Source organism: Desulfosoma profundi (genome assembly GCF_055387865.1).
This window is the reverse complement of record NZ_AP042420.1, coordinates 171,688-633,060: the sequence shown is the minus strand read 5'-3', so window position 1 is coordinate 633,060 and position 461,373 is coordinate 171,688. Positions and strand designations below refer to the sequence as shown.

General features: G+C 57.1%; 400 protein-coding genes, 12 tRNA genes, 5 pseudogenes and 3 riboswitches (2 of these 420 cut by a window edge). Of the genes and pseudogenes, 219 read left to right on the top strand and 198 right to left on the bottom strand.

Features of this window, described 5'->3' with window-relative positions; all coding sequences use genetic code 11:
* From fliF to ACZ5K9_RS02720, 8 genes are all read right to left on the bottom strand, one after another.
* Positions 1-1,070 carry the 5' portion of a flagellar basal-body MS-ring/collar protein FliF gene (gene fliF / locus ACZ5K9_RS02755; RefSeq protein WP_464272893.1) on the bottom strand. Its footprint begins 511 nt before the window's first position, so the window shows 1,070 of its 1,581 coding nt (coding positions 1-1,070); the start codon lies at positions 1,068-1,070; its stop codon lies off the left edge, out of view.
* 26 nt (positions 1,071-1,096) lie between these two features.
* Positions 1,097-1,393, bottom strand: a complete 297-nt coding sequence (fliE, locus tag ACZ5K9_RS02750; protein WP_464272892.1) for a flagellar hook-basal body complex protein FliE — start codon at positions 1,391-1,393, stop codon at positions 1,097-1,099.
* Between the two features lie 23 nt (positions 1,394-1,416).
* Positions 1,417-1,854, bottom strand: a complete 438-nt coding sequence (flgC, locus tag ACZ5K9_RS02745) for a flagellar basal body rod protein FlgC (RefSeq protein ID WP_464272891.1) — start codon at positions 1,852-1,854, stop codon at positions 1,417-1,419.
* The gene (gene flgB, locus ACZ5K9_RS02740) at positions 1,854-2,240 is read right to left on the bottom strand and encodes a flagellar basal body rod protein FlgB (RefSeq protein WP_464272890.1); all 387 of its coding nucleotides are present in this window, start codon (positions 2,238-2,240) and stop codon (positions 1,854-1,856) included. The genes flgC and flgB overlap by 1 nt, the downstream gene beginning before the upstream one ends.
* Before the next feature lie 185 nt (positions 2,241-2,425).
* Positions 2,426-3,760: a sigma 54-interacting transcriptional regulator gene (locus tag ACZ5K9_RS02735; RefSeq protein WP_464272889.1), complete on the bottom strand. Its 1,335-nt coding sequence runs from the start codon at positions 3,758-3,760 to the stop codon at positions 2,426-2,428.
* 50 nt (positions 3,761-3,810) lie between these two features.
* Entirely contained in the window at positions 3,811-4,068 is a 258-nt protein-coding gene (locus ACZ5K9_RS02730; protein ID WP_464272888.1) for a hypothetical protein, read from the bottom strand.
* On the bottom strand, positions 3,986-6,232 hold the full coding sequence (locus tag ACZ5K9_RS02725) for a tetratricopeptide repeat protein (protein ID WP_464272887.1): 2,247 nt from the start codon (positions 6,230-6,232) through the stop codon (positions 3,986-3,988). The genes ACZ5K9_RS02730 and ACZ5K9_RS02725 overlap by 83 nt, the downstream gene beginning before the upstream one ends.
* A gap of 727 nt (positions 6,233-6,959) precedes the next feature.
* A complete protein-coding gene (locus ACZ5K9_RS02720) occupies positions 6,960-7,991 on the bottom strand; it encodes a peptidase U32 family protein (protein ID WP_464272886.1) in 1,032 nt (343 codons plus the stop codon).
* 407 nt (positions 7,992-8,398) lie between these two features.
* Between ACZ5K9_RS02720 and ACZ5K9_RS02715 the strand changes: the two genes are divergently transcribed.
* The gene (locus ACZ5K9_RS02715) at positions 8,399-9,100 is read left to right on the top strand and encodes a lipid-binding SYLF domain-containing protein (RefSeq protein WP_464272885.1); all 702 of its coding nucleotides are present in this window, start codon (positions 8,399-8,401) and stop codon (positions 9,098-9,100) included.
* Positions 9,101-9,127: 27 nt separating this feature from the next.
* On the opposite strand, the gene ACZ5K9_RS02710 is transcribed toward ACZ5K9_RS02715, so the two are convergent.
* From ACZ5K9_RS02710 to ACZ5K9_RS02695, 4 genes are read right to left on the bottom strand one after another with little or no spacing between them, the layout of a single operon-like run.
* Positions 9,128-10,585, bottom strand: coding sequence for a glycosyltransferase (locus ACZ5K9_RS02710; protein WP_464272884.1), 1,458 nt, complete (start codon positions 10,583-10,585; stop codon positions 9,128-9,130).
* Positions 10,582-11,346 (bottom strand): energy-coupling factor transporter transmembrane component T family protein, encoded by a 765-nt coding sequence (locus ACZ5K9_RS02705; RefSeq protein WP_464272883.1) that lies wholly within the window; start codon positions 11,344-11,346, stop codon positions 10,582-10,584. Before ACZ5K9_RS02705 ends, ACZ5K9_RS02710 begins: the two co-directional genes overlap by 4 nt.
* The gene (locus tag ACZ5K9_RS02700) at positions 11,331-12,077 is read right to left on the bottom strand and encodes an energy-coupling factor ABC transporter ATP-binding protein (protein WP_464272882.1); all 747 of its coding nucleotides are present in this window, start codon (positions 12,075-12,077) and stop codon (positions 11,331-11,333) included. Before ACZ5K9_RS02700 ends, ACZ5K9_RS02705 begins: the two co-directional genes overlap by 16 nt.
* 18 nt (positions 12,078-12,095) lie before the next feature.
* Complete coding sequence (locus tag ACZ5K9_RS02695; protein WP_464272881.1) at positions 12,096-12,641, bottom strand: biotin transporter BioY; 546 nt, start codon at positions 12,639-12,641, stop codon at positions 12,096-12,098.
* Positions 12,642-13,053: 412 nt separating this feature from the next.
* On the opposite strand from ACZ5K9_RS02695, the gene ACZ5K9_RS02690 reads away from it, so the two are divergent.
* The gene (locus ACZ5K9_RS02690) at positions 13,054-13,464 is read left to right on the top strand and encodes a hypothetical protein (RefSeq protein ID WP_464272880.1); all 411 of its coding nucleotides are present in this window, start codon (positions 13,054-13,056) and stop codon (positions 13,462-13,464) included.
* A 247-nt stretch (positions 13,465-13,711) separates the two neighbouring features.
* Here the strand turns inward: ACZ5K9_RS02690 and ACZ5K9_RS02685 are convergent, their stop codons facing one another.
* A complete protein-coding gene (locus ACZ5K9_RS02685; protein ID WP_464272879.1) occupies positions 13,712-14,683 on the bottom strand; it encodes a lysophospholipid acyltransferase family protein in 972 nt (323 codons plus the stop codon).
* A 21-nt stretch (positions 14,684-14,704) separates the two neighbouring features.
* Positions 14,705-16,459 (bottom strand): FG-GAP-like repeat-containing protein, encoded by a 1,755-nt coding sequence (locus ACZ5K9_RS02680; RefSeq protein WP_464272878.1) that lies wholly within the window; start codon positions 16,457-16,459, stop codon positions 14,705-14,707.
* A gap of 291 nt (positions 16,460-16,750) precedes the next feature.
* On the opposite strand from ACZ5K9_RS02680, the gene ACZ5K9_RS02675 reads away from it, so the two are divergent.
* Together ACZ5K9_RS02675 and ACZ5K9_RS02670 are read left to right on the top strand one after the other, a co-directional pair.
* The gene (locus ACZ5K9_RS02675; RefSeq protein WP_464272877.1) at positions 16,751-18,103 is read left to right on the top strand and encodes a hypothetical protein; all 1,353 of its coding nucleotides are present in this window, start codon (positions 16,751-16,753) and stop codon (positions 18,101-18,103) included.
* Between the two features lie 147 nt (positions 18,104-18,250).
* Complete coding sequence (locus ACZ5K9_RS02670; protein ID WP_464272876.1) at positions 18,251-19,588, top strand: alginate export family protein; 1,338 nt, start codon at positions 18,251-18,253, stop codon at positions 19,586-19,588.
* Positions 19,589-19,837: 249 nt separating this feature from the next.
* Here the strand turns inward: ACZ5K9_RS02670 and ACZ5K9_RS02665 are convergent, their stop codons facing one another.
* Positions 19,838-21,001: a baeRF10 domain-containing protein gene (locus tag ACZ5K9_RS02665; protein WP_464272875.1), complete on the bottom strand. Its 1,164-nt coding sequence runs from the start codon at positions 20,999-21,001 to the stop codon at positions 19,838-19,840.
* A gap of 237 nt (positions 21,002-21,238) precedes the next feature.
* On the bottom strand, positions 21,239-21,436 hold the full coding sequence (locus ACZ5K9_RS02660) for a hypothetical protein (protein ID WP_464272874.1): 198 nt from the start codon (positions 21,434-21,436) through the stop codon (positions 21,239-21,241).
* Between the two features lie 376 nt (positions 21,437-21,812).
* Between ACZ5K9_RS02660 and ACZ5K9_RS02655 the strand changes: the two genes are divergently transcribed.
* The 3 genes from ACZ5K9_RS02655 to ACZ5K9_RS02645 are packed head-to-tail and all read left to right on the top strand — an operon-like array spanning position 21,813 to position 26,573.
* Positions 21,813-23,075, top strand: coding sequence for an FAD-dependent oxidoreductase (locus ACZ5K9_RS02655; protein WP_464272873.1), 1,263 nt, complete (start codon positions 21,813-21,815; stop codon positions 23,073-23,075).
* A 4-nt stretch (positions 23,076-23,079) separates the two neighbouring features.
* Positions 23,080-25,320 (top strand): hydrogenase iron-sulfur subunit, encoded by a 2,241-nt coding sequence (locus tag ACZ5K9_RS02650; RefSeq protein WP_464272872.1) that lies wholly within the window; start codon positions 23,080-23,082, stop codon positions 25,318-25,320.
* Positions 25,321-25,361: 41 nt separating this feature from the next.
* Complete coding sequence (locus tag ACZ5K9_RS02645) at positions 25,362-26,573, top strand: 4Fe-4S dicluster domain-containing protein (protein ID WP_464272871.1); 1,212 nt, start codon at positions 25,362-25,364, stop codon at positions 26,571-26,573.
* Between the two features lie 311 nt (positions 26,574-26,884).
* Here the strand turns inward: ACZ5K9_RS02645 and ACZ5K9_RS02640 are convergent, their stop codons facing one another.
* Entirely contained in the window at positions 26,885-28,324 is a 1,440-nt protein-coding gene (locus ACZ5K9_RS02640; protein ID WP_464272870.1) for an FAD-binding oxidoreductase, read from the bottom strand.
* Between the two features lie 247 nt (positions 28,325-28,571).
* Here ACZ5K9_RS02640 and ACZ5K9_RS02635 point away from each other — a divergent pair, with 247 nt between their 5' ends.
* The 7 genes from ACZ5K9_RS02635 to ACZ5K9_RS02605 all read left to right on the top strand — a co-directional run bounded on the left by ACZ5K9_RS02635 (position 28,572) and on the right by ACZ5K9_RS02605 (position 44,707).
* Entirely contained in the window at positions 28,572-29,732 is a 1,161-nt protein-coding gene (locus ACZ5K9_RS02635; protein WP_464272869.1) for a lipocalin-like domain-containing protein, read from the top strand.
* A gap of 457 nt (positions 29,733-30,189) precedes the next feature.
* A complete protein-coding gene (locus tag ACZ5K9_RS02630) occupies positions 30,190-31,362 on the top strand; it encodes a DNA polymerase Y family protein (RefSeq protein WP_464272868.1) in 1,173 nt (390 codons plus the stop codon).
* 28 nt (positions 31,363-31,390) lie between these two features.
* The gene (locus tag ACZ5K9_RS02625) at positions 31,391-34,396 is read left to right on the top strand and encodes a DNA polymerase III subunit alpha (protein WP_464272867.1); all 3,006 of its coding nucleotides are present in this window, start codon (positions 31,391-31,393) and stop codon (positions 34,394-34,396) included.
* Between the two features lie 270 nt (positions 34,397-34,666).
* Complete coding sequence (locus ACZ5K9_RS02620; RefSeq protein WP_464272866.1) at positions 34,667-37,129, top strand: glycosyltransferase; 2,463 nt, start codon at positions 34,667-34,669, stop codon at positions 37,127-37,129.
* A gap of 107 nt (positions 37,130-37,236) precedes the next feature.
* On the top strand, positions 37,237-39,069 hold the full coding sequence (locus ACZ5K9_RS02615; protein ID WP_464272865.1) for a lysophospholipid acyltransferase family protein: 1,833 nt from the start codon (positions 37,237-37,239) through the stop codon (positions 39,067-39,069).
* A gap of 2,073 nt (positions 39,070-41,142) precedes the next feature.
* The gene (locus tag ACZ5K9_RS02610; RefSeq protein WP_464272864.1) at positions 41,143-42,975 is read left to right on the top strand and encodes a hybrid sensor histidine kinase/response regulator; all 1,833 of its coding nucleotides are present in this window, start codon (positions 41,143-41,145) and stop codon (positions 42,973-42,975) included.
* Positions 42,899-44,707 (top strand): EAL domain-containing protein, encoded by a 1,809-nt coding sequence (locus ACZ5K9_RS02605; RefSeq protein ID WP_464272863.1) that lies wholly within the window; start codon positions 42,899-42,901, stop codon positions 44,705-44,707. The genes ACZ5K9_RS02610 and ACZ5K9_RS02605 overlap by 77 nt, the downstream gene beginning before the upstream one ends.
* 819 nt (positions 44,708-45,526) lie before the next feature.
* On the opposite strand, the gene ACZ5K9_RS02600 is transcribed toward ACZ5K9_RS02605, so the two are convergent.
* From ACZ5K9_RS02600 to ACZ5K9_RS02590, 3 genes are all read right to left on the bottom strand, one after another.
* Positions 45,527-45,703, bottom strand: coding sequence for a hypothetical protein (locus ACZ5K9_RS02600; RefSeq protein WP_464272862.1), 177 nt, complete (start codon positions 45,701-45,703; stop codon positions 45,527-45,529).
* Between the two features lie 568 nt (positions 45,704-46,271).
* Complete coding sequence (locus tag ACZ5K9_RS02595; protein WP_464272861.1) at positions 46,272-47,579, bottom strand: PhoH family protein; 1,308 nt, start codon at positions 47,577-47,579, stop codon at positions 46,272-46,274.
* Between the two features lie 103 nt (positions 47,580-47,682).
* Complete coding sequence (locus ACZ5K9_RS02590; protein ID WP_464272860.1) at positions 47,683-47,820, bottom strand: hypothetical protein; 138 nt, start codon at positions 47,818-47,820, stop codon at positions 47,683-47,685.
* 559 nt (positions 47,821-48,379) lie between these two features.
* On the opposite strand from ACZ5K9_RS02590, the gene ACZ5K9_RS02585 reads away from it, so the two are divergent.
* Positions 48,380-48,658: an IS1/IS1595 family N-terminal zinc-binding domain-containing protein gene (locus ACZ5K9_RS02585; protein ID WP_464272859.1), complete on the top strand. Its 279-nt coding sequence runs from the start codon at positions 48,380-48,382 to the stop codon at positions 48,656-48,658.
* Positions 48,659-48,681: 23 nt separating this feature from the next.
* The gene (locus ACZ5K9_RS02580; RefSeq protein ID WP_464272858.1) at positions 48,682-49,068 is read left to right on the top strand and encodes an HMA2 domain-containing protein; all 387 of its coding nucleotides are present in this window, start codon (positions 48,682-48,684) and stop codon (positions 49,066-49,068) included.
* Here ACZ5K9_RS02580 and ACZ5K9_RS02575 read toward each other — a convergent pair.
* Genes ACZ5K9_RS02575 through ACZ5K9_RS02565 form a run of 3 tightly spaced genes read right to left on the bottom strand, consistent with a single transcriptional unit; the run spans position 49,061 to position 53,169 of the window.
* Entirely contained in the window at positions 49,061-52,261 is a 3,201-nt protein-coding gene (locus ACZ5K9_RS02575) for a cation-translocating P-type ATPase (protein WP_464272857.1), read from the bottom strand. The two genes, ACZ5K9_RS02580 and ACZ5K9_RS02575, sit on opposite strands and share 8 nt — an antisense overlap.
* A gap of 33 nt (positions 52,262-52,294) precedes the next feature.
* Positions 52,295-52,888 carry a hypothetical protein gene (locus tag ACZ5K9_RS02570; RefSeq protein WP_464272856.1) on the bottom strand — a complete coding sequence of 198 codons (594 nt, stop codon included), beginning with the start codon at positions 52,886-52,888 and terminating at the stop codon, positions 52,295-52,297.
* Positions 52,889-52,917: 29 nt separating this feature from the next.
* Entirely contained in the window at positions 52,918-53,169 is a 252-nt protein-coding gene (locus ACZ5K9_RS02565; protein WP_464272855.1) for a DUF5132 domain-containing protein, read from the bottom strand.
* Between the two features lie 191 nt (positions 53,170-53,360).
* Here ACZ5K9_RS02565 and ACZ5K9_RS02560 point away from each other — a divergent pair, with 191 nt between their 5' ends.
* The 3 genes from ACZ5K9_RS02560 (at position 53,361) to ACZ5K9_RS02550 (ending at position 57,776) form a co-directional block, all read left to right on the top strand.
* Positions 53,361-55,589, top strand: coding sequence for a heavy metal translocating P-type ATPase (locus tag ACZ5K9_RS02560; RefSeq protein ID WP_464272854.1), 2,229 nt, complete (start codon positions 53,361-53,363; stop codon positions 55,587-55,589).
* 373 nt (positions 55,590-55,962) lie between these two features.
* Positions 55,963-56,724, top strand: coding sequence for a DUF2334 domain-containing protein (locus ACZ5K9_RS02555; protein WP_464272853.1), 762 nt, complete (start codon positions 55,963-55,965; stop codon positions 56,722-56,724).
* 56 nt (positions 56,725-56,780) lie between these two features.
* Positions 56,781-57,776 (top strand): lysylphosphatidylglycerol synthase transmembrane domain-containing protein, encoded by a 996-nt coding sequence (locus ACZ5K9_RS02550; RefSeq protein WP_464273926.1) that lies wholly within the window; start codon positions 56,781-56,783, stop codon positions 57,774-57,776.
* 555 nt (positions 57,777-58,331) lie between these two features.
* Here the strand turns inward: ACZ5K9_RS02550 and ACZ5K9_RS02545 are convergent.
* The 14 genes from ACZ5K9_RS02545 to ACZ5K9_RS02480 all read right to left on the bottom strand — a co-directional run bounded on the left by ACZ5K9_RS02545 (position 58,332) and on the right by ACZ5K9_RS02480 (position 72,382).
* On the bottom strand, positions 58,332-59,528 hold the full coding sequence (locus ACZ5K9_RS02545; protein WP_464272852.1) for a glycosyltransferase: 1,197 nt from the start codon (positions 59,526-59,528) through the stop codon (positions 58,332-58,334).
* Positions 59,529-60,386: 858 nt separating this feature from the next.
* On the bottom strand, positions 60,387-60,842 hold the full coding sequence (locus ACZ5K9_RS02540; RefSeq protein ID WP_464272851.1) for a TraR/DksA family transcriptional regulator: 456 nt from the start codon (positions 60,840-60,842) through the stop codon (positions 60,387-60,389).
* A complete protein-coding gene (phnL, locus tag ACZ5K9_RS02535; protein ID WP_464272850.1) occupies positions 60,814-61,569 on the bottom strand; it encodes a phosphonate C-P lyase system protein PhnL in 756 nt (251 codons plus the stop codon). The genes ACZ5K9_RS02540 and phnL overlap by 29 nt, the downstream gene beginning before the upstream one ends.
* Positions 61,570-61,622: 53 nt before the next feature.
* Positions 61,623-62,492, bottom strand: coding sequence for a phosphonate C-P lyase system protein PhnK (gene phnK, locus ACZ5K9_RS02530; RefSeq protein ID WP_464272849.1), 870 nt, complete (start codon positions 62,490-62,492; stop codon positions 61,623-61,625).
* A 233-nt stretch (positions 62,493-62,725) separates the two neighbouring features.
* The gene (locus ACZ5K9_RS02525) at positions 62,726-63,652 is read right to left on the bottom strand and encodes an alpha-D-ribose 1-methylphosphonate 5-phosphate C-P-lyase PhnJ (RefSeq protein ID WP_464272848.1); all 927 of its coding nucleotides are present in this window, start codon (positions 63,650-63,652) and stop codon (positions 62,726-62,728) included.
* A gap of 19 nt (positions 63,653-63,671) precedes the next feature.
* Entirely contained in the window at positions 63,672-64,886 is a 1,215-nt protein-coding gene (locus tag ACZ5K9_RS02520) for a carbon-phosphorus lyase complex subunit (protein ID WP_464272847.1), read from the bottom strand.
* Positions 64,871-65,521, bottom strand: coding sequence for a phosphonate C-P lyase system protein PhnH (gene phnH / locus ACZ5K9_RS02515; protein WP_464272846.1), 651 nt, complete (start codon positions 65,519-65,521; stop codon positions 64,871-64,873). The genes ACZ5K9_RS02520 and phnH overlap by 16 nt, the downstream gene beginning before the upstream one ends.
* 9 nt (positions 65,522-65,530) lie before the next feature.
* Positions 65,531-66,001, bottom strand: coding sequence for a phosphonate C-P lyase system protein PhnG (gene phnG / locus ACZ5K9_RS02510; RefSeq protein WP_464272845.1), 471 nt, complete (start codon positions 65,999-66,001; stop codon positions 65,531-65,533).
* 11 nt (positions 66,002-66,012) lie between these two features.
* Positions 66,013-67,119, bottom strand: a complete 1,107-nt coding sequence (gene phnE, locus ACZ5K9_RS02505; RefSeq protein ID WP_464272844.1) for a phosphonate ABC transporter, permease protein PhnE — start codon at positions 67,117-67,119, stop codon at positions 66,013-66,015.
* Between the two features lie 120 nt (positions 67,120-67,239).
* Complete coding sequence (gene phnD, locus ACZ5K9_RS02500; RefSeq protein ID WP_464272843.1) at positions 67,240-68,130, bottom strand: phosphonate ABC transporter substrate-binding protein; 891 nt, start codon at positions 68,128-68,130, stop codon at positions 67,240-67,242.
* 39 nt (positions 68,131-68,169) lie between these two features.
* Positions 68,170-69,000 carry a phosphonate ABC transporter ATP-binding protein gene (phnC, locus tag ACZ5K9_RS02495; protein WP_464272842.1) on the bottom strand — a complete coding sequence of 277 codons (831 nt, stop codon included), beginning with the start codon at positions 68,998-69,000 and terminating at the stop codon, positions 68,170-68,172.
* Complete coding sequence (locus ACZ5K9_RS02490; protein ID WP_464272841.1) at positions 68,976-70,220, bottom strand: alpha-D-ribose 1-methylphosphonate 5-triphosphate diphosphatase; 1,245 nt, start codon at positions 70,218-70,220, stop codon at positions 68,976-68,978. Before ACZ5K9_RS02490 ends, phnC begins: the two co-directional genes overlap by 25 nt.
* Entirely contained in the window at positions 70,217-70,759 is a 543-nt protein-coding gene (locus tag ACZ5K9_RS02485; protein ID WP_464272840.1) for a GNAT family N-acetyltransferase, read from the bottom strand. The genes ACZ5K9_RS02490 and ACZ5K9_RS02485 overlap by 4 nt, the downstream gene beginning before the upstream one ends.
* A gap of 1,329 nt (positions 70,760-72,088) precedes the next feature.
* The gene (locus tag ACZ5K9_RS02480; RefSeq protein WP_464272839.1) at positions 72,089-72,382 is read right to left on the bottom strand and encodes a hypothetical protein; all 294 of its coding nucleotides are present in this window, start codon (positions 72,380-72,382) and stop codon (positions 72,089-72,091) included.
* Positions 72,383-72,799: 417 nt separating this feature from the next.
* Between ACZ5K9_RS02480 and ACZ5K9_RS02475 the strand changes: the two genes are divergently transcribed.
* From ACZ5K9_RS02475 to ACZ5K9_RS02460, 4 genes are all read left to right on the top strand, one after another.
* Complete coding sequence (locus ACZ5K9_RS02475; protein ID WP_464272838.1) at positions 72,800-73,132, top strand: hypothetical protein; 333 nt, start codon at positions 72,800-72,802, stop codon at positions 73,130-73,132.
* 26 nt (positions 73,133-73,158) lie between these two features.
* Positions 73,159-74,082, top strand: a complete 924-nt coding sequence (locus ACZ5K9_RS02470; protein WP_464272837.1) for a DUF3419 family protein — start codon at positions 73,159-73,161, stop codon at positions 74,080-74,082.
* Positions 74,079-74,576, top strand: a complete 498-nt coding sequence (locus ACZ5K9_RS02465) for a rubrerythrin family protein (protein WP_464272836.1) — start codon at positions 74,079-74,081, stop codon at positions 74,574-74,576. The genes ACZ5K9_RS02470 and ACZ5K9_RS02465 overlap by 4 nt, the downstream gene beginning before the upstream one ends.
* A gap of 125 nt (positions 74,577-74,701) precedes the next feature.
* The gene (locus ACZ5K9_RS02460; RefSeq protein WP_464272835.1) at positions 74,702-75,526 is read left to right on the top strand and encodes a tRNA (adenine-N1)-methyltransferase; all 825 of its coding nucleotides are present in this window, start codon (positions 74,702-74,704) and stop codon (positions 75,524-75,526) included.
* A 152-nt stretch (positions 75,527-75,678) separates the two neighbouring features.
* Here the strand turns inward: ACZ5K9_RS02460 and feoB are convergent, their stop codons facing one another.
* From feoB to ACZ5K9_RS02440, 4 genes are all read right to left on the bottom strand, one after another.
* Positions 75,679-77,916 (bottom strand): ferrous iron transport protein B, encoded by a 2,238-nt coding sequence (gene feoB, locus ACZ5K9_RS02455; protein WP_464272834.1) that lies wholly within the window; start codon positions 77,914-77,916, stop codon positions 75,679-75,681.
* Positions 77,913-78,155: a FeoA family protein gene (locus ACZ5K9_RS02450; protein ID WP_464272833.1), complete on the bottom strand. Its 243-nt coding sequence runs from the start codon at positions 78,153-78,155 to the stop codon at positions 77,913-77,915. Before ACZ5K9_RS02450 ends, feoB begins: the two co-directional genes overlap by 4 nt.
* A 101-nt stretch (positions 78,156-78,256) precedes the next feature.
* Positions 78,257-78,538 (bottom strand): FeoA family protein, encoded by a 282-nt coding sequence (locus ACZ5K9_RS02445; protein ID WP_464272832.1) that lies wholly within the window; start codon positions 78,536-78,538, stop codon positions 78,257-78,259.
* On the bottom strand, positions 78,504-78,659 hold the full coding sequence (locus ACZ5K9_RS02440) for a hypothetical protein (protein ID WP_464273992.1): 156 nt from the start codon (positions 78,657-78,659) through the stop codon (positions 78,504-78,506). The genes ACZ5K9_RS02445 and ACZ5K9_RS02440 overlap by 35 nt, the downstream gene beginning before the upstream one ends.
* Before the next feature lie 69 nt (positions 78,660-78,728).
* Here ACZ5K9_RS02440 and ACZ5K9_RS02435 point away from each other — a divergent pair, with 69 nt between their 5' ends.
* The 3 genes from ACZ5K9_RS02435 to ACZ5K9_RS02425 all read left to right on the top strand — a co-directional run bounded on the left by ACZ5K9_RS02435 (position 78,729) and on the right by ACZ5K9_RS02425 (position 82,579).
* A complete protein-coding gene (locus ACZ5K9_RS02435) occupies positions 78,729-80,663 on the top strand; it encodes a hypothetical protein (RefSeq protein ID WP_464272831.1) in 1,935 nt (644 codons plus the stop codon).
* Positions 80,664-80,751: 88 nt separating this feature from the next.
* Positions 80,752-81,402 carry a protein-L-isoaspartate(D-aspartate) O-methyltransferase gene (locus ACZ5K9_RS02430; protein WP_464272830.1) on the top strand — a complete coding sequence of 217 codons (651 nt, stop codon included), beginning with the start codon at positions 80,752-80,754 and terminating at the stop codon, positions 81,400-81,402.
* A 16-nt stretch (positions 81,403-81,418) separates the two neighbouring features.
* Positions 81,419-82,579, top strand: a complete 1,161-nt coding sequence (locus ACZ5K9_RS02425; protein WP_464272829.1) for a DUF484 family protein — start codon at positions 81,419-81,421, stop codon at positions 82,577-82,579.
* A gap of 12 nt (positions 82,580-82,591) precedes the next feature.
* Here ACZ5K9_RS02425 and ACZ5K9_RS02420 read toward each other — a convergent pair whose 3' ends face one another.
* From ACZ5K9_RS02420 to ACZ5K9_RS02380, 9 genes are all read right to left on the bottom strand, one after another.
* On the bottom strand, positions 82,592-83,434 hold the full coding sequence (locus ACZ5K9_RS02420) for an FAD/NAD(P)-binding protein (RefSeq protein ID WP_464272828.1): 843 nt from the start codon (positions 83,432-83,434) through the stop codon (positions 82,592-82,594).
* The gene (locus ACZ5K9_RS02415) at positions 83,427-84,488 is read right to left on the bottom strand and encodes a 4Fe-4S dicluster domain-containing protein (RefSeq protein WP_464272827.1); all 1,062 of its coding nucleotides are present in this window, start codon (positions 84,486-84,488) and stop codon (positions 83,427-83,429) included. Before ACZ5K9_RS02415 ends, ACZ5K9_RS02420 begins: the two co-directional genes overlap by 8 nt.
* A 38-nt stretch (positions 84,489-84,526) precedes the next feature.
* Complete coding sequence (locus ACZ5K9_RS02410; protein WP_464272826.1) at positions 84,527-85,480, bottom strand: Coenzyme F420 hydrogenase/dehydrogenase, beta subunit C-terminal domain; 954 nt, start codon at positions 85,478-85,480, stop codon at positions 84,527-84,529.
* A gap of 225 nt (positions 85,481-85,705) precedes the next feature.
* Positions 85,706-86,224, bottom strand: a complete 519-nt coding sequence (locus ACZ5K9_RS02405; RefSeq protein ID WP_464272825.1) for a hydrogenase iron-sulfur subunit — start codon at positions 86,222-86,224, stop codon at positions 85,706-85,708.
* A 13-nt stretch (positions 86,225-86,237) separates the two neighbouring features.
* On the bottom strand, positions 86,238-88,196 hold the full coding sequence (locus ACZ5K9_RS02400; RefSeq protein ID WP_464272824.1) for a 4Fe-4S dicluster domain-containing protein: 1,959 nt from the start codon (positions 88,194-88,196) through the stop codon (positions 86,238-86,240).
* A 10-nt stretch (positions 88,197-88,206) separates the two neighbouring features.
* Positions 88,207-89,115: a CoB--CoM heterodisulfide reductase iron-sulfur subunit B family protein gene (locus ACZ5K9_RS02395; RefSeq protein WP_464272823.1), complete on the bottom strand. Its 909-nt coding sequence runs from the start codon at positions 89,113-89,115 to the stop codon at positions 88,207-88,209.
* 33 nt (positions 89,116-89,148) lie between these two features.
* Positions 89,149-89,715: a 4Fe-4S dicluster domain-containing protein gene (locus tag ACZ5K9_RS02390; RefSeq protein WP_464272822.1), complete on the bottom strand. Its 567-nt coding sequence runs from the start codon at positions 89,713-89,715 to the stop codon at positions 89,149-89,151.
* 14 nt (positions 89,716-89,729) lie between these two features.
* The gene (locus ACZ5K9_RS02385) at positions 89,730-90,038 is read right to left on the bottom strand and encodes a GAF domain-containing protein (protein WP_464272821.1); all 309 of its coding nucleotides are present in this window, start codon (positions 90,036-90,038) and stop codon (positions 89,730-89,732) included.
* Between the two features lie 26 nt (positions 90,039-90,064).
* Positions 90,065-90,778, bottom strand: coding sequence for a GAF domain-containing protein (locus ACZ5K9_RS02380; protein ID WP_464272820.1), 714 nt, complete (start codon positions 90,776-90,778; stop codon positions 90,065-90,067).
* A gap of 487 nt (positions 90,779-91,265) precedes the next feature.
* Here ACZ5K9_RS02380 and ACZ5K9_RS02375 point away from each other — a divergent pair, with 487 nt between their 5' ends.
* Positions 91,266-91,697 (top strand): hypothetical protein, encoded by a 432-nt coding sequence (locus ACZ5K9_RS02375; RefSeq protein ID WP_464272819.1) that lies wholly within the window; start codon positions 91,266-91,268, stop codon positions 91,695-91,697.
* A gap of 569 nt (positions 91,698-92,266) precedes the next feature.
* On the opposite strand, the gene ACZ5K9_RS02370 is transcribed toward ACZ5K9_RS02375, so the two are convergent.
* A complete protein-coding gene (locus ACZ5K9_RS02370) occupies positions 92,267-92,500 on the bottom strand; it encodes a DsrE family protein (RefSeq protein ID WP_464272818.1) in 234 nt (77 codons plus the stop codon).
* A gap of 560 nt (positions 92,501-93,060) precedes the next feature.
* Positions 93,061-93,138, bottom strand: a tRNA-Pro gene (locus ACZ5K9_RS02365).
* A 115-nt stretch (positions 93,139-93,253) separates the two neighbouring features.
* Here ACZ5K9_RS02365 and ACZ5K9_RS02360 point away from each other — a divergent pair.
* Genes ACZ5K9_RS02360 through ACZ5K9_RS02350 form a run of 3 tightly spaced genes read left to right on the top strand, consistent with a single transcriptional unit; the run spans position 93,254 to position 96,487 of the window.
* Positions 93,254-93,709 carry a PaaI family thioesterase gene (locus tag ACZ5K9_RS02360; RefSeq protein ID WP_464272817.1) on the top strand — a complete coding sequence of 152 codons (456 nt, stop codon included), beginning with the start codon at positions 93,254-93,256 and terminating at the stop codon, positions 93,707-93,709.
* A 17-nt stretch (positions 93,710-93,726) separates the two neighbouring features.
* Positions 93,727-95,952, top strand: coding sequence for a 6-phosphofructokinase (locus ACZ5K9_RS02355; RefSeq protein ID WP_464272816.1), 2,226 nt, complete (start codon positions 93,727-93,729; stop codon positions 95,950-95,952).
* Between the two features lie 4 nt (positions 95,953-95,956).
* Positions 95,957-96,487 carry a Slp family lipoprotein gene (locus ACZ5K9_RS02350; protein ID WP_464272815.1) on the top strand — a complete coding sequence of 177 codons (531 nt, stop codon included), beginning with the start codon at positions 95,957-95,959 and terminating at the stop codon, positions 96,485-96,487.
* A 6-nt stretch (positions 96,488-96,493) separates the two neighbouring features.
* On the opposite strand, the gene ACZ5K9_RS02345 is transcribed toward ACZ5K9_RS02350, so the two are convergent.
* The 3 genes from ACZ5K9_RS02345 to ACZ5K9_RS02335 all read right to left on the bottom strand — a co-directional run bounded on the left by ACZ5K9_RS02345 (position 96,494) and on the right by ACZ5K9_RS02335 (position 99,776).
* A complete protein-coding gene (locus ACZ5K9_RS02345; RefSeq protein ID WP_464272814.1) occupies positions 96,494-98,563 on the bottom strand; it encodes a molybdopterin-containing oxidoreductase family protein in 2,070 nt (689 codons plus the stop codon).
* Positions 98,564-98,590: 27 nt separating this feature from the next.
* Positions 98,591-98,818, bottom strand: coding sequence for a DUF8180 domain-containing protein (locus tag ACZ5K9_RS02340; protein ID WP_464272813.1), 228 nt, complete (start codon positions 98,816-98,818; stop codon positions 98,591-98,593).
* A gap of 148 nt (positions 98,819-98,966) precedes the next feature.
* Entirely contained in the window at positions 98,967-99,776 is an 810-nt protein-coding gene (locus ACZ5K9_RS02335) for a DUF4198 domain-containing protein (RefSeq protein WP_464272812.1), read from the bottom strand.
* A gap of 690 nt (positions 99,777-100,466) precedes the next feature.
* Positions 100,467-100,651: riboswitch (cobalamin riboswitch) on the top strand.
* A gap of 207 nt (positions 100,652-100,858) precedes the next feature.
* On the opposite strand from ACZ5K9_RS02335, the gene ACZ5K9_RS02330 reads away from it, so the two are divergent.
* Both ACZ5K9_RS02330 and ACZ5K9_RS02325 read left to right on the top strand, forming a co-directional pair.
* Positions 100,859-101,107 (top strand): hypothetical protein, encoded by a 249-nt coding sequence (locus tag ACZ5K9_RS02330; protein WP_464272811.1) that lies wholly within the window; start codon positions 100,859-100,861, stop codon positions 101,105-101,107.
* 57 nt (positions 101,108-101,164) lie between these two features.
* A complete protein-coding gene (locus ACZ5K9_RS02325; protein WP_464272810.1) occupies positions 101,165-102,082 on the top strand; it encodes a sirohydrochlorin cobaltochelatase in 918 nt (305 codons plus the stop codon).
* Here the strand turns inward: ACZ5K9_RS02325 and ACZ5K9_RS02320 are convergent.
* Entirely contained in the window at positions 102,043-102,828 is a 786-nt protein-coding gene (locus ACZ5K9_RS02320; RefSeq protein ID WP_464272809.1) for a 4Fe-4S binding protein, read from the bottom strand. The genes ACZ5K9_RS02325 and ACZ5K9_RS02320 overlap by 40 nt on opposite strands.
* A 139-nt stretch (positions 102,829-102,967) precedes the next feature.
* Here ACZ5K9_RS02320 and ACZ5K9_RS02315 point away from each other — a divergent pair, with 139 nt between their 5' ends.
* The gene (locus tag ACZ5K9_RS02315; RefSeq protein WP_464272808.1) at positions 102,968-103,462 is read left to right on the top strand and encodes a hypothetical protein; all 495 of its coding nucleotides are present in this window, start codon (positions 102,968-102,970) and stop codon (positions 103,460-103,462) included.
* Here ACZ5K9_RS02315 and ACZ5K9_RS02310 read toward each other — a convergent pair.
* Positions 103,423-103,977 carry a tetratricopeptide repeat protein gene (locus ACZ5K9_RS02310; RefSeq protein WP_464272807.1) on the bottom strand — a complete coding sequence of 185 codons (555 nt, stop codon included), beginning with the start codon at positions 103,975-103,977 and terminating at the stop codon, positions 103,423-103,425. The two genes, ACZ5K9_RS02315 and ACZ5K9_RS02310, sit on opposite strands and share 40 nt — an antisense overlap.
* Positions 103,961-105,028: a lysylphosphatidylglycerol synthase transmembrane domain-containing protein gene (locus ACZ5K9_RS02305; protein WP_464272806.1), complete on the bottom strand. Its 1,068-nt coding sequence runs from the start codon at positions 105,026-105,028 to the stop codon at positions 103,961-103,963. Before ACZ5K9_RS02305 ends, ACZ5K9_RS02310 begins: the two co-directional genes overlap by 17 nt.
* A gap of 248 nt (positions 105,029-105,276) precedes the next feature.
* Here ACZ5K9_RS02305 and ACZ5K9_RS02300 point away from each other — a divergent pair, with 248 nt between their 5' ends.
* The gene (locus ACZ5K9_RS02300) at positions 105,277-106,140 is read left to right on the top strand and encodes an HDOD domain-containing protein (protein ID WP_464272805.1); all 864 of its coding nucleotides are present in this window, start codon (positions 105,277-105,279) and stop codon (positions 106,138-106,140) included.
* A 91-nt stretch (positions 106,141-106,231) separates the two neighbouring features.
* On the opposite strand, the gene ACZ5K9_RS02295 is transcribed toward ACZ5K9_RS02300, so the two are convergent.
* A tRNA-Gly gene (locus ACZ5K9_RS02295) sits at positions 106,232-106,308 on the bottom strand.
* Between the two features lie 167 nt (positions 106,309-106,475).
* Between ACZ5K9_RS02295 and ACZ5K9_RS02290 the strand changes: the two genes are divergently transcribed.
* Positions 106,476-107,474, top strand: coding sequence for a threonine ammonia-lyase (locus tag ACZ5K9_RS02290; RefSeq protein WP_464272804.1), 999 nt, complete (start codon positions 106,476-106,478; stop codon positions 107,472-107,474).
* Positions 107,475-107,587: 113 nt separating this feature from the next.
* Here the strand turns inward: ACZ5K9_RS02290 and pyrR are convergent, their stop codons facing one another.
* Positions 107,588-108,142, bottom strand: coding sequence for a bifunctional pyr operon transcriptional regulator/uracil phosphoribosyltransferase PyrR (gene pyrR / locus ACZ5K9_RS02285; protein WP_464272803.1), 555 nt, complete (start codon positions 108,140-108,142; stop codon positions 107,588-107,590).
* A 268-nt stretch (positions 108,143-108,410) separates the two neighbouring features.
* Here pyrR and ACZ5K9_RS02280 point away from each other — a divergent pair, with 268 nt between their 5' ends.
* The 11 genes and pseudogenes from ACZ5K9_RS02280 to ACZ5K9_RS02230 all read left to right on the top strand — a co-directional run.
* Positions 108,411-109,109, top strand: coding sequence for a tetratricopeptide repeat protein (locus tag ACZ5K9_RS02280; protein WP_464272802.1), 699 nt, complete (start codon positions 108,411-108,413; stop codon positions 109,107-109,109).
* A gap of 616 nt (positions 109,110-109,725) precedes the next feature.
* Positions 109,726-111,027: a phenylacetate--CoA ligase family protein gene (locus tag ACZ5K9_RS02275; protein WP_464272801.1), complete on the top strand. Its 1,302-nt coding sequence runs from the start codon at positions 109,726-109,728 to the stop codon at positions 111,025-111,027.
* Positions 111,028-111,053: 26 nt separating this feature from the next.
* Positions 111,054-111,485, top strand: coding sequence for an ACT domain-containing protein (locus tag ACZ5K9_RS02270; RefSeq protein ID WP_464272800.1), 432 nt, complete (start codon positions 111,054-111,056; stop codon positions 111,483-111,485).
* Positions 111,486-111,582: 97 nt separating this feature from the next.
* Positions 111,583-112,743, top strand: coding sequence for an ABC transporter substrate-binding protein (locus ACZ5K9_RS02265; protein ID WP_464272799.1), 1,161 nt, complete (start codon positions 111,583-111,585; stop codon positions 112,741-112,743).
* Between the two features lie 187 nt (positions 112,744-112,930).
* On the top strand, positions 112,931-113,491 hold the full coding sequence (locus tag ACZ5K9_RS02260; protein ID WP_464272798.1) for a branched-chain amino acid ABC transporter permease: 561 nt from the start codon (positions 112,931-112,933) through the stop codon (positions 113,489-113,491).
* The gene (locus tag ACZ5K9_RS02255; RefSeq protein ID WP_464272797.1) at positions 113,388-113,810 is read left to right on the top strand and encodes a branched-chain amino acid ABC transporter permease; all 423 of its coding nucleotides are present in this window, start codon (positions 113,388-113,390) and stop codon (positions 113,808-113,810) included. Before ACZ5K9_RS02260 ends, ACZ5K9_RS02255 begins: the two co-directional genes overlap by 104 nt.
* A gap of 21 nt (positions 113,811-113,831) precedes the next feature.
* On the top strand, positions 113,832-114,791 hold the full coding sequence (locus tag ACZ5K9_RS02250; RefSeq protein WP_464272796.1) for a branched-chain amino acid ABC transporter permease: 960 nt from the start codon (positions 113,832-113,834) through the stop codon (positions 114,789-114,791).
* 21 nt (positions 114,792-114,812) lie between these two features.
* A complete protein-coding gene (locus tag ACZ5K9_RS02245) occupies positions 114,813-115,589 on the top strand; it encodes an ABC transporter ATP-binding protein (protein WP_464272795.1) in 777 nt (258 codons plus the stop codon).
* A gap of 18 nt (positions 115,590-115,607) precedes the next feature.
* Positions 115,608-116,351 carry an ABC transporter ATP-binding protein gene (locus ACZ5K9_RS02240; protein WP_464272794.1) on the top strand — a complete coding sequence of 248 codons (744 nt, stop codon included), beginning with the start codon at positions 115,608-115,610 and terminating at the stop codon, positions 116,349-116,351.
* Positions 116,351-117,622 (top strand): phenylacetate--CoA ligase family protein, encoded by a 1,272-nt coding sequence (locus ACZ5K9_RS02235; protein ID WP_464272793.1) that lies wholly within the window; start codon positions 116,351-116,353, stop codon positions 117,620-117,622. Before ACZ5K9_RS02240 ends, ACZ5K9_RS02235 begins: the two co-directional genes overlap by 1 nt.
* A gap of 32 nt (positions 117,623-117,654) precedes the next feature.
* Positions 117,655-118,542 (top strand): annotated as a pseudogene (locus ACZ5K9_RS02230) (ketopantoate reductase family protein); the annotation flags it as partial.
* Between the two features lie 32 nt (positions 118,543-118,574).
* Here ACZ5K9_RS02230 and ACZ5K9_RS02225 read toward each other — a convergent pair.
* The 5 genes from ACZ5K9_RS02225 to ACZ5K9_RS02205 form a co-directional block, all read right to left on the bottom strand.
* Positions 118,575-118,673, bottom strand: a tRNA-Sec gene (locus tag ACZ5K9_RS02225).
* 332 nt (positions 118,674-119,005) lie between these two features.
* Positions 119,006-120,184 (bottom strand): DUF362 domain-containing protein, encoded by a 1,179-nt coding sequence (locus ACZ5K9_RS02220; protein ID WP_464272792.1) that lies wholly within the window; start codon positions 120,182-120,184, stop codon positions 119,006-119,008.
* A gap of 15 nt (positions 120,185-120,199) precedes the next feature.
* A complete protein-coding gene (locus tag ACZ5K9_RS02215; RefSeq protein ID WP_464272791.1) occupies positions 120,200-120,874 on the bottom strand; it encodes a DUF1614 domain-containing protein in 675 nt (224 codons plus the stop codon).
* Between the two features lie 11 nt (positions 120,875-120,885).
* Positions 120,886-122,493, bottom strand: coding sequence for a phosphoenolpyruvate carboxykinase (ATP) (pckA, locus tag ACZ5K9_RS02210; RefSeq protein ID WP_464272790.1), 1,608 nt, complete (start codon positions 122,491-122,493; stop codon positions 120,886-120,888).
* A 71-nt stretch (positions 122,494-122,564) separates the two neighbouring features.
* The gene (locus ACZ5K9_RS02205; RefSeq protein WP_464272789.1) at positions 122,565-123,116 is read right to left on the bottom strand and encodes a D-glycero-alpha-D-manno-heptose-1,7-bisphosphate 7-phosphatase; all 552 of its coding nucleotides are present in this window, start codon (positions 123,114-123,116) and stop codon (positions 122,565-122,567) included.
* A 114-nt stretch (positions 123,117-123,230) separates the two neighbouring features.
* Between ACZ5K9_RS02205 and rnc the strand changes: the two genes are divergently transcribed.
* The 13 genes from rnc (at position 123,231) to ACZ5K9_RS02140 (ending at position 138,112) form a co-directional block, all read left to right on the top strand.
* A complete protein-coding gene (gene rnc, locus ACZ5K9_RS02200) occupies positions 123,231-123,956 on the top strand; it encodes a ribonuclease III (RefSeq protein ID WP_464272788.1) in 726 nt (241 codons plus the stop codon).
* Positions 123,953-127,735: a PAS domain S-box protein gene (locus tag ACZ5K9_RS02195; protein ID WP_464272787.1), complete on the top strand. Its 3,783-nt coding sequence runs from the start codon at positions 123,953-123,955 to the stop codon at positions 127,733-127,735. The genes rnc and ACZ5K9_RS02195 overlap by 4 nt, the downstream gene beginning before the upstream one ends.
* 161 nt (positions 127,736-127,896) lie before the next feature.
* Complete coding sequence (locus ACZ5K9_RS02190; RefSeq protein ID WP_464272786.1) at positions 127,897-128,649, top strand: DUF6125 family protein; 753 nt, start codon at positions 127,897-127,899, stop codon at positions 128,647-128,649.
* Between the two features lie 228 nt (positions 128,650-128,877).
* Positions 128,878-129,819, top strand: coding sequence for a UDP-3-O-acyl-N-acetylglucosamine deacetylase (gene lpxC / locus ACZ5K9_RS02185; protein WP_464272785.1), 942 nt, complete (start codon positions 128,878-128,880; stop codon positions 129,817-129,819).
* A gap of 105 nt (positions 129,820-129,924) precedes the next feature.
* Complete coding sequence (locus ACZ5K9_RS02180; RefSeq protein WP_464272784.1) at positions 129,925-130,491, top strand: DUF4390 domain-containing protein; 567 nt, start codon at positions 129,925-129,927, stop codon at positions 130,489-130,491.
* A 17-nt stretch (positions 130,492-130,508) separates the two neighbouring features.
* Positions 130,509-131,294, top strand: a complete 786-nt coding sequence (locus ACZ5K9_RS02175) for a hypothetical protein (RefSeq protein ID WP_464272783.1) — start codon at positions 130,509-130,511, stop codon at positions 131,292-131,294.
* The gene (locus ACZ5K9_RS02170) at positions 131,246-132,766 is read left to right on the top strand and encodes a sensor histidine kinase (RefSeq protein ID WP_464272782.1); all 1,521 of its coding nucleotides are present in this window, start codon (positions 131,246-131,248) and stop codon (positions 132,764-132,766) included. The genes ACZ5K9_RS02175 and ACZ5K9_RS02170 overlap by 49 nt, the downstream gene beginning before the upstream one ends.
* Entirely contained in the window at positions 132,757-132,882 is a 126-nt protein-coding gene (locus ACZ5K9_RS02165) for a hypothetical protein (RefSeq protein WP_464272781.1), read from the top strand. The genes ACZ5K9_RS02170 and ACZ5K9_RS02165 overlap by 10 nt, the downstream gene beginning before the upstream one ends.
* 183 nt (positions 132,883-133,065) lie before the next feature.
* Positions 133,066-134,472 carry a sigma-54-dependent transcriptional regulator gene (locus tag ACZ5K9_RS02160; protein WP_464272780.1) on the top strand — a complete coding sequence of 469 codons (1,407 nt, stop codon included), beginning with the start codon at positions 133,066-133,068 and terminating at the stop codon, positions 134,470-134,472.
* Between the two features lie 39 nt (positions 134,473-134,511).
* Positions 134,512-134,589: transfer RNA gene (locus tag ACZ5K9_RS02155), tRNA-Pro, on the top strand.
* A 590-nt stretch (positions 134,590-135,179) separates the two neighbouring features.
* Positions 135,180-136,385: an HDOD domain-containing protein gene (locus ACZ5K9_RS02150; RefSeq protein WP_464272779.1), complete on the top strand. Its 1,206-nt coding sequence runs from the start codon at positions 135,180-135,182 to the stop codon at positions 136,383-136,385.
* Between the two features lie 10 nt (positions 136,386-136,395).
* A complete protein-coding gene (locus ACZ5K9_RS02145) occupies positions 136,396-137,541 on the top strand; it encodes an HD domain-containing phosphohydrolase (protein ID WP_464272778.1) in 1,146 nt (381 codons plus the stop codon).
* A 22-nt stretch (positions 137,542-137,563) separates the two neighbouring features.
* Positions 137,564-138,112 carry a response regulator gene (locus tag ACZ5K9_RS02140; RefSeq protein WP_464272777.1) on the top strand — a complete coding sequence of 183 codons (549 nt, stop codon included), beginning with the start codon at positions 137,564-137,566 and terminating at the stop codon, positions 138,110-138,112.
* Positions 138,113-138,311: 199 nt separating this feature from the next.
* On the opposite strand, the gene fbp is transcribed toward ACZ5K9_RS02140, so the two are convergent.
* Positions 138,312-139,409 carry a fructose-1,6-bisphosphate aldolase/phosphatase gene (fbp, locus tag ACZ5K9_RS02135; RefSeq protein WP_464272776.1) on the bottom strand — a complete coding sequence of 366 codons (1,098 nt, stop codon included), beginning with the start codon at positions 139,407-139,409 and terminating at the stop codon, positions 138,312-138,314.
* Positions 139,410-140,129: 720 nt separating this feature from the next.
* Here fbp and ACZ5K9_RS02130 point away from each other — a divergent pair.
* The 3 genes from ACZ5K9_RS02130 to ACZ5K9_RS02120 all read left to right on the top strand — a co-directional run bounded on the left by ACZ5K9_RS02130 (position 140,130) and on the right by ACZ5K9_RS02120 (position 142,600).
* The gene (locus tag ACZ5K9_RS02130; protein WP_464272775.1) at positions 140,130-140,921 is read left to right on the top strand and encodes a hypothetical protein; all 792 of its coding nucleotides are present in this window, start codon (positions 140,130-140,132) and stop codon (positions 140,919-140,921) included.
* Positions 140,914-141,366 carry a MarR family winged helix-turn-helix transcriptional regulator gene (locus ACZ5K9_RS02125; protein WP_464272774.1) on the top strand — a complete coding sequence of 151 codons (453 nt, stop codon included), beginning with the start codon at positions 140,914-140,916 and terminating at the stop codon, positions 141,364-141,366. The genes ACZ5K9_RS02130 and ACZ5K9_RS02125 overlap by 8 nt, the downstream gene beginning before the upstream one ends.
* Positions 141,367-141,490: 124 nt before the next feature.
* The gene (locus ACZ5K9_RS02120; protein ID WP_464272773.1) at positions 141,491-142,600 is read left to right on the top strand and encodes an ATP-binding protein; all 1,110 of its coding nucleotides are present in this window, start codon (positions 141,491-141,493) and stop codon (positions 142,598-142,600) included.
* Between the two features lie 339 nt (positions 142,601-142,939).
* On the opposite strand, the gene ACZ5K9_RS02115 is transcribed toward ACZ5K9_RS02120, so the two are convergent.
* The 4 genes from ACZ5K9_RS02115 to ACZ5K9_RS02100 all read right to left on the bottom strand — a co-directional run bounded on the left by ACZ5K9_RS02115 (position 142,940) and on the right by ACZ5K9_RS02100 (position 146,701).
* Positions 142,940-144,358, bottom strand: coding sequence for an IS1634 family transposase (locus tag ACZ5K9_RS02115; RefSeq protein WP_464273925.1), 1,419 nt, complete (start codon positions 144,356-144,358; stop codon positions 142,940-142,942).
* Positions 144,359-144,757: a hypothetical protein gene (locus ACZ5K9_RS02110; protein ID WP_464272772.1), complete on the bottom strand. Its 399-nt coding sequence runs from the start codon at positions 144,755-144,757 to the stop codon at positions 144,359-144,361.
* Between the two features lie 34 nt (positions 144,758-144,791).
* Entirely contained in the window at positions 144,792-146,267 is a 1,476-nt protein-coding gene (locus tag ACZ5K9_RS02105; RefSeq protein WP_464272771.1) for a cryptochrome/photolyase family protein, read from the bottom strand.
* Positions 146,268-146,624: 357 nt separating this feature from the next.
* Positions 146,625-146,701 (bottom strand) — tRNA-Trp (locus ACZ5K9_RS02100).
* A gap of 192 nt (positions 146,702-146,893) precedes the next feature.
* On the opposite strand from ACZ5K9_RS02100, the gene ACZ5K9_RS02095 reads away from it, so the two are divergent.
* The 12 genes from ACZ5K9_RS02095 to ACZ5K9_RS02040 all read left to right on the top strand — a co-directional run bounded on the left by ACZ5K9_RS02095 (position 146,894) and on the right by ACZ5K9_RS02040 (position 159,161).
* On the top strand, positions 146,894-147,157 hold the full coding sequence (locus ACZ5K9_RS02095) for a hypothetical protein (protein WP_464272770.1): 264 nt from the start codon (positions 146,894-146,896) through the stop codon (positions 147,155-147,157).
* 265 nt (positions 147,158-147,422) lie between these two features.
* Positions 147,423-148,868 (top strand): acetyl-CoA carboxylase biotin carboxylase subunit, encoded by a 1,446-nt coding sequence (locus tag ACZ5K9_RS02090; RefSeq protein WP_464272769.1) that lies wholly within the window; start codon positions 147,423-147,425, stop codon positions 148,866-148,868.
* Positions 148,869-148,884: 16 nt separating this feature from the next.
* Positions 148,885-150,543 carry a pyruvate carboxylase gene (locus ACZ5K9_RS02085; RefSeq protein ID WP_464272768.1) on the top strand — a complete coding sequence of 553 codons (1,659 nt, stop codon included), beginning with the start codon at positions 148,885-148,887 and terminating at the stop codon, positions 150,541-150,543.
* Positions 150,544-150,672: 129 nt separating this feature from the next.
* Entirely contained in the window at positions 150,673-151,557 is an 885-nt protein-coding gene (xerD, locus tag ACZ5K9_RS02080; protein ID WP_464272767.1) for a site-specific tyrosine recombinase XerD, read from the top strand.
* A 184-nt stretch (positions 151,558-151,741) separates the two neighbouring features.
* Positions 151,742-154,411 (top strand): CBS domain-containing protein, encoded by a 2,670-nt coding sequence (locus ACZ5K9_RS02075; protein ID WP_464272766.1) that lies wholly within the window; start codon positions 151,742-151,744, stop codon positions 154,409-154,411.
* On the top strand, positions 154,395-155,048 hold the full coding sequence (locus ACZ5K9_RS02070; RefSeq protein WP_464272765.1) for a site-2 protease family protein: 654 nt from the start codon (positions 154,395-154,397) through the stop codon (positions 155,046-155,048). The genes ACZ5K9_RS02075 and ACZ5K9_RS02070 overlap by 17 nt, the downstream gene beginning before the upstream one ends.
* 86 nt (positions 155,049-155,134) lie before the next feature.
* Positions 155,135-156,136: a tryptophan--tRNA ligase gene (trpS, locus tag ACZ5K9_RS02065; RefSeq protein ID WP_464272764.1), complete on the top strand. Its 1,002-nt coding sequence runs from the start codon at positions 155,135-155,137 to the stop codon at positions 156,134-156,136.
* Entirely contained in the window at positions 156,129-156,902 is a 774-nt protein-coding gene (locus ACZ5K9_RS02060; protein ID WP_464272763.1) for a pseudouridine synthase, read from the top strand. Before trpS ends, ACZ5K9_RS02060 begins: the two co-directional genes overlap by 8 nt.
* A 98-nt stretch (positions 156,903-157,000) precedes the next feature.
* Positions 157,001-157,660 (top strand): tetratricopeptide repeat protein, encoded by a 660-nt coding sequence (locus ACZ5K9_RS02055; protein ID WP_464272762.1) that lies wholly within the window; start codon positions 157,001-157,003, stop codon positions 157,658-157,660.
* 2 nt (positions 157,661-157,662) lie between these two features.
* On the top strand, positions 157,663-158,808 hold the full coding sequence (locus ACZ5K9_RS02050) for a tetratricopeptide repeat protein (RefSeq protein ID WP_464272761.1): 1,146 nt from the start codon (positions 157,663-157,665) through the stop codon (positions 158,806-158,808).
* A gap of 12 nt (positions 158,809-158,820) precedes the next feature.
* Positions 158,821-158,896, top strand: a tRNA-Val gene (locus ACZ5K9_RS02045).
* A gap of 103 nt (positions 158,897-158,999) precedes the next feature.
* Complete coding sequence (locus ACZ5K9_RS02040; protein WP_464272760.1) at positions 159,000-159,161, top strand: entericidin A/B family lipoprotein; 162 nt, start codon at positions 159,000-159,002, stop codon at positions 159,159-159,161.
* Positions 159,162-159,339: 178 nt separating this feature from the next.
* Here the strand turns inward: ACZ5K9_RS02040 and ACZ5K9_RS02035 are convergent, their stop codons facing one another.
* The 6 genes from ACZ5K9_RS02035 to ACZ5K9_RS02010 form a co-directional block, all read right to left on the bottom strand.
* The gene (locus tag ACZ5K9_RS02035) at positions 159,340-160,131 is read right to left on the bottom strand and encodes a 4Fe-4S dicluster domain-containing protein (RefSeq protein WP_464272759.1); all 792 of its coding nucleotides are present in this window, start codon (positions 160,129-160,131) and stop codon (positions 159,340-159,342) included.
* A 37-nt stretch (positions 160,132-160,168) separates the two neighbouring features.
* The gene (locus tag ACZ5K9_RS02030) at positions 160,169-160,609 is read right to left on the bottom strand and encodes a hydrogenase iron-sulfur subunit (protein WP_464272758.1); all 441 of its coding nucleotides are present in this window, start codon (positions 160,607-160,609) and stop codon (positions 160,169-160,171) included.
* A gap of 22 nt (positions 160,610-160,631) precedes the next feature.
* Positions 160,632-163,691, bottom strand: coding sequence for an FAD-dependent oxidoreductase (locus ACZ5K9_RS02025; RefSeq protein WP_464272757.1), 3,060 nt, complete (start codon positions 163,689-163,691; stop codon positions 160,632-160,634).
* Between the two features lie 23 nt (positions 163,692-163,714).
* Positions 163,715-165,196, bottom strand: coding sequence for an NADPH-dependent glutamate synthase (gltA, locus tag ACZ5K9_RS02020; protein ID WP_464272756.1), 1,482 nt, complete (start codon positions 165,194-165,196; stop codon positions 163,715-163,717).
* A gap of 71 nt (positions 165,197-165,267) precedes the next feature.
* Complete coding sequence (locus ACZ5K9_RS02015) at positions 165,268-166,113, bottom strand: sulfide/dihydroorotate dehydrogenase-like FAD/NAD-binding protein (protein WP_464272755.1); 846 nt, start codon at positions 166,111-166,113, stop codon at positions 165,268-165,270.
* Positions 166,114-166,115: 2 nt separating this feature from the next.
* Positions 166,116-168,719: a molybdopterin-dependent oxidoreductase gene (locus tag ACZ5K9_RS02010; RefSeq protein WP_464272754.1), complete on the bottom strand. Its 2,604-nt coding sequence runs from the start codon at positions 168,717-168,719 to the stop codon at positions 166,116-166,118.
* 351 nt (positions 168,720-169,070) lie between these two features.
* Between ACZ5K9_RS02010 and glgP the strand changes: the two genes are divergently transcribed.
* A complete protein-coding gene (gene glgP / locus ACZ5K9_RS02005) occupies positions 169,071-170,687 on the top strand; it encodes an alpha-glucan family phosphorylase (protein WP_464272753.1) in 1,617 nt (538 codons plus the stop codon).
* 944 nt (positions 170,688-171,631) lie between these two features.
* On the opposite strand, the gene bcp is transcribed toward glgP, so the two are convergent.
* The 3 genes from bcp to secA are packed head-to-tail and all read right to left on the bottom strand — an operon-like array spanning position 171,632 to position 175,903.
* The gene (gene bcp / locus ACZ5K9_RS02000; protein WP_464272752.1) at positions 171,632-172,120 is read right to left on the bottom strand and encodes a thioredoxin-dependent thiol peroxidase; all 489 of its coding nucleotides are present in this window, start codon (positions 172,118-172,120) and stop codon (positions 171,632-171,634) included.
* Between the two features lie 14 nt (positions 172,121-172,134).
* Positions 172,135-173,370: a bifunctional glutamate N-acetyltransferase/amino-acid acetyltransferase ArgJ gene (argJ, locus tag ACZ5K9_RS01995; RefSeq protein WP_464272751.1), complete on the bottom strand. Its 1,236-nt coding sequence runs from the start codon at positions 173,368-173,370 to the stop codon at positions 172,135-172,137.
* Positions 173,371-173,380: 10 nt separating this feature from the next.
* On the bottom strand, positions 173,381-175,903 hold the full coding sequence (gene secA, locus ACZ5K9_RS01990) for a preprotein translocase subunit SecA (RefSeq protein WP_464272750.1): 2,523 nt from the start codon (positions 175,901-175,903) through the stop codon (positions 173,381-173,383).
* Between the two features lie 249 nt (positions 175,904-176,152).
* Here secA and ACZ5K9_RS01985 point away from each other — a divergent pair, with 249 nt between their 5' ends.
* The 10 genes from ACZ5K9_RS01985 to ACZ5K9_RS01940 all read left to right on the top strand — a co-directional run bounded on the left by ACZ5K9_RS01985 (position 176,153) and on the right by ACZ5K9_RS01940 (position 186,170).
* Positions 176,153-176,965: an IclR family transcriptional regulator gene (locus ACZ5K9_RS01985; protein ID WP_464272749.1), complete on the top strand. Its 813-nt coding sequence runs from the start codon at positions 176,153-176,155 to the stop codon at positions 176,963-176,965.
* 26 nt (positions 176,966-176,991) lie between these two features.
* Positions 176,992-178,194, top strand: coding sequence for a CaiB/BaiF CoA transferase family protein (locus ACZ5K9_RS01980; protein WP_464272748.1), 1,203 nt, complete (start codon positions 176,992-176,994; stop codon positions 178,192-178,194).
* Between the two features lie 7 nt (positions 178,195-178,201).
* Positions 178,202-178,330 (top strand): hypothetical protein, encoded by a 129-nt coding sequence (locus ACZ5K9_RS01975; RefSeq protein ID WP_464272747.1) that lies wholly within the window; start codon positions 178,202-178,204, stop codon positions 178,328-178,330.
* Positions 178,327-179,445 (top strand): sodium ion-translocating decarboxylase subunit beta, encoded by a 1,119-nt coding sequence (locus tag ACZ5K9_RS01970; protein WP_464272746.1) that lies wholly within the window; start codon positions 178,327-178,329, stop codon positions 179,443-179,445. The genes ACZ5K9_RS01975 and ACZ5K9_RS01970 overlap by 4 nt, the downstream gene beginning before the upstream one ends.
* A gap of 78 nt (positions 179,446-179,523) precedes the next feature.
* On the top strand, positions 179,524-179,739 hold the full coding sequence (locus ACZ5K9_RS01965) for a biotin/lipoyl-containing protein (protein WP_464272745.1): 216 nt from the start codon (positions 179,524-179,526) through the stop codon (positions 179,737-179,739).
* Between the two features lie 21 nt (positions 179,740-179,760).
* Positions 179,761-180,918: a glutaryl-CoA dehydrogenase Acd gene (acd, locus tag ACZ5K9_RS01960; RefSeq protein WP_464272744.1), complete on the top strand. Its 1,158-nt coding sequence runs from the start codon at positions 179,761-179,763 to the stop codon at positions 180,916-180,918.
* 12 nt (positions 180,919-180,930) lie between these two features.
* A complete protein-coding gene (locus tag ACZ5K9_RS01955) occupies positions 180,931-182,487 on the top strand; it encodes an acyl-CoA carboxylase subunit beta (RefSeq protein ID WP_464272743.1) in 1,557 nt (518 codons plus the stop codon).
* 186 nt (positions 182,488-182,673) lie between these two features.
* Positions 182,674-183,669, top strand: coding sequence for a TAXI family TRAP transporter solute-binding subunit (locus tag ACZ5K9_RS01950; RefSeq protein ID WP_464272742.1), 996 nt, complete (start codon positions 182,674-182,676; stop codon positions 183,667-183,669).
* A 15-nt stretch (positions 183,670-183,684) separates the two neighbouring features.
* A complete protein-coding gene (locus ACZ5K9_RS01945; protein ID WP_464272741.1) occupies positions 183,685-184,092 on the top strand; it encodes a hypothetical protein in 408 nt (135 codons plus the stop codon).
* Positions 184,080-186,170: a TRAP transporter permease gene (locus tag ACZ5K9_RS01940; protein WP_464272740.1), complete on the top strand. Its 2,091-nt coding sequence runs from the start codon at positions 184,080-184,082 to the stop codon at positions 186,168-186,170. The genes ACZ5K9_RS01945 and ACZ5K9_RS01940 overlap by 13 nt, the downstream gene beginning before the upstream one ends.
* A gap of 247 nt (positions 186,171-186,417) precedes the next feature.
* On the opposite strand, the gene ACZ5K9_RS01935 is transcribed toward ACZ5K9_RS01940, so the two are convergent.
* The 10 genes from ACZ5K9_RS01935 to ACZ5K9_RS01890 form a co-directional block, all read right to left on the bottom strand.
* Entirely contained in the window at positions 186,418-186,693 is a 276-nt protein-coding gene (locus ACZ5K9_RS01935) for an FAD assembly factor SdhE (protein ID WP_464272739.1), read from the bottom strand.
* A gap of 85 nt (positions 186,694-186,778) precedes the next feature.
* On the bottom strand, positions 186,779-187,687 hold the full coding sequence (locus ACZ5K9_RS01930) for an esterase/lipase family protein (RefSeq protein WP_464272738.1): 909 nt from the start codon (positions 187,685-187,687) through the stop codon (positions 186,779-186,781).
* Positions 187,684-188,379: an HAD family hydrolase gene (locus tag ACZ5K9_RS01925; RefSeq protein WP_464272737.1), complete on the bottom strand. Its 696-nt coding sequence runs from the start codon at positions 188,377-188,379 to the stop codon at positions 187,684-187,686. Before ACZ5K9_RS01925 ends, ACZ5K9_RS01930 begins: the two co-directional genes overlap by 4 nt.
* 17 nt (positions 188,380-188,396) lie before the next feature.
* Positions 188,397-189,857, bottom strand: a complete 1,461-nt coding sequence (locus ACZ5K9_RS01920; RefSeq protein ID WP_464272736.1) for a thymidylate synthase — start codon at positions 189,855-189,857, stop codon at positions 188,397-188,399.
* 5 nt (positions 189,858-189,862) lie between these two features.
* On the bottom strand, positions 189,863-190,450 hold the full coding sequence (locus ACZ5K9_RS01915; protein WP_464272735.1) for a deoxycytidylate deaminase: 588 nt from the start codon (positions 190,448-190,450) through the stop codon (positions 189,863-189,865).
* 8 nt (positions 190,451-190,458) lie between these two features.
* Positions 190,459-191,463, bottom strand: coding sequence for an ABC transporter ATP-binding protein (locus ACZ5K9_RS01910; protein WP_464272734.1), 1,005 nt, complete (start codon positions 191,461-191,463; stop codon positions 190,459-190,461).
* 24 nt (positions 191,464-191,487) lie between these two features.
* The gene (locus tag ACZ5K9_RS01905; protein WP_464272733.1) at positions 191,488-192,582 is read right to left on the bottom strand and encodes an ABC transporter ATP-binding protein; all 1,095 of its coding nucleotides are present in this window, start codon (positions 192,580-192,582) and stop codon (positions 191,488-191,490) included.
* Between the two features lie 14 nt (positions 192,583-192,596).
* Positions 192,597-193,523: an ABC transporter permease gene (locus tag ACZ5K9_RS01900; RefSeq protein ID WP_464272732.1), complete on the bottom strand. Its 927-nt coding sequence runs from the start codon at positions 193,521-193,523 to the stop codon at positions 192,597-192,599.
* 1 nt (position 193,524) lies between these two features.
* Entirely contained in the window at positions 193,525-194,529 is a 1,005-nt protein-coding gene (locus ACZ5K9_RS01895) for an ABC transporter permease (RefSeq protein WP_464272731.1), read from the bottom strand.
* A gap of 95 nt (positions 194,530-194,624) precedes the next feature.
* Positions 194,625-196,235, bottom strand: coding sequence for an ABC transporter substrate-binding protein (locus tag ACZ5K9_RS01890; protein ID WP_464272730.1), 1,611 nt, complete (start codon positions 196,233-196,235; stop codon positions 194,625-194,627).
* A 139-nt stretch (positions 196,236-196,374) separates the two neighbouring features.
* Between ACZ5K9_RS01890 and ftsH the strand changes: the two genes are divergently transcribed.
* On the top strand, positions 196,375-198,270 hold the full coding sequence (gene ftsH / locus ACZ5K9_RS01885) for an ATP-dependent zinc metalloprotease FtsH (RefSeq protein WP_464272729.1): 1,896 nt from the start codon (positions 196,375-196,377) through the stop codon (positions 198,268-198,270).
* A 694-nt stretch (positions 198,271-198,964) separates the two neighbouring features.
* Here the strand turns inward: ftsH and ACZ5K9_RS01880 are convergent.
* The 5 genes from ACZ5K9_RS01880 to ACZ5K9_RS01860 form a co-directional block, all read right to left on the bottom strand.
* Positions 198,965-200,518 carry a leucyl aminopeptidase gene (locus ACZ5K9_RS01880; protein WP_464272728.1) on the bottom strand — a complete coding sequence of 518 codons (1,554 nt, stop codon included), beginning with the start codon at positions 200,516-200,518 and terminating at the stop codon, positions 198,965-198,967.
* A gap of 341 nt (positions 200,519-200,859) precedes the next feature.
* A complete protein-coding gene (locus ACZ5K9_RS01875) occupies positions 200,860-202,815 on the bottom strand; it encodes a DUF2207 domain-containing protein (RefSeq protein WP_464272727.1) in 1,956 nt (651 codons plus the stop codon).
* Positions 202,816-202,988: 173 nt separating this feature from the next.
* Positions 202,989-203,543, bottom strand: coding sequence for a LemA family protein (locus ACZ5K9_RS01870; RefSeq protein WP_464272726.1), 555 nt, complete (start codon positions 203,541-203,543; stop codon positions 202,989-202,991).
* Between the two features lie 311 nt (positions 203,544-203,854).
* Complete coding sequence (locus ACZ5K9_RS01865) at positions 203,855-204,619, bottom strand: amidohydrolase family protein (protein ID WP_464272725.1); 765 nt, start codon at positions 204,617-204,619, stop codon at positions 203,855-203,857.
* 99 nt (positions 204,620-204,718) lie between these two features.
* Positions 204,719-205,555, bottom strand: a complete 837-nt coding sequence (locus ACZ5K9_RS01860) for a HesA/MoeB/ThiF family protein (protein WP_464272724.1) — start codon at positions 205,553-205,555, stop codon at positions 204,719-204,721.
* A gap of 507 nt (positions 205,556-206,062) precedes the next feature.
* Here ACZ5K9_RS01860 and serC point away from each other — a divergent pair.
* The 5 genes from serC to ACZ5K9_RS01835 all read left to right on the top strand — a co-directional run bounded on the left by serC (position 206,063) and on the right by ACZ5K9_RS01835 (position 210,991).
* Entirely contained in the window at positions 206,063-207,148 is a 1,086-nt protein-coding gene (gene serC, locus ACZ5K9_RS01855) for a 3-phosphoserine/phosphohydroxythreonine transaminase (protein WP_464272723.1), read from the top strand.
* A 271-nt stretch (positions 207,149-207,419) separates the two neighbouring features.
* Positions 207,420-208,280 (top strand): PilZ domain-containing protein, encoded by an 861-nt coding sequence (locus ACZ5K9_RS01850; RefSeq protein WP_464272722.1) that lies wholly within the window; start codon positions 207,420-207,422, stop codon positions 208,278-208,280.
* Between the two features lie 461 nt (positions 208,281-208,741).
* A complete protein-coding gene (locus ACZ5K9_RS01845; protein ID WP_464272721.1) occupies positions 208,742-209,149 on the top strand; it encodes a hypothetical protein in 408 nt (135 codons plus the stop codon).
* Positions 209,150-209,373: 224 nt separating this feature from the next.
* Positions 209,374-210,045, top strand: a complete 672-nt coding sequence (locus ACZ5K9_RS01840) for a hypothetical protein (protein ID WP_464272720.1) — start codon at positions 209,374-209,376, stop codon at positions 210,043-210,045.
* Complete coding sequence (locus tag ACZ5K9_RS01835) at positions 210,014-210,991, top strand: hypothetical protein (RefSeq protein ID WP_464272719.1); 978 nt, start codon at positions 210,014-210,016, stop codon at positions 210,989-210,991. Before ACZ5K9_RS01840 ends, ACZ5K9_RS01835 begins: the two co-directional genes overlap by 32 nt.
* A gap of 202 nt (positions 210,992-211,193) precedes the next feature.
* Here the strand turns inward: ACZ5K9_RS01835 and ACZ5K9_RS01830 are convergent, their stop codons facing one another.
* The 8 genes from ACZ5K9_RS01830 to ACZ5K9_RS01795 form a co-directional block, all read right to left on the bottom strand.
* Entirely contained in the window at positions 211,194-212,195 is a 1,002-nt protein-coding gene (locus ACZ5K9_RS01830) for a hypothetical protein (RefSeq protein WP_464272718.1), read from the bottom strand.
* Positions 212,196-212,595: 400 nt separating this feature from the next.
* Complete coding sequence (locus tag ACZ5K9_RS01825; protein ID WP_464272717.1) at positions 212,596-213,921, bottom strand: IS1380 family transposase; 1,326 nt, start codon at positions 213,919-213,921, stop codon at positions 212,596-212,598.
* Between the two features lie 962 nt (positions 213,922-214,883).
* On the bottom strand, positions 214,884-215,876 hold the full coding sequence (locus ACZ5K9_RS01820; protein ID WP_464272716.1) for a P1 family peptidase: 993 nt from the start codon (positions 215,874-215,876) through the stop codon (positions 214,884-214,886).
* Positions 215,877-215,949: 73 nt separating this feature from the next.
* Positions 215,950-216,192 (bottom strand): hypothetical protein, encoded by a 243-nt coding sequence (locus tag ACZ5K9_RS01815; RefSeq protein WP_464272715.1) that lies wholly within the window; start codon positions 216,190-216,192, stop codon positions 215,950-215,952.
* 41 nt (positions 216,193-216,233) lie between these two features.
* Positions 216,234-216,722: a Crp/Fnr family transcriptional regulator gene (locus ACZ5K9_RS01810; protein ID WP_464272714.1), complete on the bottom strand. Its 489-nt coding sequence runs from the start codon at positions 216,720-216,722 to the stop codon at positions 216,234-216,236.
* A gap of 401 nt (positions 216,723-217,123) precedes the next feature.
* Complete coding sequence (locus ACZ5K9_RS01805; RefSeq protein WP_464272713.1) at positions 217,124-217,963, bottom strand: rhodanese-like domain-containing protein; 840 nt, start codon at positions 217,961-217,963, stop codon at positions 217,124-217,126.
* Positions 217,964-217,997: 34 nt separating this feature from the next.
* Positions 217,998-218,525: a Crp/Fnr family transcriptional regulator gene (locus tag ACZ5K9_RS01800; protein ID WP_464272712.1), complete on the bottom strand. Its 528-nt coding sequence runs from the start codon at positions 218,523-218,525 to the stop codon at positions 217,998-218,000.
* Positions 218,500-221,004 (bottom strand): ABC transporter ATP-binding protein/permease, encoded by a 2,505-nt coding sequence (locus ACZ5K9_RS01795; protein ID WP_464272711.1) that lies wholly within the window; start codon positions 221,002-221,004, stop codon positions 218,500-218,502. Before ACZ5K9_RS01795 ends, ACZ5K9_RS01800 begins: the two co-directional genes overlap by 26 nt.
* Positions 221,005-221,203: 199 nt before the next feature.
* On the opposite strand from ACZ5K9_RS01795, the gene mutY reads away from it, so the two are divergent.
* The 14 genes from mutY (at position 221,204) to ACZ5K9_RS01725 (ending at position 237,646) form a co-directional block, all read left to right on the top strand.
* Positions 221,204-222,331 (top strand): A/G-specific adenine glycosylase, encoded by a 1,128-nt coding sequence (mutY, locus tag ACZ5K9_RS01790; RefSeq protein ID WP_464272710.1) that lies wholly within the window; start codon positions 221,204-221,206, stop codon positions 222,329-222,331.
* Positions 222,328-223,284 carry a hypothetical protein gene (locus tag ACZ5K9_RS01785; RefSeq protein WP_464272709.1) on the top strand — a complete coding sequence of 319 codons (957 nt, stop codon included), beginning with the start codon at positions 222,328-222,330 and terminating at the stop codon, positions 223,282-223,284. The genes mutY and ACZ5K9_RS01785 overlap by 4 nt, the downstream gene beginning before the upstream one ends.
* Complete coding sequence (locus ACZ5K9_RS01780; protein WP_464272708.1) at positions 223,281-224,468, top strand: ChaN family lipoprotein; 1,188 nt, start codon at positions 223,281-223,283, stop codon at positions 224,466-224,468. The genes ACZ5K9_RS01785 and ACZ5K9_RS01780 overlap by 4 nt, the downstream gene beginning before the upstream one ends.
* Positions 224,469-224,521: 53 nt before the next feature.
* The gene (locus ACZ5K9_RS01775) at positions 224,522-224,836 is read left to right on the top strand and encodes a BON domain-containing protein (protein ID WP_464272707.1); all 315 of its coding nucleotides are present in this window, start codon (positions 224,522-224,524) and stop codon (positions 224,834-224,836) included.
* Between the two features lie 906 nt (positions 224,837-225,742).
* Positions 225,743-226,738, top strand: a complete 996-nt coding sequence (locus ACZ5K9_RS01770) for a 3-dehydroquinate synthase II (RefSeq protein WP_464272706.1) — start codon at positions 225,743-225,745, stop codon at positions 226,736-226,738.
* On the top strand, positions 226,738-227,859 hold the full coding sequence (gene pheA, locus ACZ5K9_RS01765; protein ID WP_464272705.1) for a prephenate dehydratase: 1,122 nt from the start codon (positions 226,738-226,740) through the stop codon (positions 227,857-227,859). The genes ACZ5K9_RS01770 and pheA overlap by 1 nt, the downstream gene beginning before the upstream one ends.
* A 202-nt stretch (positions 227,860-228,061) precedes the next feature.
* Positions 228,062-228,907, top strand: coding sequence for a shikimate dehydrogenase (gene aroE / locus ACZ5K9_RS01760; protein WP_464272704.1), 846 nt, complete (start codon positions 228,062-228,064; stop codon positions 228,905-228,907).
* On the top strand, positions 228,904-230,217 hold the full coding sequence (aroA, locus tag ACZ5K9_RS01755; protein ID WP_464272703.1) for a 3-phosphoshikimate 1-carboxyvinyltransferase: 1,314 nt from the start codon (positions 228,904-228,906) through the stop codon (positions 230,215-230,217). Before aroE ends, aroA begins: the two co-directional genes overlap by 4 nt.
* Positions 230,210-231,694 carry a D-alanyl-D-alanine carboxypeptidase/D-alanyl-D-alanine endopeptidase gene (dacB, locus tag ACZ5K9_RS01750; protein ID WP_464272702.1) on the top strand — a complete coding sequence of 495 codons (1,485 nt, stop codon included), beginning with the start codon at positions 230,210-230,212 and terminating at the stop codon, positions 231,692-231,694. The genes aroA and dacB overlap by 8 nt, the downstream gene beginning before the upstream one ends.
* Before the next feature lie 5 nt (positions 231,695-231,699).
* Complete coding sequence (locus ACZ5K9_RS01745) at positions 231,700-232,698, top strand: elongator complex protein 3 (RefSeq protein WP_464272701.1); 999 nt, start codon at positions 231,700-231,702, stop codon at positions 232,696-232,698.
* Positions 232,699-232,730: 32 nt separating this feature from the next.
* A complete protein-coding gene (gene ispG / locus ACZ5K9_RS01740) occupies positions 232,731-233,816 on the top strand; it encodes a flavodoxin-dependent (E)-4-hydroxy-3-methylbut-2-enyl-diphosphate synthase (protein ID WP_464272700.1) in 1,086 nt (361 codons plus the stop codon).
* Positions 233,817-233,832: 16 nt separating this feature from the next.
* Positions 233,833-235,977, top strand: coding sequence for a RelA/SpoT family protein (locus tag ACZ5K9_RS01735; RefSeq protein WP_464272699.1), 2,145 nt, complete (start codon positions 233,833-233,835; stop codon positions 235,975-235,977).
* A 282-nt stretch (positions 235,978-236,259) separates the two neighbouring features.
* Positions 236,260-236,868, top strand: coding sequence for a cyclodeaminase/cyclohydrolase family protein (locus tag ACZ5K9_RS01730; RefSeq protein WP_464272698.1), 609 nt, complete (start codon positions 236,260-236,262; stop codon positions 236,866-236,868).
* Positions 236,849-237,646 carry a dihydropteroate synthase gene (locus ACZ5K9_RS01725; protein ID WP_464272697.1) on the top strand — a complete coding sequence of 266 codons (798 nt, stop codon included), beginning with the start codon at positions 236,849-236,851 and terminating at the stop codon, positions 237,644-237,646. Before ACZ5K9_RS01730 ends, ACZ5K9_RS01725 begins: the two co-directional genes overlap by 20 nt.
* A gap of 26 nt (positions 237,647-237,672) precedes the next feature.
* Here ACZ5K9_RS01725 and rpmB read toward each other — a convergent pair whose 3' ends face one another.
* Positions 237,673-237,867 (bottom strand): 50S ribosomal protein L28, encoded by a 195-nt coding sequence (gene rpmB, locus ACZ5K9_RS01720; protein WP_464272696.1) that lies wholly within the window; start codon positions 237,865-237,867, stop codon positions 237,673-237,675.
* Between the two features lie 823 nt (positions 237,868-238,690).
* Positions 238,691-238,752: riboswitch (Fluoride riboswitch) on the top strand.
* Between the two features lie 64 nt (positions 238,753-238,816).
* Between rpmB and ACZ5K9_RS01715 the strand changes: the two genes are divergently transcribed.
* The 3 genes from ACZ5K9_RS01715 (at position 238,817) to ACZ5K9_RS01705 (ending at position 243,468) form a co-directional block, all read left to right on the top strand.
* On the top strand, positions 238,817-240,349 hold the full coding sequence (locus ACZ5K9_RS01715) for a MutS-related protein (protein WP_464272695.1): 1,533 nt from the start codon (positions 238,817-238,819) through the stop codon (positions 240,347-240,349).
* Positions 240,349-241,923: a MutS-related protein gene (locus ACZ5K9_RS01710; protein ID WP_464273924.1), complete on the top strand. Its 1,575-nt coding sequence runs from the start codon at positions 240,349-240,351 to the stop codon at positions 241,921-241,923. Before ACZ5K9_RS01715 ends, ACZ5K9_RS01710 begins: the two co-directional genes overlap by 1 nt.
* A gap of 333 nt (positions 241,924-242,256) precedes the next feature.
* A complete protein-coding gene (locus tag ACZ5K9_RS01705) occupies positions 242,257-243,468 on the top strand; it encodes a response regulator (RefSeq protein WP_464272694.1) in 1,212 nt (403 codons plus the stop codon).
* A gap of 64 nt (positions 243,469-243,532) precedes the next feature.
* On the opposite strand, the gene ACZ5K9_RS01700 is transcribed toward ACZ5K9_RS01705, so the two are convergent.
* The 9 genes and pseudogenes from ACZ5K9_RS01700 to ACZ5K9_RS01660 all read right to left on the bottom strand — a co-directional run.
* Complete coding sequence (locus ACZ5K9_RS01700) at positions 243,533-245,443, bottom strand: transglutaminase TgpA family protein (protein ID WP_464272693.1); 1,911 nt, start codon at positions 245,441-245,443, stop codon at positions 243,533-243,535.
* Complete coding sequence (locus ACZ5K9_RS01695) at positions 245,433-246,269, bottom strand: DUF58 domain-containing protein (RefSeq protein WP_464272692.1); 837 nt, start codon at positions 246,267-246,269, stop codon at positions 245,433-245,435. The genes ACZ5K9_RS01700 and ACZ5K9_RS01695 overlap by 11 nt, the downstream gene beginning before the upstream one ends.
* A gap of 35 nt (positions 246,270-246,304) precedes the next feature.
* Positions 246,305-247,237: an AAA family ATPase gene (locus ACZ5K9_RS01690; RefSeq protein ID WP_464273923.1), complete on the bottom strand. Its 933-nt coding sequence runs from the start codon at positions 247,235-247,237 to the stop codon at positions 246,305-246,307.
* A gap of 90 nt (positions 247,238-247,327) precedes the next feature.
* On the bottom strand, positions 247,328-248,374 hold the full coding sequence (gene purM, locus ACZ5K9_RS01685; protein WP_464273922.1) for a phosphoribosylformylglycinamidine cyclo-ligase: 1,047 nt from the start codon (positions 248,372-248,374) through the stop codon (positions 247,328-247,330).
* Positions 248,375-248,478: 104 nt separating this feature from the next.
* Complete coding sequence (locus tag ACZ5K9_RS01680) at positions 248,479-251,928, bottom strand: S16 family serine protease (RefSeq protein WP_464272691.1); 3,450 nt, start codon at positions 251,926-251,928, stop codon at positions 248,479-248,481.
* Between the two features lie 17 nt (positions 251,929-251,945).
* Complete coding sequence (locus ACZ5K9_RS01675) at positions 251,946-252,398, bottom strand: universal stress protein (protein WP_464272690.1); 453 nt, start codon at positions 252,396-252,398, stop codon at positions 251,946-251,948.
* Positions 252,388-253,374 (bottom strand): protein kinase family protein, encoded by a 987-nt coding sequence (locus tag ACZ5K9_RS01670; RefSeq protein WP_464272689.1) that lies wholly within the window; start codon positions 253,372-253,374, stop codon positions 252,388-252,390. Before ACZ5K9_RS01670 ends, ACZ5K9_RS01675 begins: the two co-directional genes overlap by 11 nt.
* A 30-nt stretch (positions 253,375-253,404) precedes the next feature.
* Positions 253,405-254,541: an NAD(P)/FAD-dependent oxidoreductase gene (locus ACZ5K9_RS01665; protein ID WP_464272688.1), complete on the bottom strand. Its 1,137-nt coding sequence runs from the start codon at positions 254,539-254,541 to the stop codon at positions 253,405-253,407.
* 55 nt (positions 254,542-254,596) lie between these two features.
* Positions 254,597-254,746: pseudogene (locus tag ACZ5K9_RS01660) on the bottom strand (FAD-binding protein); the annotation flags it as partial.
* A 178-nt stretch (positions 254,747-254,924) separates the two neighbouring features.
* Here ACZ5K9_RS01660 and cbiD point away from each other — a divergent pair.
* The 5 genes from cbiD to cobJ all read left to right on the top strand — a co-directional run bounded on the left by cbiD (position 254,925) and on the right by cobJ (position 260,588).
* A complete protein-coding gene (gene cbiD, locus ACZ5K9_RS01655; protein ID WP_464272687.1) occupies positions 254,925-256,316 on the top strand; it encodes a cobalt-precorrin-5B (C(1))-methyltransferase CbiD in 1,392 nt (463 codons plus the stop codon).
* Positions 256,317-256,476: 160 nt separating this feature from the next.
* On the top strand, positions 256,477-257,877 hold the full coding sequence (cbiE, locus tag ACZ5K9_RS01650; protein WP_464272686.1) for a precorrin-6y C5,15-methyltransferase (decarboxylating) subunit CbiE: 1,401 nt from the start codon (positions 256,477-256,479) through the stop codon (positions 257,875-257,877).
* On the top strand, positions 257,877-258,704 hold the full coding sequence (cobM, locus tag ACZ5K9_RS01645) for a precorrin-4 C(11)-methyltransferase (RefSeq protein WP_464272685.1): 828 nt from the start codon (positions 257,877-257,879) through the stop codon (positions 258,702-258,704). The genes cbiE and cobM overlap by 1 nt, the downstream gene beginning before the upstream one ends.
* The gene (locus ACZ5K9_RS01640; RefSeq protein ID WP_464272684.1) at positions 258,679-259,827 is read left to right on the top strand and encodes a cobalt-precorrin 5A hydrolase; all 1,149 of its coding nucleotides are present in this window, start codon (positions 258,679-258,681) and stop codon (positions 259,825-259,827) included. Before cobM ends, ACZ5K9_RS01640 begins: the two co-directional genes overlap by 26 nt.
* Entirely contained in the window at positions 259,824-260,588 is a 765-nt protein-coding gene (cobJ, locus tag ACZ5K9_RS01635; protein WP_464272683.1) for a precorrin-3B C(17)-methyltransferase, read from the top strand. The genes ACZ5K9_RS01640 and cobJ overlap by 4 nt, the downstream gene beginning before the upstream one ends.
* On the opposite strand, the gene ACZ5K9_RS01630 is transcribed toward cobJ, so the two are convergent.
* The 13 genes from ACZ5K9_RS01630 to ACZ5K9_RS01570 all read right to left on the bottom strand — a co-directional run bounded on the left by ACZ5K9_RS01630 (position 260,585) and on the right by ACZ5K9_RS01570 (position 273,332).
* Positions 260,585-261,436: an HDOD domain-containing protein gene (locus ACZ5K9_RS01630; RefSeq protein WP_464272682.1), complete on the bottom strand. Its 852-nt coding sequence runs from the start codon at positions 261,434-261,436 to the stop codon at positions 260,585-260,587. The genes cobJ and ACZ5K9_RS01630 overlap by 4 nt on opposite strands.
* Before the next feature lie 150 nt (positions 261,437-261,586).
* Complete coding sequence (locus tag ACZ5K9_RS01625; protein ID WP_464272681.1) at positions 261,587-262,123, bottom strand: dihydrofolate reductase family protein; 537 nt, start codon at positions 262,121-262,123, stop codon at positions 261,587-261,589.
* Between the two features lie 18 nt (positions 262,124-262,141).
* Positions 262,142-263,188, bottom strand: a complete 1,047-nt coding sequence (gene msrA, locus ACZ5K9_RS01620; protein ID WP_464273921.1) for a peptide-methionine (S)-S-oxide reductase MsrA — start codon at positions 263,186-263,188, stop codon at positions 262,142-262,144.
* 366 nt (positions 263,189-263,554) lie between these two features.
* Entirely contained in the window at positions 263,555-263,719 is a 165-nt protein-coding gene (locus ACZ5K9_RS01615; protein ID WP_464272680.1) for an FmdB family zinc ribbon protein, read from the bottom strand.
* Between the two features lie 237 nt (positions 263,720-263,956).
* The gene (locus tag ACZ5K9_RS01610; protein WP_464272679.1) at positions 263,957-265,222 is read right to left on the bottom strand and encodes an MFS transporter; all 1,266 of its coding nucleotides are present in this window, start codon (positions 265,220-265,222) and stop codon (positions 263,957-263,959) included.
* A gap of 181 nt (positions 265,223-265,403) precedes the next feature.
* Entirely contained in the window at positions 265,404-265,766 is a 363-nt protein-coding gene (locus ACZ5K9_RS01605) for a NifB/NifX family molybdenum-iron cluster-binding protein (RefSeq protein WP_464272678.1), read from the bottom strand.
* A gap of 40 nt (positions 265,767-265,806) precedes the next feature.
* Positions 265,807-267,066: an iron-sulfur cluster carrier protein MrpORP gene (locus ACZ5K9_RS01600; protein WP_464272677.1), complete on the bottom strand. Its 1,260-nt coding sequence runs from the start codon at positions 267,064-267,066 to the stop codon at positions 265,807-265,809.
* A 362-nt stretch (positions 267,067-267,428) separates the two neighbouring features.
* Entirely contained in the window at positions 267,429-268,871 is a 1,443-nt protein-coding gene (locus tag ACZ5K9_RS01595) for a sigma-54 interaction domain-containing protein (protein WP_464272676.1), read from the bottom strand.
* A 10-nt stretch (positions 268,872-268,881) separates the two neighbouring features.
* Positions 268,882-269,754, bottom strand: coding sequence for an ATP-binding protein (locus ACZ5K9_RS01590; RefSeq protein ID WP_464272675.1), 873 nt, complete (start codon positions 269,752-269,754; stop codon positions 268,882-268,884).
* Positions 269,751-270,719, bottom strand: a complete 969-nt coding sequence (locus ACZ5K9_RS01585; protein ID WP_464272674.1) for an ATP-binding protein — start codon at positions 270,717-270,719, stop codon at positions 269,751-269,753. Before ACZ5K9_RS01585 ends, ACZ5K9_RS01590 begins: the two co-directional genes overlap by 4 nt.
* A complete protein-coding gene (locus tag ACZ5K9_RS01580; RefSeq protein ID WP_464272673.1) occupies positions 270,712-271,038 on the bottom strand; it encodes a hypothetical protein in 327 nt (108 codons plus the stop codon). The genes ACZ5K9_RS01585 and ACZ5K9_RS01580 overlap by 8 nt, the downstream gene beginning before the upstream one ends.
* Positions 271,039-271,591: 553 nt before the next feature.
* Positions 271,592-271,780, bottom strand: a complete 189-nt coding sequence (locus ACZ5K9_RS01575) for a rubredoxin-like domain-containing protein (RefSeq protein ID WP_464272672.1) — start codon at positions 271,778-271,780, stop codon at positions 271,592-271,594.
* 181 nt (positions 271,781-271,961) lie between these two features.
* Entirely contained in the window at positions 271,962-273,332 is a 1,371-nt protein-coding gene (locus ACZ5K9_RS01570) for an HDOD domain-containing protein (protein ID WP_464272671.1), read from the bottom strand.
* A gap of 193 nt (positions 273,333-273,525) precedes the next feature.
* On the opposite strand from ACZ5K9_RS01570, the gene leuB reads away from it, so the two are divergent.
* A complete protein-coding gene (gene leuB / locus ACZ5K9_RS01565; protein ID WP_464272670.1) occupies positions 273,526-274,608 on the top strand; it encodes a 3-isopropylmalate dehydrogenase in 1,083 nt (360 codons plus the stop codon).
* Positions 274,609-274,929: 321 nt separating this feature from the next.
* On the opposite strand, the gene ACZ5K9_RS01560 is transcribed toward leuB, so the two are convergent.
* The 7 genes from ACZ5K9_RS01560 to ACZ5K9_RS01530 form a co-directional block, all read right to left on the bottom strand.
* Positions 274,930-275,877 carry a YbgA family protein gene (locus tag ACZ5K9_RS01560; RefSeq protein ID WP_464272669.1) on the bottom strand — a complete coding sequence of 316 codons (948 nt, stop codon included), beginning with the start codon at positions 275,875-275,877 and terminating at the stop codon, positions 274,930-274,932.
* Between the two features lie 12 nt (positions 275,878-275,889).
* The gene (locus ACZ5K9_RS01555) at positions 275,890-278,136 is read right to left on the bottom strand and encodes an LPS-assembly protein LptD (RefSeq protein ID WP_464272668.1); all 2,247 of its coding nucleotides are present in this window, start codon (positions 278,134-278,136) and stop codon (positions 275,890-275,892) included.
* Between the two features lie 5 nt (positions 278,137-278,141).
* Positions 278,142-279,452 carry a bifunctional folylpolyglutamate synthase/dihydrofolate synthase gene (locus ACZ5K9_RS01550; RefSeq protein ID WP_464272667.1) on the bottom strand — a complete coding sequence of 437 codons (1,311 nt, stop codon included), beginning with the start codon at positions 279,450-279,452 and terminating at the stop codon, positions 278,142-278,144.
* Positions 279,453-279,997: 545 nt separating this feature from the next.
* Positions 279,998-280,606 carry a helix-turn-helix domain-containing protein gene (locus ACZ5K9_RS01545; RefSeq protein ID WP_464272666.1) on the bottom strand — a complete coding sequence of 203 codons (609 nt, stop codon included), beginning with the start codon at positions 280,604-280,606 and terminating at the stop codon, positions 279,998-280,000.
* 222 nt (positions 280,607-280,828) lie between these two features.
* Positions 280,829-281,146: a cupin domain-containing protein gene (locus tag ACZ5K9_RS01540; protein ID WP_464272665.1), complete on the bottom strand. Its 318-nt coding sequence runs from the start codon at positions 281,144-281,146 to the stop codon at positions 280,829-280,831.
* A gap of 20 nt (positions 281,147-281,166) precedes the next feature.
* Complete coding sequence (locus ACZ5K9_RS01535) at positions 281,167-281,919, bottom strand: ATP-binding protein (RefSeq protein WP_464272664.1); 753 nt, start codon at positions 281,917-281,919, stop codon at positions 281,167-281,169.
* Positions 281,920-281,969: 50 nt separating this feature from the next.
* On the bottom strand, positions 281,970-282,665 hold the full coding sequence (locus tag ACZ5K9_RS01530) for an HD domain-containing protein (RefSeq protein ID WP_464272663.1): 696 nt from the start codon (positions 282,663-282,665) through the stop codon (positions 281,970-281,972).
* A gap of 211 nt (positions 282,666-282,876) precedes the next feature.
* Here ACZ5K9_RS01530 and ACZ5K9_RS01525 point away from each other — a divergent pair, with 211 nt between their 5' ends.
* From ACZ5K9_RS01525 to ACZ5K9_RS01495, 7 genes are all read left to right on the top strand, one after another.
* Entirely contained in the window at positions 282,877-283,719 is an 843-nt protein-coding gene (locus tag ACZ5K9_RS01525) for a TIGR02757 family protein (RefSeq protein ID WP_464272662.1), read from the top strand.
* A complete protein-coding gene (locus ACZ5K9_RS01520) occupies positions 283,701-284,510 on the top strand; it encodes a transporter substrate-binding domain-containing protein (protein WP_464272661.1) in 810 nt (269 codons plus the stop codon). Before ACZ5K9_RS01525 ends, ACZ5K9_RS01520 begins: the two co-directional genes overlap by 19 nt.
* Positions 284,507-285,247, top strand: coding sequence for an amino acid ABC transporter permease (locus tag ACZ5K9_RS01515; protein ID WP_464272660.1), 741 nt, complete (start codon positions 284,507-284,509; stop codon positions 285,245-285,247). The genes ACZ5K9_RS01520 and ACZ5K9_RS01515 overlap by 4 nt, the downstream gene beginning before the upstream one ends.
* A 470-nt stretch (positions 285,248-285,717) precedes the next feature.
* Entirely contained in the window at positions 285,718-285,972 is a 255-nt protein-coding gene (locus ACZ5K9_RS01510; protein WP_464272659.1) for a glutaredoxin family protein, read from the top strand.
* On the top strand, positions 285,969-286,304 hold the full coding sequence (locus tag ACZ5K9_RS01505; RefSeq protein WP_464272658.1) for a ferredoxin-thioredoxin reductase catalytic domain-containing protein: 336 nt from the start codon (positions 285,969-285,971) through the stop codon (positions 286,302-286,304). Before ACZ5K9_RS01510 ends, ACZ5K9_RS01505 begins: the two co-directional genes overlap by 4 nt.
* A 287-nt stretch (positions 286,305-286,591) precedes the next feature.
* Positions 286,592-287,584: a tRNA dihydrouridine synthase gene (locus ACZ5K9_RS01500; protein WP_464272657.1), complete on the top strand. Its 993-nt coding sequence runs from the start codon at positions 286,592-286,594 to the stop codon at positions 287,582-287,584.
* Between the two features lie 20 nt (positions 287,585-287,604).
* The gene (locus tag ACZ5K9_RS01495; RefSeq protein ID WP_464272656.1) at positions 287,605-289,137 is read left to right on the top strand and encodes an HDOD domain-containing protein; all 1,533 of its coding nucleotides are present in this window, start codon (positions 287,605-287,607) and stop codon (positions 289,135-289,137) included.
* A gap of 138 nt (positions 289,138-289,275) precedes the next feature.
* Here ACZ5K9_RS01495 and ACZ5K9_RS01490 read toward each other — a convergent pair whose 3' ends face one another.
* On the bottom strand, positions 289,276-289,455 hold the full coding sequence (locus ACZ5K9_RS01490; protein ID WP_464272655.1) for a hypothetical protein: 180 nt from the start codon (positions 289,453-289,455) through the stop codon (positions 289,276-289,278).
* Positions 289,456-289,791: 336 nt separating this feature from the next.
* Here ACZ5K9_RS01490 and ACZ5K9_RS01485 point away from each other — a divergent pair, with 336 nt between their 5' ends.
* From ACZ5K9_RS01485 to ACZ5K9_RS01445, 9 genes are all read left to right on the top strand, one after another.
* Complete coding sequence (locus ACZ5K9_RS01485) at positions 289,792-292,035, top strand: sigma-54 interaction domain-containing protein (RefSeq protein WP_464272654.1); 2,244 nt, start codon at positions 289,792-289,794, stop codon at positions 292,033-292,035.
* Between the two features lie 751 nt (positions 292,036-292,786).
* On the top strand, positions 292,787-294,274 hold the full coding sequence (locus ACZ5K9_RS01480; RefSeq protein ID WP_464272653.1) for a CaiB/BaiF CoA transferase family protein: 1,488 nt from the start codon (positions 292,787-292,789) through the stop codon (positions 294,272-294,274).
* 1 nt (position 294,275) lies between these two features.
* On the top strand, positions 294,276-295,688 hold the full coding sequence (locus tag ACZ5K9_RS01475; protein WP_464272652.1) for a CaiB/BaiF CoA transferase family protein: 1,413 nt from the start codon (positions 294,276-294,278) through the stop codon (positions 295,686-295,688).
* 16 nt (positions 295,689-295,704) lie between these two features.
* On the top strand, positions 295,705-296,172 hold the full coding sequence (locus ACZ5K9_RS01470; RefSeq protein WP_464272651.1) for a hypothetical protein: 468 nt from the start codon (positions 295,705-295,707) through the stop codon (positions 296,170-296,172).
* A gap of 20 nt (positions 296,173-296,192) precedes the next feature.
* Positions 296,193-296,417, top strand: a complete 225-nt coding sequence (locus ACZ5K9_RS01465) for a hypothetical protein (RefSeq protein WP_448383198.1) — start codon at positions 296,193-296,195, stop codon at positions 296,415-296,417.
* 10 nt (positions 296,418-296,427) lie between these two features.
* Positions 296,428-296,712: a hypothetical protein gene (locus ACZ5K9_RS01460; RefSeq protein WP_464272650.1), complete on the top strand. Its 285-nt coding sequence runs from the start codon at positions 296,428-296,430 to the stop codon at positions 296,710-296,712.
* A 13-nt stretch (positions 296,713-296,725) separates the two neighbouring features.
* Positions 296,726-297,145 (top strand): hypothetical protein, encoded by a 420-nt coding sequence (locus ACZ5K9_RS01455; protein ID WP_448383196.1) that lies wholly within the window; start codon positions 296,726-296,728, stop codon positions 297,143-297,145.
* A 222-nt stretch (positions 297,146-297,367) separates the two neighbouring features.
* Complete coding sequence (locus ACZ5K9_RS01450; protein ID WP_464272649.1) at positions 297,368-298,603, top strand: MBL fold metallo-hydrolase; 1,236 nt, start codon at positions 297,368-297,370, stop codon at positions 298,601-298,603.
* A 101-nt stretch (positions 298,604-298,704) separates the two neighbouring features.
* The gene (locus ACZ5K9_RS01445; RefSeq protein ID WP_464272648.1) at positions 298,705-299,124 is read left to right on the top strand and encodes a response regulator; all 420 of its coding nucleotides are present in this window, start codon (positions 298,705-298,707) and stop codon (positions 299,122-299,124) included.
* Between the two features lie 337 nt (positions 299,125-299,461).
* Here ACZ5K9_RS01445 and ACZ5K9_RS01440 read toward each other — a convergent pair whose 3' ends face one another.
* From ACZ5K9_RS01440 to ACZ5K9_RS01380, 13 genes are all read right to left on the bottom strand, one after another.
* Positions 299,462-301,198 (bottom strand): aldehyde ferredoxin oxidoreductase family protein, encoded by a 1,737-nt coding sequence (locus tag ACZ5K9_RS01440; protein ID WP_464272647.1) that lies wholly within the window; start codon positions 301,196-301,198, stop codon positions 299,462-299,464.
* 85 nt (positions 301,199-301,283) lie between these two features.
* Positions 301,284-301,577, bottom strand: a complete 294-nt coding sequence (locus ACZ5K9_RS01435; protein WP_464272646.1) for a glutaredoxin family protein — start codon at positions 301,575-301,577, stop codon at positions 301,284-301,286.
* A 259-nt stretch (positions 301,578-301,836) separates the two neighbouring features.
* Positions 301,837-303,003: an iron-containing alcohol dehydrogenase gene (locus ACZ5K9_RS01430; RefSeq protein WP_464272645.1), complete on the bottom strand. Its 1,167-nt coding sequence runs from the start codon at positions 303,001-303,003 to the stop codon at positions 301,837-301,839.
* 319 nt (positions 303,004-303,322) lie between these two features.
* Positions 303,323-304,708, bottom strand: coding sequence for a sigma-54-dependent transcriptional regulator (locus tag ACZ5K9_RS01425; RefSeq protein ID WP_464272644.1), 1,386 nt, complete (start codon positions 304,706-304,708; stop codon positions 303,323-303,325).
* Positions 304,705-305,895, bottom strand: a complete 1,191-nt coding sequence (locus tag ACZ5K9_RS01420) for a two-component system sensor histidine kinase NtrB (RefSeq protein WP_464272643.1) — start codon at positions 305,893-305,895, stop codon at positions 304,705-304,707. Before ACZ5K9_RS01420 ends, ACZ5K9_RS01425 begins: the two co-directional genes overlap by 4 nt.
* Positions 305,895-307,037: an iron-containing alcohol dehydrogenase gene (locus ACZ5K9_RS01415; protein ID WP_464272642.1), complete on the bottom strand. Its 1,143-nt coding sequence runs from the start codon at positions 307,035-307,037 to the stop codon at positions 305,895-305,897. Before ACZ5K9_RS01415 ends, ACZ5K9_RS01420 begins: the two co-directional genes overlap by 1 nt.
* Positions 307,038-307,236: 199 nt before the next feature.
* Positions 307,237-309,201 (bottom strand): OPT family oligopeptide transporter, encoded by a 1,965-nt coding sequence (locus ACZ5K9_RS01410; RefSeq protein WP_464272641.1) that lies wholly within the window; start codon positions 309,199-309,201, stop codon positions 307,237-307,239.
* A 43-nt stretch (positions 309,202-309,244) separates the two neighbouring features.
* Positions 309,245-311,227: a DUF6785 family protein gene (locus tag ACZ5K9_RS01405; protein WP_464272640.1), complete on the bottom strand. Its 1,983-nt coding sequence runs from the start codon at positions 311,225-311,227 to the stop codon at positions 309,245-309,247.
* 3 nt (positions 311,228-311,230) lie between these two features.
* Entirely contained in the window at positions 311,231-316,078 is a 4,848-nt protein-coding gene (locus ACZ5K9_RS01400; RefSeq protein ID WP_464272639.1) for an FtsX-like permease family protein, read from the bottom strand.
* A complete protein-coding gene (locus ACZ5K9_RS01395; protein ID WP_464272638.1) occupies positions 316,078-316,812 on the bottom strand; it encodes an ABC transporter ATP-binding protein in 735 nt (244 codons plus the stop codon). The genes ACZ5K9_RS01400 and ACZ5K9_RS01395 overlap by 1 nt, the downstream gene beginning before the upstream one ends.
* A gap of 5 nt (positions 316,813-316,817) precedes the next feature.
* On the bottom strand, positions 316,818-317,474 hold the full coding sequence (locus ACZ5K9_RS01390; protein ID WP_464272637.1) for an ABC transporter permease: 657 nt from the start codon (positions 317,472-317,474) through the stop codon (positions 316,818-316,820).
* A gap of 61 nt (positions 317,475-317,535) precedes the next feature.
* The gene (locus ACZ5K9_RS01385) at positions 317,536-318,657 is read right to left on the bottom strand and encodes a glycosyltransferase family protein (RefSeq protein ID WP_464272636.1); all 1,122 of its coding nucleotides are present in this window, start codon (positions 318,655-318,657) and stop codon (positions 317,536-317,538) included.
* Between the two features lie 4 nt (positions 318,658-318,661).
* The gene (locus ACZ5K9_RS01380) at positions 318,662-319,294 is read right to left on the bottom strand and encodes a poly-gamma-glutamate hydrolase family protein (protein WP_464272635.1); all 633 of its coding nucleotides are present in this window, start codon (positions 319,292-319,294) and stop codon (positions 318,662-318,664) included.
* A 228-nt stretch (positions 319,295-319,522) separates the two neighbouring features.
* Between ACZ5K9_RS01380 and ACZ5K9_RS01375 the strand changes: the two genes are divergently transcribed.
* The 4 genes from ACZ5K9_RS01375 to ACZ5K9_RS01360 all read left to right on the top strand — a co-directional run bounded on the left by ACZ5K9_RS01375 (position 319,523) and on the right by ACZ5K9_RS01360 (position 322,238).
* Positions 319,523-320,365, top strand: coding sequence for a DUF169 domain-containing protein (locus ACZ5K9_RS01375; protein ID WP_464272634.1), 843 nt, complete (start codon positions 319,523-319,525; stop codon positions 320,363-320,365).
* Between the two features lie 71 nt (positions 320,366-320,436).
* Entirely contained in the window at positions 320,437-320,763 is a 327-nt protein-coding gene (locus ACZ5K9_RS01370; RefSeq protein ID WP_464272633.1) for a hypothetical protein, read from the top strand.
* Between the two features lie 57 nt (positions 320,764-320,820).
* A complete protein-coding gene (locus ACZ5K9_RS01365; protein ID WP_464272632.1) occupies positions 320,821-320,955 on the top strand; it encodes a hypothetical protein in 135 nt (44 codons plus the stop codon).
* Positions 320,956-321,101: 146 nt separating this feature from the next.
* On the top strand, positions 321,102-322,238 hold the full coding sequence (locus ACZ5K9_RS01360; RefSeq protein WP_464272631.1) for a hypothetical protein: 1,137 nt from the start codon (positions 321,102-321,104) through the stop codon (positions 322,236-322,238).
* 384 nt (positions 322,239-322,622) lie between these two features.
* Here ACZ5K9_RS01360 and ACZ5K9_RS01355 read toward each other — a convergent pair.
* Together ACZ5K9_RS01355 and ACZ5K9_RS01350 are read right to left on the bottom strand one after the other, a co-directional pair.
* Positions 322,623-322,698, bottom strand: a tRNA-Glu gene (locus ACZ5K9_RS01355).
* 7 nt (positions 322,699-322,705) lie between these two features.
* Positions 322,706-322,779, bottom strand: a tRNA-Gln gene (locus ACZ5K9_RS01350).
* A 250-nt stretch (positions 322,780-323,029) separates the two neighbouring features.
* Between ACZ5K9_RS01350 and ACZ5K9_RS01345 the strand changes: the two genes are divergently transcribed.
* Positions 323,030-325,216: an HD domain-containing protein gene (locus tag ACZ5K9_RS01345; RefSeq protein ID WP_464272630.1), complete on the top strand. Its 2,187-nt coding sequence runs from the start codon at positions 323,030-323,032 to the stop codon at positions 325,214-325,216.
* Between the two features lies 1 nt (position 325,217).
* Here ACZ5K9_RS01345 and ACZ5K9_RS01340 read toward each other — a convergent pair whose 3' ends face one another.
* Positions 325,218-325,538, bottom strand: a complete 321-nt coding sequence (locus tag ACZ5K9_RS01340; protein ID WP_464272629.1) for a hypothetical protein — start codon at positions 325,536-325,538, stop codon at positions 325,218-325,220.
* A 144-nt stretch (positions 325,539-325,682) separates the two neighbouring features.
* Between ACZ5K9_RS01340 and ACZ5K9_RS01335 the strand changes: the two genes are divergently transcribed.
* The 4 genes from ACZ5K9_RS01335 (at position 325,683) to ACZ5K9_RS01320 (ending at position 328,446) form a co-directional block, all read left to right on the top strand.
* Complete coding sequence (locus ACZ5K9_RS01335) at positions 325,683-327,137, top strand: DegQ family serine endoprotease (protein WP_464272628.1); 1,455 nt, start codon at positions 325,683-325,685, stop codon at positions 327,135-327,137.
* Between the two features lie 200 nt (positions 327,138-327,337).
* Positions 327,338-327,919 (top strand): chalcone isomerase family protein, encoded by a 582-nt coding sequence (locus ACZ5K9_RS01330; RefSeq protein WP_464272627.1) that lies wholly within the window; start codon positions 327,338-327,340, stop codon positions 327,917-327,919.
* 1 nt (position 327,920) lies between these two features.
* The gene (locus ACZ5K9_RS01325; protein ID WP_464272626.1) at positions 327,921-328,244 is read left to right on the top strand and encodes an HNH endonuclease; all 324 of its coding nucleotides are present in this window, start codon (positions 327,921-327,923) and stop codon (positions 328,242-328,244) included.
* A 16-nt stretch (positions 328,245-328,260) separates the two neighbouring features.
* A complete protein-coding gene (locus tag ACZ5K9_RS01320; RefSeq protein WP_464272625.1) occupies positions 328,261-328,446 on the top strand; it encodes a hypothetical protein in 186 nt (61 codons plus the stop codon).
* Here the strand turns inward: ACZ5K9_RS01320 and ACZ5K9_RS01315 are convergent.
* The 7 genes from ACZ5K9_RS01315 to ACZ5K9_RS01285 form a co-directional block, all read right to left on the bottom strand.
* Positions 328,430-332,008: an AAA family ATPase gene (locus tag ACZ5K9_RS01315; RefSeq protein ID WP_464272624.1), complete on the bottom strand. Its 3,579-nt coding sequence runs from the start codon at positions 332,006-332,008 to the stop codon at positions 328,430-328,432. The two genes, ACZ5K9_RS01320 and ACZ5K9_RS01315, sit on opposite strands and share 17 nt — an antisense overlap.
* Positions 332,009-332,023: 15 nt before the next feature.
* Positions 332,024-334,120 (bottom strand): exodeoxyribonuclease V subunit alpha, encoded by a 2,097-nt coding sequence (gene recD, locus ACZ5K9_RS01310; protein WP_464272623.1) that lies wholly within the window; start codon positions 334,118-334,120, stop codon positions 332,024-332,026.
* 68 nt (positions 334,121-334,188) lie between these two features.
* Positions 334,189-337,755, bottom strand: a complete 3,567-nt coding sequence (recB, locus tag ACZ5K9_RS01305; RefSeq protein WP_464272622.1) for an exodeoxyribonuclease V subunit beta — start codon at positions 337,753-337,755, stop codon at positions 334,189-334,191.
* Positions 337,736-341,083, bottom strand: a complete 3,348-nt coding sequence (gene recC / locus ACZ5K9_RS01300) for an exodeoxyribonuclease V subunit gamma (protein WP_464272621.1) — start codon at positions 341,081-341,083, stop codon at positions 337,736-337,738. Before recC ends, recB begins: the two co-directional genes overlap by 20 nt.
* 435 nt (positions 341,084-341,518) lie before the next feature.
* Complete coding sequence (locus ACZ5K9_RS01295; RefSeq protein ID WP_464272620.1) at positions 341,519-341,983, bottom strand: DsrE/DsrF/DrsH-like family protein; 465 nt, start codon at positions 341,981-341,983, stop codon at positions 341,519-341,521.
* Between the two features lie 4 nt (positions 341,984-341,987).
* Entirely contained in the window at positions 341,988-342,347 is a 360-nt protein-coding gene (locus ACZ5K9_RS01290) for an ArsR/SmtB family transcription factor (RefSeq protein ID WP_464272619.1), read from the bottom strand.
* Between the two features lie 74 nt (positions 342,348-342,421).
* The gene (locus ACZ5K9_RS01285; protein WP_464272618.1) at positions 342,422-343,783 is read right to left on the bottom strand and encodes an Sfum_1244 family protein; all 1,362 of its coding nucleotides are present in this window, start codon (positions 343,781-343,783) and stop codon (positions 342,422-342,424) included.
* Positions 343,784-343,935: 152 nt separating this feature from the next.
* Here ACZ5K9_RS01285 and ACZ5K9_RS01280 point away from each other — a divergent pair, with 152 nt between their 5' ends.
* The 3 genes from ACZ5K9_RS01280 to ACZ5K9_RS01270 are packed head-to-tail and all read left to right on the top strand — an operon-like array spanning position 343,936 to position 347,182.
* The gene (locus ACZ5K9_RS01280) at positions 343,936-344,760 is read left to right on the top strand and encodes a CheR family methyltransferase (protein ID WP_464272617.1); all 825 of its coding nucleotides are present in this window, start codon (positions 343,936-343,938) and stop codon (positions 344,758-344,760) included.
* 10 nt (positions 344,761-344,770) lie between these two features.
* Positions 344,771-346,396 (top strand): MBL fold metallo-hydrolase RNA specificity domain-containing protein, encoded by a 1,626-nt coding sequence (locus tag ACZ5K9_RS01275; protein ID WP_464272616.1) that lies wholly within the window; start codon positions 344,771-344,773, stop codon positions 346,394-346,396.
* Between the two features lie 15 nt (positions 346,397-346,411).
* Positions 346,412-347,182, top strand: coding sequence for a macro domain-containing protein (locus ACZ5K9_RS01270; protein WP_464272615.1), 771 nt, complete (start codon positions 346,412-346,414; stop codon positions 347,180-347,182).
* A 181-nt stretch (positions 347,183-347,363) separates the two neighbouring features.
* On the opposite strand, the gene ACZ5K9_RS01265 is transcribed toward ACZ5K9_RS01270, so the two are convergent.
* A complete protein-coding gene (locus ACZ5K9_RS01265; RefSeq protein WP_464272614.1) occupies positions 347,364-347,762 on the bottom strand; it encodes a hypothetical protein in 399 nt (132 codons plus the stop codon).
* A gap of 184 nt (positions 347,763-347,946) precedes the next feature.
* On the opposite strand from ACZ5K9_RS01265, the gene ACZ5K9_RS01260 reads away from it, so the two are divergent.
* From ACZ5K9_RS01260 to ACZ5K9_RS01250, 3 genes are read left to right on the top strand one after another with little or no spacing between them, the layout of a single operon-like run.
* Positions 347,947-348,648: a class I SAM-dependent methyltransferase gene (locus ACZ5K9_RS01260; protein WP_464272613.1), complete on the top strand. Its 702-nt coding sequence runs from the start codon at positions 347,947-347,949 to the stop codon at positions 348,646-348,648.
* The gene (locus ACZ5K9_RS01255) at positions 348,645-349,514 is read left to right on the top strand and encodes an alpha/beta hydrolase family protein (protein WP_464272612.1); all 870 of its coding nucleotides are present in this window, start codon (positions 348,645-348,647) and stop codon (positions 349,512-349,514) included. The genes ACZ5K9_RS01260 and ACZ5K9_RS01255 overlap by 4 nt, the downstream gene beginning before the upstream one ends.
* An 8-nt stretch (positions 349,515-349,522) precedes the next feature.
* The gene (locus ACZ5K9_RS01250) at positions 349,523-350,086 is read left to right on the top strand and encodes a 3'-5' exonuclease (RefSeq protein WP_464272611.1); all 564 of its coding nucleotides are present in this window, start codon (positions 349,523-349,525) and stop codon (positions 350,084-350,086) included.
* A 422-nt stretch (positions 350,087-350,508) separates the two neighbouring features.
* Here ACZ5K9_RS01250 and ACZ5K9_RS01245 read toward each other — a convergent pair whose 3' ends face one another.
* From ACZ5K9_RS01245 to ACZ5K9_RS01215, 7 genes are all read right to left on the bottom strand, one after another.
* A complete protein-coding gene (locus ACZ5K9_RS01245) occupies positions 350,509-351,504 on the bottom strand; it encodes a methyltransferase (RefSeq protein WP_464272610.1) in 996 nt (331 codons plus the stop codon).
* Between the two features lie 340 nt (positions 351,505-351,844).
* A complete protein-coding gene (locus tag ACZ5K9_RS01240) occupies positions 351,845-353,134 on the bottom strand; it encodes a Ni/Fe hydrogenase subunit alpha (RefSeq protein WP_464272609.1) in 1,290 nt (429 codons plus the stop codon).
* Positions 353,118-353,882 carry an NADH-quinone oxidoreductase subunit B family protein gene (locus tag ACZ5K9_RS01235; protein ID WP_464272608.1) on the bottom strand — a complete coding sequence of 255 codons (765 nt, stop codon included), beginning with the start codon at positions 353,880-353,882 and terminating at the stop codon, positions 353,118-353,120. Before ACZ5K9_RS01235 ends, ACZ5K9_RS01240 begins: the two co-directional genes overlap by 17 nt.
* Positions 353,883-353,928: 46 nt before the next feature.
* The gene (locus ACZ5K9_RS01230; protein ID WP_464272607.1) at positions 353,929-354,786 is read right to left on the bottom strand and encodes an FAD/NAD(P)-binding protein; all 858 of its coding nucleotides are present in this window, start codon (positions 354,784-354,786) and stop codon (positions 353,929-353,931) included.
* Complete coding sequence (locus ACZ5K9_RS01225) at positions 354,783-355,910, bottom strand: 4Fe-4S dicluster domain-containing protein (protein WP_464272606.1); 1,128 nt, start codon at positions 355,908-355,910, stop codon at positions 354,783-354,785. The genes ACZ5K9_RS01230 and ACZ5K9_RS01225 overlap by 4 nt, the downstream gene beginning before the upstream one ends.
* A gap of 41 nt (positions 355,911-355,951) precedes the next feature.
* A complete protein-coding gene (gene nfi, locus ACZ5K9_RS01220; protein WP_464272605.1) occupies positions 355,952-356,647 on the bottom strand; it encodes a deoxyribonuclease V in 696 nt (231 codons plus the stop codon).
* Positions 356,648-356,662: 15 nt separating this feature from the next.
* Positions 356,663-358,879 (bottom strand): vitamin B12-dependent ribonucleotide reductase, encoded by a 2,217-nt coding sequence (locus tag ACZ5K9_RS01215; RefSeq protein ID WP_464273920.1) that lies wholly within the window; start codon positions 358,877-358,879, stop codon positions 356,663-356,665.
* Positions 358,880-359,387: 508 nt separating this feature from the next.
* Here ACZ5K9_RS01215 and ACZ5K9_RS01210 point away from each other — a divergent pair.
* The 3 genes from ACZ5K9_RS01210 (at position 359,388) to ACZ5K9_RS01200 (ending at position 361,733) form a co-directional block, all read left to right on the top strand.
* Positions 359,388-360,188, top strand: coding sequence for a TatD family hydrolase (locus tag ACZ5K9_RS01210; RefSeq protein WP_464272604.1), 801 nt, complete (start codon positions 359,388-359,390; stop codon positions 360,186-360,188).
* Between the two features lie 133 nt (positions 360,189-360,321).
* Entirely contained in the window at positions 360,322-360,942 is a 621-nt protein-coding gene (locus ACZ5K9_RS01205) for a Maf family protein (RefSeq protein WP_464272603.1), read from the top strand.
* A gap of 92 nt (positions 360,943-361,034) precedes the next feature.
* On the top strand, positions 361,035-361,733 hold the full coding sequence (locus tag ACZ5K9_RS01200) for a YggS family pyridoxal phosphate-dependent enzyme (protein WP_464272602.1): 699 nt from the start codon (positions 361,035-361,037) through the stop codon (positions 361,731-361,733).
* Positions 361,734-361,820: 87 nt separating this feature from the next.
* On the opposite strand, the gene rlmB is transcribed toward ACZ5K9_RS01200, so the two are convergent.
* The 10 genes from rlmB to ACZ5K9_RS01150 form a co-directional block, all read right to left on the bottom strand.
* Positions 361,821-362,651, bottom strand: a complete 831-nt coding sequence (gene rlmB / locus ACZ5K9_RS01195) for a 23S rRNA (guanosine(2251)-2'-O)-methyltransferase RlmB (RefSeq protein WP_464272601.1) — start codon at positions 362,649-362,651, stop codon at positions 361,821-361,823.
* Between the two features lie 23 nt (positions 362,652-362,674).
* Positions 362,675-363,292, bottom strand: coding sequence for a guanylate kinase (gene gmk, locus ACZ5K9_RS01190; RefSeq protein ID WP_464272600.1), 618 nt, complete (start codon positions 363,290-363,292; stop codon positions 362,675-362,677).
* 1 nt (position 363,293) lies between these two features.
* Positions 363,294-363,575 (bottom strand): extracellular matrix/biofilm regulator RemA, encoded by a 282-nt coding sequence (gene remA, locus ACZ5K9_RS01185; RefSeq protein WP_464272599.1) that lies wholly within the window; start codon positions 363,573-363,575, stop codon positions 363,294-363,296.
* Positions 363,576-363,583: 8 nt separating this feature from the next.
* The gene (locus ACZ5K9_RS01180) at positions 363,584-364,471 is read right to left on the bottom strand and encodes a YicC/YloC family endoribonuclease (protein WP_464272598.1); all 888 of its coding nucleotides are present in this window, start codon (positions 364,469-364,471) and stop codon (positions 363,584-363,586) included.
* Positions 364,468-365,034 (bottom strand): DUF4416 family protein, encoded by a 567-nt coding sequence (locus ACZ5K9_RS01175; RefSeq protein ID WP_464272597.1) that lies wholly within the window; start codon positions 365,032-365,034, stop codon positions 364,468-364,470. The genes ACZ5K9_RS01180 and ACZ5K9_RS01175 overlap by 4 nt, the downstream gene beginning before the upstream one ends.
* The gene (gene rfaE1 / locus ACZ5K9_RS01170; RefSeq protein ID WP_464272596.1) at positions 365,031-366,053 is read right to left on the bottom strand and encodes a D-glycero-beta-D-manno-heptose-7-phosphate kinase; all 1,023 of its coding nucleotides are present in this window, start codon (positions 366,051-366,053) and stop codon (positions 365,031-365,033) included. Before rfaE1 ends, ACZ5K9_RS01175 begins: the two co-directional genes overlap by 4 nt.
* A gap of 18 nt (positions 366,054-366,071) precedes the next feature.
* Positions 366,072-366,248 (bottom strand): Trm112 family protein, encoded by a 177-nt coding sequence (locus tag ACZ5K9_RS01165; RefSeq protein ID WP_464272595.1) that lies wholly within the window; start codon positions 366,246-366,248, stop codon positions 366,072-366,074.
* Positions 366,249-366,263: 15 nt separating this feature from the next.
* Positions 366,264-366,761: a DivIVA domain-containing protein gene (locus ACZ5K9_RS01160; protein WP_464272594.1), complete on the bottom strand. Its 498-nt coding sequence runs from the start codon at positions 366,759-366,761 to the stop codon at positions 366,264-366,266.
* Positions 366,762-366,793: 32 nt separating this feature from the next.
* Complete coding sequence (locus ACZ5K9_RS01155; protein WP_464272593.1) at positions 366,794-367,096, bottom strand: YggT family protein; 303 nt, start codon at positions 367,094-367,096, stop codon at positions 366,794-366,796.
* Positions 367,097-367,226: 130 nt separating this feature from the next.
* Positions 367,227-368,183, bottom strand: coding sequence for a DMT family transporter (locus tag ACZ5K9_RS01150; RefSeq protein ID WP_464272592.1), 957 nt, complete (start codon positions 368,181-368,183; stop codon positions 367,227-367,229).
* 196 nt (positions 368,184-368,379) lie between these two features.
* Between ACZ5K9_RS01150 and ACZ5K9_RS01145 the strand changes: the two genes are divergently transcribed.
* Both ACZ5K9_RS01145 and ACZ5K9_RS01140 read left to right on the top strand, forming a co-directional pair.
* Positions 368,380-368,454, top strand: a tRNA-Thr gene (locus ACZ5K9_RS01145).
* 1,006 nt (positions 368,455-369,460) lie between these two features.
* A pseudogene (locus tag ACZ5K9_RS01140) lies at positions 369,461-370,780 on the top strand (IS3 family transposase).
* Between the two features lie 82 nt (positions 370,781-370,862).
* Here ACZ5K9_RS01140 and ACZ5K9_RS01135 read toward each other — a convergent pair.
* The 8 genes from ACZ5K9_RS01135 to ACZ5K9_RS01100 all read right to left on the bottom strand — a co-directional run bounded on the left by ACZ5K9_RS01135 (position 370,863) and on the right by ACZ5K9_RS01100 (position 384,647).
* Entirely contained in the window at positions 370,863-371,135 is a 273-nt protein-coding gene (locus ACZ5K9_RS01135) for a hypothetical protein (RefSeq protein ID WP_464272591.1), read from the bottom strand.
* Positions 371,136-371,162: 27 nt separating this feature from the next.
* Positions 371,163-372,562, bottom strand: a protein-coding gene (locus tag ACZ5K9_RS01130) for an IS3 family transposase (RefSeq protein ID WP_464271224.1) whose coding sequence is annotated in 2 segments (ribosomal slippage) — positions 371,163-372,211 and positions 372,211-372,562 — 1,401 coding nt in all. Because the reading frame shifts where the segments join, the coding sequence is not laid out codon by codon here.
* A gap of 94 nt (positions 372,563-372,656) precedes the next feature.
* The gene (locus ACZ5K9_RS01125) at positions 372,657-375,326 is read right to left on the bottom strand and encodes a hypothetical protein (RefSeq protein WP_464272590.1); all 2,670 of its coding nucleotides are present in this window, start codon (positions 375,324-375,326) and stop codon (positions 372,657-372,659) included.
* A complete protein-coding gene (locus tag ACZ5K9_RS01120; protein ID WP_464272589.1) occupies positions 375,326-377,056 on the bottom strand; it encodes a DUF2357 domain-containing protein in 1,731 nt (576 codons plus the stop codon). The genes ACZ5K9_RS01125 and ACZ5K9_RS01120 overlap by 1 nt, the downstream gene beginning before the upstream one ends.
* Positions 377,057-377,061: 5 nt before the next feature.
* A complete protein-coding gene (locus tag ACZ5K9_RS01115; RefSeq protein WP_464272588.1) occupies positions 377,062-379,131 on the bottom strand; it encodes an AAA family ATPase in 2,070 nt (689 codons plus the stop codon).
* Positions 379,132-379,186: 55 nt separating this feature from the next.
* Positions 379,187-380,461: a hypothetical protein gene (locus ACZ5K9_RS01110; protein ID WP_464272587.1), complete on the bottom strand. Its 1,275-nt coding sequence runs from the start codon at positions 380,459-380,461 to the stop codon at positions 379,187-379,189.
* Positions 380,436-383,858, bottom strand: coding sequence for an AAA domain-containing protein (locus ACZ5K9_RS01105; protein ID WP_464272586.1), 3,423 nt, complete (start codon positions 383,856-383,858; stop codon positions 380,436-380,438). The genes ACZ5K9_RS01110 and ACZ5K9_RS01105 overlap by 26 nt, the downstream gene beginning before the upstream one ends.
* A 390-nt stretch (positions 383,859-384,248) precedes the next feature.
* Positions 384,249-384,647 (bottom strand): transposase, encoded by a 399-nt coding sequence (locus ACZ5K9_RS01100; RefSeq protein WP_464272585.1) that lies wholly within the window; start codon positions 384,645-384,647, stop codon positions 384,249-384,251.
* 754 nt (positions 384,648-385,401) lie between these two features.
* On the opposite strand from ACZ5K9_RS01100, the pseudogene ACZ5K9_RS01095 reads away from it, so the two are divergent.
* Positions 385,402-386,638 (top strand): annotated as a pseudogene (locus tag ACZ5K9_RS01095) (IS256 family transposase).
* A gap of 896 nt (positions 386,639-387,534) precedes the next feature.
* Here the strand turns inward: ACZ5K9_RS01095 and ACZ5K9_RS01090 are convergent.
* Both ACZ5K9_RS01090 and ACZ5K9_RS01085 read right to left on the bottom strand, forming a co-directional pair.
* Entirely contained in the window at positions 387,535-387,984 is a 450-nt protein-coding gene (locus ACZ5K9_RS01090; RefSeq protein WP_464272584.1) for a hypothetical protein, read from the bottom strand.
* Positions 387,985-387,993: 9 nt separating this feature from the next.
* Complete coding sequence (locus ACZ5K9_RS01085) at positions 387,994-388,476, bottom strand: hypothetical protein (protein WP_464272583.1); 483 nt, start codon at positions 388,474-388,476, stop codon at positions 387,994-387,996.
* A 250-nt stretch (positions 388,477-388,726) separates the two neighbouring features.
* Here ACZ5K9_RS01085 and ACZ5K9_RS01080 point away from each other — a divergent pair.
* The 47 genes and pseudogenes from ACZ5K9_RS01080 to rplQ all read left to right on the top strand — a co-directional run bounded on the left by ACZ5K9_RS01080 (position 388,727) and on the right by rplQ (position 420,510).
* Positions 388,727-388,811, top strand: a tRNA-Tyr gene (locus ACZ5K9_RS01080).
* A gap of 111 nt (positions 388,812-388,922) precedes the next feature.
* Positions 388,923-388,999: transfer RNA gene (locus ACZ5K9_RS01075), tRNA-Thr, on the top strand.
* Between the two features lie 137 nt (positions 389,000-389,136).
* A complete protein-coding gene (gene tuf / locus ACZ5K9_RS01070) occupies positions 389,137-390,330 on the top strand; it encodes an elongation factor Tu (RefSeq protein WP_464272573.1) in 1,194 nt (397 codons plus the stop codon).
* A 43-nt stretch (positions 390,331-390,373) separates the two neighbouring features.
* Positions 390,374-390,523 carry a 50S ribosomal protein L33 gene (rpmG, locus tag ACZ5K9_RS01065; RefSeq protein ID WP_445892712.1) on the top strand — a complete coding sequence of 50 codons (150 nt, stop codon included), beginning with the start codon at positions 390,374-390,376 and terminating at the stop codon, positions 390,521-390,523.
* Positions 390,520-390,885 (top strand): preprotein translocase subunit SecE, encoded by a 366-nt coding sequence (gene secE, locus ACZ5K9_RS01060; protein ID WP_464272582.1) that lies wholly within the window; start codon positions 390,520-390,522, stop codon positions 390,883-390,885. Before rpmG ends, secE begins: the two co-directional genes overlap by 4 nt.
* A 53-nt stretch (positions 390,886-390,938) precedes the next feature.
* Positions 390,939-391,469 (top strand): transcription termination/antitermination protein NusG, encoded by a 531-nt coding sequence (gene nusG, locus ACZ5K9_RS01055; protein ID WP_464272581.1) that lies wholly within the window; start codon positions 390,939-390,941, stop codon positions 391,467-391,469.
* 85 nt (positions 391,470-391,554) lie between these two features.
* Positions 391,555-391,977 (top strand): 50S ribosomal protein L11, encoded by a 423-nt coding sequence (gene rplK, locus ACZ5K9_RS01050; RefSeq protein WP_464272580.1) that lies wholly within the window; start codon positions 391,555-391,557, stop codon positions 391,975-391,977.
* Between the two features lie 57 nt (positions 391,978-392,034).
* Complete coding sequence (gene rplA / locus ACZ5K9_RS01045) at positions 392,035-392,739, top strand: 50S ribosomal protein L1 (RefSeq protein WP_464272579.1); 705 nt, start codon at positions 392,035-392,037, stop codon at positions 392,737-392,739.
* Positions 392,740-392,950: 211 nt separating this feature from the next.
* Positions 392,951-393,472, top strand: coding sequence for a 50S ribosomal protein L10 (rplJ, locus tag ACZ5K9_RS01040; RefSeq protein ID WP_464272578.1), 522 nt, complete (start codon positions 392,951-392,953; stop codon positions 393,470-393,472).
* A gap of 21 nt (positions 393,473-393,493) precedes the next feature.
* Positions 393,494-393,880: a 50S ribosomal protein L7/L12 gene (gene rplL / locus ACZ5K9_RS01035; protein ID WP_464272577.1), complete on the top strand. Its 387-nt coding sequence runs from the start codon at positions 393,494-393,496 to the stop codon at positions 393,878-393,880.
* A 164-nt stretch (positions 393,881-394,044) separates the two neighbouring features.
* Positions 394,045-398,163, top strand: coding sequence for a DNA-directed RNA polymerase subunit beta (gene rpoB, locus ACZ5K9_RS01030; RefSeq protein ID WP_464272576.1), 4,119 nt, complete (start codon positions 394,045-394,047; stop codon positions 398,161-398,163).
* Between the two features lie 81 nt (positions 398,164-398,244).
* Entirely contained in the window at positions 398,245-400,359 is a 2,115-nt protein-coding gene (gene rpoC / locus ACZ5K9_RS01025) for a DNA-directed RNA polymerase subunit beta' (protein ID WP_464272575.1), read from the top strand.
* Positions 400,311-402,368: pseudogene (locus ACZ5K9_RS01020) on the top strand (DNA-directed RNA polymerase subunit beta'); the annotation flags it as partial. The gene rpoC and the pseudogene ACZ5K9_RS01020, both read left to right, overlap by 49 nt.
* 168 nt (positions 402,369-402,536) lie before the next feature.
* On the top strand, positions 402,537-402,908 hold the full coding sequence (gene rpsL / locus ACZ5K9_RS01015) for a 30S ribosomal protein S12 (protein WP_448383627.1): 372 nt from the start codon (positions 402,537-402,539) through the stop codon (positions 402,906-402,908).
* Between the two features lie 90 nt (positions 402,909-402,998).
* On the top strand, positions 402,999-403,469 hold the full coding sequence (gene rpsG, locus ACZ5K9_RS01010; RefSeq protein ID WP_464272574.1) for a 30S ribosomal protein S7: 471 nt from the start codon (positions 402,999-403,001) through the stop codon (positions 403,467-403,469).
* A gap of 167 nt (positions 403,470-403,636) precedes the next feature.
* On the top strand, positions 403,637-404,830 hold the full coding sequence (tuf, locus tag ACZ5K9_RS01005) for an elongation factor Tu (RefSeq protein ID WP_464272573.1): 1,194 nt from the start codon (positions 403,637-403,639) through the stop codon (positions 404,828-404,830).
* 76 nt (positions 404,831-404,906) lie between these two features.
* Positions 404,907-405,215, top strand: coding sequence for a 30S ribosomal protein S10 (rpsJ, locus tag ACZ5K9_RS01000; RefSeq protein WP_445894291.1), 309 nt, complete (start codon positions 404,907-404,909; stop codon positions 405,213-405,215).
* 43 nt (positions 405,216-405,258) lie between these two features.
* A complete protein-coding gene (gene rplC, locus ACZ5K9_RS00995) occupies positions 405,259-405,891 on the top strand; it encodes a 50S ribosomal protein L3 (protein ID WP_464272572.1) in 633 nt (210 codons plus the stop codon).
* Between the two features lie 41 nt (positions 405,892-405,932).
* On the top strand, positions 405,933-406,553 hold the full coding sequence (rplD, locus tag ACZ5K9_RS00990; protein WP_464272571.1) for a 50S ribosomal protein L4: 621 nt from the start codon (positions 405,933-405,935) through the stop codon (positions 406,551-406,553).
* Complete coding sequence (locus ACZ5K9_RS00985) at positions 406,553-406,846, top strand: 50S ribosomal protein L23 (protein WP_464273919.1); 294 nt, start codon at positions 406,553-406,555, stop codon at positions 406,844-406,846. Before rplD ends, ACZ5K9_RS00985 begins: the two co-directional genes overlap by 1 nt.
* An 80-nt stretch (positions 406,847-406,926) precedes the next feature.
* Complete coding sequence (gene rplB, locus ACZ5K9_RS00980) at positions 406,927-407,748, top strand: 50S ribosomal protein L2 (protein ID WP_464272570.1); 822 nt, start codon at positions 406,927-406,929, stop codon at positions 407,746-407,748.
* Between the two features lie 19 nt (positions 407,749-407,767).
* Positions 407,768-408,055, top strand: coding sequence for a 30S ribosomal protein S19 (gene rpsS, locus ACZ5K9_RS00975; RefSeq protein WP_464272569.1), 288 nt, complete (start codon positions 407,768-407,770; stop codon positions 408,053-408,055).
* Positions 408,055-408,387 carry a 50S ribosomal protein L22 gene (rplV, locus tag ACZ5K9_RS00970; RefSeq protein ID WP_464272568.1) on the top strand — a complete coding sequence of 111 codons (333 nt, stop codon included), beginning with the start codon at positions 408,055-408,057 and terminating at the stop codon, positions 408,385-408,387. The genes rpsS and rplV overlap by 1 nt, the downstream gene beginning before the upstream one ends.
* Before the next feature lie 31 nt (positions 408,388-408,418).
* On the top strand, positions 408,419-409,045 hold the full coding sequence (rpsC, locus tag ACZ5K9_RS00965; protein WP_464272567.1) for a 30S ribosomal protein S3: 627 nt from the start codon (positions 408,419-408,421) through the stop codon (positions 409,043-409,045).
* Between the two features lie 87 nt (positions 409,046-409,132).
* The gene (rplP, locus tag ACZ5K9_RS00960; RefSeq protein ID WP_464272566.1) at positions 409,133-409,549 is read left to right on the top strand and encodes a 50S ribosomal protein L16; all 417 of its coding nucleotides are present in this window, start codon (positions 409,133-409,135) and stop codon (positions 409,547-409,549) included.
* On the top strand, positions 409,546-409,746 hold the full coding sequence (gene rpmC, locus ACZ5K9_RS00955; protein WP_464272565.1) for a 50S ribosomal protein L29: 201 nt from the start codon (positions 409,546-409,548) through the stop codon (positions 409,744-409,746). The genes rplP and rpmC overlap by 4 nt, the downstream gene beginning before the upstream one ends.
* An 11-nt stretch (positions 409,747-409,757) precedes the next feature.
* Positions 409,758-410,021 carry a 30S ribosomal protein S17 gene (gene rpsQ / locus ACZ5K9_RS00950; RefSeq protein ID WP_464273918.1) on the top strand — a complete coding sequence of 88 codons (264 nt, stop codon included), beginning with the start codon at positions 409,758-409,760 and terminating at the stop codon, positions 410,019-410,021.
* A 71-nt stretch (positions 410,022-410,092) separates the two neighbouring features.
* The gene (gene rplN, locus ACZ5K9_RS00945; RefSeq protein ID WP_464272564.1) at positions 410,093-410,461 is read left to right on the top strand and encodes a 50S ribosomal protein L14; all 369 of its coding nucleotides are present in this window, start codon (positions 410,093-410,095) and stop codon (positions 410,459-410,461) included.
* A 24-nt stretch (positions 410,462-410,485) separates the two neighbouring features.
* On the top strand, positions 410,486-410,818 hold the full coding sequence (gene rplX, locus ACZ5K9_RS00940; protein WP_464272563.1) for a 50S ribosomal protein L24: 333 nt from the start codon (positions 410,486-410,488) through the stop codon (positions 410,816-410,818).
* Between the two features lie 32 nt (positions 410,819-410,850).
* Positions 410,851-411,390, top strand: a complete 540-nt coding sequence (rplE, locus tag ACZ5K9_RS00935; RefSeq protein ID WP_464272562.1) for a 50S ribosomal protein L5 — start codon at positions 410,851-410,853, stop codon at positions 411,388-411,390.
* Positions 411,391-411,416: 26 nt separating this feature from the next.
* Complete coding sequence (locus ACZ5K9_RS00930; RefSeq protein WP_464272561.1) at positions 411,417-411,602, top strand: type Z 30S ribosomal protein S14; 186 nt, start codon at positions 411,417-411,419, stop codon at positions 411,600-411,602.
* 30 nt (positions 411,603-411,632) lie between these two features.
* On the top strand, positions 411,633-412,031 hold the full coding sequence (gene rpsH / locus ACZ5K9_RS00925) for a 30S ribosomal protein S8 (RefSeq protein ID WP_464272560.1): 399 nt from the start codon (positions 411,633-411,635) through the stop codon (positions 412,029-412,031).
* Between the two features lie 22 nt (positions 412,032-412,053).
* Positions 412,054-412,599: a 50S ribosomal protein L6 gene (rplF, locus tag ACZ5K9_RS00920; RefSeq protein WP_464272559.1), complete on the top strand. Its 546-nt coding sequence runs from the start codon at positions 412,054-412,056 to the stop codon at positions 412,597-412,599.
* A gap of 11 nt (positions 412,600-412,610) precedes the next feature.
* Complete coding sequence (gene rplR, locus ACZ5K9_RS00915) at positions 412,611-412,982, top strand: 50S ribosomal protein L18 (protein ID WP_464272558.1); 372 nt, start codon at positions 412,611-412,613, stop codon at positions 412,980-412,982.
* Positions 412,983-413,007: 25 nt separating this feature from the next.
* The gene (gene rpsE / locus ACZ5K9_RS00910; protein ID WP_464273917.1) at positions 413,008-413,526 is read left to right on the top strand and encodes a 30S ribosomal protein S5; all 519 of its coding nucleotides are present in this window, start codon (positions 413,008-413,010) and stop codon (positions 413,524-413,526) included.
* Positions 413,527-413,530: 4 nt separating this feature from the next.
* Positions 413,531-413,713, top strand: coding sequence for a 50S ribosomal protein L30 (gene rpmD / locus ACZ5K9_RS00905; RefSeq protein ID WP_464272557.1), 183 nt, complete (start codon positions 413,531-413,533; stop codon positions 413,711-413,713).
* A 30-nt stretch (positions 413,714-413,743) separates the two neighbouring features.
* The gene (rplO, locus tag ACZ5K9_RS00900; RefSeq protein WP_464272556.1) at positions 413,744-414,187 is read left to right on the top strand and encodes a 50S ribosomal protein L15; all 444 of its coding nucleotides are present in this window, start codon (positions 413,744-413,746) and stop codon (positions 414,185-414,187) included.
* 13 nt (positions 414,188-414,200) lie between these two features.
* Complete coding sequence (secY, locus tag ACZ5K9_RS00895) at positions 414,201-415,508, top strand: preprotein translocase subunit SecY (RefSeq protein WP_464272555.1); 1,308 nt, start codon at positions 414,201-414,203, stop codon at positions 415,506-415,508.
* A gap of 105 nt (positions 415,509-415,613) precedes the next feature.
* A complete protein-coding gene (locus ACZ5K9_RS00890) occupies positions 415,614-416,255 on the top strand; it encodes an adenylate kinase (protein ID WP_464272554.1) in 642 nt (213 codons plus the stop codon).
* Positions 416,256-416,263: 8 nt separating this feature from the next.
* Entirely contained in the window at positions 416,264-417,010 is a 747-nt protein-coding gene (gene map, locus ACZ5K9_RS00885) for a type I methionyl aminopeptidase (RefSeq protein WP_464272553.1), read from the top strand.
* Positions 417,011-417,103: 93 nt separating this feature from the next.
* A complete protein-coding gene (infA, locus tag ACZ5K9_RS00880; protein WP_445892746.1) occupies positions 417,104-417,325 on the top strand; it encodes a translation initiation factor IF-1 in 222 nt (73 codons plus the stop codon).
* A gap of 36 nt (positions 417,326-417,361) precedes the next feature.
* Positions 417,362-417,475, top strand: a complete 114-nt coding sequence (gene rpmJ, locus ACZ5K9_RS00875; RefSeq protein WP_464272552.1) for a 50S ribosomal protein L36 — start codon at positions 417,362-417,364, stop codon at positions 417,473-417,475.
* Positions 417,476-417,490: 15 nt separating this feature from the next.
* A complete protein-coding gene (gene rpsM, locus ACZ5K9_RS00870; RefSeq protein WP_464272551.1) occupies positions 417,491-417,862 on the top strand; it encodes a 30S ribosomal protein S13 in 372 nt (123 codons plus the stop codon).
* A gap of 15 nt (positions 417,863-417,877) precedes the next feature.
* A complete protein-coding gene (rpsK, locus tag ACZ5K9_RS00865) occupies positions 417,878-418,270 on the top strand; it encodes a 30S ribosomal protein S11 (protein ID WP_464272550.1) in 393 nt (130 codons plus the stop codon).
* Positions 418,271-418,325: 55 nt separating this feature from the next.
* Positions 418,326-418,952 carry a 30S ribosomal protein S4 gene (gene rpsD / locus ACZ5K9_RS00860; protein ID WP_464272549.1) on the top strand — a complete coding sequence of 209 codons (627 nt, stop codon included), beginning with the start codon at positions 418,326-418,328 and terminating at the stop codon, positions 418,950-418,952.
* 128 nt (positions 418,953-419,080) lie between these two features.
* Positions 419,081-420,091, top strand: coding sequence for a DNA-directed RNA polymerase subunit alpha (locus ACZ5K9_RS00855; RefSeq protein WP_464272548.1), 1,011 nt, complete (start codon positions 419,081-419,083; stop codon positions 420,089-420,091).
* Positions 420,092-420,093: 2 nt separating this feature from the next.
* The gene (gene rplQ, locus ACZ5K9_RS00850; RefSeq protein WP_464272547.1) at positions 420,094-420,510 is read left to right on the top strand and encodes a 50S ribosomal protein L17; all 417 of its coding nucleotides are present in this window, start codon (positions 420,094-420,096) and stop codon (positions 420,508-420,510) included.
* 345 nt (positions 420,511-420,855) lie between these two features.
* Here rplQ and ACZ5K9_RS00845 read toward each other — a convergent pair whose 3' ends face one another.
* On the bottom strand, positions 420,856-421,071 hold the full coding sequence (locus ACZ5K9_RS00845; protein WP_464272546.1) for a hypothetical protein: 216 nt from the start codon (positions 421,069-421,071) through the stop codon (positions 420,856-420,858).
* 113 nt (positions 421,072-421,184) lie between these two features.
* Here ACZ5K9_RS00845 and fusA point away from each other — a divergent pair, with 113 nt between their 5' ends.
* Positions 421,185-423,227, top strand: coding sequence for an elongation factor G (gene fusA / locus ACZ5K9_RS00840; RefSeq protein ID WP_464272545.1), 2,043 nt, complete (start codon positions 421,185-421,187; stop codon positions 423,225-423,227).
* 168 nt (positions 423,228-423,395) lie between these two features.
* A complete protein-coding gene (locus ACZ5K9_RS00835; protein WP_445892738.1) occupies positions 423,396-423,587 on the top strand; it encodes a 30S ribosomal protein S21 in 192 nt (63 codons plus the stop codon).
* A 281-nt stretch (positions 423,588-423,868) separates the two neighbouring features.
* On the opposite strand, the gene ACZ5K9_RS00830 is transcribed toward ACZ5K9_RS00835, so the two are convergent.
* The 5 genes from ACZ5K9_RS00830 to ACZ5K9_RS00810 all read right to left on the bottom strand — a co-directional run bounded on the left by ACZ5K9_RS00830 (position 423,869) and on the right by ACZ5K9_RS00810 (position 428,929).
* Complete coding sequence (locus tag ACZ5K9_RS00830; protein ID WP_464272544.1) at positions 423,869-425,017, bottom strand: acyl-CoA dehydrogenase; 1,149 nt, start codon at positions 425,015-425,017, stop codon at positions 423,869-423,871.
* A 161-nt stretch (positions 425,018-425,178) separates the two neighbouring features.
* A complete protein-coding gene (locus ACZ5K9_RS00825; RefSeq protein WP_464272543.1) occupies positions 425,179-425,970 on the bottom strand; it encodes an enoyl-CoA hydratase-related protein in 792 nt (263 codons plus the stop codon).
* A gap of 24 nt (positions 425,971-425,994) precedes the next feature.
* Positions 425,995-427,173 (bottom strand): acetyl-CoA C-acetyltransferase, encoded by a 1,179-nt coding sequence (locus ACZ5K9_RS00820; RefSeq protein ID WP_464272542.1) that lies wholly within the window; start codon positions 427,171-427,173, stop codon positions 425,995-425,997.
* Positions 427,174-427,550: 377 nt separating this feature from the next.
* Positions 427,551-428,651, bottom strand: coding sequence for a potassium channel family protein (locus ACZ5K9_RS00815; protein WP_464272541.1), 1,101 nt, complete (start codon positions 428,649-428,651; stop codon positions 427,551-427,553).
* Positions 428,652-428,852: 201 nt separating this feature from the next.
* Positions 428,853-428,929 (bottom strand) — tRNA-His (locus ACZ5K9_RS00810).
* A 176-nt stretch (positions 428,930-429,105) separates the two neighbouring features.
* Between ACZ5K9_RS00810 and ACZ5K9_RS00805 the strand changes: the two genes are divergently transcribed.
* The 14 genes from ACZ5K9_RS00805 (at position 429,106) to cbpB (ending at position 448,124) form a co-directional block, all read left to right on the top strand.
* On the top strand, positions 429,106-429,615 hold the full coding sequence (locus tag ACZ5K9_RS00805) for a chemotaxis protein CheW (RefSeq protein ID WP_464272540.1): 510 nt from the start codon (positions 429,106-429,108) through the stop codon (positions 429,613-429,615).
* Positions 429,616-429,642: 27 nt separating this feature from the next.
* Positions 429,643-431,610, top strand: coding sequence for a methyl-accepting chemotaxis protein (locus ACZ5K9_RS00800; protein ID WP_464272539.1), 1,968 nt, complete (start codon positions 429,643-429,645; stop codon positions 431,608-431,610).
* Positions 431,611-432,440: 830 nt separating this feature from the next.
* Positions 432,441-433,571, top strand: a complete 1,131-nt coding sequence (locus ACZ5K9_RS00795; protein ID WP_464272538.1) for an ABC transporter substrate-binding protein — start codon at positions 432,441-432,443, stop codon at positions 433,569-433,571.
* Between the two features lie 45 nt (positions 433,572-433,616).
* Positions 433,617-436,220, top strand: a complete 2,604-nt coding sequence (locus ACZ5K9_RS00790) for a hybrid sensor histidine kinase/response regulator (protein WP_464272537.1) — start codon at positions 433,617-433,619, stop codon at positions 436,218-436,220.
* Between the two features lie 644 nt (positions 436,221-436,864).
* On the top strand, positions 436,865-437,920 hold the full coding sequence (locus ACZ5K9_RS00785; protein WP_464272536.1) for a hypothetical protein: 1,056 nt from the start codon (positions 436,865-436,867) through the stop codon (positions 437,918-437,920).
* A 578-nt stretch (positions 437,921-438,498) separates the two neighbouring features.
* Entirely contained in the window at positions 438,499-439,047 is a 549-nt protein-coding gene (locus ACZ5K9_RS00780) for a hydrogenase maturation protease (protein ID WP_464272535.1), read from the top strand.
* Positions 439,044-440,516, top strand: coding sequence for a (Fe-S)-binding protein (locus ACZ5K9_RS00775; RefSeq protein WP_464272534.1), 1,473 nt, complete (start codon positions 439,044-439,046; stop codon positions 440,514-440,516). The genes ACZ5K9_RS00780 and ACZ5K9_RS00775 overlap by 4 nt, the downstream gene beginning before the upstream one ends.
* Positions 440,513-440,692: an FAD-dependent oxidoreductase gene (locus ACZ5K9_RS00770; RefSeq protein ID WP_464272533.1), complete on the top strand. Its 180-nt coding sequence runs from the start codon at positions 440,513-440,515 to the stop codon at positions 440,690-440,692. The genes ACZ5K9_RS00775 and ACZ5K9_RS00770 overlap by 4 nt, the downstream gene beginning before the upstream one ends.
* Before the next feature lie 18 nt (positions 440,693-440,710).
* Positions 440,711-443,587 carry an FAD-dependent oxidoreductase gene (locus tag ACZ5K9_RS00765; RefSeq protein WP_464273916.1) on the top strand — a complete coding sequence of 959 codons (2,877 nt, stop codon included), beginning with the start codon at positions 440,711-440,713 and terminating at the stop codon, positions 443,585-443,587.
* On the top strand, positions 443,584-443,994 hold the full coding sequence (locus tag ACZ5K9_RS00760; RefSeq protein ID WP_464272532.1) for a hydrogenase iron-sulfur subunit: 411 nt from the start codon (positions 443,584-443,586) through the stop codon (positions 443,992-443,994). Before ACZ5K9_RS00765 ends, ACZ5K9_RS00760 begins: the two co-directional genes overlap by 4 nt.
* Positions 443,995-444,152: 158 nt before the next feature.
* Positions 444,153-444,407 (top strand): hypothetical protein, encoded by a 255-nt coding sequence (locus ACZ5K9_RS00755; protein ID WP_464272531.1) that lies wholly within the window; start codon positions 444,153-444,155, stop codon positions 444,405-444,407.
* Positions 444,408-444,804: 397 nt separating this feature from the next.
* A complete protein-coding gene (locus ACZ5K9_RS00750) occupies positions 444,805-445,248 on the top strand; it encodes an Hsp20/alpha crystallin family protein (protein ID WP_464272530.1) in 444 nt (147 codons plus the stop codon).
* Between the two features lie 145 nt (positions 445,249-445,393).
* The gene (locus tag ACZ5K9_RS00745; RefSeq protein ID WP_464272529.1) at positions 445,394-446,233 is read left to right on the top strand and encodes an alpha/beta hydrolase family protein; all 840 of its coding nucleotides are present in this window, start codon (positions 445,394-445,396) and stop codon (positions 446,231-446,233) included.
* A gap of 27 nt (positions 446,234-446,260) precedes the next feature.
* A riboswitch (cobalamin riboswitch) is annotated at positions 446,261-446,492 on the top strand.
* A gap of 240 nt (positions 446,493-446,732) precedes the next feature.
* Entirely contained in the window at positions 446,733-448,124 is a 1,392-nt protein-coding gene (gene cbpB, locus ACZ5K9_RS00740; protein ID WP_464272528.1) for a peptide-modifying radical SAM enzyme CbpB, read from the top strand.
* Between the two features lie 67 nt (positions 448,125-448,191).
* Here the strand turns inward: cbpB and gspG are convergent, their stop codons facing one another.
* The 3 genes from gspG to ACZ5K9_RS00725 form a co-directional block, all read right to left on the bottom strand.
* Complete coding sequence (gene gspG / locus ACZ5K9_RS00735) at positions 448,192-448,644, bottom strand: type II secretion system major pseudopilin GspG (protein WP_464272527.1); 453 nt, start codon at positions 448,642-448,644, stop codon at positions 448,192-448,194.
* A gap of 409 nt (positions 448,645-449,053) precedes the next feature.
* Positions 449,054-449,539: a hypothetical protein gene (locus ACZ5K9_RS00730; RefSeq protein ID WP_464272526.1), complete on the bottom strand. Its 486-nt coding sequence runs from the start codon at positions 449,537-449,539 to the stop codon at positions 449,054-449,056.
* 20 nt (positions 449,540-449,559) lie between these two features.
* Positions 449,560-449,991: a DUF4870 domain-containing protein gene (locus ACZ5K9_RS00725; RefSeq protein ID WP_464272525.1), complete on the bottom strand. Its 432-nt coding sequence runs from the start codon at positions 449,989-449,991 to the stop codon at positions 449,560-449,562.
* A 191-nt stretch (positions 449,992-450,182) separates the two neighbouring features.
* Here ACZ5K9_RS00725 and ACZ5K9_RS00720 point away from each other — a divergent pair, with 191 nt between their 5' ends.
* On the top strand, positions 450,183-451,481 hold the full coding sequence (locus ACZ5K9_RS00720; protein WP_464272524.1) for a helix-turn-helix domain-containing protein: 1,299 nt from the start codon (positions 450,183-450,185) through the stop codon (positions 451,479-451,481).
* A 307-nt stretch (positions 451,482-451,788) separates the two neighbouring features.
* Here ACZ5K9_RS00720 and ACZ5K9_RS00715 read toward each other — a convergent pair whose 3' ends face one another.
* Both ACZ5K9_RS00715 and ACZ5K9_RS00710 read right to left on the bottom strand, forming a co-directional pair.
* Positions 451,789-451,995: a 4Fe-4S binding protein gene (locus tag ACZ5K9_RS00715; protein ID WP_464272523.1), complete on the bottom strand. Its 207-nt coding sequence runs from the start codon at positions 451,993-451,995 to the stop codon at positions 451,789-451,791.
* A gap of 85 nt (positions 451,996-452,080) precedes the next feature.
* A complete protein-coding gene (locus ACZ5K9_RS00710) occupies positions 452,081-453,646 on the bottom strand; it encodes an FMN-binding glutamate synthase family protein (protein ID WP_464272522.1) in 1,566 nt (521 codons plus the stop codon).
* 278 nt (positions 453,647-453,924) lie between these two features.
* On the opposite strand from ACZ5K9_RS00710, the gene ACZ5K9_RS00705 reads away from it, so the two are divergent.
* From ACZ5K9_RS00705 to ACZ5K9_RS00690, 4 genes are all read left to right on the top strand, one after another.
* Positions 453,925-455,175, top strand: coding sequence for a Glu/Leu/Phe/Val family dehydrogenase (locus ACZ5K9_RS00705; RefSeq protein ID WP_464272521.1), 1,251 nt, complete (start codon positions 453,925-453,927; stop codon positions 455,173-455,175).
* A gap of 20 nt (positions 455,176-455,195) precedes the next feature.
* The gene (locus ACZ5K9_RS00700) at positions 455,196-457,511 is read left to right on the top strand and encodes a PEP/pyruvate-binding domain-containing protein (protein ID WP_464272520.1); all 2,316 of its coding nucleotides are present in this window, start codon (positions 455,196-455,198) and stop codon (positions 457,509-457,511) included.
* A gap of 207 nt (positions 457,512-457,718) precedes the next feature.
* A complete protein-coding gene (locus ACZ5K9_RS00695; RefSeq protein ID WP_464272519.1) occupies positions 457,719-458,363 on the top strand; it encodes a PB1 domain-containing protein in 645 nt (214 codons plus the stop codon).
* A gap of 139 nt (positions 458,364-458,502) precedes the next feature.
* Positions 458,503-458,973, top strand: a complete 471-nt coding sequence (locus tag ACZ5K9_RS00690; protein WP_464272518.1) for a class I SAM-dependent methyltransferase — start codon at positions 458,503-458,505, stop codon at positions 458,971-458,973.
* Here the strand turns inward: ACZ5K9_RS00690 and ACZ5K9_RS00685 are convergent.
* The 3 genes in view from ACZ5K9_RS00685 to ACZ5K9_RS00675 are tightly spaced (each overlapping or abutting the next) and all read right to left on the bottom strand, a layout consistent with a single transcriptional unit that may run on beyond the window.
* Positions 458,970-459,824: an N-acetylmuramoyl-L-alanine amidase gene (locus ACZ5K9_RS00685; RefSeq protein ID WP_464272517.1), complete on the bottom strand. Its 855-nt coding sequence runs from the start codon at positions 459,822-459,824 to the stop codon at positions 458,970-458,972. The two genes, ACZ5K9_RS00690 and ACZ5K9_RS00685, sit on opposite strands and share 4 nt — an antisense overlap.
* Positions 459,821-460,300: an N-acetyltransferase gene (locus ACZ5K9_RS00680; protein WP_464272516.1), complete on the bottom strand. Its 480-nt coding sequence runs from the start codon at positions 460,298-460,300 to the stop codon at positions 459,821-459,823. Before ACZ5K9_RS00680 ends, ACZ5K9_RS00685 begins: the two co-directional genes overlap by 4 nt.
* A protein-coding gene (locus tag ACZ5K9_RS00675; protein WP_464272515.1) for an aminotransferase class V-fold PLP-dependent enzyme crosses the window boundary here: on the bottom strand, positions 460,297-461,373 show its 3' portion. The gene runs 126 nt beyond the window's last position; 1,077 of the gene's 1,203 nt are visible here — the last part of the coding sequence; the start codon falls outside the window, past its right edge; it ends in the stop codon at positions 460,297-460,299. Before ACZ5K9_RS00675 ends, ACZ5K9_RS00680 begins: the two co-directional genes overlap by 4 nt.

Genomic DNA, 461,373 nt, shown 5'->3' with positions numbered 1-461,373 from the left:
TTTTTGATGGTTCCAGGGGCTCTCACGATTTGACGATTAATTCGATTGATTTCGTAATTGACCGTCTCTTTCTGTCGATTCAGGCTCTTCTGCTGTTTTTCCTCACCCTCCAACACCTTTCCTTCGATGTTGATGGGGGCGTCAGGATTCCCCCGGGCCTGGGGTGCCACTCCCTGAGCGTTTTCCAGAGTTCTTTGTTGACTGCGCACGACGGCGCTGTCTGGATCGTAGATGTCTTCGGCAATTTGGATGCGGCTGAAATCCAGCTCCACAGCCACCTGAGCCGTGACCTTGTCGGGACCTAAGACGCGGGCCAGCATGCCTTCGACCTTTGCGCGCAGATCGTCTTCCAGACGGTTTTTGAGTTCCAGCTGAGCCGGGTTCATCTCTTGAGTTTCTGCGCTTCCGTCTTTTTTGAAAAACACCTTGCCGTCTGTGCTCATGATCGTGACGTTTTCAGGATCCAAGCCCTTGACGGCGCTTGAAACCAAATGCGCTATGGCGTGCAACTGCTTCGGGCCGAGCTTGGCGCCGGGCTGTAATTTGAGAAACACCGAGGCCCGGGCCGGTTTCTGATCTTCTTTGAACAGCGCCTCCTCGGGGAGGCTCAAATGAACACGGCATTCCTGAACCTGTTCCATTTGAGAAATGGTGCGTCCCAGCTCCCCTTGGAGCGCTCTTTGATAATTGATCTGCTGCACGAATTCGGTGCTGCCCAATCGCTGCTGATCGAAGATTTCGAAGCCGGCTCCGGAGCCTTTGGGAAGTCCCTCTGAGGCAAGCAAGAGGCGCGTCTCGTAAAGCTTTTCCTTCGGGACGGATACGGCATGGGATCCGGCCAATTTATAGGGGATTTTCTTTTCTTTGAGCACATCCACAATGGATGCCAGATCCTTTTCGGACAAGTCGGACAGCAGCGGTGCATACTCCACACGGTTGATCGTATAGACCAAGTAGGCCATACTCCCACAGAAAAGGAGCACAGAACCGATGGAGAGGATCTTCTGGGGGAGAGAAAGACCAACGAAGGTATCCCGGGCTTTGGCGAAAAGGAGCCTTAGTTTGTCCATAGATAAAAAGCCTCCTTTTCATGGGGCTAAAATTGCATGCGCATGACTTCTTGATAAGCTTCAAGGGCCTTATCTCGGAAACGGACCAGCATTTTGAGCCCAAGTTCTGCTTCTTGAAGGGCGATCATGGTTTCGTGAATGTTTTGCGCACCCCGTAATGCCCCGTTTTTCATGGCCTCTTCAGCTTCGTTCTGGAGGGTGTTGACTTGTCCCACGGCGTTTTTCAGTTCCTGAACAAATGTGGGCTCCTTGCCAGGGCCGGCGGGACCCCGCTCCATCTCGTGGAGACTATGGATGGGCTTCCAGGGGTTTTCGATTCGCATCGACGTGGCCTCCTAATGGCGCCTCAGCGGCCCAATTCCAGGGCCTTGAGTGCCAAGTTCTTGGCGGTGTTCAACGCCGCAAGATTGGCTTCGTAGGAACGAGCGGCATTGAGCATGTTGGCCATTTCTTCCACGGGATTGATGTTGGGCAGGCGCACAATACCATTGGCATCGGCATCCGGATGGTTGGGGTCATAGACCATCCGAAAATCCCGCCCATCCGGGACGACGGCCGAGACCTCCACCCGCTCCAATTCCCCCTCCTGCGCTTCGCGCAGCGCCGCTTCGAAAGTTTCGTCCGCAGGCACGCTCTCGTAGATGAGGGTTCTCCGTCGATAGGGAGTTCCTTCGGGAGTGCGGGTCGTGTGAATATTGGCGAGATTTGCGGAAAGAACGTTAATCCACGCTCGGTGAGCGTGAAGCCCCGAAGCACTGATTCTCATGGCCGCATCAAAATCCATTAGCGCCCTCCTTCAATGGCCGTGCGCAATAAACTGAATTTCTTATTGAGCATGGTCAGAATAAATTGATACTCAACGCTGTTATGGGCCAAGAGCATCATTTCCGCATCCAAATCTACAGGCCCGGTTTCCACGACTTCAGGCTCTTTGAGATGTTCCTCCAAGGAGATGGGCTCGAGGTGGCCTGCCGCCGTCCTTACCAAAGGCATCCCGTCCTCTTCCATCGATTCCTTGAGCGCCTCCTGGAAAGAAAGGCGTTTAGCGACGTAGCGCGGCGTGTTCATGTTGGCCACATTGGCCGCTACAACCTTTTGAGTGAGGGCGTTCAGGTTCAGCCGGTCCTGCATCAAGCCCACAGTGCGGTCAATGGGATGCATCTCCGCCATAATGTCCTCCTGGATGATATCCTGCGAAACGACAGTCCACTTGGCAAAGAAGCAAGGCTCATACCAGGCGTGCCGCTCCGGCCGACACGTCATGGAGAGAGGGAAAACAGGGGGCCGGTGCTCACGCAAGCAGGGAGTTCACGCCGCATGGGGCGGGCGAATGTGTCATCAAATTGACAGCGTGATCATGTCCCCGGCGGGAAGTCCTGGGCATATTCATGGAGCTTATTGCGGAGGGTTCGGACGCTGATCCCTAGGATCTCAGCCGCCCGGGTTCGATTCCCTTCGGTGGTTGCCAAGGCTTTTTGAATCATTTGACGCTCCATGGCTTCGATGCTCATGAGCGGAATGGCCGCCTCGGCAAGATCCTCCACCGGATCGAATTCTAAATCCTCAGGCGCGAGAACAGGGTTTTCGGAAAGCAAGACGGCCCTTTGGAGGACGTTTTCCAATTCCCTGACGTTGCCGGGCCAAGAATACTCTTGGAGTTTTCGTAAAGCCTCCGGAGAGACGTCGCGTGTGGTGGTCCCGTGTATTTTTTGAAAACGCCGGAGGAAGTGATCAACCAAGACAGGGATGTCATCGAGACGGTCCCGCAGTGGTGGAATCTTCAAGGGAATGACGTTCAACCGGTAGTAGAGATCTTTTCGAAAGCGCTGTTCGCGGACGGCTTCCGCCACGTTCAGGTTGGTGGTGGTGAGAACGCGCACGTCAATGGGCACGGGGTAACGCCCCCCGAGTCGGTCGATTTCCCCTTCCTGAAGGACGCGCAAGAGCTTCGCCTGCAAGTGGGTTGGAATCTCGGTGATTTCATCCAAAAGCAGCGACCCTTGGTGTGCCAGTTCGAATTTGCCCTTCCTCAACCGGTTGGCTCCCGTAAAAGCCCCCTTTTCATACCCAAAAAGTTCGCTTTCCAATAGGTTTTCCGGCAGTGCCGCGCAGTTGACGGCCAAAAAGGGTCCCCGTGACCTGCGGCTGTGTCGGTGAATGAAACGAGCAAAAAGTTCTTTTCCAGTGCCGCTCTCCCCTTGGATGAAGACCGTCGCGTCGCTGGCGGCTACTTTGAGCGCCACGGCTTTGAGTTTCAGCATGAGCGGATTGCGCGTGATGATCTCATCAGAGTTCTCTGTCATCACGGTGGCCGTTCGCCGCGCTTCGTTCCGTCGACGCTCTTCAAGCCACAAAACCGTCTGCTCGACCTTTTGGGTGGAGACGGGCAAAACCCAAAAATCTTGGGCGCCCTTTTGCATGGCTCGGACGGCGTCTTCTAAAGAGGGATCGGGGCTCAGGACGATAACCGGAAACGGTTCGTCCAGGGACTGCACGGCCTCAAGGAACTGGAAGACCTCGTCTCCCTTTCCGTTCAAGGTGACGAAAGCCGCCTGTGGAGGGTTTTCTTCCACGAGCGATAACGCCTGGGTAAGGGTTCGCACGGTGGTGCAGCGGTGTCCAAGATTCTCCACCACATGGCGCAGCGCGGCGCTCGGTGTAGGCTGGCTCTCTAAGAAAGCGACGTGCATCTTGCGTGGTGTTCCTCTCCCCGAGCCGTGAAGTGCAGCTCGTTCAACCGTTAGGAGGCGCCGGGGTCCTTTCCCGGTGTCCAAGGCTCCGAAGGGTGCAGTTTGAGGTAGTCCAGTTTCTGTCTTGCTGCGGTTTTCCACAGATCCTTGGAAGACTGAAGCAATTCCGAGAGGACCTGTTCAGCCTGTTCTTTCTTGCCCTGTTCCAAGAGCACGGTGGCTTTTTCATAGGTCAGTTGGTTGCGAAGATCTTCCGACTGAACCTTTTCGATTCCCCGATCCAACAACTGGACGGCTTGGTCGTACATGCGGTTTTTTTGCCAGGTATCGACTGCCTTTGAGGCTAAGAGCGACAAGCAATGATGGCTCTTCCCAATCCGATCGCGGAAAACAAGCTTCAGCCCACTGCATGGCGGTCTCCTCTTTTCCCGTCTCGAACAAACTGAGGGCCACCATGGCGGCCACCTCGTGAGGGCACCGTTCCGCTCCGCCCAGACGTTTTGTAAGTGCCTCGCCGTAACGGATCACCGAAGGGTAGTCCTTCTTGGCGAAAGCGATTCGGACCAGCAGGTGTTCTTTGACATCCAGGAGGGCCGCGTCGTTCACGGTGAGACACAAGGAATGGGCCTTTTCCAGCTCTCCCATTTCGTAGGCCATGCGGGCCACGGCCAATGTCCACTTCGGCTTGAGTTCTTTCTGTGCCAAAGTCTCGTAAAGTGGCCTGGCTTCTGGATACAAGCCCAAGGATTCATAGGCCTGAGCCACACACGCCAAGGCTTCCAGACCTTCTTGGTCTTGAAAAGCAAAAGGATCTTCGGAGTAAAGATCCACAACCCCCCTAGCATCGCCCGCGTCAAAACGCTTCTTGACAAGGGAGTGCAGCACTTTTTGTCGTAAGACCCGAATGTCGTCATTTACCGGGACCTTTTCCGCGGTCTTGAGAATCGCGTCGATGCGTTCCAAACACTTTTCATACCTCCCCGCAACGTAGTCGGCGTAGGCCAGTTTGAACTGCACGAAATGCTTTAGCGGACCCGCGAGTGGGCGAAATTCCAGGTCTTTGTAGATCTTGAAGGCTTCATCTTGGAGTTCAGGGTTCTGGGTCTCGTAATATTCGGCCTTGCGAAGTTGGCCAATGAGATCCCCTTCGGAATCGGGGTAATGGACTTCTATGTAAGCATAAAGCTTTTCAGCTTGGGTTCTCTGCCCTTCCTGAAGGTAAGTTTCGGCGATGCGGGCAAGAACAATGTCTTTATCGGGGATATCCGAAGCCAGGTTGACGTAGCGCAAAAGATAGCTCCGGCTGGATGCAAAATCCTTTAGGGCAAAAGCGGCTTCCCCCATGGTCCTGTAGATTTCCGGCTTCTGGATATAAGCGTCGGGGTGCTCCGAAAGAAGGCGTTTCAACGCGTCAAGCCCCTCCGCGGGTTTGCCAGCTTGCACGTAAACCTGGGCCGCCCCATATTTCGCGCGCTGCATTTCCGGTGATTTCAGAGGAAATTTTAAAGCCTCCTGGAAAGCCTTGAGCGCTTCGATGAAGTTGCCTCGGCCGGTGTGGAATTCCCCCATGCGAATCCACGCCAAAGCCGTATGTTCATCGCGGGGATGTTCGTCAATAAGCCGCTGGTAATAACGTTCCGCCTTGATGACTTCACCGATGGCATCCCACGTTTGCGCCATGCGCAGCAATGCCAAGGAGAGGCGAGGATTTTGGGGCTCTTTTTGGATGGCTCTGTGATAAGCGGCAATGATTGGCTCCGCAGTGTGCGGAAGACCGTTTTTCAACTCCTCATAGGTCATTTCCGCCAGTTCATAGGGCGACTGAGCCTGAATCGATCGGACGATTTTCGTGGAAGATGCCCGCGAATCGTGAAAGGATCCGGACGTCGGAAGCTCAAAAGCCGTCTCTTGCTTGAGTGGAGGGCTGGTTTCCTGGGTTTCGGGATGACCGACGACTGGCCTGTTAGACGGAGTCCCAGAGGATACCAAAGTGTTCTGAATGTCCTGCCCGCCATCGCTTGCCGGTGTTGAGGTGCTGCCCTCCTTCTGAAATCGCCATTGAGAAACTCCGGGTATCCCAAAGTCAATGACCAGGTGAATACCGTTTTGAGGCCTCAGGTTATCTTGCAGTGTAAAGATCTTGGCTTCCGAGAGATTTTCTTTCAAGGAGACTTTTAGGCACGGTTGAGACCCCTCGGATATCCACTGGACTTTTTGAATCTTGCCTCGAGGTTTTTGGGGAAGGACTTTCCTGTCCTGGGGATTTTCCAAAGCCTGAAAACAGACCATCCATTCACGACCCGTTCGATGATAAACCTCCATGGGGGGATCCCCCTCGCAGTCCAGCACAAGCCGCGTATGGGTAGGGTGAAGTCCGATACGAACGTTATGAAGGACGGTGCTCCCCCACGCCAGGGAGGGGAAGACGCCGCTGAGGAAAAGAGCGGTGACCCAAACCATTTTTCGGTTCATAACGCCTCGTCCTAAAAGAGGATCCCCGATCTCGGTCTTCACGGCTCAGGGTAAGGGCTTCCGGGCTTTTCCTCATGCGCGCACCCTACCGGTGCGGGCGGGGAAGCCTCTGAGCCGTTGAACGTCCGCTGTGAGAATTAGCAACGCCTATACCAGATTCTTGAAAGCTGGAGCCGGGGCTCCGAGGGCGAATTGACGATGGGATGGTGCCGTGTCTTCGGCTGAAACCTCAGATGGCCCGAGAAAGTTTCCGCGTGGGCTTATGGTTTGCCTAGCGGGCATTGTGGGGGTGGCACCGCCAATCTTGACACCAATCGCTGCGGGCAAAAGAGAGCAAAAGAAAGACCTCCCCATCCGCGGACAAGGAATTGCCCGGCGCCCCCACAGGGGTTCCACTCGATGAGCGGCCTTTCCCGTCGGCTGAACAGCTCGGGGCGGCCAGCGTTTTTGAGGATCGGCGTTTCGACCGGTCGGCCCGGATGCAAGGACCTGAGCCGGCTTTGATACCCGCAGGCTCAACGGAGATGAGAAAACAACAACCGGAGCCGAAGATGACGACGTGGGGACTGCAGCAAAAAATGAGGTAGGATACAGTCGGACGGGGGATGTCAAATCATTGACAAAACTGCTGGAGCTTACCCCGGCGTGGCGGTCAAAACTGACGACACGCCGGGTGTTGATTGGTCACGGATAAGGCACGCCAGACAGCCACATTCCCGAAGAGGACCTAGGCGAAAAGGCCTTTGATGTTGCGGTGTAATTCGCGGGTTTTTTCCATACGAGCCCGGTCCCGGTCTAGGGCAATGGCATCCAATTCCTTTTGAAGAGGCAGAAGCTCAGGGTCGTCATGGGATTTGCCGTGGCGATGGGCGTCGATCATGACCCGATACAGCGCGATCATGCGGCTGATCAAGCTCACCGCGTATTCACGACCTTGAACCTTCAAAGTCGTCAACCCGAGATCCATGTAATCCCAAAGTTCCTTTCCGTTGATGGCGAAGGCGACGTTCGGGTGGCGGCGGATCCTGTCGTTGATGGCCTGGATTTCCTGATCGCTGCGACCGCGTTTTTTCAAGACCTTTTCCCGTTGCTCGTCGGTGAGAAGGCACAGCCGGAAGCAGCTGCCGCTTCGATCCGGCCAGCCTTCATATTCCACGATCTCATTGCCGTCCTCATCGTAATAGATCTTCTTGATGTATGAGTCGCTGATGAGTTCATGGAAACTACAATTCCCGACCCCGCCGACGCATCGGTTGCCATGAATCAGGACTTCCGTGCCGACACCTTCCGCATCCGCGTCGGCTTTGAAACGCCGCAGTTTTTCCACAGTGTTGATTTCGGTGCTCGCCACGATCTGGTGTACCCCATAGGCTTTGTATTGGGCGATCTGTGACCGTGTTTGGATATTGCACCCGACACTGGCATGGATCACAAGCTGGGGAAAGTTTTGAGACACCATCTGCATGACCGCCGGAGTTTTCACGATCACCCCCTCTGCTCCCCATGCCGCATATTTGGCGATTTTTTTCAGGGCGAGGATGCGTTTTTCTTCCGGGATCTCGGCGTTGAGCGCCACACGGATTTTCCCGTGAAACGGCTTGGCGACTTCAATGGCTTCCCGGATTTGGGAGTCTTCCATTTCCCAGGCGCATTTTCGGCGACTGAAGCCTTTGGATCCCACATAGACGGCGTCGGCACCACTTTTCAGCACGCCTTCAACCATCTCAAGACTGCCACCGGGGGCCAGCAGTTCATTCATAGGGCGCCTCCTTTGAGCATGGCTGTCGCTTGAGCCGAAACGAGCATGATTTGACTGTGCGAGTATCCTATATGAATCTGGAGAAGAAAAGCAAGGTGAGATGCCAAAGGAAAGATCCTTTCCCGACATATGCCGAGGTGAAAGCTACATTGACCACTGAACCCATCACGCAGAGCACACCGAGGTGGCGCCAATGCAGGAAAACGTGCGCCGCCCCTGAGACTTTTGCTGTGGGTCTTGCATCGATCGGGGAATGTGTTGTAGAGGGACACACACCCTAAATGAGGTTTTGCCGACAAACTGTGAAGCGGTGTATGGGGTCGACGTCGAATGACCCCCGATCATATGAGCCCGTCTCATCGTGCCTAGAGGAGCATTGGTCACGAATGACATCGCGGGAGGTATCCATGGGACACAAAGTTGGCCGGATCATGGCCGCCGTCATGGCAAGTTTTTTGGTGTTTTTTGCGGCGGTGTCGGACGGGAGGGCATTGACCGCCCCGGAGGCTCTGGTTGATCGGGCTCGCGTGACGCTGGACAGCTTGACCGCCGATCCCAACTTTTCTTGGCTCAAAAACTACTTACGCTATGCTCGGGGGGTTCTCATCGTTCCCCAATTTTTGAAAGGGGGATTCATTATCGGAGGCTCTGGAGGGTCGGGGGTTTTTTTGGCGCGTGAGCCGCAGACGGGCCGGTGGAGCGAACCTGTATTTTACACCCTTGGGGGCGGCAGCATCGGGTTGCAGATTGGAGCCAATGTTGCAGAGGTGATTCTCATGGTGCGGACCGATCGAGGCGTGGAAGCTTTCTATTCCTCCACGTTTAAGCTGGGGGGAGATGCGTCCGTCGCCGTGGGGCCGGTGGGCATGAGTATGGAAGGGGCCACCCCCCACAATCTGAGCGCTGATATCCTTTCTTTCGCCAAAGCCAAGGGGCTGTACGCCGGCTTATCCATTGAAGGCGCGGTCCTCAAGGTCAGAGACGACTGGAATCTCACCTATTATGGCAAGGCCGTCGGCCCGATGGACATCATTATTCGAAAAGCAGTCAGCAATTCCAAATCGGCACCGCTTCAGCAACGCTTGGAAGAAATCGCCGCAGGACGTTGAGGCTCATAGGAAGCCACAGGCCATGGATCAGGGAACGATCTGAAACCCGGGGGGAAGGGCGTTCTGGAGCTGCTCAGCGATCCACGCGTGGTCTTCTTTAAAACGCGCTTCATCCTGCGGCGATCCGTACCGGCTGGCCCCACTGCTTGTCAAGGGCACGATGTCCTCTGTCCAGGGCATTCCTCTTTCATGAAAAAAGATCTGGAGGGCCCGGTTCAGCCGCCGGCTTGATATAAGGCTACCGCTTTCTCTCAGAAACCAACGTCGCGGCGCATACCGGGGCAGGTTGTCCAACGCTTCGGCGATGGTTTCCGGAAGATCCGCATCAGGGACCGCCGCCCCCGTTTCTTCCGTGAACATTTCCAGACGCATTCCGGCCATGGACGAGCTGACCACACAGGGAATATCCGATCGGAAATACTCCATTACCGCCCGGCACGCGTTTTCATAAAGCGACAGGTGCACTCCCAGACGGCATCGAGCCAAGAGTTCAGGGATGAGGGATCGGCGCACATTGGCCATTAAGGTGACTCGATGCTCCAGGTGACGCTTCTGGACGGCACGGCTGAAGGCAGAAATGCTTGTGGGGCTTCCCCGGCCGAGAAACAAAGCCGTTTTTATGGAAAGTGCCGGGTGTGTGAGCATATCCAGCATCAGCTCGTGACGCTTTCGCTCCATGTCGTCAAAGGTGGCGTTGAAAACCAGATCGAAATCTTTGGGCACGACAGGCGGCGGCTTGTCGAGGTCTTCGAGGAAATCCCCGTGAGCCAAGCGGATGGGCACGGCGTGATGTTGCGTGGAAAGAAACCGTGCGTCTTCGGCACCGGCCACCCCGAAGAGACAGGGATCCTCGAGCGCGCAAAACCGGCGCCACCAGGCATGACGCCAGACGATCCCCATGGGCGGTTCGACAAAAAAGACGTATCGACGGCTCAGCTCCTCAGTGAGACCCCGTGCCAGAAAAAGATAAGGTAAAGAGAAGACACGAAGGACGCCTTTTTCCCTGTCTTTTTTGGGCCTTTTAAGAACTTGAATGAAATGCCGAATCTTGAAAATTCGGTCCGGCTTCTCGTTGAGTTTTCGATCCAGCTTTTTCCGTTCCTGTTGGAAAAAGTGGACGAGTTCTGGGTCGATATCCGAAGATTCCTTGTCGATGAGACGTCGCCACTGACCAGGAAAGGGAAGAAGCTGCAAATAGCGGAGGGCTTCCTCACGCACCCGCGCGCTCATGGCTGTGGCGGCATAGGCCTCCAATAAAGACCCCTCGTGCCTTAACCACTCGTACGGGGCATCGAGCCCTGGACCGGCTTCCAATTTAGGCCGATGCCATACCGTCAGCGCCTCCAGCGCCTGCCGGAGATCGTCACGTGATTTCCTGTGGTTGTCCCACTGGCTTTCGGCCCACAACGCCGCAGAGTTCAACGCCCTTCGGTGCATGTCCAGAAGTCCTAGGGCTTCCCCGTAGGGCAGCGAAGAAGCCGTCACGGAGTTGCTCCATGGAGAAGGAGGACAACTGCGACCAATCCCAAAACACCGAGCATCTCTTTCCGGGGCCACGGAGGCACATGCACGGGCACGTCGTCCCGATATCCTCGGGCGGCCAAGGCTAACGCGGTGAATTCCGCCCTTTCGAGAGCTTTGTGAATCAACGGGAGGATCACGGTTTTTATGCGACGAACCGGATTTTTGATCAGGCTGCCCCACCGCGCCCGATGAGCCCTGCGGATATCTTCCAGGTCATCTAAGAGCGTGGTGAAGAGGCGTACGGATAAGCCGGCCATGACGGCGACTCTGCGGGCCGATATCCCAGGGACGCGGTGCAGCATCCAGAAGACCGCGTGTTGCACCTCGGCGATCTTCGTCGTAGCCGTGAAGAGCACGGCCCACAGGATCATGAGCATGAGGCGCCATAGGGTAAGAGCCGCCGCTTTGACGGCATCCGCAGGGAGGATTTCGGCAAGCTTCGCCGATCGATGGAGAAGGGCGTTCCACTCCGGAGCCTGGATAAGAAAAACTATGGCGAGAAAAGGTGCCCACGCTCTGACCGTCTGAGCCGTCAAGTTCCATGGCAGTCGAGCTAAGGTCGAAAGGGCGAAAAAGCCTAAAGTGGCAGCTCCAAAAAACGGCGCTTTGGCGAAAAGCAAAACGCTCGTGATACACAGGACGCCCAGAAGTTTGGTCCGTGGGTCCCAGCGATGGACCACCGTAGGCCGCGGAATGTAATGGAGCGCTAATCGCACGGCCACGGCACCAGCCCTTTCCCCAAAAGCACGGAACACGGCGGACGGACGCCATAGCGCCCAAGTTCAGATGCCACGTCTTGGGGAGCACCGCTTCGAACAATCCTTCCTTCCCGCAAGACGAGCACATGATCCACGTGGGCGATCACCTTTTCCACATCGTGGGTGGAAACCACCACCGTGCGTCCCTGGCGGCGAAGTTCGTTCATCGTTCGAACCAAGGCGCAGGAGGCTTCCCAGTCAAGATGAGTGAAGGGTTCGTCAAACAAAACAACCTGAGGGTCCATGGCAAGAACGCCCGCTAGGGCGACGCGCCGCTTTTGACCACCGGAGAGCGTATAGCAGGGCTTTTGGGCCAAATCTTCCAAGCCAAAGGATGCTATGGCTTCTTGAACCCGTCGTTCTCGCTCCCGTGGGGCAAGACCGAGATTTTCAGGCCCGAAAGCAACATCTTCCGCGACGGTATCACACAGAATTTGGATGTCGGGATCCTGAAAAACTAATCCAACCAAGGGCCGCGCTGCTTCAGGCCGACGGTGAACCTCCACTCCGAAAACGGAAAGACTGCCGCCGCTGGGGGGGAAAAGCCCGGCCAAGACATGAAGCAAAGTGGTTTTTCCTTGGCCGTTTGCGCCGCAAAGGAGAAGAAAGACGGGAGTGTCCACCCGGAAACTAACTCCGCGCAGAGCTTCCGTTCCATCGGGATAGGTATACCGGAGATTGACGGCTTCAATCACGGCTTAAAAAGGCTCAACCTAAACGGAGGCCGTTTTCGTGCGATGGAGGATGGCCGGGCGAACGGACCGGGCCAACAGCACGGCCGTAGCGGCTTTAATGCCGTCCCCAAAGAGAAACGGGAACATGCCAACCGTCACCGCTTTGGACCATGTCATGCCCGTGACGACCTTAAGCCATGGCACACCCAATGCGTAAACGACGAGTGTTCCGACAATGACGGCGGCCACGTCGGCTGTTCGATGAGACCAGGCGCTGCTGAGGAAACCCGTGATCCATGCCGAGAAGACAAAACCCACGAGATACCCCCCTGTGGGACCCGCGAGATGGGCCAATCCCCCTTTAAACTGGGCAAAGACGGGAAGCCCCATGGCTCCCAAGAGGACATAAAGGCCTATCGCAGCGGCGGCTCGATGTGAGCCGAGTAGAAGCCCGGAAAGCAAAACAAACAAGTTGGTTAACACAATGGGCACGGGGCCGATGGGCACGGCGATTTGAGCTCCCAGGGCGGTGAGCGCAGTCATCAGGCAGGTCAGAACCATCCGGCGCAAGGTTTCCACAGACATCAGGGCATCTCCTCTGTGCGCTTCTTTGTCTCAGGAACTCCACATAGCCTACTATCCCGTACATCGGATCGGTTGCGTCAACCCGACGCGGGTTCGCTGGTTAACAGAAAGACGCCGAGCTGTCAAGGCTCCTTTCAGAAGTTCGTTGCCTTGTCTTTCCATGTCTGAAAATTCAGGGTTTTGATGACCCAACTGGGGGATGGTGGAAGCCACAGGGCAGGCCCTGTTTACCCTGATCCGAAGACAAAATCGCCACCCGCTCCATGAAACCCTCCTCCAACGGGGATAAGCGAAGATGTTTCTAGGCAGAAGCCGTTTCTTATGTTAGGAGATCATCGATGATTCGCCTAAGGTATCGGGGGCACTGCGATGGCCCCACATGACCGAACCCCTGGATCACAAGGAGGCCTCCATGAAGCGCAAAGCCACGTATCGACTGATGGTCACCCGCCGGGAAATGCTTTACGTGCATGACGAATTCGATCATACGCTGATGCTTGTGGAAATGGAGGGAGAACCCATTGAGTACCAGGTTGGGGTAGCCGGGAAATTTGTTTCCCGACGGAGCGTCACTTTTCATGACCGCATTCGCGGGGCCGGCAAGATGATGGGCTATGCGGTGACCCACTTTGAAGAGGGATCCATTTACAGCAAGTTTGAAGGCGAAAGGGATGCGCAAACCAAGCTGACCAAGGGCACCTGGACCATATACAAAGGGATGGGCAAGTTGGCCACCATCAAAGGGAGCGGGAATTTCACCGTCAAACCTGGAAGTCATGACCGTGAATACATTCTCGACATGGAAGGGGATTACGAACTCTAGATGCGTGGTCGTCCAGACATCCCATTGGACGGTTCAACGACTGTGGATGGCGCCGCCCTAAGCGGCGCCATATTTTTGTGACATCGTCCCCGCACCTCACCTCAGAACAGCCTCGGACAGTCCCGAAGATAAAAAGGAGGCAGCTCGAAAACCTTCTGAGATCCTGAAGGCGGGGCCTTAGAGGAAAAGCTGCCTTGCTTCAACCCAACGGACTTTGTCGATGGACGATCCACCGGCAAGAGAGAAATCACGGAGTGGCCGTGGGCATTTCCCTTCGGAAGCGGCGAAACCGGCGATGGATCCAGTACCACTGCTCGGGATGCCGACGGATGCGCGCCTCGATGATGGCATTGAACAGATTGGTCAAGGATTGCACGCGTTCCTCCACGGTCCCGGCTTTCGGAAAAGGGATTTCAGCGCCGACGTCGATGCGGTAGCGTCCATCGGGGAGTCGATGGTTGAACACTGGATGAACGGGGGCTCCTGTCTTCAGGGCAATGTGGGCAAGGGTTTTGTGGGTGAGGACATAGCCGCCGAAGAAAGGCGCCCAAATGCCCGTTTTCTTGCCCGCATTGTGGTCCATCAAGAATCCCACGATTTCGTTTCGTTTCAGCGCCTTGAGCGCGTGAATCAAGGCGTGGCTCTTGGCGATCACCCGATTTCCGGAGCGTTCTCTTCGGCGGGTTACCCAGCGGTTGAACACTTCAGGATGCACGGGTCGTGCCACGATGTTCAGCCGCGTCGGGAGGATGAACGGGGCACAGTAGGCCATCCATTCCCAGTTGCCGAAATGGCTCGTCAAAATGAGCACGCCCCGACCTTTGTCCAAGGAACGGCAGATGTGATCGGTTCCGTGGGGTTCCACGAATCGGTGGACGTTCTCGGCGCTGATGCGTGTGATCAAGGGAAATTCGCAGAACACCCGGGCTAAGTGTTGGAAGTTTTCACGGGCGATTCTCCTCGCCTCTTGCCCGTTCACCCCCAAAGCCAACACGATATTGTGTTCTGCGATCTTGCGGTGCTTGTGATCCAGAAGAAACCACAAACGCCCGAAAAATACCCCCAGTATCCCGGCACATCTCACCAGGCGGGATTGGCTGGACCCACGAAACGCCCCGTGCGCTCCGGCCTGAGGAGATGTGGGAACGGGGCGAACCCCATGACTCGGGTGACAACCTTCCGAAACGACTGCGGGAGATGGAATTGAGCCGGCGCACATGGGTCCGAAGGGTATCTCTTTCTAAGGCTTGGCCTGGGCGGAGGCCTGAGGTTTCTTCCCCACATTGAGATCGTATGAAAAGATGGTGCTGCGGCTTTCCCAAAGCTTCAAAAGGTCTTTGCCCAAAACGAGGCTGGCGATGAGTTCCGGCGTGCCGTCCCCGTTCAAGTCGCCCAGCCGAATGGAGGACACCATGCCGCTCACTTCGCGGGTTTTCCAGTTTTCTACGAGGCCCAACTGATCCCAGGAAAAGCTCACCACTTCTCCGGCTTCGTAGTACTTAAACCCTTGCGGCAAAAAACGACTCGTGGTGTCGGGGCTCCGATTGACGACAATTTCCGCGATACCGTCTTTGTTCAGGTCCATGACGAGCACGGGCGAAGGAATGTAATAGTACTCGACGTTATTGTATCGCAGGTCCTCCACCCGGCCCAAAAGGTAGTTTGTCGTGGCGCCGAACTGCTGCTGACGGCTGCGCCATAGACGGTTCCCGGCGGAATCCACAATGAGCAACCGGTTGTCGGCCGTAATCACTGCATATTCCATAGAGCTGTCCCCATTGAAATCTCCGACGGCAAAGTTGGAGACGTTACACTGGGGCGGAAGAGGCATGGGCGCAGTGGTTACAGCTTTCCCGTCGCGAAGACGCCATTCGGAAATTTCCGGCTCAAAAAGATCCCCATACCGGCCTCGAGCCTGAGCCAGAGGGACGCGGCCGCGGTTGGGGATGCTGACGGCGTTGACAAAGTACGGGATGCGTTCCGCAGCCACGGCCAGTTTCTTTCCGTCAAATGTCAAGACCATGGAGGCGGGTTCCCAGTCGGTGTCGGAGACTTTGATGCTTTCGGGGCCGGGATTTCGGCCTTTCTTTCTCTCAAGGACGTTGGTCACCAGAATGTCCAGGCGACCATCGCCGTCCGCGTCGGCCAGGGCGAGCCACTTGAAACTGTCCAATTTTCCAGCGCGATATTCGGCAACGCTTTGCAATCCTTGTTCGACGCGTTTGTACACGGCGATGCGAGAGGCACTGAGGGCGACCAGTTCCTCGCGGCCGTCTCCGTCCACATCACCCACATCGATGGAGAGGACGGCTTCGGAAAAAGTCTGGCTGCGCCACAGTCCCGGCTGGCGCAGAGACCCTTCGGGGGTGACTTCGATGAAGTTCGGATTCAGATAGGACACGGCTTGGCCAGGCATGGTGGATTCCGAAAGCAGAAGCTCCGGGTGGCGCGTCGAAGGACCTTCGCTGGAAGCCGGTGCGGATGTTGCCGCCGTGGATCGGTTGAACAGTTGCCGATTGACATCTTCGGCAAGTCGGTTCACCGTGGGAATGAGTTGGCTCAAATTCGGACTCTGATAGGGAAACTGCAAGGGTGTTTCATCGGCCGCTTCGGATACCACTGTGGCATCGAGGCTCACGGCTTCCCCTAGGGCGGTGACACTCCCGTAGAGAACGTAATCGGCTTTGAGTCGCCGAGCCAGGGAGCGGGCCGCCTCAGCGTTTTGCACGGCGGCCGGGGTCTTGGCGGCATCCAGGACCACGGCCTTGTCAAGGACACGCACCTTTCCGGGCCAGGCCAGGCGGGAGCGTAGCATGTCCCAAATGCCGTCCTGAAGATAATAGAGCTCCTTGGGGGTGTTCATCTGAAAGGGAACCACGGCGACGGTTTTCACCGAGGTGTCCTGTGCGGCGGCTGGGAAGACGAGAAAAACCCAGAGAGCCGAAACCGCAAAAGCCGAGGCGACCAATTCCTGAATCCAACGTCTGACCACCATGAAACACCTTCCTTTGCCGGAATTTTAACAAAACGGGCGGATCAGGCCCTAGTGGCCTTCCGACGAGAGAGTAGCGACAAAGCAGACCGTTGCGCAATAAGATTTTCGAGGATTATTCACCGAGAATTTTTGTTTGACATCTTCCGAGACGCCGTTATAAATGCCAGGAAGCGTCTCCAAAAAGGCGCTGGGGCAACGTTCAGGAAAGGGGGTGAGGCGAAGCGCAGACACAGTATCAGGGGCTGAATCATGGTGGGTTTTGAGTCTTCAACTTTTTTAAGGAGGAAAGAGATGAAGAAGAACTTCATCATTTGTGTGGCGATTCTAGCCGCCGTCACACTGGCGCTGCCGGCCTTTGCCGTGGATTTTAAGTACGGCGGCCTCTACCGGCTGCGTTGGCAATCCAACGACAATGTGGGCGACGGTAACGATGATTTTGACGACAACGGCAACTGGTTCGACCAACGGTTGCGGATGCTGTTCACCTTTGTTGCCAGCGAAAACCTGCAATTGGTCACCCACTGGGAAGCGGACACGCTGTGGGGACGTGAATCTCCGGGTGCCGGCCGTCACGGCGGTGGTGACATCGGCGCGGACGCCACGAACTTGGAAATGAAGAACGTTTATTTGGAATTCAACGTGCCCAACACCGCCATGAGAGCCAAGTTGGGTGTGCAAGGCGCCACGTTCCTCAGAGGATGGATGTTTGCCGATGACTTCTCGGGCGCCGTGGTGTCCACAAAGTTGGATCCGGTCAAGGTCACCTTCGGGTACGCCGCGGCCCAGAACACCGACGTGACCACGACCAACGAGAACGTGGACGACTTTTTCCTGTCTCTCGACTACGCCAACGGCCCGTTCACGGCGAGCTTGGTGGGCTGGTACCAATACGCTCATGACACCAATCTGAGCACCTATCCCGATATGTCGACGGGCACTATCGTGTCGAACGCCACGGCAGTGACGGACAATAACCTTTTCAACCTTGGTCTGAGTCTGGGTTACAAGACCAAAATGATGGCTTTGGGCCTGACCGGGATCAAGAACTTTGGCAGCTATGACCTGGTGGGTGGCGCCGGCCAAGACTACACGGGATGGATGTTGGAAGGCACCGCCGATTTCATGTGGGATGCCCTGACCTTCCACCTGGGAGCGTTCTACACCACGGGTGATGATGACAGTGTTTCAAAGTTTGATAACGCCAATGACTATGACGCCTTCGCCTATGCCCGCGGCGCCTCTTATTATTGGTCCGAACTGTTGGGCTTGGGGCTCCTGGATGTCAGTGTCAGCGGCTTTGATCACCTGAGCCCGGCCAACCAAGGAGCCTATCGGGCCGCCGATATTCCGTCCAACCTGTGGGCTCTGAACGCGGGGGTCATTTGGAAGGCGCTGCCGGAGACCTCGGTTACGTTGAACTACTACTATGTAGCCACCGCCGAGGATGTTTTGGCGGATAGTGCCACAGGGGACACTGACGACACCGTTGGTCATGAAGTCAACCTCTATATTTCTCAGGGCATTGTGGACAAGCTGAACCTGACCCTCGTGGGCGCCTACCTCTTTGCAGATGATGCGTACACCATCTTCAAAGACGATGACGACGCTTACGAACTGGGTGCGGTGCTGCAGTGGAAGTTCTAGTCCTGCCGTCTCGAACCAACAGAGGTTGAGATGGGCGAGACGCCCGGGGAGAAGGCCCTTCCCGGGCGTTGCGTTTTTTGCCGAGACGGACGATCTTAAAAAGCCATCGGATTTTGTCCTCATTTGCATATCGCGTGGAGGTGAAGAATGAAGAAACTCACGGTGAGCTTTTTCTGCCTTCTCATGGCTGTGGCGACGGCGGTTCCGGTCTTCGCCGTGGATTTCAAATACGGTGGGATGTACTTCTTGAGGTGGCAGTCTCAGGACAACCTCACGGATGGTAACGACGATGACGATGACAATGGGAACTGGTTTGACCAAAGACTGCGGATGTACTTTACCTTTGTGGGGAGTGAAAAGCTTCAGTTAGTGACCAAATGGGAAGCGGACACCCAGTGGGGTCGGGAAACGCCCGGTGCTGGTCGGCACGGCGGTGGTGACATCGGCGCGGACGCCACGAACCTGGAAATGAAGAATGTCTATTTGGAATTCCTTGTTCCCGGCATAGAAGCGACGGCAACGGTGGGCGTCCAGGGGACGGACATTCTCGGTGGATGGATCTTCTCCGATGACTTTTCAGGTGCTGTTCTCGGAAAAGCGTTCGACCCGGTGCAGGTCCGTCTGGGCTACGTCGCGGGTCAGAACCAAAATGTGACCGACGTTTCGGAAAACATCGACGACTTCTTCCTTGAAGTATCGTATGCCCAAGGGCCCTTCGGCGCTACGGTCGTGGGATTCTATCAGTCCGCCAATAACAACAGAACGAGCATTATCGAGGACTACAACTACGATCAACCGGTGGATTGGTTGAACGGGCGCGATGTCACCGGGAACGATCTCCTCGATCTTGGGATCTCCTTGAGCTACAAAAATGACCTAGTGGATGCCCATGTGAATTTTGTGAAAAACCTGGGCGGCTATGACATTGTCGGCGGCGGCTCCGGCGATTACAAGGGTTGGATGGTGGAAGGCCGCGGGGATTTTTCCATTTCCAATTTCGTCCTCAGCGCCGGTGGCTTCTACACCACCGGGGATGACGATCTGAACGACGATGATGTCGAAGCTTTTGTGTACCCTATCGGGCGGTCCTTTTACTGGTCGGAAATCCTCGGTTTGGGAAGCTTGGACGTCAACGCGGGCGGCTTGGATACTTATAATGCAGTGGGACAAGGTGCCTACGTTCCCGGCGATGGTCCTTCCAATCTGTGGATGCTCACCGCCGGAGTGCAGTGGCAAGCCATGGAAGAGACGGCTTTGACCTTTAACTATTATTACATCGGAACTTCAGAAAAAGTGGAAAGCGCGCCGGGGGAAACGGACGACAGCATCGGCCACGAAGTCAATTTCTACCTGGATCAGGGTATCGTGGACGGACTCAGCTTGCGTTTTGTGGCGGCGTACCTGTTTGCCGACGATGCCTTCAAGACGATCAAAGGCGATGACGACGTGTACGAGCTGGGCGCCGTGCTGGAGTGGGATTTCTAGAGGCGGACCGGCGATGAATGGCTGATCGCGTCGGGTGGACTTCCCGCGATCATGAAAAACCTCGTGGGGCGAATCCGTAGATGGATTCGCCCCGAGGTTTTTTGAGCGGGATGCCCTTCGGGGCCGTGCCCGAAAATCCCGATTGCGTGTTCGCGTCGCCCGAGCATCGTCGTCAAGGCCTGCCACCGTTAAGGCTGCTGCGGAGCGCGCCCTTCCACCGGAGCCGGCCCGACGCCTTGGCACAAGATCTTAGCGGAGAAAGGCGCCCAAGGGGCCTTCTTTTTTCAGGGATTCCTTGGCGCCGTCGGCACCGATTTCTTCCACCTTGCCCCCCATGGCCAGGACGCGATCACAGGCGGCCCACACCACGTCGTCCACGTCATTCAAGGCCCCGGAACAGTAAGGGCAGGCATTGGCCGCCGGCGCATGATCCATGAGGACGTCGCAGCCGGGACAGTGCCACCCCGGAGCCGAGAAGCCCGCCGGAACAAGGATTTGGTAAACGCGGCCCTGGTTCACGGCATTGAGGACCGCTTCGAGCCCCAGGACGGCCTTGGGCGCCTCGCTCTGAGCCTTTCTGGCTGTGGTGATGCATTCGGCCACCAGATCGTGCTCTTGGGCGGCGTCCAGTTCCCGAAGAAACGGTGTCACCGCGTCGAGGAGTTCTTTGGGTTTGGCCGTGACGGAGGCGCGCACCCGTGCGGCGACTCGAGCGAGAACCCCTTTGGGGAGGAGGCGTTTGAGTTCTGCGGTGACGTCCTCAGGGCCGGCGAGAACCACGCGGTCGATGCCGTATTCCTCGATCATGTCGTGGAGCGAATCGGCCACTTCCTTCAGAAACCAATGGCTCCAGGTGGCCGCCCGACGCTGAAAGACCATCTGGGAACGCATATGGTCGGTACCTGCGGTGGCCCGGTGTCGAACGGCAGGAGTCTGAAAGGCTTCTTCCACTTCTTCCACCTCACCCATGGACGCCACAAGAAAACGCGCCTTTTCCCTGTCTACGACGACGATGGCGGTGCGTTCGTAATCTTTCCACGCGTCCAATAAAGGGCGGATGTAGGGACGGCGATCATACCAGACCCCGTTGGGCAGGCGGACCGGAACATCTTCGTGATACGTGTACCCCTCCGAAACATCGCAAAACACCACCAAACTTTTGCCTCTAGGAATGTGCAATCCCACTTGGTTTCGCACCCACTCGGCGTCTTCACGGAAGTGCTCTATCATGCGTGGATCATCCAGAGTCGCCTCGAGATCCTTGAGCATCTGGTCCAAGACGAGTTTGTGGGCGCCGCGGCGGCTGGCGCGCACCTGCGGGTCCAAGTTGAGGTAGACGCTGAGGATCCAGGAACCTTCGGGAGCATGACGGCGAGCTAAACTTTCCAAGGAGCTGGGATGCAACGCCTTCATGGAGGACCTCCTTGCCTGAAAGGTGTGGATGCCAAAACGGTGGCCTTGGGCCGAGCCATCTTTGCATGGAGCTTCCGGTCTTTCTCAAGAATTGTCGCCTGCCGCGCGCGTGCGGTCAAGGACGACCGGGTTGAAGGGAAAAGGCGGGCCTTGAAACGCTCTCAAGAAAAAAGCACGGGACGCGGCCCGTGCTCATAAAGTTTCATGGGGAAAAAACAAAATCCCGAGGAGGGAGCGTCAGGAGAGGAATTTTTGTTTGATCTTGTCCCACGGGGCAAAGGCTGCGAGCAGCCCTGCCGAGATGAGATAGAAGGCGATGATGGATGCGGGAAAGGTCAAATAGAGGAGTGCATAGACCGGAAAAAGCACGGCCAAGGAGACCGCGATCTTTGCCGCGACTTCTATCCATTTGTTAATTTCTTGTCTTTCGTCCATGTGGCCACTCCATCGCTGGATAGTGTGAAAGGATCGGGGGACACGGCGTCCGTTTGTCTTCTCGATTCGGTCCTTTTCTCTATTACCTGAGGGGGAGGGATTTTTCAAGGCTTAAGCAAAGAGGTTCGACCTTTTTTTCACAACGTCATTGGTGCGTCTGCCCTTTCCTCAGTGGGATCCTGGAAGGAAGTGTGGGGGTCACGAAGACAAGCCGTTGAGACTTCCCAAGTTTTTGTTTGCTCCTCGCCTATGGTTTGTGTATAGTTGCACATGACGCGGCCCGAGCCTCTCAGGGCCCATTCTTTCCGTGGAGGCATTCCCTGCCCACGCTCTCGAGGGTTTACGGGACATCTTTCATATACCGAGGAGGATGAGCATGGCAAACACGGTGACACAAAGCATCATGGTGGTCGGAGGCGGCATGAGCGGCATGAGTGCTGCGATCGAAGCCGCCGAGGCGGGCTACGAGGTCTATCTGGTGGAGAAGAACCCGTACCTGGGAGGGCGTGTGGCCCAGTTGCACCAGTATTTTCCGAAGCTGTGCCCTCCGTACTGCGGCTTGGAAATCAATTTTCGACGCATCAAGGACAATCCTAAGGTGAAGGTCTTCACCATGGCGGAGGTCACGCAGATTCGCGGAGGGGAAGGGGATTTCGACGTCACGGTGAAAATCAGTCCCCGGTATGTGAACGAGAAGTGTACGGGATGCGGGAAATGCGCCGAGGTGTGCTCGCTGGAAATTCAAAATCCCTTCAACTACAACATGGACACCGTCAAGGCGGCTTATCTTCCTCATGACATGGCCTTTCCCATGCGCTTTGTGTTGGACCCCAGTCTGGTCAAGAGCGGTGAAGCTCAGAAGGTCAAAGACGCCTGCCCCTACGACGCCATCGAATTGGACATGACGGAAAAGGTGCTGGAGCTCAAAGTGGGCAGCATCGTGTGGGCCACGGGGTGGAAGCCGTACGATATCAAAAAGCTGGTCAATTACGGGGCGGGCACCTTCGCCAACGTGATCACCAATGTCCAGATGGAACGGCTGGCCGCATGGAACGGACCGACGCAAGGCAAGATCCTGCGACCGTCCGACGGGAATCCGCCGAAAACGGTGGCCTTCGTCCAATGCGCCGGCTCTCGGGACCAGAACCATCTACCGTTCTGTTCCGGCATCTGTTGCCTGGCGTCATTGAAGCAGGCGACTTACGTGCGTGAACAGATTCCCGATGCCACGGTATACTTCTTTTATATCGACGTGAGGGCGACGGATCGACTGGAGGATTTTGTCAACCGCGTCAAAACCGACGACAAGCTCATCTTCTTCAAGGGCAAAGTGGCGAAGATCACGGAAGACGGTGCCACCAAGAATCTCGTCTGCCGCGTGGAGAACACCATGACCGAAGAACTCCACGAAATCCCCGTGGACCTCGTGGTGCTGGCGACGGGCATGCAGCCGAACACGTCCGAGGCCCCGCTGCCCACGCCGGTTCCCTATGATGAGTACGGTTTTGTGGCATCCATGGACGCCATGCCGGGTATCTATGCCGCGGGCACGACCCGGACCCCGTGCAATGTGGCCGAATCCGTCGCCGACGGCACGGCAGCCGCTCTCAAAGCCATTCAATCCGTCGTGAGGAGGTAGCTCAATGGATAAGAAGCTTGCCACGTATATTTGTACCGGTTGCGGCATCGGCGATGCTCTGGATATAGAGCAGCTGTCCAAGGTGGCTCAAAAGGAATGCAAAGCCGCCTTGGTCAAAACCCATGCCTGCCTGTGCAGCCAAGACGGCGTCGGGATGCTCAAGGCCGACATCCAGAACGAGGGCGTCAATTGCCTGATGATTGCGGCGTGTTCCCCACGCGTCATGTACGACGTTTTCCGATTCGAAGGCTGCCTTGTGGATCGGGTGAACCTCCGGGAGCAGGTGGCGTGGAGTCAAAAGCCCAAGGACGAAGACACCCAAATGATGGCCGAAGACTACCTGCGCATGTCCGCGGCCAAGATCGGAAAGATGGATCCGCCGGAACCTTACAAGCCCGAAGAGGAAATTTCCAAAGATATTCTCGTTGTCGGCGGTGGAGTCGCCGGCCTGACGGCGGCCAAAGAAGTCTCCCGAGCCGGCTACAAAGCCGTGCTTGTGGAAAGGGAAAAGCAGCTGGGAGGCTTCCAGCGTTCGGTGCAGAAGATTGCGACTTTCCCTTATAAAGGCATCAAAGACAACGACGTGGAAAGCCTCATCCAGGAAGTCACCAAGGACGGCAACATCACCGTTTATACCGGCGCCAAGATTCAGAAAACGGTGGGCGGCCCTGGGGTGTTCCAGGTCAGCATTTCACAGAACGGCTCAGTGAAAGAACATAAAGTCGGCGCCATCGTCATGGCTGCCGGCTGGAAACCTTATGATCCGGCCCAGTTGGATCCGAAACTGGGTTACGGCCAATCCCCTCGTGTGATCACCAACGTCCAATTTGAGGAAATGGTTCAGGCCGGCGGGGTCAAGCGTCCTGGCGACGGGGGTGCGGTGACCAACGTGGCGTTCCTCCAGTGCGCCGGGCAGCGGGATCCGGAAAAGCTTCCCTACTGCTCCTCGGTGTGCTGCACCACGAGCCTCAAACAGGCGATCTACATCAAGGAAAATCATCCTGAAGCCAATGTGTATATCGTGTTTAAGGAAATGAGAACCCCGGGTCAGGCCGAGGATCTGTATCGCAAGGCTCAGGAGGAGGGAGTTATCTTCATCCGGTGCCAAGATCCGCAGGTGAAGGCGTCCGGCACCAGTGTCACCGTGGAGGCGATGGACGAACTCCTCGGCGACACGGTGATCCTCGAGGATGTGGATCTGGTGGTTCTGGCGACGGGTATGGTGCCGGTCACGGCTTTCGGTGAAGACTATGCCCAGGTGCGGGCACGGATGCGGGGTGCGGAAACCGAGCAGAAGAAAGAAGAAGAGGAACTGGAAGTTCCGCAGGACGCCATTTTGGTTTCGGATATCCTCAACCTGGAATACCGCCAAGGTCCCGAGCTTCCTGGCTTGCGTTATGGTTTTCCCGATTCCCATTTCATCTGCTTCCCTTATGAAACGCGACGCACGGGGATTTATGCGGCCGGATGTGTGCGCCGGCCCATGGGCGTGGCGGCCGCTTTGGAAGACGGCGCCGGCGCTGCCATGAAAGCCATCCAGTGTGTCGAACTGGTCAGCCAGGGGAAGGCCGTGCATCCTCGTGCCGGAGACATGAGTTTTCCCGAGTTTTTCATGCAACGCTGTACGCAGTGTAAGCGGTGTACGGAAGAATGTCCGTTCGGGGCCATCAACGAAGACGAAAAAGGAAATCCGTTGCCTCAGCCCACACGCTGTCGCCGATGCGGGGTGTGCATGGGCGCCTGTCCGGAACGGATCATCTCGTTCAAGAATTACTCCGTGGGAATGATCGGGGAAATCATCAAATCCATCGACGTGCCCGAAGAAGATGAAGAAAAACCTCGGATTGTCGTCCTTGCCTGCGAAAACGACGCGTATCCAGCGCTCGACATGGCAGGTCTGCGTCGGATGACCTATAACGCCTGGGTGCGGGTCATCCCCATGAGATGTCTCGGGTCCATGAACCTGATCTTCATCGCCGACGCGCTATCCAAGGGCATCGACGGTGTGCTCCTGCTGGGCTGCAAGTACGGAGACGACTATCAGTGCCACTTTATCAAGGGATCGGAACTGGCCAACATTCGTCTGAGCAAAGTCAAGGAGACCTTGGACCGCCTCGTGCTGGAATCTGACCGCGTGCGTTTCGAAACGGTGGCCATCTCCGATTACGACAAGCTGCCGAAAATTTTGGATGATTTTGCGGCAACCCTGGAAGCTGTGGGGCCGAACCCCTACAAAGGTTTCTAAACGAGGCGCCGTAAGGATGAACTAAGCGAGGAGGCCTGAGGATGAGTATCAAGGTGGATCCGAATTTGATGAAGGATCTGAAGCACTTCGGCTTGAAAGATGCCAGTAAGTGCTTCCACTGCGGGAACTGCACTGCGGTGTGCCCCATGTCGGAAACGGGGACCCCTTTCCCGCGAAAGCTGGTGAAATACGCTCAGATGGGTTTGAAGGACAAGATTCTCCAGTCCTCGGAACCGTGGCTGTGTTATTACTGCGGCACCTGCTCCGACAACTGTCCCCGCGGGGCGGACCCCGGGGAGACCATGATGGCCATCCGCCGTTATCTGACCAGCCAATACGACTGGACGGGTTTTTCTCGGAAGTTTTACACCTCCGAGAAGTTTGAAATTATGGCGGTGATCATCACGGGCCTGATTGTCGGCGTGCTCATGCTCCTTATCCACGGGGAGTTCGATTGGCAACATGCCTCCTTGGAAAAGGCGTGGCCGGCCCACGGGATGGAAATCGCCGACCTCATCATGGCGTCCATCCTGTCTTTCTTCCTCTTGACCAACGTCTATCGGTTCTTGAAATTCAGCATGGGCGATCTGCTGACCAAGATCCCCTTGCGCATCTACGCCAGTCAGGCCAAGGAACTCGTGCTTCACTTCTTGACTCAAAAGCGGTGGGCCAAGTGTGAAGACCGCACGCAATGGGTGATCCACCTGCTCATTATGACAGGCTATACGACGGCCTTCATCCTAGTGGCGGTGCTCTTGGCAGGCGGTTTGGCGGTCTTGGGCCTGACGTGGGAGCCTCTGCGATTCCAGAGACCTTACGACCCGGTTCTGGGACGGGATATCGAGTATCCCTTGTTCCACCCCATCCGTCTCCTGGGCTACTACGCCACCGTGGCCATCCTCATCGGAGCGACCTATGCGCTCATTGGGCGGTTCCGCAAGAGCAAGGCGCCTTACAAGAATTCCCACGGTACGGACTGGATGTTCCTCGTGCTCTTGGAACTCACGGTGATCACCGGGATCTCGGTGCACATTCTCAGGCTCATGGATATTCCGTTCGCGACCTATGCCATGTATATCCTCCATCTCATGATCGCCGTCCCAATGTTGGTGCTTGAGGTCCCATTTTCCAAGTGGTCTCACTTGGCTTACCGGCCCTTGGCGGCATACCTCAAGGGTGTGAAAGAGAAGTATTTTGAAGAGATCAAGGGGAAGGAAAGTCAGGCTGCCGAGGCCCAAGCCGCCGAGGCATAGAAGTTTTCCGCGACGCGGCTGGTCGCGCGTGAGCTTTGTCGGGGCATGGGCCGCCGTGCCCCGACAATGTTCCCCCCGAAGCTAACAAAAAAGAGCATTTCCGGAAAGCGTCCCCCCAGCGTCCCCGCTCGGTTTTCGTCCGCTTCCAGACCCAGACAGTATCGGAACATCTGCAAGATGGAACATGCCTCTGAGGGTGATGTGCGGCCTGCGGCGGTCGGCTTTTGGGATGCCTACGGCGATGATCACCCCCTCAGATCCGCCGCGTCTCTTTAAGCTCCGGGAAGTGTAATGGTCGGGGACGGGTCCTTCTAGGGAGTCGGGGCGCCAGGAGTGGTAAAGAAAAAGGCGCGATTGGGAACGAACATCTTCCCAGGGTTCAGAATATCACGCGGATCCAAGGCGCGTTTGATGCGCATCATGGCCTCAAAAGCTCCCGGATGGACTTCCCACTGGAAAAAGCAGCTCTTGGTGAGGCCGATCCCGTGTTCGCCGGACAGGGTGCCCCCGAGGCGGAGAACTTCCTGAAAAAGTTCTTCTACGGCCCTTTCCGCGCGGGCCATCTCCTGAGGGTCGGAACGATCCACCATAATGTTTGTGTGAATGTTGCCGTCTCCGGCGTGTCCGAAGCTCGCAATAACCAAGTCATATTTTCGTGCGAGCGCCTGATTGAACTTGATGAGATCGGCGATCCGGGACCTGGGAACCGTGACGTCTTCGTTGATTTTCCCCGGTCGTATGCGGCCTAAAGCGGGGGAAATGGCGCGTCGTGCCGTCCACAGTTTTTCTCTTTCCGGGCCGGTTTCTGCGACGTTAACCTGTGAGGCGCCGTGCTCGCGGAAGATCTTTTTCATGGCCGCGACGTACCGGGGAAGCACCTCGGGGGGGCCGTCCACCTCGGTGATGAGCATCCCGTCGGCACGCCCCTCGATCCCCAGAGGGACGTGATTATCCACGGCCTGGAGTGTGGCGGCATCGAGCAGCTCGAGACAGGTGGGGACGATCCGGGCCTGCAGGACGGCGCAGACGGCACGACCGGCTTGTTCGATTTCCGGGAAAACGGCGGACACAGTCATGAAGGCTTCCGGTGCAGGGATCAGCCGAAGAACCACCTTGGTGATGATGCCCAAGGTCCCTTCCGAACCCACAAGAAGCCTCGTCAGGTCATAGCCGACGACGCCTTTCATGGTACGGGTTCCCGTGGTGATAAGCTCTCCTGTGGGAAGGACAACCTCTAATCCGAGGACGTATTCCCGGGTCACGCCGTATTTGACGGCCCGGGGACCGCCGGCGCAGGTGGCCACATTGCCGCCGATGGTCGAGAATTCCAAACTGGCAGGGTCGGGTGGGTAGAACAGCCCATAGTGAGCGACGGCTTTCTGAAAAACGCCGGTGACGACGGCAGGTTCGACGACGGCTGTCATATCGTCGCTGTGGATTTCCAGAATCCGGTTGAGCCTGGCCAAGGACAACACGATGCCCCCGCGCTCAGGGACACAGCCGCCGACCATACCGCTTCCCGCGCCTCGGGGGTACACGGGGAATCGCCATTGGTTTGCCAGGCGGACGATCTCTGCGATCTGTTGCGCGTTGGCGGGAAAAACGACGGCCTGGGGCACGGCCGACAATTTACTGGCGTCGTATCCATAGGCGACCCGATCCTCCAGAGCCGTGAGGACATGGTCTTCTCCGACAATTTCTCGAAGCCTGTCCAGAGTTGCGTGATTCATGGGAGGAACTGATGGGGTCATCGTCTTTTCCGGCCGCCTTTCAGGTCTGTGGATTTGGATTTTTCCATCTTTGTTTTTCCGAGAAAATATACTAACCGACAAGAGGAGTCCATTTTATTGATCGGGCGGGTTGAAGCGGTGACAGACACCTTGGCGGCCGTGATGCACGAAAATACGGTTTCAAAAACACCGTGCAATGTCTTCGGGACCCCGGACATGAACCGGTCAACGACCGCAGGCCGAGGCGCGCGGATTTTCGGATATCTCGATGAGATGGAGATACGGATCTTTGGAAGTCATGAAAAAGATAACGCGGCTGGGTTTTATCGTTCTTTGGGCGGCGATGTGGGGATGGGCGTGGGCCGGCGAAGACCCGAGGGATTTTCTTAAAGTGAGCGGGCCCTGCGGTTTGGACTTTCCCAAGGACCATGGAGCGCATCCCGGCTACCGCACCGAATGGTGGTATTACACAGGCAATCTCCGGACGGCGACAGGTCGCCCATTTGGTTTTCAGCTCACTTTTTTTCGATACCAATTGAGCCCGGGCGTGGAAGATCCTGCGCAGACCGATCCTTCGTCTCCGTGGCGGACAAACCAGATGTATTTTGCTCATGCGGCCTTGACCGATATTTCGGGAAAGCGCTTCCACTATGAAGAAAAAGCGCGCCGCGGGGCGCTTGGTCTTGGGGGCGTGGAAACCACCGAGGAGGCGGTGACGGTGCGGGTCCATCCGTGGAGCACCTTTATCGGGCCGGACCGTCATGAGCTGCAGGCGGAAGCCCGGAATTTTGCTTTGCATCTTCGCCTCGTGCCTCGAAAACCCCTCATCCGTCATGGGATCGACGGCTACAGTGTCAAGGGATCCGCCCCGGAGCGGGCCAGCTGCTATTATTCTTTCACGCGGCTGGAAGCCCGAGGGGAGGTTCGCGTGGGAGGCGAAACCCATGCCGTTACAGGCTTTGCGTGGATGGATCACGAATTCAGTTCGGAACCCTTAGAACCCGGTCTCCAGGGGTGGGATTGGTTCAGCCTGCAGTTTGCCGATGGAACCGAGCTCATGCTTTTCGGCCTGAGACAGAAGGACGGTGCCTGGCATCCCGCCTCCAGCGGGACCTTCGTGGACCTTTCAGGTGAAAAGCGACATCTTTCGCGGGACGATATGTCCCTGGACGTCCTGTCGTGGTGGAAAAGCCCGCGATCGAAAGCCATGTATCCGGCGGGATGGCGCCTTCGGGTGCCGAGTCTCCACATGGAGGTGGAGATCTGGCCGAATCTTGCCGACCAGGAACTGGAAACAGGCTCCAGCACGGGGGTGACGTATTGGGAAGGATCTGTCTCGTGCCGAAGCCTGCGTGCTGGTGTTTCCGGGGAAGGATTCGGTTATGTGGAACTCACCGGGTATGCCCGACCGTTTGATACCCCCTTGTGACGGTTGAACCTTCGTGTCTGCTTCTTGACTTTCACCTTTTATTCACCTTATTTTAACCTCAAAGGGAGATTCCCGAGAGTGCTCAGAGACGCACCGGGTTTCCCATGAGCGGACACCCAAGGGACGCGCTCGGTGCGGTTTGCATCGGAGCGCCAGGATCTGGGGTCTTCGACGGGGTGTGCCTGCAGTCATCTTCTGGGGAACTCCCGGGAAGGCGTGTGCCCAGAGTGTTTTCTTCTCCGGCTGGGGTGTTCCGTCCTTCTGCAGAACGCGGAGGAAATGTGCGGTGTCCGGAGAAGTGAGCCGGCAATCCGCATCGCCTCCGGCTGGCCCTTGCCATATTGGACACGAGCGGGCGTTTTCGAAAGAACCTCCTGTCAGGGAAGGATGGAGCGCCCGTCGTGGTGGCGGCGTCGGAGCGACGGGACGTCGTGAAGAGGCGTCGGGAGCATAGGTTATGGAACGGGCGGTAGTGCATCTTCATGTTCCCGATTTTTGTGCGGTCCTGGAGGAATTGCGGGATCCGTCCAAGGCGCGTCGGCCTTTGGCAGTCGCCGATCCCGGCGGACGGGCTGTGGTGTTGGGGGTAAACGCTTTAGCCCGTAGGGAAGGGATCCGCGAAGGGATGCCGTGGGCTGTTGCTGTCCGGCGGTGTCGTGCCTTGCAGGGGGTACCTCCTGACCGACCCTTTTACCGCCAGGTCCACGAGATCCTTGTTCGAGATCTCATGAGGTTTTCTCCGGTGGTGGAAGGGGGAGCTTTCGGCCGCTACTTTGTGGACCTTTCAGGCACGCGGCGTTTATGGGGTCCGGCGACGGACACCGCCTGCCGCCTGGAGGAAGAGATCCTGCGCCGCCATCGGTTGCCGACACGGGCCGGCCTGGCGGGGAACAAACTTGTGAGTCAGGTTGCCGCGGAGTGCGTGGATGTGGGCGATGTGAGCCGAGTGTTTCCAGGGGGGGAGCGCACCTTCCTCCAAGGCCTTTCCGTGGACATGCTTCCCGGCATCGGGGCAAAGACGGCGGATCGCCTCAGAGATTTCAACATCCGCAGGGTCGGGGAATTGGCGGCCCTCGGCCAAGAGGCTCTTTTTCCCGTTTTTGGGAATCACGCCCCGCGGCTTCTGCGCCTTGCCCGTGGCGAAGACTCTCTGCCGGTTGTGCCCTTTGAAAAAGAGGCGGTTTTGCGGCTGGTTCACGACATGGAGCGGGATGAGATCGACCGGGATCGGATCGACGCCGCGCTTTTTCATCTTGCTGAAGAAAGCGGCTGGACCTTGAGACGCCGAAACCGCATTCCCAGGCGGGTTGTTTTGGAAGTGCGCTATGCCGACGGCGTGGAGGTACAGGGATCACGGGACATGGGAGCCGTCGAGCAGGTGTTGGATCGGTTTCTTTTTCAAACGGTCCGCGGCCTTGCCCGATCGGTATGCCAAAGACGGGTGGCGGTGCGGCGGATCGCCGTGACGTGGACCGGATTTCGAATGCCCTTGCGGCAGCTTGTGTTGTTTCCCGATACGGGGCCGGCCGGAGCCCGGGAGGTTCGGATCCAGACGGCTTTGGATGCCATCCGGAGCCGCTACGGCCCCGAGGCCCTTGTCTGGGGATTGACGTGTGCGGGGCGAGGATGACCGGGGTGGTGCCGATCGAAGACGAGCCATGCTGTGGGTGGTCCATACCTTTTATTCCTTCATGCGGGGGGTGAGCTCTCCGGAGGTTTTGTGTGAGCGTGCGGCGCACCGGGGGCACCGGGTCGTGCTCTGTGCCGACTGGAACGGCTTTTACGGCCTGGTGCGCTTCCTCGCGGCGGCTCGTCGCTTCGGGATTGCCCCGGTCGTCGGGGTGCATCTCGTGCACCAAGGCCGACATGTGGTGGCCATTGCCAAGAACCCCAAAGGCTATGAATGGCTCTGCAGGTTGGTCTCCAACCTTCATTTAGATCCCGCCTTTTGCCTTGAAAAGGCTTTTCCCGATGCGGGAGACCATGTGGTGGCGATCAGTGCCGACGAGAACTTTCTCCGAGCCGTTTCTTCAAGGGTGGAGGCTTACGCGGCGGTGGTTCCCGGACCCGCAGGACGACGGGTCCTCCGGATGGCTGAGGCCATGGGACTTCCCCCGGTGGCTGTCCACCCTGTCTATTTTGCCGACCCCGAAGATTTTTCCCTTCATCGGCTCGTTCGGGCCATCGACACCAACCGGACTTTGAGCACCTTGGATCCCCGGGAGTTGGTTTCGCCGGAGGCGTGGCTGAAACCTCCTGAAACGGCGAAGCGACATTTTCCCCACTGTCCGGAAGCCGTCGCCACCGGGGAAACGCTCCTGCGAAAATGTTTCCAGGATTGGGGCCGCTTTGAAACGATTTTCCCTGATTACGGCACCAGCCCCGGGGATCGCTTCGACGACTTGGTGCTGCGGTGCCGAGAGGGGATCCGATGGCGTTACGGGCGGAGTTTTCCCGAACTGGAAAAACGGCTCGCTTCGGAATTGGCGCTCATTCATTCCAAGGGTTATGTGGATTACTTCCTTGTGGTCGCCGACATTGTGGGGCGTCGGCCCATCCATTGCGGCCGTGGAAGTGCGGCCGCCAGCCTGGTGAGCTACCTTTTGGGGATCACCCATGTGGATCCGCTCAGACACAAACTGGTTTTCGAGCGCTTCCTCAATCCGCACCGTAAGGATCATCCGGACATCGACGTGGATTTTCCGTGGGATGAACGGGACGCCCTTTTGGAAGAGGTAGAGCGCCTCTATGGGCCCGACCGATTCGCCATGGTGGCGAACCATGTGGGGTTCGGGGCTCGAGCCGCGGTGCGGGAAACGGCCAAGGTGTACGGCATTCCCGCCGCAGAAATTAAGGAGGTGACGCGGCGATTGAGTGGTTGGACGCGTCCCGAGCGTATTGAGGAGCGGATTCGGTCTCATCCGGCCTTTCTCGGTTTTCCTTTGGATCCTCCGTGGCCGGAAATTCTTCGGTTGGCCGCACGGCTGGAGGGGCTTCCCCGGCACCTGTCGGTGCATTGTGGGGGTATGGTCTTGGCGCCCGACCGGGTGGACCGTCGGGTGCCTGTGCAACGGGCGGCCAAAGGGGTGCGGGTCATCCAGTGGGAAAAAGATCAGGCGGAAGAGGGCGGCTTGGTCAAGATCGATCTCTTGGGGAACCGTTCTCTGGGCGTGATTCGGGATGCTTTGAACATGGTGGAGGAAAATACCGGGTGCCGTGTGGATTATGCGTCCCTGAATCCTGTGGATGATCCCGAAGTCCAGAGCCTTCTGGCCCGAGGAGACACCATGGGGGTGTTTTACGTGGAATCTCCCGCCATGCGGCAGCTGCAGCAGAAAACCAGGCGAGGAGACTTTGAACATGTGGTGATCCATTCGTCCATCATCCGGCCTGCGGCGAACCGCTATATCCACGCGTACATCGAGCGACTCCACGGAAAGCCCTATGAACCGCTGCATCCTGATCTGAAAGATCTCTTGGAGGAAACCTACGGGATCTTGGTTTACCAAGAACAGGTCGTGTTGTGCGCCATGGTCTTGGCCGGCTTTGATTGGGCGGAAGCGGACGGGTTGCGCAAGGTGTTGAGCAAAAAGAGCCGGGAACAGATCGACGATTACCGACGGCGCTTTCAGGAGGGCTGCCGTCGTCGGGGTGTGGGCGACGACATCGTCGAAGCCCTGTGGGATATGTTCACCTCCTTTGCCGGCTATTCTTTTTGTAAGCCTCATTCTGCATCCTACGCTTTGGTGAGTTTCAAATCCGCGTGGTTCAAGACCCATCACCCGGCCGAATTCATGGCCGCCGTCATCGCCAACGGAGGAGGGTATTACACAGCTTTCGCCTACATTTCTGAAGCGCGGCGTATCGGCTTGGAAGTTTTGGGGCCCGATGTGAACGAAAGCCGGTGGAAGTGTTGGGGCAAAGGACGCACGATCCGCTTAGGGTTGCAACTACTTCACGGCATTCGGCGGGACACCGTGGATCGATTGCTCGAAGAACGGGCTCGACACGGTCGTTTTACCTCTTTGGATGACCTTTTTGCCCGGATGCCTCTGAACCTCTCGGACGCCGTGGTGCTGGCCAAAAGTGGGGCTCTGGATTCCCTCGCCGTACCTTATCATCGAGGCGAGCTTTTGTGGTGGATCCACGCGCGGTGTGCTCGCTCCCATGGCCAAGACGTCCCACATGGGGTTCCGGTGGGCAGGAACCCGGGGCCGTATCCTCGAAACAGATCGTTCGGGGGCAATGTTGTCCGTGCCCCGGGGCTGCCGCCTCCTGAGAAAGAGGTGTTGTGGAAGCATGAACAGGAGGCGATGGGTTTTGTGTTTTCCGTGCATCCCCTGGTATGTTACGAGGCGGCCTACCGAAAACGGCCTCGGCCGTGGATTCGCGCCGTGGAACTTCCTCGGTTCGTCGGGAAAATGGTATGGGTGAAGGGATGGCCCATCACCCGAAAGGAAGTGGTGACCCGAGAAGGGGATCCCATGGCCTTTGTGTCCTTTGAAGATGAAACGGCCATATATGAAACGGTTTTCTTTCCCGAGGCGTATCGTCGCTTTTGTCAAACACTCGGATGGGAGCGGCCGTATGCCCTCCGGGGGACGGTGGAAGAATCTTTCGGCACCGTGAGCCTGAGCGTGTCCTACCTCGAACCCGTTGCTTAAACCTTTCCGAAAGGTACCGCCCAAAATCCACCGGCACCTGTCTTGGAATGAAGCCCTTAACTGCGAACCTGCAGGCGAAGAAATCTCCGACACAGCCACGGCCTTCTGGATGTCCGGTTTCAGGGCGGCAACTGGTCCTGCACATTCAACCGACCCGGCGGGGTCGGTCCATTCTCGATTTTTCATGAAAACGTCACTCGGATGACGCATCCCGGCAACCTTCTGGCGCAAAAGTAGGTCCGATCCAAAACCTAAGCGGGAGGTGAGTCGATGAAAGCGGATTTGCACGTGCACTCCAGGTTTTCCACAAGGCCGTCGCAGTGGATTCTCCAAAAAATCGGTTGTCCGGAAAGCTTCACGCAGCCCAAAGACGTCTATCGCATTGCCCGGAAGAATGGGATGGATGTGGTCACCATCACGGACCACAACACAATCGCCGGGGCCTTGGAAATCGCCCACTTACCCGGAGTTTTCGTGAGCGAGGAGATTACCACGTATTTTCCAGAGGATGGCTGCAAGGTGCACGTGCTGGCCTACGGCCTTAACGAGACCCATCACGAAGACATCCAGAAAATAAGAGAAAACATCTACGATTTGGTCACGTACCTCAAAGAGCGAAAGATTGTTCATGCCGTCGCTCACCCCCTTTACAGTCTCAACGGCAAGCTGACGCTGAACCACTTCGAGAAGATGCTCCTGTTGTTCCAGGGCTTTGAACTCAACGGGGCTCGAAACGACTTTCAGAATCAGGTGCTCAGAACCCTGTTGCCCAAACTGGATGCGCCTTTTCTCGAACGACTCGCGGAAAGAAGCGCTAGTCCGGGCATGCCCATGGATTTCGGTCCCAAGTGGTTCATTGCCGGTTCTGACGATCACAGCTCTCTCAATATCGCTCGATCCTGGACAGCCGTGCCTGAAGCCCAAGATGTTCACTCATTTCTCGAGGAACTCGGAAAGGGCAAAGCCGTTGCGGGGGGCACGGCTTCGACGCCGCTCACCATGGCCCATAACCTCTATGGGATCGCCTATCAGTATTACCGTGATCGTTTCGGATTGGCTCGGCACGTTCACAAGGATCTTCTCCTCCAGTTTATGGAACGTGTTCTCGATGTGCACCACGAGAGCCCCACAAGATCCTGGTCGAGTCGCGTTTACAACCTCGCACGGTCCACCCGCCTGTGGCGTCGACAAGATCCGCCTGAAAAAGATCTCACTCCCGTCCGCATGTTTTGGAAAATGTCCCAAACGCTTGTCAGCAAAGACATCCGATTTCTCGCCGTCGCTCAGGGAACCAAAGCTCTCTCGACGGTCGCGGCGGAAAAGTTATGGTATCGGTTTTTAGAGCAGACTGGCGACATGCTCCTCATAGATTTGTCCTACCGCATCGGCCAACAGCTCAATGATGCGAACGTTTTCAATATCTTCGGGACCCTGGGATCCGCCGGTGCGCTGTATAGCCTGATGGCTCCTTATTTTGTCGCGTTTTCCCATTTCACCAGAGACAAGGCTTTGGCCATGGAGGTTTCTCGTCGTTTCAGCACCTCGGAAGAGACCTCAGGCCATGGGCAGGAACTCTCCGTCGCCCATTTTTCGGACACACTCTTGGAGGTCAACGGGGTCGCCCGCACCTTACTCCACCAGCTCCAAGTTGCCCGAAGCTTAGGCAACCGTCTGGTCCTGCTCACATCGGAAGACGCAGAGCACGAGCTGCCGTCCGGTGTGGTGAACTTCAAGCCCATCGGGCGATACACGCTCCCGGAATACCCGGAACTGAGCTTGAACATCCCGCCGTTCCTCAAAATCCTCACCTTCTGCTATGAAGGCCAGTTCACCCAAATCCATGCCGCCACGCCGGGCCCCATGGGCCTTGTGGCTTTAGCCGTAGCTCGGCTTTTATCACTCCCCATTCTGTCGACCTATCACACGGCCTTGCCTCAATACGTCCGTCGATTGACGGGGGACGAGGGCCTGGAGTCACTCACATGGCGCTATATTCTGTGGTTTTATAATCAAATGGATCACGTCTATGCCCCATCTGCCGCGACCGCTCAAGAACTCATTGAGCATGGATTGCCGGCGGAAAAAATTTCGACCTATCCACGAGGCGTGGACATCCATCGATTTTCCCCGGAAAAGCGTTCCCTACGATTTCGGGAGCAGCATCACATTCAAGATAAAGTGGCGGCCTTGTACGTGGGCCGTATTTCCAAAGAAAAGGATTTAGACGTGCTGTGTCGGGCGTTCCGTCGGCTCTATGAAAAAAACCCGCAGACAGCCTTGGTTGTCGTGGGTGACGGGCCTTACAGAAAAGAAATGGAAAAGATTCTTTCCGGAACCCATTCCATCTTTACCGGGTACCTCTCAGGCGAAGCCCTCTACGAGGCTTACGCCTCATGCGATTTCTTGGTCTTTCCCAGCACGACGGACACCTTCGGCAATGTGGTCCTCGAGGCTCAGGCCTCTGGCCTCCCGGTCATTGTGAGCGACTGTGGAGGACCTCAGGAAAACGTGATCCCCGGACAAACGGGGTGGATCTTTAGCGGACGAAGCGATGAAAGCCTCTTGAAGTCCATGGAGCGAATGTGCCTCAACCCGGAAAAACGTGTCCAGATGGGTCAGGAGGCGAGAAGGGTTATGGAAGGCCGATCCTTCGAAGCCGCCTTTCAAGCCATGTGGGAGATGTACGGCGCCTCTTCTCTGCGGGACGACCTCCGCCTTCCGGAAGCGGTTTAACGGGCGGCTTTCGAACGGCTATCTTCAGCGCCCTCAACTATCCAAAGGCCGATGCATGTTGAGGCTGAACGTCCGACTGGAGATGGAATCGCAAAGGTGAGGATGACATGGAAAAGAAGGGCCCCGAATTCCAGCTTCTACCGCAAGCGACCGGAATGTGGCGACCGGTGATCCATTGTTTTCAAAAATTGGCGGCTCTGGAAAAGCTCGAGCGGGCTTACCAGAGTTTGCCCGAGGCATCGGACCCCCGATCTTTTTTGAAAAGCGCTCTCGAAACGCTCAGGGTGCGCCCTGTCGTGTCCGGCACCCTGTCCGCCATTCCGGAAAAGGGGCCCCTGCTTGTGGTGGCCAACCACCCGTTCGGGGGCTTGGAAGGACTATTGGCGGCTCAGACCATTCTCGAGAGGCGCTCAGACGTCAAGATCATGGCGAACGCTCTCCTGGAGCGCATTCCCGAGATCGAGTCGCTGATTTTCGGTGTCGATCCTTTTGGATTTCGACGATCCCGGGATCGAAACGTGGTTCCCCTGCGCCGGTGCCTCGAATGGCTCAGAAGCGGAGGGGCGTTGGTCATGTTTCCTTCGGGAACGGTCTCTCACTTTCATCTCCGAAAGCGGAGCGTCATGGACCCTCAGTGGAGCCCTTCCGTAGGTCGACTCTTGCTCTGGAGCCGATGCCCGGTGGTGCCCATGCATTTTGAAGGATCCAACAGCTTATGGTTCCATCTTCTCGGCCTCCTCCATCCCCGGTTGCGAACGTTCCTGCTGCCGAGAGAGCTTCAAAACAAGGGCGGTCAGACGATCCGTCTCACCATCGGTCGAAGGATTCCCTTCGAAGAGCTGGCTGAAATTGGATCCCCAAGGGGGATCACGGAGTATCTTCGCGCCTATACCTACGCACTGGGTGTGCCGAGAGTGGAGTGCGGATCGCGGGCGCTCTTGGGAAAAAGATGGCGTCCGCTGCGAAAAAACCTCGGCTCCGCCCCCCGACCGGTGCGGACTGCGGTACCCTCTCCCGATCTTTCACAGGACATCGAAAACCTGCCCGACTCACACTGCGTGCTCGTCGCGGGACCTTATCGTGTCTATTGGGCAGCGGCGTCTCAAATTCCCCACGTGCTGAGAGAAATCGGACGCCTGCGGGAGACGGCGTTTAGAGCTGCAGGGGAAGGTACGGGCCGCGAAGAGGACTTGGACGAGTTTGATGGTTATTACGATCACCTGTTTCTGTGGAATGCAGATTCCCGTGAAATCGTCGGGGCCTATCGCATTGGCCGAGGGGATGCCATCTTGGAACAAAGGGGTCTGCACGGGTTTTACACGCATACCCTCTTCCGTTACGGGGCGGGAATTCGATCGCTCCTTCAAAAGACTTTAGAATTGGGACGATCTTTCGTCCGTCCGGAGTATCAAAAAGCCTATGCCCCATTGTGGTTCTTGTGGAAAGGGATCGGCCGTTACGTGGCCCTGCATGAACGTTACCGTTTTCTGCTTGGACCCGTAAGCATCAGCGACACCTACCACGTGCTCAGCAGACATCTCATGCTGATGTATCTCCGCCAGAATCATTTCTGCCATGAATGGGGTCGTTGGGTAAGGTCCCGCAAGCCCTGGCGACTCATGCCGGTTGCTCCGTGGAATGTGCACACCTTGTGCCGGGATGTGGTGGATGTGGACCTCTTTTCAGAACTCGTTGCGGTCATTGAAAGATATGAGCGCAGTGTGCCGGTACTCCTTCGCCAGTACATTAAACTGGGGGGGAAGGTGTTGGGCTTCAATGTGGATCCGAACTTTTCCTATGTGGTGGACGCTTTGATCTTGGTCGACCTGGCACAGGCCGATCTCTCGCTTTTGGAGAAGACCATGGGCCGGGAAGAGGCGCGACGGTTTCTTTCTGTGCACAGGAGAGTGGAGATTCAGGAGATGTCCCTCTGCGCATGAGGTTTGCTCCAGCTTGAAGTCCGTTGATCCTCATAGCGAACGGCCGGTGGGGACCGATCCAAGCGTCAAGATTCTTTCCTGAAAGGCTCGGTGCCCCACAGGGAAGGTTCGCGGACCTTTCGAGAGACCCACCTGTTTGTGTCATCCCCTCAGGCGCGGCGGTGTTCATAAGAATTATTCGAACATGAGCCCCGCCCTATGGATTTCGTGCGTAGAGAGCATCCTTAGACCCGACCGCGTTCCTATGCGGCGTGGGGAGGCAGGAACATTGGTTTTCATCAAACGCTGAACCAGCAATCGCAAGTGGCCACTCGTCCTCAGGTGGACCCAGCAGTCTCCGGGTGGCATCCAAAACATGTTATGGGCGTGTCTCACATTCGGCTTTTTGGGGCAACCTGCCGGTGCTCGCTTGTGAACTCAAAGCGCTGTCACCTGTGGTCCTCGGGGGTGCGGGAGTTCGCGAACGTTTCAGACATGGGGATCGGCTGAAAACCCCCCAAGGCCGGCCTAGGGCGGGTTCGAGATGGAAAACACCGGGAAAAACGTAGGTAAGTCCTAAAGCAAAGGAACTCCAGAGAGATACATTGGTTCGCTGCTGATGTCGCCGAAGTTCACTATTCAATTTTAAGAGCGAGATTCTCTAACAATTCCCACTGCGCCCAAGAGCTTACGGCGTCTTTTCCATAAAATTCTGCGGCGTTCTGAACCCTTTGGGTGGGAGGACCCGAGAACCGGAGGAATAGTATGATCGCCCCATCGGTCTCTTGTTTGTGGTCATGATTGGCAACGGATGCCGGCCTCAGGGAACGTTGCCCCAGAGACGTGGCCCCGTGGCCTGTGTCCGTCCGGTTCATTGGATGAAGGCAAAGCCGGGTATCGGAGCGACCACGGGGGGCACCCCGACAAGGCCGGCAGAACCTTGGATGAAGTATGGCGTAACCCTGAACCCGTGGGCTGTTGTTGAGTGAGTTGAGTCTCCGGCTTGCGGGGCTGTTTTGATCGGCCGAGGGTAGCCTTATTCAGCGATATGCTTTCCTTCTTTGTGGCGGAATTGTCCGGACAGAAAAAATCCAGGTGCAAAACTATATGCCCTGTAAAAAGAACTGAAACGGAAAACCGGGTCTTCCCGGGCCCTTCGATGCGGCCTTCGCCGACAAGGCGTTCAAAAGCGCTCGCGCGCCTGCCGAAACTCCCCTTCGCCGGGTTTCCTGCGAAGGAACGGCTGTGACGGCCGGGGCTGCTTTGAACCGGACATCGTCGGCGCCCCCGCAGCGGTTTCGCAGTCACTTTTCTCCATGCAAATGAGCCTCAAAGAGGTCCTGACCCTCGTTGCACGCGAGACCATCGCCCGCCAAGAACGTCTTTTCCCACGCGCGGGCTTCGGCTTGAGGTCCTGTTGATGAGATGCCCCACAATGGCCGGGCCCGAGTGAGCGTTGGAGAAGGTTTTTGACGATTGTTCCATGTGGATTCTTTTCAGAAGGTTACCTGCCGGGTGAAATTTCGACAGAAAGCCCTATAGTATGAAGATCTCCTAAATTAAGTGTATTAGCGACGCGAAGATGGTCTTATATATGAATGGGATTTCACGGACTCATGATGTCCTCCTATTTAATACGAAGCGTTGCGAATATGTCGACTTCACGATGATTTGAATTACATGTTGTGTTATTATTCGCAGAGATCTCCATCGGAGAATCTTGAGTTTGTCTGCATCGAAGCCTTTGCGCGGATTGCTGCGCGCCGTTCTCTCCCCTCCCTGTGCAGCTCTTGGGGCGCATACCGAATAGATGTGAAAAATCTGTGACTGCGGCGCGTCTTGTCGGTGACAGGGGAAAGGCGTTTGTGAAGAGGCCCGGGCAAATCCTCGGGTTTCGGAATTTTTGAACGTCACAAGAATATCACGGACGTGACGTGGAAAGACGACAAAGGGCGAATACACGTCTCAATAAAAAAGAAGAGGTGGGAGAAGTGAGACCGTCTGCCGAGGCTTTAGGGGATGAAGTGCAGACCGGATAATTTGGCGGTGGAGTAGAGGTTCAATGGCCGTCGCTCAGAAAGATGATCAGAAAAAATGATGAGCCTGTGGGAGGTGGATGTGGTGCAGGTTGTTCATGATTGGGTAAAGGGATTGGTTCACGCGCAGAATCCACAGGAGGCGTATCAGCTTATTTTCAAAAGTGTTGTCAGTTTGACCGGAGCCGAAAGCGCCTTTATGGCACTGTATCGTTCAAACCGTGAGAGCTCAGGAAAGGCCGTCATTCGTTACGCGCACGGCCGGGTCAGCGACTTAAAACACTTCATCTTAACCCTTAGGAAGGGGATGGTCAGTCAGGTTTTCAAACTGAAAAGCACCGTTGTCATCGGTAGCTATAATCAATGGCCTCTTCGATATCCCCATCCATGTCTTGCAGATGTGCGTACGGCGGTGGGCGTGCCTGTTTTTTGCCGGGGAGAGGTCATCGCCTGCGTCGGATTGATGCAGCACTCCGGGGGGAAACCCATTTCTGATAAACACATCAGTATTGTGGAGCAATACGTAGAACTGGCATCTATGATTCTAACCCGAGTTGGCTTAGGGCAGAGTTTGGAAGAAGAACGTGGCAAAAGAAAAAGACTGGAAGCGACGAGGCGGAGACAATATCATTTTCGGCAAAATCAAGAAAGTGAATTGCTGGAGAGGAGTGAACCAAGTATTATCCATGACCTCAGTAATATCTTAACGGTTGTATGTGCCCATGCAGAGATGGCTTTATTAAACCAGGGTGCTGGAAATACCGATCATTTGCAGAAGATTGTTTGGGGATGTGGTCAGGCGCGCACTCTTCTTGATGAGCTTAGATTCTCTAGCAATGCATTCTCGGGGTCTTGGGAATCCATGGATCTTGCGGGAGCCGTAAATGATATGTTCGACCTGTTTGTCGGCTCGCTGCCACCGAACATTCAGGCGCGCAAGGACCTTCGAGCCTTTCCTGCGTGGATTCTGGGATCCTCCAGCGATCTTCAAAGGGTGTTTCTAAACCTTTGGACCAATGCTCGACAGGCTATGGAGCCCAATGGGGGTGTTTTGGAGACCCTGGTCGAGGAAATCCGTCTGACAACGAAGGAGCAAAGTCCTTTCCCCGCACTCAAGCCGGGACGGTATTTTTGCGTCCGCGTTCGGGACACGGGCCCCGGGATTCCCCCAAAAATACTCGAGCGGATCTTTGATCCCTATTTTACGACCAAAAAAAGCACCGGGGGATCAGGGCTAGGTCTCGTCATCGCCCATAATATTATACGTTCTCACGGTGGACATATTCACGTGGAGTCCCGCGTGGGGGCAGGGACCTGCGTTTCTGTTTACCTTCCCGCCTTAGCACAACCTCTCGGCGTCACTCCAGATAACCATGGAAAAACTCTCGTGCCCCACAAAGATGAGGTGGCCGTCGAAAGTTCCCCGAAGGATTTCCTTGTGCTTGTGGATGACGATCCGCTGGTGCTGGAAGGCCTGCGAGAAGTCTTCGAAGAGGCGGGGTTTGCCGTGCGCTTCAGCAAGAGTGCAGTGGAGGCTCTCGACATCGTTCGAACTCATGGATGTGCGGTCCAATTGGTGCTGCTCGATTATCACCTCGACGAGATGGACGGGGTGCAGCTCGCTCGAGAGTTGCGCTCCATGGGGAGCTCGGCACCGGTGGTGATTCTGACGGGTGACAACCATCCGGCGGTTGCCGAGGCTCAAAAGATCGGTCTCATTGAGGCATCACTGACCAAGCCCTTTTCCACGAAAGCTTTGCTTTCGCTAGTCCGGCGGATTGTGGATCAGACCAAAAGCGCGCAAGGAGGATCACATGAACGATGGTCTTCTAGCCCACAGAGAAGATCGCCGTGTAGGAGGCTTCTGGCACAGGACAACCACCTATCGTGAGCTGGAGGCGATCATAGAGGAAGAAAAGGTGGATATGGCGATGCAGCCCATATTCGATTTGAATACGGGACGTGTCGTCGCTTATGAAGCCCTGTGCAGAGTCATGAAGGGCGGGAAGATTCAGACACCCATGGAACTCTTTGAAGCGGCGGAGCACTTGCAATTATTACAAAAATTGGAACTGTTGTGCCAGCGGAAGGCCATAGAAAAATTCCAGAAATTAAACCTTTCTGTTCCTGTGTGCATCAATCTCTCCCCCTCGATTCTCAGCCAAGGACGTATCGAATCCTTTCAGGAGTTGTTCTGCGACGAAGTGCTGAACACCTCTGCGGCGGTGATCTTTGAGATTACTGAACGAAAGAATCTCGACCAGTTCAGCCGACTCAGCGAGCTCATCGAATGGCTGAGAGCGAAAGGTTTTCGAATCGCTTTGGATGACCTGGGGGCAGGTTTTGCAGGGTTGAAAAGCCTTTTGGAGCTTGAACCGACGATAGTGAAAGTGGATAGGCATTTAATATCCGGGTTGCATCTTTCCTCAAAAAAGCAGCTGCTTTGCAATGCCATTGTCAATTTCTGCCGTAAAGTCGGGATCACCGTTGTGGCGGAGGGAGTGGAAAACCTTGAGGAGCTACAAATGGTTTCCGACATTCGTTTTGATTGGGTCCAAGGCTATTATGTGGGATATCCAGAACTCGACCCAGGAATCATTGTAAGGGGATCAAACGAGAAAATTCGTTCTCTGAGGTCCTCTCATCGCAGTTACGACCTCGCATGCACCGGCCATCTCCTAGGATGCCTGACAACCTATATCCCTCCCGTGGAAGTGCACACCCTTGTCAAAAATGTGGAGCAACGGTTTCAGAAAGAGGAGAGCCTCACGGTCATCCCGGTTTTGGAAGCCGGAAAACCCCTCGGGATCATCAAAAAAACAGACCTTTTTTTCCTCTTGGGGCGGAGATACGGCTACGCACTTTACGCGGACAAACCCGTGTCGTTGGTTATGAGCGAAGTTTCGATTTTTGAGGAGGACACTCCTGTGGAATACGTGTCACAGAAAGTGACGGCCCGTGACGAAAAGTCCATTTACGATGCTGTGGTGGTGACGCGCAATGGAACTTATGTGGGGATCGTGAAAATCCATCAGATTCTGGAACACATCACCGAACAAAACCTGCTGTGCGCTTCTCAGTCCAATCCGTTGACAGGTTTGCCCGGCAACAACCTCATCAACGAAGAGATTTCGAGACGTTTGAAGCAAGGGATATTGTTTGCCGTGGGTTATGTAGATCTGGATCATTTTAAGCCCTTTAATGACAGATTCGGCTTTGAAAAAGGGGATCAAGTGATTCGATTTCTCGGTCAGTTATTAAAAGAGCATGTATTGTCGTGGGATTCTAATGGATTTGTTGGACATATCGGAGGTGACGATTTTGTTTTTGTCGTTCGATATTCAGGAGTGGATAAATTATGCGAGCGGATTCTTCATGACTTTGAGGCAAAAATCGGTCAGTTTCACGAACCCCAATGTGTGCAGCTCGGCTATTATGAAAGCGTGGATCGACAGGGTCAGGTGCGCTCATTTCCTCTGCTCTCCCTGTCCATTGCCGTGGTGACCAACAAAGAAAGATTGTTTCAATCTTACGGTCATTTGGCGTCCGTCGCCACTGAAGTCAAAAGCGTCGTCAAAAGGATACCGGGCAATAGCTATTTTGTGGATCGTCGCGCCGTCTAGTGGTCAATCCATTCAATGAATTTGTCGGGATGGCGCCGTATCACAGATTACCGTTTACGATTTGGCGGGTGCTTCCATGAAACGGTTCGGACTTTGACAGCTTTCAATGGCTTGAAAGAAAGGGTGAAAGACGAGGTCCGCCGGCACTGATTCAAAAGGAGAACGCGATCCTCATCCGAAAATAAGACAAGACCCACAGCATGCCGGGAACAACGCGGCGGTCTGAAATTTTCCGACGGCGAAAGTTGGGATTTATGTTGGTTTAATAATGGAAATTCTTGCCGAGTCTTTGAATAGATTTGGGCGCCATCGGCTCAATGCGGATCTATGAATTCGGACTGAACTATCGCTTTGAATAACCCCGCATGGGTTTCCGCGAACGGCCAAAAATTTTTGAGATAGCCCCTGATTGGGTACCAACCGGGTGAATTGATAGATAACCGGCTTGCGAGGCACCTTTCAAAGAGGCTTGCCGCGACCAGAGGAAAAAATCCCGGGGTCCGGCAAGCGAACTTGGGGGGCCAAATCAAGATTCTTTTCTCTGGAAGTCCCCGGCATACCGACCGACTGTCGCATCGTCCACACAAGCCTCAAGAATATGGGACTCTAATTCTTGGGGGTTCCTCAATTCTTCAAGCGGACAATAAAACTCATTGCCTGCGCGATCCTTCACACGAACCAACACCTGACCTCTCCTAAGCTCTGTCATAGGACCCTCCGGCCTCGAAAATCTTTCAATAAACGAGAGGCCCACCCCTGGGGGTAGGCCCTTGGTATTGACCTGTGTTTATCCCACCTTACGCATTCAATACTAGACGGCTACCCGCCAGCAAAGGGCTGAGGGGTCGTCGCATCGTCCACGCAGTTTTTCAGCTCTTCGGGGCTCATCTCGGAGGGTTTTTTGAGCACATCGACGGGACACACAAACTCGTTACCGGCCTTGTCTTTCACCCACACGAATTGTTGACGTTTGGTTGGACTGGTCACATCACTCATGGCGCTCTCCTTGTTTGACCGTTAACTGATATTTCGGATTATCCTTGCCTCAAAACTAAATACGGCGTCTCTTGTCGTCAAGAACACGACTGCTTTTTCGAGATGCTCCTGCCAAGGGACAAAGCATGCTTTTTGCGCCATGGCTATGGGAATCAGCCTATTCGGAACTTTCACCACCTGGAGGCTTTCCCCTATTCAGTGGGGCGCTGCCCGTCCAAGGCCCGTCCCTCTCATGAGGACGATGGCAAATAGACTACCGTCTCCGAGCCTTCGCGCCGGCCTTAAATCTCGCGTCAATTGGATCGAACAAGCGCGAGGCATTCGCTGCTGGAGAGTGCTGGGAGGTTTCCATAGCTCCGGGAGAGCGGTCTTCGCGCTCGGCCATTGCGGGAAAGGGGAATCATGCCTTTGTCCGTCGAGGCTGCCCACGGTCATAACGACCTGACTGTGGCGTCTCTCAGAATGAGGGTCGAAACCCTTTCGGGTCGGTGAGCGACTGTAGCGGCTCTTTGCTCGCCCATTGACTGAACGAAATGAGAAAACATCGGACGGGGTTATGGTCCGAGGCTTAGAGGAGCATCGCCCCCATTTCCGCCACCTGGGAGCGTTCCCCCTTCCGAAGGGTCACATGTCCGGCTAAAGCTTCGGTTTTCAGCCGTTCCACCAAGTACGTCAGCCCATTACTGTCCGAGTCCAGATACGGGTGATCGATTTGGTCGGGATCACCTGTGAAGACGATCTTTGTCCTTTTGCCCACACGGGTGATGAGCGTTTTGATCATATTTGGAGTGAGGTTTTGAGATTCGTCGCATAAAATGAATTGGTTGGGTATACTGCGGCCACGGATATACGTCAAGGTTTCCATCTGCAATACGCCGCGTTGTATCAAATGGTCAATGGGTTCTGATGGGTCTTCGGCGTCTTGGAAGAGCAGTTCGAGATTGTCATAAATGGGCTGCATCCAAGGCCGCAGTTTTTCCTCACGGCTTCCGGGAAGATACCCAAGATCGTCACCCACAGGAACGACAGGGCGGGTGATGAGGAACCGATGGTACAGGCGTTGCTCCACCACGCGTTCCAACCCCGCAGCCAAGGCCAAAAGGGTTTTCCCCGTGCCGGCACGCCCAACGAGGGTGACCACACGAATCGAGTCGTCTAAGAGCAATTCTAAGGCCATCTTTTGCTCTTTGTTACGGGCCGCGACGCCCCACGGAACGTGGTGAGCGTACTTCAGTGACACCAAATAGCCGTTGGTGTGACGGGCAAGTGCGGACTGGGACGGATTGGCGGCGTTTTTCAATACAGTGAATTCCTGAGGAAGCAAGGATGCTTCCTGAGGGACGGGAAGCCGACCGTCTTTAAAGAAGATGTCGATGTCGGATCCCGAAACCAAAAGGGTTCGGTACCCTTCGTAGAGTTCCCGATAATCCACTTTGTCCGATTCATAATCCTGTGCGCGGATTCCCAAAACATCGGCCTTGATTCGAAGATTCAGATCCTTGGTGACCAAAATGACCTCGGCCGATGCTTCCTTGGACAAGGAGTGGACCAAAGCCAGGATGCGGTTGTCGTACTTGTGGGAAGCGAGATCCTTCGGCAGAACGTGATCGTCCACATGGTTAAGCTCAACTCGGACAATGCTGCCGTTCGGCAAAGTCACGCCCTGAGAAAGTCGACCTCGGCTTCTCAGGTCATCCAGCCGCCGAGACACCAGTCGGGCGTTGCGGCCCACCTCGTCCTGCCTCTTTTTTTGATCGTCGATTTCCTCGATGACCGCCAGTGGAATCACAAGGTGGCTGTTGGGAAAGGAGAAGAGCGCATTAGGATTATGAAGCAAGACGTTCGTGTCCAAGACATAAGTGGCCTTATCGCTCATGCGATCAAGTCGCCTCCAGGATCCCGCGGAGCTCCAGTGATCAGGCTTCGCCGGTGTGAAGAGCCTTCTCGTGGGGTGCACACCGTCTGGGTCCAGCGGTGCATCAATGCGTTCCTAGCAGATTGTGCAAGTGGACGATGAGGTCTGTCTTGGGATGGTGTTGAGAAAGGACGGTGACCCTGGCAATGACCATGGCCACAATCGGTATACCGACTGTCATGCACAGCGCCATGTATTTCATGGAACCCTCCCGAGGATCCATCGAGGCTTTTCGCGAACACCTGAAGTCTGACAGGGACATGTGACAATCCTGAGATCGCAATGTGACAAGTGCATGGCATTCGGTCCGACACGAAAAGCTGCCTGCACTCGATTCGCTGATCCGGGGAGGGAAGCGTTTTCAAAAAAGTGGGGGCGGGACCCTTTGCTTACGCTTATGGAAAAAATTACACTTTTTGAAAAACTCCAGGACTTGAAATCCGCTTCAACATCGGCTGTGCCACTGCGAACACGGAGGCTCCTCCCTGATGGGGAGTTAAGCCCGAGGTGAGCCCAAGGGGAAGAAATGACAGCACACTGTGGCGTTGGACGGAGAAAATCTGCCAGTGCCCTCTGCGGAGTGGGACAAAAATAAAGCCCCGACGATTTTCCTTGCGGGTGCGGCGGGTGTGACGTCCACGACCCCGAGGCTGAACAGACTCAAGCGCCTGACAGGGTGGGATTGTCACAAAAGTGTCACGAAGCCGCCATCAAGAGGACACAGATATTCCTTACATGTTCCTCGTGTATAGGAGGAACATGTGTCGGAGAATAGGATCCGCTGCCCCCGATGCCAATGTGATGCCATCTACAGGTACGGAATTTCCGTGACCGGCAAGCAGCGGTACCGCTGTCAGAAGTGTCTTTATCAATTCGTGGAGGACCCGTCTAAAAAACCCAAATTGGAGAAACCGACGTGTCCCCAGTGTGGTGCGGTGATGCATGTGCATCATCGGGTCAATGGACGCGAAACTTTTCGGTGTTCTCAATACCCCTCGTGTCGGGGCTATGTTTCTCGAGGTGAAAAGACGAAGAAATAATTGCAAGAGAGGTGTTGTGTGTCATGAGCTATCTCGTACACAGAATTCCCGGTCGTGTTCGCATTAAAGTTCCGACGATTCGGTATAGTCCCGGCGGAGCTCTCCTGCTCCAAGGGCTCGTGGAAGCCTTGCCCGGGGTGGAAAAGGTCCAGTGTAACCCAGTGACGGGAAGCGTCGTTGTGTACTACGATGAAGCCCTGCTTTCTGCAGAAAGGATTGTCGAGGTTCTTAAAGAAAACGGCCATCTCAACGCCGCCGAAACCTCTAGGGAAGGTCGCCCCTCCGGTTGGGCGTCCGAGACTTTGAGCGTGAGCAAAACCGGGCAATTCTTGACCAAGGCGCTGTTCAATGTGGCGTTGGACGTGGCTTTGAAAAACACGCCTTTTTCTTTTTTAACCGTCTTTATCTGATGTGTTCACACCCCCGGAGATCCTCCCTTTTGACGTCTATCATAGGTCCTTGGGGCACAGCCGCAATATCCGGCCCCGGGACCTTGAAAGCAGACAGTTCTTCGACGGGTTCCTCGGAAGGGATTTTCACTTGGCGGGGAGTTCGGCTTCTCGCCTGACCTGCTTTCGTGTTGACCCACGTTGTCGTCAGCGTGGCCAGAGCGACGATCAACCAGTCCACGATATGCATCGGCGTGAGCCCCAGGAAATTCCTCAGCCCGGGGACAATGCCGGCCAATATTTGGGCGAACAAAGTGGCCGCGATCCCGACGCGGAGGATGGGAATGGCCTTGCCCGACGACTTTGTCGAGTCGGGATCTTCTCGACGACAAACTAGAGCGTGGGCCAACTGAGAGCCCGACAAGATATGAAAAGCTGTGGTGGATGCTTTCGCCGGTCCGCCTTGAAGAAGCCCATAGAAACTTCCAAGGAGAGCCCCCCCGGCCAGCACCGAGGCATCCCGGAACATGCGGGCAAAATCACTTGCACTGAAGAGCGCATCATGGGCTTTTCTGGGAGGTCTTAAGAGCACGTCCGGTTCGGGAGGATCCATGGACAAAGCGATTCCCGGGAAGACGTCGGAGACGAGGTTAATCCATAAGAGCTGCATGGGGTTAAGGAGGGTGGGCATGCCCAAGAAGAGAGCACTGGTGGTCACGAGAATTTCGCTCAAGTTGCTCGATAGAAAGAAGCGTACGGATTTTCGAATGTTGTTTTGAATCGTTCTGCCTTCTTCAAGGGCTACCGCCAGGAGGGTTAAGTCATCATTTTCCAAAATCACGTTGGCCACTTGTTGAGCCGCCCGAATCCCGTTCTGTCCCATGCATATCCCAACGTCCGCCGCCTTGAGAGCAGGGGCGTCGTTGATGCCGTCTCCCGTCATCCCGACGATTTTTCCCGAGCGACGCAGCATGTCGACAATTTGGAGTTTGTGAGCGGGACTGACGCGGGAAAACACGTGAACGCTGCACCCCTTAAGTTCTTCACTATCGATTGTCCACCCGCCATTGAAGCAGGAGGCATTCACAGTCCGAACCGGCTTGCCGCCTGAAAGCTCAAGGGCATTGGCTACCGCCGTTGCTGTGAGTTCTTGGTCACCCGTAAGCATGACCACCTCCACGCCGGCCCGACGGAGGGTGCGGATGGTCTCACGGGCGCCGGCTTTGATGGGATCCGCCATGCCCACGAGTCCGCACCAAATCAAGTCTTCCGGGGCGTCGTGTTCGGTGTCTTTGGGGAACCCATAGGCGAATCCGAGGACTCGAAGTCCCTGACTGGAGAGTTGCTCGTTTTCTTGAAGAATGCGGCGTCGCCTTTCATCGGTCAGCGTCACCGGGGTGTTGCGCCTTATTTCTTTAGTGCAGCAGGCAAGCACGGCTTCAGGATTGCCCTTGACCGCCAGCCACAGCTCACCTTGATCGTTGTTCTGCAGCGTCGCCATATAGGGTCGGGATTCCGACCGAAGGATGGTCCAATACGGTGGAAAATTTTCACGAAGCTCTTGTACAGGCACCCCGTTGGCCAAGGCCAAGCGGATAAGAGCCGTTTCTGTGGGGGATCCATCCAAGACAAGACCCCCTTGCGGGTCTTGGCCGATCCCCCGGGTTTCAATGCAGACACTCGAAATTTCAAGAATCCGCCGAAGGTGATCTTGGTTAAGGGGATCAACTCGGTTGCCGTTGAAGGAAATGACCTGGTCCCGAACTCCATAACGGAGCCCGTCGACCACGATTTCCTGAACGGTCATTCGGTTTTCTGTCAGCGTGCCGGTTTTGTCCACACACAGAACCTGGATAGCCCCGAGGGATTCCACCGCGGTGAGGTCACGGATCAGGACCCCCCGTCGTCGCATGCGCCTTACGGCAAGCGCAAAGGTTGTCGTCGCTGCTGAAGGGAGTCCCTCGGGAACAGCCGCGGCTCCCAAGGAAAGGCTCAGCCGCGCCATGGCAAGCAAGCCGTATCCACGAGCCACTCCAAGGGCAAAGCATACGGCGCACACACCCAGGCAAAACAAGACAAGACGGCGCCCCAACCGCGCCAGTTGATATTCAATGGGCGCTTTGGGCGCTTCCGTTGTCTGGAGCAAGCGCTGTAGCTGGCCGATTTGCGTCCGTGCTCCTGTTGACGTCACCACGGCCACACCGGATCCCCCGGTAACGAGTGTGCCCCTGTAAACCATGTTGAGACGGTCGTGGAGGGGGACCGTTTCAGTCAAAACCACGTCCGCCGACTTGAGCACCGGGAGGCTCTCACCGGACAGTGAAGATTCATCGACGAACAGGTGATCCGCCCGGAGAAGCCGACCATCTGCAGGAACGGTGCATCCCGCACGGAGCACGATAATATCCCCAGGGACGAGTTGACTTCTCGGAACATCCTGCTCCCGACCGGATCGAATGACATGCGCCTCCGGCTCTTCCCGTTGGCGTAGGGCGGATATGGCTTCGTCGGAACTCTTTTCGGTGATGTAACCAATGATGGCATTGGCCGCTACGACCCCGCCGATAATCATGGCATCGGCGACGCCGCCCGTCACAAGAGAGACGACGCTCACCGCACCAAGGAGCATCACGGGCAGGGAGATGAACTGCTTCGTCAACAAGCGCCAACGGGAGATCGAAGGCGTATCTTGAACGTCGTTAGGCCCGTAGGCTTCGAGTCTATGCAAGACCTCCTCATCGGACAGTCCGTGAAGGCCGGATTGCAGGCGGGTGAGGCATGCCTGGGGGGTTTTCGCATGCCAGGCATCGTCCGGAGAAGAGTCTAAATGATCCATTCCAGCAGGCTGCCTGCGGGGAGCTTTATGGGTGGGGGGAGTTTCTACCGACCGGCTCGAGGCGATCGAGGGGCTAGGGGGAGTCTGTTTTCCTGGAGTGTTTCTTACAACGGATGACGGGGGGATAGGATTGGGAGTGTCTTCCTTGAACCTATTGAGGGCTTCTTGGACAAGCCCAAGCACCTGCTCCACGTGGAGCAGAGGGGTGTCATAGAATACCAGTAAACTGCCCGTAGTGGTTCCTGCCCGAACGGTCCGCACACCGTTCTGAGCGCGCAAGTGTTCTGTCAGGTATTTCGCCAGGAGGGGATGGCCCTTCAACAGGGGCATGCGAAGGCGCACTCGCCCCTCCACGCGAGCATGAACCACGCGGATCATTGGACGAACCTTTCAGATCATCCCTTATTTAGCTTATGTTTCCTCGCTCCACTGCTCTACCGATGGAGCCGTATCGCTCTTATCGTTTGCTGGACAAGGATCCGCAGCGTGGGCGGGCTGAAAACCAGCCCCGGAAGGTTTCATGACGTGGGGTTCGCTGTATTTTTCCACTAAAGCCTTGCTGAACACACCGAAAGCATACCAGAACGCGGTGTACCATGGAGGTGCCGTGATGTTTCCCCTCAAGATTTGGATGACACCGATGCCGAGAAGGGTGAGGAAACCTGCCTCCGTCAAACCCACTTCGCCTCCCGTCGCCGCCTTGAGTTTCTGGCTCAATCTGACAAACGGTTGCACCGCCCGCTGGACGGGATGCAAAGTCGGAGATGTTTCGAACCGAAGCGGCGTTTTTTGAATCAAGCGGTCAACAATATCCCTTGGATTGAGAGAATCCCCTTGAAAAAGGAGAGACCCGGTCACGTCGTTGATCTTGACTTTGTCCACCCCGGGCAGATCGGCAACCGCTTCGGCAAGCTGACCGTAAAAGGTGCGGTCCTGCACCTTGTCCCGCATCTTGATGCGAACACGCGTTTTGGTGCAGTGCACCACGTCCGCATATTGAGGCATGGAAGTCCCTCCCGATCTGTCCATCCTTTTCAAGTCGTTTCGGGAGAAGCCCCTTGGGGCTGCAGTTCAGCTTTCGCCTCGGCGGCCAGGTCCTCGACACTTTCCGCCACTTCGGCGACGATTTCCCGGCTTTTGTTGTAAAGGATGATTCCTCCTTTGATTGCCGCCTTCAACACGGGGCGGACAACGGCGCCCAGGACCGGCAAGACTACAGGGGCGACGACTGCAGCGGCCACACCGACCAACAAGCTCTTCGGAAGATTGATGTCCTCGAGTTTCATCGTCTCCTCCTTTATTTGGGTTTAGCCAGATGACGCGTAAACTGCCCAATGCTATTTCGGCTAACTTGGCGAAGCCGTGACCGTCAAGCTCAAAATTCATTCGATTCCCAACAAGTCTGCAGTTCTTCGGTGAAAAATTGTCCGATTATGGCAAACTAAAGACAAAATCATACTGCCGAAGGACGGAGACCATGACGATCCAACAATTTCTTTCCAACGTGCAAGTTCGGCATTTCGTCCCCGGAAGGGTGCGAATCAAGATCGGCCGAAGGTTCTGGGCGTCCGTCGATGCTGCAGAACTCCAAGATTTTTTGGAGAAGATGGAAGGAGTCCGACGGGTTCGGGTCCGGCCCTACACAGGGTCCGTGATCATTGAATTCAGCGGAGACATACAGGCCCTTGACGAGTTTGCCTCCGGTTTCACAGGGTACATTCTTACTCATGCTTCGGCCTTTCAGCACGTCCTCTGCCCATCTCATGAAAAGGCCGTCGATGTGCGACGCCCATGTCGAAGCCCAATCTCCTCAGAGACTCTCTCGCCTCGAACGCACCTTCTGGCTTTCTTGGGCTTAGGCGGGATCTTGGTCTCCAATCTCCTGAAAAGAATACTCTTCGGGAGCAGCATGGCTCAAGGCCCTTTTTCCTTGGCTGGCGTGGTGAGCGTTGTTTCAGCTCTGGTGCTGTGGTCAGCAAGGACAAGGCACATGCAACCCCATCATCGACGTTTGGTCCCTGTCCTGAACATGGCAAGCTTAATCGCCGTCGTGGCCTCCGAGTCTTTGACGGCCGTGGAAATCCTTTTCGTGGGCCATTTGAGTCTTTGGGCCGAAGAGCAGTCTGAGCGGAGGACTGCCCGTTATGTGGAGGAGTTTTTCCCAACGCTTCCGGAAACAGTCCAGGTTGTGGAAAACGGCGTTGTGTGCCGGCGCGCCCTGTCTGAAATCTCCCCGGGGCAGCTCGTCGTGGTGGGGCCCTTGGAAACTGTTCCCGTAGATGGGAACGTTCTGGATGGGTGTGCCACCGTCGAGGAAGCCCATCTCTCGGGTCGAGCGATGCCTCGCACGTGTCGGCAGGGCCACCGCGTCTATGCGGGATCGCGCGTTTTGGAAGGAAAACTCCTTGTAGAGACAGAAAAGAACGCCCAAGAGAGCTCTTTGGCCCAAATCCACGCCTTGGTGCGCGAGGGCCTCGCTCAAAGAACATCCATGGAGCGTGCGGCGGAGGTCTTCTCACGACGTTCGTTGAAGCTCGGAGCCTGGGCGACGGCCGTGACTTTCATGTTCACGGGCGAACTGCGCCGGGCCATGACGGTATTCTTGGTCTTTTCCTGTCCATGCGCCATGGTTTTGGCGGCATCTTCCGTGGTTACCACAGCACTTCTGGCCATGTGGCGGCGGGGGGTGTTCGTTAAAAGCGGACGAACCTTTGAGATGGTTTCCTTATTGGATGCCGTCTGTTTCGACAAAACCGGAACGCTGACAGCCGGTTTGCTGTCGGTCCACGGGATTTACCCCAGGGCCCCATGGATGGCCGAGGATGACATCCTTCTTCTGGCGGCCGCCGCCGAAAAAGATTCCCCGCATCCTGTGGCGGTGGCTTTGCGGAGGGCTGTGGAATCAATCGGCCGACAGCCACCGGTGGCGAGTCAGCAGGAAGTTGTCCCGGGACTCGGGGTTCGCGCGCAGCTTCACGGGGAGACGATCCTTGTGGGGAATGCTTTGTTCATGGAAAAGCACGGTGTGGCGGTGGGTTATTTCGCGAAAAAAGCGCAAGAACATCGCCGCCACGGCCGCCTCGTCATTTACGTCGCCAGAAACGGTCGGCTCCAGGGATTAGTGGCCTTCGGGTCTCAAGCACGGGAAAATCTCCAGGCATTTTTGCAATCCTTGCGTCATGTCGGATTTCGCCGCCTCGACTTGGTCAGTGGAGACAGCGCGACAGCGGTGGCGCTTTTTGCCCAGGGCTTGGGCTTTGACGATGTTCAGGGGGATCTGGATCCCGAGGCCAAAGCCCGATGGGTGGTGGAACGGCAAAATCAAGGCTACCGGGTTCTTATGGTTGGGGATGGCATTAACGACTCACCGGCGTTCAGTCGCGCAGACGTCAGCACGGCCCTGCGCCCAGAAGGAGCTCCAGCGGCGTTGGAGGCTGCCGATGTCGTGATTCTCGACGGGGACGTCCGTAAAATTCTTCTGCTGCGACGAGCGGGGCAAAAAATGCTTCGTCTTGCCCACCAGAATTTCGCCTTGGCTGTGATGACCAACGTCATCGGCTTTGCGGTTGCGGTCACGGGCACTGTCGGACCGGGCCCTGTGGGCCTTCTGCACCTGGTCCACACGGTGGGCATCCTGATGAACTCCGCGCGCATGTTCCGAATCGACTCTCAAGATCGCGTTCGATCACAGGACCCTCTTGGATAGGATCCCTTGCCCCATGCGGAAAGACGCACCTTGCGGATGCGGGCGGAGGACCTGGACCCGGTTTTACTCGGGCCGCAGGTGGATCTGAGCTTTCCATCTCCCCGGCTCCCCACCTTCCAGGCCGCTCCGGTGTCTTTACGGGAAAGCACATCCCGGCCTTGTTTCTTTCAAATGTCACGATCCTGTCACCCGTTTGCCTTGGTGTTGTGACGCCGGTGAGCTTAGCATGACATCTACGGAAAAAAGCTTGAGAGACCTGGAGAAGCGGTCGTCTTCTTGTGATGTTTTCTTGTCAGCCTTCTCGTCGTGGGGTTTACGACAGAGTCGGCGACATCCGTTCAAGCTTTTATTCCAACGGAAAGGGAGAGCGAAGGTGAGGGAGGGACCGAATCAAAAAGGGTTCATTCTTTCTTTCCACGATGTGGCCCCCCATACCTTTCGCGCTTTTGCAGAGTTTGCAGAAGTTTTGGAAACCGAGGGGGTTTCTTGTTTCACATGGCTTATTGTTCCCTTGTGGCATGGGCGATACCTTATAACGCCCCAGAGCCCCTGCGCCGTGTATTTACGAGGCCGCCAGAGTCGGGGAGATGCCCTCGTGTCCCACGGGTTGACCCATCGGTGGGAAAGATCCAAGAAGCCCCGGTCCGCGAAAGATCTTTTTACGGCGCGATGCTACACGTCCCGGGAAAGTGAATTTTTAGGGGTTGGAAAAGACGAGCTGCGCCGAAGGGTTGAGAAGTCTCGTGACCTTCTTGAGGAGGCCGGCCTTCATGCCTCGGGGTTTGTGGCTCCGGCATGGATCTTCCCACCGTCAGGCTATGAAGTCCTCAAGTCGCTTGGATTTGCCGTGACGGAAAGCTATACGAAGATCTACTCGCTTCAGAATGATCAAAAAATTCGAGCTCCTGTGGTCACGGCAAGCAGCCGCACACGCCTTCGGGCTTTTCTTTCTCGCTTTGTCATGCCGGCCTTGGAAGGACTGTATGCCGGAGTGTCTATCCTGCGCGTGGCAATTCACCCGGCGGATCTTGATCATCCCGCCATCCGGCGCCTCATCTTGCGTCTTGTGAGAAAGCTTTGCCGGCAGCGACAACCTCATACGCTCCTATCGTGGCTGAAACCGGTCGTCCTATAGAGCCTCCAGGCAATCTTTGCGTCCGCCCGCCCAAGCCGGGTCGTTTCGTGGCCGTGATGGCATCGGGTGTCTCTTTATGCCTGATCCCCGGCCTGGTCATCTTTCTTTTTGAGGAGGCACGCCGCATTGACGAAGCTTTCCGACGGATGCATCCAGGTGTCCTGCTGCTTGCGCTGGGGATGGTCGGTGCGGGGTGGCTTTGTCACAGCCTCCGTGTCTGGCTCGGCCTTTGGGCCTTGGGCCGTCGTTGTCCCTGGAAGGAGGCGTTTACCGCGGCGATGGCGATGGAATTCGGGGTGTCCGCCACTCCCGGGGGCGTAGGTGGAGGCATCTTGAAAGTGGCCATTCTTCGAAGAATCGGGGTTCCTGTAGGAGAATCGTTAGGACTGATCGCCGCCGATTGGCTTTTCGACGGCCTATTTTTTCTCCTGACAGGAGTCCTAGGGGCCTATGTGGCTCTTCGGGAAAGCCTGTGGCTTGACATGCTGCGCAGCGCTTCGATCCGCCACATCTCCGGAAGTCTCCTCGGGATCGCTGTTGCCGTGATCGTCATTGTCCTCATGGCCGGGTTGTGGGCGAAGAGGGTCTGGCAGGGTTACGGCAAAGATTCGGTGGGAGGGTCCGCGGCTGGAGACATCGAGTGGGCCAGGGGAAAGCTGCTGCGCCTTCGAGACACCCTGCGGCTCGGATGGGCCGCTTTGCCTAGGTTGGCCAAAAGTCGGCGTCCTGTCATCCCGGGGTTTATCGTTCTTGCGATGGTTCAGGGCGGTTGTCGATTCGGCGTCCTGCCCATTCTGGTGCACTCATTGAACCCTGACCTGAACATCATACCTCTTATTCCTCTGCAAGCACTCTTGTGGGCGTTGTCTCTGGCTCTGGTGGCTCCGGGGGGTGGAGGAGGTGTCGAAATCTTGTCGCTTATCTTTCTCCAAGCCGTGCTGCCGCCGGGTTTTGTGTCCGTCACGGTTCTCAGCTGGCGGTTGCTGACCTATCACATGCCGTTGGTCGTCGGGGCCTTCGTGGTGCTGCCGTCACTCTGGATAAAGAGATGAGCGCTCTGCTCGTCATCCTTAATCCGTGAAAGTGCGTTTCTGCATGAAACTGTCCCACTGAAGATATCATGGTGAATTGACGTCTCTTTTGTGCCATCGGGTCTCCTATCACATTTTCACCCACCAGGTGCGTCGATTCGGTTGTCTGAAAGTCGGCCCAGGCCGTCAGGTTCCGCAGATTCAGGGGGATCGTTATGGCAGTATCCATCCGCGCGGGGCCGTTGTCTTCCTCGGGGCGCCCTCGTTGTCGCCCTGAGGCCGGGCTGCGCCTTGACCCAACGGACCGCGGCGATGCGGGGCAGGCAGGTGGGCCTGTCCTGGCGGGATCGTTGCTTAAGGCCGGCATCGATTCCACATCATGACCAAAAACTAGCGCGACGGCGGGGATCGTACGGATTCAGAGCCATCAGGTGAAATGCCGCAGACAGCGACTTTGATGGACCCTGTACGGATGGCCTTGCTGTCCGTCGTTTTTGAAACCACACGGTTTCACGTGCAAAAGAGCCGGGTGGGGAGCTTCAGCGCGGTGGACCCAAGCTAGGAACGGCTCAAGATTTACCGCTGCGATTCAGGGGCCCCGCTTCTCTCGCGATGCTCAACAAGTTCTCTGTATAGATTCAAGAGGGTGGAAAAGGTCCGGGAGCCATCGAAATGGTCAGCGATGTGTCGATGTCTCTCCCATCGTTGTTCCCAAGTGATGGGGGCACAGGACAACAGCTGGAAGGCCGATGAAGCCAGATCGGTGGGGTGATGGGACTGAGAAAAGCAACGGAGATCTCCGTCGACCACCGTATCGTCGGCACCTCCACCGCGGACCAGCAGCACCGGCGTGCCACAGGCTTGAGCTTCAACGGAAACAAACCCGAAAGTCTCTCCACTTCCCGGGTAGATACACAAATCTGCAGCGGAATAGATATGGGCCAGCTCTTCTTTGGATGAGCAATACGGAAGGACGGTCATGGCCGGCCTTCGAGCCGCCGCCTTCTGAAGTTTCCGCCGCAGCGGTCCATCCCCGACGAGCAGCAGGTGGACATCCGTCCCCATGGCTTGAAGCAGATCCAAGGTGCGTGGGAGATGCATCACGCGCTTTTCCTGGGCAAACCGTCCCACATAGGCGATCAGACGTGTATGAGTTCGAATCCCCAATGCGGCGCGCACCTTGGCGCCCTCCTTTCTCGGGAAAAACACCGAAATGTCCGTACCCAAAGGAATGACACGGGTGTTATGGATTCCCACCAAAGCCAAGATCCGGCGGACTCTGGGCGTTGCTGCCACAGTGACGTCCATGCGGCCGTACAGGCGGCGAAGGTAAGCGTTCACATAAACTGATGAAATGCGAGCAAAGACTCGTCCCAAATATTTCCTGGTGGTGCGACCGAGGGCGCGGGGAAAATCCGAATGATAATAGCCGACCACGGGAATTCCATACCGTGTGGCATGATCCAGGCAGACCCAAGCAGAATAATAAGGATCCCCCACTTCTACCACATCGGGGTTTTCGCGGCTTAAAATTTGGAGGATTTTCCATCGTGACAAGAGGAGACGATAGCCCACGGATCCGGCTACCGGAAGCGAACGGATCGTGTAAAGTCGAGAACTTCTGACGCGAGTGACGTCATCTCTGGCGCCGGGAACGATAATTCCATGCTCCACGCCCGGGACGTTTTCAAAGTATTTCGCCTTGTCCGTGACATAACGCTTGATACCTCCACTAAGGGGGCTGTGGAATTGGATGACGTCGAAGATTTTCATTGGGAGCCACCATGCCTTCGAGGAGATGCCCTATCGCCTCCTGGGACTCGCTTGACCGCGCCGCATGGCACGTCTTTTCACCATGGGCCTGCGACTGTATCTGTTTCTTTTTGGTTAAGCGTGTGCTCCTTTGCTTATCAAGTCCTTGCGCCTTCTGGTGGGTTCTCACGATCTTTGAGGCTGCCGTAGGGAAACCCGCCATGTGGTCGCACAGATTGTGCGGGCCGAACTTAAAGAGACGGATTGCCCTCTTGGTGGACCGAACCTATACCGCCAGGGGTAATCCCGTCTTTGATCGATGCAGCGAGTGTTCCCCTGGTGTCCGGCATTGGGGGCGAGCAGCCGTGACAGTTGCTGCGTTCGATGGGTCACCACGGCGACGGGCTTCCGGCGGCGGAGAATCCACCCGCACGTTTGCACTGGAACGCCTAAGACGTTGAGATCATTGAATGCCGGCCTCCGTGTTGGAAACACCTCAACCCCTCATTTTTATATGGGACGGGCTGAAAGTCCCTGCCGACTTTATGCACGCTTCCTAAACGGCACCGCAAGTGAGGCGCCGATATGACGCACCAGTCTCTCAGGGATGCGTCCGTGCCCCACGTGTGTCATTTCGGGGAACGGAAGATTTTGGCAGAGACGATGGCGTCAGCATTTTCAACGGCTTGTGATTTCCTTCCTTATGCGGGTCGGGGGCTCGCGTGTGAGCCTTTTCGACCGGCTCGTCTTCAATCCTCTGTGGCCGACCAAGAACGTCCCATGGTGCGGACATGTCTTGGTCGGAGAGGTTTCCCAGAAATGGGGCCTGGGTTCCGGATTTTAGGCCCTTCGAAAAGGGCCCGTGATTCTGCACTGACTTCATGAGTTAATGCACTCCGGGTAACGCCAATGGTCAGGAAAAGAGCGTTCTATGCTGTGAGAACGTTCTGCAGACCCCGTGGTCAAGGGAAGGTTTCGCGCCCCGCTTCGCCTCTCCACCTCCCGTTGGCATTCGATACAGAGCCGCGCGGTGGGCTGCACTTCCAAGCGCTGGGTTTGAATGGGATCTCCGCATCGGTCGCAGAAACCAAACTCACCGTCGCGAAGCCTCTTTAAGGCGTTCTCGATCTCCCAATACAGCTGCCGATAACGATTACGGAGGCGATGGAGCGTTTCCCGTTGCCGTTCCAGGACGGCCACATCCGCCTCATCCATGGGCTCAGAATGACGGCCGTGTTCTTCCTCGGGATCGCCTAGGGTTTCAAGGGACTCCATCAATGTCTGTCGAGCAGAGTGCAGTAAGACCTCAAAACGCTTCCTCGTGAACGGATCCATGTGTATTTTCTCCTTTATTTCCGTGACTTTCTGAACTGGACACCTCCAAGGAAACCACACGATCCGCCGCGTGGCGACGAACCAGCGGGTCGTGGTACACCCCGAGAACAGCTGCGCCCCTGTGTTGAGCTTCTCGGATCAGCGTAACGACGGTGTCTCGGTTATGAGGGTCTAGGGAGGCGGTGGGTTCATCCAGAAGCAGGATCGGATAAGAACAGACGAAAACACGGGCGATGTTCACCCGCTGCTGTTCTCCTCCGGAGAATGTCGTTGGAGACAAATCCCAAAGCCTCGACGCAATGTCCAGTCGGCGGAGGATGACGGCGGCGTGCTCCCGGGCTTGCTCTGCACTCACACCCCTAAGCAAAAGGGGTTCCATGACGACCTCAAGGGTCGAGACCCTGGGGATGACCCGGAGAAACTGACTGACATAGCCGAGGGCTTCCCGGCGCACCTTCAAGATGGTGTGCGGGGAAGCCGAGGTGATGTCGACGATTTCGGGGCCGTTTCGAATAAGGATCCGGCCCTCGAGTGCCGCGTAGTTTCCGTAAATCATGCGTAGGATGGTACTCTTCCCGATGCCGGAAGGCCCGGTAATGGCGACACTCTCTCCTTTGAGGACCTCGAAATTCACGTCTTTGAGGACAGGAAGAGAGACACCCCCTTGGACATGGAGAGTGAAGGACTTCCTGACCGATTCTACCCGGATCATCCAATCTTTTCTCATGCCCTAAACCTGTTCGGGACCGATCGAGGGTGGGACATCGTCGATCTTTCTGCCTAGCCTGCCAATCGTGAGGCCACCAAGAGTTGGGTGTAGGGATGTTGTGGGTCGTCCAGGACCCGATCCATGAGTCCGTGTTCGACCACGCGTCCCTGAAGCATCACGATGAGGCGATGGGCGAGCAGCCGAGCTACGGCAAGATCGTGGGTGACCATGACCACGGCAAGGCGAAGCTCCCGAACAAGGCGCCGCATCAGGTCCAAGAATCGCGCCTGAACGGAAACGTCCAAGCCCGAGGTAGGCTCATCCATAAAGACGATTCGGGGATTTGTCGCGAGGTTTTTGGCGATCTGGAGGCGCTGGAGCATTCCCCCCGAATAGGTCCCGGGAAGGTCGTCGATTCGGCCGGGTTCCAATTCGACACGCACCATCCACGACAGGGCCGCATGCCGCAGCCGACCATAATGGCGTTCGCCGTTGGCCAAGAGTCTTTCGCAAATGTTGGCCCCGGCGCTCACGTTCATCCGCAGACCCTCTTCGGGTCTCTGAAACACGACGCCGATGGCGGTCCGCAGGAGGCGCCGGCGAACCGAAGCGTCCAGTTTGTAGAGATCCACCAGACCGGTGCCATGCCGATAGAGGACATGACCTTCCGTGGGAGGTTGAAGTCCGGAAAGGCAGCGGAGCAGCGTGCTTTTTCCGGATCCGGATTCTCCGACCACCGCGACGACTTCCCCCGGCATCACATCCAGGTCCACGTGGAGGCACCCGATACGACCGCCGTAATCATGGGTGACCTGTCGGGCGCATAAAAGCGGACGAAGAGGCGAACACTCCTTTGCCTTCGTGGTCTGGGGCGGGTTGACGGGCAGAGCGCGTGGAGGAACTCGGGAAGATGCAAAAAAATCGAAAGACTGATTTTCCATGGGTTTCCTCAAGTCATCAGGAGGCCGCCGAAGTTTTCCCTGGATCGGGTCGGCATGGGTTCCCTCGATGCACCAGCCTCATGGTCGAACGGGCGCAGAAGGGTTTTAGGACCTGCTTTTGTGGCATCACGCCGGCAACAGGCTTCTCAGGCCTGTTATGCCGACCTCCGGACGAATCGGTTTGAGAATCTGGATAATTCCAAATAATCACCCGAAAAACCTTGGATGTCGGCTCACGGGATCTTAGGTGCTCGAGAATCTTCGCGTCTTTTTTGGCAGGCGTCCGTATCGGAGCACACAAACATCCGCCGCCCGGCGTCATCCACGATGATTTCGTCCAAGTAGTGCTTTTCGGCTCCGCAGAGGTGGCAGCGTTCCGTCCAATCCTCGATACGGAAGGGGACATCTTCAAAATCCAAGGGTCGAACGGTGGTGTATGGCGGAACGGCATAGATGCATTTTTCACGGCCTGCGCCGAACAGTTGCAGAGCAGGCATCCGATGCATTTTCGGCACATCAAACTTGGGTATGGGCGATGGGCTCATCACGTAACGACCATGCACCACGACAGGATAGTCGAAGGCCACGCCGATGCGCCCTGTACGCGCCACGTCTTCATAGAGCTTGATGTACATGAGGCCGTAGTCGGCGAGCGCATGCAAAGTGCGGCACTCTTCTTCCCGTGGCTCAAGGAACCTCAGAGGCTCTGGAATGGGCACCTGATACACGAGTATTTGTCCTTCGCGCAAAGGGCTTTCCGGGATCCGGTGGCGCGTTTGAATTATCGTGGCTTTCTCGGTCACCGTCGTGGTTTCGACGCCGGCCGTTTTCCGAAAGAACTGACGGATGCTCACGGCATTGGTGGTGTCGTCCGCTCCCTGATCGATGACTTTGAGGACATCCATGGGTCCGATGAGGGAGGCGGTGATCTGGATACCGCCTGTGCCCCACCCGTACGGCAAGGGGATTTCCCGGCTGGCGAAGGGGAGCTGATGGCCGGGGATGGCGAGGGCCTTAAGGATGGTTCTGCGGATCCGGCGTTTTGTGACTTCGTCCAGGAACGCCGGATTGTAGCCGAGAAGACCTGTCCAGGACTTGCCCGTCGTTGTCGGCGCGACCGCGGGCAAGATTTGCGAGGAATCGAGTGCAGCAACTTTCATGGTTGGTATCCGTTCTCTGTCATGTCGTGCCCTCACGGGCTTCTTCGCGAAGGCACAGGCTCTGTGATAGCGCGGCGGACAACGCTTCCCATGCACGATCGTTTTTCAAAAAATCTGGCGTGTCGCGATCTTGGGTGTGCTGAGACGTCGCTCCTTCCTGAGGCGTTCTTTCAACAGCTTGGCGCACGTGGCACAGTTCGGCCTGAAAATCCACATAATGGGGAAGTTTCAGATGTTGGACGAAGCCGGAGGCTTCCACGTTGTCACTGTGTTTCAAGACAAACTCTTGGTCCTGTGACGGGTACCGAACCGGCTCACCCAATTCAGCCGAACGCAAGGCTCGATCCACTAGGGCCATGGCCATGGCCTTTCTTTCGTTGGCCCCAAAGACCAGACCATACCCTTGAACAAAGCCGGGCGGGCTCTGAGCGTTTTCTTCTGTGCGGCTCAGCATGACGCACTCGGTAATGAGGATAGAGCCGAGGGTGATGCAGAATCCTAATTCCGCCGAATGCACCTCCACAGGGACATACCCCATGCGGATTTCCCCGACGAACGGATGGCCCCGGAACCCAAAACCTCTTTGAGCCGAATAGGCAAGTCCAACGAGGAAGCCTTCATCCCCTCGGGCGAGATTCTGGAGCCGTGCGCTGCGCGGAGACGGGATTTTCAAAGGGTCGAGCGTAATATCGACGGGGGATTCTTCGCCGGAGGTTTGGGCCTTTTCCACAAGTCCGGTTTCCTCGAGGAGATCGGTGAGTCTGGGCGCCCATGAGGCGGCCGGGGTCCGGTCCGCGAGATACACCACGTTTTCCGGCACGGCTTTGGGTTCCAGAAGGGAAAAATCCAGGAGACGGTGCGTGTAATCGTACGTGGGACCAAGGACTTGGCCTCCGGGCAAATCCTTGAACGCGGCGGAAATCCGCCGAAGCAAGCGCATTTTGAGCGTGTCCAGAGGTTGTGAGGTTCCCAAGCGCGGCAGTGTCGTGCGATAGGCGCGAAGGAGAAAAGCGGCCTCCACCAGGTCACCCTGGGCCTGTTTGACCGCAAGGGCCGCCAGCTCAGGGTCGTACAGGGCCCCCTCGGCCATGACCCGATCCACGGCGAGGCCCAATTGTTCTTGAATCTGTTTCACATGCAGTTCGGGGACACGGATATCTCCACGCCTCCTTTCACAAAGAAAACGATGGGCATTGGCGATGGCCTTTTCACCGCCTTTTACCGCGACGTACATAAATCCCCTTTCTCACGGGTGATGATGAGCGAGCGAGGGATCGCCACAAGAGACGGTCCGTGGGTCAGCAAGAGATCCACTCCACGGGGATAAACGGCTTCCAGGCGTTTTCTCCATTCCCAGAACTCCGCTGGGCAGCCGTTCACCCAGATTTTTGCGACGTCAGGCACACCGGGTCCGGTGAAAGAGAGGGATTCGGCGGCATCCGTGGCCCCGGCGTTGGTCAGGCAGGTCATTTGCATAATCAGAGTCGCTCCGAGATGGGGTTCGGTTTCGGTTCCGACCCGAAACAAGTAAGGCCCCGAGAAATTGTCTGGCTGCGTGATGAGAAGCAACTCGGCTTCCTGGGCGTCGGAGACTTTCTGCGGCCGACAGAAGAATTCAACGGCGCGTTGGGCTTCATGATCCTCGGGAAGATCCGTCCAGAAATGCACCGACTCGTCCACCAAGGTGAGGAGAACCGCCCACGCGGCCTGGTGGAGTCCCTCAGGGAATGCGTTTGGCCGATGAAGGGTTACGATGCGTCCGGGATAGGCCATCGCCGTGAGTATCGTGCGGAAGGCTTGTTGCGCATCCAGCACGGGATCCTCGAATTTCATGGAGGAGAGGATGGCGGTATGCGTGTTCACGATCATGTCTCTTTCTCACTCCCCGCGTGTCATGGTCAGGAACTCCACGCGTGTTGCCGCCACCCTACTTGCTTCCCGTCTTTCCGCCTCCTGGCGGCGTCGGGCCAGGGGGTCCACAAAGCTCTCCATGATGTGCGGGCGCTTACGAGGGTCCTGGAGTTGGGCGTCCAGGACCGCAGCGATTTCGGCATGGCGGGGACGTCGGCCCAGAATCATAGCCGTCCCGACCGTGCCATTGGCGAGGGTGACAGTGCATCTGGTGATGGTCACTTCACCGACGTAAAATCGACCGCCAGATCCGCCCACGCGCGCTTGGACAAGAATCAAACCTGTCTCGGGTCCTTGGACCAGGGTGTATTCAGGCTTGTTGTCGTAGCGATCCCAAAAAGTCTGTAAATCTTCGGTATCCGCCTCGGCGAGAACCGTCATCCAGCGTCGGCGGATTTCTTCGTCTTTGTGAGCATTGGCGCCGTGCGGTGTTTCCATGGTCTTTCTCTCTAAATGAAGCGACGTCGGATTTTGGCACATAAAGAGTCAATGACCGTGACGGCCAAAATCACCATGGCCATCATGGTGGCCACATCGCGGTACTGATAGCTGCTCAATTTGTCGAACATGAGAAAACCAATGCCGCCGGCCCCGCAAAAACCCAGAATTGTCGCACTGCGCACGTTGGATTCGAACCGCAAAAGGCTGTAGCTGACCATAAGCGGCATCACCTGAGGCATGACCGCGAAGGAGAGGACTTGGAGAGACCCGGCGCCGGTCGCGGCCACCGCTTCCACTTGCCCGGGTTCCACCGCCTCGATGGCTTCGCTGAAAACCTTCCCGAGGATTCCAAAGGTATGAATGGCCAGAGCCATGATCCCTGCGAACGGGCCTAACCCGATGACCGCCACGAAGACCAGCGCCATGACAAACTCATTGAAGCCTCGGCAAAAGTCCAAAAACCGGCGGGTGATGAAATGGAGCGTCCCGCGCAATATTTTGTAGAAACGGCCTTCGCCGGGAAAAAGGATTTCCAGCCCGTTGCGGGCTGCCAGGAAGGAAACGGGGAGGGCTGCAAGCACGGCCAGGAGACTCCCCCAAATGGCGATGGCCACCGTTTCCAGAAGCGATTTCGTGAAATCCCGCAGGCTGGACAGACTGGTCTGAGGCGGGAAGAAGCCGCCTCGTTTTTCACTGAGGAGTCTTCGATATTCCTTGTCGACGAGAGCTTGACGCTCCTTGTCAGACATCGCACTTAGACGTTTCTCGGCCAGAGCTTGTGCCTCCCGGGTGAGGGCCGCGGAGTCCAGGCGTTTTCCGGAGCTTTGAGAATCAGCCTTGAGTTCCTGGAGAATTTCTTGGGTCAGCATGATCAAAGGCATGCGCTCCGCCTGCCGGCGGGCAGCCTCCATTTCCTCATGTGTCAGCTGGCGGCCGAAAAGATAGGTCCAGGCATGGTGGCGCTTTTCCCAGAGCTTCATGGGGTCGATTTCGGTCCAGACATAGGTGACGCCGAGGATGACAAGGACGGCCAGGGTGAGCACCGCGCGCTTTACGGTGTGTAACGATAAGTGAAGCTTGGAGCTGGCTGAGGCTCTCATCTGAAGGGTTTCCATGGGAGCGTCCTATACTGAAGAAGGTTGCGGGAGCGGCGATGCTGGCGATGGGCATCCCCGGCATGCCTTCTCCTCCGCGTCACGCGTCGGTGTTTCCCCGAATCCGCACCGTGAAGACCGTCAGGAACTCTGGGCTAGTTGTTTCTTGAGCTGATTGAGGTAGCGGATGACGTCGTAAACCGTGTCGTCGGCTGGAGCGTAGCCGCCGATTTGGAGTTTTTCCAAACCCTGTTTGTCGGCGTTGAAGGTCATCAGAGCTCCCGCAAAAGCAGCCTTCAAACTTTCGGGAAGATCCTTTCGGGCGCACATTGGCGAGCCCGGAATCAATTCAGACTTCCACAGCACTGTAAAGTCATCCCAGGAAACCTGACCTTTCTCGCTCATGCGGTTCAGGTCGATGTTGTTGGTTGCCGCCACGTCGATGGTTCCATTTTTGACGGCCAAAATACTGGCTCCGTGGGATCCGGAAAACTTGACTTCCTTGAAATACTGTTTCGGATCAACCTTGAGGTCGCGATAGAAAAGCAGATTGGGGACCAGGTAGCCTGAGGTGGAATTCGGATCCGTAAACGCGAATACGCGACCCTTCGCGTCCTCGAGCTTTTCGATCCCAGAGCCTTTCTTGGCAATAATGACGCCGTAATAGCCTGGTTCTCCGGAAGTGTCCCTTTCCATGGCCACAGCCACGGCGCCGGCCTTTTCCGAAGCTTCCACATAGCTTTTTGGTCCGAAGTAGGCGAAATCAATGTGCTTATGCGCCATAGCGGTGATCACACCCGCATAATCGGACGCGCTTTGGGCTTCCACTTTGATACCTAGGGTTTTCTCAAGGTGAGCGATCAGGGGCTCAAAGCGTTTTACGATATCCGCCCCCCCTTCCGTCGGGATGAGTCCAATGCGCACGGTCTTCGGCCACCCATCTGGATTCGCGCAGGAGACGCCGGCACCCAGAAACACGGAAAGGCCGAGTACCACCACACTCAAGAACAGATTTTTTTTCCAAACTCTCATGCTTTCCTCCTCGTGATTTCTACCTTTGATCCACGCTTCTCACGCACAGGCAACGACTTCTTCCAAAATTCCAGGACACTGGCCGTTGTAGATATCGGTGACGATCTCGTCATGAAGGAGGGAGACCGGACCTTCGAAGACCACCCGTCCACGGCTCATGCCCAGGATCCTTTTGGCATAGCGCTTGACAAAATCCAGATGGTGAAGGTTCACCACGACGGGAATCCGCTTCCGTTCATGAATGTCCCGAAGGATGCCCATGACCATCGCAGCGCTTCGAGGGTCCAAGCTGGCGATAGGTTCATCGGCGAGGATCACGTCGGGTTCCTGGGCCAGAACCCTGGCGATGGCCACCCGCTGCTGTTGCCCTCCGGACAAGCAGTCCGCTCGCTGATGGGCCAAGTCGGCAATCCCCACTTCGTCGAGGCAGTGCAGGGCGTAATCCTTTTCCTTTGCGGAAAAGAGTCTGGCCAAGGACAGGGTGTGCAGGGTCGGTGAGTTCTGAAAGCGCAGGCGACCGGCAAGGACGTTTTCCAGCACAGTGAGTCGCTGGACGAGGTGGAATTGCTGGAAGATCATTCCCAGTCGTTGGCGCACTCGCTGCAAGGTGGTGCCGGACACATGGGTGATATCCTCACCGAGAAGGATGATCCGGCCTGAGGTTGGTGGGATGAGTCGATTGAGGCATCGGAGAAGGGTGGATTTCCCGGCTCCGGAACAGCCGATGATGACAAGGAAATCCTCGGCCCGAAGGTCGAAACTGACTCCATCAAGGGCGAGGGTTCCCGACAGATAGCGTTTGACCAACTGACGGACCTGGAGAATGGGTTCCGCCTCTCCGGGTTTTACGGCGAAAGCTGGACCGAGCATAGCGACCACTCCTTGGAATGTTGGGTGACCTGATAGGTTTGTCCTGGGGAAGTGCTTGTCGGTTTGGTGCGGGCTTTGTAGACGCGACGTCCTCCGACCCAGAGTTGGGACACATGCACCCAGGGACCGTGGGCTTCCATCACAACAACGTCGGCGCAAAAACCCTTTTTGAGGGATCCACACGGAAGCGACGACGCCAAGAGACGGGCGGGATGTGATGTCACGTGGGCCAGAGCCGTTGGGAGAGGGATACCGCATCGACGATGGAGGACAAACGGCGCCTGGGGCAGGCATTCGGGGTAATAGTCACTGACGATGGCGTCTGTGACGCCGTTGCACACGGCGTCTCGGGCGCTGAGATGGCTGTTGGATGAGGCACCTCGAATGACGTTGGGGGCACCAACCAGCACCGCCATGGATCGGTGCTTGGCATAGCTGGCAGCCTCCGCGGTGACCGGAAACTCACACCCACAAGCTCCTAACGCGTGGACCAACGCCACTTTTTCAGGACTGTCGTCGTCGTGGCTTAAAAGTGGGATGCGGCAGGCCCGCACCAGGTCGGTGAGATGGACAATGTCTTCCCAGGCGCGGTCCCTTTTGCGGATTTTGGCGGCGGCCATGGATTGCGTTTCGCAGCGGCTGAGCTTGTAGGTGCCGGAATAGTAATGATGAAAGGCTTCAAAACTTCGAAACTGTCCTTGACCGGGCGTGTGGTCCATGATGGACACCAGATCCAATGAGCCTTCCTGCAGGAGGACCTCGAAAATCCTTCGGGCCTGATCCGACCCCACCTCAAAACGCCCATGGACGCGGTGCCGAACGGAGGCGTCTGGAGAGGCATCGAAAGCCTTTATGTCCCGCACGATCTCGGCCGCTCTTTGGGGTGATCGCAGCCCAAGTTCGTTATCCGCAAAGCTCACGGCATGACAAAAGGTGCTGATACCCGCGGCCGCTAACCGCCGGTCCAGAGTGGCCAGCGCGAACTGCGGTTCGAAGAGAACACCGGGGCGCATTTCGATGCATTTTTCGAGCACATCGGAATGAAGGTCCACCAGGCCAGGGAGAATGATCGCTCCGTGCACATCCACAAGACGGGCGTCGCACGTCGGGGGGATGCCGGACCCGACCTCTATGATGCCGTTTCGGTCGAAAAGCACCCATCCCTGGTCGCGCAAAATTTCCCCGTCGAATAAAGCTCCGCCGTGGAGACATGTTTTCATGGCACCTCACCTGAAACGCAGGGCTGAACATGTTCCGCACACCTTGTGGGCAGGGCGTCGTCATCATTCAGGTCGATGCGGTAGACTCGGGACGGTGCCTGGACAAACCCTGCCTTCTCGTAAAACCCACGCTGGGTACTTTCGCGGGCTTCACTGGTGAGCACTTCAATTCTCACCGCATGACGGTTCTTGGCATACTCCAACGCATAGGCTGTGAGGGCCTGACCGATGCCTCGGCCTCGCCAGCCGGCATGGACCACCAGTTCTTCAATGGAAACGAGCTCCCCGGCAAGGCGAAGGCATGGAAGAGAGCGGAGGGTTATCATGCCGAGGACGTGCCCATCGGTGCGCGAGACCGCAAGGATGCAGTGAAACGACGGATTCGTCAAAAGCTCCAAAAAAACGTCGCGGAGCTTCTGGTAGGGAGGATTGTAGCCCAAATGGTTGAGGAGACTCTGCACAGTCGAGATGTCCTCTTGGGTGGCTGGTCGAAAGCCGACCGCCACCTTACGCTCGGGACTGTTCGTCAGTTCTCTCATGCCTACTCCGCAAATTGCCGTGGGACCATGCCCCGTCCGTACCGTTGCGGCCATTAGACGCCCGCCATGTGACGCGACGGTGTCCCGTAAATGAAAATCTCGTGACAGAGATAAAGGGGGGCTCCCCGGAGCCTTTGAGGAGACCTTTGGGGGCAAGACAACCTGAATCCATGGAAAAAGATTATGCGGGCTCAGTTTCCGACATTCGAATCGATGTCCCTGCCAGGTGAAAACGTGAGAGAAGGTCCTAGACCTCAAAGAGGATCCCGAATCCGGGCGATGCCCGCCATCGTCCCATTGTTTTGTGGTCATGATGTGGAATCGATGCGGACCTCGGGCAACGAGACCGTAGGGGCAGGCCCCCGTGCCTGCCCGGAGTCGTTGCGGTCCATTGGATCAGGGCGGAACCCGGTACAGGGATGACCGCGGGGCGCCCCGACAAGGACAACGGTCCCGGGCATGGGGGTGGGCATGACGATAACCCTGAATCCGTGGAGCAAGAGGGCGTGGGCCGACCTCCAGACATCCGGATCGGTGTCCCTGCCAGGTGAAAATGTGAGAAGAAGGTCTGGAACATCGAACAGGATTCTGAATCCGGGCGATGCCCGCCATCATCCCATTGTTTTGTGGTCATGATGTGGAATCGATGCGGACCTCGGGCAACGAGACCGTAGGGGCAGGCCCCCGTGCCTGCCCGGAGTCGTTTCGGTCCATTGGATCAGGGCGGAACCCGGTACAGGGATGACCGCGGGGCGCCCCGACAAGGACAACGGTCCCGTGCACAGGGGTATGCATGACGTCAACCCTGAATCCGTGGAGCAAGAGGGCGTGGGCCGACCTCCAGACATCCGAATGGATGCCCCTGCCACGTGAAAACGCAATAGAATGCCCCATAGCATCAAAGAGACATAAGTTCACCATGATAGCTTCAGTAAGACAGGGTTATGCATAGAGACAATCTCGCGGACTAAGGGATAGGTTTATGCCTGTCGGATGCGGGAAAGCCATGGCAAGAGTGTGCGGGTAGCAGTGCCGGATCGGCGGGAACTCGTACGAATGGTCTCCGGTTTGGAAAGGCGCCTTTTGGGGCGTTTACGGGGAACTGGGCGGAAGGTCTTGTGATGTTCCCATGGGCCCGGAAATCCAGCGAAAGTCAAAAGCGGCGCGAATGTCCCGCGCGCCGCTTTCTTTGCGATGAGTCCTCTCCGGGCAGTGGGATGAGCTTACACCTTGTGGTCCGAGCACCCTTCAATCATGGGGGAAACCCTGGACCCCATGTCCAGCTCCCCCTCAAGGGCCGTGAACCCCATCGCCCCACGATCCCCTGGATCAAGGCTCGCAATAGATGGGATCTCCCATCTCTTTAAAGGAAAAGTTGTAGAACACGTTGTGGCCGTTGTAGTCTAACACGCGCAAGTCATCCGTTTGATTGAGATCGCCGAGCACAATGTTGTATTGGAGCCCATATCTCTTTTTGACGGCTTCCAATGGGAGCTCTCGTGCAATGAACTTCTTGATTCCCTTGGCACTCAGCTTTTCGATGAACTTGGGATCTTGAAAAGATTCATAGCTGGTCAAAATCAAAATTGGTCCTGTTCCGGTAAAAACGATGCCGGCTTTCATAACGGTACCTCCTTGACATCAGTTGATCCATTTTGCCGCCGAGCCCCAGTGGGACCCCTTGCAGCCCCTCTTCTGAGACCGTCATGCCAGGTTTTGAGCATTGACAAGGCCGAGGATGGTGTGGAAAAGGTCGCCCGGGACGCGCGTTAACAGCGAGGGGCTTTTATTGAATTTTTAACTTGGGGTCTGACGGGCTGACAAGGGGGCGGGATGGTCCGTGGCGCATCCGTCACGGGGAACCATTTGCCATGGTGTTGCCTAGACCGCGGGCTTTCCAGGTGCGGCGGATCTTCGCCCATCAGCCGCGGAACTGCCCGCCCCTCCAAAGGCTCAGAAGGCAGCTTTTAAAAGACCGGGACAGGCCTTTGCCAAGAGGCTTGTTGCGGGGTGCCCATGTGGAATGGTTTGGAGGTTGGCATGAAACAGTACGTCATCGATCAACTCCGCGAGTCGGACTACGACCGTATTCGGGATTATCTCATGAATCATACGGAATCGGCGGCCATGGAAGGCGTCTATTACGTGGACCTTCCTGACGGCTTGTATACGGAGCTCCAGAAATCTCATGATCATTGTCAGCCGTATTATTTTGCGGTGAATCTTTCGAGGAAACAGGTCGGTTTTGAATGGCTCATTCGGAGCCGTCACACGTTGCGCTGCGCCTGTATCGGTTATGCCACGCAGGCCCAGCGGGACTATATCATTGATTACGCCGACCGGATTCTGGAACGATTGAAAATCAAGCTCTAGAACGAATACAGCCGCGTGGTTTGAGGGTGAAGCTTTTTCATGCCGGTTCGACACCGTATCTCGTGCCGACCGAACATCCATGGGATGCTCTGCGCTCCGTCCCCTTGTCAGGCCGCAAGGTGCTTGCCGTTGCAGGAAGCGGGGACATCCCGGTTTTCCTGTCTGCACACGACCCGGTGTCCCTGACCGCGGTGGATGTGTCTGTGACGGCGTGTCATCTGACAGAGCTCAAGAGGGCCGCTTACAGGCGTTTCAGCCGGTCGGAGTTTTACCGTTTTTTCTTCCACGGGTTGCCTTGGTTGGGGTTTCTTGGAAGGGATGTGGACCTTACGGCGTCACTCCGGGATTCGCGGCGTTCTGTGCTCTACGATGCTTTACGGGCTGACCTGAGTGTCGGCGCCCGACGATTTTTCGATGAGAGGATCACGCCGCACAGAGAGGAAACCAACCCTTTTTCGGACTTTTTGCGTCCGACCGACGCGCTCCACCTGGAGTGGTTGCCGGCCCTCCGCAGCAACGACGCCTACTGCCTTTGGGCCCGTGGGGCCCAAAGGGATTTTTCCATCGAACCCCGATCCCTGGAGGATTTCCTTTCCTCCACGGAACAAGACTTCCATTTGGTATATGCTTCCAACGTCTTGGAGTACGTTCGAATGGACTATGCGATGCACAGCGGCCTTCGGGCCTTTCGCACTTTCATGGAGTCTTTTTGGGAGTCCATGGACCGGGTGCTAACCGCTGGAGGTCACGCCGTCTTTTATGTCTGCCAAGGACAGGGGACAAAAACCTTCCGCGATATCCTGAAAGAACTCGCTCCACCGTGCGCCATGAGGTACAAAGAAAACCTCGTGCCGGTGACTGTTCGGCCTTCGGCGATCGCTGCGTTGGTGTGGCGCCATGTGGTGGTCTTCTTCCAGAAACTTAGGAGCGGGGGGCGGGGTGCTTCATGAGTCGAAACCGCCAAGAGCTGATGATGGAAGCTTTCGTCGGCGAAGCACGGGCTTACTTCCGGCTGCTTTCCTTCGCCGAAAGGGCGGATGAAGAAGGCTATCCGCAAATCGCCCGGCTGTTTCGCGCCATCGCGGAAGCGGAACGCGTTCATGCCCGGAATCATGCCTCGCTGTTGGATGAGGTGCGATCTACGGAGGAGAACCTTCAGGCGGCGTTCCGGTCGGAGTCCTTTGTCAATGAGGTGGCCTACCCGGAGCTTCTCAAGGAGGCGTGGGCTTTGGACGACAAGGCTGCCATTTGGGTTCTCACGTCCGCAAGAAATGCTGAAGAGCGCCATGCCCGTCTTTACAAGATGGCTTTGCAGGATATGATCGCAGACCGCATGGCCGTCTATTTCGTGTGCGGAAACTGTGGCTGGGTGGCCGACGGCGCAGCACCGGACAAGTGCCCCAATTGCGGAAAATCGTCGGAAATGTTTCGTGAAGTGCCGTAAAAGGGGGCGGCTCCGGCCGGCACGCCCGAGCCCGCAAGAGATCATCAAGGACGTCTGACGGACTCGACGTGATCACCGGGATCAACTCCAGTTGACGAATGCGCAGAAAGGAAGATCAAAACACGATGAATGCATTTCGACCGGGAGATTTGGTGCTGCTCACCTCGCAGAAAGGAAAGACGTGGCTCGTCCGGGCCGGCTTTGGATCCTTCTCGTCCCATCTGGGAAACGTGGATCTTCAGGACGTGGTCGGTCGTGAAGAGGGGGAATACCTGGAGACCAATCAAGGCGCCAAAGTCTTCCTGTTTCGACCGTCCCTCGGCGACTACGTCCACAAGCTGAAGCGGCGCACCCAGGTCATCTATCCCAAAGACATCGGAGCGTTCTTAGTCTATGGCGATATCCGCCCCGGGGATGTGGTCCTGGAATCCGGAGTGGGATCGGGAGCCCTCACCTTGGCGTTGCTTCGGGCCGTCGGGCCGTCAGGGCGGGTGATCTCTGTGGAAATCCGTCCGGAATTTGCGCAACTGGCCAGGAAAAACATCGAGGTTTTTTTCGGGCGTAGTCCCGAACATCACATCTTGGTCGTGGGTGACGTCACGGCTTTGCCCCTGACAATTCCAGTGGACCGGGTGGTGCTGGACCTTCCCGAACCGTGGAACGCTGTGGAAGCCGTCTCCATGTGCCTTCGCACTGGGGGGCTTCTCATTTCCCTCAGCCCTCAGGTGGGGCAGGTCCAGATGATATGCCAAGAATTGAAGCGGTGCGGTTACGCCAATGTGACCACCTTTGAGCTGCTCAAGCGCAACTGGAAGATTGACCCTCGTCGTGCCCGACCTGAAGACCGTATGATCGGCCATACGGGTTTTATCACCGTGGCAAAGAAGATTGCCTGCACGTCTGAAGAGGTGCCGTGGATCCGGGATCCTGAGGCTCCCGTCCCAAAGTAGGGACCGGGCACCCCGAACAGCCGGAACAGTGCAAACTTTCCCCTCGAAATGTCTTTCGGAAATGGCGTACGACGATGAGGAGACCGACACCGACGCAAACGCCCACTACGAGATGCTGCCACATTGTGGATTCTCCTTCCGATCTTTGGGCATCAGCCCAAGCCCAGCAATCGACCTCCTTGATACACCACCGTGGCGACGACGAAAGCCACCACCGTGTTGAAAACCATGGAAAACAGCCCCCATTTCCAGGATCCCGACTCTTTAATGATGCAGGTGACGGTCACAAAACAGGGGGAATACAGCATGATGAAGACCATGGCGGTGAAGGCGACCAAGGGATTCCAGTGGGGATCCTGTCGCAGCCGTTCGGTCAAGCTCAGGCTTTCCTCCGCGTCCAACTCCCCTAAAGAGTAGGCCGTTCCCATAGTGGAAATGATCACTTCCTTGGCCGCGAATCCACCGAGCAAGGCCACATTGGTCCGCCAATCGAATCCGCACCACCGGGTGACCTTTTCCAGAGCGGTTCCCAACCTTCCCGCAATAGAACCCCTCAGTGCTGCAGCGGCTTCCTGCCGGTCGATCTCGACGAGTTTCTGGGCGGCATCCTGGAGATGATCCGGCAATGGGCCTTTTCCCGCCGATTCCAGGGTGGCGCGCTCCTGCGCCGTCAGGGTACCCAGTACAGCGTCACGAGCCGCCGCAAAACCGTCTTTTTCCTCAGGGGACAAGCCCGGATATGTCATCAGGGCCCAGAGGATCACGGAAATGGCGACGATGACCGTACCGGCCTTCCGGATATACTGCCAAATGCGTTCCCATGTGTGGATCATGAGCCCCTTGAAGGTAGGGATGCGATACGGCGGTAACTCCAAAAGGAACGGACTGCTCGGCCCTCGAAGGATGGTCATCCGGATGATTTTCGCCAACACCAACGCAAAAACCCAGGCCAAAAGGGTGAGAACAAAGAGCATCCTGGCCCGATTTTCCGTAAAAAAGGCGGCAATGAGCATGGCCAGTACAGGTACTTTGGCTCCGCAGTTCATGAAAGGAGCGGTGAGAATCGTCGCCAGCCTTTCCCGGGAGGTGCGAAGGGTACGGGTGGCCATCACACCGGGAACGGCGCATCCCCCGGCAATGCCGCCGGAAATGATAAACGCCATGAAAGAACTGCCGTGGAGCCCGAAGACCCTAAAGACGCGGTCCAGCATGTAGGCGGCTCGGGCGAGATATCCCGTGTCCTCCAGGAAAGCGATGGCAAGGAACATGAAAAAAATGAGCGGGACAAAACCCATTACCCCGCCGACGCCGTCGATGATGCCGGAAACGATCAAGGATCGCACCGGTCCTTCGGGGAGGACGTGTTCCGCCCATCGACTCAAGGCCGCAAAAGCCGCCTCGAACCAACGCACAGGCAGCTCGCTGTACGTGAAGGTGAATTCATAGACGGCGTAAAGCACTCCGATCATGACGATCGGACCGAAGAAGCGGTTGGTGAGGACGCGATCGATCTGATCTGAAAGATGCAAGCGGTTGCCCTTGACGCGTTGTTCCACCACTCCGTCTTTGAGAAGCGCGGCAATGAATCCGTACCGATGATCGGCGATGATCGCCTCGGGATAGCTATCCAACGTTTTCTGGATGTGTTCCGCAAGCTTGCCGGCCATGGCTTCCAGGGTTTTCGAGATCTCGGCGTCCTTTTCTCGACCCTTGCTTTTGACCTGCTCGTCTTCTTCCAGGTATTTCAGGGCCGTCCAGCGAGCTGGGTAAAGGTTTGTCAGAAAGCCGCTCTCTTGGATGATCTTCTCCATCTCGCGCAGGACAGGATCCACATCGGGACCGTAAGAGATGTGCAACGGCTCCCAACGTCGGCCGGACTGGGCCGTTTCCAGAGCCGCCTCAATGAGATTTTCCTTGCCCTCCCCGCGCCGAGCCACCGTGGGCACCACAGGCACACCGAGCCTTCTGGCGAGTTCATCCGCGTGGATACGCACCCCGCGCCCTTCGGCCACGTCGATCATGTTGAGCGCCACCACAAGAGGGACGCCGAGTTCCAGGAGTTGCAACGTCAGGTACAAATTCCGATCCAGGTTGGAGGCATCCACGATGTTGATGACGACTTCCGGACGTTCATGAACGAGAAAATCCCGCGCCACAAGCTCCTCGAGAGAATACGCCGTCAGAGAATATGTCCCCGGCAGATCCACCAGTCGGATCTGACGCCCGTTCAGGGCATAGTGCCCTTCTTTTTTTTCCACAGTGATCCCCGGATAGTTCCCCACATGCTGTCGAGCTCCCGTGATGGCATTAAATAGAGTGGTCTTGCCGCAATTGGGGTTTCCCGCCAGGGCAAACAGGTGTTCTCGGATTTCCCGCGACGTTTGACTCATGGTGAGTCCTCCACATCCACCAAAATGTAATCCGCCTCATTATTGCGTAAGGTCAGGGTAAATTGCCGCACACGCACGGCGACGGGGTCCTTGAGCGGCGCGCGACCTTGGACTTGGATAGGCGTCCCCGGAACGAGTCCCATATCCCGGATGCGACGCCCCAATTCGCCGGTGGCTGTCACTTTGGCAATGACGCCGCTTTGCCTGGCTTCCATGTGTCTCAAGAGGACTGTGGGCATTGGTGGGTCCTTTTTTAGGGATGACTAACTTTTTAGGGCGTAAAAGAGCGGCCCGAAGGCCGCTTTTCATGATTGCCGAAACATCTAAGGATGTCAGATGGTCACGCCGAATGACCACACACGTAAATCTTATTGCTCACTCCGGCTCCGAGACTCAGGGTGCTTCCGTGAACTTTGATGAGGCACGGGCAATTACAACCGGCGCACAAGACTTCCACTTCCGCTCCCGGATAGATTCCCAATGCCGCCATGCGCGCGCAAAGGTGCCGTCCGCCATCGATCCGGCGCACCAACAGTTTCGTTCCCGAGGGAGCTTGGGAAAGAGGAATAGCGGAGTTTGCACACAGTTCACCATTTGGGCACGGAGATACACAACGCTTCATGGGCCACCACCTCATTGCCGCTCCTTTCCAACAAGACGACTATTAGGTAAGCCAAACTTTCTTGGCTGTCAAGGGAAATACTGCAGGTCCGTGGGTTGCTCTCGGTATCGTTGGTGCGCATAATGGGGCGGATCTTTCAGGATGCGCGTTGGCATGTCAGGACGGGCGGTCCGTCACGATGGAGATGATCATGAATTCATGGGAACCGATGCCCTCAAACGCCAAAGAGCAGTCTTTTTACGCCAAGTTGTGCACCGCCGTGGAGGAAGGCCATTGGGCAGAGGTGCAGAGGCTCTTGAAAGCTTTCGGCTTCCGCCCGGCGTCGGAAATCCCTGTGGAATCGGCCGAACTCGTCCTGGATCTCCTCTTTTGGAAAAGTTTTTTTGAACCCCACAGGCAGGGAAACTTTTCGGACTCCGATCTTTGGACTCACAAGCTACAAAAGCTGTTGGCCGTTGTTCCCCGTTTTTTGGAGGAAAAGACTTACCCCTTGGCCTCGATCGTGGCCTTGGTTTGTCCCATGCCACGGTCTTTCCGAAAGGGGGCTTCCCGGCGGGCGTGGAAGAAGCATTTTCGCCGTTTACGCCGACTGGTGCCGCAAGGTAAATATCCATTGGCGGAAACCGACGTCCGCTGTAGGGCTTTTACAGCGGGCGCTTTGCTCACGTTTCGGGACGCTGCAGCACTCTGGCGCCCCGCCTTCGGAAATAGGCTTCTGGGTTTTCGCCGCGGTCGTGTTCTCCGAATCGGTCGATTGTTGTACGCCTATCGGTCACAGGCAAGGGCCGGAGTCCGGTCGAAGGACCGGCCCAAAGCTCCTCGGGCCGGCAGGGCTTACGGGGAAGTCCGAAGGCCGGAAAGGATCGGGAACACTGCCTGGGGAACTTTGGGACACCGCGGGGGTCGTTTCCTGAATGCGCTCATCGAAGCGACCGCGGTCGAACTCGTCGCGGTGCGTCGCTTGGCGACGGCGGTGAGCTTCGGGCGGCGACGCGTGGTCTTGAGCCTCCATAACGCTTCGGCGGCCGCGTGCAGCGGCTGGGCCTTTGAAACGGTGGAGTGCTGGAGCCGTGACGAGCCGTGTGCCTTGGCTTTCCTCAGAGAAATCAGTAAAGAACTGGCCGGTTCGCGCGTTCCACCGGGCTGTGGGCTGCGGGGAGACCGCGTGGATCAGCTGTGGCAGGCGTGGCAGGAGCGGCTCGTCCGTCCGAAGGCGGTCCATGTGCTGTGGGAAGCCAGGGCTCGGGAGGGGTTGGGGGCCCATGAGACGTTTCACGATGCCGTCGAAAGCTTCCATGAGCTTTTCTCGGAATCCTATGTAGATCGGCTCATCCACGACGCGCCTTTCGCGTGGACAGGATGGTTGAGTCCTCATCAACAGCTTCACTGGCGCGCTCTTCTTCATTGGTGGAAAGAAAGGAAACGCTTGTGGCATCGAGGTTTTCTATGTCTGAAGACATTTCTCGCCCATGCCCAGGCATGGATGGATGCCGGTCGGATAGACGCGTTCGTGATTCCGTGGATTGACAAATTCTTCATCTCTTCTCGGCGGGAGCAGGATTGGGCCTACCTCGCCATGCTCCTGGAGTGGCTTCGAGAAGAAAATCTTTCTCCCATCATCCTTTTGTGGGAAGACACGACACGTGCCCACGCCCCCAGCCTCGCCACGACCTTGAGGAAATACTGGTCCCCGGATGCCTTTACTGGGTTCGGCGTGTTTGGAGACGGCCGATGGACACGGCAGGATGCCGAAGGTATTCTGCCATCCACGGCCAAGCCGGATCGGCTCTATGTGCTCAGACCATTGGATGACACTCACAGCCCTCGATCTGTGGAGGCGGTTCTTTGCGGGGTTCTCAACGCGGATGAATTTTTCACCCCTTATGATTCATCGTGGAAAGACGGGGCTTATGCCTTTTATGCGGGCACCCAAATCGAGCCCTTAACATCCATCGCCACGGAACCCGACACCGTCCCGGCATGGGTCGTCACAGGGGGCGTGCGCAGACCCTTGGGATGGTTTTTTCGACGGGCACTTCAGCAAAGGGTTCTGGAGAGGGATGGTGGAGAGTTTTCTCGGCATGGGTGGGTGCGCTTTTACACGAGGTTCGCCAACCTGCTGTGAGAGATGGCTGGAAAAAGGAATTGACTTTATTTTCAAATAGTTCTAACCGTTATGGGACGTTCGGCACCCATAACACGACAGCTGCAAGATGAAAAACAACAATTTTCAAAAAGCTCGAGACAAGATGGTGGACACCCAGCTGGTCACTCGAGGCATTTATGACCCTCGAGTTTTGGACGTCATGCGCAAGGTGCCGAGACATCTTTTCGTCAGTGAAGCTTTGCAATCTCAGGCCTATGCCGACCATCCCCTGCCCATTGGGGACAAACAGACGATCAGTCAGCCTTATATCGTGGCGCTCATGACCGAAGCCCTTCAGCTCAAGGGCCATGAAAAGGTTCTGGAGATTGGGACCGGCTCTGGGTATCAAACGGCGATTCTGGCGGAATTGGCCGATAAAGTTTACAGCATCGAGCGGTTGCCGAGCCTGCTTCACAAGGCCCGCCACATTTTGGAAAAGCTGGGTTACCGCAACGTGGTGCTCAAGGTGGGGGACGGCACGATGGGTTGGCCGGAGGAAGCCCCGTTTGATGCCATATTGGTCTCCGCCGGCGCGCCCAAGGTCCCGCAGCCCTTGGTGGATCAGTTGGCCATGGGAGGTCGGCTCGTGCTCCCGGTGGGCGACCGGTTGAGCCAGGATCTGGTGCTCGTAGAACGGATTCCAGAGGGGATCCGCAAGAGCAGTCTTGGTGGATGTCGTTTTGTGGATCTCATCGGCAAGTGGGGCTGGGAAGAATAGGAAGCTGGGGCACGGCATGAACAGCGAAAAGACGGAGGGGCGGGACGCAGCCGAGATCCTGAAAGAGAACCAGCGGCTGCGGGAGGAACTGGAAAAGCTGATCCACACGGCGGCTGCCAACGAAAAAATTTGGCGGCATATGGTGGACATCGAACGGGTGCTGTTCCGGACACGCGACTTCGATCGGCTGGCTTCCGAGCTCCTCGAGGAAATCCGCTCTCGTTTTCACGTGGACGGGGTGGCGCTGATTCTTACGCATCCGGACATTGTGGATCGGTTTTTCCCTCAGCTCTTGAACGGGGAAGAGGGACGGGTCCTGGGCAACGGAAGAGGGACGTGCATCCTGGCGATCAACGAAGAGGAGTCCCAACGGAAACTATTGGAAAGCGGGTCGGCCCCGCAGCTCATGCAAGGGGAAGACGCCCTGCGGGCCATGTTCAGCCGATGGCCTCAGTTCCCGGAAGGATTTTCGCCCATTGGCTCGGCGGCGCTCGTCCCCTTACGGGTGCACGACCTTTCTTACGGCTTTTTGCTCTTGGTTTGTGCGGATCCCACCCACTATCGCCCGGGGGACGGAACGGAACTGTTGGAACAAATGGGAGTCAAGATCGCTCTGTGCATGGACAACTGCCTGGCCTATGAACGGGTCAAGGATTTGTCCGACCGAGACGGACCCACGGGACTCTTGAATTTCTTCCAAATCCACAATGTGTTGGAGCGGGAGTTCCGGCGGGCCCGGCGGCGTGGCGTATCTCTGTCCGTGCTTGCCGTGGACCTCGAGTTTGTGGACGAAGCCGCCGAACACGAGGACATGGTCGATCCCGTACTCCGGCATGTGGGGGAATTGCTGCGCAGGACTTTTCCTGACGGGGATGGATTTATCGGCCGTTACGGGAGCGTCGAATTTCTCGTCGTGTGCCCGTACGCCGATGAAAAGGAAGCTCGGGTATTGGCCGTGAACCTCCATGAGCTCATCCGGCGATCACCGTTGAGGCACGGGCGTACGGTCATCCTCATCAACCCCCGCATCGGCACGGCGACGCTCACCGGCGCCATGCGCAAGCCCTATGAGCTGCTCGACGCCGCTCAGAAAGCGCTGTGTCTCCTGAAAACCTCCCAAGTGCCCCCGCGGGCTTCGGCTGATTTCGAAAATCATGCATCACCGGGCGAACCTTGAGCGTGCGGCCGTTTACAATTCCGGAGGCATGGCCCGGAGGTCCGTGCCGGAAAAGACGGGTCCGTCCACACAAACGTAGGTGCCACCGATGTTGCACCGGCCGCACAAACCGATCCCGCATTTCATGCGGCGCTCCAGGGTCGTGTAGATCTGGCCGTCCTCGTATCCCAGTTCCTTCAAGCCCGCCAGAACGAATTTGATCATGATGGGAGGGCCGCAGGTGATGGCCACGCGGTTGTAGGGATTCGGAGCTTCTTCCGCCAAAACCGTCGGGACGAACCCCACACGCTCCTGCCATCCGGGGAACTCTTTATCCACGGTAAGGACAAGATTCACGCCCGCCGCGCGCCATTGGTCGAATTCATACCGGTAGCACAGGTCTTCAGGCGATCTGGCGCCGTAAATCACGGTGATATCGCCGAAATCTGTCCGGTTGTCGATCATCGTGAGGAGCAGGGTCCGTAGCGGCGCCATTCCAATCCCGCCGCCGATAAAGAGGATATCCCGACCCTTGAAACCGGCGTAAGGAAAACTGTTTCCCAGAGGGGCGCGCACCCCGATGGGATCGCCTTCGTTTAATTGGTGGAGCGCCCGGGTCACTTCCCCCGTGCGCATGACACTGAACTGGAGGAACTCTTTGCGGGTCGGCGGAGAATTGATGACGAACGTGGCCTCTCCCACGCCGAAAACCGAGAGTTGTCCCACTTGTCCCGGCTGGAAGGAAAAACCCGCCGTGGCCGAGGGGTCATCCAGGACGATGCGGAAGGTGCGGATGGTTGGGGTTTCCTGGATGATTTGCCGAATCACGGCTTTTTGAGGGAGGTATGGGTTGGCGTTGAGCGTAGCCTTAGGCATGAATGTCCTCCGAATAAGCCATCTCGCGGATGATGGCGCGAATATCCATGGCCGCAGGGCAGTGACGGAGGCAGCGGCCACAGCCGCAGCAGGCGATTCGGCCGTGTTTTGCGGGAAAATAGCTGAACTTATGCCCGACGCGGTTTCGAAACCGTTCGGCTTTTGAAGGTCGAGGGTTATGGCCGCTGGCTTCTTGGGTGAAATGGGAAAACATGCAAGAGTCCCAAGACCGCAGCCGTTCGCCCCGCAGGCCGTCGCTTTCGTCCGTCATGGTGAAACAGGAACACGTGGGACACACGAAGGTGCACGCCCCGCAGCTCAGGCACCGTTCGGTTTGCATTCTCCAGAAAGCGGCATCCGAGAAGCGTTCCGAAAAGCGCCGGGCGCTTTCGGTCAGTGACTTGTCGCCCACAAGCATCTGCCGAGCCGATTTGCGGACCCTCTGGGCCTCTTCTTGCTCCAATGCCGACGCAGGACGCCCGACCCCCTGGAAGAGCTTTTCCCCTTTTTCGCTCAGAACATGGAGCACGTAGCCGTCGTGGACAGGGATCATCTGCGCGTCGCTCCCTTCGGTGTCTGCCGGGTGACTGCCCACCGCGGAACAGAAGCACGCGGCATCGGCGTCGAGGCACACCATCGACACCACCACAGTTTTTTCGCGACGGGCCTGATAATAAGGATCGACGGCAGGGCCATGAAGAAAGGCGGCATCAAGGACAAGCAGTCCTCGAACGTCACACGGACGGCACCCCAGCAGGACGGTGTCCGGCGCATGACGAATGTCCTCGATGGTCAGCGTGGCGGGGACCATCGGTGATTCCCCTTTATCCTTTTGAAATCTCAGTAGAGTCTCCGCTTGAGGAAAAACCACCCCTTTGGCCGATAGCGTAGGCAGACGGCGGAAATCGGGGACGGAGTCGGACCGGAACGGCCGAAAAGCGACAATGTGTGGAGCGTTGGGGTCCGGCCCGGGCACCCAGACGGTGGCCTTTTGCGCCACGCGCTCAAGCAGAGGGCTGAAGTCCAAATGAGAAACAAACAATGCGTTTTTCATAGAGGTTTCGGGCTCCATCCGTGACGCTCGACAGGCATTCAGATTCCGGAGACCGCTGGGTCATAGGTGAGCAGCGGCGGTCGGGACGAAAGATCGGTGCCGGACTCGTAATGCCAAAGGTCCATGGCGATTTCCGCCGTTTTCTCCTTGAGGAGACCGATGGGAATCCTCATGGGGCACACCCTTTCACATTCCCCGCATTCGGCGCATCGCCCCGCAAGGTGCAGGGTGTGGATCATGTGGAAGAGAAATTTTTCCCGGATTTCGTCCTTTTGGGTGACCCATTTGGGCGTGCGGGACTCGGCGAGGCACTGATCCTGGCACACACACAAGGGACAGGCGTTCCGGCAGGCGTAGCAACGCAGGCACCGTGAAAGTTCCCTCTCCCAGAAGGCTTTTCTCGCCTCCAGAGGTTGGGTTTCCACGGCCCGCACATGGGCGAAAGGATCCTCAAGCGGAATCTTCTGTACAAGGTCTCCCACCATGACGTCGGACAGCACGGGGTTTGGATACCGGCAGCGGCGGCAGCGCCGCGCTAAGACCTGTTCCACAGGGATGCGTTCCACACCTTCGGTCGAGCTGAGTTCCACCATGCCGTCCGCCGAAAAGCCGACATGGGTGATCGGCCCGGGGACGGTTCTCGCCGATGCCAAGGCGTCCGGATCGATGGTGCCGTTACAAGGCAGGCCGACCACCAGGAGACGATCCCGATCGAGGAGACCTTCCTGAATCAGGGCCACCAAGGACCGACTGTCGCATCCCTTGACGCACACGGCGATTCTCTTGGCCCCGTAGATGGCCTTTTGCGGCGGTTTGGCCAAGTATCCACAAAGATTCGGTGCGCACAGCGGATTCCAGATCAGGCGGGATAGGTCGTCTCGCTTTCGGACAAAAGCGGGCATCACGCGCAGCGGCTCGTAAGCCGCCTGCCAGCCGAGGACCAGATCGACCTCCTCCCACAGCGATTCCACCACCGTTGCCAATGTGTTCATTGTGTCCTCGAAACGTCTCCAGTTGAAGAATGCGCCCACCCGTGCTGCGTCGGGTCGGCCCCGTCGGTGCTGGACTTTGAGCCCACGTGGCCCTCACCGTGCCCTGATTGGGTGGAGTACCCGTGGTTGCGGCATGAACGGGGCCGGCTCTTGAGGAGCGGCTCACACGGCGGAAACGAGGGGGCCGATCCACGCCTCAAGGGGGCACATCATACGGTTCATCGTTCAACGGCCAACATCCTTGGCCCGGATAAGGCGCCGTTCCGAGCCCAAGTCCTGGGGATATCCAACAAAATGATTCATTGTCCCTTCGGTGTCTTCGTGATTTCCGATGCCCGGATTGGGGCCCAGCTCTTCGATGACGGCAGAAAACCCCGTGACGACCTGTTGCCAGCGCTGGCCTTCAGAAGCCGAAACCCAGGTGTAGCGGAAGCGTCTCGGATCAATGCCGATAAAAGGCAGGAATCGGCCGACCATCTCCAGCCGGCGTCGGGCGTAAAAGTTCCCAACGGCATAATGGCAATCCTTGGGATGACAGCCCGACACCAAAACCCCATCGGCCCCGTGGACGAAGGCCTTAACGATGAACATCGGGTCCATGCGCCCCGTGCAGGGGATCCGGATAATGCGCAACAATGCCGGCTGGCGGAATCGGCAGACCCCGGCGGTATCCGCCCCACCGTAGGAACACCAATTGCAAAGGAAACCCACGATTTTCAACGATGCCTGCAGATGGTCTCTCACGTCTTTTGCGCCGTCACGCACACAACGCCTCCAATTCGGCGAGGATTTGATCGTCGGTAAAGTGTCTGAGCTGCACGGCCTTGGGCGGGCAGGTCGCGTTGCATAGGCCACAGCCCTGGCAGACCGTGTCCAAGACCTGGGCCTTCATTGTGCCATCCCGGAGCGTTTTCATCTGAATCGCTCCGAACGGACAAACAGCAAGACATTTGCCGCACCCGATGCACTGCTTTTCCAGCACTTGGGCCGTCTGGGGGTCGGTGGCAATGGTGTCCCTGGCGAACAGAGCCAAGACCTTGGCTGCCGCTGCGCTGCCTTGAGCCACCGAGGCGGGAATGTCCTTTGGTCCTTGACACGCTCCGGCAAGGTAGATACCGGCGGTGTTGGTTTCCACAGGCTTCAGTTTGGGATGACCTTCCATGAAAAAGCCGTGAGTGTCATAGGAGATACGAAGTTTTTCCGCCAGTTCCCGGGCGCCTCGGGACGGTTCGATGCCGGTGGCCAAAACCACCAGGTCGGCTTCCACCTCCACTTGAGCCCCCAAAAGTGTGTCCGCCCCTTGCACCACCAGCCGATCCCCTCGGGGGTACACCTTGCCGACCCGCCCTCGAATGTACTGGACGCCGTATTCCTCCATGGCTCGCCGGACGAATTCGTCGTAACTTTTCCCGGGAGCCCGGATGTCCATGTAGAAGACATAGCAGCGGGCTCCGGGCAGGTGCTCCTTGGCCAAAATGGCCTGTTTGGCGATAACCATGCAGCACACGCCCGAGCAGTACGGCCTGCCCACGGACTTGTCCCGTGATCCCACACAAGCAATGAAAACAATGTCCCGAGGTTCCCGGCCGTCTGACGGCCTTCGGATATGGCCGCCGTAGGGGCCCGAAGCACTGAGAGCTCGTTCGAACTGCATCGTCGTGATCACGTCCGGGTACCGCCCGGCACCGTATTCCCCGTATGCCGCAGGATTGAAGAGATCGTAGCCCGTGGCCACGATGACGGCGCCGACGTTTTCCACCACGTGCTGATCTTCCATATCGAAACGGACAGCCCCCACCGGGCAGATTTTCTGGCACACGCGACACTTGCCTGTGGCGAAGTACCGACACGCTTCCTTCACAATGTGCGCTTTTTTCGGGATAGCTTGGGGAAAAGGAATGCGGATGGCCGGTGCCGTCCCCAGCCCTTCGTTGAAGCCATCGGGGTTTTTCTTGGACGGGCATTTCTCCATGCACACACCGCACCCGGTACATGCGTTCCAGTCCACATAAGTGGCCCTTCGACGCAGGGTGACCGAAAAATTGCCGATGGTGCCGCTGAGGGACTCCACCTCCGTGCCGGCATACAAAGTAATGTTTTCCTTTTGCGCCACGTCCACCATCTTGGGCCCCAGGATGCACGAGGAACAGTCGATGGTGGGAAAGGTCTTATCGAGCTTCGCCATTTTGCCACCGATGCTCGCCTCCCGTTCCACCAGGACGACGTCGAGGCCGGCGTCGGCGCAATCCAAGGCGGCCTGGATGCCTGCGACACCCCCGCCGATGATCATGACCCGTTTGGTGATAGGGACCTGGGAACTCAGCAAAGGTTCGTTACGGCGGACCTTGGCCACGGCCATGCGGACCAATTCGACGGCCTTCTGGGTGTTCACGGCTTTGTCCATGCCGATCCAGGAGACATGTTCCCGAATGTTGGCCATCTCGAGCATGTAGCGGTTCAGGCCCGCTTTCTCCACGGCTCGCCGAAAGGTGATTTCGTGCATGCGGGGGGAGCAGGCCGCCACGACCACCGCTTGGAGGCCGAGGCGGTGGATGGCGTCTGTGATTTCCTGCTGACCTGGTTCAGAACACGTGTAGAGCAGTTCCGTGGCGTAGACCACGTCGGGAAATGTCACCGCATGGGCGGCCACGTCCTGGGTGTTCACGGTTCCGGCAATGTTTGTTCCACAGCGGCAGACAAAGACACCAATGCGCATGAGCATTTCCTCAACTGTGCATGATGGACGGCTCGAGGGTGCACCCGGAGTCTCCGATTTTTCGCGAAGGCAGGATGTCGTCTGCGGAAACCACCAGTTTTTCGAGTCCTAGGGCTTTTGCCGGAAGTCCCAAGGCCCAACCGATGACCTGGGAGAGATAGAGGACCGGCAGGTGGAATCGGGAGCCTGAAGCTTTTTCCGCCTGGGCCTGCCTCAGGTCCAGATTCTGCTGGCACAAAGGGCAGGCGACGACGATGGCGCGTGCCCCGATGCGTTGCGCCATGTCCAAAATGCGAGCCGAAAGGCGGGCGACGATGTCGGTTCGGGTGATTCCTGATGTGGCACCGCAGCATTCCGTCTTGAACGGAAAATCCGGCACCGTGCACCCGACGGCCTCCAAAAGTCGGTCCATGGAAACCGGGTTTTCCGGGTCATCGAACTGTGCCGTGGCGTGAGGCCGGGTGAGAAGGCAACCGTAATAGGCGGCCACAGGAAGCCCGTCAAACGGGAAGCGGACCAAGCGGGCGAGAGTTTCCGGACCCACCTTCTCTATAAGGAGTTGGAGCACGGAAACGGCTCTCACGGTGCCGGCGTAAGGACGCCCCAGAGCCTCTTGAAAGGCTTCGGGCATGACCTCATGGGTCTTGATGGCGCCTTTGAGGGCCTTGAGGCAGCCGGGGCAGGGCGTCATGACGGTGTCAAGCCGGGCTTCCTGAGCCAACAGAAGGTTGCGGCCCGCCAGGGTCGCCGAAAGCATGGGATTGTAGAGGGAAGCCGGTGAGGAGCCGCAACAGTTCCAGTCGTCCAGTTCGACGAGTTGCACGCCCAAGGCGTTGCAAACCGCCCGAGTGGAAACGTCGTATTCCGCAGCCAAACCTTCCAACGAACAGCCGGGATAGTACGCCACAGGGTCGCTCATGAGTTCTCGCCACCTGCACACAAGAAAGGGTTGTTAGAGAGCGTCCGAAAAGCGCTTTACAAGGGTCGCCACATCCCTGCGGCCTCCGATCCGATGAGGCATAAAGCCGAGCTTTCCTCTTTTGAGAAGCTGCGGAACCAGATCCATGTCGGCCAGGACGGACCCTGAGCGCACCTTATAAGCGGCAACGAGGCCGGTTTCGAAGACCCGCCCGAAGAGAGCGACTGACCGCAGGAACTCGTCGGCAAACTTCTTGGTGTTTTTGTCCGCCGCACAGCCGGCTTCCAGCGCCATGGTCCGTAGGGTCGCCATGACCCGAGCCACATCGAGGGTGCACGGGCATCGCACCGTGCAGGCCTGACACTGGCCGCAGAGCCAGATGGCCCGGGAGCGGAGCACGGTCTCCCTTTGCCCCAACTGAATGAGACGCATGATCTGATTGACGGGGAAATCGTAGTCGCCCGTAAAGGCACAGCTGGCCGTGCAATTTCCACATTGATAACAAAGAGAAATTTTCTGGCTGCAACGCTCTTCCACGCAGCCCATAAAATCGGGGTCGCCCTGAGTCTGGATTCTGAGGAAGTTTTGCCCGTTTTTCATGACCGTCTTTGCTCTCAGCGACTGCTTCCTTCGTAGCCGAATTCGATGAGGAGCTGCTGGTATTCGTATTTGACACGCTGGTACATGCGCGCGTTTTCGATGGCCATGGCACATTGCTGAGCGATGGCGGCGGCGAACTGAATTTCAAGATCATGAAATGGGGGGCGTTCCCCGGTGAGGATACGCAGCACCCCAATCACCTTGCCGCGAACCTGCAGCGGGATGGAGAGAATCTTCCGGATGCCTTCCTCGATGACCTCGCTCCGATACTGGATGCGGGGGTCTGTGTAGACATCCTCGATGACGACGATCCGACCCGCCATGTTTTCGGCGATACTCTTGGCCGCATCTACCGGCCCTTTTTCAGAAACCGTTCGCTGAGGCCGTAGGCTTGAGCCAAGTACAAAGTGTTGGACTTCGTGTCCAAGAGGCGCACGGTGGTGCCCAAAACGCCCATGACTTGAGTGATCTTGGTGACCACCAATTCCAAGACTTTGTTGATGTTCAGCGTGGAATTGATGGCGTTGGAGATTTCCTGGAAACTGCTGAGGTAACGTCGTTCCCGTTCGATCAAGCTTTCCAGTTTACGCTCCCAGGCCAAGGCGACAATGCCCCGACCGGCGAGCGCTTCCGCAAACTGGATTTCTTCTTTGCTGAATTTTCGGGGTTCAGCGGCACACAAGGCCAACATTCCCGCCGGCTGCTGTTCCACCTCCAGGGGGATGACGGCCACGGCCCGGATCCCTTCCAGGAGCATGGCTTCAAAATCGCCGCTGTCGTTATGCGATCGAACATCGTCGATTTGCAGCACCTGAGGCGGGACGGAGGCGCACAGGCTGCCCTCCCGCGGTTTGGAAAACAGGAAGTTTTCACTCAGGCCGAAGCCGGCCACCAGTTCCAGACGTGATCGGTTCCTGTCGTAGGCCTTGATTACGGCTCCTTTGATGGCGAGGGATTCCGTAAGGCGCCGGGCGATGAGGTTCATGACGTCGGCGGAGTCTACGCCGTCGCACAGCGCGCGGCTGACTTCGGCAAAGGGCTTAAGAATGTGGGCGACATCCATAGCGGTCTTCCTTTTTCTCCACGGCCTGAGCGCGCGGGAAGAAAAAGCCCCTCGAGACCCTGTCGAGAGGCTTTCTGAATGAATCACCATTCACTGCAGGGGCAGTAATCTAGCCAAGGGTGGCGGGGGCTGTCAATCCCTTTAACGAGGCATGAGGTTATGTCACACAAAGGCCGGCGGACGAAGCCCGGAAGCGCAGTTTCTTGGGCGCGCGGTTGGAGTCAACGCGCCGTGCAATGGCCGAAAAAGGCGCACGCCCAAGATCCAAAAACTTTTTAACATGCCATACAAATATGAGTTGGTCTGGCAGTCAGAGCTGGGTTAGCAGGGTGGTGTGAGCCCAGGGAATGCTCAGCCGCGGGGGGGCGACCCAGGGGCTATGGATTTCGGAACCGTGGACATCTGTTGGGACCCGCAGCCGATGAGAGACGGCCTTCAGGATCGCCTCTCCCTTACACACTTGTGGACAAAACAAAAGGAGAACAACATGCACAAACGCACCCAAGATTTGTGGAAGCCGATCCTGTGCGGCATTGTTTTGCTCGGCTGCATCTTCTCTCAACCGACAATGTCCGGCGCTTTCGACATTTCCATTCAGGCGTCGCCCAGCACCCTCAACATCCAGAGTATGGGCGAGGTCGTGACGGTGCACACGAGCATTGCCTACAGCAGCGTCATTGGAGGGTCGGTGACCCTGAACGGTATTCCCATTAGTTGGTGGAAGGCGGACAATCAGGGGAACTTCGTGGCCAAGTTCGAAATGGGGGAAGTGAAAGCCCTGGCCGATACCGGGGATCTCCAAGTCCCCGGTGAAAACATGCTGACCCTCATCGGCCAAACCAAAGACGGCGCGACGTTCACGGGTGAGACCACAATTACGGTCATTGACGTTCAACCCGTCGGAGGCGGCAAGAGATAAAAGAGGTTTTTCCCGGATCGTCGGCTCAAAGACGTCATCGTGCTCCCACATGGAGCAGGACTCAGCGCACGTGGGCCGTCGGAGGGGCGGACCTGACCCTCGCGGAGGGCACCAAAGGTACGCCATGCCTCGGAGCCAATGTGCTCCCAATAGTGTATTGAGAGAGCGATTTTTCATCGCCCCCTTCACCGGACGGGCCTCATCGATGCTTTTCTCCTCGGAAGAGTGGGCACCTTTTTCCACGAGTTTTCGATGTCCGTCATCTCGGTCGTTCCCGACCTTCAATCCCTTAACGGGGACGCTCCGGCCCGACTGCACGGACCGGAGAAGCCGGTCCCCCAGTCCCCGGCACGAGGACAGACACCCATTAAAAGAGATGGATGGAACTTAGGCTGACATCCTGGAGCCGGGGATCGCACTTGTTGGAGAATGTCCCGCCACTCCCTTACATTTCAGAAATTAAAAACTTTAGCCTCCGCCGCCAAACTGATGAGCAAAGATCCACTCTCCAATGCCATGTTGGGGTAAAACTTCGACTCGTCCACCTGACGAGCTTTGGCGCACGGGATTCAGACGTAAATGGGGATTTCGTTCTGGACCAGATAAGGGAGATAATCGTTGATGCAGTCTCCTGTAGGGGTCTTGAGGGTGTAGTCGCGGGTTGTGTCCGCCCAAGTGACGCCCGAGTCGATGAGAAAAACATCCACCTTGTGGCCCTGGGAATGGGCGATCTTGGCGAACTGGAAACAACGGCTTGCCGCTTCATGATCGTTGCGGCTGAGAACAAAGAGAAAATTGGCCATCGGTCACCTCCTTGTTAAGGTCTCTGGGCTTCAAATATGGAATGTGATTTCAATTCACCATAGGGCAGGTGTCCTTCCTCCTCAAGAGAAAAAACCGATGCGGAGAGCCATCACGCATTGATTGGGCCGATGATTCCCCCTCTTCACGGCGGGCGGCGTTCACTGTGGTCAAGATTTAGGAAAACCGGACGAAGCGGATGAATGAGCGCCACATGCCGATCGCCTTTTCATCCGACGGTGCGGCGTTTCGCCGATGTGTATCCGCTGCGTCGGACAAGCCGGTGGGCCTGACGTCCGGACTTTGGTGCCGGCGGGGACTTCATGGAATTTACTGCACTTCCTTGAGAAAAAAACCTTGAAAGGAATCTTCACGCCGGCCCTGCTTTGGCCAGATAACCGTGTGCTCTAAAGCATCGTCCAGGGGGCTGGGATATGAGGGGACACCCACTTTCAGATCGCCCCCTTGGGTTGCTCCCCGGGTTGGCGCGTGGCACAATGACCCCACTGGGGGTGTCTGCTGTCTGGGACTTCCAGGGGAACGCTTGGAAATTGTGGATTCGTGGTCGGGACGGGCGGATTTGAACCGCCGACCCCCTGCTCCCAAGGCAGGTGCGCTGACCAGTCTGCGCTACGCCCCGACACGTCCCGGCTGGGACGGGATTGGCTCGGTGCCTACCACAGCACCATCGGAAATGCAAGCCGATTGGGATGCAGAATTGTTCAGAAAAGGTCGTTCAATGGGGGATAAGGCGAATGAAAGAAACGGACGGCGTGACGGAATATGTCTGTGAGGCGGTGGCGAAACGCATCACACGGGTTCCCGCGGTGCAGTGGCTCGGTCTGCAAGTTTTGGAAGCTCGGCACGGCAAGGCTCGGGTGCTGCTTCCTTACCAAGCGCACATGTGCAACTCGCGCGGCATGGTCCAAGGGGGTATTGTGAGCGCCCTTGCCGACTTTGCTGGAGCGATGGCGTTGCTTTCGCTCTTGGATGAAAAAGCCTTCACCCCGACCATCGAAATGAGCGTGAACTTCCTTGGGGCCGGCCGTTCGGACCTGACCGCCGAGGCCCAGGTGCTCAAATGCGGCTCCCGAGTTGGCACGGCCTTTGTGCAGATCCGTGACGGGGAAGGAAGCCTTGCCGCCGCGGCGCTTGCCAGTTATGCCATGCCCGGGCGGGGCGCGGTTCCGCCATTGCAGAGGACATTTTAGAGGGAGGGGACAGACTCATGGGCAGATGTCTTGCGGTGATGACAAGTGGCGGGGATGCACCGGGAATGAATGCCGGGGTGCGGGCAGTGGTCCGACGCGCCTTGGATTGTGGATTCGACGTTTACGGTGTGTATAACGGTTACGAAGGTTTGGTTTCCGGCAGCGGCTTCATCCGTCCTTTGGGATGGAATGACGTCGGCGGAATTCTTCCCCGGGGAGGGACATTTCTCGGCACGGCGCGATCGGAGCGGTTCCGGACGCGTGAGGGGCGATTGTCGGCTGTGCGCAACTTGGTCGGTCTCGGAGTCGATGCCCTTGTGGTGATCGGAGGCGATGGATCGCTCATGGGCGCCTATGTGTTGGCTGAAGAATGGACGTCTCATCTAGAGGCGCTCCAAAAAGAAGGTGCACTGGAGGGCGTGGACAATGTTCCTCAGGCCTTGCACGTCGTCGGCCTTCCCGGATCCATCGACAATGATCTTTACGGCACGGACATGTCCATCGGCGTGGACACGGCCTTAAATCATATCGTCCAGGCCATTGACGATCTGACCTCCACCGCGGCATCCCATCAGCGCACCTTCGTCGTGGAGACCATGGGACGCCACTGCGGCTACCTGGCCCTCATGGGCGCACTGGGCGGGGGGGCGTCTTGGGTTTTGGTCCCGGAAGAAGAATTGGACCTGCGTTGGCATCAAAAGATGACACGAGCCATCGAAAGGGCTCGGGTCATCGGTCGGCCTCACCAGATGGTCGTCGTGGCGGAAGGTGCCCGTCATCCCGACGGGCTGCCGATCCGAACCGAGGAATTGAAGAAAATCCTTGCGGAGCGGCTCGGGATTGATGTGCGCGTCACCGTGCTCGGCCATGTCCAGCGAGGCGGGGCTCCGTCGGCCTTCGATCGGATTCTGGCAACCCGACTGGGGGTGGCTGCTGTGGACGCTTTGGTCCGCGCAGGTGATCAGACGCTCAGGCACATGATCGGGTTGCAAAAAAACCGCGTGGTCATGACGCCCTTAAGGGAAGTGGTGGAAAAAAGCCAGGCGGTAGGGAAGCAGATCGACCAGGGGCACTACCAGGAGGCTCAAAAACTGCGCGGGGAAGGTTTCGTGCGCACGCTGGAGCTGATCAAGACGCTGACCCGAATTGAACCTGCAGCGGCCACGCACGGCGATGGTGCCGTGGCTCTACTCACCGGTGGTGCGGACGCACCGGGCATGAACACGGCGGTGAGCATCGCTGCGCGGTGCCTCATGAACGAAGGATTTCCCGTTTTGGGCGTCCGGGATGCCTTTTGGGGCCTCATCCGCGGGGAGTTCATGGCCCTTGAGTGGAACGAACTGACCTCGTGGGTCAATCGCCCTAGTTCCGAATTGGGCACCATGCGCCACACGGTGAGCGACGAAGACCTCGAGCGGGTGGCCGAAACCATCGAAAAGCATAACATCCGCGGCCTTATTGCCATCGGGGGCTTGGGAACTTACCTGAATGTGGCGCGTTGGGCTGAGCGGATGGCGGACCTCAAGGCATTGGCTATTCCCATCGTTCTGGTTCCGGCGACCATCGACAACAATCTTCCGGGCACGGAATTCACCATCGGCGGCGACACCGCCTTGAATAATATCGTCCAGGCCATTGACAAGATTCGCCACACGGCGGGCGCCACGAGGCGGACTTTTGTTGTGGAGGTCATGGGACGCCAATCCGGATACTTGGCTTTAATGGCCGCTTTGGCTTCCGGTGCCGAAAAGGCCTATTTGCCGGAAAAGGGGATTACGCTGGCGGAACTGAACGAGGACGTCAAGGCACTTCGGGAAAGCTTTCAGTGCGGGAAACGGATGGTCATCTATTTGCGTAACGAGAGCGCCTCCCGACATTACACGACGGATTTCATCAGCCGCCTCCTGGAGGAGGAGAGCCACGGTCTTTATCAAGTCCGCACGGCCATCCTTGGGCATTTGCAACGCGGGGGTGTGCCGTCGGCCTTTGATCGCATACTGGCCAGCCGCATGGGATCGGCGGCGGCTCGGGAAATGAGCGCCATGCTGCGCCAGGGCCGGTGGGAAGTGGTGGTTTTGGGGCAGCGCGGGGGCGGTCTCGAAGTGTCTCCTCTCCGGCTGATCCTCGAGGAGATGGATGAGAAGGAAGGCCGTCCGAAACATCAATGGTTTTTGGAATTGACCGCAACGGCGGAGGCTTTGGCCAAGCATGGGCCGGCCTGCGGAATCGGTGGCACGGAGTGAAACCATGTGTAGGGGACATATTGTATGGATTTTGGGAGGATTCCTGCTCCTGAGCGGGTGTGCTCATGTCATATCCCCTGCGGTGCGCGAGCAGGCGACCCCCGGTCTCACCTTGGAAGAGGTCCGGCGAAATCCCAGCTTTTACAACGGGAAAATCGCCATCTGGAGCGGAAAGATCCTTTCAGGAGAAAACAGGAAAGACGGCACGTGGTTTGAGATTTTGGAATTGCCGGCGGACAGGCAAGGTAAACCCTCGGACTCGACCCGGTCGGGCGGCCGTTTTCTGGCCAAGGAACCCCGATTTGTGGACACGGCGCTCTACGCCCCGAACCGTTTGGTCACCGTGGCGGGAACCCTCATAGGAACGGAAGAGCGTCCGGTCGGGGCCGTGCCGTATGTTTATCCCGTGATCGAGGTCAAAGAGATGCACCTGTGGCCGGAAGAGCCCGTGGTCATTCGGGAGCCTTACTCGGGCTGTGACCGGTATCCTCCCATTTGGTGGCGGTTTTACTTTGGCCACGGCTGGTGCTGGTGACCGCCGCTAGACGGGGATAACCCGGCAGGGGATGGCCCGCAGCCGCGGTGTGGCCATAATTGGATCCGTGCGATCCACCGCCGTGATGACATTCAGGTTAGAGGTGTCCCAACTGCGCAGGGGATCATCGGTTCTTTCAGGAAACCACCACCCGTAATCTGCCAAAATGACTGGATGGACCAAAGCGTCCGTCACATGGGCTCGTTGGCGGATGCGACCGTGAGCGGTTTCAATGAAAACCTCCTGGCCCTCGGCGATGCCAAGCCGTAGTGCCGAATCGCGGGCAATCCAGACGACGGGTTCGGGATGCTTTTTCCGAAGCTTTTGGACGTGCCGATACGCCGAATGAAAGAAATGCTTGGGTTTGCGACTGGTCAACAGCAGTGGGAAGTCATCCGGCAAAGGAGCCGGATCTTCGGCCAAGGGTATCGGACGAAAGCCCCATTTTTCCAAAAGAGAGGAGCGCAGCTCCACCTTGCCGGAAGGTGTCTTGAACCCGTTGTCGAGGTAGGTCCGGAAGCGTTTTGGCCCGAAGAGCACGCCTTTTCGGCAGAACTCTTGGTAGGACAGTCCCGAAGGCGCCAAGATGGCCTCGAGGATTTCTCCCGGGTCTTGCCAGAATCGCTCGCCCAATCCCATGCGTTTTCCCCATTCGTTGAGAATCCATAGGTCCGACCGGCATTCTTCGGGAGGATCCACGACCTTGGGACGTGCCGTGACGAATCCGTGCGGCAACCCGTAATGGCCGATGTCGTCGTATTCCATGGGGAGCGCCACGGGGAGCACCAGGTCGGCCAAAGCGGCCGTCGGGGTCATGACCTGTTCGGCCACAGCCAAGAAATCCAAAGATTCTAGGGCTTTTCTAACACTCGGCGCCTCAGAATAGCTCAGCATCGGGTTTGTTCCCTGCACATACAGACAGCGGATCGGGTAGGGGGATTGCTGCAGGATTGAGCGCACCACCATCCAGCTGGGAACGGAAATCAATCGTGGAATGATTTTGTGATGATGATTGAGAAGTTTCTTCGGCCGGTCGGGAAAGTCGTCCAGTGCGATCATGTCCTTGAGGGCCATGAGCCGAGGCATGTCGGCTCGGACGTTGCCCCCCGGGACTTCAAGGTTTCCGGTCACGGCCATGAGGTGCACCAAGGCTCGGCAGGTATCCGCACTGTTGGGCGTATGTTCCAGGGCGTTACCCCACTGGAGGCACGCGGGGCGGCTCTGGGCGTAGAGCCGAGCCGCCGCCGTGATTTTCTCCTCGTCCACCCAGCATCCTTGCGCCACACGGTGCGGCGGGTAGGCCCGTGCGGCTTGCCGAAGGTCATCAAAGCCGACCGTCCACTGTTCCACAAATTCGCGATCGTAGAGCCCTTCTTCCAAAATGACGTGCATAAAGCCCATGGCGAGAAGATCGTCGGTGCCGGGGCGGATTTGCAGCCAGATGTCCGCCTTTTCGGCAAGGGACGTGCGCAAAGGGTCCACAACGACGAGCTTCGCTCCCTGTTTCAAGCATTCATGCAGGTGCCCCCCTAAGACCCCTTCCTCGTTGGTGGCGAGAGGATTGCTTCCCCAAAGGAGGACACACCGGGACGGGCCATGAAAATCGGCCACCGGGAAAAAACCACAGGTGACCAAAGCCATCTGTTCCCGGGGCATGTGGCACACATGCTGACTGCCGGCCACGTTGGGACACCGGAGTAAGTTGGCCAGACGTAGGAGCAGAAAAAACTCCGGGCCCTTAGGGGCTCCTTGAGCGAAGGCGAGGCTTTCCGGACCGGACAGGCGCAAGGCATGAGTGAAACTCTGAGCCAGCAAATCCAGTGCTTCGTCCCAACTCACGGGCTCCCACCGGCCGGAGCCTCGGGGGCCGTTGCGCCGCAGCGGTCGGGTGATTCTCAGCGGGCTTTCCAGTCGATCCTTGGCCGCCAATCCTTTTCGGCAGTGCCACCCGTGGCTGAAAGGATCCTCGGGATCGGGGGTCACCTCATCGACGCGGCCGTTTGTAACGCGAACTCGCAAGCCACAGCCACCATGATCGAAACGAGCACAATGCGTCCGGAACCATTCCTGCGCCATGGGAATCCTCCTCGGTAGTGTCCGGGGTCACGAGGGAAGGTGTTGCCTTGCGTGCTCCAGCAGGTCATTCAATTCCGCGGATCGTTGTGCGACGGTTTCCAACGCTTCGGCCACTTCCAGGAAGCCTTCAGATCGGGCCCTCTGCGCCCACTGGCGATACGACACCTCGTGGTCCTTATTGTGATGGATCCAGTGGTCAAGGATCTTAGCCAGCTTGTCCTTCGTGGAGAGGACCGGAGCGGGAGGCTCCTCCATAGGAGCTTCCCCTCGAGGAGGCGAGTGTGGTCCATGATCATGACCGTGATGATGGCCGTGGCCGTGATGCGGATGGTCATCATGACGGGCGTGATGGTTCGGGGGATCGTGGTGGTGTCGGCCCATGTTATTCTCCCATGTGTGGGGATCACTTCATGTCGGTGGTGTGCACCCAGATAACGCCACCGATTTCCACAGGCTTCGGCGTTCCATTTTTCTTCAGCTTCCAAGAGGCTTCACTGAGGGCCGCAAAGCCCCACCAGCCGGCCCGAGGCATGGCATAGGTGAAGACGCCGTTTCCATCGGCTTTGACCACCTGAGTCACGTACGGATCGGAAGGGGCGGCCACCTTGGATGGATTATCGGGCGATTCATTGAGGTATTCTACTTCCACTTCGGCATACGGGACGGGTTTCCCCTTAAGAAGCACGCGCCCGGTAAAAACATTCCCCGTCCACAATCCGTACGGCCTCGTCAGCGGCACGATTTCCGTTTCCAGCCCGACAGGCGTGTCCCAGCCTTCTTCCAACCCCAATGCCTGGACGCAGACTTTCGTGTAATGCACAATAAACTTGTCTTCCGCCGGCTCCCAATACGGGGCCGGCTCGAGGAAGAAGACGTAGTCGCCGGGTTTTTGGATCTTGTAACTGGCTTCCCAGTAGGTCAACTCGCGATCCTGATCGGCAGATCGTCCTTTACGGGGCTGCAGGGATGGCGTAAGGTCCGTTTTCCGGCCCTTGTGAACAAAACCGAACCGTTTGGGCTTTTCCATCTCCATGTATTGGCCTTCCATGGGGTGCAGGAATTTAGCCTGAACGGTCAGGGTCTTCGGATCTTCCGACGTGACGATGTCGTCGGAGGGGAGGATGAGGCCGAAATGGGCCACGGCGGGGTGGGCGCAAAGGAGCGCGCAAAGGATGCTGGTGACGAAGACCTGAATGAAAACCTGGTGTCTCATGGCAACCTCCTCTAATCTGTCAATTCTCGTACGATAACGTTCAGGGGATTTTTCATGAGGTCTTCGTGACCGAGGATTGGGCTGAGGGGCCGTGAGCCCTTCGGATTTGGGCCTTCGATCGGAAAGCTTCGACTTTCCCTTGCCCGGCTAATGTGAAGGAAAACACGAGCTGTGTCAAGGCGAGATGGGAATTTCATGAACCAGAACCGCTCCAGGAAAGAACCTCCCTGGGATGACGGCTCCGTAGCCGATTACCGGGACGATTGTTGAGCAGGATTTCTCGACGTAAGTTTACGTCTGCGCTTTTTACGTCCAGGACAACGGTTTCGAATTCGTCTCACCACCGAACAAAAACCGAAAATGGAACGCGTCATCGCCCACCACGGCGGTATTGTGATGGAAGTTGAGGATCGAGCGGATGGGGTGGAGATGGTCGTGGGCAAAGCCGTTGAGGAGCCATGAGCGGGATGGCCGCTGCCGTGCGGAGGGTACGGGACCGTTTTGGGGAACGTCGGTGCCTAGAAAAAGAGAATGCGGCGTGTGCGGCGGCCCCCGAAGCTTTCGGGGAAAGATCCCTGTCCATAGGGCGCGGCGCCCTGCACGACACCATCTCTCAGACGAAAGGCTTAAGAGGGAGAAAAAGTTTTCTCTTGACAAGATCTGGTCTTCCGCGCTAGCGGAAGAGTGAAATTTTACTTTGAGCGGTCAGGTGCTTGCTGCTTAAAAGGGAATCCCGTGTAAATCGGGAGCGGTCCCGCCGCTGTGAACGGGGACGGTGCCTGAGAAGAAGCCACTGGTGACCCAAAGTCGCTGGGAAGGTACAGGCCACCGGAGGATCCGTAAGCCAGAAGACCTGCCTGACCGTTGGGAAACGCGGCACGGTGAATGCCGAGACGTTTCCACCGCGAGGACGAAGTGAAACTGGGTGCAATCCTTGGAGCCGGCGGCTCCAAGGATTTTTTTTTGGGAAAAGGGCGGCCCACTCTTTTCCCGGCACCACCCTCCTCATCGTTCCTTTCACCCTTTAACCGCCCGGGAGCACCGAGCCGTGTTCCCGGGTGCCCCTAAACCGGAGGATCATCATGAAAAGAGGTCTGATTGTCTATGTGACCGGCGGTGGAGAATTGCAGGAAGACAGTTGGGGCGCTTATGCCTGCATGGATCGCTTCGGCGCTCATGCTGTGGGTGTCGCCCGAAGCGAATTCGAGGTCGCCGAAAACTGGTGGAGGATGCTCACCCGGGGCATGCAGGAAATCCTTTGTGTGCGAGCGCGGGTGGACAGCGAGCAAGGCATGACCCTTCTCGGACCCCCCCTACGCATTTGTGGCTGAAACGGGAGATGTTCTGCGAGCTCGGCTTTGTCTTCCAATCACAGGGAGGAATCGTTTATGGTGCGGCGTTTCGAGAATAAGCGATACGTTCTTCTCGGTCTCTTGGGGGTCGTCATTCTCTTTTTCGGAACCTTGGGGGGAAAACAGGCGATGGCAAAGCATGCACCGACGCGTGGGCCCAAACCGGCCATTCTTGTGGTAGCGTTCGGAACTAGTGTGCCCGAAGCCCAAAAGGCCTACGACATTGTCGATCAACGCATTGGAGAGGCTTTTCCTCACATGGAAAGGCGCTGGGCGTACACGTCTTCCATCATCCGCACAAAACTCCGCGCTCAAGGGAAAACCATCGACTCCCCGGAAACCGCCTTGGCCAAGCTCATGGAAGACAATTACACCCATGTGGCGGTCCTGTCCTTGCACGTCATTCCCGGGGCCGAATTCCATGATTTATACACGAACGGTCGCCTTTTCGCGCAGATGGTGGGAGGCTTCCAAAAAGTGACATTCGCTCGCCCGTTGCTCTCTTCCGCTGAAGATATGACGGAAGTGGTCCAGGCCATGGCGGAAAGTGTTCCCCGAGAGCGTCGGCCCGAAGACGCGGTGATTTTTATGGGGCACGGGAGTGAGCATCACCCGGCCGATGCCATCTACACCGCCATGGATGCCTACTTCCAGAAGCATGACAGACAGATGTTCCTGGCCACTGTGGATGGATTCCCCCGGTTTGAGGACGTGCTCGCCGTGCTTGAGAGTAAACGGGTCAAGAAAGCCTACTTGATGCCCTTCATGGTGGTTGCCGGGGATCATGCTCGAAACGATATGGCGGGCGAAGATCCGGACAGTTGGAAGTCACAACTCAAGGCCAAGGGGATGACGGCGGTCCCCGTGTTTCGCGGCATGGGGGAGATCCCGGCCGTGGTGGACATCTGGATCCGTCACTTGCGCTCGGCAGTAGAGGCCCTAGGAATCCCGTAACTGCAAGGGACATCGGCCACGCATTTGCCGCACACATCCACAAGAGGCAGATCGGTGAAGTGGCGGTCGGTGGCCAACAGTTGAGCGTAGCACTGATGGCGATCGAAACCCTCCATTGTGAGGGCGCCATAGGTGCACCGGTGGATACACGCCATGCAGGCATGGCCGCGTTTGGCCAGACAGTGTTCCTCTCCAGGGCGAGGCGTCGGTTCCATGGGTTTTGAGGTGACCAGGCTTCCGAGACGCCCGCAAGAACCCTGCGCCGTGATGAGCTGATGATGGAGGCCGAATGTGCCGAGGCCGGCGATATAGCCGAGATGCTTGTGAGACCACCGGCTCACGAGGCGTTTCTCGTCGAAATTGTGCGTCGCCGGTGTGACGGCGCATTCATGGCCTTGCTCGGCCAGATGCTTTTGAACGGCCGAGCAGATTTCCGAAATAAGAGTGTTTGTGGCGACGTAGGCTTCGGCCCAAGATCGAGAGGCATACGGAAATTCGCGCCGGTTTTCCCTTGCGAGGTCTTCGCGGAAAGGGAGAAAAAACACGATGACCGAGGCGGCGGAAGGCAGCAGATCGTGAGGCAGGGCGTGATCCGGTGCGACCACTTCCCGTAATTTCCCAAAGAGGGGATCATGGACGTGCGCTATCCCCACACAGGCCGGAAGGCGCCAATACGCAAGACCGCCGTGATGGTCCACCCGATGTCGGATCTGGCTTTCGATGATGTGCTGCAGCGTGTGAATCATGGAATGACCTCGCAGGAGGATGTGAACTCGAAGACGGATCTTTTCTCTGATTGCGGCCGACGGGTCAAGCCTTTAGAATGCGCCGCGTGGTGAGACTGGAAATCCAAGGGTTTTTTCTTCACGCGACGCGGGGTATTCCATGACGAGCGCCCCAAGAGAATCCGGACCGGAGTTCCCCAGTGCAGAGCGCAGAGCGCGCCGATGGGACATCCTGGTCACCACCGTCTTGGCGGTTCTTTTGCTCATTCCCGTTCCATTCGTCCAATTCCGGACCTGGCCGGAAGGGCGCCTCATTTTGGAGCGGCCCGTGCTGCCGTGGAGCTCATTCCGCTTGTGTTACCGCCCTCTCGACGGGGCACGGTCTGTGGAAGAGCTTTACCGTTTCAAAGGATTGGGCCGGCTGGTGCCCCAAGAGGCGGGAGTGGTGTTCCCACTCGCCGTGGAATCTCTCGGCCCGCCTCTCCTCCAATGGCAAAAACAGCCTGAGATCGGTCTGCAAGAATTATATGACCGTGGCGGCTTGCTCCAGATCCGAAAACGATGGCAGCCTGTGTTGGCTTACCCTCTCCGAATGCTTAAAGACGCGTGGCAGGGTCATCCTTTCGGATCCCACGGCGGCGGCGCCAAGCGATAAATCACGCGGATTCGATCCGGATTGATCCCTTCGTCCAGCAAGAGCACAATCCGGCGAAGGCTGCGACGCAACCTATAGAGCGACGTGTAGGAAGCCATCAAATCGAAAGGCGCGCCGCGCATCTCCGGGTAGGCCGTTTCGAAGGCTTCCAAGGCTTGCTCCAATCTGAGCAGGCCCTGACGGTAATCGTTTTCCAGCATCGAGACAGAAACCAGATTGCTCAACAGGCCGAAACGGACGGCGAGGTCATCGGCGCAGACCTCGAGACCTTCTTGGAGGAGTTCCCGGGCTTTGTCCGTCGCATGATGATGCAGGTACAAATAGCCCAGATCCCGGCACAGGCGGCCGTGCAAGTCATGGAATTCCCTTGCTCTCGCAAGATCCAGGGCCAGCTGGTAATAACGGATGGCCTTGATGAAATGGCGATGACCGCAGGCCTGATCGCCCCGATGGATCCAGAGCATCACCTGATCTCGATCCGGGCCCGTGTCATTAGGGTCATGAGGTGGTTTCACCTGAAGACTCCTGTGTGCCCGCCGGTGCCTCAAGCCGGAGATGCGGAAACATCACTCGGCTCAGAGTGAAACTGACGGCCAAAGGCAACCAGTAGTAGGCCAATCGGTACAAAAGGACCGCCAGCAGGGCTTGGTTATAGTCCTTGCCAAGGAGATAGAAAGCGCCGGCCATGGACCCTTCCATCAGTCCCAGGGAAACCGGCGTAATGGAAAACAGTCCGGCAAAAATGCCCGCCGAAAAGCCAACGGCAAGCTCCCGCAAAGAAATGGGGCAGTGGACGGCTTGGAAAGAGTATCTCAGACACAGGAACATAAACATCCAATCCAAGGCGGCGTAGAGAATCGGGCGGCTCAGCCGCGACCTGTTCTGGATCATTAGCGTCATGCTCTCGTCAAAATTCTGATAGAAGGCTTCTGCCTTCTTGGGCACAATCCACGACGGCTTTCTAAAAAGTTTTGCCACTCGATGGGCGCCCCGTACCCCCACATCCCAAGCCCTGCGCCGAAAGGAGGGGCTGATCAGGATTTGCAGCGTCATCCAGGTAAAGACCAGGGCAGTGCTCAAAACGAGCACCGCGGCTCCCAATTGTCTGGCATGGATCTGCGCATGGCCGTACAGGTAAAAAAATCCGAGATAGATCAGCAGGACGGCCACGGTGTTGGTCAGAAACCCATGGACCATAGAAATGCTCAATGTCCGGCTGGGAGGAATGCGCTGTCGGCTCAGGAGATACACCTTGATGGCAAGCCCGCTGAGTCCTCCGATGGGCATCAGATAGTTCACGCAACAGGAGACGAGGGAAATGGAGAGCACCGTGCCCACGGGAAGATCGTATTCTAAAGTCTTGAGAAGTTCGAAGAGGACGGCGCCCATGAAGACGTAGCTCACAGCGCTGGCCCCTATGGCCGTCAAGGCCCACATGGGATGAATTTCCCCCATGCGCTGGGACAAAACGGGAAGATCCGCCCGAAAAAGGACGAAGGCCAATAAGGCGAGACCGAAACAACCCGCGATCCAGAATCGGATGCGATGGCGAGCTGGCACACTCACCGTGGACTCCTTAAGAGATCAAGGACAGTTCGCAGCACATCCCCTCTTACCAAAGCTCGACCAAGGAGAAAAGCCGATCTTTACAACGGGACGTAAAGACCACGGCGGACATTATCCCGAAGATCTTCAGGATCTTTTGGAAAAACGAAAGACGCGGCGTCCCACGCCTGCGGAAAGCGTGCCGTCCACGGTAGACACGAAAAAAACGTTAAGCTCTGAGGACACGCGGAAAGGAACGGCGCGGGTTCATGTTCAAGGTCGGCGAATATTCCACGGAAGACGTGCTCAAGATGATTGGAGACATCCCCACTTTTCCCCCCGCGGTGTCCCAACTCATGAAGCAACTGAACGATCCGGAGTCGGACCTGGACGAGATCTGCCTGACGGTCTCCGCGGATCCGGGACTGTGTGCGCTGGTTTTACGCATGGCCAACTCCCCCTTGTACCGACCGGGTTTCAGCGCGCCGACAACTCTGAGCATTCCTCGGGCCGTCCAATTGCTCGGGCGCAAGGTGATGGAAACCGCCGTGTTGAGCTATGCGCTGCGAAGCATGATCCGCCCTTCGTCTCTGGCGGAAAAGCTACTCTGGGAACATGCCGTGGCCTGCGGTATCCTGACCTCAGAGGTCGTGCACCTCATGGGATCCAAGAACATGGAAACCGCCTATGTGTGCGGGCTGCTCCACGACGTGGGCAAAACCGTCTTGTGCCTTCGGTTCCGAGAGGCCATGCATACGATCCTGGAAGACCAGTACAACCAGGGTGCAGATGCTCCCGGGGTGTCTTCGGTGGCTATGGAAAAAGAGCACCTGGGGATCGATCACGGCCAGGTGGGTGCAGTCTGCCTGAACGTGTGGCAGTGTGGCGAGGAAGCCACTGTGGCCTGCGCCTACCATCACCGGCCGAAGGAGGCGGCCGGGAGATCTGTTTGGCCCGTGGTCGTGCGCATAGCGGACGTCCTGTGCCATAAACTGGAATACGGTCCCATTCGACGCCCTTTCCTCGACCTGACTGCGGTGGAGAAGGCCCTCAGGATCGATGCCGTAGAAATGGGCATATTTCTCGACCGCTGGCGGAAAAAAATCCAGGAGATGCTGCTCACCTTTGCCTGACAGACACCAGATTCGGCCTCTTTCGATGCGGGGGTACGGTTGACCCCTCAAATGCAGAAAGGCCCCCTTCGGGGCCTTTGGGTGGACAGTGTGGAGCGGGAGACGGGCTTCGAACCCGCGACCCTCAGCTTGGAAGGCTGATGCTCTAGCCAGCTGAGCTACTCCCGCTCACGGGCAACGTTTTTCTAACATAGGCCCCCGCCGATTTTCAACGATATTTTTCCTTGCTTTTTTGGGCGGGACGTGGGATTTGATTTAACGAAACATTGTTTGCCCAAGAGGGTCCGGTTCATGGGTGTGCCGTGTTTCCTTCTCGTAGCCGTTGGAGGAGTCCCATGGAAAAGCATTATCGAGATATGATCGACCAAGTGAACATGTTGGCTGTTTTCAAGGCCAGACGTGTCTTGCAACAGGTCCTTCCCCGAACCCTTTTGGGCCGCTACGAAAGGTTGTGCGAGGACTTGGGGGCAGACGTCTATGTCAAGCATGAAAACCATCTGCCCACCAATTCCTTCAAGGTGCGTGGCGCCGTGAACTTCATGGCGCATGTGACCCCGGAGATTGAACGCGCAGGAATTGTCGTGGCGACCCGAGGAAACCACGGCATGGCTGTGGCATGGGCGGCTCGAGAGCGGGGAATTTTTTGCAACGTGGTGGTTCCGGAGAACAACGATCCCGAGATGAACGCGGCGATCGCGGCTTACGGGGCGCAATTGATCGTCAAGGGTGCCGATTTCTACGACGCTCAAGACTATTGTGAGGAGTTGGCGGAGAATGCCGGCTATTATTACCTGAGGCAGGGCAACGAACCTCATTTGATCACCGGCAGCGCCGTCATGGGGTTGGAGATCTTCGAGGCGTTGCCGGAGGTCGAGGCGATTCTCATGCCCATTGGAGGGGGGACGGGATGCGCCGCGTTGGCGACGGTGATTCGAGGCATCAACCCCAAGGTGGAACTCATCGGGGTGCAGGCGCAGAACGTTCCATCTTTCTATGAATCCTGGCGGCGCCAAGAGAAGGTCACCGTTCCCTTGGCCGATACGGTGGCCGACGGTTTGGCGGCCCGGTCCATTTTCGAGGTCCCTTTTTACATTTTGAAGGATTGTGTGAGTGACGTGGTTTTGCTCACGGAAGACGAGTTGATCAACGGTGTCCGTCTCGCGTTGCGCTACACCCACAATTTGGCTGAAGTGGCGGGCGCGGCGGCCTTGGCTGCGGCCTTCAAGATTCGAGAGCGACTGGCGGGCAAAAAGGTGGTGGTGGTCATGACGGGAGGCAACATGACCTACGGAAAGTTGGCCAGAATTCTAGGTCAATCGGCCTCCGAGAACTAGCCTCGGGTTATGATTCCAACCCCGGGGTGGACGGGACGGCTCCGTCACTCCCGATCCTTCAAGGCCTACCCCTGCGGCCGCGGGAAAAAGTATTGTCCGGGGAAAGCGACCGCTTAGGCCGCGGATCGGCATTCCACAACAACCTTGTCGGCTCCGTCCTTTTCCAGCAGATACACATTCACTTGTTCTTCAGGGCGGGTTTTCAATTCCAGCCCGACAAAGTGGGCGCAGATAGGCAGTTCCCGATGCCCACGGTCCACCAACGCGGCCACCCGCACCCTTTGGGGCCGCCCGTAGTCCATGAGCGCATCCAGTGCGGCGCGAATCGTGCGTCCGGTGAAGAGCACGTCATCCACCAGCACGATATCTCTGTCTTCCACGGAAAACGGCAGAACGGTGGCGCGCACTTTGGGCTGCGTGTGGAGTCGCGACCAGTCGTCTCGGTAGAGGTTGATGTCCAGCGTACCGATGGGGACGTGAATCCCGTATTCTTTTTCCAAGATTTGTCCGAGGCGCCGTGCCAGGAAAACCCCGCCCGTGTGGATCCCCACAAGGGCAAGAACCGACGGGTCCTCGGCTTCCTGAAGAATTTCCCGGGCGATGCGGGCCAGTGCTTGGCGCATCGCGTCGCTTTCCATGACCACGTGGTCGCAACCCTTGCCACCCATAACGTCCCCTGCCGTGTCTCTGAGGAAAATGAAAAAGGCGCCTGTATCGGCACCTCGCACGGGAGAAAATCTTCCTGAACCCGCTTCATTACCCTAGGAAACCTCGGTCTTTTTGTCAATCGTTTCAAGAGGGGACAGTCTGGGTCTTTGGCCGGTTCTTGACGAAGAAACCGAACCTTTGATAAGGGGGGAGGCCGGAGCGTGGGGCGGAACCCGCGCGAGTGGGGCGTGACGGATGGGGTGCGGAGCCGTTCAAGGAGATGCCTTCATGGGTGCAAAAAAGATCAAGGTTCGTAAAAAAGACACGGAAAAAGCCGAAGAGATATTGAGTTTCACCGAACGGTTGTTGGATTGGGGCCGTCGGCATGGGGCCGTGTTGTTGGGTGCGGTTGGGGGGATCCTGTGTGTGCTCGTCATCTCGTGGGCCGTCGGGGAATATTCGGACATGAGGGAGCTGAACGCTCGACGGGAATTGGCTGCGGTATGGAGAGAAACGGAAAGTTTGGATCCGAAAGATGCGGTTTCCCTGGACCCTCACCTTGAACGGCTGAAAACCGTGGCGGATGGGCACAAAGGGACGGCGGCATCAGCGTGGGCCGCGGCGACTGTGGCTCGGTTGCTGTTCGAGAGCGGTCGCTATGAAGAAGCGCTCCCGTGGTATGTCCGGGCCCTCAAGGACTTTCCCAAGAAAGCGGCCGGGGCGATGCTCATCGATTACGGGCGATTGATGTGTTTGGAAGCTATGGGCCGGACAGAAGAGGCCCTGGCCGGCTGGACGGCTTTGGCCGACACGGTGGAGGGCGGCCTCAGACGGGAGGCGTTGTGGCACCAAGCTCGATTGACGGCGGCCAAGGGAGAACGGGACAAGGCGCTTCAACTCTACGACGCGGCCCTGGCGGTCAAGGGATTTTATCCGGACGACGGATTCTTGAGAACGGAGAAGAGCCGTCTTGGGTCAATGGGATAAGCCTGCAAGCGTCGCGGGACCTCAAGGAGGCGCTTTGGACGGTGGGATCCCGGGTTTGCCCGGTTTGTGCGTCGGGGTGTGTCCACATCGTCAGGGGAAGTGGACGTCCGCGTCCGGAGGCAACACTTTCGTCCGTCGACCGAAGGTGATCTCCGGGATGGTTTCGTTGTCCGGTCGTGTCCTTTGATGGAGGGGGTATCCTCTGAGCTATGCACCGCGGGACTGTGGGGTGAGACCCACACCGCAGGTTTTGCCTTGACAGAAAGCATTCCCTTCGGTAAGGGACCGTACGGGTGGAGAGTTTGGAGCCGCCGCCGTGCACATAAGGGGACGAAGAAGGGTTTCGGTCATGATGCGGTTCTTTCGCTTTAGCTTCATCGGCGATGAGGGGGGCTTCTTCTTTAGGAAGTCTACCCATGGCCGAGCGGGGTAGGTGGAAAGAGCCGACACGAAAGCCCTGCCACAGCGGGAAAACAGCCATGGGTAGACGAAAACGCAGCCCATGGCTTTTCTTATTTTTGAGGGCCGTGGGTGGTTGGAACCGACGGCCTTTTTGTTTAAGCCCGAACCAAGACCCCAAGATCCCGTCATGCTCATTCAAAGGAGGACACATGCGATGATCTACGACATGGAATACGAGACCATGCCCCGTGAGGCTCTGGAAGCGATTCAATTGAGGCGCCTCCAGAACACGTTACAGCGTGTCTACGCCACGGTCCCGTTTTATAAAAGACGTTTCGACGAAGTGGGCTTCAAGCCGTCGGACCTCCATAGCCTTGAAGACCTGCGCCGTGTCCCTTTTACCACCAAACAGGATCTGCGGGACAATTATCCCTACGGCCTGTTTGCCGTGCCCATGGAGAATGTGGTGCGCATTCACGCCTCTTCGGGGACCACGGGAAAACCCACCGTGGTGGGCTACACCGCCCGGGATATCCAAACCTGGGCGACCCTCATGGCCCGTTCCCTTTCCGCCGCCGGCGCCACCCGGGGTGACATCATCCACAACGCTTACGGATACGGTTTGTTCACGGGGGGCTTGGGCGTCCATTATGGGGCGGAAAAACTCGGCGCTTCGGTGATCCCCATTTCGGGTGGGAACACCAAACGCCAGATCATGATCATGAAGGATTTCGGGGCCACTATCCTCACCTGCACCCCGTCCTACGCACTCCATCTGGCTGAAGTGGCGCACGAAATGGGGGTGGACTTCAAAGACCTGAAGTTCAAATCGGGTCTTTTCGGCGCGGAGCCGTGGTCGGAAAAGATGCGTGAAGAAATCGAAAGGAAGCTGCACCTCAGTGCCTTGGATATCTATGGCTTGAGCGAGGTCATTGGTCCCGGGGTGGCGGTGGAATGTTTAGAAGCTAAAGCCGGCCTCCATATTTTTGAAGACCACTTTATTGCCGAAATCATCGATCCGGCCACAGGTGAAGTGTTACCCCCGGGATCTACCGGAGAGCTTGTTTTCACTTCCATCACCAAGGAGGCGTTCCCGGTCATCCGCTACCGCACGCGGGATATCACGAGTCTGAACGTGGAGCCGTGCGTGTGCGGCCGAACCTTCGTGCGCATGAACCGCGTGAGCGGTCGCAGCGACGATATGCTGATTATCCGGGGGGTGAATGTTTTTCCGTCCCAGATCGAAAGTGTCCTCATGGAGATTCAAGGCGTCGAACCCCATTATCAGCTCATTGTGGATCGGGAAGACAATCTGGACAGGCTCACCGTCCTGGTCGAAGTCGGCGAATCGGCTTTTTCCGATAAGGTGAAAACGCTCCAGGATCTGGAGAAGGTGATCACGAAGAACATCAAGGAATACCTGGGGGTGTCGGCGAAGGTGAAGCTGGTGGAGCCTAAGACCATCGCGCGCAGCGAAGGCAAAGCCGTCCGGGTGATCGACAACAGGAAAATTTAGCGTGCCCTTTGGAAAGGAGGCCGATCATGCGTGTGGAACAGATTTCGGTCTTTTTGGAAAACAAGGCGGGCCGTCTCGCAGAGGTGACCCGGATTTTGTCCGAAGCCGGGGTCAACATTCGAGCGTTGTCCCTGGCTGACACGTCCGATTTCGGCATCTTGCGCCTCATTGTCAACGACAACGAAAAGGCCAAAGAAGCCCTGAAAGCCCACGGCTTTACGGTGGGTAAGACCGACGTGGTGGCGGTGGAAGTGGAAGACCGCCCCGGAGGGCTCCACAAGATTCTGGACATTCTCCGCAAGGCGGGCATCAACGTGGAATACATGTACGCCTTTGTGCAGCAAAGCGGGAACAATGCGGTGATCATCTTCCGGTTTGATCATCTGGACGAAGCCGTGCGGGTGTTGACGGAAAACGGTGTGACTGTCATCAACGGCAGCCGCGTCTACAGCATGTAGCGAGTGGGACGGCGGGTCGGGGCATCAGCGGCTGGGAGGCCAAAGGTCCCGATCCGTCGGTGGTCGTGAAGAAAAAAGGGACAGAGGAGGAAGGGCGATGGAACAAAAAGCAAGACCGTGGATCTCGTGGATGACAGCCGTGGCGGTGGTGCTGGGAGTTTTGACGGGACCGGCGGCGGGCTTCGGCGCTGAGCCTTACAAGATCGGAGGGGTTTTTTCCATCACCGGCTCTTCCTCCTTTCTCGGGGACCCCGAGAAGAAAAGCCTGGAAATGGCCGTCGAGGAGATCAACGCCCAAGGGGGTATCGACGGGCGGCCTGTGGAGGCGGTGATTTACGACACCGAAGGGGATCCGACGAAAGCCGTTCTGGCCGTCAATAAGCTCATCAGCAAAGACAACGTGCTGGCCATCATCGGTCCCAGCTTGACCCCGACGACTCTGGCGGTCATGCCCATTGTGGAACGCGCCGAGGTCCCGCTGATCAGTTGCGCCGCCGGCATTCAGATTGTGGAGCCCGTGAAGCCGTACGTCTTTAAAACGGCCCAAAGCGACGTCCTTGCCGTTGCAACCATCTATAAGCACATGCAGAAGCATGGCATCAAGAAGATCGGCATTCTGTCCGTCACCAACGCCTTCGGGGTGAGCGGCCGGGATCAGCTGGTGAAGCAGGCCCCTGATTACGGCATCACGATTGTCAAAGAAGAAGCCTATGGGGCCAACGATACGGACATGACCGCTCAGTTGACCAAGATCAAGGGGGAAAATCCCGATGCCGTGGTCTGCTGGGGGACTAATCCAGGACCTGCGGTGGTGGCCAAGAACATGCGTCAGCTGGGGCTCACCTTCCCCTTGTACCAGAGTCACGGGGTGGCATCGCCCAAGTTCATTGAATTGGCCGGGGAAGCCGCAGAAGGGATCCGATTGCCTACAGGCAAAATTCTCGTGGCCGGTCTCCTGCCCGATACGGATCCTCAGAAGGCCGTGCTCACCAAGTACATCGCCGACTATAACAAGCGTTATGGGGGCGGCGTGTCGGGTTTTGGGGGTTATGCGTACGACGCCATGCACATATTGGCCAAGGCTCTCAAAGGAACCAATGGAAACAAGGCCAAGATTCGCGACAACTTGGAAAAGATTTCCGGCCACGTGGGGATAAGCGGGATTTTCAACATGAGCCCACAGGATCATAACGGCCTGGGTCCCGAAGCCTTCGTCATGGTGGAAATCCGAAACGGCACGTGGAAGCTTCTGGATTAGAGGGAACTGGCTCCAGGGCGGCTCGAAGTTCCGGCCGCCCCGAGCGGCCAGAATTCATCTCGGGTGCCGCCGTTTTCCGACGAGCGGTTCTTTCGGCATTGTCGGGCGATTATTCTGGTGGACCAAATGGTCCATCGGGATGTGAAGCGGATTTCATTTTGGGTTTGACGGAAAAGATATCCATCCCATGAGCGAATTCCTGCAGTTTTTTCTGACGGGCATCACCACCGGGGCGATCTATGGTTTAATCGCCCTGGGTTTCAATGTGCTCTACAACGCCACGGATCTGATCAACTTCGCCCAAGGTGAATGCGTCATGTTGGGCGGGTTAGGTTTTTATACGCTGGGGGTGGTCGTCGGCTGGCCTATGGCGGCGGCTTTTGTCGCTTCGGCACTCATGGTTTCTCTACTGGGCTTGCTTCTGGAGCGGGTGGCGTTGCGTCCGGTGAAGAAACCGGAGCCGTTGACTCTGATTATCATCACGGTTGGGGCAAGCATTTTCCTCCGGGGCTTGGCCATGCGCCTCTGGGGCAAGGACCCGTACAGCGTGCCAGGCGCTTACGGCGTCCGTGGAACCCGTGCGGGTCCTGGGGGCGGCGCTCATGCCCCAAAGCTTGTGGATCGTCGGCATTGTGGTGGCTTTGATGACGGGCTTGCACCTTTTCGGCAAACGTACCCTGACCGGAAAAGCCATGGAAGCCTGCGCCATTCATCGCCATGCTGCGTGGATCTTGGGCATTCCCAGTGACCGCATGGTGCTCCTGGCCTTTGCTCTCAGTGCCGGCCTCGGGGCCGTTGGGGGCGTGATCATCGCACCCATCACCATGTGCAGCTACGACATGGGCACCATGTTGGGACTGAAGGGTTTTTGCGCAGCCATGCTGGGCGGTTTGGGCAGCCATTGGGGAGCGGCCGTGGGAGGCGTGGTGCTCGGCGTTCTGGAATCCCTCGGGGTTGGGTATTTTTCGTCCGGGATCAAGGATGCCATTGCCTTCCTTGTACTGTTGATCATCTTGATTTTCCGTCCGTCCGGGCTCTTGGGCGCATCAATGGTTAAGAGATTCTAGGATCTTGGAAAAGGAGCGTCGGTGGATTCACGACGGAGGCTGTGGCCGACGACGGTGTTTTCACTAGGGGTTGCGGCGCTTGGGTTGGGGATCAGCAATGCCTATACGCAGCAGCTCTTGATCATTATCGGCATCCACACGTTGCTGGCTCTGGGCCTGAACATGCTCATGGGATACGCGGGCCAGATCTCTTTGGGGCATGCCGCTTTTTTCGGCTTGGGTGCTTACGGCACAGGCATCCTCACCACCCACTTTCAGTGCTCTCCCATGTTGTCTTTGCCCGTCGTCATCGTCCTTGCCGCCCTGTTGGGTTATCTCATCGGGCGGCCTGTGTTGCGCCTTTCGGGATATTACCTGGCCATGGGGACACTCGGCCTGGGGATTATCGCCCACGTCATCTTTCGGGAATGGGTCAAATACACCGGGGGCGCCTCGGGACTGATCGGCATCCCCCCTATAACCCTGGGGTCCGTGATGGTGGGCATGGGTCGCAACGGCTATTACGTGGTTTGGGGAACGGTGATAGTGTTCTTTGTGCTCTGCGGTCGGCTGGTGGATTCACGCATGGGGCGGGCACTCCGGGCGTTGGGAGACAGCCAGGGCGCGGCGGCCGCCTGCGGGATCCATACGGCGCATCTCAAGGCGGTGATCTTTTCTTTCAGCGCCGTCATGGCGGCGCTGGCCGGATACCTTTACGCCCATCTTCTCGGATTCATCAGCCCGAGTTCTTTCGATTTCCTGATGTCCATCCGGATGGTCACCATGGTGGTCATCGGCGGCATGGCCAGCATCTGGGGTTCTTTGCTCGGCGCCTCGGTGATCACCCTGCTGCCGGAATGGCTTCACGTGTTCTCGGACTACGAGATGATGGTCTACGGGTTGATCCTCATGTTGGTCATGATTTTTCTTCCCCAAGGGCTGACCCGAGGCGTCTTGGACGCCGTGCAGCGCACCCGCAGCCGTGCTCGCCGGCAGACCTAGAAGGGGACGGGGGCAGGATTCTTGAACGCACCGCACGCCTTTCTCAGTATTGATGGAGTATGCAAGGCCTTTGGGGGCATCCAGGCCCTCTATGAGGTTTCTTTTACCGTCGCGCACAAGCACATCCATGCGCTAATCGGTCCCAATGGCGCGGGGAAGACCACCCTTTTCAACGTGATCTCGGGGGCTTTCCCACCGGATCGAGGATCGGTGCGTCTGAACGGTTCGGACATCCACGGTCGGCCGATGCACGAACTGGTGCGGCGGGGCATTGCAAGAACCTTTCAAAACGTTGAACTTTTCGGCAGCATGACGGTGTTGGAAAACGTCCTGGTGGGATGCCACAGCCGGACGCGCTGTGGGCTCATCGGGGCCATGGCCCGGTGGCCTTGGGTCAGACAGGAAGAACGATGGGCGAGACAGCGGTCCATGGAGCTTTTGCACATGGTGGGTCTTGCCGATGTGGCCCACAAGAGGGCTGTGGACCTGCCGTTCGGATGGCAACGATTGGTGGAAGTGGCCCGAGCTCTGGCGGGTGATCCTCAGGTGCTCCTCCTGGACGAACCTGCCGCCGGTTTGAACGCTGTTGAAACGGAAAGGTTATCCCAACTGGTCCAGCAGATCCGCTCTCTGGGCATCACGGTGCTCTTGGTGGAACACGACATGAATCTCACCATGGACATCTCCGACCGGATTGTCGTGTTGGACCGGGGTCGGAAGCTGGCGGAAGGCACCCCTCGGGAAATCCAGTCCAGTGAGGCTGTCATGGAAGCGTACTTGGGCAGGAAACGACGATAAAAGAGGCCGGTTCGTCCCATGCTGATCGTACGAAACCTTCGGGCTGGATACGGGCGCATCGAAGCGCTCCACGGGGTCAGCCTGTCCGTGAGACTCGGGGAAATCGTCGCCCTGGTAGGTGCCAACGGGGCTGGCAAGAGCACGTTATTGCGGGCCATCGCCGGGCTGATCGCCCCCTGGCATGGGGAAATTCTGTTTGAAGACCGATCCCTTGTGGGGCTGAAGCCTCCGGAGATCGTCACTGCAGGCATCGGGCTGGTGCCCGAAGGACGCTGGCTCTTTCCGCCCATGAGCGTCTTGGACAACCTTCGGTTGGGGGCGTACGTCCGTCTGCGGCGCGGCGACAAGGACGGGGTGCGTGGGGACTTGGAGCGCGTTTTTGAGCTCTTCCCCATCCTTGCCGAAAGGAGAAAGCAACCCGCAGGGTCCCTTTCCGGGGGCGAGCAGCAGATGCTGGCCATCGCCCGAGCCCTCATGAGCCGCCCGAAGATGCTCCTGCTGGACGAACCGTCCACGGGCCTGGCTCCACTCCTGGTGGAAAAGATTTTCGAAATCATCGTCCAACTCAATAGGGAAGGAATCACCTTCCTCTTGGTGGAGCAAAACGCTCGGGCGGCCCTCTCGGTGGCGGCTCGGGGTTACGTGCTGGAAACAGGTCGCATGGTGCTCCACGGACGAGCTCAAGACCTGTTGGAGGATCAGGAAGTGAAACGGGCGTACCTCGGCAAAGACTATCGCGAGTTTGCAGAAGGGAGGGCCTGATGGGCGCTACGGGGAACGGCAACGGAGAATGGTTGACGCCTGCGGAACGACGTCAGCAGCAACTGGAGCGGCTTCAGATTACCTGCAATCGGGCCTACAAGAACGTGCCGTTTTATCGCAACCGGTTCCATGCCTTTGGCACTTCCCCTCACGAGATGACCGGCTTGGAAGACCTGCGGCGCCTGCCGTTTACGGAAAGGCGGCATTTGGCAGAGCATTATCCTTACGGATTGTTCGCCGTACCTCTTAGGGACATTGTGCGCATCCATACGGCGCCGGGCGCTGCCGGCGGGCTTACCGTGAGCGGCTATACCGCACGGGATCTCAGAGTCTGGCGCGAAATGGTCGCTCGTGCCCTTTTGGCGGCCGGGGTCGGCCCGGACGACATCCTTCAGATCGTGCTCCACCCGGGTTTGGCCAATTGGGGACGCGATTACAAGGACGGGGCCGAAGCGCTGCAGGCCAGCGTGATTCCCTTGAACGCGCTGCACATCAGCAAACAGATTCTCGTCCTTCGAGACTACAAGACCTCTGTCCTTGTGACCACCCCCAGTTCGGCGGTGCAGATCCAAGACCTCTTGTTCAACGCAGACATCAACCCGAACGAACTCTCCTTGAAGAGATTGATCCTTGTGGGAGAACCCGCCGAAAACCATGAGCGTCGGGCTATCGAAGATCATCTTCACGTGACCACATGGCAGCATTACGGCCTGAGTGAAGTGCCGGGGCCCGCGGTGGCCTATGAGTGCGAAGCCCATGAAGGACTTCATGTCTCCGAGGACCACTTCCTGGTGGAGGTGCTGGACCCTAAGACCCAAGAACCGGTGACGGAGGGCGAATCCGGAGAGTTGGTGTTGACGAGCTTGACCATTCAGGCCTTCCCGCTGATCCGGTTCCGCACAGGAGATCGCGTCCGGATCCTCGACGGGGGATGTCCCTGTGGGCGAACGCTGATGCGCGTGGAATGGCTGAGAGACCGTGTCGACGACCTCATGGTGATTCAAGGCGTCAAAATCCAAAAGGACCAAGTTGCCGTGCGGGTGGCTCAGACCTTGGGTTTTGCCCCTTCAAGGCTCTCTGTGCATCTTGTCCAGCAGGGGGGGTACAAGGCCTTGGAGGTGCGTTTGGGGATGGAGGAAGGGCTTTTCAGCGACGAGATCAAGGAATTGGAAGGATTGGTGCGGAAAACGGCGTTCGAGCTTCGCCAAGAGTTCGGCGTGCCGGTGGAAGTGCGCCTTCTGGAAGGCCCAAGCGTAGCAACGGCTCCGTAGGAAGCGGGAACACGAGAGGGGGATGAGGAACCATGGATGTGCTGGTGGTGGGTGCGGGAGCCATCGGCGGCTATTACGGAGGGCGTTTAGCCCAGAGTGGAGCTTGCGTGTCGGTGGTGGCCCGTTCTGATTATGACATGGTGGCCAAAGAAGGGATTCGGATTTTCAGTCCGGCAGGCGATTATCATTTTCGCCCGGCTCGGGTGGTCCGAAGTGCCGGGGAACTGGGCCGTTTCCCCGATGTGATTCTGGTGGCACTGAAAGTCCTCCCGGAGATCCCCACGGCAGATTTGATCCGGGACGCTGTGGGGCCGGAAACAACGGTGGTGCTCATCCAAAACGGGGTGGACGTGGAGCGGCCCGTGGCGGATGCCTTTCCCCGAAATGAAATCTTGAGCGGACTGGCCTTCATTTGCGTTCACCGGACGGCACCGGGGACTGTGGTGCACCAAGACTACGGGCGTCTGGTCCTCGGCCGGTATCCGTGCGGACCGTCGCCGAAGGCCGAAAAACTTGCCGAAAGGTTTCGTCAGGTCGGTGTGCCCTGTGAAGTCAGCGAAGATGTGGTCACCGCGCGGTGGGCCAAGCTGGTCTGGAACGCTCCGTTTAATCCCATGTCCGTCTTGTGCGGGGGGGCGAGCACCCAGGATATTCTGGCTCATGAAGAGACGACGCGGCTCGTTCGGGCCGTCATGGAGGAAGTGTGTGCCGTGGCCGCCGCCGACGGACATCCGCTTCCCGAAGACGTCGTGGAGCGGATGATTGCCGACACCCGGAAAATGACCCCTTATAAGACGAGCATGCTTTTGGATTTCGAGGCGGGCCGTCCCATGGAAGTGGAAGCCATTTTGGGCCATGCCGTGCGCATTGCGCGGCGTCATAACGTCTCGGTGCCACACATGGAAACGTTCTATGCTCTCTTGTGCGGCATGAAGGGCCGGTCGTCTAAAGATGGCGGAAGTGCATGGGAATCGAACCCACCTGGGACGCCCCTCAGCGCCCCACACCGGATTTGAAGTCCGGGAGCCCCACCAGTGAGCTTGGCACTTCCATCGGCATTTTTACTGCAGGCCGAAGTTTTTGGCAATACCCTGCGGCCGATGGGTGCGTTGAGGTTCAGCCCCTCGGCGGGTTGCCCACCCTCCCGTCAATGGTCCTATAGGGCCGGTGAGGGTGTCCTTCCCGTCACGTTTTAAGGCCAAAACATTCCCGTCCGCGCCCCCATCCGTGCCGCTCGGGTGTTCGCCTCTTATCGACCCACGCGGACGCGAGGTGACCTGCTCCTCGAGGACACCCCCAGAAGCCGACGTGGGCCGCCGAGACATCACACCCGGCAAGCGCTCTTGGACATAGGGTCGGATCGCGCCCAATACCTGAATACGCTCAGGGGGACTTTTTTTTCTTTTTCGGCGGCCGGACCGTGACGAGTTCATAGTTCCGAAACCCCAGCCCCAAAGATTCCGCGTATTCCAGTTGATGTTCCCAGGGGATGTGAGGATACACGGCTCGGATTTTGTCCTTCGGCGGCGGGTTCAGGGACCCGATGTGGCTGTTGGGCAGCACGGCTTGCGCATTCATGAGATCTACCGAGGCCTGGTCGATGGCCACAGGGTCTGGGGAGGCGAGAATTCCGATATCCGCAACGACAGGGGCATCGGCCGACGAGTGGCAGTCGCACGCCGGGGAAATCTGGGTCAAGAAGTTGATGAAGAAGCTTTGATCCTGCTTGCCATAAAGCGCCCCCACGGTATATTCCACCATACGCTCCATAAACCCCGGGATGTCTTGATCCCATCGGATATCAATGGCTTCCTCCGGACAGGCGTGGATGCATGAGCCGCATCCCACACATTTCGCCCCATCGATCTGGGCGACCTTTTTGATCGATTCTTTGGGCCGGGCCATGTCTTCCGGACGGTCCACCAGGGTCAGGGCATCGTGGGCGCACACCTTGACGCACGATCCGCAAGCGATGCATTTTTTCGGGCGGATTTTCGGCGCCATGGTGCTGTGTTGTTGCATTTTCCCGCGGCGTGAAGCGCCGCCCATGCCCACGTTCTTGATCGCCCCTCCAAACCCCGCCAGTTCATGCAGCTTGAAGTGGGCCACAGAAACAAGAGCCCCTGCCCGTGCTAGGGCGGAAGCGATATAGACGTTCTGACACCGATTGAGGCACACAGGCACCGCGACTTCATCACCCCCGTCCAAGCCGTCGGCGATGATGACCGGCGCACCCACCACATCCGGGACGAAACCGTGACGTATCGCCGTCTGGAGATGGTCTACCGCATTGCCACGCGTGCCGACATACAGGGTCCCCGCGTCGGTAAGAAACGGACGTCCCCCGGCTGCGCCTATGGCCTCGACGATGGGTCGCACGAGAATGGGGCGCACAAAGGCCGTGTTGCCCCGTTCCCCGAAGTGGATCTTGACCGCGGTCAAGGCCCGTTTCGGAATGCGCCTTGAAAGACCGGCCTCTTTTAAGAGCAGCGTGATTTTGTCCAGGAGGTTGCAGGAATCATCAGCCCGTAAATCAATGAAATAAACAGCGCTCCGCGACATGATCTTTCCTTCCATTTACCAGGACAATAGGACGGCAAGAATCCCTGTGAGAAAAATACCGTCAAAAGTTCCGGCTCCGCCGATGGACGCCACTGGGGCTCTGAGTTCACGGATCCGGTGAAGATTCAGCAGATCCGCTCCGATCAATGTCCCAAGGGTTCCGGCCACATAAGCCGTCGGGGGAGCCCACTGGTGATTGAGCACCAGCGCGGCCAATGCGGCCACCACAGGCGGAATGAACATGGGAGTGGCAATCCCCAAGCCCGGAACCGGCCTAGCGATGCGGTGGATCACGTAGGTCACCAGCCCCGTGGCCAGGAGCATCCGGATGGGATTGTGGGCGTGAAGCAAAAGGTACAGAGAGATCATGGTGGGGATGACGGCGCCTCCCACGTTGACGGCCAGAACCATTTCCCGAGGATGTCTCCACTGGGGCGGACGGTAGCGCAGGCCGAAAAAGGAAATAAGACTGAGAATCGGGGGGTCTTCTTTCAACGGGATGCGTTTGATGGGAATGTTGATCATGCTCCCGATGATACACAGAAAAAGGAGAGAAAAGAGTTGTTCGGGAGGAATGCCCAAGCGGGCGAAAGCCATGGCAAAGAGCCCGAACTTGACGAGTCCGAAAACCAAGAAGAGCAAGAAAACGAAAATAAAGAAAAAAATTACGAGAAAAGGCGGGAAAAACATGGCATGTCCTTTCAGCCTGCAACCGCACGCACGGCAGAGTCGACGTGGTCTGCGTACTGTTCAAAATTTTTTCGGAAAAGCCCCTTGAGGTGCTCCGCCTGTGTCCGATAGGCTTCAGGGCTCGACCATGTGTCTGCGGGCATGAGCAGTTCCGTGGGCACGCCGGGGCATTCCCGGGGAACGAGAAGGCCGAAGTAAGGTTCCTTGTGGAAACCGATCGTGTCGAGCAGCCCACTCAACGCCGCCTGAACCATGGCCCGGGTATAAGCGATGGGCATGCGACGGCCGATGCCGTAAGGGCCTCCGGACCATCCCGTGTTGATGAGCCAGCATCGGGAGCCGTGGGCTTCCATGCGTCGCCTGAGCAATTCGGCGTAAACGGTGGGGGGAAGCGCCATAAACGGTGCTCCGAAGCAGGTGCTGAAGGTCGCCTGGGGTTCCGTAACACCGGCTTCGGTCCCGGCCACTTTGGCCGTGTACCCGGAAAGAAAGTGGAACATGGCTTCGTGGGGCTGCAGTCGGGCGATGGGGGGGAGCACCCCGAAAGCGTCGCAGGTGAGCATGACGATATCTTTCGGGTGGGGTGCCATGCCGGTGGAAGATGCGTTGTCGATGAAAAAGAGAGGATAGGCGGCTCGGGTGTTCTCCGTCAACGAGTCATTGTCCAGGTCGATTTCACGCGTCTGAGTGTCGATGGCCACGTTCTCGAGAATCGTGCCGAAGCGCCGGGTGCATCGGTAGATCTGGGGTTCAGCCTGCGGCGAAAGTCGAATGACTTTGGCGTAGCAGCCGCCTTCAAAGTTGAAGATTCCATTGTCGCTCCAGCCATGTTCGTCGTCACCGACCAAGGTCCGGGTCGGGTCGGCCGAGAGGCTGGTTTTGCCTGTCCCGGAGAGGCCGAAGAAGATCGCTGCATGGCCGTCCGGACCCACATTCGCCGAGCAATGCATGGGAAAGACGCCCTTTTGCGGTAAAACGAAGTTCATCATGGTAAAGATGGACTTCTTGATCTCCCCACCATAGCCGGTGCCGCCGATAAGGATGCGCTTCTTTCCGAAATGTTCGATAATAAATGCTCCAGATCGGGTGTGATCCCACTCGGGAGAGGCACGGAAATGGGGCGCGGCGATGAGGGTATACTCGGGCTGAAAGTTTACCAGTTGATCACGGTCCCGCACGCGAATGAACATGTTTCGGGCAAAGAGACTTTGCCAGGCCATTTCCGTAATGACGCGCACCGACACGCGATACTGAGGATCGGCTCCAACGTAGCAATCCTGAACATAGATTTCCCGGCCTTGGAGATAGGCGAGGAGCCGGGCTTCGAGCTTGTCAAAATCTGCGGGGTCGAAGGCGCGGTTGACGGGTCCCCACCAGATCTTGTCTTCGCAGGAGGGTTCCCGGACGAGAAATTTGTCCTGTGGGGCCCGCCCGGTGTAGGCTCCAGTACGGACCACCAGCGGACCGCGTCGAGCCAAAAGCCCTTCCTGGCGTTTGATGGCCTGTTCGTAAAGCACGGGTGCCGGCGCGTTGTAAAAGACGCGCGTATAATTGACGATGCCTTGGGCATCCACAGGAACTCTTCGGCTTTCGGAAGGTCTCTCGCATGCCTCCAGCATGGCTTCCTCCTCTCCGGCGGAAAACTCGTGCGGCCTTTTGTTTCCCGATGGTACCCTCTTCCCCGGGTTGCTCACCACAAATCTCTTACAGCATCCAAGAGGGAATTGTATACAGGAATGCTTTCAGGGACATCGACAGGATCCGGGAAACGGCGGACAAGCACTGGGGGGCACCCCGCGTTTTGAGCCGCGGCCACGTCGCTGGGCTTATCCCCGACAAACGGTGTCCTATGGAGACACATGCCGAAAAGAGAGGCTGCGGCCAGAATCATGCCCGGTGCCGGTTTTCGGCAAAGGCAATGTTCTTCCGGACGATGCGGGCAATAGTAGGCAGCGTGGATCCACCCGCCAGCAGATCGTACCCCTTGGATCATGGACCGGTGAATCTCGAAAAACGCGTCCCAGGTCATGAGCCCACGATGCAGAGCGGATTGGTTGCTGATCACCACGACGTGGATCGCCTTCTCCCGAAGCCATTTCAGGGCTTCCAGGGCGTCCGGGTAGAAGAAGAATTCCTCTGGGGTTTTCACGTAGTCACGACGATCCCGATTGATGATCCCGTCTCGATCCAGAAGGAGAAAATTTGGAGATGTGGGCTTATTAGCGGATATCCAGCAAATCACCGAAAGGACTCCCGGCGGCACTTGCATTCGTCTTGACAGGTGAGCGGTGACGGAAAAGAATGAAAACTCTCGATTTTGGGCCGCACCGACTCTTGCTCCTAACAGGAAATCCCCGTGAGCGCAAGAACCATCCAGCAGCTTCAGAGACTTCTTGGTCATCGATTCACCAACGACAAGTGGGTGAATCAGGCTTTGGTGCATCGCTCTTATGCCCATGAAAAAGCGGATGCCGGCATGGGAGACAACGAACGGCTGGAGTTTCTCGGGGACGCCGTGCTCAGTCTGACCGTTTCCCATATGCTCGTGATCAAGTTTCCCGAGGCAGATGAAGGCACCTTGTCCCGCATGCGTGCCTCTTTAGTCAATGAAGGACGGTTGGCGGAGATCGCCGCCGACTTAAACTTGGGGGCTCTGCTGAAGCTGGGCAAGGGGGAGGAAATCTCCGGAGGCCGATCCAAGCCCTCCATTTTGGCCGACGCCGTCGAAGCCCTTCTGGGAGCCGTATATCTGGACGGCGGTCTGGACGCGGCGGCGAAAGTGGTTCAAAAACTTTTCGAAGGCAAACTTGATCCTGTGGCGGCCGAAGAAGACCCTATGCGCCGCTTGGATAAGGATTTCAAAACCCAGCTGCAGGAAGTGACCCAGGCGAGATTTCGGCTCGTTCCTCACTATGAAGTGGAAAAAGAGGAAGGGCCGGATCACGACAAGGTATTCTACGTCACGGTCAGCCTCGACGGGCGTGTGATCGCCCGGGGGGTGGGCAAGAGCAAAAAGGCGGCAGAACAGGCGGCGGCACGGGAAGCCCTAGCCGAATTAGAAGCGGGACAGGAAGAGCCATGAGTCGAGGCGACGATCCTAAAAAGATGTTATTGGGTTGGGTGCTTTTGTGCTGTGCGGCCGTGATAGCCATTTCGATAGGAGGTTACTGGTTTTACCGATCCCAGAAAGAAGCCCGGGAACGCGATGCGGAGCATCTGTTAAGCACCATCGCCCGGTACAGGGAATCGGAACTTACTGCGTGGATTCGCGATCAAATCGAAGATGCTTCAGCTTTGCAAAAATTCACGACGTCCCTGGGACCCTTGGCGGACGTTTTGGCCGATCCAGAAGCGGTGCTGACGAGTTCCCTGGAAGACTTCCTGAGGTATATGGCGACCAGCCACGATGTGGATCATGTCGCGCTGGTTGATCGAAGCGGCCGTGTTCGGTTTTGTCTTGGGAGATTTGATCGGCTGCATTCGGAGGACCTTAAGGTCCTGGCGGAGGCGATGAAAACGGGCCGACCAGCAATGACCGACCTGCACGCTGATCCCGAAACCAAGGAAGGTCACATTGGAGTGGTCGTTCCTGTGTTCCGCAACGTCAGCTCATTCCCCGAAGCTGTCGGCGGCCTCTTCCTCATGACCAATGCCTCGCGATTCATCGATTTCGCAACTCAAGCCTGGCCACTGCCGACCGCAAGCGGGGAAGTTCTTTTGGTGCGGCGTGAGGGGGAAGAGGTGGTGTACCTGAATGCGCTGCGCCACAAGCCGGATGCCGCCTTTAGCCTGAGATTGCCCCTGAACCGACAGGATCTGGTTGCCGCCATGGCCGCCCGTGGGGTGACGGGGGTTGTTCGAGGCACTGACTACCGGGGCGTCCCCGTCCTGGCGGTTATCAGTCCCGTGACCGGGACATCTTGGTATTTGGTGACCAAAATCGACCGGCAGGAGATCGAAGCCGAAAACCGGCACATTTTTTACTCCATCGGGCTTCATGTGGCCGGTTTCGCATCGCTTCTGATCGCGCTGGTCCTCTGGGCCCGCCAAAGTGCGCGTAAGGAGCACTACCGCCGATTGTTTCACGCCGAATCGGAATTGCGCAGGTCCCTGGCGCGTCAAGCTGCGGTGCTCCAGGCAATGGCCGATGCAGTGATCGCCACGGATGACAGGGGACGCGTGGAATTGTGGAATCCCGGAGCGGAGAAACTCACGGGCTGGAGCGCTGATGAGGTTCTGATGAAGCCTCTGGCGCAGGTCCTTTCGTTGCGCGATGCCCACAAAAGAGCCGTCGACTGGGAACACCATGGACCCAAGGCTGAAAGCCCGCTTGAAGGAGGAGAAAACTTTTTTGTGCATACTCGGGACGGGCGGTGGGTTCCGGTCGCGATAAGCCGTTCTGCTTTTGGGGACACCGCGGAGGCACAAGGTCGGACGATCCTGTGCTTGCGGGATCAGAGCCGGGAGAGGCTCACTCGGCGGATTATGGAGATCCGACTCGAGCTGATGGAGCGTGCGGACGCGGCTTCTCTGGATGAAGTGCTGCCGCAAACGCTGGAGGCCGTAGGTGAACTGTTGGAGAGCCCCGTAGGGTTTTACGTGTCTTTGGGTGACGATTCTTCAACCGTCCAATGCATCCATTGGTCAGAAAATGTGCGTGAGAAATTCTGCGCTGGGGGAGAGCTGCCTGGGCATATGAATGTGGAAGAGGCGGGGTTATGGGCGGATGCTTTACGCGAAAAAAAACCTATAATTGTGAACGATTACAGAACATTGACATCCATGCGGGGGCTTCCCGAGGGGCATGGGCCGCTCTACAGGTTTCTTGCGGTGCCCGTGATCCGGGATGGGCTGCCTCGGGCCCTGCTGGCCCTGGCCAATAAGGCAACGGCATACACCGAAATCGATGCGGAAACCCTCTGGACCCTCGCCGGCTTGATCCATCAAGTGGTGGAACACCGAAAGGCGGTAATTGGGCTTCGTCAGAGCGAAGAACGCTATAAGAAGTTGTTTCAGGATCATAAAGCGATCAAGCTCCTCATCGACCCAAAAGACGGCCGGATTGCCGATGCCAATCGTGCGGCCGTGGAGTTCTACGGCTGGTCCCATGAAGAACTGACGCAGATGTTCATCCATCAGATCAACACTCTGCCCGTAGAAGCCGTGAAAGAACGGATAGCCGAAGTTCAGGCACAAAAGCGCGTCCATTTCGAATTTCAGCACCGCCGCGCCGACGGCTCCGTGCGGGACGTGGAAGTTTACAGCAGTCGGATTGATGTGAACGGGAGGCCCTACCTGCATTCCATCATTCATGACGTCACCGCGAGAAAACAGATGGAAGCGGAGCGGGCACGATGGCTCACGGCGATCGAACAAGCCGGGGAAGCGGTTCTCATCACCGATGCCGAAGGGGTCATGGAATATGTGAATCCGGCTTTTGAAACCGTGACGGGATACGCTCGCGAAGAAGCCATCGGCCGCACACCGGCCATACTCAAAAGCGGCCTGCAGGATGAAGCCTTTTACCAGGACATGTGGGCGACGTTGAAAGCCGGGAAAAAATGGTCCGGCCGCATGGTGAATAAGAGAAAGGACGGTACCCTCTACACGGAAGAAATCACCATTTCCCCAGTCAAGGATGCTCAAGGAAACATTGTCAATTATGTCGGAGTGATGCGCGACATTTCCGAAAAGTTGCGGTTGGAGCAGCAGTTTTTTCAAGCCCAGAAGATGGAGTCGGTGGGCCGGTTGGCGGGCGGGGTCGCTCACGACTTCAACAACAGCCTGACCATTATCCTCGGCTTTGCCGATCTGGCTTTGAGGGAAGTACCGCCGGAGAGTGCGGCTGCGGCTTACGTCCATGAAATCATTCAGGCAGCCGAACGATCCGCGGCCATTACCCGCCAGCTTTTGGCTTTCGCCCGCAAACAGATCATCGAGCCCGTTGTGATGGATCTGAACAGCTCGGTGGAAGGAACGTTGAAGATGCTGCGTCGTTTGATCGGGGAAGACATCGAGCTGGTATGGAAGCCTGGAGAGGATTTATGGAAAATCAAGATGGATCCGGGCCAGCTGGATCAGATCCTGGCCAACCTGTGCGTCAACGCGAAGGACGCCATCGGCGGGGTGGGAACTATCACCATCGAGACGAAAAATGTGACCATCAACGAGATGTACTGTGCCACTCATGTGGAATGCCTTCCTGGAGATTACGTCCTGTTGATGATCAGCGATAGTGGTTGCGGCATGGACGCGGAGACCCTCTCCAAGATTTTCGAACCATTTTTCACCACCAAAGAGATCGGCAAGGGAACGGGGCTTGGTTTGTCCACGGTCTACGGCATTGTGCGACAAAACCAGGGCTTCATCAACGTGTACAGTGAACCTGGGCGCGGGACCACCTTTAAGATCTACATTCCCCGTGTGCCGGAGACTGAGGGGTTGGTGTCGTCACCTCGCACAAGAGAAGAGGCATCGCGAGGAAAAGGCGAAACCATCCTGTTGGTGGAAGATGACCCTGTGCTTTTAGAAATGACGGAGATCATGCTCAGACAACTCCATTACACGGTGCTCACCGCTCCAAACCCTTCGGCGGCCTTGAGTTTGGCCCGTGAGCATCGCGGCCCCATCGATCTGCTCATGACCGATGTGGTGATGCCGGAGATGAACGGCAAGGAATTGGCTTTGAAGGTCCGCAGTTACCGGCCGGATATTAAGGTGTTGTTCATGTCGGGACATACGGCGGATGTGATCGGCCGTCACGGTGTGCTGGATCCTGGGGTGTCTTTCCTTCAAAAGCCCTTTGTTTACAAAGAATTGGCGGAACGCATTCGGCGGGTGTTGGAAAACGTTGGGACATGAAGCGCTGGTGGGTTTCAAGTGCCTGGGATCGGAGTTTAAAGAGCGGGCATCATCCGTTAGGGCATTGCCGCGGGTATCACGATCCTAGAGCACGGATCGTTCGAGGGGAGCTTTCCGGTGGAAGCGAAGCGTGGGGAAAAACTAAATTGGGAGGTGGACTCATGAATCAAGATGCAGCAATCAAGTGCTTTGAAGAGCTCACGGAAGCGGAATTGATCCCCTGGGTTATGGACGGTTTGCGCCGCACACTGGTGCATTACGGGTGTTGGTTCCGGGAAGTGGAATACCAATTGGGAATGGCCAAGGCCATGGAGGTGGAGTCAGAAGCCGGAGACGCGGCGTTTTCCATCATCCTGAAACGCCTGTCTAAAGTTCTGGGTTTCGAAATGGACGGGGACGTCCCGAAGGCGCTCAAAAACCTTGAGAAAGCCAAACTCTTGGAACTCATGGATGCCCTGGGTGCCAATTGGCTGGCCAATGACGGGGTATGGTTCCAGGCGGTGGAAAAACGCTTCGGCATGGATGCCGCCAAGCGGTGCAACGACACATGCTGGACCAGATTTTCCCCCTACGAGGCCTTGCGCATTAAGAGGCTCCTCGGCCTCGGCCCGCTTCCCGGACTGGCCGGTCTCAAAGCGGCGCTCGGTTACCGTCTCTACGCCCGTATCAACCGACAAACCATCGAGGATGTGGACGCGCACAGCTTCATCTTCCGCATGGTTGACTGTCGGGTCCAAAGCGCCCGAAAGCGCAAGGGACTTCCAGACTATCCATGCAAGTCCGCAGGGCTCGTGGAATACCCGTATTTCGCCGAAGCTATCGACCCAAGAATTCAAACCGAATGTATAGGATGCCCCCCCGATGAACATCCCGACACATGGTGGTGTGCGTGGAAATTCACCCTCACGGTCTGAGCGCCGCTGGTAAGGCCTCAGGGGTATGTTGCATGAAAGATACATGCGCTTGGGGACTGTGCGATTTATGCTACAGGAACGGATCGCACGGCACTGCGCGCGGCGACAAGGCTTCTCGAGCGGGTGCAGAGATACTGAGGAAAAGACGACAAGTCGTTCGTGTGACCAGGAGAGGCTCGAACTGGTACGTCTTTTGCCTTTGACGCCCTGCCGAGGAGGAAGAGACCCGTGCGCTACGACTTGTTCACACAGCATACGATTCGAGCGGATGTTCCCTTTAGCGGGACGGGCCTGCATACGGGGGCTCGTGTGCATGCAGTGCTTCGTCCCGCCCCTCCCGACCACGGCATAGTGTTCTACCGTGTCGATCTGCCCGGGGCTCCGGCTGTTCCCGCCCGTTATGACCATGTGGTGGACACGTCCTTGGCCACCGTCATCGGTAAAAACGGCGTATCCATCGCCACCGTGGAGCACTTCATGGCAGCGGTGCGGGTGGCAGGGCTAGATAACCTGCGGGTGGAGATCGACGGGGCGGAAATGCCGGTCTTGGACGGGAGCGCCAAACCGTTTTTGGATATTCTCCGAGAGGCGGGTTTGGTGGGCCAAAAGGCGCCGAAGAAATGCCTGCGGGTGAATCATGCGTTCATGGTCAGTCAAGGAGATGCCTACATCAAGGTGTTTCCGTCCGATGAGTTGCGCATTTGCTACACCATTGAGTTTCCCCATCCCCTGGTGGGACGGCAGGCCTTTGCATGGACATTTGATCCCGGCTCCTTTGCCCGAGATTTGGCGTCGGCCCGAACCTTCGGCTTTCTGAGAGACGTGCAAAGTCTCCAGAGCCGGGGATTGGCTTTAGGGGGATCTCTGGAAAATGCCGTGGTTTTTGATGACCTCGGCGTGGTGAATCCGGAAGGCCTGCGGTATCGGGACGAGTGTGTGCGGCACAAGGTATTGGACTTCTTGGGAGATTTGGGGCTCTGTCCGTTTCCCGTGTTGGGTTCCTTTGAAGCCCACAAGGCGGGACATGCCCTGCACAATCGGTTGTTGCGGCATTTGTGCGAGCGGCCTGGATATACCCGTTTCGTGCCGGCCGCCGCGGCCATGCCTCCCCGCAGAGTGGTGCCGCCGCGTCCGACCCCATATTGGAAACCGCCGCTTATGCCTGCCTAAAAAGGTTGGCCCATAGAAACTCGGCCTATTTCCTTGTCAACGCCGAGCGCCTCCGCTACAATCCACTCCTCCCGAGACATTCACTCAGGGGAAGGGTCGGGCGCGATGTGCAAGGCGTTTTTTTTTGCAGGATACCTTCTGCTCACAGTCATGGCGGCTTCCGACCCGGTTTGGGCCCGAAACCCCGCGGATATCGCCGACCTTCGGGTGTATTCCGATCCGCCCAACCTCAAGATCAGCTTTCGCATCGACAACTGTTTCAATGAAGAGATGGAGCAGGCCATTCAGAGTGGGGTGGCGACCACGTTCCGGATTCGGATCCTTGTGGACAAGGACGGTTTGCCATGGATTCGGGAACGCTTGGTGGATGCCTTCATCGAACGGACCATCCGTTACGACACCTTGCATGAACACTATCTGGTTTCTCGCGTGGACGATCCCAAGTCGTTCCTCACGACCAAGCGTTGGGATGAGGCCAAAGCGTGGATGAGCCATGTCACGGACCTACCCGTCATTGCACTCTGGCGACTGGTCCCGGACCAGACCTACCTCGTGCAGGTCAAGGCCGAACTCTCGAAGGCTCAGGTGCCGTCCTTCCTCCGGTACGTCTTTTTTTTCGTCAGCCTTTGGGACTTTGAGACGCCTTGGGTGAGCGTAACCTACACGCATTGATCCCTTGGGATCCTGTCATGACATCCCCAGATCCTGCCATAACCCGCCGTCGCCGGCGGCGTGAACAAGCTGTCATCATTGCGTTACTCACCGCCGTCTTGATTTTGGGGTGCCTTCAAGGCTGGCTCTTTCATTATGAGTCGGAGTTGCCTTTCTTCGGCAACGTGCTGCTTATCGCTCTGGTCAACATCAACCTTATTTTGATTCTGTTACTCATCTATCTTGTCATCCGCCAGTTGGTGAAACTCGTTTTCGAGCGCAAGAAAGGGGTGTTGGGGCATAAGCTGCGCACCCGCCTCACTTTGGCCTTTGTCACCCTGACTCTTATCCCCACCATTCCCCTTTTCGGGGTGGCGGTTCAGTTCATGTCTTTCAGCCTGGACTACTGGTTCAGTGCTCAGGTGGAGCAATCTTTAGCCCAGAGCGTGGAGCTGGGGCGAGGCTATCTGCGGCAAGTGCACCGGGATCTGATGGGGGAGGTGGCGCAGGTGGCGGCGGAAATCTTCCCCCATGGGACGATCCCGGAAGACCGACCGGTCTCCGTACCACTCCCCCCCGGTTTTGGCACCGCCATCCGCTGGCGGCGGTTTTTGCGGCCGATGCCGAAGGAACGTTCTTTTGGACGGCGTGGAAAGACCGCGAGTGGATCCGGTTCCAGGATCTTTTGTCCCAAACGTTCCGAGAACACCTTAAAGACCCTGAGGCCCTCAACGAAGGGGTTTCGCTATCCCTGGGCGAGTTTGGCGAAGCGCTCATGGTCTGGCAGCAGCTCCCCGGTGAAACGTCCGCACCGGAAAGCGTGACGTACGTGGGGATCGTACGGCAGTTTCCGCCGGATCTCGCGGCCAAGCTCGATACGGTGGTGCAGGGCTACCAAAACTACCGCCAACTCAAGCTCTTCAAGACCCCCCTGAAGACCACCTATCTCATCATCTTCTCCATTGTGGCTCTGCTGGTGGCCTTTGCGGCTATTTGGTTTGGCTTTTACTTAGCCCGCCACATCACCGGGCCGATCCAGACTCTGCTGACGGCTACGGATCGAGTGGCGCACGGGGATTTGGATGTGAGCCTGCATCTGGATCGTCAGGACGAGATGGGGCTTTTGATGGCGTCCTTCAATCATATGGTGCGCGATTTGAGGGCAAGCCGAGAACAGCTCACGCAAGCGTACCGAGCGTTACAGGAAAGCCACGAGGAGCTGGAATCGCGGCGCCGCTATATGGAAATCGTCTTGGCCAACATTGCGGCGGGCGTCATCGGTGTGGATGCGGACGGGATCGTTCGGACCATGAACAAGGCGGCGGAACAGATGTCGGGAATCCGGGCGAAGGAAATGATCGGACGCCATTACGCAGAGTTTTTGTCGTCGGAACACCAGGAGGTGGTAAGGTCGTTCCTCCGGTTGTATCGGATGAGCCGCCAGCCTTACCTGGAAAAAAACGTTCAGGTGACCGTGGGGGACCGCTCTTTGGCGCTTCTCGTCAAGGTCAGTGTGCTCATGGATGAACACGGTCGGCATTTGGGTGCCGTGGTCGTGCTGGACGACCTGAGCGAGCTGCAGAAGGCTCAGCGTGTGGCGGCGTGGCGTGAGGTGGCGCGTCGCATCGCCCATGAAATCAAGAACCCGCTCACGCCCATTCGCCTGTGCGCCCAAAGGCTTCACCGCCGCTACGTTGCCGCAACGGGAGGGGAAGGGTGCGATGCCGTGATGGCCGAATGCACGGAAACCATTATTCAGCAGGTGGATCACATGAAGCGGCTGGTCAATGAATTTTCTCAATTCGCTCGCATGCCGGAAGCGCAGCCCAAGCCGTGCGATTTGGGAGTCTTGGCTCAGGAGGCCGTGTCCTTGTATCGGCACATTCATGGAAATATTCGATTCCAGGTGAAGATCAGCGCGGATTTTCCCCGGCTCCACCTGGATCCTGACCAGTTCCGCCAGGTGCTGAATAACCTGCTGGAAAACGCCGTGCATGCGCTGGACGGCGACGAAGGTGAGGTGGAAATTCGGCTGGAATACGACCCCATCCTCAGGATCGCTCGGCTGGAGTGTGCGGATACCGGGCCCGGTTTGACGCCGGAGGCTAAGCTGAGGGTCTTTGAACCTTATTTTTCCACGAAGGAGAAAGGCACGGGCTTGGGCCTGGCCATCGTGGCCAAGATCGTCGCCGATCACAACGGCTTTGTCCGTGTCCGCGACAATGAACCTCGGGGCACGGTGTTTGTCATTGAACTCCCTGCAGTTTATGGAGAGGATGTCAAGGCGTGGCCGTGAGCGGTGCCGCCGGGGTAGTGGGAGAAGAGGTGATATCGACCGGCCTGTGGAAAACCCGCCCGCAGTTTCGGCGGGATGCACGTGGAGACGCGGCCGCCGACGGCCGGTACCTGTGAGCCGGGAGGAAAATCCCTCAGCCTGTCAAGCCGTCTCAGGCGTTTTCTCTCGGGCGGATGCTCGAGGGATGGACCTTCGGGTGTCGAGAGCTTCGAAGCCTTCAGGGAGTTTTTCGATCGAGGAAAGTTTTCGGGCGGCCATGCGTGGTCGGCGCCCGAGAAAAGCACACGTCAGAGGACGTCATGGGGATCAAGATCCTGGTGGTGGATGATGAACCCAACATCCTTCGCTCGCTTCAAGGCGTCTTGGAGGATGAAGGGTATGAGACCGTAGTGGCCGCGTCCGGGGAATCCGCCCTGGAAGAACTGAGAAAGGACCCGCCCGATGTGGTCCTCCTCGATATTTGGCTTCCGGGCATGGACGGCCTGGAAGTGCTCAATCGGATCAAGACGTCCTATCCTGCCCTTCCCGTCATCATCATCTCCGGCCACGGCACGATCGAAACGGCAGTGCGGGCCACCCGCCTTGGGGCGTTTGATTTTGTGGAAAAACCGCTTTCTCTGGAAAGGGTTTTGGTGAGTATTCAGAATGCGCTGCAGGTTTCCCGCCTCCAGGCAGACAACCTCATTTGGCGCCAGAAGGCGGAAAAGCGCTACTGGATTACAGGACAAAGCCCGGCGATTGTCCGCCTTCGCGAGTTTATTGAGCGGGCGGCACCTAGCAACGCCACGGTGCTCATCACGGGAGAAAACGGCACAGGGAAGGAATTGGCGGCCCGCTCCTTGCACTTTCTAAGCCCACGCAGGCAGAGGCCGTTGATTGAGGTCAACTGCGCCGCTATACCTGAAGAGCTTATTGAAAGTGAACTTTTCGGACACGAAAAAGGTGCATTTACAGGAGCTCAGGAGAGGCGGCGCGGCAAATTCGACCTGGCGGACGGCGGGACCTTGTTTCTGGATGAGATCGGGGACATGAGCCTGAAAACCCAGGCGAAGATTCTGAGGATCCTCCAGGAACAAACGTTCGAGCGGGTTGGGGGCTCGCGGACCATCCGCGTGGATGTGCGCATCGTGGCGGCCACAAACAAGGATCTTCCAAAAGAAATTGAAGCGGGCCGCTTTCGCCAGGACCTATATTTTCGGCTGAATGTCATTCCCATCCACGTGCCGCCTCTGCGGGAGCGCTTGGAAGATATTCCGTTGCTGGTGGATGATTTTTTGGAAGAGCTGTCTCGGGAAAGTTCCATGGGCCGCAAGGCCATCGCTCCGGATGTCTATCCCTTGCTCAGTCGTTACACATGGCCCGGGAATGTGCGAGAGCTGAAAAATTTCGTGGAACGCCTCGTCATCATGACACCGTCACGCCTCATCGGTATCAAGGACCTGCCGGAAGATTTCCTTCGCCGGCTCGGACACGATGTCCCGCGGAATGATCCCTACCAGCACCCGACGCTCAAGGAAGCCAGGCTGCATTTTGAAAGGGAATACCTTCTGCGAAAACTCAAGGAACACGACTGGAACGTGTCCCTCACGGCCCAGAGCATCGGCCTGGAAAGAACCCATCTGCACCGAAAGATGAAAGCTTTGGGGCTGCGGCCGACGAACGACATACCGGAGGGCGGTGAGGATCCGTCGGTCCGGTTCCCTTGACACAGGAAGGCTTTTGGTGCTAAGAGTTCCCGACACTGTCGGGGCGTAGCGCAGTCTGGTAAGCGCACTAGCATGGGGAGCTAGGGGTCGGCGGTTCAAATCCGCCCGTCCCGACCAGTGCATGAGCACCTCTCCCATGCTCAGTAAATTGCAGAGATACGGCGAGTTGGAAGAGATCTTCCGCCTCGTTTTTTTTGGCGCTTCCCAAAACAAACCCCGACGGCTTCCATGGGAAGATTCGTGGGCCGGGACCGCCTTCCACGATCCGGGTCGTTTTTCGAATATCAGCCTTTGGGGCAGAGCAAGCCCAGAACCTCCCCTCTTCATAGACGGCTTTCGGCGAGCCGTCCATAAATTGTCAGTGTGGCGCCGCACCCAATGACGTGGATCTCAAGTGGTGCAAGTTAAGGCAAACCGGCGTCTGCCGGAGTTCTCCTCGGACGACCGCCTCAAATGCTCACCGAGACCTCTAGGGGTGAAATTGGAAAAGGGCAGACTTGAGGGTTCGGTGCGTCATGCGTTATTCCTGCCGGGTCGCCAGGCTGCCGAGAAGTGCCTCTCTTGAAAAGCCCATCACATTGTTCGACCGTCCGCTTTTTCAAAATGCCGCAGAGCGCATGTGGAAATGTTTTTTGCAGATGAGAGCTAATGAGAGCCTCCGTTTTTTCCGACTATACAATGTGTGCGATGAAACGGAGGCTAGGGCTATGGAGTGGAGTATCCTCTTTGTGGACGATGATCGCAGTGTTTTAGACGGTCTGCAACGCATGCTCCGGTCCATGCGCCGCGTCTGGCGGATGCACTTTTTCGACACTGCTTCGGAGGCCCTTCAGTTTCTCCAATCCCAGCCGGTCGATGTGGTGGTTGCGGACATGCGTATGCCAGGTGTCGATGGGGCCCAATTCTTGTCCGAGGTGAAACGGGCTTACCCCGGGATCATCCGCATCGCCCTGTCCGGCTACGCCGATCAGGACATGGTCCTGAGGGCCGTTCGATCCGCTCATCAGTATCTGGCTAAGCCCTGCAGCGCGGAAACGCTCAAAGGAGCCATCGAACGCGTCAAAGCGCTCCGGGAGCTCCTGGCCGAAAAACCCCTTAGGGCCGTGGTGGCCGGTTTGGAAGTCCTGCCGAGTTTGCCGTCGCTGTACCAGGAAATCATGCGGGAGCTGGAATCCGAAGGGGCATCCGTCAAGAGGGTGGGGGAAATTATTGCCAAGGATGTGGGCATGACGGCCAAGATCCTGCAATTGGTCAACTCGGCCTTTTTCGGGGTGTCCCGGCACGTGACCAGCCCGGCCCAGGCGGCTGTGCTTCTCGGGCTGGAGACCATCCGCGCATTGGTGCTGTCGCTTCACATCTTTTCCCAGTTTCAAGGGAAAGCGTTTTCGGAAAAGGACGTGAGCACCCTATGGGAACACAGCTTAACGACCGCCGTCTATGCCAAAACCATTGCCGTCCTTGAAGGGGCGGAGCGCATGGTCTGCGAGGACGCCTTTATGGCGGGGATGCTCCACGACGTGGGAAAGCTCATCTTCATGCAAAACCTGGCGGAAAAAACCAAGCAGGCCATCGGCCGATCGGAACAAACCGGAGAACCGATCTGGGCCAGTGAAACAGCGCTAATTGGGACATCCCACGGTGAAGTCGGGGCCTACCTCATGGGGGTGTGGGGTTTACCCGATAGTATTGTGGAATCGCTGGCATTCCATCACTTTCCAAGCCGATGTCCTCACCGGCAGTTTAGTGCCTTGACCGCTGTGCACGCCGCCGATTTCCTTCACTATGCCATTGCCGGAGGGGCGCCTTTTCAAGGGCCTGGATTGGTGGATCAGGCGTATCTGGCGGAACTGGGCGTGCTGGGCCGCCTCAGGACGTGGAAAGAGGCCTGCCAGGCCGCCATCGCTGAGGTATAGGGGCAAGGTCATGGCCAATGCACAAAAAATCCTCTTCGTGGACGATGATCCCAACATTTTGGCGTCCTTTAAGAGGACCCTGCGCAAGCGCTACGACATGGACGTCGCCGTCGGCCCTGAAGAAGGGCTGAAAGCCGTGGAGGGATACCGCCACTATGCCTTGGTGATTTCCGATTTGCGCATGCCTGTCATGGACGGCATTCAATTTCTCTCCAGAGTTCGTGAGCTGTCTCCGGATACGGTGCGCATGATCCTGACCGGTAATGCCGACCTCCAGGCTGCCATTGATGCGGTGAACCGGGGAAACATTTTCAGATTCCTCACAAAACCCTGTGAGCCGGAAACCCTCCAATCGGCCATCGACTCGGGACTGCACCAATATCGACTGGTGCGCGCGGAAAAAGAACTCCTGGAAAAGACACTGCGCGGAGCCATCCGGATCCTTGCGGAAGTGCTCAGCCTGGTCAACCCGGAAGCCTACGGCCGGGCCTCTCGGATTGCCCGCTATGTGAGTGATGTGGGTGCCCGTTTGGGCTACCCGAAACCATGGCAACTGGAAACGGCGGCCATGTTGAGTCAGATCGGATGCATTGTCCTGCCGGAAGATTCCCTGAAAAAGATTTACCGCGGCAATGAACTCACTCCGGAAGAGGCCCAGCTTTTTGCGATGTACCCTTCGGTTGGGGCCAGTCTTATCGGCAAAATCCCTCGCATGGAAGAGATCAGCGAAATTATTGCCTATCAAGAAAAGCATTATGACGGCTCGGGGATACCCAAAGACGATCGCTCTGGAGAAGCCATCCCCTTGGGGTCAAGGATTCTAAAGGTCGTGCTGGATTTCGACGCCTTGGAAGCTCGGGGCTTGCCGCGCGCGGCCGCCATGAACCACATGAGAAAGAGGCAAGGCGCCTACGACCCGAAGGTGCTGAAAGCGTTGGAAGAGGTCTTGGGGGATGAGGCACGTTTTGAGGTCAAGGAGCTTTCGCTCCATGAGCTGCAACTCAACATGATTATCGGCGACGATGTGTTGAGCCTCAAAGGGGTGTTGCTCACTGCCAAGGGCCAGGAAATTACACCGGCTCTTTTGGAGCGGTTAAAAAACTTTGCGAAGACCGTAGGCGTCAAAGAACCTATCCGGGTTCTGATTCCGATATGAGGCAACCCAACGAGGGCGGAACATGGACGGGACCGTTCTTTTTGTGGACGACGAACCCCACTTCACCAGTGCCCTGCAACGAGCGCTGCGTCATGAACCCTATCGGATCCTGACGGCCAATTCAGCGGTGCAGGCCCTGAATATTTTGGACCGGGAATCCGTGGATGTGGTGGTCTCCGACGAGAGGATGCCCGGGATGAGCGGCTCCGAGTTTTTGGCCGTCGTGCGCCGCCGTCACCCTCGGACCGTACGCATCCTCCTGACAGGGTACGCGACGCTGGAGGCGGCCGTACGGGCCATCAATGAAGGGGAGATTTACAGATTCCTCACGAAACCCTGCCAGGCCAAGGATCTTTCGGACATTATCCGCCAGGCCCTCGCCATTCGACGGGAGATGCGCAAAGTGAGTACATCCGATCCCGCCACGGCGCCCGTGCCGAATCCTCAGGGGGTTCTGACGGAGCTGGAACGCCATTATCCCGGCATCACGCGGATCAAGATGGATGAGACGGGAGCGATCATCATCGATGATGTGGACCTCGGTCTCGATAAGCCCTCCGGTTCCCGATAGCCCGGACGGGGGGGAAGCCAAGAGCCTGAAAAGGAGCCGCTCCTAGGGCGGCCGGGTGCAAAAGTCGACATTCCCGCCGCCCCGTGCCGAGGGCCCCGTCTAGGGTTCATCGGGCGTCCCGCAGCCGATCATTCCGGTTTTTCGTCACGCTGGCCCCTTTTCCGCCCCTGAAGGGCCGCTCTCGGATAAGCGCCCAAGCTCATCGCACTTGAAACCGGTGCTCCAGGTCCTTGAGCTTCTGCACGATACCCCCGTATTCCAGTTCGGCATAGGGAAGCATCGCGTTGCCAAAAAATCCCTGACGACGGATTTCTGTGGCCTTATCCGAAACTTTCTGGCGCACACGGTCCCAATACGGATGGTCGAAAGCGTCTACGGCCCCCGAAAGACGGCCTTTGTGGACGCAGTAAGCTGCACAGGACACAATGGGAGGACCGTCGAAGAACGATGTGCCCGTGTTTTGCTTTACAGGCATCAAGGGGCCGTTGTGGCTTCCCCGCATGAAGCCCGCCACATAGGCGCCGAGGTTGAACGGGGCCAAGACTTCTCCCGTTGCCGGAAACGCCCCTTGGACCCGAACGAGCATGATGGGATCATCTTTGCCGGTATATTTTCCGGCAATGTTGTGGAGTCGTGTGGTGCTGACCACCGCGGCTTGTTCTCCGGTTTGCCGGGAATGGATGGATTCGATGACGAAGCGTTCCGGATCTCGAAGCAGTGCCGCGATATCGTAAAGATCTTCCGGAGCGTTCAAGGCGATGATCCGATCGGCTTCCACATGATTCACATCCATGATGGTGAAGGAGAACCCTTGGAACATCCCCGGGGATAGAATCAGTCCAGAACAGTACATGGGATCGGCGAAGGCGAGGTAGAGCGGCAGGTTATAAGCTCCGGGGTCGGTCTTGTCGGCAGCGAAAAACAGGAAAGGTTCCGCCGTCCTTTCTTCAAATTCCATTTCCGCCACGGCGGGCCCCAGCCCGCGGACGTTACCCGCAAAGGCATCTTTCAACAAATCCTGACCCGCGCCATAAAGACCTTGATCCTTCGCCACGTCCGTTCCTGCCTTGAAGGCTTCCCACGCCAAACGATGCACCTCCTCGTTGCATACCCCCCCGGTGTGGGTGCACAGGATAGCGATGTCGTCCCCGGTGTAGGTGACCCGAAAGTCGATGAGCATGCCCCGGTGGTGCTGCGTGACATGCTCCAGGACCGTCTCCAGCAATCTGCGGCTGGGCTGGATGTGTCCTCCCACACTGCCGATGTCCGCTTTGATGGCCGTCAGCGTTGTCCTCATGGTTCACCTCCCTTAGCTTGACGTTTCGACCTGAATCCACAGCGGTCAAATCCCCGAAAAGACGGCGTGGAGTCCGCGCCCATGGCATGCCTGGTCGAGGGGGCCCCTGATTCATAGGCGAACGACGAGAGACAGTTCATCGGCAGAAGAGGCGTCAATTAGAAGCGGAGGGTTCTGAGACAGCGTTTTTCAACGGGTGAATCCGCATAGGCTTTCGAAAAGGGCATGCAGAGGTGAACGTTCCTCCCTTACCTTAGGCCCTGCCTTTTCGATCCCTTTTTTGCCTCATAAGGACCTCGGGGCTTGTTCGTGAACAGGCGTTTCTCCCGAGGGTTATAATCCCGCAGGCACCATCCCGTGGGATACCTCCCGCGCATCCAATGAGCTGGGGGAAACCGGCCCTCCGAGCCGAAGGCCGAGAGTGGTCATTTTTCCAAATGGCCGTGTGTCGTGAGTGGGCATTGTCCTCCCAGCTGCCAACGCTCTCAATGTACAAACAAATATCACAAAAAGAGACCAGATACCATGCGATGTTTTCGGCCCGGTGTGCGGTGACCAGGCAAAAGGGTGCACCGAGGGAAACGGTCCTCCTCCGGGTAATACTGGCTCAGTGGGACAAGAAGGAGGAAAAACTGATTGACACTCATACATTTGACATGCCAAAAGTTTGTAGGTTAAAGTCACACACTGCCCGGACACGAGCCCAGGGGGAGAGAGCCCATGGACGCTGAGTTCCGAACATTACGGCTTTATTTAGATCGTGTGGCGATTCCTTTCTATGGTACCGCCGACTCGCACCGTTTGGAAAACGAACCTGTGGGATATCGGCCTTCGGATCTTCTTGCCGATGCTCGGAGCCTCTTGTGCCTAGGGATTCCTGTGCCCAAGGGAGTGTTGCGGTGCGGGGGGCGGTCAGAGTCCACCTACTGGCGCACGGCAAGTGTCGTCTACCGCTTTTTAGATGCCGTACTTGTGCGCTGTGCTGCGATCTTGGAAAGTGCAGGCGAAACGGCCGTTCCGGTCTTTGGCTGTTTTCCTTACGACGTCAAAGGCAAAGGCGATTTCTGGGGGTATCTCAATCTGGTGAAAGCGGCCGAAACGGCGGGGCTTGGAAAACAAGGAAAAAACGGACTATTGGTCAACCCTAGGGTTGGATCGCGGTTACTCCTCGGTGGGATTGTGACCACGGCAGTCCTTCCGTCTTGGCGCCCCCAGGGAAAGACCGAGGGGTGTCCGGACAACTGCTCCGCGTGCCAAGACGCCTGCCCCGTGAAAGCCATAGACGATCAGGGCAGGGTGGATCGCCTGAAATGCGTCCGACATTCCATGAAGAGCCCTCTGTTCATCCACCTCGTAAAGAGCGGAGAGGTCGCGGATTCTGATGTCTCCCTAATCAATCACATCAGTGCCGTGGACGATCACTCCATGTACACGTGTATTGCCTGTGTGGCCGCCTGCCCCTACGGGTCGGATCTTCCCTTTCCGCTACCGAAAGGAGGTGCTCTTGGCTGACGACAGACTGATCTTTCTTTTATCCAGGGCTCACCACAAGTTGCAGAACCATCTGCGAGGACGCCTTGCCGCGGCAGGCGTTCGCATCACCGTGGTGCAGGCGGGGATTCTTTTCCTCCTCAAGCACGGCGACGGCCGCACCATGACTGAACTCAGTGAAGCGCTTTCCATAGATAACTCCGCAGTCACAGGACTCGTGGATCGCCTGGAAAAACTCGGGTTCATCGTCCGAAGGCCGTGCCCGAACGATCGGCGCGCCTTGCGCATCCACATGACGGAGGAGGGGCTTCAAGAGGTGAACAAGGCGAAGGACATCATCCGAGCTGTCAATGAAGAAATCAAAGAAGGATTCGCCCCGGAAGAAATCGACGCATTCCGGGCCGTCCTCAACGGCATTTTTAAGAAATTTTCAAAGATGAGAGGAGAGCCTGAATCCGCGGGCTGATTCCGGCGGGCTTCCCACGATGGGAGCACGGGGCAAAGTGGAGAGCCGGAGACTTTGTGAACTGTTCTGAGGGAAAAACGGGTGGAAACTTGAGGGCTCAGCCGAAGAGAGAGGAGAGCTGAAAATGGAACATGACGTTTATCGCAGAGCGCTGCCAGTGATGCAAGAACGCGGGGGCCCCTATGCAGGTCTGGACATTCCTGAGTTTTTTTCGTTGGTGGAAGAGCTGTTTGATCCGGAAGAGGCCGAGGTGAACAATGTCCTGAGCCGCAAGCCGAGTCCTGTGCGTGAGATTGCCGAACGTGCAGGAAAGAGTCCCGAAGAGGTTTCCGTCATCCTCGAACGCATGGTTCGTAAAGGACTGTGTGGAATGACCAAGGCTGCCGGCGGCGTGCTTTATCGTGGACTGCCTTTCATGCCTGGGATTTTTGAGTTCACTTTTATCGGGGGCGGAGAAACCGATCGGGAAAAGAAGATCGCCCGACTGATTCATGCCTATAAGAAAGCCTACGTGGCGGCCAAAGGTGTGGATAAGATGACGTACCCCGTGACGCGCGTCATTCCGGTCATGCGCACCATCAAGGCCGGCAACATCATCCACACCTACGACCAGGTGATGACCTACATCGAAAAGTATGACATCATCGGCGTCGGGGCGTGTTTCTGCCGCCAGTCGGCCCGGCTTCGCGGTGAGGATCTCCAAGGTTTGCCCGTGGAGGTGTGCATGTGGTTTGGCGAGATGGCGGAAAATATCACCGAGAGATTAGGCGGAAGGCGCATTGCTAAGGAGGAAGCCAAGGAAATCCTGAACCGATGTGAAGAAGCCGGATTGATTCACATGAGCCGAAACACGTCGGAAGAGATCGACTTCATGTGTCATTGTGACCGCTGGCACTGTGAAGTGGTCCGCCAGGTCTTAAGCCAGCCGAAACCGGGTCTCGTTTTCAATTCTGGATTTGAGCCTTCCTTTGACCCTGAACGGTGTGTCGCCTGCGAGACGTGCCTGGATCGCTGCCCGGCGGGAGCCTTGAGGATGGGTGAGGAAAATATCCCCGTGACGGATGGTGATCGGTGTTTCGGGTGCGGGGCTTGTGCCACAGGATGCCCGCAAGAAGCCGTCGCCTTGGTCAATAAGCCGCATTTTCCTCCTCCGCCGAGAACAACGAAAGAATTGGCCAAGGCCTTGAAAAACTCGTCGGAAAAGGCTGTAGTCGCTCCTGGCCAGTCACCGTAGACCTCGGGTGGATCAAAAAACACCGCAAGTCACCCGATACCGCATTTTCCCCTTTTGAGCTTTTTTGAGGAAATTGGAAGATAAAAACGTGGAGGATGAGTCAACCACCGATCATGGGCTCAAGAGTGTCACCGTAGCCGACCGAGCTCTGAATTCAGTTTTGGCAGGTCGTGTGGACCCCGGTGAACCATTTGTAGTGAAAAGGCCATGGCCACATGCTAAAGGTATCAATACGTTACACACAAGAGTGACAAACCTGAGTTAACCCAAGTTTGTCACTTTTTTGCGTAAGTTATTGTTATTCTTAGAATGTGGCTTTTCGTTCTTCACTACAAATTTTCAATCAATGCTCAGGACCCTTTTCAAGGGGCTGCGGGGAAGTCCGAGGGCATTGTAAATTTCCACATGGATCGGCTCCGGCTCAGAAGTATTTCGGATGTGGATCATTTGTCCCTTGTCGTTGATCATGGTGGTGGTCACCCGCACCTGACCGCTCAGTGGGGTTCGCAGGGTGGACCAGCGGTGGCGGATTCCAGCGGCATGGAGGGCTCGCTGGATCACGCACAGCAAATGGTAAGCAAGCACGGCCACAAAGAGGTGTCCGTGAATGCGGCGCGATAGGCTGTGGAAGACCGGCCGCAGGGAAAGCTCATTTTTAAGGCTCCGAAAGGAGGCTTCCACCTGGGTCAGCATGTTGTAAAGATTCCAAAGTTCCTTGTCCGAAAGATCCGTTCGGGAAGACCGTAGGCGATAGCGCCCGGCAAACCTCTTTTCCAGGCCCTCCTTATCCTTGAGATTCCATGAGATCTTGACCGCCTGACCATCTTTTTGTTCCACCCGAATCTCGTAAAATCGGGCCACCATCCGGTAGTTTTCCTTGAGACGACCGATGCGCTCCAGAACCCTTTCGTACTTTTTGATGCCGCCTTTTTTTTGGAGAGAATCGGCCATTCTTTGAAGATCCTGGTCAAAGCGCACTTGAAATCGGTTCTTGATGGATTCTTCTTTGTTTTTTCGACCCTCGCTTTCACAAAACAAGAAGACCTCACGAGAGTCTGCACTTCGCAGCGCCCTGACGATTCCCGAAGGATCTTCATGGACAACGTGTGGATCGCCCTCCGGAAGATCTTCAACCCGTCGTCGGTCCACGCAGATGTAATCCAGGCCTTTGGCGCGAAGAATCTCCAGGTTCGCCTCCGTGGCGATACCCGCATCAATGACCACCGTGGGTCTCGGGCTGTGTAAATTGAGTTGCCGTGGGCGATGGAGCAGCATCTCCTCCACAACGGCTTCCAGAGTCGCCGGTTCTGAGACATTTCCGGCAAAGACCTTGCTGGTCTTGGGGAAGCCCTCCTCGTCCAGCACCAGTCCCAAGGTCACAAGGGGCCGGTCCGTTCGTTTTTCCTTGGAAGCGCCCCGCTGAGCCTCTTGTGCGTTGGGATTTCCTTCAAAGTAGGTGTTGGTCAGATCATAGACAATCAGCTTTTCGCCCAGTCCGAAAAGGCTCCTTTCCCGGTTCACAAGAGAGGCCTCAATGTCTTCTTTGCGGGACAGCAATCGATCGCAGGTGCGATACAGGCTGGTCAGAGAAACGTCTTTTGCGTTGATGCCCATCACCTCATCAAGAGCGCTCCTTTGGTGAAACCACGCGTGGGTCTCTCGTTCGCTTGCGGGATGGATCAGCTTTCCAAGAATCAACACCTTGGCCCGGTCAATGTCGGCCTGGGTGAAGCCGCACTCCTTTAGAACCTTGGTGATCTACAACCGATCATAGGCCCAAACCCCGACAGCCTCGGCTCCGACGGTGCGCACATCGCTCGTCCGGACGGAATCGATATCGACTGGCTGCCATTTATCCCCCTGGTTTTCCGGTTCGGCCTGAGCGGCTTGGATTCGCTTCTTACGCAAAAGCGAGACAAAATGGAGGGCCGGTTCTTCGATGTGTTTGGGTTGAGCAATGCCAGACCGGCCCTTCATCTGGGCTTCGATACGATTTGCCAGGCGTTTGAGCTCCTTGGGGTCCAGATCCAGTCTGCCCAGGTTGAGGAGGGTCCTCTGCCTGGGCCCACTGGGAGTCCTGTAGGACTCGACCAGCTGGTGGTAGAAGTAGGTTTTGCCCGTTTGGGGGTCTTTTTTTCGCGCTCTTCGGATAAACATAGTGGCAGTAGGTTAGCAGATATCAACTGGGGAGTCAATATGTCTTTCCATATTCTGCCACTACAGTGGATATTTCCGTCTTTGCGGAACCTCTTTTCAAGAACTTGGTGCCGCTCATCTGAGCGGTTTCTGAAAAATGGCCCTCAAAAATGGCAAACTTGGGGTAAGGGCAGATGTTGCAGAAGTTGCTCATGCGCTGGATGTAGCGTCCGGAAGCACAGTAGGGTTTGCTTCCGACAATACCCCCGTCGGCATGTTGGCTCATCCCGACGGTATTGGGAAGCGAAACCCAATCGATGGCATCGGCATACATGGCCATGTGCCATTGGTGAAAAGCTTTCGGGTGCACACCCAAAAGGAGGGCCAAGAGGCCCATCACCATTAAACGGTGTATGTGATGGGAGTATGCATAGCGAAGCACATGAGCCATGGTTTCGCGGACACAGACGAGTTCGGTTTCTCCGTGCCAGTAGAATCGGGGCAACGGCGCTTCGTGCCCGAAGAAGTTTGAGTCCTGGTAGTCGGGCATGGTGGTCCAATAAACAGCCCGGATAAATTCACGCCATCCGAGGATCTGTCGGATAAAACCTTCGACACTTGCAAGAGGGAAGTCACGCGCCCGGGAGGCTTCCAAGACCATTTGCAGACACTCCCCGGGAGAAATCAGCTTGAGGTTGAGCGCCGTGGAGAGCCGGGAATGGTAGAGAAAAGGCTGCCCGGTCCACATGGCATCCTGGTATGGTCCAAACAGCGGGAGTCTTTTTTCGAGAAAATCTTCCAAAAGTACCAGCGCGCCGTCGCGGGTGACCGGAAGGTCGAAAAAGAGGGTCGAGCCGGGATGGGATGCGTAACGTCGCTCGACAAGGCGGCAGACTTCTTGGCTGATCTCATCGGGTGGGAACGACGGCAGGGGGGGAATCGTTCCTGGGCCTGTTCTGGGAAAAGTCTTTCGATTGAGTATGTCAAAATTCCACGTGCCGCCTACCGGTTGTCCGTCCTTATCGACAAGAATATTAAACTTTTTCCGTAGGTGCCGATAAAAATATTCCATGCGCACTGCTTTTCTATTCTCGGAAAAGCTCTGAAATTCGTCGGGACGGGTCAGAAAGTGTCCGTCTTCCAGAATGTCCAACTGGACCGGGAGTGACTCACAGGCGCTTTGCAATTGACGCAGCACCCGGTAGTTTCCCGGAATCACCACTCGAATCCGCTCGGGCTGGAGAATCAGGATGTCCTTCTGCAGGATTTCTTTGAAGGGTCGTCCGGCGTCTTCCAGAGGGTTTTCTGTCAAGGCATGGTATCGGACGGTGAACCCTTTTGTTTCACAAGCTTTTCGAAAATGGCGCATGGCGGAAAAGAAAAGAGCGATCCGTAATTGATGGGACCAGACGTGTGTCGCCTCTTGATCAACTTCCGCCATCCATACCATATCCCGGGACGGGTCAGCCCCGTCGAAAACGGCAGATCGGAGATCCAGCTGGTCTCCAAGAACAAGGAGAAGGTTTCTCATGGGCTCAGGCTTTCATGAATACTTTGATTGCGAGGAACTCGGCGAAAGTCCATGCACAATCCCGTGTCCAGGGCCGACTTTCGTCAAGGATAAATCCTTCTGCGTCTATGGGACAAGCTTTTGGAAGATCTCCCCCGTGATTTGTTCGTTCGTGAGAATGGGCCCGTGCGGTTCTGCTGAGCCTGAGCACCGGCTCCTTGCCAATGCGCCGCCCGGGTTCCCCCTGTTGGGCTTCGTGGGAATGGGGGCGTGCAGGGCAGGGGCTTCGTCCGGTTTTTTCCGAGGAGGACTTACGGATTCTTCGGCCCGGAAATGAAAGGGGTTGTGGCCTTGAGGCCACAACCCCTCGGTTGTCCTTGGCAGGCCAGGAGGGATTCGAACCCCCAACCCCCGGATTTGGAGTCCGGTGCTCTAGCCGTTCGAGCTACTGGCCTGCACGCCCGGTCCTTATATCGATTCAGTGTAGGGTTGTAAAGGGAAATGTGGGATCGAGGCCGGGAGGGAAGGTGTCTTTTCGTCTGGGTTCGCAAATAAAAGAGGAGAGAGGTTGCCTTAGGCACGGTTTGTGCTTAAAACAACGCTGTATAAGTGAATCCGCTCGGAGGGGCGCAGAGTAGGAGGGTCCCATGAAGATCAAGTATTGCAAAAAATACGAAAAATACGTCAGCCAGCAACATTGCGAGTTCTTCAACGAAGGCACGGCGTGCGAATTCTACAGCCCTGTCACCTGGAGCAGCATCAAGGAGCTGTTGCAGGATGTGAACCGGCCCAAATGGGAAGTGAGCGAGGTGATCAAACCCTTCAAGTGTCACCTTCTTGACCGAGAGTATTTGAACCAGATGAGCCGCAGGAGGCGGGAGCAGAAGAAGAAAGTCGCCGCCCGCCTCTAGACCATCCCCGCTCAGACGTTTGACGGTCTGAGTGCGGCTTTCCCAACGCAACTCTTCCTTGATACCTGTGTTCCCGCCATGCTACTAGCATGAGAGCACGCGGCGTGGATTTGGGCCACGGGGCCTTGGCCGATGAGCAGAGGCCGAGGTCTGTGGACGTCAAGGTTCCGACTTTGGACGTCCGTCAGGCTGGCGGAGGTCTCCCCGTGGTGGAGAATCGGTGTGGGGGGTAACACATTTTCTGACCGTCGAGGGAAGAGTCCGTATGTTCCGAAAGCTACTTGTGGCGAACCGAGGAGAAATCGCCATCCGTATCATGCGCTCTGCCCAGGAATTGGGCATCCGCACGGTGGCGATTTACGAAGAAACCGACAAAACCGCCATGCACATCATGAAAAGTGACGAAGCGGTGTGTATCGGGGCGGGGCCGCGCAAGGACTATCTGGATATCGATCGCATCATTCACGCGGCGAAGGCCACAGGGGCCGACGCGATTCATCCAGGGTACGGTTTCCTTGCGGAAAATCCTCTTTTTTCCAAGCGATGTACAGAAGAGGGACTTCTTTTTGTGGGGCCGCCTCCGGAAGTGATTGCCGATATGGGCAGCAAGGTGATCGCACGTCGGATTATGGCGGAAGCCGGGATTCCTATCATTCCAGGAACTCCTGTGCTCTCCGAAGGCGAGGCGGGCGAACAGGAAGCTCTCCGGTTTGCTGAACAGCACGGTTTTCCGGTGATGATTAAAGCGGTGGCCGGCGGGGGAGGCCGGGGTATCCGTGCAAGTCACAGCCGGGAAGAGCTTCTCACCGGCCTTAGGCTGGCGCGATCCGAAGCCCGCATGGCCTTTGGTGACGACAGCATTTACCTGGAAAAGGGGCTGAGAAATCCTCGGCATGTGGAGGTCCAGATCCTCGCGGATCGTTTCGGTTCGGTCATTCATTTGGGCACGCGCAACTGCTCCATCCAGCGCCGCCATCAGAAGCTGGTGGAGATTGCCCCCGCCAATCTCCCACCGCTGGTGCTGGAAAGAATCTGTGCGGACGCCGTGCGGGCGGCGAAAGCGGCTCGGTACGTCAATGCCGGAACCGTGGAATTTCTCATCGATGATCAAGACCAATATTATTTTCTTGAGGTCAACACCCGGATCCAGGTGGAGCACACGGTGACCGAAATGGTCACCGGCGTGGACATTGTGCGGGAGCAGCTGCGGATTGCCGCCGGAGAACCATTGTCCCTCAAACAAGAGGACATTCAGATTCGAGGCTGGTCCATCGAGCTGCGGATCAATGCCGAAGACCCCAAAAACAATTTCATGCCCAGTCCCGGATTGATCCGCGTCTATCAATCTCCCGGTGGACATGGGGTGCGTCTCGACGGGGCCATTTACCAGGGTTACGAAATCCCGAGGTTTTACGACTCCATGTTGGTCAAACTGACGGTTTACGGTTTCACCTGGCGGGAAGCCGTGGATCGCCTGCGTCGAGCCTTGAATGGATTCAGCATCGTGGGGGTGCCGACGACCATCCCGTTTTACAAGCAGATCGTTGAGGATCGGGATTTCATTGAACAGCGTTTCGATACGTCCTACATCGACACTCATCCCCATCTGCTTTCCTATCGTGAAGAGACCCCTCCCATTAGCCGGTTGGCCCGCCTGATCGCGGAAATCAACGCCTACGGTTATAATCCATACGCTCAGGACAGACCGTAACGGACGGAGTTTTTCCATGGCAGATCGAGAACGCATCACACCTTCCATGAGCCCTTCGGAGATCATTCAGTATCTCCGGGAAACGCCGGGTTATTTTCTGACGAACAATGAGAGGGATGTCTCCCAGTCGGATTTCAAATGCCGCATCCTCCCGTGGACCACAATGCGTGTGGCCCCGTATCGGGACGACACGGGCTATTTTGCTTTTGAAATCACCGGAGGGGCCTCCATCCATGTGGACCTTTTGGCGAAGCAGATTAACCCGTTTGAGAAGCTTCGCCTGGTGCGGCGACACATGCCCAATACCCTCATCCAAACGGTATGCCGAGGCCGAAACCTCTTTGGGTATCGCCCATATCCGGACAATGTGCTGGAAATGACCGTATCCCTCTTTGCCCGTTACGTGGATGTGTGGCGCGTTTACGATTTTCTCAACCACATTCCGAACCTGGAAGTCGTCGGCCGGGCGGTGCAAAAGGCCGGAAAACTGCTCATGCCGTCCATCTGTTTCAGTATCGGCGTCGGCCATACCGACGACTTCTACGTGGGCAAGGTGCAGGAGATTCTCGACACCTTCGGGGAAGAGATCATTCTAGGGATCAAGAACCACTCGGCTTTGGGCTCGCCACGGCGGATTGCCTCCTTGGTCCAGGCGCTCCGATCCCGTTACCCGAACCTGGTGCTCGCTTATCACGGACACAACACGGACGGGAACGATCTGGGACGGATGGTGGCCGCCGTGGAAAACGGGGTGAAGATCGTCGAGGTGGCGGATCACGGTTTTGGGGGCATGTTTTCTCAAGCGCCGGCCTTGAGCCTGATCCAGACGCTCCATGACTACGGATACAAAGCCCCGGGACTCAAAGTCCAACCGATTGTGGACGCTTCGGACCTCTTGCGCCGTGAACGGCGTTACTACGAACGCTTTGAAACTCCTTTTCGTGGTTTTGACCCGACGGTGAAAAGACACCGCTTGACCGGCGGGGCGGCATCCATAGCTTTCGAGCAGGCCGAGAAACTGGGGCTCTTGGAACGCATCCATGAAGTCTTCAGTGAACTCATGGATGTGAACAGGGAAATGGGCAACATCTGGTCCGTGACTCCGGGAAGCCAGATCCTATGGACGACGGCGGTCAGCAACGTTCTTCACGGTCGGTACGAACAACCCAGCGACGATTTGAAAAACCTGCTGCTGGGCCGCTACGGTCCATTTCCATTCTATGATCCTCAAGAATGGATTTACGAAAAGGTCTTAGAGCACAGAAGACGCGACGGTAAAAAATGGTATCAGATCTTGGCGGAAGAGGCCGGCATTCAGATTGTTCCGGATGTGGATATGGCCGCCAAGAGGCGGGAACTGGAAGAACTGCTCAAACGCCCCGTGGATGATGAGGCTCTATGCCTGTATTTACAATTCCCCAAGGATGCTGTGGAGTATTTTCGGTTCGAAGAGGCATTTGGAAAAACTTGGCTCCTGCCTCCCAAGGTCTGGTACCGCCGCGGGGGATTTCAGGACGGAGAGAGAATCCATATTCCGGACGAACAAGGGAGAACTCACCAGATCGACATTGTGTCGACCATGAGGAAAGAAGGGGCGGTGGAGACGTCGCTCCTGGTGGATTTCCACTTTCAAACGTATTCCGTTCCGGTAACAAACTCGAAGGAGAGGGTCTAAGCCTCAACGGGGGAGCTGCAAATTCAGGGAATTGATGCCGACACAAGGTGTGGACGAGACTCTTCGGTATCCCTCGAGATATGAAAAGAGTGAACTTGCAGGACGTCTTAGGGGCCGAACTTCCGGACGATGCGCGACCAGGTGGATCTTTTCTTGGAGTTTTTGGTGGCGGAAAGGCGTATGAGCGTCCATACGGTTTCCGCCTATGCCTCAGATCTTCGAAACCTTATGGATTTCCTCAGGGCTCAAGGGAGATCGAGCTGGACCGAGGTGACCCGAGGGGATCTGGAGAATTATCTGGGTTTCTGTGCAGCCCGCGTGGCGCCCAAAACTCGCTCGAGGCGCTTGGCTTCGATGCGGTCGTTCTTTCGCTTCCTTGAAGAAAGATCTCTTGTGTCCGGCAATGCTGCGGCGTTTGTGGCCTTTCCCAAGGTGCCCAAGAAATTGCCTAAAGTCCTTTCCGCACGGCACGTAGACGCTTTGCTCAGGGCGCCATCGGCAAACACCCCGTTGGGGCTGCGAGATAAGGCGATTCTCGAACTCCTTTACGCTACGGGCATTCGCGTGGCCGAACTGACGGCGCTGAGCTTCCACCAGGTGAACCTAAGGGCGGGTTTTCTCATCATCCGTGGCAAAGGTGATAAGGAGCGGCTGGTGCCCATGGGCCAGTGGGCGGTCGAGGCCGTGCGGGATTATCTGGAGCGAGGCCGGCCGCTGCTCACGGCAGGTCCGGAGACCGGCCGCGTTTTTCTCAACCATCGTGGCCGTCCGATTTCCCGCCAAGGAGTTTGGAAAATGATCATGTCCTACGGGCGGCGCATTGGTCTTCCCGAGGCTGTCAGCCCCCACGTGCTGCGGCATTCCTTCGCCACCCATCTGCTGCAAAACGGTGCGGATCTGAGATCTTTACAGATGATGCTGGGTCATGCCGACATCAGCACGACCCAGATCTACACCCACGTGGCCCGAGAGCGCCTCAAACATATCCACCAGCAATACCATCCCCGCGCCTAGCGGCTTGACCTGACACCTCTTGTCGCACCCTTTCGTGGTCCTTTCCATTGCAGTGAGGGGACCCGGCCTCATGCCTCTCCCGGGGATGAGAATAGTCTTGGCCTTTTGGCGGCGCCTCGCTAACATCCTCAGACGATGCCCTGCTCGGGCGGAAGTTGTTGTGTCACATCCACGGAGTTCATGAATGGAAGTCATCACCACCCATATGAATGCGGATTTCGACGCCATGGCCTCCATGGTGGCCGCCAAGAAATTGTATCCTGACGCTCTTCTGGTGTTTCCAGGATCCCAGGAAAAAAACCTGCGGGATTTTTTTGTGAACACGGCGGGGTATCTTTTCGACTTTACCAAGCTCAAAGGCCTCAACCTGGACCGGGTCCGCCGCCTTATCCTCGTGGATACGCGTCAAGCTTCACGGATCGGAAAGTTCCAGGACATTGTGAACCGGCCTGACGTGGAAGTGCACATTTACGACCATCATCCTCAGGCGGAGGACGACATCCGAGGGACGCTGGAGGTCATCCGGCCCGTGGGGGCGACGGTGACCGTGCTCACCCATCTTCTCCGAGAACGCGGAGTGCCCATCACACCGGAAGAAGCCACCATCTTGATCCTCGGCATATTCGAAGACACGGGCTCGTTCACTTTTTCATCCACGACTCCGGAAGATTTTCATGCAGCCGCTTTTCTCCTGGAGCGCGGCGCCGACCTGAACGTGGTGGCCGATTTGGTCACCCGCGAACTTACCTCTGAGCAGGTCGCCTTGCTCCATGAGCTGTTGCATTCCGCGCGAACCTACAACATCCAAGGTGTGGAAGTGTGCATCGCCACCGTTTCCGTGGATCGGTACGTTGGGGATTTTGCCGTCTTGGTCCACAAACTCAAAGACATGGAAAACTTGGACGTGGTCTTTGCCCTGGCCCGCATGGAGGATCGCATCTATCTTGTGGCCCGAAGCCGCATTGCGGATGTCAACGTGGGGGAAATCGCCGCCTATTTCGGCGGTGGCGGCCATGCCACGGCGGCCTCCGCCACCATCCGGGATATCACCCTCATCCAGGCCGAAGATCGACTTTTTGAGCTTTTGCAGAGCACCATCAAGCCGGCCGTGACGGCCCGAACGCTCATGAGTTCGCCGGTGATCACCATCGAGGCCCATGCCAATCTGAGTCAGGCGGAAGAGCTCATGGTCCGTTACAACATCAACGCCATGCCCGTTTTGGAAAACGGCCGTATCGTCGGCCTTATCAACCGCCAGGTGCTGGAGAAGGCCATCTACCATGGGCTTCAGGGGGAGAAGGTGATCGAGTACATGAACCCGGATTTTGCCGTGATCGGGATCGATGGCCGGTTGGTGGACATCCAGAAGCATCTCGTGGAACATCAACAACGGATCCTGCCGGTCATGGAGGGGGAGACCTTGGTGGGCGTGATCACGCGCCGGGACCTCTTAAACCATTTGATCACCGACCGGTCCCGAGAACCGACGGCCCTTAAGGACGACATGGGTCTCGGCCCCTGGGGGCGGCAGAAAAACATCACCAGCGTCATGGCGGAACAGCTGCCGAAGGAGATCATCCACCTGCTTCGCTCCTTGGGAGAACATGCCGACTCGATGGGATACAAGGTGTACGCAGTAGGGGGGTTCATTCGGGATCTGTTGCTGCGGCGTCCCAACTTAGACATTGATGTGGTTGTGGAAGGGGACGGGATTCAATTCGCGCGCACTTTCGCGGAAAAGGAGGGCATTCGAGCGCGGTGCCACAAGAAGTTCAACACGGCCGTGCTTGTTTTTCCCAACGACCAAAAAGTGGACGTTGCCACGGCCCGCCTGGAGTATTACCAATACCCGGCGGCGCTGCCCATCGTGCAGTTCGGGTCCCTCAAAATGGATCTCTATCGCCGGGACTTTACCATCAACACCCTGGCCGTGGCGCTGAATCCCAAAGAATTCGGAACTCTTATCGACTTCTTTGGAGGCCAGAAGGACCTGAAGGAAAAGGCCATCCGCGTGCTCCATAACCTCAGCTTTGTGGAGGATCCCACTCGGATTCTTCGAGCGATCCGGTTTGAACAGCGCTTCGGGTTTCGTGTGGGCAAGCAAACGGCCAGCCTCATGCGCAATGCCGTCAAAATGGGCCTCATCGACCGACTTGGAGGACAAAGACTCTTTCATGAGCTTCAGCACATCTTCATGGAAGAAGACCCTCTACCGGCCCTTCGACGTTTGGGTGAATTCGGGGTTCTGGAGGCGTTGTGCCCGGGTGCCTGCTTCGATGCCAAGGCGGAACAACTTTTCGTGAAGATTAAGGAAGTGATCTTATGGTACAAACTTAGTTTCTTGGACGAGCCGTTGGAATCTTGGCGGGTATATTTCCTGGGTTTTTTGTCCCGACTCAAGCCGAAAGATTTGGACAGCGTGCTCGCCCGACTGGATTTCCCCCAGAATGCGAAGGATAGAATTCTCTGGTCATTTCAGAAAGTTAGCGAAGTGCTCAATGATTTTTTGCGATTGCCACCCATGCGCCCCAGTGATATCTATCGGGCGCTTCAGCCGTTCGGGGCAGAGGAGCTGTTGTACATGATGGCACGGACCGGCCGGGAAGAGGTGCAGCGTGCCATCAGCTATTATTTCCATCGTTATCGTTACGTGAAACCCGAAATCGGAGGCAAGGACCTCAAGGCCATGGGGCTTCCTCCGGGACCGCTTTACACCAGGATTCTCACGGCCGTGCGGGACGCCAAATTGAACGGAGAAGTGAAGAGTGTAGAAGACGAGCTGCGGCTGGCTCGGGCCATGGCGGCGGAGGCGGCACACCAAGAAAAGGAACAGCAGGGTGCAGGACATTCTTAGGGACATTTGCGTCTATGCGGTGCCGCTGCTTTTGGCTGTCATCAGTCACGAAGTGGCCCACGGATGGGTGGCCGAAAAACTGGGAGATCCCACGGCGCGCCTGTTGGGGCGCATTTCTTTGAACCCCCTGGTGCACATTGATGTGGTGGGTACGGTGATCCTCCCTCTGGCCTTGTTGATCACCAACGCCCCGTTTCTCTTTGGCTGGGCCAAACCGGTTCCGGTGCAGTTTCACCGTCTTCACGGAGGACGCAAGGGAATGGCGTGGGTGGCGCTTGCCGGTCCTTTGACAAACCTGATGTTGGCCGCGGCGAGCGCTCTGGTTTACCGGCTTGTGGTTTTCCTTTTCGGTTTGGGAGCGGGCTCAGGCGTTGTTGGCCTCGTGCTGCATCCACTGTATCACATGGCAAGATTTTCCGTGATTTTTAATCTCGTTCTCATGGCGGTGAATCTTTTTCCCGTACCGCCCTTGGACGGCGGGCGGGTGCTCACAGGGCTTCTGCCTCAGCGGCTGGCGTTCCAAGTGGCCCGCCTGGAGCGTTACGGGATGCTTATCGTGCTCTTGTTTGTGGTCACTGGGTGGTGGGGGTATGTGCTGCGGCCCGTGGTGAATTTATTTGCAAGGATTCTCCTTTAGATCGCCGGCCGTCAAGGACGGAAACACAGGGTCATCGGGGAAAACGAAGGAGCGAGTCCTCAAGAGCCAAGGAGGTAAAGGAGTTGATGAGCAAGGACAAGCGGATCTTGAGCGGGATGCGTCCCACAGGACGTCTTCACATGGGAAACCTCCACGGGGCGCTTAAGAACTGGATCCAGCTTCAAGATCAATACGATTGTTTCTTTTTTGTGGCAGATTGGCATGCCTTGACCACGGAGTATGCGGATCCCGGGGCTATCCGCCAAAACACCTGGGACATGGTTCTGGATTGGTTTGCCGCCGGGCTTGATCCGGAAAAATCCGTGGTGTTCATTCAATCCCATGTGAAAGACCATGCGGAACTTTATTTGCTTCTCGGCATGATCACACCGCTGGCGTGGTTGGAACGCAACCCCACGTACAAAGAACAGCAACAACAACTGGAAACCAAAGATTTGTCCACCTATGGATTCCTGGGCTATCCCGTGCTGCAGGCAGCCGATATCATCATCTACCGGGCGCACGGAGTGCCCGTGGGCAAAGACCAGTTGCCTCATGTGGAGTTGACACGGGAGATCGCCAGGCGCTTCAATTATATTTACCATCGAGAAGTGTTCCCGATCCCGGACGCCCTGCTCACCGAAGTGCCCATTCTGCCGGGTACGGACGGACGGAAGATGAGCAAAAGTTACGGCAATTGCATCTATATTTCGGAGCCGGAAGAGTCTGTCCGCCGAAAGATTCTCCAGATGGTGACAGATCCGGCAAGGGCGCGGCGCACGGACCCCGGGGATCCGGAAAAATGCCCGGTTTTTGAATATCACAAGGTATACTCTACGCAGGAGGAGATCGCCCACGTGATCCACGGATGTCGGACGGCAGGCATCGGATGTGTGGACTGCAAGAAGATCCTCCTCCCGCACGTGCTGGATCACCTGGCGCCAATCTGGGAGAGGCGACAAGCCCTAGAAAGGGACATGGACGGGGTGAAAGCCGCGGTTCAGTCCGGGATTGAAAAGGCGTGCCGCGAGGCCCGCCGGACTATGGAACTGGTTATAGAAACGGTGGGGTTGGGCAATCATGCGTAGAGGCCCAAGCGAGGATCGCGCTCAGGTCCGAATCCATAAGTTCATCGCTCAGGCGGGCTTAGCGTCTCGACGCACGGCGGAGCGATGGATTGTGGACGGGCGGGTGAGCGTGAACGGCACGGTGGTGACGGTCTTGGGCGCGGTTGTGGACCCCCTTCGGGACGACGTGCGCGTGGACGGCCGGCGTGTCCCGTGGGCTGCGACCCGAGAGGTCATTCTTTTCCACAAACCGAAGTTTTGCCTGACCACCCTCAGCGACCCGAGAGGCCGGCCGACGGTGAAGGACTACCTGCGTGAACTTTCGGTGCGCGTTTATCCTGTGGGTCGTTTGGACTGGGATGCTACCGGGGCCTTGATCCTGACCAATGATGGGGAGCTGGCCAACCGGTTGATGCACCCCCGATATGGAGTGCCCAAGGTCTATCAGGTGGAAGTTCAGGGAGTTCCCTCTGACGAACAATTGGCAATTCTGCGCCGAGGCGTCCGTTTGAAGGAAGGCGTGACGGCCCCGGCCATCGTGCGGGTTGTGCGCCGATTTCCGTCGTCCGCCGTGTTGGAGCTGACCTTGCATCAAGGGTGGTATCGCCAGATCAAGCGCATGGGGGAGGCCGTAGGCCTTCCCGTACTCAACATCCATCGGACGGCCTATGGGCCGCTCCGTCTCGGGGCGTTACCGGTCGGGCAATGGCGACGGCTTTCCAAACCCGAGGTGCGTCGCCTTCGGGAAGCGGTGTTGCTGCCACCAGAAGCACAGGCTCGTCCATGATATTCAAGAAGAGCTCACGAAGCGTTTTGGAGGATTCGAGGTCGTTGTTCAGACCCCCAAAGAGACGCCCTCGGACGCCTCGGGCGATGAAGATCACAATGGGAGTGGTGGCTGCCCTGGCGTTGGTGGTCGTCGCGGAAATCTCCTGGGGCATTTTAGGAAACGTGGCGTCGTATCTTCCAGTGCCCCATCGACTGCATGCCCTTGTGATCGAACTCAACGGAAAGAGGGAAGAAATCCCCGCGGACGGTGAAAAGATCCTGAACCCGCGGGACACTGTCCGCTTGGACACCCTGAAAACCGACGGATGGGTCTCCTGGGGTGTCACCGTTCGATCGTCGGGGGTGGATTTAAACCCATTGAGGAAAAAACCGGCGGTCCTACGAGATCTTTTGCCCGGCGAGACCTTTGAAACGCCGAAAACTATCCATGTGGAAGCGACGTGGCTGGGCAAACCTTTGGGCGGGGTTCGGCTCGTCGTCCAATTGGATGCCAAGGATTGGCTGTCCAAGGCTCAGGAAACGACGAGCGTGGAGGAACGGATCCGGTATTTGGAAAAGGTCCTGGAAGCGGAACCGCGCAACGTCCTGGTGAAAACCCAATTGGCCGGATTGTACGCCGAGGCCGACCGGCCCGCCGACGCAGAAAAACTGTACGAAGAGGTTCTTGAGCTGGCCGGTCCCGGCCGGTCCTGGAACGACTCATCGCCGTCTACAAGAAACAAAAAAAACACGCCCGGGTTGTGGAAGCATCCTTAGAAGTGCTTCAGCTCTCGGATGACCCCCAAGTTTTTCAAGATCTTGTGAGTTACCTGCAGACCCAGGTACCTGCAAAGGATGCTCTGGCGTTGCTCAGGCAGTATTCGGGCAAAGTGCCGGTGAAATACCGCGGCTCGTGGCATGTAGTGCGGGCAGATCTGGCGACCAAAGGAGAGAACTGGGCGGAGGCGGCGCAAGCGTACGAAAGTGCTGTTGCTGCGGGGATTCGCGATCCCAACATCCATTACAATCTGTCTGTGGTCCGGGCAAAATCGGGCGATTTGGATCAAGCCGCTCAAGACCTGGAAAAATACCTCAAGGCCAATCCTCAGGATGTGAACAACTGGCTCAAGCTTGCCGCCATGTACGAAAAGTCCGGGGACGACTCCAAGGCACTCAAAATCTATCGAGACCTGGTGAGCAGGCATCCTGCCGAGAAACGGGCTTTGGTGCGTTTGGCGGCGCTCTTGGAAAAGTCGGGGGACAAAGCCGAACTTCTCAAGGTTTATGAAAATCTGGCCAAGCTGGATCCCAATGATCGCGTCGTGAGATGGAATGTGGCCATGTTGTATTATGACACCAAACAATGGGATCAGGCACTCGATGCCTTTGAAAAATACGCCGCGCTCTCCCCTGACGACCCCAAGCCTCTGAAATACTTGCTGGATCTGTATCAGAAGAGGAAGGACCGGGAAAAACAAATGGCCGTACTGCAAAAGTTAATCGCCCTGGATCCAAACAACCTGGCGTATTATGACGCGTTATTTACTCTTTATGATCAGTCCAAAAACTACGACGCCATTGTAAAGCTCTTTGAGGAAGCTGCGAAAAAGAATCCCAAGGTGACCTCATTTCACCAGTACCTGCTTTACGGAGCTCTGAAGAAAGGGCAAAAACAGAAGGCGTTGGATGCCTTGGAGGAACTGTGCCGACTGGAACCCAAAGAAGTGAAATACTTCAAGCAAGCGGCGCAGCTCCACGAAAGCCTCGGTCAATACAGCAAGGCCTTGGAGAAAATTAAACGCGTGTTGGAGATCAATCCCAACGATACCGCCGCCAAGGACGACTACATGAGGCTGCGACTTCTGTTGGTAGCGCCAAAGAAAACGGGCTTTTTCTATTGCACGGGGAAGCCGGTTCGTGTATAAAGACGCCGTTTTGGGCGGGTAACTCAGCGGTGAGAGTGCCATCCTCACACGGTGGAAGTCGAGGGTTCGAATCCCCCCCCGCCCACCAGCGTGTCAACGGGCTTCGGCTGTGCCGAAGCTTTTTTTTAGCCTACAACGGGGACCCACAAGCTGGGAACACTCCTGGAGCGCCATGGAAAAAGAGGAGCCGAATGATGCGCAGGGGGCGAAAAGTGGGCCGATGGTTTCGCTGGGTGCTGGCGGTCAGCCTTTTCGTCGGTGTGGCCGGGGCCTGCAACACGGTCAAAGGGATTGGCAAGGACATCCGGTCCCTAGGAGGAGCCATTGAAAGATCGGCCAGCGGTGGGCGTTAGGAAATCTCCGACCCCACGGAGCCGGCGGGAAATCCGGCGCATGACTCAACCCACGGCCTTTTTTTGATCGTGACAGTACTTTAGATGCTGAAAACTCGGGGCACGACACGCCGTGCCCCGAGACGATTCATCTCTTCCAAGAACCTTTGCAGGGGGGATGCCCGCAGGTGACGCGTTTCTATCGCACGCCTGTGGGGAGAAAGCTCTCCTCGCCCAAAATGGTGAACGGCGATTTTCCGTCGGGCACGCCCGTTTTGTACTGGAAGATGCCCTCCACGAGATTGTTCACGTGTTTGTATAGGGCTCGTAAAGGAATGGTGGAGGGGCAGGTTTCTTCGCACAATCCGCAGTCAATGCACCGACCGGCCATATGGACCGCCCTGACGAGATGAAAAGAGGTGTCGGGCGGGAGTTTCCCGGCCGGGATGAGTTCTTTGTGTTCCAAGCTGCATTCGGTGCAGAAACACACCGGGCACACGTCCCGGCAGCCGTAACATCGGATACACCGATTGAAATGGCCGAGCCACCAGGACAGCCTTTCCTTTTCGGGCAGGGCTTCCAACTCTTGCAGACGCCGGCTTTCCTGCACGGGTTTGGTCGGAGTTCCATAGTCCAGGTGATCGGGGTACGGCTTGGCGCACTCGCAGTACAGCGCCAGGTCTTCCGGGCAAGACTGGCCCACGATGACCACTTTGTCGGGCTTAAGCTGATTCCATTTGAAGAGTTCGTAAAGAGACCTTTCCTCGCAGCCACGCACCAGAACCCCGAAGGTCTTTTCCGGGTACTGGCGGGCCTGGGCCAGGAGCAGTTTAGTGATGGGGTAGCGCGCCTTGAATGGCTGCCACGTCTCCAGGGCGTTGACATCGGCCCGAGTGAACACGGCGGGGAACGGCAGACCGTGGAGCGTCTTGTACGCAATGAAGGCGTCCACGCGGCCTTCTTCCAACAAGAGTCTGACTTTGGTCTTCATGCGATCCATCCTGTGCCATGAACGTGTGGAATTCTCTCTACAGACCTGCGGCGAGGCGCGGGCTTGCCTCGAAGGACGGTGCGGGCCCCAAGGAGCGCACCTTTTCGGTGAACTCCCGAATCACTTCGGCGAACTTGATCCCTTCGGCCGAGGAGATCCATTCCAAACGGAACCGCTCGGGGTCATAGCCCGCAAATCGGATGAGTTCCTGAACGAATTTCATCCTTTTCAAGGTCATGTAGTTGCCCTTGAGATAGTGGCAGTCCCCGATGTGGCATCCGGCCACCAAGACACCGTCAGCGCCGCGCTGAAAGGCGTGGATGACATGGTGCGGGGATACGGTTCCAGAGCACATGACGCGCACGACGCGCACGTTGGGCGGGTATTGAAACCGGCTGACGCCGGCCAGATCGGCGCCGGCGTAGCTGCACCAGTTGCACAAGATTGCGAGAATTCTCGGTTCGAAGCGTTCCGCCATAATCCTGTCTCCTGCCTATGGCCTAAGCGCTGAGGGCCTCGTCGATTTGGGTATAGAGCTGCAAATGGGAAAATCCCAGCAATGTGATGGCTTCCGATGGACATGTGGCCGCGCACGTGCCGCACCCCTTGCACAAGGCCTGGTTCACCTCGCACTTGGCTTCTTGTTCCATGTAAGAGATGGCCCCGAAGGGGCAGCATTGGACGCAGCCCTGGCAACCGCAGCACAGATCCTTGTTCACGACGGCCACCACACCGCCGGCCAGTATGGAATCCTTGGCCAAAACGGTGGCCGCTCGAGCCGCCGCGGCCTTGGCTTGGGCAATGCACTCCTCCGTGGGTTTCGGATAATGGGCCAGCCCGGCAATGAAAACCCCGTCCGTGGCGAAGTCCACGGGACGCAGCTTGGCATGAGCTTCCAAGAAGAACCCATCGGCGTTGATCGGCACTTTGAACATCTTGGCCAATTCATCGGCTTCTGACGTCCGCATGACGATGGCGGAGGCCAAGGTGAGGATATCCGGTTTGAGGACGATGGGGCGCCTCAGCACATGGTCCACCACAGTGACCGTAAGCGTGCCGTCGGGGGCCACTTGGACCTGGGGTTTGTTTTCCAGATCGAAGCGGACAAAGAGTACACCTCTGGCCCGCGCTTCTTTATAAAGGTTCTCCCTTAGGCCGAAAGTGCGAATGTCACGGTAAAGAATGTAGACGTCCAAATCGGGGTTCAGTTTTTTCAGACGCAAAGCGTTTTCGATGGAATGGCTGCAGCAGACGCGGCTGCAATAGGGCCGTTGAGGTTCTCGGGACCCCACGCATTGAATGAAAACGGCTGAGTTGGCATTAGCAATCCGCGGGTCCCGTTCACTGATGGCTCGGTCCAGATCCAGGTTCAAGAAAATACGGTCGCTTTGCCCGTAGCCGTATTCTGTGGGCTTCAGGGAATGGGCGCCGATGGCCAAGATGGCGACCCCGTGATCGATTTCCTTCGGAGAACCTCCCACATCCAGAACCGTATGGAAATTGCCCACGAACCCCTGGACATCACGAATCTCGGTGTTGGTGAGAACCGTAATAAGAGGGTGGTCAATAACCCGCTGGATGAGCTCATCCAAAAACGGGGCGATCGGTTGACCGTCCCATGTGGAGTAGAGCTTACGCCCATGTCCTCCGAGCACATCCTTGCGTTCCACCAGCGTGACCGGGTAACCCTGGTCGGCCAGCGCCAAAGCGGCCGTCATGCCCGCAATGCCGCCTCCGACCACCAATCCCGATTTCGTCACGTTCAGTTGAATTTCCCCGAGGGGTTGCTGCAGAGCCACTTTGGCCACCGCCATGCGGACCATGTCTTTGGCTTTCTCGGTGGCGGCTTCCGGCTCATTCATGTGGACCCAGGAACCCTGGTTGCGGATGTTGGCCATTTCAAACAGGTATTTGTTGAGACCGGCCTGTTTAAGGGTTTCCTGGAAAAGGGCTTCATGGGTTCTGGGAGAGCAGGCGGCCACGACGATGCGGTTCAGTCGATGCTCCTGAATGACCTGCTTCATCTTGTCCTGCGTGTCCTGAGAGCAGGTAAACAGGTTGCGTTCCACGTAAACCACTGAGGGAAGGGTTTCCGCGTATTGCGCCACGGCTTCCACATCGATGACGCCGGCGATGTTGACACCGCAATGGCAGACAAAGACGCCAACACGAGGTTCTTCCGCCGTCACCTCCCTTTCTGCAAGCACCGGGGGTTTTACGGTGAGCGTGTGACGTGCAGGTGCCAACAGGGCTGCGGAATCAGCGGCGGCAGCCGAGGCTTCCATGACGGACAAGGGAATATCTTTGGGGCCTTGAAAAACGCCGCACACATAAACACCGGCCCGGGAGGTTTGCACGGGTGCAAAGGGCGACGTGGCGGCAAAGCGTCCTTCACCGATGTCGACACCGAGGGTTTCCGCAAGTTTCAGAGTGTCTTTGGACATCTGCAGACCCACGGAAAGGACCACCAGGTTGAACACTTCTTCCTGCAACGATCCGTCTTCCGTCACGTATTGGATGGCCAGATCGTCGGTTCCCGGCACGCGTTCCACACTGTGCACACGGGAACGAATGAAGCGCACGCGCTTTTCCCGCTGGGCCCTCTCGTAGTACTTTTCAAAGTCCTTGCCCGGGGTGCGCATGTCCATGAAGAAAATGGCCGTGTCCAAGGCCTCGCCGGCATGTTCCTTGGCGATGACGGCTTCCTTGATGGCGTACATGCAGCATACGGCCGAGCAATAGCCGTTGTCGCAGTGGTGAATGTCCCGAGAACCGACGCACTGAAGCCACGCGATCTTTTTGGGCTCTTCATGATCACTGGGGCGCACCAGATGGCCTTCGAACGGGCCCGAAGAAGACAGAATCCGTTCGAATTCCATGGACGTGATCACGTTGGGATGTTGGGCATAGTTGTACGTGTCATAAACCCTTGGATTAAACGGCTCAAACCCGGGAGCCAGAATGATGCTGCCGACCTCCAGCGTGAATTCGCGATCTTTATCGTCGAAATTCACCGCCTGGGTCGGGCAGAACTTTTCACAAGCGCGGCACTTGCCCTTTTCAAAGTAGATGCAATGATCCTTGTCGATGAGGTACTTCAACGGCACGGCTTGCGGGAATTTGACATAGGCCGCCTTCCGTTTGCCCAGTCCTGCGTTGTATTCGTCATCGACCTTGCGAGGACATTTTTCTGCACACGTGCCGCACGCGATGCATTTGTCCATGTCGATGTAGCGGGCCCTCTGAAAAATGGTCGCTTGAAAGCTGCCCGCTTCGCCCTTGAGGCTTTTAACTTCAGCAAGCGTGTGAATCCGGATATTTGGATGCCGGCCGACCTCGACCAGTTTGGGCGACAGAATTCACATCGCGCAATCATCGGTGGGGAACGTCTTGTCCAGCATGCTCATGGCCCCACCGATGGCCGAGGTCTTTTCAATCAGATGCACGAAATAGCCCGAATCGGCCAAATCCAAGGCCGCCTGGACTCCGGCGATGCCGCCGCCCACCACCAGGACGGATCCAATGGGGTTGGAAGGGCTCAATCGCGTCGCATTGGTCATGATCTTCTCTCCCTTATCTGCTTTTATTCCGATTTCTCTTCGTCCTTTACGGGGCTGGGAGGAATGATTTTCTTCTGCCCATTGGTCAGGAACTCATGTATCGATGCGGCGGCGATGCGGCCTTCGCCCATGGCGCTGATGACCGTGGCCCCGCCGGAAACGATATCACCCCCGGCCCAGACACGAGCCTTGGAAGTTCGGCCCCTTTCGTCAATGACCACAGTGCCCCAACGCGTGACGTTTAGATCGGGTGTGGTGGACGGAATGAGGGGGTTAGGGGACGTGCCCAGGGAAACCACCACCGTGTCCACATCCAAAATGTATTCGCTGCCAGGAATGGGCACGGGACGCCGCCGGCCGCTTTCGTCGGGTTCGGTGAGCCTCATGCGAATGAGTTCCATGGCCGCCACATTGTTTCGACCGTCACTCAGAAAGGCCGTAGGGTTGCATAGAAAATGGAACTCGATGCCTTCTTCTTCGGCGTTTTCCACTTCCTCCAGTCGGGCCGGCATCTCGGCGCGCGTGCGCCGATAAATGACGTAGACTTCCTGCGCTCCCAGGCGCACCGCGCATCGGGCGGCGTCCATGGCCACGTTGCCCCCACCGATGACGGCGACCTTTTTGCCCATTTTGATGGGAGTGGCATATTCCGGATAGCGATAGGCCTTCATCAAATTGGTACGTGTCAGAAACTCATTGGCCGAATAGACCATGTTCAGGTTCTCGCCGGGGACCCCCAGAAATTTGGGCAGGCCCGCTCCCGGTGCCAAATAAACGGCGTCGTAGTCGGTTCGAAGCAATTCATCCAGGCTGTAGTTGATGCCGACCACCGTATTGAGTCGAAGATCCACGCCCAAGGATTGGACGTACTGCACTTCCCGCTGGACGATCTCCTTGGGAAGCCGAAATTGGGGAATGCCGTACATCAGCACGCCGCCGGCCACGTGCAGAGCCTCGAACAGCACGACTTGATGGCCGAAAATGGCCAAGTCCGAAGCCACGGTGAGGCCGGAAGGTCCGGATCCCACAACGGCAACCTTCTTTCCCGTGGATGGGGCCATTTCGGGCATCGTGGGGGTTCCTTGCGTTCTTTCCCAGTCGGCGATGAAGCGTTCCAAACGCCCGATGGCCACCGGGGCTCCCTTTTTGTTCAACGTGCACGCATTTTCACACTGCAGTTCCTGCGGGCAGACCCGACCGCAGACGCCCGGCAGCGAGGTCTTGCGTTTCAGAATTTTTGCCGCCTCTTCAATATCTTCGCGCTGCAGCGCCGCGATGAAATCCGGGATGTCGATATTGACCGGGCAGCCTTGCTGGCATGGCCGCTTCTTGCATTGGATGCAGCGGGAAGCCTCTTCCTTGGCCAGTTCCCATGTGTATCCCAGAGCGACCTCATCGAAATTGTGCCGGCGCTCGTGTTCCGACTGCTTGGGCATCTCGACCCGATTCAGGTTGATTTTGGGTTTCTTTGCCGAGGCGCCCTTGGTTTCTTTTTCTTCCGTCATTGCCAAATCTCCTTAGAAAGCTGCTCATGCGTGTCGGCGCGGGTGAAAGTCGCGCCTCAAGTCCATGAAGGCTACCACTGAGAACATCCGCGGCATTGAAAACCTTGCTGCAAAATGCTCTCATCGGCGTAGGTGCAGCGACGGGCCATGAGCACTTCCCAGCCGTCCACCTCGTGGCCGTCAAATTCCGGGCCGTGCACGCATGCGAACCGGTTTGTTCGGCCCACACTCACGCGGCAGGCGCCGCACATGCCTGTGCCGTCCACCATCACCGGCGTCAAGTGCACCATGGTTTTGATGGCGTAAGGTCGAGTCATTTCTGAAAGGACGCGCATCAGGCACAAAGAGCACATGGCGATGAGCCGGTCAATGCGCCGCTTCGGGTGCTGGTTGAGCAGCTTGCGCATGGCCACAGTGGTGCTTTCCATCATGCCGTCGCCTTGGGTGCCCAGGGCGAGGATCAGGTTGTCACTGAGGTCCTGCAGAGGCTTTTGGCCGAAGAGGCGTTCCCGGTCAGGCGCTTGAACGATGGTGGTCAAGGTGTTGCCGTGTTCCTTCAAGGCCTTGAGAATAGGCACCATGGCGGCAATGCCGTATCCGCTTAACACCGACACCACATGACCGTAGTGCCCCACTTCCGCCGGGCGTCCCAAAGGACCGATGAAGCTCAAAAGGGTGTCTCCAGGCTGAAGGGTGGCCAGTTGCTGGGTGGTCTTCCCCACCTCGATGAACACAAAGTCCACCGTTCCCGCTTCAGAATCCCAATCGCTAAGGGTGAACGGCACCCGTTCGCCCTTTTCGTCGATGATGAGGATCACGAACTGGCCAGGTTTGGCCTTTTCTGCGACCACCGGAGCCTTCACGCGGAGCCGGTGAACCCTGGGAGCCAATACTTCATGATCGACAATAGGATACATGGCTATCTCTTCTCCACTTTTGCGGCCATCGTTGTGCCCGGAAGATGGGTCCCGCCGAGAACGCTCTGCAATCGCTCCGCCGGCACGGCCACGAGCTTTAAAGGAAGATGGATGTTGAGCGCTAATCGCCCTGAAATTTCCCCGCCGTTGAAAACCACCGTTACGGTATCCCCGGGCATGCATTCCAGACGGTAGGCATCCGTCGGGTTCATTTCGATCTCGCCGTCACAGGCCATCACCGTTTTGGATTCGGGCGCTAAAAGGGGACCGAAAAACGAAGGGTACAGGGCTTCTTTGGCCGTCAGGTGCAAAGGGAATTCCTTCTGCTCTTCCGGCGCTTCGGCGGCCTTTGCGGGCGCTGAAGGTTTCCAGGGCTTGTAGACCGGGGTGTGATCCGTAAAAAGGATCGGGGTCCCTGGATGCTCTGAAGTGGGGCACGGCACCTGAACCGCTTCATAACGCGCTCGGCTACGATCAATACCCGCGTAGCTTTGCACGTCGGCGCCCAGATTCTTGAGGATCATGCCGGGTTCTTCCTCGGCCAGGGGGCTGCCTCCCAGGTAGCGAGACCACGCCGCGGCCGTCTGGATGACGGTCTTTGAGCCTGTGTGTGGTGCAAGGGCTTTTTCCGTCCATTGCACACGCCGCTCCCCGTTGGTCAACGAACCGTCCTTTTCCAAAATTGGGGTCAATGGAAGCAAGACGTCGGCGCGAAGGGCTTCCGGGGGAGCGACCACATCGTGCACGACCAAAAAATCGAGGCTGTCTCGAACGGAAAGCAGTGGTTCCCAAGATTGTTCGCTGTAAGATTCCGCCGCCACGTAAGCCGCTTTAACCCGACCCGAGGTTAACACCTCCATCACGGTAGTGTCCCATCCGAGGTATCGAGCCCCCTGCATGTTGGACGTGCCGAACAGCGGCCAGAAACCTCCACCCGGTTTGCCGAAGCTTCCTTTGGCGAAACCAAGGGATATCAGCGCGCGGGTAAGGTCGGCGACGTCTGGGGAGTGCAAAACACCCAGGCCGGCCAGCACCGCCAGAGTATCCCGGGCGGCCAACATGCAGCCGGCCTCCACCAACGCCTCTTCGTGGATGCCCGTCAGGTGCGACACGGTCTCAAGGTCATAAGGGGCGGTGAGTTCCTTGAGGGCCGCCGCAAGTTCCGGTGCGGCGTTCTTGTCCATGCCTTTTTCATCCAGGATGATCCGTAACAAGCCCAGCACAAGGGCGGTTTCGGAACCCGGCAGGTAGCGCAGATGCACATGGGCGTACCGCGCAATGGCCACGTCGTATGGGTTTGCCACCACCAGCTTCGCCCCTTTGAGTACCGCTTGGCGGATGGCCGTGCCCGCGATGGGCTGAGAAGCCGCCGGATTCAAACCGATGGCGAAGATGGCGGGGGAGTGTGCCAAGTCCTTCAAACTGTTGGTGATCCCCGCGGTGCCTAGGAATTCACGAGCGGCCTTTTCAAAGGCCACGAGACCGGCCTGCGCCACAAGACCCACATTGTTGGTCTTGAATCCTTCACGGGCCAATCGGTTCAGAACATGAAGTTCCTCATTGGTCAAGCGGCCGTCCGTAAGAAATGCGATTTGGTCGGGAGCGTAGCTTTGGAGCTTTTCCCCTGCGTATTTCAAAGCCTCATCCCAGGACATGTCCTTCCAACGGTCGCCTTCCCTCAGCATGGGTTGTCGGAGCCGTTGGGGGCGAGCCACATAGCGTTTCATGAGAAAACGGCCTTGGACACATGCCTGGCCGTTGTTGCTGGGGCCGTCAGAACTGGGTTTCACTTGGATGAGCGCCTCATCGGCCGTTTTTTCCAACATCAGCCGACAACCGGCGCTACAGATCGGGCAGATGGCCGTCGCCCAATGAGTCTCCAGCTCTTTCTTGTAGAGGTCTGTGACAATGGCCGTCAAAGCGCGGCACACAGCATCCATGGACGCCCGTGCTTCACCGTGAAAATCTGTGAGATTTTCTCGCAGGGCTCCCACGGGACAGACATCCACACACGCGCCGCAGAACTGGCAACCCGACTCTTCAAGGGATCTCCCGAATGGCGTGCCCACAGATTGGCGTCCGTCTTTGGCTTCTCGGAACACGATGGTGCGAGCACCCCGGACTTCATGGCACACCCGCACGCAGCGTCCACAGCGTACACACAGGCTGTAATCTCGCTCGAAATAACTGCCCCCCGGCAACGGTTCGGGCCGGGTCACATCCGGCGCAGGGTAAGGGAAGTCTATGCCCACAACCGCCACCAGCTGTTGGAGTTCACAGGTGCCGTTGCGCGGGCACCCCAAACAATGCCGTGGATGATCCTGCAGGATCAGTTGGAGCATTTCCCGGCGAAAGTCGATGACTTTGGTCGACTGGGTCTGGACCCGAAGCCCTTCGCTCACGGGCGTCGTGCATGCCGCCGGCAAGCCTCGCTGGCCCTCGATTTCCACAGCACACAAGCGGCAGGATCCGCTGGGTTCCAAGGCCGGATGGAAACACAGACGGGGGATATAGATGCCTGCGTCATCCGCGGCCTGGAGGATTGTTTGGCCCGCCTTTGCCTTGACTTGCTGATCGTTGATCCAAATGTTGACGTCGCTCATCATGACCCCTGATTCTGTCGTTTCACCGTGAAGAGTGCCCGATCAAGAGAAAAAAATCACATTAAGGGCCAAAAAAACAAACCAAAACATCGGCTTAGGTCTTCGGCGGCCAGGCCGCCCCCGTGCATTGGCGCGCCCAAACCTTAAATGGAGACGGTCTGCTTGTCAACAACTTGGATCATGGCTGTGTAAGTCCGTGCACGGTGAAGGGTGCAGGCGTCCCCATCCGGCGCAGCCCATCGTTTTGGGGCCTCCGGATGCAATGCGCCTTGCGTGTGTCGAGCTTCTTCGATAAAGGAGAACATTGCTCAGCTGGGGGCATTGGGCACCGGGAGATGACAACGGGAGGAATAGATGAAGATCGCCTATTTCAGCATGGAAGTGGGCCTCAGTGAACACATCCCCACCTACAGCGGCGGGCTCGGCATTTTGGCGGGGGATCATATCAAATCCTCGGCAGACTTGAACATCCCGCTGGTGGCCGTCACACTCCTTTATAAACGCGGCTACTTCGTTCAGCAGATCAACGCGATGGGAGAACAAGAGGAACTCTACCCATATTTCGACCCACGGGCTTTCATGGAACCACTGCCCTTTAAGGTGACGGTTCCCATGGAAGGGCGGGATGTGCATGTCGGGGTGTGGAAATATCACCAAGTCGGTCACAAAGGCCGGGTGCCCGTATACTTCTTGGATACGGATCTTCCAATGAACCGCCCGGAGGATCGCATGATCACCCATTATCTCTACGGTGGAGATAAGCACACTCGCATCTGTCAGGAGGCGGTTTTAGGAATCGGCGGCTACATGATCTTGAAAAAACTGGAACCACACGTGAGCACCTACCACATGAACGAAGGTCACGCCGTTTTTCTCACTTTGGCCCTGCTCAAAGATGCCGGAGGCAACATCGAACGGGTGCGGGAAAAATGCGTCTTCACCACGCACACACCTGTGCCGGCAGGTCACGACATTTTCGATTACGGCATGGCCGAAGCGGTGCTTCAAGAGTATCTGCCGCCCAACATTCGGGAACTGGCGGGCCGGGACGCCCTCAACACCACCCTGCTGGCCTTGAATCTCTCCAGGGCGAGCAACGGGGTCAGCGAACTCCATGGGGAAGTGTCCCGAGACATGTTTCCGGGCTTCGACATCGGGCACATCACCAACGGAGTGCACCATCTGACCTGGACGGGCCCGGAATTCCAAGCGCTCTTCGATCGCTACTGCGCGGGATGGCGTGAACAACCTCAAAACCTGGCCAAAGCCCGGGACATTCCCGACGACGCGGTGCGTGAGGCGAAGAAAGCCGCCAAGAAGCGCTTAATCAGCTATATCAACGCCATTTCAGGAGCCGGATTCAGCGAAGAGCTTCTCACCGTAGGATTTGCCCGTCGTGCGGCTTCCTACAAACGGGCCACACTCGTCCTCACCGACCTGGAATACCTGGTGAACCTTTCCTACGACCGTGTCCAGTACATCTTTGCCGGCAAAGCCCATCCCCAAGACGGCGCCGGAAAGGAACTCATCACGGAGATCGTCCGCATTGCGAAGAAGTACGAAGAGAAGCTCCGAATCGTTTATGTGCCGAATTACAACATCTGGCTTGCAGCGCTCATGACCCAAGGCACCGACGTGTGGTTGAACACGCCGCGTCGGCCCCGGGAAGCGTGTGGCACCAGCGGCATGAAAGTGTGCTTCAACGGCGGGGTCAACATGAGCGTTCTCGACGGGTGGTGGAGAGAAGCCTGTCGGGACCGGATCAACGGTTGGGCCGTGGGCGACGACGAGGACCAGAGCGACGAAGAGGCCGCAGCCGATCTGTACCGGGACATCGATGACATGGTCACCACCTACTACGCGAGCCCGAAACACTGGGTGCAGATCATGAAAAACTCCATCGCCGACGTTTGCCCCGTGTTCAACACACACCGCATGGTACTGGATTACTTGCATAAGTATTATCTCTGAAAACCTTTTCCGGGACAGCTCCCCTGGGGGCTGCCCCGGCCAACCCAAAGCCAAGAGCAGGCAACACCTTGCTGTGGACATCTTTCGACACCCGGGGGATCCGGCGCGCTTTTCCCTGAAGTGTTTGTCGTCTTTATTGGGGCGAGTCCAGACAGCACCGACGGCGACTTTCAATCCGCCATGGTGCGATCTCTTTCGGCCCTCTCCATCTTTATCCCTATCATGTGTGCGTCCCTGATCTTGGAAGAATGTAATGATTTTTCACTGGATCCTCGCCAGCCTTTTCATTAGCGGAGAGGACGGCGCCAGGGGATCCGCCATTTGAGCGGAAACCGTTGCCGGCTCCGACATTCAAACCTGAATTTTGAGAACATGACCACAAGATGCTGCATTTCCTCGAGTCGGCCGATGCGTTCAAAAACTTTTCTGTCCCTCAGGATGCGGCTTTTCCCTTGGGAGGGAGCGGGCCGAGGGTAAAGAGGTTCCCCAGGGCCCCCCGTGGTCGTCCCCATACCGTGGTCCGCCCTGATCCAAAGGACCGCACCGATTCAGCGCAGGCGCGGTGGCCTGCTCCCACAGTGTCGTTGCCTGAAACCGGCATCGATTGGAAATCATGACCACTGATTTTCAGACGGCGGTAGGCTTTCCCGGAGTTGGGGCGAGCGGACTCGTGGTGCCCGTCGTGCTCAGCCTGACATGGGCCATGAGGTGCACGGAATCGTGTCTTTTCCGTTCATTCCCGAAAGACCCACGGGGCCCAGCGCATCACCCACTGAAGAATGGTAATGTCCGCCCGCTCTTGACTGTGTGGACACCATGGCCCAGACGGCGATGCTGTCCGTGGCCTTCCATGACGTCACCCGTTTCGGGAATGTGGGATCGCGCGCACTCGGTCACCTTTTATACGAGACAAACCAAAACCGTCGGGAAAACAATCGGCGGCCTCAGTCCTTGGTTTCCAGGGCCTGGAGAAGGTTGGGGACCGTGTCCTTGGGAGACACGGGCGACCAGGCCCGTTCCAGTGACCCTGAAGCATCAAAGAGAAAGGCGGATCGGGTGATCCCCTGGACGGCTTTGCCCCGAACCTGCTTTTCTCCCCACACCCCGAAAGCTTCGGCAACCAAATGATCGGAGTCCGACAGGAGAGGGTACGTCACCCCGTGTTTTTCCGCGAAACGCTTTTGGGTTGTCGAGGAATCGGGGCTGATTCCGAGGACCTTCACGCCCAGTGCGCTCAGTTGATCCAAGGCTTGCTGGACAGAGAGGACCTGAGCGGTGCATCCCCCCGTATTGGCTCGGGGGTAGAAAAAGATGAAGAGCTTGGATCCCGCAAAATCTTCCGGCCGGACCACGTTGCCGTCTTGATCGAGAAGGGAAAAAGGCGGCACCGGATCACCTGGGGTCAAAGATGCATCTTTGAGGGGCGACGCCATGGGGACGACTCCTTTCAGGATCGATAATCGGCGTTAATTTTGACGTAATCATAAGAAAAGTCGCAGGTATACACGGTTTCTTCCTCGGTTCCCTCTCTGAGATCCAAGGTCACACGGATGTCTTTTTGCCGGAGCACCGCCGAGGCTTTCTCCTCCAGCTCTTCGTCCTGGACGGGCTGACCGTTTCGAAAGATGCACACATTTTCAAAGAAGAGGCTGACGCGGCTCGGATCGAAATCCACTCCGGCCCGGCCGGCCGCGGCCACCACCCGGCCCCAATTGGCGTCTTGACCGAATAGAGCGGTTTTCACCAAGGGGGAGGTGGCAATGGTATTGGCGACACGGAGGGCACGATCTGAGGTTTTGGCTCCGGACACCGTGACGGTGACAAACTTTGTGGCCCCCTCGCCGTCACGGACGATCTGTTGGGCGAGACTGACACACACGTCCGTGAGGAGTGTGCCGAAAGCCTTTCCGTCGGGGGACATGGGGTCGGTGATGGTGGGGTGGTCGGCGGCGCCGCTGGCCAAGACCAACACGGTATCGTTGGTGCTGGTGTCCCCGTCGACCGTAATGCGATTAAAAGAGCGGTTGGCGGATTTGTCGAGCCAAAACTTCAGGACGTCGGGAGTGATCCGGGCGTCGGTGACGACAAAGGCGAGCATGGTGGCCATGTCGGGGGCGATCATGCCCGAGCCTTTGGCAATTCCGCCGCATGTGACTCGTGTGGCGTTGAGCGGCCGTTGGGCCCACGCGGTCTTCTCCACCGTGTCCGTAGTCATAATGGCCGCGGCGGTGTCCAACCAGCCGTCCGGTCGAAGGTTCGCAAGGAGTTCAGGGAAAGCCGCTGCCAGGACCTCCAATTGGATTTGTGGGCCGATAACGCCAGTGGAGGCCACAAGGACCTGTTCCGGAGGAATGCCGAGCACCGAGCCCAGGCGCCGGGCACTGTCCCGGGCCCGTCGAAGCCCCTCTTCGCCCGTGCAGGCGTTGGCGATTCCGGCATTGATGAGGACCGCTCGAGCCATACCCCCGGCTGCGGCGAGGTGTTCCTTGCATAACATCACGGGGGCCGCACAAAACCGGTTCCGCGTGAAGACTCCGGCCGCCGTCGCCGGCCTCTCACTCACGATGAGGGCACAGTCGAGGCGGTTTTTGTAGCGCATGCCGCTTTTCGCCGCTGCCGTGCGAAACCCCGGCACATGAAAGATTCCCTGATGGACCATGCCGTCATTCGCCGCTGATGTCATTTTTCGGGCCTCACTTTCCGCAGCACTTCTTGTATTTTTTCCCACTCCCGCAGGGACAGGGGTCATTCCGTCCCACCTTCTTTTCTTTCTTCACCGTTGGAGCGGGCCCTTGGCCTCCGGAAGGGCCGTAGTACATGGGTTGGTTCTCCTGATCCTGCCGAAGCTGCTGAACTTCCTCCTCTCGGCGAATTTGGACGTGGAAGAGAATGCGCACCGTTTCTTCTTTGAGCCGGTGAATCATATCGTCAAACAGGGCGTGAGCTTCCCTCTTGTAGGCCACCAGCGGGTCCTGCTGGGCGTAGCCCCGGAGACCGATCCCTTCCTTCAGATGGTCCATGTTGAGCAGATGGTCTTTCCATAAGCTGTCGAGGGTCTGCAGAAGAACATAGTTTTCCAGATCCCTCATGAGGGTGTCGCCCAGTTCCTTTTCACGCTCTTCATAGCGTTCGTGGACCCGCTGCCAGAGAAGTTCTTTGAGAGCCTCCTGGGTCATGTCGGCGAGCTCGGAGGCTGCAGGCATCAGTCCCGGGCCGAAAAGGCGTTGCACTTCGGCGCTCAGCGTTTGGAGATCCCAGTCTTCCGCATAGGTTTTCTCATCCGTGGCGGCCTCGACGATCTCCAACAACAACTCCTCCGCCATGTCCAGGACCGTGGCCTTGAGGTCGCCGCCTTTGAGGGCTTCCCGACGCTGCCGGTAGATGACCTCCCTTTGCTGGTTCATCACATCGTCGTATTCGAGCAGGTGCTTGCGGATACTGAAGTTGTGAGCTTCCACGCGCTTTTGGGCGTTTTCGATGGCCTTGGTGACCAGCCGATGTTCGATGGGTTCGCCTTCTTCCATGCCGATGCGCTGCATGAGGCCGGAGATGCGGTCGGCGGCGAAGATGCGCATGAGGTCGTCTTCCAGGCTGAGATAGAACCGGGACGAGCCTGGATCTCCCTGTCGACCGGCACGACCCCGCAACTGATTGTCGATGCGCCGGGCTTCGTGCCGTTCCGTGCCGAGGATATGCAAACCGCCTAGTTCGGCCACCCCAGGTCCTAGGACGATGTCGGTACCCCGGCCGGCCATGTTGGTCGAAATGGTCACGGCGCCTCTCTGGCCCGCCTTGGCCACGATTTCCGCTTCCTTTTCGTGGTGCTTGGCATTGAGCACCTGGTGGGGGATACCTTCCCGTTTGAGCATGCGGCTGAGCATTTCCGATTTGTCGATGCTCACGGTGCCGACCAGCACGGGCCGGCCCTGGGCGTGAAGTTCCTTGATTTCCTGGACGACGGCCTGAAATTTTTCCCGCTCGGTGCGGAAGATGCAATCGGGATGGTCCGTGCGGATCATCCGCCGGTGAGTGGGGATGACCACGACTTCCAAGTTGTAAATTTTCGCAAATTCCTCCGCTTCCGTATCGGCGGTGCCGGTCATCCCGGCAAGCTTCTTATACATGCGGAAATAGTTCTGAAACGTGATGGAGGCCAGGGTCTGGTTTTCGTTTTCCACCTGGACGCCTTCCTTGGCTTCCAAGGCCTGATGCAACCCGTCGCTGTAACGCCGTCCGGGCATGAGGCGCCCCGTGAATTCATCGACGATGATCACCTTGCCGTCTTTGACGATGTAGTCCACATCCTTGTGGAAAAGGGTATGAGCCCGTAAAGCCTGTTGGACGTGGTGCAGCAGATCCATGTTTCTCGGGTCATAGAGGTTTTCCACTCCCAGGAGGGACTCCGCGGCGGCGACTCCCTGTTCCGTGAGGGTCACCGTGCGGGTTTTTTCTTCCTTGGTGTAGTGGATTTCCGGCTTGAGATGCGGGATGATCCGGTTGACCCGAACGTAGAGCTGGGTGGATTTTTCAGCCGGTCCCGAGATGATCAGCGGGGTCCTCGCCTCGTCGATCAGGATACTGTCCACCTCGTCCACAATGGCGTAGTGGAGTTCCCGCTGGACCATATCCTCCAGGCGGAACTTCATATTGTCCCGAAGGTAGTCGAATCCGAATTCGTTGTTGGTCCCATAAGTGACATCGCAGTCATAGGCGGCTTTGCGCTGGCGATCGTCCAATCCGTGCACGATACAGCCCACGGAAAGCCCAAGAAACCTGTACGCGGCACCCATCCACTCACTGTCGCGCTTGGCCAGGTAGTCGTTGACCGTGACCACATGAACACCCCGGCCGGTCAAGGCATTGAGATAGACCGGCATGACGGCCACCAGCGTTTTCCCTTCACCGGTTTTCATTTCCGCGATTTTACCCTGGTGGAGGACGATCCCACCGATGAGCTGGACGTCAAACGGGCGCATCCCGACGGTCCGAGCCGCCGCTTCGCGGGCGACGGCAAAGGCTTCGGGCAATAAGTCGTCCAGCGGTTCACCGCGGGCGATCCGTTGGCGGAATTCCCCGGTTTTGGCTTGGAGGGCTTGGTCACTCAGCGTGCGGACGGTCGGTTCCAACTGATTGATGGCATCCACTAAAGGGGCGATGCGTCTCAAGTTGCGCTCATTTTGAGTGCCAAAAACCTTTTTGAGTAAGGCACCGATCATGGTGATTCTTCTCCTTGGTAAAGGTCGACGGCGGCCTCGAAGCTCGCCGGTTCGGTTCTATAACGCACAAATCTAGGAAATTCAACGCAAGGCTCCCGAAGGGCCGGGGCTGGTCGGAGTGTGCGGGCCCTTGGAGCGGCAGGTGGCGGCGGATGAGGGGATCGAGTGCAGCCCAAAGGGGGCAGGCGAAAGGCTTGACAAGGGGACGGGATCTCTGCTATTTGGCCATGTAAAAAAACGGTGTTTTTTATGATGAAACGATCGGGACAGCCCAATGCCATCGAAAAAGCCCTTCAGGTGCTCCTGGCCTTCCAAGTGGACCGTCCGCAGTGGGGCGTGCGGGAACTTGCGGCCCACCTGGGCTTCAGCCCCGCGACCATCCAGAGGGTTTTGCAGACCTTGAAGGCCCATCACTTCATCGATCAGGATCCCCAGACGCAACAATACCGGCTCGGCCCAATCTATTACCGGTTTCTCGAGGTGCTGCAGAGTCAGCACAGCGTGGTGCGGGAAGCCGCGCCGATCATGCGCCGGCTGAGTTTCGAAACAGGGGAGACGGTCCATCTCAATGTGGTGGACGGCCGGGAAAGGCTGTGCATCGACAGTGTGGAATCCATGCAGTCGCTTCGGGCGGGCATGCCCGTAGGAAACCGATCGCCCCTCTACGCCGGAGCCTCCTCAAAGTGCCTGTTGGCCTTCTCCCCGGAGAGCGTTGTGGATACCTACCTTGCCGAGCTTTCGCCGGCACCGCTCACCCCGAACACCATCGTGGACATAGAGGCGCTCAGGGCGGAAATCGCCGCCATCCGAAGCCGCGGCTATGCGGAAAGTCTGGCTGAGCGCACCTTAGGGTTGGGCTCTTTGAGCGTTCCTGTTTTCTCCCATGGCGGCCATCTGGTCGCGGCACTCAGCATGGCCCTGCCGGAGCTCCGTTTCGGAAAACAGGAACACAAGCAGCGTTGTCTGTTGCACCTCTTGAATGCAGGCCGGGAGCTGTCCCGACGTATGGGCTGGCAGGGGCCTTATCCTAAACCCCATGCGGCTGGGACATCCCAAAAGTGATTGTGGACCGAGAGAAGGGGAGGGCTATGACGCAGCGAGCCACGGCGTTGAGCGGCATCAAAGTGTTGGATCTTTCTCGGGTTCTCGCGGGACCCTACTGCTCCATGATGCTGGGGGACATGGGGGCGGATGTCATCAAGGTGGAAAGGCCTGGGGTCGGGGATGACACCCGCCAGTGGGGCCCCCCGGAAGCGGGGGGGGAGGCCGCATATTACCTGTGTGTCAACCGCAACAAGCGCAGCATCACGGTAGACCTCAAGAAAGAAGAAGGCCGAAACATCATCCGCGCCTTGGCTTCTCGAAGCGACATTCTCATCGAGAATTACAAGGTAGGCACCCTGCCCAAGATGGGATTGGGCTACGAAGACCTCAAGAAAATCAACCCCCGGCTGATTTACTGCTCCATTACGGGATTCGGCCAGAACGGCCCCTACAAGGACAAACCGGGCTACGATTTCATGATTCAGGGCATGGGCGGGATCATGAGCATCACCGGGGACCCTGACGGCCCTCCCATGAAAGTGGGTGTAGCCATCGTGGACATCACGGCGGGCCTTTTTGCCTGCAGTGCCATTTTGGCGGCGCTGCACCACAGAAGCGTCACCGGCCGAGGGCAACACATCGATGTGGCCTTACTGGATGCCGTGGTGGCTTGGTTGGCTAACGTGGGTAGCAACTACCTTGTCTCAGGGGAGATTCCCAAAAGATACGGCAACGCCCACCCGAACATCGTCCCCTATGAGCCGTTCAAGTGCAAAGACGGGACGTATATCGCCCTCGCGGTGGGTAACGACCGGCAATGGCAGGACTTTTGTCGGCTGGCCGGTTTGGAGCATCTGGCGGATGATCCCCGATTTTCGACCAACCCGCAACGGGTGATCCACCGCAAAGAGCTCATCCCGCTGGTCGCCCAAGCCATGCTTCAGATGACCGGGGACCAATGGCTGGAAGCCTTGGACCGGCTGAAAATCCCCTGTGGACCGATCAACACGTTGGACCGCGTGTTTTCGGATCCGCAGGTGCTGGCCCGGGAAATGGTCGCCGAAGTTCCGCATCCCACGGCCGGGTCCGTGAAGTTGGTGGCGAGTCCGATGAAGTTTTCGGACACTCCGTGCCTCATTGAAAGGCACCCACCGCTTTTGGGAGAACACACCGATGAGGTCCTTCGGCAGGAGTTGGCGTATTCCGATGAAGAGATCCGGCGTTTGCGGCAGCAGGGGGTGATTTAAGAAGGCCATGGGTGAAGCGCTCATCATTTTCGTCAATGGCGTCGTCGGGGTTTTTCTCGGGATGGGCGTGCTCTATGGAGCCATGCATCTTTTGGCCTGGCTCGTTCGGCGCCTGGGTAAGGAGGAGCATTCATGAACGGGGGACCCCTCGATTTGTTGACCCAAATGGGCCTGTTGGCGGTGACGCCCGGCATGGTGTTCATGTGGGGGGTTGCGGGCGTGCTCATTTACCTGGCCGTCGCGAAACAATTTGAACCGCTGCTGCTCTTGCCCATCGGCTTTGGAATCTTGGTGGCCAATCTTCCGCTGACGGGCTTGATGGAGCCCGGCGAGGGTCTCCTTTGGCGTTTTTACCACTACGGGCTTCAGTGGGAAATTATTCCACCTGTCATCTTTATGGGGTTGGGGGCCCTCACCGACTTCGGGCCGATGCTCGCCCGGCCGTCTTTGGTGTTTCTCGGGGCCGGAGCCCAAGTGGGCGTCTATGTCACGTTTTTCATTGCCCGTCTCTTGGGCATGAGCCTGCCGGAAGCTGCCACGACGGGAATCATCGGGGGCGCAGACGGCCCGACGACCATATACCTGGCCACGAGGCTGGCCCCGCACATGTTGGGCAGTTGCGCCGTGGCGGCTTATTCCTATATGGCCTTGGTGCCCATCATCCAGCCGCCGGTCATGAAGCTTTTGACAAGCCCGGCGGAGCGGGCCATCGTCATGAAAAAATCCCGAAAGGTTCCTAAACTCGAGCGGATTCTCTTTCCCATTGTCGCCACGTTGGTCACAGTGCTTGTCGTGCCGGCGTCGGCTCCTCTCATGGTCATGTTCATGGTGGGGAACCTTTTCCGGGAATCGGGGGTGGTGGAGCGTTTGGCCGGAGCGGCCCAGAACGAACTCATGAACATTGTGACCATCTTTCTGGGTTTGTCCGTGGGGGCGACCATGAACGCCGCGACGTTTCTCCAGCCTAAGGTGATTTTCATCTTCGTTCTCGGGCTGGGGGCTTTTGCCGTAAGCACCGCGTCGGGAGTCCTCTTTGCCAAGTTCATGAACCTATTCCTCAGGGATAAGATCAACCCCTTGATCGGCGCTGCAGGGGTGTCGGCCGTGCCCATGTCAGCCCGGGTGGTCCATCAGTTGGGCAGTGAGGCCAATAAGAAAAATTACCTGCTCATGTTTGCCATGGGTCCGAACATCGCCGGCGTCATTGGAACCATTTTGGCGGCTGGGGTGTTCCTTTCCATGTTGAAATAAACCGCCTCGAGCGGTGTTGTCCTTTCGGTGAAAAGATCCACGGATGACCCATTGAACGAACCACAAGGAGGACTGAACATGGCCGAAGACGTCCTGGCCCCCATGGTGGGCAAAATTTTGAAAATCAAGGTCAAGCCCGGTGACGCGGTGCAGGAAGACGATGAGGTCCTCGTCATGGAATCCATGAAGCTGGAGACGGCCGTTCATGCGCCGTGCAGCGGGATCGTCAAGGAGATCAAAGTCTCCGAAGGTGATCGCGTGGAAGAAGACGACGTCTTGCTTGTCATCGAATAACCCGCAGGAAGGGAGACGCTCATGCAGTTTGAACTCACCGAAGAACAACGGATGGTGCAGGAACAGGCGCGCCGTTTCGCCGAAAAAGAGATCCTTCCCACCGTGGAGGCCGAGGAGCGCGGGCACGTGTTCAACCGGGAGCGATTGAGGAAGATGGGGGAATTGGGCTTTTTCGGCTGCTGCATCCCCGAGGAGTATGGGGGAAACGGCATGGGCTTCGTCGAATCGGTGCTCATGACCGAACAGATTGCCAAGGTGTCCCCGTCGTGGCGTGTTCCTTTCAACATGCAAAACATCGGCCCGGCCGTAACCGTGAACCAGTTTGGCACCGAGGAACAAAAGAAGGCCTACATTCCCGGCTGGGTCTCCGGGGAGAAAATCGGGTTTTTTGCCATCACGGAACCCAACGCCGGTTCCGATGTGGCAGGAATGCGGACCACGGCAAAGGATATGGGCGACCATTGGGAACTGAACGGCCAGAAAATGTGGATCAGCAATGCCCCCGTGGCCGACGTGGGCTTGGTGTACGCCTACACCGACAAGGAAAAGAAATACAAAGGCATGACGTGCTTCATTGTGGATGTGGCGAACAATCCCAACATTGAGCGGCGTGCCATCGAGTCCAAGTTGGGCTTGCACTGTTCTCCAACGGGTGAGCTCATCTTTGATGGCGCGAAGATTCCCAAGGACGCCGTCCTGGGGCAGGTCGGTGAGGGCTTCAAGATCTGCATGTGGATGCTCAACAACACGCGGCTGAGCTGTGCCGCGGGAGCCCTCGGGGTTTCCGGCGCGTGTCTGGAATTGGCGGTGAAATACGCCAATGAAAGAACCCAGTTCGGCAATCCCATCTCCACCTATCAGATGATCCAGGCCCAGATCGCCGAGATGGCCGCGGAACACGAAGCCGCCAAATGGCTCGTCTATCACGCGGCGTACCTGAAGGATCAAGGCAAACCCAATCAGCTCCAGACGTCCATTGCCAAGTTTTTCGCCTCCGAAGCCGCCGTCCGCGCCGCCAACGAAGCCATGAAAATCTTCGGCTCCTACGGGTTTTCCACGGAATATCCCATAGAACGCTACTATCGCGATGTGAAGTCCTACCAGGTCGTGGAAGGGACGAGCAATGTGCAGAAGATGATCATTGCGGGCATTACGTGCGGTCACCAGCCGAACCGGTAGAAGGAGGGGGGCATGGCACCCGAGTGGAAAGAGCTGACGGAAAAATTCCAAGCCGAGCGCGAGCGGCTTCGGGCGGGCGGGGGAGCCGATCTTCAGGCGAAAGAGCATGCCAAGGGGAAGCTCACGGCCCGGGAGCGCATTGAGCTCTTGTTCGACCCCGGCACCTTTGAGGAACTGGATCTTTTCGCCAAGCACATCGGGCGGGATTACGGGCTGGACAAGAAGGATCTGCCCGCCGACGGCGTCATCATCGGCTATGGAGAAGTGAACGGTCGGGGATGCATGGCTTACGTGGAAGACTTTACGGTCGTGGCGGGAACTTTTGGGGAGCGCCACGGGCGAAAGATCTGCAAGATCATCGATATGGCCCGAAAGTACGGTTACCCGGTGGTGGGCATCAACGACTCTGGCGGGGCCCGCGTGACGGAGCAGATGGGGGCGTTGTCTCAGTACGGCCAGCTGTTTTACCGACATGTGGCTGCGTCGGGGGTTGTTCCCCAAATCGCCCTGATCATGGGCCCTGTGGCCGGTGGTCAGGCGTACTCGCCAGCTCTCATGGACTTCATCTTCATGGTCGACAAAACCAGCTCCATGTTTATCGCCGGCCCGCCGCTGGTGGAGGCGGTCGTTTACGAAAAGACCGATGAGCAGTCCTTGGGCGGTCCGAAAGTCCACGGGCGGATCACCGGGGTTTCGGATGGGACCATGGCTGACGATCGGCAATGTCTCGAACAGACGCGGCGTCTGCTGTCCTATCTGCCTCTGAACAACAAGGAGCTGCCTCCTTACGAGGTCCCTGACGATCGACCGGATCGGGACACGTCGGAACTGGAAACCATTATTCCAACGGACCAAAAGAAACTGTACAACATGCGCCGTGTGATCGAGGTGGTGTTCGATCAAGGGAGCTTTTTTGAACTGAAGAAGGAGTTCGCCCAGAACCTCATCATCGGCTTTGCCCGCCTCAACGGCCATGTGGTCGGCGTGGTCGCCAACAACCCCATGAAATACAACGGCGCACTGGACTACAACGCGGCGGACAAGGGCTCTCGATTTATTCGGTTCTGTGACGCCTTCAACATCCCCCTCATCAATCTTCAGGATGTCCCGGGCTTTCTCATCGGGACACGTTCAGAACACAACGGAATCATCCGCCATGGGGCCAAGATGCTTTATGCCTACGCGGAAGCGACCGTGCCGAAAATCACCTGCGTTGTCCGAAAAGCCTATGCCGGCGGGTATTTGGCCATGTGCAGTAAGGATCTCGGGGCAGACGTGGTCTTTGCCCTGCCCACGGCGGAAATCTGCCTCATGGGCCCCCAAGGGGCGGTGAACATTCTTTTCCGCAAGGAAATCGCTTCGGCTCCGGATCCGGAAAAGATGCGGGCCGAACGGGAAGCGGAATTCATGGAACGCTACGTGAATCCCACGTATGCCGCAGGATTGCAGCATGTGGATGACATCATCCTGCCTGGGGAAATGCGCCGACGCCTCATCAAAGCCCTGGAGATGACCATGGACAAAGAGGAAGAGGCGCCGGAGCGCAAGCATGGCATCACGCCGGTGTGACGACGGATTAAAGGGGAAAGAACCGCCGCAGAGTTCTTTCCCCTTTTTTGTGGTACCTAAAAATGTTGTTTCTTCTCGACAAAAATTGTACGGATTTGTCAGAGGTCGTGGCTGGTTTCCGGATGTTGGCATAGGGGTTTGGTTGAGGCAGCAGGGGACGAATGGCTCAAGAGAAAGGAGATGTTTATGAAGAAGCTCTGTTTGGCGTGGGTTTTCGTCTTGTGTCTTTTTGCCGGTCAAGCGCAGGCGGAATCGGCTAAGGCCATCATTGCCACGGGGGGGATCGGCGGCGTCTACTACTATTATGGGACGCAGGTCGCCGAAATCCTCACCAAGGCCAACGCCATTCCGGCAACGGCCATTCAGACGGCGGCATCTGTGGACAACATGCTGCTCATTCGAGATAAAACCGACCCTACCAAGAAAACTTTCTTTCTCGGGACGGTTCTTCCGGACACGGCCTATTTCGCCGTGACGGGAAAACACGAAAAATTCGCCGACAAGCCTGTCAAAGCCACCATCCTGTGGATGATGTACCCCAATTACCTCCATGTGGTCACCACAGATCAGTCGGGGATCAAAACCTTGGCGGATCTCAAGGAAAAGCGTGTCTCCACGGGAGCACCCGGCAGCGGGACGGAGTTTACGGCCCTGAATCTTCTGAAGGCCGCCCAAATTGATCCTGAGAAATTCAAGAAGTGGGAAAAGCTTGGGGCCAAAGAATCCGATGAGGCCTTGGCCAACGGGACCATTGACGCGTATTTCTGGTCAGGGGGGCTGCCTACGGGGAGCATCGTGGAATTGGCCAACACGCTCAAGCGCAAGGGGGTGAACCTCATGCTGGTCCCCCTTCCTCCAACGGATCCTGCGGTAGCCGCATTTATGAATGAATTCAAGGGACTTGTGGATCCGACCGTCATCAAGAAAGACATCTACTCCTTGAATGAAGACGTTCCCTCTTTGGCCTTCTGGAACATGTTCATGGGGCCGGAAGCCCTCCCTGAGGATCTCGCTTACACCATCACCAAAACAGTCTTCGAAAATCTGGAAACGCTCCATGCTTCGGTGAAGCCGTCCAAAGACACCACCGCGGAAAATACCGCGCGATTCATCGGCACGACGGCGATCCCCTATCATCCCGGAGCCGTGCGCTACTTCAAGGAGAAAGGCCTCGTGAAGTAACGGGGACGGCCATCCATGAACCTTCGCCCCGCGGTGATCTGTTGGATGCTCCTCATGTTCGGCTGGATCGCCGTGGGGTTTCTCCTGAAGCCTGCACAGATCGTTGGACAAAACGGGTCGAGCCGGGTCTTGTTCTGGCGTTACGAGAAGGGGACCATCCGTTTTGTCAACTCGGTGACTCTAAAGCCTGTAACCATTCATTTTAGAGTTCGAGGGCAGTTCAGCGACTTTTCCATGGAAACGGACGAAGAGACGGAGAATTATTACACATCTGGAACCTATGCCATCGACCCGGTTCTTTCCCGCCAGAAGACTTCCTCGCTGAAGCTGTGCAGTATCCATGGCATCGCGCTCTCCGTTGGTGACGACAGGTGGGAGATTCAAGACGGCTGCGTGGAGGTGACTCTCTTATGGACGTTTTGATTCGAAGACTTGTGCATGTACTGGCGATTGTGGGAACGCTTTACCATCTCTACCTCGTCGTTCACCCATACACGCCCTTTTCCACTTGGAGGATTTCCATCCTGGATCTCACTCAGGTGCAGCGGGCCACCCACGTGTGCCTCATCGCGCTGTTGGGCTATTGGGTTTGCATTTTTCGGCTGAAAAGTCGGCAATTCTGGGGGGCGCTTCCCCTGCTCGTCATGACAGGCTTTCTGACCTGGGAATTTCTACGTTTGGATCTTCCCGTGTTTATGAAGGTCCTGGCCGTTGCCGTGTGGGCCCTGACGATGCTCTCCGTCACCATTCCCCCGATTGGCAAAATGGCCAACCTCATCTGTGGGCTGTTGAGCCTGGCACCGTTCATTTATCTTGTGGCGGCCTACGAGAAACTCATCTACCGGGCCATCCTCCCGGAACCGTGGGATCTTTTCATGGCGCTGAGCGAAATCCTCTTGGTGCTCGGGGTGATCTTTCGGTTGAGCGGGCCGATCATGCCCACTTTGGTCATGGTTTTCGTCCTTTATAATATCTACGGACATCACGTTCCGGGCGTTTTTTCCAATCCCGGTTTCAGCGTGGATATGCTTCTGGGGAAGATGTATTGCGAAACGGAGGCGGGCATCTTTGGGTCCATCACCGGCGTTTCCTTGAAGTATCTGATCTACTTCACCACGCTGGGGGCGGTGGTGACCCAGATGGGTTTTGGGAAAATCATTGCCAATATCGCTCTGCTTCTGGTTGGTCGCAGTCCGGCGTCTCCCGGTCGGGCCAGTTCCGTCATGGCCGTCCTCATGGGAATGTTTTCCGGATCCGGCGCCGCGGACACCCAATTCGTGGCCACCCTGACAAAGCCGCTTTACGACCAGGTTCGCTACAACCGTCTCGTGGCGGCGGGTGTGATCGCCACGGTGGGTTCCATCGCTTACATCACCCCACCGGTCATGGGCTCCATTTCGTTCATCATGGTGGAACTTTTGTCTATTCCCTATTCCATGATCATCATCATGGCCACAGGTCCCATGTTACTCTACCTCCTGGGTATCCTCTTATACAATGAGCTTTACGTGCGCCGCGAGGGGCTCCCTCACCTGGAGGTGGCTTCCACAACCAACTGGGCTTATTTCTGGCGTTATTCCTATGTCTTTATTCCCATCCTTTTCATCATCGCGTTGATCTATCGAGGTATTTCCATCAACCTTACCGTGTCTGTAGCCATCGCCCTGTTTGTGCTCTTCGCCTATATGGACAAATCGGTCCGCCCCCCGGTGGCCAAGATCTGGGAGGCTTTGGAAGAGGGGATCACCTCGCTGCTGCACATCGCCAGTGCGGTCATCGCCGCCAACATGATTATGTCCATGATGGTGTTGAGCGGCCTGGCGTCAAAGTTTTCCATTGTCATGCTGAAGATCAGCGGCTCGAGCATCCTTTTCGCGACGCTGTTCACCGGCGCTTTCAGCCTCATTCTGGGGATGGGCGTGCCGCCTATCGCCACCTACGTTTTGACTTCGGCCCTGACCGCGCCGACCATTCAGAAATTGGCCATGATGAGCGGAATCCCCGAGGGACCCGCCCTCTTAGCCACCCACATGTTCCTCTTCTATTTCGCAGTGCTGGCGGAAGTCACCCCACCCGTGGCTCTTTCGGCCTATGCCGCCGGAGCGGTCATGGGAACGGATCCCATCAAGACGGGGGTCTTTGCCTCGAGGGTAGCCTTGCCCAAGTATTTCATCGGATTGACTTTCATCCTGTCGTTCAGCGGGACGGCTCTCCTGATCCTTCCCGTGACGCAGACGTTGTCGGGCTTTGCCGCATTTCAGGAGATTACCCTGCGTTATATCGCCTCCATCGGGGCTGTGGTCTTTCTCAATGCGGGGGTGGTGGGCCACTTGTTCCGACGACTCTTGAATGTTGAGCGGTGGCTGTTGGGCCTGTGTGGTCTTCTGCTCTTCTATCCGCATTATCCCAGCAATGCGGTCAGCGGCGCCGTTGCGCTCGTCGTCTCAGTCAACGCCTGGCTCACCCGCCGAAAGGCGGCCGTGTCGGCCGTGTCAGGATGAATGCGGAGTGACCTAGAAAACAGCGGGCACTGCGGGGGGCGAGCCTAAAGGTTCGCCCCCCGGGGTAACCGCCGAAGCGGTGCCGCTGGAGCAATCCCACTCACGCGACTTCTTGTTTCCTCGCAGTGTCTCTATCGGAAAAGACGGCCGGTTCCCCGCCAAGACAAGGACGCCCGATCGTCCACCCGACAAGACACCCGTCCGTGAGTCATTTTCGGCAACGCGTCAAAGTGTCCTTGTCCCGTGGTCACCCTTGGCCACCAGGGCGAAGCGGTGTGAGGATGAGCCTCTGTGTCAAATCTTTGGAAAAACTCTCCGGAAAGGGCTTTTGTCCGAGACACATGGCCAGTAGGTCGATATCATCCAAGGCCAAAATGGCTTCCAGTTCCTGGAGCTCCTGTTCACTGAACCCTTGGGCGTGCGTGTTCCAGAAGCGGGTCAGGATGAGCTCCAGCTCCTGGGTCGCCCGGCGTCGGCACAAGTAATGCAACTTTCTCCGAAGCCGTTCCAAAGACGTGTCCATGGTAAACCTCCTGCCGTTTTTCACACGATGGGGGCCGTCGTCCACCCTGCGGCCCGGCTGCGGCCTGGCGGGGTTCCCAGGAAGATCAATCCGCGCCCATGGGCGTATTTTCCGCTGCCGCAATCGCGGGTTCGGCTGATAGGGGTCGAGCGGTGCACGTCTTCACCCATGAGACGACGGCTTTGAGTGCCGCAGGATGGTAAAGCAAAGCGACATGGCTCATGGGAGGGGTCCATTGGACCTGCCAATGGGATGTTGCGGGCACAAGGGCTTCTGTGGGGAGGACCATGTTGTCCACGGGAGAAGCCAGAGCCAGGAACGGGGCGCGGAGCCGAGGCCGGCGATTTTCGGCCTGTTCGATTTTCTCAATGAGTGGGCTTCGATATCCCAGGGAGCGTCCGAGTGTTCCGACGGCGAACACGGCCAAGCGACTCCCCTGATGAGGTGTTCCCAGGGTGAGGCATCCGGCGACGGTTCCTGGATCCACAGTTGCCGCGGCGCATCGGGCCAAGAGCCCACCCAGGCTGTGCCCCACAAGAAGGATCGGCCGAGATGGGCAATCCCGATGCAGCGTTTCCAGGTCGCGTGCAAGGCGTTCGCCCAGGGTGAAAAAATCGGTTCCCCAACTGGAATAGCCCCACATGCGGACATCTCGGACACCCGCCCGCTTCAAGGCCCTTTCCAAAAAAACGAAGGCGCTGCGGTTGTGATAGAGGCCGTGGATGGCGATGACAATGGGATCCGATGGACGGATCCCTTGAGGAACGTCCTTTCGCCGAGGCATCAATCCCAAGGGAAAGGTCAGGAAGGCCAAAGTCTGGGCGATGACAGCCCACAGGAAACCCTGAAGCACCCAGTGTCCCGTTCGATTTCCCGATCGGCGCCGCAGCACCTCCAGAGCCGCTCCGTTGGCCGTTTCATACCAGTACAAGACGAAGGTGATGAGGGCAAATAAGCCGATCATCCCCAAGAGCACAAGGATCAAACCGATCACAGATACCCTCTCCTTTCCAAAAAACCCTGCACATCGACGAGTTCCGGCACACAGCCGTCGGGCGCCGGACGATTCCCGTTCAGAATATCGGCGAGCACGGGCCGTTCCCTTTCGGGTCGGCAAAGTATCCATAAACCGCGCATGCCCGTGCGGCGAGCCGGGGCGATATCCAGCTCGTAGGAGTCCCCCACCATCCAGCAGTCTTGGATTCCCTGGGCCCGGGCGGTCTCCACGGCTCCATGGAAGAGCCGTTCTGAGGGTTTCTTGGTGCCCAGCCGGTAACTCAGGAACGGGAAGTCCACCAAAGTATGGATCTCCGGGCAGGTTTTCTGAAATCCCAAAAAGAATGGGTGCCAGATGTTGGAAATCACTCCGATGTGGTGTCCGGCCCTTTTCAGTCGCCGGATGAGCTCCGTGGCCCCGGGGATTTCCCGCACGCACTCGATTTGTTCATTCCACAAGCGTTCCACTTCCCGTTGGATGAGGTCCGGTTCATGCCGGGGGAGCAGTGCGGCAATGGAATGACCGACGGTGACCGGTTCTACGGCCGGAAGGGTCATGATGAGCTTTCCCACCCTTTTGGTTTGGGCCTCATCTAAACCTAGGACGGTGCCAAGGAGACGGCGGGGGGATTGTGGGGCGCCGGTGACCAAGGTGTGTCCGATGTCGAAAAAAAAAGCGGCCTTTTCCATAGGGCGTCCAGATTGTGCTAGTCTTGGATGAAGGGTGTTTTGTCACGCAGGCAGCGTTCCGCCCGTTCCAATTGCCGACCGACGTACAGAGCGTGATTGATGTCCGACAGAGCTCCGTCCCGAGCCAGTTCGTGCTGGATCCGGGAGGCTTTGGCGTGCCGGTAGGTCTTGAGCGTGACATCCCCGTAGCGATGCTCCACCAGGATGGCTTCCCCGTCTAAACTGATTCGGAAGTAGCCCATGGGATCTTCTTTATATTGGAAAGCTTTTTCAGCAGCAATGAGGACGGCCCGGTCGGCTTGGCCCGGGTCGATGGAAATGGAGTGGCTGAAAACGGTGATGGGTCCAGGCGGAAGCGGGACGGCCCGTGCGACGAAATCCTGCACGGCCATAAGGCCGTAAAAGTTCACCAGCCAGGCGTCCAGAGCGTTGTGCGTCCGAAAAACGGCGCTGAGGGTCAAAGCGTCTTGAAACGTGCGGAAATAGACACCTACCAGGCAAGGGTGACCCGTTGGAGCTTCCAGGTCCCGCCGCGGATCCCACAGCACGGCATAGGCCTTGCGGTCTTGCGGGTCCTTTTGGAGACGCCCGATGACCGCTTTCAGGCTGTCCACGTGGAAATAGACCCTCAGACGGTTCCCGTAGGTGTAGGTTTCGTCCTGCTCGATGGACCCGCTCAGAATATCCTCTTGGTACCGTTTCAACCTTTCTGGATCAAATCCGTAGCGCTGGAGAAGAGGCTCCGGGACAGGTCCCGGATGTTCCACGACGACCTTGACGTTCTGCAGCTCCCGTCGTTGCCCTTTGGCCAAAGTGACGGGGATGCCGAAGCGTTGAATTGTCGTGATCAGCTCTTTCCAGGCACTTAGAGGATCGTCGGCGATAACGGTATGGGCTCGAGGGTTGCTGGGAAAGCACGAAACGCGGACTTGCGGGAGGGGGACCTGAAGGCGTCCGGCGTTTGTGGAAGGAGCGGGCGTGTAGCTGCGCAGAAATCGGATCAGGCCTTCGGCGTCGGGATTGTCCTGGGGGGATCCGAAGAACCGGATCACCGGCGGCCTGTGGAAGTGCTCGGGTTTGACCAAGTCGTCGATGACACGCCGGGTGCCCCGGATCCGGACCGGGGTGGGGATTCCTTGAGGTGTGGGTTCGTAAGCCACCGGAGACCCCGGGCAGGGTTCCAGACCATGGTCGAAAAAAGCCTGCAGTTCTTTCAAAGATCCGGAACGATCTCTCCCATACACCACAAGGGTGTCAATCTGGGGGTTGAACAGCAGGTTCCTGAGGAGTTCCCGAAGTCCGTTGCCGTACAGGGTGCCTACGGCGGCGATGGGGCTCGTGTCTGGGTTGAGGTCCAGACCGCAGCGCCCGAGACGGGCCAGCACCACATCAGGGCGCGACCACAGAGTGAGAAGGCCCACGGTCCCATAAGGGTTGATGCGGATAAGCTGCGGTTCGCAGTGGATTGGGATGAACACGGGTTTCATCGGTTCGAGATAAAGTCGGTGGCCGGAGTTCGCCGACGGGACGTCACATTGCGAATATCCGAAAGGATATAGTCGTAGGTTTCAGGAGAAATGGTCAGTCTTTCGAAAATCTCGATCCCGGCTTCCCGGACGGCGTTCTGCCAGAAGAGGTCTCTCTCGGGTGTTGCGGAGTCGTAGCTTTGTTCGAAGTAGACCGCCCGGATGCGCGCCGTGGCGATGAGTTTCAAACATACGTAGCAAGGGGCTAAGGTGGTGTAGAGTGTCGCCCCTTCGACGGAAATCCCGTATCGGGCCGCCTGGGCGATAGCGTTGGCTTCGGCGTGGCTTGCCTTGCAGAAGTTGTACTTGTCCACATCCGGGATGCCTAGACTGCGCCGATAGCAATAAGGGCGGCCGTCGTCCATATCGGGTTGGTCGATGCAATGGGGGGCCCCGGGCATGGCGCCGTTGTAGCCCGTGGAGAGAATGTGGTTGTCTTTAACGATCACAGCCCCTGTTGGTCTGGAGTTGCAGGTGGAACGGGTGCTCACGATTTTGGCAATGAGCATGAAGTATTCATGCCAGTTGGGACGTTGTCGAGGCATCGGCGTGTTCACGAACCGTTTTCGGTCTTTTCATGATAGAGAAAACACCCTACGAAGCGGCCTTCTCCATAGGGTTCCAAGGATGGCACAAACCGGCGGCACATGTCCATGGCTTTGGGACAACGCGTATGAAAATGGCATCCGTGGGGCGGATGAAGCGGACTGGGAAGATCGCCCGTCAGGCCTTTTCGTTCTCTCTTCCTGTCTGGATCGGGAAGAGGGGCCGCCTCGAGAAGCGCCTGGGTGTACGGATGGCGCGGGTCATGATAAAGGGTCTTTTTATCCGCTGATTCCACGATGCGCCCAAGGTACATGACGGCGACCCGGTCGCTGATGTGGCGCACCACGGACAGATCGTGGGAGACGAACAAATAGGTCAAGCCGAACTGTTCCTGGAGGTCCATGAGGAGATTGATGACCTGGGCTTGAATGGACACATCCAGGGCGGAGACGGGTTCGTCACAGATGACGAGTTCTGGTTGGAGCGCCAGCGCTCGGGCGATGCCGATGCGCTGACGTTGCCCCCCGCTGAACTCATGGGGGTATCGGTTGATGTGTTCCGGGCGCAGGCCGACCATTTCCATGAGATAACGCACGCGCTCCTGACGTTCGGCCGCCGTACCGATTTGATGGATCACCAATCCTTCGCCGATGATGCGTCCGACGGACTGACGCGGGTTCAAGCTGGCGTACGGGTCCTGAAAAATGATTTGCATCCGGCGGCGAAGAGGGCGCATTTGGGTTCGGGTCAGCCCCACGAGGTCCACGCCGGAGAAAAAGATGGAGCCCGCCGTCGGTTTTTCCAGCTGCAGGATCACGCGCCCGAGGGTGGATTTGCCGCAGCCGCTCTCCCCCACGAGGCCCAGGGTTTCCCCTTTGTGGATGGAGAGGCTGACTCTGTCCACGGCCTTAACCAGTCCCACTTGGCGGCGCAACACCCCCCCGGTCACCGGGTAGTCCTTGGAGACGTTTTTCAGGACGACGAGGGGTTCTTTCGACGGTGTTCGTTCCATGGTTTCCTGCTCTGCCTCGAATCCTCAATTCTTTGAATGCGGACCCCGCCTGATCCGAGCCGGCTGAACGAATCCAGGTCCAGCGGCTTGAACGGGATCCTTTTGAGCCTCTGGGGGCGGGGGGTTCTCTGACCTCGTCGAAGTGCCTTCCTCCTCGTAAAGCCAGCATCGCACCAAATGTTCCGGCTGAAGGGCCGTCAAGGGCGGCTCTGCTTCGCGGCATTGTCCCATCACGTGCCCACAGCGGTCGTTGAACTTGCACCCCGGGGGAAGCGCCAGGAGGCTGGGCACCACACCTGGAATGGCATCCAGCCGGCGTTTGTCGTCCTCGGCCAAACTGGGAATGGAACGCATGAGACCCCGGGTGTAGGGATGCATCGGGTTATGGAAAAGCTCCCGTACGGGCGCTGCCTCCACGACCCGGCCGGCATACATGACCACCACATGCTCGGCGGTTTCCGCCACCACCCCCAGGTCGTGGGTGATGAGGAGCACCGCCGTTCCGGTGGTCCGCCGCAACGCATCCATGAGTTCCAGGATTTGGGCCTGAATGGTCACATCCAGGGCTGTAGTGGGTTCATCGGCAATGAGGAGCCGCGGGTTACAAGCCAAGGCCATGGCGATCATCACCCGCTGGCGCATGCCCCCGCTCATCTGGTGTGGGTAGTCCCGAAGGCGCGATTCGGGAGAGGGGATTCCCACCATGCGGAGCAGATCCACAGCCCGCTCCAGGGCTTCTTTTCGAGGCAGCTTCTCGTGGAGTTCCAGCACTTCGGCGATTTGATCCCCGACGCGGAAGACAGGGTTGAGGGAAGTCATGGGCTCCTGGAAGATCATGGAAATTTTGTTTCCCCGAACGTGGCGCATTTCCGTTTCGGACAACTTCAGGAGATCCGTCCCCTCGAAAAGAATCCGGCCGGAGACGATCTTTCCAGGCGGGACAGGAATCAGCCGCATGATGGAAAGGGCGGTGACACTCTTGCCGCATCCCGATTCGCCGACGAGGGCGAGGGTTTTCCCCGCGTCCACGGAAAAACTCACATCGTCCACGGCCTTCACCGTCCCGCGGTCCGTGTGGAAATAGGTTGCGAGATGATCGACTTGGAGCAATGGAGGCATGGAGCATTCCTTTGTCATTCGCGAAGTCGGGGGTCCAGTGCGTCCCGGAGGCCGTCTCCGAGGAGGTTGAAACCCAACACGGAAAAGAGAATCATCAGGCCTGGGAAAGTGACCGCCCACCAGGCCCTGAGGATGAGGGCCCGGCCGTTGGCCAGCATGGCTCCCCATTCCGGTGTGGGCGGTTGGGCGCCGAGCCCGAGAAAGCTCAAGGCCGCGGCTTCCAAGATGGCGGAAGCAAAGCCCAGGGTTGTCTGCACAATCAACGGAGCCAGACAGTTGGGCAGAATGTGCACAAAGATCAAGCGAGCGTCCGACGCCCCCAGGGCCCGCGCGGCCTGAACGTAGTCCTTGGCGTATTCTTCCAGAACGGATCCCCGCACAAGGCGCGCATACCGGGGGATGCTCACCACCCCAATGGCGATCATGGCGTTTTCCAGGCTGGGTCCTAGAAAGGCCACAATGACGATGGCCAGCAGAATACTGGGAAAAGCCAACAGAAGGTCCATGCACCGCATGATGAGGTGATCGAGAACCCCACCGTAAAAGCCGGCCGTGGCACCCGCCAGGGTCCCGAAAAACAAAGCGATGGAAACCGACACGACACCGACGACCATGGAGACTCGGGCCCCGTAGATCAGGCGGCTAAGGAGGTCTCGCCCAAAGTCATCCGTCCCCAGGAGGTGCTTCCAAGAGCCCCCGGGTTGCCACACAGGGGGTTTAAGTTTGGCGTACAGGGATTGTTCCAATGGGTCGTGGGGAGCCAAGGTCGGGGCAAAGACGGCCATAGCCAGAAAGACAACGATGATGATCAAACCAGCGACGGCCGTCTTGTTCTTGCGGAGCCGCCACAGGGCTTCGACGAGAGGGCCATGGGATCGTTCGAGTCGCGGCGTTTCGCGGGTCTCTTGAGGTGTGGTAGGGATGGGGTGGGCGGCCGTCATGCTAGGTAACCTTGATTCGAGGGTTGATCCAAGCGTAGAGGATGTCCACCACCATGTTGATGGTCACGAACGCCGTGGCAATGAGCATGGTGCCGCCTTGGACGGCGTTGAAATCGCGGGCGTAGACTGCATTTAAAAGCCATAGGCCGATTCCGGGCCAGGCGAAGATGGTTTCCGTGAGAATGGCACCTCCGAGGAGAATGCCGAACTGGAGACCGATGACCGTAATGATGGGGATCAGGGCGTTTTTCAGAGCGTGCTTGTAGTGTACCACCATGGGCGGCAGTCCCTTGGCTTTGGCGGTTCGGATGTAGTCCTGGCGAAGCACTTCCAGCATGCTGGATCGAGTGATGCGGGCGATGATCGCCATGGGAATGGTGCTCAGGGTGAACGCTGGCATGATGAGGTGCCACAAGGCGTCCCGGAATCCTTTCCAGTTGCCCGTGAGCACACTGTCCACAAGGTGCAGCCGGGTGATCGCTTCGATATGGACATCGTAACTCAGCCGGCCGGAAAGGGGCAGCCAGCCCAGATGGAGAGAAAAGACAATCATGAGGATCAAACCGAGCCAAAAGATGGGCATGGAAACCCCCACCAGGGACAAGAGCATCCCGGAATAGTCGAACAGAGAATACTGGCGCGTCGCGGAGATGACACCGGCGAGCATCCCGAGGGTGACGGCGAACACCATGGCCGCCAAGGACAGTTCCACCGTGGCAGGAAACCGCTCGGCGATTTCCTTGGTGATCTCTTCGCTGGTGCGTAACGCCCTTCCCAGATCCCCGCGGATGAGCCGGCTGAGGAACCGGCCGTATTGAATGTGCAAGGGACGATCCAGGCCAAGCTGCTCCCGCAATTCTTGCAGGGCCTGTTGGGAGGCCCTTTCCCCAAGCATCATCTCGGCGGGATCTCCGGGCACCAGGTGGATCATGAAAAACACCAGCACGGAGATGCCGAATACGGTGGGAATCAGGGTCAAGAGACGTCGGACGACAAAAGAGAGCACGGATGCCTCGTGAGAAAAGGGGGTTGTGGGGCGGTGCCCACCCCCCATTTTCAGGTTGTCTTATTTGTTAAGGTCCAACGACGGCTTGGCTCACCTCAGGATTCAATCCACACCTTGTGCAGGCGGATACTGGAGGTGGGATGCAATTTAAAGTTCATGACCGATTTTTTCATGGGCCAAACCACCAGGGAATGCGCCAAGTTGATCAGCGGCACTTCTTCGTGGATCAGTTCCTGAGCCCGACGATAGAGCTTGATGCGTTCGTCCTTGGTGGACGCCTGCTTCGCCTTGACAATGAGGTCATGGTATTCTTGATTCTTCCATTGAGTCCGCACGTTGGGATCGGCGTACCCGTCCAGGAGCACGGCGAGGAAGTTGTCCGGATCGCCGTTATCCCCCGTCCACCCCAGCTGGAAAAGGTCCATGGACGGGTCTTGTTCCCGTTGTTTCTTGAGATACGTGCCCCATTCAAAGGTGACCAATTCCACATCGATTCCCACTTTCTTGAGATCCGCTTGGATGGCTTCGCCCACTTTCATCCCGTTGGGATTGTAGGGTCTCGGAACGGGCATGCTCCACAGGGTGATCTTCGTCTGGCCGGCTTCTTTGAGCTTATCGAAAAACTTGGCCTCATCCAGAAGTTTCTTGGCCATTTGCGGATCGTAGGGGTAGTCCTGAATATCGTCGTTATAGCCCCACATGGTGGGCGGGATCGTGTTTTTGGCCACCTGACCCAGGCCGTAATAGATGTTGTCCACAATGGCCTTTTTGTTAACGGCGTAGGCGATGGCTTTTCGAACGCGCTTGTCCTGCCACAGCGGCTTGGTGTGGTTGAAGCTCACATAGCCGATGTTCATCCCCGGCTGGGAGACAAGCTTCAGACGAGGATCCTTGGCGGCGAGCTCAATGTCCTCCGGATTGGGGAACTGACAAATGTCGATGTTGCCCGTTTTCAATTCCAGAAAGCGCACGGAATTGTCGGGGATGGTGCGGAAAATGGCTTGGTCCAGATACGGCCGTCCGTCCCAGTAGTCCGGGTTGGCCTGGAGGATGATCCGGTCGTCTTTAATCCATTTGACGAATTTGAAAGGCCCGGTCCCCACGGGGTTGCTCTTGAAATCGGGTCCCAGTTTCAACACTGCCGTAGGGCTGACGATGGCGGCAAAATCCATTCCCATGTTGGCGATAAACGGCGCTTCGGGCCTTGCCAGCTTGAAAACCACGGTGTAGTCGTCCACGGCTTCGATACCGGCGACGATCTTGTCCATTTCCATGGACAGCCAGTATTCCGCGGGCGGTTGTTCTTTGGGGAATTCCCACTGGGTCTTGAAAAATTTGACTTTCTTTTCTTTCATCATGCGGCCTAAAGAAAAGACCACCGCATCGGCGTTGAAATCCGTGCCGTCATGAAACTTCACCCCTTTACGGAGATGAAACGTGTAGGTCAGGCCATCGGGGGACACCTCCCATGACGTGGCCAATCCGGGAACAATGTCTGTGGATTCGTCGGCGTAAAGAACCAACTGATCGTAGACGTTGTCACAGATCATGAAAGAATTGCCGTCGGTTTCAAAGGCGGGATCCAGCCCCACACTGTCACCGCCTCGGCCGAAAACCAGAGTGCCTCCCGTTTTCGGGGTAGCCGCCGAAGCTCCAACGGCCCACAAAATGGCCCATGCCAACACGAAGCCCACCCATTTTTTCATACCTCTCCCTCCTTGAATGTTCTGTGGATTGCCGGCGAAGACCTTCTACTGTCCAGGAAAACTGATGCAACCCTCGAAAAGCTCATGTAAGATATCAAAAAATTGGATCTGGCGCACGCGGAAACGGAAAGGAGACGGGATGGCCCAGAAATCGGAGAAGGAGCCTATGGGGTTGAAAGATTTTATGGATCGCGTCAAGGAATCCATGGGGGGCGGAGGACCCGATCACCAAAAGCGCAAGGTGCATTTCTCCTTCTGGTACTTCCTCATTGTCCTCATGATCATCTCATGGATCCACGATGTCATGATCCAACAACAACGTGTCCAGATTCCGTATTCTCAATTCAAACAGCTTGTGCAGCAAGGCGCCGTCAGGAACGTGGTCATCGAAGCCAATCGGATTACGGGGGAGATCACCGAAGGGGATTTGGCCAATCGCCGGTTTGCCGCCGTGCGGGTGGAAGATCCCGAGCTCGTGCGGCTGTTGGATCAGCGCGGCATCGCTTACACCGGCCGGTTGGAAAACCGCATCCTCGAGGCGATTCTCTCCTGGTTGCTCCCCATGGCGGTGTTCATTCTTTTTTGGGGATTCCTCATCCGACGCATGGGAGGAGGTCCCCAAGGGGTGCTGTCGGTGGGCAAGGCCCGGGTCAAAATCTACGCGGAAAAACAGGTGGGGATCACCTTTGACGATGTGGCCGGCATCGACGAGGCCAAAGTGGAACTCCAAGAGATTGTGGAGTTCCTTCAAAACCCGGAGAAATTCCAGAGGCTTGGAGGAAAGATCCCCAAAGGTGTCCTGCTGGTGGGGGCCCCCGGGACGGGCAAGACGTTGCTGGCCAAAGCCGTGGCCGGAGAAGCGGGTGTCCCGTTTTTCAGCATGAGCGGGTCCGACTTTGTGGAAATGTTCGTGGGTGTGGGCGCAGCCCGGGTACGGGATCTTTTCGCCCAGGCCAAGCAAAACGCCCCGTGCATCATTTTCATCGACGAACTGGACGCCTTGGGCAAGGCCAGAGGACTCAACCCTGTGGGCGGCCACGACGAAAGGGAGCAGACCCTGAACCAGCTTCTGGTGGAAATGGATGGGTTCGAAGCCAATTCGGGGGTCATCATCATGGCGGCCACCAACCGACCGGAAATCCTCGACCCGGCCTTATTGCGTCCGGGGCGTTTCGATCGGCATGTGGCCGTGGACAGGCCGGACATCCGCGGTCGGGAAGCGATCCTGAAGATCCATACCCGTAACGTCCAACTGGCCGACGATGTGGACCTTCAAAAAGTGGCGGCCATGACCCCCGGCTTTGTCGGGGCGGACCTGGCCAATCTGGTCAACGAAGCGGCGTTGCTGGCGGCGCGGCGGAACAAAGACGAAGTGAGCATGGCCGAGTTTCAGGAAGCCATCGACCGCATCATCGGAGGCTTGGAAAAGAAAAACCGGGCGATGAACCCCAAGGAAAAGAAAATCGTGGCGTTCCACGAAGCGGGCCATGCGTTGGTGGCCATGAACGTACCCCATGCCGATCCTGTGAACAAGGTGTCCATCATCCCTCGGGGAATCGCCGCGCTGGGCTACACCCAGCAGATGCCCACGGAAGATCGCTACCTCATGACCCGGGAGGAACTCCTGGACCGACTGTGCGTCCTGTTGGGAGGCCGCGTGGCTGAGGAGTTGGTCTTCGGCGATGTGTCCACCGGGGCGCAGAACGATCTGCAGCGGGCAACGGACATCGCCCGGAGCATGGTCATGGAATACGGCATGAGCGAGAAGCTGGGTTTGGTCACGTTCACCCGTGAGCCCCGGTCGGCTTTTCTGGATCTGGGCATGACCCCCAGGGGTCGGGAATATAGTGAAAAGACCGCTCAAGACATCGACGTGGAAATCCGACGGCTCATCGAAGAAGCCTATGCCCGTGTGCGTGCGATCCTGACGGAAAAGCGGGCTTTTTTGGATCAGATGGCGGAAACCCTTCTGGAGCGGGAAGTCCTGGAAGGCGAAGCCTTGAGGGAGCTGGAACGTCAGGTGCGGGCGGCGTGATCCTTCCGACTAGCGAGTTGCGCTGCGTGGGGGACGTCGGGAATACTCCCGAGAAGGTCCCACGGGTGCCGGAGATGGACCGAGCGCTGGGCATGTGAGGCGTTTTTGCGGGGCACCGAGAGGTCGTCGCTTTGCGATGGTCCACACAGGGGTGAGGAAAGGCCGATGAGGTTTTTCCCGAAAGGCCGCTTGGGGAACGGCCACGTCCGCTCCTTGCCGTGCGGGGACGAGTTCCCTGGGCCTTTGTTCGGCGGGCCGTGAGGCCGTCTGTTCGCCACTTAGAGGCGCGGCCCATGCGAGGGTCGATCAACCCCCTGTGGCCTCCCTGAATCCGTGCGGCGCCCGTCATGGGGATATGATTTTGTGGTCATGGTTTTGAGGGGATACGCACCCTCGGCCAACCTTAATGTCGTGGCAGGCCCCTGTGCCTGCCCCGAATCGGTGCGGTCCGTTGGATCAGGGCGGCGCCCGGTGTCAGGGCGACCACGGGGGCGCCCCGACAATAACAGGTGCGCGCATGGCGCTTGGGGTAACGATAAACTTGAACCTGTGGAAAAGCACCGCCCGGGCTGACTTCCAGACACCCGAATGGATGCACCTGCCAAGTGAAAATGTGACAGCGGGCTCTCCAGGAGTTTTAAGGCCAATAGAGCAAGCTCCGAAGATCGTTGTTCTCATGGCGCACTCTCACGGATTAATGTCCTCCTTGACCCGAGGGGTGCCAGTCCCGGATCAAAGACACCAAGGTCCGGACCCCGAATCCTGTGGCCCCTTTGGGAATCCACCCCAGGTCTTTCTCGGCCCAGACGGTTCCGGCGATATCCACGTGGGCCCAGGGGATGGAGTCCGGCACAAACTGCTTTAAAAACATAGCCCCGATAATGGTCCCGGCCTTTCGGTCTCCGACATTTTTAAAATCCGCCACATCGCTCTTGATGTCTTCAAAGTAGAAGTCATAGAGCGGCAGAGGCCAGAAAAGCTCGCCCAGGGGTTGTCCGATATCCTTCATTGCGGTCAGCAAAGCCTCGTTGTTTCCAAGAAGTCCGGCCACGCGATCCCCGAGGGCGATGACGCACGCGCCGGTCAGGGTGGCCAGGTCCACCATGGCGGCGGGTTGATAACGGAGCGCGTAGCTCAGCGCATCGCACAAGATCATCCGCCCCTCGGCATCGGTGGAAATGACCTCCACGGTGAGTCCCGCGTGGGTCCTGATGACGTCCCCCGGCTTGTACGCTTGGCCGTCCGGCATGTTTTCCGTGCAGGGCATCAGGGCGATGACGCGGCGCGGGATCTTCAGGCGCCCGATGGCTTCCATGGTTCCCAAAACGGCGGCAGCTCCGGCCATGTCGTGTTTCATGTCTTCCATTTTGGCCGCGGGCTTGATGGAAATCCCTCCGGTGTCAAAAGTGATACCTTTGCCGATCAGTACCATGGGGGCCTGATCTTTCGTCCCCTCGGGACAGTGTTCCAAGATGATAAACCGGGCAGGTTCCCGGGATCCTTGGGCCACCGCCACAAATCCGCCCATGCCCAGTTCCTTGCCCTTGTCGAGATCGAACGCCTCGAAGATCATTCCGTGGGCGGACGCAACGCGTGCCGCTTCCTGGGCCATGCGCGTCGGGGTGACCACGTTGGACGGCCCTGTGGCCAAGTCCCGGGCCAGGATGATGCCCGCCGTAATGGCTTCCACCTCCTGAAAAACGGAGGGGAGGTAAGACAAGGGAGCTTCGGAACAGAGGCTCAGCTCCTTGGGGCAGTCGGATTTTTCCACATCCCGCGTCTTCAGTTCCTCGTAGCGATAGAGACCAAGCCGGGCGGCCATAAGCGCTTCCCGAACTAACACGTCCTCCTTTTCCGGAAGCCCCTCCATCGCCACGGTCGGCACAATGACTCGTTCCAGCGACAAATCCCGACAGCGTCGGACCGCCATGGCCGCCGCATGACGAAAGGTTTCCAAGGACCAGTCTTTTCTTTTTCCCAAACCGACCAAAAGAACACGGGCGATCGCGGCTTCGGCGGGGGCGTAGAGCAGAAGCAAATCGGATTTTTTTGCGCGAAAGTCTTTGAGGGCGTGACCGGCCTTGAGCCAAGGAGCTTCCGCGTCCATCCACCGGGCACAACCTTGAGGAAAGACTTCGTCGTCCTGCCAGATAAAAAACACAATGACATCGCCGCTCCATTGAGAAAAAGCCCCAACCGTGTGTTTCAGTTCCATGCCTTTTTCCTCCTCCATTTCATTCGGGATCATCCATCAACCCTCTATGCACAAGGTAAAACCATGCCTTTGGGATCATGACGTCTATGGCCTTCCAGTCCATGACGCGGGGTACAGGCAGCGAAGAGCCCGGACCGTGTCGGGCCTTACCCCATGAGCCCCGGTTTGCGGAAGTGGAAGCCTCCGGAACGCTCGGGCGCCCGCCCGGGACATTGGAAGCTCGGGTCCTTCGGAAACTAAGGCTTTCTACGTCTTTGACCTCCACGTGCTCCGAAACGCCATCTGCTCACCGTGGGTAACGGGTTGAGGAAAAACCATGCGGGACAGTCCCTGAAGCATCCCCAAATCGGGCCAGGAACGCGGCAGGGCAAGAATCACCACCCGCTGCCGCCTCCACCGCCCCCGCCGCCGCCCGAGGATCCGCCGCCTCCCGATCCGGATCGGGATCCCGGAGGAGTTGCTGCCGAAGAGATGGCGCCGGCAAGTCCGTCTCCCAAACTTTGGGTAAACGAGACCAGCCCCTGTGTTCCAAATCTGGACCAATCGCTCCCGTGGTACCACGTCGGGCGGTAGGGGCGTCGAAGGGTGCTGCTTTTTTCCAGGACGTCGGCGAACTGCTCACACCATTCTTGTTCCACATCCAGCGCCAAGGCATAAGGGAGCATTTTCTCGAAGTGCTGCGGCGTCTTTTCAGGCGGGTGGAGAATCCCCAGACGGTCCTTTTCGGCGATGCTCAAATACATCCTGAACCCCTCGATCTGATCGAGAATTTTTCGGCCGAGATGCGTGGGCGCTTTCAACAGGTGATGGAAAACGGCGTGCAATCCACCCAATGCCGCCAAAAGAAAGGCACCCAGGAGGGAGACACTGTAGGCGAAGATTGCCACCCCCACAATTTCTCCGGCATAAAAAGGGAGGGCGAACAGGGTCGTGCCGGCCGCTGAGAATTTTCCCAGAACTCGACGGGACATTCCGCCGTGACGAGACGCCCTCCATGACGCAATGACCTTGAACGTCAACAGGGTGCATCCCAAAGACCAGATGCTTAACCAGATGGCCAGAAAGGCTGCCACAACCGGCTGAGGGGCATAAAAAATGACCACGGCGAGGATTCCCAGAGACAGCACGAGAGGGATGATCATGTACTTCGTGTTTTTGACAAAGTAGGTTTTTTCGTATTCGCGGGAAAGGGTCTTGTCCAATTGATCCAGGGCCTTCCTAAACTTTGAGGCCTGGGTGTTCCGCAAGGTGATTTCTCCAATGCCTCCAGGGCCGAAGAGCGCCTCCAAGATCTTATTTTCTGCCGGTGTGAGTCCGTCTTTTTTCCCCGCTTTCCTCACCAAGGTGTATGTGTCGTCTTCTTCGCGAATCTCCAAGTGGCCCTTGACGGCCATGTTCACCACCGCCGAGGCAAACGTTTTGGTGTCGAAGTCCATCTTTCGGAGGAAACGCACGGCCGCGGGCGACAATCCCTGGGGCGGCTCAAAAAGAGGGATAATGGTGCCCGCTTCCGGGTCTCTGCCCACCCGAAACCATACTACCAGATAATAGCCGCCCACCAGAACCAGCCCCAAAAACCCGAAAAGGGCACCCGGATTTTCCTTGAGCAGGGTGAGGACCTTTTCCTTCGGGGTGGGTTCCAGGACAAAGCCCTTCGGCCAGGCGACGGCGACCGTCAGCCCTTCGCCGACATCAAGAGGCCGGGTGGTTTCAAAAAAAACCGTTCCGCTCCCGTGATCGACGAAGTGGAAGTCCTGGCCTTGAGCGCCCTTGGGGCCCGTATAACCCGCGTGTTGGACAACACCGGCACCTGGGGGCAGTTGGATCCGTGCTGCGGCATGATCGATGGGAAAGGTCCAGCCCGTGCCGGTGACGTTCCAATACAACTCGTCATAGTTTTTAAAAAAACCCAGCTGACGCGACGTGCGGTAGGTGATCTCGTAGGTGTAAACCCCAGGAGCAATGGGCACGTCCTTTTGCCCGATATAGATTTTTATCCCGGTGGAGTCCTGTCGCGTGTGGTAGGGCTCGAAGCGACCGTCCCGCCGGACCTCAACGAGTTCAAAAGGCACCTGAACCCGGTGGCCGAAAACGCTCTTGTAGGCTGTGGGGAAATCCCGCACGATGCCTCTTTGGATGGTTTGACCGAGAGCCCGGACCGTGATGGTTTCCTTGACGATGAGGCTGGAGTCCTCATGCACGACGATGTCACTCCTGAAATCCAGGATCCTCTCGTCCGCAGCTCCCCACGCCGTGTCGGAACTCGTCAGAAGAGCTCCGTACCCGAGTAGCACACCGCATAAGAGGACAAAGGCCAGTCGCGGTTTCATGGTGCAACTCCTTTGGGAAGACGTTGAGGAGAGGGCCCCGGCGATCTTTTTCCCCAAGAGGTCGGTGGGCCCGATGGTCACGCCGAACATGTCGGGAAGACTTATGGGGCGGCGATGCCCGTACCGGCACATTCGCCGCTCGAACTCCCTCAAAAGGGGCTTCGGAAGGAATCTCACGCGAAGCTGACCTTGGGGACGGCCCTGTCCTCATCCGCCACGTCGAAGAAGACGGCCTTGCGGAACCTGAAAAGCGACGCAAAGAGATTACTGGGAAAACTCTCGATGAGAATGTTCAAATCCCGCACGGTCCCGTTGTAATAGCGCCGGGCTAGTTGGATCTGATCCTCGATGTCGCTTAACGACCTTTGAAGTTCCAGAAAGTTTTGGTTGGCCTTAAGGTCCGGGTAATTTTCGGCCACGGCGAAGAGGGCTCCCAAAGCGCGGCTCATGGCCCCTTCGGCCGACGCCCGTTCCCCCACGGAAGCGGCGGCCAGACTTTTGGCGCGGAGCGTCGTCACCTGGTCCAGGACACCCCGCTCATGCTGCATGTAGCCTTTTACGGTCTGAATCAGATTGGGGATGAGGTCTGTGCGGCGCTTCAGCTGCACATCGATCCCACTCCAGGCTTCTTCCACGAGGTTTTTCGCCCGAACCAACCGGTTGTAAACGGCCACGGCGAAAATCCCGGCGAGCACAATCGCTCCGATAACGCCAACCCAACCGAGCATAAGACCCCCTTTTCGTCACCACGGAAGCCGAAAAACCATGCGCCCTGTGCGCTGTTGCTGGTGTGCAGACCGCGGCGACGCTCCCACCGACTCGAAAGGGTCTGCTTTTCCATAGTGGTTGTTGTCCATCACGCCGTGATACACGTTTTCTGCGGTCCGCAATTTCATTTTTCCTGTCATTACCTTTGAGAATAATGTCAAGATCATTGTCTGTCATGCCTCAGCATGGGGTCTTTTCAGGCGGCCGTTGCGCCGCGAAGGAGTCGCCCCTGCCTCCCCCGTCCCGCGGCGCCCGACGAAATCGGGGTGTCTCAGAGACGGTTTTCCGAAAGCATTCTCAGAAGGTTCTCTCCCAGCACGGCGCTTTCCACTTCTGGGGGCAGGTGGAGTCTTCGAATTTTCTCAAGTTCACGAAGAGGGTCCCCGAAAGGGAAGTCCGAACCGAACAGGAGCCGTTGCGTGCCGAAGGACGCGATATAGTCCTGGATGACCGTCGTGTCGGCCAAGGCCGTATCGGCCCACACGTTGGGTCGGCTCCAGATGCCCCGGTCCTTCAAAGCGCGGTATCCGCCGTTCAGCATGCCCAAGTGGGGAATGACGATCCGGGTTCCGACACCCCATTCGTCGAGAAAGCGCAGCGTGTTGGAGAGCTCCTCCTCCAAGACGATCGGAAGGTTTCGACGGCGGATTTCCGCAACAGCCGTCTGGCACCGGGGGTTTGCGTAATGATAGACAGGTTCGTCGGCATGGCGGTGCCATTTGACGCCCTGATACTCCGCGCTGAGCTGCTCGACGGCAAAATCATTCCAAATAAAGAAGTAGGGGATCACTTTGAGCCGATGGTCCCCAATGTGCAAAAGGTAGGCGTTGGCTGCCGATCTCCTTTCCTGCCACCGAGGAGTGTCCACAAAAAGGGGATCCCACCGGTCATAGATTTCGGCGACGGGAGCAAACATCACAGCCGATCGGATAGGGCTCCCGACGACTTCGCGGACGTAGCTGTCGAAATCCTGGGGTGGGCTGCGGTCCTGGATGCCGCAGTGCACATGGGCGTCGATGACCTCGACGGTTTTCACGGTCGCTCCTTTCCTCCTCGACTCATTGACTACAGAAAAGCCTCAAAGAGGGGGCGTCCACAGGGGCGGCTTTGGCTCATGCTTTCCGAGCCAAAGAGTCTAGCCCAGCGGGATGAGGTGTGCAGAGCCGGTTTCTCCGTCGAAATAGAGAAGTCGTCCGACGTATGCCGGAGTCCGTCCCGTGAGCAGGCGCAGGACTTCCAGGGCCTGAAGGCTCCCAATGACGGCGGGGGTCGGTCCGAGGACACCCAAATCCTGCTCGATATCGGAGCGGTGCCGACGGGTGCCGTAAATGGCCTCCAGACCCACGGAAGACGACGGAAGAAAGGTGCTCACCTGCCCGAACCATCCCGCAACCGCGCCGTGAACCCAGGGTAAAGCCCGGCGGCGGCAGGCGGTTTCGAGGACAAAACGGGTTTCCAAATTGTCCAAGGCATCCACGGCCACGTGGCATCCACTGAGTATTGCGTCGGCGTTGGTGACGGTAAAGGCCTCCTGAAAAGCAGTGACCCGGATCAAGGGATTGATCCGAAGGCACTCCTCGGCGGCAGCCAGGGCTTTCGGACGACCCATCGTGGCCGTGTGGGCGAACCACTGGCGGTTGAGATTTGAAGGGGAGAAGACATCGCTGTCGCAGAGGACCAAGTGCCCGAGGCCCGCTCGAGCCAGAAGCTGGGCGACGACGCCGCCGAGTCCGCCGCAACCGCACACAAGCCCCGTGGATTCGGCGAGAGCTTTTTGATCCTCAAGGGTCAGAGCCCAGAGGTTCTTCAGGTACCTGGCGGGCAGGAGCCCCTCTTGAAGGGCTTGTCGATGGGCTTCCCATGGCGACAGGCTTTTTGCCTCGGCCCATCCCAGAAGATCTTCATCTTCAATCACCTGAATATCTTTGCCTCCGTAGGCAACGACTTTCGTGCTTGCGTGGAGCGCCTTCACGAAAAACCTCCCGCAGTGAGTTCAATAGGTTTGGCCGAAGAGGCTTGGGCTGGGTTTCATGGGGGGAGGTGTCCCGCGCGTCCGCGTGGAATGGAGGATACCCATGAACGTTACCATCGGAGGAAAAACCTTTCCGATGCCGCCGAACGGTGACGCCGCCGCGCCCCGAATCATCCCCGCGGACATATCCGTTCGTCCCTCAGGGTTGTTGGATGGAAGAGCCGGTATCAAACCCCGGGGCGCCCATGCCCAGACCATTTGCCATTCCTGATGAGACTGTGGCGCCGTGGGGCCGTTTTCCCGTCCTGATAGCTACCACAGGGCTTGACGGAATCCAAGGCTCTTGGGTCATAGAAACGGGGGAAAACGGCATTGACAAAAGGAAGGGCCGTCGGTAGCCTCGGGCGGTCATGACGTAACAGTCGAAGATTTCAGGCATGCTGGAATTTGGCGACGGCTCGTTGCATCGACGCCCGTGTTGCGGGTTGCCAAACGGAGGGGAAAGCCATGATGCACCGCATTTACAACTTTAATCCCGGTCCTGCCATGCTGCCGCTTCCCGCATTGGAGGAAGCACGAGAAGAGTTCCTGAATTACAAAGGCTCGGGCATGTCCATTCTGGAAATCAGCCACCGCTCCGCCCAATTCGAAGCGGTGCTCCAGTCGGCGATTGCGCGGGTGAAGCGTCTTTTGGGTTTGGACGATCGCTACCAGGTTCTTTTTATGCAAGGCGGGGCGAGTCTGCAATTTGCCCTTGTGCCCATGAACTTGGCCCCCAACGGCGCCCCGGTCGACTACGTGGATACGGGCACATGGTCCACCAAGGCCATCAAAGAGGCTCGCATCCTGGGGAATCCCGTCCGTGTCGTCGCCTCTTCGGAAGACCAAGAGTTCACCTACATTCCCAAACATATTCCCGTAAACACCGATGCGGCCTATCTCCATATCACCTCCAACAACACCATCCGGGGGACCCAGTATCGGACATTCCCGGATTCGGGCAACGTGCCCCTGGTGAGTGATATGTCCTCGGATATTTTCAGCCGGGTGTTCGATCCGGCTCCCTTTGGGCTGATCTATGCCGGAGCGCAGAAAAACATCGGCCCCGCCGGTGTGACCTTGGTCATCATTCGCCAGGACATGCTGGAGCGCGTGCCGGGCAATCTCCCGACCATGCTCAAATACACCACCCATGCCGAGAAAAATTCCCTGTACAATACTCCACCCTGTTTTGCCATTTACATGGTGGAATTGGTGCTCAAATGGCTTGAAGAGCAGGTCGGCGGGTTGGCCAAGATGGAAGCCATCAACCGGGAAAAAGCCGCTCTATTGTACGACTACCTGGACAGCCAGGATTTTTATCGGGGCACGGCACAACCCGATTCCCGCTCATGGATGAATGTGACGTTCCGGTTGCCGACGGCGGAACTGGAAAAGAAATTCATCGACGAGGCCCAGAAAGCCGGGTTAGGCGGCCTCAAGGGCCATCGCTCCGTTGGGGGATGCCGAGCGTCGCTCTACAACGCCATGCCGGTGGAGGGAGTGCGGGCACTGGTGGAATTCATGAAAGATTTCGTGCAACGAAACGGCTGATTCGGGAATTTCCCGTAAAGAAATCCCAAGTTCTGCCGAAGAGAGAAGAGAACGACCTACCCGGCTGTGGACGGTGTGGGGGAGTCCCGTCACGCACCGTGTTTCCCGCCCGGGAGGAGCCACCGTGCCGCTCAAGGGAAAGGCTGAGCCCGTGGGCGCTCCCGGGTGTCATGTTTTTTGACGAATTTTCGATGCCGACGATCTATTCGGGACTCGGTCCTCAGGGTAGACGAAGGTTTGTTTTGAGGCGCCCTGGGACCAGCTCGGAATCATGGCCCCGGGCGTCGGCGATGAACCCGGTGGGGCGTCCTCGGCGTGGCCGCGGTGGCGTTTCGAGCGGGTCGTTTTGGCGGGTCTTCGACGTCGGACCGAGAAGGCGCAGTGGTGCCCGGAGACGCTTCCAGAACGATGTAAGAGAGGTCAAGGAGGTTTGGCGGTAGCCCCATCCCCTGCGAAGGCGTTAAAGCCCGGAATCGCCGTCGACATCGTGCTCAGGGTGGATTTCTATCGGGGTGTCATAGACGCGCGTCGTGCCGTGGTCTATGACGTGGACGGGGCCATATTGGTGGTGTCCCGGCCCACGCCCGATTTGAAACCGGATCATATCGGCCGGCGGTGCACGGTGACCTTTGTCCTTCGGGAAAGCGAATTCAAGAATCGCTACGGAGTGCCCGCCGAAATCGTGGAGCTCAAAGAAAACTACGCCATCCGAAAAGGGACAACGGTGCAAGCGCTGATCCTGAAGGCTTTGGGCGGCGTGGAACCGTTCAACTTGCGCATGGCCTATCGTGTCCGCCCCCCCATCACGAGCGGCATCGCCTTGGAAGTGGACGGCCAAAGGGTCAGCATTTTGGATATTTCCACCGGGGGCGCTCGATTTCTTTCCACCGTCCGCCCTCCATTGCAGTTTCGCCAGCGGGTGGAGGTTGTGCTGCATCTGGATCAGATGTCCCATGCCTTCCACGCCTTCGTGGTCCGCACCCAAGACCCGGGTCCCCAATGCCCGGTGAGGAACGCTCAGGAAGTGGCCATACAATTCTCGGGGATGGAAAAGCGCGTGCAGGAACACCTCGCCAAGCGCATTCTGCAGATCGATCGAGAACTGCGCGCCAAGGGTCTGGAAGAAACCTGACCGCGGAGCCCTAAGGACTTGAGGTATTGCCACAGACCACACAGGGGTGAGGCCGCCACGCACTCGATGATTCTTCTTGACCGGCCCTTCCAGTGAACCCCACACCAGTGCCGCCCATCCCCGAAAGAATGCTCTTATGCACAGCCTTTTGGCATGCCGAGAATCCATAAAGACCTCCGGGACCGACGTCCCGTTCGGGAAACTGGCGAACAGGCGAGGATACCGTTTTTCACCGACCGGCCGGGAGGGATTCGGTGGTCTGCCGGGACGGACCGCCCATTGCGGGGGAGACGATCCAGGAATCCAGGCAGGTCCAATTTTCGGCACCCGTCAGAGAACGATCGAGCTTCTGAACCATGCGGACCCCATGGCGCGCCACTCCTGAGGAGCTTCCGCCCGGTCTGAACCGATGCTCCGGATAGTCAGAAACCTTCACGCCGATCATATGAAAGAAGAAAGCAATGAAAAGAAGATTTAACGAAATGCTCACCATCGGTTTGGCCGGGACATTGATTTTCGGATCGTTCTTTCTCGGCGGCTATCTCTCCGTCACCTCAGGGAACAAAAACATCTGGTGGACTCCCATGGACCTGGCGATCTCATTGGATGCATCCAGAACGGCGTTTGAACTCTACATTCAAAATGACACGATCCAAAAACATATTGAAAAGGGAAAACTTTACATTGCCGATGAAAAGGGAACGCCGGTGAAGGTGACCTCGGACGATGTCAAGATTCGTCTGAACAACTGGCCTAGAGTCAAGGCCGACAGACTAAACGGCTCCATGCTTTACGCTTTTCTTTCAGGGGCAAGCCTCGCTGTGCTCATCATGGGCATGATCCGCTGGGTGCGTGACAAAGCGTCCTAGCGCCTGCCCTCTGGGAAGCTTCTGTAACGAGCTTATTGGAAGTCCGACTCCATCCGGTTTCCGTGTCCTGGCGGTCTGTTATCCAGACAGTGAGTTCACGGGCGGACCGTCGAGAACACCGATCGCTTTGTCACGAGGCCGAACACGATGGCCGCGAAGCCGGGGCTCATTGGGGTCGTTATCCCGGAATTCAAGGGAAACTCAGACCATGGGAAGGGAAAGGCATGCAAAGCCCGTTGAAAAAGTGGAGCCGTGCGCTGAGGAGCGTCACCGTCTCGGCGTCCTTGTGCCTTCTCGGAGCGGCAAGCGTCGGTGCGGCCGATGACCGAATCTCTCTTTCGTCTGCCGTCTTCTTCGGCACACCGACGATAAAAGAAATGCTTCGGAAGAAAAGCCATGGGAAAAACGACTGCCTGGAACAATACCTGAAGGCCATTCCAACCGGATCCTTTCTTTTATCCGCCGTGTTGCCGTCGGGTCAGGAAAAGACTCGAGAATATCGAAGGCGTCATTTGGAAGAACAGATGATTGTCCTCTTCGGCGCCGAAGTCCAAAAGGAGGCCCATGCCTTCGCACGGGCTGTGCCTCTGTGCCTGGAATGGGAAGGTATGACTGAGGGGCCGCTGGGGGAAGTTGAGTTCACGGATGCGTGGCTGAAAAGTCATCCCGGCACACGGATCGACGCGTTTTTATATCTTTTCACCGCTCATCGGCTTCGGGCGGCCTTTGAGGCGGCCAACCGCGGGAAGGATCACGATCTCCGGCCGCTATTAGCCGCCCGTTACAAAGAAGCGCTCGGCCGGGCGAAATCTTTTCATCATCCCCTGATTTCCTGCATTGCCGAGGATATGGAGGCCGAAGACCATGTCTATCTCAAAGGCTGCGGCAAACCTTAGAAGAAAACGAATCGCGGGATTGTATCTGTGGGCTGTGTGGGGGTTGATGGTTGCCGATGCTGCCTCTGCCTGTTCCTGCGCCTGGAAAGGTGCCTTTCTGACGGTTGCCCGCGACGCGCCGTTGGTGATCATCGGAAAAGTTTTGCGGCATCATCCCGGTTCATCCCCCACCATGGATGTCGAGGTGCTGGAATTGCTCAAAGGCGGTCTTCTCGATTCCGGTTTGACCGTTCAGATGGGGGATGGCATGCATTGCCGTCCGACCATGGACCTTTTTCCCATCGGGAGCACATGGGTTTTGGCCATGAACGGTCAAGGTTCGAAACCGGGAAGCGGCTGGGCCATATCCAACTGCGGGGAATACCGGCTGAAGGTGGAAGGCGATGAAGTGATCGGGAGTCTAGACGGGGACGCGAATCATGTTAAAAGAATGCCTCTGGGGGAGTTCAAGAACCGATGGATTTATCCCAGATTCAGCCAACAATTTTCAGGGCGGGTCGAAGCGGGTAGAGAATTTCGGCGGGCGTTCGGGCAACGGTTTGAGTTCGTCCTGAGGCCAAGACCCGACGGGTGGGACGTGGTGATCCGGGAATTGGGGCGGGACGAGAACTTGGCACGCCTGACCCCGCCGTTCCATGGCATGCCCAACCCCCGTGAAATCGAGGGCTGGCACTTTTTAAAAAACCCTTCCGAGTGTCGCCACCGGCCTTACAATGCCGATTCCGGTCCCGATAACCCACGACAGTTTATCTTTTCGCCGGAAGTGGGCAAAACCATAGGCGGGCCGGATTCCCGCAGAACCTTCCTCGATGAGGATATCGGTTCTGTGGAAAGATTCGGCAGGGGTGAGCTGCATATCGAGAAATTCAAGCTGGCGCCCGGTGAAGACGGGTGCCCAAAGATTGAGTGGCTGGAATTCTCGGTAAAGGTTGAAGGCGGATATTGATAATATCGGTCCAAAAGTGCAAACCGTCTTGATTCGAAGATCGGCATTCTCGAAAGGATTCGAGGAGCGAAAAACGGGGTGGAATCTTCTCCCTCAGATTCCGAGCGGTGTCTTAAGGGTGTGATAGCGCACTCGAGACGCGGAGTCGGCAGGTTCCGCCGCCCACGGTGGGTGTCGGCTGGAACCCGGTGTGATGCTCCCGTTATCTGCCGTGGTCTTCACTTATCAATGCTTTGACGTAAGGCTTTGATCCGCCGTAGCTCACGATGGCGACGTCCAGATCGGTATTTCTGTAGAGGCGCAGGGCCCGCCGGATGGCGCCAAGGACCCAATCGGTGGGGTTACCGAAGGCTCCCCCGCCGAGTAACGTGAGAAACACTCTGTTGTTGCCATTTCGTCTTGCATTCAAGATTGCGGCACACAGGGTCGCCTCAAACGCCGCCTCGAGGATGAGTTGCGCAAAGTCTTTCCAGAGCTCAGTTGGATGCGGCGAATAAGCAACCGGCAAAGCAGAGCAGTATGCCTGAGAGACGAGGTGCGTGCAGTCGCGGAGCGTCACCTGTGTATTCCACTGCATGCCAATGCGTAGCTTCTGGCGGATTTTTTCGAGTTCGTCTTCGGTGGCTGCTCGGAGACGTTTTGCCATCTCCACCAGTCCGTTGCGCGATGGCAGAGCATACCCGTTTTTCATTTCCCATAGTCGATTTCCATGGTTTCCCAACGCAGCTCCAACATCCGCCAGGCAATCGATTTGGTTGTGTGCGGATTGACCGACCTGTCCGTTCACAACGGCAAAATAGTTGCGGTAGATCGTCCCGGCGCCTGCCGCTATGGCGCACGCCGGCCCCTGGGTGGGATCATGCTCATAGATTCCGACCCCTCGTTCAGGCGTGATCTCCGGAGAGACCATCTCCAGGAGATTGAACTGGGAAGCCACCTGAAACAGGGCTCCCGCATTTGATGTGTCTGCGTGCAAGTCCTGAACATCCGCCACAACCTCGCGCACTGCCAATCTTCCAGATGCCTGCTTGCCTGAACGAACACTCGCTCTTAATTCAGCCAGGGACGGAGTTTCCAGCTCGCCGCATATCCACGCTCTCCCATTCACCCGAGATTTCAAGGTGTTGCCGTCAAGCGACAGACTCGCCCGAACCTGATCTGGAGATTCCTCAGGGAAGCCGGTCAGTCGTTCAAACCAAGTCATATACGTCCTCACTATGGCGGCCTGATACTTTTTTCAATCTTTATCCTTTTAGTCAAAATCTGCCTGTTTCCCTGGAGCTTGTCAAGCGTGAGAGTCCTAGTCATCCTGCCGGCTTTTCATCACTTCAATATAAAAGATCGTGATTTAAACCGGAATCCATAAGATTGAATCTATGCACAAAACTGTATTCCTGAATCAGTGAAGTGTGATTGGGTGGACTGACGAGCATGGATTCGGAACCCATTTTGGGGCTCATTGATGCCCTGATTCAGCCACTTTTTCGGGTCATCGCCTTTTCAAGGACTGAAAAGCTCTCATGACGATGCCATCTCAGACATTTTCGGACACTCTTCACCCCCTTATGGCCAGAGGAGCTTTCAGGCTTTTGCGGCGGCGATCCCTACGCTGGGCAAAATTTCAGATAAACACTCCGAAAAGCGTGAAAAGCGGGACAATGCCGACCAAACTGGAGCTTCAGCCGACGAGCGCTTCGGATCACGCGCGCTGCCATATAGATCAGCTCCTGGATCACGGTCTTTACGCGACGTCGCTTGGCCCGATGCCGTACGGGCGAAAAATGGCCCAGGAGCCCGTTTTGCCCCAGGATGCGCAAAATGTTGTAAGCCAGTCCGCCCAGGGTCAACACCAGCGCATTGGTGGCAAACTTTCCAGACGGCAATCGTTCCAAGTCCAGGTCGGACTTGATCTCACTGTGAAACTGCTCGCTCAGACCCCGCTTCTCGTACAACCCGATGACTTCATCTTCAGGGACGGAAAGCGACGTCCACCAACCCTCCAGCTTGATATCAGGCCGGATCAAGATTTGTCCCTCGCTATCCCATATCCTCTCGGTGACCCGGATCACCAGCCGAAACCGATAGGTTCTCTTTTCATGGTGTCGCGTCACCCACGTGCTGAAGACCGCCACTTTCTTGCCGGGCCGGGGCTCACTCACACGGCCTTCCCTGAAGGCCCGATCACGCCAGGAAAGGACGTCGGCCCTGCGCGGATTCCATTGGATGATAAAGCTCAGCTTGGGGTGTCGGCGAAGCTCCACAAGCGTTTCCAGGGCATCATGAGCCGCGTCCGTTCGCACCAAAAGGGGCTTGCAGGTCACCTTGCGCGCATGCACCAACACCTTACGCAAAAAGTCAACAAATCCACTCTGAGAATGCTGAGACCCCGGGCGAAGCTCCAGGCCCACACACCATCCCTCCTGGCCAAGGTAGGCCCCGATCGGCGCATATCCGTCGTCGTCCTGGTACGTCCGCGAAACCCCTTCTTTCTTTGTGTCGGAATTGTCCAGGCAGAAAACATCCATGTCCAAAGGCACATGCCCCGTGGAAAGCGCCGTCACGGGAACCTGGGTCCTCTCAAGCAATTCTACGCTACTTGCGCCGACAAGACGTTCGAAAACTCTCGCGTGCTTGTCCACACGTTGCCGCAAAGTTTCTTGCGAAGGGACCTTCTGAATGTCCAGAGCCTCTTTGAACCAGTCATCGCCGGCGACCTCTGCAGCGGCTTCAAAGTCACTCTTGCCCAGACACAGAAGCCCCAAGTAGGTCTTGACCACATCCGCGTGCGAGATCATCGGCCGTCCTGGAACTTCCTTTTCCAACTGCTCGCACAGGCTCGTGTAGCCGTTGATCAGATTCCCCACAAGGGCCAAGCCCGCGTGTCCGCTGTAGAAGGCCTTCGAAGATTGTTCGATCTCAATTTTCTTCATGAGTTCACCTGCCGGGTGAAAATGTGACAGGAGACCCTATAGCATAAATGAGATGTAAATCCAATGAGATATCTAAAGTAAAATAGTTTTATGCATAGGCGCTATTTCACGGATTAAGGTGTATTTCCAAAGATGTCATGGTGATCTTGCCACTTCTTTATGCCGTAGGGTCTCCCATGAAATTTTCACTTGGCAGGGGCAGCGGTTCGGATGCCGCCGGGTCAGCCACCTCCGGCTCGTTCCAAGGATTCAGGGGCATCGTCATCCAAACCCCATCCACGGCGCAGGTGTCCTCGTCGGGGCGACCCTCGGGGTCGCCAGGATACCGGGCTGCGTCCTGATCCCATGGACTTGGCCGATTCAGGGCAGGCACGGGGCCTGCCCCTACGGTAACATTGCCGGGCCGGGCATCGATATGACCAGAGAACCTTATGGCGACGGCGGGGATTGCACGGATTCAGGCCAATAACAGGCCGAATCTTTAGAACACAGACTTATTCCTTGGGGCTTCGTGCGACCGTATTTGGGCTACTGGATCAAAGCATCGCTCATCTCCTGCGAAAATCAGGGTGTGCGGCCGCGAGTAAGTCGCCGCAAAGCGGATACCCTTCGGCCGGCATACATGGTCCCGTACCCATGTGGGCGGGTTTGGAGCCTCCCTCTATTGTCCGAGGACGCCACCGACAGGGTTCTTTCCGTGTTCCTTTCCTGTCTTGCCACCCGGAGGCCATTGTCGGGCGAACCATAAATCGACGTTGTGAACGCGTGCAAGACAGCAACTGGAAGGAAAAGACGTACTGCCCCGAGCGTCTGAGTTGTAGGGGCGAATCCCGTCAATCCTCGGCACGGCACTCCAGCGGCCCGATGACCGCGAAGGACCCAAAGAGCATCCCGGTGGGAGGGTGTCCCCGAGGATCAGATCTTTTCCAAACAGGCATTTTAAAAGAAGCGAGATTAAGTAACTAATCCGCTCCGGGATATTCCGAAAGGTCGTGGGCCGCGGGCAGTCCACCTCGAGACCGGGCCGCCCGGACTCCCCTGACAATGGCCTTCTCCACCACCTGCGCGGCCAACATCCCCACAATGCTCACATCTATGGGGTCCCGTTCTTCGGTGCTCAAGGCAAAAATCGTATCGCCGTCCACCTGCGTGTGGCAGGGCACAACCACGCGCGCCAGACCGTCATGCGCCATTTGGGCGACTTTGGTGAGTTCCGTCTTGGTGAGGCGCACATTGGTGGCCACCACGGCAAGGACGGTGTTGTCGCTTCCCGAAAAGCCCCGAAGCCGTTCCCTCTGGGCCATGGCTTGGGCAGTGCCGACAAATTCTGGAGAATCCGGGCTGAGGCGGCATCCGGCAAGAATGCGTCCGCTGTGGGGTTCCACCACATCCCCGAAAGGATTGACCACGACTAGGGCGCCGACGCGCACGCCGCGAGGAGTTTCCAAAAATGATGAACCCAGCCCGCCTTTCGTGGCGCACCGGAGTCCAAAGAGCTTTCCGATGGTCGCTCCGCAACCCGCACCGACCGACCCTTGGGCCACGGGCCCCGTGTGGGCGTTTCGGCAGGCTTCCATACCCAAAGCCGCATCGGGTGTCGGGCCGCCCTGGTTGATTCCCAGGTCGAAAATGACAGCTCCCGCCACTGTCGGGACGACACCGTATTCCGTCCGGAATCCGAGCCCTTGTTCTTTAAGAAATCGGCGGACACCGTCCGCCGTGGCGATCCCAAAGGCGCTCCCGCCGGACAAAAACAGCCCGTGAACCCGATCGACCAAATGGATGGGATGTAACCCTTCCGTCCCGCAGGTGCCGGGCGCTCCTCCGCGGATATCCACCCCCGCCACGGCACCTTCTTCCGGAAGGATCACGGTGCAACCTGACCGCCCGCCGAAAGCATCCGCATGGCCGACTTTGAGGCGTCCGACGGCGGTCAGCGTATCATTGACTTCCATCACAAAAAGCCTCCCCGGCGTCCCGATTTCCGTCTTTTCGTTGCCGTCGTAGGTGGACAACGTGACGCGGATTCTACTGAAAACCGTATCTTTCCACAACCGCTCTGCGAAATCGAGGCGTGTAAATGAGTTCGAAGGTTTCTTTTTTGTCGGGATAATGGCGGTAGGCGTACTGACGGACGGCTTCCACCACACGGTGGACCTCGTCCAAGGGGAGGTCACCCTGGCGGATAACCGCCAGGGCAAAGTCCACAAGGCGCTGCAAGCGACGCGCGGCCCGTCGATCCTCTTCGTCGGGCGAAATGGCACCAGGCATACGGAGCCTCCGCATTCTCAACCGAACCGAGCGCCCCGGCTTCAGTGGGCCGGACCCATGGTGAGGATCTGTCCCGTCCCGTGGGATTCGGCGGTCATGGCGTGGGAGACGGACGTAATGGCTTCATAGCTCTTCAGGAGTCGGTTTCCTAAGGTTTTCCCCAGCCTTTGGTAAAAGCGCATGGCGCTCTCAGGATGCTTTTCCAAAACGGCTTTCACCTGCTCCCCCGGCATCTTGACCAGTCGTGTTTCGGTAAGCGCTTCCGCCGTGGCGGAATACGTGTCCCGATCGAACAGGCTCGACCAGCCGAACACTTCCCCAGGCCGACTGACCAAATAGGCCACATAACTGCCTTCTTTCAGGGACAGCTTGATCGTGCCTTTGAGCATCACATAGAAGTGGGTCGCCGGGTCACCTTCGCGGAACAGGACTTCTCCGGCCCGCACGTCGTGTTTTTCGCTGATGTCCATGAACGCTTTCACGAGATCATGGTCCATGTCCCGAAAAAGATCGGATTGTTGGATAAACATGACCCCACCTCCTTGTTGTCCGAGGATCTCACGTCCCGCCGGCGCCGCGATCATCCTTTTCCCTCACCCGCCGGTAAGCGGACGGCGCCGGCGCTTCAGGCTTCAAGAGATTTCGGATCGCCCTGGAACCCAAGCCTTTCACGGCCCGTTCCAGGGCGGTGCCTGATCATTTTGGGACATCGTGCGGTCATGGGCAGCCCCCTTATCAACGCTTTACGGAACTTCTTGAATCTTAGTGGAACAAAATTCACCCGCGAAATCAAGGGGTGGGCTGCAGTTGGAGCGGAGGGCATTCGGGACCGATCCCTGGAAGAGCTCCCATGAGCCCGTGGGCATGGAATGTTTTGATCCCGGATTAAAAAAAGCTTGCGGGCTGAACCGAGTGTGCTGAAGGTTGTGCCTTAGGCCTCACACGAGCTGAACACCTTGGCGATAAATCGGACGTGGGCTTTTTCCTGTTCGGAAAGGTCGCGCAGGGTGTCCGATGCCCGAGGGTCCTTGGCGAGGGCAGCGGCGTTTCGGTACAGATCGAAGGCCCGGTATTCGATATCCAAAGCCAGTTCGGCGAAAGAAAAGCACGCATTGACGGGCAGGCTTTCCATCCGTTTCACAGCCTCGTCCAGAGATTCTCCGCCTTCCAAGATGTCGCCCGGCAGGGAGTCGAAGAGATCGTCAAAAGGGGGGATTGGCTCCGTGGTTCGGCAGGCTTCCAAAAGCCGATAGACCGACTGGGCATGGCGGCGTTCCCATTGGACCAACTGACGAGCTGTATCGGCCCACGCCGTCGGTCCGTGGGACGACAAGCTGTAAAACCGATAGGCTCCTTTTTCCAGGTTGATGGCTTCCTGGAGCATTTCGACCAGGGATGCCTTCTCGGTGAACAGGCGCACCTTGGGAAGACCGACCAGTTCTTTGCCATCCCAAGCCATATAGCCTCCTTGCAGGTTGATCACGCGGGCGGGACGGCGGTCGCTTTCCGCGGCGAGAAGCGCTGCGGCCATGGAACGGCCTCCACTGGCGCAGTAAAACAGCAATTCTTTGCCGGGGTCCAGTTGGCCGACCAGGGCTTCGAAGCGACTCAACGGCATGAGACGAGCGCCGGGGATGTGACCGGCCGTGTATTCCCCGGGTTCCCTCACGTCAATGAGTTCATAGTCCCTTTCCCGGTGTTGGGCACGATACGTGTCGAGTTCATCGATGAACATCTGTTCCACCACGGGCGACTTTTTCTTTTCCGGCATGGCTGTTTCTCCTCCCTCATGACCCAGTCCGCGCTCACACCAGGACGCATTCATGGAGATGGCGCTCAAGGATCTTTTCTTCCATCATCACGATCCGGCGGATCATGACATCCAGGATTCTTTCCGTCAGTTCCGGGAATTGCCGGAGGATTTTTCGGAAAACTTCCCTTTCGATGTAGAGCACCTCGACGTCTGTGGCCGCTCGGGCTCCGAAGAGCCTTCGGATGTCCGCCAGGAGAGCCAAGCCCCCAAAGAATGCGCCGGGGTGGAGATCATGGACGATGACGGAATGGTTTTCATATTGACGGACCATTTGAACCACCCCCGACAACAGAATATAGCCTTTGTCGTCCGGCTGCCCTTGGCGGAAGAGGAATTCGCCGCGTGGGAAACGCCTCCGGTTGCACATCAGGGCATAGACCCTGAGGCGTTCCAGCGGAATGGACGAAAAGACGTCCGTTTTTCGGAGCCACTCCAGGTTATCATCCAGCTCGCACGTGCAGTGAGGCTCCTCGTGCGGGGAAGTCAAGCCGTTGTTAGGCGTGTCCGCGGACCAGCTCATAAAAGAGTCCTTTCCTTTCCAAGAGTTCGTCGTAACGCCCGATTTCCACGATCCGGCCGGATTTCATCACCGCAATGGTGTCGTAGTCCCGGATGGTTTCCAGTCGGTGAGCCACGGAAATGATGGTGGCTTTACCTCGGAGGTCCTCGTCCAACAGTTGCTGGATACGATTTTGGGACGCCATGTCCAGGCTTGCGGTGGCCTCGTCCATGATGAGGATTCGTGGGTTCTTTAGGAGGGCCCGGGCGATGCCCACTTTTTGTTTCTGGCCGCCGGAAAGACGATCGCCTTTGCTGCCCACCTGAAAATCCAGGCCGATCTCCAGGATGGTGTCGTAAAGGTTTTCCTTGTGGAGAAGGTCCACGACGGCTTCGGTGATTCGGGCCCATGCCCATGAGGCTTCTTCTTTCAGGCGACCGAAAAGAATGTTTTCCAACAGGGTGCGGCCGCTCAAATATGCATTCTCGGTGTAATAGACGAAAGCCCCGGCGTCCCGTTCCGTGCAATAAGCCTTAAACAGGGCGCGGGATTTCAGGATGGCTTCCCGGAGTTCCCGGGGCACAAGGGTCATCTTGTGCTTGCCGGGGATCACCCGAAGGGCGAGAGCGACAAGGGTGTCCTGGACGGGGGGCGGGAGGCGGTCGACCCGGGCCGTGCCGTACTGTTCGTAAATGTGGGTGAATTCCTCCATTTCCTCCAAGGCAATGGGGGATTGTCGAAAGAAAAACGGGTCGTCTTGCAGATCCCGCAGGAGGGGGATGGTGCGGTTGACCACATCCAAACCCAAGCGCACTAAAGGTTCTTCCAGGCCGACCTGTCTCAGGAACTGGCGGAACCTCGGGCGCGACGGCAGAATCTCGCACGGCCGCCCACCTTCCACGGGATACCCGAAGACAATGTTCACGGCGACGGAACTGTATTCCAAGAAGCGCTCGATGTCGAAAAACTCCACCGTATCCTGGAGGGCCTCGCTCCATTGGAGCCAGAACTGCCGGCGCAGGGCGATGATCCTGTGCCCCAGCAGGCTTTCCTTGGGCATGTCCAACACGGAGTTGAGGCCGAAGCGGAGGACATCGTCGGTGAGGCCCACAGAGGCGACGGCGCGAAGAATCTCGTCAAGGTCGGGTTCTTCGCCGTGAGGGTCCTTGTCGGGATAGTTTTCGAAGAAGGTGGACTGGCGTCCATAGATGATGTTTTCCTTGAGGGTCCCGCTGAAAATGAAAGGGTATTGGGACACAAAACCAAGGTGGGGCGTGATGTCGGCCTTGGTCAGGTCCTTGAGTTCCCAGTGATCTACATACACATGGCCTTGGGAGTATCGGTACAACTGGGCCATGACCATGGCCAGGGTGCTTTTGCCGCTTCCCGAAAGCCCGACCAGGGCCACTCTTTCGCCCGGCGCCACCCGTAGGCTCACCTGATCCAGAAGTCGCACGCGGTCTTCCACCTCGAAGACCAAATCTTCCACCTGGACGGCCCCCTTCAGGACGACGGGCGGGCGGTCCTGAGGCTGCAGGGGAAATTCCGGTTCCACATCGAAGGCCTCTTGAATGCGGTGGTAGGCCACGCGGGCGTCCTGGTAACCTTGGTAAAACTCCATGAGTTCTTTCCAAGGGTCGTAAAGCTTTTCGTAAGCGGAAAGAAAAGCCACGAGAGCGCCCAAGCTGAAACGGCCGGTGATGCTGAAATAGCCGCCAATGAGAAAGAGGAAGAAAGGCCCGAGGCTTTGGAAGAAATTGTTGGTGAACTTGATCCCGTACCGATAGAGATTCATGCGATGGCGGACGTTGAGGAGTCTTTGAGAGAGCCGGTCCACTTTCCGGCTTTCCAGATGGTAGCCGGCGTTGGCGTGGATTTCCTGAATGCCGCTGATGGCTTCTCCGACAACACTGCTGAGCTCTCGAGTGGCGCTCACCCGCTCGCTGTTCAGCCGATTGAATCGATGCTGCAGCCTCGGGATCAGGAAGATTTCCAGGGGATAGACGGCAAGGCTCAATACGGCCAACAAGGGGTTCAGGCTGAACATGTAGGCGCCGAAGGTAACCAGCGTGAGCACGTTCACGGCCGGAACGGCGATGGCGCCCCCAAGGAAATCGCCCACAGAAGCCAGTTCTCCGGTGACGGACGAGATGACCATGCCCGGTGGTGTCCTGCGATAGAAGGGGAGGGGAAGGCGGATGATGTGGCGATACAGTCCTGTGCGGAGTTCATAGAGGATTTTTTGGCCGATGTAGCCTTGAAGCACGTTGATCGCGTATTTGAACACCCCTGCCAGTAACACCGCCCCCATGTACAGGGCGCAGTAAAGATACAGAGCCTGAATTTTGCCGAACCGGATGGCGTCGTTGACGATCCGTTTTTGCATCTCCAGGGGGAACACGCGAAGAAAGACCGTGAAGAGGATGAGGATGACGAGCACCACCTGGAGACTTCGGCAGCGCGTTAAGGCCCAATACCAAAGCGGCTTCTTGTGGATCATGGATGAGGCTCCCCTGAAGCAGCGCCAAAACCGACACCGAGCGTAGCTCCGAAAACCGTGGCAATCCCAGGGATGTTCCTTGAGGACTGTGCCGTTTAAACAACACGGTGGCAAGAAAAAGTCAACGAACGGGCCGGCGCCGATGAAGATCTTTCCAAAACAGAGGTGACATCTTAGGGTAGTCGTGGAGGAATCGACCATGGTGAAAACGAACGTTCCCGTTCCTTTGTGCTCCCAGATTTCTGAAGACTCTCCCATTGGATCCAGGCTGGTGGCGTGGTTTAAGCAAAACCAAAGGCCGCTCCCGTGGAGAAGGACTTATGATCCTTATGCGGTCTGGATATCCGAAATGATGCTTCAGCAGACCCAGATCGCCAAAGTGGTGCCGTACTTTGAACGCTGGATGGCGAGATTCCCCGATATTCGAGCCGTTGCCGACGCTTCCCTCGACGATCTTCTCAAGGCGTGGGAAGGGCTCGGCTATTACAGCCGAGTGCGCTACATCAAAACGGCCGCGGAAAGGATCGTGGGAAGCCATGGAGGGGAAATTCCTTCCGATGAAAAGGCCTTGCGAAACATTCCCGGCATCGGGCCGTATACAGCGGCCGCCATTCTCAGCTTGGCCTTCGGTCGGGATATTCCTGTTCTGGATGGCAACGCGAAACGCGTCGCTGCTCGGCTCCTGGATTGCGCTGCACCCGTGGACACATCTTCTACGGAAAAGGTACTGCGCGATGCCTTACAGCGGTGGATGCCTCAGGGGGGCGCTCGCGCATTCAACCAGGCCGTCATGGAATTGGGTTCGAGGGTATGTGCACCGAAACGCCCGCGCTGCGATACCTGTCCGGTGGCGTCGTGGTGCCGGGCCTGCGCCGCGGGGACGGTGTCGCAAAGGCCGGTGAAGCGGCGTCGAGCCCCCGCCGAGCAGGTGACGGTGGCCATCGGGGTGCTTTGGGACCAGGGGAAAGTCTTTATCCAAAAAAGACCGCCTGGGGGCCTCATGGCGGGCTTGTGGGAATTTCCCGGGGGCAAGCTGGAAGACGGAGAATGTCCCGAAGCCGCCGTCCGGCGAGAGTTTGGGGAGGAACTCGGGGTCACCATCCGCGTGACGGCCAAGGTGGCGGAAATCCGCCATGCCGTCACGCGGTTTCGCGTCCACCTTCATGCCTTCCACTGTGTCCTCGACCCTCCAGACCAGCAATTGACTCTCCGTTCGGCCGTGGAGGCTCGGTGGGTTTCCCCCCACGCTCTGGATCACTTCGCGTTTCCCGCAGCCAATCGGCGTCTCATTGAGATCCTGCAGACCCGGGGGGTGGTCACCCCATGATTACCGTGGGATTTTCGACACATCGTTTGGAAATGCTCGGGCACGCGGAGACCCTGATGCGCCGCCACGCCGTGATTGCTCTGGAAGAGCCGCCCCATGCCGGCTTTGAGGCCATGCTGCGTGGCGAGATGTCCATCGAGGAGTATCTCGGCAGCGCCGACTACGAATTCCCCCGGTTCGCCAAGGCTTGCTGCCTCATGTATCGTCGGCTCCACGCCATGGGCAAACGCCTGATCCAAGTGGATCCTTTCATGGAACATCTTTACCGGCTTCATGATTTCTTTGCCGACGGGGGGGATATCCAGGCGGTGGATGCCGAAGACCCTGCCCGTGCTGTCTATGATGTAGAAAGAAAAGCGACGGCCGCCCTCCTCCATTTTTATGCAACCTCGTTGACGGCGTCCTTCCCGGACGTGGTCCGGCTGGTGATTCGATTCGCCCGGGCGGATGCCGCCCGAATCGCTTTGAGAGACGCCATGAGGGCCGAAGGTTTGGCGTCGGTGTACAGACCAGGGGAGTCCATGTACGTTGAGTGCGGGTACATCCACTGGAAACTTTTTAGGGATTTGCAACGGAGGATCGGGTCCAAAGTCAGGGTTCGGCCGTGTTTTGTGCTCCAAAGGGAGGCGCGGGATCGCCTTGGGAAGAAGCAAATTCTCGGACCGGGGGATCGGCTCACGCTCCTTTTGGTTTTCCACCCCAAGATGCGCGGGCCGCTGCTGGATCTGCTGGCTGCCCGAAGCCTGATTTACATTAAACTGCTCTATAAAGAGGAAATGGAACCCACCGCAGGGACATATCCTCACACGGACGACGAAGCCGACGCCTATCACAGGACGCGAGGCCTATCGTGGGAGGCATGTGAATATTTGTGGCCGTGGATCCGGCGACAGAGCCCGGAAGATGTCCGAAAAATCATGGATGCGACGAACCTTCGAAAGGTGATGCCATGAGGCCGAAGATGCAAACCCGCATGCGGGTTATCCTCACCCTGTCCCTGATGATTCTTGCATTTGCTGGTTGTGCCGGACCGGAGGCCCGCCTTCCCCAGCGGCCTTTTCAGGGTGAGGCACCCCGGTTGTCCCCCGAGACGATCGTGGATCTCCACACGGGGCGGGCGCTCTCTTTTGACGAACTCATGGGTGCCTTGGAGAAGGTCCGGGTTGTCTATGTGGGTGAGGTGCACGATCGGGCCGCCGACCACGAGGTCCAACGGCGCATTATCCAAAGGCTGTGGGAGCGCGGGCGAAGAATCGGTGTGGGGCTGGAAATGCTCCCGCACACGGCTCAAGAGGTCCTGGACCGGTGGGGGGACACGGACATGGAAGAGGCGGCCTTTCTGGAGGCCGTGGATTGGGAAGGGAATTGGGGGTTTCCATTTTCTCTGTATCGTCCCATCTTTGCCCTGGCCCGAGAAAAACGCCTTCCCATGCGGGCTTTGAATGCTCCGGCGAACATTGTGCGCAAGGTGTCACGCCAAGGGCTATCGTCTCTGGGCGTCGAAGAACGAGGCGCCATCGCGAGGCACTTCTTCATGGACGATGCGGCCCATCGGGAGTACATTCAAAAAGAGTACGCAACCCACGTGTCGGGGGGGATCCGAGATTTCACTTCTTTTTACGAGGCCCAGCTGGTCTGGGACGAGACCATGGCGGAAAAGGTGGCCGTATGGCTGGTTCAGGAACCTCTCGATCACGTGGTGGTGCTGGCGGGCAAAGGCCATGTGAATCAAAGATTTGGGATTCCTGAACGGGTCCGCCGACGCATTGAACACCGCTACGCCATCGTGGTGCCGGTGGCCGTCAATGAAGCCCCAGAACAGGTCACGGCGGAGGTGGGGGACTTTCTCGTGGTGACCGCGCCGGAAAAGCCGTTCCCGGGACATGGGCGGCGTTTGGGCGTGAGGCTGGAAAAGGATCCCGGCGGTGAGGGGCTCAGGGTCTTGGAAGTCGTCCCCGGAAGCCGCGCGGATCAGGCCGGCTTTCGCCCAGGGGATATCATCCGTGCCGCCAACGGCGAAACCGTCAGGGAGCTGGAAACTTTGCACCGCCTTTTTCAAGAGTCGGCAGCGGAAGTTGTTTTCACCGTGGAGCGGGACAAGAGCACGTTCGAAGTTACGGTTGCCTTTGAGGAGTGACGGCAGGAGGGACGTTTCGGCAGAGTGGGACAAACACAAGAGGACAGGAGGTCATGGAAATGAAGAGAGTGCCAGGATTCGTGGTCATGGTGCTTTTGAGTGCGGCGATTTTTTCGGCGTGCACAACGCTCACCGGAAAGACGGCCGGCGAATACATTGACGATGCGAGCATCACCACGGAAGCCAACGCCATCATCATTAACGACCCGGACGCACAGTACCTCAAGATTGATGTCACGACGACGAAGGGCAACGTGGTGCTCACAGGTTTCATCAACGACAAGAAAGCGGAAGACCGCATTGTGTCCAAGATCAAGCAGATCAAGGGAGTGAAGTCCGTAAAGAGCCTCTTGAAAGTTCAGAAGTAAACGGCTTCTTGACAATGCTGGCCGGTATGGGTCCCTCGGGACAATTCGGTGAGTCGCTGTGCGCGTCAGGGAAAGGAGGCGCCGCGGCGGGGAATCGGTCGGCATCGGCGGGCAGCTGACCGAAATGCAGGGTCAAGGCTTTGATTCGAATCCCGATACGACCGTGCGCCGCGGCATAGTGCGGGAATCCCGGAAGACGGTGAAGTCTTTTCTTGGGGGCCAGTCCTGTGCTGTCTCGGGTGATCAGAAGGAATGCAGTCCGGGGGTGCGATGCACCCCGGTTGGGTCTATGGGCTGCATGAGATGAACTCAGCAGGGGTCCTTCGCGCTTATAAACTGGGTGATTTCTCCCGGCCGGCGCTGCAAGAGACTGTGGCAAGACGTCTCGGACTCAGGTTTTGCCTTGTCGCTTTTTGCCCCTCGTCAGGCCTTGGTCCGCCGACAGGACCAATACCTTTGTGAGGTTCTGTGGGAATCTTTCAGGGAACGGCTGATGCGTGCACGCTGGAAGTCATCGGTTCCGAACCCGCAATGACTTTGCGGCCTCTCGTCCAATGATGCGGCGGGCGTGGACCGGAGCGCTCGGGCTCAGGGGACAGGCGGGGTTCTTCGGCTTGGGAGGTTTTGCCGGGTTGCGGCTCCCCGGAGGGGCAGGAGAAGCGAGATGGCGCTTGACAGAGGCGGCCCGGTTTTCTTACAAGGGATGTACTCCAAACCGCAAGGGTCAGCTAAGATGGATTCCGTAGGTCAGAAATTTTACCGTGCGTACTTTTTTAGGGGGACAAGTGTGGGCTGACCCCTGAGAGGTCGCGGGACGAAGAAGTAAAGCGAGACAAAGGCCGGGGGTTCAGCCCTCGGCCTTTTTTGTTGGCACCGGGAGTGTCGAACAGGAAAGGGGGTGATGGCGTGAGGGAAGTTTGGGTGCGCCTGGACCATTGGGACAAAGATGTGGTGACCACGGCGTTGGAATCGGGTGTGGATGCCGTGGTGGCGCCCCCCGGGACGGCGGAACAAATCCGAGCTTTAGGACGTGTTGTGGTGGTCAGCGACGATGGGGATTGGGTGCCGGGGCGGGATGTGCACTTTGCCACCGTGCGGAGCCCGGAAGAGGAGCAGGCAGCGGCCCGGATCTTGGAGCAGGGTGGGACCGTGGCGATCTCCCAAACGGATTGGGAAATTATTCCTCTGGAAAACCTTGTGGCTCGATCGGGTCGGCTGTTGGTGGCCGTGGATTCCGAAACCCGGTTGGAGATGGCTCTGGGGATTTTGGAAAAAGGGGTTTCCGGCGTCATCCTCTGCGCTCCCGATTCATCGGCTTTGAGGCAGTGGGCTCTTAAGGTTCGCAGCGCCGTTCCCGCAGAGGTCTTGACCGAAGCGGAAATCACTTCCGTGCGCTCTGTGGGCTTGGGGGATCGGGTGTGTGTGGATACCTGCCTCATGATGAACGAGGGACAGGGGGCATTGGTGGGAAATCACGCCGGCTTCCTTTTCCACGTTCAAGCTGAAACCCGCCGGAACCCGTACGTGGCCCCGAGGCCTTTTCGCATCAATGCCGGGGCCGTCCATGCCTACGTGAAGGTTCCCGATGGACGGACACGTTACCTGTGTGAACTGGAAGCCGGTGAGCGCATCCTGGTCGTGGATACCGCCGGGACCGCCATGGAAGCCGTGGTTGGACGGTGCAAGATTGAACGGCGGCCTCTGCTTCTCGTGCAGGCCGTGTGTGGTGAGCATTCGGGAAGCCTGCTCGTCCAAAATGCGGAAACGATTTGTCTGACCGCCGCCGACGGCAGCGGAGTGTCGACCACCCAGTTGCAACCCGGTCAGCGGATCCGGGTGGCTCTGGCCGCCAAGGCCCGCCATTTCGGTATGCCGGTGTCGGAAACCCTTATGGAGCGGTGATGAAAGAGCATCCTTTATCAAAATACCGTCAGGAAATCGATGAGTTGGACACGCGCATCCTGGAGCTCCTGAACCGGCGCATGCTTCTCGTCCAGGAAGTAGGGCGTATCAAAGCCCAATTGGGTTTGGACACGTTCGACCCGGGTCGGGAAGAAGCCGTGTGCAGGCGTCTTGTTCAGCAGAATCCCGGACCGTTGACCGATGCCTCGGTGCGGGCGATCTACCGCGAGATCCTCGCAGCCTCCCGAACGCTCCAGCAACCGTTGAAAGTGGCGTTTCTCGGCCCTCACTGGACCTATTCGCACCTGGCGGCCATTTCCGTCTTCGGCCACACGGCCCGCTACGAACCTCAAGCCACCCTGCTGGACGTGTTCGACACCTTGTGTAAGGGGTTGGTCCATGTGGCCCTCGTGCCCATTGAAAACTCTCTGGAGGGCGGGATCGGCCAAACCATGGATCTCTTGTATGAGCGGCCTGTGCGAGTGGTGGGGGAGTGTTACTTGGAGGTGGCCCATAGCTTGTGTTCTGCCGCTCCGGATCTGAAGGCGGTGGGGCGGATATACGCACATCCCCATGCGGTCGGGCAGTGCCGCCGGTGGCTTTCGGAAAATCTTCGCGGAGTGGAAATCTTCGAATGTGCCTCCACGGCGCGAGCCGCCCAGTCGGCGGCCGCAGACCCGCAATCCGCAGCCATCTGCAACGTCAAGGCCGCCGAAAACCACGGCCTGCAGGTTTTGGCCGAGCGCATCGAGGATCATCCGGGAAACACCACCCGTTTCATCGTCTTGGGCCTGAAGGACAATGCGCCCACCGGAGACGACAAGACGTCGCTCCTGTTTGCCGTGGCCGACAAACCGGGGGCGCTTTACAAGGTGCTGGAATCCTTCACCCAATATGGCTTGAACATGACCCGCATCGAGTCGCGCCCCAATCGGGTGCATCCCTGGCAGTACCTGTTTTTTGCGGATATTGCCGGCCATGAACTGGACGACACCGTGCGTGCGGCATTGGACCAAGCTTCGGAACGCACCACGTTCCTCAAAGTGTTGGGATCCTACCCCAGAGCCAATCCCATGAACCCCATTCGATTTGATGTGGAACGGTCTCGGTTCGGCGGTTAAAAAGAAACTTTCGGATGCGGAGCGGCATCCGAGGCAATGGATTGCAGAAGGAACGCCTGTGCCCGGCACGGAGCAGGGACGGGATCCCGCCGCTTGTGGAAAAAAAGCTGAGGCCCGTCCCCCAGGGCGCAGATGGTGACGGTGTGAGCTCTCGGGGGACGTTCGGTCACCGTGAAAGATCTCGAGGGAGAGCAGAGGGGAAATGGGTAGTCCTGTGCAATCCGTCCAGCATGAACTCTACGGGGTTGTCGGCCGCCCTGCTCGACACAGCCTCAGTCCCGCCATGATGCAGGCGGGATTTCGGGCTCTTCAGGTCAATGCCCTTTACCTGGCCCTGGAGGCGGAGACGCTCCAGGAGGCGCTATCCACCTTGGAGCTTTTGGGATTCCGGGGACTCAGCGTGACGGTTCCGTTCAAACAAGAAGCCTTCGGCCTGTGTGCCCGTGTCGATGCAGCGGCGCAATCCATCGGGGCTGTGAACAGCTTACGTCGCATGGGCTCGGGGTGGGAAGGGCGCAACACCGATTGGCTTGGGGCCGTGCGGGCCTTGGAACGGTTCGGCCCCCTGCGAGGTGTTCCGGTGCTGGTGCTTGGGGCCGGCGGTGCGGCCCGGGGGGTGGTCTATGGGTTGGTCCATTGTGGAGCGAAGGTGATCATCGCCAACAGAACGGAAAGCCGTGCCCAAGAGTTGGCCGCCGTTTTCGGCTGTGATTGGGCGCCGCTGAGTGCCCTGGGTGATATTTCGCCGAAAATCGTCGTCCACACGACCAGTGGGGGGATGTCGGGCAGGCCCTATGCATTCCATCTTCCGCCTCGTTTTTTTACCCCGGATATGGTGGTCATGGACATCGTGTATGCCCCCTTGGAAACGCCTCTCCTCACCCAGGCCAAGCAGGCCGGAGCCCAAGGGGTGTGCGGCCTGGAAATGTTGCTTTATCAAGGGGTCGAACAGTTTGTTTGGTGGCTGAACCGCCCGGCACCCGAGAGGGCCATGAGGGAAGCGCTTTGGAAGGCAGCCCGCCGGGCGCAGAGGAAGGTTGGGTCATGAGTGAGATGCGTGATGCTCGTCAAATCCCCTGTGTCATGCCGGTTCGGGGGACCGTGGCCGTCCCCGGATCCAAGTCGGTCACCCACCGGGCAATGATCCTGGCGGCTTTGGCCGAAGAGGAATGCGTCCTCGAAAATGTTTTGGACGCCGAAGACACCCGGATTACGGCCGAAGCGCTCCGCCGCCTCGGGGTGCACCTGGAGTGGCACGGCACTACAGTGCATGTGCATCCGGCCATCGAACGCTGGGTTTCCGACGGTGAACCCATCCACCTGGGCAATAGTGGAACCAGCCTTCGGCTTCTTATGGGACTGGCGGCGGCGGGCCGAGGGAGTTTTCTTTTTGATGGGTCGGCCAGACTCCGGCAGCGCCCCGTCGGCCCTCTGGCCGAAGCCCTTGGTCCGCTCGGGGTCAAGGTCCGCTTTCTGGCTCACGGAACATGTCCACCTTTGATTGTGGACACGGAAGGTCTAAACGCCGGTGAAACCCTTGTGGATGCTTCGGAGAGCAGTCAATACCTGTCCTCCGTCCTCATTGCCGCCACCCAGGCCCGTGGGCCTGTCCTCGTCCGATGGAAAGATCCGGTGGCTTCTTTTCCTTATGTGACCATCACATTGTCCATGATGGAACAGGTGGGGTTCCAGTTTCGCCGGGAGGGGCCTCAAGCCCTTCGCATTCCGGCGCCTCAACGCCTTGGCGCATTTCGTATGGAAGTGGAAGGGGACTGCTCCTCGGCTTCTTATTTTTGGGCGGCTTCGGCCTTGACGGGGGGCGATGTCCTCACGTACCCTCTGAGCCCGGACGCCCTCCAAGGGGATTGTCGTTTCTTGGACGTGCTGCAGACCATGGGATGCACGATCCGTTGGGAAGATCGGGGCGTTCGAATCCAGGGGCCGGATCGGCTGAACCCCGTGGACGTCGATATGAACTCCATGCCCGATATGGTTCCCACCCTGGCTGTTCTATGTGCCTTTGCAGACGGACCTTCCACCATTCGCAATGTGGCGCATCTGCGCATCAAGGAATCCGACCGCTTGGATGCGGTGGCCACGGAACTGCGGCGCGTGGGTGTCCGCGTGGAGCAGAATCCCGATGGATTGCGCATTCACGGGCCTCCCCGTCAGGGCGATGTCATCCGCACCTATAACGACCATCGTATCGCTATGGCCTTTGCAGTCTTGGGCCTCAGGGTGCCGGGGACGGTCATTGACGGGGCTTCGACGGTTTCCAAATCTTTCCCCGGCTTCTGGACGGCATTGGATGAACTTCTTCAACAGTCTGGAGCGGAAGAAACGAAAAATCATGGGTAAGAGAAGTCTGGCTGTCTGTGTGGGGGCGTTTCTCGTGATTTTAGTTTTTGCGGTGCCGGCAGGCGCGAAGTCGGCTGCCAAGGATCAGAAAAAAGGCCCGCCTCGTGGGCAACCGACGACATGGGCGGAGCATCTGCACCATATGCAGGCGGCGTGCGGCGATATGAGTCTCCAGGTGGTGGCGTTGCCGTCCGAGACGGTCATCTGGGAATACCAAGCCCATAAACCCCTGGTGCCGGCTTCCCTCATGAAGCTTCTGACAAGTTACGCCGCGTTGAAAGAGATGGGGCCGGATTACCAGTTTCGCACCGAGGTGTGGGCGGACCGTAAGCCGTTGAACGGGGTGATTTCGGGGAGTTTGTGGATCAAGGGCTATGGGGATCCGTTTCTCATCCCGGAACGGGTATGGCTTCTGGGGCAGAAGGTGCGTTCGCAGGGTGTGGAAAAAGTCCAGGGAGGTATCTATGTGGATGACTCCAGTTTCAATCCCCCCTATGAACATCTCTGTTTGGATAATAAATGCGATCGCCCGCATAACCCCGTCATTTCGGCGACGGCGGTGAACAATAATACGGTTGTGGTGGAAATCCTTCCGGGAGACGGCGGCGGTTCGGCTAAAGACATCCGCACTTTTCCTCCCACCGATTACGTGGCGGTTCGTCCGGAATGGCAGGCGCAGGCCAAGAATTCTTGGGTCGGACTGGTCTCTTTGGGAGTGGGTGACGACGGGCGTGAAACGTTTCGTCTCCACGGGAAAAAACCGGGCGAAGCCTTTCTTCCAGCGGAATACCGCATGAATATTCAGGATCCTCAACACTTCGCCGCTCTGACGTTCCGCCGGGCACTGAGAGACGCGGGCGTCCAGGTGGTCGGAGCCGAGGCCGGGCCCAAGGCGCTCCCGGCTCAAGCCCACTTGTTATACCGGATGGAATCCCCGCCGCTCAGCGATGTGTTGTACGGCCTGAATCGGTATAGCAACAATTTCATGGCGGAAATGATCCTCAGGGTTTTGGGTGCCCATGTCTACGGTTGGCCGGGATCGACGGCCAAGGGATGCCGCGCCGTGGAAAGCGTCCTTGCTCGGCTGGGGGTGCCCGCAGGGGAAATGACACTGGATTCCGGATCGGGCCTCACGCGGACCACTCGGGTCAGCGCGTCGGCTTTTAATACGGTGCTCCGAGCCGCCCACAGGGATTGGGACACCGGGCCGGAGTTTCTGGCTTCTTTTGCCAGGTCCGGGGAGGAGGGGACCTTGCGCAAGCGGATGAAGTCCTGTTCTTCCGAGTACACCATCCGGGGCAAGACCGGAACCCTCCGAGACGTGGTGGGCTTCAGCGGCTACGTCGGCAATCTTTCCGGCACGGCATACGCCGTTACGGTGATCATGAACGGTGTGCCCAGTCCTTGGGACGCCCGGGAGGCTCTGGACGCTTTCGTCACCGATATCCCTCGGCTGGCTGCAGCCAAAGGACAATGACCCGTGTGATTTATCCCGTTTTTGTCACACACCTGGGATGTCCATTTCGGTGCGTCTATTGTGACCAAAATGCCGTCACCGGGGCTCACGGTGCACGAGATGGGGCGTTCGGGGAGTCCCTCAGACTCCAGGTCAGGGATCTCGCCGAGGTCGCTCTAAAGAAAAACCGACCGGGTGAAATCGCCTTCTACGGGGGAACCTTTACCCAGACGACTTCTCGTCTCCTCCGAAGCCTCTTGCACGAAGCGGCGTGCGGGGTTCGCCGAGGAGCATTTACAGGGACGCGTTTTTCCACGCGCCCGGACGCCTTGGACGCGAACGTCATGGCGATCCTGGCGGATTTCCCCATCAGCACCGTGGAGGTCGGGGCGCAAAGTCTGGACGACGAAGTCCTGCACGCGTCCCGTCGAGGATACACGGTGCGTGAGGTCGCTGAGGCGGTTGGACGGGTGCGCGCTTTCGGCTGGGGCGTCGGGCTCCAGCTCATGGTCGGTCTTCCGGGGGAAGACGAGGCATCCTTTGAAAAAACCTTGGACGCTGTGCTGAGGTTATCTCCGGATTTTGTGCGTCTCTATCCCACACTGGTCCTGCGGGGGACGGTTCTGGAACGCTGGTTTCAGAGTGGGCGGTACACGCCGCTGACGTTGGATGAAGCGGTGACCCGGTGCGCCCGGGCTTACGAGCTCTTGACCGGACGGGGCATTGCCGTGATTCGCATTGGACTGCAGACCACAGAGACTCTGCGACGCCCCGGGGTGGTTGTGGCTGGGCCGAACCATCCGGCACTGGGGTATCTGGTGCGGGTGCATGTGTGGCGACGGCGCGTGGACGCTCTCTTGGCCCAGAGTGACAAACTGGGGAACAAAGTATTGTTGCTTTGCCCGGCGGACCGGATCAGCGAAGTTGTGGGACCGGGTCGGTCTAATGTGACTTATTGGAAAGAGCGCTGGGGCCTGGAAGATTTGGAAGTCCGGGGCCTTGTTGGGATGGGGAGAGCTCGTTAGAATCGGGCAGAGACGGACGAAAGGAGGTTCACGTGGAAGGGACGCCGCGTCGAAGAGTGTCCCGGCAGATACACGTGGGAAATGTTCCCGTGGGGGGAACAGCCCCCGTGGTGGTCCAGTCCATGACCAACACCGACACCCGGGATGTGCCTTCCACCGTTGCCCAAATCCACCGTTTGGTCGCCGCTGGATGTGAAATCGTCCGTGTGGCGGTGCCGAATGCGGAAGCCGTCGAGGCGCTGGCTCAGATCAAGAAAGCCGTGGCGGTTCCTATTATCGCCGACATCCATTTCGACTACCGACTTGCCCTGGGGGCTTTGAAAGCTGGTGCGGATGGACTGCGGATCAATCCGGGGAACATCGGAGATCGAGATAGGGTGCGCCGGGTGGCCCACGAGGCGCGAGACCGAGGCGTGCCCATTCGCATCGGGGTCAATAGCGGATCGGTGGAAAAGGACCTCTTGGCCAAATATGGCGGCCCGACGGCGGAAGCGATGGTGGAGAGCGCTTTGCGTCACATGGACTTTGTCGCCTCCTGCGGCTTGACGGCCTTCAAGGTTTCACTGAAATCTTCCGATGTTCTCACTACAGTGGAAGCCTACCGCCGATTGGCGCACCTCAGTGACGTCCCACTGCACCTGGGAGTGACCGAAGCGGGGCCGGTGGTCCTGGGCGCCGTGAAATCCGCATTGGGCATCGGGCTGCTTCTCGCCGAAGGCATCGGGGATACGATCCGGGTTTCCGTGACGGCCGATCCTGAAGAAGAGTTGCCCGTCGCTTACGGCATCCTGCGTTCTTTGGGGTTGAGACGTCGCGGCGTGGAGCTGATCAGCTGCCCGACCTGTGGCCGCACGGAATGGAACCTCATGGAGGTGGTTCAGGCAGTGGAACGGCGCCTTCGGCACGTTGCTGCTCCCCTGAAAGTGGCGGTCATGGGCTGTGCCGTCAATGGCCCCGGGGAAGCCCGGGAGGCCGACGTGGGCATTGCCGGCGGGCGAGGTCAGGGGATTTTGTTCAAGAAGGGCCAACTGGTGGAAAAGGTGCCTGAAGACAAGGTGCTTGAGCGGTTGCTGGACGAGATTGAAGCCATGACCGGAGAGTGTGTGCTTCGGCTCTGAAGCGGTGGTCGCGTTGATGCAGTATTTCCAAATCGAAGATCATGTGTTGAGTTATTTGCCCGAAGCGGATGTGGCGGCAATGCGGCGGGCGTATACGCTGTGCGCCAAGATCCACCGCGGCCGACCCCGCGTGGCCTCGGAGCCCTACCTGGAACATCACCTTGAAACCGCCGCACTCATGGCCCGCCTCCATATGGACGACCGCACGGTGGCGGCATGTTTTCTCCACGACGCCTTGGACGACGGTCTCCTGTCCGCGGAAGAATTGAAGAATCTGATGGGCGATCACGTGGCGGACATCGTGGCCGGAGTCCATCGGGTATCCCAGTTTCGGCTGGAAGAGGGCAAAGAGAAACAAGCCGAGGATCTTCGAAAGATGATCCTGGCCATGACTCGGGATGTGCGCGTCATCTTCATCAAACTGGCCGATGTCCTCCATGACACGCGGGTGATTCATCGATTTGCGGACGGGGAAAAGGCGGCTTTGGCCCGCGAGGCCATGGAAATCTACGCCCCGCTTGCCAGCCGCCTCGGCGTTGAATGGATGAAAGTGGAACTGGAGGACCGAGCCTTTGAGGTGCTCCATCCGGAAGCCTATGCCGAACTTCAAAATCGGTTGCAAAAAACAGAAGCCGAGCGCCGTCTTTATATCGAGGAAGTCCGGAGCATTCTCAGTGAAAAACTGAAGGCGAACGGGTTGAAAGGCCGTGTCCTCGGCCGTCCGAAGCACCTTTACAGTATTTACCGGAAGATGGTCGCTCAGCATCTGGACCTGGATCGCATCTACGACCTCATTGCCTTCAGGATCATTACGGATTCCGTGCCTGCCTGTTATGAGATTCTGTCCATGGTCCACGGGCTGTGGGAACCTGTGCCTGGGCGCTATAAGGACTACATCGCCCGGCCGAAGCCCAACATGTATCAATCCTTGCACACTACGGTCATCGGCCCGCACCAGGAGCGCATGGAGGTGCAGATCCGAACCGAGGAGATGGACCGGGTGGCCAACGAAGGCATCGCGGCCCATTGGCTCTACAAGGAGGGGCGGCCCCTGGAGGGGGTGAGCCGGGAGGAGACGGAGCGGTTTTCGTGGTTGCGCCAGCTTCTGGAGCCGGAGAAGGGGTGGCGGGATCCGAAGAGCTTTTTCGAGAAGTTCCAGCTGGAACTGTACCAAGATGAAGTCTACGTGTTCTCACCGGACGGGGATGTCAAGGTGTTGCCTCGAGGGGCGACACCCATCGACTTTGCCTATGCCGTGCACACGGAAGTGGGGCATCGGTGCGTGGGGGCGCGGGTCAACGGCAAAATCGTCCCGCTGCGCTCGGAACTCAATAACGGGGACATGGTGGAAATCATCACCGCACCCAATCATAAGCCCAGCAAGGACTGGCTGAATTTCGTCAAGACTAGCAAAGCACGAAGCCGTATCCGCCACTGGATCAAGACCGAGGAGCGAGACCGATCGATCGCCATGGGTCGGGAAATCTGTGAGCGGGAGTTCCGGAAAAGGGGCCTGAATTTCAATCACTACATCAATTCTCCGGAACTGCTCGAGGCGGCTCGACAGTTTTCCCTCCGGACGGTGGACGACCTCTTGGCCAGCGTGGGCTACAAAAAAGTTTCCCCGGTGCAGCTCATCGGCCGGCTGCCTCTGCCGGAGCCGCAAGCCGAAGAGCCTCGGGAAGAAAAACCACCGGAGAGGAAAAAACCGACGAAGGCCGACGAAGGGATACGGGTGCAAGGGGTGGATGATGTGCTCTTTCGCATGGCCAAATGCTGCAACCCTCTGCCGGGAGAACCCATTGTGGGCTACATTACCCGTGGTCGGGGTGTCACCATCCACCGCCGTTCCTGCAAAAACGCCGGCACCGGCGACGAGGAGCGCCAGATCGAAGTCCAGTGGGACACGGGGGAAGCGAAAACCTATCCTGTGGATATCAAGGTGGTTTACGATGGGGATCGGGCGACCGTCGGCGCTTTGAGCACCCTTTTGGGGCAGTTGGATGTCACGGTGAACGATTTCCGGATCCACCGGTCCGGATCCGGTTCGGCCCACTGCCGCTTTCGAGTGGAAGTCCGGGACAGCGAACATTTAAACCGTGTGATGACCGCGCTTCGAAACGAAAAAAACGTCTACGAAGTGACGCGGGTCGGGGAATGATCCCGCGCGGCCCATCGATACCAAACGGATCGAAATTTCGGGGTTTCTCTTTCTCGACAGGGTTTTCCCCGCAGGCTGTGCCATGGGCGCGCCCTTTGCCTCCGGCTCCCGCGTTTTGGCGTCATCATGGCCCTCTCCATCGGGGAAAAATGGACGTTGAGCCGGTGAACACCCAAACGAATGAGCAGAACACGCGATGGGTGCCTGTTTTTCCCATACCCCGGGGGGTGCGGTGAACGGTCCAGTGACATCCTTCTCGGCACACAAGAGGATTCGTTTCCCATGGCGCTCAGTGATAGTTTCCTCGAAGCCTTGAAAAAACCTAGGCCGGATCCCGGGGGTGGGGCCGCCGCGGCCCACGGGGCACTCATGGCCCTGTGCCTGTTGGAAAAGGTGGCCGGTCTGGAAAAGAACCGGAGCCAGCCGGCTTCCGATGCCCGTCAGCGGTGGGAAGAGACGCTTCAGGAAATCCATCGTGCGGCGCAGAATATTGAGCGCTTGCGGTCCAGCGACGTGGAAGCATACCGGATATTGGCGCGGACTCTGAAAGAGGAAGTCCGGCAAAGCATTCGGGACGATGCCGCGGAAGCGGCGTCTCGGGTCCCTTTGGCCGTCATGGAAGCGGCGGCGAAGGTTTTAGAGACAGCAGCGGGCGTCGGACGACGCTGCGCCTTCCACTTGACTGCGGACGTCGCCGTCGCTGCGGAACTCTTGGGATCGGCCGTGCAGTCGGCCTTTTGGATTGCGCTGTGGAATGCCGACCTCGTCAAGAATCCGCACCAACGAGGACGTCTTATGGGCGTGCTGTCCGAGGTTCGCGCAGCGGGAGAAGAACGCCTCCGGACCGTGCGAGAGGAGCTCGAAAAACGTCGTGAAACTGGCAGCCGATAATCTCAACGCCCTGAATCCCAGAGTCGTCGAGGCGTTGCGGGAGCTCAATCCGATCCCGATCCGGGATTTGGCCAAACGATGCGCCCTGCCGGGTGTCGACTACATCGACATCAACCCGGGATACCTTTCCAAACGCTACGAAGACCGCATGGCATTCCTGGTGGAAACGGTGCAGGAGACGACGGACCTGCGGCTGATTCTGGACAGTCCAAACCCTCGGGTGTTGGCTCGGGGGCTTTCTGTGTGCCGGCAAACCCCGATCTTAAGCGCCTTATCTCGGGAACCCCATAAGATTGACGGCATCCTGCCCTTGGCCGTGGAATATGAAACCCCCTTGGTTGTGCTGCTCCTGGACGAACGGTCTCGTGTGCCGGCCAGCATGGAGGAGCGCCTCGCTCTCGCGGCGGAACTTCGAGAAATCGCCTGCGGAGCTGGAATTCCATCTCACCGACTGATCTTCGATCCTGTGATGCCGAATCTCAGCTGGCCCGATGCGGCGTACCACCTGCGGGAAGTGGTCAAAACCGTGAGGATGCTTTCAGGGTGGGGGTTTTTCCCCGAACCCGCACGGACCATGGTCGGATTGTCCAACCTTCGGAGCGGATTGAGGAAAAGGTATCCTGTGGACGAGGAAACACGGTGTCTTGCGGTGTTGGCCGGAGCCGGGCTGGAGACGGTCCTTGCGGACGTCATCCAGCCGGGATTTCTTCAATTCTACTTTGCCCTGAGAGATCTTGCGCCCGATGCAGAAGCAGAGCCCGTGTCGGCATGGGCGTGAAGACGACCACAAGGTCCGATGGGCGTTTAAGCGGGCTTCGTGACCATGCCTGAACGGATGCAGCGGGTACAGGCTCGAACACGTCGGATGGTGCCATCCGGGTGCACATGGCGCACGCGCTGCAGATTCGGATACCACACCTTTTTCGTTTTGTTGTTGGCATGGCTCACGTTATGCCCCACATGTGGCGTCTTTCCGCAAAACTGACAAGTTCGACTCATGACGCGGTCCTTTCGTGATGTATCAGAGTTATCTAGCCGATATCTCTATATCTTCGCCTTTTTCTCGGCCTCACCGTAACGAACCGACTCTGTTAGCATAAGGTCTTTTTCAGGGCAAGTTTTTTCCGAAGGTTCTGGATTCGTGCCGGGCTTTCAGCTTCGACGAAATGGTCTGCGAATGGAAAGAGCCTATGTTCAGTGCCGGAGGTACAGGGATCATGGGCCCCACAGGGCTGACCAGTCTGTTTGGCCATGGCCGGAAAGTTGCCACGGCTGGTCGATGTATCTGGATGGAGACTCTCCGAATGGCCAGCGATCGTGACGTGTCGTTGCCGGGCGGATCTTCTAATCCGGTGAATGTCCGTGGGGAACAACTCCCTTAATCCGTAAGATCGCGTTGATGCATATGAGTGTCTTACCGAAGATATCATTGTGAATTTAAATGTCTTTTACGACATAAGGTCCATTGACGCATGTTCACGCGGCGGGGGATTGCTTCGGGCGTCTGAGGGTCAGCCCACGCCGTCTTGTTCCAAGGATTCAGGTTCTGATTGTGCGAAAAGACAACCACGGGACTGTTGTCCTGTCGGGGCGCCCCCTGGTGGTCGCCCCGATACCGGGCTGCACCCTGTTGCAATGGGCCGCGCCGAATCCGGGCAGGCACGGGGGCCTGTCTCTACGGTATCGTTGGCCGGTTCCGGGCCCGGATTCAACACCATGACCACAAAACCATAGAACGATGACCGCCATCGGACGCATTCACGGACTCATGAGAAGGTGCAGGACTCCATTGACAAGGGACCGTTGCGGGTTAAAATGACGGCAAAACACAGGTGATGAGGCTCACCTGAAACCGCTGAACCGGCTGATAGCCTCTACGGAGAATTGAACAATCCGTAGAGGCTTTTTTTCTTTCGTGGGGGAAGCGACGACCGCAGGAGACGTTAACATGACTTATTGCAGCATTCTTTATGACAGGGACGGATCCTGTGTGGAAAACACAACGCAGCCGGAGTTCTTTTCCGACTTGAACCTGGATCAAATCGTCGAAGCGATCACAGAGCCCAAGCGGGACTATGGCCTAAAACCTCTCTTCTGGACAGCTCTGGGCGATGTCAACACCGTTCGGTATCGGCAAGAAGTGATGCGGGACCTGGAAGTCGAGGAAGTGCGATCGGGGGTCCAGAAGTTTTCGGAAAAGATGAGATCGATGCGCCGCTGTTTGGAAAGGACCGACAGGCTGGACGATGAGTTCTTCAAGAAGGGATGGATCCTGGAAGCGGCACTGATCTATTGTGATGCCGTGACCGCTTTGGGCGACCATTTGGCAGATACCGGCGTCCCTGTCCGTTCGCGGGGTCTGATGGCGTTTCGGGGCTACCTCCACAGCTACATCCGCTCGGAACAGTTTCAGACTTTCGTCATGGAAGCCCAACAGGTCAAGAGGGCGCTTGCCGAGGTGACTTACTGTGTGATCATCGAGCCCGGCAAGTTCAAGGTGAAAAGGGCCGAAGGGGAGGCGGACTACAGCCCGGAAGTGGAAAAAACCTTTGAGAGGTTCAAACAAAGGGAAGTCCCCGCTCAGGCGATAAGGGTTGAGGAAACCGAAGGAATGAGTCATATCGAGGCGAAAATCCTCGAGTTTGTCAGCCGGTTATACCCCGAGCCCTTCGATGCCTTAAATCGCTTCTGCACAAAACATTATCCATTTCTCGATGAAAGGATCGCCGCGTTTGACCGGGAGATCCAATTCTATATCGCTTACCTGGACTTCATTGCGGATCTCAAGCACCAGGATCTCCCGTTCTGTTATCCCGACGTCACGGCGGGGAGCAAAGAAATCGAGGGACGGGATGTCTTTGATTTGGCCTTAGCTTATGCCCGGCGCCAAGGCGGCCGGCCCATTGTGCTCAATGACTTTTTCCTTAAAGAGCCGGAGCGCATCCTGGTGATCACAGGTCCCAATCAGGGAGGCAAAACCACCTTTGCCCGGATGTTCGGCCAGTTGCATTATCTGGCCAGTCTGGGTTGTCCTGTTCCGGGGAGGAAGGCCCGCCTATTTCTTTTCGACCATATCTTCACGCATTTTGAACGAAGCGAGGATGCCCACAACCTGCGTGGAAAACTGGAGGACGATTTGATTCGGATTCATGACATGATCGATCGCGCTACGGCCGACAGCATCTTTATCGTGAACGAAATCTTCACCTCGACAACCGTTCAGGACGCCCTATTCCTCAGCAAGGAAATCGTCACTCGGCTGATGCGTTTGGACGCCCTGGCCGTCTGGGTGACCTTTTTGGACGAACTGGCGTCTTTGGGTGAGAAGACGGTCAGTATGGTGGCCATGGTTGACCCGAAGGACCCTACTCAACGCACATTCAAAGTCGTACGAAAGCCGGCCGAGGGTCTGGCTTACGCCTTGGCCCTGGCCAGAAGGCACGGGCTCACCTATGAGCAGATCATGGAGCGGCTCTCATGATGAAGGTGCACCTTCTTTATCCTGACCGGGATTTCGAGCCAACGCAACCCATAAGGGCCAATGGGGAGGACCTCACCCAAGACTTGGTTCTAGATGATCTCTTTCGGGCGATGGCCCGGGGAGACAAGGACCTCTGGAGTGCATCGAGACAAGTCATGTTAACGAGCCTCCATGATATCGACAGCATCACTTACCGACAGGAGGTTTTAAAAGACTGTCTGAAGTTTCCCGACGTGATCCGCCAAATCTACGAGATGCCCCTGGAATTTTTGAAGCGAAAGCGAGAGCACTGGTGGTGTCTTTCTTCACGCCATTCCAGTGCCGGCGCCGTGCTCACTGGTGCCCAGCGCCTCCTGGAAGGCTCCGTGGATTTGCTGCACCGGTTGCGCCGAATTGCCGATGCACATCTGGACAACTTTGCTTCCCGGGGGTTTCGCCGTTTTTTTGTGAGGATTCAGGCGGAATTGGCCGACGAATACCTGACCACGGTCGAAAAGCACCTCAAGGCGCTGCGCTTTCCTCAAGGCGTCCTGCTCAGCGCGCAACTGGGCACCGGCAATGAGGGAACGAACTATGTTCTTTGCAAACCCGCGGAGACAAGCCCACATTGGCTTCAGCGTGTTTTGGATTTTGGCTCACGGACCTATTCTTACACCTTGCACCCTCGGGATGATGCTGGAGCGCGTGTCCTGGGCGCTCTGCGGGATCGAGGTCTCCTCCGGGCGGCCAGAGCGGTGGCCCTGGCCGCCGGATACATTGAAAGTTTTTTCAATGTTTTGCGATTTGAACTGGCGTTTTATCTGGGGTGCTTGAACCTTTATGAGCACCTGACGGCATTGGGGAAACCTGTGGCGTTTCCACAGCCCAGGCCGGCCGACGAGCGTCATTTTTCATGTGAGGACCTGTACGACGTCACCTTGGCTCTTCGCCTGGGAAAACGTGTCGTAGGCAATGACATCTCGGCTGTGGGGAAATCCCTGATCATTGTCACCGGGCCGAACCAGGGCGGGAAGACCTGCTTTCTCCGCAGCGCCGGTCTTGCCCAATTGATGATGCAATGCGGTATGTTTGTTGGTGGGAAATCCTTTTCGGCCAACCTCTGTGCGGGCCTGTTCACGCACTTCAAGCGCGAAGAAGACAAGACGATGGAAAGCGGCAAGTTTGAAGAGGAATTGAAGCGCATGAGCCTGATTGTCGACCGCATGACCCTGAATGCTTTGCTCTTACTCAACGAATCTTTGGCTGCCACCAACGAACGCGAAGGCTCGGAGATTGCCAGGCAAATTGTGAGCGCTCTGCTCAGGCGGGGAATCAAGATCTGGTATGTGACCCACTTGTATGATTTCGCTCGACACTTTTACGAAAGGAGTAGGGACAAGGTTCTTTTCCTGCGTGCCGAAAGGCTCGTTGACGGCTCACGGACTTTCAAACTCAGGGAGGCCGCACCCCTGGAGACGAGCTATGGGATGGATCTCTATCGCAAGATCTTCCGATTGGAACGAAAAGAGCCTGTCACCGATCTCGAGTCAGGAGCGGCCACCCCAACCGCTCTCAGCTCGTCATCGAGCCCATAAGCATCTTGCGGATCGATTTTGACGTTGACTCCACCGAAGCTTCGGAGCCCATGCGCTGGTTTTGGGGAAAACGGTCCGGCAAAAACTCACCACCCGGTGCGTGCGTGCTTTCCAGGCCGGCTACGGCCTGACCCCAAGGGACGCCTTCGACGAGAAACGATGGTTTTTTTGGCCCCCACGCCTCCCGGCTCCGCTTTTCGAGCCACGTCTGTGGCTCGATTCCAGGGAAATTTTCGCCGCCGTTTTTTGCAGAACACCCCTTTCTCGGGTCAGTCAGGTGAACAAATCGTGTCATTGTCCAGATGGGTTTTCGGTTTCAGGTGAGAATGTGTTATGAGAACGATGGAGTGTCGTTGGCGGGTGAAGGCTTTGAAACCTGCAGCGGGGTTGAGAGAGCTGGCCGTGAACAACGAAATTGTGACGAAACCTTATCGTGTGCTCGTGGTTTTTGGTGATCCCCAGCTGCGTCGGACCATCAAGGCGATCCTGCGCCAACTGGGTTACCAGCGGGTTCACGCCGTGGAAAGCGGCGTGGAAGCGCTCCAGTGGCTGGATTCCGGGGAACGGACCGACGTGGTGATCACCAGTTTGCATATGACCCGATTGGACGGCTTTGAGCTACTGGAGCGGATCCGCTCCCAGCCCGTGACGAAGGATCTTCCCGTGATCCTGGTTGCCGGGAAGGCGACCGAGCAGTTGGTGGCCCAGGCCATCGAAACGGACGCCGACGGATATGTGCTCATGCCTTTTACCCCCGCGGACTTGGACCGGCGCATCGACGAACTCATGGAATTGCGCACCAAGCCAACCCTGTATCAGCAACTCTTACTGTCCGGCCAGGCCACTCTGGAGACAGCGCCCCAGGAATCGGTCATGTGGTTCCGGGAGGCCGTTCATGAGAACCCGACGAATCCCATCGGGCACTATTGGCTAGGGCGGGCTCTAGAGAACGCAGGGGCTCCGGATGATGCCGAAAAAGCCTACCTCAAGGCCATAGAGCTGAACCCGCTCCATGTGAAGTCCATGGAGCGACTCAGGGAGCTTTATCGCAACAGTGGACGTTCGGACGAGCTCTACCACGTTCTGAAACATCTTTTCAGTGCCCGGCCCGACCGTCGGGACATTGCCTTGGAGCTCGGGCCTATGGCCATGGAACGCGGTGACTTGGATCGAGGCACAGCCTGTTTTGAATCCTTGGTGGGCAGTGTGCGCTACAATCCTAAGGCCTTGGCGGCGGTGTTGGCGCGGTTTTATCGATTCGCCCGGCTCCAGGAGGATGTGGGCCGACTGGCCTTAGGGATCTTTACGGACGCTGTGGAAAAGGATCCGGAGACCGCGTATCTCCTCGCCTACATTCTCGTGGCGTGCGGTCATGCCCCTCATGCTCGAGACGGTTTGGTGAAGTTGCTCCGGCGGAGCAAAGATTTCGAAAAGCCTTTCGTCGCCAAGGTCCATCTTCTTTTGGCACAGATTTATCAGAAGGTCGGCATTGAGCGGTTGGCCAAGGAGCACCGACAGGCGGCGAGAGTCCTGCAGGAGTCCTAGAGGAGGTTCCAGGGGTTCCGTGGGGTTTCGAATTCGCGATGATGTCCCTTGGTCGCCGAGTCGGTCATAGTCGCCGAAGCTCCTCCTTGAGCGCCTGCAGGGTTTCCTCGTCCAGCTTTTGATCACGGTAGACGGCTTGGTGGAACAACCGGGCGAAGCGCAAAGCTTGGGCGCGGGCCGCCGGGTCGTCGATTCTTTGTGCCGACTCTTCCACACCTTCCCAATCCTTGAGAGTGTGTCCGTAACGGAGAAGACGCCGGCCATAGTCCCTGCGCAGGCGTTGTGCGGGATTCCGAACAGCCTGTCGGCGCAGGGCCAAGCAAAGCGCGATGACGGCCCCGGCGCCCATAAGAATGAGGCCGGGTGTGCGCAGGTCCACGATGGAAAGGGCTTTGGACTTTTCTGAAAGCGAAGCGGCCAGTCCTTGGGCACGTCGCAGTAAAGAAAGTTGATCGTCCACGTCATAATCCACAACGATTCGGAACCAGTAGTAGTTGAGGGTGTCCATGAGCACCCGCCATCTGGTGAGGAGGGACTGTGTGTAGAGCTGGGCCGGTGTGACGGCGGTCGGCGGCGTGGGATCCATGCGGAGCCAACCGATCCCGTCCAGGTAAACCTCGGTCCAGACATGGGCGTGCTTTTGCAGGACGAGGTAGTAGCCCCCCGCCTGATTGTAATAGCCTCCTCGGTAGCCTCCCACCAGCCGGGCGGGCACCCCCGCAAGGCGGGCGAGAACGGCCAGGGCCGACGCAAAATATTCACAGTTGCCCCGCCGATCTTCAAAAAGAAAGTCGTCCAAATTCCGAGGAAGATTGTCGAGAGCGTAGTGAAAGGACGACCCTTGGAGAAAGGCCATGATGGCCCGGACGCGCTCTGCCGGGGAAGCGATGAGAGCCCATGGTCGAGCCAGCTCCTTCATGCGGTCTGAAACGGATGGCGGCACCCGCAACAGCTCCGGTCCGGGGGGATCTTCTTCCACAAAAGGCGTATGCAGCCGGGACCATACCACATAACGGGTTTTTTTGTAGATGGGCGACAGCACGCGAAATGTTCCGTCTTTGGCGGCGCGGGTCGGGATGTGATCAACCGCGACGGGTCGATCCAGCCCGAAAAGCACTTCCATGCCAAAGGGCTCCATGAAAATGATCTGCTGCACATCACCGGGCTTTCGAGCCCTCAAAGGCACCCCGGCTTCCCACCGGGAAGGGCGCCATTGGACGCCGTCGAATTGGTCAAACACCAAGCCCCGCCAATACAGATCTTTGAGTTCCATCGGTGCGGTCTGGGCTCGAAAGACCGCGGTGGCGTCTTCCTGAATGGACGTGACTTCACCGAGGCTCACGGTGTCCGAAAACCCGGATCGAGCGGTCCCGTGTTTGCCGAAAACGGTAAGGAGATTTAGCAAAGGGAAGTTTGTTCTCGGAAGGATGATAAAAAGCATGAGGGCGACAGGAACGGTCAGCGTGCCCATGGCCACGGCCATGAGAGAAAGCTGCGAGAAGGCTTTTCGGGAAAGATGTCCCTGGGGATCGGAAGATTCCATGGTGAGCAACAGCAGAGACAGGGTAAGGAGAAGGGCCAAGGGCGCGAGATAAAAAAGGAAGGAAATACTCAAGGACAAGAGTCCTAGTCCGAGGAGCAGGAACAGGCAGAGCATGTAAATTTGAAAATAGTCCCGGCCGAGGCGGGCTTCCAGGAGCTTGATGCCCAGGAGCACCAGCACGCCGTCCACCAGCGGTTCCACGAGAAGATCCGTCCGGATTCGGGAGAGGGAGAGACTCATGACGGCGACGGCAAGCCCGTTAAGGAGGATGCGGGAAAGGGGAAACGGTCGGGAAAAGTGGCGGATCACGGACAAAGCGACAAGAATCAGAAAAGTCGCGTGCGCCCCCGGATGCACAAAAGGAAAGACGGCCACGTAACCCAAGGCCGCGGAACAGTATGTGACACTTAACAGTGCGGTTCTAATTTTCACCGTAAAACGCCAAAACCTTAAGGAGTTTTCTCTTGTGGGGTATGGTGGCCTCCGGGGGATACGTCCGGCCTCCCGCGATCAGCCCGACGGCTCTCCCGCGCCGCACCGCCGCAGTGATGAGAAAGGCCGCACAGGACAAGGTGCTTTCCAGATCCTTACCCCAAATCTGCTCCAGATTCACCACCAAAGCTTCTTGGGCTGCCACGGAAAACTCTTTCGTGAGCCACCGTCCCGTTCGGGCCGAAGATTTCCAATGAATTTTCTTGAGCGGGTCTCCCAGCTGGTATTCCCGGATGCTGCGCAGGTCGTGCTCTTCACCGACGCGGTTATCCATAGGCCTTTCATCGCCTTTGGAGTGCCTTTGGGGAGGTTTCAGCGGTGAGTGGCACGGGAGGAGCTTGGGGAAGACAACCACGGGGGCTACAGGCGGCACAACGCGGGTGCGAATAAAAAATCCAAAGGGAAACCGAGAGGCCACGAAGACGGGGATGGGTGGACTCATGCCCCGACGCTCGAAACGGACGGAGACCGTCCGCGAGATTTCGCTTTTGGCGTCGAGGTAATGGAAAAAAACCTCTTCTGATTTCACGGAAACGGAGACCAAGAAAACGGGAATGAATGACCGGCGGTTGTGGACACGCACCACCACTGGGACCGCTGTGTCGGCGTAGACTTCCTCCGGTAGCGAAATGCTCACGCGCACGGCTTCCAGATTGGTTTTTCCCACGATTCCGGAAATGAGCATAAAACCCAGCAAGGTGGAGGTGATGATGTAAATGAGGTTATTGGCCGTGTTCACGGCGGCGAATCCCACCGCGATGGTCAAGACGATGTAAACCCACCCGGCGCGCGTGATGCGAATTATACGGGGACGGGAACCTTTTCCAGCATCAATCGGATGATCTCCTTCTTGTCTTCGGATGTATATTCGTCCCGGAAGAAGACTCGGTGCGGGATGACATAAGGGGCTACCGCCTTGACATCCTCCGGGATGACGTAGTCTCGACCTTCCATGAACGCATGGGCTCGGGATGTGTGCAGCAGAGCTAAAGATCCTCGGGTGGATAAACCTGCCGTCAGGTATTCAGAGCGACGGGTTTCTTCGATGAGGCGCATCATATAATCCAGAAGGATTTCTGAGGCGACCACCCGCTCCCGGATAAAGCCCTGGATCATGAGCGCCGTTTCCTGATTCATCACGGGTTCCAGACTGTAGAGCTCCCGGCGTTTGCTTCCACCCCGAAGGATCTCCAGTTCCGCCTCCCGACTGGGGTAGCCGATCCGGATTCGCATCATGAAGCGGTCCATTTGCGATTCCGGCAGTGGAAACGTGCCGAACTGTTCCGCCGGGTTTTGGGTAGCGATAACGAAAAACGGTTTTGGAAGATCCATTGTGCGTCCTTCCAGGGTCACCTGTTTTTCACCCATGGCTTCCAGGAGGGCGCTTTGGGTCTTGGGCGTTGCGCGATTGATCTCATCGACCAAGATAATGTTGTGGAAGATGGGACCCGGGTGGAATTCAAAAACGCCGGCGGTCTTGTTAAAGATGGACAATCCGGTGATGTCGGTGGGCAGAAGGTCACTGGTGCATTGGATTCGGCCGAAAGAAAGGCCGAGAACCTTGGCCAGTCCGATGGCGAGGGTGGTTTTGCCTAATCCGGGGAGATCTTCAATGAGCAGATGACCCCGGGAAAAAAAGCAAATGAAAGCCAAGCGCAAGGGCTTTTCCTTGCCGTGGAGATATCGGCTGAGGGTTCGAGTCGCCCTGTCGATGGCCTCATGAGCCCGCGCCATATCTTCATGGCGGAAAGGGACTCTTTCCCGGTCCTTCTCCGGCGCAGTGTGCGGCACCTCATGCACGGCAAGCGGCTTTCATTCGTTGGCTCAGAGCAAGCGCACCGGGGGGGCTTGAGGATCCCGCCCGACGATTTCCCCGATGCGGTAGGCCGGATATCCCATGCCCCCCAAACGGCCCAAGATATCCTCGAGATCCGATGCGGCCACCACGAGCACATACCCGATCCCGCAGTTGAACACGCGGTACATCTCGTCTTGGGAAACATTACCGGCTTCCTGAAGGAACCGGAAAATCGGGGGCATTTCCCAGGTGGAGCGGTCAATGATGGCTTGGCATTGCTTCGGGAGGATGCGGGCCACGTTGTCCGGAAACCCACCGCCGGTAATGTGCGCCATGCCTGCCACCTGAAAGTTGCGAAGCACCCGCAAGACGGGGTCCACGTAGATCCGGGTGGGTTCCAAGAGCTCTTCGGCCACCGTGCGCCCGCAGTCGGCCAAGTAGCTGTCCGGCTTCATGCCCAGCTGGTCGATGACGATCCGTCGCACGAGGCTGTAGCCGTTGGAATGGAGTCCGCTGGAAGCCAGCCCGATAATCTGGTGACCGACCCGAATGGTGGACCCGTCGATAATGTTAGCGTTGTCCACAATGCCGACGGCGAATCCCGCCATATCGTATTCCTGGTCCTGGTAAAACCCGGGCATCTCGGCCGTTTCTCCCCCGATCAAAGAGCAGTTGGCCTGCTTGCATCCCGCGACGATCCCCTGGATGATGGCTTCCACTCGATCCAGGTCAATGGATCCCATGGCCAGATAATCCAGAAAAAACAAAGGGCGGGCACCCTGGACCACGATATCGTTGACGCACATGGCCACGAGGTCAATGCCGACGGTGTCGTGCTTGTCGGCCCATAGGGCGACCTTCAACTTGGTGCCCACGCCGTCCGTCGAGGAAACCAGCACGGGATTTTTCATCTGGGTGCAGTCAATGCTGTAGAGACCTCCGAAGCCGCCGATGTCCGTAATGACGTTGGCGTGGAAGGTGGTTTGCACCAAGGGGCGGATTCGGGAAACCAAGGTGTTGGCCTTCTCCAGGTCCACTCCGGCATCTCGATAGCGCGATTCTTCCGCCATAATTGACAGGTCCCCACTGGCTAAGGGTTTTCGCAGGATGTGTCTCAGGTGATGCAAGGAGAGCCCCGCGGCGTCAGAAGCATTCTAAGATTTTCATCCGACCTGTGTCAATCGGCCGAGAGGAGCGCCCCCGGGACCACCGCTTCCAGCCACGCCCCGAGAGCACGTTTCAGAAGCAATTCCGCCCGCCGAACATCCAACCTGTACTTCTCCGGAATGAAGCAGAGGTCCACAGTCCATATTCCCCGCACCCGGTCGAGAAACGGGGACCGTTCCAAGAGAGGATCCGGGGCCGGCGCAAGACAGCTCATGACCGCGTTCAGGATGGGTTTGGAGGCTTTAATTTTGGCGTTCTGGACACAAAAGTTGTTGGCCATGAAGCGGAGAGTCGGCCATGGGAGTTTGCCAAGAGAGGCCTCTTCCACGATACCGTCCTGGATGAGGAAGAAGAAGGGGGCCACAACGGCGGAGGGGGAGAGGTGCTGAGGAACGGCCGCCTCTTTGAGGACCTCTGAGATGACGTCCTTGAGTTTTTCTTCGTTGGGTTTCATGGATGTAACGGGCGCGGGGCCCAGGGAACGCTGGAGGCGTTCCTTCAAGGTTTCTGCGCACGGGGCTGCACAGATGAACGCGGGAAAGAGCTTCCTGCGGTCGACGAGGGCCTTGAGGGCTTCCCAGGGGATTTCTCCCGGATCCTTGACCACAAAGATCACCACGCTCCCGTCGACGATCGGACCTTGGGCATCAAAGACCGCCCGAACCCTTTCAGCATCCGGCAAAAGGCATTGGGCGATTCCGTCAAGATCGTCCTTTTCTATAAAAGCCACTTCTGCGGCCTGAACAATATGATCCACGGCGACCACTTGAAGAATGTGACGGTGGTACTCGAAGGGCTCATGAGGCACAGACCACTCTTCGTAAGTCAGGATTTGGAGTTCCTTTTTGAGAGCTTGTGGAAGACGTTCGATGCTGTCCTCCCCACGCAGGTTCTGTTTCGGAACAAGGCACGTGGTGCAACCGGCGTCGGCGGCGGCTTCCAATTTGATGGCGATGCCGCCGACGGCGGTGATCCTCCCATGGGTGTCGATTTCGCCCGTCATGGCCACATCCCGACGGATGGGCTTTTGGGAAAGCGCCGAAGCCAAAGCCAACGCGATGGCCCCACCCGCCGAAGGCCCGTCCTTGGGGGTTGAGCCGCCCATAAAATGGAGATGAATAGGGGAAGACAGATGGCGTGTTTCGATTTGAAGCGCCTCAGCGCATTGAAGAATTCCTGTCATGGCCACCTTGCGGCTTTCGTCCATGACCTTCTGAATGTTCCCCGTCGCATGGACTAGGCTCATGTAGCCCGCGGGGCTTTCCAAGGGGACGTCCGCACCGAAACGGATGGGGGTTGCCTGAATGGGGATAACCGAGCCGACACCGAGTTCCACATTCACCCCCAAAGCGAGGATTTCCCCAATGCGGTCTTCATGGCTCATCTTCCACGGTCTGATGGGCTCGTTCAGGTATTCCTTAATCTTCTGGCGGGTGATCCAAACGGGCCGGGGGCCCCCATTGACAAGCTCCTTCCTCTGGATGCGGAAGAACAAAGTACGCAGCAGGCGTTCCAGATCACGCACACCGGCTTCATAGGTGTATTCCCGCACAAGATGGCGCAGGAGATCCTCTTCCTCGTCAGGAGGAAAAGCGATCTCCGACTCTCGGATATCATAGCGGGACCTCAGCCGCCCGATGAGGTGATAGCGGGCAATGGCCACCTTCTCTTCCACACTGTAACGATCGAGGAAAACGATTTCACAGCGGTTGGCCACAGGGGCCGGGACGGTCTCCAGCGTATTGGCGGTGAGGATAAAGTGGCAATTGCTCAGGTCGATATCCACTGTGGTTTGCGTGTATTTGTCGTGGAACAGATGATTCTGTTCCGGATCTAAAATCTCCAAAAGAGTGGCGATGGCGAATTTTTCGGTCTTGTCGGCTTCGTCCATAATGAACATGCCGTTCATGCAGCCCATCTTGATGAGGCCTTGCACGATGGCTCCCGGTTTGGACCCCTCGTAGGTGAATCCGTGCCCTCGCAGATCCGATTCGTCCCGCATGCCGCCCAAGGAAATCTTATGATAAGGAATGCCCAAGTTTTGGGCGATGGATATGGCTAAGGAGGTTTTGCCGACTCCCGGTGGACCCACAAAGAGAAAGGCGCTTCCGGTGCGCTTCCACCCTTCCGACTGCACGGGATCGAACTGCCGGTATCTGCGGATGAGATTCGTGAAAAAATCGCAAACAATCTCCTTGGGCCGGTCCAAGCCGTAGTGGGTCCGATGAAGACCTTCTTCAAAATCCTGAACGCGGATGCGAATGGGTTTGATTTTTTTCCACGGGATGGAGAGCAGAGTTTCGATGAGTTCACTGTATTTGGCCCCGCTGTGCCCGGCGGCGAGCGTCTTATTTTTTTCGATGATTTCAATGACCTGTGGCGGAAAGGAGGGGTTGGTTTTCGCTTCCTCAATGCGGTCTTTTAAGCTCTTGACGGCCACGGTAGGTTTGGGAGCTTCTGAGGGCGTGAAGGGCGGGGCGGCGGGCTTGATTCCCGGCCTTTGGAGGAAGAGCTTGCAGTGCTTTGCGAACAGTCCGAACAGGGCATCATCGTCCTTGCGTTCCACTTCTTCCTGGGGCACACCGAGTTCATGAAAGAGCCCCCACAGGCCCCATCGGTCACGAAAAGCCATGAGAACCTTCGGGGCTTCTCCGGGATCCGTTTCCAGGAGTCTGTCGAAACCGCGGAAGAGTTTTTCTAAGAAAACCGTGCGCAGGACCAATGACAACAAAGTCTGGCGGCTTCGGTTCCAACATTCTCCCAGGGCCTGCACCCGGCACTCGGCATCCAAGCCCGTGAGCACCTGGGCGAAGAGATCTTCGGAAAGATCCGCCAGCCACGAGCAGGCCCTCAAGACGATTCGGTAGATCAGGGAGGCCGTGGTTCCCCCTTGGGCCGCCGCATCGAACAGGCTCAGGTACTCTGCACCCTTGATTCCCACCATTTCATCGCCCAGGATATGGACAAGCAGCCGATGGAACGTTGGGTCGTCTTCCGTTTTTTCCGCGGCAAAGGCCACGTCGTTTTCAATGACTGTCGTTTCGGGGGTCTTGGGGTAGAGGAGGTGTTCCATCTGATGCCTGAGAAGAAATTCCGCAAGAGCCAACGCCTTGCGTTCTTCTTCCGTGCCTTCGGTGACCAGACCTTTGGAGTCGCTAGGAAGAACGAAAGCCAGATAATCGAAAAACCGCTCGTGGACGGCGATTATCCAGTTGTCGTCGCGCCGGAGAAGAAGGCTTAACGGCGCAATGACCCGCTGGTCGTCTTCCAGCCGCTCAATTCGCACGCGAGTCATGACGACGGCGCTGTGGCGGGGGTCCGTGCCGCGTCGTGTCCGAAAATGAGGCAGCACCCGCCGTTCAATGATGTTCTTTAAGACCTCAAGGACGCGGGCGATATCCTCTTCTTCGGGGTACGGCAATCCTTCAAGCACCTGACGGTCAAAGGTCACCGGAAACATGACGCCTCCTCAGCCGGCTATTGCACCACCCACACTGTGCATTCGCGCGCCTCGCGAATGATCTTGCTGGAAACGCTCCCAAACAGAAACTCCTCGCGCTTGCTCATCCCACGTCGTCCGACCACCACCGTGTGGTATCCCCCACGCCGCTGCTCTTGCAAAAGAACGCCTGGCACATTTTCCCCCGGATCGCACACCTGGATTTTCAAGGAAATGCGCTCCTTGGGTACACCCAACTCCACCAACCTGGACAGCATGCCTTCGAGTTGGCGGTAGGCCCGACGGTGTCTCTTTTCCAATTCCATATCCCTCTGTTCCTTGTCCGGGTAGATGTCGGGCTGGGGGCCGATAAGCACGTGAAAGAGGGTGACGTACACGGCATCATGGGGCCGAAGCATCGTCCCCACATAGTCCACCGCCCTTTGGGCGTTGGCCGAACAGTCGATTCCCACAAGAATCTTATGGCCCATAGGGCACCTCCCAGAGAAACGATCGATAAGCAACTTCCAGATCTTCCATGAGTTCGTGGGCTGAGTCGTAAAAAACCTCCGCTCCAGCCGCAAAATGCATGAGGACCTTGTTCAGGGTTTCCCGGAGGTAGGGGAAGATTTTCTTCAGGTTCATGAGCCTGTTGGGAAAGAACAGCGAAAAGTCTTCTTCATGGAGATCGGACAGTGCAGCGTGGAAGGGGGAGTGGGACGACCGCATGTCGTGCAAGGTATGAAATCCTTTTCCGGCTGCAAACAGGAGAATGTTTCCCAACCCGAACAGGTCCACGCCGAAAGGTTGGCCCGGCCATTCGTAGGTGTAATCGAAATCTATCCATCGGTAGCGGCCGCTCTGATGTTCAATGAGGAGATGATCGTTGCGAATATCCCCGTGGATTTCTCCCATTTGGTGAAGGTCTTTAATGGCATAGAAGGCTTTCATGAGGTTGGCGAAAATACGCGGGAACACCTCGTAGTAGTAAGTCTCATGGTCCATTTCCAGATCCCCGATGAGATCGTACAAGGTCTTGCCGGAAATGCGTTCAATGACCCGAACGGGATTGCCGGCATCGTCGTAAAGCGTATGACCCTGCATGAACCGGGGATCACCCGCCGTGCGTGCCAGGATCCGCGATTCCTTGTGCGGACTGCGGAAGCATCGGATGCGTTCTTCGCCGAGATGCATGAAAAAAGACTCGAAGAAGGCCAATTTCAGGATCTTTGCCTGACCATCGTGAAGATCGATGACGCGTTTGACCCAGAACTTGGGTTCTCCGTCCAGGCCGAACCGGCCCTCGAACTCCTCACCCTTTACGTAAAACAGGTGGCCCTGGACACTGATACAATCGCCGGCCTTGATGTCCATAAACTGGGTGGTGTCCGTGTGAATGCGAATTTTCTCAGGCACGGAAAGACGCGTATGAGTATGGATCAGGTCGCGGACGTGGGAAAGGGACATGGGCTTTAACATCCTTCGGGATACGGGAGATTACGACTCGCGCCCCAGTACGGCTCGGGCCGCCAACATGCCGCTTACGGACGCCTGAAGCAAACCTCGGGTGATCCCCGCGCCGTCTCCCGCGGCAAAGAGGTTCCGCACAGGGGTTTCCAATTCTTTGCTGAGCTGCAGGCGGTGAGAATAGAACTTGACTTCCACACCATAGAGCAGCGTGTGGCGTGAGGCGGTGCCGGGGGCAATCTTGTCCAGGGCCTGCAGCATTTCCACGATGCCCAACAGATGCCGATACGGAAACACATAGCTCAAGTCCCCGGGGACGGCCTCTTCAAGGGTCGGGCGGGTCAGACACCGAGCCAGACGTTCCCGGGTGCTTCGGCGTCCCGCCATGAGATCCCCCAGACGCTGGACGATCACCCCTTTGCCCAAAAGATTTGCCAACCTCGCGATGTAGCGTCCGTAGGCAATGGGATCGTCGAAGGGTTCTGTAAAGGCGCTGCTCACCAAGAGGGCAAAGTTGGTGTTGGGGGTTTTCTTTCCCGCATAACTATGGCCGTTGACCGTGATCATGGACCCGTTACGCTCCTGGACCACTTCCCCGTAGGGGTTCATACAGAAGGTCCGCACTTTGTCGTCGAAGGTCTTGGTGTAATACACGAGTTTGGACTCATAGCTGATATCGGTAATGGCTTTGAAGACCACGGCGGGGAGTTCCACACGGACCCCGATGTCCACGGGGCTTGCCTGGCTGGGAAGTCCCAGAACCTGGGCTTGTTCTTTCATCCAAAGCGCCCCGGATCGGCCGGGTGCTGCAATGACGTAGCGGCACCGAATCACTCGGCCGTCGGCGAGTTCGACACCGCGCACGAGACCCTCATCGGCCAGGATGCGCACGGCCTGGCAGTTGGTGCGGATGTGAATGGAACGAGCGATCGCCTCTTTAAGCCGCTCCAAGACGATAAGGCAGTTCTCTGTGCCGATGTGGCGTATGGTCATGGGGATAAGTTCGAGGTCCGCCAGGCGGGCTCGGTCGGCAAGATCTTCCATCTCGGGAGTCATCCCCCCGTAGAGGCGGTCCGGGGCCCCGAAACGCACATACACGGCGTCGGCTTCGTGGAGGAGTTCTTTTAGGGCGGGTGTGCCCACGAGGTCGGCGAGAAAACCGCCCACTTCGGGAGAGAGCGTGAGCTTGCCGTCGCTGAAGGCGCCGGCTCCCCCATCCGCACAGCATATCGTTGGCCCCGCGCCGAGTGCGGCTCTTCAGGTCCTTGCCCTGTTCCACGAGAAGAACCGGGGACAGGCCCGCCTCGGCAAAGGTCAAGGCCGCGAAGATTCCCGCCGGGCCGGCTCCGATGATCACTACGACATAATCCATAGCGATGAATCCTTGAAAGATCTGTGGACGTTACTGTTTTTCACTTCTTTTGACACTATCAAAGAGGAAAAGGAGCGGCAAAGGACTTTCTGCTTTCTCCCGCGCCGATAATCCCATTGACAGGGGATGCCGCTCCATTAAAAAGCATGGGGCGATCGGGTGGAAGGAGCCAAGTGACGTGCAGGGAAGAGATCACGATAGACCGGGAAGCCGGTCGGGACGTAAGGTGCTGCGAACGGGATTCAGCACGGGGACCGCCATGACTGCGGCGGCCCGAGCCGCCTTGCGAACTCTCCTTACCGGACGTGCTCCCTCATGGGTCGCCGTCCGTCTTCCGGTGGGCTATTACATGGCGGTGCCGGCGACGATCCTTTCCGAAGGGGTTTCACAAGCCGAAGCACTGGTCATCAAGGATGCCGGCGACGACCCGGATGTGACCCACAATGCAGCGATCCACGTCCAGGTGAAGCTCATGGAACTCGCCCCGAGAGCCGTCGGAGCGCAGACCAAAGGCGAGAACGCTTCTCAAGCGGGTGAAGGGGCTGTGGAGATTCGACTCACCGCAGGGCAGGGCGTCGGCGTCGTGACCAAGCCGGGGCTTCCCGTGCCGGTGGGAGAACCTGCCATCAATCCGGGGCCACGGGCCATGCTCACAGAAAATCTCGGCGAAGAACTGAAGTGCTTTCTTGGCGCTTTTCGGGGGGGGGACGTCTGCCAAGCCGAAGCTCATGGGACGTACCCGCGCGGTCCGGACCCTTTCAGACACGAAACCGCCTCTTTTCCTGAAAAGCTGCCGCACCAGGAGAACACGGCGGCGGAAACCCACGATATAGGCCGGGTGGTCCGTCTGCCCCTTCGAGTCGGCGAAATCGCCCCCTACCCGCTGGTGCTCCATATCCATGTCTCCGTGGCTCAAGGAGAGGCATTGGCCCGCCGGACGCTCAACCCGCGCTTGGGTGTCCTCGGTGGATTGTCCATCTTGGGCACTACAGGGCTCGTCAAACCTTTGTCGCACGAAGCTTATGAAGAAACCATTGTGTCCGCCCTCCATGTGGCCGTGGCCAATGGGTGTCGTACGGTGGTCCTGAGCACGGGGGGCAAGAGCGAAAAGCTTGCCCGCGGGTTCTTGATCGGCCTTCCTGAAGAAGCCTTTATCCAAATTGCCGATTTTTTTGCTTTCTCGGTTCAGGAAGCTTCCCGAGTGGGATTCGACACGGTGGTGCACAGCGTGTTTTTCGGCAAAGCCGTCAAAATGGCCTCTGGGCTGTCATACACGCACGCCCACAAAGCCGGTATGGACCTGGGCACGTTGGTGCGCTGCGGCCGACAGGCCGGAGCCGATCCTTCGTTGCTGGAACGCGTGGCCGGTGCCAACACGGCGCGGCATGCCCTGGAGATGCTCTTAAAGGGCGATGGTCGAGAAGTGGTTCTGGAAGTGGCCCGCGCGGCCATGGCGCATTCGCGCCGTTTTGCTGGCGCAGGTGTAAAGCACTTGCGATTGCTTCTTTTCGACTATGACGGCACAATTCTCGCCGACCTCAGTGACCGCGGAGGTCTGTGGATTTCATAGAATCTTGTTGGACACGAGGGCGTAAGGAAATCTGCCGGATTCCAGGGCCGTTTTCTGAGAGTCCGGGGTCACCAACGACAGCGGCACACCGTGATGCTCGGGGCGGCATGGTTAACCGGATGTGAACGGACATTTTCGGACAGGTTCACGGGATAAGTCGATGAGCAAGGACCCTCATCAATGGGCACCGCCGCTGATCGCCGTCATCGGGGTCGGCATAGGCCCGAAGAGCTGCACGGTGGAAGGGGTGCAGTGGATCGAAAGAGCGGACGTTCTTGTGGGGGGCGCCAGACACCTGGATTTTTTCCCCGAGCATCCGGGCGAAAAGATTCCCATTCGAGGATCCATCACATCCCTCGTGGATACCATGAATGTCCTCGCTCAAGCGCACCGTGTGGCGGTTTTGGCGTCCGGAGATCCCTTGTTTTTCGGCATCGGTCGGCATCTTACGGCCCGATTGTCTCCGGATCGGTTGCACTTCATCCCGGGGCCCACATCTATTCAGGCGTTATGTGCCGCCTTGGGGAGACCTTGGGAGGAAGTCCGCGTTTTCAGTCTGCACGGCCGGGAAACCTCTTTCGAGTGGATGTGGTTCCTTCGGCACGGCCACACGGTGGCCTTTTTCACCGATAAAGAACATCCGCCGCGGTGGATCGCCGATCAGTTGATGGCTGCCGGTTTTGACGACTGCCGTGTGACCGTCGCCGAGGATTTGGGCTTACCCACGGAAAGCCTCGGCTCTTGGTTTCCCTGTGAGGTCCGTGCCATGGATTTTTCGCCGCTCAACGTGGTCATGGTGACTCCGCCCAGTCACGAGCCTGCGGACGGGAGCGTGCTCCCTCGGGCGGCGTCCTGCCCCCATGTTTTAAACGGATTCCGTGGTCATGAAGAACTTGGCGAGGGTCCGAGGAGCACTGGAACCGCGGCCGATGCGGCATTGAGAAACTGCGTACGTCGCGCTCCCGGGGTGGACGACGGGGCTTTTGTTCACCGCGAAGGGCTGATCACGAAAAAGGAGGTGCGCAGTGTGGCTTTGTCGCTGCTTCGTTTGGCTCCGGGGGACGTCTTTTGGGACATTGGGGCAGGCAGCGGGTCCATCGCCGTGGAAGCCGCTTTGCTTTATCCTCTGAAAAGCGTCTGGGCCGTCGAAAGAGTGCCTGAAAGGGTGGAGGACATCCGGGCCAACGTGCATCGGTTTCACTGTGGAGAGATTCAAGTGATTGCGGAAGACGCCCTTCAGGCAGTCTCCAGGTTGCCTCGACCGGATCGCGTTTTTATCGGCGGCTCCGGCGGCATGTTGACACCCCTTCTCGACGCGGTATGGGCCCGCATGGCGCCTTTCGGGCGGGTCGTCGTTGCCGGGGTGACATGGAACACGTTGGCCCAAATCGAAAGCTTCGCGAAGCTCAACGCGGAAAATGTGGAAGCGGTCCAAGTCCAGGTGAATCGAGGGGTGTCCATAGGGTCCAGTTTTCGATTCACCGCCTTGAATCCCGTGTTCTTATGTGCCATGGAAAAGACTCCCCAGTCGTCTTCCCGACACCCGGAAAAGGAGAATTGATGCCGACATCTGGTGGTGACCTCCAAAAGCCCGAATCCGCCACGAAGCCCTGCAATCAAGGCCCATGCCTCGTGGCCTTTGTGGGCGCCGGGCCCGGAGATCCGGAACTCATTACCGTCAAGGGACAACGGCTCCTTCGAGAAGCGGACCGGGTCATCTACGCGGGTTCTCTGGTCCCCCAAGGACTCCTCGAGCAGTGCAAACCCGGCGCCGTCCTGCTGGACAGTGCTTCCATGACGTTGGAAGAAACCCATGCCGCCGTCATGGAAGGGGTGCGTCGCGCGCAGCGGGTGGTTCGGCTGCATACGGGCGATCCCAGCCTCTACGGTGCCATCCACGAGCAGATGCGCCTTCTGGATCAAGAGGGCGTGGACTATGAGGTGGTTCCTGGCGTGTCGGCGGTTTTCGCCGCCGCTGCTGAACTGCGATGTCAATTGACGCTCCCCGAGCTGTCCCAGACGGTGATCATCACTCGAGCCGCGGGAAACACTCCGGTTCCCGAACGCGAATCCCTGGAAACACTGGCCTCACACGGAGCGACCTTGGTCATTTATCTCAGTGTGCAGCACATAGGCGATGTGGTTCGAAAGCTTCGTGGTCCCTATCATCCACAAACGCCTGTGGTGGTGGCGTATCGCGTGGGATGGCCGGACCAGCGGATCCTTCGCGGGACGCTTGAGGACATTGAAGATCGGATCCGGCACGCAGGAATCCGGCGGCACGCCGTGATCCTGGTCGGGGAAGTCTTTAACGAAGTCCGGCCTGCCGTGCGATCCCGCCTCTACGACGGATCCTTTTCCCATGGCTTCCGAACCGCGCATTCTTGATCTTCCTCAACCCATCGCCGTCGTGTCCATCACGGCCCAGGGGACGGCCCGTGCCCTACGGCTTATGGCAGCCCTGCCGAACTGTACCGTCCACGTTCCGGCCCGGCACACCTTTGCCGTGGCCATGGGGGCCGAACCCTACGGGACATTTCGCGACCTGTTCCCTCGACTGTGGATGGAGAATCGCGCGCTGGTGTGCATCATGGCCACGGGAATCGTCGTGCGGGCCATGGCGCCGCTTTTGCGCTCCAAAAAACAGGACCCCGCCGTGGTTGTGGTGGACGAGCGAGGACGATATGTGATCAGCTTGCTTTCCGGCCATGTGGGGGGCGCGAACCGTCTTGCCCAAGCCGTGGCTTCCCTGTTGGGCGGAGAAGCGGTGATCACGACGGCATCCGACGTGTCCGGAAAGCCTGCCGTGGATTCCATGGCCGTGGAATCATGCCTTGAAATGGAGGACATGACCTGGGCGGCTCGTGTGACCACAGCCATACTGGAAGACGAGCTTTTTTGGGTATATGACCCGGACGGATGTCTGGAACGCTATCGCCCGGCGTTGCCCAGCGCTGTATGGATTGCCGAGGCCCTGCCGCCGCTTCAGCAGGGTTCCCCCGAAGAGCTGTCCGTGGACCTTCTGCACTCCGCCTTCCGGGCCTGCGGCGTGGATCCCGAAGCGGTCGCCGGGGTGTGGGTGTCCGAGAGGCTCAAGCCTGAATCGTATCGTGCCGTGGTTTTAAGAGCACGCACCCTGTGTGTCGGCGTGGGGTGTAATCGGCACACACCGGCCCAGGAAATCTTTGAGACGGTGCAGGATGTTTTCTCCCGCTTCAACCTCGCTCCGGCGGCCATACGGACCTTGGCCAGTGTGGACATCAAGGCAGAGGAACCCGGACTCCATGCCGCCGCCCACAGATTGGATCGTCCCCTGGTCTTCTATCCCAAAAAAACCCTAGAAGCACAGTGGGTGCCCAATCCGTCGCCCGTTGTGCGCCGTCACCTTGGAGTGTCCAGCGTATGCGAAGCTGCAGCTCTCATGGCGTCCCGGAACGGCCGACTCATCGTGGAAAAACAGAAGACCCGCAACGTGACCGTGGCCGTGGCCAAGGACGGCTCTGGATCGTGAGCCTTGGGCCGGGGGCTTTGGAGCACCTGACACCTCGGGCCCTGGAGGCGCTCCGCCAAGCCGACGTGATCGTGGGTTACAAAACCTACGTCAGGTTGATCGATACCGTGGTTGAGGGAAAAGAAGTGCGGGCCAGCGGGATGCGTAAGGAGATCGACCGTTGCCAGGAAGCGCTTCGGCTTGCTGAGGAAGGTCGCCGGGTGGCCCTGGTTTCCGGGGGAGATGCGGGTATTTATGGGATGGCTGGATTGGTGTTTGATCTGTGCCGTGCCCAAGGGTTGGCGGTGTGCGACGGCCTGTCGGGTTCAGAATCTCCGGACGCCCTGTGTGTCGAAGTGATTCCAGGAGTGGCGGCTTTCAACGCCGCGGCGTCCATCCTCGGGGCGCCACTGATGCACGATTTTGCGTCGGTGAGCCTCAGCGACCATCTCACCCCGTGGGACCAGATTGTCAAGCGGCTCGAAGCCGCCGCGGCAGCCGACTTCGTCATCGCCATCTACAATCCACGAAGCACCGCCCGGCCGGACACCCTGGAAAGGGCGCGCACGGTCTTGCTCCGCCACCGGCCGGAAAACACCCCTGTGGGCGTGGTCCGCCGGGCTATGCGAGAAGGCCAGCGCCACTGGGTGACGACATTGGGAGAATTGGTCTGCGCCGAGGTGGACATGGAAACGGTGCTTCTTGTGGGCAACAGCCACACCTACGTGTGGAACGGCCGCATGGTCACCCCTCGAGGGTACCTGGAAAAGTACAGCCTTTAAGAAAGGCTCGCCGCTTCCTTATCCACGACATTTCGAATGGAGGCCTCCAGGGCCGCCAGTTTCTCTGGGGTCAATTTCAACGCCCGGGCACTGGGGACGGAAGCCAAGTCCAAATCCAAACGTTTGGTAGGGCCCAACCCGAGCTTGTGGCAATAGACGTTGGCCAGATTAACGATGACGGTCAGTGCCGGAAGGATCTTGGCGGATGCGGGCCGGTGATGGCAGGCGATGGCCTCGACGATTTCTTCGGGGAAATGCCACTTCTCGGCGAGCAAAAGGCCCACATCAGCATGATCGAACCCGAAAGATTCCCGTTCCAACACGGCAAAGGACAGTTCCGGATCGTTATACACTTCTTCGATGATCCGACGCATGGGTTCGGGGCGGTGAGTGAGCAGAATCATTTTGCCCACATCGTGGAGCAATCCCGCGAGAAAGCATTCCTCCGTCCTGGAATACCGAAGGACGACGGCGATGGTTCGGGCGGCCAGGCCGCATCCCACCGCATGTTCCCACAAGAGTTTTTCCGTAAGACCGAAGGGATCGAAAAGGTCTCGGGTTACGGAAGCAAGGACAAGGGCGCGCACGGTTTTGAGGCCGATGACCACCACGGCGTCACGTAATGTGGCGATGGCTCGCGACCGGGCATAAAAGGAGGAATTGGCCAGTTTGAGAATTCGAGCCGCCAAGGCGGGATCCTGGGCGAGAACCTTTTGAATATCTTCGGCACGGCTGTTGGGATCGCCGATTTTTTGCAGGGCTTCCGAAGCCACGTGCGGCATGGCGGGAAGATCCCCGCTGAGTTGCACCAAAGCTTCCAGCTCCACACTGGGCGATGCCGTTGGCATGAACTCACCTCGTGCGTGTCACAAGAAGCGGTGGTCGCCCACCGCGTTCCATCGGACTAAAAGAAAACGTCCGTCTTCTAAACGGCTCATGAAACCCAAACCGCAGTTTACCTTTCAGCCACGCCTGCATCAAGTCTGAATAGAACATTTTCAAGACTTCCTGTCGTCCGTCTCTGGAGTATTCTTGGAATGCGCCACCATATAGCTCAACACCACCAGTTGTCCGATTCGCTGGACGTCCTCCAACTCAAGATCCCAAGCGACCTCCGAGGCAAAAAGTGAAATGCCTGTCCCAAAGATTTTCGGAGACACTGCAACGACTATGCGGTCGATGAGACCTTCGGCGGCAAAGGCGGAATTCACCTGCGCGCCGCCGGCGAGGATGACGTCCGTGTATCCGAGAGAGGCCAGCCGGGAAAGGATCTCTCGAGGCGTCTCTGAGGTCCAAAGCACGTTGCCCTCAGAAGATGCGCGGGAACGGTTGCGCGTCATGACGACGTTGAGGCGTCCTGGAAGTGGTCTTTTCAAGGTTCGGAAAGTCCGGGAACCCATGATGACGGCCCCGGCCTTCCGCGTGCGCTCTGCGAAGAACTTCTTGTCTTCGGGAGTGGTCCAGTCGGGGAAATGGTCAGGGTGCCGGGCGATTTTTCCATCGACGGTCATGGCCATGAGCAGGGTTACTTCCATAATCGACTCGATTCCTTTTTATTCCGATGAAAACAGTGGAACGAATTGACCATAGCCTTCCTTTTCCAGGTCTTCGGCCGGGATAAACCGAAGCGAGGCCGAATTGATGCAATACCGGCGGCCTGTCGGCGGCGGCCCGTCATCGAAGACATGACCAAGATGGGAATCTCCATGGCGGCTGCGCACTTCGGTGCGGACCATGAATAGCGATCGGTCCTGACGTTCCACAACGTTTTCCGGGACCAACGGGCGGGTGAAGCTCGGCCAGCCCGTTCCGGAATCGAACTTGTCCCTGGAGCTGAAAAGAGGTTCTCCCGAGACCACATCCACGTAAATTCCTGGACGTTTGTCCCAGTACTCGTTTTGAAAGGGGGGTTCTGTGCCGTTTTGCTGGGTGACTTTGTACTGCAGAGGGGTCAAGATGTTGCGGAGTTCTTCGTCGCTCGGCTTCACGAAGCGGCCGCTTCCTTGAGGGGTTTCCGTCGCCTTGATCTCGTCTTTCCAGACTCTGCTCAAAAAGGCGTCCCGTCCGGACCCCATCCTGTAGGTGTGGTATCGCATGGGCGATTTCTCAGAGAAGTTTTGATGGTATTCTTCGGCTGCATAGAATCTTTCCAGGGGGAGGATCTCGGTGACGATGGGCTTGTCAAAACGTCCGGATTCCTGCAACCTTTTCAGGGACACCTCCGCCAGGCGCTTCTGCTCTTCATCGTGGTAAAAAATCGCCGTACGGTACTGAGGTCCACGGTCCACAAATTGCCCGCCGGGATCCGTAGGGTCGATGTGACGCCAGAAAACTTCCAAGAGCTCTTCATAACTCACCTTTGCGGGATCGTAGATCACCTGGACGGCTTCCACATGCCCCGTGCGTCCTGAGCACACCTGTTCATAGCTTGGGTTTTCCACATGGCCCCCCGTATATCCCGAGATCACCTCCAAGACACCCTCCACCTTTCGAAAATCCGATTCCACACACCAGAAACAGCCGCCGGCGAAAGTCGCCATGGCCCTTTGTGTTGCGTCTTCCTTCATGGCCCACACTCCTTGTCCCGCAAGCCCAATCATGATCCCCAAAAAACCGAGGATCCCCAGCCTCAACGCCCTCAATCCAACGATCTTTTCCACGATTCATCTCCCTGTTCCGCATGAGATATTCCTTCCCCATGGGGTTTTTCCCGGGCTTTTTTTAATCATGAAGCCAGGAGAGTGCACGGCCTTGCCGAGAAAACGTCGGCCATGCGGCGAGAAGGTCGAATGACAAAACGGCCTTGTCCACCCGTCTCACAGAGACGCGACGGAAGGCGTGCCTAAAGTGGACGTGCAATGCCCGCCTTCTCTGACAAGTTTCGAGGGTGGGGATGCCGGGCTGGTTGATTGGGGCGGAGTGCCCCCGAATTCATCGGCGGCTCCCCCGCGGAAGAGTCTCTGGGTTCAGCTCTTTTTGCTCGTTTGGGCGGTGAATACAGACATCAGTTGCTTGACTTTGGCGCTTCGGCATTCCGGACACTGCACAGGATTTTTCCCATGCTCGGAAATGCTCTGAATGACGGTGAATTCCTTTTGACACGATAGGCATTGATACTCGTATGTCGGCATGGCATCCTCCTTATTGGTCCTTTTCGGATCGTGTCACGCCATATGTGGGATAATGCGTCCCGTATGTCGTTTAATCCATATCATGTCTCCGACCATGCCGCCAAGGTGTGGTCCCTTCCTGCGGAAGGTTTTTCGCTCACGCGGGTGGCCCCGGAGCTTTTCGAGATTTCGAGTGCTCGATCGATCAAGACAAGGGAAGGGCGCCGCTTATTTTCAGCGTGCATACGGGTAAAGGCTTCACTGGTGGACTCTACCACGGGGCCGGTCCGGGTTCGGGGCAAGGCGGAGGAAGACCAAAGCCAGTCCTGTGGAAAGAAAGGACACGGCGATGTGTCCGGCAAGGTTTTGGGTGTGTTGCCAGAGCCAGGGGCCGCATAGGGCGCCCACGACACGACCGGCCACCATGAGGCTGTAATTGGCGGAAAGCCAACGCCCCCGTGTGTTGGGGTTCAGTTCGGAAATGTAAGGAAAAGAGCTGACCACGGTGAACTCGAAACAATAAGCGATCCCGCAGAAAACGATTACGCTCAACACCAATGAAGTCTGGGCGACGGAAAGGGCGGCATAGCACACGGCCGCTCCAAAGAGTCCTGCAGCGAGCGCACGTTTTTTCCCCAGCCGATCCGCAATCAAGGCGACACTCAATTCCGCGCCCAGTTCAGAGGCGCCGATAAAAGTCGAAAGCCACCCTAAGGGGCCGATCCCTACCGAAAACCGCGATTCCATCCATACCCCATAGACAATCATGAGGTTTTCGTTGGCAAGCAACGCACAGAAGGTCACCATGAGAGCGGCCCAAAGCCTTTTGGACGGTGTCGGCCCCAGAGGGTTTTGGAGCGTTCGACAGTCAGCCCCTGCGTGATAAAGTTCCGGCACGTGCGCTGTTGTGGGATTTCTGGATGGGTTCACCGGGGGGTGACGCAGAAACCGGACAGTTTGCGGAACCCCGGGCGCCGAGGGAAGTTGGGCAGTCGGCAGCAAGAGAACGATTCCGATAACCCCGAGGACAATATACGGCATGTTCCAACCGTATCGGGCGATCAGGACCCCGCCCAAAGGCATGCCGACGAACCATCCTGCGGACCAGGATGACTCGAGAAGGCCCAAGGCACGGGCTCGAATCCCGTAAGGCACATGGGCGCTCACATAGGTTTGGACGGCGGGGTTGTAAACGGCATGGGCTAAACCCATGAAGAGGAAACCGAGCAGGACCCACGGAAAGCTTCGGCCGTAGCCCACCGCGAAGCCGCTTAGGCTAAAAAAGAACAGGCCTAAAAGAAGGCCGACTTTTTCACCTTTCTTTTCACACAGGAGTCCGAAGAGAATGCCGGAGAGACCGACCAAAGATCGGGCTGCGACGAGGAGCCCAGCCTGCTCCATGGTGACGCCCAAACCTCGGGCGATGGTGGGAAGGAAAGGGTAGGCCAGGCGCACCCCGGCGTTGAGCCACAGTCGACTGAAGACGAGAAGCCCCCACCGACTGGGCGGCATCCCCAGAAACACGTCGTGAGCCTCCTTATGGAATTCGGCATGATCGCTCCCTTTCGTCGGTCAAGGAGCGTGACCCTCTAGGTTTTCGCCCACTCCCATCGATTTTCCAGGGGCAAGAGGGGCACGGCACCTTAGCAAAAAGCGTCCGTCTTGTCGTCAACAAATCAGGGATCCCAAAAACCCAATGGAAGGGTCACATCCAGTGGCCTTCCACGTTCGGTGCCGTCGTCGGCTTTAAAAGGCCCTTCCTATAGCTTTCCACCATGTCCCGGACAGAACCGGACGCCCCCACAACTACGGGAATGCCGGCGGCCTGAAGGACTTGAAAGGCCTTGGGACCGCAATGACCGGTAATCACCGCAGCCGGCTTATGTCGGGCCACCAGCGAAGCGGCTTGTACACCGGCTCCTTGAGCAGCTTGAAGATTTTGGCTGTTGGGCACAACTTCAAAATCCAAGGTCTCCGTATCCACCACAAGAAAATAGGCCGCACGCCCGAACCTTGGGTCTATGGGAGCTTCCAGGTCTTTCCCTGTACTGCTGACCACCACTTTCATTTGTAACCTCCTTCCGAAGGATTTCTCTCATAGCCCGTATTCAATGGTCACACACGTTGGGGCCGCATTGAAGCGTGCCTTCGAGGTAGCGGCGCACCAAACTGTGGGGCTCCTCAGAAGGGGCTCCCGTAAGGACACGAATTCCTCGTTCCTCGAAAAGACTGATGGCGCGCTGTCCCATTCCGCCGGCGATGACAACCCGCACGCCCTGGTCCGCCAGCCAGCACGGGAGTACCCCGGGTTCGTGCGGTGGCGGTGTCAATTCGGTTCGGTTCCGAATCTCCGACCCTTGCACGTCGAGAAGAACGAACCTGTCACAGTGTCCGAAATGATTACAGAGCACGCCGTCGGCCGTCGGGACCGCAATCCTTAGAAAGTCGCCGGCCGTAAAGGATTTTTCGTCGGGCTCGGAAGCCTGAGCCCTCCCGGGGTCGCGAACTTCGGGTGGCGAACAGCGCTCGATGACGCTGTCCGCCAAGACGTGCAAGGCTCTGGCAAAGGCGCTGGTAGCGTTGCGGGCGAACTGAAGCGTGCTTCCGGTATCCCCGGCCTCCACCACGCCAAGGTCAAAGGGGAGGCTGCCCAAAAAATGGACCTGCATCCTTTCGGCGGTCCGCCGACCGCCTCCACTACCGAAAACAGGAATCTCCGTGCCGCAGTGAGGGCACACGAGAGTACTCATATTTTCCACAAGGCCGAGAATGGGCATGTGCGCCTTGTGGCAGAAATTGATGGATTTTCGAACGTCTTGAAGCGCGATTTCCTGCGGTGTGGTGACGATGACGGCGTGGACATCAGGAATGGTCTGGGCAATGCTCAACGGCTCATCGCCGGTTCCTGGAGGGCAATCCACGATCAAATAATCCAAACGCCCCCAATTCACCTCGCCGATGAACTGTTTGATGACGCCGTGTTTCACGGGTCCTCGCCAAATCACCGCCGCGTCAGGGTCATCCAGAAGAAGCTGGATAGAAACCACGTGCAGGTTCTCCGCTAGAGTGCTCGGCACCAAGCGTTTCTCATCGTCCACCTGAAACGATCCCTCGATGCCAAGGATTTTCGGAATACTGGGGCCATGCAGATCCACATCCAACAAACCGACCCGGTAGCCTTTTTGAGCAAGGGTTACGGCAAGGCCGGCGGCAACGCTGCTCTTGCCCACACCGCCTTTCCCGCTCATAACCAAAAGCTTATGGGTAATGCGACGCAGTTGCTCATGGACTCGAAGGTCCTCGTCCTTTTTGTGCTGTTCCCTGTCCCCTTGGGTTCCCGATTGTGCGTGATGACATGTCCCGCCCATGATGTTGTGAACCTCCTTAAGAAATGGTGTCCGTTGACCGTAAGGGCCGAACCCCGTTGGTCAGATTCGCGCAAAACCTCAGCTGCAAGAGTCAAAGACCATGCCAGACGGCTTCCTTTTCAGGAAACCGCTTCCGACATACGGCCGATGCTCAAAAAAATGCGCCCCAGCGTTCTGGGGCTACGGACAGTGCAAGGGCGTTAGGGAACAAAATGCATCCTGAAGCGGGTTTTCCTGCCTCCGGATGCACCGGGAAAGCCGTCGCACCCCGGCGAAAGGGCCGGCCGAAGGACGACGCAGGATAGGGTTTCTCATTCGGCGGAGACCTCCGGTGCCCTTCCCGCACGGAGAGCCGCGGAAATCTAGTCGTCCTGGTGGGAAGGAGTCTTTTTGCCGTGGGGCGAAATAAGGGAATTGAGGCCGTGACGAAGAATTTTTCGACGCAGGGTGTTTTTGTCGATGCCGAGTTCGCGCGCCGTGGCCATGCGCTTCCATTGGTTGCGTTCCAGAGCCTCCCAAATGGCGCGTTTTTCGATCTCTTCCAATGTCCATCCGCGAGGGGGATCGAACCCCTGGCGAATTCTCTGGAGATGTTCCGGAAGATGCTCGGGTCGGATCCAGCCCTCCCGGCACAAAATGAAGGCATGTTCCACAGCGTTTTCCAGTTCCCGGATGTTTCCGGGCCAGTCATGCGCCATGAAGATCTCTAAAGCCTCATGGCTCAGACCGAAGATCTTTTTGCTCTGAAGACGGTTAAACCGATCCACGAAATGACTCACCAGAAGCGGAATATCCTCGCGGCGCTGCGAAAGAGGCGGGAGCCACAATTTCACCACATTGACCCGATAAAAAAGATCCTTGCGAAATCCTCCCCGTTCCACCAGCTGTTCAAGATCCTTGTTTGAAGCCGCAACGATGCGCACATCGGCCTTGCAGCTCTTCGACGAGCCCAGAGGCTCGTAAACTCGTTCTTCCAGCACCCGCAAGAGGCGCACCTGGAGGGCCGGGGAAATGTCGCCGATCTCGTCGAGAAAGAGGGTGCCCCCTTCGGCGAGCGCGAACCGGCCCAGGCGGTTGCGTTTCGCGTCGGTAAAGGCTCCCGCCACATGACCGAAAAGTTCCGATTCCAGAAGGGTGTCCGGCAGAGCTCCGCAGTTGACGGCGACAAAAGGCCCCTTGGCTCTTCGGCTCAGGGAATGAATGGTCCGTGCCAGGACTTCCTTTCCGGTCCCGCTTTCTCCTTGAATCAAGACCGTACTTTCACTTTGAGCGATTTGGGGCAGGATGGCGAACAGGCGCTGCATGGCCGGCGCCTTGGAAAGGATATCTCCGAACCGGTATTTCTTGTGGATTTCACGGCGCAGTGTCTCCACATCCGTGAGGTCTCGAAAAGTTTCGACGCCGCCGACGGTATTCCCGGCTTCGTCTTTTAAGAGCGCCGTGCTGATGCTGATGGGGACTTCTCGATGATCGGCATTCAGGATGGCGACGGTCTGATCCATGACCACCTGTCCCGTCTCCATGGTGTGGCGCAGGGCACAGGCCGTTTCACAGATGTTGGCGCGAAACACTTCGCAACAGGGTTTTCCCACGGCCTCTTCTGAGGGGATGCCCGTTATTCTCTCCGCGGCCTTGTTAAAAAACGTGATTCGAAAATCGGTGTCCACGGTGAAAACGCCGTCGGCAATACTGTCCAAAATCGTGCGGGCCCACTGAACGGAAGGCGTCACGCTCGCGACAGAGAAACCTGCAGCGACGGAGTTTTTCGCCGTTGTCTTTTCGTGCTCAGCGGTTTTCATGGGCATCTATACGCGTTCATTCGCGGCTCCAATGCATTAAATCTTGCAGCCTCTCCCAGACTTCTCGGATTGCCCGCGTCGCCTCAGATTCACCATATTCCACAAGACTTCGCCCGGCAACTTGGGCTTGGGTCACCGCTGGGTCGAAGGGGATGCGCCCCACAAAGACGGCGCCTCTTTCCTGGACGTCTCGAGCGATGCTTTCGGCTGCCTCGGGGTGGAGGTCCCATTTGTTGACGCATACCGCCGCCGGGATGCGAAAATGAGCCGCCAAACGGAGAACCCGTTCCACGTCGTGGCGCCCCGAAACGGTCGGTTCCGCCACGGCCAGGACGGTATCCGCGTTGCCGATGGAGGCGATCACCGGGCATCCCACCCCGGGGGGGCCGTCGGTGAGCAGCAAATCAATGTGGCGGTTTTCCGCGATTTCGCGGGCGACCCGGCGGACCAAGGTGACCAGTTTTCCCGAATTTTCCTCTGCGATCCCCAACCGTGCGTGCACCATGGGGCCATGGGGCGTTTCAGAGAGATACCAGTGCCCGCATGTTTTTTCGAGAAAATCCACGGCCTGTGCCGGACACAATTGAGCGCACACCTTGCACCCTTCGCACAAGAGAGGTTCGATCCACAACGATGGGTCAATGGCGCCGAACCGGCACCAATCCAGGCATAAACCACATCCGGTGCATCGCGCGGGGTCGATCACCGCTTCGTGGCCGGCGACAAAGGGATGCGTTTGCACCACCTGAGGGTGGGTCACGAGATGGAGGTCCGCTGCATCCACATCCGCATCGCACAGCACCACCTGTCCGGCAAGAGCCGCGAAGGCGGCGACAACGCTCGTCTTTCCCGTGCCTCCTTTGCCGCTGATGACAACCAGTTCCTTCATTTCCCAACCTCGTCCCGTGGCCCCGAGGAAGCGGTCATTCCGGTCAGAACATTCCTCGATAGCGTTTCGTGCGTGGATACAATGCTTTCATAGAGCCGTTCCATCATGGACTTCCATTGGGGAAAAACATCCACCAAAAGGTCCCCTTTCGCGCAGTGTTCCGCCACTTTTCTGTGGAAGGGGATTTCCAGAAGGATCGGAATGCCTTCCCGTTGGGCGAAGGCGTGAATGCGATCATCCCCCACATCACATCGGTTGATCAGGAGACCGCACGGGATACCCAATTTTCTTACGGCGGCCGCAGCCAGCTCGAGATCATTCAACCCAAATGGGGTGGGTTCGGTGACCAGCAGCACGTAATCAGCTCCCCAGAGGCTCACCACCACAGGGCAGGATGTTCCCGGCGGAGCATCCACGATAATGAGGCGGCTGTCGGCGATTTGAGCGGCGGCCTGTCGCACTTTTCGGATCAGGGGTGGAGCCATGGCCTCGCCGATTCGCAACGTGCCATCCACAAAGCGGATCTTCCCGCGTCGACCTGTCCGAAGGGTGCCGACCTGGCGAGGCACCCAAGACACGGCGTCCTCGGGACACACCAAGGCGCAGCCTCCGCAGCTATGACACAGCTCCGGGAACGTCATCACCGTGTCAGGCAAAAGGGCGAGCGCCTTGAACTGGCACAGTTCCTGACAGGCCCCGCACAGGGTGCACTTGCTCATGTCGATGCTCGGCACATCCACCGTCACGGCACCCGTTCCGTCCCATTCCGGCCTGAGAAACAGATGGGCATTGGGTTCTTCCACATCACAATCGGCCAGGACGAGAGGACTGTCCACGGCTGCCGCCAGGTTACAGGCCACGGTGGTTTTTCCGGTCCCACCTTTGCCGCTGGCGATGGCGAGGATCATGACACATCCCCCCGCACCATCGAGTGACCGCATTTGGGGCAGGTCATGTTCACACATGGCACTCCTTGCCGATGGGGGACCTTTTCCCCACAGTCGGGGCAGACGCAAAAGGCCGGAGGACCTTGGACTCCACGTCCCATTCCCATGCCTTGACCTCCCTGGCCTCTTCCTCGGCCTCCTCCGCCTTGACCACGACCTTGGCCTTGGCCCTGTCTTTTTCCTTGTGCTCGGCCTTGTGCAAAGCCTCCTCCCGAGAACCCACAGCCTCTGCCTTTTCCTGGTGCCATGTTCTTTTCTCCTTTAGCGTTGAATTCAAAGCGACAAGGCCGGTAGCGCCTTGGGCCACGGCATCCCGGCATCCAGAAATCCGGCTCATTTAGTCGGCCGCTGCCGTAGGCCTCCACAACCTGTCCGATCTCCCCCGCGACGCCATGCACCACGTGGAGTCCCAAACCTTCGGCGTAGAGGAGCAGTTCTCGGCTCAGAGCCCCGCAGATCAAGGTTGTGACCTGATGATTTTTGAGCCTTTCAAGTGTCTCGTAAGGGCTCGACGCGGCCACATCCCACACTATGCCCCCATGCTCCAGATCTTTGGAGGGATGAATGAGCAGAATCTGCGTGCACCAATCCAACACCGGAGCTACCCGGCCCCTTGAAACGGCTACTGCCACCATGGGTCTTCTCCTTGTCCACATGGATCCTTAAAGGGCAAACTCCGTGCCCAAATCCGGATCCGATTCGACCATGTCCATGATCATGCCGGGAAAAGGCCGACGGGGTTGGGTCTGGTGGGCCTTATTGGGGCTTCGCCTGCCAAGAGTGGGGATCGGATGAGGCCGGGCCGTCAAAGGAGGGACGCGGAAAGGGTGCGTTTTGTTCCCCGAGGAGCCTTCTGGGGGAACAATCCGCCCCTTCCCGGGGGACGGGGCTCATTTGTCGGACTTGTAGCTTTCTTGGAAGACCTGTGGGTTGATGTTGCCGGAATCGGGACCGCCGCATTCCGGAATGTAGCAGGTCACGTCAAGGAACTCGCATTTTTCCTTGCACGACGGGCACGTCTCCGGGGGACTCACCGCTTGCAGGGTATGGCCGCATTTGTTGCATTTCCAAACGGTCATCGGGCTTCCTCCTTCTTTGAGCGGGGTAAGGCATTGGGCATGGCCGATTGGAACACGTCCATCGAGCCGGGCTGTCTTTTGTTTTCTTCCACATCCCCGCAGGAAAGAAAAGGTCTGTGACGGAAACTTTCAGGAAGAATCTGGTCGGGGGTACGGGCCGCCGATGGCGACCCGAGCGTATTTATTGGGAAACCTCCGCGGGAACGCCCGTGTCTTGTTCAAGGTTTTGGCCGTTGTCCGCAGTAGTCCCTAGAAATTGCCGCACGTGTTCCGGCAAGGCAGCCTTTTTCTTTTCCAGACTCGGCAGGACATGATCCCGGGTGAGGCTTTCCACGTCCTTGAGGCGCCCATTGAGGACTCGCAGCCACTCGTCATTATAGGGTTTCCAGAGCGCATCCTTGGAAGCGCCACTGACGATTTCGGCGCACAGGTGAGACACGAACAGGATGGCCACAAGGGGGCGCACGTCGGCAGGAATAAGGTCCGGTGGAGAGAAAATGGGGTAGTCTTGCATTTCCACGGCGCGGCAGACCGTTTCGGGAATGTTCCACTCCTCCAGCAAGAGCGCGCCAAGCTTGGCAGGGTCCAGGATGTCGATGAGCACGGAGAGCTTGGGGTTTTGCTTTTTCATCAGCAGCAGAACGCTTTTGCCGATATCGTGCAGCAGGGCGACAGTGCTCAGCATGGAGGCCTGCTGGCGATTGACCAGCTGGGCGATTTCGTAGGCCACGTGGGAAATGACGACCGAATGGTGGTGTAAGGCGCGGAAGGGGGGCGTATTGGGCATGGTGCGGCGCAACCCGTCGGCGATGACAAGCTGATACACCTGATTGAAGCCCAGAAGGATGACAGCGTGCTGAAAGTCGGAGATCTTTTTTTGCCAATTGTAGTATGCGGAGTTGACACGTTTGAGGACGGCGCTCACCAAAGAGGGGTCGTTCTTGGCCAAGGCCGCCACTTCTTTCGCGGAGACACTGGCATCGAGGAGGACTTGGGCCAGGCGGCTGGCGTACATGGGAAGCTGAGGGACCTTCTTCAGCATCCCGACAATCAGTTCCGACTGCGTGTAGTCTTGTGTGCGTTCCACGATGCTGCGGCGCACGAACCGAGTCATGAAATCGCAATTGGCGGAAAGGCGTTCCTGGCGGCCAAACTGCTCATGAAGACGTTTTTGGAAGGTGTCGACCAGTTTTTTGGTGAGAAAGGCGCTCAAGGGAGGATCCATGTGGTCCAAGAGGCGTTCGTTGAAGGAGAGAACCATGGAAGTCTGCGTGGCCACAGCCGCTGTGGTGGCTGCCGAGTCCACAAAAAACATGGTTTCACAGATGACATCCCCCGGGCTGAACACCGCGATTTGGCGCGCCGTGGTGCCCGTGCGCTTGATGAGGCGCAGGCTTCCTTTGAGGAGCAAATGAATGGTTCGGTCGCGTTCACCTTCCCGAAACAGCACATCCCCAGGGGATAGGTTTTTAACGGCACCGACGTTGCACAGTCCCATCAGGATTTTCTCGTCAGCCCCTGCAAGATTCTTAAACCACTCATTTTCGCTCATTTGCTTGGACGCTCCTTTCATGGGCTTCTCCGCACTCGGGGTTGGCGACCCATCTCTTCGAATATGTCATTCGGAAGATGGCGTTCAAAAGGTTAAGGAAAATTGACAAGATTTTTGGATGGGGCTACTGTCCCAGCGCTTGTTTTCGGCACGGGGTGAGAAACAAAGGCTTCTAAAGAAAGGCTGTGGGTGCATGGGAAAAAGAATAGCGGTTCTTGCGGGAGACGGCATCGGGCCTGAAGTGATGGCCGAAGCCATCAAGGTGCTCAAAGTTGTAGAGCAGCACTTCGGCGTGGCTATGGAGTTTGTGGAGGCCGATGTGGGCGGCTGTGCCATCGATCGTCATGGGCACGCTCTGCCTCCGGCAACTTTGGATTTGTGTCGTCAAAGCGATGCCATTCTTTTCGGTTCCGTGGGGGGTCCCCGTTGGGAGAGTCTTCCGCCGGAACAGCAACCGGAACGGGCGGCCCTTTTGCCCCTGCGCAAAATTTTCGATCTTTTTTGCAATCTTCGGCCTGCCCGTGTGTTCCCTGCGTTGGCTTCGGCGAGCCCCCTGCGGGCGGACGTTGTGGGGGGTGGTTTTGACATCATGTGCATCCGCGAGCTGGCGGGGGGGATCTACTTCGGCCAGCCCAAGGGAAGGGACGGAGCGGGGCCCGAGGAACGGGCCTACGATACTTTGGTCTATCACCGATGGGAGATTCAGCGCATTGCGCGAAAAGCCTTCGAGATCGCCCGCGGTCGACGCAAGAAGGTGACCTCTATCGACAAGGCCAACGTCTTGACCACCATGGTGTTGTGGCGTGAAGTGGTCGTGGAGACTGCTCGGGAGTATCCCGACGTGGTGCTGAACCACATGTACGTGGATAATGCCGCCATGCAGCTCATGAGGGATCCGCACCAATTCGACGTGCTCCTCTGTGACAACATGTTCGGCGATATCCTCTCCGATCAATGCGCCATGCTTACCGGATCCTTGGGCCTGCTTCCGTCGGCAAGCCTCGGCGCTTCCGATTTCGGCCTCTATGAGCCAGCCGGCGGGTCCGCACCGGACATTGCCGGCAAGGGAATTGCCAATCCCATCGCTCAAATCCTATCGGCGGCACTTATGCTCCGCTACAGCTTCCACCGGGAAGATGCCGCATCGGCCGTCGAACGGGCCGTCGCGGAAACCATCGAGGCGGGGATTCGTACGGCGGATATCGCACGAGGTTCGGAGACGCCTGTGGGCACGGCGGCCATGGGAGACGCGATCGCCTCGCGCGTCCGCCGTTAACGAACAGGGGTGGTCCTGTGTGACCTCCGAATCAATTGGACAAGGTCGGCCTCCCGGATCGGCTCCTCGGGGACGAATCCTCGTATGCACACGTCGAAACTTGTGCTGATCCAGCCGAATACCCCCTCGGGGGTCGGTGAGCGGACACGGAAGGGCGGTGGGGAATCATCGGCCTTTGGCATCGGCGGAATCAACCGGGGTGCCTTCCCCCCGGCTCAGGGCACCGGCTCCGGAGCCGGCCCGGCCGGTGCAAGATCGGATCTTTTCAGGATTTCAAAGAGTTCCGGAAGATGGGGATGGACCCGATGGGTCCACGGTCCCTTAGGCGTGGTTGCGGAGCTTCAATTCCAGGGGGTGTGGGTTGAGATAAACTTGGCGTTTGAGGTAAGGCTGATCGAACTTGCGGATATAATGATTGATCAAAGTGATAGGGACGATCAGGGGGTAAAGCCCCCGATGATAGGCTTCGATGATTTCCACCAATTCCTCTTTTTCGGACGGTGACAGTACTTTCTTGAAATACCCCATGAGATGAAAGAGGACGTTGGTGTTTTTTTTGACGGTGGCCTTGAGTTTCAAGGCTTCGGTCATGAGGTGTTCATAGCGTTGGTAGAGGGTGTCCAGCGGAAAGGATTTGCCTTCTGCCACTAATTTTCCCAATTCTCGATGGTGCTTGGGGCTGTGGGCCATGTAGAAGAGTTTGTGGTCGGTATGGAATTGGACGAGCCGTCCCAAGTCCTTTCCGCCTCGAACGTGGTCGTCCCAACGCTTTCGATGGAAGATGCGTTCGATGAAGTTTTCCCGGAGCACTTCATCGTGCAGCCGGCCTTCCTCTTCTACCGGAAGGTAAGGGAAAGTCTTCATGAAAAGTCCGGCGAAGATCCCGACACCTTTCTTCTGAGGCATACCTTTGTGGTCGAAAATCTTGACCCGTTCCATGCCGCTGCTGGGGGAATTGCTCTTGAATACAAAACCGCACAGGTTTTCTTGTTTGAGTTGTTCCAATCGTTGCGCGGCCCATCGGAGCATCTGGTCGGTGACGTCGCGCCGGCTTCGCGTGGTGATAAGGCGGGGATTTTCCGGATCTCCTTCCAAGTGCATGGATTCGCGTGGGATGCCCAGGCCGCATTCTACCTCCGGGCAGACGGGGACGTAGTCCACGTACGCTCCGAGGATATCCGTCAGGTAACGGTCGAGTTTGTGGCCGCCGTCGTAACGGACGGGTTGTCCCAAAAGACATGCACTGATACCGAGCCGAATCTTTTCCATTTGAATCACGCTCTAGGGTGTGGTTGTCATGGAGAGGTCCCCTTCGCGAGCGAAGGTGCCGCCGATTTGGCCCAATCCCACGAGGACCAAGGCAAGGGTCACCTCTTTTTCCTTGGCTTCTTCTCTGTAGCTGAGTCGAATGCCCCAACAGCCGTGGCGGTATTGGACTCCGTAGGTTTGTTTGAACGTTTCCTGTTTGTCGAAAGAATAATCATAAAGGGCGTAAAGGCTGAGCGCCGGCAGCACCTGGAGCTGCATATCCCCGATGATTTCGTCCACGGCCGCATCTTGGCGATAACGGTAGGTGAGTTGAGCCCAATCACCTTTTTGGGAATTGAGCCATATCGAGAGATCATGAGTCCCGGCCTGGGCCTTCTCCGGCGAGTAGGTGACGTCATAGGCCAGAGTGAGATACCGTTCTGGGGTCACGTCCACGGACAGCTGCAGGTCGGAAAAACGCTGTCCCGGTTGGGTGAAGATGGGGGGATTTTCAATGGGCTCGTCCAGGAGGTACGCCTGGTGCAGTCCTACACGGGCCCATTCCCTGTAGAACGTCCGTGGCTCGGAGCTGTTCGATACATCGGTTCTCTTTGTGGTGAAGAAGCTGGAAAAACCGTAGACGATCGTGTTTTGCCGCCCGATGCGATCCAGGCTGTCAAAGAGCGGGAGATCCTCCTGATCGATGCTGGGGATGAAGAGGTAGAAGAGGTCGGGTCGAATGACATGTTGGACCGCGAGGGTCTCCGAAGGGCGATAGATGCGCTCGAGGCGCGTGGAGGCGGTGAGGCGGGCTTCCGGAATCCAGCGGGAATCAAAGGCGGAATCCTCGGAGATATCCCGATCTGTTTGATACAGTGTGGATCGGAGCCCGAAGGCCGGCTCAACGGCCAGAAAACGGGACCATTGCATGGGATAGGCCAAAGCCGGGGCGATATCCGTCCGAATCCCGGTCTCCCCCTGGGAACGCCAGTAGTGGACGGCAGAAGTGTCCAGCATGTAGTACGCGGAGCCCAACCCAAGAGGGGAAGGCACGACGGAAGCCCGCACGTAGGGCACGTGCTGTAATGTGGTTTCGTCCAGTTTCCGATCCAGTTGGTCCCAATAGCGAACATCGACGCTGGTCACGGCGGAATCCCACCGCCGGAGCAGATAAAGGCTGGATTCCCGGGCGGTGACCGTTTCGTCGTTGAGGATTTCCCGCTGGCTTACGCGACGGAAAGCCCGATTGGTCGCCGTCTGCGAAACCGATCCCGACTGGAATTCTTTCAAGAAATGCCGGTCGCTCACCATATCGGCATCGATGAACAGTTCCCATTGATGCGGCAGATCCACCGTATGACGTGCGCGGAACCAATACCGGTCGGTTTCCTGAAAGGGGTATCCCATGTCCGCCAGGTGATCCCGATCCGCCTGGTCTTGAAGGAAATTGAGAAACCACACCCCTTCTCCCAGCACCGAGTGATTCACGCGATATTCGGCCCCCAACATCACACCTCGCTTGGCCATGGTATTTGCGGAAAATGTCCAGTCCATGTCCTGACGCCAGGCCCAGTAGAAGGGCACTTCGACATAAGGCCCGTGAAGATTGCTGGATCCGAATGTCGGCATGAGGAGTCCGGATTGCCTTTGGCGATTGACGGGGAAAACGGCAAAGGGTGTGTAGAGCACAGGGACTTTTCCCAGGCGCAGGATGCCATGTTTGGCCCAGCCGAGACCGTCGACGGTGATGTCGAGGTCCGAAAAGCCGACGATCCAATCCGGATGTGTCGGGTCACACGTGGTGATGGAGCCTCGAGTCACATGGTAGCGATCGGGACCGCGCTTGGTGATGTTCCTGCCGGAGATATAGAATCCGTTTTCGGAAAAATAGACAGTTCCGCCGTCAACCCAGCCCGTTTCCGTATCCAAATGCCAAATGACCTTCTCCCCGGTCAACCAATCGGGGCCGTACTGGATGCGTACCGACCCGGCAAGCTGCGCTTCCTGTTTTTCCAGATCCAGTTGGGCCCAGTCGGCACGGATGGATTTGTCCTCAGAGGTGATCAGGACGTTTCCTTCCGCTTGGTAGGTGCGGGTGAGGGCGTCGTAGCGCAGGGTTTGGGCCTGGATCGTCCACGGGGCCTGCCCCTGGGAGAAGAAATTCCTGGTTTCCGAAAGATTTTTGGATGTGGTCTGCCCGAAGGCCACCGGTGTGCGCAGAACCACCACGATGAAGGCCGTCAAGAAAGGAACCCAAAGATAACGACACCGCCTGTGCATGTTTTTTAGGCCAACAATTGGTCATGGGTTTGGCACGGTTCCCCGTAAAGCTCCTTGACCTCTCCGGCAAAATACAAAGACCCCGTGATACAGATCACATCTTCGACAGATGCCAGAGCCTTGGCTTGGGCGATGGCGTCAGCCGGTTTGGGAATGACGTACACCTTTTTGATCATGGGCAGAGCCAGGCGTCTGAGGTCTTCAGGATGGGCGGCCCGACCGTAGCGCGGCTGAGTGAAAACAACGGTTTCGGCAAGAGGGAGAAGCCTTCGGAAGATTCCCCGGATGTCCTTATCGGCCATGATCCCCATGACCAGATGCAGACGTCGATCGGGGAACACCTTGCGCAGTGCCGTGCGCAGGGATTCGGCCCCGTGAGGGTTATGTGCCCCGTCCAGAACCACGAGAGGCGCCGTTTCCAAAACTTCCAAACGGCCGGGCCAACGAACCTGAGCGAGCCCTTGCGTGATTCTTTGGGCATCAAGCATCACAGCCCCCTGAGATTCGATGACTTCCAGGGCGGCGAGGGCCAAGGCGGCGTTGGTATATTGGTGTTCTCCCAAGAGTCCAAGGGACAGATTCGGCCAGTGATGCGTGATGCCGTGGTAGTGAAACTGTTGCGGTGCATAGGGGTGTGCCCGAAAGTGAATGCCGTACCGGTAGAGAGGCGCGGCCTTTTTCAGACAGGTGGCCTTCAATGTGCTCTGGGCTGCCGGCTGTTTCACTGCGGTCACCACAGGTTTTCCCGACTTGACGATGCCCGCCTTTTCCCGTGCAATAGACGACAAGGTGGCGCCGAGAAACTCCTGGTGGTCCATGGCCACGTTGGTGATCACGGCCACCTCCGGCTGGACGACGTTGGTGGCGTCCAGGCGTCCTCCCATGCCCGTTTCGATCACGGCCCAATCAACCCCTTCCAGAGCGAAGTACTGGAAAGCCATGGCCGTTACGGCCTCAAAGAACGTGGGCCATTCCTCACCGGACATCACCCGCATCACATCCTGGAAAACTCCAAAGATCTTGTCCGCGGAGGCTTCCCGGTCGTTGATGCGAAATCGTTCCGTGAAACGCACAAGGTGGGGTGAGGTATAAAGTCCGACTCGGTAACCATGGCGTGTGAGGATCGACGAAAGAATGGCCGCCGTGGACCCTTTGCCGTTGGTTCCCGCAATGTGGATGCAGTGAAACCTTCGATGAGGATTCCCCAATCTTTCCAAAAGATTTTCCGTTCGGTTCAGGCCGAATTTGATTCCGACCTTTTGCAGACGGCAAAGAAAATCCACCGCGGATGGATAGTCAGTGACTGATCCCGTCATTTTCCGAGGCCGTGTGTCCTGTACGCTAAAGATGATGGATTCGTGACGTGCTCATCCTTCCGCAACGAGATGCGAAGGTTCTTACTACAGGCGCCATCACCGCGCCGAAAGTCCATACCTTCGTAGCACAGTTTGAGTTTGGATAAAAGGAGGGAAAAAATCCTCGGACATGCAGGGTGCAGACACTCTGTGGAACCTTGGCGAAGGGGCCTTCTCGCCGAGTTACCTCAACGGAGTTGAAAGGACCCATCGTGGGTGTTCTTGGGATGTGTCCCGAGACGCGCCAAGTTCCGGGTCGGCTAGCCGGCGCGAGAGCCTCCGTTTTCGACGCCGAGGTCTCGGTCGCCGGATGGGTTTGCAAGGAAGCGTCGGTTTCCTTGGTGCCCAATCCTCCGGACGTGCGTTATGGGGCTCAGCCGAGGTGCAGGCATACCTTAAGTGCTCACTTCGATTGAAGCGATTCGAAACCCGGATTTTTCACCGCGCGGCCCGGTGCCTGTCGGCGCATTTGAGAGCGCATAGGCCCCCACGGGCCTCAAGGTCGCTCACGCGGGCCTTGGCGTATAGAGCACCGCGAGAGCCTTGGCGGGCTTATGCCCCACACAGCGGAAACTATGACTGATGTCCGAGTCGAAGTAGATGCTGTCACCAGCCCGGAGAATCTCGACGCGATCAACGGTTCGGAACTCCACCTCTCCCTCCAAAATGTAAAGGAATTCTTCCCCGTCGTGACTTTGGAAGACCATCTGGTCCGCCCCCTGCACTGGAAATTCCACCAAAAAGGGCTCCATGTGCTTGGATCGCTTGCGAAACTCCAAGGATTCGTAGATGTAGTTGGTCTCCCCCTTGCTATGATGAGGGCGCCTTTCCAATCGCGATCGCTCCCCGGGTCGGGTTATGGAGATCTTTTCATCACTTTCCTGTTCTTGAAAAAAATGGGCCAAGGTGACGTTCAGGGCTCGGGCCAGCTTCATGAGCGTGGCGATGGGAGGAACAACGTGGTCGTTTTCAATCTGTGACAAAAAAGGCTTGGACAAACCGGTTTTCTGGGCGAGATCTTGCAGCGTGTACTTGTGTTGTTGTCGGAGTCCCCGCACCTTGTGGCCGATTTTCAACGCTTTCACAGCCAGATGGATATCATCGTGTCCTGCCATCGTGCCTCCTTTGTCCATGATGCCCTTTCGGTGCTGCGCCGGCCCGATGAGAAAGCGTCCCTTGGGGAGAATCACTGGAAATGGGATCAAGATCGGGAAGATGGGCCCACGAAATGTTGGGACTCCATCTTAACGGAAACTAGATTTGATGGGAACAAAATTCTGTGTCCTCGAACCGGCGCAAAGAGCCTTTAGGGGCATCGACGGCAGAACGGAGCCCGGCTAGATGGGTGGAGCGATGGTTACCAGAACGCGCATGGGCGTTCGGGCGTGAACACCGTGAGGCTCGGCGATATCGCATACGACCAAATCCCCGGCTGCGACGGGGATGTTGTGCTCTTTGCCCGTCAGGTAGTCCCCTTCGCCTTCCAAGACAAAGAGGCTCACTTGACCTTCAATGTCATGGGCATGCACCGGCAGGCTCTGGCCCGGCAGGAAATTGAAATTCAGGATCTTGAAGTAAGGGGAATCGTGAACGAGCAGCCGTCTCATTGTTTTTTCTGAAAAATCGGTGTCCTTGAAGAGGTTGATCCGCTTCATCGGCGTCCTCCATTTTTTCATCAAGGTTTTTCATCGGGGTTGAAGATTCGAGTTTCCACGACGTTGCCTTGCACTCCAAGGACAACATTTTTCAATGGTACGTTCTTTCCGGCGTGCTCCATCGCTTTACGCACCACTCCCAGGAGTGCTGAGCAGCAAGGGACCTCCATGGACAACACGGTGACTGTGCGGATGGTGTTCTGGGCGAAGATTTTCGAAAACCGTTCAACGTAATCAGTGACGTCATCAAACTTCGGGCAACCGACCATAAGCACTCGGCCGCTCAGGAATCGTTGATGAAAGTCGGGAACGGCAAAGGCGGTGCAATCGGCGGCCACCAAAAGATCCGCATTTTGAAGAAAAGGGGCGTTGTGGGGGATCAGTCGGATTTGCACGGGCCAGTGCCCCAAGGCCGACGTTGGTGCGGCGGGTGAAGGGGATGACATCGCCGTTTTCTCGAAAAAGTGAATTTTTTGAGAAGGACATCCGGGTACGGCCTGGGGGCCTTCTGACGAGGCTGCCGCATGCCTGCTTTCCAGATACTTTTCGACCGCCTCTGGGTCGAAATCCTCGGCTTCACGTTCGATAAGCCTGAGCGCGCCTTGAGGGCATTCACCGAGGCAGGCGCCCAAACCGTCGCAGTAGGCTTCGGACACCAGGGTCGCCTTGCCGTCGATGATTTCGATGGCCCCCTCGGCGCAGGCGATGACGCACTGACCACAGCCGTCGCAGCGCTCCGGGTCAATCTCGATAATTTTTCTTGTAATCTTCATGAGGTGTACTCCTTGGTTTTTCTCGTTTGGACTTTAGGACTGTGACGGCTTTAGAGCTTTTCTCCATGGACAAGGCGCTCGGCCAAACGACGGGCCTCTTCCGTGAAAAAGCAGCTTTCTAGTGGCCGAGATTCGTCGCTCTCCGGATTTCTCTGTAAACTTTCTTCCAATTCGGCGAGGCGATGAGCGTCTCGGACGCATTCTTCATTCAATCCGCCCTTCACGCTTGAGCCCTCAAGGTTAGCGATGATATTACGGACCTCATCCGTAAGGTCTTGTCGCGCACCCAAGCGAGAAAGCATTTCTTTTGCCGTCTCTGAAGCCGACACGGGGCGAAAGTCGGGGGCGGCTTCGTGAAGCAACGCGGCGATCAAGACCACCGCCGGGTCAGCCCCCATGACCCAGGCCAATTTTTCCGCATATCGAGCGACCCGCCCGGCGTGGGCAATCCGCTTGAAATCTCGCCCGAAGTACTTTTTCATTTCCACGGCGACGCGATCCTTGAGCAGGTTTTCTCTTTGCGCTAACAATTCAGGAGGGAGCTCCCCAAGACACTGGTCGGCGAACTTGCAGTACGCCGCACAACCGAAATCCATCTGGGGGTTGACGAATTTATGGCCGCAGTGGCGGCATTTTCTGCTGGTTTCGTCCTTGAAAAACTCCACCGGCTGTCCACACTGGGGACATTTTGCCTCAAAAACGGCTCCTGGTTTCCAGAACCGGCTGTCTTGTCCGGGACATCTCATGGCCCACGCTCCTCTTTGCTTGAATGATGTTGGGCGGGTCGTTCGTCGTTAAATTAAGGCCGATGGAGGGAACATGCTTTGATTTAAGTCAAGGGGTTCACCTTGTGGTCACACAATTTAGCATGAACTTCACCGGCCTTGCCAACCAATGAAAATGCGTTAATAGAGAGTAGTTTTCAATTTTACCTGGTCCTTTTGTGGGGGCGGTGCAGTGAATCATCCTGAGCAGCTGCGGGGTTTCTTGGAAGCTGTCTATGACCGATATCACCATCCGGAGATGGTACCACCGGACCCCTTACAGTGCCTTTACGCTTACGGCGACCCATACGACAGGGAGGTTGCGGCCTTCCTTGCGGCGTCGCTCGCGGTAGGGCGGGCTCAGGCCATAGTGGAAAAAGTCAACGGAGTGCTCAATCGCATCGGCCCGCATCCTGCGTTCGTTTTAAAGCACGCGGATCCTGACATTCTTGCCAAACTGACTCTGGGTTTCCGATATCGTTTTTTCGGAGCGGAAGATCTTCGGGTTTTTCTCGCCCACGTGGGGTTTCTCCTCCGGCGGTATGGCTCCTTGGAATCGGCAATGGCCGCCTGCTTAAAGGCGGCACACGGAGATAGCTTGCGAGCCTTGGAGCGTTTCGCATCGCTTGTGGCCCATGGCGGTGGGGACCAACCTTCACCAAGATCTCGCTTAGTCGCGACGCCTGAGAAAGGCAGTGCCTGCAAACGCTGGCATCTTTTCCTCCGGTGGATGGTGCGCTGCGACAGGGTGGATCCCGGCGGCTGGTCATGCCTGAAGCCTCGAGATCTTGTCGTTCCCCTCGACACTCACATGTTTGCGATTGCCCGTGCCTGCAATTTGACTCATCGCCGACACGCCGATCTGAAAACCGCATTGGAAATCACGGAGAAATTTCGGCAGGTAAGCCCTGAGGACCCTGTACGCTATGATTTTTCACTGACCCGAATGGCCATGAGAGAAAAGGATCGTTGGCAAACCCGGTGGAAATTGCAAGCGAAGGAAGAAGGAGAAAAAGTATGTTCCGAAAAGCTTTGAGCGTGGCAATGGTAGTGGCGGTCCTTTGTGTGGGTTCTCCGGTCCGCGGCGTAACAACCCACGAGATTTTTCAAGCGAGCACACTCAATGAAATCCTCCAGCGCGGCACGCTCATTGTGGGCATGGAAGTGGAATACTTCCCTTTTGAATACGCGGACACCAACGGTAACCCCATAGGATTCGATGTGGATGTGGCCAAACTTATTGCCCAGGAACTGGGCGTCAAAATCGAAATTAAAGATATCGAATGGACCGGACTCATCCCCGCCCTCCAGAGCGGGAAGGTCGACATGGTCATTTCAGGAATGACCCGTACCCTGGAACGGGCAAAGGCGGTGACCTTCACCGAGCCGTACTTCATTACCGGCCTATGTGTGCTTCTGAGTGAGAAAAAGGCGGCGGACGTCCAAAGCGTGGACCAATTGAACACACCGGGACGAGTTCTTGCCGTGAAAACAGGAACCACCGGGGACCTCGTGGCGACGAAGCGTTTTCCTAACGCCACCATCAACCGCTTCAAGGATGAAACGGCCTGCGTGCGTGAAGTGGTCACGGGGCGAGCCGATGCCTTTTTCTACGATCAGATTTCCATTGCGAAGCACCATGCCCAGAACAAGGAAACCACCCGGGCCATTCTGAAGCCCTTCACCTATGAACCTTTCGCCATAGCCATCCGCAAAGGGGATTTGGATTTTCTCCAATGGCTGAACACTTTCCTTGACACCATCAAAGGAGACGGACGGTACGACGAGCTTTACCAGAAGCATCTGGGAGCGCTGATCAAGCCATGATGTATCGTGTGCTTTTGCGTTTCCTTGTGGGGGCCTTGGTCGTGGTGACCTTGGCCCTCTTATTGGGGACGCTGGAATACCCGTGGAATTGGAAGGTGCCGTGGCAGTATCGAAGCCTGTTCGCCCGAGGCTTTGTGTATACGCTTTTGATCTCGTTGGGAGCCATCACCTTGGGGTTCCTCATCGGTGTGGCGGGCGGATTGGCTCGGGTCTCCAGGAATGAAATCCTGCGGGTTCTGGCGTCCTATTACGTGGAATTATTTCGCGGGACGCCTTTGCTGGTGCAAATCTATATCTTCTATTTCTGCTTGGCGACGACCGTCCGTTATGACAATCCCTTGGTCATCGGGATGATCACTTTGGCCTTTTTTGCCGGAGCTTACATCACGGAAATGGTCCGTGCGGGCATTGAATCCATTGATCCCGGCCAAATCGAAGCCGCCAAATCCACGGGACTCAATGACCGTCAGACCATGCGCCACGTGGTTTTTCCTCAGGCCTTGCGACGGATTATTCCGCCTGTGACAGGACAATTCGTGTCGTTGATTAAAGATTCTTCGTTGCTGTCCGTCATTTCGGTCCGTGAGCTCACCAAGGCTTCGGAAGTGATCAACGCGACGACCTACAAGACCTTCGAAGCCTATCTTCCGTTGGCCCTCCTTTACTTGGCTTTGACCTATCCTTTGTCTTATCTGACCCGGAAATTGGAGCAACGGCTTGCCAACGGCACAAAGTAGGAAAGAGGGGGGAACTGTTCCATGGGTCGCGACGGGAGTCCAGGCCCTTGGAGGCGGGAAACCCCAATGGGGCTAAAATCTTCGACTGGAGCGTGTGCTTTATTGAAGCTGATCAAAAGAGAGCGGCCTGGTTTGAGATTGTTGGAGGGATGCCTTCAGGAATTCTCAATCGGTGAGGGAGGGAATTCGAACGGTGGACTCTGAGGGGTCGGAGACCGGATGTCCGGGAAAGGCTTTACGGCTCATCTCTTGAAGCGAGGATGTTTTCGCCTCCTTTCGAGGGAGTGTCAGGCTGACTCTCCTCAGGGATGGCGGTCGAGAGCATCGCTTCGGGGCGGGAGTGTCGCTTCACGATAAAGTTCGCAAGGATTCGTCCAAACGACTTGTGTTGGCGGGTTTCGGCCTTTATGTTACAAGCGCAGGTGTAAACATATCGCGATTTTCGCCGTGAAGAGAAGAGGAGACGATGAATGTCCGAAAAATCGGTGAAGCTCTACGCGCTGAGCACATGTATCCACTGCCGTCACACCAAAGATTTTCTTAACGAGTGTGGTATCGAATACGACTGCGTGGACGTGGACACCCTGGAGGGCGAGGAACGCCGGGCAATGATTGAGGAGGTCAAACGGCACAACCCGAACTGTACTTTTCCGACGATCCTTATCGGGGATAAGGTGATCGTCGGCTTTCGAAAGGACGAGATCCGGGAGGCTTTGGAGTCATGACGGCTGCCGAGCTTTACGAAAAGCTGCGCCCCATTCAGGAAGCGAAGGGTTATTATTTCAACAATGACCTTCAGGGCATGACCCTACCGCTTCTCGAAAGCCTTCTTGTCAACAAGGAACGATATGGGTACATGGTGTGCCCGTGCCGACTGGCGTCGGGTGACCGTGAAAAGGACAAAGACATTATCTGTCCTTGTGTGTACCGGGAACCGGACGTGGCCGAATATGGGAGTTGCTATTGCGGCCTATATGTTTCCAAGGAATGGAATGAAGGGAAGATTGCCCACGTGACGGTGCCGGAAAGACGTCCTGCGGAGAAGATATTTGCCTAGGGCTCGTTCGAGGTCCCCCGGCGGCTGTTCGACGGTTGTACGATTGGATTTTCGAACCAGGGTGGGGGGCGAAGGGGACGAAAGGTCCAGGTTTCATTTCCATGAAATGGGGACGACGTCCCCAACAAGAGCCGGAGGTCTCCGCCGCTTTTGGAGCGGTCGATCTTGCCCGCGGCTCACCTACGGAGCGTTGGTCTTGACCTCACCACGGCAAAACCGGTCCCCGAGGAAATCTCCCCGTGGTGTTTTGACGAGTGGCAAAAGAAATCTTGAAAGGTGGGGGCTCCTTGAATATCGGTAGAGTGAGCTTGCCGACCCCATGGGTCATGGCTCCCATGGCGGACCTGACCCATGCCGGCTTTCGGGATCTGGTGGCTCAATGGGGTGGCTGCGGACTCTACTATACGGAAATGCTGAATGCTCGGATCGTGGCTTCCTCCGATCCGAGCAAGGATCCTTATTGCGCCCCTGGCGTGAAGGATATGCCTCGGGCATGTCAGCTCGTCGGCGACGATCCGGAGGTCGTGCCGAAAGCTTTCTGGAAGTTGCAGAATCTGGGCCGTTTTGATGTTTTTGATTTTAACTTGGGCTGTTCCAGGGGCTTGCCGGTCTGGCACGGGTGGGGTTCGCGGCTTTTGGACCGGCCGGAGCGGGTTCGAGAGATCCTGAAAAAAACCAGGCAGGTTGTGCGCGGTCCATTATGGGTCAAAATGAGGATTCCGGAAGGGGGACCGAGCGCATTAGAGTTGTGGGCTGAACTTTTGGAAGATTGCCAAGTGGACGCTGTCGTCCTGCATGCCCGATATTCCCGGGATCTTTTCAAACGGCCCGCCCGCTGGGAAATGCTGAAGCGGTTTAGAACCCTCTGGCGGTTGCCCTTGATCGGAAACGGGGACGTTTTTTCCCCTCAGGATGCCGTCCGAATGATGGAAGTCACCAACTGCGACGGAGTCATGATCGGCCGGGCGGCCCTCATGCGCCCATGGATCTTTTCGGACTTGACCCATTACCAGAGGACGGGCGTTGTGCCCCCCGCCCCGGAAGTGACAGACGTGATATCCAATTATGCCCAACTTCTCTTGGAACGACACCACGAGCGCGAGGCGAGGCGCCGGTGGCGCTTTTTTGCCTTTTGGATCTGCCAGAATTATTCATATGGGGCGTACTACTTCCAGACTTCGTGCCGCCGGGAGACTTTTCAGGCCATGGTGGAAACCCTTAAGGGCTTCCTTTCGCGGGAGCCGCTTCCTGACTATCCGGTCCGGCCCTATCTGACATGAAGGTATGAGATGACGGGTTTATGAAAGAAACCGAAAAAGGGACGATGACCGGTATCGGGGAAGTTTCAGGCTTCCGCGGCGCCAACTATTGGGCGCGTCACATCGGGCGCGAAGAACTTCCCGTGCTCCGTCGCACGGTCTTTGCCATTGCTCGAATGTTTTCTCAAGCAGGGGTATCCTCATCGGCGGTGGCGGAAACGGTGGCCAAAGACCCGTTCATGAGTGCCCGGCTGATTCGCATGGCCAATAGTGCTTACTATAATCCCGGGGTGAAAAAGGTGACCACCGTGCCAAGAGCCGTGGTGGTCGTCGGTTTTGATGCGTTGCGCCATCTCTGCGCCTCGACACGCTTCTTGGAAGAAACCTACAGCGGCGATCGACTTCAAGAGATTTTGCGCTGCATGGTCCTCAGTTATAAACAAGCCCTGTTGGCCCAATGGATAGGAGAGACGCTTCGAGAGGGGGCGCCGGAGGAGCTGTACGCCGCAGGGCTATTGTTGGATATCGGGCTCTTGAGCCTCCTGTGCGTGATCCCGCACGGGATGGTGGGTGCGTTCAGGGACAGGGCCGCCGGGAGTGGCCTTCCGGAAAAGGCGGCGGAAAGAGAAATTTTCGGTTTTGAGACGCGCCGTCTCAGCGTGAGGTTGGCTGAAGAATGGTCCCTTGGGGATCTTGTCAAACGTGCGGCCCATGAGCGGGAAGATCTTGATCCAAGAGTCCAATGTGTGCGCATGGGAGCGAGGTTGGCCGTCGCTCACGAGAAAGGGCCGGAATCTGAGGCATTTGCGGCCGCGCTTGGCGCTGCCGTCGATCGCTTGAAGATTCCCGAGCCGTCGTTGCTGCGCATGGTGACAGCCGCCGAAAAAAGGGCACAAGAGTACCGTCAGGACCTCCCTGCGGAACTCGTCGGCCCGGTGCCACCGGTCAAGGAACACGTTAGGGCCGCAGAGCCGCTTAAGACCCAAGAAGAGCCTGCTGTTGGACACGAGGACCATTTTCTGGTTTCTCTCGAGGAGGTTCTTTTCGAGCCGGCCGATGCCGAGAGGCAATTGGAGCTTTTGGACGATGTGGTGATGTACCTCATCGATAAAGAACACGCCTCCCCCCAAGGGGTCCTGGATCGGGCCGTACGCGGGATTTTAGAAGGTGCAGCATTGGATCGCGTGGCGTATCTTCGGATGACGCCCGAAGGCAAATTCCTTGAGGTCAAAAATCTCTACGGTGAATTCGACCCTCGTTTTCTCGGTCTTCTCGTCCCCACAAGCCCATACCCCAATGTGTTCTCCCATGTGCTTTGGGGGCCTCCGTGGTTATGGGTTCATGAGAACAGTCCGCCTGCCGTCAAGGCTCTTGTCACCCCAGAGGTGTTGCAGTTCTTTCCTTCTCGGGAAATATTTGTGGGACGCGTGGGGCGTCCATCGAGCCCGTTGGGGGTGATCGCCGGCGATCGCCGCTCGGGGCACCGCGCGCTGGACGAAAAGGCGTTTATTGCCTTTCGGCGCTTCTGCGATCTCGTATCCCTAGGAATGATGGCGCTTCGCCGTGAAGGATGAGCGTCAAAGAACGGGATCCTCTGTGGTATCGGATCGTTTCTCCGCGTCTCTCGACGACAGGAAAGAAACGGGAGACGAAAAAAAAACCAAGACGGCCCGCTTACCGTCAGGCCGTCTTGGTCTCATGAATGTCAATGATTAATGAACCTTTTCTTCCACGATTTCCTCTCCGGCGTCACGCGCCCACTCCGCATGGAGCCGATCGGACCACACATCGCCGCCTCCGCCCAGGAAATCCGCGACATTTTCCACATCCCAGTGGCTCATCCACAGCGGCCGACGTTCCTTTCGCAGTGCCTCAATATTGACGGTCAACATGGCTGACCTCCTTGACTTTCTTCGGGAAATCTTTCTCATTTTCTACTTGGCTCTAAGTTAAGAGCGGTTTTCGTGTGGTCAAGGGGGCAATGCGGCACGTGAGGGCGGAGCCGCAGCGAACCTTGTTGACAGATCATGGGGGCTGGTGCCATGATACCTGAAATCGAGCGGTTCTGATTGTTCGCATCTCTATCGAGCGTTCCCATTCCCGTTCCCTGTCTAAGGTCTTCATGGGAGGCAGCGGCAGCGTGGGTTTTGACCCTGGACACTCTCGGGACGTCCCGGAAGAATCCACCATTGTCAGGCCATGGGCCGTCCACGGACCGGAGGGATTGGATGACGGGAGAGGCATTCCGTGGTTTCTTTCTTGTAGATTCCAAGTTCAACGTGGTCCATGTCAACGACGCCTTGGCTCGAGCCCTCGGACTGGGAGCCGGACTGCGTCCGCACCGGTTGACTTTGGAAAGACTCCTCAAAATGCTCGGATGCCCTCTCACGTCGCGGCAGATGGCTTCCGAACTCCGACGACACGCGGGAAAATCTGTGCATTGGCAGGCTCAGCCTTTCGCGGAAGGCCAGGTGTGGCATGTTTGTTTAGAACACGTTCATGTCAAGGATAAGATCGTACTCGTCGGAGTGATCCACCCCGAAGCAGACAAGGCTTTAACGGAGGGTGGCGCGGGTCTTGGAGACGGTGTGGTTCAATGGGCTGTGGAGAGCCTGCGAGAGGGATTTTTCGTCCTCGAGGTCCGATCCCGGATCATTGTGTATGCCAATGAGGCGTTTCATTCCAAGAGAGGTCTCAAACCACCTCTGGCTGTGGGCAAAGCGTGTTACCAGGTAGTGAGGGGGCTGGAGCGTCCCTGTAGCTCGTATGGTCGAATTTGCCCACTGGAATCCTTGGGCCCGGAAGGGCAAATCGCCTACTGCCCCAATGGCGACGGCAGTCTCAACGGATCGGCCCTCGTGCGCTGGACACCATTGCGTCACGAGGGAGAGGGGGCCTATGTGGCGGGCTTGGAATGGAGCGGAACGGGGAAAACGGCTTTTGAACCGCCCGGCCAAGGGAACCAAAGGGCCTACGAAGTCGTTCGGATCGGGAAGGCTCCCTCTTACAGTCGATTGCAGGAGGTTGTCGCCGAAGCGATGCGTGCGCCGACCGTAAATGCCCTGATGGAGGTGATTGTCCGGTCCCTGCGGCACGACGTGGGTCAACTGGATATTGTGTTGACGATTCCCGATGCTTCCGGAAAAGGCCATCTGGTCTTCTCTGAAGCGGCCGACATTTCCTCACAATCCCTTCACCAACTCAAGGACGCTTTGTCCGACGGGACGCTCACTCGCCGTGTCTCCGACCTCCTCGACAAGACGACGTCAGGCGGGCAGGTTCAGGCGGTGGGGACAGAACTCCAGGAGATGCTGCGTCGATGGGCCTCTCCCAAAAACGTCCTCGGCTTCGGCGTCCTGGGCGCACATCAAAGAGCCTCGGGATATTATCTGCTCCTTTCCGACGAACTCAAATCACTGGGCCAGGACCTGCGATGTTACATTGACGCCCTTTTGACCATGACGGCCGGGGCGCTGAAACGGCTTGTGGTGGAAGAAACGGCGGTGGCGAGCCCATCGTTTCAGGACGCGGCCTTGGTCAGCCGGGACGGGATCATCGGGCGGAGCAAGGAAATGCTCGAGGTTTATGAACTCATTGACCTAGTAGCCGCATCCGATGCCACCGTGCTGATCACCGGGGAGAACGGCACGGGGAAGGAACTGGTGGCCCAGGCCATCCATAATCGGAGCCATCGCAAGAAAGGACCTTTTGTGGTGGCCCATTGTTCTGCGTATTCTCCCACCCTGCTGGAAAGCGAACTGTTCGGTCATGAAAAAGGGGCCTTTACGGGAGCCATCCGGCGAAAGATGGGCCGCATCGAAAGAGCTCAGGGCGGCACTTTGTTCCTTGACGAAATCGGCGATATTGCCCCGGCAACCCAGGTGCTCCTGCTTCGCTTCCTCCAGGACCACCGGTTTGAACGGGTGGGCGGGGAGTCCACACTGCAGGCGGATGTGCGTGTCCTTGCGGCGACCAACCGAAACCTTATGGAAGAAGTGGAAAACGGCCGATTTCGCGACGATCTTTACTACCGCCTCAACGTCATTTCCATCCATCTGCCGCCGCTGAGAGACCGCAAAGAGGATATCCCGCTCCTGTGCCACTATTTCTTGAAAAAATACAGTGCCAAAGAAGGCAAACCCGTCACCAGCTTTTCTTCCGGAGCCCTCCAGGCTCTTATGGACTATGATTGGCCCGGGAACGTCCGTCAGTTGGAAAACGCGGTGAGCCATGCGGTCATCCTGGCCCAAGAAGACACGATCAGACGCCAGCATTTGCCGCGTTTTCTTTTCCAGTCTCAGGATCCGGCCCCCGCGGTTTCCTTGAGCGAGCACGAAAAGCGATTGATCCTCCAAGTCCTTCGGCAAACCCAATGGAATAAGCACGAAGCGGCCAAGAAGCTTCAAGTGAGCCGAAGCACCCTCTACAGCAAGATCCAGCGCTATGGCCTGCGGCCGGAAGGTGCAGTCTGAAAAGCGGATCGCCGGGTCGATAACAAGACACACGAGATATATGCTGAATATCCAGTAAGTTAATGAGGAATCAAAAAGGGTGGTCGTCGGATTTCGGTCTGAGAAAGCGGCGCGAATGGCTTCCGGGACCGGGGAGACTTCAGCGCATCTGGGCAAGGGATCCCTGCTAACATTTTGAAATGCTGCGAGGAAAGAGCGCGTGAAATGAAGCACGAAATACCCGAGGGACCCTGGCCCAAATTTTGTAAACTGTTCCAAGTGCCATTGACAAAGCAGTGCTCTCGCAAAGGCGAGCGGATAGTTCCAGTTCCGGAGCATTCCGAGCGGAACCCCTCAGTCTCTCTCCATACGCTCATGTGCTGCGCTCCATGATGTCTTCTTCCTACGTCTTACGGCGGTAGCTATTCCCGACGTGCTGAAGAAGGACTCTTCTTTGGGTTGCCCCACCGGGCAGCGATACCGAGGTGTGGCGCCCAAACCGAATGGGTGGTGCAGACCAGGGCCGTGGCGTCTGGGAAAAGACCGGACGCAAAAAGGCCACCCTGAGGAATAGCATCGAAGACAGACCTCATTTGTAAAAATTTAAAGGTCTTCATTCCACGAAGGAAGGGGGTGGGAGTTGGCGTTAGGGCCACACGAAGTGCCGGGACGTCGGCGCTCGAAAATCCCGAGAGGGGGGGCGTGCGCCGTGGCGCCCGAGACATGCAGCAGAGCTGGTGGGGATGGTTCCGGAACTCAAGGAGGTTAAAAGATGGCGAAAAAAGTTCGGGAAGTGGAAATTAACAGTCGGGAGGATACCCTGACATTGATGGGGCCGGATGTCCGGCCATGGCCGGTCACACCGCCTCCATCCCCGGAGGAAGTGGCCGCTGTCTATGCCCGCAGAAAGGCGGAAGAGTTCGGCAAATGGTGTGAGGACAATCTCCGAATTGAATATTCCCGTGGCAAACCCGAAGCCTTACAAGGCGTGCGGGTTCTTTCATGTGGACTGTGGCGCATGGGGCACAAGTTTGCTGCCGGGCTTCTGGGCGAACTAGGGGCGGAAGTGATCAACGTGGAGCCGCCCACCGGGGATCCCTTGAGGAAACTCACGCCTTTCGGCCGTGAAGAGTACATGCTGGAAGACAAGAGTGGGGAAAAGTGCGGTCTCGATTTTATTCACGAGCTGCGCAACACCTACTCGGTGACCATCAATTTGGAAACGGAAAAAGGCCGCGAACTTTACACGAAACTGGCCCAACATGCCGATATCCTTATCGAGGAATATCCGCCAGGATACATGGACAATTTGGGCATCGGCTACCGGCAGCTGTCGCAAATCAACCCCCGGCTCATCTATTGTTGGGTTGGCGAACACGGCCAGTGGGGCCCCATGAAGGACAAGGTGTCCAAATACGGCCAGTGGATGCTCGATCCCTTCGGCCAGGCGGCCTGTTCGTTTATCCACAACACCGGTTTCCCTGAGGACCTGCTGCCTCGAGGCAAAGGCGGCGATCCCACCCGTTCCGGCGTCTGGTTCGCCGATTACGTGGCGGGGGAACAGACGGCGGTCAACGCGCTTGCGGCGCTTTACTGGCGCGATGAATTCAGCGGGGAAGGCCAATTCATCGAAACCACGGCGGCCGAATCCCTCATGGACATTTTGGACTTTGACATCACATGGTACGGATTCAACAAGAGCATCAAGGCCCGCACAGGCGGTTGGGACCCCAACCTGAACCAGTACGCCTGGAACCCGTGTAAAGACGGGTACATGATGATCGGTGGCCAGACCGACCGTCTCTGGTACCGTATCGGAATGTGCATTGAACGGGAACTGCCCATTTTCGGCCGCCTTATCCACGAAGATCCGCTTTTGAAGGAAATGGCCGCCCGCAATGCTTTGCAGGCCCTTACCAAGACCTACACCATGACCACCATGTGGTTGCGCAACATCAACCGCGTGGAAGCCGAAGAAAAACTCATGCAATATGAAATCGCGGCCGGTCCGCTGCTTTACATCGACGAAGTGGCCGAGTTCCCACACTTCAAGTATCGGCCGTGGGTCAACGTGATTGAAGATGAGGAATACGGGACACTCATGTATGCCGAGTCCACCACCGCCTACCAGATGCGCACACCGGCCCGCGTGAAATGGCTCGGGCGGCCTCTGGGCAAGGACAATGCCCTCATTTTCATGAAATACATCGGCTTGGGTCAGAGCGAACTGAGGGAACTCAAGGAACAAGGAGTGGTCTAAGATGAAAGATCAACGCGTGACTCGAATCGAAGATCTGCCAGGGCCCAAGAGTCAAGGGGAACTGGAAGAGATGAAGATGCCGTATGAGGAGTATTGCCGGAAGGTCTTTGCACCGGGCCAGGAAAAGACCAAACCGGAATCCCTCAAAGGCATTCGGTGGATGAGCACCACCATGTACATCTTCACCCCCCATTCGGTGGCCAACCTGGCCGAGTTGGGGGCGGAGTGCATCAAGGTGGAAATGCCGAGAATGGGTGACCCCATGCGGCATACGTCGCCTTTCAACGAATGTTATCTCTATCCCTTGCATGACAGTCGCCCCATGACGGGAACAGGCTTGGGATTCACCAACGCGAACTCCAATGAATACTATATTACAATGGATTATCACGTGCCGGAGATGAAAGAAGCCTTCTACCGGCTCGTAAAACTCTCCGACGGCCTCACCGAGTGTTATCGGCCGGGGACGTTTGACCGTTGGAAACAGAGCTACCGATACCTACAGGAACTTAACCCGCGATTCATCTATGTGTGGGGCGGCGGCTTCGGTTACGGCCCTAAGGTCTTCGGCGGTTCCTACGACATTCTCGGGCAGGCCCATGCGGGCTTGGCCAGTGTGACAGGCTTCCACGAAGATTTTGGCGGCCACTGCGCCAAACACTCCAACTGGTGTATCGACTGGTATTCGGGAACGCAGATCACCGTAGCGATACTGGCGGCCTTGTATTGGCGCCGGAAAACAGGGCTGGGCACCATGATCGAATTCTCTCAGGTTCAAGCGGCCACCCGGTGCCTCGGCTACACAGTGCCCCTCTACGGCCGGTTCGGCATTGTCCGCCAGCGCTGGGGCAATTGGGATACGCAGCTGTGTGTCCACGGGATCATTTTGTGCGGCAAGAGCGATTATCCCGATGAGCCCAACCCGCAGCTCAAGTACGAAGCCCGTTATGCGGTGGTCAGCGCCTTCAACGATCCAGACTTCAAAGAACTGTGCGCCATCATCGGCCGAAACGACCTGTGGGATCAGTATAAGACCTTGCAGGACCGCGTCCGGCCTCAAGCCCAGATCGCCATTTACAAGGCGCTGGAAGATTGGGCTGCGGACAAGACCCGTTCGCAGGTGGTCAAGACCTTGACCGACGCCGGCCTCTTGGCCATGCCCGTCATGAACGACAAGGAAGTGTACGAATGCGAACACTTCCGTCAGAGGGGCACCATCCGGTGGTTGGATGATCCCGTCTTTGGAGATGTGCTCATCCAGAGCGGCTACAGCTGCGGGCTCATGAGCAAGACGCCGCGTCGTGTCAACTGGATCTGGCGGCCGGTGGGGGCCGATAATGTGAAGATCTACCATGAAATGCTCGGGTACCCCATGAGCAAAATCGAAGAATGGTACGAAAAGAACCTCATCTAGAGGGGAGGAGCCGCCGATGTGTGACATCATTTGGTGCAAAGATTGTGATACGGTGAATTACCTGGATCCGTATTACTTCTGGAACTGGGAAGGTAAGATCAAGTGTGCTGGATGTGAAAATGTCTATTATATCTACATGATCCAAGGACACATGTACAAGGGTCCTGACAAAAAACCTGGGGAAAAGGAAGACATCCTTCCCGTGTATGCCGACAAACCCAATGATGGCTATGAACAGATTCTCCCGGGAACGCCGGGAAAAACCCGGCCCTACAACTGCTTGCCGCGTCATATCTACTTGGGTAAGGCCGATATGGTCAAATTCAGCGCCCGCGGCCGGCCGGTGCGCGGCTGGCGTCCGCAGCCGCCGTCCACCGGTGTAGCCGGATCCTGTGGCTTTACGTGGGACATTCAGAAACTTTCGCCTGAGGTATGGCAAGAATATCAGGAAAAAATCAAAAAGGGCGAAGTGGGTGAGTGGTAAAAGAAAGGAGTGGTGCGACCATGGCAGAACTGACCCCGCGGCAATTTCTCGACACCGTCCTGGTGCCCGAGAAGCAAAGTGACCATATTTGTTGGCAGTGCCTGCATCTGAAACCGGCCCTGAAAGGGTCCAAGTTTCCGCCGGCGGACATCATCGGCTGGTGCAAGAAGATTCACTGGCCCCATTATTGGTGTGTGGCGGACTTCAACGTGGTCAAAAAGTGCTACGCCTTTGAGGCGAAATAGTGGGATGGCCATGCACGACGCGATGTTGGAACAGGCTCGAATCTATGCGACCCAGGAACTGGAGCGGCTTAAGTCCATGGTGCTTACGTGGAAGGCCAGCTACGTGGACATGGCCGATGGCGACGGTTCCGACGATTTCCTGGTCTGGGAGTTTGTCCACGAAATCGAAGAATACATGGGGCCGTTCGTGCGTCGCATGCACATGACCCAACAGCTGGACGACGATCAAGTGAGCGCGTTTTGGGACTTTTGCTACGACCAGGTCAAGGACCTGCGGTCGCTTCTATCCATGTAAGAGGAGGGTGAGCATGCCCGAAAAATGCCGAGTGAGCGTGTGCGGTTTCGACCCCATGCTGGTCCGGGGTTACGTGAAAACGGGCTATAGGGCCCTGTGGTGGTATTTGCCGGATGATGTCTACAATGATTTCAAGGTGAAACCCGGTGACAAGGTCATCGGAAGGCTTCTTGCGGTCTACAACCCGAAAGGGGAAAAAACGGCGGAACCCAACGAAGATTTCCGGTGGGAAGCCAGCAAGGAAACCGGCTACGCCGTGGTGTTGCCGCCCGAGGTCATCACCAAGTATGAACTCACCGAGTTCCATTTCATCGAGCTGGTCATCAACAAGATCAATGAAGCCGATGTCTATCCCGGTGAGGAAAAGAAAACCAAGTGGTGGCCGAAAGAGAAGATGAAACTGAGCTACTTCCTGCCGTATGCGGCGCCGTAAGGCACAAGAGAAGGGCCTTCCGATATCCTCGCTTCGATAGAGGGGGCCCTTCCAACATGATGAGGTGTCGCCGCGGGGCGGCGGGCGGCTTCTGCGGGGCGCCGCCGCCCTAGGCGACACGATCCCTCCCGGACGGCATCTCCTTGCCGCCATCCCGAGACGATGCGATGCCACCCATGAACGCGTGATCGGCAGCCGCGAACGCATGGAAAGGATGAGCGCATGCACCCGACCCCCTGCGACAATGAAAACCTTCAATGCACCCCTTACGATCTGGAAAAACCGACTCAAGCGTGGACACGTTTGGCCGAGATGAGTGACAACCGGGACCCTCTGTTTCAGAGCACCTGGTTTTTGGAAGGTTACAATTTTTCATCCAACATCTACGTCGTCGAGGATGACGGTCTCACGGTCATCGATCCCGGTAACGACTATACGGCATACCTTCAGTTCTTTGATATGGGGTTCGATCCTGCCTCTGTAAAACGCGTCGTGATCACGCATGGGCATTTCGACCATGCCATGGGTGTCTTGGAGTTGTGCAATTATCGGGGGATCCGAGAACAAGGCACCATGGAAATCGTCATGCATGAGGCCGGCCCCGAAGAGCTGAAGAAGAATTTGGAGCCTTTGGGTTTTCCAGTGCGCTTTGTCCGAGGGGGCGAGACCGTGACCACGGGCCGCTTCCACTTTGATGTGGTCCATACACCGGGACACACCTTCGACGGCGTGTGCCTTTACCACAGGGAATCAAAAAGCCTCTTTACCGGTGATGCCGTTTTGCCGTACGGCCTTTCGGCCCCGGACAAGCACGCGGGGGGGCGACTGGATGACATGCTCCGGTCGTTCAGACTTCTCATGCGTATGGACATCGATCATGTGCTTCCGGGACACGGCTGGCCGGTCATGGGGTTGGGCCGAAAGCTCCTCGAGACCAGCTACGAGGAGATGATTAAACACTTGATCGGGATCAGTCGTGAACTTTCTTGTGAAGAAGCCGCCGAGCATCTCATAAGCAGAGGATGCCTGGAAGAAGCCCTGTACTGCTCAGAAAAATCGCTCCGCTGTAATCCGTCCAACCCTTCCGCCCTGCGTTTCAAGATCATGTGCCTCAACGACATGGGCAGGTTCGATGAAGCGCTGGAGGCTTTGACGGCGTTGGCGCACAGTCCCGAAGGTAGTGATGCCGAGGTGGACCGCTTCCTCGCCGTTGCCAGAGGATATGCGTTCATGGGCTTGGGGCGCTACGAGGACGCCGTCGCCGAATTCAACAAGGTTTTAGATCGCTACGGAGAGGTGAAGGAAGCTCTCATCTACAAGGGCATGGCCTTGCACCTCTCGGGACGACACGACGAAGCCATGGATATTGAAGCGTTCCGCACTGAATTTGTGGGGCGCTTTAAAGAGGAACTCACGCAGAAGGTGGCTGGTCGCATAGATGGTTCCCCGCAACCGTGAGGGTGCGGCGTCCCTTGCCTTCTCTTTCGCGGTGCCCGGGCGTCATAGAGGCCCGAGCGCGGCGCTGAAAAAAAATGGCCGTAAGAAAGGAACCCTCAAAGGTGATCTTGTGGGTTTCCCGCGAGGAGCTGCGCGCGCATGTGCTCGACGCCTTGGCTCACGTGGAAGCCCAAACGGAGAGCGTCGCCACGTTCTTAGCCTTGCTGGAGCGTTTGGCCCAAGTGAGTCGCGGCGTCGTGATCCTTGACAGCGGCGCGGTCCACCAGCACGGGCCGACCATTTACGGACGCCTGCGCGCGGCATGCAAGGCATGCCGCATCATTCTCTTGTGCGCCCTGGACTCGCGGGGGCTCATCCGCGAGGCGATGGAAGGCGGGGTCTATGGTTGTGTCCTGGAACCCTATGCCCCGTGGGAGATCCAAACCATGGTGCGCCACATCTTCGCCGACTTCGACCACGAGCTCGTCAGCGGCAAATCACCTCAGAAAGCCAAGGCCGCCGATGAGATGCCCCGCAGTTGACCTCCTGTCAGTCCTTCCTTTTTTTGGAGTCTTCCAAACGATTCCGTGCCGGCAAGGGTAGCCGCATCAGATTCGACGGGTGGATCTGTCCGTTGTGCGGAGTCTCCAGTGTAGCGTCCTTTTATCGGCTTTTGCAAAAGCGGATGTGCGCACGGGGATGGATCGGGTTTCGACAAATCGGACGAGACGCCTTTTCCCAACGAGCCCTCGGACACGTGCTGTCGCAGCAAAGTGGCTTGATAAAATCGAAGGCCCTTTTTGTGCGGCGGGAGGAGGGGATGCGAAGAAAGAAAAAGGCGGGCGTGAGCCCGCCTGTGGGATGTGCATTGACAGCCCTTTACCAATTGAACACTTTGTCCAACTCTTCGTCCGGCACATCGAAGGTGACGTTGTGGGGCGGCAAAGCTTCTTTCTTGAAATAATCCGGTAACCGGTCATCCTTGGAAGAAAACCCGGCCCGCAGGTTGAAGTCGCGCTCCATGGAGAGGACTTTCTTGCCCAAGGCCGTCACATCGTCCGCGGTCATGTTGAGTCCGTAGAAGGCATTGATCATGTCGATTAACGCTTGGAACGTATCGGGCTGATCTAGCAGCGCAAAAGCGATGAACAGGCACATGCCGGTGGAGTCGATGGCGGCCGTGGCGATCTGGAGGTTTCGAGAAAGCTCCACTTGTCCCTGTGGGGAGAGCGGATCCACATTGCCGCCCACCTTCAAGATATTGGTGGCCACGGCATAACCTGCCGTATGGTCGGCACCCATGGTACTGGTGGCGTACGTCACACCGATACCCTTGACGGCTCGCGGGTCGTAAGCGGGCATGGCTTGGCCCTTGACTACGGGAACCCTTTCCACACCGAACACCTTGCCGGTGACGGCTGCACCGCTCCCCAAGATACGCCCCAAAGGAGTGCCTTTCCCCACTTCTTTGACAAGTTCGATGGCGGCTTGAGCGTCTCCGAATTTGGCCAGCCCGGCCTCCATGGCCACGGCTATGGTGGCCCCCATCTCAATGGTGTCCAATCCAATATCGTCGTCCAGAAAATCGATATGCGCGATGGCGTCAAGATCGTCGATGCCGCAGTTGCCCCCATGAGCCCAGACGGTCTCATATTCCGGTTGTTTGGTGATGTAATTACCATCCTTGTCCACATAGATTCCGGAACAACGGATGACGCAGCCGCGATGGCATCCGTGGGTGGGATTGCCGCCTCGGGCTTTTTCGGTTTCCGCCTGCGTTTCTCCGCTGATTTTGGCAGCTCCGGCAAACCGGCCTTCCTTGAAATTATACGTGGGATAAGCCCCTGCCTCGTTGATGACATTGGTCAGGACGTTGGTTCCGTAGGCCGGAAGTCCCTGTCCAGTCACGGGATGGCGCCGCAGACCGTCCACGAACCGTTTGTTGGCCTCCTTGAATTTTTCCGGATCCTTAGGTGAACGCATCTTCATGCCCGTATCATCCAGGACGATGAGCTTCACGCCCTTGGATCCCATGACGGCGCCGACACCCCCTCGGCCGGCATGGCGGGTGGGGCGCAGTTCCGGGTCTGTGCAGGCCACCGAGGCGGCGGCCAGCTTCATTTGGCCGGCTTGACCGATGGAAATGCAGGCGATCTTGTCACCGAACTCCTCTTTGGCTTTTTCCACTGTCTTGTAGTTGCCGAGGCCCTTCAGGTCGTTGGCGGGAAGAACCTTGACTCCATCCGCATTGATCACGACCTTGTAAAGCGTGTCATCTTTGGGCTTGCCTTCCAAGACGATGGCCGCATAACCCAAACGTGCCAGCACTTGGGAGGGCTGGCCGCCGGCGTTGGCTTCCTTGATCCCACCGGTAAGTGGGCTCTTGCAGCCCACGGAGATGCGACCGGTCATGGCCCCCGCGGTCCCGCTCAAGAGCCCCGGGGCGATGACCAGCTTATTTTCAGCGCTCAAAGGATGGCACGTGGGAGGGACTTCCTTGGAGACAATGGCCGAAGTCAGGGCTCGACCGCCCAATCCTGCGTACTCCCCCATGGGTTCCACACTGACTTTGGGCCCGTCGGGCCCTCCCATGTTAATCCGAAGAATCTTGTCCATCACCGCATCTCCTTTTCTTCAGCCGATTCACGACAATTTCGCGGGATTTACAGATGGACGCTCCCGCACCGCTTTCCCAATTCTTTCAGTTCGATTGAATCCATTTCACACTGCGTAAGGCCTGGTCGATAACGTCGGGTCGGTACCCCACAATGACCCGATCGTGGACCACCAGGGTCGGGAATGAGACCTCGGGATTCTTGGACTTGATCTCGGCCAAAACTCTGGAACGCTCCTCACCGGTTAAGAGATCCACCAGGCAGAGCTCAAAGGGGACGCCGTACTCCTGCAACATCTCTTTCACACGTCGACAGTGGGGGCACGTGAGCAACGCGTAAAGCACAACGGATGGGTGGTCATGATCGTCATGTTGCGGCATGGAAGAGACTCCCAAGGCGGTCGTCACATCCCGCTTGTCTAACGACCCGGGGTCAGCCCGTTCCTTTTGCTTGATTTTAAAATCACATTTTTTCCAAGAAGTAAAGCGTCGAACCGGAATGGACTCCAGTGGGCATCGCTGCATCGTCGGTGCTTCAGGCACGTAGGCTCCGAGGATGCAGCGAAGAGGCACCCTGGAAAGGGTTCGAGGACACGGATACCGTCGGAAAGGCGGCTTCCTCCAGACAGCGCTATCCGTCTCACAAAGCGTTCTTATAGATTTGAATGACATCTTCCAGTGTCGGGCACCGCGGGTTGGTCAAACCACAGGCGTCCTTTTGCGCGTTCTGAGCCATAATGGGAATGTCTTGTTCTTTCACCCCCAATTCGGCCAAACCTCGAGGAATGCCCACATCCTGGGAGAGTGTGACGATGGCCTCCAGAGCCTTTTCCGCGGCGCAACGCGGGGACAAGCCGTTGATGTTTTCTCCCATGGCGACCGCGATGTCCGCAAAACGATCCATCTTGGCGATCATGTTGAAACGTTCCACGTGCGGGAGGAGAATGGCGTTACAGACTCCGTGAGGTAGATCGTAGAAGCCGCCGAGCTGGTGGGCCATGGCATGGACGTGGCCTAGGCTTGCGTTGTTGAAAGCCATTCCGGCAAGGTATTCTGCGTAAGCCATTTTGTCCCGCGCTTCCACATCGGCTCCATTGGCCACGGCCGCCCTCAAATTCTGGGCGATGAGTTCGATGGCCTTCAGGGCGCAGGCGTCCGTTACGGGGGTGGCAATGGTGGATACGTAAGCTTCCACGGCATGGGTGAGCGCGTCCATGCCGGTGGCGGCCGTGAGCGCGGGAGGCATGCCCATCATGAGCAGGGGATCGTTGATGGCCACATTGGGAGTCACTCTCCAGTCCACGATGGCCATTTTCACCTTGGTGTCGGTATTGGTGATGATGCAAAAACGGGTCATTTCACTGGCCGTCCCGGCGGTGGTATTCACTGCGATGAAAGGCGGCATGGCCTTGCTGGATTTGTCAATGCCTTCATAGTCGCGAATGTGGCCGCCGTTGGTGGCGACGATCCCGATGCCTTTTGCGCAGTCATGGGAGCTGCCCCCGCCCAGCGAGATAATGAGGTCGCAGCCGTTGTCCTTATAGACCTTCAGGCCATCATGCACGTTCACATCCGTGGGATTGGGAACCGTCTCGTCAAAGACAACCACATCCAGCCCGGTGTCTTTCTTGATCAACTGGATGATTTGATCCGCAATGCCTGCGGAAACAATCCCCTTGTCCGTGCACAAAAACGGCTTCTTGCCTCCAAGGACCTTGATCTGATTTCCAATTTCTTTGTGAGACCCAATGCCCATCAACGTGACCGTCGGGATGTAAAACCCATAGACTTGTTCTCTAACCGCCATAACTTGCCTCCTTCTTTGCTTTGAAAACACTCCCACTAGGCCTTCCCTGCGAAGGCACACATCCATCAAGTAATCAAGATAGATGCCACCACATTAAAGAATGTGAAAACAGGGACTTGCCTAAAAGATATGGAAAGGCGGTCTGGGGTTTGTGCCAATCTGGCTTGAGGGACAGAACGCTCTACGCAGGTCGGCTCACGTTCTTGCGCTCTTTTCCTTTAGGAAAAACAGTGACTTGTTTTTTTCGGGATATCCAGGGGTTTTAGGACGGGTCGGTTTTGGATGTGAGTCTTTCTGTCCGTGGGGAAGGACCGATGTGTCATTCTGTCACATGAGTGGAGATTTTTGCAGAGTCACCCGCGCTGTCATTGAGACCGTAGGCTTTCATTTTGCGATACAAGGTTCGGCGGCTGATCCCAAGGGCTCGAGCGACTTCGGTCTTGTTTCCCGAAAAATGCGCCAAGGCCTTTTGAATATGGAGCCGTTCCACTTCTTGAAGGGTTTGGCATGAGAAAGCGGCTGGACCCGTTGGAGGAGCCCCTCGGGTGAGCTCCCAGGGGAGGCTGATGGGGAGAATAACCCGATCTTCGCTGAGGATCAGACAGCGTTCGAGAACATTGCGAAGCTCCCGAACGTTCCCCGGCCAGTGGTAAGCCATGAGATAACCTAGGGTCTCATCGGGTATTTTGTAGGAGATTCCAGGTTGACCTAGAACCCCCAAAAGATGTTCCACCAGCAAGGGAATGTCCTCGCGTCGTTCCCTCAACGGAGGGAGATGAATATGGAAAACGTTCAGTCGGTGATATAGGGCTTCGTGAAAGCGGCCCGCATCCACTTCAGCCTTCAAGTCTCGGTGGGTGGCGAAAAGGAATCGCACGTCCACATGCCGCTCTTGCTGATCGCCGACCCGTCGATACTTCTTGGTCTCCAGGACTCTCAAAAGCGCCCCTTGGAGATCCAAAGGCATGTCCCCGATTTCGTCAAGAAATAGGGTGCCTCCATCGGCAAGGTGAATCAGGCCGTCGCGTGTCTCCTGGGCTCCGGTAAAGGCTCCTTTGACATAGCCGAACAGTTCACTGCGCAGAAGGTCCTTTTGCAATTCCGCGCAGTTCTTAACGACGAAAGGGCGCTGCGTCCGGGGGCTTAGAGCGTGGATGTTTCGTGCCACAACCTCTTTGCCGGTCCCGGACTCTCCGGTGATGAGCACCGATGTGGTGTGTGGACTGACCTTTTTGATCAGCTGGGTAATGTGACGCATGGCTGGAGATCGGCCCACGAGGCGGGGGGCGCCCATATCCTTATGTCCGTGCAGCAGTCGGCGGTTTTCTCTCTTAAGGCACACCCGTTCAAAGGCCTTTTCCAGGACAACTTCCAACCGCTCCAAATCGAACGGTTTGGTGATGTAGTCGTAGGCGCCCAGCCGCATGGCCTTGAGAGCGCTTTCCACGGTGCCGTAGCCCGTGATCAGGATAACTTCCACGTCAGGTAATGTTTGTCGAAAGAAGCTTAAAAGCTCGATGCCGTCGCCGTCGGGCAGCCGAATGTCCGCCACGACGACATCAAACGTCTCCTCGGCGATGCGTTTTTTAGCCGCAGCCGCACTGTCCGCCGTGACAATCCTTCGGTGGGGAGCGGTCAGTTCTTTTTCCGCCAGCTTTCGGATGGATAATTCGTCGTCGATGAGCAGAACACGCATGGGCGTCATGACATCTTTCCGAACACCACGCGAAAGGTGGATCCTTTGTGAGGCTCGCTTTCCACTTCGATGGAAGCATTGTGGGCCTGAGCGATGGAATAGCACATGGAAAGTCCCATCCCTGTACCCCGGCCGACGGGCTTGGTGGTGAAAAAAGGCGCGAAGATCTTCTCCAGGTTCTCCTTGTCGATGCCGCAGCCCGTGTCTTGAACTTCGAGGCAGACTGTGTTGTCGCGGACGAAGGTACGCACGCGCATGGTCCCTTGGCCGTTGGGGAGAGCATCCAAGGCGTTGAGAAGCAGGTTCAGCAAAAGCTGCTTGATTTCCGAAGGGGCTCCGAGGACCTTAGGAAGCTCTGTCTCCAACTCTTGGTGAAACTGGAGTTGCGGATATTCGGGGAAGCGATGCCGCAGCAATTTCACCGTCTCCTGCACGCATTGATTGAGATCCACCGGGATCATGGTTCCGGAATACGGCCGGCTGAAACTTAAAAGACCTTGCACAATCTCCTGACATCGGGCGCATTCTTCCATGATGATGGCCGTGTATTCTTCCAGCGTAGAAGAGAAATCGGGGGGCATTTGGCCCCGCACTTCGGGAAGACGTTTGCGTATGGCTTGGACAAATCCCAGAATGGCCGTCAAGGGGTTATTGATCTCGTGGGCGACCCCTGCGGCCAAAAGACCCACGGTGCTCATCTTTTCGGCATGGTTGAGCTTGGCCTGATATTGGCGCTCCAAAGTCACATCACGTTTCAGCAGCAGAATGTGACAAGGACGGCCCTGGGAGTTCCTCAAAGGAGAGGCCGTGATCTCGAAATAGCGTCTGGAGCCGTTGATGGTCAACAGGTGCTCCTGGCGGCACAACCGATTCGTTTCATAGGCGATGAGCGCCGGACAAGGGTGACACCGTTCGTCGGTGCCTCGAAATGCGCTGTGGCAGAGGCGACCGATAGGGGAATTGCCCCCGAACATATCGTAATAAACCCGATTGACAGAGGTGATGCGTCCCTCCGGGGTGATCACCGCCATGACATCCGTGATTCCGTCCAAAATGGCTTGAATCTGCTGACGCCGTCGTTCCAATTCCAGCGTCGAGGCGTGCAATTGAGCGATCCTTTCCTGGGCTTCTCGAAAAAAACCCAGTTTGGAATATTCAATGCCGATCAAGTCTTCCAAAGAAGGACGAGAATTCATCACCAGGCCTCTTCGCAAATTTTGAGGAGATCCATCCATGTGGCGGGCCTTGGGTTGGTCAACAAGCACGCATCTTGGGCCGCCGTGCGACACAGTTGTGGCACGTAAGAAGGTTCCGGAACCAAATCTCGAAGCCGATGTTTCATCCCCAGGGAAGCGAAGAGATGCTCCAGGGCCTCAATGCCCGCTTGGGCCGTTTTCCGCTCACTGCGCAGGCTTTTCCCGATCAGGATTTTCCCGATCTGAGCCATTTTGGGCAGGGCTGCTTCCATGTTGAATCTCATAACAGCCGGCAACAACACCGAATGCACTTCCCCGTGAAGCACATCGAACATGCCGCCAAGGGAGTGGGCCAAAGCGTGATCCGCTCCCAAGCTCGCATTGCTAAATGCCATAGCCGCGGCGGTACTGGCAATGCTTAGGGCTTCCAGAATTTCCAAGGAAGGGTCTTGGGCCGCCCGAGGTAAATGGATGCTGATCATTTCAATGGCTTTGAGGGACTGGAGTTCCGTGAAGGGGGAGGCGATAACGGACACATAGGATTCGATGGCATGGGCCAAGGCATCGATGGCGGCGGCTAAGACGAGGTAGCGGGGTTTGGTGGTGAGCACATTGGGGTCAATGATGGAGATGTTAGGGACGAGTGTTCGACTGACAATGGTCATCTTGAGCCGCCGGCGTGTATCCGTAATAATGGCGAACTGAGAAATGTCTGACCCGCTCCCCGCGGTGGAAGGAAGAAAAACCATGGGTGGCAAAGGACGGTGAATGCGGTTGGCGCCTTCATAGTCCTGAATTCTCCCCCCATTGCTGGCCACGACGGCAATGCCTTTGGCCGCATCCATAGGGCTTCCGCCTCCAAGGGCAATAATGACGTCCGCTTTATGTTCGGCGTAGAACAGGGCGCCATGGGCCACCTGAGTGTCCCGGGGATTGCTGACAACGTCCTCGAAGTAACACCATTCCAATCCCTCTCCGGCGAGGACATCCAATAGGCGCGACACCCATCCGGCTTCACGCAGTCCCGGATCACTGACCACCATGGGCTTTTCCGCGCCCAGACGTTTGGCGCACAGCCCCGCATATTTCAAGGCACCGCGTCCAAAGATGATTTCCGGGATTGAAAACTTCGTGATTTCCATGCACAACTCCTGAACGCGGCGGCGGTGTGGTCCAGCGTTTTCTACTATCTCCGACAAACGCTGGGTTTGCAAAGTCTGAGAAAATGGTCTCGGTCATGTGGTTTTAGAAAGGGGCTTTCAGAGTTTTGGATTTAGGACAATGAGGGTGCAAGGTCCGCAGCATGGCAGGAAACCACAGAAAAACCGCCGCAGCGTTGCCTCAATAGGCCAAGCTTCCAAGAGAACGCATGATGAGGGTGAAACCCATGGCCAGCATGCCCATGAGCCCCATGCCGCAAGAAAAACCGGCAAGGAGTACAGGAGCGTATTGACGCCAGGCCAGCCCATATTTTTTGGAAAAATAGTAGCGGCCCAAGAATGCCCCGATGATTTCCAGGAAAATCCCATGAGGTGTGGATTGCCCGAGGCCTCTTACGATCCCGTATATGAGTAGCACAGGCCAGTGAAGCACGCTGAGAATCCAGTACACCAAGGTGCCCAGCCCCAAGCCCCACAAGACATACTGCCCCTTTAAGGCCTCAAAAAACGGCGAGTACCCTTCCAGCGTGGCGCTTTGAAGCAACAGGCTGTTGAGCGCCTGGAGATGCCACAGCTCCTGAGCGTACGGGTACTGGGTCGAAGGGATGGGAGCGAGTCGCCAGATGTATTGCGAAAAGAGGAGACTGGCGATCATCACCACCGGGAAGACCAAAATTTCCGCTTTAATGATGCTTCGGAAACTGGTCCCGGTCAGCTCGATTTCCCGCCACCGCACTGTGGCTTTCCCGTAATTATGGATAGGAATGGGGGCATACCAGATGCCGATGCCATGGTAGCCGAAGAATTTGGACGCGGCGATAAAACTTGCCTCCCTCACCATGGGAAGACTGACAAATTGGCCCGTGATACCTTCCATGCGGGCCGAAACGTAACTGATAAAAGGCGTGTAGACAAAACCGTAGGCAACCAAAAAAATCCAGGGAAAGCCGGGAACCAGGATCGAACACAGGACCACGTAAGCCAGAGTGCTGGCCACATAAATGGCCAAAGCAATCCAAATGCTAAAATCTCCTCTGCCGGGCGGCGGTTGGAAAAGTTTTTTCATCCGTTCCCGAAAAGGCGCCATGGCCTCCGAGCGGATCCCCCGAAAGACTTGGGCCATGCCGACCACAGCGATAGCGAGCCCGATGCCGATGCCGAAACTCATATAGAAATCGAAATTATTGGCAAAGACGGTATCCACCGTGCCCATTCCCCGGTGCCAGCGCTGGAGAATGCCATGGTGGTACAAAATGGGATTCGCAACCAAAGTGATCAAGAATCCTGCGGCACCACCCATGACAGCCCAGAAGGGCAGGACCATCCCGATGAAGAGGAGCCCAAGATCCAGCTGGATGCCGGTGGCCACCGCAGGAAGGATGTCTTCCGTGAATGGCGTGAGTTCGATCCATGGAATGGGGAGAAGCCGAACGGGTTCTGAAAGAATGACCCCTGAAGCGGCAGGGAGCAGGACGTAAATGGACCCGAAACACAATCCAATCATCCCTCCGATGGAAAACAGGCGCCACTTCCAGCCGGTCTCCCTCTGTTCCGCAGATTCGGCAAGGGCCATATTCCCAAGGGCCCCCACCGGCGCCATGGGAAACGGAAGTTTTTCCACGTCAGACGTGAGCCGATAGAGCGCATAACCCAGCCCAAAATGGTCGACGGCCTGGATGAGTTCGAAGCCAATCATCAGCAGAATCGGCACCAGCCAATCCCTGTGGAAAAAGGTTCTTTCGATAAGAGACTCCGATCCCGGCTGGGGCGCCACCCAGGAGGGGATGTGTTGGGTGAGGCCCAACATTCGTGCCGCCTCGGATTGGACCAGATACTGATTCCATAAGAGTCCTGAGAAGGGAGAGGCCATAGCCGCTCCCGCCATGTAATAGAGCACAAAGATTTCTTGTTGATTGAGTCGCGTATACGCTCTTTTGGCGACCTCCGCAAAAAGGATGATCGTCACCCAACGGGCCGCCGGACCGATGCCCGTGCCAATGACGAGTCCCAGGTACATCGACCCGGGCATCATAAGAAAGCCGATGAAAATGGCTCCAATGACGGATTTCCAACCGAAGCCGTCCCGAAATTGTGCCGGGGGCTCAAGGAGATCTCGATATTCCTTGAGTTCTTTATCCTCGATCATGAAACGTCTCCGTGTCCCTGTCGTGTCCCCATGTCTTCCAGGGCTAAAGGGGAAGCACATGATAGCTCACGGGTGTAAAAATACCCACGATGAGCCAAGCCATGGCCATGACCATGTCTCCCACGACCAAGCCGATGAAAAGGCGTCGTGCTTCCTTGAAGGCTTTGACCCCGCCGTAGCGCAGCACCAAGGCATTACACAGCCACCCGATGAGGAAGCTGAACCAGAGTATGCGCAAGGCCGAACTATAGGTCGTCAGATAGCCGATGGGATGAAGGGGCCACCACAAAAATCGCCGATAGCCGAACACGAGGAGCGTCATCACGGCGGCTCCAATGCCGGCAAAAACCATGCTCCATTTCTTGGGACCTTCAGGATAGCGCAGCAGCTGGGCGGCCCCTTCGTGGACACGGCGGCTGGTTTCCAGAGCCCAGTCGTCGGGAAGCATCGTAATGCCGTATTGAAAACTCACCACCAACATGGCCGCGCACGAGACGACCACCCCAAGGGTCAACGCGGAGAGGATGCCGAAAAGGAAGCGCCGCCGGACACGTACCCCTTCCGCCACTTTGGACGCGTGGAATAAAGAAGGCAGGAGGGATTCGCGCACATCTACAAATGCCACTTTCTGAACCACCAATCCCAAAGCGAGGGTTAACGGAGCGATGGCCTTCGTGGCGATCATGGAAAGGAAGCCGTCGGACGGAGCGGCCGTGAGGGTGAAGTATGGAAGCCCGCCTTGGCAGATGAGCCGTGCCGTGACCACATGGAGCATGAAACATACCCCGAGAAACAGCACAGACGGCAGTGGATCCATGCCGAAGGTGGTCGTCCACAAGACCGCCCCCCCGCCTCCTGCAAGGAAAAGAAGCAATGCTTTTCGGGGATGCAGGAGACTTTTGGGTGGCTCTTCCCCGCCAGTGTCCCGCCGCCAAAAGCCGGCGATGACTTCCAGGAGATGATGACGGGCCAGCCAGAGGACAAAAAAGAAGAACACCGCGAAGGCCCCAATCATTTGCATTTCTTCCACTCTCGCCAAGACTGGGCCGAAAGTCGTCCCCATGGCCGCGGAAGGCAGCCTCCAGCCCACAAGTTGGAGCAATCCGGGTAGAAGGCCACCGAGAAAGAAAAAAAACCATAGACTGAAGGACACTTGTTTGGAAGTGAGATAAGCAAAGCCGATGAAAGCCGGATAAAGATAGATTTTCACTTTGTAAAAGCCCGACAGAAGTCCTTCCCTGGGGATATATGGCTGGGCAAGGAACAGTACGGGAATCTGGGGAACTTGGGGGTAATAAGTATGCAGCCCATTCATGAGATGTAGGAGGATGGGGACAAAGAAACCCATCACGAAAAGCTTATGCCCCACGTAGGAACTCAAAGCGCCTTTCTCCGATTCCTCCCCGATCTCCAAAGGGACCCTGAGCAGGGGGAAGTTCATCTTCTCGTTTTCGATCCATTGATGACTCAAAAGGCCTGTGAGGCCCAGGAACGCCGCGTAAATGCAGGCGATAAAGATCCCCCAGAGGGTCAGCGGTGTCATCCAGCTGGACCAGGGGATACGGGCGAGAACCTGCAGCCAGGAAAGGTGCCGGCCGTTTTCAAACCCGCGGTAAAGGTTTTGGATCATCTCCGGGTCCCTCGGGAAGAGGCTTTCAGGCAGGAGTTCGAGGAGCGTTTTTCCTGTGGGATGTCCTGTGGCGGCAAGCCAGGCGGGGGTGGTGATGTTGATGAGAAATGTCCGAAAAAGGCCGGTGTAGGCAATACCTGTGGCCACAGTGACCATGGCCCATAGGAGGAGCAACTCTTGGGCGCTCAGCACGGCTCCACGTTGGATCTTTCGGGCAACGGGGTTGTAGATGGCCGCAAAGAAAAGGAGCACACCGAAGGAAGCCAAGGGAAAGTGGCCTCCCGCAAGGGGGCTGTTCTGCAACCGCACATTGTTATATGGGGTCAGGGCGCACAGAAGGACCGATAAAAGTATCCCCAGGGCGATCACCCTCCAGCGCAGTCTTCTTCCCTTCATGATTTATCCTTGCCCTTCTGGGGAACCTCCGAAGTCTTTCGGGACACCCTTCGGAACGGGAGTCCCGGCGTTGCGGGTGTACAAGGCCTTGGTTTCCGGATCGAGAAGTCGCCACAAGAGCATCTGTTTCCGTATGACCTTGATGAAGTTGCGATTGGCCCGCTGCCAGGCCGTCCGTTCACCGGAAAGGCGGATCATTTGGATGGCCACCTCCATGTAACTCGGGTCATCGACGGATGGACAGCAATGCAGGTGCAACCGTTGCTTGATACCAAAATCAAACGGCGCCAACCACACATTGGCGTAAAGCCAAAAACACACCAGTTGCGGGAGCTGAGTTCCGTCCGCGTCGGGAGAAGCCGGTGTGAGATGCACGTCGTCCACAATAAACGGGCCTTGGGCCACGTCTTGGTGTTCCCGGATGAATCCGGCCAGGAAAGCCATGATGCCCGGTTCTTCCTCGGGCTTTAGAAGGAAGGGGAGATGGAGTTCCAGAAGGTCGCCTTGGGCATTAGGCAGCGTCCACGTGCGGGTCACGTCGGGCATGGCCAGCGCGGCCGCCATGCGGGCGGGGTAAAGGGAGGCCAAAAGGACCACCGAAAAGACGAGCACCATGCAGGCCACACTGGCCAAGGAGGAATAGTTGAAGGTCAGTTCGGCGAAAAGGCGTGTCTTTCCCAAAAAGTGGGCGCTAAGCTGGGCCGCAATGTAACCGATCACCGTGGACAGCACGGCCAGTGAGAGGGCTTCCACAATAAACAAGAATCCTACATGGCTCGGCGCAAGACCGACAGAAGTGTAGACGCCGATTTCCGATTTCCTTTCGTGAACGTGCCCGACCATGGTGTTGAGGCAAATGAAGATCACGATGAGCATGGGCACGAGAAGATTCGCAACGCCTTGATAACGCAAGGTTTTGGCGGCTGAATGATAGTAGGTGACATCGGCTCCCACGAACAAGGGGAAGGTGAGGCGTCGAGACAAGTCTTCGGCAATTTCCAAAGCCATTGCCGGCCGCTCCGTCACGAGGGCCACCGCCCGCAGACTCCCCCCCAGAGATATACACGTGGCATGAGGGATCAATACCGTGGATTCGGCGGAGGCCGCCCGAAACCGTTCTATCATCGGTCCGACGGTTTCACCGGATTGCATGGCCTCGGCTTCGGCTTCGGACAGATCGGCATCCGGAGAAATTTCGAGATAAACAGGCTTGATGGGCGTTCCGTCGAGATCCTTCAAAGCTTCTAACCGATCCGGATCAAAAAACCCAATGACGGTAAACGGGACTTCCCACAGATACACGGTGGCTCCCACATCTCGCGTCGGATCCAGATCCAGCTTCCGGGCCAATGGAGTCGGGAGCAGCATGCTCCGAACATCTTCATTGGTGAACCACCGTCCAATGTGGACCATGTTTTTCACTGGAGCTGGAGCGTTGCTGCCCAGTCCTAGAACACCTTCAACGGGCATGACCTTGGTGTCCGTGCTGACGGAGGCCACCGCCCGGAGGGAAGGATGGGTTGGCTCGATCCACGAGCGGGGCCAGAGGACAGCACGGTCGCCGTAGCGGGCTGCGAGGCTTTCCAACGTGAGGGCCGTCAGAGGACGCCACAAATGGTGTTTCATGAGTATCCCGCCGTAGAGCGGGTTGTCCCCGACTCGGGTCATTGTGGTCTTGGTCAGGCTCTTCACATTGGTGAAGGACATGATGGTAAAAGTGAGAATGATCAGGGTGATGGACGTGAGGGCCGTGCGCAATCGTCTCCGGTTCAAGTTGGAGGCTCCGATGGCGAACCCGGCCCCAAAGGCCTGCCATTTATTGACACTTTCTTTTGCCGAGGCCGTTCCCTGATTTATGGGTGTTGCGGCCATTTCCTGTTCAAAGCGCATGAAGAGGATCCACGACACCAGAAGGCTCAAGGCCACTATGAAAAAGGCGATAATCACCACCATGGGATTGTAGGTCAGCCGAAAGGCCGGGTGGAGCGCCCTGATGACGAGGATCGTGGCGACGAGGAGGAGAAAGAACGCCGTGATCTGTTTATAGATGTTTCGAAAACAAAACAGGTACCGTTCAAGGCAGTAAGCAAAAGGCACGAACAAGGCGATAAAAAACATCACCCCTGCGAGCACGTCTTTCTGAGTGTTTTCGATTTCGTTATAGACCGTAATGAGTTTAGCCCAAGCGGAGAGGGTTTTCTCCCAAGAGCGACTGTGGCGCATCTCGGCCTGGTCTTCCCGCGCTCGGCTCCGCTCATCCAGGGCTTCATGGTATAAGTTTTGTAGATATTTGTTGCTGATCCCGTGAGTGTTGAGGTTTTTCAGGCGTTCGCCCACGAGACGCGTCAGGTCGTCCACCACTCGCATTGGGGTTTCGGCGATCAGAGGAGGGTCCCCAATGGGATATCCCAAGCCCATGGGATTCTCCGCCGTGCCGTTGATCAGAAGGAGCTCCTTGCGCAAAAGCGTATCGGAAAGAATCAATTTGAAACGACTTCCCTCTTCCAAAAACACCGACACGGCGAAAGTGTCTCGACCGTCCACGCGGCTGTACCAATACCGCAAAGGCCGGGCCCCGGTCACCCCGTCCAGCACGTTGATTTTTGTCAGGTAATCCATGCGTTGCGGATCCAGAACACCGACGATATCCGTCTGTCGGCAAGGAAACATAACCAGAGTGGTGCTGGCGAGGCGCCCTTTGATGTTCAAGCGGTAATTGTCCTTGGAGGTCTGGACCTTGTCGGCGACCCAGCGGATTTTTCCCGTTTGCGGGTCTACGCCGTAGGCTTCAATGAGAAGTTTTTGGAAAGCGACCCGTTTGTTGGCCACCGCGGGAATGAAAAAGGATCCGTCACGAAACGACATGACACGGACAAGGGAGTCTCCTTGAAGAGCGCATATGATGGTCCCCGCAGCCGGCTTGTCCGGGAAGAGTTCGCCCTGACGGATGAACATGGCCCGCCCCTCGACGGCCGAGAGGCCTTCGACCCCGCTTCGGCAGCTTTCCTTGAGGGCCGGGTGGGAGATCACCTTGGCCAGGAGATCGGCGACGTTTTCTTGGAGCAGTGTCAAAGCAGGCCGGTTCAGACGGGCTTTCGTGTCATTAGGCGTGTCCCAGAAAGTGTGGCGATTGTTGGCGCTGGTCAAAGCAAAGGATGGGCAACTGGAAAGGGCTCCGATATCACACGCCAAACAAAGTGTCCCGAGGGTGTCCACGGCCCGGGACGCCGAATCGGCACCGTGGCGGTCCGTCTTTTCAAAAATGGGTGGCCGTCCGGTGCGGCGGGCGAGATCTTCCGCCGAGCGCCGGAAGAGATCGGCGAGGGCCACGTCGCGGACCATGCGATACACCGGCTCCCGCAAAGGGAACGTGCCGCCCCACTCGGAGAGGGTCAAAAGGCCGGACTGGGATGACAGAGACAGGCCAAGATGCAGAACTCTTTCATACTCATCGGCAAGGTTGCGCAACGTCATCCAGGACTTGACGGCCCGCAAGCGGAGGCGGATTTCTTCGCGCTCCCTATTGAGATCGTTCAGGCTCGAACGAATAAGTTCTGTGGCCAAGATCCGTTCTTCGGGCGTAAGGGCATCTATGTCTTCTTTCCAACTGAGCCGCCGATACTGCAATGCCTGGAACATCCTCGCTTGGTCGGAATGGGCTTCACGACTCAGGCGATCCGCCTCGTCCTTGGCCCGTTCGACCGCGTAGGACCACACCATCGCGCGGGACATGGGTCGGTCAGGGTCAACCTGAAGAGGATCTGGACGGGACAAGAGTCCTCGGAGTTCGTCGATCTGCTTCTGTTTGTCGGACAATGAGCGATGTTCGGTGCGGAGACTGCGGCGCGGCCCTTCCAAGGTCCACAAGACATGGCGCGTGCCCAAAAGTCCTTGGCCGTGGCCGGAAACGGCTACGAGAAGGGTACTGCGTGCCGGGGGGTTGATCATCAAGGTTTCGGCGAGATGAAGGAGCATGGCTGCCGAAACGGCTTGGTCCACTCCAGGCGCCATGCCCACCACAGGAGACGATGCATCGTAAGACGCCTCAATAATCACCAGTTCTTTGGAAAGCTCCGGTGAAGAACCGGGCACGACGCCAAAGATATTTTGTGCCAAGTGATGTTCCCAGTGGCTTTGCACCTGCACCCGGGCCTGTTGATTTTGAGCCGCAGCCTTGCGCAAAATGGCCGCAGTTTCCGGGGGTGCATAAAACCTTGGAAAATCCAATGGGGTGGGGATGTTCTTCACGAGAAATTCATCCCGGGTGTCTTCCTCGCCCCCCAAAAAGATGACGGCTTTCGCGCCCATCTGGACAGCGATCCACCAGTTTTCTCCAGAGGCAACATCCATGAGCACGAGGGTGTCTCGGATGGATCGGCCATCAAATTGCGACAACGCCCCGTCTCCGACGTCCACTAGTGGGCCTTCCAGGCCCTCGGGCGGGGTTTGGGACATCATGGCCATGTTCGGTGACCAGGGGTAAAGTGGGTAATTTTCCGCACCGACGGAGATCTGTCCTTTATCCAAAACCGGGACGGGCACGAAGAAAAAGTGGCGGTCCACATTCTTGAGCCCGAGACGCCGAAAGGTGTGGAAAATGTACTCAGCGGCCGCATCGCACCCCGGCGTGCCGGTGGAACGATCAGGCGTTCGGGTGAGGGCCTCAAGATGGTGGACCAAGGGATCACCGGCAGACACCGCGCTCTTAGGTGAAAATCCACCGACACCCCATGCCATGACAAGGAGAAAAGTCAGAAGCGTAAGCCGTGTCGCGATGCCCGTGATCCCCCTGCGTCGCGGGAATCGGCAGGTGTGGAACGCGAGCGCATCCTTTTTTGCCAGGAAATTCATCAGATCACTTGCCCCACGGACACTTGCAGTTTTTCCCGGTCTTCAATGCGATCAATTCGGCCGTCCCGGATCCAGACCACGCGGTCCGACACATTGATCATCTTGATATCATGCGTGGCGGAGATAATGGTCACTCCCCTTTGTTGGGATAATGTCTTAAGAAGGGTGATGATCTCCTCGCCGGTGCTCAAGTCCAGATTCCCCGTAGGTTCATCGGCCAGAATAATGGCGGGGTCGTTGGCCAGAGCGCGGGCTACGGCCACCCGCTGTTGCTGCCCTCCGGAAAGTTCAGAAGGCTTGTGCTGAAAACGCTCCGCAAGGCCCACCAACCTGAGCAGCTCCATCCCCTTATCCATGTATTCGTCCCGGCCCATGCCGGCGAATATCATGGGCAACGTCACGTTCTCGATGGCGGTCATGACCTGAATCAGATTGAAGGTCTGGAAGATATATCCGATTTTTCGGCACCGGAGCCACGCCAGTTCATAGGCATCCAATTGGGCCACGTCCACTTCGTCGATAAAGACGCGGCCCGAGGTGGGCTTGTCGAGTGCCCCGATCATATTGAACAGGGTGGATTTGCCCGATCCCGACGGTCCCATGATGGACATGTATTCCCCGGCCTTGATTTCCAAGGAGACTCCGCGAAGGGCGTGAACTTCTTCTTGACCCATGCGGAAAACTTTCGTGACGTCCACCAAGCGAACGACGTTGTGCGCACCGTTTCCGTTCATAGAAACTAAGGCTCCGATCTCAACGCCATGGCCGGTTCCATGCGGGCCGCCACCCAAGCCGGGTACATAACCCCGATGAGGCTCAAGGCCACGGCGAGAACTGCAGATTTAATCATGAGGAATCCAAGAGAAACCGCGGGGAGATGGATGAGCGTCACGGTGCCGAAGCGCACCGTCAGAGTCAGCGCCGCCGTAGTCACACCCAATATCCCGCCGACCACTCCGCCCAAAATTCCCTGGTAGGCGGCTTCCAAGACGAAGAGCTTGATGACGAAACTGTCCAGTGCCCCGAGGCATTTCAGGGTCCCGATCTCGCGAAAGCGTTCGGTCACGGCCATCAGCTGAGCATTGACGATGCCGACGGTGCATACCAGGAGAGAGAGCACCACGAGCCATCGGTCCTTGGCCGTGCTGCCGAAATGTCCATCTGTTGGGGTGAAACCGGCAGACAGGATCTCGTCCTGAAGGCCGGGATCCGCCGGCGACCAGATCCCTTCCAAGATGGCGTATACGGCGAAAGTATAGGCGAGGAAGGCCACAGCCAGCATCAGCGTGGACGTGGTGATCATCGAGCGAAAAAAACGCGCCCGCAGGCCGTTAAAAGAAATGCGCAGCACTTGGGACCAGGGAAGGACGATTTGTCGATCGATGCGCTTGGCCATAGACTTGGGACTCGGTCCGCCGATCCACCGTTTATAAGACCCCAGGACGTGTTTAATTTTTTTAAGCTCTCCCGTGAAGGTTTTCAATGGCCCGAACTGTTTCTTGGGCGCCTTGGGTTTTTAGGGCATGGGTGCGGGGTCGTGGGGATGCGAGAGCTTCCTGGATCAGGGCGCTCAAGTCATGAGGATCAAGAGATCGAATGACGCGAAGGACTCCAAGCACCTCCAGCCTCTCGGCCCTCAACGCCTGCTCCCGGTTTTGAGGGAAGGGGTAGACGAGGGCTTTGACGCCTGCGGATATGATGTCCATACACGTATTGTAGCCCGCCATGCTGATGGAAAGCTCGGCCCGGGCCAGTTCCTTGAGGAAGTTATGGGAAAAAGGGTGCCATGAAACCCGTGGGTCCCTGTCCGCTGCACGTTTGAGAACAAGCTTGTCGTGAGGTTCCATGAACGGGCCTTCATGGACATGCAGGGAAAGCCGAGGCTCCGGAATCAAGAGAAAAGCTTCAAGAACGGCATGGATAAGGTCGACACCGACCCGGCCGCCCCCCGTGCTCAACACGATTCTTCCGGCCGTGCGCGGTGGTGGAAGCCCCGGCAAGGCCCGGCGAACATAGCCCGTGTATAGGACGGGAGGTCGGATGTCCTGAACGCGACCAAATGTGTCCTCCAGACGCACGCACGCCGGGTCGGCATGGACGAGGACTAAGTCAAAGTAACGATTCAACCATGTGATCACCCTCTCTTCATAGGCGGCTGGGTCGGCTTTTTCGACAAGGATGTCGCGAACACTGCACACGATGCGAGCAGGGTGCGGCGACACTCGGTTGGCTTCCAGAAGAGGGATGAGTTCAAACTGGAAGCGCTTTCGGCCAAAGGGGAAGAGTTCGATGAGAATGACCTGGGGACCCACCGCATCGTAGAGCTCGAGAAGCGTTCTTTTTCGGGTTTCCTGAATTTGGTCCACGTCCCCTTCGGCTTCCAAGGTGCGGAATGCAGGATCCATCATCAGGGGCGGCAAAGCGATGCGACGGACGTGAGCCGGCGCGTGAAAGCCGGGGAGGGGGTGGCCTCCTTCAACGAAAAACACTTCATGGTCGGACAATGCGGCGGCGATCTCCATGCTGCGAAGGAAATGCCCGATGCCCAACACATGCTGGCAGTACTGGAGAATTTTCATTTTCCTAAGCTCCCAAACGGCGGGCGGCATGGAGCTTGCCGGCTTCGACCGAAAGAACCAACCGAAAAGCTTCCACGAGATCATGAAACAACGGCGACGGAAACCGTCGGCCCCAGCGGTCCAGGCGAAGGAAGAGGCGACGACGTAACGGCAGTGACAGTTCGATTTGGAGGCCCATCCCGGCTTGTCCTCGATTGCACAGATTCTCCTTCTGTAGACCTCGAAAGACCGGGTGATCGGCCACGGAAAACCCTTTTTCCCGAAGAACCCGGGTGCAGGTCGCCTGAAGCCTGTTGTCCCGTCCGCCGAGGTAAAGATCCGCATCCCCGTCGGAGCAGCCGTGAATGGTGATGACTTTCCACGAGGCTTTGGCCAGTGCCAGAGCGACAGGTTCGTCGAATCGGGTGCTCGTCATGTGCAACACCCCGTTGTTCTTTCTCTTAAGTCCTTCAAAATGATAGAAAGTATGTGCGCCTTTCGCGATGGAGCGGGCCAGTTCGGATGTCCCCGGCTCGATGCCGCCCCCGTGAGGAGCCATGACGGCCAAGCCGGAATGGCCCGTGCGCCATTCGATCTGGTAGTCAAGCCCTGACACTTCGCGGCTTTTGAGGACGTGGTAAGAGGAATATCCGTTCATGGGGCGTGTGCCTCTCGCAGGGTCAGGCGATTGCGCTGCATAAGCTCGTTTGAAGGCGGCGGTGACTGGATCAAGGGTTCGGTTTCTGGGTTTAGCTTAGACAGAAAGACCGTGTAAAGATGAACATCAAAGGCAGGGATTGGCATCTGGTGTTGTGGCGGGATTTTTCCTTGTCTCGTGGGCGGACGTAGGGATGACGTGCGGGGGAACAGCCGAAGGAGGGTAGGAATGGAAAGCACAGTGGCTCGGGCATTGGGAATGGTGAGTGAGCCGGTTGCCATCCTGTGGAGCGATGAGAAACCGGGGGGCTCTTCGACTTTTCGTCCCGGAAAGTGGGGCTGCGTCATGTGGATGCTCGTGGGGGCGTCCCGTGGAAAGCCGGCGGCGTTTGACCGGCAATCCTACGGGTGTTGGGGTGGCGGCGTGGGTTTAGGTTTTGGCAACCAATACAAAGCTTTTCCAGGCGGGGAGGCATGTTTCCACTATTTTCTCTCCATTGGAAACAAGCATTGGGATCAAGGGCGCGCCATGGGCGATCAAATGCAGGCATCTGGTGGGGGCGCCTTCGTTGAAGATTTCCGAGAGGGTGAAGCTTATCTGAAAAACCCGAAGCTGGTGGAGCGCTTTGTTCAAAATCTCCCCATCGTGGACGTTCCGACACGATATGTGGTGTTCCAGCCCCTGAAGGCCGTAAACCCTCAAGACACGCAGCCGCAGGTAGTGGTCTTTTGGGCGGAGCCGCATCAATTGGCGGCTTTGGTCGTTTTGGCCAACTACGGCCGTGAAGGAAACGAAAACGTCTTTGTTCCTTTCGCCGCGGGCTGTCAAAGCATCGGCATCTACGCCTACCAAGAAGGTCGGCGCGAAACACCTCGAGGCGTCATCGGCCAGGTGGATCTTTCGGCACGCCTCAACGTGTGCAAGACAATGGGGGACACCGTTTTCACTTTTGCCGCCCCCTGGAAGCTTTTCCAGGAACTTGAGGAAAACGTCGCGGGGAGCTTTGCAGAACGCGCGGTCTGGAAAGAGCTAAAGGAACGATTGGCGGTTGCGAAAAAAGGAGGATCGTGATACCCACAGGACCTCTGCGAAACGACGACGAGGAAATGTGAGCCCAGTCCATGTCGCAAAGGGAAGCGCCGATGGAATCTCCCGTGCGCAGTCGCGTGTACGTCTTCTTTAAGCGGACCAAGTGCTGCATCCGCATCTATTCAGACCTTGATTGCCAATCGTTCCAAGAAGAACTGACCGAAGCCCTGGAAAAACGCAGGTCTCTTTTCCTTCACGTCTATCAACCCAACGGCAATGGTTTTTCCAAGTGTCACACCACGGTGACACCTTATGAGATTTTGGTGGATTGCCTTTTTCACGTCCAAGAAATATCGAACAACGGCGACGACCCCTGTGCGGACAAGGGAAAAGAAGCTCGGTTTTTGGAACAGCTCTTTCGAGAGCACGGTCTGCGCTGATCGTCTTTCTTTATGATGCAGCGCCCTGCGGGCGCCGATTGCGTAGAAGGACAAACCATGGCCGATGAAAGCCCTGAGGCGCGGTGGCGTGAAGCGATCCTCGCCTTGGAAAAAGAGCGCGATCTCCTGCGGCAGCGCATCCAAGAATTGGAAGAGGCCCTGCAGGGGTGCCTGAGTCGCTCCAGACACTGACTGGGGTGCGGATTCGCCGATTGGTGGCTGGACGCCACAAAAGTCCTTTCAGAAAAAACCGCAACCTTTCCTTCTATCAATCCCCCCTGTCCTGCCCTCTCCCCTGGTGAGGAGGAGACGGCGGATCGTCCATCGGAGAAGCCCCGATGACGGACACGAGCCCGGTGTTCGTCTTTCTCATCGACGGCAAGTATCCCGACGAAAGCGCTATGCTGCGAACGCTTCCGAAGGGATTGTCCGAGGACGTGCCGGAAATAACCTATAGAGAGTACTTTCGGGCTCTTGAGGATGTCTTAAGACGGGGGGCCGTGGAACCTATCCGGCGAAGCCTTGAGGTTCTGATCGGCGAGCGCCTATCCCCGGAACAGATTCGCGAAATCCGTGTCGACAGCGTCAAGCACGGCGCATTATACGATGTGGCCAAAGTGACGGTTCGGGTGAATGACCGAGAGCTTTCCATGGCCATGAATTCGGCGCGGCATTGGCGAGGCCGAAGAGCTCTTGAACGGGAGTGGCACACTTTCCAGGTTCTCGCCGAGACACCGGCAGCGCCGTACTTGCCCCAACCGTTGGCCGTCGGGCGCACTCCGGTGGAAGAGACCCCGGGGGCGACCGGGTTGTTTCATTTTTTCCTTGCGCAATGGTTTGAAGGCTTTCACGAATGGCACATGGAGAAGGGCGCCGAGGAGGAGGCTGAATCTGTTCGAGTCTGGGATGAATCTTCCGGGGGAAGCAGGCTGTTGGAAGATCAAGTGTGCGGGCTTCTGCGCGGGGCGGCCTACGTGCTCACCCTGGCTCTCGACAGGGAAGGCTTTCACCAGATTTATCCATGGCACCATGCCGCAGGGGACTTCATCGTTTCCGTTGACCATGAAGAAGTGCGAGTACGCTTGATTTCGGCTCGAGGTCGCACGGTATTGGTGCCACCGGGTTCGCAGCGCCACGAAAGGCTTTCGGCACTCGCGGCTTTTTTTTTCATGTTGACCTTCCGCATGCGTCTGGACCGGGACCAAGGAACGGGCGAATTGGTGTGGGCGCCGGCGCGATGGCTGAGTGCCGTGCTGGATGGATTTCTCCGAGGATGGTCGCACGGGGATTTATCCCATGAGGATTTTTCGACGGAGGAAATCCTCAGCGCGTTTCGAGCTTTTGATGTGGCGGATTGGGAAACGATAGGCGCCCTGCTTGAAGGTGACCTCGTTGTGGATGCCGAAGAAGGACCTGTGGTTTCTCGACGTGTCCCCGAACACGCCCGAGACCTGTATCGCGTTCTCCATGCCTGAATGCGCTCGAGGATGTCCCTCGTGGACCGGTCGCCGCTGACAGGAGCCCTCCGGGTTCAGAGAATGTGTGAGGAGAGATCTCTGAAGGCCAGGCGGCGGAGGGAAAGCCGATGTGGGCCGTCAGAGTGTTTCGTGGTGCCGAAGAGGAAAAGCGGGGGAGGATTGCCTCGGCAGAGATGACCATGGGCAAGGGTTTGGGCGGCACTGTCCTGAGACGGAGGCCATGAGGGTCCGGGGAGCCGGGCGCCGCGGCCGGCCTCTTTGTCAGGTGCAGCCTTACAGGAAGCGGTGGGTCGGCAAGGTCTTCGGGCCGGCGCCGGTGGGCTTCAGATTTCTCGGGACAAAAAAAGGGAGCGGTTTTACCCGACCCCTGGATTCCCGTTATGGTAGTCCCAACGGGATTCGAACCCGTGTCTCTGGCGTGAGAGGCCAGTATCCTAGGCCACTAGACGATGGGACCAAAAGATTGGCTGGGGGACTAGGATTCGAACCTAGGCTAGCGGATCCAGAGTCCGCCGTCCTGCCGCTAGACGATCCCCCAACGAAGTGCCGTGAAAGTAATGGAATCTCCCTGCCAAGTCAAGGCCCAAACGTTTTCCGGCGCGGCGGAAGGCCCTGTTGCGGCAACCGGCGATGCGTGAGTCGGGCACGCACAGGGGGCCGTGACGCCCGCCGACCGACCCGGTCGTCGAGCATTTTATTTCGGCCTGTCCGTCGAGAAGAAAATCCGATATATTTTGTGAGGTGATCCGGCCCGACCGGATCCCGAATTTTCACATAGGGGATGAACCTTGTATCAACTACTGCTTCCCGAAGATCCCGGACAGTTCGATCTCGGCGTCTACCGGCTCCAGATGGAAGAGTTGTTGCCATCGGGTGAGCCGGCCAATGCCGTTTTCTATCGAGCCTTGGACTATGCGCACGAACTCCATGATGGCCAGCTCCGGAAATCAGGGGCGCCCTACATCAGCCACCCGTGCACCGTAGCCTACATCCTGGCCAAAGAGATGGCGATCCGAGATCCGGAAATGCTCGCTGCAGCCATTTTGCACGATGTCATCGAGGACGTCCCCAATGTGGATTATGAGCTCATCCAAAGAGCTTTTGGGACCACGGTCGCCGATTTGGTGGAAGGCTGCACCAAGATGACCCGGCTCCACCAAGACCGCGCCGTTCTCAAAGACCTCACCCACAGCAAAATTCTCCAAACGGCCAGCCGACGATTGGGCGTCCTCATCATCAAGCTAGCGGATCGGCTCCACAATCTTCGCACCCTCCACTACCTGCCCAAACCCAAACAGCAGAGAATCGCTCAAGAAACCGTAGAGATTTATGCCCCCTTGGCGGCCAAACTCAACATCTTTCCACTGAAAAGAGAACTGTACCAGCTGGCGCTGGTTTCCCTCTACCCCAAGAAAAGCAAGAAAATCCTCAACACCCTCCGCTCCCTCTATCACCATCCTAACGTGTCCGAAATCACCGAGCGATTGAGGGAGGCTTTTGAGCGAAAGGGGATGGACGTCCAGATCCGCAGTCGCGTCAAAGGACTGGGCACTTACTACGATGCGGCCAAGGGCACACTTCGGTTGGCCAATGCAGACAACCGTGTGGACTTTACCGTGGTCATTCCGTCCAACAATGTGGATGCCTGCTATTGTGCCTTGGGAGTGGTCAATTTGACCTTGACGCCGATCCCTCGAAGCCTTCGGGATTTTATCGCCAACCCGAAGAACAACGGCTACATGAGCCTGCATACGCGGATCCACTTCAAGGGAGAAAATTATCTGGTCAAGGTGCGCACCACGAGTATGGATGAGTGGGCGACCTATGGGGTCCTGAGCCAATGGAACAACCCCGAAAGGATCACGGAGTCCTATCTCAAGGAGGTCAGTGAGTTTTTGCGCAGCGTCGGCGAATACGGAGGACCTGCGCCCCAACGCCGAAACCTTATCCAGTTGTCCGAAACAGAGGAGGTGACGGTCTATACCCCGCATGGGGACGCACACACGTTTCCTCTGGGCAGTATAGTCTTGGATTTTGCTTTCAAGATCCATTCGGATCTCGGCAACTACTGCGTGGGCGCTGTCATCGGCGGGCGCCGTGTGCCCCCTACGCATAAGCTCAAAGACGGAGATACGGTCAGGGTCCTCAAAGCGGAAAACGCATTGCCGTTTGACCCCGACCTGGAACGCTTGTGCATGACCCCAAAGGCGCGCAACGCCATCGCCAAGGAAATCACTCGACGTCGGCGCAATTATGCCTATGAGGTCGGACGAGATCTCCTATTTCAGGAATTGGCGCACCACGGATTTCCGAGGGAAGTCCTGGAAGGAGAGGAGGTGCCGCTGATTCTGGAAGTCCTGAACGTGAAGTCTCTGGAAGACTTGTTCGTGATGGTCGGCCAAGACCTCGTTTCTCCCGATGCCTTTCTGTACTATTTGCAGGATCGATCGAAAAAACCCACGCCTCGGAGTCGAATCCATCTGGAAGAAGGTGAAGACCATGAGAGGAACGTCTTGGTCGTGAATGCCCTTGACCCTGCCGTTCATAAATTTGCCGGTTGTTGCCATCCCTATCCGGGCGAGCGCCATGTGTTGGCCACCCTCAGCGTGCGTGGAATCACCTTTCACCGGTCCCGATGCAGCGACTTGCAGGAACGGCACGGCCTGCCGCCGCACAAACTCTTGGAGGTTTCTTGGGTCGACGATTGCCGGTGGGAAAGTCCCATGACCGTTTGGTTCAAGGTGAGTGCGACGGAAAAACAGGGCTTGCTGCCTTTGCTGGGGACCATTCCTCAGGGAATCGAAGTGCGGAAACTGGAAGGGCAGTTTCGTAAAGACGCGCCGCAGTGGGCGTCCCTGCAGGTCGTCTTGGGTAATTTTCAAGAAGCCCGGCGGCTCTTCGAGTGTTTTCCATCAGGCGCCGTCGTCGTGGAAAAATACGGATCGCTGGATGCAACCGTCGAGCTAGGGGACTGATTCAATGGAGGACTCGGTTGCTCTGTGTTTCCTTGAAAATTTTGCGCGCGACGGCGTGAAGATTCGCTTTCTTCATCCCGGCCACTTCCACGAGAAGAAATTGAATCCAGGCCCCACAGCAAAAACTGACCAAACTGTGCGGATTCCTAAAAACGTCCTCTTCTAATTTGCCATCCTGGTAGGCCTGCACGATGAGGTCCATCAGGGTTGAAAAAAGCTCTCCCTGACTGTAACGGCGAAGGGCATTTTGGTAAATGGCCGCGAGTTCGGGATTCCTTTGGAGGATTTCCGCACTGAAACGGCATGCTTCAACCAGTGTCATGGACCGCATGGACCTTTTCCCACCTCCTGTTGTCGCTCGGTCTTGATCTTCCATCGGCGTTGTTTATGGTGTATAGCAAATTCCCTGCGTCGATGAAAAGGTTCCGGTGGATCAAATCCATCACGGGAGAAAGGAGCATTGGGCATGTTTGAACCGTCGAGGTTTAGAAAGGGTTTCCCATGGAAAGTGGGCGTGCTTGCGTCATTTATCGTTTTGGGATCAATGGTGGTTACAGGAGGCGCCTGGGGAGCCACAAGCTTGTTCGGAACCTCCATGCCCCCCTCTTTCGCCGACCTTGCGGATAAGGTCAAAGATTCGGTGGTCAACATTGCCACGACCCAAGTCATCAAAGGACATCCGCTGCAGCCGTTCATGGAGCCTGATTCCCCTTTTCGGGAATTTTTCGGCGACGAATTTTTTAAGCGCTTTTTCGGGGATATGCCCAAAGGTTCGATGAAAACAAATTCCTTGGGTTCGGGCGTGGTCATCGATTCCTCAGGACTCATCCTGACCAACAATCACGTGGTGGAAAAGGCGACGGAGATCAAGATCAAACTGCAGAACGGCAAGGAATACGCGGCCAAGGTGGTGGGACGGGATCCCAAAACCGATCTGGCTCTCATCCAAACGGATCCGGACAAGAACTTTCCCAAACCCGCCGTTTTGGGCGATTCCTCCGCGTTGCGCGTCGGGGACTGGGTCATGGCGGTGGGTAATCCTTTTGGTTTGGGACACACGGTGACGGTTGGGATCATCAGCGCCAAGGGACGGATCATTGGAGCCGGGCCGTATGACGATTTTATTCAAACCGACGCCGCCATCAATCCTGGAAATTCCGGCGGGCCGCTGTTCAACATGAACGGCGAGGTGGTGGGGATCAACACCGCCATTGTGGCGCGAGGACAGGGCATCGGCTTTGCCATTCCCATAAATCTCGCCAAGGACCTGTTGCCCCAACTGCGGACCGGGAAAGTCATCCGGGGATGGTTGGGCGTCATGATCCAGGACGTCACACCGGAAATCGCCGAATCCTTCGGCCTCAAAGAGCCCAAAGGGGTGTTGGTGTCCGATGTGCTCAAGGACGGTCCCGCCGAAAAAGGGGGAATCGAAAGCGGGGACATTATCATTGAGTTTAACGGCGAAGAAGTGCGCGATGCCCATGAACTCTCCCGCCGGGTGGCAGCGGCACAGCCCAATTCAGAGGTGAAGCTCGGACTGCTTCGCGACGGGTCCAAGAAAGTGCTCACGGTCAAGCTGGGCACCATGCCCGAGGAAGGAGCAGTGGCGGCGCAACCTGAAACCGTTGAAAACGTCTGGGGTCTGACCGTACAGAACATGACTCAGGAACTGGCTGAGCGGTTTGGGTGGGATGCGTCGGAACGGGGCGTGGTCGTCACCGAAGTGGAACCCGACAGCCCTGCGGCAGAAGCCCGACTCCAGCCCGGTGACCTCATCAAAGAGGTGAACCGCAAAAAGATTCAAAATGTTCGAGATTACAACCAGGCGATGAAAAGCACGGATAAGAGAAAGAGCCTGCTTCTGTTGGTCAAGCGTGGAGAGCGGACGTTTTATGTGGTGCTGCAGCTGCCACAAAGTTAAAAATCTTCTTCGCTCCGCCTGGATTTCTTCTTCTGTGAAACGAGAAGACCAGGGGATAGGAAGCCGACCCCGGGACCTGACGTTATGGCCAAGGCTGCGGGAGCCCGGGAGCGGCTCCGAGAAGGGCGGGTTGGTTTGGCGAGGGTGCCCGAGGTGGTGGTGAGCATATCAAGAATCCTAAAAAAGGGGAGGGTTGTTCCATGAATCAGACTTGGAGGGGTCAAGCGCTTCTCTGCGGTGCTGTGCTTCTTGCCTTGATGTTCGGGGTGTCCACGGTCTCCGCCGCCGACGTTCCCAGTTTCCCCGGCGAGATCACCATTGGACAGACGCGCTGTGTCCTCAACGGATTCGGTTTGCGCAAAAAACTGGTCGTGGATGTCTACTACGGTGCGCTTTATGTCACCGAAAAATCCTCGGACCCGAAAACGATTATCGACGCGGATAAAGCCAAGGGCATAGTCATGCACTTTGTGTACAAACAGGTCGATGCCGACAAGCTGGTGGAGACGTGGAAAGAAGGCTTTGAAAAAACCGCTCCCGGCGCTCCTCCGGCGTTGAAAGCCCGTTTGGATGCCTTTATGGGTTACTTTACGGAACCCGTGATGAAAGGTGAAGAGATCCGGCTTCTTTACGAACCGGGTGTTGGGACCCATGTGGTGATCCGAGGACAAGAAAAGGGGGTTGTGCCCGGGGCCGATTTCATGAAAGCGCTTTGGGGAATTTTCCTGGGTGACAAACCCGCTTCGGACGCATTGAAAAAAGGGATGTTGGGGCAATCGTAATATGACCTTTGAGCCTGCTGCGGAGCCTTTCATCGTGACGGTCTCTCCCGAACAAATCCGTCGCGAAAAAGAAAAGGCGCGAGCTCTTCGAAAAACCCAATGGTGGCAGCGGCAGCTGGCCAAAGGCCGCTGTCACTACTGCGGGAGAAGCGTGCCGCCCAAGGAACTCACCATGGACCACATTGTTCCCTTGGTGCGCGGCGGACGATCCACCAGGGGAAATGTGGTGCCGTGCTGTAAGGACTGCAACTCGAAGAAAAAATACTTATTGCCCGTGGAGTGGGCGGATTATCTCACACGATGTGCGGAAACGGTTTCTTCATGAACATGCAGGTGTGACCATGACCTCGGTTTCCCGACCCGCCCCGAAGGAGCCGCACGCCCACTGTATGGAGTGCGATCTGGCTGTGTATTGCTTTACCGATCCAAGCACCTGGGTTTTTCGAACCATGGCCGAGCTGGAGGAGAAGGCCCGCCACATGGAAGAATGCCCCATCCGAAAAACGGGCTTCACGGCACCACAATGATTCTGGAGTCGCCTCCCGGTCCCCGTTCCACTCGGATCTGGGTTGGAATTTCATCGGCCAAGCGCTTCACATGGGAAATGATGCCGACCGTCTTTCCGTTGGCTTCCAGTCTTCGGAGCGCCGTCATCACCCGATAGAGCATATCGTCGTCCAGAGATCCAAAGCCTTCGTCGATAAAAAGGGATTCGATCTTGCGATGGTGGGCGGCGAGTTCAGAGAGGCCCAAGGCCATGCTCAAGCTCACCACGAAGGTTTCTCCCCCCGACAGGGTGCGCAATGGGCGTCGGTTTCTTTGCTGCATCAAGTCCTCCACGACCAATCCGAAACCATTGTCGGCTGAAGACCGAAGCCTGTAACGCCCGCTCAGCAGTTCCAGGTGGGTATTTGCCTGGTCGATGAGGCGTTGGAGCATGAGCCGTCGCCGTTTTTCCAAGACCTCGGGACCTTCCGCGTCACGGAAGGTTTTTTCTTCCGCAGCCAGTTCTGTGCACTGCCGCTCCTGATCCTCCACGGCGCGAAGCAAATCCAAGTGTTCCTGAACCGACCGGCGGATATCATCCAGCCGGCGCTCCACCTCACCTAGATTGTCCTCCAGGGTCTCCCGACGTTTCTCCAGCTCGGCAATCCTTGCCGCAAGGTCTTCCGGAGCATCGGAAGAGAGGATCTCGCCCAAGGCGGCAAGGGCCCGCTGCGCCGAAAGAACACGGGATCGCGCGTCCTCAAGAGCTTGGCGTGCATCACCCACCCTTTGCCGCACCTTCGGCTCTTCTTCCAGGGCCGGGATGACCTGGTAAGCCGTTTCAAGGGAATCCACGCCCATGGCTTCGCACTGAGCCGCCAGATCCTTTCGCAGGGTCTCGCACAGGTGATCTTTGGGTTCCAGCTCTGATGCCAGATCGAGCATTTCTTTGTCTCGAGCTTCCAGAGAGTGGATGAGCGACTGGATTTCCTGAGAGAGTTCCTCGGTCTGCCGGCTTAGCTGCGCCACGGTGTCCTCCATGGCCCGGAGTTCCGCCGCAGGGTCAATGCCCGGATAGAGGGATTCTCGCTCGGCCTTCAAGGCTTCCACATGAGATTGAATGGCCTGCGCCTCCACATCGGATTTTTCCACTTCTTTTTCTGCGTGCAGCACGTCGGCTTCGATGGACTCCCGTTGGGCCTCCAAGGATCGGATACGATCCGCTACACCCTGTTGCTCCACCAAGGCGCGTCGGTAAGTCTCTCGACGCATCCTCAAGCGCTGGAGCAAGCGGCTCTCGGCTCCTTTCTCAGGAGCCTTTTCTCCATAAGCCCTCAGAAAGCTTTCCACGTCTCCGGTGACGGTTTGATCTTCTTCTCGTAGGCGGCGCAGTTTGGCTTCGAGATCCGAAAGGGTCTTCTGCTGATCGTGGAGTTGATCCTCCAGGAGATGGCGCTTTTGTTCTTCCTTGGAGGATTTTTCCAGTCTGCGGCGCAGGACCGCCTCGGTCCATCGCAGCCGCCATTGCTTGAATCGGCTCCAGCGCAGGGCCGATCGATCGTGCCGGATGCTCTCTTTCAACAGCCGGATCCTCTCCACCAAAGACTGTGGTTCGAGGATTTCCAGGCTTAGGCCCGCCCGACGACACACGTCGTCCCATTCCCGACGGATCTCCTGGGCTGCCGCGGCCTGACGTTCCAGCTCGGATGCCTTGCGGTCGAGATGAGAGAGCTCGGACTTGAGGGAGGCGATACGCTGTTCCAGTGTGTCGATGTGGGCATAGAGTTGAGACAAATCCGGCAGTCCTTGCGCAACGAAAGGATGGCTCAAGGACCCACATAGAGGACAAGGCCTTCCTTCCTGGAGGCGGTCCCGCTCTGAGCTCAACCGCTGAAAACTGTCCCTCCAAACCACATCGCTCTGAAACTTCGTAAACTCTTCCAAAGCTTCTTCCAACGCCGCCTGGAGACCTCTGCGGCGTTCCAATACTTGGTCCCGCTCACGGTCGATGTCCGATCGAAACCCTTGGGCGTGGTATCTTTTGGAAATGGGAAGAAGTTTTTTGTAGGCGGTCAAATTTCTTCGGCGCTCGTTCAGGCTTTCTTTGAAAGAGGACGGTGTGTGTTCGCCGAACACCTTTTTTAAGTCTTGGATCAACGCCTCCTTCTTCAGGACGGCTTGACCCACTTGAGCTTGCAAGCGTTGCTCCCCCGACAGCACGTGATCCAGCTCGGCGGCGACTTTTTCAAGGATTTGCCGGGCATGCGTCAGCTGGTCTTCGAGGGCGTCCTCTTGTCGGCGCAGTTGTGTGAGGCGCTCCAACCGGTTCTGGAGGATCTCCAGATCTTGTTCGGAAGGGGCGTCGGCGGCGGCCTTGGACACATGATCTTGGAGGGCCTTCGCGTCGGCGGCGGCCTCCTCAAGGCGTGCTTTCAGCTGCTCTCGGCGGGTGTAAAGATCTTGGCGGGTGCGTTCCCACTGCGCGCGTTGGGCCAGGCAATCATGCAGCCGCTGGGTCTGTCGGTCGATTTCCCGGTCTCTTTCGAGGACATCCTCCAGATCCCGGGAGCGTTGTGCGAGTCGTTGCCGCTCCGATTCCAAGGACTCCTGTGCTTTCACCAAACGTTCTTGAGCTTCGTGCAGCCGTGCCCGCTCTGCGGCCACCTCCCGTTGCAGGGCCTCGAGACGGGTCCGAAGCGCTTCTCGTTCTTCTTCCATGGCTTTGGAGTGAAGCAGGGAGTCGGCCAGCGGGCGTGCAACGAGAATCTTCTCCAGTCGCTCCCACTCTTCTCGCGCTCTCGCGTCTTGAATTTCCGCTTCGGCGAGCATTCGTTCGGCTTCCTGAAGCTCTTCCTGGTGATGTTTCAGCGCCTCGAGCCGTTCCTTTTGCTCCTGAAGCTCGCGGATGCGGCGGATGGTCTCTTCGAGGTCATCGCGAAGCGCCTCCCGATCCTTTTCCAGGTTTCCCAGTCGTTCCCTGTCCACCGGAGGGTAGTTCGCGGCCAGCTCTTTCAGCTGCGCCAACCGCTCCTGGGCTGCGCTCCTGCGGCTTTCGAACTCTTGAGCCAACTCCTGGGCGACTTCCGCGCCGATGATCTTTTCCAAGATGTCTGCTCGCTCGCTCTCCAGGGCGTTCAAAAAGGCCCCAAATTCGCCTTGCGGCAACAGAACGGAGCGGCAGAACCGTTTAAAGTCCAACCCGCTGAGTTCGCCCAGCCGGCTTCGCACCGGGATAATGCGATCCTCGAGTGTCTTCTCGGTTCCATTGAAGCTGGAAAGAGACATCTCCGGTCCGATGATCCCTTGGGCTCCCTTTCTGGCCCACCATCGACTTCGATAAACGTCCTCACCGATCCGAAACGTGACTTCCGCATAGGATTCATCTTCAATCCAACTGGTGATGTCGCCTTCGGGGTTACGAATGCGGACGGTTTCGCCATAAAGGCCGAGGGTGATGGCATCCAGGATGGAAGACTTTCCCGCTCCGTTAGGGCCCGTAATGGCGAAAAGGCCGGTATCGGACAGGGGAGGCGCATCAAATCGGATGTCCCATTCGCCACGAAGAGATCTGATATTCTTTAATCGGAGCCGCAGGATCTTCATGGTCGTTCTCCGGGGTTAAGATATGCCGTCGTGAAACCCTTGGGCCCACTCCGCTTGGCCCTTTGGGAGCTTCCACAGGCGGTCGCACAGGCCCGAGGATCGGTCGGTGACGTGGCCCGCAGCGATGTTTAAAAGGTCTTCGTCGGCCCAGATTTCTACACTTTTTCGTGCTCGAGTGACAGCGGTGTATAAAAGTTCTCGGCTGAGCACTTTGGCATCCTGCCTGGGAAGAATCAAAAGCACATGGGAAAATTCCGATCCTTGGGCCTTGTGGACGGTCATGGCGTAGGCGGTTTCATGGAGAGGGAGGCGGGTCAGTCGGACTTTTCGAAAACTTCCGTCAACTCGGCGAAACCAGGCCATGAGGCCACCATTTTCCGGCCAGAGAATGCCGACGTCCCCGTTGAAAAGTCCCACATCGTAGTCGTTTTGGACCACCAGCACGGGTTTGCCTTTGTACCAGGGGGTGCCCCGAGGGATCAGGCCGTCACTTGCGAGAAGATCTTCCACGAGATCGTTGATGGGCCCGACCCCGAAAGGGCTCTCCCGCAAGGCGCAGAGAATGCGAAAATCCTCGAACCTGCTGAAGGCGTCCTCAAGACATTCTGCTTTCAAGGATTGGCAAATGCGGTTTTGAACGATGTCACTCAGCGCCCTCCGAAGTTCATGCTCCGCGACGGACCGAAAGCGCACTTCACGTTCTGAATCCTCTGCCGAAGCAGGCGATTTTTCGTCAAGGTCGTTCCAACGGTTCAGAAGAGCGACCGGCCCGCCCATGCGAATGCACGCGGCGAGTTGTCCGAGGGCGCTCTCTGCTGGGAATCGATAGTTCTTCTCCAAGAAAACCGTACATTCACTCAAGGGAGACAAGACGGTCTTGTCACTTCCAGAATCGGCCGGAAGCTCGATTCCTGTGACCGCTCGAATTTTTTCCAACCATTGCGTGCTCCGAACAGGCTGGCTCCGCATCCGGGAGTCTTGCCCGTCTCCACGCGGACCGCACAGGTCGGAGAAAATACTGCCCGGTTCCACGGACGCCAGCTGGTCTTTGTCGCCGAGTAGAATCAATCGTGCATGATCGGGAAGTGCCGCCACCGTGTCGCTCATGAGCTGCAAATCGATCATGGAGGCTTCATCGACGATGAGGACATCCACGTGCAGAAGATTTTCGGGGTTGTGCCTCGGCATGGAGCGCATGGGTCGGAACCCCAGCAGTCGGTGAAGCGTCATGGCTTCTGGAGGCATGTGCGTCACCCATGAAGCCCATTGGGGGAAAGAATCCCAAACTTTGCGAATGGATTCAGTGATGCGGGCTGCCGCCTTGCCCGTCGGTGCCGCCAGAGCGATCCGCAGGGGACGATTAGCCTGCAAATGAGACAAGACCCTGAGGATGGCCGTGACCGTGTGGGTCTTGCCTGTTCCCGGGCCTCCTGAAATGATGCACAGCCTTTTCATGGCGGCGACCGCCGTGGCGATGCGCTGCCAGTCGACCGTCTCGCCCTCAGGAAGTGGCGGGAACACTTTTTCCAGGGCTGTTCGCAGCGCTTCCGGGCTGACGTCGATCCATCCCCGAGCCAGATCCAGCAGGCGATACGCCAAGGCGGTTTCGTAGTACCAATAGCGGGCCAAATACAAGCGCGTCCCATCCAGAACGAGGGGACGGCAGGAGGGCCGTTCATTGTTCAGGGCGGCCGGGCAAGTGGCGTACGCAGGGTCGGGTGCGACGGCCTCCCCGTCACGGCGGAAGGAACCCGTTGAAGACTGCAATGCAGACGGGTGTTCACGCAGGCTGATCAATAGATGACAAACAGAGTCACAATGCACGCAACACACACCCTGGGATTTCGACAACGTATGGAGCCAGGTGTCCAGATCGGGGCCGTAGAGACTGTCCTGACCCACATGGGTTTCGTCGAACAAAGGTTTCCCCGAGTATTTTGCCAAATCGACACACACGTCTCCCTGGTTCAGCCGAAAGCTGACCAACGCCCCCGCCAAGGCCACCGAATCCCTTAGATCCTGCGGGTCCTTGGCCGACACCCAAAGGGCGAAATGACGATCGATGGACCGTAGGGCGCCTGCTTTCACCAAGGCGTCAAGATCATCGGCCATACGCGGTTCCTTAGCTCCAGAGGGGATGATCCCGGGGTTGTCTTCTCGGGCTTTTGAACTTTTAAGGGTCATTTTCGGGCGTCCGTTTCACCGATCCGGAATGTGGCGTCCAGGCCCTCGATGATCGTTTTCTCAGGGCGGTGGTAAAAGATACCGGTGCTCCCGCCGTTTTCCGGTCGCATGCCGCGCAGGAAGAGATAAAAAATCCCGCCGAAATGGATTTCGTAATCATAGCCGCGAAGACGCCGTTTCAAGTACCGGTGCATGGCTACGGTGTAAAGGAGCATCTGGATCGGGTAGCGATGTTCGTGTATCGCCGACTCCATCTGCGTCTCACCGTAATCTTCCACGCGGTTGCCAAGGTGATTGGACTTATAGTCGCAGATGTAGTATCGGTTGTCCCGCCGAAAGACCAGGTCGATAAATCCTCGCATCATGCCCTGAAGGGTTTCAAACTGCAGCCCTTCCACCGATTTCATGTAAAATTTGTGGTCAGCTAGGGTTTCTTTCAGGAGATCTGGTGTCAGTCGTTCTACGGGGAAATGGAATTCCACTTCATTCAATCGGTCACTCGTGGGGATGTCCCGGAGACGCATGGTGGTGTCCACCGCCTTAAGGGGTGTTTCCAGAACGTTTTTCACCATGGACAACACAGGACCCAGCCATTGTTCCTCCACGCCGTGACGGGACAAACTCATGGAAATGACCGTTAGGAGAATGTCCTGTGAAGTCTCGCAAAAATCGATTTTCTCAAATATCTCGTGGAGGCATTGACCCGCCCGGGGACCCCGAGGAAAGAGGAAGATGGGGTCCATATCTTGCGACGGGAGGGCTTCGGCGGGTCTTTCCTCGAGTGTGGCATCGTAGTCCGGGGTATGGGGTTCCGCGCCCAAAACCAAGTGAGTGTAGCTCGTGATGCGCCACGGGATCCCTAGGTCGTGGTGGAAAGCTCGGGGCTTAAAGTCGGGTTTGGCGCCCGATTGCGGATTCCAACGGATCTTGCGCTTCCAGTCCGCGTCTTCCACAGTGATCAACCCCTGTGAAGAGGCCGCGATCTGACGCAAACTCTCCCGGAGTTCGTCTTCACTGGCGGGTGGTGCCCCTTGGGGATCGCGTTGGGTCTCGGGGAACAAAAGATATGCCATAGCCGACTTAAAAGCTTCATTGACCCATCCCCAGGTGGTGACGCACAAGTATTTGGCGCGTGTCAGGGCAACATAAAGAAGGCGCATACATTCCGCCAGCTCTTCGCGGAAAGCCAGTTCGCGGTGATCTTCGAGAAGCTCAGAACCCAGGTCGACGCACAGGGAGAGATCCTCAGGGTCATGGAATCGGATGACATTCTTCTGTGAGTTTCTTGGCTTCAGGGCCCATGGAAAAGGCAGGAACACCACCGGATACTCCAGACCCTTGCTTCTGTGGATGGTGACCACCTGAACCAGATTTTCATCGCTTTCGAGCCGCAACTGTTCTTCTTCGGGGGCATCCTGTTTTTTGAGCTGGTCTTGAAACCACCGCAGGAGTCTTTCCGTCCCCGGGGAGGACTGGGCGGCACGATGAAGCAATTCCGCCAAATGAAGCAAGTTCGTCAGGCGCCGTTCGCCGGCCGGGAGGGATCGGACATGGCGTGGAATGCCCTCCTCCTTGAGCATGGTCATGAAGGAGGCAAGAAAGCCGTGGCGGTTCCAAATGTCTCGGTACCGGTGAAAGCGGTTTTGGACATCCTCCATGAGGGCCTCTTGATTGTCCAGGTCCTGCAGGCGGAAGGCGTTATATCCGAAAACTTCCGTGGCGAGGGCTGTGCGCACCAGGCGATCGTTGGAAGGATTGGCCACGGCCTCCAAAATGATGTGTAATTCTTTCGCTTCGTCGGATTCAGAAACGCCTTCTCTCTGAAGGCTCACGCTTGGAATGCCTCTTTGCCGCAACGCCTCCTGGATGAGGCGGCCTTCCCGATGGGAACGAACCAGCACGGCGATGTCTCGAGCCTGTAACGGCTGTTCTCCAATTGTGGCGCGTTCATGATGGAAAAGTTCCAGCAGCCGGACAATCTCCGCAGCACAATCGGATGCGGCGGCCTTTTCGGCCGCCCCGGTAGTTATAAAACCTTGCCTGGTCAGTTCGAGATCCTGGCTGGAAAGCCAACGAATGCGTAAGGCCGCGAGGCTGGCCCCGTCAAGGCACGGAGGTGCCTGGTCCGCCTTTGGGCCGCTCTGTACACGATGAAAAGGGATGTCCTCTGTGTACACGAAAGGATGTGGATGCCGTGAAAACAGGTCATTGAGTGCGTTTACCAGGGCCGACGATGAGCGCCAGTTGGTATCCAAGGTGTAGGTGTTCGCCTCACCGGCGTCTCGCTTGGCCTTGATGTACGCGAAAATGTCGGCCCCGCGAAAGCTGTAGATGGCCTGCTTCGGGTCGCCAATGAGGCAAAGGGCCGGCGCGTGAGTGTCATTGGCTGCATAGACGTTCCGAAAAATTGCATACTGGAGGGGATCGGTGTCTTGGAACTCATCGATGAGCGCAACCGGGTATTTTTCCCTGATTTTCTGCGCCAATGCCGATCCCGACGGGCCAAATAAGGCGCGATGCAGGCGGTCCAAAAGATCGTCAAAAGAGAGAGAGCGTTCGGCGCTCTTCCGACGCTCTACGGTTTCTTTAACGAATTTCCAAGCTCTGATGAGAAGAGCGACTTTTTGCTTCTTGAGCACATTTTCCAAAAGATGCGCATATTCCCCGCATCGATCAAAAAAAGGATGCGTCGGCGGTTCTCCCTTTTTGCTTTTTTCTTTCAACATATTCGGAGTGAGCCGGAAAAAAGGATCGGAAAGTTCAAGGGGCGCCGTTCCGGATTCCGTCAAGCTCTCCATGGCTTTCAGGGCGTCATCCACTGCACCTTTTGTATAGGACCTTCTATCCAGCCCTGGGTGATTTCTCAGGATAGTCTCAATATCCTTGCAATGGGCTGTCCACATCGATCGGATCTCTTCGAACAGCCGTTTGAGCTCCTCTAACGTCGGTACATCTTTTTCAGAAAGCTCAGGAAAAATTCTCGGGGGCACGACGCTTCGTAAGTGTCGGAGCTCTTCAAGTAATCCGTCGGGGCCTTTCCATCTTTTGACGGGCCATTGAGCCTCCAGAGGGTCGGCGTTCTTCATGAGGCGTCGCCAGAAATCAGCAGCGGCTTCTCGGTAAAAGTCTTCCTCGTCCGTGATGATCTCCCAATCGAAAGGCACCCCGCACTCGAAGGCGAACTCTTGCAGCACCCTTTGGCAGAATCCGTGGATGGTGAAAACGGGCGCTTCATCCATGCGGGACAACGATTCCATGAGCCGGTTCATAAGGCCGTACTGGGCACCGGGGGCCCTGGAGAGGAAAGCCGGCACGGAGTCGTCCCGGTGACCGGCGGATAAGGCCGCCCATACCGACCGAAGGCGGTCGCGGATCCGGCTCCGAAGTTCTTCCGTGGCGGCATTGGTATAGGTGACCACGAGGATCTGGCTGATGTCCAGTCCTCTTTCCAAAAGCATACGCAAGAAGAGATGGACAATATTATAAGTTTTCCCAGTTCCGGCGCTCGCTTCGATGAGCCGGACGCCATCAAGCGGGAGGGTCTCAGGATCCAGTGGCTGCATGATTCCAACCTTCGGTGACGACGACACTGGCTTTTCCCCTAAGATCGAGGATTTTATCAGGCTCATCCAATCCTGCCCCCTTGTCAAGGACCGCCTCGTCCTCTTGAATTTTCTTACCCAGTCTTGGGCAGAGGGTCGAAGACACGGTGGGCGATTTCAACAAAGTTCCTATCCAGAGGATCCAGTCCGCGGAAGGCGATGCGCACGGCAGGGTCATAAGCTTCCCCCGCTTGGTGTACTCGTCCTTCCACGCCGTGCCACAGACCCGGGCCGGCGGGCTCTCGTGGGTTTTTTTTTCGCAATTTTTAACGTAAGTCCAACTGGATTCCGGGAAAAACGGCAAAGGCCGCTGATTGCCTTCGATCCACAAGGACACCAGATCCGTCAAGTACTCTTGCGCTTTGTCCACGACGTCCAATCGATATTCGGCGTTTTTTCCCGTTCCAATGTAGAGGCTCTCCAATTGAACGCCCCCGGGGCGGGCAAGGCACAAAGCCAGATGGCGGATCCAGAGTCTCAGACGATCCTTGGCTCGGACTGCAGCTGGGCGATAGACGAGACGGCCTCTTTCTGTGACATCGCGAAGCCAGCCCCGGACGCAGATGGATCCCACCGGGACATCGATTTCCACCGTCCGCCGAGAAGCCCCGAGCTTCACCTGAACCATTTGCGCCATCTCCTTCACGGATTCCAGGATTTCTTGGAACACGAGTTCACCGGCAATCCCATGGGGGAGCCACCCTCGGGCCTTGAGTAGGCGCCGGATCTGCTCGGGATTCTCGTTTCGGATCAAGCTTTCCAGGATTTCCACTTTGAGCCGGTATTCTTGCAGGCCGTCCGCATCAAATGGTTCCTGATCTTCGATGGTTTCTTCGTCCCGAGGAAGTGCCAATCCCAAACGCTTTTCCAAAAACCACAAAGCGGGGTTGTCGAAGAATCGAACGAGGTCGTCCAAGGACACTTCTTCCACAACCGGCTCGGGAAACGATTTGTCTCGTTCCATGAACGATGGAGGATCGGGCTTTTCACATGCGCACGCCGATTCCAGCCACAGACCGTCGTAAGAAAACAATCGTGGGTCGGAACCATCATAAAGCCGAGGACTGAAAGGTTGGAGCGGATGCTCGATAACAATTTGCTCCAGAATTCCGCCTTCCGAGGTCCGAAAACTCTGATCGACGTAATCCAGCAATTCCGAAACCACCACGGATGGAACCCGCAAAGAATTATCGCGAATGTCCCGGCCGATGTAGCTTACATAAAAGACATCGCGTGCCGACATGAGCGCCTCGAGGAAGAGGTGGCGGTCTTCAAGCCGACGTCGCCGGTCTCCGGGCTTCGGGTTCTGAGCGGTCACATCGAATGAGGGGAGATGGTCGGCGCGGGGAAAATCCGCATCGTTCATACCCAACAGACAAACGACTCGGAAAGGGATGGCCCGCATGGGCACCAGGTTGCAGAACGTGATACCACCGCTGAGAAGCCGCCGAATATTTGGAGAGCTTGCCAAGACCCCTTCCACATAAGCCCGGAGTACGTCAATGGAAATGGGATCGGAGAATCCTGCCTTTGTTGCCGACGCGGAAAGATGATCCAACGTCTGTCGAAAACGGCTGAGGGATTCCTCCGCATCCGGGTGGAAAAACTCATCCACAAGTTCATGACCCTCGGGGACCCATTCTTCCGGTGTCCTGCGTGCCTGAAGGCGCTCCCGCCATTGGGCCAACCTGTCCAGGAGGTCCTTGAGCGCCCCGAGCCAAGAAGCGTCCGACGCTTCCACATGAGGGTAGGAGAGGATACCGCCCCAGAAGATTTCCTGCGGCGGTAACGCGTAACCGGCAAAAAGGCGGTCCAGGCCCATGCCCCAGGTGTGATCCCGATCCCGAGGAAGTTCCAATTCTTCCCGCATGGCCTCATCCAAACCCCATCGGATGCCCGCTTCCTGGACCCACATTCGAACACAATCGAGACCCTTTTCGTCAAAGCCGTAACGGGCGGCCACAGCGGGAGTTTCGAGAAGGGAAAGAACTTCGGTCGCCGTGAAGCGCCACTGAGGCAGGCGCAGGAGGTCCAAAATCCTTTCCATGAGCGGATCTTCTTCGGCGAATTTCCGATCGGACAGATTCCAGGGAAGTCGTGGGTTGTCCCGGGTTCCGAACACGGCTTCCACATAAGGGGCGTAGGTGTCGATGTCTGGGGCCATTACCACGATGTCCTGAGGGGTCAGAGAAGGGATCTTTTCTAGAAAATAAGCAATGCGATCATGGAGCACCTGGATTTCCCGCATGGGACTGTGACATACATGGACCTGAAGGGATGTGAAGTCATCGATGACCTCGCGCTCGTCAGGCGTGCTTTTCCGGCGATCCGTCAACGTGAAAATACCATTTTGGACCTTTTTCAAAAGAGACTCCGGCGGGACGCTTTCGAAACAGTCAGAAAGATCACATTCCAGACCCTGAATCAGCTCGAAAAGAAAGGCGCCTGACTTGGCCCAGGAAGCCACAAGAGGATTGGTCCCGTTGCCGGGAAAACCTCCCGCCCGGTCATTCCATTGAAGCAGCTCATCATGAGCCCGTGCCTTGTCGAAACCCACATCTCCCCAGTATTCCCGGCTGGGGTTGAAAAAATAAAGGGCAACGTCAATTCGGGAGGCCAGACAGTCGAACACCGAGAAATGAACCGGGGCGATAAAGGTCACACCGAAAAGACTCACACGCTCCGGAAGATTTTCAGGCTGCCGCGGGTCTTTCCTTTCACGGACGGCTTCCAGAAACCGGCGATGCTTATGCCCCTGATGGGGAACATTGATCTCCTGGACCAAAAGCCGCCAGAGGTGGGCCTGCCAGTCGGTGCCGTGCTCCTCACTTTCCCAGGATGCGAGCATGTCCTGGCGGTAAACCAGATAGCGGTCGAAAGCGGCGGCAATCCTTGACGCAAGCTGAAAACGTTTCATTCCGGACGGATCATCGGCCGTGTAATGGGCGAGTTCCCGAAAGCGTTCGTCGTCCTTGTGGACGTCCAGGAGTTTGAAGATCCGCCACGTGAGGACGTGCGGATCCCAGGCTTCGGCGGACTCGTCGGACGGGACCTCATCTCCCAGCCAGGCGCGGTAGACGAGATCGACCAAAGCTGCAGGCACCAGGAACTGGATGTTGGCGGCGATGCTTTGGCTTTGCGCCAATCGGTGGGTGAGCCAGCGGGCCATGCCCATGTCCTGGACCACGATCACCTCGGGGGCCATAGGGTCCTTCAGCGGCTGGTCCAAGCTGCTAAGAAGAGCGTCAAAAAGCCTTTCCATCCTCTGGCTTTGGAAGATGCGCCACATCCGAAAATCCTCCTTCCGCCGTGGCCGTGCAGATGCCGACCGACGTGGTGGAAAGCGAGCACCTTCCCGACATGCCCCCTGCGCGGGGGAATATCAGACACAGTCGGACACGAAGCACGGACCCTCTTTGGCGGTGGTCCCGGTCATGGACGAACGTATTTCGCCGTCCCCCCGGCACGGGAAGACCCGTTGCCGGAAGTGACGGCATGAATAGAGCAGTTTGCCCGATGAGGCAGTCCCTTGTCCATGCCCGAGAATGCCTCACGGCGCCTTTTTTCAGAGATGAGCGGCGATCGGGGTCTGACTCCGGTATCCGTGAGGATGTGAGGGGCTCACCGAGGCACGGGCCGCAGGGAACGGATTATCCCGCACCAGAGACGCACGGCCCTCCACCATTCTTCGGGCATGGCCTAAGGGCAACGTGGCGGGGATCTTTTATGTAAACATGTTGATCTGGCACTGGGCGGCGTGTTTCAGGTAGTCTTCGGCTGTTTGAATCTTTACCCCTTCGATGAAATCGTCTTGCGTCAGCCCCATCATATCCACCGTCATTTTGCAGGCCACCAGATTCACCCCTTCAATCTGCGCCATTTCCAAGAGTTCCGCCAACGAAGGAATGTGCGCGGCGTCCATCTTTTGGCGCATCATCTTGGTGGCGAAAGCCGACATGCCGGGGATCGCCCCCATGGGTCCAGGCGGAATAAACCGGCATTTGTTTTGATGATTTTTGCGGATCACGTTGATACCCATGAAGGTATAGAAGATTGTGGCCTCCATGCCGAGCCGCACGGCATTGAGCCCGAGGACCAAGGAAGGGTAGGCGCCGTCCAAAGTGTCTCGGCTGCAGATGAAGGTGCACGACGTTCTTTTTTCTGGGTTTTTCAAGGTGTCGTCAGACATGGCACTATGCCTCCTCACGGTTTAGACTTTGGGTGTTTTTTTCGTGGGCGGGACTTCCGCCCGGTTCGCTTCCCGGATCTTCCTGAGCACACACGCATTCGATGATTTTCAGGACGGCCGGGAACGCGATTCGATAAAAGACCTGAGTTTTATCTTTGCGGGATGCCAAGACACCGCGCGTTTTGAGATAATTTAACTGTTGCGAAGTGTAGGCTTGGGCCAATCCCAGGTGTTGACATATTTCTGTGACGTTTTTTTCGCCGTGTTCCAAAACCTGCAGGATGCCGAGCCGCACCGGATGGGCCACCGCTCGGAGCATCTCCGCCGCCTTTTCCAAGCGTTCGTAACGATAGGGACCGGGCACGTGCGTCTCCTCTTCTTTTATTCACACATCATGATATCCTGATATTCTAATTTTAGGAAGGAGTCAAGGACTTTCTAATGGGACGATGGGAGGCCGGAACCGCGGACAGAGGCTTTCTTCACAATCCCTAAGGGGGCAATACAGCGTTCCAGGATTCTTTCCCGCGCCCAGTCCACCCCCATGGTCCGATGTTCCTGATGCAAAGCGCTCAGGGTGCTGGCAAGGCCGTGAAATTTCCCCTTCGCCTCCATACGGGTTTCCTCGATGAGGCGCCAGTCGGGGGATTTTCGAAACTTATGAAAGGCCTTCAGGATTTCCGGAAACATCAATCGGGTGAAAGGCCTGAGAAACGCCACATAGAAAGCCAAGGCCGCCCTATTTTCCTTTTCGATGACGTGGCGGAGCAAACCCTTGTCGTCCGTGTCGGCACAGAGATCTTTGAGGACCCGGGCATACACCTCGATGGGGCTGTTGGGGTACGTGGCGATGATGTCGTGCCACAGCTGCCCACGGAAGGCCTCTTCGTGAAACTCTCCCAGCTCGTGATGAACCCACGTTTGCAACTGGTTCCACGCGATAGCTTTGAGAGTTTCGGCATATTGCGCTGGATTCCGTGCCAGGACCTCAACGTCCAATCCATAGGCGGCAAAGGCGAAGCTCAGAGCGGATCGAGCAGACGGCCTGTTTTCGAAAATCTGGTCCCAAAAAAAAGCGAGCATTGGCTGGCGGCGGATGTAGATGCGCCCTCCCTGACGCATGGCCGGCGTCGCAAAGACGTCCCTGACGATTTCCTCAGTCACGGAAAAGACAACGGCGCCGTCCATTTCCCGACATTCATCAATGAGGCCGAGAAAAAAACTGGGCCTCAACCCTTCGACGTAACCTGCTCCATAGACGAGGCCGGTGCCGGCCAGTCGCTCATTGATGCCGTCCACATCAAACGGGTCCCAAAGAGTGTCGTCCACAAGCAGGGGTTGGAAGTCTTTGTCCATCCAGGGTTCCCAGGACGACTCCCGGTGTTCAATCCAATCGAGGACATCCGCCGGCTCGGGTTCCTCCCAGGGCTGGAGGCGCTTTTCCCATTTGTACAGGTCGCGCAGACGGAGCACCAGTCCGCACAGGGAAAAGGTGCCGGCGTAGTTGGCTTCGGCGATCAGGCAATTTGTCAGAATCTGTTGCCGGAGTTTTTCCACATCGTCCATGCTGATCCCGGTTTCTTTTGAGGTTGGGATGGTGAAAACCGCTTGAGTATAACCTTTGACCCGTGGAAGAAAAGCCGCGTCGCGTTTGGTGTGCGGCAGGCGGGCAGACCATAGAGTTTTTGTCAAAAAGGCCGCGGCTCGAAAGAAGGTCCTGGGAGTCTCGCATCGGTGCGTGATGCTCAAGGGACGACGGCCGCTGGTCCACGCAACGTAGGCCCGATGGCTGGCTTTCATTGAAAGGTGCTTTCCGTCATGACGCAGGATGGCCTCGGCTCATCTCTTCGTGCAGAAATTCCACCTTCGTCGACCCATGCCCGGGGGACACGGGAAAGCCGGCATTTCTGCACCTGACTCAGCCGGAAAGGTTCAGGTAGGAGAAAAGGCCGGTGATCAGCGATGCTGATTTTGAAGCGGTCTTGAAAGCCTTTGGGTTACTCTGGAGCGGTTACCGCAAGGTGCGCAAAGGGGCCAAGCGGCGGCTGGCATCCCTTATGGCCGAGCAGGGGATCCCGACCATTCCCGACCTTTTGGAATGCTGTCGGGAAAGCCCGGCCCTCAAGGAGGAAGCTTTACGCGCCCTGGCCGTTCCCATCAGCCGGTTTTTTCGGGACCGACGGCTGTGGATCGTCTTGGAAACGCATGTGATTCCGGGCATTGCCCGATGGAGCGGCAATCAAGTCCGTGTGTGGTCTGCCGGATGTGCCCGAGGGGAAGAGACCTACACCATAAAAATCCTATATGAGGAACTGGCCTCCCGGTGCTCTGGATTTCCTTCTTTGGCGCTGTGGGCGACGGATTTTCATTCCCGGTTTCTCGAGGCTGCGTCCCACGGGGTGTTTCACCGAAGCAGCCTCAAGGAAGTTCCCATCGAGCGTCGCACCGCTTGGTTTTCCCCGCTTCATGGCGACCTCTATGCAGTCTCCCAACGGCTGAAGGAGGGGATCCTCTGGATGTCTCACGATTTGACGAGGGACGAGCCGCCCGCCTCAGGGTTTCATCTTATATTTCTTCGTCACAATCTTTTGACGTATTATGCCCGGTCGGTGCAGGAAAAAGCTTTCAGCCCTATTGTGGAATCTCTTCTGGAGGGGGGCTTTTTGATCCTTGGGTGTCGTGAAAAGCCGCCGCCAGGCATGTGGCCCTTGATGAGATGTGCGGCAGACCCGCACATTTATCGAAAAGTTCCTTTTTTTTCGAGATTCAGACCATAAGGAGGCTTTCGTGAAAATTACAACCCACGGTGCGGCCGGATGCGTGACGGGCTCGTGCTTTCTTGTGGACAGCGACAGGCGGTTTCTCGTGGACTGCGGCCTCTTTCAAGGCGGCCAGGCCATGGATGCACTGAATCGGGAACCGTGGCCTTTCGATCCTGCGGATCTCCAGGCGGTGCTCTTGACCCATGCCCACATCGACCATAGCGGCCGTCTCCCCAAGTTGGTGAAAGACGGTTTTCGTGGGCCCATCTTCACCACGGCACCCACGGCGGCGCTTTCCCGGATTCTCTTGTTGGATTCCGCCCATATCCAGGAAATGGAGGCCGAATGGAAGACGCGGAAGAACTTGAGAAAAGGTCGGGAACCGGTCCCGCCGCTCTACACCACGGATGACGTCGAACGGACTCTTGGCCTCTTTCAGACGGTTTCTCAGGATACCCTGTTTGGCTTATCGGATACCCTCCAGGCCCGATTTCGAAACGCCGGCCATATTCTCGGCGCCTCCATTTTGGAACTCTGGGAAGGCGATGTGAAGAACGGGTTCAAGGTTGTGTTTTCCGGCGATATCGGCCGCAAGGAACAGCTCATCGTCAAAGATCCCGAACAGATCTTTCAAGCGGATGTGCTGCTGATCGAGTCCACTTACGGCAACAGGAAGCATCGCAGCTATGAGGAGAGTGTGACGGAATTGGCCGAAGCCGTTCGGTACAGCTACGAGCATGGGCAAAAGGTCTTGATTCCCGCTTTTGCCGTGGAACGCACCCAAGAAATCCTTTATGTCCTCGGAAAGTTGCTTAGGGAAGGGGCAATCCCGAGGCTTCCGGTCTATCTGGACAGCCCTCTAGCTATCGCGGCGACCGAAATCTTTCGTCAGATGCTCCACGAGCTGGACGAGGATACCCAAGAGATCGTCAATCAAGGTTACGATCCGTTCTCATTTCCGGAACTTGTTTTCTCCCACACCGCCCAGGACTCCCAAGCCCTGAACGAGCTCAAGGGTCCCGCGGTGATCATCGCGGGAAACGGCATGTGCACGGCCGGGCGCATCCTTCATCATCTCAAGCACAATCTTTGGCGTCGGGGCTGTTCGTTGGTCATTGTCGGGTATCAGGCCGAGGGATCTTTGGGGCGTCGGATCATCGAAGGGGCGAAAACGGTGAGGATCTTTGGAGAGGATATTGCGGTGCGCGCGAAGGTCTTCACCATCGGCGGATTCTCCGCCCATGCCGATCAAGACGAGCTCTTGCAGTGGCTGGGGCATTTCACGAATCCGAAGCTTCAGGTGGTGGTGATCCACGGGGAAAAGGACATCGCCCACGCCTTTGCGACAACGGTGAAAAGCCGCTTTGGATTTCAGACCATGGTGCCCGAGCTGGGGGAGACTCTGGTTTTCGACAAGCCTGGGCTGCCCGTGAGGCCCCCTGCCGCAGTGCGCCCTCGATGGGAAGAGGTCTTGAACTCGGTGAAGGAACGGGTGAGCGGAGCCCTGAGCCGCGTGGATATCTGGGCCAAAGATCTGGATCGGGACGCGGACGAAGAGTTGGAGGCGGCCGTGAGGGTCTTCTTGCGGACTTTGGACCGCTATGCGGGAAAATCCGGGGAGGCTCGGTCGGATGTAGGTTGGAAGGGGTGAGCTGTGCAGGAGTCCATGGAGAAATGGCTTGAAGAACGGGAGCGGAAGGTCCTGGAAGAGCATATCCGGGAGGCCCTCCACAATGTTCCCGAATCACGCCGTGGAATGATCCGGGAAACACTCCTGGAGCGGGCCCAGCTCCGAAGATGGGAGCACGGGGGCTCGTATGCAGTCTTTCCGTGGGACGAAGAGTGGCTTCCTCTGGATCGGGCCGTGTCGCGCCTGGTGACGGTCATGGGCCTGAGTCATGGAGGTGGGGAGATGGAGAAAAAGATCGGGGATAAAGTCGTTGTCCTTGTGCAGGGCGACATCACCGAAATGGAAACGGATGCCATTGTAAACGCTGCCAACGCCTCTTTGGTTTTGGGGGGCGGTGTGGCGGGAGCCATCCGAGCCAAAGGTGGTCCGGTGATTCAGGAAGAATGCGATCGCATCGGAGGAACCCACGTGGGCGGGGCTGTGGTGACTTCCGGAGGGCGTCTCAAAGCCCGCTACGTCATCCATGCCGTAGGTCCTCGATGGGGTGAAGGCCAGGAAGAGCAAAAACTTCGAGAGGCAACCTTGAACAGCCTCCGCCGAGCCTCGGAGAAGGACCTTGGCTCCATAGCTTTTCCGGCCGTCAGCACGGGGATCTTCGGCTTCCCTAAGGATTTGTGCGCCAAAATCATGCTGGAAACGGTGCTGCGCTTTTTGGCCGAGGAAGAAACGAGTGTGGAACGGGTGGTCTTCTGCTTGTGGTCCCAAGAAGATCTGGATATTTTTCGAAGGACGCTCGAAACCTTGTGACCTCTTGGAGAATCCCCTTGGAAAACCGGGGGCGGGCTCGACTGAGGTCGCCTCGTGGAGAAGTCACCGCCCCCCTGGTTTGTTTCTTGGGAGGACGCGAGACGAGGGGCGCCGAACCTTCCGCCCCCCGGTGCTCAGAAGCACAAATCAGCGGAAGGGGCTCTCAGCCAGGCGGGTGTTTTCAGACCTTCTCCACGCTCTGGAGGACGTTGAGGCTCATCACGAGCGCTTCATAGTCGGGATCCGGCAAGGCGAGGAGGTTTTCGGACGGGGCAAAATGCACAATGGAGCATGTCCGAGGTTCGAAAACCTTTCCGGCCTGCAAGAGGGGTTGAGGGAGTCGGTATCGAAATCCGGGCCCCAGGTCCAAAACAAGATCCATAGATTCCTCGTCTTCCAAGAGCGCAACCATAAGGGCGTTGTTCACGAAAGCTCGGCCTCGCATGTGTTTTTCGCCGGCGCCGTCTCGATAGACTTCCAGGACTCCTTCGGTGAGGTGCACCGAACGCTTGAGGGGGGTGACCAAATACGCATCTTCAATGATATACGAGCCTTCTTTGAAAGGAATGTGAGACGCCATAAGAAACTCCTGTCACCTACGGGACGAGAGAGAAAAGAAGAAGAGTCGAGGGACATCCCAGGTCCTTCATTCATGACGTTTCACCATAAAACAGCCCAAGGGCCAAGGCAAGTCAAGCGGCTCTTGGTCAGCGGCGGCGCGCGGTCACGGGCGCCGATCCGCCGCTTAGGAAACGGAGGATAACGTGCACAATGGGGAACTCAGCGGCATTTTGGCCGCGATCGAGGCCAAATACCGGACCGAAACGGTGGACTTGAAGATCGCTTCCGATACCTTACGTATCTTGCAAATGGCGGATTTTGAGGACTATGTGGGGGAGTTGGCCCAACGGGATTACTTGACTTTAGAGGACCTGCCACTGTGGGCCAAGGTTTGGGAGGCCTCTTTCGTGTTGGCGTCCTATTGGGCACGTCAGCCTGTGATGCCGGGGCGGCGCATCCTGGAAATCGGCACGGGAATCGGGGTCTTAGGGGTCTACTTGGCGTCCAAGGGCCACCGGGTGACGCTGTCGGACATCAACGAAGATGCCTTGATGTTCGCCCGCGCCAACATCTTGCTTAACGGGTGCGAGCGCAATGCGGACGTGAAGCGGATCGATTGGAACGACACATTCCTCGAGGAACCCTATCACGTCATCGTGGGTTCGGAGGTGATTTACGATCGATCCACCTATCCCGCCTTGGTGCGGTTTCTGGACCAGGCTCTCGTTCCCGGCGGCACGATATTCCTTGCAAAAAACACGCATCTGCAGGCCCCCGGCTTTTTTGCAGAGCTGGTCACCCGATTTGCCTATAAGGAGAAAATCATCCCTTTCATGGGCCATGACGAAATCTCCGGCGTGGCGCTCTATGCCATCCGCCGGCGCGGAGAGACGGTGGTGTCATGAAAGAGCGGGAAAATTTCCAACCCTGCCTGACGGCGGAAATTTTTACGGCGACCATCCGGTCGAACCGTGGCTTCTTACCCGCTGTTATCCATTCGCCCTTACGGCCTCAGGTCAGTCGTGAGCCGGCGTCGACGCCGCCCGAACACGGAGCTTTGGCTCGGAGCCCCGAAAAGGTTCCCGCTGAGGAGGATAGGAAAAATAAGGAGAAGGTCCCCGTGGTCATTTGTTGCCATGGGTTATTGAGTGCCAAAGACAGCCCGAAATTTGTCGGGATGTGCCAAGAATTGGCCGGCAAGGGGCTGTGGGCCGTTCGATTCGATTTCACAGGGTGTGGGGGGAACACTTCGGCCTTTGGGGCGAGCTTGCTGGAAACGCGGCTGGATGACCTTCAGAGCGTCGTCGGCTGGGTGAGGTCACCAGAGCGGCCGTGGGGTGCTGATGTCGCTTTGGGTCTCTTTGGGTCAAGCCTTGGGGGATACCTGAGCTATCTGTTCGCAGGGCGTTTTCCTGAAAGTGTGGACGCCGTGGCGGCATGGGCGGCCCCGGCTCGATTCGATTTCATCGGACGCACACAGGCAACACGGCCGCCGGAGCTTGCCCAGGTGTGGCCCTCGGCTTTGCCGTTGGGAGCTCCGGATGCCGGGACCCCTCTGCCGTCTGTGCGCAATGTGCTCGTCCTTCATGGGATGGACGATGAGCTTGTCCCGTGGAGTCATGCGGTTGTTCTTTACCGGTCCGCCGCTGAGGAAAAGTTGCTGGTGCTCATGGAAGGAGCCGATCATCGCCTGACGGAACCTGAGACCCGAGCCAGGGCTGTGGAAATCACCGCCGCGTGGATGGGCTCAAAGCTTAAACCACAAAGCTGAAAACACCCATGGACCGCTCACCTCGCAAACCGACGAGCCTGCCTTTTTCCCCGTCGATCCACCAAAATTTTGTGGCCATCGATTTTGAAACGGCGACAACGGCGCCGAACAGTGCGTGCGCCGTCGCTTTGGTCAGGGTCCACGGCGATCGGATCGTCCAGCGTGTTTATCGACTGATCCGTCCACCAAGTCGAGAATTTCGCTTCACTCATATTCATGGCATCACCTGGGCTGACGTGCGCTTTCAACCGACTTTCGCTGAAGTATGGCCGGAACTTGAGGAGATCGTCCATGGCGCCGCCTTCTTTGCGGCCCATAACGCCGCCTTCGATCGCAATGTTTTGCGGGCGTGTTGCGACACCTACAAACTCCCCCACCCTCAGATACCCTTCGTGTGCACCATGCGTCTGGCGCGACGGTGCTGGAAGCTTTACCCGACGAAACTTCCCGATGTGTGCCGTCATCTGTGCATTGATCTCAAGCACCACGATGCCGCTTCCGATGCCGAAGCGTGTGCTCAAATCGTCCTTCGAGCGAAGAACGTGGTTTTCGATATGGATGGTCCACTATGACAGGAGGGCGAGGGGCGCTGCAGCATCCCGTGCCGTTCGGCGTCGAAAGAGGGGCAGGGGGTTCCGTGGGCGCCTGGAGCGGAGTCCGTCAATGTGCCGGAAGCGGAATGCGTTCTTTCCCGAGATGCCCCATCACTAAGAAGCGAGACTGAATCGGCGGATGTTCATCCTTGGACCGCCGGGCCGAGGGCGATTGTTTCCCCTGCCGATGTGCCTCCCGAACCATCGTGAAAATCGGGATTCTCCGGCTCGGATGTTTCGGTCTGATCGGCGCTGTCGTTTTATCGGGTCTTCGGGCTGCCGGCGGGGTGTAAGCCATGGGCCGTGCGTCTTCTCTATATGGAGCCTTCTTCACCCAAGGCGTGCCGCAACGGCCGAGCCGCGGAAAGGAAGCTGTGACACCCGTTCCAGAGGGGGGGCTCTTAAGATCGTGGCGGCTTTCGGGCTTCCACGAGTCCGTCCATGCGTTCTCCAGTGCGCACCAACCGAACGTCGGTGAAGCCCGCCTTTTGGAGACCTTCCCGGATTTCCGCAAAGGTGTAGGTGTCGCCGCCGGACGTGTTGACGAGCATGTTCAGGGCGAACAAAGCGCCTGCCGGAGGGCGTGAGCGGTCTTCTTCCATGATGTGATCGCGGATGAGGATTTTTCCTCCCGGCTCCAGCGCGTCAAAGACTTTTCGGTAGAGATCCAGATTTTCTTCCGGGCTGTTTTGATGGATGATAGCCGAAACCAACGCCAGATCACATCCATAGGGCAAGGGATCGTGGTAAAAATCCCCCGCCACCAGTGTCACACGGTCCAGGAGTCCTTCCTTCCGCAATCGTTCTTCGGCCAATGGGATAACGGACTCCAGGTCGAAAAGCACGGCTTTCATGTCGGGATTTTTCCTCAGGAAAGCGATGGTGTACGTCCCTGACGCGCCTCCGACGTCAAGCAGCCGTTGGAAGGGGCGAAGGTCGTAAGCATCGGCGATAATCTGGGACAACTCCCGACCCACCACGTGCATGGCGCCGATAAACGCTTTCTGGCTTTCGGTGCCCGGTTGCATCCCGGGCTTTCGGTGGGGATTCGTGCCCTGCCGAATGGTATCCGTGAGGTGACTCCAGCTGTCCCAGAGGTAGAGCAAGTGTTGCACCATGGGGAGGACGGTTTCGGGGTGTTTCGACGAAAGGGGAGCCCCCTTTGGCGTCAGCGAATATCGGTTGTTCTCCTTTGTCAGAAGATCTATGGCCACCAGGGCGTCAAGCAGACGAGTGGTCGCCCGCAAGTCCAGAGCGAATTTTTCGGCGATTTCGTGAGCGGTGGACGGAAAATCCTCCAAGAACGTGAAAAGGTTCAGTTCTGCGGCGGTCAGGATGACCCGGCTTCTCGTAAAGGCGCGGGCTTCTTCAAGGGCGGCGGTGGAACTCGGCTCCATGTTTTCGCTTCTCCGTCTCTTGAGGACAGGGCCTTTTTTCGGGTTCAAACGATGGACTGTTTTTACCACACGCCTCGAGGAGAAGAAAAGCGGACAGGGAATGGGGAGAACGCATGTGGTTGAGGTGCGCCGGGACCCTGGTTCCCCTGTTTAGAAAAACTTTTTTGGGCGGCCCGTTATGACCACACCAGAGAAGCCGCTTTGCAAACGAGACTGGTGGCGAACGTTCTGGGTGCCCGCTATGAAAGAACAGTCGTGGCCGACCCGCCTACGGTCTTCTCCGTGGAGGCCGGGCGGCGTGACCGAAGGATTCGAAGAGGGGCTCCTGAGCCATGAGGTGTCAGCCCGCCGTGATGAGGTGCACAGCGCAGGAAATGCACGGGTCGTAGCATCGCACGATTTTTTCGGCTTCTTTACGCAGGATCTCTGCAGAAAGATTCCCACATGCGGCAAGATAACGGCGCAGCTCTCTTTCCATATGGGCAAGGTTTTGAGATGTGGGGGCGATGATCGTGCAGTTTTCGATGCGGCCGACCTCATTCACCTTGTAGCGGTGAATCAGGCTGCCTCGCGGTGCTTCCGTAATCCAGACAGCCTCGCCGCTGACAAGATCGTATTCCGCACAGGGCTTGTCGGGTTCTTGGTACTCCCGGATGATTCGCCAGGCTTCGTGGATGGCGTAGGATAACTCTATGGCCCTGGCGACGATGGCCATCCGTGTATTTTTTATGGGCACGGCTAGGCCCGCAGTTTTTAAAGTGTCTAAGATGTCTTTCGGAAGCCTGGGAGCATTCAGGTTGACCCGGGACAGAGGGCCCACCAGGTAAGGTTCGCGGCCGGCTGGAGACGCAATGGCTGCATGGAGAGCCGTGGAATGGGCCACCTGGAATTCTTCGACGGTGCGGACAAAATCATCCATGGGCACCCGAGGGCCGCCGGAAAAGCCCATCACACCCTCGTTCATGGGGTATTCGTCGTCATGGACAAGAGACACCCATTCCGTATCGCTGGTGCAATCTGGGAAGGGGAGTGCCGCTGCCCAGAGAATGGCTTTGAGGGATTCCGCGAACGCATCTTCGAGTTTCGGCAGCACCGGGAGGAGGCGTTTTCGTGGAGGGATTTGGGTGAAGCCACCGACACAGACGGAAACGGAATGGACGGATCGCCCGCCGATTACGGCCAGGATCTCGTTGCCCAATTTCTTGAAGGCCAGCCCCTGGGCGAGGACGGGAAGGTAGTCTTTGGATGCCCACGCATTGTCCAGACCGAAAAAATCTGGACCGTTGAGAAGGTACATGTGCAGTGCATGGCTTTGGATCCATTCGGCACAATAGAACAGCCTCCGGAGATTCCGGATAGGGTGCTCAAGGCGAAGGCCGAAGATTTTCTCCAGCGCATGAACAGAAGACATTTGATAGGCTACGGGGCAAATGCCGCAGATCCTCGCGGTGAGATCCGGGACATCCTTGTGGGGACGGCCCACCAGCAAGGCCTCAAAAAACCGGGGGGCTTCATGGATGGTCACGCGGACCTGGACTGCTGCGCCACCGTGGAGCTCGATAAAGATGCCGCCTTCCCCTTCGACCCGCGAGAGGGCGCGGACTCTGATCGTCTTACGCTCGGCTGCCAAGGCGTGCCTTCCTGTATGTGTAGGTGTTCATCTTGTCCAAGAGGATCTGGCAATCTTTGGACCCGAGCCCCATGTCGTGAAACCGCTTCATGAGAACCTCCACGTTGGCGTCCTCTTTGGGGCCGAAACATCCATAACACGGCTTACCGAGGGAAGGGCAGACGGCGTCACATCCGGCTCGAGTGATCGGTCCGAGACAAGGCTCTCCGTGTGAGACGAGAAGGCATGGGATTCCATGCCTTTTGCATTCCATGCAGACACTATATCCGCGAATGTTGGGCCTTCTGCCCAACAGATACGCTACTAAAGTTTCCGATAGGGCTTTCGTGCTGACGGGACATCCATAAAGCTCGTAATCGACGTAGATATGGTCTGACAGCGGGGTGGATGTGGATAAAACGTCGAGATACTCCGGTGAGGGATAAACCGAAGCCTTGTAGGACGCCGCACTTGCCCAGTTTCTCAGGGCTTGAAGCCCGCCCGCCACGGCACAAGCTCCCATGGCGATAAGATGGCGCGATCTTTCTCTGATTTCCACGATTTCTCTTTTTTGTCGGGCCGTGGAAATAGATCCTTCGACGAGGGCTAGATCGAATTTCCCTCTTAAAGGATTGTCCGTCGCTTCGAGGAAATACCCGATATCGAAAAGGTTCACGAGGTGCAGGAGATCGTCTTCCAGGTTAAGGAGGCAGAGTTGGCACCCGTCACACGAAGTGAATTTAAAGACACCGACCCTCGGTTTCTTCATGATGCCTCCAGTCTCCTTGAGGATTCAGTCCACAGTGCGGCCGGGGTCAAACTTCTCGTATGCTCCAGAAATCCCAGATATCACTGAGTCGGAAAATGGGCCCGTCCGTGCACACCATTGCCGGCCCGAACAGGCAATGGCCGCACCATCCCATGCCGCAATTCATGTTCCTTTCCATGGAAACGAAAATTTTCTCTGCGGGGATACCCCTCGTGGTCAGATCTTTGGCCAAGATGGCCATCATGATTTCGGGGCCGCACATGAAAACGACGCTCCTCAAAGGGTCGACTGCGATGTTCTTGAAGAGCACAGGGATAAGGCCCACTTCCCCTTTCCAGTATTCCTCAGGGTCCGCCTTGTCGACGGTGAGCCACACATGGAAAACGTCCTTATAACGAGGAAATTCGTCTCGGAAGACGATGTCTTTGGGGGTTTTGGCTCCATAGAGAAGGATCTTCTTTCCGGACAGTGAGCCAGCCGAGGGTTTCTTGGCTCGTTCCAAAGAGATCATGTGGCGAATGACGGATCTTAGGGGAGCGATGCCCAGACCACCGGCGATGATGATCAAATCGCGGTCTTCCACTTCTTCTAGAGGCCACCGGTTTCCGAAGGGGCCTCTCATGCCGAGCACATCACCAGATCTTAATCTGGCGAGATGGGTCGTCACATCCCCGGCGACCCGGACGGTGTGGAGAATTTCATGTTCCGTCGGGGCGGAGCTGATGGAAATGGGCGCTTCTCCGATGCCGGGTATGGACAGCATGTTGAATTGGCCCGGCTCGAACGAATACGATTTCGCGATTTCTCGGTTGGTAATCTTCATGGCGTAAGTGGCGGTGTCCCGTGTTTCTTTCTTGATCCACCGGATGCAAACTTCGAAGGGGATCGACGGATCACGGATCATGTGACGCTCCTTGTGGGAGCCAAGGCCTCCAGCTCCTGCGTGAGGTCAATCCCTACGGGGCACCAGGTGATGCAGCGCCCACAGCCGACGCATCCCGGCGTGCCGAATTGATGGATCCAGTACGCCATTTTATGGGCCACCCAGTGTCGAAACCGGGCTCTGCGAGATGCTCGGAAATTGCCTCCGTGAACCCTGGCAAAGTTTATGGAAAAACAGGAATCCCAAGTGCGCCTTCGAGACCCGCACAGATCCGCAGTTTTCTTGGAAAGACAGGCCAGCGGAACGACATCTTCCGCGGTCGTGCAGAAACACGTCGGGCACACCTGGGTGCAATTGCCGCACCCAAGGCAGCGCACTGCCGTTTCCGACCACCGAGGATGTTCCAGATTATTGGTGATCAACCGTGGTAAGTCTTTCACCGGGACGCTCTTCTTCATCATTCTGGCGCACTGTTCAACTTTTGCGGCTTTCTCCATCCCTTCCTTTTGATCGGCCTCCCTTAGGGGAAGGTCGTTGCACAGACTCCGGGCTGCGCTCGTCGCCAATTCCACAAAAAAGCATTCGTCCAATTCCGTCAGAGCGATATCGAAGCCGCTGCGTGCCTCCGGCCCCGTGCCCATGGAATGACAGAAACAGTGGTCTCCGGGATGGATACAGTTGACGGCGACAAGAAAAGTGTTTCTTTTTCGAGCTTCATAACGGGTGTCTTTGAACCGTCCGTGAAGGAAAACCTTGTCCAGAAGCGCCAAGGACGCCAGGTCACAAGCGCGCATGCCAAAAAACGCCACGGGGCCGGCCTCGTCGGATGGGGGTATGGGTCGGACTTGGATTCTCCCTCTGGTCTTTTTGTATGTATAGACTTCCCGAACAGGAGGGTGGAAGAATCGCTTGAGGGAGTCGGGCCCTACGGAAAAGGGCAGGAATAGGCCTTCGGTTTCGGGAGCCAGCTCATAGGATCCTGGGCGATGCCTGTCTCGAAGACCGGTGGGCATTTCGTCGAAATCGGTGAGTTCCCCGAGGGTGACCACCCGCGAACTCACCTTGGGGCCGATGATCCTGAAGTGTGCCTTCACGCGATCAAAGAGCAGACGAAGATGTTCTTTCTGAAGCGTCGCTGTAATCACTCGGCTGCCTCCCCGGCCAGGGAAAAACGTCGCGGTTGTCGTTACGCCCCGAGCTGCACAGACGGCTTTGGGGGACAAGAGCCCCCTCCCGAGTGCCGAAGCACGGTCGCGGTGTGGTGCGCGGCCCTTAAAGGTTCTGGGATGCGGTAGCGGCCGATGCACCGTTCCACCAAATTGAGGGCGGAATCGCAGTCGGCCAGGTGCCCCGGTGAAACATAGAGCGGTTTAACGTTGGTTTTCGAGCGGTAGACGTAGCCGACTTGGGTTCCGTTGAGCCATAAGGGTTGTCGGTCGCCTTTTTGAGGTCCCAAAGGCCCGTGTTCTCCACATAGTTTGGTTTTGGCGCAGCCTACGGTGGGTATGGCCAACATAACCCCGAAATGGCAGGCAAGCCCAAAACGGCGAGGATGCGCAAGGCCTTGGCCGTCGCATAGGAAAACATCCGGGGGATGCCGAAGACGTTCATAGGCCTGCAACATGGCTGGAATTTCCCTGAAGCTCAAAAGCCCAGGGACATAGGGGAAGCGGATCTCCGTCCTCACGTGCACCGCCTCCATGGAGGTCAGATCCGGCCACGAAAAAGTGAGGATCACTGCAATGAGTTCGCCTGTTTCTTTGATATAGGAGAGATCCGCTGCAGCAAGCACAGAAAAGGACGCCGGCAGGGGCCGCAAGCACACCCTGCCGGCGAGTTGTTCTTGAAGTTCCCGGGCTTGGCGGGGAGAAAGCTCATCCACGGCGCGTGCCCACCCTTACGTGCACCTGGAAAATCCGCAGGCCCGGCACACAATGCACCCTCCGTCATATTCCACCGAAGCGCCGCAGTCGGGGCAGGCTCCCATTTCCTGCAGGGCCGAGGCGATGTTGGCCTGGGCATGGCGGTTGAGAACCTTGGCGATGGCATCAGTGCACGACAGGATCTGTTCACCGTTTTGCCAGATCGGGGAAGGACACCGAATGCCCATGAGCTGGCGGATGATGGCCTCGATCCGCACGCCTGAACGTAAGGCCAAAGAAATTAACCGGGCGGTGGCCTCGATTTGGGAATAAGCGCACCCGCCGGCTTTGCCCATCTGGGCGAACACCTCGCAGAAGCCGTATTCGTCCCGGTTGATGGTCACGTACAGCTTCCCACAGCCCGTGTTGATCCTTTCCGTGGCCCCGACGGTCTTGTCCGGGCGGGGTCGTGGCTCAACCTGCCGGAATTCCGACTTTTTCTGGATATTTAAAACCTGAATGTCCCGGCTGCCGTCCCGATAGACGGTCAATCCCTTGCAGCCGGATTTGAAGGCTTGGAAATACGCGTTGTAGATGTCCTCCGGCGTGGCGCTGTTGGGAAAATTGATGGTCTTGCTCACCGCGTTGTCCGTATGTTTCTGGAAAGCCGCCTGGATGCGGATGTGCCATTCGGGGGTGATATCGTGAGCCGTGACGAACACGCGACGCACGTCTTCGGGGATTTCCCCGAACGATTGGAGGCTTCCCCGGGTGGCGATCTTTTTCATCAGGCTTTCCGAATAGAATTTCCTTTCGTGGGCGACCTTCTGGAAGATGGGGTGCACTTCCAGCAATTCCTCTCCGTCCAGAACCTTCCGAACGAAACTGATGGCAAAAACAGGTTCCACCCCGCTGGAGCACCCGGCGATGATGCTGATCGTTCCCGTAGGGGCGATGGTGGTCGTGGTGGCGTTTCTCATGAAGGGCCAGGCTCCCCCCTGGTCAGGATCGTAGACGGAACCTTTGAAATTGGGGAAATTGCCCCGTTGCTTGGCCAGTTCCGCCGACGCCTCCTTGGACTCTTTTTGGATAAACCCCATGACGTCTTCGGCCAACGCCACGGCTTCTTCGGAATCATACGGAATGCCGAGGGCCATGAGCATGTCGGCAAAGCCCATGACGCCAAGGCCGATCTTGCGGTTGGCCAAGGTCATTTCCCGGATTTTCGCCAAGGGGTATTTGTTCACGTCGATGACGTTGTCGAGAAAATGCACGGCTTGCCACACCACATCCCGCAGGCGGTCGTAGTTGACCGTGTTGTCCTGGACCATGTGGAGGAGGTTGATGGATCCGAGATTGCACGATTCATAAGGCAGCAGGGGTTGCTCACCGCACGGATTCGTGCTCTCCACCATACCCACATGCGGGGTCGGGTTGTGGCGGTTGACGGCATCGATGAAAATCACCCCCGGTTCCCCGTTCTTCCATGCCGAACGGACGATCGTGTCGAACACCTTCCGGGCCGGCAGAGTTTTGGTTTTCAGGCCTGTGCGAGGGTTGATGAGGTCGTAGTCTTCGTCGTTTTCCACGGCGCGCATGAAAGCATCCGTGATGGCGACGGAAATGTTGAAGTTCGTCAGTCGATCGTTGTCGTGCTTGCAGGTGATGAATTTTTCAATGTCGGGATGATCCACCCTGAGAATACCCATGTTGGCGCCACGGCGTCGGCCGCCTTGCTTGATGGTGTCCGTGGCCGAATCGAACACGGTCATGAAGCTCACCGGGCCGCTGGCGACCCCGTTAGTGCTCTTGACCACGTCCCCTTCCGGCCGAAGGCGCGAGAAGGAAAACCCCGTGCCTCCGCCGCTTTGGTGAATTTTGGCGGCATATTTCACGGCTTCAAAGATTTCTTCCAGAGAATCGCCCACGGGCAGGACAAAGCAGGCGGAAAGCTGACCCAGTTCGGTTCCTGCGTTCATCAGGGTGGGGGAATTGGGCAGAAAATCCAAGGAAGTCATAAGGGCGTAAAACCGCTCCGCCGTTTCGGCCACTTCCTTTTCCGTTGCGCCGTAGAGGGCGTCGGCTTCGGCGACAGCCCGCGCCACACGTTGGAAGAGTTCTTCCGGGGTCTCGGTGATCTCGCCTTTTTCCCCTTTCTTCAGGTAGCGCTTCTTCATCACCACCATCGCGTTTGGGGTCAGGGGAATCTGGCTCCGAGCCGTGGTTTTCTTCAGGCGTCTGGGCGTGGTCATGATTGGTTCTCCGCTGGGTGCCATGCTTCCGGAAGTCTGCTGGGCCGTTTCTTGCACCTTGGCGCTGGTGGCGAGCTCATCCGTCATGACTTCTTAACTCCCTTGCGACATTTGGAAAAGATGCGACCGTCATGTCCCACGATCGGTCCGCTTCTCTAAAAAATGTAATCCGGCCGTCTAGGTGATTTAAGAGGGTCATACTACGCCGGGTGAATCGAGACTAGCAAAGTAGAAATGTCAGCGGATATTGTGTCCTTGTGAAGACCAACTGGAATTCACAGGGAAAAACGGGCTCGTTTTTTTCGCTGATTGTCCTCGGCCAATCCCTCTCCGGAATTCTTGGAGATCTCCAGATCGGCAAGGCCATTGCGCCCTGATGTCCCCAAAGGTATGCTGGCCCGGAAGCCGTAGTAAAAGAACTGGAGACGAAAGTCTGGATGATCCATCGGTGCGCGCCCCAAGAAATGAAGGGCTTATGGACGCGTCACTTTCGCATGGAACGGATGGCATGATGAATGAGATCAAAGATAACGGCCCGTGGCTCGTGGACACTCACGCCCATTTGGATTTTCCGGAGCTGTCCGGCGACTTGGACGGCGTTTTTCGCCGATGTCGGGAAGCAGGGGTGGCGCTGATCGTCACCATAGGAATTGATGAGAAGACGAGCCGAAAAGCTGTAGAATTGAGCCGCAAGTACCCCCACGTGTATGCCACCGTGGGGCTGCATCCCCACGGAGCCCGTCGGCTTTCGGACCGGGACCTGGAGATTTTTGCGTCTCTGGCTGCCGAGCCCAAAGTGGTCGCCATCGGAGAAATGGGCTTGGACTACTACAGAGACAGACAACCCCGGCCCGTGCAGCGAATGTGTCTGGAGCAGCAACTGGAATTGGCCCTCCGGTGCGGCAAACCCGGGGTGTTTCACATCCGCGACGCCCATGAAGACTTTCTGAAGATTGTGGAGTCCTATGCCGACCGACTTCGTCCGAGCGTGCTCCACTGTTTTTCAGGAAATTGGGAGGTTGCGGCCCGGTGTTTGGAGCTTGGATTCTATCTTTCCATCCCGGGCACGGTGACCTACAAGAACGCCGAGGAACAGCAACGTGTGGTGCGCATGATGCCCCTTGACCGGCTCTTGGTGGAAACCGACGCTCCGTACCTCACGCCAGTGCCCTTTCGTGGAAGGCCGAACGAACCGGCTTACGTCCGCTATACGGCGGAGAAAATCGCGCAACTCCGGGGCTGTTCCCTGGAAGAGGTGGTTCGGGCGACGACGGACAATGCTTCGCGGGTTTTCGGTTGGACTCGTTAGGCGACGTGTTGGGCCACGATGCATGCGGCTGTGAAAACACCCCCGGCAAAGTCTTCACACAGCGGCGGCCCGAGCCGATGGCCAAGGGATCCGCCGAAGCGGGCTTTTTAGGATGGCGCATGAGGATTGGGTCATGAACGGAAAGGCGGTGCCGCTGTACACCACTCGGGAACCTCTCGTGTTGGCCTCAGGGTCCCCTCGGCGCAGAGAGCTCTTGGCCCAGCTGGGTTTGGAGTTTCGCGTGAGTCCAAGCCTCCGGGAAGAGCCGCCCATAGGCTCCCGTCCCGAAACAGGGGTTCGCCGTTCCGCGGTTTTCAAGGCGCGCTCCGTGGCTCGGATGGAGCCCTCCTCTTGGGTCCTCGCCGCGGATACCATCGTCGTGCTTGGGGGGCGGATCTACGGCAAGCCGGAGACGCCCGAAGAGGCGATGGGCATGCTGCGGTCTTTGGCCGGTCGATGCCACGACGTGCTCACCGCCGTGTGCCTCATGCGTGTGGATCGAGGCTTCTGTCGGGTCGAGCTCGTCCAGAGTCGGGTGGAATTCCGGGACCTCTCGGAAACGGAAATCGTCGCGTACGTCCGCACGGGCGAACCCATGGACAAGGCGGGTGCCTACGGAATCCAGGGACTGGGCGGGGCTTTCGTGAAGGCCGTGTACGGCTCCTATACCAATGTGGTGGGGCTGCCTCTCGCCGAAACCCTGACGATGCTCCAGAAACAAGAGATCATCGTCCCGGGAGCCCCTACGATGTGATCGGGTTGCGCTGGTCGTTTGAAGACAGCCGCGTTTCGACTCCGAAAACAGACATTTTCGGACAAGCCACGCAAAGAGGCCGAAGGGAAGCGATGGACGTCATTGAAGCCAATCTTAAGGAAATCCTAGAGAAAATCACATCCGCGTGCCAAAAGTCGGGGCGGGATCCCCAAAGCGTTCAGCTCATCGGGGTCTCGAAGACGGTCCCCGTGGAAAAAATTCGAAAGGCGGTGGAAGCAGGACTTCGGCGTTTCGGCGAAAATTACGTCCAGGAAGGGAGCCGTAAGATCGAGGCGATGTCGGACCTTGACCTGGAATGGCATTTCATCGGCCATTTGCAGAGCAACAAGGCCAAGCAGGCTGTGGAGCGGTTTCGCTGGATCCACACGGTGGATCGGCTCTCCTTGGCCGTGGAACTGGACAAGAGGGCGAAAAACTTAGGACGCCGGGTGCCCGTTCTCCTTCAGGTCCATTTGGGCGATGAGGAAACGAAAGGGGGCGTTGCGCCTGAGGACCTGGAAAAGCTTTTTGGGGATGTCCAGACGATGGAATGGATCGAAGTGCGCGGTCTGATGGCGATCCCGCCGTATTTTGAAAATCCGGAGGCGGTGCGGCCGTTTTTTAAATCTCTCCGACACTGGCTCGAGCGTCTGCGCCAAAAGGCCGCGCACCCGGAAAGGCTCACGGAGCTGTCCATGGGGATGAGCCATGATTTTCAGGTGGCCATCGAGGAGGGGGCCACCCTGGTTCGAGTGGGAACCGCCCTCTTCGGTCCCCGGGAGGTGCGATAGCTCCTCGGTGTGTCTCCATCGACATCGGGGCCGGATCCCACGACAGAGGGATCGGCGGGGGTGCCGTGGTGTGTCGGCTGTCTGTGCTCATGGGGGCGATGGAGGCCCCGACGGCGGATCAAGGTGACGGGGGGCCGTTTGTTGACGCCGGATTTCTGCGAGGGCCACCGCCGCGGCGACAGAAGCGTTGAGGGATTGCACGGCCCCAGCTCCCGGGATTTTGACGAGGAAATCGCACGTTCTTTTCACCAACGGCCTTAGGCCCGTAGCTTCGTTGCCCACGACCAAAGCCACGGGCATGGTGTAGCGAAGGTCATACAGGGACTGCCTGGCCTGAAGGTCGAGCCCCACGATCCAATACCCGACTTTTTTGATCTGTTCCAAAGCCCGGACAAGGTTCACGGTCTGAACCACTTGAAGGTGGACGAGCGCCCCTGCCGCCGCCTTAAAGACGGCCCCGGTCACCGGAGCGGAGCGGTCCTTGGGGAAGACGACCGCTCGAGTCCCGAGAAATCCTGCGGTGCGCAGAATGGCGCCGAGGTTTTGTGGGTCTTGAATGCAATCGAGCAAAAGAATCGGCAACCCGTGGGGGTCGGGTTGGGCCAGGAGGGTTTCCAGGGACTCATAGTGGAAGGCTTTGAGGCGAGCGGCGACGCCTTGATGGTGGTCATGGCCGAGCTGTTCTGAAAGGATTCGCCTTTCCACCAGAGACACAGGGATGCCGTGGGCGTGGGCGACCTCGATGACCTCCCGGGCGCGAAGGTCTTGGCGACTGCAGCGGACTTCCACGATGTTCCCCGGGTCGGCCTTGAGGCACTCCGTGACGGGATTCACCCCATAGATCCAAAGGTGTTTGTCTTTGGGATCACGTGCCGGCGGCGACGGGGTGCGACGGGATGTCGAGGATTCTTTTGCCACGGCGTTTTCCCCGTCGTTGAGCTTCAAAGAAGGGGAAGGAAGGGCGAGAACAGCCCATGCGCCCGACATCGTTCGCATCGGGCGGCTCGGATGATGGCCGTCACGTCGCCGACGGCCTCTTCCAGAGCATCATTGACCACGAGATAATCATACCAGGGAGCTTCGCGGATTTCCGTCCGGGCCGCCTCCAACCGACGTTGGATCACTTCCTCCGGTTCCGTGCCGCGGCGGCGCAGACGCTCTTCAAGGACTTCAAGGCTGGGAGGCAGGATGAAAATGGCTGTGGAGGAAAGGGAAGACGCCCGGACTTTCCGAGCCCCCTGGACGTCGATTTCCAGCAGGACATCCAGCCCTTGGGCAAGCCAGGCTTCCACCTGGCGGCGGTCGGTGCCGTAGTAGTTGCCGTAGACGTTCGCCCATTCCAGGAAGCGCCCTTCGTGGATGCCCGCCTCGAAGACCTCTCTGGACAAAAAATGGTAATCCACTCCATCGACCTCTTCGGGCCGAGGCGCCCGTGTGGTGCAGGAGACGGAAAAGCGCAGGCGGCGGTCCTGAGCGAGCACGGCCTTCACGATGGTGCTTTTCCCGACGCCGGAAGGAGCGGAGATGACGAAAAGACGCCCTGCATGCCCTGAAGACATGTCATTTCCCGCTCTTGGCCGAGGCTCCATCACGGTTCGCCTGGTCTTGGACGAGCCTTTGGGCGATGGTTTCCGCCTGTACGCCGGACAGGATCACATGGTCGCTGTCGGTGATGATGATGGCGCGGGTGCGCCGCCCCATGGTCGCATCGATGAGTTTGTTGGCCTGTTTGGCGTCTTCCTTGAGGCGTTTCATGGGCGCCGAACTGGGAGAGACAATGGCCACAATGCGGTTGGCGACCACAGTGTTCCCGAACCCGATGTTAAGCAGCTTAATGTCCATAGGCGGCCTCATTCAATGTTTTGGATCTGTTCCTTGAGCTTGCCGATGGCGTTTTTCATGCGGACCACGGCTTGGCAGACGATGAGGTCGTTGGTCTTTGACCCGATCGTGTTCACCTCCCGGTGGAGTTCCTGGGCCATGAAATCCAACCGGCGTCCTTCCACAGGCTCATCCCCGTTAATCCATCGGACCATTTGGTCCACATGGCTCATGAGGCGCACCAGCTCTTCGTTAATGTCGGTACGGTCCAGCTGGTAGGCGAGTTCCTGAAGAAGACGGTTTTCATCCACGGTGCCGCCGAGGGCTTCCAAGACTTCTTGGACCTTGGTTCTCAGTTTGTCTTGGAGTTCCGCCGCAACCGCATGACGGCGTTCTTCCACCAGTGCCCATTCCTGTCGAAGCTCGTGAAGGCGTTCCAGCATGTCCTGGGCCATGCTTCGGCCTTCGGCCGTGCGTGCTTCCACAAGTCGGTCCACGGCCTCTTCTGTGGTGTAAGCGACCAAGTCCCGCAGACCTTCATCCTGAGGGATTCGGGGGTCTGTTCCCCAGATGCCCGGCAGCTTGAGGAGGTGCTCAAGCTTAGGGGGATCCGAGCCGGGAAGTTTGAGATGGAGTTGATACAGCGCATCCCAATAGGCTCGGGCCGTTGGGAAATGGATGCGCGCGGCCTGAAGCGCAGGCGCCACGGGTTCGACCGCCACATAGCACTCGACCCGTCCCCTCTGGAGTCTTTTTCGGAGCACGTCCCGAACCACTTCTTCCAGGTCGAGGCGGTCCCGGGGAACGCGGATGGACAGGTCCAAGTGCTTCCCATTGACGCTGCGAAGTTCCACAACCGCCTGATGAAGTCCATTGTCCAGATCCGCTCGGGCATAGCCTGTCATGCTTCGAATCACGATGTCCTGTCCTCCGGAAGATGGGGTCGACGGGGAAGACGGCCGCTACGGCGGGCCATAAGGACGCCTCGGAGAAGTCCGAAGAACCGCCGCGTTTCCTCCTGGGCATAGTCAGGGTACGTCCAAGGCAGGGGCTGATAGGCGCCGTTCTCATAAAGCAACGTCAGATCCCCGTAGATACCGTCTCTGAGGTAGATCCGGTGGGCGGCGTTCTTGCCCGTGGCCAAGACGAGGCGTTCTTCACATAAAAGCCCCGGGTCCACGTTGACGGTGCGGCGTCCGTCCCGACTCCACCGCTGCTCCAATTGATTTGTTCGCGCTTTGATGTCGGGAAGGCATCCCGGATCGACCAGCTCATCGAAGCTGCCGAAGAGTCGGCGGAGTCCCGGGCCCATTTCCTTCTCGTAGAACCGCGTGAAGGTGAAATCTTGGGGGGCCGTCACGGCATCCAAAGTCCCGAACATGGCGCTTAGGGAATGGAGCACCTCGGCCTTGGCGTCCTGATTGCTCAGAAGGAGCCCAAAGACCAGTTTGCACGCTTTCGGCGGCTTTGGCAGGCTCATGGTGTTCTTCCGATGCCGTTGATCAGGGCGTTTCGAAGGCGGGAGTGGTCCACTGCGGCCGTGCCCACTTCTCCCACCACGATGCCGGCGGCCGTGTTGGCCACAGCGGCAGCCTCCCGCATGTCCAAACCGGCGGCGGAAGCCAGAGCCATGGTTGCAATGACGGTGTCGCCGGCACTGGTGACATCGAAGACTTTCTTTGCCACCGTGGGAATATGAAACGGCGGGGCGCCGGCGCCAAAAAGGCTCATGCCCTCAGGACCCCGCGTGATCAGGACGTGCCGACATTGGAGTTTTTCCAAAAGAAGGCGTCCGACCGTCTCCAGAGAAGCCGCGTCGGCTCGGGTCACGCCCGCCATGGCAAACGCTTCTTGTGTGTTGGGGGTCACCACGGTGACATGGTGATAGAAATCGGCATGGGGCACCTTTGGATCGACGAACACGGGAATACCGAGACGCTCGGCCAGTCTCCGCACGGCATCCATGACCTCCAAGGACACCACCCCCTTCGCGTAATCGGAGACAATCACCGCATCCACAGGGGGAGCCGCGCTTTCTATGGACTGCACTAGCGCCCTGATGACGTTCCCGTCAAACGGACGGACATCCTCGCGATCCACCCGGACGACCTGCTGATGCTGGGCGATGACGCGGGTTTTCACCGTCGTGGGCCGATCGGTGACGCCGACGAGCCCAGAGCAGGGAACACTCGCCTCCTGGAGGAGGTTTCGGATTTCGGCGCCGCTGGCGTCGTCCCCAACGACACCCACCACGTGGGCGTGCCCGCCCAAGGCCACGATGTTTCGGACGACGTTGGCCGCACCGCCCAGAAGGTGGGTTTCTCGGCGGACTTCCACCACGGGAACCGGGGCTTCAGGAGAAATGCGGCGCACGTCCCCCCAGACAAAAACGTCCAGCATGAGATCCCCGACCACAAGAACGGTGCATTGGGAGAAGCGGTCCACCCCTTGGAGGATCTCTGGGACGCGGGGCAGCAGGGGGGGCGGTACGGCGGCCATGACGGTAGAAAGTTCTCCTTACCCTTCAGAAAGCTGTTGAGCTTCCTCCGGCAGCATAATCGGAATACCGTCTCGGATTTCGTAAAGGAGTCGACATCGATCGCAGATCAGGCCGTCTTGGGATTCCGTCAGCCTGAGGTCGCCTTTGCACTGGGGGCACACGAGAATATCCAAGAGTTCTTGGCTGATGCTCATCCCGATTCCACCTCGCTAACGGTTCAAGAAGGTGACTTTGCCCTCGACGTTGTGGGCCTCTTGATCGCTTTCGCGCTGTGCATCCAGGAGCTGCCGGTAGCTTTCGATGATGGATTTCAGTTTGGCTTCCAGCTGAATGCGTTGGCGCTTAAGTTCACTGATGTCTTGATGAAGCTGGGCCAGCCGCTGGTGGGCGGCCTGGAGCATCTTTTCGGCACGCAACTCCGCTTCGGCAACGAGGAGCTTAGCCTCTTTTTCCGCGTTGGCTTTCATGATGTCCGAAGCTTTCTGCACGTTGGCCAGAACGTTTCGGATGGTCTTTTCGCGCTCCCGGTGTTCGGCCAGTTCCCGGGAAAGCTCTTGAACTTCCTGGCGCAAGGCGGCGTTGGTCGCCTTGAGCCGATCCAGTTCCGATGTCATTTCATCGATAAAAAGGTCGACCTCTTTCTGATTGTAGCCTCTCCAGGCAAGGCGAAACCTTAGTCTCTGTGTCTCTTGGGGTGTCCATGGCATACGTCGTCACCCTCTCTCCCAATGCGTTCCTTTCAGGCCCTGAGAACGAGGGCCATTTCTTTCAGCGAGGGGATCAAGAAGTTTTGAAGGAACAGCAAAACCAGGATGATGATCATGGGAGAAAAATCGATGCCTCCGAAAGAGGCGGGGATTCTGCGTCGGATGGCGTAGAGGACAGGTTCCGTGATGCTGTAGAGAAAACGCACAATGGGGTTATACGGATCGGGGTTGACCCAGGAAAGGACGGCTCGGGCGATGATGATCCACATGTAGGTGCTCAACACGATATCCAGGATCTTCGCAAAGGCCATTAAAAGATTGCTGAGAACGAACATCGCAGATTCCTCGGCCAAAAAGAGTGGGAGCAAACAATTTCGGCTTTTTCGCCCATACTGACGGGCGAAAACTAGCCGTTTCTCGGCACAGTGTCAACGAAGAAACCCGGAATCCGCGGTTTAGAGGGCATCACTCCTGTTCTGGGGAGGCGGGGACGGCGCCGCGGCCGTGGGGCCGTCCCTGAGGGGCCGGATGTCGAGGAGCGGAGGACGACGCCAGCCCGCTCATGACAATCCCGGCGGCCAACACAAACAGCCCGATCATTGTGGATGGGGTGACGGTTTCTTTGAACAAGAGGAAAGCGAGGGTGGTGGCGCCCAGGGGTTCTCCCAGGGTGAGCACGGCCACGGCGGTGGCGCTCAGGTGCTTCAGGGCCCAGTTGAAACTGGTGTGGCCGATGAGCTGAGGAATCGTCGCCAAAAGGACAAGCGTGAGGTAGGTTTGCGGACTGAAGCCGAAAAGAGGTGTTCGAGAGATCGCGCACAGACCGAGAAGAACGGCGCCTGAGATCCCATAGGTCCAGAAGATATAGGTCCGAAGCGGCAGTGTCGCTCTGGCGTACCGACCCGCGAGAAAATACCCGCAAGCCATAAGACCGCCGACGAGGGCCATGAGGTCCCCCACGAGGGAGTCCGCACCGAGGCGGAAATCCAAGCCCGCCACGATGGCGCTGCCGGCGACGCATGCCGCGACGGCGGCCCACATGAGCGGCCGGAGTGGCTCTTTGAGCAGAAGAGCAGAAAACACGGCGGTAAAAACCGGGCTGGTGCTCACTAAGGTCACAGAGCTCGCGACGGTGGTCCTTTTCAAGGACTCAATCCAGAAGGCGAAGTGGAAGGCTAGGAAAAGGCCGGAGATCAAGACCGCTTTCCACCGCGGGGGGCACCTGTCGCGGCTTTTCAGAGATTGGCGCCAGACCCAGGGGCCGACGCACAATGCGGCGAGGCTAACACGATAGGCGGCGATGGTCAAAGACGGGGCTTGGGTGAGCCGAATCAAGATGGATGCGCTGGAGATGGCGAGGATCCCGAGGGAGACGATGCCCCAGAGGAGCCACGGTGCAGGGGTTTTCCCCGTGTGGTTCATGAAGAACTCCGCAGGATGTTTTTGACCGTTCCCACTGTAATGGAAAATCCGGTGGGGAGCAACACGGCGGAGGTGCATCCAAAGGCGGGAGAGGAGGCGGCCGGCTCAGGCTGCGGGGGGGGGTGGTGGGAAACCGGCAGGCCTGACCCATTGACGAGGACGGAAGGATCATGATAGATATGCCTACTTAAATTGCGCTGGCGTAGCTCAATGGTAGAGCAGCTGATTTGTAATCAGCAGGTTGCGGGTTCGAATCCCATCGCCAGCTCCAAGGAAATTCGGGGGGTCAGGCGCCGCGGCCTGCCCCCCTTTTTTTTGCACGGGCAAGAAAATCGGCGCTTCGCCGGTTGCGGAGCGCGGGAAAGGCATGGGCCAAAGAGTGTCTCTAGGGCGTAGCCGTCACCTCGATATGTCCCGCGAAGCGTTGATGTAGGCCCAAGGGCTCTTTTTCATATCACAGGTTAGGGTTACAGAAGCGCATTGTTTCCCCTCCACCTTCTTTTATTGCCATTCGATGAGCCTCTGGTCGCTCCGTGAGCACGTCCCGTAAGCTGGCCTTCCGGTCAGGTTTTAGACCCTCAGAGGTGCTCAATCGCAGGACGGGTTTCCATGAGTCTGCTCTTGCGGCTGATTAAATTTCTGGTTCTGGGGTCGAGCAACGCTTTAGAGAGGGTGGCCCACCCAGCGGATGGCTCCGAACGGCAAAAGTCCAAAGGCCTGAGGGCAAACGACCAGATAGTCCCATTTTCCCTGTCATAAACCGTGGCCCTAACCACTGGAGATTGGCCTAGTTCGCACAGGGCAAAGCATGGAAGTGAAGAAGATCTACACGCAATGGGCCTGATAAAGAACCAGCGGGTCTCTGTGGGCTTTCATTGTGGCCTCGTGAAAACCGCAAGAGGGACCCTTCGGTCGTATCCCCGAAAATCAAGGCCTCAGAACGGGAGCACGTCGCTCCATAGCGGAAAGCCTTCAGGCCCAATCCAGTATCCACGTGGTTGGTTTGGAATCTTTTTCTGTTGTTCGATTCCTCACAAAAGACAAGGTTTTTCCTATCTGCATTTGCTCTTCAGAATCCCGAGATATTCATCTTCCCTCTGTGCCAATGTGATTGAGACACCTATCTCTTGTTAAATGAGTGTAGGGCGGGTAGGAGAAAGGCTCGGATGAGATCCGTTCAGAAAACAGGGGTAGGCATGGGGGTAACGGAAGGAGCCCTTAGGGCGACTGGAGTTGCCCCCATCGAGGCAAATCTCAACGCACCGGATCCGGAGGTCATGGAAAAGAAACGCCTCCGTAAATTCACTGCTGCTTATAAGGTGCGGATCCTTGAGCAAGCCGATGCCTGCACATTGCCTGGGCAGATCGGCGCTCTTCTTCGCCGGGAAGGTCTTTATTCATCGCATTTGACCACCTGGCGCAGGCAACGAGACGAGGGCCGGCTGAAAGCATTGTCTCCCCGAAAACGGGGTCGAAAACCGAACCCGGACAGTGATCTCGCAAAACGGGTAGCCCAATTGGAGCGGGAAAATCAACGCTTCAGAGATCAAATCAAGAAGGCGCAGACGATCATCGAAGTTCAAAAAAAATCTCAGATCTAATGGGAATTCCCCAGCCCAATCACGACACCGACGGGAGCACCTCATGAAAGCGGCGACCCAATTGCGAACCGAGGTGGGAACCGTCCGGCTTGTGATGCCTTGGGCATTGCCCGAGCAACCTTCTATCGTAGACTGAAACCCGCAATGGCAGAGGCCAATTGCCCGGCTCCGCCGTTGGCTCTTTCGGATCAGGAAAGGCAAACGGTGATAGAGCTGCTCCATTGTGAGAGATTTCAAGATGATGCTCCTCGCCAGGTCTTTGCGTGCCTGCTCGATGAGGGAACCGACCGCTGCTCGGTGCGCACTATGTATCGAATTCTCAAAGACGACCATGGGGCCGTCAAGGAGCGTCGCCGGCAGGTGCAGCGCCCCGTTTACGAGAAGCCCGAGAGGTTTGGTCGTGGGACATCACAAAATTGTTGGGGCCCGTGAAGTGGACCTATTACTACCTATACGTGATCATGGACATTTTCAGCCGCTACGTGGTGGGATGGATGGTTGCCCACCGGAAGAGCGCGACCCTGGCAAAGAGGCTCATTGAGGAGACCTGCGAGAAGCAGCGGATTGTTCGCGGCCGACTCACAGTTCATGCGGATCGGGGTTCGTCCATGACCTCAAAGTGTGTTGCTCAGCTGCTATCGGATCTAGGGGTCGCCAAAACCCACAGCCGGCCTCACCTCAGCAATGACAATCCCTATTCGGAAGCCCAGTTCAAGACCCTCAAGGACTGCCCGCAATTTCCAGGACGTTTCGGCTCCATCGAGGATGCCCGATCTTTTTGCCGGGATTTTTTCACCTGATACAACCGAGAACCTGGTTACACCTGAGCAGTTCTATTACGGATTGGCGCCCCAAATAGTGGGCCATCGTCAGCAGGTCCTCAAAACCGCATTCGAGGCCAATGCTCGCCGTTTCAAAGGCAAGATACCCAGGCCTGCGGCATTGCCGACTGCCGCCTGGATCAACAAGCCATCGAGTGATACCGTGGGAGTCTAATCTTTTGCCGGAGGTGTCTCATTTTCATTGACACATTCCGCTTCTGGACGAACCAAAACTTTTCAGGACCAAAATTCTTTTTTTAATAATAATTCTCGCCAGCAAGCTTTTCAATTGGCAATGACGCATCCGTTCCTCGGAGATATATATAATCTCTAAATCCTTCTTTTAATTCGTCGACCAGTACTTGTTTGGAACGAGATACTCTCCCTTTTGCCTTGTCAAGATCCGCACTTAACTCATCGAGAAACTTTGTAGTCTCTTCGCTCTCAGGATCTAAAAATGTTTCGTCTTTTTTGCGGAATCTTAAAAGATAAAAAATAAGCCTAACAAGTTGAAAATCGGAATGTGTCAATGAAAATGAGACACCTCCGGTAAAATGTTAGACTCTTACAGCGTCGCTTGAAGGCTTGTTGATCCAGGCGGCAGTCGGCAATGCTGGAGGCCTGGGTATCTTGCCTTTGAAACGGCTAGGATTGGCCTCGAATGCTTGCTTGAGAACCTGTTGACGATGCTCCACGATCTGAGGCGCCAACCCGTAATGGAACTGCTCCGGTGTGACCAGCCCGAGACCCGAGTGGCGATGTTCTCGATTGTACCAATTGAAAAAATTCCGGCAAAAGGAGCGGGCATCCTCGGTGGAACCGAAACGTCCTGGAAATTGCGGACAGTACTTGAGGGTCTTGAACTGGGCTTCCGAATAGGGATTGTCATTGCTCACATGAGGCCGGCTATGGGTTTTGGTGACCCCCAAGTCCGATAGCAATTGGCCAACACACTTCGAGGTCATGGAGGATCCCCGATCCGCATGAACTGTAAGTTGGCCGTGAACAATACCCTGCTTTTTGCAGGTCTCCTCAATGAGCCTCTTTGCCAGGGCCGCACTTTCCCGGTGGGCAACCATCCATCCCACCACGTAGCGGCTAAAGATGTCCATGATCACGTAAAGGTAAAAATAGGTCCACTTGACGGGGCCCAATAACTTTGTAATGTCCCACGACCAAACCTCGTTGGCGCGGGTGGCGAGCAACTCGGGCTTTTCGTAAGCGGGGCGCTGCACCTGCCGGCGACGCTCCTTGACGCTTCCATGTTCGTCTTTCAGAATGCGATACATCGTGCGCACCGAGCAATGATACGTCCCCTCATCAAGCAGGCACGCAAAGATCTGGCGAGGGGCAGCATCCTGAAATCTCTCGCAGTGGAGTAGGTCTATCACCGTTTGCCTCTCCTGATCCGAAAGAGCCAACGGCGGAGCCGGACGATTTACCTGGGCTCTGGTGGGTTTCAGTCTACGATAGAAGGTTGCTCGGGCAATGCCCAAAGCATCACAGGCCTGGACGGTTCCCACCTCGGTTCGCAATTGGACCGCCGCTTTCATAAGTTGCTCTCGTCGCTTTCGTGATTGGGTTGGGGAATCCCCATGAGGTCTGAGATTTTTTTTTGAACCTCAATGATCGTCTGCGCCTTTTTGATCTGGTCTCTGAGGCGCTGATTTTCCCGCTCCAATTGGGCTACACGTTTTGCAAGATGGTGGTCCGGGTTCGCTTTTCGCCCCCGTTTTCGGGGAGACAATGCTTTGAGCTGCCCCTCATCTCGTTGTCTGCGCCACGTGGTCAAATTCGATGAATAAAGGCCTTCCCGGCGGAGAAGGGCGCCGATCTGCCCAGGCAATGTGCAGGCATCGGCTTCCTCGAGGATGCGCAACTTATAAGCAGCCGTGAATTTGCGGCGACGTTTTTTTTCCATGACCTCCGGATCCGGTGCGTTGAGATTGGTCGCCATGAGGGCAACTCCAGACGCCCTACTGGCCCCTTCCGTTACCCCCATTCCTACCCCCGTTTGCCGATTCTGAACTGATGTCATCTGATCCTGTCTCCTACCCGCCCAACTCAAATTTAACAAGGGGTAGGTGACTCACCTTCATTGGCACAGAGGGATAGATGTGCTGGAAGTTTGTATCTGCAACTACTTGCCTCATCCGCTCAAGCGACTTCTCAAGCAAAAACCTTGCAGACTCTCTTGTTAGACACTCGTAACCGTCCTGACGAAACATAAGGATTCGGCAAATCGAGCGTGCTGACTGGATTGGGAACTCCGTTGCAGTACGTGATCTTTGCGCCCTGGTGCATACTGCGTCTACGAGAACCTTGTAATCTTCAACGCATTTGAAAGATCGACTTCCAGCCTCGAGGGCACAAAGCCAGAACTTAGGGTAAGTGTCATACATTTTCTCAAGGATGCGGCGAGCGTACTGAGCAACAATAGGTGGCGTTTCTGCGTAGAGCCAGGAAGAGCAAACCATTACCTTTGTTCTTAATTCTTCGTATCTATCGATGTGGCTAATTGCATAAAAATCATCTGCGAACTTCGATTTAATATTTGCAATAATTCTTTTTCCAAAGTCGGTGCATGTTTTACCGTCTTGATCCAAAGTTCGACACGGGATTCGAATATCTTGAATATAGTATGAATATGTAGTTGTTAAGATCGATTTGACCATATTTATCTTTTCTTTATAATTCGGTGCAGTAGGGTGAGTAGAAAAAAATTCCTCCAATTCTTTCTTTTTCCTCAAAAGAGCCAGATCCTTAGGATGGACAGGGATCTCTTCGACGGGTGGCCATCCCCTTCCCAAAATGGGTAAATGATTCACACGTTCCATGGTTGAATAGTTCAGTCGTCCTTCTGAAAACGAGCTATCCTGCGGCTTGATGAAGACTTTTGCGAGTCCGCTGGCAGGTTTCATGTAGACGTCTACATCGAGGCTGATGTCATGTGGCGCTGATTCTTCAAAACTGAGGGTAGCCCTACGATAGGGGGAGTCTGCCATTTGAACGACTTCTTCCTGCACCTCGCCATTTTCTAGATCTTTATTGCAATACAATTTATGAGCGTATGATAAGCCGTAGCGAGCCTCCGGGCTTTCTCCTTTAAAAAACGGGGTATTTTGCACTCTTTCAAACCTCCCTAGGGTTTTCACCGCTTTTCGTATGCACCGTGCCAGACATTCTGGAACATCCGTCGGAGACAAAGAATGGGTGTCCATTCCACTTTTTACTGTGTACGGCTTGTTACAGCCAGCGCCTTTTTGCAGATATATGTGAAGATTATTTCTTCCCTGGCGCAATAGGAATCCTCCCTTTATGTGGTTTTCATAAGTCGTGCCGCCTTCAACTTCTTCTGCAGTGACCAGGGGAACCCACTGAGGGCGCATTTGCTTTCTTGCTAACATGCACAACTGGGGTAGCGTATCTAAGTAGGTGGGTTGGCCCTTTTGGAGTCTACTTCCATATATGGCGCATCCCTCAGCGATCACACGCTGATTCGGTCCAGGAAGCCAGAGTGCTCCAAGCCTAGGCACAACGTGAGGGCCGTGGACGTCGACCCCCATATCCGAAAGCAACGGAAAGATGGATCTCAGCCACAGGGGAGGTTCAGTTGATGCCAAAGGGCCATAAATAACAACTCCCCTCGTGCGTCCCCCTGTCATGCTGCGTATCATCTTTTCCATGCGGCTTCTTAAAATGTCGCCCCAGGAGTTGCCGACCGTATTGGAGGCTTGGGGGTGATCTAAGCTTTTCACCGTGGCCCTAAGGATGCTCTTATGGATCGGGGTGTGCACCACGGGGCACGTCCAAAGCTCATTTTCAATTCGTTCAGGGGGACTCCAGAAATACCATCCATCTTGGCGACTCCAAAGCCTGGGCTGTTCTTGTTTTGACCACGGTCTGCCTGCAATGGCTTCCCACATTTCAGGGAACGTGGTGAAAAGCTGCCAAAAGGCTCCATCTTCCAAGGCTCCCTCGAAGTTTTCAATAAGTGAAGACACCATGTCCATGCCTGTCCATGGAAACAAGTCTGAAGGTCTATCTCTTAAAGGCAGTACATAGTACCGTTCTAATTTTTCGATAACGCAGAGTCGGAGAGTTGTGAACTCAAAGGCGTCAGGTCCCATGTAAACCAAATGAATATGGTCATCCTTATTCAGGCTTGTTGGGAAATCCAGTTCGGTCTCGCGAAGCCAGGCTAGGGCGGCAGCTACCGGTCTCCAAAGGAGGTTGATTTCACCAAAGAACTCGTTGCCGCATCTCATCTCTCGTAAAATCTCTTCCTGACCATACTCGTCCAAGTCGTTAGGTATGGCGACTACTACCTTACATACACGTTGTCTCTGGTCACCCATATAAAACTGTTTGAGGATGCCCCGAATATGGGCGGCTATTATTCTGGCCAATGGATAAGAAACCCCGCTTCCAGTTTTCCAATACTCCCGACGATCCTGTGCTTCAACGAGGACTCGCCAGACGTAAGGAATTGGTGCTCTTCGAATGGGCACTTTTCTATCAATTCGGGCCTCAATGGGCCAGAAAATGCCCGAGTGTGTTCTCTCCTGCTCAGACTCTTGGCCTATTCGGATAGTGCCAAGTGGACTCCTAGGCAAGAGTGCGTCGGCGATGTAGAAATCTTCCTCATAAACCTTGTCCTCCGCGGACATGACGGCATCACTCAAACCGAAACAGGAGCAGCCTAGAATCTCACTCGTCATCACTTCAGGAGCCTCATGAAGATATCTTCAAGTAAGACACCAATTTCGATGAGTGTATCATACCAATATTTCGGGGAAGCCGGAATATTTATAACAGGAATGGCCGTGCTATTTCCTGTAAAAACTGCTGTTTGTGTGGATTCCAGCTTGTTATTTAATACAATACCATATAATTCTATACGCTTGTTAAATCGAAACGCGTTTATAATTACTCTATGGCGCTCAAGGCCCCTGAAGGCTGATTTACCAATATCTTGTAGATCTACTGCTCGCTTTGAACCTGCAGTGTGAACCGCCCAAACTGCGATGACTATAACCGAATCGTCTGCGTTACTTGGTGACTGTGCCACCAAATAAAGGTGGGCTCCCAATTGGCCGAGGGATTTGACGATAGAATGATCTTCACCGTGGTCTGGATGAACAATCTCAAGGACCATTTTGGAAATTGGCTTTCCTTCTTTCCAAAAAGTAACATCAAAGGGACCAGGTTCGCTGCCAGCATCCGTTCTGACCCCTAATTGCTGTCTCTTCCGGATCGAGAGAAGAGAACTCAGAACGGGCTGCACTGTGATTCCATTGCCCCCAAAAGTGTTTGTCTTCTTTTCAATGACAAGGAGTCCAGAAATCGAACTGTTGACCAGCAAACGGACGATGTCCGCCCATGTTCTTGTCTGCCAGTCCCATGACCTATCCTCTTCTTCCTCGCGACGAAGCAGTTTGACATACCATTTCCATACCTCTCTATATCTGAGGTCGCTTAGGAGCACATAATTAGGAGCCGTACCTGGGATGGGTCGTGATACGACGTCAAAAACCCGTTCCCTATGAAGGCGAGAACACAAGCTGCGGAATGAAGTGGCGATCTGGAATCGAGACGACTCTTTGTATACCTGGTTTTCAGCAATTTCTGATTCAATATACCGGATACATTCCGAGCTACACCGTTCAAGAAAGTCTTTCACAATTCTGTTTTCATGCAGGTCGAATGTCTCTACCCTTCTGACAGCTAATACTTTCTGCTTAGATCCAGCTTTCTGTGGTACGGATCTTCCTGGCTTGCGGGCCAACCAATAGACGCATGAATTGTCCAACTCTTCTATTCTGCCAACATGCTCCAAAGAACGCTCCCGCACAAGGACCTTTCTCAGCCCACGGACTACTTCCGGAAGTTTCTTATGCATCCTTTCGGCGATCTCTAGGATTAGGGCCTTCGGTGGTTCCTTTTGCTCCTCGCTAAGTTGGCGGATGTAGTCAACGATATTTTGCCATGCCAGCCGCTTACCACTATCGGAGATATAGGACGCCTTCTCCATCAGGTCATCGAAAAACTGAGACCATGAAACCACTACCCTTGCCAGAGCGGTTTCTGTAGGCCGGTCGGAGCCCTCCGTTTCCTCATATCGGGATCGAGCCCCATCTGAGTCCACCTCACAGTGAAAGCGATGCTGGCCTTCTGAAATAAAAATGCTTACCGACCCTTTACCGCTTAGCATTGCATGAGGTAATTCTAGGAGTTGGTAAGGACCAGACGGCCCTATATAGACAGGACCGAGCTTCAAAAATTTTTCATAGCGCGAAGATAAATATGCTGATGTATTATTTGAGACCGAGAACAGGGGGGAACCAAAATAGGGAAAACTTAACGCACCATGCTTCAAATCGCAGGTCTCTTCAGGAACATAAACAGACCAAGGCCATAAATGTATCTGTGCTATTTTCCTTTCCATCATGACAATCAAACCGAATCAAATGAACGGGTAACACCGCGCCAGATGAAAAGTCCTGTGCTCTTGTCGTCCACTGCGTTACGAAAAGCCTCTTCTAATGATTGGTCCCCGAGTTCTGAAATCAACCGGGAAAGATCGTCGAGAGCTGACAAGGAAGTCTGCTCCATTAGATCTATACCACGTAGCTTTGGAATGATTTTTTGCTCCACTTGGTCCGCGAACGCATCCTTGAACTTGTCAGGTTGGTCGATGCCCGGATAGTTGGCCAAGTACTCAAAAATCACATCCCTCACACGGTAGCCGAAGGGACGACCAACTTTTTCGAGCGCATCGTTGATTCTACATATCCAAGATTCGACAGTTGCAGCCCAGAAAACAGTCGGGTCAAAACGCCTAATCCATTTCTTCCATTCTCCCCAGGGAAGGTAAAAATTTTTATCGTCTGAGCGGGTTCGTGGACGGTTGAACCCTAATTGCATAGGTTTTCCGAAGCGCAACACGTTCGCCCGATCGAGGATCTTGTCTGAGAGAGTCTGCGTTGTCTCGTCTTCATTCATTGTGCCTACGAAGAGTACATTTAGATCCACCCAGATACTAAATTTACTACCATCTCTTGGGCCGGTATCCAAGATAATTTCCGCCTTGGAACGTTCACCACGTTTCTTTGGATCGCTAACGAGGCGCCTTAATTCCAATTTAGAAAGAAATTCACTGAAGTAGTATTCCGTCCGCGCGAGATTCATTTCATCAAGAAGCACTATTAACATTCTCTCGGAAAAGGTATGGGTATGTTTCAATTGTTCGTTGTATGGATTCATATAAAGTAGAGCTTGTGCCAATTCTGTTGGTTTATACTTCTTCTCGAGATAATTATAAAATCCAAACATGTCTTGTGGTGAATCCCATCGAGGTTGGACGGCAATGACCAGATGGTGCATGCCCATGAATTCCGCGTACTTAATCGGCAAAAGGGTTTTTCCGGTGCCCGACACCCCGGCAAGAACAGTTAGGGGATTGATGTGGTGGCACTTGAGCGACGTGTGGAAAGCATAGATTGTTCTCGTGTGGAAAAGATAGCCTTCCTTACGCAGTCGGCTTTGTAGCTTCCGAAGCATTGTCAACTCATCGCAATCGTCTAGACGTGGTCCTGAAAATAAATTTTCGGAAAGACATCGAGGTGGAACAAATAGATCGATCGAGATGTCTTCCGTTCCCCCTTCGAGTTTCCCTATCTCGCTTTCCAGCACTGTTTTCCTAGCCTCCAAGCTCAAAATCTCCTGCTGGAGCTCATGTACCCGATCCAGAGCCCTCTGAAGCTTCTGTTTTGAAAGGTTGAAATCATTTTCGAGTTGTCGAAATTCATTTTCCAGGGATTTTCTTTTGTCGAGTATTCTGGCCGTGTGCTCCCTTGCCGATTCCCCTTTCTGATTTAGCTCAGCTATTTGTCTTTCGAGGATGCTCTTTTGATTCTGGTAGGCCGCCAAATCACTTTCAGCCTGCTTAATTTGTATTCGTAACGATTGAAGCTCACTTCTTGATTCCGAGATAGCGATTGCCAATGCCTTCGATTGATCTTCAAGATTTGAAAGACGTTCTTCTTCTTTTCTCAAATAAATCTGAGTCTGTTCGATCTGCTCAATTAGTGTGTTTTTGCGATTTTCTAGCTCAGTCAATTCTTCTTCGAGTCGTCCTATCTTCTCCCTAATTTCATGGCGTTTACCTTCCAACTCGCCCATCTCGATTCGATAGCCCTGTAATTCTTTCTCCTTATCGATACATTGCTGCGTGAGACCAGCCAGCTCCACGCGAATTTTTTCTTGCTCTTTTCTTTCGGCCTCTAAGCTGAGAAGCTCATTTTTTTGGTCTTCGATCCATTTCCGCAGCGACTGAACATCGGCTTCCAAAGTATTTTTTTGCGCCATTAAGTCCGCAAGATCCTTTGCTGTATCCAAGGCTGCCTGAAGCCTTCTTTGATAATGTATATACAAGAAAAACGTGACCATAAGTATGGCAAGGATAGAGGCCGTCGCCATAATCCAAAGACTGGCAGGGAGTACTGGTAATGGAATCGTATTCATCACCCGCCCTCGCGCAATGAGTGTTGCTAAGGAGTCTTGTCAAAAATCTTAGATCCTAGTTACTATCTCTATTAGATGGTTTGTTTTGTATCGTTTCAATAAATGAGGACAAGTCGTCTAATAATTTTTTGTGAATTTCAGTGTGGGCGATTAACGTATCTTTTGATTTTATTATTTCGGCCATGTTCACTTGTGCCATGGAAGTAAGTTCGTTTATTAGCTTTAGCTGTTTAGCTAACTCATCGAGAAAACCTTGGGTTGATGCCTGTGTTTCACTCCATTTCGAGGTGACAATTTCAAGAGCAGTTTTTCGATGTTCAAAGTCGCGAATAAGGTTTTCGAGACCAGTGATTGATTTAACGAGTTTTTCTTCGTTGGTCGTCATCTGTTTGAGCCGCTGTTCTAGGGCTTGAGTGAGCTGGTCAAGGCTTCTAACATAGTTTTCGTGTGTCCCTTTTGATGTAGTTACAAAGTATTGAAATTGTTGAATAGTTGATTCATGAGCAGTATTCAACTGGTTGGCGTTTTTAACAGTCTGAGCAAAGTCACGGGTTTTTTCCTTTACCTGGGTCAGGACTTTGCCGATATCTGTGATATTCTCTTGTAACTTACCGGCCGCTTGCTGCGTGCTTTTCTGAGAAGCTTCAAGATCGGTTGCCACTTTGTTAAAACGTTCACTGACTCTAACGATCTCTACTTTCTCATCGGATAGCTGCTTCAGATAATTTTTTTCCCTCTCTATTTGGGCTTTTAAAGCATCGATATCACCCGTGAGTTTTGATTCTTCTTTTTTGAGTTTCGACACTTTATCACTAGTGCTTTCGTACTCTTTTTGGGCCTGTGAGAGCCTCATCTCAATCGACTTCAATTCCTCGCTCTTTTCTTTTATGGTGTTTTGAAGTCGTGTGAATTCGGATCGGTTAGCTTCTAGTTGTTGCCGAAGCACAATGTCCTCAGCACGCGTTTGCTCTTTCTTTTCCATTAGTTTTTTTATCTCGGAGTGGAGTTCCGCTCTTGTCGCGTTGTCCTTTGCTATTTCCCCTTTAATGATAGTGATGGAGCGCAGAAGATTCTGATGAACAAATTGTAGTGGTGGTAACTCGGATAACAGTTGTTGATAGTTTTTCTTTTGTTCTTCGAAAAGTTCTTTGTTCTTTTCAAGAGCTACGCGCTCTTGTTCAATAGCTGCCCGTTCGGTCTCAATTGTGGCGACCTTCCATCCAGTCAAGACGCTCAGAAAGACGACCAAGAGAGCCATGACCCCGATGGTCGCTGAGGTCGGAAACAGCAAACGTTGTGCAGTTTTACTGGTGGCATTCTCCTTCTCCATAAATGCGCCACACCTCCAAGATCTTGTCAACGCAAGTGACCAAGTCGTCTTTTAGTTCATGGACCCAAAAACGGAGAACAGTCCATCCTGCGCCTTGGAGCTGAATGTCCCGCCAATAGTCTTCAATTTTGCGGGAGCCATCAGGTGCTTGGTGGTAAGTGGCCCCATCCACTTCCACATCGAGTTTAAATCCGTTTGAGCTAATAAGGGCGAGATCTAGTCGTCGCCCAAGCGTGTGATACTGGGGATGTGGTTTGAGTCCACGAGCGACGAGTGCTTCGTAAAGTAGTTTTTCCCAGGGAGATTCGTGAGGGTACCACGGGCCTTTCGGAACAGGAGGGCGTAAGAGGGTTATGTCCTTGGCCAAATTTTCTATGTGACGAATGCCACAGCTCTTGGCCCAACGACGATTGCCTACCATGTGCAAGAGAACCCTGGCTCTGCTTGCACCGACATTGAATAGATGCCCGTTTTCTCGAAGAAACTGCAAAGATCCGCTGGGCATCTCGGGTCCGGCACAGAGACTGAAAAAGATTATGTCGCGCTCGTCCCCCTGGAAACCGTGGGCTGTATCTACATGAAATTTCGATTGTGAAAGCCTGGCATGATCGGCACGAGCAGCTATAATATTCTTGATCCTATCCGCCTGGCGTCGAAACGGGGTCACGACCCCCAGTGTGCCTCGAAAGCTCTCATGGCTCAATATTTCCAAGACGATCTCGGAAATTTTTTCGCTTTCCTCCTTGCAGATACACCCGCCACCACCGGCGCTTTCAATGTTCCCCTCGATTTCAGTCCAATGGATTCCAGGATTAATATTAGGCGGAAGCTTCACATCGGACAGGTCGGTCATAATCAGAAGTTTACCATCATAGAATGTAGACCCATAGTAAGTTGCGATAGGTTCTACGCTGCGATACGTTTCCCTCAGGAGAACGACATGAGCTAATCGTTTCCGTAAAGCCAGATCGTAGAGAGAATTGTCTCTATAGGAAAACTGGTAAACTCCCACGTCTGTGAGACCCGATTCGTGCATTAGGAGAAGGTCTTTAGAAGGCGAGAGCGTGGATACATGTTTGAGTTGATGCGGATCACCGATGACGCCCAACCTTCTCGCTCGAAACAGTATGGGAATGGCAGAAGGAATATCTGATTGGCTTGCTTCATCAATAATGGCAAGATCAAATAATCCTGGAATAAGTGGAATCCTGGTGCTGACGGAGAGATTAGTGACAGTCCAACACGGCGCATATTGGAAAATTGGCTCCAGCCTTTCCCTTAGCGCTTTATGGGTCTGGCACCCTTTTAGCTCATACTCCTTAATGAAATTCCGGATGGAAGCAAGTATCTCTCGCTCGGGAGTGTTGGGAACCGGGCCTCGTCTCCACTCTGAATGAAGTTTCAATGCTTCTTCTGTTTTTTTTATAATCGCCGCAGTCTTATCTCGCAGGCATTGAGAAATGAACAATTGATCGGGATACTTCTTAACCTCTTCGGCGACCCGTTTTGCTTCGATATACAATTTGGCAAGTCGAGATGCCTTGTCAACAAGAGTAAGAGTTTGAAGCGCCTGATTTGTTGCCTCGGCGTTTATCGGCAGAGGCAGTGGATAGAGTGGTGGGAGCATACGCAACTTGAAACGGCAGGCCAGAATACGATGGGCGAGACGGATACCTTTCCATAAACAATCTATTTTCGCTAGGTTGCCTTGCTTAGTGTAGGCAGCAGCCAACATATTGACGGACGAGTAAATCTTTTGCACAGATATTTTAGAAAAGTTGTATGGATTTTTCTCAACAAGTTTAAGGATATCTTGTGGAAGCTCTTCCGTAATGGTAGTTATTGATTTCTGAATCTCGGCCGATTTATATTTCAATTTGGCCAGAGAGAAAGCAATCTGCTCGGTCGATCTTCTTTCCTCTATAAGAGATCTGATTGCCGCTAGGTGCTCATGGAATTGATGGCCAGCTAAGTTATCACCGGAGCGTGCCAGAATGTCCTCGACTAAACCGGAAAACGTGATTTTAAATCCAGGGTCATGCTTATCTGCTGTTCTTATGAGGAACATCTGCCCTTGATTATCCAAGACTTTGGAATGAACGGCATCAATTGCTTTGTGATTCCGACTGGAAAAAAGGACACATGAGTCTCGAAAGCTGGCGTTAGCAAGGACGTTCGAAATCACCTGTGTTTTTCCAGTTCCCGGTGGACCTGTGACTACTGTTAACTGTTTTTGAAGCAGTGAATTTGCTGCTGCCCGTTGGTCCGGATTGAGCATGAGTCCTACGTCCGCCACGCAGTCCTCGTGAGCTTCATTCGCCACAGGATTGTCATTGTTAGGGATGTCATCGCAAAAAAGCAGGCGCAGTGCCGTCTCGTTAAGAGTTTCGTCATCGAGCTTGGCGATTTCCGCGAGCTCCTTGAGGAGACCTTGGTTGTAGCGACTGCGTCGGCAAATCATAATTACGGCACGATTGTAAATTCCAGATGGAGATTGAGGTGGTATGGGTTTGGTTGGAACACTTTCGGGCGTGAGGCGATCAATGACTCGTTGTCCTAGATATCCGCTCAAAGAAAAAACAAGGTCAGAATAGGAGGGAGTGAGTTCTGAATAATCTTGAGACGGAAGGTTCTCATTTACGTCTTCAAACTTAAATAGATTACAGAAAAATAAGAAATTTTTTTGATCTTTTATGGTTCTAAATGTATCCTGAATCCAAATAGGATTAGCCGCAATTTCGGCATTTTCGGTATAAAACTTTATAGCTCCAAAGGCCCTCTTCCACTTCAATGGCACATAAAAAATGGGCTTGATGATACTACTGGGTGGCAAATTATCCTGAATCCAGGTGTAAACCTGTATTGGATAACCCATCACAACCATGTTGGAAGGATCTTGAGTTGCTAGCGATCGAATAAATCGGGACAGATTCTGATTCAAGAAAATCGAGTAAGACCATGCCGACTTCGGATGAGGATACCAGAATCCCATCCCTCCGATGAATATGAACGTTTCACGTTCCTGAGTAAGGTAGGCCTGCGGTTCCGCCCCGGATTCCGCCCTAATGCATGCCGCATAGTACTTTAACAAAGCTCTAAAGGTAGACCATGGTCCACCGATGCGTGGCTTCTTCTCCTTTTCACCCTCTATGATGCGCCTTGATTCTTCACTAAGATCTGGCAGGCAAACCTGGGATTTAACTGTCGTCTTTGCGTACCACAGCCCTTTTTCACAGGTAAGTGCTGCCTCTCTTGCCAAGACACGAAGATCATTGAGAACCTGATGATAAGCGTAGTTTAGTCCATGGTGTCGAAGGTCAATCACGATTTGTTTTACGTTAGCAGGAGATCCACGTTTTCCGAGTATGTCGAGAATCTTTTGCTGCGATTCGGTCATGCCTTAAACTCTTTGTCCGGAACGAACGAATCAGTGGTTGAGTGATTTTTTGAGTTTTTTTAATCTTCTCGTAATGTCAGGATGGCAAGCCGAACAACTGAAAGCTGTGCCCTTGGACTCAGCTAGATTTCACTGCATATTTTCATCATCTCTCACCCGACTGTGTCAATCAAAATGATGACGGAATGTGTCAATGAAAATGAGACACCTCCGGCAAAAGATTAGACTCCCACGGTATCACTCGATGGCTTGTTGATCCAGGCGGCAGTCGGCAATGCCGCAGGCCTGGGTATCTTGCCTTTGAAACGGCGAGCATTGGCCTCGAATGCGGTTTTGAGGACCTGCTGACGATGGCCCACTGTTTGGGGCGCCAATCCGTAATAGAACTGCTCAGGTGTAACCAGGTTCTCGGTTGTACCAGGTGAAAAAATCCCGGCAAAAAGATCGGGCATCCTCGATGGAGCCGAAACGTCCTGGAAATTGCGGGCAGTACTTGAGGGTCTTGAACTGGGCTTCCGAATAGGGATTGTCATTGCTGAGGTGAGGCCGGCTGTGGGTTTTGGCGACCCCTAGATCCGATAGCAGCTGAGCAACACACTTTGAGGTCATGGACGAACCCCGATCCGCATGAACTGTGAGTCGGCCGCGAACAATCCGCTGCTTCTCGCAGGTCTCCTCAATGAGCCTCTTTGCCAGGGTCGCGCTCTTCCGGTGGGCAACCATCCATCCCACCACGTAGCGGCTGAAAATGTCCATGATCACGTATAGGTAGTAATAGGTCCACTTCACGGGCCCCAACAATTTTGTGATGTCCCACGACCAAACCTCTCGGGCTTCTCGTAAACGGGGCGCTGCACCTGCCGGCGACGCTCCTTGACGGCCCCATGGTCGTCTTTGAGAATTCGATACATAGTGCGCACCAAGCAGTGGTCGGCTCCCTCATCGAGCAGGCACGCAAAGACCTGGCGAGGAGCATCATCTTGAAATCTCTCACAATGGAGCAGCTCTATCACCGTTTGCCTTTCCTGATCCGAAAGAGCCAACGGCGGAGCCGGGCGATCGGCCTCTGCCATTGCGGGTTTCAGTCTACGACAGAAGGTTGCTCGGGCAATGCCCAAGGCATCACAAGCCGGACGGTTCCCACCTCGGTTCGCAATTGGGTCGCCGCTTCCATGAGGTGCTCCCGTCGGTGTCGTGATTGGGCTGGGGAATTCCCATTAGACCTGAGATTTTTTTTGAACTTCGATGATCGTCTGCGCCTTCTTGATTTGATCTCTGAAGCGTTGATTTTCCCGCTCCAATTGGGCTACCCGTTTTGCGAGATCACTGTCCGGGTTCGGTTTTCGACCCCGTTTTCGGGGAGACAATGCTTTCAGCCGCCCCTCGTCTCGTTTCCTGCGCCAGGTGGTCAAATGCGATGAATACAGACCTTCCCGGGTGGTGTAAGATCTTTTGTGTAAATTCTAAGCAGTAGAAAAAAGGGCGCTTTTCCGTTAAGAGAGGGTTTCGCCAACAACAACCTCAAAGAAAGGAAAAGCGCCCAATGAGAATCGAGATCAGTGTACCCGAGGTGGTAAGCATTTTCAAAGAGATTCGGCAAAACCCGGAGCAGATATTCCAGATGGTTCGGCTGGATGTAAAGGAAAGAGTTGGACGGGATCTTTCTGAGATGATGAATGCCAAGCTCACCCATTTTCTCGGAAGAAAGGCCTACGAGAGGAAAGATGCGGGTGAGGCGGAGCCGGGAGCCGCCAACTCCCGAAACGGCTACTACGAAAGAAGATTGACTCTCAAGGGGATAAGGGAGGTTTCGACCCAGGTTCTTCGGGAGAGAAACGGTGAGGACCACACGCAGGTTCTTCCCCGTTCGAAGCCCTATGAGAGCGAGAGAGCCAACGATTTGTGCCTGATGTTTCTGGGTGGGGTGAGCACACGGACTCCAGCCATGATGACCGAGCGGCTCGTGGGAAGAAAGATCTCCCACACCGAGATCAGCCAGGCAAACGGTGAGCTTAAAGAAGCCGTGGAGAAGTGGAGAAACAGGGACCTCTGAAAAGAGCCGGTAAAGTATCTGTTCGTCGACGGGGTCAACTTCGCTCTGAGGATGGGAGATTCCATAGAGAAGGTCCCCGTGCTCGTTGTCATTGGAGTGACCGAGCAGGGGTGCCGGTTTGTGCTTGGGCTGCAGGCGGGAGACAAGGAATCGGCCCCCACCTGGAGAGAGTTCTTCAAAGATGTTAAAAGAAGAGGCCTTGAGGCTTCCAGGATCACTTTGGGAGTGATGGATGGGCTGCCGGGGCTGGAGGCCGTCTTTAAGGAAGAGTTTCCCAAAGCGAAGATCCAGCGCTGCCAGATTCATGTGGCCCGAAACGTTCCAGCCAAGGTTCCTCAGAAGTTCACACAAGAGGTGGCAGACGGGATGAGGTCCATCTTCTATGCCTCCTCTCGGGACAAGGTCCGGGAGCTCTAAGGAATTCAAGGAAAGATGGGAAAAGCCTATCCCATCCGCGGTGAAATGTCTGGAGAAGAGCCTGGATGCGTGCCTGACCTTCTTCCACTTCCCTGTAGAAGAATGGATCTCTCTTCGAACCACCAACATCATCGAAAGGCTGAATAAAGAGTTTCGGAGAAGAACCAGGCCGATGGAGATCGTGGCAGGTGAGCAACCCTGCTCCACACTCCTCGCATTCATTGCATTGAAGATGGAGCTGCACTGGAGGTCCAATCCTCTCGGAAAAGTCGCTAAAAATCTTCCCCTTTGGAAGCAGTTGGAGGGGTAAGGAATTTACAGAAAACTGTGGACACTACCCTTGCCCCCGCCCCTCATGGTGAACTAAAAATCGCTTAACTCGAACGAGGAGGCAACGATGCGTGCACAAACAATGTTGTTGGTCTTGCTTGTCGCCTCGGCCCCAGCGCTTGCTCAAACGCCTGAGGCGCTCTTGGCCACTCTTTCCCCAGAGTCTCAAGCATGGGTGCACCAGTCGTGTCCCAAGATCCTTGGTCCATCTTTATGGAATGACTGTATCAGGCGAGAGGTGAGAGCACTTTCGCACGGTGTACCTGATCTCTCGAAGCTTTCGACCGAAGAGCGAAATTGGATCCTCAGCAGCTGTCCCAGGACACTCGGGCCCAGCCTTGCTATTCCTTGTCTAAATCGAGAACTGGACGCATTAGCCGCCGGAATCCCATCGCTGTCAAACCTTTCGCCAGAAAAGCAAGCTTGGGTGCGGCAAGCATGCTCAAAATTACTACCTCCGTCGCTTTATCGTTCCTGCCTCAGCCGTGAGGCAAGCGCCGCGGCCGGGATGGAGGGTGTGCCACATCTCGCACCTGCGCCGCCTCCCGTGATCGCGGGATCGCCATTGCCTGCTGGAGGCAGGGTTCCGCGACTGAATTGGCGCGCAGGTTCTTACGAAATTGAAGTCTCACATAACGACGAGTTCTTCATCATCAACGGCGAAAAGTTCGAGGCGAAGACATACTGCTTTGATATGGAGGAAGGAGATCCCGTTATTTTTCTGGAAGGGAGCCCATACGGGGTATGCACAAGTGCCGTCATTTTGAACCTCCGAACGCGAGAGAAGTGTGCTGTGTGGTGTGAGTGATTTGACCCGTTGCCCACGAAACCCTGAAGCAGGCGGCTGACCACAACGTAAGACCCGTCACACACGACCTATGAAGGAGAACAGCAATCGAAATACATGAAGCCAACAGCACCCTTGCCCCAGGCGGTGTGGTCTCGGGACTTGAGGGCTCTGAGCTCGTCCACATTCCCTGCGTGGCTCACTTCGGCGACAAGATGCTCGTCGATGGAGTCGGGCTCCAGTCCCGCCTTTCGTGCCCTCGACGAAGTTCTCTCGGTAGTGTCAACGGTTTTGTGTAAATTCATTAGCCCTCCAACTGTTTCCAAAGTGATGCGTTTCAAGTGAGCGCGAATCTTCTCTTGCTTTTTCGGTGCATTGTTGCTGTGCGAGTTGCGCGTGCGCGTCGAAAGCGGCTTCAACTCCCCTGCCTCCCATTCCGGGCGCGTCAACGCCGACATCCGCTCGATCTCCGCGTCGCAAGCTTTAGTCTGCGGCGTGTCGTAGTCGTACAATTCCACTGCCTGCGTGAGGATGAACAAGTATTCCTCTCACCACGTCCCCCTCAGCGCTCTGGCAATTGTGGCAATATCCTCTTCGCTCTTCTTGCAGTCCCTACCTCGCAGTGGCGCCGACTTCTGCGCCTTGCGCTCTCCGGTAACGACGGCGCTCAGGATCGCCTGTCCTGTCCGCCCCGTGATATCGCTCACCGCCTGCGGGAGTTGGACGACCGTCGGTAACAATGCCTTCTCCATGTGCTGGACGTGCGGCGAGCGGTGATTCACCAACTCACCGCGATGACGCAGCAGGGTCCTCAAGCGGACCAAAACCCCCTGCGGTCGGAAGGAGCTTTCCGGCAGGGCGGAACTTTGCAGGGTTTTGATCCGCTGCGCATCCCGGATGTTGCTCTTCTTCCCAGGCAGGCGTCGCAACGAGCGCGAACTGATGAGCAGGCGCTCGAATCGCTGCCGGTCCAACTCACGGAACAGTAGAATGCTGGACTCCCCCGTGCTTTCCATCGCCACCGTTTTCACGGTGTATCCCTTGAACCACTTTCCGAGCCTCAGGTTCGGTTTTGGCCAAATGTTATGTGAAATCAAACGCATGAAAAAGAACTTGACGCCTTTTCCCTGGGTTTGTAATGAAATCGATGCGGGTTCGAATCCCACCGCCAGCTCCAGCCCAATGGACCGGGTGCACTTTTTGCTTGCCTTTGCCGACGCGGTGTGATAGGCAGGGCTGCTCTCGCACCCGGGTAGGAAAGCGGCAAGACGGTTTGATTGGGGAGAGGTTCCCGAGTGGCCAAAGGGAGCAGACTGTAAATCTGCCGGCGACGCCTTCGGAGGTTCGAATCCTCCCCTCTCCACCATCACCGAAAACATGTAGGAGATAGTGGCAGCCGACGCGGGCCATTGTCGTTCGAACTGCATGTCATATTCGAGCACAATCCCGTCATGTATGTCCGCCCCTTGAGGCGTGAGCCCACGTAGCTCAGGAGGTAGAGCACTTCCTTGGTAAGGAAGAGGTTCACCGGTTCGAGCCCGGTCGTGGGCTCCATTTTTTTTGGAGCTTCCTGGGGGGCGCCTTCTGCCACAGACTCCCCGCCGTTCGGTTTATGCGTCTCGAAGTACAGGATTGAGAGAACCAGATTGGCCACAGTGAAAGACCGACCTTTGACGTGAGGAGGAAGTGCGATGGCGAAGAAGAAGTTTGAGCGGACGAAGCCGCACGTGAATGTGGGGACCATTGGTCACATTGACCATGGGAAGACGACGTTGACGGCGGCGATCACGAAGCAGCTGTCGCTTCGGGGGAAGGCGGAGTTTGTGCCGTTTGATCAGATTGACAAGGCGCCGGAGGAGCGGGAGCGTGGGATCACGATTGCGACGGCGCATGTGGAGTATGAGACGGACAAGCGGCATTATGCGCATGTGGATTGTCCTGGGCATGCGGACTATATCAAGAACATGATCACGGGTGCGGCGCAGATGGACGGGGCGATATTGGTGGTGGCGGCCGATGATGGGCCGATGCCGCAGACCCGGGAGCACATTTTGTTGGCGCGTCAGGTAGGGGTGCCGAACATCGTGGTGTTTTTGAACAAGGTGGACATGGTGGATGATCCCGAGCTGATTGAGTTGGTGGAGCTGGAGCTTCGGGAGTTGTTGAGCAAGTACGGGTTTCCTGGGGATGATGTGCCGATCGTGAAGGGGTCGGCGTTGAAGGCGTTGGAGTGTGATGATCCGTCGGCCCCGGAGGCGGCGCCGATTTTTGAGTTGATGGATGCGGTGGACAGTTACATTCCGGATCCGGTGCGTGACATTGACAAGCCGTTTTTGATGCCCATCGAGGATGTGTTCAGCATCAGCGGTCGTGGGACGGTGGTGACGGGCCGCGTGGAGCGTGGGGTGATTTCGGTGGGCGATGAGGTGGAGATCGTTGGTTTTCGGCCGACGATGAAGACGGTGTGTACGGGCGTGGAGATGTTTCGCAAGACCTTGGATCGCGGGGAAGCCGGGGACAACATTGGGGTGTTGTTACGGGGGATCAAGCGCGACGAGGTGGAGCGGGGGCAGGTGGTGGCCAAACCTGGGAGCATCACGCCGCACACGAAGTTCAAGGCCGAGGTGTATGTGTTGAAGAAGGAGGAAGGGGGTCGGCACACGCCGTTTTTCCCTGGGTATCGGCCGCAGTTTTATTTTCGGACGACGGATGTGACGGGAGTGGTGACGTTGCCCGAGGGGGTGGAGATGGTGATGCCCGGGGACAACGTGAACATGGAAGTGCATTTGATTGCGCCGGTGGCGTTGGAGAAGGAGCTTCGGTTTGCCATCCGCGAAGGCGGACGCACCGTGGGCGCCGGCGTGGTCACCGATATCATCGAGTAAGTCCACGGCCCACACGGGCCGGGGATAGAAAAGGTGAAAGACGATGCGAGTATTGGTCACTCTAGCGTGCCAGGAATGCAAACGGCGCAATTACACGACCACGAAAAACAAGAAAACAACCCCGGACCGTCTGAGTTTTCGAAAATACTGCAAGTTCTGCAACGCTCATACGGTTCATAAGGAAACCAAGTGAACGCAGTCAAGACAATGAAGGCGCACATGGCGGATCGCGGCGTGGACGAAGGCAGACGGGCCGTGGAGACCAACAAGAAGGTCCCGGTGAAAAAAACCAAGGACGGGTCCGGGGAAGGCAAAGAGGCGGCCCTCAAAAAGAAGGCACCACGAAAAACCGGGCCGACCGAGCCGAATCTCTGGACGCGTTTTCAGACGTATTTGCGTGAGGTGGTCTACGAGCTCCGAAAGGTCGTTTGGCCGTCCCGCAAAGAAACCATCGGTTCGACCTCCGTGGTGGTCATTATCGTGATCCTTTGCGGGATCTATTTGGGCATTGTGGACTTCATTCTGGCGCGGTTTGTCCGGTTTCTGATCGGCTGAGGCGACGACGCCCCAGCGCGGACACAGCCTGGAGTCAGCGGGAGATTTGAGGCGTGGCGAAGCAGTGGTACATTGTCCATACCTATTCGGGATTTGAGCAAAAGGTGAAGAAGAGCCTTTTGGAGCGGATAAAGGCGGAGGGGAAGAGCGAGTTCTTCGGGGAAATCCTCGTGCCTACCGAGAAAGTCGTGGAACTTGTCAAGGGACAACCCCGGTCTTCCTCGCGCAAGTTCTATCCGGGCTACATTCTGGTCCAGATGGAACTCAACGACGACACGTGGCATTTGGTCCGCCACACGCCCAAAGTGACCGGCTTCATCGGGAGCCAAGAGAAACCCATCCCGCTCAGTGAAGAGGAAGCCCAGGCGATTATCCAGCAGATGGAGGAAGGGGTCCAGAAGCCTCGACCGAAATACCAGTTCGAAAAAGGCGATGAAGTGCGTGTGGTGGACGGACCCTTTGCCAGTTTTAACGGCATTGTGGACCAGGTGATTCCCGAAAAGGGCAAGGTCCGGGTCCTGGTGACCATTTTCGGCCGTTCCACCCCGGTGGAATTGGACTATGTTCAGGTCCATCGCCTGTAGGGGAGTGGCGACCGCGGGCGCCCGGCCTGCTCTGTGGCGCACAGGTAGCTCAACGGATAGGAGAGGATAGGGGAGTCAATCCAAGATGGCAAAGAAAGTAATCGCGAACGTTAAACTCCAGATTCCCGCGGGGCAAGCCAACCCGTCTCCGCCTGTGGGGCCGGCCCTTGGTCAGCACGGCGTGAACATCATGGAGTTCTGCAAGGCCTTCAATGCCCGAACCCAGGGTCAGGAAGGCATGATCATTCCCGTCATCATCACGGTCTACGGGGACCGCTCCTTCACTTTTATCACCAAGACACCGCCGGCCTCGGTGCTCTTGAAGAAAGCGGCGAAGATCGCCAAGGGTTCCAGCGAACCGAACCGCGACAAGGTGGGCAAGGTGACCAAGGCCCAAGTGGAAGAAATCGCCAAGCTGAAGATGCCCGACCTCAATGCCCGTGACCTGGACGCGGCGATCCGAACCATTGAAGGAACAGCTCGCAGTATGGGCATCGTCATCGAATAACTCGTTGGCTGTCGCGACCCATTTGGGCGACAGAGTCCGTCGGTTGGAGAAAAGGAAATGCCGAAGCGAGGGAAAAAATATCGCGCTGCGCTTGAAAAAGTCGATCGCACCAAGCGCTATACATTCGAAGAAGGCCTCAATCTGGCGCTCCAGTGTGCGTACGCGTCCTTTGACGAGACGCTGGATATTGCCGTCAAGTTGGGGGTGGATCCTCGTCATGCGGACCAGATGGTTCGAGGTACCGTCGTCCTGCCCAATGGATTGGGAAAGGTGGTGCGGGTCGCCGTTTTCGCCAAAGGCGAAAAGGTCAAAGAGGCGCTGGACGCCGGGGCCGATGTGGCCGGTGGAGAAGAGCTCATCGAAAAGATCAAGGAAGGCTGGATGGAGTTCGACAAGGCTGTGGCCACCCCGGACATGATGGGCCAAGTGGGCAAGATCGGAAAGATCCTCGGCCCGCGGGGACTCATGCCCAACGCCAAACTGGGGACCGTAACCTTTGATGTGGCCAAGGTGGTCCAGGAAATCAAAGCGGGGAAGGTGGACTTCCGCGTGGAAAAGACGGGCATTGTCCACGCCCCCATGGGCAAAGTCTCCTTCGGCCCGGAAAAGCTCATGCAAAACATCTCCACCTTTATCGATACGCTCATTCGTTTGAAACCCTCGGCCGCCAAGGGGACGTATCTCCGAGGGATCGCCATCTCCACGACCATGGGGCCGGGCATCCGCATCGATCCCCTGGCCGTGAAAACCATCCTGGGCTAAGAGCCGGGAGGTGGAAACTCAAAAACTGCCGTTGGGTGCTTTCACGCATCTGAGACCGTAGGTACATCGGGAAGGTGTTTAATTCCGTCTGGACAGAAGGACTCCGCCGGACGGAGCCTACCGAGGTGGTGAAAAGACCAACGGGATCCGATCTATGCGCACCATGCGTTGAGGAAAGCACGCCGGCAGAGGAAAGGAGGGATGAGGCAACTTGGATAGGGCGAAGAAAGAGCAACTGGTCGCTGAGCTCCATGAGAAACTCCAGCGGGCGAGCGCCGCCATCCTGACGGATTTCAAGGGCTTGAGTGTGGCCGAAATCACCACCCTGCGCGACAACCTGGCCGAAAAAGGGGTGGAATTCAAGGTTGTCAAAAATACGCTGATGCGTATCGCCGCAAAGGGGACAGGGGCCGAGGTCGTGGAACCCTTGTTGAAGGGGACCAACGCCGTGGCCATCGCCTACGACGACCCCAGTGTTCCGGCCAAGATTCTGAAAGCTTTTGGAAAGCAGAACGACAAGTTCAAGGTGAAGGGTGGGGTGCTGGGCTCCCAGGTGCTTTCCGTGGACGACGTGCTGGCTCTGGCGGAACTGCCGTCCCGGGAAGAACTCCTCGCCAAACTCCTGGGGACGCTTCACGCCGTGCCGACCGCGTTGGTGCGGGTGCTCAGCGGTGTGCCGCGGGCCTTTGTGGGCGTGCTGGCCGCCATTCAACGGGAAAGAGAAAACGCATAGGGCGCAAGGAGGACAATTCGCATGTCGGAAATTACCAAGGAAGATGTCATCAAGTTTATTGAAAACATGACCGTGCTGGAACTGAGCCAGCTGGTGAAGGAGTTGGAAGATCGGTTTGGTGTGAGCGCGGCGGCTCCGGTGGCCGTGGCCGCCGTGGCGGCGGCGCCCGGTGCCGAAGCGGCTCCGGTGGAAGAAAAGACAGAGTTTGACGTGGTCATCACCGCCGTCGGCGACAAGAAGATCAATGTCATTAAGGAAGTCCGCGCGGTGACCAATCTGGGTCTCAAGGAAGCCAAGGACTTGGTGGAAAACCTCCCTGGAGTGGTCAAGGAGGGGATCCCGAAGGCCGAAGCCGAAGAAATCGCCAAGAAACTCACGGAAGCCGGGGCGACCGTGGAAATCAAATAGTGGGTGGATTCCCCCGGCACGCCGCATCGGAAGTCCCGCTTTCGTGGGGCTTCCGATTTTTGCCTTTTGAGATTGTGGTGCCACCGAAGGTCCCAAGGGATCGAGGTGGCTTTGTCGCCCTTGTGAAGAGGTGACGTGATTTCCCAAGAGTTGCAGGAGATATCATGGCTACAGCTTTGAGCCAAGAGTATCGGGTCCGGAAGAGTTTCGGGAAGATCAAAAAGATTGTGGACATCCCGAACCTTATCCAGATGCAGAAAGAATCCTACGCGGGATTTTTGCAAATGGGCGTGAAACCCGAACAGCGGGCGAGGAAGGGCCTGCAGGAAGTCTTCGAGAGTGTCTTCCCCATCGAAGATTTCAGCCAGACGGCTTCCCTTCAGTTCGCCCAGTACAGCTTCGGGGAGATCAAGTACGACGTCGAGGAATGCCTCGCTCGCGGAATGACTTACGAAGCCCCCCTGAAGATCGTCGTGCGGTTGGTGGTCTTCGATGTGGATAAGGAAAACGGGCACCGATCCGTGCGGGACATCAAGGAGCAGGAAATCTACTTCGGCACCCTGCCCATGATGACCGAAAACGGCACCTTTATCATCAACGGCACCGAACGCGTCATCGTGAGTCAGCTCCATCGGTCGCCGGGGATTTTCTTTGACCACGATCGAGGCAAAACCCACTCCAGCGGCAAGATTCTCTACTCCGCCCGGGTCATCCCTTTACGTGGATCGTGGTTGGACTTTGAGTTCGACCCGAAGGACATCCTCTATGTGCGGATCGACAGGCGGCGCAAACTTCCCGCCACGGTGTTTCTGAAGGCTTTGGGCTACACGACCGAAGAGCTCCTCAACTATTTCTACCGCAGCGAGAGAGTCTTCTTGATCGACGCCGAAAACGCCGAAAAAGAATTGAACAAAGAGACCCTGGAAGGCACGAAAGCTCCTGCAGACATCAAAAACCCCCTCACCGGCGATGTGATCGTCAAGAAAGGCCGGAAGCTCGGCAAGAAGTTGCTGAGGAGCTTGGAAGAACTGGGCATCCAACGCCTGCCCATGAAGACCGAGGAAATCATCGGACAGGTGCTGGCCCACGATGTCATCGATTACAGCACCGGGGAAATCATCGCCGAATGTAACGAAGAGATCACCCAGAGCCACCTCGAGTTGTTCTTGGAAAAAGGCATCACCGAGCTCGAATTGCTCCACTTGCAGGGACAGGACGTCAGTCCGGCTTTCCGCAATACGCTGTTGCAGGACAAGGTGACCAGCCGAAAAGATGCGCTCCTCGAAATCTATCGGCGCATGCGACCGAGCAACCCGCCCACGGAAGAGGTGGCCACCGAATACTTCAAAAGCCTCTTTTTCACCCCGGAACAGTACGACTTATCCGAAGTGGGCCGGTTAAAGCTCAATCATCAGTTGGGTCTGAACTTTCCGCTCGACCAGCGGACCCTCACCCGAGAAGACATCCTGGAAGCGGTCCGGCGTCTGATTTACCTCAAGGAAACCCAGGGTCCTGTGGACGACATCGACAACCTGGGCAACCGGCGGGTCCGGGCGGTGGGCGAATTGCTGGAAAACCAGTATCGCATCGGATTGGTGCGCATGGAACGGGCCATCAAGGAGCGCATGAGCCTGGCGGAAATCGAGGCCCTGATGCCCCACGACCTCATCAACGCCAAACCGGTTTCCGCGGTGGTCAAAGAGTTTTTCGGCACCAGTCAGTTGTCGCAGTTTATGGACCAGACGAATCCCCTTTCCGAGGTCACGCACAAGAGGCGGCTGAGCGCCTTGGGGCCGGGGGGACTCACCCGTGAACGTGCCGGTTTTGAAGTGCGGGACGTCCACCCGACCCATTACGGTCGCATTTGCCCCATTGAGACCCCGGAAGGCCCCAATATCGGCCTCATCGTCTCCCTGTCCACCTATGCTCGCGTGAACCCCTACGGGTTTATCGAAACCCCGTACCGGGTGGCCCAGGATGGAAAGGTCGGCAAGGACGTCGTGTACCTCACGGCCATGGAAGAAAAGGAGTACCCCATCGCCCAGGCCAATGCCCCGTTGGACGATCAGGGGCGATTCGTCCGCGATGAAGTGTCCGCTCGGGTGGCTGGTGAGTTCATGTTGGTTCCTCCGGAAGAGATTCGTTACATGGACGTGTCCCCCAACCAGCTGGTCAGCGTGTCGGCTTCTTTGATCCCCTTCTTGGAGCATGACGACGCCAACCGGGCCCTCATGGGTTCCAACATGCAGCGCCAGGCTGTGCCGCTGATCCAAACCCGAGCTCCTTTGGTCGGCACGGGCATGGAACGCATCGTCGCCCGGGACAGCGGTGTGGTCATTGTGGCCAAAAGGGACGGCATTGTGGAATACGTCGATGCCACCCGCATCGTGGTCCGGGCCGAGGAGACGGAAAGCACTCGGGACAGCGGTGTAGACATCTACAAACTCATCAAGTTCAAACGGTCGAACCAGAACACGTGCCTGAACCAAAAGCCTTTAGTCCGCGCCGGTCAGACCGTGCGCAAAGGTCAAATCATTGCGGATGGAGCCTCAACGGACCACGGCGAGCTGGCCTTAGGCCGGAACGTCATGATCGCTTTCATGAGCTGGGGCGGATACAATTTTGAGGATTCCATCTTGGTGAGCGAGCGCATTGTCCGCGATGACGTTTTCACCTCCATCCATATCGAAGAATTCGAAGTGCTGGCGCGGGACACAAAACTCGGCAAGGAAGAGATCACCAGGGATATCCCGAACGTGGGCGAGGAAGCCCTGAAGAATTTGGACGACAGCGGCATTGTCCGTATCGGCGCCTATATCCGCCACAACGACATCCTTGTGGGGAAGGTCACCCCCAAAGGGGAGAGCCAACTCACCCCGGAGGAAAAGCTCCTTCGGGCCATTTTCGGAGAGAAGGCCAGCGACGTCAAAGACACGTCGTTGCGGGTGCCCCCGGGCGTTGAAGGCATTGTGATCGACGCCAAGGTCTTTTCCCGAAAAGGCGTGGACAAGGATGAGCGCACCCGGATGATCGAGGACGAGGAGATCGCCCGCCTGGAAAAGGATCAGCGCGACGAGTTGGAGATCATCCGAAAGAGTGTCGCCAAGCGCATTGCGGCGCTTTTCGCCGGAAAAACGTCTGCGGTGACTATCAAGGACGGCAAGAAGGTCTATGTGAAAAAGGGCGACCCCATCACGGACGAGGTGCTTCTGGATCTTCCCAGCCGGTTTTGGAATCAGTTGCAGGCCGCCGAGGATCCGGCCTTGACCATGGAGGTGGAGCACATCACGGACCACTACCGCGAACAGGTGGAACTGGTACGGTCCTTGTTCGAGGAAAAGATCAACAAATTGAAAAAAGGGGACGAACTGCCTCCCGGCGTCATCAAGATGGTGAAAGTCTACGTTGCCGTGAAGCGCAAGTTGCAGGTCGGTGATAAAATGGCAGGTCGGCACGGGAACAAGGGTGTCGTCTCCAGGATATTGCCCATCGAAGACATGCCCTATTTTGCCGACGGGACTCCTGTGGACATCGTGCTCAATCCCCTCGGCGTTCCTTCGCGTATGAACGTGGGCCAGGTGATGGAAACCCATTTGGGTTGGGCGGCCAAGGGTCTGGGAGAGCAACTGGCGCGTCTCATCGAATCCTATAAAGAAAAGGAAACCTTGGCAGAGAAACTGCGGCGCATTTACAACCAGCTGGAATTCGACAGCTACTTTAAGGACGCAGAACCATCCCATCTTCAGGCACTCGTCCCCCACCTCAAAGAGGGACTCCATGTGGCGTCGCCGGTCTTCGACGGGGCCGAAGAAGCCGAGATCCGAGACTTCCTCAAGGAAGCGGGGCTTCCGGAGACGGGTCAGACCACCCTCTATGACGGTCGCACCGGGGAACCCTTCGATCAGCCCGTGACTGTGGGGATCATGTACATGCTCAAACTCCACCACTTGGTGGACGACAAGATCCATGCCCGATCCATCGGACCTTATTCTTTGGTCACCCAGCAACCTCTGGGAGGTAAAGCTCAATTCGGCGGCCAACGGTTGGGTGAGATGGAAGTGTGGGCGATGGAGGCTTACGGGGCGGCTTACGCCCTTCAGGAGTTCCTGACGGTGAAATCTGACGATCTGGCCGGCAGAACGCGCATGTACGAAAAGATCGTCAAAGGGGACAATACGTTGGAAGCCGGCTTGCCCGAATCTTTCAACGTCCTCGTGAAGGAACTCCAGGCCCTCGCCTTGGACGTTCAGTTGCTGAGCGAAGAGGAAGGCGAAGGGGAATAGATCGGCGTCAGCTTTCAGTCCGGATCCTTTTCGGGCGCGCCTGCCCGGATGAATGCCCAGGATCCGGCCCGGGGACAGAGCATGACGCACAAGGAGGAACCCTTGAAAGAGCTGTATCCTTATTTCATGAAACCGACCGATCCTTTGCACTTCGACGCGGTGAAGATCATGTTGGCCTCACCGGAAAAGATCCGGGAATGGTCTCACGGCGAAGTGAAAAAACCGGAAACCATCAACTACCGGACCTTCAAGCCGGAAAGGGACGGACTGTTTTGCGCCAAGATTTTCGGCCCGACAAAAGATTACGAGTGTAACTGCGGCAAGTATAAAAGGATGAAGCACCGCGGCGTGGTGTGTGAAAAATGCGGTGTGGAAGTCATCCAATCCAAGGTGCGTCGTGAGCGCATGGGGCACATCGAGCTCGCCGCACCGGTGGCTCATATCTGGTTTTTGCGGAGCCTGCCCAGCAAGATCGGTAACCTGCTGGACCTCACCATGCGGGATCTGGAAAAGGTCCTTTATTTCGACTCATACATCGTTCTGGATCCCGGGGAGGTTCCCGGCCTCAAGAAATACGATTTGCTGAGCGAGGAGAAGTACCGGAACGTGGTCCAGGAATACGGGACCGGCTTTCGCGCGGGAATCGGCGCCGAGGCCATCAAGGAACTGCTGGCCGGTCTCGATCTGGACGCTTTGGCTCAGGAACTGCGCCGAGAAATGATGGAGACGACGTCGGCGGCCAAGCGCAAAAAGCTCGCCAAGCGGTTGAAAGTCATCGAAGCCTTTAAGGATTCGGACAATCAGCCCGAATGGACCATCATGAACGTTATCCCGGTCCTGCCGCCCGATCTGCGTCCTTTGGTGCCCCTGGATGGAGGCCGATTTGCCACAAGCGACCTCAACGACCTATACCGGCGTGTCATCAACCGCAACAACCGACTGAAACGGCTGATGGATTTAAACGCCCCGGATATCATCATCCGCAACGAAAAACGCATGCTCCAAGAAGCGGTGGATGTGCTCTTCGACAATGGCCGCCGGGGAAAAACGATCACGGGGGCCAACAAGAGGCCGCTGAAATCCCTCAGCGACATGCTCAAGGGCAAGCAAGGCCGATTCCGCCAAAATCTGCTGGGCAAGCGTGTGGATTATTCCGGCCGGACCGTCATCGTCGTTGGGCCCAATCTGCGGCTTCATCAGTGCGGCCTACCGAAGAAAATGGCCTTAGAGCTCTTCAAGCCCTTTGTCTACAACAAGCTCGAAGAAAAGGGCCACGTGGGCACCATCAAAGCCGCCAAGAAGATGGTGGAAAAGGAAACCCCGGAAGTGTGGGATACCCTCGATGAGGTGGTGCGGGAATTCCCGGTGATGCTCAACCGGGCCCCGACCCTGCACCGATTGGGCATCCAGGCTTTTGAGCCCATTCTCATTGAAGGGAAGGCCATCCAATTGCATCCTTTGGTATGTACGGCCTTCAACGCCGACTTCGATGGGGACCAAATGGCGGTCCACGTTCCGCTTTCCATTGAAGCCCAGACGGAAGCCAGGGTGCTCATGATGTCCACGAACAACATCCTGAGCCCCGCTCATGGCGGACCGATCATTGTGCCGTCTCAGGACATCGTGCTCGGCCTCTACTACATGACCCGGGAACGACCCTTTGCCAAAGGCGAAGGGCGGGTGTTCTGCGGCGTGGACGAGGTGCGGTGCGCCTACGATGCAGGGGAGGTGCACCTCCATGCCCGGATCAAGGTGCGCATCCATGGGCGGCTGTTGGAGGCCACCGTGGGGCGTGCGTTGCTGTGGGAAACTGTGAGCGGGATTCTCGACGAGGCGCTGAGCGAAGACCCGACGCTCTTTCCTGAGGTTTTCCAGCGGATCAACAAGGTCATGACGAAGAAGGCCATTTTGGATCTCATCGATTTCAGCTACCGCAAGGCCGGCGAGAAAGCGACGGTGATCCTGGCGGACCGTCTGAAGGACTTGGGCTATGCCCAAGCGACGCGATCGGGATTGTCCATTGCCATGAAGGATATGATCGTCCCATCGCGCAAACAGGAAATCATCGACAAAGCGTTTGAGGAAGTGCGGGAAATTGAACGCCAGTACAATGAAGGGTTGATCACCGGGGGGAAAAATACAACAAAGTGGTGGATATTTGGGCCAAAGCCACCGACAGTGTCGCCGCGGAAATGATGAAAGAGATCGAAACGGAAATCGTGGAAGGACCCAACGGACAAAAGGCCCAAACCCCGTCCTACAACCCGATATTCATGATGGCGGATTCAGGAGCCCGCGGCAGCAAAGACCAGATGCGGCAGCTGTCGGGCATGCGCGGTCTCATGGCCAAACCGTCCGGGGAGATCATCGAGACGCCCATTACGGCCAACTTCCGCGAAGGCTTGACCGTTCTGCAATACTTCATTTCGACCCACGGCGCTCGTAAAGGTTTGGCGGACACCGCCCTCAAAACGGCCAACTCCGGTTACCTCACCCGACGGTTGGTGGACGTGTCCCAGGACGTCATCATTACCGAAGAAGACTGCGGGACGATGGACGGCATTCTGGCCGAGGCCCTTCTCGAGGCCGGAGAAATCATTCAGCGGCTTGGCGAGAGGATCTTGGGGCGGGTCGCCTCGGAAGATATTTTGGATCCCGTGACCGGAGACGTTCTGGTGCGCGCGGGCGAAGAGATCGACGAAGAGGGGGTGAAGCGGATCGAAGATGCAGGGATCGAAAAGGTTCCGATCCGGTCCATCCTCACGTGTCAGAGCCGCCATGGGGTGTGCGCCACGTGCTACGGTCGGGATTTGGCCCACGGCAAGCGGATCCAAATCGGTGAAGCCATCGGCATCATCGCCGCCCAGTCCATTGGTGAGCCCGGCACTCAGTTGACCATGCGGACGTTCCACATCGGTGGGACGGCGAGCAAGCGGATCGAACAGACATCCATCCAGAACCGGTATCCAGGACAGGTCAAGTTCGTCAATCTCAACACGGTACTCAACCGCGAAGGCGACCTGGTGGCCATGAACCGCAACGGGGAAATCGCCATCGTGAGTGAAACCGGTCGTGAACGTGAGCGCTACGTCATCGTTTACGGCGCCAAGCTCAAAGTCAGAGAAGGCCAAGTCGTGGAACCCGAAACGCTCCTGGCGGAATGGGATCCCTATTTCACTCCGATCCTCACCGATGTCCAGGGAACCGTGAAGTTCGGCGACATCGTCGAGGGCGTGACGATGCAGGAGAGGCTGGATCCCGTCACGGGCAAGTCCAGCAAAGTCGTCGTGGAGGTTCGAGAAGGGGATATGCGGCCTCGGGTGTCCATCAAAGACGAAAAGGGTCGGACGGCTCGAGTCGGAGACGGCGGCCATGCTCGATACTACATGCCCGTGGGCGCCATTCTGATGGTCAATGAGGGAGATACGGTTTTTCCCGGGGACGTGCTGGCGCGTATCCCTCGGGAAACCACCAAGACCAAGGACATCACGGGCGGTCTGCCGCGTGTGGCCGAACTCTTTGAGGTGCGAAAGCCGAAGGAGCATGCGGTCATCACAGAGATCGAAGGCGTGGTGAGCTTCGGCAAGGACGCGAAAGGCAAACGCAAAGTCATCGTCACTCCTGAAGTGGGCGAACCTCGGGAGTATCTCATCCCCAAAGGCAAGCACATCAGCGTGCATGAAGGCGATTATGTGCGGGCCGGCGAGCCGCTCATGGACGGTTCCCCCAATCCCCACGACGTCCTCAACGTGCTCGGGGAAAAGGAGCTGGCCAAATATCTGGTGAACGAGGTTCAGCAGGTTTATCGGCTCCAGGGCGTGAAAATCAACGACAAGCATATCGAAGTCATCGTGCGACAGATGCTCCGCCGGGTACGCATCACAAACCCCGGAGACTCGGATTTTCTCCTCGGCGAACACGTGGAAAAGCACGTGTTTGAGGAAGTGAATCGAAAACTGGAATCGGAGGGCAAGATCCCGGCGGCGGCCGAGCCGTTGCTTCTGGGGATCACCAAGGCGTCCTTGAGCACGGAAAGCTTCATCTCGGCGGCGTCCTTCCAGGAGACCACCAAGGTTTTGACCGACGCCGCGGCGGCCGGGAAGGTGGACCGCCTGCGGGGCCTCAAGGAGAATGTCATCATGGGACGTCTCATTCCCGCGGGAACGGGGATGCGTCGGTACCGCAAACTCCATGTGGGCGCGGAGGCTCTGCCCGAATGATGAGGGGCCGGGTTGGGGTCGAGGCCCGAAAAGGCTGAAAACGCTTGACAAGGTCCAGGTGACTCTGTAGATAGAGGTGTTTCTGAGCCCAGGGGCTCTGAGCCAATAAGTTTCTGAAATCAATGCGATCTGGAGTTGGTGGAGAAAACAAGGATGCCCACGATCAATCAGCTAGTCCGAAAGGGAAGGGAAAAAGTCCGCAAGAAATCCAGCACACCGGCGCTCCAGGGTTGCCCCCAAAAGCGGGGGGTTTGCGTTCGCGTGTACACGACGACCCCGAAGAAGCCCAACTCAGCGCTGCGAAAGATTGCTCGTGTGCGCTTGACGAACGGGATTGAAGTCACATCCTACATCCCGGGCATTGGTCACAACCTTCAAGAGCACTCTGTGGTGTTGATCCGTGGGGGCCGGGTCAAGGACCTGCCCGGCGTGCGTTATCACATCATTCGCGGGACGTTGGACGCTTTGGGGGTGGCCAATCGCAAGCAGGGCCGGTCCAAATATGGAGCGAAGCGGCCCAAGTAAGGCATTTGGGAAAGCCAGGGCAGGCCATGGCCCTGCGGAGGGCCATGGCTTCTCTTTTGCCGTAAACGACGGACGAGGTTGAGGAAGGCAATGCCACGGAGAAGAGAAGTCGCGAAGCGGGAAGTGCTTCCGGATCCCAAATACAACAGTCGGTTGGTGGCTAAGTTCATCAACAACATCATGCGCCAGGGAAAGAAGAGTGTCGCTGAACGGATTCTCTATGGGGCTTTCGATGTCATCGAAAGGCGCAGCAAGCAGGATCCTCTGGAAGTCTTTCACAAGGCCATGGATCATGTGCGGCCCATCATCGAGGTCAAGTCGCGGCGGGTGGGGGGAGCCACGTATCAGGTGCCCGTGGAAGTGCGCAGCGACCGCCGGGATGCCTTGGCCATGCGCTGGATTATCTCGTACGCCAAGAACCGTTCGGAAAAGACCATGATCGACAAACTGGCGGGAGAGCTTCTGGACGCCGCCCAGAACCGGGGCGGGGCGGTCAAGAAGCGGGAAGACACGCACCGCATGGCTGAAGCGAACAAGGCCTTCGCGCATTACCGTTGGTAGACCGGCCTCGGCCTCAGAAGAGGTCGGCAGAAGGAGGGGCGGCGCCGGCGAGTGCCAATGCCCTCAAGGCTTGAAAGGCTGGACGACACACAAGGGCATCCTGATTGGTTTTTGAGGAAAACAGTTTCGCTGAAATGGATTCGGTTTGGACGTGAGGAGGAAGTGCGATGGCGAAGAAGAAGTTTGAGCGGACGAAGCCGCACGTGAATGTGGGGACCATAGGTCACATTGACCATGGGAAGACGACGTTGACGGCGGCGATCACGAAGCAGCTGTCGCTTCGGGGGAAGGCGGAGTTTGTGCCGTTTGATCAGATTGACAAGGCGCCGGAGGAGCGGGAGCGTGGGATCACGATTGCGACGGCGCATGTGGAGTATGAGACGGACAAGCGGCATTATGCGCATGTGGATTGTCCTGGGCATGCGGATTACATCAAGAACATGATCACGGGTGCGGCGCAGATGGACGGGGCGATATTGGTGGTGGCGGCCGATGATGGGCCGATGCCGCAGACCCGTGAGCACATTTTGTTGGCGCGTCAGGTAGGGGTGCCGAACATCGTGGTGTTTTTGAACAAGGTGGACATGGTGGATGATCCGGAGCTGATTGAGTTGGTGGAGTTGGAGCTTCGGGAGTTGTTGAGCAAGTACGGGTTTCCTGGGGATGATGTGCCGATCGTGAAGGGCTCGGCGTTGAAGGCGTTGGAGTGTGATGATCCCTCGGCCCCGGAGGCGGCGCCGATTTTTGAGTTGATGGATGCGGTGGACAGTTACATTCCGGATCCTGTGCGGGACATTGACAAGCCGTTTTTGATGCCCATCGAGGATGTGTTCAGCATCAGCGGTCGTGGGACGGTGGTCACGGGCCGTGTGGAGCGTGGGGTGATCTCGGTGGGCGATGAGGTGGAGATCGTTGGTTTTCGGCCGACGATGAAGACGGTGTGTACGGGCGTGGAGATGTTTCGCAAGACCTTGGATCGCGGGGAAGCCGGGGACAACATTGGGGTGTTGTTACGGGGGATCAAGCGCGACGAGGTGGAGCGGGGGCAGGTGGTGGCCAAACCTGGGAGCATCACGCCGCACACGAAGTTCAAGGCCGAGGTGTATGTGTTGAAGAAGGAGGAAGGGGGTCGGCACACGCCGTTTTTCCCTGGGTATCGGCCGCAGTTTTATTTTCGGACGACGGATGTGACGGGAGTGGTGACGTTGCCCGAGGGGGTGGAGATGGTGATGCCCGGGGACAACGTGAACATGGAAGTGCATTTGATTGCGCCGGTGGCGTTGGAGAAGGAGCTTCGGTTTGCCATCCGCGAAGGCGGACGCACCGTGGGCGCCGGCGTGGTCACCGATATCATCGAGTAGAGGCCAACGTCACGAAAGCCATGGGGTCCCTCGCCGCGTGCGCACGGCAGGGACCCAAATTATGGGAACAGACGCCATGATGAATCAAAGAATACGCATCCGCTTGAAAGCCTACGACCACAAGCTTCTTGACCAGGCGGCCGCAGAAATCGTCAATACGGCCAAGAAGACGGGGGCCCATGTGGCCGGCCCGATTCCGCTGCCGACGAAGATCCACCGGTACACGGTTCTGCGTTCCGTGCACATCGACAAGAAGTCTCGGGAGCAGTTTGAGATCCGGGTCCACAAACGGTTGGTGGACATTTTGGAGCCGACCCAACAGACGGTGGATTCCCTCATGAAGCTGGATCTGTCGGCCGGGGTCGACGTGGAAATCAAACTGTAAGGCCGCTTCGAGCGGACGAGCCTAGCCCAAGAGAGCTGAGAAAATGGTGAAGGCATTATTAGGACGCAAGCTCGGGATGACCCAGGTCTTTGCCGAAGACGGCAGTGTGGTGCCCGTCACGGTGGTTCAGGCCGGTCCATGTGTGGTGACGCAAGTGAAGGTGCCGGCACGGGACGGCTATAGCGCCGTGCAAATCGGATTTGGGCAAAAGAATGAAAAGAAGGTCACACGTCCCCTCAAAGGTCATCTGGACAAGGTGGGCAAAGGGTACTTCCACATTTTGAGAGAGGTGCGTGTGGACAATCCCGATGAGTTCCAGCCAGGGCAGGTGCTGGAAACCGGTGTGTTTGTCATCGGGGACCGCGTGGACGTGACGGGGATCAGCAAAGGAAAGGGATTTGCCGGCACCGTGAAACGTTGGAATTTCAGCCGTGGCCCTGTGACGCACGGATGCAAAAACATCCGAGAACCGGGCTCCACCGGATGCGCCACTTTTCCTGGACGCGTCATCAAGGGCAAGAAGATGGCGGGGCAAAAGGGCAACAAGCGGGCAACTGTCTTGAACCTGAAAATCGTTGACGTCCGACCCGAAGAAAACCTGATCTTGATCAAGGGAGCCGTGCCGGGGGCGAAGAACGGGTTCCTGATGATCCGCAAGACCAATCGGGTCGGGTAACGCCCGCGCCCCGGTGTGTGGAGGACGAGAGGAAACACATCATGCCTACGGTGGATATTTTCGACATGAATCGGCAGGTCGTGGGGCAGATGGAGCTCCGCGAGGATATTTTCGACGTCCCGGCCAACTCCCATGTGGTCCATGAAGTGGTGCTCTATCAGCTGGCCAAGAGGCGGCGAGGTACGGTCAAGACCAAGGGCCGCAGTGAGGTCTCCGGCGGTGGGAAAAAACCCTGGCGCCAAAAAGGTACGGGACGCGCCCGGGCGGGCACATCCCGGTCTCCCCTGTGGCGGGGCGGCGGCACCGTGCATGGACCGCAGCCGAGATCGTATGAGATGAGAGTGCCGAAGAAGGTGCGGCGGTTGGCGTTGAAAATGGTGCTGAGCCAGAAGCTCCGCGAGCAGGCTTTGGTGGTAGTGGACCAGCTGAGCTTTCCGGAGATTAAGACCAAGCACTTCTTTTCGTGGATGCAGCGCTTCGAACTCCAAAAGCCCTTGGTGGTCATTTCCGGAAAAGACGAAATCCTGGAGAAGTCGGCACGCAATATCCCCAACGTCAAGGTGCTGCGCTGCGACGGCCTGAACGTCTTCGATATGCTCAAGCATGGGAACGTGGTCCTCACCAAAGACACGGTTTCCAAGATAGAGGAGTCCTTAGGGTGATGCGTGACAAAACTTACGCCATTTTGAAACGCCCTTTGATCACGGAAAAAAGCACCCTGGACAAGGAGCGGTCCAACACGCTCCATTTCGAGGTGGATCGCCGGGCCAACAAGATCGAAATCAAGGCGGCCGTGGAGAAGATCTTCAAGGTGAACGTCGTCGAGGTGCGCACCATGACGGTCAAAGGCCGCAACAAGCGGGTGGGGCGCCATACGACACGCACCTCCGATTGGAAGAAGGCCATCGTGACGATCAAGCCGGGCCAGAGGGTCGAATTCTTCGAAGGGGTTTAAGCAGGCCAGAAAGGCGTCGGGAGGCTGGGGCCGAGGGTCCGCCGTGGGAAGCCTGCTCGAGCGCCGGATGAGGATGAGGTATGGGCATCAGGAAAGTCAAACCGCGCAGCGCCGGGACCCGCTTCGTGACCTATCCGACATTTGAGGAGATCACGAAAAAGGAGCCGGAAAGAAGTCTTGTGGAGCCGCTCAAGAAAAAGGGCGGCCGAAACAACTACGGTCGTGTGACGGCGCGCCACCGGGGTGGGGGCCACAAGCGACTCTATCGCATCATCGACTTTAAACGGGACAAGGACAACGTGCCCGCCAAAGTGGCCGCCATCGAGTACGATCCGAACCGGTCGGCACGCATCGCGTTGCTGCACTACGCGGACGGGGAGAAACGATATATTCTGGCGCCGCTGGGGTTGCAAGTGGGGGACACCGTCGTCACGGGCCCCGAGGCCGACGTCAAGCCCGGCAACTGCCTCCCGTTGGAAAACATTCCACTGGGAACCGTGGTCCACAACGTGGAGATGATCCCCGGCAAAGGGGGACAACTGGTGCGTTCGGCAGGCGCGGGCGCCCAACTCATGGCCAAAGAAGGGCGCTATGCCACGCTTCGGCTGCCGTCCGGGGAGATGCGCATGGTCCTTGCCCGATGCAAAGCGACCATCGGGCAGGTGGGCAATATCGACCACGAAAACATCAGCCTGGGTAAGGCCGGACGCAGCCGTTGGTTGGGGCGGCGACCGCATGTGCGGGGTGTGGCCATGAACCCGGTGGATCATCCCATGGGCGGCGGGGAAGGTCGCAGTTCCGGTGGCCGTCACCCGTGCACACCGTGGGGGAAGCCGACCAAAGGATACCGTACCCGCAAGGCGAAGAACAGCGATCGGCTCATCGTGCGACGCCGAAAGTAAATGACCTAAGGAGGATAAGGTGCCTCGCTCTTTAAGAAAGGGACCCTTTGTGGACGACCACCTGCTGAAGAAGGTGTTGACGGCCAAAGAGACCGGGGACCGGAAGGTGATCAAGACATGGTCTCGCCGTTCCACCATTCTTCCCGATTTCGTGGGGCTGACCATCGCCGTGCACAACGGCAAGAAGTTCATACCCGTTTTTGTCACGGAGAACATGGTGGGCCATAAACTTGGTGAGTTCTCGCCCACACGAACTTTCTACGGTCATGCCGGGGACAAGAAGTCCAAGGTCAAGGGGAAAAAGTGATGGAAGTGAGAGCGGTTTCCAAATACCTGCGCATTTCTCCGAGCAAGGCGCGCTTGGTGGCCGATTTGGTCCGCAGCAAAAACGTGGGCGACGCGTTGACCATTTTGAAGTTCACCCCGAAAAAGGGGGCTCGGCTCCTGTCCAAGACATTGCGGTCAGCCATGGCGAACGCGGAAAACACGAAGTCCATGGACATGGACGGGCTCTATGTCAAAGAAATCTATGTGGACGAAGGCCCACGATTGAAACGGTGGAGACCTCGCGCCATGGGCAGGGCCACCCGGATTTTGAAACGCACGAGCCACATCACGGTGGTCCTCGGGGAAAAGTAATCGGTTCGTCACAGGATCTCGGAGGTGGAGATTGGGACAGAAGGTCAATCCAAAAGGTTTTCGTCTGGGCGTCATCCGAACGTGGGATTCCAAGTGGTTTGCCGCCAAGGGATACGCCAAGCTGGCCTATGAAGACCGCAAGATTCGCGATTTCATCAAAAAGCGACTCTACCATGCCGGCATTGCCAAGGTGGAGATTGAAAGGGCGGCCAACAAGGCAAAAATCCGGATTTTTACGGCACGCCCTGGCATCGTGATCGGGAAAAAAGGCGCGGAAATCGAAGCCCTGCGGAAAGAACTGGAGAAGAAGTTCGCGCGGGAAATCCTGATCGACATTCAAGAGGTTCGCCGGCCGGAATTGGACGCCGTGTTGGTGGCCGAAAACATCGCTTTGCAGCTGGAGCGTCGGGTAGCCTTCCGGCGGGCCATGAAGAGGGCGGTGACGTCGGCGCTGAAATTCGGCGCAAAGGGCATCCGCGTCGCGTGCGCCGGGCGGCTCGGCGGTGCGGAAATGGCACGGCGAGAATGGTATCGCGAAGGTCGCGTCCCTCTCCACACGCTTCGGGCCGATATCGACTATGCAGTGGCCGTGGCGAGAACCACCTACGGGGTGATCGGGGTCAAGGTGTGGATCTTTAAAGGGGAAGTGCTCCCGTAGGCCGGGGTGATCCTCTCCGGGGGGTAAAGACGGCCGCCCTGTGGGGCAGGGGTGAGCCCCTGCAAGCGAGAGTCGAGGAGACGATTCATGTTAGCGCCGAAGAGAGTCAAATACAGGAAACAGCAAAAGGGCCGCATGAGGGGGATAGCCTCCCGGGGGAACCAGCTGAACTTCGGGGACTTCGGGATTAAGGCCTTAGAGCCCGGGCGGATCACCTCGCGGCAGATCGAGGCGGCTCGTGTGGCCATCACACGTTATGTCAAGCGCGGTGGGAAGATCTGGATCCGGATTTTTCCCGATAAGCCGGTGACCAAGAAGCCGGCGGAAACCCGCATGGGGAAAGGCAAAGGCGCCCCCGAAGGCTGGGTAGCCGTGGTGAAACCCGGGAAGATCCTCTATGAACTGAAGGGCGTCACAGAAGAGATCGCCAAGGAAGCGTGTCGGCTGGCAGGCCACAAACTGCCCATAGCCACACGGTTTGTGTCGAGGCAGGACGTATTATGAAAGCAGCGACCTTGCGGGATATGAGCGTCGAAGAATTGCAGCAAAAGCTGGCGGAGTTGCGGGAGTCCCTGTTCAATCTCAAATTCCAGCACGCCACGGGACAGTTGGAGAATACCGCACAGCTCAAGCTTCACAAGCGGGATATCGCCAGAGTGTTGACCGTGCTGCGTGAAAAGCAAAACGTCGGGAAGGCGTAAGAGGCATGCCCATGGAAGAGCGGACAACGAACAGAAAGACCCGCGTCGGTACTGTGGTCAGCGACCGGATGAACAAAACGGTTGTCGTCAGTGTGGAACGGCTTGTGAAGCATCCGAAATACGGCAAGTACATGCGGCGCCGCAACAAGTTCAAAGCCCACGACGAGGAAAACCAGTGCCGCATGGGGGATCGGGTGCTCATCGAGGAGAGCCGACCCCTGAGCAAGACGAAACATTGGGTGGTCGTGAAAATTCTGGAGCGGGCGGCCGTCTAGTTCAACCCCGCGCAGAGGCCGGCGGTGCGCGTCGCGGGGGCGGACGGTGAAGGCGGGATAGGGAGGCCATCATGATCCAGGCGGAAACACAACTCAACGCCGCGGACAATTCCGGTGCAAAGCGGCTGTACTGTATCAAGGTCCTTGGCGGAACCCGAAAACGCTACGCAACGGTGGGCGACATCATCGTGGTGTCGGTCAAGGAAGCCATCCCCAACTCCAAGGTGAAAAAGGGGGATGTCATGCGGGCGGTGGTGGTCAGAACCACAAAAGAGGTGCGCCGACCAGACGGCTCATATATCAAGTTCGACGACAACTCGGCGGTCTTGATCAATGCGGCCAAGGAACCCATTGGAACGCGGATTTTCGGTCCTGTGGCCAGGGAATTGCGCGCCAAGCAGTTTATGAAGATCGTCTCGCTGGCTCCCGAGGTGCTCTAGCGAGAAGGGTGGGGAAGGACGCCAATGGCTGTCAGCAAAAAGTACCACATCAAGAAAAACGACACGGTGATGGTGATTGCCGGCAAAGAGAAAGGCAAATCGGGCAAGGTGCTCCGCATCCTTTCCAAGAAGGATCGGGCCGTGGTGGAAAAGCTCAACATGGTCAAAAGGCACATGCGCCCCGGCCCTCATAGCCGGCAAGGCGGAATTGTGGAAAAGGAAGCTCCCATTCACATTTCCAATCTCATGATCATTTGCAGCAAGTGCACAGATCCGACCCGTGTGGGCTATAAGATCCTCGATGACGGCCGCAAGGCGCGGTTTTGCAAGAAGTGCGGCGAACTCATCGACGGATGACGTCCACACCTCCGGGCGGAGTGGAGGCGTTCATGGCACGTTTGCGCGAGTTGTACCACAAGGAAGTGGCCCCGCAGCTGGCCCAGAAATTTCAATACAAAAGCCCGATGCAGATTCCAAGGCTCAGCAAGATCGTGCTCAATATGGGCCTTGGAGAGGCGATCCAAAACGTCAAAATCCTCGAAACGGCTTCCGATGAACTGGCGCAGATCAGTGGGCAGAAGCCGGTGATTACCCGAGCGCGGCTGAGCATCGCGGCTTTCAAATTGCGCAAAGGGATGCCCATCGGGTGCATGGTGACCCTTCGCGGCGATCGCATGTACGAGTTTTACGACAAACTGGTCAACATCGCCCTGCCGCGCGTGCGCGACTTTCGCGGCGTGTCCCCGAAATCGTTTGATGGGCGTGGCAATTACACCTTGGGCGTGCGGGAACACATCATTTTTCCCGAAATCGACTACGACAAGATCGACAAGATCAAGGGACTGAACATCACCATCGTAACCACGGCCGAAACGGACGACGAAGCTCGCGAGCTGTTGGCGTTGTTGGGAATGCCGTTCAGAAAGTAGCGAAGAAGGGTAAGAAGGAGGCAGCCTTGGCCAAGAAATCCATGATCGCAAAAGCCCAAAGAAAGCCCAAATTCAAGGTGAGAGCCTACAACAGATGCCCGCTTTGCGGACGGCCGCGCGCTTTCCTCCGCAAATTCGGCATGTGCCGTATTTGCTTCCGCAATATGGCTCTAAACGCCGAACTTCCCGGCGTGGTGAAATCCAGTTGGTAGGAGCCGGAAGGAGAAAGGGAGAGGACCTTTATGGTGATGACGGACCCTATTGCCGACTTTCTCAATCGGATCAAAAACGCCCATAAGGCGCGTTTTGATAAAGTGGATGTGCCGGCCTCCCGAATCAAGGTGGAGCTGGCGCGGATCCTCAAGGAAGAAGGCTACATCAAGCATTTTAAGCTGATCAAAGACAACAAACAGGGCGTTTTGAGAATCCACTTGAAATACGGCCCGGATCGAGAAGCGGCCATTCGAGACATGCGGCGGATCAGTCGCCCCAGTCGGCGGATCTACGTGGGGAGCAAAGAGATTCCCAGGGTCCTCAACGGGCTTGGGATTGCGATTCTGTCCACCTCACGGGGAATTCTCACGGACAGGCAGGCCCGGCAAGAGGGTGTGGGTGGAGAACTGATCTGCAGCGTGTGGTAAAACCAGCCAAAGGAGTTTGAAGATGTCTCGCATCGGCAAAAACCCCATCGCCATTCCCAAAGGGGTGGAAGTCACGCTTCAGGGTGACGCCGTCATCGTGAAGGGACCGAAGGGCCTCCTGCAGAGGCGCGTTCCGTCCGAGGTGACGGTCGCCGTGGAAAACGGACAGATCCTCGTGCGTCGGAAGGACGATGAGCGCCGATCCCGGTCCATGCATGGCCTCATGCGGGTTCTTCTCCACAACATGGTGACCGGGGTCAGCCAAGGCTTTACGAAAGTGCTGGAAATTCAGGGGGTAGGCTACCGCTGCGACGTGGCCAATAATGTGCTGAACTTCAGCTTGGGGCATTCGCACCCGGTCAGCTTTCCGCTGCCGGAGGGGGTGACCGCCTCTGTGGAAAAACAAACAGTGATCCGGCTCGAAGCGGTGGACAAAGAGCTCTTGGGGCAGACGGCGGCGGACATCAAGGCGCTACGGCCTGTGGAACCTTACAAGGGCAAGGGGATCCGTTACGCCACTCAGTGGGTGAGGCGCAAGGCCGGTAAGACCGGTTCCAAGAAGAAATAGGGGAAAGACAGATGGGCTCCAAAACCAATCCCAGCGTTGCGGCGCGCCTGAAACGAAAGCGCCGGATCCGAACGAAAGTGCACGGCACGCCCGAGCGGCCACGCCTGACGGTGTACAAAAGCCTCAAGCACATTTACGCCCAGGTCATCGACGATACCACAGGCAGGACCTTAGCGGCGGCATCGACGCTGTCGCCGGAGTTCAAGGACATGGGACCCGTGGAAGGCAAAGTCGGGGCAGCGGAGAAAGTTGGTCAGCTTGTGGCGAAGAAAGCTCTGGACAAGGGGGTCACCAAGGTGGTCTTCGACCGGAACGGCTTCATCTACCACGGGCGCATCCGGGCCGTGGCCGACGGAGCACGGGCCGCAGGGCTCGAATTCTGACCTTTATCGGCGGGCAAGGAGGTTTATCTTGGCACCTCTCGAATCACAAGACGTACAGTACATTGACAAGATCGTCCATATCAGCCGGGTGGCCAAAGTGGTCAAGGGCGGACGCCGCTTCTCCTTCAGTGCCATCGTCATCGTCGGGGATGGCAACGGCCGCGTGGGCTACGCTCTGGGGAAAGCCAACGAAGTACCCGAAGCCATCCGCAAAGGCCTGGATGGAGCCAAAAGGGACATGTTTGAAGTGCCACTGATCCAGGGGACATTGCCTCACGAGGTCCTCGGCAAATTTGGGGCTTCTTCGGTGGTCCTGAAGCCGGCCTCGCCAGGTACCGGGGTGATAGCGGGTGGCGCTGTTCGAGCCATCATGGAAGCCGCCGGGGTCACGGACGTGCTGACGAAGTGTTTGGGATCGCGGAATCCCCACAACGTCGTCAAGGCGACGATAGCGGGGCTGAAGGCGCTGCGGAGCCCGGAACACATCGCCAAGACTCGAGGTGTGGATGTCCTGCAAGGCAAGGCTCAAGGAGCCGGGAGGTGATCCAATGGCTCAGATGATTCGGATCAAACTGGTGCGCAGCCCCATCGGCCGGCCGGAAAAGCACCGGAATATTCTTCAGGCTCTTGGGCTGACGCGGCTTCAGAAAGAAGTGACTCTGCCGGCGATCCCACCGGTTGTGGGTGCTGTGAAGAAAGTCAATCACTTGGTTCAGGTCAGCGAGGCCTAGCCAAGGCGAGATCCGGATATAGGGGAGAACATGCGACTCAACGATTTGAAACCAGCAGAGGGTTCCCGCAAGGAAAAGAAGCGCATTGGTCGAGGTTCGGGATCCGGCCTTGGCAAGACGGCGGGAAAGGGCCATAAAGGCCAAAAGGCACGCGCCGGCGGCGGGGTGGTGCCCTGGTTTGAAGGGGGCCAGATGCCGTTGCAGCGACGGGTTCCGAAAAGAGGGTTCCATAACCTTTTCCGCAAGGTCTACGCCGTGGTCAACGTGGGCGATCTCGAACGTTTTGCGCCGGGAAGCCAGATCGGACCCGAAGAACTGGCACGGGCCGGATTGGCGAAGAAAAAAGCGGATGGAATCAAGTTGCTGGGGGACGGGGACCTGAAGGTGGCCTTGTCGGTGCGTGTCCATAAGGCCAGCGCCGCGGCGGTCGCGAAGGTGGAGGCGGCCGGCGGTAAGGTGGAAATCCTAAGCTGAGAGGAACACGCGGGTGCTCACTGGCTTCCAAAATATCGGCAAAATCCCTGAGCTCAAGAGGCGTATCGCCACGACACTGTTGTTTTTAGCAGTATACCGGATCGGCGTGCACGTGCCGACACCGGGAATCAACCGGGAAGCTCTGGCCGCGTTCTTCGCCGCCGCACAGGGGACGCTCTTGGGTCTGTTCAATATGTTCTCCGGCGGGGCGATGCAGCAGTTGTCCGTCTTTTCGCTGGGAATCATGCCGTACATCAGCTCCTCGATCATCCTTCAGCTGCTCACGGTGGTGATCCCCCACTTGGAGCGTTTGAGTAAGGAAGGGGAATCAGGGCGGAAGAAGATCACGCAGTATACCCGGTACGGGACCGTGATCCTTAGCATTATCCAGGGGTTCGGGATCGCCTTCGGTCTGGAGGGCATGACGGGCCCCGGCGGCGAACCCGTAGTGCTGGCTCCCGGGTGGGGATTCCGCATCATCACGGTGATCACGCTTACGGCCGGCACCGCCTTTATCATGTGGTTGGGGGAACAGATCACGGAGCGGGGGATCGGAAACGGCATTTCTCTCATTATTTTTGCAGGCATCGTCGCCGGGATGCCTGGAGCCGTGGGCAACACCCTGAGGCTCATGCAAACCGGGGAGATGAGTGCTTTTAAGGCGCTCAGCCTTTTGGTCATCATGGTGGCCGTCGTCGGGTTGATCGTCCATGTGGAAAGGGGGCAAAGGCGGATTCCGGTACAGTACGCCAAACGGGTCGTGGGACGGCGGATGTACGGGGGGCAAAGCACCCATTTGCCGCTCAAGATCAACACCTCAGGCGTCATCCCGCCGATTTTCGCCTCGTCGATCATCATGTTCCCCGCCACCGTGGCGAATTTCATCCAGGTGCCCTGGATGCAAAACATTGCCAGAATGCTGATGCCTGGGCACTGGCTCTATTCGGTCCTGTATGTGGGGTTCATTATCTTTTTCTGCTACTTCTACACGGCGATCGTGTTCAATCCCATGGATGTGGCCGAGAACATGAAAAAGTACGGCGGTTTCATCCCAGGCATACGCCCCGGCCGATCGACGGCGGAATACATTGACCGGGTGCTCAGCCGCATCACGTTGGGCGGAGCTATCTATGTGTCCATCGTCTGCGTCCTGCCCACCATTTTCATCCAAAACTTCAACGTGCCCTTCTACTTCGGCGGCACGGCGCTCCTTATCGTCGTGGGAGTGGCCATGGACACGGTGGGGCAGATCGAAGCGCATATGCTGACGCGTCACTACGAAGGTTTTCTGAAATCGGGCCGCATCCGAGGGCGTCGATAAACGCCGTGGATCCTCGTGGATGCCGCAGGGTGATCGACGCTGTGGGGGCTGCATGATCAGGCGTTGGTGTGAACAGTCGTGAGTTGAAGGAGAGGGAGGGAGACGATGAACATCGTTTTGTTGGGACCGCCGGGGGCAGGTAAGGGAACACAAGCGAAACGCATGATCGAGCGCTACGGGATTCCGCAAATTTCCACAGGGGACATGTTGCGGGCGGCCCTGAAGGCCGGGACGCCGTTGGGCCTGGAAGCGAAGAAATACATGGACAAGGGCGCCCTTGTGCCCGACGAAGTGGTCGTGGGCCTTGTGAAGGAAAGGATCCAGCAGGACGATTGCCAAAAGGGGTATATGCTGGACGGATTTCCGCGCAACGTGAGCCAGGCGGGGACTCTGGACGCGATGCTCAAGGAGCTGGGACAAAAAATCGATCACGTCGTGTGCATTGACGTTCCGGACCAGGAACTGATTCAACGGTTGACGGGACGGCGGACCTGCCGTGAGTGCGGCGCGGGGTATCACGTGATGTTCGATCCCCCCAAAAAAGACGGTGTGTGTGATAAGTGCGGCGGTGAGTTGTATCAGCGCGACGATGACAACGAGGCCACAGTGACGTCCCGACTGAAGGTCTACGCGGATCAAACAAAGCCGCTGATCGAGTATTATGAAAAACAAGGGAAGTTGCGCAAGATCGATGGCCTTGGCTCCATCGATGAGATTTTTGAGCGGATTAAAGCGGTGCTGGGCTAGGGATCGGCTTGATCATTCTGAAGACAAAAGAAGAAATCGAGAAAATCCGAAAATCATGCCGGATCGTGGCGGAGGTCTTGGATCGGCTTCGGGAGGTTGTCGCGCCCGGGGTGAGCACGTGGGATCTCAACGCCATTAGCGAGGAAGAAGCCCACAAAAGGGGAGCCGTGCTGGCCTTCAAGGGCTATCACGGCTTTCCCTATGCCCTGTGCACGTCGGTGAACGAAGAAGTGGTGCACGGGATGCCGAGCAAACAGCGGATTCTCCAAGAAGGGGATATCGTCAGCGTTGATTTCGGTGTGGTCGTCGACGGGTATTACGGGGATGCGGCGGTGACCCTGCCTGTGGGTCGGATTTCCGAGGAGGCCGAGCGGTTATGCCGGGTCACTCGGGAAGCTTTGGAGCGTGCCATCGCCCAGGCTGTGGTGGGCAACCGACTGTCGGACATCTCGCACGCGGTGCAGAGCCATGTGGAACGATTCGGTTACTCGGTGGTGAGAGAATTTGTGGGGCACGGCATTGGGCGCAACCTCCACGAGAGTCCCCAGATTCCCAACTTTGGTCCGCCGGGCCGAGGCGTGAAGCTGAAGGCGGGCATGGTCTTTGCCATCGAACCCATGATCAACCAGGGCGGTCCGGAGATCCGCATTCGAGAGGACCGGTGGACTGCGGTCACGGCCGATGGGAAACTATCGGCACATTTTGAGCACACCGTGGCGGTGACGGAGAACGGGCCCGACGTCCTTTCCCTGTAGTTTCGAAAACTCTTTACAGAGTGCAAGAGTTAGGCGTAGAATAGTTTGTTTCGCAAATACGGGATGATGAGGACCTAAATTGAGGAAGACCCCATGGTGAAGGAAGAAGCGATTGAGGTGGAAGGCACGGTCATCGAGCCTTTGCCCAACGCCATGTTTCGTGTCGAGCTGGAAAACGGCCACCGCGTCCTGGCCCACATTTCGGGGAAGATGCGCATGCATTTCATACGGATTCTTCCCGGGGACAAGGTGACGGTGGAGCTTTCCCCTTACGACCTGACACGGGGCCGCATTATCTACCGAGCCAAAAGCTGACGAATCATCGAGTTGTCGGGCAGAAGGGAGTGGATCATGAAGGTGCGGGCGTCAGTCAAAGCCATCTGCCGCAAATGCAAGATCATCCGTCGACATGGGCAGGTGCGCGTCATTTGCGAGAATCCAAAGCATAAACAGCGTCAAGGCTAATTGGAGGAAACGGCATTGGCACGGATTGCAGGCATTGACCTACCGAAAAACAAGCGCATGGAAATCGCCCTGACCTACATCTACGGCATCGGGCGAAGCACGGCGTTGAAGATTCTTGAAGAGGCCAAGGTGGCTCCCGGAACCAAGTCCGACGACCTGACGGAGGAACAGATTACGGCCATCCGGCGGGTGATCGACACCCATTACAAGGTCGAAGGGGATCTTCGGGCCGAGGTTTCCATGAACATCAAGCGCCTGATGGATCTGGGGTGCTACCGAGGTCTGAGGCACCGCCGGGGCTTGCCGGTGAGAGGGCAGCGCACCCATACCAATGCCCGGACGCGCAAGGGTCCACGTCGATCGGTGATCGGAAAACGCAAAAAGTAAGGAATTGGAGGCACAATGGCACGGGGCAGAGGTGGTCCGCGAAAGAAAAAAGAGCGGAAAAACATTCAGAACGGCATCGCGCACATCCGTTCGACTTTCAATAACACCATCGTGACCATCACGGACATGAGTGGGAATACCATCTCGTGGGCCAGTGGGGGGAACCAGGGATTCAAGGGATCGCGGAAAAGCACTCCGTTTGCCGCGCAGACGGCGGCTCAGGCGGCTGCGAAGGCGGCCATGGAACATGGGCTCCAGAACGTGGAAGTCTACGTGAAAGGACCCGGATCCGGCCGTGAGGCGGCCTTGCGGGCTCTTCAGGCCGCGGGGTTGAATGTGACGGTGATTCGAGACGTGACACCCATCCCTCACAACGGATGTCGGCCGCCGAAGCGCCGGCGTGTGTAATGTCTGATATGGTCGGGCGATCGTAAAGTCGCCATGCGTACAAGGAGGAATCGGTTTGGCTCGATATACTGGTCCACAATGCCGGCTGTGTCGGCGGGAAAGCATGAAACTCTACCTCAAAGGCGATCGGTGTTATTCGGACAAATGCGCCTTCGAACGCCGCAGTACCGCTCCGGGACAACACGGACAGCGCCGAGGCAAACTTTCCGACTACGGGGTGCAGCTCCGAGAAAAGCAAAAGATCAAAAGAATGTACGGCCTCCAGGAAAAGCAGTTCAAATCCTATTTCAAGGAGGCCGATCGCCAGAAGGGCGTCACAGGGACCAATTTCCTGATTCTGTTGGAGCGGCGTCTGGACAATACGGTGTTCCGTTTGGGGTTCGCCAACTCCCGGTCTCAAGCGCGCCAACTGGTGCGGCACAATCATTTTCTCGTCAATGGTCGAAAAGTGAACATCCCGTCCTATCTGTTGCGCCCGGGCGATGTGATCAGCGTGAGGGAGAAGAGCCGGCAATTGGAGGTCATCAACGAGGCTTTAGAGGCGCTGCCTCGCAGAGGCCTGGTTCCGTGGCTTGAATTGGACAAAGACGCCTATAAAGGAACCTTCCGAAGTTTGCCGACTCGGGATCAGATGCCGCTACCCGTGCAAGAACATTTGGTCGTGGAGTTCTACTCCAAGTAATCTTTTACACACCTTTTCAGGTCAGGCTCAGAGGGTCCAGCGAAATGGCAGGGTCCTCTGTCCGTTTTGTGAGGCCGGCACGTGGAGGAACGGCTTTCTGGGCCGGTCGAGAGGTGATGAGGGCGGGTATGGAGAAAAACTGGCGCGAATTGATTCGACCGAAACCCCTTTCGGTGGAGTCTGGGGAAGATCCCCGACGCTACGCAAAGTTCACGTGCGAGCCGCTGGAGCGCGGTTTCGGGACGACTCTGGGAAATGCGCTGCGACGCGTGTTGTTGTCGTCGCTGAGAGGCGCCGCAATCACTTCCGTGAAGATCGACGGCGTGCTCCATGAATTTTCGTCGGCACCGGGAGTGGTGGAGGACGTTACCGACATTGTCCTCAATTTGAAGGAAGTTCGGCTGCGCCTCAACGGCGACGGGCCAAAACGCCTGATTTTGGAGAAGTCCGGGGAAGGTCCCGTAGTGGCCGGAGACATCCGGACGGACTCTTCCGTGACCATTCTCAACCCAGACAAACACATCTGCACGCTCGCTCGTGACGGCAAGGTGCGTATGGAACTGGTCGTGGAAGAGGGCAAAGGCTATGAGCCTGCAGAATGGGATAGCGAGAAGGTCGACACCATCGGGACCATCCCGATCGATGCGATTTTCACACCGGTGCGCAAGGTGAGCTACAATGTGACCCAGGCCCGTGTGGGACAGCGCACCGACTACGACAAGCTGACCATGGAAATTTGGACCGACGGCAGCGTGACCCCGGAGGACGCTCTGGCTCTGGCGGCGAAAATCCTGAAAGATCAACTGAGTGTCTTCGTGAATTTCGAGGACTACGAGGCGCCGGCCTTCACGGAGGAGGCTCCCCAAGAGCCGGTTTTCAATGAACACCTCTTCCGCAGTGTGGATGAATTGGAATTGTCCGTACGGAGCGCCAACTGCCTGAAAAATGCCGATATCCGGTATATTGGAGAACTCGTCCAGAAGACAGAGGCCGAGATGCTTCGCACGAAGAATTTCGGACGCAAGTCCCTGAATGAGATTAAAGAGATTCTGGCGGAGATGGGGCTGTCTTTAGGGATGAAGTTGGACAACTTTCCAAGCCGTGAGGAGATTGAACAAAGAAGAAAGGAAGAGGAATAGCCATGCGCCACAGGAAATCGGGTCGGAAGCTCAACCGGACTTCCAGCCACCGGTCGGCCATGTTTCGCAATATGGTGACATCGTTGCTGGAGCATGAAAGAATCGTGACGACAATTCCCAAGGCCAAAGAGATTCGGCGGTGGGCGGATTCGATGATCACGCTGGGCAAACGTGGGGATCTCCATGCACGACGACAGGCGCTGGCCGTTGTCCGCAGTAAAGATGTGGTGCGAAAGCTGTTTACGGAACTCGGCCCACGCTATCAAACCCGCCCGGGCGGTTACACGCGGATCGTCAAAATGGGCTTTCGCAAAGGTGACGGCGCTCCCATGTGCCTCATCGAACTGATGGGAGCCGAGATCAAGGCAAAGCCGAAGAAGAAAGACCACTCTCAGGAACAAGGCGCGAAAGAGGCCTAACTGCGCGGGCGGCCGCCGTCATTGGGTCCCTTGGTGACAAGGGGGGTCCAGCGTGGGATCGGGATCGGCAGCGCCGGCGCGTGGAGGCGCCTGAAGGGCGGGGAGATCTCGCGAGATCATGATGCCGGCTCCATAAGGAGAGATGATCGGGGTTTCATGGATGTTCCGAGAGGAACGTGGGATCGTGCCGATTCTTTGAGGGGAAGGGGCTCGGTGAGACCCGCACAGCCGGTTCGAAGTCCGCAGGGTCCGAACGGCGACGCTGTGAAAGTGAAAGGGCGGCAGGAGACGTGGAACAGCCCAGCGCATGAGGCGATGGGCTGTTTTTTTTGTGGTCGCAGGGGGTCATCCCAAGTCGCGGCGTTGATAGAACAGACAATGGGCGCACGTAAAACCAGCCCAAAGCCCCTTAGCCGCCTTATCCAGGCAGTCGTCATAGTGGGGACAGTCAAAATAGCGCACCCCTCGACCTTCTCGGCATGCCACAGGATGCGGCACCGCCCCGTCCCTTGGAATGACAGAGGATTTTTGTGAATCTTTCGCGCTTCTCACAGACGGCATACCTATCCTCCTGAGACCTACGGAGTACTGTGATCCGCATTGTCAGTTAATCACCAGCACGCGGAATGCAAGGGGAGGTTTCTCGGGGGCACCGGCCGAATAAAGGGGATGTGATGAAGGCGGTTTCGCAGCGGCTGAAGAAAATCCGCAACATTGGAATCATCGCGCACATCGATGCGGGAAAAACCACGGTCAGTGAGCGGATTCTCTACTATACGGGGCGCTCGCACAAGATCGGTGAAGTCCATGAAGGAACCACAGTCATGGACTGGATGGAGCAGGAGCAGGAGCGTGGGATCACCATCACCTCCGCCGTGACGACGTGCGAATGGGCTGGGCACCAAATCCAGCTCATTGATACCCCAGGGCACGTGGACTTCACCATTGAAGTGGAACGTTCGCTGCGGGTGCTTGACGGCGCCGTGGCCGTGTTTTGTGCCGTAGGGGGCGTGGAGCCCCAGTCGGAGACGGTGTGGCGCCAGGCGGACAAGTACAGAGTGCCCAAAATTGCCTTTGTGAACAAAATGGACCGCATCGGGGCCGATTTTCATCACGTGGTGGAGCAGATCAAGGAGAAGCTTCAGGCCAACCCGATCCCTATTCAGATTCCTGTGGGGCGGGAATCGGATTTCAGGGGAGTGGTGGATCTCATCCACATGCGGCAAATCGTCTGGAAAGATGAAACGTTAGGGGCGGAATACGTCTATACCCCTATCGATGCTCACGTTGCGGAAGCTGCCGCGGAAGCCCGAGACGAGCTGGTGGCAAAGGTTGCCGAATGGGACGATGGGATTATGGAAAAATACGTGGAAGGGCGGCCCATCGCTCCCGAGGACATTGAGCGGGTGTTGAGGCGCCTGACACTGGAGTTGGAGGCCGTCCCGGTGCTGTGCGGCGCGGCGCTGCGGAACAAAGGGATTCAGCCGCTCCTCGATGCCGTGGTCCAATTCCTCCCATGTCCGTTGGATATTCCGCCGGTTCAAGGGGTGGATCCCAGCACGCAACAGACCGTCGAGAGGCTGGCGGACGACAGTGAACCTTTGGCGGCACTGGCTTTCAAGATTTTCATGGATCAGGGCCGTAAGCTCACCTATGCCCGGATCTACTCGGGAAAGCTGCGCGCGGGAGATACCATCTACAACGCCAGGCAACGCACACGAGAAAAGCTGTCCCGCATTTTCCGCATGCATGCCAACAAAAGAGAACGATTGGAGGAGGCCGGCGCCGGAAGCATCGTTGCTCTGATGGGCCTCAAATCGGCCGGAACAGGCGATACCCTGTGCGACGAGAAACACCCCATCTTGCTGGAACCCATTGATATCTACGAACCGGTCATTTCGGTGGCCGTGGAGCCGAAAACCCGGGCGGACCAGGAAAAACTTCCCGAGGCCCTGGCCAAGCTGGCCGATGAGGATCCGACGTTTCGGTACAAGGAGGATCCGGACACAGGTCAGATGGTTATCCGGGGCATGGGGGAGCTCCATTTGGAGATTCTCCTGAGCCGCCTGGAGCGAGACTATGCCGTGGGGGTGAACGCGGGAAAACCCCAAGTCGTCTATCGCGAGACGATTCAGAAGCCAGCCCTGGGGCGGGGGGTGTTCGAAAGGGAAATCGGCGGGGTCAAGCATTTTGCGATTGTCGAGCTCAGTGTAGAGCCTCGGGAACGCGGGAAAGGGAACCTGGTGGTTCATCGCGTGCGCGATGCGTCCATCCCGGAATCCTGGCTCCCCGTGGTGGAAGCAGGTGTGCAGGATGCCTTCACCAGTGGTGAGCTCATGGGATATCCTGTGGTGGATGTGGCGGTATCCGTGATCGGCGGAGAACATCGCGAGGGGATGTCTACTGAACTTGCGTATCGTGTGGCGGCCACCATGGCTTTCCGTGATGCGTTCGCCAAGGGGGAGGCGATTCTCCTGGAGCCTTACATGAGTGTGGAGGTGCTGACGCCAGACGAATTCCTCGGGGATGTCATCGCCGACTTGAACTTACGCAAGGCGCGTATTGAGGGCATTACGTCCAAGAAGGGCATCCAGGTTGTGGAAGCCACCGTGGCGCTGTCCAAAATGTTTGGATATTCCACGGCACTGCGGTCGGCCAGCCAGGGCCGGGCGACTTTCACCATGCAATTTTCGCGTTATGATGCACTAAGTTCTTAAAAAGGCTTTGCGTTCATCGTCTAGGCTTGGTAAATAAGAATGTCTATCCGAGAGACGGCAGGCTCCTGACCCTCATCCAACCCTGTGGCGTGCCGGACGCCTTAGGGGATGATTCCAAGAAAACCCCCAAGAGGGTTTTTTTGTTGCTGAAAGGCAGGTGAAATCTGAATGACCGAACCGGAGGCTAGGGAGAGTTTCGAAAAAAAGATCCGTAAACTGCGAAAGGACTTCCAAAAGAACGTCCAGCCCGTTTTACGGCGTCATAACTATTACCTCTCCAAAGGTGAGCGCCGCCGTATCAAGCGGAAAAAAGCGATCAAAAGGATTCAGCGCCGAATGCGTCGCTTGCAGGGCATGTAATCATGCTGGTGGGGCGCCGGATCCGGCGCCGTGTCTCTAGGGGGTGGGTGCCCCCGGTCGGTGAGCCTGCAGTTTGCCATGAAAAAACCCCGGATCCGTCCGGGGTTTTTTTATGGGGCCAGGTGAGGCCATGGATGCTCATGACCGGATGATGCCTGTTCCACCGTGCCCTGCGTCCTCTTTGGGTTGTTCAAGAGAAGAACTCAGTTGACCGCGGGGACCGGCATAAGCCGGTCCATCCGCTCCCACGGTGCATCACGCGGGGAATTTCGCACGTCCTCCTAGAGCTTCCCGAGAATGTTCCGGGAGATGACCAGCCGCATGATCTCGTTGGTGCCCTCGTAGATCTGCGTGATCTTGGCATCCCTCATGTGGCGTTCCATGGGGTATTCCTTGCAGTATCCGTAACCGCCGAGAATTTGAACCCCTTCAACGGCAGCCCACATGGCCGTGTCCGACGCATACATTTTGGCCATGGCGGCTTCTTTTTCATAGCCCTTCTTATTCTGTTCAAGCCATGCCGCCCGCAGGGTCAGCAGTTCTGCGGCGTCCAACTGGGTGGCGATGTCCGCCAGCTTCCACTGGATCGCTTGGAAAGAGGCGATGGGTCTTCCGAACTGCTCACGGGTCTTACTGTAGGCGATGGCTTCTTCCAAGACAGCTCGGCCGATACCGATGGCTTGGGAGGCGATGCCGATGCGGCCGCCGTCCAAGGTGGTGAGCATCTGCTTGAAGCCTTCACCCTCTTTGCCCAAGAGGTTTTCTTTGGGAATCCGGGCGTCCTCGAAAATCAGCTCCGCTGTACCTGACGCGTTGATGCCCATCTTTTCTTCCACCCGGCCCACCCGGAATCCAGGCGTATTGTGGAGGTCCACCAGGAAGGAACTGATGCCTTTATAGCCTTTTTCCTTGTCGGTGACGGCGGCGAGGACACAGTATCGTGCCACGTTCCCGTTGGTGATGAATTTCTTTTCACCGTTAATGACCCATTCATTGCCGTCCAGAACGGCGGTAGTGCGCATTCTCGCAGGGTCGGATCCTGCGCCGGCTTCCGTCAGGCCGTAGCAGCCCAAATATTCACCGCTAGCCACCGGAGTCAGGAATTGTTGTTTTTGTTCTTCTGTCCCATAGGTGTATACGGGAAAATTATACAGACTGTTGCACACGCTCATGATAACGCCGCACGAAGCGCACGCTTTGGAAATTTCGATCATGGCCAGCACGTAGCAGATATAGTCCATGCCGGCTCCCCCATATTCCGGGGGGATGGTGATGCCCATGAGCCCAAGTTCTCCCATTTTCTTAACGATCTCTTCGGGATGGCGATGGGTGCGGTCCAATTCGGCGGCCACCGGGGCGATTTCTCTCTCGGCGAATTTTCGCGCCATTTCTTGGATCATTTTTTGTTCTTCGGTCAGCTCAAAATGCATGGTGTCCGTCCTCCACAGCGATTGAGGTGTCCTCTAAGGGCGCTTCCGGGCAAGTGTCCGAAAACCGCCCACATTTTTTCCATCAAGCCGATGACTGACTCATGAAAGGCCTTTTGGCCGTCGTTTGCGGCAGCCGCTAAGCCCCCTTCCGTGGGTCCAGGTTACGCGGTGAAAGAACCCTTGAATTGGGGCTTTCTCTTTTCCAAGAAGGCCAATGCGCCTTCCCTGGCGTCTTCACTGGCGAAACACAGGCCGAAGGCTTCCGCTTCCAACAGGCAGCCGGCCTTGAGATCGGCATCCACGCCTCGGTCAATGACGAACTTGATGGCTCGCAACGCCAGAGCGCTCCTGGTCGCCAAGCCTTTGGCGATCTTAAGGGTTTCTTCCACCAGGGATTCATGCGGGAAGACCTTTGCCACCAGACCGAGCTGCAAAGCTGTGGGTGCGTCGATCATTTCCCCGGTCATGCACAGCTCCTTGGCCTTGGCCCGTCCCACAAGCCGGGCCAACCGCTGCGTGCCGCCGAAACCGGGAAGGATGCCGAGATTGATTTCCGGCTGGCCGAACTTGGCTTTCTCGGAAGCGTAAATGAAATCGCAGCTCATGGCCAATTCCAAGCCACCGCCGAGGGCGAAGCCGTTCACGCAGGCAATGACAGGTTTGGGGAGGTCTTCCAAGCTGAAAAACACGTCCTGGCCTTTCTGGGCAAAGAGTCGAGCTTGCAGCGGATTCATTTTAGGGAACTCGCTGATGTCGGCTCCGGCCACAAAGGATTTGTCTCCGGCCCCCGTCAACACCACGACTCGAATGGTGTCGTCTTCGCGGACGTTTTGCACGGCTTGTTTGAGCTCTTCAAGGGTTTCGGGATTGAGGGCGTTGAGAGATTTGGGGCGGTTGATGGTGATGAGCGCCACGCGGTCCTGCACATCGAAGAGGATGTTTTGAAATGCCATGGTGAGACGTCTCCTTTAGCGCAGTTAACGTTCGATGGTTATGGCACAGCCTTGGCCGCCACCGATACACAAAGTGGCCAAACCCTTTCGCGCCTGACGTTTGTTCATTTCATAGAGAAGGGTGGTCAGAATCCGGGCCCCGGAAGCACCGATGGGATGACCGAGCGCAATGGCGCCGCCGTTGACATTGACAATATCGGGGTTCCATCCCAACTCTTTGTTCACGGCCAGAGCCTGCGCGGCGAAAGCTTCATTCGCTTCGACCAGATCCAAATCCTGCACGGACCAGCCGGCTTTTTTCAAAGCCTTGCGGCTTGCCGGGATCGGACCCGTTCCCATAACGGCTGGATCGACGCCTGCCGAGGCGTAGGATCGAATGGCGCCGAGAGGAGTGAGGCTCAAAGCAGCAGCTTTCTTTTCGGACATGACAACGAGGATGGCGGCTCCGTCGTTAATCCCGGAGGCGTTGCCGGCAGTGACTGTTCCGTCTTTTTTGAAAGCCGGCGGGAGTTTCGCCAAGGCTTCCAAAGTGGTCCCGAACCGCGGGTGTTCGTCCGTATCAAACAACACGGGCGGCCCTTTCCGTTGGGGGATTTCCACGGGAACGATCTCGTCCTTGAACCGCCCCGCCTTGATGGCTTGTTCCGCTTTGGTCTGGCTCGACAGAGCGAATCGGTCCTGCTCTTCTCGGCTGATCCCGTACATGGCGGCCACATTTTCCGCTGTAATACCCATGTGATATCCGTTGAAGATATCCCACAAGCCGTCGTGGATCATGAGGTCCAGAAGCTGACCGTGTCCCATGCGTTGTCCCCAACGCGCCTGGGCCAGCGCATAAGGACAGGCGCTCATGTTCTCGATGCCGCCGGCGACGACGATCTCGGCGTCGCCCAGAGCCACGGCCTGGGCCGCCAAAATCACGGACTTGAGTCCGGAGGCGCAGACTTTGTTAATGGTCATGGCAGGGACTTCATGGGGAACGCCGGCGTGCACGGCCACCTGCCGGGCGGGGTTTTGGCCCTGACCTGCCTGGAGGACGTTTCCCAAGATGACTTCATCCACCTGATCGGGAGAGAGGCCGGCGCGCTTGAGGGCCTCTTTAAGGGCGATGACACCGAGCTGAACTGCGGAGATGTTCGCGAGGGATTTTCCGAAAGAACCGACGGGTGTTCGAACGGCACTGACGATGACGGCTTGCTCCATGGGCACCTCCCGGGGATGGCCTTGCCGCGGCCCAAGGCAAAGAAATCGCACGCCGCGGCGGATCTTTAGTGAAAGGAATTCAGTCCTGACCTACCGCATCCCATATACGGGATGCCTTTGAGGATGTCAAACGCAACGGCAACCGCGGCTGACGTCACCCGTCCCTTGGGAAGACAAAAAACATGTCCGGAGAAGGCCTGTGCAGCCTGGTCCCCAACACCATTCCATGGGGTGCTCACTGCAATCTCTATAAAAGTTCTTACGCTCGGAGACAGGCCCATTTTCCTCCGGGAGACAGGTGCAGGAACAAGGCGTTCCCTTTAAGGAATATGGATCACTCAAGACGAGAAGATGCCCCTCCGGCACGACGCCTTGGGTCACGTCTTCGAGCCGTTTCGGTCATCCGTCGGTGCTGGAGGCGACCCGTTCAGGGCGTTGCGACGACCAGGCATTCCCGGAGAACGGGGATCAGAAAGCTTTTCTGCAAAACGGTCCAGATTATTGCGGGGACCGATGGCGATGAGGGTATCCCCCACGTGAAGCTTCTCACGGGGGGACGGATTGTAGATCATCACCCCGTCTTGACGTTTGATGGCGACGATGATGAGGTTGAAGTCGCTGCGAATTCCGGAGTGCATGAGATCTTTCCCCGCGAGGTCCGAGGCCGTCGGAATGACCATCTCTTCCATGGACAGCTCCATCCCTTCCCCGGACAGGGCCAGTTCCAGGAAGTCCGTCACAGTGGGGCGGAGAATGTTCTGGGCGATCCTGAGAGCCCCGCTGGCATAGGGAGAAACCACACGATCCGCACCGGCTTTCAGGAGACGTTTTTCCGTGCCGGGAGAACTGGCTCGGGCGCAGATAAACAGGTTGCGGTTGATATCCCGTGCGGTGAGAACGATGAACACGTTGTCCGTGTCGCTATGCACAACGGCCACCAGCCCTTTGGCTTGGAGGATGCCGGCGGCATAGAGGTTTTCCTCTTCTTTGGCGTCGCCGATGAGATGAGGCACGCCCAGTTCCTGGAGCCGGGCCGCCGCTGTTTCGTCCACCTCAATGACCACCATGGGAACGTCGTGGCGCAGGAGCTGGTCCACGATAAATTTTCCCATTTGGCCGTAGCCGCAAATGATGTAGTGGTCTGTGATCCTCTGGAGCTGTTTCTTCACGCGACGCCTCCGGTAGACTTCCACAATGCTGCCTTCCATGAGCATCTGCCCCAGGTAGGCAATATGATAGGCCACAAGGCTCACTCCGCTGGCGATGAGGAAAATGGTGAAGATGCGTCCCGTGGGATCCAACGGCCGCACTTCGGTATAGCCGACGGTGGTGAGGGTGATCACGGTCATGTAGAGGGCTTCGAGGAAGGTGTAGTCGCACAAATGCATGTAGCCGAAAACCCCAAAAGCCAGAATGATCAGGGAGGATCCTCCTATGACCAAGAGACGCTGGCGAAAGGGGGCCGGCCCACGGGCCATGGTGCTCTCCGACTTTGCGGGTAAAAGTGCTTCTGGAATCGGCTACTGGGCGGGCGAGTGCGACCCCCGCCGCATTCTAGGCTCCATGGATGATCCTGCCTTAGAGGACACACGGCGGCCTTCGGCCGTCCTCGGCCCGACCCGTTTCTCAAGGCACGAAATGGAAAAAGCCGCGTCGAGCGGCGGCTTTCGTGTTCTTTATGGGGTGAGTGATCGGACTCGAACCGACAGCCTCTGGGGCCACAACCCAGTGCTCTGACCTATTGAGCTACACCCACCACACCATATTTTTCCCTTAGAAAGCAGAGGCTTCCTAACACGAACCATGCCCGGACGGCAAGAAAAAATTTTCCCGGCTTTTTTGCTTAAAGCTCCCCCCCTCGACTGCCGATAAGTCCGATGAAATGCTCGAGCTTACAAGGCCGGTCACGAAATGACAAAAAGGAGGCTAGGCATGAGTGTGACACAGGTTGGCAGTCGGCAAGAAGAAACGCGCGTTCGGGAAGGCAAGTACCTCACGTTTTCCCTCGGGGGCGAGGAGTATGGCATCGGCATTCTCAAAGTCAAGGAAATCATCGGCATGATGCCCATCACCCCAGTGCCTCAGACACCGGTTTTCGTCAAGGGGGTGATCAACCTTCGAGGCAAAGTCATCCCGGTCATCGACTTGAGGCTGAAGTTCGGTATGGACTCCATTCCTTACAACGAGCGGACATGCATTATTGTCGTGGAGACTTCAGGTTTGGCGGCCGGACGGGTGATGATGGGCCTGGTCGTCGATTCGGTCTCAGAGGTGGTGAACATCAAGGAGGATGACATCGAAGACACGCCATCCTTTGGCACTCGACTTTCCACCGAGTACATCCTCGGCATGGCCAAGGCGGGAGAATCCGTCAAGATTCTTTTGGACATCGATCGCGTGCTCACCAGCCAAGAAATGAGCTTTCTGGAAAAGGCGGCTTAATTTGTGATGCTCGAAAGGAAAGCAACCATGCGAACATGGAGCCTCAAAGGGAAACTGTTGGCCATCGGCGGAACCTTGGTTGTCTTAAGTCTAGCGGCTACGGGATCATTTTCCACATGGAAGGCGGCTTCGGCGCTGCGGGAAGTCGCGGAGCAGGCCGCCGTCACTCAAGCCCAAGGGTTGGCATCTATGGTCAACGCTGTGCTTGACGGGGAAATGTGGTCGGCTCGAGCACTTGCCTCCATCGACACGCTCCAGGCGGCGAGGGAAAAAGTCATCTTGCAGGGACCGGAAGCCGCTCAGACCGAAATTGAAGCCCTGAACCGTGAGTTTCTGTTACTTCTTAAGAACATCGGTGACAATTATGAAGGAGTTTTTGTCTCCGATGCCGCGGGGGCGCTTTATGCCGGGATCACCGCCGACGGCAAAACGGATGTGTACAAAGGGGTCAAGATTGCCGAACGACCTTATTTCCAAAAAGCGAAGGCGACCGGGGAGGTTGTTATTGGGGAGCCGGTCATTTCCAAGGTTTCCAATCAGCCGGTCGTTGTGGTTGCCGTGCCGCTGAAAGGACCAAACGGGGCTTTTCAGGGTATGCTCGGACTGACCGCCAGAATAGATTTCCTTATCGATACCCTCAATAGGACCAAAGTGGGCAAGACCGGCTATGCCTATATGGTGGACCAACATGGCCTTATTATTTCGCACCCCAACAAGGATTTCATCCTGAAGCTGGACCTCACCAAGACCCCTGGGCTGGAAAGCCTCGCCAAAGCCTTGGCTTCAGGCACGGCGGGGGTGGTCGACTATGTCTTTAAAGGGGACAAGAAAATCTCCGGTTATGCTCCCGTAGGCATCAACGGGTGGATGGTGGGTGCGACCCAGCCGGCATCGGAATTTCTCGAGCCGGTGCGCCGTCAGGTCACGGGGATGCTCACCATTGGAATCGCGGCGCTTCTCATCACCCTTGGCGTGTTTTATGTGTTTTCTCGACGGTTGACCCAACCCATCATGGAATCAGTGACCGGCCTCAAGGAAGGCGCCGAACAGGTGGCGGCGGCGGCGTCCCAGGTGTCGGGAGCGGGCCAACAGCTGGCGGAAGGTTCCAGCGAACAAGCGGCGTCTCTTGAAGAGACCTCCTCGGCTCTGGAGGAGATGGCTTCCATGACGCGTCAAAACGCGGATAATGCCAGTCAGGCGGACGCCATCGTGAAAGCGGCCCTGCGCGACATTCAAGAGGCCCAAAGATCCATGGAAGCCTTGACCCAATCCATGCGCCAGATCGCTTCGGCCAGTGAAGAAACACAAAAAATCATTAAGACCATTGACGAAATCGCTTTCCAAACCAACCTGTTGGCCCTCAACGCCGCCGTGGAAGCGGCCAGGGCGGGAGAAGCGGGGGCGGGGTTTGCGGTGGTGGCCGACGAGGTGCGAAACCTTGCCATGCGGGCGGCTGAAGCGGCGCGTAACACGGCTCAGCTCATTGAAGACACAGTGACCAAGGTCCGGCAGGGGGATCGTGCCCTTGGGGAAGCCAATGACGCTTTCGTTAAGGTTGCGCAGGGCTCCAGCCGGATTGGGGAACTAGTGGGTGAGATCGCGGCAGCCTCGGGAGAACAAGCCGAAGGGATTGATCAGGTCAACCGGGCCGTAGCTGAAATGGATAAGGTGGTGCAGAGGAATGCGGCCAATGCCGAAGAGTCCGCGTCGGCGGCTGAGGAACTCCATGCCCAAGCCGAACAAATGCACCAATACGTGATGCGACTGGCGGCCCTGGTGGGAGGCGACGGTAAAGCGGGGGGAATCAGGATATTCCGTAAGAAAAAAGAGACCACCCGGTTCAGCCGTCCCGTCTACGGTCAATCAACGACTGCGGAGGAAAAACCGGCCAAAAAGGCCGGTAATGGAAAAGCCGGGGGGGCTTTGGCGAAGGTGTCTAAACCCCAAAAGCCGGAAGAGCTTATCCCATTTGATGAGGACTTTAAGGATTTCTAGAGGCTTGCCTCGAAACGGTGAACATAAGTTTCTTGGAGGGATGACCTCTTCGGCGTTCGCATGGTGTCTGGGTGGTTGGTGGCTCGAAGGTGAGGATCGGGCACCTAAGTGAGCGCAGGAGCGCATCCCTCCGGTCATACCGGAGAGCTGCCTTAGGTTATTCGTCTGAGTGAGCATCTCGCGTTGCTTGTTTTTCTAAGACGAGACCCTGTTACAGACTACTCTCCTGACCATGATTGCGGCGGTGCCAACGGCTGCAGACGGCCTTGCCATTGTGATCATGGGTCAGAAAATCAACCATGCGTGTTGAGGAGTTCGGCAGGTGGTCAGCCGGGCTCTTCAGGAATCCATCAGAGAAATGAGAATCGGCGCCCTCGTGACCCCAATGGGTTGTTTTTGGCGACTCTGCCAAGAAAGCCCATTGGGTTATGGAATTGCTTAAAAGTACGAGGTCGTCTGGTTCCGATGTCGGCGATTTTCTAACCTTTCTTGTTTGGTGAGTCTGAGGAAAGCTGGCGAAAAGTTTTTTTGTCCTTACCTTGTACCCATGGTTTTGGGGCTGGGTCTTTTCCAGTCGCTCGAAGTTTTTTAGAGATGACATGTATCCATACCGATGAGAGTGTCGGCATGTTTCGATTGGACGGATCGCAAATCCTCCTTGTGGTGCTGAAACCGGTCGAAGGCCTGGCGAACGGCGAGGACGACGCCCCTCGGAAAGATGGATTGAACCAGCATTGCCAGATAAACTGTTAAGCCGAGAGCATTTTCGAAACTTTTCATTCGACCCTTGGTGCGCTTAAGAGAGAGAAGGCTTTGGGGGCTATAAGGCGGTGTTACGTAAAGCCAAAAGACTGCGAAAAAGCCTTGGGCTGGTGCCCATTCTCCTCGGGCTTTTTTTGTGGGGATGCCAAAAAGAGCCGATTCGCATCGGCCTGGCCGCCGTGCTCACCGGAAGCTATGCGGACCTAGGGATTCACGCGCGCAATGGGGCTCGGCTGGCCGTTGAGGAAATCAACCGTCGAGGCGGCATCGGCAGACGCCCCCTGGAGCTTCTTGTTCAAAATGACGAAGGCACATTGGAAGGGGCACAAAGAGCCCGTGAAATTCTTGTCCGCCAAGGGGCTTCGATCATCCTCGGGCACATGTTGAGCACCCAATGCCTCGCGGCGCTTCTGCACCTGGAAGAGTTTGGAGTGCCCCTCATTTCTCCTGTGGCCTCCAGCGCGCTCCTGTCCGGGAAGAAGGACCTGTTTTTTCGCCTCAGACCGGATACTGGAGCTCCGGCACGGCTTTTGGCGCGCCATTTGGCCGGTCGGGGACTCCTTGGGGCCGCCATTGTTTACGATGCGAAAAACCCGGGTTACACGGAACCATGGGCTCGAGACTTTACTCAAGCTCTGGAGGCACTTGGCGGTAAGATCTTATTCGTCACGGGTTTTTCGCGCCTTGAGGAAAGTTCGGCGCTCTCCCTGGCCGAAGATGTGTCGCGGCATGACCCCGACGCGGTCCTTCTCATCGCTTCAGCAGAAGAGACGGCGAAGCTGCTCGTGCCTTTGGTCCGCTTGAAAGTTCGTGCATTCCTTTTCGGGGTCGGATGGGCTCAGACCGATCGGTTGATCACAGAGGCTGGAACCGCGGCCGAATCCATTATTTTGGCCACCAACGATCCGCCGGTGGAAGAGGTTCCCATGGCTCAGGATTTTGTTCGCTCGTATCAAAGGCGTTTCGGAACGATGCCGGCCTTCGCGGCCGTCCGCGGCTATGATACAGTACGTTTTCTAGGGGTCGTGCTCGAATCCGTTGGGGGCCGGCCTGAGAAGATTCGTGAGGCGTTGTCTCAGCCTCGGGAATTCGACGGCTTGTTCGGCCGGATGGTCATGGACGCGTACGGTGATGTGCATGCTGAGAGCTTCCTAGTGGGCGTGCAAAACGGCCATTTTGTCAAACATCATTTTCCTTGAAAAGTCATGAGGGATACTCCACTTTTTAAAGTCATCCGGAGTTTCTTGCATCGCCGGCTCCTCCTGCCTTTGCTGGTGCTGGCCGTGCTGACCACCTGTGGGCTGATTGCCTGGCGAATCGTTCAACTGGAAGAAGAACATCGGGTGCTCAGCTGGAGCGTGGACAATTACGTGTCGAGCCTGCTCGTGGCCGCGGATCAAGACCTGCGTTTGTTCGGCGGGTCCTCTGCGGCAGTGGACCGCCTTGGCGAAAAAGTTTTCCTGCATGAAGCCCCCTTGTCCTATCATCGCGTTTTTCTCGTCACGGCGGATTCATACCTGGTTTTTCACCGTGGGCTGGGAGCGTTAGTGACGGAGAACGCCTCGCCTCCATCACTTTCGCTTTTTCCGAACAGGAGCGAGTGGCCCATTATTTCGGTGCCGTACTACCGTTCCGATTTCAAATCCGTGACGGTAGCCACCATGATCTCTACTCCATGGGGAACGGTTGTGGGGGAATTGGATCTGGGGCGCGTACAAAGATTGATCGATGCTTATCTCCGAAAGGTCCCGCACCGGATCATCTGGATCACCGACCGGTACGGCAACCTCATTGTCCACCCCGAAGCCCGCATGGTGCAAGAACAGGAAAACGTGGGTCATGAACCCCTCGTGGCGCGGGCTCTGGCGCATCCGGAAGGCACGAGACTCTTGGGGTCTCTGGCCGGAACCACCGTCTATGGCACCAGCTGGCGCGTGGATCCCTGGGGATGGGTGGTCCTCGTGGCCTATCCTTTGTTTCCGGCGCTTTACCCCGTCGTGGGAGTCGCCATGACGGGCTTCGTCTTGTTTTTCACCTTCCTCGGTGTAGCCCATTGGGGTCTCATGCGACGGCTTCAGGCGGTGGTCGTCGGTCCCGTGGAAAGCCTGACTCGGCAGGTGCAGCGCATCGCCGAAGGTCGGGATGATGATGAAACGTCATGGCCCGACTTCAAGGGCACTTTTGCCGAACTAAGGGTTTTTGCAGAGCGCTTTCGAGAGATGAGCCGGGCGGTGCAGGAACGCGAGGAAGCCCTGCTCTTGCGGCAAAAGGCCTTGCTTGAGGTGCAGGAGAGGTTGGAGCGCAGTGAAAGACGATACCGAGACATTTTGGAAAGCATCGACGAAGCCTATTTCGAACTGGATAAGGCGGGCATCGTGACATTCCACAACAGTGCTTTTAGCAGCCTCTTGGGCTTGGATCCTCCCCCCGCACATCCATTCTCCTTGGCCGACATGGCGCACCCGGAGACGGCGCGGGCCATGGAAGTCTTCTTCCGGAGAATTGAGGAGGGCCGTGGGGCGGGAGAGCTCGTCACATTCGAGTTCCAAGACACACGGGGTCTTTCGAAGACCATAGAGGTCTCGGCACAGCCGATTCGTAACGATGAAGGATCGGTTCGGGGTATTCGAGTGATGGCTCGCGATATTACGGCCAAGATCCACGCCGAAAGAAGAGCTCAAGAACTCGAAAAGATCGTGTCCCACGCCCAGAAAATGGAATCCTTAGGCACCTTGGCCAGCGGCATCGCTCATGAATTTAACAATCTGCTGCAGGCCATGACCGGGTATTTGGATCTTTTGCTTAAGCACACGGACCCGCAGGACCCAAAGAGCCGATGGCTCGTGCGGGTGCAGGAAGCCGCCGATCGAGGGGCGGAATTGGTTCGGCGGATGCTTACCTTTGCGCGACAGGACGAAGCGGCCCCGGAGATCCTGGATTTCAACACCCTCGTCAGGGACACCCTGAGTTTTCTCAGCCGCAACATCCCACGAATGATCCGGCTTGAGGAAGACTTGGCTGCCGATCTTCCTCCGGTGGATGGGGATCGCCTCCAGCTGGAACAGATCCTTATCAATCTCGTGGTGAACGGCCGGGATGCGATTCCCGAAGGGAGCGAGGGACGGATCCGTGTGACGACGAAGAAGAAAGTCCTTCCCGATGGATCCGAAGGGGTTGTTCTTTCGGTCTCAGACACGGGCCATGGCATTCCGGAGCCGATTCGGGAACGGATCTTCGATCCGTTTTTTACCACCAAAGAGCCGGGGAAAGGGACCGGCCTAGGGCTTTCCACGGTCTACGGCATCGTCACGCGGCACGGTGGCTCCATTACCTGTGAGAGCAGCGTCGGCCGGGGCACGACCTTCACCATCACGTTGCCAGCCCGAGCCCTGCCGACCGCCAAAGACCTCCCAGCGAAACCTGTAGAAGACAGAATCGTGAGAGAAAAAGGAGCCATCGGTGAAAAACGGCGAACCGTTCTGGTGGTGGATGATGAAAAAAATGTGCTGGAATTCGTGTCGGAATGCCTGAACGCAGAAGGTTTCGACGTCCTCATGGCACACTCGGGTGAAGAAGCCCTGGCTCGGCTCGCCGAGGCACGGGCACACGTGGATGCCATAATTCTCGACTACAACATGCCCGGCATGGGTGGGGCGGCATGTTTTAAGGAAGTTCGTCGCCTGTACCCGGAAACGGCTGTCGTTATCGCCAGTGGATACGTTGGGGGCTTAGTGACCGAAAGCCTGGGGTTGGCCGAGAATGTGGCCGTGCTGGGAAAACCCTATCGGATCAAGGACCTTCTGAACATTTTGGATCTTGTCCTCGTCCATAGAAACTCAGCACCCTGAATCCGGGCGATCCCCGCCATCGCTTTATTGTTGTGTGGTCATGATCTCCTATCCATGCCCGCTATGAGCAACGTTACCGTAGGGGCAAACCCTCGTGTGTGCCCTGAATCCGTGCGGTCTTTTGGGGCAGGGGGTAGCCTGGTATCGGGGCGATCACGGAGGGCGCCCCGACGAGGACAACAGTGCCGTGGATGGCCTTTGGCATTAAGATAACCCTGAACACGTGGAACGAGACGGTGTGGGCTGACCTTCAAACATCCACACCGATGCGCTGCCCGGAGACAATGAGAGTGAAAAGCCTATAGCCTAAAAGAGGCTTAAATTCACCGTGATATTGTCGTTAAGATAATTCTTGGCAAAGACGCGTCTCACGCATCAAGAAGCAAAACAGACAAAATGGTCTTGGCGGAAACCGGACGGATAGAGTCGCCTTTTTTGCTCAAAAATATCTCAAGTTTGATAACTTCCTTTAGTTCACAACTCGCTGCATGGTTTCCCCTTTCTCAGTTTTACCTTATGAAAATCAGGAAATTTGCCGATTACCGCATTGAGTGGGGAGGACATCGGGGAAAAAGAATGGTTGCCGGTCTTTCAAACGCGAAGAGAAGGCCGCGCTCGGACGCACTTTCCGGAGGGGATGGGCCATGAAGATAGCCGATGCCAACTTCGCGTTCTCGTGTCGCCAAAGGTATGAGGCGCGGCTGGAAAGAAACGAGTCTTTGCAGGTCTTCATCGGGACAAGAGGGCTGGAAAGGCCTCCTGCAAATGATGAAGACCGTCGAAGTATCTCCACCGATGTGTCGATGCAGGCATCTTCCTCGACCCCGGCATCGGCCGAGGTGCCCTGTCCAGAAGAAAACGAAGAAAGTTTTCGCCTTCGGCTCGTGGAAACCCTCGTCAAGATGCTCACAGGAAAAGAGATCAAGATTGTTCCTCTGTCTCTGAAAGACATCACTTCTTCTGCAGACGACTCCCATGAGGCAGCACCAAGCCCGCAAGGGACGCAAAGTTCTGGGAGCACAGGGGGCTTGGTGTGGGAAGTCGATTACGACGCAAGGGAGACGTTCTCGGAGTCGGAGGAGCTCTCACTGAGCGCTGAAGGAACCATTCAGACCACTGACGGGGAGACTTTCGCCTTTACCCTGTCGTTTTCCATGTCTCGCACTTATGCCATGGAGCGGTCCACTCATCTGACGGCCGGCAACGCCAGAGTTTCCGATCCACTCGTGGTGGACTTCGGGGGCGGAACCATCCGCTTCGGCGAGACATTGTATCCCTTTGACCTGCACGGGGATGGCACGACGGAACGAATCCCCTTTGTGTCCCACGGGAGCGGATTTTTGGCCCTCGACAAAGACGGGGATGGGCAGATCAAAGATGGAGGCGAGCTCTTTGGCCCCACAACGGGAGACGGCTTTGCGGAGCTGGCGTTTTACGACGATGACGGAAATGGATGGATTGATGATGGCGATGCCGTATTACGCCGGTTGAGACTTTGGGTGAAGCCGGCGACAGGTGAGGATGCCCTGTTGAGCCTTTCTGATGTCGGCATCGCAGCGATCTCCCTCGATCGCGTGATCGCCCCCTTTCATTTTAAAGACGCACAGGGTGGGCTGCAGGGAGCCATGAGGCAGGCCGGGATCTTTCTCAGGGAGGATCGGACTGCCGGCGTGATCGCCCAGATTGACTTGGTGGTCTAGGACTTCTTGCAACACCTCGGTCCCCTTTCCATTTCTCAAGTGGGAGCCCCTGTGCGCGTCCAATGGCAGCTCCATGACCGCGAAACCATTCCCGTGTTGTGGCGGATTGACTTCGGGAATCCGGGCGATGGCAGAACGCCGTTTGTGCCCCACATTCTCTGGACATCCCCTGTGACGTGATCCTGGAAACGCGTCTGGATGGGTGTGTGACGATCCAAGCGGGTCGTTCCCTAACATCTCAGCGGCCCCTTCCTGGACTACCTGGACACATAAGAGCCTCGCTTCAGTGAGATGTTTTCGTATTTCCGGATGCCGCTTTTTGGGCGCAGGCTCGTTCGGTGTTTCCGAAAAGTCTGTTCAAAATCCTCTCCCGAAGAAGGCCTTGTGGGCGCTCGATGCCCGTACGGCTCCCGAAACTCCACGTCTCCCATAACCTCCCGGCACAAAAGGCAATACGGCGCTCCCCCCCGGGCAGTCCGCACACCGACCACTCCTTTCTGGGTTGACAACCGCGAGACCAGACGATAGGAAGACGTGCGATGCACAACATGCACAAAAACCGGAGAGGACTTTGTGTCATGAGCGAACGAAGCCGGCTGTTTTCCGCCTCCTGTGTGGTCTTGGGGTGCGGCAACACCCTTTTCGGCGACGATGGGTTTGGACCGGCGGTGGTTGAGGCTTTGACGGCTTCCGGCGCCCTGCCGCCTCATGTCTGTGTTTTGGATGCGGGAACCGCCGCCAGTGATCTCTTGTTCGATCTCGTCTTGAGCCCGCAGAAGCCCGAGGTGCTCTTGATCGTGGATGCGGTCCAGATTCCGGGGCGGACCCCAGGCGAATTGTTCTGGCTTTCGGCCGATGCCCTGCCATCGGTCAAACGGGCGGACTTTCTCATGCACCAATTCCCCTCGGCGAACCTCCTCCGGGAGCTCTCCGAGGAGGGCGGGGTGCATGTGGCGGTTTTGGCCGTGCAGGCGCAATCCTTGCCGGACCACGTGGCTCCGGGATTATCCCCGACGGTGGCCCGGGCCGTCCCGCGGGCCGTCCACGAACTTTTGGGGCGTCTGGAGACGGGGTTGCGACCGTTTTCGGAAAACACGCCGACGGAAAAGACGGGAGAACAGCCGTGATTGTGGTCCAGATCGGGCGCTTGGCGGAACAGCTTGGAGTGCATCGCAACACCATCCGCAACTGGATTCGAAGCGGACGATTGCCCGCGCGGCGTGTGCCGGGCAAGCGCTATTTAGTGGACGAGGAAGAGTTCATCAAGTTGTGCCACGCCTACGGTCTGGACGCCTCGGCGCTGCAGATCCGGCAGATAACCTCCCCGTCTGCCGCGCCCTCAGAACCCTCGGAGGCCATGGAAGGCGGGCTGGTCATGGGGCCCCGATCCCGCGCCTTTCGCCTGAACCCCCGGATGGCCGACGCCTGTTTGGGATGTGGGAGCTGTGCCGCCGTGTGTCCCATTTCGGGCGTGGACGGGTGGGATCCGCGCCGAATCGTGCGTATGGCGGTCTTGGGGATGGACCGCGAACTGATGGAGCTGCTCTGGCCCTGGAAATGCACCCTGTGTGCCAAATGCGAGCAGGCATGCCCCGCGGGGGTGGAGATTACCGGGCTCATCATGACGATCCGTCGGGCCTGGGAACGGGATCGGGTGCCTGGTCCTCTCCACAAGGGGGTGATGACCCTTTTGGAGACGGGCAACAGCCTGGGAATTCCTCAACAGGATTTCATTGCCTGCTGCGAGGCGGTGGCCCATGAGCTGGCCGAAGAAGAGTGCCCGGGGTTTCGGGTGCCTTTGGATGTCCGGGGAGCACGCCTTTTGGTCACTGTCAATTCCAAGGAACCCTTTGCAGAACCGTGGGAGATGAAGCACTGGTGGAAGATTTTCTACGCCGCTCGGGAATCTTGGACTGTCCCCACGGAGTCGTGGGATGGCGTGCAGTGGGGGGTCTACACGGGAGACGACGAGGCGATCAGGATCGGAGTCGGGCGGGTGGTCGAGACTATGCGTCGGCTCGACTGCGAGGCTTTGCTCTTGCCCGAATGCGGCCATGCCTACTTTGCCTTCCGCATGGCTTTGGAACGATGGTATGCGCAGGAAGCGAAACATTTTCAGGTGCTCACGCTCTTTGACCTTTTGATTGACTACCTCCGAAGCGGGAAGATTCGGGTGCGAGCGGATCGTTTTCCCGGAACGGCCACATACCATGATCCGTGTCATTTCAGTCGCAAGTCCCTCAAAGCCTTTGGAAACGCTTATGACGAACAAGCCCGGGAGATTCTCCACCACTGTGGCCTTAATCTGGTGGAGATGAATCCCAATCGTGAGGAAGCCTTTTGCTGTGGAGCGGGCGGAGGTCTCGCCGCTTTGCCGTTCCATGAGGAGAGGGTTTTCTTCGGCAGGTATAAAGCGCGCCAGATTCGGCGCACAGGAGCGGCGATGGTGGTGACGGCCTGTCATAACTGCCGTGACCAAATCCTGAAAAGCCTGTGCAAGGAATACGACCTCTCTGTGGACGTCAAACTCTTGTGGGAGTTGGTGGCGGAAGCCCTGGATGGGACTTGGGACTCTCAACGTAAGGAGGGTTCATGATACGCCAGAAAGTGGGCGCTGTCCTGGTGATCGGGGGAGGCATCTCCGGTCTGCAGGCGGCTTTGGATTTGGCGGAAGCGGGATATTTCGTCTACCTTGCGGAACGCAGCGGGGCCATCGGTGGGACCATGGCTCGCTTGGACAAGACTTTCCCGACGAATGAATGCGCCATGTGAATCCTGGCGCCCAAGTTGGTGGAGTGCGGTCGGCACTTCAACATCGAATTGATGACCCATACGGAACTGGAACGGTTGGAAGGGGAGGCTCCCCGGTTTCAGGCAACCTTGAGGCGTCGCCCCCGATACGTGGACCTCAGCCGCTGTGTGGCATGCGGGGAGTGTGCCCGAGTCTGCCCAGTGACGGTTCAGGATCCCCGATGCGGTCCCCATGCCCAGCGGTCAGCCATCTTCCTGAGTTACCCCCAAGCCGTGCCGTTGGCTTACCAGATTGACGGACGCCGATGCCTTCACCTCACAGGTGGAATCTGCCGGGCGTGCGAGAAGGTCTGCCCGGCGGATGCGGTGCGCTTTGACAACCAAGAACACCGTGTGACGGTTACCGTCGGGTCGGTGATTTTGGCCTCGGGTTTCCAGCCGTTTGAACCTCCACCGCGCAATCCTTGGGGATACGGCCTTTATGCCGATGTTGTCACTTCTTACGCGTGGGAAAGAATGCTCGCTGCGGCAGGATCCGATCGGTGCTCCATCCTGCGTCCTTCGGACGGGAGGCCGGTTCGTAAAGTGGCCTTTGTCCAATGTGTAGGGAGTCGCGAGGCGACGGGCAGGGGCCACGCCTATTGCTCGACGGTGTGTTGCATGACCGCAGTCAAAGAAGCCTCCATGGCTCTTGAGTGTGACCCGTCGCTGGAGGTGGCGGTTTTTTATACGGACATGCGCACGACCGGAAAAGATTTTGAGCGTTATTACAATGGAATAAAAGACCGAGGCGTGAGATTCATTCGGTGTCGGGTACCGGCATTGGAACCGGCCGAGAATGGCAGCGGCCTCGTGGTGGATTATCCGTCCGAACACGGGCGCCGGCTGAGGGAAGTCTTCGACATGGTGGTGCTGTCTGTCGGGATGGAGATCCCCCAGGGAGTGCAGGAGCTGTGTGAACGGCTTGGAGTGAAGACGGACCCCCATGGGTTTGTGGAAACGTCGTCCTTTGAACCGGTGAAGAGTTCGCGGCCGGGCATCTACGTGTGCGGGACGGCGACAGGTCCCAAGGATATTGCCCATGCGGTCCTCGAAGGATCGGCGGCGGCCGCGGCGGCGGCCATCCCCTTGGCTGATGTGCGCAACAGCCTATCTTGCCTGAAAACATTCCCGGAAGAACGTCCCATAGACCGTGAAGCCCCCCGGGTGGGCGTTTTCATCTGTCACTGCGGGTCGAACATCGCCGGGGTCGTGGATGTGGAAGCGGTGGCGCGCGCGGCATCCCGATTGCCTCATGTGGCCCATGTGGAAAGAAAACTTTTTGCGTGCTCTCATGACAGCCAGGAACTGATCCGACGAAGTATTGAAGCCTATCGCCTGAACCGTGTGGTGGTTGCCGCCTGTTCACCGGTCACTCATGAAAACCTCTTTCGGGAAACCCTCAAGAACGCCGGTCTGAACGAATACCTTTTCGAGATGGCCAATATCCGCAATCAGGCGGCATGGGTTCACGGACGGGATCCACAGGCGGCCACGGAGAAGGCCGTGGACTTGGTCCGCATGGCGGTGGTCAAAGTCGCCCTTCAGGAACCATTGCCGCCGGTGACTGTCAATGTGAATCCGACCGTCTTGGTCGTCGGGGGCGGGGTTGCCGGGTTGACGACGGCGCTCGGCTTGGCCGATCAAGGATTTCCGGTGCACCTGGTGGAAAAGAGTTCCCAGCTCGGGGGCAACGCCCGCCATCTTTACCGCACTTGGAAAGGGGAAGATATTCCGGGCTTTGTGGATCGCCTCGCGGCTAGGGTCCGGTCTCATCCGTACATCAGTGTGTACTTGAAAAGTGACGTGGTGGCCGCTGAAGGTTTTGTGGGTAACTTCCGATCGACCATCAGAAAGGGAGGGGCGACCATCACCGTGGATCACGGCGTGACGGTCCTTGCTGTGGGCGGGATGGCGCACAAGCCGGAAGAATACGGGTACGCTGAATCACAGCGGGTGCTTACGGCCTTGGAGTTCGACAAGCTGCGTACAGTGGGCGACGAACGGATCGCGGGAGCCAAAACCTTTGTCTTTATCCAATGCGTGGGTTCGCGAGAACCCGGGCGCCCATACTGCTCCCGCGTTTGCTGTACTCATGCCATCCAGTCTGCGATGGAGCTGAAGGAGGAAGACCCTAGCCGGGAAATCTACATCCTGTACCGGGACGTGCGCACCTACGGATTGAGGGAGTCCCTTTACAGAAAAGCACGAGAACAAGGTGTCGTTTTTATCCACTACGAACTGCAGGAAAAGCCGACGGTGCGTCTCGGTCCCAACGAACTTTACGTTCGGGTGACCGATCACGTGCTCAATACGCCTCTTGTTTTGCGGGCGGATGTCGTCATTTTGGCAACGGCCATTGTGCCGCACCCGGACGTGGCCGAGTTGGCCCGGATTTACAAACTGCCATTGAACGCGGACGGGTTCTTTCAGGAGGCCCACGCCAAGCTGCGGCCGGTGGAATTCTTGACCGAGGGGATTTTCATGGCCGGGTTGGCTCATGGGCCTAAATCTTTGGATGAAGTGATGACGCAGGCACAGGCCGTGACCGCCCGGGCGGCGGCAGTTCTCTCCACCCGACGCAAAGCTTTGGATGCCGTGAAAGCGCACGTGGTCTCGGAAAATTGTGACGGGTGTGCCTTATGTGTGGACGTGTGCCCCTATCAAGCGATCCAGTGGGACGGTCGTTCCCAAAAATCCTCGGAGGAAAATAAAACAATCCAGCTTCCCGTGGTGAACACGGCTCTTTGCAAAGGCTGCGGGATATGTCAGGCGACATGCCCAAAAGACGGCATCCGCGTTGCCGGATTCAGCGTCGCGCAGCTTTCCAGACAGATTCATGCCCTTCTGCGTCCGCAAGAAAGTGGAGCGGCATGATGGGGTCTCGTGACCGCAGTGGAAGAATCATTGTGTTTGCCTGCCATTGGTGTGCTTACAGTGCAGCGGACTTGGCCGGAATACGGCGCATGGACTATCCAGAAACCGTGCGGATCGTTCGGGTGATGTGTTCCGGGATGGTCCATCCCAATTTGGTCATGGAAGCTTTCCATCTTGGAGCGGCCGGGGTGCTGGTGATGGGGTGTCGGCCGGGGGAATGCCACTACAAGGATGGGAATCTGAGGGCGGAAGCACGACGGGCGGTGATTGTTGAAATGATGGAAGTTATGGGGTTGGAGTCGGAACGATTTCGGATGGTATGGTGCGCTTCGTCTGAGGCGGAAAAATTCGTGGAGGCCTGTCGAGAAATGGCAAAGACGGTGGAGACCCTGGCTCTGGGTCCATAAATCCGCCCTTCCACACTCAATGCCGCCGACACTGTCTCTCGGTTCTGTGAAGCGGCGGTCTTATGCGGACTCGGGGCCGTGTTCATGAAGCCGTGAGTCCGTCCATTTCAGTCGGGCGGGAACACGGGGGCACCAAGAACTTTTTCAGGGATTATGGCATGCCGGACGAAAAAACTTTCCCTTATCGGGTCCGGGCGCGGCGAGTGGATACGCGATGCGGACTTCTCGGACACATGACCGTGGATGAAATCCGGGAGCGCATTATCGGGGATCAGATCAACGTCACATGCCCTGAATGCGGTGAAATTCATCTCACCGTGGAAGACGCGGAAGGGGCTGCCGCCCGAAAGGTGAGAAACTCTGCGCGGTTCAAGAAGCTCCTTGAAGAAACAGGAGACAAAGACATCTTTTGACCTGCCTCCGCGTTGTCCAAAGATCCCGTTGGGTGGTGCCGGCAGACTTCTTGGCTCGGAATTTCAGGGAGTGCCGGAGAGTCAAGCGGCTGCGAGCCTTCCGCAGCCCGGCCCCTGAGAAAGCGGGTTTCTCGTCCGCCTGAAATTCCTGCGCACAGACTCATGACTCCAGAGCAGGTTCGCGGAACCGAACGAGGATGGCCATAGAGCTCCTCCGGCAGCTGCTGTCCGGTAGTCCTTCAATGTGCCCCCAACCGAGCGCGCACGGACAGAACCTTGCGAAAGCCATACCCCGCCAGGCCCAAGGGGACTTGACACGAATGGGGAAGAAATTATTTTTTTATCGGAAATTGGAAGTCAAGGTCAGTAGAAACTCTCATTAAAGGAGGTAGTGGACATGCTGGGATTGGTTCCTCGCACTCGAAGGGAGTCGCTCCTTGCATGGCCGAGGGCCTTCGATTGGATGGACAGGTTTTTTGAGGAAGCCCTTCCTGCCGTGTGGGGCGACGAAAAGGTTCTGGTGCCGGCCTTTGACATCTCCGAAACGGAAGACAAAATTGTGGTCAAAGCCGATCTTCCGGGAGTGGATGTGAAGGATCTGGACATCAGCATCACGGATAATGTACTGACCGTCAAGGGTGAGAAACGGCAGGAGAAAGAAGAAAAAGGCGAGTCCTACCATCGGGTGGAACGTCGATATGGGTGCTTCGCTCGTTCTTTCTCTCTGCCTGCGGAAGTGAAGTCTGAGGGGATCGAAGCGGTTTACAAAGACGGGGTCTTGCGGATCGAGATTCCCAAGGCGGAAGCTTCCCGGCCCAAGAGGATCGAGGTGAAACATTAAACTCCGGCCGAACGAAGCCCTTCGGTCTTGGTGGAAGAAAGCGGGGGAATTTTCCCCCGCTTTTTCGTTCTCTCGATCGGGCTCAGCGGGATCAGGCTGCGGCTTATGCCGTGCAGAGAACCCCTGTTGACCGAAGCGAGGTTTGATGATGAAAAATAAGCTCTGGCCGGCGTTGGCTGTATGGATGGGGGTGTGCGGTCAGGCTTTGTCTTCTGCGGCGGCTGCGGACATATCGTGCGCCGTGGTATCTCACTTTGTTCGAGTGACAGCGGCGGGGGATCGCATTGAAGGGGCCATGTTTCTCCCCAAGGGATCGGATAGGCGGCCGGGAGCTCCCTTTCCCATATTTATTTTATCCCACGGTTTTTCGAGAGATTACGGACGTCACATGGCCAATGCGGCATCCTATGCGTGTGCAGGGATCATTACCTACACACCGAATGTCGTCCCTGTGGATGAAGCGACTCTTGAAAAAGCCCACCAAATCGACAATCTCATAGATCATGTCCGCTGGCTTCGGCAAAGGGCGTCGGATCCCGGCGATCCGTTGTATGGCGTAGGCGATCCGGAGCGCATAGCTCTTGGTGGACACAGTGCAGGGGCTGCCATAAGTGTTGAGGCGGCGGTCAGAGTTCAAGGAGACGGCGCGGACATCGACGCCCTCGTGCTTTTGGATGCCGTTCCCGATCTTGAGACGCTCGAGGCGGCGGCAAAGCTGACGCCGCTTCCCGTTGTCAGCATCCGCTCCCGTCCCGGCCCGTGCAACGCCTATGGGTCGGGCAAAGCTCTTGAGGACGCCATCCCTTTCCAAGTGGAATCTTTTTTCTTCCCCTGGGCGACGCATTGCGATCCGGAATCCCCGACGGACGTTGTCTGTCGTGTGCTTTGCGGAGGGAGTTCCGAGCAGGGGAGGACCGCGTATCAGCAGCAAACGCTGGAGTTCCTCCACAGGTTGTTCTTTGGGGCAGAAGTCCCAGAGCTTTAAGACCTACAGGTTCAGGCCCATCACTTACATCTTGACAGTCGCTTCGGTCCGTGAAAAATAAGTCATGGTAGCAAGAGGTTTTCCAGCATCCCGGAACACGGTGCAAATCCGTGGCGGTCCCGCCGCTGTAATCGGGGATGAAGGGTCGCAGAGGTCCGAGGGATCGGACCGGTCACTTTCGGGGACCACCCCGAGGGGAAGGCCGCAACCCTTCAGAGGATCCGAGAGCCAGAAGACCTGCTGGAAAACAAGATGCCGGGTAACCGATGGCAAAGGAAGCCCGGAGCGAATCGGCGTGATGCGGATTGGCTCCGGGCTTTCTCTTTGGTCCGCGGTCCTTGCGCACGATGACCATTTGAAAAAACAGGAGGAAAACACAATGCCAAAAGTGGATCGGATCATTTCTTATCGTCGGCGATGTCGGAAATTGGGAGACCAGACGGGGCTGTCCCATTACATTCTGCTGACCCCCACCAAGAAAGAAAAACAGGATAAGTAAATGGAACGCCAAGTTCAACCGTCGGGCCGTATCCCTTATGCCAACACCGGCGACGGCCCGAGCTTTTCCATCCTCGATATCGGAATGCCGGACCATGTGGCCGTTGTGGAGCCCGATAGCGCCTTTTGGGCCATTGTGGAAGTCCACACGCTGGCGGAAGCTCTTTCCGGGCGCGTGCTGGAATCCTTTTTGGCACAAAGGGAGGTGTTCCAGGAGGAGATGCAGCGCCTCCGTTTTGGCTTGAAACCTTCCGCTGTCTATTTCAACCCGACGGAGCGCTGCAACTTCAATTGCACCTACTGTTACTTACCGGAAGACATGCGTCGAAACGGCCGGACGATGACGGAAGAGGAGCTGTGCCTCGCCCTCGAACGCCTTCTCGCGTATTTCGAGCGGAACGGAGAACCGGGGGTCAAACCTCAGCTCATCTTCCATGGTTCGGAACCCATGCTGGCTCGGCACGCCGTGTTCACGGCTATCGATCGCTACGGCGACCGCTTTCTTTTCGGCGTCCAGACCAATGCCACGCTCTTGGACAATGAGGCCATGGACTTCCTCACATCCCGGGGTGTGGGCATCGGCATTTCCCTGGATGCCCATGTGGCGGCCACCGCGGATGCCGTGCGGAAGAACTGGCATGGACAGGGTGCTTTTTCCCAAGTGGTGAGGGTAATGGAGCAGTTGGCGTCGTACCCGGCTTTCAACGTGATCACCACGGTGACCCGGGAAAACGTGGCGCTGCTTCCGGAACTTGTGGATTTTTACCATGACGCCGGCGTGGGTGTTGTCATGTTCAATCCGGTTCGATGCACCCGCAGCGGGGGCATGGAGCTCAAACCAAACGACGAGGTCTTGGCTGAATCGTTTTGTTCGGCGTTGGACCGGAGCTACGAACTGTTTGAGAGAACCGGACGGAAGCTCGTCGTGGCCAACTTTGCTAATGTCTTGGCGGGAGTTGTCGGCCCCACCGGACGTCGGCTGATGTGCGACATTTCTCCGTGTGGTGGAGGACGCTGCTTCTTGGCGGTGTCGGCCCACGGGGATGTGTTTCCGTGCAGTGAGTTCATCGGGTTTCCCGAGTATCGGGGAGGGAATCTTTTCCGGGACGATGTGGAAACTCTTTTGGAGAGCCGTCCTTTCCAGGCGGTGACTTCCAGGATTGTGGAAAAGATCGAACCGTGTCGGCGGTGCGCCATTCGGCACTTCTGCGGGGCGCCCTGTCCTGCAGAGGTCCAGGCGGTCGAAGGTCGACTCGATGCCCCCAGTCCCTATTGCCGTTTTTATGAAGAGCAGGTGCGCTACGCTTTCCGGGTCATCGCCCATGGGCGGGAAGCGGCGTATCTATGGGACGGGTGGGATAAGGAAACCGAAGAGACGTATCGGTGCGCTTGATCGTGCAAGGTGCCGCGGACTTTCAATGAAGCCGGGGCCCCGCACGTGCGGGGCCCCGGCCGTCCTTCTATTGCCAACTGGCCACGTCGGCGTTTTCTCCTTCTCCGCCTTCTTGACCGTCGGCACCCAAGGAATAGAGATCGTAGTCTCCGTGTTGCCCAGGAGCGCGGTAAACATAGTCCCGACCCCAGGGGTCCTTAGGGACGTCTTTGGGAAGATACGGCCCATCCCACGTGTCAAAACCCGGGTTCACACGCAGTGCCCGGAGACCTTGCTCCGTGGTCGGGTACCGGCCCACATCCAAGCGATAGGCATCCAAAGCTGTGCCGAGCAGGGCGATCTGGGCCTTGGCGGCTTTGATTTTGGATGTGCCCACCTTTTGAAACATTTTGGGAGCCACCAAAGCGGCCAACAAACCCAGAATGACCATGACGATCAAAAGCTCGATCAGCGTGAATCCACGACCGTTTTTCTTCCAGATCCGTTCTGTCTGCTTATGTTTTTCCCTCTTCATGCGCATTGTCAGCCTCGTCTGTGGTGATGAAAAGCCCGGACTCCTCCCCAAACCCTTTGGTACCGCCGGGGATGCCCCAGCCGCCGTTGGAGCGTAAAGTCTTCCGGCTTATCTGTCAACTCCCGGGTCTGTGCGGCATCGGCGACAACCGGTCCGAACCGATTGGCCCACCCAGCCCTCTCGAGACATGACTTGGGAAACACCAAGAGGCCGTCCCTGAGATCCAGCCAGGGCGCGAGGGCCCGATTCGTCCGAAAGGACCGTTTGTCCGCCATCACCCTGGAGGTCTCCCTAGATCCGCCAGGGCGGCCGGTTGCCACGAGAACATGCCTCAAAAGCCACAGAGGGTGCGGGTGCGCTTTTGGATAAGCTCAGCCGGAAGTCCTGACGATCTGGACCTGAAGTCCTAGACCTCTTAAGGATTTTGCGACCCTTGGGGGATAGGGGCGCTAATGAGCCCACTGGCCACGCCCCAGCTACGGACGAGGCTCATGAAAGACGCAGGCAGCGGCACCTCGCGTTCCACCATGAGGATTCCCAGTTTTTCGGCCTGCTTAAGAACCTCCGGCGAATCCTTTCCCTCCAACCGATCGCACAGGTATTGCATGCGCAGGGCGTCGGTGAGCGGCGCCCTTAACGGAGCAAGATCCTTCGGGATCTCCCGAAGGATTTCTTGGATGTGCGCGGCGTGACGCAGAGCGAACGACAGGTGTGGTTCCTCCGAGGGGGCATGTCCGAAGAGCTCATTGACGGCGGCACCCGTCAGGCGAAGGGCTTCTGTGGCCTGGAGAAGAGGGCGGCTTGTGGAGATGTGTTCCTTCAGGTACTTAAAAAGCACCATCTTGATCACCTCCACACCCTCGCGCAGCACCGGCACCAGCCGTTCAGGGGAGGGGGTCATGGGCACTCCTCCAATAAGCCTCAGAGAGGCTCTTTTTCACGCATGGCACGAATGGCTTCGGTTTCCCGAAAGATCCTCAGGAATACCAGTGGATAGGAAAAAAAGCGTCCCTCGCTGGCGGCGACACCGGCTCGTGCAATCCAGTAAATATCCGTCAGGGCCAGGGTCCACAGCCACAGAGTGGCACCCACTCCCGGAAGAAGCAGGGCCCCCAGTGCGCCGTAGGCGGTCATGCTGATTTGAAAATTCAAAGATTCTCTGCCCGCCCAATCGATCTTCGGAGATTTCTTTCGTTTGACGAGCCATACCCCTAAGGGGCACAGGACATGTCCGACAGGAAGCCACAGTGTGCTTGTGGGAATCCACCAGACGGCGCCGAGCAATGCACTGAAATGACACAAAGAGGCCCACGTCGAGAGATCGTCTTTGTCGCTGTTGTCCACGGTGGGCATGTGTGCTCCTCTTCGACACGAGTTGGTCCTGCAGCGGAACTCTAACACAGCCGATCTTTGAGGGCAAAAGCTTCCGGCGGGGCCCGACTCCCCCAAGAACAAAGATGTGGTATTATCCGATGCATTGACGCCGCTTCACAGCTCGACTAACGTCAACGTTGTCATCTCTTTGCAGGGGAGGCATCAGTTTGATGCTGGAGAGGCAAAAAATCTTTTCCGGTGTGCCGGATTTGGATCGCGTGCTCGACGGCATTGTCATTGGGGATAATGTCATCTGGTATGACGACGCCGGCAGTCTGGCCCCATTTTTCTGTCTGCGTTTCATGGAAAAATGCCTCGAGGAAGGTCGTCCGGTGATCTACGCAAGTTTTGACCGCTCTCCCAGGAATCTCCTGGAGCGGTTGGGCCAGGTCGCCCGGAATCCTCAGTTTCTCCTCTTGGACTGCTTCACTTTTGGGAAAGGACGAGGCTCTCCGCCATTTCTCGACTTTTACGAGCATGAATTTGGCCGGTGGCCGTGCCGCATCTGCCGGTTGGATGAGCCTGGAGATGTCGGTCATTTCACGGACACGCTTTACCGGCTTCATGGAGAATTCCATGGCGTGGTGGGATTTGTTTTCGAGAGCCTGACGGGAATGCAAGAGCTGTGGGGTGGGGAAGAGGACATGGCCAGGTTTTACAGCCACTCCTGCCCGCGCCTGTACGAACTCAACACCGTCGCCTACTGGATAATGGAAAAAAAGGCTCACTCCGCGCGGCTTCGGGCCCAGATCAATCAAATTGCGCAAGTGGTCATTGAACTGGCGGTAAAGCGCGGCACCACCACATTGACGGTGCATAAGGCGGAAGGGAGGAACGTGCCGACTCTTGGCGATCCCGTCGTTTACTGGATGGACGGATCTCAGGTGGTGTTTGCCCAGGACGTCCGGGGAAGCGACCGAATCGGGATTGGGCGCCGTTTGAAACAAGTCCGCACGGAAAAAGGGATTTCTCAAACGGAACTCGCGCGTCTCATCGGGGTGACGCCCAGCACCATTTCCCAAGTGGAAAGCCACATGATTTACCCGTCCATCCCGGCTCTCATGAAAATGGCCGAAGTGCTCCAGGTCCCTGTGGCGTCTTTCTTCGCAGAAGACTCAGCTACTGAAGAATCTCCCGTTTTTGGAGAAGCGGATGCCTCCGTGGTGAAGACCATCGGCACAGCTTCTCCAGGGATTCGCATCAAATCCTTTGTCCCATGGGACTTTGCAGCCAAGGCGCAGCCTTATCTCATTGAAATGGATCCCGGCAGCCTTGCCGGCATTCATTTTTTCAGGCGAAAGGGACAGGAGCTCGGATACGTTCTGAGCGGAGCGGTCTCCTTTGTCTTGGAACGCAAGACCTTTGTCGCTCAGAGAGGAGACGTCATCTATGTGGCGTCGGCCATTCCTTCAGAATGGCGCAATCTGGGATCGGAGACCGTGCGCTTGTTTTGGGTGATCCTGCAATAGTCAGAAAAGGCCGGAAGACAAGGAAGCGGGTTCGTTGATCGTAACGAGAAACCCGAATTTTGAGATCCGCGGATGCAATAGAAGGCCAGTTGAGGGAACCGGCCCGTCATTCCGTTCCCATGGATGAAACGGATCGGGGGCGAGGAGTCTGAAATGGCGCGGCTTTTCCCACCACGCCGGCTTCTCCGGTGGGAAGAAGGGGACCGGCGCCGATGCACGCCCAGAGTGCTCTTCGGAGGAAGGCGAGCCGGGGCCTGGAGTGCACCGAACCCCGACGGCCTTCCTAAAGAGCATGGGGCGGAGAATCTCACGCGTCTTTCATGAAAGACGCTGTGGACTTGCTTTGAAGGGCTTTAAATCCGAAGGCGACGCAAGCCGTCTTGCAGGATCCGCAGCCGATGCATTTTTCCGCATTGATCAACACGGAACCGTTCAGTTCGGTGATGGCGTGCACCGCACACACATGGGCGGCATAACACGATTTACACAAATGGGCGCAGACGTTCTTGGACATGGCTGACTCCTTCTCTAATGTGGCGGTCCGGGGACCTCAAGGTCCCCGGGGCTTCTGGGTCCTGGCGAGAGAGCCGATTCATCCCTTAGCCCAGAATCTTCTCGATTTCCTCACGGTCGCTGTCCATGACGTAGGGGATGCCGGAGATATCCGCGGCTTCTCGCGTCAGGGCCACAATGTCGTTTCGGTCGATGTATTGGAGCGCAAACTTTCGGGCGCCGGCCATGAGCTGTTGCAGACCCTGGCGCAACCGGTCGATGTACGAGTACATGCCGATGGCTCCAGGCGGGAGTTTCTCAAAGTCGTCGCCGAAGCGTTCTTTGAGCTGGGCGCCTACGGCGAACAGGGTCAAGTAGCCTTCTTCCAAGCGCCTTCCCTGTTGAGCCATTTTTTCCGCAATGAGCTTTCCGTGGGTTTTGCCGACCATGGCGGCGGTCAGGATGGCACGTCCCAAACAGATGGCTTTCACATAAGGCGCACCCAAGGCGATGGCTTTGAAGAGGTGATCCTCCAGGCTCAGCCCCCCGGCGATGGCAATGGGCGGAACGTAGGCGCCTCGGGCTCGGAGCTTTTCGCACATCTCATAGGCCATGCATTCCAAGTAGACGGTGGGGATCCCCCACTCGTTCATCATGCGCCAGGGGCTCATACCTGTGCCGCCGCCGGCGCCGTCGATGGTGAGCAAATCGATTTTGGCTTCCGAAGAGTATTTGATGGCTCGGGCCAGATCCACCGGGCGGTAGGCACCGGTTTTCAAGGTCACGTATTTGGCGCCCACCTTTCTCAGCCGTTCCACTTCCTTATAGAACCCTTCCTCGTCCACCATGCCGAGGCGCGAGTGCCGTTCAAATTCGGTAATGCCGCCCGCTTGAAAAGCCTTTTGGACCGCCGGTTTGGTGGGATCAGGCAAGACGATGTAGCCGCGCTCTTTCAGCTGCAGGGCTCGTTCGATGGTGGGCAGCTTGACTTCGCCGCCGATATCCTTGGCCCCTTGACCCCACTTGAGTTCAAAGATCTCCACCCCCAGTTTTTCGATGACGTATTCGGGAACGCCAAGCTTGGTATCTTCCACGTTGGCCTGGACAATGATACCGCCTTTGCCGTTGTACCAGCGTTTGAACGCCGATACGCGCCGCTCCATCTCCGGGGACTTGACGATACGGCCGTTCTTGATTTCCGCTTGAGGGTCCATGCCACAGATGTTTTCGCCGGCGACGACGAGAACGCCCGAGATGGCGGCCCCTACGGCCACATCCTCCCAGTTGATGCGGGCAATATCCGTCGATCCCACGGCACCGGTGAAAACGGGGAAATCCAACTTGATCGAACCGTCGGCTCCCACCGCCGTGGTGCAGTCCACGGCAGGAAAGGTAGCCACATCGGGATCAGCCGCCACACCGACCGCACCCACGCAGGTCCCCTGAATGTTGAAATGAGAAAAATCGACGGGGTAATCCTTGTTTGCGCCCGCGGTGATCTTCCCGAAGGGTTGGGGATAGATCATCTCCCGGCCTTTCAAGGCCGAGCGGCCGATTTCGCACGGCCCTTCACACCCGTCCAGGCATGTAACACAAATGCCCGATATCGGCGCCGGTTCAACGCGAGTGGTCGTCAGGGTCGCCGCGCTGCGGTTCGGCTGGCTATAAGACATGCTGGAATCCTCCTCCTGAATGTTGAGTTTAACGAAAAAAAAGCGCCCGTCTTCTCCGCACTCGGAGAAGATCGGACGCCCTTGTCCTCCCGCAACCCTCTGGATATCGCACGCCGTTGTGCGCAGGGGGTTTTATCAGTACTTAAAAAGCGGGATGAATTTTTAGAAACTATGGCCCACTCTGTCAAGAACAAAATGAAGGGGGTTCGTTTGAAATGGGACAAGGAGCATAAGCGGTTTGTCCATGTGTCTTTGTTGAATATGATGGAGGTCAAGCCATGAAGGACCAGCTCAACCCGTTTGTGATGGCGCAGAAACAGTTGGACAAGGCTGCGGAGAAACTGGGCTTGGATGAAGCCACCCACGAGCTGTTGCGATGGCCCATGAGGGAATACACGTTCCTGATGCCGGTGCGCATGGACGACGGCTCGACGAAAGTCTTCCGAGGGTTTCGCGTCCAGTACAACACGGCCCGCGGCCCCGCCAAAGGAGGACTGCGCTGGCATCCCGACGAAACCCTGGACACCGTTCGGGCGTTGGCGGCGTGGATGACCTGGAAAACCTCCGTGGTGGACATCCCCCTTGGCGGGGGAAAAGGGGGCATCGTGTGCAACCCTAAAGAACTTTCCGAATCGGAAAAGGAGAGACTGGCGCGAGCCTACATTCGAGCCATTGCGGGGGTCTTGTCGGTCACCAAAGATGTGCCGGCACCCGATGTCTACACCACACCGCAGATCATGGCATGGATGATGGATGAGTATGAAACCATGATGGGCGAGCACCATCCTGGAGTCATCACAGGAAAACCCGTACCTTTGGGAGGATCCCTCGGTCGTCATGACGCGACGGCTCGCGGGGGCATTTATGTGACAAGGGAGGCAGCCAAAGTCTATGGGTTGGCGCTGGACGGGCGTTCCATGGCAATCCAAGGATTCGGCAACGCCGGGCAATATGCGGCCCTGCTGGGTTCTGAAATTTTGGGGCTTCAGTTGGTGGCGGCTTCGGACTCCAAAGGAGGCGTCTACAACCCAAAAGGGATTGACCCCAAGACGCTCATCCAGTTTAAGAAACACACAGGGACCGTTGTGGGGTTTCCGGACGCGGAATCCATTACCAACGCCGAGCTCCTGGAATTGGATGTAACGGTGCTTTTCCCTTCGGCTCTAGAAAACGTCATCACCGAAGAGAATGCCCCACGGCTTCGCGCGCGCATGATTTGCGAGCTGGCCAACGGGCCCACAACCCCGGAGGCGGATGCCATACTTTACGACAAGGGCATTTTCGTGCTTCCCGATTTTTTGGCCAACGCCGGGGGCGTCACCGTCTCGTACTTTGAGCAAGTTCAAAATACGTATAATTTTTACTGGGAGCTCAAGGACGTGTACGCCCGCCTGGATGACAAAATGACTCGAGCTTTTCACGATGTGTACGAGATGGCGACGCGCCGGAAAGTGGATCTTCGAGAGGCGGCTTATTTGGTCAGTGTGGCTCGGGTGGCTGAAGCCTGTAAACTGCGCGGCTGGGTCTAGGCCTAACGATGAAAGGTTCCATGTCGATGATCCATCTCAGCCCCGATCAGCTGATCCAGCTGATGCACACGTACCGTGTCCAGCAACGCATTCTGGAGCATGGAGCCTTGGCGGAATCCATTCGTGAGCTCCTGCTCCGTTCGTTGCTGGATAAGGGGGTTGTCACCCAAGAATGGCTCGACACGATTGTCAATGAGACTCTACGCGCTTTCCATGGGGCCGACGCCCCGGAGCATCGCCGGGAGGCTTACGCGGCCCTCACGGACTTTCTCTCGGCTCAGGCCTTTTCGGAAAAGGAGATCCAGGATCACATCCATCTGGCTCAGAAGCTGGAAAAATTCCAAATCCTCAATCGCGTCGTCAACGCCGAAGGGGCCACGTCCAAACAGATCAAGAAAGCTCTCAAGGATTTCTGCGCCGTTCCGCAGGGAGATCTCCACATCCCCCCCAGCGAAGCGGAAGGGGTGCGTGTGGCTTTGATCAGCCATTTCATTTCCAATCAGTTGCCTTTTGTGGGGATTGCCAAGAAGTACATCACCATCCGGGATATTGACGACCTGTTGGACCACAGTTATTGGAACCCCCGAAGATCCGGCAAGATCGGCGGCAAAGCGGCCGGGATGCTCTTGGCCTACAAGATCCTTCTGCCCCGCCGCTTTCCGAAAGATCCCGAGTTGGAAAAGTATCTACGCATTCCCGAGTCGTACTATTTCAACTCGGGCATATTTTCGGATTTCATCGACCACAACAAGCTTCACTGGTTTCACAGTCAAAAATACAAGACCCGTGAGGTCATCGAGGAGGAGTACAAGCATATTTCCGAGCTTTTCGCCAAGGCCACGTTTCCTCCGGACATGGTGGCCATGTTTAGACGATTCTTGGAAAAATTGGGAGAATGCCCCCTCATCTTGAGATCCTCCAGCCTGTTGGAAGACAATTTCGGTCACGCGTTCTCCGGCAAATACGATTCCATCTTTTTGAGCAACCACGGGCCGTTAGACCAGAGACTGGAAGAGTTCATCTGGGGATTGAAACGCGTGCACATGAGCACCTACGCCCCGGCGCCCATCTTGTACCGAAGGGATCACAACCTGTTGGATTTTGATGAAAAGATGAGCGTTCTCGTCCAAAAGGTGGTGGGGACCCGATATGGCCGGTATTTCTTCCCCATGGCCTCAGGTGTGGCCTTTTCTCGAAACACCTATCGGTGGTCGCCCAAGATTCGGGAAGAAGACGGAATTGCTCGACTGGTCTTCGGCTTGGGAACACGTGCCGTGGAGCGCGTCGGGCACGACTATCCGCGGCTGGTGGCCTTGAGTCACCCTGACATGCGCCCCGAAGTGTCGGCACGGCATATTGTGAAGTATTCCCAGCGGCTGGTGGATGCGATTAACCTGGAAAGCGGCCGAGTCGAAACCGTGCCCTTCCGCGACATCCTCCCGCACCTGCCGCCCGAAATCTCGTACTGGGTTGTCTCTTCGGTTGAAGAGGATCATCTGGCGTCTCCCATGTTCAAAACCCAGGACGTATCTCCAGACCACGCGGTGATCACCTTTGAGAACTTGCTTCGGCGCTCCCCCTTCGCCCGTCTTCTTCATAAAGTTCTCCAGCGCCTGGAAAAGGCTTACGAACATCCCGTGGATGTGGAATTCGCCTGGCACGATGATCACCTGTTTCTCCTGCAGTGTCGGACGCTGGCCGTGCGGGAAGAGTTGGCCCAGGTGGACATCCCCGAACAGATTTCGGCAGATCGTGTTCTCTTTACGAACTCCACGGTGCTCTTCAACGCTGTGGTTCCCAATGTAGAATACGTGGTGTATATCGACCCCAAAGCCTACGGCCGACTTGAAGATCCGGCGCTGAAGGCGGCTGTAGGACGGGTGGTCGGTCGAATCAATCGGGCGCTTTCCGGGAAACGGTTTGCGTTGTTTGGTCCAGGCCGTTGGGGCACCAATGACCTGCACCTGGGGGTTCGCGTGGGGTATGAAGACATTAACCACGCCCTGGTGTTGGGAGAAATTGCTTTTGAATCCGAGGGAGTGACGCCCGAGGTGTCCTTTGGGACCCACTTTTTCAGTGATTTGGTGGAGGCGCACATCGTGCCCGTTGCCGTGTTTCCTGACGATCCGCAGCAGGTCTTTCGGGAAAGTTTCTTTGCGGCGCCATTGCGAAACGCCTTGCCCGACATCTGCCCGCAAGAGGCTCAATGGGACGGGGTGATCAAGATCGTGCACATCCCCAGCGTTTCCAACGGACTGTGGCTGCACGTCTACCAGGATGCGCACCGGCAGCGGGGGATCGGATTCCTGGCCGAAATGGTTCGTCGAACGCCATAAATGCCAAGGCCAGAGCCTGTGCCGCACCATGACGAGGGGATTCCCGAGGAGGTTCAGCCCGACGCACCGGATTGGGTGTCCAGTTCGTTCAGCACAGGCAGGAAAACCCGCCCCGGGAGACGGACAGGGGGTGATGGAAACTGGACAACTTCAGGAATTTTAGGACGGAGTCTTGGGATGCTCGACATCCAGGACCGAGGGGATGCCATGAGATGGATTGTGACGGCCCTGTGCGCTCTGACGGCCATCCTTGGAGCAGGGGACGCGGTTTCATCGCCGGCCCCACCCCGGGAAATCGCGGGATACCGATTAGGGACGAACATTAGCGAATACGGCAGCCGGGTGCGTTCGGAGACGGTCTTTACGGTGCGCCTTCGGCCCTATCTTAAGGAAGTGGCCGTGAGTGTCCCTGAAGGTTTCACCAGTGGGTATGTCGTCTACGGCGACTGTGACACTCCGGGAGCCATCGTCAGGATAAAAGTCAAATACCAAGACGATCGTCGGGTTTTTTTCGACAAGTTGCTTGATGCGTTAAAAAAAAGGTTCGGCCCTCCGGATCAGTATATCGGAGATCCTTTCCAGGCCTACGTCGCCTGGAGATGGGACTTCGATGTTTCCACGGATGAGAAAATCACCATGATCGTAAGCCACTACGACGGCGATGACGAAGAACACACTCAAGGGAACGCTCTCAAACTGACCCTGAACTCTCAAATGGTTCGAGAAAGTCGCTGCGATGAGGCCCGAGCACAAAGAAAACTTTCCCCGGACGCCCAACCGCGGGCAAGAACCCGACGAACGGAAGTGCCGCCCGACGCCGAAGCCTGGCGTCGGTATCTGCCCAACCCATGAATCGCCTGAGGAAACGTTCAGAGCTATCCAGGCTTATTTTGCCCGCCAGGATCATCGGTGCGGTGTCTATGCGGTGACCGGTGCGGGAGAGTTTGTGCCTTCGTCCTTGGGCAGCGTTCATCAAGGATTGAGATGGTTCATGGCCGAAGCGTGGATCCATCCGGGATGGCGTTTTCTCGATGCCGGGAGTGGAGACGGTCGGGTTCTCATTCTGGCCTCCGCCGTTCTGGGACTGAAGGCCTACGGGGTGGAATATGATGAACGGTTATGGCGCCGGTCTTTAAAAAACATCGCAGCTTTGAGCTTTTTCTACCCGGATGTGGTGGATCTTCCCCAGGTGTGGTGCGGTGATTTCTGCGATGAAGACACCTTTTCCCGCAACGGGACGGCTTTCAAGGCATTTGATGTGATCTTCAATTATGCCAATGATCATCACCGCCTAGCGGCAAAAGTGGCCGAAGATGCCACCCGAGACGTTCTTTTCCTGTACTACGGCCCGCAATCCTTCCCGGAATCCTTTCCCGGTTTGATTCCCGTGAAAACGTTGGCGCTTGGCGGGGAGGGCACTTCGGCGCGTTCATACATGCACGCTTACCGGAAAAAGAGTTAGCGCAGGGAAAGCAGCCGCTGGAGTTCCGACCACGGGAACTTTTTCCCGGGACAATCCGTGTTGGCTCCCGGCACGTCGCCATGCCCTAGGATGTTTTGGGGAGGGATCTGATAGTAGTACGCCAGTTGTTGAATCAGGCGGGCAAGGGACTGCATCTGCTTCGATGTGGGCACTCCTTCGTCGAAGTTGCCCACCAGGGCGACCCCAATGCCCGCGTCGTTCATTCCCGAGGCTTTGCAGTGAGCGCCTTTCTGTTGCTTGATCCATCGAGGGGATACCTCGATCTGGCCGTCACCTTTGCCCAACGTGCCGTTGTCAATCAGGAAATGGTAGCCCAAACCATTCCAGAAACCTCGGTTTTGGTGGCTGGAATGGATGAGGGTCGCTTTGCCGATGTCTGTCGCCGTGTGATGCACGACGATGTAACGCCAGCAGGTGTTGGGATAGAGCGGGATGATGTTTTGGAATTGTACGGCATTGGGAATGGTCAGTTTCTGGCCGATGTGGATTGGTGTTCCCGGCTTCAAGCCGTTGGCCCGATAGATGGATTCCATGGGAACCCCGTACATCTTAGAAAGTCGCCACACCGTTTCCATGGGAGCGACTTCGTGGATGACGGTGCGCGGTTGGCCTGAGGATGTCAAGGGTTCTTGAATCACTTGGATCCGCTGTGGCCCGGTGCTGATCTGGGGTGGTGGTCCAAGCGAAGGGCTTGGCGCTGAAGCGACAGGCGCAGGAGCGGGCTTGGGCGGGGGGGTCGGTTGTGAAGCACATCCCGAAAGGACCCACAGCGCCACGAGCGACACAAGTCCCACGCACACCCAATGGCTGTCGGAGAAGCGGCCGTTCATGGCGCCCCCTCCGGTTGGGATTCCATTTCCAGAACCATAGCCGTTTCATCGCAGTCCGGGAACTTGGTGCAATGAAGACAGTCCGCCCAAATCTTTTGGGGAAAAACCTGCTTGTCCGTCACCCGAAAGCCCAGCTTCTCAAAAAACCTGACCTCATACGTCAAGACGAACACCCGGGCGATTCCCAGTTCATGAGCTTCTTGAAGACAGGAACGGACCAAAGCGGTCCCGATACCCCGGCCTTGGCGTTCTGGCACAACCGCCAACGAGCGCACTTCCGCCAAATCTTCCCACACGATGTGCAGGCAGCAGCAGCCCAGGATTTCTCCGGTTTGCGGTGATTCCCAAACAAAGAATTCCCGAACGTGCGTGTAAAGATCACTGAGGGATCGGGGCAAAAGTTTCCCTTCGGCGGCAAAGGCGTTGAGAATCCTGTGAAGTTCTTTGACATCGCGGATCCGGGCCTTGCGAATCATTTGACCTTTTCCCTTCCAAGGTGTCTGCGGCGCCGGCGTGAGAGCATGGCGTCCAGGGTTTTGAGCAGAATGTGGATCTCTTCCTCGGTGGTGCACCAGCCCGGAGATACTCGAATCGAGCCCTGGGGGTAGGTCCCCAGGGTTTGGTGAGCCCAAGGGGCGCAGTGCAGGCCCGCACGGACGGCAATACCGCATTCGGCCAGCAGCGCTGCGGCGTCCTGGGGGGCCATCCCCTCTATGGTAAAGGACACCGCATTGCCGCCTCGAACGGCCGGCCGGTGGACATGGATCCCTGGAAGACTCTCCAACTCGTCCGTCAGGAAATCCGCCAGTGCGAGCTCATGGTTTTGCAAGGTTTCGATCCCCGTCGCACTCACATGCTCCATGCCTGCGCAGAGCCCCACGATCCCTGGGACATTCGGAGTCCCGCTTTCCAAGGCGTCGGGCATTTGAGTCGGCTGTACCCATTCCTCAGAACGACTTCCGGTACCGCCTTCGATGAGCGGCTCCACTGCCAAGTCCGGTCGGACATAAAGGAGTCCGATTCCGGGAGGGCCGAGAAGCCCTTTGTGGCCGGAGCAGGCCAGCATGCCGAGATTGTGGTCCAGAACGGAGATGGGACGGAGGCCGGCGGTTTGGGCCGCATCGAGGAGCACGGGAACGCCGGCCTGGTGGCATATGGCCAACGCCTCCGGTGGACTGACCAAGGCGCCGTTCACATTGGAGGCGTGGACAAGAACCGCCAATGCCGGTGATGTATCCACGGCGCGCCGCAGGGCATCGAGGTCCAAAGACCCATCGGCAAAGCACGGCACTCGAAGGATGTCCAAATCGCGTTCCCGGGCTAACCGGGTCAGGGGACGGGCGACGGCGTTGTGTTCCATGGAGGTGGTGACGACCCGGTCGCCCCTTTTCAAAAACCCTTTGAGGGCCACGTTGAGGCTCTCGGTGGCGCTTTTGGTAAAAACGATTTGGGAAGCCTCCGGAGCTCCGAAAAATGCCGCCGCCGTCATCCGCGCACGATGCACCCTGGCCGCGGCTTCCATGGCCCGTGGGGACTGCCCGCGTCCGGG

Bases quoted from the DNA above. Each gene is read 5' to 3' on its own strand.
- ACZ5K9_RS01165 (WP_464272595.1), bottom strand. From the start codon at position 366,248: ATGAGCATCAGCCAAGAACTCTTGGATATTCTCGTGTGCCCCCAGTGC.
- ACZ5K9_RS00690 (WP_464272518.1), top strand. From the start codon at position 458,503: ATGGCCGAAGCGTGGATCCATCCGGGATGGCGTTTTCTCGATGCCGGG.
- ACZ5K9_RS01420 (WP_464272643.1), bottom strand. From the start codon at position 305,895: ATGAATTCTCGTCCTTCTTTGGAAGACTTGATCGGCATTGAATATTCC.
- ACZ5K9_RS02460 (WP_464272835.1), top strand. From the start codon at position 74,702: ATGAATGCATTTCGACCGGGAGATTTGGTGCTGCTCACCTCGCAGAAA.
- ACZ5K9_RS02425 (WP_464272829.1), top strand. From the start codon at position 81,419: ATGAACAGCGAAAAGACGGAGGGGCGGGACGCAGCCGAGATCCTGAAA.
- ACZ5K9_RS02475 (WP_464272838.1), top strand. From the start codon at position 72,800: ATGAAACAGTACGTCATCGATCAACTCCGCGAGTCGGACTACGACCGT.
- ACZ5K9_RS02540 (WP_464272851.1), bottom strand. From the start codon at position 60,842: ATGGATCCGTTCACGAGGAAGCGTTTTGAGGTCTTACTGCACTCTGCT.
- ACZ5K9_RS02435 (WP_464272831.1), top strand. From the start codon at position 78,729: ATGAATTCATGGGAACCGATGCCCTCAAACGCCAAAGAGCAGTCTTTT.
- ACZ5K9_RS00835 (WP_445892738.1), top strand. From the start codon at position 423,396: ATGACCGAACCGGAGGCTAGGGAGAGTTTCGAAAAAAAGATCCGTAAA.
- ACZ5K9_RS02255 (WP_464272797.1), top strand. From the start codon at position 113,388: ATGACGGGCTTGCACCTTTTCGGCAAACGTACCCTGACCGGAAAAGCC.
- ACZ5K9_RS01175 (WP_464272597.1), bottom strand. From the start codon at position 365,034: ATGAGCCTGCCAAAGCCGCCGAAAGCGTGCAAACTGGTCTTTGGGCTC.
- ACZ5K9_RS01970 (WP_464272746.1), top strand. From the start codon at position 178,327: ATGAACGGGGGACCCCTCGATTTGTTGACCCAAATGGGCCTGTTGGCG.
- ACZ5K9_RS01510 (WP_464272659.1), top strand. From the start codon at position 285,718: ATGTCCGAAAAATCGGTGAAGCTCTACGCGCTGAGCACATGTATCCAC.
- ACZ5K9_RS01490 (WP_464272655.1), bottom strand. From the start codon at position 289,455: ATGTTGACCGTCAATATTGAGGCACTGCGAAAGGAACGTCGGCCGCTG.
- ACZ5K9_RS01160 (WP_464272594.1), bottom strand. From the start codon at position 366,761: ATGCCATGGACACCCCAAGAGACACAGAGACTAAGGTTTCGCCTTGCC.
- ACZ5K9_RS02215 (WP_464272791.1), bottom strand. From the start codon at position 120,874: ATGTTTTTCCCGCCTTTTCTCGTAATTTTTTTCTTTATTTTCGTTTTC.
- ACZ5K9_RS00725 (WP_464272525.1), bottom strand. From the start codon at position 449,991: ATGCCCACCGTGGACAACAGCGACAAAGACGATCTCTCGACGTGGGCC.
- ACZ5K9_RS02430 (WP_464272830.1), top strand. From the start codon at position 80,752: ATGAAAAACAACAATTTTCAAAAAGCTCGAGACAAGATGGTGGACACC.
- ACZ5K9_RS01900 (WP_464272732.1), bottom strand. From the start codon at position 193,523: ATGACGGCCGCCCACCCCATCCCTACCACACCTCAAGAGACCCGCGAA.
- phnG (WP_464272845.1), bottom strand. From the start codon at position 66,001: ATGGAAACACCGCACGGCGCCAATGCTCACAAAGACGAAGAAATCCGC.
- feoB (WP_464272834.1), bottom strand. From the start codon at position 77,916: ATGAGTCAAACGTCGCGGGAAATCCGAGAACACCTGTTTGCCCTGGCG.
- rpoC (WP_464272575.1), top strand. From the start codon at position 398,245: ATGACGCACAAGGAGGAACCCTTGAAAGAGCTGTATCCTTATTTCATG.
- ACZ5K9_RS01335 (WP_464272628.1), top strand. From the start codon at position 325,683: ATGTTTGAACCGTCGAGGTTTAGAAAGGGTTTCCCATGGAAAGTGGGC.
- ACZ5K9_RS01155 (WP_464272593.1), bottom strand. From the start codon at position 367,096: ATGTTCGTTCTCAGCAATCTTTTAATGGCCTTTGCGAAGATCCTGGAT.
- ACZ5K9_RS02630 (WP_464272868.1), top strand. From the start codon at position 30,190: ATGGAACGGGCGGTAGTGCATCTTCATGTTCCCGATTTTTGTGCGGTC.
- rpmJ (WP_464272552.1), top strand. From the start codon at position 417,362: ATGAAGGTGCGGGCGTCAGTCAAAGCCATCTGCCGCAAATGCAAGATC.
- bcp (WP_464272752.1), bottom strand. From the start codon at position 172,120: ATGGCGTCGCCCCTCAAAGATGCATCTTTGACCCCAGGTGATCCGGTG.
- ACZ5K9_RS01465 (WP_448383198.1), top strand. From the start codon at position 296,193: ATGGCAGAACTGACCCCGCGGCAATTTCTCGACACCGTCCTGGTGCCC.
- ACZ5K9_RS00985 (WP_464273919.1), top strand. From the start codon at position 406,553: ATGCGTGACAAAACTTACGCCATTTTGAAACGCCCTTTGATCACGGAA.
- ACZ5K9_RS01110 (WP_464272587.1), bottom strand. From the start codon at position 380,461: ATGGAGAAGGAGAATGCCACCAGTAAAACTGCACAACGTTTGCTGTTT.
- ACZ5K9_RS01360 (WP_464272631.1), top strand. From the start codon at position 321,102: ATGACGGACACGAGCCCGGTGTTCGTCTTTCTCATCGACGGCAAGTAT.
- tuf (WP_464272573.1), top strand. From the start codon at position 389,137: ATGGCGAAGAAGAAGTTTGAGCGGACGAAGCCGCACGTGAATGTGGGG.
- ACZ5K9_RS01270 (WP_464272615.1), top strand. From the start codon at position 346,412: ATGGAGAAATGGCTTGAAGAACGGGAGCGGAAGGTCCTGGAAGAGCAT.
- ACZ5K9_RS02605 (WP_464272863.1), top strand. From the start codon at position 42,899: ATGAACGATGGTCTTCTAGCCCACAGAGAAGATCGCCGTGTAGGAGGC.
- ACZ5K9_RS01460 (WP_464272650.1), top strand. From the start codon at position 296,428: ATGCACGACGCGATGTTGGAACAGGCTCGAATCTATGCGACCCAGGAA.
- ACZ5K9_RS02580 (WP_464272858.1), top strand. From the start codon at position 48,682: ATGAGCTATCTCGTACACAGAATTCCCGGTCGTGTTCGCATTAAAGTT.
- ACZ5K9_RS00800 (WP_464272539.1), top strand. From the start codon at position 429,643: ATGCGAACATGGAGCCTCAAAGGGAAACTGTTGGCCATCGGCGGAACC.
- ACZ5K9_RS02645 (WP_464272871.1), top strand. From the start codon at position 25,362: ATGAGTATCAAGGTGGATCCGAATTTGATGAAGGATCTGAAGCACTTC.
- ACZ5K9_RS02345 (WP_464272814.1), bottom strand. From the start codon at position 98,563: ATGGCGCAGGAATGGTTCCGGACGCATTGTGCTCGTTTCGATCATGGT.
- rplF (WP_464272559.1), top strand. From the start codon at position 412,054: ATGTCTCGCATCGGCAAAAACCCCATCGCCATTCCCAAAGGGGTGGAA.
- ACZ5K9_RS00695 (WP_464272519.1), top strand. From the start codon at position 457,719: ATGAGATGGATTGTGACGGCCCTGTGCGCTCTGACGGCCATCCTTGGA.
- rplD (WP_464272571.1), top strand. From the start codon at position 405,933: ATGCCTACGGTGGATATTTTCGACATGAATCGGCAGGTCGTGGGGCAG.
- ACZ5K9_RS02595 (WP_464272861.1), bottom strand. From the start codon at position 47,579: ATGAGCGATAAGGCCACTTATGTCTTGGACACGAACGTCTTGCTTCAT.
- phnC (WP_464272842.1), bottom strand. From the start codon at position 69,000: ATGCTCGGTCCAGCTTTCGCCGTAAAACCCGGAGAGGCGGAACCCATT.
- ACZ5K9_RS01425 (WP_464272644.1), bottom strand. From the start codon at position 304,708: ATGACGCCCATGCGTGTTCTGCTCATCGACGACGAATTATCCATCCGA.
- ACZ5K9_RS01245 (WP_464272610.1), bottom strand. From the start codon at position 351,504: ATGGAGCCGAGTTCCACCGCCGCCCTTGAAGAAGCCCGCGCCTTTACG.
- ACZ5K9_RS01330 (WP_464272627.1), top strand. From the start codon at position 327,338: ATGAATCAGACTTGGAGGGGTCAAGCGCTTCTCTGCGGTGCTGTGCTT.
- ACZ5K9_RS01230 (WP_464272607.1), bottom strand. From the start codon at position 354,786: ATGATCCGTGATCCGTCGATCCCCTTCGAAGTTTGCATCCGGTGGATC.
- ACZ5K9_RS00815 (WP_464272541.1), bottom strand. From the start codon at position 428,651: ATGGCCCGTGGGCCGGCCCCCTTTCGCCAGCGTCTCTTGGTCATAGGA.
- ACZ5K9_RS01115 (WP_464272588.1), bottom strand. From the start codon at position 379,131: ATGAATACGATTCCATTACCAGTACTCCCTGCCAGTCTTTGGATTATG.
- ACZ5K9_RS01615 (WP_464272680.1), bottom strand. From the start codon at position 263,719: ATGCCGACATACGAGTATCAATGCCTATCGTGTCAAAAGGAATTCACC.
- ACZ5K9_RS01985 (WP_464272749.1), top strand. From the start codon at position 176,153: ATGATGAAACGATCGGGACAGCCCAATGCCATCGAAAAAGCCCTTCAG.
- ACZ5K9_RS01575 (WP_464272672.1), bottom strand. From the start codon at position 271,780: ATGACCGTTTGGAAATGCAACAAATGCGGCCATACCCTGCAAGCGGTG.
- ACZ5K9_RS02675 (WP_464272877.1), top strand. From the start codon at position 16,751: ATGAAGAAGAACTTCATCATTTGTGTGGCGATTCTAGCCGCCGTCACA.
- rplV (WP_464272568.1), top strand. From the start codon at position 408,055: ATGGAAGTGAGAGCGGTTTCCAAATACCTGCGCATTTCTCCGAGCAAG.
- ACZ5K9_RS01910 (WP_464272734.1), bottom strand. From the start codon at position 191,463: ATGGAACGAACACCGTCGAAAGAACCCCTCGTCGTCCTGAAAAACGTC.
- ACZ5K9_RS01815 (WP_464272715.1), bottom strand. From the start codon at position 216,192: ATGCCTGGTGCCATTTCGCCCGACGAAGAGGATCGACGGGCCGCGCGT.
- ACZ5K9_RS01550 (WP_464272667.1), bottom strand. From the start codon at position 279,452: ATGACGGGATCAGTCACTGACTATCCATCCGCGGTGGATTTTCTTTGC.
- ACZ5K9_RS02525 (WP_464272848.1), bottom strand. From the start codon at position 63,652: ATGAAAGTTGCTGCACTCGATTCCTCGCAAATCTTGCCCGCGGTCGCG.
- ACZ5K9_RS02390 (WP_464272822.1), bottom strand. From the start codon at position 89,715: ATGAAAAACGGGCAAAACTTCCTCAGAATCCAGACTCAGGGCGACCCC.
- ACZ5K9_RS00825 (WP_464272543.1), bottom strand. From the start codon at position 425,970: ATGGCATTTCAAAACATCCTCTTCGATGTGCAGGACCGCGTGGCGCTC.
- aroA (WP_464272703.1), top strand. From the start codon at position 228,904: ATGAGTGAGATGCGTGATGCTCGTCAAATCCCCTGTGTCATGCCGGTT.
- ACZ5K9_RS02720 (WP_464272886.1), bottom strand. From the start codon at position 7,991: ATGAATGAACTGCTGGCCCCCGGTGGCAGTCTTGAGATGGTTGAAGGC.
- ACZ5K9_RS02395 (WP_464272823.1), bottom strand. From the start codon at position 89,115: ATGAGCGACCCTGTGGCGTACTATCCCGGCTGTTCGTTGGAAGGTTTG.
- ACZ5K9_RS02725 (WP_464272887.1), bottom strand. From the start codon at position 6,232: ATGAACCGAAAAATGGTTTGGGTCACCGCTCTTTTCCTCAGCGGCGTC.
- ACZ5K9_RS01450 (WP_464272649.1), top strand. From the start codon at position 297,368: ATGCACCCGACCCCCTGCGACAATGAAAACCTTCAATGCACCCCTTAC.
- ACZ5K9_RS02735 (WP_464272889.1), bottom strand. From the start codon at position 3,760: ATGCACGTCGCTTTCTTAGAGAGCCAGCCTACACCGAGCGCCGCGCTG.
- ACZ5K9_RS01905 (WP_464272733.1), bottom strand. From the start codon at position 192,582: ATGCCTCCATTGCTCCAAGTCGATCATCTCGCAACCTATTTCCACACG.
- ACZ5K9_RS02190 (WP_464272786.1), top strand. From the start codon at position 127,897: ATGAATCAAGATGCAGCAATCAAGTGCTTTGAAGAGCTCACGGAAGCG.
- ACZ5K9_RS02360 (WP_464272817.1), top strand. From the start codon at position 93,254: ATGAAAGAAACGGACGGCGTGACGGAATATGTCTGTGAGGCGGTGGCG.
- ACZ5K9_RS01890 (WP_464272730.1), bottom strand. From the start codon at position 196,235: ATGAAAAAATGGGTGGGCTTCGTGTTGGCATGGGCCATTTTGTGGGCC.
- rplQ (WP_464272547.1), top strand. From the start codon at position 420,094: ATGCGCCACAGGAAATCGGGTCGGAAGCTCAACCGGACTTCCAGCCAC.
- ACZ5K9_RS01105 (WP_464272586.1), bottom strand. From the start codon at position 383,858: ATGACCGAATCGCAGCAAAAGATTCTCGACATACTCGGAAAACGTGGA.
- ACZ5K9_RS02130 (WP_464272775.1), top strand. From the start codon at position 140,130: ATGGACGCTGAGTTCCGAACATTACGGCTTTATTTAGATCGTGTGGCG.
- ACZ5K9_RS01520 (WP_464272661.1), top strand. From the start codon at position 283,701: ATGTTCCGAAAAGCTTTGAGCGTGGCAATGGTAGTGGCGGTCCTTTGT.
- ACZ5K9_RS02520 (WP_464272847.1), bottom strand. From the start codon at position 64,886: ATGTACGTCGCGGTAAAAGGCGGTGAAAAGGCCATCGCCAATGCCCAT.
- ACZ5K9_RS00715 (WP_464272523.1), bottom strand. From the start codon at position 451,995: ATGTCCAAGAACGTCTGCGCCCATTTGTGTAAATCGTGTTATGCCGCC.
- ACZ5K9_RS01850 (WP_464272722.1), top strand. From the start codon at position 207,420: ATGGCCCCGGGCGTCGGCGATGAACCCGGTGGGGCGTCCTCGGCGTGG.
- ACZ5K9_RS01710 (WP_464273924.1), top strand. From the start codon at position 240,349: ATGAAGGTGCACCTTCTTTATCCTGACCGGGATTTCGAGCCAACGCAA.
- ACZ5K9_RS02105 (WP_464272771.1), bottom strand. From the start codon at position 146,267: ATGAGAAACCTTCTCCTTGTTCTTGGAGACCAGCTGGATCTCCGATCT.
- ACZ5K9_RS02685 (WP_464272879.1), bottom strand. From the start codon at position 14,683: ATGTGCGCCGGCTCAATTCCATCTCCCGCAGTCGTTTCGGAAGGTTGT.
- ACZ5K9_RS01675 (WP_464272690.1), bottom strand. From the start codon at position 252,398: ATGGGCCATAAGATTCTTGTGGGAATCGACTGTTCGGCCAACGCCCAA.
- rplK (WP_464272580.1), top strand. From the start codon at position 391,555: ATGGCAAAGAAAGTAATCGCGAACGTTAAACTCCAGATTCCCGCGGGG.
- ACZ5K9_RS02480 (WP_464272839.1), bottom strand. From the start codon at position 72,382: ATGAAAGCCGGCATCGTTTTTACCGGAACAGGACCAATTTTGATTTTG.
- ACZ5K9_RS01505 (WP_464272658.1), top strand. From the start codon at position 285,969: ATGACGGCTGCCGAGCTTTACGAAAAGCTGCGCCCCATTCAGGAAGCG.
- ACZ5K9_RS01125 (WP_464272590.1), bottom strand. From the start codon at position 375,326: ATGACGAGTGAGATTCTAGGCTGCTCCTGTTTCGGTTTGAGTGATGCC.
- argJ (WP_464272751.1), bottom strand. From the start codon at position 173,370: ATGACATCAGCGGCGAATGACGGCATGGTCCATCAGGGAATCTTTCAT.
- ACZ5K9_RS02260 (WP_464272798.1), top strand. From the start codon at position 112,931: ATGAGCGAATTCCTGCAGTTTTTTCTGACGGGCATCACCACCGGGGCG.
- fliE (WP_464272892.1), bottom strand. From the start codon at position 1,393: ATGCGAATCGAAAACCCCTGGAAGCCCATCCATAGTCTCCACGAGATG.
- ACZ5K9_RS01385 (WP_464272636.1), bottom strand. From the start codon at position 318,657: ATGAAAATTCTCCAGTACTGCCAGCATGTGTTGGGCATCGGGCATTTC.
- ACZ5K9_RS01875 (WP_464272727.1), bottom strand. From the start codon at position 202,815: ATGAAACCGCGACTGGCCTTTGTCCTCTTATGCGGTGTGCTACTCGGG.
- ACZ5K9_RS02350 (WP_464272815.1), top strand. From the start codon at position 95,957: ATGTGTAGGGGACATATTGTATGGATTTTGGGAGGATTCCTGCTCCTG.
- ACZ5K9_RS00755 (WP_464272531.1), top strand. From the start codon at position 444,153: ATGCCGGACGAAAAAACTTTCCCTTATCGGGTCCGGGCGCGGCGAGTG.
- ACZ5K9_RS00685 (WP_464272517.1), bottom strand. From the start codon at position 459,824: ATGAACGGCCGCTTCTCCGACAGCCATTGGGTGTGCGTGGGACTTGTG.
- ACZ5K9_RS01845 (WP_464272721.1), top strand. From the start codon at position 208,742: ATGAAAAGAAGATTTAACGAAATGCTCACCATCGGTTTGGCCGGGACA.
- ACZ5K9_RS02660 (WP_464272874.1), bottom strand. From the start codon at position 21,436: ATGGACGAAAGACAAGAAATTAACAAATGGATAGAAGTCGCGGCAAAG.
- ACZ5K9_RS02375 (WP_464272819.1), top strand. From the start codon at position 91,266: ATGCACAAACGCACCCAAGATTTGTGGAAGCCGATCCTGTGCGGCATT.
- ACZ5K9_RS02650 (WP_464272872.1), top strand. From the start codon at position 23,080: ATGGATAAGAAGCTTGCCACGTATATTTGTACCGGTTGCGGCATCGGC.
- ACZ5K9_RS01975 (WP_464272747.1), top strand. From the start codon at position 178,202: ATGGGTGAAGCGCTCATCATTTTCGTCAATGGCGTCGTCGGGGTTTTT.
- ACZ5K9_RS02655 (WP_464272873.1), top strand. From the start codon at position 21,813: ATGGCAAACACGGTGACACAAAGCATCATGGTGGTCGGAGGCGGCATG.
- cbpB (WP_464272528.1), top strand. From the start codon at position 446,733: ATGGAACGCCAAGTTCAACCGTCGGGCCGTATCCCTTATGCCAACACC.
- mutY (WP_464272710.1), top strand. From the start codon at position 221,204: ATGGTGAAAACGAACGTTCCCGTTCCTTTGTGCTCCCAGATTTCTGAA.
- ACZ5K9_RS02340 (WP_464272813.1), bottom strand. From the start codon at position 98,818: ATGGAGGAGCCTCCCGCTCCGGTCCTCTCCACGAAGGACAAGCTGGCT.
- ACZ5K9_RS01515 (WP_464272660.1), top strand. From the start codon at position 284,507: ATGATGTATCGTGTGCTTTTGCGTTTCCTTGTGGGGGCCTTGGTCGTG.
- ACZ5K9_RS01780 (WP_464272708.1), top strand. From the start codon at position 223,281: ATGAGGCCGAAGATGCAAACCCGCATGCGGGTTATCCTCACCCTGTCC.
- ACZ5K9_RS02715 (WP_464272885.1), top strand. From the start codon at position 8,399: ATGGGACACAAAGTTGGCCGGATCATGGCCGCCGTCATGGCAAGTTTT.
- ACZ5K9_RS02150 (WP_464272779.1), top strand. From the start codon at position 135,180: ATGGAGTGGAGTATCCTCTTTGTGGACGATGATCGCAGTGTTTTAGAC.
- gmk (WP_464272600.1), bottom strand. From the start codon at position 363,292: ATGTCTTCAGGGCATGCAGGGCGTCTTTTCGTCATCTCCGCTCCTTCC.
- ACZ5K9_RS02680 (WP_464272878.1), bottom strand. From the start codon at position 16,459: ATGGTGGTCAGACGTTGGATTCAGGAATTGGTCGCCTCGGCTTTTGCG.
- ACZ5K9_RS02670 (WP_464272876.1), top strand. From the start codon at position 18,251: ATGAAGAAACTCACGGTGAGCTTTTTCTGCCTTCTCATGGCTGTGGCG.
- ACZ5K9_RS01320 (WP_464272625.1), top strand. From the start codon at position 328,261: ATGACCTCGGTTTCCCGACCCGCCCCGAAGGAGCCGCACGCCCACTGT.
- leuB (WP_464272670.1), top strand. From the start codon at position 273,526: ATGGGAAAAAGAATAGCGGTTCTTGCGGGAGACGGCATCGGGCCTGAA.
- ACZ5K9_RS01880 (WP_464272728.1), bottom strand. From the start codon at position 200,518: ATGATCCCGAATGAAATGGAGGAGGAAAAAGGCATGGAACTGAAACAC.
- rplN (WP_464272564.1), top strand. From the start codon at position 410,093: ATGATCCAGGCGGAAACACAACTCAACGCCGCGGACAATTCCGGTGCA.
- flgC (WP_464272891.1), bottom strand. From the start codon at position 1,854: ATGGATTTTGATGCGGCCATGAGAATCAGTGCTTCGGGGCTTCACGCT.
- glgP (WP_464272753.1), top strand. From the start codon at position 169,071: ATGAAGATCGCCTATTTCAGCATGGAAGTGGGCCTCAGTGAACACATC.
- ACZ5K9_RS00710 (WP_464272522.1), bottom strand. From the start codon at position 453,646: ATGTCTTATAGCCAGCCGAACCGCAGCGCGGCGACCCTGACGACCACT.
- remA (WP_464272599.1), bottom strand. From the start codon at position 363,575: ATGGACATTAAGCTGCTTAACATCGGGTTCGGGAACACTGTGGTCGCC.
- ACZ5K9_RS01680 (WP_464272691.1), bottom strand. From the start codon at position 251,928: ATGTTTCCGGTGACCTTTGACCGTCAGGTGCTTGAAGGATTGCCGTAC.
- ACZ5K9_RS01585 (WP_464272674.1), bottom strand. From the start codon at position 270,719: ATGTGTGAACATGACCTGCCCCAAATGCGGTCACTCGATGGTGCGGGG.
- ACZ5K9_RS01580 (WP_464272673.1), bottom strand. From the start codon at position 271,038: ATGAGCCGGATTTCTGGATGCCGGGATGCCGTGGCCCAAGGCGCTACC.
- ACZ5K9_RS00705 (WP_464272521.1), top strand. From the start codon at position 453,925: ATGAAGGACCAGCTCAACCCGTTTGTGATGGCGCAGAAACAGTTGGAC.
- cbiE (WP_464272686.1), top strand. From the start codon at position 256,477: ATGAGCAAGGACCCTCATCAATGGGCACCGCCGCTGATCGCCGTCATC.
- rplR (WP_464272558.1), top strand. From the start codon at position 412,611: ATGGGCTCCAAAACCAATCCCAGCGTTGCGGCGCGCCTGAAACGAAAG.
- pyrR (WP_464272803.1), bottom strand. From the start codon at position 108,142: ATGGGTGGCAAGGGTTGCGACCACGTGGTCATGGAAAGCGACGCGATG.
- ACZ5K9_RS01400 (WP_464272639.1), bottom strand. From the start codon at position 316,078: ATGAATTTCCTGGCAAAAAAGGATGCGCTCGCGTTCCACACCTGCCGA.
- ACZ5K9_RS02060 (WP_464272763.1), top strand. From the start codon at position 156,129: ATGCGTAGAGGCCCAAGCGAGGATCGCGCTCAGGTCCGAATCCATAAG.
- rplC (WP_464272572.1), top strand. From the start codon at position 405,259: ATGGTGAAGGCATTATTAGGACGCAAGCTCGGGATGACCCAGGTCTTT.
- ACZ5K9_RS01925 (WP_464272737.1), bottom strand. From the start codon at position 188,379: ATGGAAAAGGCCGCTTTTTTTTTCGACATCGGACACACCTTGGTCACC.
- ACZ5K9_RS01495 (WP_464272656.1), top strand. From the start codon at position 287,605: ATGAAAGAAACCGAAAAAGGGACGATGACCGGTATCGGGGAAGTTTCA.
- ACZ5K9_RS02415 (WP_464272827.1), bottom strand. From the start codon at position 84,488: ATGAAAAACGCATTGTTTGTTTCTCATTTGGACTTCAGCCCTCTGCTT.
- rpsJ (WP_445894291.1), top strand. From the start codon at position 404,907: ATGATGAATCAAAGAATACGCATCCGCTTGAAAGCCTACGACCACAAG.
- ACZ5K9_RS01825 (WP_464272717.1), bottom strand. From the start codon at position 213,921: ATGAAGAAAATTGAGATCGAACAATCTTCGAAGGCCTTCTACAGCGGA.
- ACZ5K9_RS01375 (WP_464272634.1), top strand. From the start codon at position 319,523: ATGGAAAGCACAGTGGCTCGGGCATTGGGAATGGTGAGTGAGCCGGTT.
- secA (WP_464272750.1), bottom strand. From the start codon at position 175,903: ATGATCGGTGCCTTACTCAAAAAGGTTTTTGGCACTCAAAATGAGCGC.
- ACZ5K9_RS01265 (WP_464272614.1), bottom strand. From the start codon at position 347,762: ATGGCGTCTCACATTCCTTTCAAAGAAGGCTCGTATATCATTGAAGAT.
- ACZ5K9_RS01605 (WP_464272678.1), bottom strand. From the start codon at position 265,766: ATGAAAGTGGTGGTCAGCAGTACAGGGAAAGACCTGGAAGCTCCCATA.
- ACZ5K9_RS02545 (WP_464272852.1), bottom strand. From the start codon at position 59,528: ATGAAAATCTTCGACGTCATCCAATTCCACAGCCCCCTTAGTGGAGGT.
- ACZ5K9_RS02015 (WP_464272755.1), bottom strand. From the start codon at position 166,113: ATGTATCCTATTGTCGATCATGAAGTATTGGCTCCCAGGGTTCACCGG.
- ACZ5K9_RS00785 (WP_464272536.1), top strand. From the start codon at position 436,865: ATGAAGATAGCCGATGCCAACTTCGCGTTCTCGTGTCGCCAAAGGTAT.
- ACZ5K9_RS01590 (WP_464272675.1), bottom strand. From the start codon at position 269,754: ATGAAGGAACTGGTTGTCATCAGCGGCAAAGGAGGCACGGGAAAGACG.
- ACZ5K9_RS01640 (WP_464272684.1), top strand. From the start codon at position 258,679: ATGGCTTCCGAACCGCGCATTCTTGATCTTCCTCAACCCATCGCCGTC.
- ACZ5K9_RS01630 (WP_464272682.1), bottom strand. From the start codon at position 261,436: ATGCCAACGGCATCGCCCAGTGTGGAGCTGGAAGCTTTGGTGCAACTC.
- ACZ5K9_RS01415 (WP_464272642.1), bottom strand. From the start codon at position 307,037: ATGGAAATCACGAAGTTTTCAATCCCGGAAATCATCTTTGGACGCGGT.
- ACZ5K9_RS01870 (WP_464272726.1), bottom strand. From the start codon at position 203,543: ATGCTCGGTTGGGTTGGCGTTATCGGAGCGATTGTGCTCGCCGGGATT.
- ACZ5K9_RS01600 (WP_464272677.1), bottom strand. From the start codon at position 267,066: ATGGGCGGGACATGTCATCACGCACAATCGGGAACCCAAGGGGACAGG.
- ACZ5K9_RS01730 (WP_464272698.1), top strand. From the start codon at position 236,260: ATGGCGCTCAGTGATAGTTTCCTCGAAGCCTTGAAAAAACCTAGGCCG.
- ACZ5K9_RS01735 (WP_464272699.1), top strand. From the start codon at position 233,833: ATGCAGTATTTCCAAATCGAAGATCATGTGTTGAGTTATTTGCCCGAA.
- ACZ5K9_RS02665 (WP_464272875.1), bottom strand. From the start codon at position 21,001: ATGAAGGCGTTGCATCCCAGCTCCTTGGAAAGTTTAGCTCGCCGTCAT.
- ACZ5K9_RS01315 (WP_464272624.1), bottom strand. From the start codon at position 332,008: ATGAAGATCCTGCGGCTCCGATTAAAGAATATCAGATCTCTTCGTGGC.
- ACZ5K9_RS01540 (WP_464272665.1), bottom strand. From the start codon at position 281,146: ATGAAGCGGATCAACCTCTTCAAGGACACCGATTTTTCAGAAAAAACA.
- ACZ5K9_RS01435 (WP_464272646.1), bottom strand. From the start codon at position 301,577: ATGCCGCAACATGACGATCATGACCACCCATCCGTTGTGCTTTACGCG.
- ACZ5K9_RS01535 (WP_464272664.1), bottom strand. From the start codon at position 281,919: ATGAAGATTACAAGAAAAATTATCGAGATTGACCCGGAGCGCTGCGAC.
- ACZ5K9_RS01670 (WP_464272689.1), bottom strand. From the start codon at position 253,374: ATGTCCCTTTCCCACGTCCGCGACCTGATCCATACTCATACGCGTCTT.
- dacB (WP_464272702.1), top strand. From the start codon at position 230,210: ATGGGTAAGAGAAGTCTGGCTGTCTGTGTGGGGGCGTTTCTCGTGATT.
- ACZ5K9_RS01715 (WP_464272695.1), top strand. From the start codon at position 238,817: ATGACTTATTGCAGCATTCTTTATGACAGGGACGGATCCTGTGTGGAA.
- fusA (WP_464272545.1), top strand. From the start codon at position 421,185: ATGAAGGCGGTTTCGCAGCGGCTGAAGAAAATCCGCAACATTGGAATC.
- ACZ5K9_RS02280 (WP_464272802.1), top strand. From the start codon at position 108,411: ATGGGTGCAAAAAAGATCAAGGTTCGTAAAAAAGACACGGAAAAAGCC.
- phnK (WP_464272849.1), bottom strand. From the start codon at position 62,492: ATGGAAAATCAGTCTTTCGATTTTTTTGCATCTTCCCGAGTTCCTCCA.
- ACZ5K9_RS02095 (WP_464272770.1), top strand. From the start codon at position 146,894: ATGAAGATCAAGTATTGCAAAAAATACGAAAAATACGTCAGCCAGCAA.
- ACZ5K9_RS02570 (WP_464272856.1), bottom strand. From the start codon at position 52,888: ATGCCTCAATATGCGGACGTGGTGCACTGCACCAAAACGCGTGTTCGC.
- ACZ5K9_RS00680 (WP_464272516.1), bottom strand. From the start codon at position 460,300: ATGATTCGCAAGGCCCGGATCCGCGATGTCAAAGAACTTCACAGGATT.
- ACZ5K9_RS02055 (WP_464272762.1), top strand. From the start codon at position 157,001: ATGGGAGTGGTGGCTGCCCTGGCGTTGGTGGTCGTCGCGGAAATCTCC.
- recD (WP_464272623.1), bottom strand. From the start codon at position 334,120: ATGGCCGATGATCTTGACGCCTTGGTGAAAGCAGGCGCCCTACGGTCC.
- ACZ5K9_RS01810 (WP_464272714.1), bottom strand. From the start codon at position 216,722: ATGTTTATCCAACAATCCGATCTTTTTCGGGACATGGACCATGATCTC.
- ACZ5K9_RS00700 (WP_464272520.1), top strand. From the start codon at position 455,196: ATGTCGATGATCCATCTCAGCCCCGATCAGCTGATCCAGCTGATGCAC.
- rpsK (WP_464272550.1), top strand. From the start codon at position 417,878: ATGGCACGGGGCAGAGGTGGTCCGCGAAAGAAAAAAGAGCGGAAAAAC.
- ACZ5K9_RS02600 (WP_464272862.1), bottom strand. From the start codon at position 45,703: ATGAGTGATGTGACCAGTCCAACCAAACGTCAACAATTCGTGTGGGTG.
- tuf (WP_464272573.1), top strand. From the start codon at position 403,637: ATGGCGAAGAAGAAGTTTGAGCGGACGAAGCCGCACGTGAATGTGGGG.
- ACZ5K9_RS01480 (WP_464272653.1), top strand. From the start codon at position 292,787: ATGGCGAAAAAAGTTCGGGAAGTGGAAATTAACAGTCGGGAGGATACC.
- ACZ5K9_RS01945 (WP_464272741.1), top strand. From the start codon at position 183,685: ATGAACCTTCGCCCCGCGGTGATCTGTTGGATGCTCCTCATGTTCGGC.
- rfaE1 (WP_464272596.1), bottom strand. From the start codon at position 366,053: ATGGCCGCCGTACCGCCCCCCCTGCTGCCCCGCGTCCCAGAGATCCTC.
- ACZ5K9_RS01285 (WP_464272618.1), bottom strand. From the start codon at position 343,783: ATGAAAGCCAGCCATCGGGCCTACGTTGCGTGGACCAGCGGCCGTCGT.
- ACZ5K9_RS02730 (WP_464272888.1), bottom strand. From the start codon at position 4,068: ATGTACGACCAAGCCGTCCAGTTGTTGGATCGGGGAATCGAAAAGGTT.
- ACZ5K9_RS01380 (WP_464272635.1), bottom strand. From the start codon at position 319,294: ATGAACGGATATTCCTCTTACCACGTCCTCAAAAGCCGCGAAGTGTCA.
- ACZ5K9_RS01205 (WP_464272603.1), top strand. From the start codon at position 360,322: ATGAACGGAAAGGCGGTGCCGCTGTACACCACTCGGGAACCTCTCGTG.
- flgB (WP_464272890.1), bottom strand. From the start codon at position 2,240: ATGGCGGAGATGCATCCCATTGACCGCACTGTGGGCTTGATGCAGGAC.
- ACZ5K9_RS01835 (WP_464272719.1), top strand. From the start codon at position 210,014: ATGTCTATCTCAAAGGCTGCGGCAAACCTTAGAAGAAAACGAATCGCG.
- ACZ5K9_RS01235 (WP_464272608.1), bottom strand. From the start codon at position 353,882: ATGAAGAAACCGAGGGTCGGTGTCTTTAAATTCACTTCGTGTGACGGG.
- ACZ5K9_RS02620 (WP_464272866.1), top strand. From the start codon at position 34,667: ATGAAAGCGGATTTGCACGTGCACTCCAGGTTTTCCACAAGGCCGTCG.
- ACZ5K9_RS02410 (WP_464272826.1), bottom strand. From the start codon at position 85,480: ATGAACACATTGGCAACGGTGGTGGAATCGCTGTGGGAGGAGGTCGAT.
- gltA (WP_464272756.1), bottom strand. From the start codon at position 165,196: ATGACGGAAGAAAAAGAAACCAAGGGCGCCTCGGCAAAGAAACCCAAA.
- ACZ5K9_RS02220 (WP_464272792.1), bottom strand. From the start codon at position 120,184: ATGTCGCGGAGCGCTGTTTATTTCATTGATTTACGGGCTGATGATTCC.
- ACZ5K9_RS02560 (WP_464272854.1), top strand. From the start codon at position 53,361: ATGACGATCCAACAATTTCTTTCCAACGTGCAAGTTCGGCATTTCGTC.
- ACZ5K9_RS01410 (WP_464272641.1), bottom strand. From the start codon at position 309,201: ATGATCGAGGATAAAGAACTCAAGGAATATCGAGATCTCCTTGAGCCC.
- pckA (WP_464272790.1), bottom strand. From the start codon at position 122,493: ATGCTGGAGGCATGCGAGAGACCTTCCGAAAGCCGAAGAGTTCCTGTG.
- ACZ5K9_RS02235 (WP_464272793.1), top strand. From the start codon at position 116,351: ATGGGCGCTACGGGGAACGGCAACGGAGAATGGTTGACGCCTGCGGAA.
- phnH (WP_464272846.1), bottom strand. From the start codon at position 65,521: ATGATCGTGAACACGCATACCGCCATCCTCTCCTCCATGAAATTCGAG.
- ACZ5K9_RS02300 (WP_464272805.1), top strand. From the start codon at position 105,277: ATGTTCAAGGTCGGCGAATATTCCACGGAAGACGTGCTCAAGATGATT.
- phnL (WP_464272850.1), bottom strand. From the start codon at position 61,569: ATGAGAAAAGATTGGATGATCCGGGTAGAATCGGTCAGGAAGTCCTTC.
- ACZ5K9_RS02355 (WP_464272816.1), top strand. From the start codon at position 93,727: ATGGGCAGATGTCTTGCGGTGATGACAAGTGGCGGGGATGCACCGGGA.
- ACZ5K9_RS02400 (WP_464272824.1), bottom strand. From the start codon at position 88,196: ATGCGCATTGGTGTCTTTGTCTGCCGCTGTGGAACAAACATTGCCGGA.
- ACZ5K9_RS01405 (WP_464272640.1), bottom strand. From the start codon at position 311,227: ATGAAGGGAAGAAGACTGCGCTGGAGGGTGATCGCCCTGGGGATACTT.
- rplX (WP_464272563.1), top strand. From the start codon at position 410,486: ATGGCTGTCAGCAAAAAGTACCACATCAAGAAAAACGACACGGTGATG.
- ACZ5K9_RS01950 (WP_464272742.1), top strand. From the start codon at position 182,674: ATGAAGAAGCTCTGTTTGGCGTGGGTTTTCGTCTTGTGTCTTTTTGCC.
- ACZ5K9_RS01980 (WP_464272748.1), top strand. From the start codon at position 176,992: ATGACGCAGCGAGCCACGGCGTTGAGCGGCATCAAAGTGTTGGATCTT.
- rpmD (WP_464272557.1), top strand. From the start codon at position 413,531: ATGGCTCAGATGATTCGGATCAAACTGGTGCGCAGCCCCATCGGCCGG.
- ACZ5K9_RS01820 (WP_464272716.1), bottom strand. From the start codon at position 215,876: ATGGAAGTCAATGATACGCTGACCGCCGTCGGACGCCTCAAAGTCGGC.
- ACZ5K9_RS02335 (WP_464272812.1), bottom strand. From the start codon at position 99,776: ATGAGACACCAGGTTTTCATTCAGGTCTTCGTCACCAGCATCCTTTGC.
- ACZ5K9_RS01470 (WP_464272651.1), top strand. From the start codon at position 295,705: ATGTGTGACATCATTTGGTGCAAAGATTGTGATACGGTGAATTACCTG.
- ACZ5K9_RS01935 (WP_464272739.1), bottom strand. From the start codon at position 186,693: ATGGACACGTCTTTGGAACGGCTTCGGAGAAAGTTGCATTACTTGTGC.
- ACZ5K9_RS02170 (WP_464272782.1), top strand. From the start codon at position 131,246: ATGGTCTGGCAGCAGCTCCCCGGTGAAACGTCCGCACCGGAAAGCGTG.
- ACZ5K9_RS01390 (WP_464272637.1), bottom strand. From the start codon at position 317,474: ATGGCCAAGCGCATCGATCGACAAATCGTCCTTCCCTGGTCCCAAGTG.
- rpsG (WP_464272574.1), top strand. From the start codon at position 402,999: ATGCCACGGAGAAGAGAAGTCGCGAAGCGGGAAGTGCTTCCGGATCCC.
- ACZ5K9_RS02265 (WP_464272799.1), top strand. From the start codon at position 111,583: ATGGAACAAAAAGCAAGACCGTGGATCTCGTGGATGACAGCCGTGGCG.
- ACZ5K9_RS01570 (WP_464272671.1), bottom strand. From the start codon at position 273,332: ATGAGCGAAAATGAGTGGTTTAAGAATCTTGCAGGGGCTGACGAGAAA.
- ACZ5K9_RS01705 (WP_464272694.1), top strand. From the start codon at position 242,257: ATGAGAACGATGGAGTGTCGTTGGCGGGTGAAGGCTTTGAAACCTGCA.
- fbp (WP_464272776.1), bottom strand. From the start codon at position 139,409: ATGAGGACAACGCTGACGGCCATCAAAGCGGACATCGGCAGTGTGGGA.
- ACZ5K9_RS01255 (WP_464272612.1), top strand. From the start codon at position 348,645: ATGAAAGAGCGGGAAAATTTCCAACCCTGCCTGACGGCGGAAATTTTT.
- ACZ5K9_RS02145 (WP_464272778.1), top strand. From the start codon at position 136,396: ATGGCCAATGCACAAAAAATCCTCTTCGTGGACGATGATCCCAACATT.
- ACZ5K9_RS02085 (WP_464272768.1), top strand. From the start codon at position 148,885: ATGGCAGATCGAGAACGCATCACACCTTCCATGAGCCCTTCGGAGATC.
- ACZ5K9_RS02140 (WP_464272777.1), top strand. From the start codon at position 137,564: ATGGACGGGACCGTTCTTTTTGTGGACGACGAACCCCACTTCACCAGT.
- ACZ5K9_RS02385 (WP_464272821.1), bottom strand. From the start codon at position 90,038: ATGGCGGGTCGGATCGTCGTCATCGAGGATGTCTACACAGACCCCCGC.
- ACZ5K9_RS02420 (WP_464272828.1), bottom strand. From the start codon at position 83,434: ATGCCTAAGGCTACGCTCAACGCCAACCCATACCTCCCTCAAAAAGCC.
- ftsH (WP_464272729.1), top strand. From the start codon at position 196,375: ATGGCCCAGAAATCGGAGAAGGAGCCTATGGGGTTGAAAGATTTTATG.
- ACZ5K9_RS00770 (WP_464272533.1), top strand. From the start codon at position 440,513: ATGATACGCCAGAAAGTGGGCGCTGTCCTGGTGATCGGGGGAGGCATC.
- rpoB (WP_464272576.1), top strand. From the start codon at position 394,045: ATGGCTACAGCTTTGAGCCAAGAGTATCGGGTCCGGAAGAGTTTCGGG.
- ACZ5K9_RS02465 (WP_464272836.1), top strand. From the start codon at position 74,079: ATGAGTCGAAACCGCCAAGAGCTGATGATGGAAGCTTTCGTCGGCGAA.
- ACZ5K9_RS01485 (WP_464272654.1), top strand. From the start codon at position 289,792: ATGACGGGAGAGGCATTCCGTGGTTTCTTTCTTGTAGATTCCAAGTTC.
- aroE (WP_464272704.1), top strand. From the start codon at position 228,062: ATGGGTAGTCCTGTGCAATCCGTCCAGCATGAACTCTACGGGGTTGTC.
- ACZ5K9_RS01795 (WP_464272711.1), bottom strand. From the start codon at position 221,004: ATGATCCACAAGAAGCCGCTTTGGTATTGGGCCTTAACGCGCTGCCGA.
- ACZ5K9_RS02450 (WP_464272833.1), bottom strand. From the start codon at position 78,155: ATGCCCACAGTCCTCTTGAGACACATGGAAGCCAGGCAAAGCGGCGTC.
- ACZ5K9_RS02275 (WP_464272801.1), top strand. From the start codon at position 109,726: ATGATCTACGACATGGAATACGAGACCATGCCCCGTGAGGCTCTGGAA.
- ACZ5K9_RS02565 (WP_464272855.1), bottom strand. From the start codon at position 53,169: ATGAAACTCGAGGACATCAATCTTCCGAAGAGCTTGTTGGTCGGTGTG.
- ACZ5K9_RS01295 (WP_464272620.1), bottom strand. From the start codon at position 341,983: ATGTCTGACGACACCTTGAAAAACCCAGAAAAAAGAACGTCGTGCACC.
- ACZ5K9_RS01915 (WP_464272735.1), bottom strand. From the start codon at position 190,450: ATGCCTCGACAACGTCCCAACTGGCATGAATACTTCATGCTCATTGCC.
- ACZ5K9_RS02035 (WP_464272759.1), bottom strand. From the start codon at position 160,131: ATGAAGACCAAAGTCAGACTCTTGTTGGAAGAAGGCCGCGTGGACGCC.
- ACZ5K9_RS01430 (WP_464272645.1), bottom strand. From the start codon at position 303,003: ATGGCGGTTAGAGAACAAGTCTATGGGTTTTACATCCCGACGGTCACG.
- ACZ5K9_RS00720 (WP_464272524.1), top strand. From the start codon at position 450,183: ATGCTGGAGAGGCAAAAAATCTTTTCCGGTGTGCCGGATTTGGATCGC.
- ACZ5K9_RS01475 (WP_464272652.1), top strand. From the start codon at position 294,276: ATGAAAGATCAACGCGTGACTCGAATCGAAGATCTGCCAGGGCCCAAG.
- ACZ5K9_RS02195 (WP_464272787.1), top strand. From the start codon at position 123,953: ATGAGTCGAGGCGACGATCCTAAAAAGATGTTATTGGGTTGGGTGCTT.
- ACZ5K9_RS02175 (WP_464272783.1), top strand. From the start codon at position 130,509: ATGACATCCCCAGATCCTGCCATAACCCGCCGTCGCCGGCGGCGTGAA.
- ACZ5K9_RS02010 (WP_464272754.1), bottom strand. From the start codon at position 168,719: ATGATGAGCGACGTCAACATTTGGATCAACGATCAGCAAGTCAAGGCA.
- ACZ5K9_RS01690 (WP_464273923.1), bottom strand. From the start codon at position 247,237: ATGGCGCGGGCTCATGAGGCCATCGACAGGGCGACTCGAACCCTCAGC.
- ACZ5K9_RS00805 (WP_464272540.1), top strand. From the start codon at position 429,106: ATGAGTGTGACACAGGTTGGCAGTCGGCAAGAAGAAACGCGCGTTCGG.
- gspG (WP_464272527.1), bottom strand. From the start codon at position 448,644: ATGCGCATGAAGAGGGAAAAACATAAGCAGACAGAACGGATCTGGAAG.
- ACZ5K9_RS01555 (WP_464272668.1), bottom strand. From the start codon at position 278,136: ATGCACAGGCGGTGTCGTTATCTTTGGGTTCCTTTCTTGACGGCCTTC.
- ACZ5K9_RS02315 (WP_464272808.1), top strand. From the start codon at position 102,968: ATGACGAGCGCCCCAAGAGAATCCGGACCGGAGTTCCCCAGTGCAGAG.
- serC (WP_464272723.1), top strand. From the start codon at position 206,063: ATGATGCACCGCATTTACAACTTTAATCCCGGTCCTGCCATGCTGCCG.
- ACZ5K9_RS02690 (WP_464272880.1), top strand. From the start codon at position 13,054: ATGAAGCGCAAAGCCACGTATCGACTGATGGTCACCCGCCGGGAAATG.
- ACZ5K9_RS01395 (WP_464272638.1), bottom strand. From the start codon at position 316,812: ATGAACGGAAACGGTGCGCACAACGTCGTTCGCTTGGTGGACGTCACG.
- xerD (WP_464272767.1), top strand. From the start codon at position 150,673: ATGCGCGACCAGGTGGATCTTTTCTTGGAGTTTTTGGTGGCGGAAAGG.
- rpsH (WP_464272560.1), top strand. From the start codon at position 411,633: ATGGTGATGACGGACCCTATTGCCGACTTTCTCAATCGGATCAAAAAC.
- msrA (WP_464273921.1), bottom strand. From the start codon at position 263,188: ATGATTGGGCTTGCGGGACAAGGAGTGTGGGCCATGAAGGAAGACGCA.
- ACZ5K9_RS02590 (WP_464272860.1), bottom strand. From the start codon at position 47,820: ATGAAATACATGGCGCTGTGCATGACAGTCGGTATACCGATTGTGGCC.
- ACZ5K9_RS01840 (WP_464272720.1), top strand. From the start codon at position 209,374: ATGCAAAGCCCGTTGAAAAAGTGGAGCCGTGCGCTGAGGAGCGTCACC.
- ACZ5K9_RS01215 (WP_464273920.1), bottom strand. From the start codon at position 358,879: ATGACCACGCCCAGACGCCTGAAGAAAACCACGGCTCGGAGCCAGATT.
- ACZ5K9_RS02380 (WP_464272820.1), bottom strand. From the start codon at position 90,778: ATGGATGTCGCCCACATTCTTAAGCCCTTTGCCGAAGTCAGCCGCGCG.
- ACZ5K9_RS02240 (WP_464272794.1), top strand. From the start codon at position 115,608: ATGCTGATCGTACGAAACCTTCGGGCTGGATACGGGCGCATCGAAGCG.
- ACZ5K9_RS01365 (WP_464272632.1), top strand. From the start codon at position 320,821: ATGGCCGATGAAAGCCCTGAGGCGCGGTGGCGTGAAGCGATCCTCGCC.
- ACZ5K9_RS01965 (WP_464272745.1), top strand. From the start codon at position 179,524: ATGGCCGAAGACGTCCTGGCCCCCATGGTGGGCAAAATTTTGAAAATC.
- ACZ5K9_RS01210 (WP_464272604.1), top strand. From the start codon at position 359,388: ATGATGAATGAGATCAAAGATAACGGCCCGTGGCTCGTGGACACTCAC.
- recC (WP_464272621.1), bottom strand. From the start codon at position 341,083: ATGTGGCGCATCTTCCAAAGCCAGAGGATGGAAAGGCTTTTTGACGCT.
- ACZ5K9_RS02180 (WP_464272784.1), top strand. From the start codon at position 129,925: ATGTGCAAGGCGTTTTTTTTTGCAGGATACCTTCTGCTCACAGTCATG.
- rplE (WP_464272562.1), top strand. From the start codon at position 410,851: ATGGCACGTTTGCGCGAGTTGTACCACAAGGAAGTGGCCCCGCAGCTG.
- ACZ5K9_RS01370 (WP_464272633.1), top strand. From the start codon at position 320,437: ATGGAATCTCCCGTGCGCAGTCGCGTGTACGTCTTCTTTAAGCGGACC.
- rplO (WP_464272556.1), top strand. From the start codon at position 413,744: ATGCGACTCAACGATTTGAAACCAGCAGAGGGTTCCCGCAAGGAAAAG.
- ACZ5K9_RS01595 (WP_464272676.1), bottom strand. From the start codon at position 268,871: ATGCCCATGAAAACCGCTGAGCACGAAAAGACAACGGCGAAAAACTCC.
- rpmB (WP_464272696.1), bottom strand. From the start codon at position 237,867: ATGAGTCGAACTTGTCAGTTTTGCGGAAAGACGCCACATGTGGGGCAT.
- ACZ5K9_RS01545 (WP_464272666.1), bottom strand. From the start codon at position 280,606: ATGGCAGGACACGATGATATCCATCTGGCTGTGAAAGCGTTGAAAATC.
- acd (WP_464272744.1), top strand. From the start codon at position 179,761: ATGCAGTTTGAACTCACCGAAGAACAACGGATGGTGCAGGAACAGGCG.
- ACZ5K9_RS00760 (WP_464272532.1), top strand. From the start codon at position 443,584: ATGATGGGGTCTCGTGACCGCAGTGGAAGAATCATTGTGTTTGCCTGC.
- ACZ5K9_RS02325 (WP_464272810.1), top strand. From the start codon at position 101,165: ATGGTGCGGCGTTTCGAGAATAAGCGATACGTTCTTCTCGGTCTCTTG.
- ACZ5K9_RS01775 (WP_464272707.1), top strand. From the start codon at position 224,522: ATGGAAATGAAGAGAGTGCCAGGATTCGTGGTCATGGTGCTTTTGAGT.
- ACZ5K9_RS02445 (WP_464272832.1), bottom strand. From the start codon at position 78,538: ATGAAGCGTTGTGTATCTCCGTGCCCAAATGGTGAACTGTGTGCAAAC.
- ACZ5K9_RS02490 (WP_464272841.1), bottom strand. From the start codon at position 70,220: ATGAAAACATGTCTCCACGGCGGAGCTTTATTCGACGGGGAAATTTTG.
- phnE (WP_464272844.1), bottom strand. From the start codon at position 67,119: ATGGAAACCCTTCAGATGAGAGCCTCAGCCAGCTCCAAGCTTCACTTA.
- ACZ5K9_RS02610 (WP_464272864.1), top strand. From the start codon at position 41,143: ATGATGAGCCTGTGGGAGGTGGATGTGGTGCAGGTTGTTCATGATTGG.
- phnD (WP_464272843.1), bottom strand. From the start codon at position 68,130: ATGAGAGTTTGGAAAAAAAATCTGTTCTTGAGTGTGGTGGTACTCGGC.
- ACZ5K9_RS01325 (WP_464272626.1), top strand. From the start codon at position 327,921: ATGACCTTTGAGCCTGCTGCGGAGCCTTTCATCGTGACGGTCTCTCCC.
- ACZ5K9_RS01940 (WP_464272740.1), top strand. From the start codon at position 184,080: ATGGACGTTTTGATTCGAAGACTTGTGCATGTACTGGCGATTGTGGGA.
- pheA (WP_464272705.1), top strand. From the start codon at position 226,738: ATGAAAGAGCATCCTTTATCAAAATACCGTCAGGAAATCGATGAGTTG.
- ACZ5K9_RS02040 (WP_464272760.1), top strand. From the start codon at position 159,000: ATGATGCGCAGGGGGCGAAAAGTGGGCCGATGGTTTCGCTGGGTGCTG.
- ACZ5K9_RS01120 (WP_464272589.1), bottom strand. From the start codon at position 377,056: ATGATGGAAAGGAAAATAGCACAGATACATTTATGGCCTTGGTCTGTT.
- ACZ5K9_RS02640 (WP_464272870.1), bottom strand. From the start codon at position 28,324: ATGACCCCATCAGTTCCTCCCATGAATCACGCAACTCTGGACAGGCTT.
- ACZ5K9_RS02110 (WP_464272772.1), bottom strand. From the start codon at position 144,757: ATGTTTATCCGAAGAGCGCGAAAAAAAGACCCCCAAACGGGCAAAACC.
- rpmG (WP_445892712.1), top strand. From the start codon at position 390,374: ATGCGAGTATTGGTCACTCTAGCGTGCCAGGAATGCAAACGGCGCAAT.
- recB (WP_464272622.1), bottom strand. From the start codon at position 337,755: ATGCAGCCACTGGATCCTGAGACCCTCCCGCTTGATGGCGTCCGGCTC.
- ACZ5K9_RS01150 (WP_464272592.1), bottom strand. From the start codon at position 368,183: ATGAACCACACGGGGAAAACCCCTGCACCGTGGCTCCTCTGGGGCATC.
- ACZ5K9_RS01250 (WP_464272611.1), top strand. From the start codon at position 349,523: ATGGACCGCTCACCTCGCAAACCGACGAGCCTGCCTTTTTCCCCGTCG.
- trpS (WP_464272764.1), top strand. From the start codon at position 155,135: ATGAGCAAGGACAAGCGGATCTTGAGCGGGATGCGTCCCACAGGACGT.
- ACZ5K9_RS02330 (WP_464272811.1), top strand. From the start codon at position 100,859: ATGAAAAGAGGTCTGATTGTCTATGTGACCGGCGGTGGAGAATTGCAG.
- ACZ5K9_RS00820 (WP_464272542.1), bottom strand. From the start codon at position 427,173: ATGGAGCAAGCCGTCATCGTCAGTGCCGTTCGAACACCCGTCGGTTCT.
- ACZ5K9_RS01340 (WP_464272629.1), bottom strand. From the start codon at position 325,538: ATGACACTGGTTGAAGCATGCCGTTTCAGTGCGGAAATCCTCCAAAGG.
- ACZ5K9_RS00845 (WP_464272546.1), bottom strand. From the start codon at position 421,071: ATGCCGTCTGTGAGAAGCGCGAAAGATTCACAAAAATCCTCTGTCATT.
- rplL (WP_464272577.1), top strand. From the start codon at position 393,494: ATGTCGGAAATTACCAAGGAAGATGTCATCAAGTTTATTGAAAACATG.
- ACZ5K9_RS02030 (WP_464272758.1), bottom strand. From the start codon at position 160,609: ATGGCGGAACGCTTCGAACCGAGAATTCTCGCAATCTTGTGCAACTGG.
- ACZ5K9_RS00730 (WP_464272526.1), bottom strand. From the start codon at position 449,539: ATGACCCCCTCCCCTGAACGGCTGGTGCCGGTGCTGCGCGAGGGTGTG.
- ACZ5K9_RS02370 (WP_464272818.1), bottom strand. From the start codon at position 92,500: ATGGCCAATTTTCTCTTTGTTCTCAGCCGCAACGATCATGAAGCGGCA.
- ACZ5K9_RS01955 (WP_464272743.1), top strand. From the start codon at position 180,931: ATGGCACCCGAGTGGAAAGAGCTGACGGAAAAATTCCAAGCCGAGCGC.
- ACZ5K9_RS01830 (WP_464272718.1), bottom strand. From the start codon at position 212,195: ATGACTTGGTTTGAACGACTGACCGGCTTCCCTGAGGAATCTCCAGAT.
- ACZ5K9_RS00780 (WP_464272535.1), top strand. From the start codon at position 438,499: ATGAGCGAACGAAGCCGGCTGTTTTCCGCCTCCTGTGTGGTCTTGGGG.
- rpmC (WP_464272565.1), top strand. From the start codon at position 409,546: ATGAAAGCAGCGACCTTGCGGGATATGAGCGTCGAAGAATTGCAGCAA.
- ACZ5K9_RS01560 (WP_464272669.1), bottom strand. From the start codon at position 275,877: ATGGAAAAGATTCGGCTCGGTATCAGTGCATGTCTTTTGGGACAACCC.
- ACZ5K9_RS02575 (WP_464272857.1), bottom strand. From the start codon at position 52,261: ATGATCCGCGTGGTTCATGCTCGCGTGGAGGGGCGAGTGCGCCTTCGC.
- ACZ5K9_RS01785 (WP_464272709.1), top strand. From the start codon at position 222,328: ATGATTACCGTGGGATTTTCGACACATCGTTTGGAAATGCTCGGGCAC.
- rplP (WP_464272566.1), top strand. From the start codon at position 409,133: ATGTTAGCGCCGAAGAGAGTCAAATACAGGAAACAGCAAAAGGGCCGC.
- ACZ5K9_RS01440 (WP_464272647.1), bottom strand. From the start codon at position 301,198: ATGGACAAGATTCTTCGGATTAACATGGGAGGGCCCGACGGGCCCAAA.
- ACZ5K9_RS02320 (WP_464272809.1), bottom strand. From the start codon at position 102,828: ATGATTCACACGCTGCAGCACATCATCGAAAGCCAGATCCGACATCGG.
- ACZ5K9_RS02635 (WP_464272869.1), top strand. From the start codon at position 28,572: ATGAGATGGAGATACGGATCTTTGGAAGTCATGAAAAAGATAACGCGG.
- ACZ5K9_RS00830 (WP_464272544.1), bottom strand. From the start codon at position 425,017: ATGCATTTTGAGCTGACCGAAGAACAAAAAATGATCCAAGAAATGGCG.
- ACZ5K9_RS02270 (WP_464272800.1), top strand. From the start codon at position 111,054: ATGCGTGTGGAACAGATTTCGGTCTTTTTGGAAAACAAGGCGGGCCGT.
- ACZ5K9_RS02120 (WP_464272773.1), top strand. From the start codon at position 141,491: ATGGAACATGACGTTTATCGCAGAGCGCTGCCAGTGATGCAAGAACGC.
- ACZ5K9_RS01800 (WP_464272712.1), bottom strand. From the start codon at position 218,525: ATGAGCTGGTCCGCGGACACGCCTAACAACGGCTTGACTTCCCCGCAC.
- ACZ5K9_RS02695 (WP_464272881.1), bottom strand. From the start codon at position 12,641: ATGTCTGTGGAAACCTTGCGCCGGATGGTTCTGACCTGCCTGATGACT.
- ACZ5K9_RS01805 (WP_464272713.1), bottom strand. From the start codon at position 217,963: ATGCCGGAAAAGAAAAAGTCGCCCGTGGTGGAACAGATGTTCATCGAT.
- rpsL (WP_448383627.1), top strand. From the start codon at position 402,537: ATGCCCACGATCAATCAGCTAGTCCGAAAGGGAAGGGAAAAAGTCCGC.
- ACZ5K9_RS02090 (WP_464272769.1), top strand. From the start codon at position 147,423: ATGTTCCGAAAGCTACTTGTGGCGAACCGAGGAGAAATCGCCATCCGT.
- ACZ5K9_RS01625 (WP_464272681.1), bottom strand. From the start codon at position 262,123: ATGGAAGTAACCCTGCTCATGGCCATGACCGTCGATGGAAAAATCGCC.
- ACZ5K9_RS01455 (WP_448383196.1), top strand. From the start codon at position 296,726: ATGCCCGAAAAATGCCGAGTGAGCGTGTGCGGTTTCGACCCCATGCTG.
- rpsQ (WP_464273918.1), top strand. From the start codon at position 409,758: ATGGAAGAGCGGACAACGAACAGAAAGACCCGCGTCGGTACTGTGGTC.
- infA (WP_445892746.1), top strand. From the start codon at position 417,104: ATGGTGAAGGAAGAAGCGATTGAGGTGGAAGGCACGGTCATCGAGCCT.
- ACZ5K9_RS02485 (WP_464272840.1), bottom strand. From the start codon at position 70,759: ATGAGAGAACTGACGAACAGTCCCGAGCGTAAGGTGGCGGTCGGCTTT.
- ACZ5K9_RS02615 (WP_464272865.1), top strand. From the start codon at position 37,237: ATGGAAAAGAAGGGCCCCGAATTCCAGCTTCTACCGCAAGCGACCGGA.
- ACZ5K9_RS02160 (WP_464272780.1), top strand. From the start codon at position 133,066: ATGGGGATCAAGATCCTGGTGGTGGATGATGAACCCAACATCCTTCGC.
- cobM (WP_464272685.1), top strand. From the start codon at position 257,877: ATGCCGACATCTGGTGGTGACCTCCAAAAGCCCGAATCCGCCACGAAG.
- rplB (WP_464272570.1), top strand. From the start codon at position 406,927: ATGGGCATCAGGAAAGTCAAACCGCGCAGCGCCGGGACCCGCTTCGTG.
- ACZ5K9_RS02440 (WP_464273992.1), bottom strand. From the start codon at position 78,659: ATGCGCACCAACGATACCGAGAGCAACCCACGGACCTGCAGTATTTCC.
- ACZ5K9_RS00890 (WP_464272554.1), top strand. From the start codon at position 415,614: ATGAACATCGTTTTGTTGGGACCGCCGGGGGCAGGTAAGGGAACACAA.
- ACZ5K9_RS00745 (WP_464272529.1), top strand. From the start codon at position 445,394: ATGATGAAAAATAAGCTCTGGCCGGCGTTGGCTGTATGGATGGGGGTG.
- rplA (WP_464272579.1), top strand. From the start codon at position 392,035: ATGCCGAAGCGAGGGAAAAAATATCGCGCTGCGCTTGAAAAAGTCGAT.
- ACZ5K9_RS02625 (WP_464272867.1), top strand. From the start codon at position 31,391: ATGCTGTGGGTGGTCCATACCTTTTATTCCTTCATGCGGGGGGTGAGC.
- ACZ5K9_RS00855 (WP_464272548.1), top strand. From the start codon at position 419,081: ATGGAGAAAAACTGGCGCGAATTGATTCGACCGAAACCCCTTTCGGTG.
- ACZ5K9_RS02075 (WP_464272766.1), top strand. From the start codon at position 151,742: ATGGAAGTCATCACCACCCATATGAATGCGGATTTCGACGCCATGGCC.
- ACZ5K9_RS01200 (WP_464272602.1), top strand. From the start codon at position 361,035: ATGGACGTCATTGAAGCCAATCTTAAGGAAATCCTAGAGAAAATCACA.
- ACZ5K9_RS00750 (WP_464272530.1), top strand. From the start codon at position 444,805: ATGCTGGGATTGGTTCCTCGCACTCGAAGGGAGTCGCTCCTTGCATGG.
- ACZ5K9_RS02550 (WP_464273926.1), top strand. From the start codon at position 56,781: ATGGCATCGGGTGTCTCTTTATGCCTGATCCCCGGCCTGGTCATCTTT.
- ACZ5K9_RS02290 (WP_464272804.1), top strand. From the start codon at position 106,476: ATGGAAAAGCATTATCGAGATATGATCGACCAAGTGAACATGTTGGCT.
- ACZ5K9_RS01530 (WP_464272663.1), bottom strand. From the start codon at position 282,665: ATGAGATGTCCCGGACAAGACAGCCGGTTCTGGAAACCAGGAGCCGTT.